Annotated in this window: 402 protein-coding genes, 7 tRNA genes, 1 other RNA gene and 11 pseudogenes (2 of these 421 running past the window's edge); 270 read left to right on the top strand and 151 right to left on the bottom strand. The window is 72.5% G+C overall.

All coding sequences use genetic code 11. The annotated features are described in order from the left end of the window. The 8 genes from pruA to GA0070618_RS04600 form a co-directional block, all read left to right on the top strand. Positions 1–920, top strand: partial view of an L-glutamate gamma-semialdehyde dehydrogenase gene (gene pruA, locus GA0070618_RS04635; protein WP_088980523.1) — the 3' portion only. Its footprint begins 709 nt before the window's first position; 920 of the gene's 1,629 nt are visible here — the last part of the coding sequence; its start codon lies off the left edge, out of view; it ends in the stop codon at positions 918–920. A gap of 319 nt (positions 921–1,239) precedes the next feature. Further along, positions 1,240–1,758, top strand: coding sequence for a PadR family transcriptional regulator (locus tag GA0070618_RS04630; protein WP_088985282.1), 519 nt, complete (start codon positions 1,240–1,242; stop codon positions 1,756–1,758). 190 nt (positions 1,759–1,948) lie between these two features. After that, the gene (prfB, locus tag GA0070618_RS04625; RefSeq protein WP_088980522.1) at positions 1,949–3,070 is read left to right on the top strand and encodes a peptide chain release factor 2; all 1,122 of its coding nucleotides are present in this window, start codon (positions 1,949–1,951) and stop codon (positions 3,068–3,070) included. A gap of 119 nt (positions 3,071–3,189) precedes the next feature. Continuing rightward, the gene (gene ftsE / locus GA0070618_RS04620; RefSeq protein ID WP_088980521.1) at positions 3,190–3,870 is read left to right on the top strand and encodes a cell division ATP-binding protein FtsE; all 681 of its coding nucleotides are present in this window, start codon (positions 3,190–3,192) and stop codon (positions 3,868–3,870) included. A gap of 109 nt (positions 3,871–3,979) precedes the next feature. After that, positions 3,980–4,855 carry a permease-like cell division protein FtsX gene (gene ftsX, locus GA0070618_RS04615; RefSeq protein WP_088980520.1) on the top strand — a complete coding sequence of 292 codons (876 nt, stop codon included), beginning with the start codon at positions 3,980–3,982 and terminating at the stop codon, positions 4,853–4,855. Positions 4,856–4,985: 130 nt separating this feature from the next. After that, complete coding sequence (smpB, locus tag GA0070618_RS04610; RefSeq protein WP_088980519.1) at positions 4,986–5,465, top strand: SsrA-binding protein SmpB; 480 nt, start codon at positions 4,986–4,988, stop codon at positions 5,463–5,465. 105 nt (positions 5,466–5,570) lie between these two features. After that, positions 5,571–5,946: a transfer-messenger RNA gene (gene ssrA / locus GA0070618_RS04605) on the top strand. Between the two features lie 117 nt (positions 5,947–6,063). Beyond that, a complete protein-coding gene (locus GA0070618_RS04600; protein ID WP_088980518.1) occupies positions 6,064–6,999 on the top strand; it encodes a hypothetical protein in 936 nt (311 codons plus the stop codon). Between the two features lie 64 nt (positions 7,000–7,063). Here GA0070618_RS04600 and mdlC read toward each other — a convergent pair whose 3' ends face one another. Both mdlC and GA0070618_RS04590 read right to left on the bottom strand, forming a co-directional pair. Then, positions 7,064–8,659, bottom strand: a complete 1,596-nt coding sequence (mdlC, locus tag GA0070618_RS04595; protein WP_088980517.1) for a benzoylformate decarboxylase — start codon at positions 8,657–8,659, stop codon at positions 7,064–7,066. A 131-nt stretch (positions 8,660–8,790) separates the two neighbouring features. After that, complete coding sequence (locus GA0070618_RS04590) at positions 8,791–9,594, bottom strand: S-methyl-5'-thioadenosine phosphorylase (protein WP_088980516.1); 804 nt, start codon at positions 9,592–9,594, stop codon at positions 8,791–8,793. Between the two features lie 201 nt (positions 9,595–9,795). Here GA0070618_RS04590 and GA0070618_RS04585 point away from each other — a divergent pair, with 201 nt between their 5' ends. From GA0070618_RS04585 to GA0070618_RS04565, 5 genes are all read left to right on the top strand, one after another. Further along, positions 9,796–10,386 carry a YqgE/AlgH family protein gene (locus GA0070618_RS04585; protein WP_088980515.1) on the top strand — a complete coding sequence of 197 codons (591 nt, stop codon included), beginning with the start codon at positions 9,796–9,798 and terminating at the stop codon, positions 10,384–10,386. Between the two features lie 87 nt (positions 10,387–10,473). Further along, positions 10,474–10,546 (top strand) — tRNA-Ala (locus tag GA0070618_RS04580). A 113-nt stretch (positions 10,547–10,659) separates the two neighbouring features. After that, positions 10,660–10,986 (top strand): hypothetical protein, encoded by a 327-nt coding sequence (locus tag GA0070618_RS04575; RefSeq protein WP_157748915.1) that lies wholly within the window; start codon positions 10,660–10,662, stop codon positions 10,984–10,986. A gap of 63 nt (positions 10,987–11,049) precedes the next feature. Continuing rightward, positions 11,050–11,691: a biliverdin-producing heme oxygenase gene (locus tag GA0070618_RS04570; RefSeq protein WP_088980513.1), complete on the top strand. Its 642-nt coding sequence runs from the start codon at positions 11,050–11,052 to the stop codon at positions 11,689–11,691. Beyond that, positions 11,688–11,993 (top strand): DUF2470 domain-containing protein, encoded by a 306-nt coding sequence (locus GA0070618_RS04565; protein WP_231931604.1) that lies wholly within the window; start codon positions 11,688–11,690, stop codon positions 11,991–11,993. The genes GA0070618_RS04570 and GA0070618_RS04565 overlap by 4 nt, the downstream gene beginning before the upstream one ends. Positions 11,994–12,076: 83 nt before the next feature. On the opposite strand, the gene GA0070618_RS04560 is transcribed toward GA0070618_RS04565, so the two are convergent. From GA0070618_RS04560 to GA0070618_RS04545, 4 genes are read right to left on the bottom strand one after another with little or no spacing between them, the layout of a single operon-like run. Beyond that, positions 12,077–12,907, bottom strand: coding sequence for a heme ABC transporter ATP-binding protein (locus GA0070618_RS04560; RefSeq protein ID WP_088980512.1), 831 nt, complete (start codon positions 12,905–12,907; stop codon positions 12,077–12,079). After that, the gene (locus GA0070618_RS04555) at positions 12,904–13,932 is read right to left on the bottom strand and encodes a FecCD family ABC transporter permease (RefSeq protein ID WP_088985280.1); all 1,029 of its coding nucleotides are present in this window, start codon (positions 13,930–13,932) and stop codon (positions 12,904–12,906) included. The genes GA0070618_RS04560 and GA0070618_RS04555 overlap by 4 nt, the downstream gene beginning before the upstream one ends. Further along, positions 13,929–14,945, bottom strand: coding sequence for a heme/hemin ABC transporter substrate-binding protein (locus tag GA0070618_RS04550; protein WP_231931603.1), 1,017 nt, complete (start codon positions 14,943–14,945; stop codon positions 13,929–13,931). Before GA0070618_RS04550 ends, GA0070618_RS04555 begins: the two co-directional genes overlap by 4 nt. Next, the gene (locus GA0070618_RS04545; protein WP_088980511.1) at positions 14,942–15,781 is read right to left on the bottom strand and encodes a hypothetical protein; all 840 of its coding nucleotides are present in this window, start codon (positions 15,779–15,781) and stop codon (positions 14,942–14,944) included. The genes GA0070618_RS04550 and GA0070618_RS04545 overlap by 4 nt, the downstream gene beginning before the upstream one ends. A gap of 136 nt (positions 15,782–15,917) precedes the next feature. On the opposite strand from GA0070618_RS04545, the gene GA0070618_RS04540 reads away from it, so the two are divergent. The 8 genes and pseudogenes from GA0070618_RS04540 to coaD (GA0070618_RS34535) all read left to right on the top strand — a co-directional run. Next, on the top strand, positions 15,918–17,441 hold the full coding sequence (locus GA0070618_RS04540; protein ID WP_088980510.1) for an HtaA domain-containing protein: 1,524 nt from the start codon (positions 15,918–15,920) through the stop codon (positions 17,439–17,441). Between the two features lie 33 nt (positions 17,442–17,474). Then, entirely contained in the window at positions 17,475–18,668 is a 1,194-nt protein-coding gene (locus GA0070618_RS04535) for a WxL protein peptidoglycan domain-containing protein (protein WP_088980509.1), read from the top strand. 200 nt (positions 18,669–18,868) lie between these two features. Next, the gene (locus GA0070618_RS04530; RefSeq protein ID WP_088980508.1) at positions 18,869–19,660 is read left to right on the top strand and encodes a hypothetical protein; all 792 of its coding nucleotides are present in this window, start codon (positions 18,869–18,871) and stop codon (positions 19,658–19,660) included. 150 nt (positions 19,661–19,810) lie between these two features. After that, positions 19,811–21,967: a sigma-70 family RNA polymerase sigma factor gene (locus GA0070618_RS04525; RefSeq protein WP_088980507.1), complete on the top strand. Its 2,157-nt coding sequence runs from the start codon at positions 19,811–19,813 to the stop codon at positions 21,965–21,967. A 127-nt stretch (positions 21,968–22,094) separates the two neighbouring features. Further along, on the top strand, positions 22,095–23,300 hold the full coding sequence (locus tag GA0070618_RS04520; RefSeq protein WP_088980506.1) for a hypothetical protein: 1,206 nt from the start codon (positions 22,095–22,097) through the stop codon (positions 23,298–23,300). Between the two features lie 131 nt (positions 23,301–23,431). After that, a complete protein-coding gene (locus GA0070618_RS04515) occupies positions 23,432–25,207 on the top strand; it encodes a VWA domain-containing protein (RefSeq protein WP_088980505.1) in 1,776 nt (591 codons plus the stop codon). Positions 25,208–25,374: 167 nt separating this feature from the next. Continuing rightward, positions 25,375–25,908, top strand: a complete 534-nt coding sequence (locus GA0070618_RS04510) for a DUF6817 domain-containing protein (protein WP_088980504.1) — start codon at positions 25,375–25,377, stop codon at positions 25,906–25,908. Then, positions 25,905–26,348 (top strand): annotated as a pseudogene (gene coaD / locus GA0070618_RS34535) (pantetheine-phosphate adenylyltransferase); the annotation flags it as partial. The gene GA0070618_RS04510 and the pseudogene coaD (GA0070618_RS34535), both read left to right, overlap by 4 nt. A 160-nt stretch (positions 26,349–26,508) precedes the next feature. Here the strand turns inward: coaD (GA0070618_RS34535) and GA0070618_RS04500 are convergent. Both GA0070618_RS04500 and GA0070618_RS33285 read right to left on the bottom strand, forming a co-directional pair. Continuing rightward, on the bottom strand, positions 26,509–27,075 hold the full coding sequence (locus GA0070618_RS04500; RefSeq protein ID WP_088980503.1) for a sugar O-acetyltransferase: 567 nt from the start codon (positions 27,073–27,075) through the stop codon (positions 26,509–26,511). 71 nt (positions 27,076–27,146) lie between these two features. Continuing rightward, entirely contained in the window at positions 27,147–27,329 is a 183-nt protein-coding gene (locus GA0070618_RS33285; protein ID WP_143740228.1) for a hypothetical protein, read from the bottom strand. A gap of 260 nt (positions 27,330–27,589) precedes the next feature. On the opposite strand from GA0070618_RS33285, the gene GA0070618_RS04495 reads away from it, so the two are divergent. From GA0070618_RS04495 to GA0070618_RS04490, 3 genes are all read left to right on the top strand, one after another. Continuing rightward, a complete protein-coding gene (locus GA0070618_RS04495) occupies positions 27,590–28,762 on the top strand; it encodes a helix-turn-helix domain-containing protein (RefSeq protein ID WP_088985278.1) in 1,173 nt (390 codons plus the stop codon). Between the two features lie 196 nt (positions 28,763–28,958). Next, positions 28,959–29,129 carry a hypothetical protein gene (locus GA0070618_RS33900; RefSeq protein ID WP_170107812.1) on the top strand — a complete coding sequence of 57 codons (171 nt, stop codon included), beginning with the start codon at positions 28,959–28,961 and terminating at the stop codon, positions 29,127–29,129. Beyond that, entirely contained in the window at positions 29,116–30,318 is a 1,203-nt protein-coding gene (locus GA0070618_RS04490) for a helix-turn-helix domain-containing protein (protein ID WP_231931602.1), read from the top strand. Before GA0070618_RS33900 ends, GA0070618_RS04490 begins: the two co-directional genes overlap by 14 nt. Before the next feature lie 258 nt (positions 30,319–30,576). On the opposite strand, the gene GA0070618_RS04480 is transcribed toward GA0070618_RS04490, so the two are convergent. The 4 genes from GA0070618_RS04480 to GA0070618_RS04465 all read right to left on the bottom strand — a co-directional run bounded on the left by GA0070618_RS04480 (position 30,577) and on the right by GA0070618_RS04465 (position 33,732). Continuing rightward, positions 30,577–30,969: a PAAR domain-containing protein gene (locus GA0070618_RS04480; protein WP_088980500.1), complete on the bottom strand. Its 393-nt coding sequence runs from the start codon at positions 30,967–30,969 to the stop codon at positions 30,577–30,579. Between the two features lie 34 nt (positions 30,970–31,003). Beyond that, positions 31,004–31,675, bottom strand: a complete 672-nt coding sequence (locus GA0070618_RS04475; protein ID WP_088980499.1) for a helix-turn-helix transcriptional regulator — start codon at positions 31,673–31,675, stop codon at positions 31,004–31,006. Continuing rightward, a complete protein-coding gene (locus GA0070618_RS04470) occupies positions 31,672–33,030 on the bottom strand; it encodes a COG1470 family protein (RefSeq protein ID WP_088980498.1) in 1,359 nt (452 codons plus the stop codon). The genes GA0070618_RS04475 and GA0070618_RS04470 overlap by 4 nt, the downstream gene beginning before the upstream one ends. Positions 33,031–33,120: 90 nt before the next feature. After that, positions 33,121–33,732 carry a Pvc16 family protein gene (locus GA0070618_RS04465; RefSeq protein WP_157748914.1) on the bottom strand — a complete coding sequence of 204 codons (612 nt, stop codon included), beginning with the start codon at positions 33,730–33,732 and terminating at the stop codon, positions 33,121–33,123. A gap of 176 nt (positions 33,733–33,908) precedes the next feature. On the opposite strand from GA0070618_RS04465, the gene GA0070618_RS04460 reads away from it, so the two are divergent. The 14 genes from GA0070618_RS04460 (at position 33,909) to GA0070618_RS04395 (ending at position 50,760) form a co-directional block, all read left to right on the top strand. Continuing rightward, entirely contained in the window at positions 33,909–35,471 is a 1,563-nt protein-coding gene (locus GA0070618_RS04460; protein ID WP_088980496.1) for a phage tail sheath family protein, read from the top strand. A gap of 32 nt (positions 35,472–35,503) precedes the next feature. Further along, the gene (locus GA0070618_RS04455) at positions 35,504–35,986 is read left to right on the top strand and encodes a phage tail protein (protein WP_088980495.1); all 483 of its coding nucleotides are present in this window, start codon (positions 35,504–35,506) and stop codon (positions 35,984–35,986) included. Further along, positions 35,973–36,389, top strand: a complete 417-nt coding sequence (locus tag GA0070618_RS04450) for a hypothetical protein (RefSeq protein WP_088980494.1) — start codon at positions 35,973–35,975, stop codon at positions 36,387–36,389. Before GA0070618_RS04455 ends, GA0070618_RS04450 begins: the two co-directional genes overlap by 14 nt. Next, positions 36,326–36,556, top strand: coding sequence for a DUF6760 family protein (locus GA0070618_RS35460; protein WP_414467597.1), 231 nt, complete (start codon positions 36,326–36,328; stop codon positions 36,554–36,556). Before GA0070618_RS04450 ends, GA0070618_RS35460 begins: the two co-directional genes overlap by 64 nt. Before the next feature lie 15 nt (positions 36,557–36,571). After that, positions 36,572–39,931, top strand: a complete 3,360-nt coding sequence (locus GA0070618_RS04440) for an eCIS core domain-containing protein (protein ID WP_088980493.1) — start codon at positions 36,572–36,574, stop codon at positions 39,929–39,931. 28 nt (positions 39,932–39,959) lie between these two features. After that, positions 39,960–40,445: a phage tail protein gene (locus GA0070618_RS04435; RefSeq protein ID WP_088980492.1), complete on the top strand. Its 486-nt coding sequence runs from the start codon at positions 39,960–39,962 to the stop codon at positions 40,443–40,445. 33 nt (positions 40,446–40,478) lie between these two features. Next, positions 40,479–41,606: a phage tail protein gene (locus tag GA0070618_RS04430; RefSeq protein ID WP_088980491.1), complete on the top strand. Its 1,128-nt coding sequence runs from the start codon at positions 40,479–40,481 to the stop codon at positions 41,604–41,606. Beyond that, complete coding sequence (locus GA0070618_RS04425; RefSeq protein ID WP_088980490.1) at positions 41,603–43,531, top strand: phage baseplate assembly protein V; 1,929 nt, start codon at positions 41,603–41,605, stop codon at positions 43,529–43,531. The genes GA0070618_RS04430 and GA0070618_RS04425 overlap by 4 nt, the downstream gene beginning before the upstream one ends. A gap of 8 nt (positions 43,532–43,539) precedes the next feature. After that, the gene (locus GA0070618_RS04420) at positions 43,540–43,968 is read left to right on the top strand and encodes a GPW/gp25 family protein (RefSeq protein WP_088980489.1); all 429 of its coding nucleotides are present in this window, start codon (positions 43,540–43,542) and stop codon (positions 43,966–43,968) included. Then, a complete protein-coding gene (locus GA0070618_RS04415; protein ID WP_088980488.1) occupies positions 43,968–45,908 on the top strand; it encodes a putative baseplate assembly protein in 1,941 nt (646 codons plus the stop codon). Before GA0070618_RS04420 ends, GA0070618_RS04415 begins: the two co-directional genes overlap by 1 nt. Then, the gene (locus GA0070618_RS04410) at positions 45,908–46,444 is read left to right on the top strand and encodes a phage tail protein (RefSeq protein ID WP_088980487.1); all 537 of its coding nucleotides are present in this window, start codon (positions 45,908–45,910) and stop codon (positions 46,442–46,444) included. The genes GA0070618_RS04415 and GA0070618_RS04410 overlap by 1 nt, the downstream gene beginning before the upstream one ends. Further along, positions 46,441–48,492 carry a zinc ribbon domain-containing protein gene (locus GA0070618_RS04405; protein WP_088980486.1) on the top strand — a complete coding sequence of 684 codons (2,052 nt, stop codon included), beginning with the start codon at positions 46,441–46,443 and terminating at the stop codon, positions 48,490–48,492. Before GA0070618_RS04410 ends, GA0070618_RS04405 begins: the two co-directional genes overlap by 4 nt. Before the next feature lie 92 nt (positions 48,493–48,584). Beyond that, entirely contained in the window at positions 48,585–49,997 is a 1,413-nt protein-coding gene (locus GA0070618_RS04400; protein WP_088980485.1) for a hypothetical protein, read from the top strand. Between the two features lie 13 nt (positions 49,998–50,010). Further along, complete coding sequence (locus GA0070618_RS04395) at positions 50,011–50,760, top strand: hypothetical protein (RefSeq protein WP_088980484.1); 750 nt, start codon at positions 50,011–50,013, stop codon at positions 50,758–50,760. Positions 50,761–50,894: 134 nt separating this feature from the next. Here GA0070618_RS04395 and GA0070618_RS35130 read toward each other — a convergent pair whose 3' ends face one another. Then, positions 50,895–54,440 carry a BTAD domain-containing putative transcriptional regulator gene (locus tag GA0070618_RS35130; protein WP_170107807.1) on the bottom strand — a complete coding sequence of 1,182 codons (3,546 nt, stop codon included), beginning with the start codon at positions 54,438–54,440 and terminating at the stop codon, positions 50,895–50,897. Between the two features lie 352 nt (positions 54,441–54,792). On the opposite strand from GA0070618_RS35130, the gene GA0070618_RS04385 reads away from it, so the two are divergent. Then, on the top strand, positions 54,793–55,419 hold the full coding sequence (locus GA0070618_RS04385) for a helix-turn-helix transcriptional regulator (RefSeq protein ID WP_088980482.1): 627 nt from the start codon (positions 54,793–54,795) through the stop codon (positions 55,417–55,419). Positions 55,420–55,674: 255 nt separating this feature from the next. Then, positions 55,675–56,187, top strand: coding sequence for a hypothetical protein (locus GA0070618_RS04380; RefSeq protein WP_088980481.1), 513 nt, complete (start codon positions 55,675–55,677; stop codon positions 56,185–56,187). Between the two features lie 5 nt (positions 56,188–56,192). Here the strand turns inward: GA0070618_RS04380 and GA0070618_RS04375 are convergent, their stop codons facing one another. After that, positions 56,193–58,526 carry a hypothetical protein gene (locus GA0070618_RS04375; protein WP_157748913.1) on the bottom strand — a complete coding sequence of 778 codons (2,334 nt, stop codon included), beginning with the start codon at positions 58,524–58,526 and terminating at the stop codon, positions 56,193–56,195. Between the two features lie 257 nt (positions 58,527–58,783). On the opposite strand from GA0070618_RS04375, the gene GA0070618_RS04370 reads away from it, so the two are divergent. Continuing rightward, entirely contained in the window at positions 58,784–59,704 is a 921-nt protein-coding gene (locus GA0070618_RS04370; protein ID WP_143740227.1) for an S-4TM family putative pore-forming effector, read from the top strand. A 68-nt stretch (positions 59,705–59,772) separates the two neighbouring features. On the opposite strand, the gene GA0070618_RS04365 is transcribed toward GA0070618_RS04370, so the two are convergent. Then, on the bottom strand, positions 59,773–60,486 hold the full coding sequence (locus GA0070618_RS04365; RefSeq protein ID WP_088980478.1) for a hypothetical protein: 714 nt from the start codon (positions 60,484–60,486) through the stop codon (positions 59,773–59,775). Between the two features lie 508 nt (positions 60,487–60,994). Here GA0070618_RS04365 and GA0070618_RS35125 point away from each other — a divergent pair. The 16 genes from GA0070618_RS35125 (at position 60,995) to GA0070618_RS04290 (ending at position 85,624) form a co-directional block, all read left to right on the top strand. Beyond that, the gene (locus GA0070618_RS35125; protein WP_143740226.1) at positions 60,995–62,407 is read left to right on the top strand and encodes a family 16 glycosylhydrolase; all 1,413 of its coding nucleotides are present in this window, start codon (positions 60,995–60,997) and stop codon (positions 62,405–62,407) included. Positions 62,408–62,662: 255 nt separating this feature from the next. Then, positions 62,663–63,937, top strand: coding sequence for a hypothetical protein (locus tag GA0070618_RS04355; protein ID WP_231931601.1), 1,275 nt, complete (start codon positions 62,663–62,665; stop codon positions 63,935–63,937). A 387-nt stretch (positions 63,938–64,324) separates the two neighbouring features. After that, positions 64,325–65,269 carry a glycosyltransferase gene (locus tag GA0070618_RS04350; protein WP_143740225.1) on the top strand — a complete coding sequence of 315 codons (945 nt, stop codon included), beginning with the start codon at positions 64,325–64,327 and terminating at the stop codon, positions 65,267–65,269. Positions 65,270–65,322: 53 nt separating this feature from the next. Beyond that, positions 65,323–67,350: a delta-60 repeat domain-containing protein gene (locus GA0070618_RS04345; RefSeq protein WP_088985276.1), complete on the top strand. Its 2,028-nt coding sequence runs from the start codon at positions 65,323–65,325 to the stop codon at positions 67,348–67,350. Positions 67,351–67,586: 236 nt separating this feature from the next. Continuing rightward, positions 67,587–69,446: a YveK family protein gene (locus GA0070618_RS04340; protein WP_088980474.1), complete on the top strand. Its 1,860-nt coding sequence runs from the start codon at positions 67,587–67,589 to the stop codon at positions 69,444–69,446. Then, positions 69,439–70,377 (top strand): glycosyltransferase family 2 protein, encoded by a 939-nt coding sequence (locus GA0070618_RS04335; RefSeq protein WP_231931599.1) that lies wholly within the window; start codon positions 69,439–69,441, stop codon positions 70,375–70,377. The genes GA0070618_RS04340 and GA0070618_RS04335 overlap by 8 nt, the downstream gene beginning before the upstream one ends. After that, positions 70,370–71,959, top strand: coding sequence for a lipopolysaccharide biosynthesis protein (locus tag GA0070618_RS04330; RefSeq protein WP_088980472.1), 1,590 nt, complete (start codon positions 70,370–70,372; stop codon positions 71,957–71,959). The genes GA0070618_RS04335 and GA0070618_RS04330 overlap by 8 nt, the downstream gene beginning before the upstream one ends. Then, positions 71,956–72,849: a sulfotransferase domain-containing protein gene (locus tag GA0070618_RS04325; protein ID WP_088985275.1), complete on the top strand. Its 894-nt coding sequence runs from the start codon at positions 71,956–71,958 to the stop codon at positions 72,847–72,849. The genes GA0070618_RS04330 and GA0070618_RS04325 overlap by 4 nt, the downstream gene beginning before the upstream one ends. Before the next feature lie 67 nt (positions 72,850–72,916). Beyond that, entirely contained in the window at positions 72,917–73,087 is a 171-nt protein-coding gene (locus GA0070618_RS33280; protein ID WP_157748912.1) for a hypothetical protein, read from the top strand. After that, the gene (locus tag GA0070618_RS04320) at positions 73,084–74,415 is read left to right on the top strand and encodes a glycoside hydrolase family 71/99 protein (protein WP_088980471.1); all 1,332 of its coding nucleotides are present in this window, start codon (positions 73,084–73,086) and stop codon (positions 74,413–74,415) included. The genes GA0070618_RS33280 and GA0070618_RS04320 overlap by 4 nt, the downstream gene beginning before the upstream one ends. A 476-nt stretch (positions 74,416–74,891) precedes the next feature. Then, the gene (locus GA0070618_RS04315) at positions 74,892–77,351 is read left to right on the top strand and encodes a glycosyltransferase (RefSeq protein WP_088980470.1); all 2,460 of its coding nucleotides are present in this window, start codon (positions 74,892–74,894) and stop codon (positions 77,349–77,351) included. Beyond that, entirely contained in the window at positions 77,348–79,039 is a 1,692-nt protein-coding gene (locus GA0070618_RS04310; protein WP_088980469.1) for a glycosyltransferase family 39 protein, read from the top strand. Before GA0070618_RS04315 ends, GA0070618_RS04310 begins: the two co-directional genes overlap by 4 nt. Further along, positions 79,036–80,463, top strand: coding sequence for an alkaline phosphatase family protein (locus GA0070618_RS04305; protein WP_088980468.1), 1,428 nt, complete (start codon positions 79,036–79,038; stop codon positions 80,461–80,463). The genes GA0070618_RS04310 and GA0070618_RS04305 overlap by 4 nt, the downstream gene beginning before the upstream one ends. Beyond that, on the top strand, positions 80,460–82,895 hold the full coding sequence (locus GA0070618_RS04300; protein ID WP_088980467.1) for an endo-1,3-alpha-glucanase family glycosylhydrolase: 2,436 nt from the start codon (positions 80,460–80,462) through the stop codon (positions 82,893–82,895). Before GA0070618_RS04305 ends, GA0070618_RS04300 begins: the two co-directional genes overlap by 4 nt. Before the next feature lie 67 nt (positions 82,896–82,962). Continuing rightward, a complete protein-coding gene (locus tag GA0070618_RS04295; RefSeq protein WP_088980466.1) occupies positions 82,963–84,573 on the top strand; it encodes a right-handed parallel beta-helix repeat-containing protein in 1,611 nt (536 codons plus the stop codon). An 82-nt stretch (positions 84,574–84,655) separates the two neighbouring features. Continuing rightward, positions 84,656–85,624, top strand: a complete 969-nt coding sequence (locus GA0070618_RS04290; RefSeq protein WP_088980465.1) for an aldo/keto reductase — start codon at positions 84,656–84,658, stop codon at positions 85,622–85,624. 209 nt (positions 85,625–85,833) lie between these two features. On the opposite strand, the gene GA0070618_RS04285 is transcribed toward GA0070618_RS04290, so the two are convergent. Beyond that, positions 85,834–86,364, bottom strand: a complete 531-nt coding sequence (locus tag GA0070618_RS04285; protein ID WP_088980464.1) for a GNAT family N-acetyltransferase — start codon at positions 86,362–86,364, stop codon at positions 85,834–85,836. 108 nt (positions 86,365–86,472) lie between these two features. Here GA0070618_RS04285 and GA0070618_RS04280 point away from each other — a divergent pair, with 108 nt between their 5' ends. From GA0070618_RS04280 to GA0070618_RS04270, 3 genes are all read left to right on the top strand, one after another. Continuing rightward, a complete protein-coding gene (locus GA0070618_RS04280; RefSeq protein ID WP_088980463.1) occupies positions 86,473–88,011 on the top strand; it encodes a sigma 54-interacting transcriptional regulator in 1,539 nt (512 codons plus the stop codon). 66 nt (positions 88,012–88,077) lie between these two features. Further along, a complete protein-coding gene (locus tag GA0070618_RS04275; RefSeq protein WP_088980462.1) occupies positions 88,078–90,030 on the top strand; it encodes a vWA domain-containing protein in 1,953 nt (650 codons plus the stop codon). Between the two features lie 133 nt (positions 90,031–90,163). Continuing rightward, on the top strand, positions 90,164–90,631 hold the full coding sequence (locus tag GA0070618_RS04270; RefSeq protein WP_088980461.1) for a hypothetical protein: 468 nt from the start codon (positions 90,164–90,166) through the stop codon (positions 90,629–90,631). Between the two features lie 148 nt (positions 90,632–90,779). Here the strand turns inward: GA0070618_RS04270 and GA0070618_RS04265 are convergent, their stop codons facing one another. Both GA0070618_RS04265 and GA0070618_RS04260 read right to left on the bottom strand, forming a co-directional pair. Then, positions 90,780–91,064: a DUF427 domain-containing protein gene (locus GA0070618_RS04265; RefSeq protein ID WP_088980460.1), complete on the bottom strand. Its 285-nt coding sequence runs from the start codon at positions 91,062–91,064 to the stop codon at positions 90,780–90,782. Between the two features lie 77 nt (positions 91,065–91,141). After that, positions 91,142–91,621: an aminoacyl-tRNA deacylase gene (locus tag GA0070618_RS04260; protein ID WP_088980459.1), complete on the bottom strand. Its 480-nt coding sequence runs from the start codon at positions 91,619–91,621 to the stop codon at positions 91,142–91,144. A 147-nt stretch (positions 91,622–91,768) separates the two neighbouring features. Between GA0070618_RS04260 and GA0070618_RS04255 the strand changes: the two genes are divergently transcribed. The 10 genes from GA0070618_RS04255 (at position 91,769) to GA0070618_RS04210 (ending at position 103,698) form a co-directional block, all read left to right on the top strand. After that, positions 91,769–93,238 (top strand): FAD-binding oxidoreductase, encoded by a 1,470-nt coding sequence (locus GA0070618_RS04255; protein ID WP_088985274.1) that lies wholly within the window; start codon positions 91,769–91,771, stop codon positions 93,236–93,238. After that, positions 93,235–94,578, top strand: a complete 1,344-nt coding sequence (locus tag GA0070618_RS04250; RefSeq protein ID WP_088980458.1) for a class I SAM-dependent methyltransferase — start codon at positions 93,235–93,237, stop codon at positions 94,576–94,578. Before GA0070618_RS04255 ends, GA0070618_RS04250 begins: the two co-directional genes overlap by 4 nt. 86 nt (positions 94,579–94,664) lie before the next feature. Next, a complete protein-coding gene (locus tag GA0070618_RS04245) occupies positions 94,665–95,228 on the top strand; it encodes a winged helix-turn-helix domain-containing protein (RefSeq protein WP_088980457.1) in 564 nt (187 codons plus the stop codon). Then, positions 95,221–96,051 carry an SRPBCC family protein gene (locus tag GA0070618_RS04240; protein ID WP_088980456.1) on the top strand — a complete coding sequence of 277 codons (831 nt, stop codon included), beginning with the start codon at positions 95,221–95,223 and terminating at the stop codon, positions 96,049–96,051. Before GA0070618_RS04245 ends, GA0070618_RS04240 begins: the two co-directional genes overlap by 8 nt. A 38-nt stretch (positions 96,052–96,089) precedes the next feature. Continuing rightward, positions 96,090–96,323, top strand: coding sequence for a zinc-ribbon domain-containing protein (locus tag GA0070618_RS04235; protein ID WP_088980455.1), 234 nt, complete (start codon positions 96,090–96,092; stop codon positions 96,321–96,323). 378 nt (positions 96,324–96,701) lie between these two features. After that, entirely contained in the window at positions 96,702–97,793 is a 1,092-nt protein-coding gene (locus GA0070618_RS04230; protein ID WP_088980454.1) for a hypothetical protein, read from the top strand. A gap of 70 nt (positions 97,794–97,863) precedes the next feature. Further along, positions 97,864–99,402, top strand: a complete 1,539-nt coding sequence (locus GA0070618_RS04225; protein WP_088980453.1) for a hypothetical protein — start codon at positions 97,864–97,866, stop codon at positions 99,400–99,402. Positions 99,403–99,593: 191 nt separating this feature from the next. Further along, positions 99,594–101,894 (top strand): putative bifunctional diguanylate cyclase/phosphodiesterase, encoded by a 2,301-nt coding sequence (locus tag GA0070618_RS04220; RefSeq protein ID WP_231931598.1) that lies wholly within the window; start codon positions 99,594–99,596, stop codon positions 101,892–101,894. A gap of 174 nt (positions 101,895–102,068) precedes the next feature. Next, positions 102,069–102,701 carry a hypothetical protein gene (locus GA0070618_RS04215; protein WP_088980452.1) on the top strand — a complete coding sequence of 211 codons (633 nt, stop codon included), beginning with the start codon at positions 102,069–102,071 and terminating at the stop codon, positions 102,699–102,701. 238 nt (positions 102,702–102,939) lie between these two features. Further along, positions 102,940–103,698, top strand: a complete 759-nt coding sequence (locus GA0070618_RS04210) for a MerR family transcriptional regulator (RefSeq protein WP_088980451.1) — start codon at positions 102,940–102,942, stop codon at positions 103,696–103,698. 109 nt (positions 103,699–103,807) lie between these two features. Here the strand turns inward: GA0070618_RS04210 and GA0070618_RS04205 are convergent, their stop codons facing one another. The 7 genes from GA0070618_RS04205 to GA0070618_RS04175 all read right to left on the bottom strand — a co-directional run bounded on the left by GA0070618_RS04205 (position 103,808) and on the right by GA0070618_RS04175 (position 113,631). Continuing rightward, positions 103,808–105,421 carry a hypothetical protein gene (locus tag GA0070618_RS04205; protein WP_088980450.1) on the bottom strand — a complete coding sequence of 538 codons (1,614 nt, stop codon included), beginning with the start codon at positions 105,419–105,421 and terminating at the stop codon, positions 103,808–103,810. A 288-nt stretch (positions 105,422–105,709) separates the two neighbouring features. Continuing rightward, complete coding sequence (locus GA0070618_RS04200) at positions 105,710–106,633, bottom strand: phosphorothioated DNA-binding restriction endonuclease (protein WP_197701718.1); 924 nt, start codon at positions 106,631–106,633, stop codon at positions 105,710–105,712. A gap of 34 nt (positions 106,634–106,667) precedes the next feature. After that, positions 106,668–109,742: a DUF3427 domain-containing protein gene (locus tag GA0070618_RS04195; RefSeq protein ID WP_088980449.1), complete on the bottom strand. Its 3,075-nt coding sequence runs from the start codon at positions 109,740–109,742 to the stop codon at positions 106,668–106,670. Positions 109,743–109,784: 42 nt separating this feature from the next. Further along, positions 109,785–110,219, bottom strand: coding sequence for a VOC family protein (locus tag GA0070618_RS04190; RefSeq protein ID WP_088980448.1), 435 nt, complete (start codon positions 110,217–110,219; stop codon positions 109,785–109,787). 34 nt (positions 110,220–110,253) lie between these two features. Then, positions 110,254–111,339, bottom strand: coding sequence for a type II toxin-antitoxin system antitoxin DNA ADP-ribosyl glycohydrolase DarG (gene darG / locus GA0070618_RS04185; RefSeq protein WP_088980447.1), 1,086 nt, complete (start codon positions 111,337–111,339; stop codon positions 110,254–110,256). Beyond that, entirely contained in the window at positions 111,336–112,028 is a 693-nt protein-coding gene (darT, locus tag GA0070618_RS04180; RefSeq protein WP_088980446.1) for a type II toxin-antitoxin system toxin DNA ADP-ribosyl transferase DarT, read from the bottom strand. Before darT ends, darG begins: the two co-directional genes overlap by 4 nt. Before the next feature lie 4 nt (positions 112,029–112,032). Then, on the bottom strand, positions 112,033–113,631 hold the full coding sequence (locus GA0070618_RS04175) for a restriction endonuclease (protein ID WP_088980445.1): 1,599 nt from the start codon (positions 113,629–113,631) through the stop codon (positions 112,033–112,035). A 347-nt stretch (positions 113,632–113,978) separates the two neighbouring features. Here GA0070618_RS04175 and GA0070618_RS04170 point away from each other — a divergent pair, with 347 nt between their 5' ends. Next, positions 113,979–115,307 carry an AAA domain-containing protein gene (locus GA0070618_RS04170; RefSeq protein WP_088980444.1) on the top strand — a complete coding sequence of 443 codons (1,329 nt, stop codon included), beginning with the start codon at positions 113,979–113,981 and terminating at the stop codon, positions 115,305–115,307. A gap of 48 nt (positions 115,308–115,355) precedes the next feature. Here the strand turns inward: GA0070618_RS04170 and GA0070618_RS34510 are convergent, their stop codons facing one another. The 3 genes from GA0070618_RS34510 to GA0070618_RS04155 all read right to left on the bottom strand — a co-directional run bounded on the left by GA0070618_RS34510 (position 115,356) and on the right by GA0070618_RS04155 (position 118,322). Further along, positions 115,356–116,498: an inositol monophosphatase family protein gene (locus GA0070618_RS34510; RefSeq protein WP_231931798.1), complete on the bottom strand. Its 1,143-nt coding sequence runs from the start codon at positions 116,496–116,498 to the stop codon at positions 115,356–115,358. A 128-nt stretch (positions 116,499–116,626) separates the two neighbouring features. Then, positions 116,627–117,166, bottom strand: a complete 540-nt coding sequence (locus tag GA0070618_RS04160; RefSeq protein ID WP_088980442.1) for a cysteine hydrolase family protein — start codon at positions 117,164–117,166, stop codon at positions 116,627–116,629. A gap of 100 nt (positions 117,167–117,266) precedes the next feature. Beyond that, positions 117,267–118,322, bottom strand: coding sequence for a helix-turn-helix domain-containing protein (locus GA0070618_RS04155; protein WP_172900257.1), 1,056 nt, complete (start codon positions 118,320–118,322; stop codon positions 117,267–117,269). 239 nt (positions 118,323–118,561) lie between these two features. Between GA0070618_RS04155 and GA0070618_RS04150 the strand changes: the two genes are divergently transcribed. Beyond that, positions 118,562–119,644, top strand: a complete 1,083-nt coding sequence (locus tag GA0070618_RS04150; protein ID WP_088980441.1) for an FAD-binding oxidoreductase — start codon at positions 118,562–118,564, stop codon at positions 119,642–119,644. A 115-nt stretch (positions 119,645–119,759) separates the two neighbouring features. Here GA0070618_RS04150 and GA0070618_RS04145 read toward each other — a convergent pair whose 3' ends face one another. Both GA0070618_RS04145 and GA0070618_RS04140 read right to left on the bottom strand, forming a co-directional pair. After that, on the bottom strand, positions 119,760–120,212 hold the full coding sequence (locus tag GA0070618_RS04145; protein WP_143740224.1) for a hypothetical protein: 453 nt from the start codon (positions 120,210–120,212) through the stop codon (positions 119,760–119,762). 49 nt (positions 120,213–120,261) lie between these two features. Next, entirely contained in the window at positions 120,262–120,780 is a 519-nt protein-coding gene (locus tag GA0070618_RS04140) for a flavoprotein (RefSeq protein WP_088980439.1), read from the bottom strand. Between the two features lie 497 nt (positions 120,781–121,277). On the opposite strand from GA0070618_RS04140, the gene GA0070618_RS04135 reads away from it, so the two are divergent. Further along, entirely contained in the window at positions 121,278–122,180 is a 903-nt protein-coding gene (locus GA0070618_RS04135) for a hypothetical protein (protein ID WP_143740223.1), read from the top strand. A gap of 207 nt (positions 122,181–122,387) precedes the next feature. After that, positions 122,388–122,900, top strand: coding sequence for a GNAT family N-acetyltransferase (locus GA0070618_RS04130; protein WP_231931597.1), 513 nt, complete (start codon positions 122,388–122,390; stop codon positions 122,898–122,900). Between the two features lie 88 nt (positions 122,901–122,988). Here GA0070618_RS04130 and GA0070618_RS04125 read toward each other — a convergent pair whose 3' ends face one another. The 3 genes from GA0070618_RS04125 to GA0070618_RS04115 form a co-directional block, all read right to left on the bottom strand. Continuing rightward, complete coding sequence (locus GA0070618_RS04125; RefSeq protein WP_088980437.1) at positions 122,989–123,843, bottom strand: aldo/keto reductase; 855 nt, start codon at positions 123,841–123,843, stop codon at positions 122,989–122,991. Positions 123,844–123,929: 86 nt separating this feature from the next. Further along, complete coding sequence (locus tag GA0070618_RS04120) at positions 123,930–126,275, bottom strand: glycogen debranching protein (protein ID WP_088980436.1); 2,346 nt, start codon at positions 126,273–126,275, stop codon at positions 123,930–123,932. Between the two features lie 154 nt (positions 126,276–126,429). Further along, on the bottom strand, positions 126,430–127,620 hold the full coding sequence (locus GA0070618_RS04115; protein WP_088980435.1) for an endonuclease: 1,191 nt from the start codon (positions 127,618–127,620) through the stop codon (positions 126,430–126,432). Positions 127,621–127,852: 232 nt separating this feature from the next. On the opposite strand from GA0070618_RS04115, the gene GA0070618_RS04110 reads away from it, so the two are divergent. The 3 genes from GA0070618_RS04110 (at position 127,853) to GA0070618_RS04100 (ending at position 131,808) form a co-directional block, all read left to right on the top strand. Then, positions 127,853–129,736, top strand: coding sequence for a metallophosphoesterase family protein (locus GA0070618_RS04110; RefSeq protein ID WP_088985270.1), 1,884 nt, complete (start codon positions 127,853–127,855; stop codon positions 129,734–129,736). An 84-nt stretch (positions 129,737–129,820) separates the two neighbouring features. Then, entirely contained in the window at positions 129,821–130,327 is a 507-nt protein-coding gene (locus tag GA0070618_RS04105; protein WP_088980434.1) for an ArsR/SmtB family transcription factor, read from the top strand. Between the two features lie 17 nt (positions 130,328–130,344). Further along, a complete protein-coding gene (locus GA0070618_RS04100; protein WP_170107805.1) occupies positions 130,345–131,808 on the top strand; it encodes a serine hydrolase domain-containing protein in 1,464 nt (487 codons plus the stop codon). Between the two features lie 176 nt (positions 131,809–131,984). On the opposite strand, the gene GA0070618_RS04095 is transcribed toward GA0070618_RS04100, so the two are convergent. From GA0070618_RS04095 to GA0070618_RS04085, 3 genes are read right to left on the bottom strand one after another with little or no spacing between them, the layout of a single operon-like run. After that, positions 131,985–132,698 carry a YqeB family protein gene (locus tag GA0070618_RS04095; RefSeq protein WP_143740222.1) on the bottom strand — a complete coding sequence of 238 codons (714 nt, stop codon included), beginning with the start codon at positions 132,696–132,698 and terminating at the stop codon, positions 131,985–131,987. A 2-nt stretch (positions 132,699–132,700) separates the two neighbouring features. Then, positions 132,701–133,462 carry an ABC transporter permease gene (locus GA0070618_RS04090; protein ID WP_088985268.1) on the bottom strand — a complete coding sequence of 254 codons (762 nt, stop codon included), beginning with the start codon at positions 133,460–133,462 and terminating at the stop codon, positions 132,701–132,703. A gap of 29 nt (positions 133,463–133,491) precedes the next feature. After that, positions 133,492–134,391 (bottom strand): ABC transporter ATP-binding protein, encoded by a 900-nt coding sequence (locus GA0070618_RS04085; RefSeq protein ID WP_088980432.1) that lies wholly within the window; start codon positions 134,389–134,391, stop codon positions 133,492–133,494. A gap of 130 nt (positions 134,392–134,521) precedes the next feature. Here GA0070618_RS04085 and GA0070618_RS04080 point away from each other — a divergent pair, with 130 nt between their 5' ends. The 4 genes from GA0070618_RS04080 to GA0070618_RS04065 all read left to right on the top strand — a co-directional run bounded on the left by GA0070618_RS04080 (position 134,522) and on the right by GA0070618_RS04065 (position 137,714). Beyond that, positions 134,522–135,772, top strand: coding sequence for a sensor histidine kinase (locus GA0070618_RS04080; protein ID WP_088980431.1), 1,251 nt, complete (start codon positions 134,522–134,524; stop codon positions 135,770–135,772). Then, on the top strand, positions 135,751–136,518 hold the full coding sequence (locus GA0070618_RS04075) for a response regulator (RefSeq protein WP_088980430.1): 768 nt from the start codon (positions 135,751–135,753) through the stop codon (positions 136,516–136,518). The genes GA0070618_RS04080 and GA0070618_RS04075 overlap by 22 nt, the downstream gene beginning before the upstream one ends. 69 nt (positions 136,519–136,587) lie before the next feature. Beyond that, positions 136,588–137,229 carry a DUF6642 family protein gene (locus GA0070618_RS04070; RefSeq protein WP_088980429.1) on the top strand — a complete coding sequence of 214 codons (642 nt, stop codon included), beginning with the start codon at positions 136,588–136,590 and terminating at the stop codon, positions 137,227–137,229. Positions 137,230–137,249: 20 nt separating this feature from the next. After that, a complete protein-coding gene (locus GA0070618_RS04065) occupies positions 137,250–137,714 on the top strand; it encodes a PPOX class F420-dependent oxidoreductase (RefSeq protein ID WP_088980428.1) in 465 nt (154 codons plus the stop codon). Between the two features lie 29 nt (positions 137,715–137,743). Here the strand turns inward: GA0070618_RS04065 and GA0070618_RS04060 are convergent, their stop codons facing one another. Both GA0070618_RS04060 and GA0070618_RS04055 read right to left on the bottom strand, forming a co-directional pair. Next, a complete protein-coding gene (locus GA0070618_RS04060; protein ID WP_088980427.1) occupies positions 137,744–138,385 on the bottom strand; it encodes an NAD(P)-dependent oxidoreductase in 642 nt (213 codons plus the stop codon). 130 nt (positions 138,386–138,515) lie between these two features. Continuing rightward, on the bottom strand, positions 138,516–139,748 hold the full coding sequence (locus GA0070618_RS04055) for a serine hydrolase domain-containing protein (RefSeq protein ID WP_088980426.1): 1,233 nt from the start codon (positions 139,746–139,748) through the stop codon (positions 138,516–138,518). A gap of 61 nt (positions 139,749–139,809) precedes the next feature. On the opposite strand from GA0070618_RS04055, the gene GA0070618_RS04050 reads away from it, so the two are divergent. The 3 genes from GA0070618_RS04050 (at position 139,810) to GA0070618_RS04040 (ending at position 141,352) form a co-directional block, all read left to right on the top strand. Beyond that, positions 139,810–140,403, top strand: coding sequence for a pentapeptide repeat-containing protein (locus tag GA0070618_RS04050; RefSeq protein WP_088980425.1), 594 nt, complete (start codon positions 139,810–139,812; stop codon positions 140,401–140,403). Between the two features lie 86 nt (positions 140,404–140,489). Beyond that, positions 140,490–140,939 (top strand): pyridoxamine 5'-phosphate oxidase family protein, encoded by a 450-nt coding sequence (locus GA0070618_RS04045; RefSeq protein ID WP_088980424.1) that lies wholly within the window; start codon positions 140,490–140,492, stop codon positions 140,937–140,939. Positions 140,940–141,034: 95 nt separating this feature from the next. Then, on the top strand, positions 141,035–141,352 hold the full coding sequence (locus GA0070618_RS04040; protein ID WP_172900256.1) for a hypothetical protein: 318 nt from the start codon (positions 141,035–141,037) through the stop codon (positions 141,350–141,352). 141 nt (positions 141,353–141,493) lie between these two features. Here GA0070618_RS04040 and dacB read toward each other — a convergent pair whose 3' ends face one another. Next, positions 141,494–143,089: a D-alanyl-D-alanine carboxypeptidase/D-alanyl-D-alanine endopeptidase gene (gene dacB, locus GA0070618_RS04035; protein ID WP_088980423.1), complete on the bottom strand. Its 1,596-nt coding sequence runs from the start codon at positions 143,087–143,089 to the stop codon at positions 141,494–141,496. A gap of 396 nt (positions 143,090–143,485) precedes the next feature. Between dacB and GA0070618_RS04030 the strand changes: the two genes are divergently transcribed. Beyond that, the gene (locus GA0070618_RS04030; RefSeq protein WP_088980422.1) at positions 143,486–143,773 is read left to right on the top strand and encodes an adhesin; all 288 of its coding nucleotides are present in this window, start codon (positions 143,486–143,488) and stop codon (positions 143,771–143,773) included. Between the two features lie 146 nt (positions 143,774–143,919). Here the strand turns inward: GA0070618_RS04030 and GA0070618_RS04025 are convergent, their stop codons facing one another. From GA0070618_RS04025 to GA0070618_RS03990, 8 genes are all read right to left on the bottom strand, one after another. Continuing rightward, complete coding sequence (locus GA0070618_RS04025) at positions 143,920–145,038, bottom strand: beta family protein (RefSeq protein WP_088980421.1); 1,119 nt, start codon at positions 145,036–145,038, stop codon at positions 143,920–143,922. Between the two features lie 160 nt (positions 145,039–145,198). Beyond that, positions 145,199–146,500, bottom strand: coding sequence for an ABC transporter substrate-binding protein (locus tag GA0070618_RS04020; protein WP_088980420.1), 1,302 nt, complete (start codon positions 146,498–146,500; stop codon positions 145,199–145,201). After that, the gene (locus GA0070618_RS04015; protein ID WP_088980419.1) at positions 146,497–147,621 is read right to left on the bottom strand and encodes a hypothetical protein; all 1,125 of its coding nucleotides are present in this window, start codon (positions 147,619–147,621) and stop codon (positions 146,497–146,499) included. The genes GA0070618_RS04020 and GA0070618_RS04015 overlap by 4 nt, the downstream gene beginning before the upstream one ends. Continuing rightward, positions 147,618–148,484, bottom strand: coding sequence for a zinc ribbon domain-containing protein (locus tag GA0070618_RS04010; protein ID WP_088980418.1), 867 nt, complete (start codon positions 148,482–148,484; stop codon positions 147,618–147,620). The genes GA0070618_RS04015 and GA0070618_RS04010 overlap by 4 nt, the downstream gene beginning before the upstream one ends. 18 nt (positions 148,485–148,502) lie before the next feature. Then, complete coding sequence (locus GA0070618_RS04005) at positions 148,503–150,713, bottom strand: serine/threonine-protein kinase (protein ID WP_088980417.1); 2,211 nt, start codon at positions 150,711–150,713, stop codon at positions 148,503–148,505. Further along, complete coding sequence (locus GA0070618_RS04000) at positions 150,713–151,000, bottom strand: hypothetical protein (RefSeq protein ID WP_088980416.1); 288 nt, start codon at positions 150,998–151,000, stop codon at positions 150,713–150,715. Before GA0070618_RS04000 ends, GA0070618_RS04005 begins: the two co-directional genes overlap by 1 nt. A 23-nt stretch (positions 151,001–151,023) precedes the next feature. Next, positions 151,024–152,100: a hypothetical protein gene (locus GA0070618_RS03995; protein WP_170107803.1), complete on the bottom strand. Its 1,077-nt coding sequence runs from the start codon at positions 152,098–152,100 to the stop codon at positions 151,024–151,026. After that, the gene (locus tag GA0070618_RS03990) at positions 151,986–153,104 is read right to left on the bottom strand and encodes a transporter substrate-binding domain-containing protein (RefSeq protein WP_088980415.1); all 1,119 of its coding nucleotides are present in this window, start codon (positions 153,102–153,104) and stop codon (positions 151,986–151,988) included. The genes GA0070618_RS03995 and GA0070618_RS03990 overlap by 115 nt, the downstream gene beginning before the upstream one ends. Before the next feature lie 478 nt (positions 153,105–153,582). Between GA0070618_RS03990 and GA0070618_RS03985 the strand changes: the two genes are divergently transcribed. The 3 genes from GA0070618_RS03985 (at position 153,583) to GA0070618_RS03975 (ending at position 157,483) form a co-directional block, all read left to right on the top strand. Beyond that, positions 153,583–153,975, top strand: a complete 393-nt coding sequence (locus GA0070618_RS03985; RefSeq protein WP_088985265.1) for a cupin domain-containing protein — start codon at positions 153,583–153,585, stop codon at positions 153,973–153,975. Between the two features lie 69 nt (positions 153,976–154,044). After that, a complete protein-coding gene (locus GA0070618_RS03980) occupies positions 154,045–155,826 on the top strand; it encodes a glycoside hydrolase family 15 protein (protein WP_088980414.1) in 1,782 nt (593 codons plus the stop codon). Between the two features lie 247 nt (positions 155,827–156,073). Continuing rightward, on the top strand, positions 156,074–157,483 hold the full coding sequence (locus tag GA0070618_RS03975) for a pectate lyase (RefSeq protein ID WP_088980413.1): 1,410 nt from the start codon (positions 156,074–156,076) through the stop codon (positions 157,481–157,483). A gap of 207 nt (positions 157,484–157,690) precedes the next feature. Here the strand turns inward: GA0070618_RS03975 and GA0070618_RS03970 are convergent, their stop codons facing one another. Continuing rightward, positions 157,691–158,758: a DNA polymerase ligase N-terminal domain-containing protein gene (locus GA0070618_RS03970; RefSeq protein ID WP_088980412.1), complete on the bottom strand. Its 1,068-nt coding sequence runs from the start codon at positions 158,756–158,758 to the stop codon at positions 157,691–157,693. Between the two features lie 72 nt (positions 158,759–158,830). Between GA0070618_RS03970 and GA0070618_RS03965 the strand changes: the two genes are divergently transcribed. Continuing rightward, positions 158,831–159,661: an aldo/keto reductase gene (locus GA0070618_RS03965; protein ID WP_088980411.1), complete on the top strand. Its 831-nt coding sequence runs from the start codon at positions 158,831–158,833 to the stop codon at positions 159,659–159,661. Positions 159,662–159,693: 32 nt separating this feature from the next. Continuing rightward, complete coding sequence (locus GA0070618_RS03960; protein WP_088980410.1) at positions 159,694–160,281, top strand: hypothetical protein; 588 nt, start codon at positions 159,694–159,696, stop codon at positions 160,279–160,281. A gap of 67 nt (positions 160,282–160,348) precedes the next feature. Here the strand turns inward: GA0070618_RS03960 and GA0070618_RS03955 are convergent, their stop codons facing one another. Then, on the bottom strand, positions 160,349–161,497 hold the full coding sequence (locus tag GA0070618_RS03955) for a GH12 family glycosyl hydrolase domain-containing protein (protein WP_088980409.1): 1,149 nt from the start codon (positions 161,495–161,497) through the stop codon (positions 160,349–160,351). A gap of 261 nt (positions 161,498–161,758) precedes the next feature. On the opposite strand from GA0070618_RS03955, the gene GA0070618_RS03950 reads away from it, so the two are divergent. The 4 genes from GA0070618_RS03950 (at position 161,759) to GA0070618_RS03935 (ending at position 166,805) form a co-directional block, all read left to right on the top strand. Next, positions 161,759–162,865, top strand: coding sequence for an FAD-dependent monooxygenase (locus tag GA0070618_RS03950; RefSeq protein ID WP_088985264.1), 1,107 nt, complete (start codon positions 161,759–161,761; stop codon positions 162,863–162,865). A 142-nt stretch (positions 162,866–163,007) separates the two neighbouring features. Continuing rightward, positions 163,008–164,768, top strand: a complete 1,761-nt coding sequence (gene ctaD, locus GA0070618_RS03945) for an aa3-type cytochrome oxidase subunit I (protein ID WP_088980408.1) — start codon at positions 163,008–163,010, stop codon at positions 164,766–164,768. Between the two features lie 227 nt (positions 164,769–164,995). Further along, the gene (locus GA0070618_RS03940; protein ID WP_231931596.1) at positions 164,996–165,208 is read left to right on the top strand and encodes a potassium transporter TrkA; all 213 of its coding nucleotides are present in this window, start codon (positions 164,996–164,998) and stop codon (positions 165,206–165,208) included. A 7-nt stretch (positions 165,209–165,215) separates the two neighbouring features. Continuing rightward, entirely contained in the window at positions 165,216–166,805 is a 1,590-nt protein-coding gene (locus GA0070618_RS03935) for a cation:proton antiporter domain-containing protein (RefSeq protein ID WP_143740221.1), read from the top strand. 64 nt (positions 166,806–166,869) lie between these two features. Here GA0070618_RS03935 and GA0070618_RS03930 read toward each other — a convergent pair whose 3' ends face one another. From GA0070618_RS03930 to GA0070618_RS03905, 6 genes are all read right to left on the bottom strand, one after another. Further along, positions 166,870–168,432, bottom strand: coding sequence for an ATP-binding protein (locus tag GA0070618_RS03930; protein WP_231931595.1), 1,563 nt, complete (start codon positions 168,430–168,432; stop codon positions 166,870–166,872). Continuing rightward, positions 168,429–170,087, bottom strand: a complete 1,659-nt coding sequence (locus GA0070618_RS03925) for an NAD(P)/FAD-dependent oxidoreductase (RefSeq protein WP_197701717.1) — start codon at positions 170,085–170,087, stop codon at positions 168,429–168,431. Before GA0070618_RS03925 ends, GA0070618_RS03930 begins: the two co-directional genes overlap by 4 nt. 57 nt (positions 170,088–170,144) lie before the next feature. Then, a complete protein-coding gene (locus GA0070618_RS03920) occupies positions 170,145–171,362 on the bottom strand; it encodes an MFS transporter (RefSeq protein ID WP_088980405.1) in 1,218 nt (405 codons plus the stop codon). A gap of 65 nt (positions 171,363–171,427) precedes the next feature. Continuing rightward, the gene (locus GA0070618_RS03915; RefSeq protein ID WP_088980404.1) at positions 171,428–172,009 is read right to left on the bottom strand and encodes an isochorismatase family protein; all 582 of its coding nucleotides are present in this window, start codon (positions 172,007–172,009) and stop codon (positions 171,428–171,430) included. A gap of 25 nt (positions 172,010–172,034) precedes the next feature. After that, the gene (locus GA0070618_RS03910; RefSeq protein ID WP_088980403.1) at positions 172,035–173,321 is read right to left on the bottom strand and encodes a nicotinate phosphoribosyltransferase; all 1,287 of its coding nucleotides are present in this window, start codon (positions 173,319–173,321) and stop codon (positions 172,035–172,037) included. Between the two features lie 16 nt (positions 173,322–173,337). Next, positions 173,338–176,016 carry a LuxR C-terminal-related transcriptional regulator gene (locus GA0070618_RS03905; RefSeq protein ID WP_088980402.1) on the bottom strand — a complete coding sequence of 893 codons (2,679 nt, stop codon included), beginning with the start codon at positions 176,014–176,016 and terminating at the stop codon, positions 173,338–173,340. 200 nt (positions 176,017–176,216) lie between these two features. Between GA0070618_RS03905 and GA0070618_RS33885 the strand changes: the two genes are divergently transcribed. The 3 genes from GA0070618_RS33885 (at position 176,217) to GA0070618_RS03890 (ending at position 178,893) form a co-directional block, all read left to right on the top strand. Continuing rightward, complete coding sequence (locus GA0070618_RS33885) at positions 176,217–177,980, top strand: hypothetical protein (RefSeq protein ID WP_088980401.1); 1,764 nt, start codon at positions 176,217–176,219, stop codon at positions 177,978–177,980. A gap of 125 nt (positions 177,981–178,105) precedes the next feature. Then, entirely contained in the window at positions 178,106–178,396 is a 291-nt protein-coding gene (gene clpS / locus GA0070618_RS03895) for an ATP-dependent Clp protease adapter ClpS (RefSeq protein WP_088980400.1), read from the top strand. Positions 178,397–178,398: 2 nt separating this feature from the next. Next, on the top strand, positions 178,399–178,893 hold the full coding sequence (locus tag GA0070618_RS03890) for a DUF2017 domain-containing protein (RefSeq protein ID WP_172900365.1): 495 nt from the start codon (positions 178,399–178,401) through the stop codon (positions 178,891–178,893). Between the two features lie 204 nt (positions 178,894–179,097). On the opposite strand, the gene GA0070618_RS03885 is transcribed toward GA0070618_RS03890, so the two are convergent. Next, complete coding sequence (locus GA0070618_RS03885; RefSeq protein WP_088980398.1) at positions 179,098–179,961, bottom strand: aldo/keto reductase; 864 nt, start codon at positions 179,959–179,961, stop codon at positions 179,098–179,100. Between the two features lie 200 nt (positions 179,962–180,161). Here GA0070618_RS03885 and GA0070618_RS03880 point away from each other — a divergent pair, with 200 nt between their 5' ends. The 3 genes from GA0070618_RS03880 to GA0070618_RS03870 all read left to right on the top strand — a co-directional run bounded on the left by GA0070618_RS03880 (position 180,162) and on the right by GA0070618_RS03870 (position 182,043). Further along, on the top strand, positions 180,162–180,650 hold the full coding sequence (locus tag GA0070618_RS03880) for a M67 family metallopeptidase (RefSeq protein WP_088980397.1): 489 nt from the start codon (positions 180,162–180,164) through the stop codon (positions 180,648–180,650). Positions 180,651–180,719: 69 nt separating this feature from the next. Beyond that, complete coding sequence (locus GA0070618_RS03875) at positions 180,720–181,067, top strand: MoaD family protein (RefSeq protein WP_088980396.1); 348 nt, start codon at positions 180,720–180,722, stop codon at positions 181,065–181,067. Positions 181,068–181,077: 10 nt separating this feature from the next. After that, complete coding sequence (locus tag GA0070618_RS03870; RefSeq protein WP_088980395.1) at positions 181,078–182,043, top strand: PLP-dependent cysteine synthase family protein; 966 nt, start codon at positions 181,078–181,080, stop codon at positions 182,041–182,043. 64 nt (positions 182,044–182,107) lie between these two features. Here the strand turns inward: GA0070618_RS03870 and GA0070618_RS03865 are convergent, their stop codons facing one another. Further along, positions 182,108–182,650, bottom strand: coding sequence for a hypothetical protein (locus GA0070618_RS03865; protein WP_088980394.1), 543 nt, complete (start codon positions 182,648–182,650; stop codon positions 182,108–182,110). 257 nt (positions 182,651–182,907) lie between these two features. Here GA0070618_RS03865 and GA0070618_RS03860 point away from each other — a divergent pair, with 257 nt between their 5' ends. From GA0070618_RS03860 to GA0070618_RS03845, 4 genes are all read left to right on the top strand, one after another. Beyond that, on the top strand, positions 182,908–183,657 hold the full coding sequence (locus GA0070618_RS03860) for an MBL fold metallo-hydrolase (RefSeq protein ID WP_088980393.1): 750 nt from the start codon (positions 182,908–182,910) through the stop codon (positions 183,655–183,657). 68 nt (positions 183,658–183,725) lie between these two features. Then, a complete protein-coding gene (gene rph / locus GA0070618_RS03855; RefSeq protein ID WP_088980392.1) occupies positions 183,726–184,454 on the top strand; it encodes a ribonuclease PH in 729 nt (242 codons plus the stop codon). 55 nt (positions 184,455–184,509) lie between these two features. Beyond that, a complete protein-coding gene (gene rdgB, locus GA0070618_RS03850) occupies positions 184,510–185,127 on the top strand; it encodes an RdgB/HAM1 family non-canonical purine NTP pyrophosphatase (RefSeq protein ID WP_088980391.1) in 618 nt (205 codons plus the stop codon). A 208-nt stretch (positions 185,128–185,335) separates the two neighbouring features. Next, positions 185,336–186,259: an AEC family transporter gene (locus GA0070618_RS03845; protein ID WP_088980390.1), complete on the top strand. Its 924-nt coding sequence runs from the start codon at positions 185,336–185,338 to the stop codon at positions 186,257–186,259. A gap of 158 nt (positions 186,260–186,417) precedes the next feature. Here the strand turns inward: GA0070618_RS03845 and hutH are convergent, their stop codons facing one another. The 6 genes and pseudogenes from hutH to GA0070618_RS03815 all read right to left on the bottom strand — a co-directional run bounded on the left by hutH (position 186,418) and on the right by GA0070618_RS03815 (position 194,524). Next, positions 186,418–187,956, bottom strand: a complete 1,539-nt coding sequence (hutH, locus tag GA0070618_RS03840; RefSeq protein WP_088980389.1) for a histidine ammonia-lyase — start codon at positions 187,954–187,956, stop codon at positions 186,418–186,420. Positions 187,957–188,014: 58 nt separating this feature from the next. After that, positions 188,015–189,184 carry an imidazolonepropionase gene (gene hutI, locus GA0070618_RS03835; protein ID WP_088980388.1) on the bottom strand — a complete coding sequence of 390 codons (1,170 nt, stop codon included), beginning with the start codon at positions 189,182–189,184 and terminating at the stop codon, positions 188,015–188,017. Between the two features lie 154 nt (positions 189,185–189,338). Continuing rightward, positions 189,339–190,700, bottom strand: coding sequence for a formimidoylglutamate deiminase (locus tag GA0070618_RS03830; protein WP_088980387.1), 1,362 nt, complete (start codon positions 190,698–190,700; stop codon positions 189,339–189,341). Between the two features lie 68 nt (positions 190,701–190,768). Then, a pseudogene (locus GA0070618_RS03825) lies at positions 190,769–191,974 on the bottom strand (allantoate amidohydrolase); the annotation flags it as partial. A 28-nt stretch (positions 191,975–192,002) separates the two neighbouring features. Continuing rightward, the gene (hutU, locus tag GA0070618_RS03820; RefSeq protein WP_088980386.1) at positions 192,003–193,652 is read right to left on the bottom strand and encodes a urocanate hydratase; all 1,650 of its coding nucleotides are present in this window, start codon (positions 193,650–193,652) and stop codon (positions 192,003–192,005) included. Between the two features lie 14 nt (positions 193,653–193,666). Continuing rightward, the gene (locus GA0070618_RS03815) at positions 193,667–194,524 is read right to left on the bottom strand and encodes a MurR/RpiR family transcriptional regulator (protein ID WP_088980385.1); all 858 of its coding nucleotides are present in this window, start codon (positions 194,522–194,524) and stop codon (positions 193,667–193,669) included. A gap of 350 nt (positions 194,525–194,874) precedes the next feature. Between GA0070618_RS03815 and GA0070618_RS03810 the strand changes: the two genes are divergently transcribed. The 4 genes from GA0070618_RS03810 to GA0070618_RS03795 all read left to right on the top strand — a co-directional run bounded on the left by GA0070618_RS03810 (position 194,875) and on the right by GA0070618_RS03795 (position 198,102). Then, complete coding sequence (locus GA0070618_RS03810; protein ID WP_088980384.1) at positions 194,875–195,813, top strand: hypothetical protein; 939 nt, start codon at positions 194,875–194,877, stop codon at positions 195,811–195,813. A gap of 19 nt (positions 195,814–195,832) precedes the next feature. Next, a complete protein-coding gene (locus tag GA0070618_RS03805; RefSeq protein WP_088980383.1) occupies positions 195,833–196,699 on the top strand; it encodes a peptidyl-prolyl cis-trans isomerase in 867 nt (288 codons plus the stop codon). Then, positions 196,696–197,124 (top strand): hypothetical protein, encoded by a 429-nt coding sequence (locus tag GA0070618_RS03800; RefSeq protein ID WP_088980382.1) that lies wholly within the window; start codon positions 196,696–196,698, stop codon positions 197,122–197,124. Before GA0070618_RS03805 ends, GA0070618_RS03800 begins: the two co-directional genes overlap by 4 nt. A gap of 153 nt (positions 197,125–197,277) precedes the next feature. Then, positions 197,278–198,102, top strand: coding sequence for an MOSC domain-containing protein (locus GA0070618_RS03795; RefSeq protein ID WP_088980381.1), 825 nt, complete (start codon positions 197,278–197,280; stop codon positions 198,100–198,102). A 94-nt stretch (positions 198,103–198,196) separates the two neighbouring features. On the opposite strand, the gene GA0070618_RS03790 is transcribed toward GA0070618_RS03795, so the two are convergent. From GA0070618_RS03790 to GA0070618_RS03760, 7 genes are all read right to left on the bottom strand, one after another. Continuing rightward, positions 198,197–198,278 (bottom strand) — tRNA-Leu (locus GA0070618_RS03790). Beyond that, entirely contained in the window at positions 198,264–199,172 is a 909-nt protein-coding gene (locus GA0070618_RS33270) for a helix-turn-helix domain-containing protein (RefSeq protein ID WP_143740220.1), read from the bottom strand. Before GA0070618_RS33270 ends, GA0070618_RS03790 begins: the two co-directional genes overlap by 15 nt. A gap of 87 nt (positions 199,173–199,259) precedes the next feature. Next, complete coding sequence (bcp, locus tag GA0070618_RS03780; protein WP_088980380.1) at positions 199,260–199,736, bottom strand: thioredoxin-dependent thiol peroxidase; 477 nt, start codon at positions 199,734–199,736, stop codon at positions 199,260–199,262. 83 nt (positions 199,737–199,819) lie between these two features. Continuing rightward, positions 199,820–200,941 carry a hypothetical protein gene (locus tag GA0070618_RS03775; protein WP_231931594.1) on the bottom strand — a complete coding sequence of 374 codons (1,122 nt, stop codon included), beginning with the start codon at positions 200,939–200,941 and terminating at the stop codon, positions 199,820–199,822. Beyond that, positions 200,938–201,654, bottom strand: coding sequence for a DsbA family protein (locus tag GA0070618_RS03770; protein ID WP_088980379.1), 717 nt, complete (start codon positions 201,652–201,654; stop codon positions 200,938–200,940). The genes GA0070618_RS03775 and GA0070618_RS03770 overlap by 4 nt, the downstream gene beginning before the upstream one ends. Continuing rightward, the gene (locus tag GA0070618_RS03765; protein WP_088980378.1) at positions 201,647–202,171 is read right to left on the bottom strand and encodes a MauE/DoxX family redox-associated membrane protein; all 525 of its coding nucleotides are present in this window, start codon (positions 202,169–202,171) and stop codon (positions 201,647–201,649) included. The genes GA0070618_RS03770 and GA0070618_RS03765 overlap by 8 nt, the downstream gene beginning before the upstream one ends. A 55-nt stretch (positions 202,172–202,226) precedes the next feature. Then, positions 202,227–202,859 carry a sigma-70 family RNA polymerase sigma factor gene (locus tag GA0070618_RS03760; protein WP_414467555.1) on the bottom strand — a complete coding sequence of 211 codons (633 nt, stop codon included), beginning with the start codon at positions 202,857–202,859 and terminating at the stop codon, positions 202,227–202,229. A gap of 107 nt (positions 202,860–202,966) precedes the next feature. On the opposite strand from GA0070618_RS03760, the gene GA0070618_RS03755 reads away from it, so the two are divergent. The 4 genes from GA0070618_RS03755 to GA0070618_RS35455 all read left to right on the top strand — a co-directional run bounded on the left by GA0070618_RS03755 (position 202,967) and on the right by GA0070618_RS35455 (position 207,198). After that, on the top strand, positions 202,967–203,611 hold the full coding sequence (locus tag GA0070618_RS03755) for a zf-HC2 domain-containing protein (RefSeq protein ID WP_143740219.1): 645 nt from the start codon (positions 202,967–202,969) through the stop codon (positions 203,609–203,611). Between the two features lie 43 nt (positions 203,612–203,654). Continuing rightward, complete coding sequence (locus GA0070618_RS03750; protein WP_088980376.1) at positions 203,655–205,334, top strand: copper resistance CopC/CopD family protein; 1,680 nt, start codon at positions 203,655–203,657, stop codon at positions 205,332–205,334. Between the two features lie 15 nt (positions 205,335–205,349). Beyond that, positions 205,350–206,081, top strand: a complete 732-nt coding sequence (locus GA0070618_RS03745) for a YcnI family copper-binding membrane protein (RefSeq protein ID WP_088980375.1) — start codon at positions 205,350–205,352, stop codon at positions 206,079–206,081. Between the two features lie 148 nt (positions 206,082–206,229). After that, the gene (locus GA0070618_RS35455; RefSeq protein ID WP_414467554.1) at positions 206,230–207,198 is read left to right on the top strand and encodes a hypothetical protein; all 969 of its coding nucleotides are present in this window, start codon (positions 206,230–206,232) and stop codon (positions 207,196–207,198) included. A gap of 130 nt (positions 207,199–207,328) precedes the next feature. Here the strand turns inward: GA0070618_RS35455 and GA0070618_RS03735 are convergent, their stop codons facing one another. Further along, on the bottom strand, positions 207,329–208,690 hold the full coding sequence (locus GA0070618_RS03735; protein ID WP_088980374.1) for a glycosyltransferase 87 family protein: 1,362 nt from the start codon (positions 208,688–208,690) through the stop codon (positions 207,329–207,331). Between the two features lie 74 nt (positions 208,691–208,764). Between GA0070618_RS03735 and orn the strand changes: the two genes are divergently transcribed. The 3 genes from orn to GA0070618_RS03720 all read left to right on the top strand — a co-directional run bounded on the left by orn (position 208,765) and on the right by GA0070618_RS03720 (position 210,026). Then, the gene (orn, locus tag GA0070618_RS03730) at positions 208,765–209,355 is read left to right on the top strand and encodes an oligoribonuclease (protein WP_088980373.1); all 591 of its coding nucleotides are present in this window, start codon (positions 208,765–208,767) and stop codon (positions 209,353–209,355) included. 107 nt (positions 209,356–209,462) lie between these two features. After that, positions 209,463–209,538, top strand: a tRNA-His gene (locus GA0070618_RS03725). Positions 209,539–209,693: 155 nt separating this feature from the next. Further along, a complete protein-coding gene (locus GA0070618_RS03720) occupies positions 209,694–210,026 on the top strand; it encodes a hypothetical protein (protein ID WP_143740218.1) in 333 nt (110 codons plus the stop codon). Positions 210,027–210,099: 73 nt separating this feature from the next. Here the strand turns inward: GA0070618_RS03720 and GA0070618_RS03715 are convergent, their stop codons facing one another. Further along, entirely contained in the window at positions 210,100–211,377 is a 1,278-nt protein-coding gene (locus GA0070618_RS03715; RefSeq protein ID WP_088980371.1) for a L,D-transpeptidase, read from the bottom strand. A gap of 103 nt (positions 211,378–211,480) precedes the next feature. Continuing rightward, complete coding sequence (locus GA0070618_RS03710; RefSeq protein WP_088980370.1) at positions 211,481–212,755, bottom strand: L,D-transpeptidase; 1,275 nt, start codon at positions 212,753–212,755, stop codon at positions 211,481–211,483. A gap of 188 nt (positions 212,756–212,943) precedes the next feature. On the opposite strand from GA0070618_RS03710, the gene GA0070618_RS03705 reads away from it, so the two are divergent. Both GA0070618_RS03705 and GA0070618_RS03700 read left to right on the top strand, forming a co-directional pair. Beyond that, a tRNA-Lys gene (locus GA0070618_RS03705) sits at positions 212,944–213,019 on the top strand. Between the two features lie 317 nt (positions 213,020–213,336). Beyond that, positions 213,337–214,221: a phosphotransferase gene (locus tag GA0070618_RS03700; protein WP_088980369.1), complete on the top strand. Its 885-nt coding sequence runs from the start codon at positions 213,337–213,339 to the stop codon at positions 214,219–214,221. A gap of 30 nt (positions 214,222–214,251) precedes the next feature. Here the strand turns inward: GA0070618_RS03700 and GA0070618_RS03695 are convergent, their stop codons facing one another. Next, positions 214,252–214,809 (bottom strand): flavoprotein, encoded by a 558-nt coding sequence (locus GA0070618_RS03695; RefSeq protein ID WP_088980368.1) that lies wholly within the window; start codon positions 214,807–214,809, stop codon positions 214,252–214,254. Beyond that, positions 214,806–216,143: a hypothetical protein gene (locus GA0070618_RS03690; RefSeq protein ID WP_088980367.1), complete on the bottom strand. Its 1,338-nt coding sequence runs from the start codon at positions 216,141–216,143 to the stop codon at positions 214,806–214,808. Before GA0070618_RS03690 ends, GA0070618_RS03695 begins: the two co-directional genes overlap by 4 nt. Positions 216,144–216,635: 492 nt before the next feature. On the opposite strand from GA0070618_RS03690, the gene GA0070618_RS03685 reads away from it, so the two are divergent. The 8 genes and pseudogenes from GA0070618_RS03685 to GA0070618_RS03655 all read left to right on the top strand — a co-directional run bounded on the left by GA0070618_RS03685 (position 216,636) and on the right by GA0070618_RS03655 (position 222,245). After that, on the top strand, positions 216,636–218,204 hold the full coding sequence (locus GA0070618_RS03685; protein WP_088980366.1) for an ISL3 family transposase: 1,569 nt from the start codon (positions 216,636–216,638) through the stop codon (positions 218,202–218,204). A 78-nt stretch (positions 218,205–218,282) separates the two neighbouring features. Beyond that, entirely contained in the window at positions 218,283–218,447 is a 165-nt protein-coding gene (amcA, locus tag GA0070618_RS33265; protein ID WP_157748911.1) for a multiple cyclophane-containing RiPP AmcA, read from the top strand. After that, the gene (locus GA0070618_RS03680) at positions 218,444–218,794 is read left to right on the top strand and encodes a hypothetical protein (protein ID WP_414467553.1); all 351 of its coding nucleotides are present in this window, start codon (positions 218,444–218,446) and stop codon (positions 218,792–218,794) included. The genes amcA (GA0070618_RS33265) and GA0070618_RS03680 overlap by 4 nt, the downstream gene beginning before the upstream one ends. Continuing rightward, positions 218,791–219,934, top strand: a pseudogene (gene amcB / locus GA0070618_RS35300) (cyclophane-forming radical SAM peptide maturase AmcB). The gene GA0070618_RS03680 and the pseudogene amcB overlap by 4 nt, the downstream one beginning before the upstream one ends. Continuing rightward, on the top strand, positions 219,931–220,113 hold the full coding sequence (gene amcA, locus GA0070618_RS03670) for a multiple cyclophane-containing RiPP AmcA (protein WP_088980364.1): 183 nt from the start codon (positions 219,931–219,933) through the stop codon (positions 220,111–220,113). Before amcB ends, amcA (GA0070618_RS03670) begins: the two are co-directional and overlap by 4 nt. Before the next feature lie 84 nt (positions 220,114–220,197). Continuing rightward, positions 220,198–220,860: a pentapeptide repeat-containing protein gene (locus GA0070618_RS03665; RefSeq protein WP_088980363.1), complete on the top strand. Its 663-nt coding sequence runs from the start codon at positions 220,198–220,200 to the stop codon at positions 220,858–220,860. 30 nt (positions 220,861–220,890) lie between these two features. Beyond that, positions 220,891–221,565 carry a helix-turn-helix domain-containing protein gene (locus GA0070618_RS03660; protein ID WP_143740217.1) on the top strand — a complete coding sequence of 225 codons (675 nt, stop codon included), beginning with the start codon at positions 220,891–220,893 and terminating at the stop codon, positions 221,563–221,565. Continuing rightward, a complete protein-coding gene (locus GA0070618_RS03655; protein ID WP_088980361.1) occupies positions 221,565–222,245 on the top strand; it encodes a helix-turn-helix domain-containing protein in 681 nt (226 codons plus the stop codon). The genes GA0070618_RS03660 and GA0070618_RS03655 overlap by 1 nt, the downstream gene beginning before the upstream one ends. A gap of 128 nt (positions 222,246–222,373) precedes the next feature. On the opposite strand, the gene GA0070618_RS03650 is transcribed toward GA0070618_RS03655, so the two are convergent. Further along, complete coding sequence (locus GA0070618_RS03650; protein ID WP_088985260.1) at positions 222,374–222,946, bottom strand: GIY-YIG nuclease family protein; 573 nt, start codon at positions 222,944–222,946, stop codon at positions 222,374–222,376. A 167-nt stretch (positions 222,947–223,113) separates the two neighbouring features. Here GA0070618_RS03650 and GA0070618_RS03645 point away from each other — a divergent pair, with 167 nt between their 5' ends. Then, on the top strand, positions 223,114–223,476 hold the full coding sequence (locus GA0070618_RS03645) for a cyclic-phosphate processing receiver domain-containing protein (RefSeq protein WP_088980360.1): 363 nt from the start codon (positions 223,114–223,116) through the stop codon (positions 223,474–223,476). A 110-nt stretch (positions 223,477–223,586) separates the two neighbouring features. Then, the gene (locus tag GA0070618_RS03640; RefSeq protein WP_231931591.1) at positions 223,587–223,841 is read left to right on the top strand and encodes a hypothetical protein; all 255 of its coding nucleotides are present in this window, start codon (positions 223,587–223,589) and stop codon (positions 223,839–223,841) included. Here GA0070618_RS03640 and GA0070618_RS03635 read toward each other — a convergent pair. From GA0070618_RS03635 to GA0070618_RS35295, 4 genes and pseudogenes are all read right to left on the bottom strand, one after another. Continuing rightward, positions 223,822–224,229, bottom strand: coding sequence for a hypothetical protein (locus GA0070618_RS03635; RefSeq protein WP_088980359.1), 408 nt, complete (start codon positions 224,227–224,229; stop codon positions 223,822–223,824). The two genes, GA0070618_RS03640 and GA0070618_RS03635, sit on opposite strands and share 20 nt — an antisense overlap. Next, positions 224,226–225,056, bottom strand: coding sequence for an IS5 family transposase (locus GA0070618_RS03630; RefSeq protein WP_088980358.1), 831 nt, complete (start codon positions 225,054–225,056; stop codon positions 224,226–224,228). Before GA0070618_RS03630 ends, GA0070618_RS03635 begins: the two co-directional genes overlap by 4 nt. Before the next feature lie 389 nt (positions 225,057–225,445). Further along, positions 225,446–225,571, bottom strand: coding sequence for a hypothetical protein (locus GA0070618_RS35120; protein ID WP_269148472.1), 126 nt, complete (start codon positions 225,569–225,571; stop codon positions 225,446–225,448). 382 nt (positions 225,572–225,953) lie between these two features. Further along, positions 225,954–226,049, bottom strand: a pseudogene (locus GA0070618_RS35295) (hypothetical protein); the annotation flags it as partial. A 106-nt stretch (positions 226,050–226,155) separates the two neighbouring features. On the opposite strand from GA0070618_RS35295, the gene GA0070618_RS03620 reads away from it, so the two are divergent. From GA0070618_RS03620 to GA0070618_RS03610, 3 genes are all read left to right on the top strand, one after another. Continuing rightward, complete coding sequence (locus GA0070618_RS03620) at positions 226,156–229,371, top strand: RIP homotypic interaction motif-containing protein (RefSeq protein WP_088980357.1); 3,216 nt, start codon at positions 226,156–226,158, stop codon at positions 229,369–229,371. Positions 229,372–229,384: 13 nt separating this feature from the next. Beyond that, complete coding sequence (locus GA0070618_RS03615; RefSeq protein ID WP_143740583.1) at positions 229,385–230,449, top strand: 5'-methylthioadenosine/S-adenosylhomocysteine nucleosidase family protein; 1,065 nt, start codon at positions 229,385–229,387, stop codon at positions 230,447–230,449. A 407-nt stretch (positions 230,450–230,856) separates the two neighbouring features. Next, the gene (locus GA0070618_RS03610) at positions 230,857–234,783 is read left to right on the top strand and encodes a P-loop NTPase (protein ID WP_170107955.1); all 3,927 of its coding nucleotides are present in this window, start codon (positions 230,857–230,859) and stop codon (positions 234,781–234,783) included. A 22-nt stretch (positions 234,784–234,805) separates the two neighbouring features. Here the strand turns inward: GA0070618_RS03610 and GA0070618_RS03605 are convergent. Further along, a pseudogene (locus GA0070618_RS03605) lies at positions 234,806–235,705 on the bottom strand (IS256 family transposase); the annotation flags it as partial. Here GA0070618_RS03605 and GA0070618_RS03600 point away from each other — a divergent pair. From GA0070618_RS03600 to GA0070618_RS03585, 3 genes are all read left to right on the top strand, one after another. Beyond that, a complete protein-coding gene (locus GA0070618_RS03600) occupies positions 235,608–236,867 on the top strand; it encodes an IS701 family transposase (RefSeq protein ID WP_231931590.1) in 1,260 nt (419 codons plus the stop codon). The pseudogene GA0070618_RS03605 and the gene GA0070618_RS03600 sit on opposite strands and share 98 nt — an antisense overlap. Positions 236,868–237,047: 180 nt before the next feature. After that, positions 237,048–237,827 carry a transposase family protein gene (locus GA0070618_RS03595; protein ID WP_088985258.1) on the top strand — a complete coding sequence of 260 codons (780 nt, stop codon included), beginning with the start codon at positions 237,048–237,050 and terminating at the stop codon, positions 237,825–237,827. 603 nt (positions 237,828–238,430) lie between these two features. Beyond that, complete coding sequence (locus tag GA0070618_RS03585) at positions 238,431–241,460, top strand: NACHT domain-containing protein (protein WP_088980354.1); 3,030 nt, start codon at positions 238,431–238,433, stop codon at positions 241,458–241,460. Between the two features lie 741 nt (positions 241,461–242,201). Here the strand turns inward: GA0070618_RS03585 and GA0070618_RS03575 are convergent. From GA0070618_RS03575 to GA0070618_RS03565, 3 genes are all read right to left on the bottom strand, one after another. Beyond that, a complete protein-coding gene (locus GA0070618_RS03575; RefSeq protein WP_231931589.1) occupies positions 242,202–242,999 on the bottom strand; it encodes a helix-turn-helix domain-containing protein in 798 nt (265 codons plus the stop codon). A 70-nt stretch (positions 243,000–243,069) separates the two neighbouring features. After that, complete coding sequence (locus GA0070618_RS03570; RefSeq protein WP_088980352.1) at positions 243,070–243,690, bottom strand: YdeI/OmpD-associated family protein; 621 nt, start codon at positions 243,688–243,690, stop codon at positions 243,070–243,072. Beyond that, positions 243,663–244,775 carry an AraC-like ligand-binding domain-containing protein gene (locus tag GA0070618_RS03565; RefSeq protein WP_088980351.1) on the bottom strand — a complete coding sequence of 371 codons (1,113 nt, stop codon included), beginning with the start codon at positions 244,773–244,775 and terminating at the stop codon, positions 243,663–243,665. Before GA0070618_RS03565 ends, GA0070618_RS03570 begins: the two co-directional genes overlap by 28 nt. Before the next feature lie 221 nt (positions 244,776–244,996). On the opposite strand from GA0070618_RS03565, the gene GA0070618_RS03560 reads away from it, so the two are divergent. From GA0070618_RS03560 to GA0070618_RS03545, 4 genes are all read left to right on the top strand, one after another. After that, on the top strand, positions 244,997–245,377 hold the full coding sequence (locus GA0070618_RS03560) for a YciI family protein (RefSeq protein ID WP_088980350.1): 381 nt from the start codon (positions 244,997–244,999) through the stop codon (positions 245,375–245,377). Positions 245,378–245,457: 80 nt separating this feature from the next. Next, entirely contained in the window at positions 245,458–245,769 is a 312-nt protein-coding gene (locus GA0070618_RS03555) for a YciI family protein (RefSeq protein WP_231931796.1), read from the top strand. Then, a complete protein-coding gene (locus GA0070618_RS03550; protein WP_088980349.1) occupies positions 245,766–247,010 on the top strand; it encodes an RNA polymerase sigma factor in 1,245 nt (414 codons plus the stop codon). The genes GA0070618_RS03555 and GA0070618_RS03550 overlap by 4 nt, the downstream gene beginning before the upstream one ends. Positions 247,011–247,148: 138 nt before the next feature. Then, positions 247,149–248,039 (top strand): bile acid:sodium symporter family protein, encoded by an 891-nt coding sequence (locus GA0070618_RS03545; RefSeq protein ID WP_088980348.1) that lies wholly within the window; start codon positions 247,149–247,151, stop codon positions 248,037–248,039. Between the two features lie 80 nt (positions 248,040–248,119). Here GA0070618_RS03545 and GA0070618_RS03540 read toward each other — a convergent pair whose 3' ends face one another. Beyond that, the gene (locus GA0070618_RS03540; protein ID WP_088980347.1) at positions 248,120–248,554 is read right to left on the bottom strand and encodes a VOC family protein; all 435 of its coding nucleotides are present in this window, start codon (positions 248,552–248,554) and stop codon (positions 248,120–248,122) included. A gap of 690 nt (positions 248,555–249,244) precedes the next feature. Here GA0070618_RS03540 and GA0070618_RS03535 point away from each other — a divergent pair. Beyond that, positions 249,245–251,566, top strand: coding sequence for a glycosyl hydrolase 53 family protein (locus GA0070618_RS03535; protein WP_170107930.1), 2,322 nt, complete (start codon positions 249,245–249,247; stop codon positions 251,564–251,566). Positions 251,567–251,753: 187 nt separating this feature from the next. On the opposite strand, the gene GA0070618_RS03530 is transcribed toward GA0070618_RS03535, so the two are convergent. Next, on the bottom strand, positions 251,754–252,956 hold the full coding sequence (locus GA0070618_RS03530; RefSeq protein WP_088980345.1) for an ARPP-2 domain-containing protein: 1,203 nt from the start codon (positions 252,954–252,956) through the stop codon (positions 251,754–251,756). Continuing rightward, on the bottom strand, positions 252,953–254,389 hold the full coding sequence (locus GA0070618_RS03525) for a hypothetical protein (protein WP_088980344.1): 1,437 nt from the start codon (positions 254,387–254,389) through the stop codon (positions 252,953–252,955). The genes GA0070618_RS03530 and GA0070618_RS03525 overlap by 4 nt, the downstream gene beginning before the upstream one ends. Before the next feature lie 243 nt (positions 254,390–254,632). On the opposite strand from GA0070618_RS03525, the gene GA0070618_RS03520 reads away from it, so the two are divergent. Together GA0070618_RS03520 and GA0070618_RS35115 are read left to right on the top strand one after the other, a co-directional pair. Continuing rightward, positions 254,633–255,544: an aminoglycoside phosphotransferase family protein gene (locus tag GA0070618_RS03520; RefSeq protein ID WP_088980343.1), complete on the top strand. Its 912-nt coding sequence runs from the start codon at positions 254,633–254,635 to the stop codon at positions 255,542–255,544. A 110-nt stretch (positions 255,545–255,654) separates the two neighbouring features. Next, complete coding sequence (locus GA0070618_RS35115) at positions 255,655–256,992, top strand: M23 family metallopeptidase (RefSeq protein WP_157748910.1); 1,338 nt, start codon at positions 255,655–255,657, stop codon at positions 256,990–256,992. A 104-nt stretch (positions 256,993–257,096) separates the two neighbouring features. Here the strand turns inward: GA0070618_RS35115 and GA0070618_RS03510 are convergent, their stop codons facing one another. Further along, positions 257,097–258,410, bottom strand: a complete 1,314-nt coding sequence (locus GA0070618_RS03510) for a YncE family protein (protein WP_088980341.1) — start codon at positions 258,408–258,410, stop codon at positions 257,097–257,099. A gap of 173 nt (positions 258,411–258,583) precedes the next feature. Between GA0070618_RS03510 and GA0070618_RS03505 the strand changes: the two genes are divergently transcribed. Beyond that, positions 258,584–259,741, top strand: coding sequence for a helix-turn-helix domain-containing protein (locus GA0070618_RS03505; protein WP_088980340.1), 1,158 nt, complete (start codon positions 258,584–258,586; stop codon positions 259,739–259,741). Positions 259,742–259,848: 107 nt separating this feature from the next. Here the strand turns inward: GA0070618_RS03505 and GA0070618_RS03500 are convergent, their stop codons facing one another. Continuing rightward, a complete protein-coding gene (locus GA0070618_RS03500; RefSeq protein WP_088980339.1) occupies positions 259,849–260,856 on the bottom strand; it encodes a glycoside hydrolase family 11 protein in 1,008 nt (335 codons plus the stop codon). Between the two features lie 537 nt (positions 260,857–261,393). On the opposite strand from GA0070618_RS03500, the gene GA0070618_RS03495 reads away from it, so the two are divergent. The 4 genes from GA0070618_RS03495 to GA0070618_RS03470 all read left to right on the top strand — a co-directional run bounded on the left by GA0070618_RS03495 (position 261,394) and on the right by GA0070618_RS03470 (position 266,371). Then, entirely contained in the window at positions 261,394–261,903 is a 510-nt protein-coding gene (locus GA0070618_RS03495; protein ID WP_088985256.1) for a hypothetical protein, read from the top strand. Positions 261,904–262,174: 271 nt separating this feature from the next. Next, complete coding sequence (locus tag GA0070618_RS03490; RefSeq protein ID WP_088980338.1) at positions 262,175–262,660, top strand: hypothetical protein; 486 nt, start codon at positions 262,175–262,177, stop codon at positions 262,658–262,660. A 1,098-nt stretch (positions 262,661–263,758) separates the two neighbouring features. Continuing rightward, positions 263,759–264,505 (top strand): endo alpha-1,4 polygalactosaminidase, encoded by a 747-nt coding sequence (locus GA0070618_RS03480; RefSeq protein ID WP_197701716.1) that lies wholly within the window; start codon positions 263,759–263,761, stop codon positions 264,503–264,505. A 591-nt stretch (positions 264,506–265,096) separates the two neighbouring features. Continuing rightward, positions 265,097–266,371 (top strand): ferredoxin reductase domain-containing protein, encoded by a 1,275-nt coding sequence (locus tag GA0070618_RS03470; protein ID WP_197701715.1) that lies wholly within the window; start codon positions 265,097–265,099, stop codon positions 266,369–266,371. A 35-nt stretch (positions 266,372–266,406) separates the two neighbouring features. On the opposite strand, the gene GA0070618_RS03465 is transcribed toward GA0070618_RS03470, so the two are convergent. Then, on the bottom strand, positions 266,407–267,351 hold the full coding sequence (locus GA0070618_RS03465) for an MBL fold metallo-hydrolase (RefSeq protein WP_088980335.1): 945 nt from the start codon (positions 267,349–267,351) through the stop codon (positions 266,407–266,409). A 237-nt stretch (positions 267,352–267,588) separates the two neighbouring features. Between GA0070618_RS03465 and GA0070618_RS03460 the strand changes: the two genes are divergently transcribed. Next, on the top strand, positions 267,589–268,569 hold the full coding sequence (locus tag GA0070618_RS03460) for a helix-turn-helix domain-containing protein (protein WP_088980334.1): 981 nt from the start codon (positions 267,589–267,591) through the stop codon (positions 268,567–268,569). A gap of 123 nt (positions 268,570–268,692) precedes the next feature. On the opposite strand, the gene GA0070618_RS35110 is transcribed toward GA0070618_RS03460, so the two are convergent. Beyond that, positions 268,693–269,895: a helix-turn-helix domain-containing protein gene (locus GA0070618_RS35110; RefSeq protein ID WP_088980333.1), complete on the bottom strand. Its 1,203-nt coding sequence runs from the start codon at positions 269,893–269,895 to the stop codon at positions 268,693–268,695. Further along, positions 269,892–270,035 carry a hypothetical protein gene (locus GA0070618_RS33880; RefSeq protein WP_170107929.1) on the bottom strand — a complete coding sequence of 48 codons (144 nt, stop codon included), beginning with the start codon at positions 270,033–270,035 and terminating at the stop codon, positions 269,892–269,894. The genes GA0070618_RS35110 and GA0070618_RS33880 overlap by 4 nt, the downstream gene beginning before the upstream one ends. Before the next feature lie 207 nt (positions 270,036–270,242). Here GA0070618_RS33880 and GA0070618_RS03450 point away from each other — a divergent pair, with 207 nt between their 5' ends. From GA0070618_RS03450 to GA0070618_RS03440, 3 genes are all read left to right on the top strand, one after another. Next, on the top strand, positions 270,243–271,082 hold the full coding sequence (locus tag GA0070618_RS03450; protein ID WP_157748909.1) for a helix-turn-helix domain-containing protein: 840 nt from the start codon (positions 270,243–270,245) through the stop codon (positions 271,080–271,082). Next, positions 271,079–271,273, top strand: coding sequence for a DUF397 domain-containing protein (locus tag GA0070618_RS03445; protein ID WP_088980331.1), 195 nt, complete (start codon positions 271,079–271,081; stop codon positions 271,271–271,273). Before GA0070618_RS03450 ends, GA0070618_RS03445 begins: the two co-directional genes overlap by 4 nt. 103 nt (positions 271,274–271,376) lie before the next feature. Continuing rightward, a complete protein-coding gene (locus tag GA0070618_RS03440; RefSeq protein ID WP_088980330.1) occupies positions 271,377–271,565 on the top strand; it encodes a DUF397 domain-containing protein in 189 nt (62 codons plus the stop codon). A 159-nt stretch (positions 271,566–271,724) separates the two neighbouring features. On the opposite strand, the gene GA0070618_RS03435 is transcribed toward GA0070618_RS03440, so the two are convergent. Then, entirely contained in the window at positions 271,725–272,582 is an 858-nt protein-coding gene (locus GA0070618_RS03435; protein ID WP_197701771.1) for a DUF72 domain-containing protein, read from the bottom strand. Between the two features lie 546 nt (positions 272,583–273,128). On the opposite strand from GA0070618_RS03435, the gene GA0070618_RS03430 reads away from it, so the two are divergent. The 10 genes from GA0070618_RS03430 to GA0070618_RS03385 all read left to right on the top strand — a co-directional run bounded on the left by GA0070618_RS03430 (position 273,129) and on the right by GA0070618_RS03385 (position 283,958). Next, positions 273,129–274,331 (top strand): dipeptidase, encoded by a 1,203-nt coding sequence (locus GA0070618_RS03430; RefSeq protein WP_088980328.1) that lies wholly within the window; start codon positions 273,129–273,131, stop codon positions 274,329–274,331. Continuing rightward, complete coding sequence (locus GA0070618_RS03425; protein WP_088980327.1) at positions 274,328–275,956, top strand: ABC transporter substrate-binding protein; 1,629 nt, start codon at positions 274,328–274,330, stop codon at positions 275,954–275,956. Before GA0070618_RS03430 ends, GA0070618_RS03425 begins: the two co-directional genes overlap by 4 nt. Positions 275,957–275,986: 30 nt before the next feature. Continuing rightward, positions 275,987–276,940, top strand: a complete 954-nt coding sequence (locus GA0070618_RS03420; RefSeq protein WP_088980326.1) for an ABC transporter permease — start codon at positions 275,987–275,989, stop codon at positions 276,938–276,940. Positions 276,941–277,031: 91 nt separating this feature from the next. Beyond that, positions 277,032–277,913 carry an ABC transporter permease gene (locus GA0070618_RS03415; RefSeq protein WP_231931588.1) on the top strand — a complete coding sequence of 294 codons (882 nt, stop codon included), beginning with the start codon at positions 277,032–277,034 and terminating at the stop codon, positions 277,911–277,913. A gap of 2 nt (positions 277,914–277,915) precedes the next feature. Then, the gene (locus tag GA0070618_RS03410) at positions 277,916–279,097 is read left to right on the top strand and encodes a M24 family metallopeptidase (protein ID WP_088980325.1); all 1,182 of its coding nucleotides are present in this window, start codon (positions 277,916–277,918) and stop codon (positions 279,095–279,097) included. After that, on the top strand, positions 279,094–279,930 hold the full coding sequence (locus GA0070618_RS03405) for an alpha/beta fold hydrolase (RefSeq protein WP_088980324.1): 837 nt from the start codon (positions 279,094–279,096) through the stop codon (positions 279,928–279,930). The genes GA0070618_RS03410 and GA0070618_RS03405 overlap by 4 nt, the downstream gene beginning before the upstream one ends. Continuing rightward, positions 279,927–280,910 carry an ABC transporter ATP-binding protein gene (locus GA0070618_RS03400; RefSeq protein WP_088980323.1) on the top strand — a complete coding sequence of 328 codons (984 nt, stop codon included), beginning with the start codon at positions 279,927–279,929 and terminating at the stop codon, positions 280,908–280,910. Before GA0070618_RS03405 ends, GA0070618_RS03400 begins: the two co-directional genes overlap by 4 nt. After that, positions 280,897–281,886 (top strand): ABC transporter ATP-binding protein, encoded by a 990-nt coding sequence (locus tag GA0070618_RS03395; RefSeq protein WP_088980322.1) that lies wholly within the window; start codon positions 280,897–280,899, stop codon positions 281,884–281,886. Before GA0070618_RS03400 ends, GA0070618_RS03395 begins: the two co-directional genes overlap by 14 nt. A gap of 33 nt (positions 281,887–281,919) precedes the next feature. After that, positions 281,920–283,122, top strand: coding sequence for a dipeptidase (locus tag GA0070618_RS03390; RefSeq protein ID WP_197701714.1), 1,203 nt, complete (start codon positions 281,920–281,922; stop codon positions 283,120–283,122). An 89-nt stretch (positions 283,123–283,211) separates the two neighbouring features. Continuing rightward, positions 283,212–283,958: a GntR family transcriptional regulator gene (locus GA0070618_RS03385; protein ID WP_088980321.1), complete on the top strand. Its 747-nt coding sequence runs from the start codon at positions 283,212–283,214 to the stop codon at positions 283,956–283,958. A 201-nt stretch (positions 283,959–284,159) separates the two neighbouring features. On the opposite strand, the gene GA0070618_RS03380 is transcribed toward GA0070618_RS03385, so the two are convergent. The 5 genes and pseudogenes from GA0070618_RS03380 to GA0070618_RS03360 all read right to left on the bottom strand — a co-directional run bounded on the left by GA0070618_RS03380 (position 284,160) and on the right by GA0070618_RS03360 (position 287,512). Continuing rightward, positions 284,160–284,771: an NADAR family protein gene (locus GA0070618_RS03380; protein ID WP_088980320.1), complete on the bottom strand. Its 612-nt coding sequence runs from the start codon at positions 284,769–284,771 to the stop codon at positions 284,160–284,162. A 64-nt stretch (positions 284,772–284,835) separates the two neighbouring features. Then, on the bottom strand, positions 284,836–285,816 hold the full coding sequence (locus tag GA0070618_RS03375) for an enolase C-terminal domain-like protein (protein WP_088980319.1): 981 nt from the start codon (positions 285,814–285,816) through the stop codon (positions 284,836–284,838). Positions 285,817–285,970: 154 nt separating this feature from the next. Then, positions 285,971–286,480: an NUDIX domain-containing protein gene (locus GA0070618_RS03370; protein ID WP_088980318.1), complete on the bottom strand. Its 510-nt coding sequence runs from the start codon at positions 286,478–286,480 to the stop codon at positions 285,971–285,973. A 166-nt stretch (positions 286,481–286,646) separates the two neighbouring features. Then, positions 286,647–287,156: pseudogene (locus tag GA0070618_RS03365) on the bottom strand (hypothetical protein); the annotation flags it as partial. 161 nt (positions 287,157–287,317) lie between these two features. Beyond that, positions 287,318–287,512, bottom strand: coding sequence for a hypothetical protein (locus tag GA0070618_RS03360; protein WP_088980317.1), 195 nt, complete (start codon positions 287,510–287,512; stop codon positions 287,318–287,320). A 221-nt stretch (positions 287,513–287,733) separates the two neighbouring features. On the opposite strand from GA0070618_RS03360, the gene GA0070618_RS03355 reads away from it, so the two are divergent. Together GA0070618_RS03355 and GA0070618_RS03350 are read left to right on the top strand one after the other, a co-directional pair. Beyond that, a complete protein-coding gene (locus GA0070618_RS03355) occupies positions 287,734–288,399 on the top strand; it encodes a GNAT family N-acetyltransferase (RefSeq protein WP_088980316.1) in 666 nt (221 codons plus the stop codon). Positions 288,400–288,778: 379 nt separating this feature from the next. After that, positions 288,779–289,129, top strand: a complete 351-nt coding sequence (locus GA0070618_RS03350) for an STAS domain-containing protein (protein ID WP_088980315.1) — start codon at positions 288,779–288,781, stop codon at positions 289,127–289,129. 122 nt (positions 289,130–289,251) lie between these two features. Here the strand turns inward: GA0070618_RS03350 and GA0070618_RS03345 are convergent, their stop codons facing one another. Continuing rightward, a complete protein-coding gene (locus tag GA0070618_RS03345; RefSeq protein WP_088980314.1) occupies positions 289,252–290,703 on the bottom strand; it encodes a glycoside hydrolase family 3 protein in 1,452 nt (483 codons plus the stop codon). A gap of 158 nt (positions 290,704–290,861) precedes the next feature. Here GA0070618_RS03345 and GA0070618_RS03340 point away from each other — a divergent pair, with 158 nt between their 5' ends. From GA0070618_RS03340 to GA0070618_RS03330, 3 genes are all read left to right on the top strand, one after another. Further along, positions 290,862–292,040, top strand: coding sequence for an ROK family transcriptional regulator (locus GA0070618_RS03340; protein WP_088980313.1), 1,179 nt, complete (start codon positions 290,862–290,864; stop codon positions 292,038–292,040). Positions 292,041–292,170: 130 nt separating this feature from the next. Continuing rightward, complete coding sequence (locus tag GA0070618_RS03335) at positions 292,171–293,013, top strand: ABC transporter ATP-binding protein (RefSeq protein WP_088980312.1); 843 nt, start codon at positions 292,171–292,173, stop codon at positions 293,011–293,013. A 16-nt stretch (positions 293,014–293,029) separates the two neighbouring features. Continuing rightward, the gene (locus tag GA0070618_RS03330) at positions 293,030–293,923 is read left to right on the top strand and encodes a ribokinase (RefSeq protein ID WP_088980311.1); all 894 of its coding nucleotides are present in this window, start codon (positions 293,030–293,032) and stop codon (positions 293,921–293,923) included. A 98-nt stretch (positions 293,924–294,021) separates the two neighbouring features. Here the strand turns inward: GA0070618_RS03330 and GA0070618_RS03325 are convergent, their stop codons facing one another. The 3 genes and pseudogenes from GA0070618_RS03325 to GA0070618_RS03315 form a co-directional block, all read right to left on the bottom strand. Further along, entirely contained in the window at positions 294,022–294,783 is a 762-nt protein-coding gene (locus tag GA0070618_RS03325) for a hypothetical protein (protein WP_088980310.1), read from the bottom strand. Between the two features lie 76 nt (positions 294,784–294,859). Then, positions 294,860–295,338, bottom strand: a pseudogene (locus tag GA0070618_RS03320) (DUF6232 family protein). A gap of 74 nt (positions 295,339–295,412) precedes the next feature. Beyond that, complete coding sequence (locus tag GA0070618_RS03315; RefSeq protein WP_088980309.1) at positions 295,413–295,883, bottom strand: DUF6232 family protein; 471 nt, start codon at positions 295,881–295,883, stop codon at positions 295,413–295,415. A 96-nt stretch (positions 295,884–295,979) separates the two neighbouring features. On the opposite strand from GA0070618_RS03315, the gene GA0070618_RS03310 reads away from it, so the two are divergent. From GA0070618_RS03310 to GA0070618_RS03295, 4 genes are all read left to right on the top strand, one after another. Beyond that, on the top strand, positions 295,980–296,753 hold the full coding sequence (locus GA0070618_RS03310; protein ID WP_088980308.1) for an enoyl-CoA hydratase/isomerase family protein: 774 nt from the start codon (positions 295,980–295,982) through the stop codon (positions 296,751–296,753). A 79-nt stretch (positions 296,754–296,832) separates the two neighbouring features. Continuing rightward, entirely contained in the window at positions 296,833–298,455 is a 1,623-nt protein-coding gene (locus GA0070618_RS03305) for an acetolactate synthase (protein WP_088980307.1), read from the top strand. A 123-nt stretch (positions 298,456–298,578) separates the two neighbouring features. Continuing rightward, the gene (locus GA0070618_RS03300; protein WP_088980306.1) at positions 298,579–299,559 is read left to right on the top strand and encodes an ATP-binding cassette domain-containing protein; all 981 of its coding nucleotides are present in this window, start codon (positions 298,579–298,581) and stop codon (positions 299,557–299,559) included. Then, positions 299,556–300,365, top strand: coding sequence for an ABC transporter permease (locus tag GA0070618_RS03295; protein ID WP_088980305.1), 810 nt, complete (start codon positions 299,556–299,558; stop codon positions 300,363–300,365). The genes GA0070618_RS03300 and GA0070618_RS03295 overlap by 4 nt, the downstream gene beginning before the upstream one ends. Before the next feature lie 85 nt (positions 300,366–300,450). Here GA0070618_RS03295 and GA0070618_RS03290 read toward each other — a convergent pair whose 3' ends face one another. The 3 genes from GA0070618_RS03290 to GA0070618_RS03280 are packed head-to-tail and all read right to left on the bottom strand — an operon-like array spanning position 300,451 to position 301,599. Then, positions 300,451–300,897, bottom strand: coding sequence for a PLD nuclease N-terminal domain-containing protein (locus tag GA0070618_RS03290; RefSeq protein ID WP_088980304.1), 447 nt, complete (start codon positions 300,895–300,897; stop codon positions 300,451–300,453). A 28-nt stretch (positions 300,898–300,925) separates the two neighbouring features. Further along, a complete protein-coding gene (locus GA0070618_RS03285; protein WP_088980303.1) occupies positions 300,926–301,225 on the bottom strand; it encodes a DUF202 domain-containing protein in 300 nt (99 codons plus the stop codon). After that, the gene (locus tag GA0070618_RS03280; RefSeq protein WP_414467596.1) at positions 301,222–301,599 is read right to left on the bottom strand and encodes a YidH family protein; all 378 of its coding nucleotides are present in this window, start codon (positions 301,597–301,599) and stop codon (positions 301,222–301,224) included. Before GA0070618_RS03280 ends, GA0070618_RS03285 begins: the two co-directional genes overlap by 4 nt. Before the next feature lie 55 nt (positions 301,600–301,654). On the opposite strand from GA0070618_RS03280, the gene GA0070618_RS03275 reads away from it, so the two are divergent. The 9 genes from GA0070618_RS03275 (at position 301,655) to GA0070618_RS03235 (ending at position 310,522) form a co-directional block, all read left to right on the top strand. Further along, positions 301,655–302,452, top strand: a complete 798-nt coding sequence (locus tag GA0070618_RS03275; protein WP_088980301.1) for a GNAT family N-acetyltransferase — start codon at positions 301,655–301,657, stop codon at positions 302,450–302,452. A 2-nt stretch (positions 302,453–302,454) separates the two neighbouring features. Continuing rightward, positions 302,455–302,874: a hypothetical protein gene (locus GA0070618_RS03270; RefSeq protein ID WP_414467552.1), complete on the top strand. Its 420-nt coding sequence runs from the start codon at positions 302,455–302,457 to the stop codon at positions 302,872–302,874. Between the two features lie 467 nt (positions 302,875–303,341). Next, a complete protein-coding gene (locus tag GA0070618_RS03265) occupies positions 303,342–304,121 on the top strand; it encodes an electron transfer flavoprotein subunit beta/FixA family protein (protein ID WP_088980299.1) in 780 nt (259 codons plus the stop codon). A gap of 12 nt (positions 304,122–304,133) precedes the next feature. Beyond that, the gene (locus tag GA0070618_RS03260) at positions 304,134–305,093 is read left to right on the top strand and encodes an electron transfer flavoprotein subunit alpha/FixB family protein (protein ID WP_088980298.1); all 960 of its coding nucleotides are present in this window, start codon (positions 304,134–304,136) and stop codon (positions 305,091–305,093) included. Between the two features lie 280 nt (positions 305,094–305,373). Beyond that, the gene (locus GA0070618_RS03255) at positions 305,374–306,546 is read left to right on the top strand and encodes a cysteine desulfurase family protein (protein ID WP_088980297.1); all 1,173 of its coding nucleotides are present in this window, start codon (positions 305,374–305,376) and stop codon (positions 306,544–306,546) included. A 125-nt stretch (positions 306,547–306,671) separates the two neighbouring features. Beyond that, positions 306,672–307,745, top strand: a complete 1,074-nt coding sequence (mnmA, locus tag GA0070618_RS03250) for a tRNA 2-thiouridine(34) synthase MnmA (protein WP_088980296.1) — start codon at positions 306,672–306,674, stop codon at positions 307,743–307,745. A gap of 198 nt (positions 307,746–307,943) precedes the next feature. Further along, positions 307,944–308,948 carry a uroporphyrinogen decarboxylase/cobalamine-independent methonine synthase family protein gene (locus GA0070618_RS03245; RefSeq protein ID WP_088980295.1) on the top strand — a complete coding sequence of 335 codons (1,005 nt, stop codon included), beginning with the start codon at positions 307,944–307,946 and terminating at the stop codon, positions 308,946–308,948. Between the two features lie 46 nt (positions 308,949–308,994). Continuing rightward, positions 308,995–309,360 carry a VOC family protein gene (locus GA0070618_RS03240; protein ID WP_088980294.1) on the top strand — a complete coding sequence of 122 codons (366 nt, stop codon included), beginning with the start codon at positions 308,995–308,997 and terminating at the stop codon, positions 309,358–309,360. Between the two features lie 151 nt (positions 309,361–309,511). Beyond that, entirely contained in the window at positions 309,512–310,522 is a 1,011-nt protein-coding gene (locus GA0070618_RS03235) for an ADP-ribosylglycohydrolase family protein (protein ID WP_088980293.1), read from the top strand. 58 nt (positions 310,523–310,580) lie between these two features. Here the strand turns inward: GA0070618_RS03235 and GA0070618_RS03230 are convergent, their stop codons facing one another. After that, a complete protein-coding gene (locus GA0070618_RS03230; RefSeq protein ID WP_088980292.1) occupies positions 310,581–311,069 on the bottom strand; it encodes a type II toxin-antitoxin system PemK/MazF family toxin in 489 nt (162 codons plus the stop codon). A gap of 137 nt (positions 311,070–311,206) precedes the next feature. On the opposite strand from GA0070618_RS03230, the gene ligA reads away from it, so the two are divergent. From ligA to GA0070618_RS03200, 6 genes are all read left to right on the top strand, one after another. Then, positions 311,207–313,342: an NAD-dependent DNA ligase LigA gene (gene ligA, locus GA0070618_RS03225; RefSeq protein ID WP_088980291.1), complete on the top strand. Its 2,136-nt coding sequence runs from the start codon at positions 311,207–311,209 to the stop codon at positions 313,340–313,342. Positions 313,343–313,524: 182 nt separating this feature from the next. Next, positions 313,525–315,966, top strand: coding sequence for a putative bifunctional diguanylate cyclase/phosphodiesterase (locus tag GA0070618_RS03220; RefSeq protein WP_088980290.1), 2,442 nt, complete (start codon positions 313,525–313,527; stop codon positions 315,964–315,966). Positions 315,967–316,124: 158 nt separating this feature from the next. Then, entirely contained in the window at positions 316,125–316,430 is a 306-nt protein-coding gene (gene gatC, locus GA0070618_RS03215) for an Asp-tRNA(Asn)/Glu-tRNA(Gln) amidotransferase subunit GatC (RefSeq protein ID WP_088980289.1), read from the top strand. 76 nt (positions 316,431–316,506) lie between these two features. Next, the gene (gatA, locus tag GA0070618_RS03210) at positions 316,507–317,982 is read left to right on the top strand and encodes an Asp-tRNA(Asn)/Glu-tRNA(Gln) amidotransferase subunit GatA (protein ID WP_088980288.1); all 1,476 of its coding nucleotides are present in this window, start codon (positions 316,507–316,509) and stop codon (positions 317,980–317,982) included. A gap of 14 nt (positions 317,983–317,996) precedes the next feature. Further along, positions 317,997–319,490, top strand: coding sequence for an Asp-tRNA(Asn)/Glu-tRNA(Gln) amidotransferase subunit GatB (gene gatB / locus GA0070618_RS03205; protein WP_088980287.1), 1,494 nt, complete (start codon positions 317,997–317,999; stop codon positions 319,488–319,490). A 113-nt stretch (positions 319,491–319,603) separates the two neighbouring features. After that, entirely contained in the window at positions 319,604–321,979 is a 2,376-nt protein-coding gene (locus tag GA0070618_RS03200) for a transketolase-like TK C-terminal-containing protein (RefSeq protein ID WP_088980286.1), read from the top strand. A gap of 150 nt (positions 321,980–322,129) precedes the next feature. On the opposite strand, the gene GA0070618_RS03195 is transcribed toward GA0070618_RS03200, so the two are convergent. Further along, positions 322,130–323,662 (bottom strand): metallophosphoesterase, encoded by a 1,533-nt coding sequence (locus GA0070618_RS03195; protein ID WP_088980285.1) that lies wholly within the window; start codon positions 323,660–323,662, stop codon positions 322,130–322,132. An 84-nt stretch (positions 323,663–323,746) separates the two neighbouring features. After that, a complete protein-coding gene (locus GA0070618_RS03190; protein WP_172900255.1) occupies positions 323,747–324,982 on the bottom strand; it encodes a PQQ-dependent sugar dehydrogenase in 1,236 nt (411 codons plus the stop codon). Positions 324,983–325,045: 63 nt separating this feature from the next. On the opposite strand from GA0070618_RS03190, the gene GA0070618_RS03185 reads away from it, so the two are divergent. Together GA0070618_RS03185 and GA0070618_RS03180 are read left to right on the top strand one after the other, a co-directional pair. Further along, positions 325,046–326,737: an ArnT family glycosyltransferase gene (locus GA0070618_RS03185; protein WP_143740375.1), complete on the top strand. Its 1,692-nt coding sequence runs from the start codon at positions 325,046–325,048 to the stop codon at positions 326,735–326,737. Between the two features lie 18 nt (positions 326,738–326,755). Beyond that, entirely contained in the window at positions 326,756–327,679 is a 924-nt protein-coding gene (locus tag GA0070618_RS03180) for a 2-hydroxyacid dehydrogenase (protein WP_088980283.1), read from the top strand. Between the two features lie 7 nt (positions 327,680–327,686). Here the strand turns inward: GA0070618_RS03180 and GA0070618_RS03175 are convergent, their stop codons facing one another. Next, positions 327,687–328,076, bottom strand: coding sequence for a PH domain-containing protein (locus GA0070618_RS03175; RefSeq protein ID WP_088980282.1), 390 nt, complete (start codon positions 328,074–328,076; stop codon positions 327,687–327,689). 299 nt (positions 328,077–328,375) lie between these two features. Between GA0070618_RS03175 and GA0070618_RS03170 the strand changes: the two genes are divergently transcribed. After that, positions 328,376–330,838 (top strand): putative bifunctional diguanylate cyclase/phosphodiesterase, encoded by a 2,463-nt coding sequence (locus GA0070618_RS03170; protein WP_231931587.1) that lies wholly within the window; start codon positions 328,376–328,378, stop codon positions 330,836–330,838. Here the strand turns inward: GA0070618_RS03170 and GA0070618_RS03165 are convergent. Next, a complete protein-coding gene (locus tag GA0070618_RS03165; RefSeq protein ID WP_088980281.1) occupies positions 330,818–331,849 on the bottom strand; it encodes a LacI family DNA-binding transcriptional regulator in 1,032 nt (343 codons plus the stop codon). The genes GA0070618_RS03170 and GA0070618_RS03165 overlap by 21 nt on opposite strands. Before the next feature lie 349 nt (positions 331,850–332,198). Here GA0070618_RS03165 and GA0070618_RS03160 point away from each other — a divergent pair, with 349 nt between their 5' ends. From GA0070618_RS03160 to GA0070618_RS03140, 5 genes are all read left to right on the top strand, one after another. Beyond that, the gene (locus GA0070618_RS03160; RefSeq protein WP_088980280.1) at positions 332,199–333,485 is read left to right on the top strand and encodes an ABC transporter substrate-binding protein; all 1,287 of its coding nucleotides are present in this window, start codon (positions 332,199–332,201) and stop codon (positions 333,483–333,485) included. 89 nt (positions 333,486–333,574) lie between these two features. Next, positions 333,575–334,579, top strand: a complete 1,005-nt coding sequence (locus GA0070618_RS03155; protein WP_088980279.1) for a carbohydrate ABC transporter permease — start codon at positions 333,575–333,577, stop codon at positions 334,577–334,579. Beyond that, on the top strand, positions 334,576–335,457 hold the full coding sequence (locus tag GA0070618_RS03150) for a carbohydrate ABC transporter permease (RefSeq protein ID WP_088980278.1): 882 nt from the start codon (positions 334,576–334,578) through the stop codon (positions 335,455–335,457). Before GA0070618_RS03155 ends, GA0070618_RS03150 begins: the two co-directional genes overlap by 4 nt. Beyond that, positions 335,454–338,048, top strand: coding sequence for a glycoside hydrolase family 2 protein (locus tag GA0070618_RS03145; RefSeq protein ID WP_172900253.1), 2,595 nt, complete (start codon positions 335,454–335,456; stop codon positions 338,046–338,048). The genes GA0070618_RS03150 and GA0070618_RS03145 overlap by 4 nt, the downstream gene beginning before the upstream one ends. Positions 338,049–338,326: 278 nt before the next feature. Further along, entirely contained in the window at positions 338,327–340,336 is a 2,010-nt protein-coding gene (locus tag GA0070618_RS03140) for an FAD-dependent oxidoreductase (protein WP_172900252.1), read from the top strand. Positions 340,337–340,451: 115 nt separating this feature from the next. On the opposite strand, the gene GA0070618_RS03135 is transcribed toward GA0070618_RS03140, so the two are convergent. Beyond that, entirely contained in the window at positions 340,452–340,955 is a 504-nt protein-coding gene (locus GA0070618_RS03135; protein ID WP_088980277.1) for a flagellar protein FlhE, read from the bottom strand. A gap of 642 nt (positions 340,956–341,597) precedes the next feature. Here GA0070618_RS03135 and GA0070618_RS03130 point away from each other — a divergent pair. Beyond that, positions 341,598–342,836, top strand: a complete 1,239-nt coding sequence (locus tag GA0070618_RS03130) for a S8 family peptidase (RefSeq protein WP_088980276.1) — start codon at positions 341,598–341,600, stop codon at positions 342,834–342,836. A 281-nt stretch (positions 342,837–343,117) separates the two neighbouring features. Here the strand turns inward: GA0070618_RS03130 and GA0070618_RS03125 are convergent, their stop codons facing one another. Both GA0070618_RS03125 and GA0070618_RS03120 read right to left on the bottom strand, forming a co-directional pair. Continuing rightward, positions 343,118–343,312 carry a DUF397 domain-containing protein gene (locus tag GA0070618_RS03125; protein ID WP_088980275.1) on the bottom strand — a complete coding sequence of 65 codons (195 nt, stop codon included), beginning with the start codon at positions 343,310–343,312 and terminating at the stop codon, positions 343,118–343,120. Next, complete coding sequence (locus GA0070618_RS03120) at positions 343,305–344,189, bottom strand: helix-turn-helix domain-containing protein (RefSeq protein WP_088980274.1); 885 nt, start codon at positions 344,187–344,189, stop codon at positions 343,305–343,307. The genes GA0070618_RS03125 and GA0070618_RS03120 overlap by 8 nt, the downstream gene beginning before the upstream one ends. 276 nt (positions 344,190–344,465) lie before the next feature. Between GA0070618_RS03120 and ygiD the strand changes: the two genes are divergently transcribed. From ygiD to GA0070618_RS03090, 6 genes are all read left to right on the top strand, one after another. Next, positions 344,466–345,347, top strand: a complete 882-nt coding sequence (gene ygiD, locus GA0070618_RS03115) for a 4,5-DOPA-extradiol-dioxygenase (protein ID WP_231931586.1) — start codon at positions 344,466–344,468, stop codon at positions 345,345–345,347. Positions 345,348–345,650: 303 nt separating this feature from the next. After that, positions 345,651–346,007 carry a DivIVA domain-containing protein gene (locus tag GA0070618_RS33260; RefSeq protein WP_231931585.1) on the top strand — a complete coding sequence of 119 codons (357 nt, stop codon included), beginning with the start codon at positions 345,651–345,653 and terminating at the stop codon, positions 346,005–346,007. Continuing rightward, positions 346,004–346,255 (top strand): hypothetical protein, encoded by a 252-nt coding sequence (locus tag GA0070618_RS03105; RefSeq protein WP_088980273.1) that lies wholly within the window; start codon positions 346,004–346,006, stop codon positions 346,253–346,255. Before GA0070618_RS33260 ends, GA0070618_RS03105 begins: the two co-directional genes overlap by 4 nt. Continuing rightward, entirely contained in the window at positions 346,252–348,282 is a 2,031-nt protein-coding gene (locus GA0070618_RS03100) for a hypothetical protein (protein ID WP_088980272.1), read from the top strand. The genes GA0070618_RS03105 and GA0070618_RS03100 overlap by 4 nt, the downstream gene beginning before the upstream one ends. 125 nt (positions 348,283–348,407) lie before the next feature. Beyond that, positions 348,408–349,322: a DNA-processing protein DprA gene (locus tag GA0070618_RS03095; protein WP_088980271.1), complete on the top strand. Its 915-nt coding sequence runs from the start codon at positions 348,408–348,410 to the stop codon at positions 349,320–349,322. Between the two features lie 97 nt (positions 349,323–349,419). Then, positions 349,420–349,986 (top strand): phosphoribosyltransferase, encoded by a 567-nt coding sequence (locus GA0070618_RS03090; RefSeq protein WP_231931584.1) that lies wholly within the window; start codon positions 349,420–349,422, stop codon positions 349,984–349,986. 37 nt (positions 349,987–350,023) lie between these two features. Here the strand turns inward: GA0070618_RS03090 and GA0070618_RS03085 are convergent, their stop codons facing one another. Continuing rightward, positions 350,024–350,749 carry a TetR/AcrR family transcriptional regulator gene (locus GA0070618_RS03085; RefSeq protein ID WP_088980270.1) on the bottom strand — a complete coding sequence of 242 codons (726 nt, stop codon included), beginning with the start codon at positions 350,747–350,749 and terminating at the stop codon, positions 350,024–350,026. A gap of 94 nt (positions 350,750–350,843) precedes the next feature. Here GA0070618_RS03085 and GA0070618_RS03080 point away from each other — a divergent pair, with 94 nt between their 5' ends. Both GA0070618_RS03080 and GA0070618_RS03075 read left to right on the top strand, forming a co-directional pair. Then, the gene (locus GA0070618_RS03080; protein WP_088980269.1) at positions 350,844–351,818 is read left to right on the top strand and encodes a hypothetical protein; all 975 of its coding nucleotides are present in this window, start codon (positions 350,844–350,846) and stop codon (positions 351,816–351,818) included. Beyond that, on the top strand, positions 351,815–352,327 hold the full coding sequence (locus GA0070618_RS03075) for an ABA4-like family protein (protein WP_088980268.1): 513 nt from the start codon (positions 351,815–351,817) through the stop codon (positions 352,325–352,327). The genes GA0070618_RS03080 and GA0070618_RS03075 overlap by 4 nt, the downstream gene beginning before the upstream one ends. Here GA0070618_RS03075 and ilvD read toward each other — a convergent pair. Next, positions 352,306–354,153, bottom strand: coding sequence for a dihydroxy-acid dehydratase (gene ilvD / locus GA0070618_RS03070; protein WP_088980267.1), 1,848 nt, complete (start codon positions 354,151–354,153; stop codon positions 352,306–352,308). The genes GA0070618_RS03075 and ilvD overlap by 22 nt on opposite strands. Positions 354,154–354,282: 129 nt before the next feature. On the opposite strand from ilvD, the pseudogene GA0070618_RS03065 reads away from it, so the two are divergent. The 5 genes and pseudogenes from GA0070618_RS03065 to serA form a co-directional block, all read left to right on the top strand. Further along, a pseudogene (locus GA0070618_RS03065) lies at positions 354,283–356,625 on the top strand (putative bifunctional diguanylate cyclase/phosphodiesterase); the annotation flags it as partial. A gap of 347 nt (positions 356,626–356,972) precedes the next feature. Next, on the top strand, positions 356,973–358,829 hold the full coding sequence (locus tag GA0070618_RS03060) for an acetolactate synthase large subunit (RefSeq protein ID WP_088980266.1): 1,857 nt from the start codon (positions 356,973–356,975) through the stop codon (positions 358,827–358,829). An 82-nt stretch (positions 358,830–358,911) separates the two neighbouring features. Further along, entirely contained in the window at positions 358,912–359,427 is a 516-nt protein-coding gene (gene ilvN, locus GA0070618_RS03055; RefSeq protein ID WP_088980265.1) for an acetolactate synthase small subunit, read from the top strand. Between the two features lie 124 nt (positions 359,428–359,551). Further along, positions 359,552–360,565 carry a ketol-acid reductoisomerase gene (ilvC, locus tag GA0070618_RS03050; RefSeq protein ID WP_088980264.1) on the top strand — a complete coding sequence of 338 codons (1,014 nt, stop codon included), beginning with the start codon at positions 359,552–359,554 and terminating at the stop codon, positions 360,563–360,565. Between the two features lie 471 nt (positions 360,566–361,036). Continuing rightward, positions 361,037–362,632, top strand: a complete 1,596-nt coding sequence (gene serA, locus GA0070618_RS03045) for a phosphoglycerate dehydrogenase (RefSeq protein ID WP_088980263.1) — start codon at positions 361,037–361,039, stop codon at positions 362,630–362,632. A 169-nt stretch (positions 362,633–362,801) separates the two neighbouring features. On the opposite strand, the gene GA0070618_RS03040 is transcribed toward serA, so the two are convergent. Both GA0070618_RS03040 and GA0070618_RS03035 read right to left on the bottom strand, forming a co-directional pair. After that, positions 362,802–363,206: a hypothetical protein gene (locus tag GA0070618_RS03040; RefSeq protein WP_231931583.1), complete on the bottom strand. Its 405-nt coding sequence runs from the start codon at positions 363,204–363,206 to the stop codon at positions 362,802–362,804. A 337-nt stretch (positions 363,207–363,543) separates the two neighbouring features. Continuing rightward, positions 363,544–364,383 (bottom strand): FAD:protein FMN transferase, encoded by an 840-nt coding sequence (locus GA0070618_RS03035; RefSeq protein WP_088980262.1) that lies wholly within the window; start codon positions 364,381–364,383, stop codon positions 363,544–363,546. A gap of 220 nt (positions 364,384–364,603) precedes the next feature. On the opposite strand from GA0070618_RS03035, the gene GA0070618_RS03030 reads away from it, so the two are divergent. Continuing rightward, entirely contained in the window at positions 364,604–365,638 is a 1,035-nt protein-coding gene (locus GA0070618_RS03030) for a 3-isopropylmalate dehydrogenase (protein ID WP_088980261.1), read from the top strand. Between the two features lie 161 nt (positions 365,639–365,799). Continuing rightward, positions 365,800–366,897 carry a branched-chain amino acid aminotransferase gene (locus tag GA0070618_RS03025; protein ID WP_088980260.1) on the top strand — a complete coding sequence of 366 codons (1,098 nt, stop codon included), beginning with the start codon at positions 365,800–365,802 and terminating at the stop codon, positions 366,895–366,897. 276 nt (positions 366,898–367,173) lie between these two features. Here the strand turns inward: GA0070618_RS03025 and GA0070618_RS03020 are convergent, their stop codons facing one another. The 4 genes from GA0070618_RS03020 to GA0070618_RS03005 all read right to left on the bottom strand — a co-directional run bounded on the left by GA0070618_RS03020 (position 367,174) and on the right by GA0070618_RS03005 (position 369,758). Then, positions 367,174–367,914 carry a tyrosine-protein phosphatase gene (locus GA0070618_RS03020; RefSeq protein WP_269148471.1) on the bottom strand — a complete coding sequence of 247 codons (741 nt, stop codon included), beginning with the start codon at positions 367,912–367,914 and terminating at the stop codon, positions 367,174–367,176. Between the two features lie 57 nt (positions 367,915–367,971). Beyond that, positions 367,972–368,427, bottom strand: coding sequence for a hypothetical protein (locus GA0070618_RS03015; RefSeq protein WP_088980258.1), 456 nt, complete (start codon positions 368,425–368,427; stop codon positions 367,972–367,974). 242 nt (positions 368,428–368,669) lie between these two features. Beyond that, positions 368,670–369,200: a carboxymuconolactone decarboxylase family protein gene (locus GA0070618_RS03010; protein WP_088980257.1), complete on the bottom strand. Its 531-nt coding sequence runs from the start codon at positions 369,198–369,200 to the stop codon at positions 368,670–368,672. A gap of 3 nt (positions 369,201–369,203) precedes the next feature. Further along, a complete protein-coding gene (locus GA0070618_RS03005; protein ID WP_088980256.1) occupies positions 369,204–369,758 on the bottom strand; it encodes a peroxiredoxin in 555 nt (184 codons plus the stop codon). A gap of 342 nt (positions 369,759–370,100) precedes the next feature. Here GA0070618_RS03005 and cimA point away from each other — a divergent pair, with 342 nt between their 5' ends. Next, positions 370,101–371,681 (top strand): citramalate synthase, encoded by a 1,581-nt coding sequence (gene cimA, locus GA0070618_RS03000; protein WP_088980255.1) that lies wholly within the window; start codon positions 370,101–370,103, stop codon positions 371,679–371,681. Between the two features lie 161 nt (positions 371,682–371,842). Here cimA and GA0070618_RS02995 read toward each other — a convergent pair whose 3' ends face one another. Continuing rightward, on the bottom strand, positions 371,843–372,751 hold the full coding sequence (locus tag GA0070618_RS02995; protein ID WP_231931795.1) for an endonuclease/exonuclease/phosphatase family protein: 909 nt from the start codon (positions 372,749–372,751) through the stop codon (positions 371,843–371,845). Between the two features lie 427 nt (positions 372,752–373,178). Here GA0070618_RS02995 and GA0070618_RS02990 point away from each other — a divergent pair, with 427 nt between their 5' ends. The 8 genes from GA0070618_RS02990 (at position 373,179) to GA0070618_RS02955 (ending at position 380,225) form a co-directional block, all read left to right on the top strand. Next, positions 373,179–373,676 carry a hypothetical protein gene (locus GA0070618_RS02990; protein ID WP_088980253.1) on the top strand — a complete coding sequence of 166 codons (498 nt, stop codon included), beginning with the start codon at positions 373,179–373,181 and terminating at the stop codon, positions 373,674–373,676. 195 nt (positions 373,677–373,871) lie between these two features. Beyond that, positions 373,872–374,921 carry an AAA family ATPase gene (locus tag GA0070618_RS02985; protein ID WP_088980252.1) on the top strand — a complete coding sequence of 350 codons (1,050 nt, stop codon included), beginning with the start codon at positions 373,872–373,874 and terminating at the stop codon, positions 374,919–374,921. Then, positions 374,918–375,964 (top strand): DUF58 domain-containing protein, encoded by a 1,047-nt coding sequence (locus tag GA0070618_RS02980; protein WP_088980251.1) that lies wholly within the window; start codon positions 374,918–374,920, stop codon positions 375,962–375,964. Before GA0070618_RS02985 ends, GA0070618_RS02980 begins: the two co-directional genes overlap by 4 nt. After that, entirely contained in the window at positions 375,961–376,920 is a 960-nt protein-coding gene (locus GA0070618_RS02975) for a VWA domain-containing protein (protein ID WP_088980250.1), read from the top strand. Before GA0070618_RS02980 ends, GA0070618_RS02975 begins: the two co-directional genes overlap by 4 nt. A 46-nt stretch (positions 376,921–376,966) precedes the next feature. After that, positions 376,967–377,827, top strand: coding sequence for a S1C family serine protease (locus tag GA0070618_RS02970; protein ID WP_088980249.1), 861 nt, complete (start codon positions 376,967–376,969; stop codon positions 377,825–377,827). A gap of 72 nt (positions 377,828–377,899) precedes the next feature. Then, complete coding sequence (gene arfB / locus GA0070618_RS02965) at positions 377,900–378,325, top strand: alternative ribosome rescue aminoacyl-tRNA hydrolase ArfB (protein WP_088980248.1); 426 nt, start codon at positions 377,900–377,902, stop codon at positions 378,323–378,325. 49 nt (positions 378,326–378,374) lie between these two features. Next, positions 378,375–378,980, top strand: a complete 606-nt coding sequence (locus GA0070618_RS02960; RefSeq protein ID WP_088980247.1) for a GNAT family N-acetyltransferase — start codon at positions 378,375–378,377, stop codon at positions 378,978–378,980. Between the two features lie 108 nt (positions 378,981–379,088). Further along, the gene (locus GA0070618_RS02955; RefSeq protein WP_088980246.1) at positions 379,089–380,225 is read left to right on the top strand and encodes a cellulose binding domain-containing protein; all 1,137 of its coding nucleotides are present in this window, start codon (positions 379,089–379,091) and stop codon (positions 380,223–380,225) included. Positions 380,226–380,294: 69 nt separating this feature from the next. Here GA0070618_RS02955 and GA0070618_RS02950 read toward each other — a convergent pair whose 3' ends face one another. Next, positions 380,295–381,155 carry a 3-methyladenine DNA glycosylase gene (locus tag GA0070618_RS02950; protein WP_088980245.1) on the bottom strand — a complete coding sequence of 287 codons (861 nt, stop codon included), beginning with the start codon at positions 381,153–381,155 and terminating at the stop codon, positions 380,295–380,297. A gap of 35 nt (positions 381,156–381,190) precedes the next feature. Beyond that, positions 381,191–382,636 (bottom strand): hypothetical protein, encoded by a 1,446-nt coding sequence (locus GA0070618_RS02945; RefSeq protein WP_088980244.1) that lies wholly within the window; start codon positions 382,634–382,636, stop codon positions 381,191–381,193. 153 nt (positions 382,637–382,789) lie between these two features. On the opposite strand from GA0070618_RS02945, the gene GA0070618_RS02940 reads away from it, so the two are divergent. The 4 genes from GA0070618_RS02940 (at position 382,790) to GA0070618_RS02925 (ending at position 384,231) form a co-directional block, all read left to right on the top strand. Next, the gene (locus tag GA0070618_RS02940; protein ID WP_088980243.1) at positions 382,790–383,590 is read left to right on the top strand and encodes a fumarylacetoacetate hydrolase family protein; all 801 of its coding nucleotides are present in this window, start codon (positions 382,790–382,792) and stop codon (positions 383,588–383,590) included. 129 nt (positions 383,591–383,719) lie between these two features. Continuing rightward, positions 383,720–383,791 (top strand) — tRNA-Gln (locus GA0070618_RS02935). Positions 383,792–383,929: 138 nt separating this feature from the next. Next, positions 383,930–384,002 (top strand) — tRNA-Glu (locus GA0070618_RS02930). A gap of 153 nt (positions 384,003–384,155) precedes the next feature. Next, a tRNA-Glu gene (locus tag GA0070618_RS02925) sits at positions 384,156–384,231 on the top strand. Positions 384,232–384,390: 159 nt separating this feature from the next. On the opposite strand, the gene GA0070618_RS02920 is transcribed toward GA0070618_RS02925, so the two are convergent. Further along, the gene (locus GA0070618_RS02920) at positions 384,391–385,077 is read right to left on the bottom strand and encodes an IclR family transcriptional regulator (RefSeq protein WP_088977837.1); all 687 of its coding nucleotides are present in this window, start codon (positions 385,075–385,077) and stop codon (positions 384,391–384,393) included. Between the two features lie 49 nt (positions 385,078–385,126). Between GA0070618_RS02920 and leuC the strand changes: the two genes are divergently transcribed. The 3 genes from leuC to GA0070618_RS02905 all read left to right on the top strand — a co-directional run bounded on the left by leuC (position 385,127) and on the right by GA0070618_RS02905 (position 388,097). After that, positions 385,127–386,572, top strand: coding sequence for a 3-isopropylmalate dehydratase large subunit (gene leuC, locus GA0070618_RS02915; RefSeq protein ID WP_088980242.1), 1,446 nt, complete (start codon positions 385,127–385,129; stop codon positions 386,570–386,572). A gap of 16 nt (positions 386,573–386,588) precedes the next feature. Beyond that, a complete protein-coding gene (leuD, locus tag GA0070618_RS02910) occupies positions 386,589–387,176 on the top strand; it encodes a 3-isopropylmalate dehydratase small subunit (protein ID WP_088985246.1) in 588 nt (195 codons plus the stop codon). A gap of 174 nt (positions 387,177–387,350) precedes the next feature. Then, positions 387,351–388,097, top strand: coding sequence for an HU family DNA-binding protein (locus GA0070618_RS02905; RefSeq protein WP_172900251.1), 747 nt, complete (start codon positions 387,351–387,353; stop codon positions 388,095–388,097). Positions 388,098–388,231: 134 nt separating this feature from the next. Here GA0070618_RS02905 and GA0070618_RS02900 read toward each other — a convergent pair whose 3' ends face one another. From GA0070618_RS02900 to cofC, 5 genes are all read right to left on the bottom strand, one after another. Further along, positions 388,232–389,110 (bottom strand): bifunctional NUDIX hydrolase/histidine phosphatase family protein, encoded by an 879-nt coding sequence (locus tag GA0070618_RS02900; protein ID WP_088985245.1) that lies wholly within the window; start codon positions 389,108–389,110, stop codon positions 388,232–388,234. Further along, positions 389,098–390,633, bottom strand: a complete 1,536-nt coding sequence (locus GA0070618_RS02895) for a CYTH and CHAD domain-containing protein (protein ID WP_088980240.1) — start codon at positions 390,631–390,633, stop codon at positions 389,098–389,100. Before GA0070618_RS02895 ends, GA0070618_RS02900 begins: the two co-directional genes overlap by 13 nt. Before the next feature lie 26 nt (positions 390,634–390,659). After that, positions 390,660–392,831 carry an RNA degradosome polyphosphate kinase gene (locus tag GA0070618_RS02890; RefSeq protein ID WP_414467595.1) on the bottom strand — a complete coding sequence of 724 codons (2,172 nt, stop codon included), beginning with the start codon at positions 392,829–392,831 and terminating at the stop codon, positions 390,660–390,662. A gap of 288 nt (positions 392,832–393,119) precedes the next feature. Further along, positions 393,120–393,317, bottom strand: a complete 198-nt coding sequence (locus GA0070618_RS02885) for a cold-shock protein (protein WP_172900250.1) — start codon at positions 393,315–393,317, stop codon at positions 393,120–393,122. A 25-nt stretch (positions 393,318–393,342) separates the two neighbouring features. Continuing rightward, positions 393,343–393,981, bottom strand: a complete 639-nt coding sequence (gene cofC / locus GA0070618_RS02880) for a 2-phospho-L-lactate guanylyltransferase (RefSeq protein WP_088980237.1) — start codon at positions 393,979–393,981, stop codon at positions 393,343–393,345. Positions 393,982–394,106: 125 nt separating this feature from the next. Here cofC and GA0070618_RS02875 point away from each other — a divergent pair, with 125 nt between their 5' ends. The 5 genes from GA0070618_RS02875 (at position 394,107) to GA0070618_RS02855 (ending at position 399,192) form a co-directional block, all read left to right on the top strand. Continuing rightward, positions 394,107–394,862 (top strand): lysophospholipid acyltransferase family protein, encoded by a 756-nt coding sequence (locus GA0070618_RS02875; RefSeq protein ID WP_088980236.1) that lies wholly within the window; start codon positions 394,107–394,109, stop codon positions 394,860–394,862. Positions 394,863–394,885: 23 nt separating this feature from the next. Beyond that, positions 394,886–395,884 carry an NAD(P)H-dependent glycerol-3-phosphate dehydrogenase gene (locus GA0070618_RS02870; RefSeq protein ID WP_088980235.1) on the top strand — a complete coding sequence of 333 codons (999 nt, stop codon included), beginning with the start codon at positions 394,886–394,888 and terminating at the stop codon, positions 395,882–395,884. Positions 395,885–395,897: 13 nt separating this feature from the next. After that, positions 395,898–397,073, top strand: coding sequence for a cystathionine gamma-lyase (locus tag GA0070618_RS02865; RefSeq protein WP_088980234.1), 1,176 nt, complete (start codon positions 395,898–395,900; stop codon positions 397,071–397,073). 9 nt (positions 397,074–397,082) lie between these two features. Continuing rightward, on the top strand, positions 397,083–397,886 hold the full coding sequence (locus GA0070618_RS02860; protein WP_088980233.1) for a putative protein N(5)-glutamine methyltransferase: 804 nt from the start codon (positions 397,083–397,085) through the stop codon (positions 397,884–397,886). Positions 397,887–398,040: 154 nt separating this feature from the next. Continuing rightward, complete coding sequence (locus GA0070618_RS02855) at positions 398,041–399,192, top strand: DUF6745 domain-containing protein (protein ID WP_088980232.1); 1,152 nt, start codon at positions 398,041–398,043, stop codon at positions 399,190–399,192. Positions 399,193–399,335: 143 nt separating this feature from the next. Here the strand turns inward: GA0070618_RS02855 and GA0070618_RS02850 are convergent, their stop codons facing one another. Continuing rightward, entirely contained in the window at positions 399,336–399,572 is a 237-nt protein-coding gene (locus GA0070618_RS02850; protein WP_088980231.1) for a DUF397 domain-containing protein, read from the bottom strand. A gap of 2 nt (positions 399,573–399,574) precedes the next feature. Beyond that, positions 399,575–400,420, bottom strand: coding sequence for a helix-turn-helix domain-containing protein (locus tag GA0070618_RS02845; RefSeq protein ID WP_088980230.1), 846 nt, complete (start codon positions 400,418–400,420; stop codon positions 399,575–399,577). A 230-nt stretch (positions 400,421–400,650) separates the two neighbouring features. On the opposite strand from GA0070618_RS02845, the gene GA0070618_RS33875 reads away from it, so the two are divergent. Then, a complete protein-coding gene (locus GA0070618_RS33875) occupies positions 400,651–400,824 on the top strand; it encodes a hypothetical protein (RefSeq protein WP_170107884.1) in 174 nt (57 codons plus the stop codon). Positions 400,825–400,830: 6 nt separating this feature from the next. Then, positions 400,831–401,253 carry a hypothetical protein gene (locus GA0070618_RS35450; protein WP_414467551.1) on the top strand — a complete coding sequence of 141 codons (423 nt, stop codon included), beginning with the start codon at positions 400,831–400,833 and terminating at the stop codon, positions 401,251–401,253. A gap of 43 nt (positions 401,254–401,296) precedes the next feature. On the opposite strand, the gene GA0070618_RS02835 is transcribed toward GA0070618_RS35450, so the two are convergent. After that, positions 401,297–402,613, bottom strand: coding sequence for an ATP-binding protein (locus tag GA0070618_RS02835; RefSeq protein WP_088980229.1), 1,317 nt, complete (start codon positions 402,611–402,613; stop codon positions 401,297–401,299). Between the two features lie 205 nt (positions 402,614–402,818). On the opposite strand from GA0070618_RS02835, the gene GA0070618_RS02830 reads away from it, so the two are divergent. Next, positions 402,819–403,913, top strand: coding sequence for a D-alanine--D-alanine ligase family protein (locus GA0070618_RS02830; RefSeq protein WP_088980228.1), 1,095 nt, complete (start codon positions 402,819–402,821; stop codon positions 403,911–403,913). A gap of 88 nt (positions 403,914–404,001) precedes the next feature. Here GA0070618_RS02830 and GA0070618_RS02825 read toward each other — a convergent pair whose 3' ends face one another. Together GA0070618_RS02825 and GA0070618_RS02820 are read right to left on the bottom strand one after the other, a co-directional pair. Next, entirely contained in the window at positions 404,002–404,673 is a 672-nt protein-coding gene (locus tag GA0070618_RS02825; protein WP_088980227.1) for a DUF3515 family protein, read from the bottom strand. After that, positions 404,674–404,907 carry an Lrp/AsnC ligand binding domain-containing protein gene (locus GA0070618_RS02820; protein ID WP_088980226.1) on the bottom strand — a complete coding sequence of 78 codons (234 nt, stop codon included), beginning with the start codon at positions 404,905–404,907 and terminating at the stop codon, positions 404,674–404,676. It lies immediately after the preceding gene. 113 nt (positions 404,908–405,020) lie between these two features. Here GA0070618_RS02820 and GA0070618_RS02815 point away from each other — a divergent pair, with 113 nt between their 5' ends. The 4 genes from GA0070618_RS02815 (at position 405,021) to GA0070618_RS02800 (ending at position 408,119) form a co-directional block, all read left to right on the top strand. Further along, positions 405,021–405,992, top strand: coding sequence for a thiamine-phosphate kinase (locus tag GA0070618_RS02815; RefSeq protein WP_088985243.1), 972 nt, complete (start codon positions 405,021–405,023; stop codon positions 405,990–405,992). A 49-nt stretch (positions 405,993–406,041) separates the two neighbouring features. Further along, positions 406,042–406,581: an RNA polymerase sigma factor gene (locus GA0070618_RS02810; protein WP_088980225.1), complete on the top strand. Its 540-nt coding sequence runs from the start codon at positions 406,042–406,044 to the stop codon at positions 406,579–406,581. Beyond that, a complete protein-coding gene (locus tag GA0070618_RS02805) occupies positions 406,578–407,555 on the top strand; it encodes a hypothetical protein (RefSeq protein WP_088980224.1) in 978 nt (325 codons plus the stop codon). Before GA0070618_RS02810 ends, GA0070618_RS02805 begins: the two co-directional genes overlap by 4 nt. Positions 407,556–407,651: 96 nt before the next feature. After that, positions 407,652–408,119: a GNAT family N-acetyltransferase gene (locus tag GA0070618_RS02800; RefSeq protein WP_088985242.1), complete on the top strand. Its 468-nt coding sequence runs from the start codon at positions 407,652–407,654 to the stop codon at positions 408,117–408,119. A 19-nt stretch (positions 408,120–408,138) separates the two neighbouring features. Here GA0070618_RS02800 and GA0070618_RS02795 read toward each other — a convergent pair whose 3' ends face one another. Both GA0070618_RS02795 and rpmB read right to left on the bottom strand, forming a co-directional pair. Continuing rightward, positions 408,139–409,392, bottom strand: a complete 1,254-nt coding sequence (locus GA0070618_RS02795; RefSeq protein WP_088980223.1) for an ATP-grasp domain-containing protein — start codon at positions 409,390–409,392, stop codon at positions 408,139–408,141. 183 nt (positions 409,393–409,575) lie between these two features. Further along, entirely contained in the window at positions 409,576–409,767 is a 192-nt protein-coding gene (rpmB, locus tag GA0070618_RS02790) for a 50S ribosomal protein L28 (RefSeq protein WP_011905179.1), read from the bottom strand. 237 nt (positions 409,768–410,004) lie between these two features. Between rpmB and GA0070618_RS02785 the strand changes: the two genes are divergently transcribed. The 10 genes from GA0070618_RS02785 (at position 410,005) to mutM (ending at position 419,342) form a co-directional block, all read left to right on the top strand. Further along, positions 410,005–411,630 (top strand): DAK2 domain-containing protein, encoded by a 1,626-nt coding sequence (locus GA0070618_RS02785; protein ID WP_088980222.1) that lies wholly within the window; start codon positions 410,005–410,007, stop codon positions 411,628–411,630. Beyond that, a complete protein-coding gene (recG, locus tag GA0070618_RS02780; RefSeq protein ID WP_088980221.1) occupies positions 411,627–413,825 on the top strand; it encodes an ATP-dependent DNA helicase RecG in 2,199 nt (732 codons plus the stop codon). Before GA0070618_RS02785 ends, recG begins: the two co-directional genes overlap by 4 nt. A gap of 124 nt (positions 413,826–413,949) precedes the next feature. After that, complete coding sequence (gene rsmD / locus GA0070618_RS02775; protein ID WP_088980220.1) at positions 413,950–414,513, top strand: 16S rRNA (guanine(966)-N(2))-methyltransferase RsmD; 564 nt, start codon at positions 413,950–413,952, stop codon at positions 414,511–414,513. Next, positions 414,510–414,998, top strand: coding sequence for a pantetheine-phosphate adenylyltransferase (gene coaD / locus GA0070618_RS02770; protein WP_088980219.1), 489 nt, complete (start codon positions 414,510–414,512; stop codon positions 414,996–414,998). Before rsmD ends, coaD (GA0070618_RS02770) begins: the two co-directional genes overlap by 4 nt. Positions 414,999–415,148: 150 nt before the next feature. After that, positions 415,149–415,646: an SPFH domain-containing protein gene (locus GA0070618_RS02765; protein ID WP_088980218.1), complete on the top strand. Its 498-nt coding sequence runs from the start codon at positions 415,149–415,151 to the stop codon at positions 415,644–415,646. 112 nt (positions 415,647–415,758) lie between these two features. Further along, complete coding sequence (locus GA0070618_RS02760) at positions 415,759–416,322, top strand: YceD family protein (RefSeq protein ID WP_088980217.1); 564 nt, start codon at positions 415,759–415,761, stop codon at positions 416,320–416,322. A 5-nt stretch (positions 416,323–416,327) separates the two neighbouring features. Next, positions 416,328–416,501, top strand: coding sequence for a 50S ribosomal protein L32 (gene rpmF / locus GA0070618_RS02755; protein WP_088963525.1), 174 nt, complete (start codon positions 416,328–416,330; stop codon positions 416,499–416,501). 66 nt (positions 416,502–416,567) lie between these two features. Beyond that, complete coding sequence (locus GA0070618_RS02750; RefSeq protein ID WP_231931582.1) at positions 416,568–417,605, top strand: phosphate acyltransferase PlsX; 1,038 nt, start codon at positions 416,568–416,570, stop codon at positions 417,603–417,605. Next, positions 417,602–418,492 (top strand): ribonuclease III, encoded by an 891-nt coding sequence (rnc, locus tag GA0070618_RS02745; RefSeq protein ID WP_231931581.1) that lies wholly within the window; start codon positions 417,602–417,604, stop codon positions 418,490–418,492. The genes GA0070618_RS02750 and rnc overlap by 4 nt, the downstream gene beginning before the upstream one ends. Next, complete coding sequence (gene mutM, locus GA0070618_RS02740) at positions 418,485–419,342, top strand: bifunctional DNA-formamidopyrimidine glycosylase/DNA-(apurinic or apyrimidinic site) lyase (RefSeq protein ID WP_088980215.1); 858 nt, start codon at positions 418,485–418,487, stop codon at positions 419,340–419,342. The genes rnc and mutM overlap by 8 nt, the downstream gene beginning before the upstream one ends. Before the next feature lie 52 nt (positions 419,343–419,394). On the opposite strand, the gene GA0070618_RS02735 is transcribed toward mutM, so the two are convergent. Then, positions 419,395–420,450 (bottom strand): CAP domain-containing protein, encoded by a 1,056-nt coding sequence (locus GA0070618_RS02735; RefSeq protein ID WP_088980214.1) that lies wholly within the window; start codon positions 420,448–420,450, stop codon positions 419,395–419,397. Between the two features lie 372 nt (positions 420,451–420,822). Between GA0070618_RS02735 and GA0070618_RS02730 the strand changes: the two genes are divergently transcribed. The 3 genes from GA0070618_RS02730 (at position 420,823) to GA0070618_RS02720 (ending at position 425,494) form a co-directional block, all read left to right on the top strand. Next, on the top strand, positions 420,823–421,017 hold the full coding sequence (locus tag GA0070618_RS02730) for a hypothetical protein (protein ID WP_088980213.1): 195 nt from the start codon (positions 420,823–420,825) through the stop codon (positions 421,015–421,017). A gap of 257 nt (positions 421,018–421,274) precedes the next feature. Beyond that, complete coding sequence (smc, locus tag GA0070618_RS02725) at positions 421,275–424,874, top strand: chromosome segregation protein SMC (protein WP_088980212.1); 3,600 nt, start codon at positions 421,275–421,277, stop codon at positions 424,872–424,874. After that, positions 424,874–425,494, top strand: a complete 621-nt coding sequence (locus GA0070618_RS02720; RefSeq protein WP_088980211.1) for an HAD-IA family hydrolase — start codon at positions 424,874–424,876, stop codon at positions 425,492–425,494. The genes smc and GA0070618_RS02720 overlap by 1 nt, the downstream gene beginning before the upstream one ends. 119 nt (positions 425,495–425,613) lie before the next feature. On the opposite strand, the gene GA0070618_RS02715 is transcribed toward GA0070618_RS02720, so the two are convergent. The 5 genes from GA0070618_RS02715 to GA0070618_RS02695 all read right to left on the bottom strand — a co-directional run bounded on the left by GA0070618_RS02715 (position 425,614) and on the right by GA0070618_RS02695 (position 430,598). Then, positions 425,614–426,129 (bottom strand): DinB family protein, encoded by a 516-nt coding sequence (locus GA0070618_RS02715; protein WP_088980210.1) that lies wholly within the window; start codon positions 426,127–426,129, stop codon positions 425,614–425,616. 52 nt (positions 426,130–426,181) lie between these two features. Beyond that, complete coding sequence (locus GA0070618_RS02710) at positions 426,182–426,676, bottom strand: universal stress protein (protein WP_088980209.1); 495 nt, start codon at positions 426,674–426,676, stop codon at positions 426,182–426,184. Positions 426,677–426,687: 11 nt separating this feature from the next. Next, positions 426,688–428,307 (bottom strand): MDR family MFS transporter, encoded by a 1,620-nt coding sequence (locus tag GA0070618_RS02705; protein ID WP_088980208.1) that lies wholly within the window; start codon positions 428,305–428,307, stop codon positions 426,688–426,690. Positions 428,308–428,412: 105 nt separating this feature from the next. Next, positions 428,413–428,865: a MarR family winged helix-turn-helix transcriptional regulator gene (locus GA0070618_RS02700; protein WP_231931580.1), complete on the bottom strand. Its 453-nt coding sequence runs from the start codon at positions 428,863–428,865 to the stop codon at positions 428,413–428,415. A gap of 23 nt (positions 428,866–428,888) precedes the next feature. After that, positions 428,889–430,598 (bottom strand): alkaline phosphatase D family protein, encoded by a 1,710-nt coding sequence (locus GA0070618_RS02695; RefSeq protein ID WP_088980207.1) that lies wholly within the window; start codon positions 430,596–430,598, stop codon positions 428,889–428,891. Positions 430,599–430,746: 148 nt separating this feature from the next. Here GA0070618_RS02695 and ftsY point away from each other — a divergent pair, with 148 nt between their 5' ends. Both ftsY and GA0070618_RS02685 read left to right on the top strand, forming a co-directional pair. Continuing rightward, on the top strand, positions 430,747–431,931 hold the full coding sequence (gene ftsY / locus GA0070618_RS02690; protein ID WP_088980206.1) for a signal recognition particle-docking protein FtsY: 1,185 nt from the start codon (positions 430,747–430,749) through the stop codon (positions 431,929–431,931). 81 nt (positions 431,932–432,012) lie between these two features. After that, complete coding sequence (locus GA0070618_RS02685) at positions 432,013–432,801, top strand: aminoglycoside phosphotransferase family protein (protein WP_088980205.1); 789 nt, start codon at positions 432,013–432,015, stop codon at positions 432,799–432,801. Between the two features lie 107 nt (positions 432,802–432,908). Here GA0070618_RS02685 and GA0070618_RS02680 read toward each other — a convergent pair whose 3' ends face one another. Further along, entirely contained in the window at positions 432,909–433,625 is a 717-nt protein-coding gene (locus GA0070618_RS02680; RefSeq protein ID WP_143740373.1) for a hypothetical protein, read from the bottom strand. A 237-nt stretch (positions 433,626–433,862) separates the two neighbouring features. On the opposite strand from GA0070618_RS02680, the gene GA0070618_RS02675 reads away from it, so the two are divergent. From GA0070618_RS02675 to GA0070618_RS02655, 5 genes are all read left to right on the top strand, one after another. Further along, a complete protein-coding gene (locus GA0070618_RS02675; protein WP_088980203.1) occupies positions 433,863–435,236 on the top strand; it encodes an ammonium transporter in 1,374 nt (457 codons plus the stop codon). 25 nt (positions 435,237–435,261) lie between these two features. Continuing rightward, positions 435,262–435,600: a P-II family nitrogen regulator gene (locus GA0070618_RS02670; RefSeq protein WP_172900363.1), complete on the top strand. Its 339-nt coding sequence runs from the start codon at positions 435,262–435,264 to the stop codon at positions 435,598–435,600. A gap of 13 nt (positions 435,601–435,613) precedes the next feature. Beyond that, entirely contained in the window at positions 435,614–437,911 is a 2,298-nt protein-coding gene (locus tag GA0070618_RS02665) for a [protein-PII] uridylyltransferase (protein WP_088985240.1), read from the top strand. A 248-nt stretch (positions 437,912–438,159) separates the two neighbouring features. Next, positions 438,160–439,716 carry a signal recognition particle protein gene (gene ffh / locus GA0070618_RS02660; protein ID WP_088980201.1) on the top strand — a complete coding sequence of 519 codons (1,557 nt, stop codon included), beginning with the start codon at positions 438,160–438,162 and terminating at the stop codon, positions 439,714–439,716. Positions 439,717–439,792: 76 nt separating this feature from the next. Beyond that, positions 439,793–440,368 (top strand): Uma2 family endonuclease, encoded by a 576-nt coding sequence (locus GA0070618_RS02655; protein ID WP_088985239.1) that lies wholly within the window; start codon positions 439,793–439,795, stop codon positions 440,366–440,368. 60 nt (positions 440,369–440,428) lie between these two features. Here GA0070618_RS02655 and GA0070618_RS02650 read toward each other — a convergent pair whose 3' ends face one another. Continuing rightward, complete coding sequence (locus tag GA0070618_RS02650; RefSeq protein WP_197701713.1) at positions 440,429–443,974, bottom strand: S8 family serine peptidase; 3,546 nt, start codon at positions 443,972–443,974, stop codon at positions 440,429–440,431. A gap of 278 nt (positions 443,975–444,252) precedes the next feature. On the opposite strand from GA0070618_RS02650, the gene GA0070618_RS02645 reads away from it, so the two are divergent. Then, complete coding sequence (locus GA0070618_RS02645; protein WP_088980199.1) at positions 444,253–445,332, top strand: amidohydrolase family protein; 1,080 nt, start codon at positions 444,253–444,255, stop codon at positions 445,330–445,332. A gap of 252 nt (positions 445,333–445,584) precedes the next feature. Here the strand turns inward: GA0070618_RS02645 and GA0070618_RS02640 are convergent. Beyond that, positions 445,585–446,175 (bottom strand): annotated as a pseudogene (locus GA0070618_RS02640) (TetR family transcriptional regulator); the annotation flags it as partial. A gap of 64 nt (positions 446,176–446,239) precedes the next feature. Beyond that, positions 446,240–447,415: a PP2C family protein-serine/threonine phosphatase gene (locus tag GA0070618_RS02635; RefSeq protein ID WP_088980197.1), complete on the bottom strand. Its 1,176-nt coding sequence runs from the start codon at positions 447,413–447,415 to the stop codon at positions 446,240–446,242. 200 nt (positions 447,416–447,615) lie between these two features. Here GA0070618_RS02635 and proS point away from each other — a divergent pair, with 200 nt between their 5' ends. From proS to GA0070618_RS02575, 12 genes are all read left to right on the top strand, one after another. Then, a complete protein-coding gene (gene proS, locus GA0070618_RS02630; protein ID WP_088980196.1) occupies positions 447,616–449,022 on the top strand; it encodes a proline--tRNA ligase in 1,407 nt (468 codons plus the stop codon). 140 nt (positions 449,023–449,162) lie between these two features. Then, positions 449,163–449,813, top strand: a complete 651-nt coding sequence (locus GA0070618_RS02625; RefSeq protein ID WP_088980195.1) for a ribonuclease FAU-1 family protein — start codon at positions 449,163–449,165, stop codon at positions 449,811–449,813. Positions 449,814–450,145: 332 nt separating this feature from the next. Then, the gene (gene rpsP, locus GA0070618_RS02620) at positions 450,146–450,586 is read left to right on the top strand and encodes a 30S ribosomal protein S16 (protein ID WP_088980194.1); all 441 of its coding nucleotides are present in this window, start codon (positions 450,146–450,148) and stop codon (positions 450,584–450,586) included. Next, a complete protein-coding gene (locus GA0070618_RS02615; protein ID WP_172900246.1) occupies positions 450,561–450,821 on the top strand; it encodes an RNA-binding protein in 261 nt (86 codons plus the stop codon). The genes rpsP and GA0070618_RS02615 overlap by 26 nt, the downstream gene beginning before the upstream one ends. After that, on the top strand, positions 450,821–451,375 hold the full coding sequence (rimM, locus tag GA0070618_RS02610) for a ribosome maturation factor RimM (RefSeq protein WP_088980192.1): 555 nt from the start codon (positions 450,821–450,823) through the stop codon (positions 451,373–451,375). Before GA0070618_RS02615 ends, rimM begins: the two co-directional genes overlap by 1 nt. Before the next feature lie 41 nt (positions 451,376–451,416). Next, positions 451,417–452,187 (top strand): tRNA (guanosine(37)-N1)-methyltransferase TrmD, encoded by a 771-nt coding sequence (trmD, locus tag GA0070618_RS02605; RefSeq protein ID WP_088980191.1) that lies wholly within the window; start codon positions 451,417–451,419, stop codon positions 452,185–452,187. Positions 452,188–452,330: 143 nt separating this feature from the next. Next, positions 452,331–452,687 carry a 50S ribosomal protein L19 gene (gene rplS, locus GA0070618_RS02600; RefSeq protein WP_088980190.1) on the top strand — a complete coding sequence of 119 codons (357 nt, stop codon included), beginning with the start codon at positions 452,331–452,333 and terminating at the stop codon, positions 452,685–452,687. 158 nt (positions 452,688–452,845) lie between these two features. Next, positions 452,846–453,718, top strand: coding sequence for a signal peptidase I (gene lepB / locus GA0070618_RS02595; RefSeq protein ID WP_088985238.1), 873 nt, complete (start codon positions 452,846–452,848; stop codon positions 453,716–453,718). Beyond that, on the top strand, positions 453,715–454,347 hold the full coding sequence (gene lepB, locus GA0070618_RS02590; RefSeq protein WP_088980189.1) for a signal peptidase I: 633 nt from the start codon (positions 453,715–453,717) through the stop codon (positions 454,345–454,347). Before lepB (GA0070618_RS02595) ends, lepB (GA0070618_RS02590) begins: the two co-directional genes overlap by 4 nt. A 109-nt stretch (positions 454,348–454,456) precedes the next feature. Further along, the gene (locus GA0070618_RS02585) at positions 454,457–454,924 is read left to right on the top strand and encodes an NUDIX hydrolase (protein WP_088980188.1); all 468 of its coding nucleotides are present in this window, start codon (positions 454,457–454,459) and stop codon (positions 454,922–454,924) included. Further along, positions 454,918–455,730 (top strand): ribonuclease HII, encoded by an 813-nt coding sequence (locus GA0070618_RS02580; RefSeq protein WP_088980187.1) that lies wholly within the window; start codon positions 454,918–454,920, stop codon positions 455,728–455,730. The genes GA0070618_RS02585 and GA0070618_RS02580 overlap by 7 nt, the downstream gene beginning before the upstream one ends. Then, positions 455,727–456,050: a DUF2469 domain-containing protein gene (locus tag GA0070618_RS02575; protein ID WP_007075222.1), complete on the top strand. Its 324-nt coding sequence runs from the start codon at positions 455,727–455,729 to the stop codon at positions 456,048–456,050. The genes GA0070618_RS02580 and GA0070618_RS02575 overlap by 4 nt, the downstream gene beginning before the upstream one ends. A gap of 211 nt (positions 456,051–456,261) precedes the next feature. On the opposite strand, the gene GA0070618_RS02570 is transcribed toward GA0070618_RS02575, so the two are convergent. After that, positions 456,262–456,891: a class I SAM-dependent methyltransferase gene (locus GA0070618_RS02570; protein ID WP_088980186.1), complete on the bottom strand. Its 630-nt coding sequence runs from the start codon at positions 456,889–456,891 to the stop codon at positions 456,262–456,264. A 212-nt stretch (positions 456,892–457,103) separates the two neighbouring features. Between GA0070618_RS02570 and GA0070618_RS02565 the strand changes: the two are divergent. Further along, positions 457,104–457,640, top strand: a pseudogene (locus tag GA0070618_RS02565) (M23 family metallopeptidase); the annotation flags it as partial. A gap of 34 nt (positions 457,641–457,674) precedes the next feature. Here the strand turns inward: GA0070618_RS02565 and GA0070618_RS02560 are convergent. Together GA0070618_RS02560 and GA0070618_RS02555 are read right to left on the bottom strand one after the other, a co-directional pair. Next, positions 457,675–458,856, bottom strand: a complete 1,182-nt coding sequence (locus GA0070618_RS02560; protein WP_088980185.1) for an aminotransferase class V-fold PLP-dependent enzyme — start codon at positions 458,854–458,856, stop codon at positions 457,675–457,677. Positions 458,857–459,069: 213 nt separating this feature from the next. After that, positions 459,070–460,191, bottom strand: a complete 1,122-nt coding sequence (locus GA0070618_RS02555; RefSeq protein ID WP_088980184.1) for a tyrosine recombinase XerC — start codon at positions 460,189–460,191, stop codon at positions 459,070–459,072. A gap of 384 nt (positions 460,192–460,575) precedes the next feature. Between GA0070618_RS02555 and GA0070618_RS02550 the strand changes: the two genes are divergently transcribed. After that, positions 460,576–460,917, top strand: a complete 342-nt coding sequence (locus GA0070618_RS02550) for a hypothetical protein (protein ID WP_088980183.1) — start codon at positions 460,576–460,578, stop codon at positions 460,915–460,917. Positions 460,918–460,969: 52 nt separating this feature from the next. Here the strand turns inward: GA0070618_RS02550 and GA0070618_RS02545 are convergent. Beyond that, positions 460,970–461,373 (bottom strand): annotated as a pseudogene (locus GA0070618_RS02545) (DNA-processing protein DprA) (its annotated part continues 838 nt past the right edge of the window); the annotation flags it as partial.

Here is a 461,373-nt window from a genome sequence, read left to right as displayed (position 1 = left end):
TGATCAACATGGTCACCGGCCGGGGCGAGGAGGTGTCCGAGGTGGTGCTCGCCGACCCCGACCTGGCCGGCATCCACTTCACCGGTTCGACGAAGGTGTTCCAGCACCTCTGGCGGACCGTCGGGGAGAACATCGCCCGGTACCGGGGCTACCCGCGCCTGGTCGGCGAGACCGGCGGCAAGGACTTCGTGGTGGCGCACTCCAGCGCCGACGTGGACGCGCTGCACACCGCGCTGATCCGGGGCGCCTACGAGTACCAGGGACAGAAGTGTTCGGCGGCGTCGCGGGCGTACGTTCCCCGTTCCATCTGGGAGGGCGGGCTGCGGGACCGGCTGGCCGCCACCGCCGAGTCGCTGACCTACGGCGACGTGACCGACTTCTCGAACTTCGGCGGCGCGGTGATCGACTCGAAGGCGTTCGACCGGCACACCGCCGCGCTGGAGCTGATCTCCTCTGACGACAGTTGCCGGGTGCTGGCCGGCGGCACCGCCGACGACTCGGTGGGCTGGTTCGTCCGGCCGACCCTGTTCGAGTGCACCGACGGCACGCACGAGACGTTCACCACCGAGTACTTCGGTCCCATCCTCGGCGTGCACGTCTTCGACGACGCCCGTTTCGACGACGTGGTCGCCCAGGCCGAGTCGGTGGCCCCGTACGCGCTGACCGGGTCGGTCTTCGCGACGGACCGCCGGGTGGTGGAGGCGGTGGCGGAGCGGATGCGGTACGCGGCCGGCAACTTCTACGTCAACGACAAGCCCACCGGCGCGGTGGTCGGGCAGCAGCCGTTCGGCGGGGCCCGGGCCAGCGGCACCAACGACAAGGCCGGCTCCTGGCACAACCTGGTCCGCTGGATGTCACCGCGCACCATCAAGGAGACCTTCGTCCCACCGACGGATCACACCTACCCGCACATGGGCTGAGGTCGTCCGGGCGCATCGCGTCCGGACGGCGTCGTCCCGATGGGCCCCGTTCCGCCGTCGATCGGCGGGGCGGGGCCCTCGGCGTGCCGTCGGACTGACCCGTCGAGGCAGAATCTGGGCGAAAACAGACAGGCGGCCAGTTGCATCCTGTACCCTGCGTAACCAGATGATCATATAGGTAGGCGTTCTCCAGGCCCTCGAACGCATCGATCATCCTCAACGGACTGTCGTCCTCCGACAGTGCACATAGGAAGTCACAGGGCGTGCTGATTGCGTCAAATCCTGGACGCCAGGTCAGCAAAGTGGCAGCGTAATGGGCATGGCGGATTCCGGAATCAACCCCACAGCGGCGGCCCTGCTCGGGCTGCTCCACGAGGGTCCCATGACAGGCGGCCAACTGATGGCCGCCGCCGAGCGCCGGCTGGCGCCCTACTGGTCGATGACCCGCAGTCAGGTCTACCGAGAGTTGCCGGTACTGGCCGAGCGCGGACTCGTACGGATGGGCAAGCCCGGTCCACGCTCCAGCCAGCCGTACGCGATCACCCCGTCCGGGAAGCGGACGTTCTCCCGCTGGCTGGCGGAGGGACCGGGCAAGGACACCATCCGCAACCCGGTCGCGTTGCGGATCGCCTTCGGCGAACTGCACTCGGCGACCCAGTTGCGCAACCTCTACACCTCGGCGAACGAATACCACGCCGAGGCGCTGGCGCACGTCCGTGAACAGGTGCGCAACGCCAAGAAGGAGGGTGCATCCTTCGACGCGAGCGCCCTGGAGTTCGCGGTCGCCTACCACAAGGCTGCCCTGACCTGGCTGAAGAACGCCCCGGTCCCCGGCTGAGCGCCGATCCGCCGCCGGGCCCGCCCGCGGACCGTGGGGCCGTACCAGCCCGCTGACCACCCGCACGACGCCACCAGGCACCCGGATCGGGGGCCGGCGACGCCCGCCGCGCCCCTCGCCGGGCAGCTTTCCGCTCCGACGGCGGGGCTCGCCGGCCCGTCGCCTGCTCCCGCCGGTACGCTTGGCTGTCGTGACCGCTGCCGATTACGCCGAACAGCTCAAGGAACTCGACGCGACCCTGCGCAACATCGAGGCCGTCCTCAACCTCGACCGGCTGCACGAGGACAAGGCCCGGCTCGAGCAGGCGGCCTCCGCGCCGGACCTGTGGGACGACCAGGCCCGCGCCCAGCAGGTGACCTCGCAGCTGTCGTACGTCAACGGCGAGATCAGCAAGCTGGGCAGCCTGCGGTCCCGGCTCGACGACGCCCGTGTCCTGCTGGAGCTGGCCGAGGCCGAGTCGGACTCGGGTGTGCTCGGTGAGGTGGAGACCGAGATCGCCGGGCTGGGCAAGGCCATCCAGGAGATGGAGGTCCGCACCCTGCTCTCCGGGGAGTACGACTCCCGGGAGGCGCTGGTGGCGATCCGGGCCGGGGCCGGCGGCGTGGACGCGGCGGACTTCGCCGAGATGCTGCTGCGGATGTACCTGCGCTGGGCCGAGCGGCACGGCTACCCGACCGAGGTCTACGAGACCTCGTACGCGGAGGAGGCCGGGCTGAAGTCGGCGACCTTCGCGGTGAAGGTCCCGTACGCGTTCGGCACCCTCAGCGTCGAGTCCGGCACCCACCGGCTGGTCCGGATCAGCCCCTTCGACAACCAGGGGCGGCGGCAGACCAGCTTCGCCGGGGTCGAGGTGCTGCCGGTGGTGGAGCAGACCGACCACATCGACATCCCCGAGAACGAGATGCGGATCGACGTCTACCGGTCCTCCGGGCCGGGCGGCCAGAGCGTCAACACCACCGACTCGGCGGTCCGGATCACCCACATCCCGACCGGCATCGTGGTCACCTGCCAGAACGAGAAGTCCCAGCTCCAGAACAAGGCGTCCGCGATGCGGGTGCTCCAGGCCCGGCTGCTGGAGCGCAAGCGTCAGGAGGAGCAGGCCAAGATGGAGGGGCTGAAGACCGACGCCGCCGGCTCGTGGGGCGACCAGATGCGCTCGTACGTCCTGCACCCGTATCAGATGGTGAAGGATCTGCGTACCGAGCACGAGACGGGCAACCCGACCTCGGTCTTCGACGGTGAGCTGGACGCCTTCATCGAGGCGGGGGTCCGGTGGCGGAAGCAGCAGCAGCTCGCCGCTGACGGTGCGTGATCGATTCCGGGCGCAGCGCGTTGATCGATTGTCGCGTAACCTACTAAATCGATGACTCCGGACGTGTCGGCGGGGCGTGGGGAACGCCCCGCCCGTCACACGGCGTAGACTCCCTCTCCGTGATTCAGCTTGAGCAAGTGACGAAGACGTACCCGAAGGCGTCCCGCCCGTCGCTCGACAACGTGTCGGTCTCGATCGAGAAGGGCGAGTTCGTCTTCTTCATCGGCCCTTCCGGCTCCGGCAAGTCCACCATCATCAAGCTTCTGCTGCACGAGGTCAGCCCGAACAAGGGGCGGGTCATCGTGAACAGCAAGGACGTCACGTCGATGCGGTCCTGGAAGCGGCCCCAGTTCCGGCGCTCCATCGGCTGTGTGTTCCAGGACTTCCGGTTGCTGCCCAACCGCACGGCGTACGAGAACGTGGCGTTCGCCCTCGAGGTGATCGGCAAGACCAAGGCGGTCGCCCGCCGGGTCGTGCCCGAGGTGCTGGAACTGGTCGGCCTCGGTGGCAAGGAGCACCGGTACCCGCACGAGCTCTCCGGTGGTGAGCAGCAGCGGGTGGCGGTGGCCCGGGCGTTCGTGAACCGGCCGCTGATCCTGCTGGCGGACGAGCCGACCGGAAACCTCGACCCGGACACCTCCATCGAGATCATGCGCCTGCTGGACCGGATCAACCGCACCGGCACCACGGTCGTGATGGTCACGCACGACTCCAACATCGTCAACCAGATGCGCCGCCGGGTCGTCGAGATCGAGAGCGGGCGCATCGTGCGGGACCAGGCCCGCGGCGTCTACGGCTGAGCCTGCCGGCCCGCCGCCCCCAGGCGGGCCTGCGGCTCGCCGCCCCGGTACGGGGCCCTGCGGCCCGATCTGACGACGAACACTTGCCGGAGACCCGGAGGAATACCCGATGCGCGTTAAATACGTCCTGTCCGAGGTGCTGGTCGGACTGTGGCGCAACGTGACCATGACCATTGCCATGATCATCACGATGGCGGTGTCCCTGACCATGCTCGGCGCCAGCGGTCTGATGTACCGCCAGGTCTCCGACATGAAGGAGCTCTACTACGAGAACATCGAGGTGTCGATCTTCCTCAAGACCGACGTCCCCGCCGAGGCGCGTGACGCGCTCCAGGTCAAGCTGGACGGCGACCCGTTGGTCGAGGACGTCGTCTACGTCGACAAGGACGAGGCGTACCAGCGCTTCCAGCAGATGTTCCAGGACGCACCGGACCTGGTCGGCGCCGTCCAGGCGGACGTGCTGCCCGAGTCGTTCCGGCTCAAGCTGACCAATCCGCAGGAGTACCGGTCGATCTACGACCAGTACAAGGACGACGCGGCGGTCGACGAGATCGTCGACCAGAGCGCACTGCTCGACAAGATCTTCAACATCCTGACCGCGATCCAGAACATCGCGCTCGCCGCCGCCGCCGTGATGGCCATCGCGGCCCTGCTCCTGGTCGCCAACACGATCCAGGTCGCCGCGTACAGCAAGCGGCGTGAGGTCGCGGTCATGAAGCTGGTCGGTGCCTCCAACTGGTTCATCCAGGCGCCGTTCGTGCTGGAGGCCGTGGTCGCCGGTCTGATCGGCTCACTACTCGGCCTGCTCGCCCTGGTCGGCGCCAAACAGTTCCTCTTCGACGGGTCGTTGCAGTCCCTCCAGGGCCTGCTCTCCCCGGTCAGTTGGGGCGACATCCTGATCATGTTCCCGCTGATGGCCGGCGTGGGCGGCCTGGTCAGCGCGGTCACCGCCTGGGTCACGCTCCGCTTCTACCTGCGGGTCTAGTCACTCCTGCGGGTCACCTCCGGGCGATGAGGACCCTCCGGCACCGGGAACAAATGGTGCCGGAGGGTCCTTTCCGTTCAGGTAGCATGCGGGCTGTCCGCCGGGTCGATCACGAAAGGGGTGTGGGCCGATGCCACGGGAGAAGGGGCGGAAGGTCGTCGCCTCCAACCGCCGGGCCCGGCACGACTACAGCATCCTCGACACGTACGAGGCGGGGATGGCGCTGACCGGCACCGAGGTGAAGTCGCTGCGCGCGGGGCGGGCGTCCCTGGTGGACGCGTTCGCCCAGGAGCGTGACGGCGAGCTCTTCCTGCACGGCATGCACATTCCCGAGTACGTCCAGGGCACGTGGACCAACCACGAGCCTCGGCGGACCCGGAAGCTGCTGCTCAAGCGCCTGGAGATCGACCGGCTGATCGGCAAGAGCCGGGAGGGCGGACTGACCCTGGTGCCGTTGCAGGTCTACTTCTCCGACGGCTGGGCCAAGGTCGAGATCGGGCTGGCCAAGGGCAAGAAGGCGTACGACAAGCGCCAGGACCTGGCCAAGCGGGACGCGGACCGGGAGATCAACCGGGCGATGGGCCGGCGTGGTAAGGGGATGGCTGAGTGATTCATCCCGTTTGTCCGGTCCGCCGGCGCGGGGTGGGGCTCGGGATGAAACCCGTTGCGGGAGGCGTTAGGCTTGGTGGAGCTGCCGACAGGGGCAGCCACTCGAGGGGGTGACTGGTTTCGACTTCGTGCGTGGCGTCAGGGGAAGCGAGCCGAGGAAGCCGACGTCGTCTCGTGAATCGGTCGTCGGAAACCAATAAGCGCCAAGAACAATCGCGCTGACTTCGCTCTCGCCGCCTGAGGCGAGTAGCAAGTCTGTCGGCCTGGGAGCGCCTTCGACCCAGTTAGCCGGCATCAGCTAGGAGGCTGGCCAATCGGACCCGGTCGCGGGGTCCGTGCGGCGAGATGAATCAGCGACTGGGCCCGTCACACCGACTCGCTCGCGTGATCGGAGGGGCCGAGTAGAGGCATAGCGAGCTGCGCTCGGAGAAGCCCTGACAAGGCGGCGAAGGACCCGGGTTCGATTCCCGGCACCTCCACCGACACCGTGATGCGCCCCGGTCCCACCAGTGGACCGGGGCGCATCGCCGTCTGCGGGGAGTCGTCGGCACATCGCGGTCGGTGGGAACCGGGAGCGCCTCGGCGCACGTCGAACCGGCATGCGTCGACGAGTGACTCTGCTGCTGGGCCTGCCGATCATGCTGGCCCTGACCGGCTGCGCCCAGAACGGGGCCACGCCGGCCGAACCGGAGGACCGCTGGGACTCGTTCCAGCGGCGGGCCGCCGAGGTGGCCGAGGCATGGCAGCCCGGCCCCGCCTGGACGACCAGCTACATCCCGTTGGAAAGCCCCACCGTCCTCGCCGGTGATCCGAAGTTCACCCCGGAGACCGAGCAGGCCTTCCAGGCCGGCTGGTACCGGGAGCAGGTGCCGATCCCGACGACCCGCCCGGCGGAGGGCACCGTCCGCTTCCTGGACGGCACGCTGAAGGTGCCGCTGCTCAGCGCCGCCGAGGCGTACCGGCAGCTGGACCTGGGGGATCCGCCGCCGTGCGAGGGCCGGCCGAAGGTCCCCGGACCGACCGTCGAGCCGGGCCCGGACGGGCCGGTCGCCGGCACCTCCACGGTGGCGTCCTGCGCGCCGCTGACCGTCACCGGGGTCAAGCTCGGCACCGCCGAGCTGCGCACCAGCCGGGGTGAGGCCACCGTGCCGGCCTGGCTGTTCACCGTCGAGGAACTCGCCGTACCGGTCGCCCGGGTGGCCGTGGCGCCCAGCGCGGTCACCGCCGTACCGGACGGTGGTGGACCGAGCGGGACGCCGGCCCCCGAACTGGCCGCCGCCCAGAACGTCGTCTCCGCCGAGGGCGCCGAGCTGACCTGGCGGGTCGGCGTGGGGGCCTGCGACACCGGAATCGAGCCGCTGGTCGCCGAGTTCGACGACGTGGTGGTGGTCGGTGCCGGGGTGGTCCGGAGCACCGGGGTCTGCACGGACCAGTTGAAGCTGGAGCCGGTCAGCGCGACGCTCAAGGCGCCGCTCGGCACCCGTACCGTGCTGGACGTGGTGAACGGGGGGCCGGTGTCGCTGCTCGGCGGATGACCGCCCGCCCGGGGGTGGCCGGCGACCCATGGCCGGCGCGGGCCGCCCCCTCGGCAGGGGACGCTCAGAGCAGCGGCGGCACCTCGGTGTCGATCGGCACCGGGACGACCGTGGGGCGGTCGGCGCGCAGGCCGGCGGCGAGCGCCGTGGCGATCTCGTCCGGGGTGCCGGCCACCGCCGTGGCGCAGCCGTAGCCGCCCGCGATCGCGGCGACGTCCAGTCCGGGCAGGTCCAGTCCGGGCACGCCCGGGGTCCGCTTGTGCTCGGCGAACGCCTTCAGGATGGCGTACTGGCGGTTGACCGGGACCAGCACGACCAGTGGCAGGCGCAACTGCGCGGCGGTCCACAGGGCCTGTACGGAGTAGTGGAAGGAGCCGTCCCCGACCACCGCCACCACCGGCCGGCCGCGCCCGGTGTCCCGTTCGGCGAGCGCGATGCCCACCGCGGCGGGCAACCCGAAACCCAACCCGCCGCTGGCCATGGTGAAGTACGACGCCGGTCGGCGGATCCGCAGGTGCCGACGTAACGCGGCCAGGTTGGACGGTGACTCCTGCACGAGCACCCCGTCGGCGGGCCAGAGACCGCCCAGCGTGGCGAAGAACGCGTCCGCGCTCAGCGGCACCCCGGTCTCCGGCGACGGCGGCTCCGGACGGGGCGGCGGTGGCGTCCGGCGGGCCGGGGGCAACAGGTCGTGCAGCGCCTCGGCGGCCAGGCGGGCGTCGCCGAGCAGGCTGTCCCCGACCGGGGCGCGGGCCGCCTCCCCGGGATCGTCGGTGACGTGCAGCAGCCGGGCTCCCGGCGGCAGGTGGTCGCCCGGAACGTGGGGGTAGTAGCGGAACACCGGCGCGCCGAGCACCAGCACCGTGTCGTGCCCGCGCAGCCGTTCGGCGAGGGGACCGATGGCGAACGGGAGGACCCCCCGGAACTGGGGGTGGTCCTCGGGGAAGACGGCCCGTTCCGGGGCCGGAGCGGCCCAGACCGGGCAGGCGAGGCGCTCGGCCAGGGCGACCGCCGCGGACCATCCGTCCGCGCGGTCCACGGCCGCGCCGAGCACCAGCACCGGATCGCGGCTGCCGGCCAGGACCCCGGCGAACTCCCGCAGCCGGTCCGGGTCGGGCGCGAAGCGGGTCGCCACGGTACGCACCTGCGGTGGCGGGTCCGCCGGCTGGTGCCAGTCGTCCAGCGGCAGGGAGAGGTAGACCGGCCCGGCCGGGGGCTGCACCGCCGTGGCGTACGCCCGCATCAGCGCCGCCGGGATGTCCTGCGGGCGGGCCGGTTCGTGACTCCACTTGACGTACGGGTGGGGCAGCTCGGCGGCCCGGGGGCTGGCCAGGCGCGGCTCGGTCAGCAGCATCTGGCGGGTCTGCTGGCCGGCGGTGACGACCAGCGGGGTGCGGTTGTGCCAGGCGGTGACCAGGTTGCCCATGCCGTTGCCGGTGCCCGGCGCGGTGTGCAGGTTGACGTGCGCGGGCCGGCGGGTGGCCTGGGCGTACCCGTCGGCCATCGCCACCGCGGACGCCTCCTGGAGGGCGTGCACGTACCGGAAGTCCGCCGGGAAGTCCTGGAGGAAGGGTTGCTCGGTGGATCCGGGGTTGCCGAAGACGGTGGTCATGCCGAGGGCACGGAGCAGTTCGTAGCTGGTGTCGCGGACCGTCGCCATCGCCTCGGCCCCCCGTGCCCTCGTCCGGTGGTCGGGGCGGCCTGCGGGGCTGCCCCGACCGGACGAATCTAACCAACGCAGGAGGGGATATTCCGGCAATCCGCCAATGCCCCCCTCGGGGGCGACCCTCGTCAGGGCAGCGGGAAGGGCAGCTTGATGCCGTCCAGCGCGGCGGCGCACGTGCACTCCCGCTCGGCGGGAAGGGCGGCGACCGCGTCCAGCAGGATGCCCCGCAGCCGGTCGGTGTTCTCTCCGAAGACCCGGAACACCTCCTCGTGGGTCACCGCGTGGCCGCCCTCCACCCCGGCGTCCAGGTCGGTGACCAGGGCGATGGAGGTGTAGCAGAGCGCCAGCTCACGGGCGAGGACCGCCTCCGGGTGCCCGGTCATGTTGACCACCGAGCCACCGATCGCGGTGAACCAGCGGGACTCGGCGCGGGTGGAGAAACGCGGCCCCTCGACCACCACCACCGTGCCGCCGTCGACCGCCGCCACCCCCCGGCCGGCCGCCGCGTCGAGCAGCGTGCGCCGCCCGGCGGGGCAGTACGGATCGGCGAAGGAGACGTGCACCGCGCCCCGGTCGTAGTAGGTCTGTGTCCGGCCGCTGGTCCGGTCGATCAGCTGGTCCGGCACCACGAAGGTGCCCGGCCCCAGCTCCGGTCGCAGCCCACCGACCGCGCAGGGCGCCAGCACCCGGCGTACCCCGAGGGACCGCAGCGCCCACAGGTTGGCCCGGTAGGGGATCAGGTGCGGCGGGTGCCGGTGGTCGCGTCCGTGCCGGGGCAGGAAGGCCACCGGCCGACCGGCCACCTCGGCGACGGTGATCGCGTCCGACGGTGGCCCGTACGGCGTCTCCACCCGGTGTTCCACAGCGTTGTCGAGGAGGGCGTAGAGGCCCGATCCGCCGATGACCGCAATCTCCGCCGTAGGATCCATCGATTCTCCCCAAACTCGTTCCACTACCGGCCGGTCAGACCTTAGCCACCGTGCAAGGTGCAGGCTATGGTGCCAGGCATGGCGTTGAGAACACGGACGCTCCCGGTGCACCGGGTCGATTCGGTGCACTCGGCGACGTCCTGGCAGGAGGTTCGCAGGTGGCGTGACCGCGTCGCGGCACGCGGTTAGGGGATGGGCGGTATGCAGGGAGAGGGACAGGCAATCGGCGGTCGTTCGATGGCGTCGATGACCGGGCAGTTGCTGGTCGCGACCCCGGCTCTGAAGGATCCCAACTTCGACCGCACCGTCGTGCTGCTGGTCGCGCACGAGCCCGGCGGGGCGCTGGGTGTGGTGCTCAACCGGGCCACCGAGGTGCCCGTCTCCGACGTGCTCGGTGACTGGAGCGCGCTGGCCCGGGATCCGGCGGTGCTCTTCGAGGGCGGTCCGGTGCAACCCGACTCGGCGATCTGCCTGGCCCGGATGCGTCAACCGGTCCGCCGGCTGAAGGGTTTCCACCAGGTGCTCGGCGCGGTGGGCACGATCGACCTCTCCGTCGACCCGGATCGGATGCGGGAGAACGTCTCCGGCATCCGGGTCTTCGCCGGCTACTCCGGGTGGGGTGCCGGGCAGCTGGAACAGGAGATCGAGGAGGGCTCCTGGTTCGTCCTGGACGCCCTGCCGGGGGACGCCTTCGTCGACCGTCCCGACGACCTGTGGCCGATGGTGCTGCGCCGGCAGGGCGGGATGATGGCCGCCGTGGCCCACTTCCCGCCGGACGTGTCGCTCAACTGACCCTCGGGGGGCACCCCCGCGAGATGACCATGCGCGCCGGTGTGTGTATAGTTTCGTCCGTGCCCGGGCGACCGGGGACACCGGCAAGGGGCCGTGGCGCAGCTGGTAGCGCACCACACTGGCAGTGTGGGGGTCAGGGGTTCGAGTCCCCTCGGCTCCACCCTTGTGAAACGCCCTGGTACGGGACGGTATCCCGAACCAGGGCGTTCGTTGCGTCCGGGGCCGGATCCGCCGACCGCTTCCGGTGACCGGTCAGTCGGCGCGCACCGGCACGTGGCTCAGCCCCAGCGGCGGAGCGCGTCCGCCACCACGGCGTCGACGGAGTCGGCGGCGGCGCGGATGACCACCGAGGGCTTCGGGCGCGGTCTCGCCTACGACGGTCGGCACCTGCTGGTCGGCGCGTCGCTGTTCGCCGAGGAGTACGCCGACCGCGACCACGACGACGGTTTCGTCGACGTGTACTCCGCCGACTTCACCCTCCTCGGCCGGGTGGTCTTTCCCCGCTCCTCGATCCGGGACATCCGGCTCCTTGCCGGGGACCGGGGGTTGAGCAACCATTCCCGGAAGGTGGGGGGACCGAACGGGCGAGATCACGTCTGAGCCGCCAGCGAACCCTTCCCCTCGGGGGTCATTAAGGTTAGCCTTACCTAAGGGGGGTGGATCATGGGATTCGCGGCGGAACTGCGGGAGCGCACCAGGCCGGACCACCGGGTGGCGCAGCATCTCGGGTACTTCGACGCCCTGCTCGGCGGCCAGCTGGACCGGGGTGGCTACGCGGCCCTGCCCGAACAGCTCTTCTTCGTCTACCAGACGCTGGAGGAGGCGGCGGAGGTCATGCGGACCGACCCGGTCGCCGGCCCCTTCGTCGACGACGCGCTGCACCGGGTCCCGGCGCTCGCGGCCGACCTGGAGTTCCTGCACGGCCCGGACTGGGCCGCGCGGATCACCCCGGGAGCGGCCACCCTGGAGTACCAGGCCCGGCTGCGGGAGATCGCCTTCACCTGGCCGGCGGGATACGTCGCGCACCACTACACCCGGTACCTCGGTGACCTCTCCGGCGGGCAGGTGATGCTGCGCGCGGTGCAGCGGTCGTTCGGGCTCGCCGAGGACGGCGTCCGGTTCTTCCTCTTCCCCGGCATCGAGGCGCGGGCCTTCAAGGAGCACTACCGGAACCTCCTCGACGAGGTGCCCTGGGACGAGGTGGAGCGGCAGCGTTTCCTGGACGAGGTCGCGCTCGCCTACCGGCTGAACACCGCGATGCTGGCCGAACTCGGCCGGACCGTGCTGCCGGGAGCCGCCGCGTGACGACCTTCGGGCCGGACGTGGTCGCCGCGGTGACCCGGCACATGAACGACGACCACGCCGACGACTGCCGGCTGATCTGCCAGGGTCTCGGCGGCCAGCCCCGGGCCACCGAGGCGCGGATGTCCGGAATGGACGACGAGGCGATGGAGTTCGTCGCCACCGTCGACGGCGCGCCGGTGCCGGTCCGGATCCCGTTCCACACCCGACTCACCGAGCGACGCCAGATCCGCGCCGAGGCGGCCCGGATGTACCGGGAGGCGTGCGAGAAGCTGGGGGTCACGCCCCGCGCCGACGCCTCCTGAGGCCACCGCCCCGCCACCGCAGCGAACACCGCCGCCGGGCCGCCCCGTCGGCGGCGGGACGCGGCGCGGTCCGGACGGGCGGGTCACCGCTCGGCGGCCGGACGCTTCGGCAGCACCAGTGGCGTGCCGGTGCGCGGGTGCGGCAGGACCTCGATCTCGTGCCGGTACACCGTGCTGAGCGACTCCGGGACGAGCACCTCGGCCGGCGGCCCGTCGGCGACCAACCGACCCCCGGCGAGCAACGCGATCCGGTCCGCGTACGCGGCGGCGAGCCCCAGGTCGTGCAACACGACCACCACCGTGTCGCCGCTGCGGGCCCGGTCCCGGGCCAGGGTGAGAACCAGTTCCTGGTGGTGCAGGTCGAGCGCGGCGGTCGGCTCGTCGAGCAGGAGCATCGGGGTCCGCTGGGCGAGCACCCGGGCCAGCGCCACCCGCGCCTGCTCGCCCCCGGAGAGGGCCGAGAAGACCCGCCCCGGGAAGGACTCCACCCCGGTCAGCCGCATCGCCTCCGCGATCGCCTCGTCGTCCTGTGCCCCGTACGGCGTGCCCGTCCACGGCGCGCGGCCCATCGCCACCACCTCGGCGACCGTGAACGGGAACGAGAGGGTGGACCGCTGCGGCAGCATCGCCCGGCGGCGTGCCAGGTCGATCGGTGCCCAGCCGGACAGCGGCACGCCGTCGAACTCGATCGTGCCGGCGCTGACCGGCAGGTCTCCGCAGATCGCGCCGAGCAGCGTGCTCTTGCCGGCGCCGTTCGGCCCGACCAGCGCGAGCAGCTCGCCCGCGCGGATGTCGACGTCCACACCGGAGAGGACGGCGCGCGGGCCGCGCCGCACGTCCAGGCCGCGGACCCGCATGTGGACGCCGCCCCGGTCGGGCCGTACCGGGGGACGGAAGGACCTGCGCCGGCTCATCCCCAGCCTCCCGCCCTGGCCCGGGTGCGGCGCAGCAGCCAGAAGAAGCACGGTCCGCCGACCACGGCGGTGAGCACCCCGAGCGGCAGTTCCTGGTAGTCGACCAGGGTCCGGGCGGCGAGGTCACCGGCCACCACGACGATCGCGCCACCGAGCGCGCTGGCCGGCAGCAGTACCCGGTGCCCGGGGCCGGCGACCATCCGTACCAGGTGCGGCACCACCAGGCCGACGAAGGAGATCACGCCGGTGAAGGCGACGGCCGCCGCGCCGAGCAGGGCGGTGACACCGATCATGCCCACCCGGAGCCGTTCGACGTCGACGCCGAGGTGCCGGGCCGGCCGGTCACCGAGGGCGAGCAGGTCCAGCCGGCGGGCGGTGGCGACGGCGATCGCGATGCCGACCCCGGCGCACGGCGCGGTGACCCCCACGCTCGCCCAGTTGGCCTGGGCCAGGCTGCCGAGCTGCCAGAAGGCGATCGCCCGGACGGCGTCCGCGTCGCCGAAGAACATCAGGAGACCGATCAGGGCCCCGGCCACGGCGTTGACCGCGATGCCGGTCAGCACCAGGGTGACCACCTCGGTCCGCCCGTCGGTCCGGGACATCGCGTACACCAGCGCGGTGGCGGCGAGGCCGCCGAGGAACGCCGCCCCGGCGACGGTCCAGCCACCGAGGACGGAGAGCCCGGTGACGATGGCGGTGGCCGCGCCGACGGCCGCGCCGGAGGAGACGCCGATGACCCCCGGCTCGGCGAGCGGGTTGCCGAACACGCCCTGCATCAGCGCGCCCGCGCAGCCGAGCGACGCCCCGACGATCACGGCGAGCACCACGCGGGGGAACCGGACGACCCAGAGCGCGTCCTCGCCGTGGGCGACGCTGGGCAACGGGCCGACGTCGAGGCCGACGCGGTGCAGGATCGAACCGAGCACCTCGGCCGGGGGCACCCGGACCTGTCCGGTGCCGACGGCGACGAGACAGAGCAGGACGAGCGTGACGCCGAGTCCGGCGAGCAGGGCCGCACGCCTCATCGGCACGGTCCGTGGACGGCCGTGGCCAGTGCCTGGATGGCCCGGCCGGTACGCGCCCCGAAGGTGAGCAGCAGCCCGTCGTCCATGTCCACGATCCGCCGGTTCCGGCCGGCCGGTGTCTGCCCGATGCCGGGCAGGGCGAGCAGGCCGTCCACGCCCTTGACCGACGCCAGCCCCTCGGACATCACCAGGATCACGTCCGGGGCCGCGTTGACCAGCCCCTCGCTGGTCAGCGGCCGGAACCTGGTGAGCCCGATCTCGGTGCCGGCGTCGACCGCGCCGATGGCCCGGATCATCTCGTCCGAGCCGGCGCCCCGGCCGCCCATCAGGTACACGCCGGCGGTGCCGCGCACGTACAGGAAGGCGATCCGCAGCGGGTCGGCGTCCGTCGGGGCGCTGCGCCGGGCGGCGGTGATCTCCGCGTCGACCCGGGCGACCAGGCGTTCGCCGGGCTCCGGCACGCCGAGCGCCGCCGCGATCGCCCGGATGTGCGCCGGTACGGCGGCGAGGGTCTGCTCGTCGTCGACCAGCACCACGGCGATGCCGGAGCGGCGGAGCTGCCTGAGAGCCTCCGGCGGGCCGATGCTCTCGTCGGCCAGCACGACGGTGGGGGCCAGCCGGAGGATCGCCTCGGTGGAGAGGTCGTGCCCGGTGGGCGTGACCACCGGCAGGTGGGCGGCGGCGGGGAAGGTGGTGGAGGTGTCCCGGCCGACCACCCGGTCACCGAGGCCGAGGCTGAACACGATCTCGGCGATCGAGCCGTAGAGGTTCACCGGGAGGACCCGGCTGGCGTCGGCGACGGTGACCCGGGTCCCGTCGGCCGAGTCGACGGTGACCGGCAGGACGCTGCCCGGGTCGGGGCTGACCGGGTCGACGTCGGTGTCGGTGACCACGGCGGTGGCGGGGCCGCAGCCGGTGGCCGGTGCGGCGGTCGGGGCGTCGCCCGGACCGCAGGCGGTCACCGTGCCGCCGAGCAGGACCAGGGCGCCGAGCAGGAGGGCCGGTCGTCTCACGCCCGCTCCCGGCGACGGTTGCGGACGCGTACCGCCACGAGCGCGACGAGCAGGACGGCGAGACCGGCCGTCACGACGGTCCACCAGCGGCCGGTGCCGGCGCTGTCGGTGACCTGGGTGGCGGCCGGGTCCGTGCCGCCAGCGGTCGCGCCGGGACCGCCGGCCCCGCCGCCGTCGCCCGGCGCGGCGGCCTGGGCGGAGGCGGTCCCCCCGGTGGTGCCGCCGGTCGGCTGGGCCGTGGCGGGCCCGCCTCCGGTTGGCCGGCTGGCGGGTGCGCCGCCGGTGGGAGCGGGCGCGGACGGGGGCGCGGCGGTGGTCCTCGTCGGCGCGGCGGCGCTGGCGAAGGTGACCGGTATCCGGACGTCCTGGCTGCGGTCGGCACCCCGGGTGTGGTCGTTGCGGGTGGACACCACGCACCGGCGGACGGTGCAGTCCACGTCGCCCACCTTCGGCGAGACGCGGAGCTGGACCCGGAACGTGCCGCCCGACCCGTACGGCACGGCGAGCCCCTCGCCGTAGGCGGGCGGGTTCGAGGAGATCCAGTGCGACAGGCCCGACGTGCCGCCCATGTCGGCGCCCCCACCGCAGGGCGAGGGTGCCGCCCCGCTGCCGTTGTCGACGCAGAACGCGACGTAGATGCCCTTGGTGCTGTCGTAGCCCGATCCGGAGACGGTCACGGTGGCACCACCACGGGGCAGGTCGGCGGTGCGGCTGACGGTCAGTCGCTGGCCGTTCGGTCCACTGCCGACGGTGTCGGCGTGGGCCGGTGCGGTGGCGAGCACACCCACCGCGACCACGGCGGTGCCGACCAGCGCCGTCACCAGGCGGGCAGTCATGGCGACCTCCTCAAATTAGGTTAGGCTAACCTAAGAGGATCTTGCGCCTGGCGCAAGAGGGCGTTCGGCGGATTCTCGCTATTAGTTAGGTGAGGCTAACCTAAGTCGGCCCTCCCCTGAAAGAGAGGAACACCCGATGCCCGTACGCAGGACCGGCGGCACGCTCCGCCGGTCGATTCCCTGGGCGGCGGCGGCCGTGCTCGGTGCCGCCGCGTCGCTGACCGTCGTCGGCACCGCCGTGGCGGCACCCGTCGACATCAGCGGAGGAAGCCTCGACTGGGGCTTCAAGAGCTCGTTCCGCAGCTACGTCTCGACCGGCAACGGCAACCCGCCGATCGCCGTCGAGGACGGGGCCACCCGCAACACCGACGGCACGTTCCGCTTCACCGCCACCGGCGGCTCGTACGACGCCGCGACCGGGGCGACCACCGTCCGGTACGGCGGGACCGTCGTCTTCTCGTACCCGGCGCACTTCTTCACCATCACGCTGGCCAACCCCACCGTGGCGGTGGACGCGGCCGGTGGCTCGCTGCGCGCCGACGTCGACCTGGAGGTCAGCGGCGGTGGCTTCGAGCCGGTCAGCCTGGACCAGGCCGAGATCGCCACCCTCGGCACCTCCGGCGTCGCCCCGGTGATCTCCGGCGACACGGTGAACTGGAGCAACCTGACCACCACGATGACCGCCACCGGGGCGACCGCCTTCAACGGCTTCTTCGCCGCCGGTACGGTCCTCGACCCGCTGTCGTTCGGCTTCCACACCGGCAGCGGCGGCGGACCGGCCACCCCCTCGGTCACCGTGACCCCGTCGTCGGCGGTCGACCCGGCCGGCGCGACGCTGACCGTGACCGGCTCCGGCTTCGACGCCGAGGCCAACGGCGGCGTGGGCTTCTACGTCGCCTTCGGACCGAAGACCGCCGAGTTCTGGACGAACGCCCGCCCCTACAAGCCGGTCAAGTGGGTGCACAAGGCGGCGTCCTCCTCCGGCGGGCAGGCCAAACTGAACGCCGACGGCACCTTCAGCACCACGCTGGACGTGCTGCCGACGTACACCGACGGGAACGGGGAACCGGTCGACTGCACGGCGACCCAGTGCTACGTGCTGACCTTCGCCGCGCACGGCTCCACCGACCGGAGCCAGGACACCGCCACGCCGATCACGTTCGCGGGCTCCGGCGGGCCGGGTGGCGGTGCCGACCAGGAGATCACCACCCAGGTGCTCCAGACCGGCCCGCTGACCCTGACCTCGGCCGGCGCGTCGGTGGCGCTCTCCGCCGCCGCTCCCGGCGCGGTGGCCGGCGGCGCGCTCAACGCCGTCACCGTCAGCGACCTGCGGGGCAGCAACGCCGGCTGGAACGTGGTCGGGCAGGTCGAGGACTTCACCGGCACCCCCGGCGGGGTCATCGCCGCCGACAACCTCGGCTGGACGCCGAGCGCGTCGGTGGTCGACGACGGCCTGGTCGGTGCGGCCGGGGCGGTCACCCCGGGCAGCCGCGCGGTGCCGGGCGCCGGCACCGGGCTGGGCGGCGCGCGCACGCTCTGCGGCGCGGCGGCCGGCACCAGCGCGGGCACCTTCCAGTGCGGCGCGGCCCTGGACCTCGGCGTGCCGGCGTCCACCGCGCCGGGCGACTACACCGCCACCCTCACCCTGACCCTGTCCTGACGAGCGGAAGGGCACCTTGTTGTGCGACCGACGATGACGAGGTGCCCTCACCCGCACCTGACGCCCGTGGTCGCGGCGCTCGCCGCGATCGTCACCGTGCTGGCCGGCGGACCGGCCGCCGCCGTCGCCGCCCCGTCGCGGGCGACGGCCCTCCGGCATGCCGCCCCGGTCCCCGCCACGCCAGTCCTCCGGCATGCCGCCCCGGCCCCCGCCACGCCGGTCCTCCGGCTCGCCGCCCCGGCCCCCAGCCCTCCGGCTCCGGCCGGCCCGTCCGGTGCCGCCGACGGCTTCACCTGGGCGGTCCAGCCGTCCAACGCGTCCGGCCCCACCGGCCGCGCCTACTTCCTGTACGACGCCGCACCCGGCCGGCGGATCGCGGACCGGGTCGCGATCACCAACCTGAGCCGCACCCCGATGACCTTCGCGGTCTACGGGGCCGACGCGTTCACCACCGGCGACGGTGGCTTCGCCCTGCAACCCGCCAGCCGGCCGGCGACCGACGTCGGCTCCTGGGTGACCCTCGCCGAACGGACCTACCGGATCCCTGCCGGGAAACGCGTGATCGTGCCGTTCCAGGTGACCGTGCCGGCCAACGCCGGTCCCGGGGACCACGCCGGCGGCATCGTCGTCTCGGCCACCGGGGCGCGGGCCGACGCCGCCGGTCGGACCGTCACCGTCGACCGCCGGGTGGCCGCCCGGATCTACCTGCGGGTGGCCGGTGCGGTCCGTCCCGCGCTGGAGGTCGAGGCCCTCCGGATCGCGTACGACAACCCGGCCAACCCGTTCGGCACCGGTCCGGTCGTGGTCAGCTACCGGCTGCGCAACACCGGCAACGTCCGGCTCACCGGCAGCGGGCAGGTGCACGTCGCCGCCCCGTTCGGCTGGCGGCTCGCCGGGACCGAGCCGGTCGCCGTGCCCGAACTGCTGCCCGGAGCCGCCTTCGTGGTGACCGAGCAGATCAACGGCATCGTCCCGACCGGCCGGCTGAGCGTCCGGGTCGCCGTGGATCCGGCCACCGTGGACGGTCCGCTGCCGACGCTGAGCCGTACCGCCTCGACCTGGGCGATGCCCTGGTTCTGGGTGGCGGTGCTGCTGGCCGGGGCAGCGTGGCTGATCGTCACGCGGGTACGCGGCACCCGCCGACGGACCCGTGCCACCGACGCCCGGACCGCACCTGCCGACGCCGGGCCCGCACCTGCTGCCGCCGCGACCACGCCGGCCGGATGAGGTCGCTCCGAACCATCGGCCGGGCCGCCGGGGCGCTCGTGGCCGTGGCAGCGACCTCGGCCGGGGCGCTGCCGACCCCGGTCGCGGCGCCGGCACCCGTGCCAGTCGTTGCGGCGGGCCCCGTCCCGGTCGTTGCGGCGGCCCCCGTCCCGGTCGTTGCGGCAGCCCTCGTCCCGGTGGTTGCGGAGGCTCCTGCCCCGGTGGCGCCGACGGTGACGCTCGACCGGGCCGAGGCGCGACCGGGCGGCCGGGTGCTCGTCCGGCTCGCGGGCTGGCCGGCCGGCACTGTGGTGATCGAGGTGTGCGGCGCCGGCCCGGCCGGGTGCGCGGTCGACTCGTCGGTGCAGACCCACCTCGCCGGCACCGGCCTCGGCGGTGCCGCGTTGACCGCCGCCGTACCGCCCGGCGGCTGTCCCTGCCAGGTGCGGGTGACCACGCTGGACCGTCGGCTCACCGCCGCCGCGCCGCTGGCGCTGACCGGCGACCCGGGCGCCCGGCCCGCCCCGGCGGCGGAGCACCGGGCCACTGTCCCGCCGGTGGTCACCGCCGTGGCCGTCGAACGTGACCCGGGTTGGTGGAGCCGGCTCGGCGGGCCGGCCCGGCACACCCTGGTGGTGCGGCTGCGCAACGACGGCACCGCGCCTGCCGCCGTCACCATGTCGGTCACCGTGGGGCGGGGCGACGACCCGAGCGGCTTCGTCCCACCCCCGGCGGTGCCCGACCTGGCGGTGGGGGAGGAGCGTGCGGTACGCGTCCCGGTGTCCCTGCCGGCCCTGGCCTTCGGCACCTGGACGGTCGAGGGTCGGGTGGTCACCGCCGGGGTGGCGGCCCCGTTCCGGGCCTCCGTCGAGAGCCGGCCGTGGGGACCGACCGCGCTGCTCGGCGTCGCCGTCGTCGTCCTGCTGGCGGTGGAGTTGCTCCGGCGTCGTCCCCGCACCGCACCGATCCGGCCGGCGGAGGGCTCCGGGGGAGCGGGGCCGTCCGTCGGGTAGGCCGCGGTGCCGGGGGAGATTCGTTTGGCGGGAAGCCCAACCATCCCAGCGGCAATGGTCTATCTTTGCAGCGGTTGTCCGGCCCGGTCCCGCGGGCCACCGTCGTCGCACGTGGGCGTCGTCGCACGTGGGTGAGGAGGGACCGCGACCGTGACGGGCAGTGACGTCGGCGCGCCGGCCTGGACCGCCGCCCCGGAACCGACCGAGCCGCCCGACCCGGAGACGGTCGCGCTGGTCGTCGCGGCACGAGCGGGTGACGCGGCGGCGCTCACCGAACTGGTCTCCGCGCACCTGCCGGTGCTCTACCGGATCGTCGGCCGTGCGCTGAACGGGCACGGCGACGTCGACGACCTGGTCCAGGAGACCATGGTCCGGGCGATCCGGGGCCTGCCCGACCTGCGGGACCCGGACCGCTTCCGTTCCTGGCTGATCTCGATCGCGTACCGGCAGGTGCAGCAGCACCTACGCGACCAGGCGCGGAGCCGGAGCCGCCGGCAGGAGACCGACGCGGACCTGCCGGACCCGGGCGGTGACCTCGCGGAACGGACGGTCGCGGAGCTGATCCTCAGCGAACAGCGCCGGGAACTGGCCGAGGCCGCCCGGTGGCTGGACGACGACGACCGGCGGCTGCTGGCCTGGTGGTGGCGGGAGGCGATCGGCGAGCTGAGCCGCGCCGACCTGGCCGACGCCCTGTCGATCAGCCCGAAGCACGCGGCGGTACGGCTGGGCCGGATGCGGACGCGACTCGACGACGCCCGGGTCGTCGTCCACGCGCTCGGGGTGTCGCCCCACTGCCCGGAACTGGGCGCGCTGACCCAGGGTTGGGACGGCACGACCGGCCCGCTGTGGCGGAAGCGGTTGAGCCGGCACGGCCGGGACTGCCCGAGGTGTGGGGCACACCGGGCCGCGTTGCTGGCCCCGGAACGGCTACTGCCCGGCATGGCGACCTTCCCGGTCGCCGCCGGCCTCACGGCGGGCGTACCGGCGGTTCCGGGGGCCGTGTCGCTCTGGGCCGCGATCCAGGGTTTCCTCAGCCACAAGATCGTGGTGGGAGCGACCGCTGCGGCGGTCGCGGCCGGTGGCATCGGATACGCGGTGTTCCGGAACCCGGATGCGGGCGGACCCGCGTCGGCCGGTCCCCCGGCGGCCGTGCGACCGTCCGTACCGGCCGGTGGCGGCGCGGCGCCGCCCACCACCACCCCGACCGTCGCGCCCGCGGCCGGGGCGACCGACATCCACGTCGCACCGGACGGCTCGGACTCCGGCACCGGCAGCGCCGGAAGCCCGTACGCCACGCTCGGCCACGCCGTCGCGGTGGTACGTCCGGGGCAGACGATCGTGCTGCGCGGCGGCACGCACCGGCTCACCGCACCCGTGGTCATCACCACCAGCGGCACCGCCGGGCAGCGCATCACCCTCAGCAGCCACCCGGGCGAGCGGGCGGTGGTCGACGCGAGCCGGGTGCCCACCGGCGAGTGGGCGATCACCCAGCGGGCGAGCCACTGGACGGTGCGGGGACTGGAGATCACCAACGCGCCCGGCCACGCGTACGTCTGCGTCTCCTGCCGCCAGAGCGTCTTCTCCCGGCTCTCGGTGCACGACAACGGCGGGATCGGCCTGCTGCTGCGCGGGCCGGGGACGGTGGCCAACCAGGTGCTGGAGAGCGACTTCCACGGCAACCACGACACCACCGACGACGGCGGCACGGCGGACGGGCTGGCCTTCAAGTACGGCTCGGGCACCGGCAACCTGGTACGCGGCTGCCGGATGTACCACAACTCGGCGGACGGGCTGGACCTCAGCGAGTTCACCGACCCGGTGACGGTCGAGCGGTCCTGGGCGTTCGGCAACGGGGTCGACCGGTGGGACACCCCCGGCTTCGACGCGGGCGGCGGCAACGGCTTCAAGCTCGGCGGCGGGGATCCGGCCCCGAGGGTGCGGCACGTGGTCACGCAGAGCGCCGCCTGGGACAACGCCGGCTACGGGTTCACCGAGTCCGGCAACCACGGGACGCTGCGGATCACCCGCAGCACCGCGTACCGCAACGGCAAGGCCGGCTTTGCGTTCGTCGGCTCGGCGGCGGTGCTGCGACAGAATCTGGCCCTGGCGAACGAGGACGAGACCTGGCTCGGGGACCGGGTCGACGACGAGGACAACTCGTGGAACCAGCGGGACTGGACGACCACGACCCTGCGCAGCGGCGACCCTGACCGGGCCGAGGGGCCACGACCGGCCGACGGGACACTGCCGCAGAGCACGTTCCTGCTCAACCGCCGCGACCAGGGCATCGGTGCCGACATGCGGTGAGGCGCGGCGCGATGTTGCCCGGTGAGGCAGTGCGGACTGCCCCGAAGACCGCCAACCGTGCGTGTCGGCGTGGGCACCGGTGCGCCAGGGTGAGCGCGTCGACTGTCGCCGAGTGAGAAGAGCGGTCATGACCTGGCGAGAGACCTACTGGCACGACGCTGCCTCCGACCCCGCGTACTTCGCCGCCGTGGAGTTCGCCACCGTCCTCGACGGTGACTACGGCACGCGGATGTTCGGCAGGTGGATCGACGAGCGGTACCCGGACTCCCAGGAGTACATCCGGGCCGTGGAGTACCTCCTGGTCACCAATGCCTACGGCGACAACGTCGCGGAGACGTTGGAGACCTTCCACCGGCAGATCGCCCGGCCGTGGGAGGAGCGGGCGATGCTCACCGCGCTGGAGCGCACGTCCGCCCGGTTCGGGAACGTCCCCACCCAGGTGCGCGACGACCTCGACTTCACGGTCCTGACCGACGCGCTGACGGCCGACCCGGACACCTTCCGGCTGTGGCGGGAGGAACTCCAGGAGTCGTCGGTTTCGGTGCTGCGCGACGGCGGGTTGCTGGACGCCTTCCTCGACGACTGCCTGCACCTCGCCCACGAGGCGAAGACGTACCAGGCGGAGCTGGAGCAGGAGGAGCAGGGCAAGGGGAAGGAGCGGGTGGACGAGCCGGACGAGTCCTCGGAGGACGAGGAGGACGGGGTCACCGTCGTCCGCAAGCGCGGGGTGCAGTTCAGCGAGCCGGCCGACGTCGCCGCGGAGCGTTACCCCTGGCTGTCCCACTCGTTCCGGCTCGGGGTCGCCTTCACCATCAACCCGGAGGCCAACGCGTTCCTGCCCGAGCAGATGAGCTGGGACGAGGCGCAGGCGCACCTGGGCAGCTGGGGGGTGGACCTGGGTGAGTTCGTCGAGCACATGGACGAGGCGATGGCGGCCCGTCCGGTGAAGGCCTACCGGGACGAGCGGATCACGATCAACGTCATGGGCACGTCCGTGCACGTGGAGGTGACCATCGACTCGGCGCTGAACGCGCACAACACCGGGATCATCGCCACCCTCGACACCGACGGCGCGTACACCCACTACGTCCAGTACAAGGACCTGGTGATGTTCTACGTCGACGAGAACGACATGAACACCCCCATCTACAACGTGCTGAAGACCTTCGGTGACCTGTGGGTCGGCGGCGACGCGGAGAGCTACGTGGTGCGGCACGGCAAGGGCCGCAAGGCGCACTTCACCGTCACCCCGGTCAGGGCGAGCCACCAGGGCAGCCTGGTGGCCGTGGTCCGTCGGTGCTCGGACGGCATGACGGTGAAGGTGTTGGACTGACCCGGTCGCGGGGCCGGGCGACGCGGGACGCGGGTGCGGTCGGCGCTGCCCGGAGGGGCAGGGAGGACTGCACCAAGGTCTGTCCGGCCACCCGCTGCGCGGCACCGGCCGGACGGACTTTACTGCCCGGCATGGCCACATTCGCCTCCCGCCCGCTGCGGACCGCGTCGGCGTTGGCCGTCGTGGCGCTCCTGGTGGCCAGCGCCGCCCCGCCGGCCGGGTACGCCGCGCTGCTGGCGGCACCGGCCAGCGGCGGCGCGGAGTTCCGGATCAGCGTCGCCGACGCCCCCGCTCCACCGATTACCTCCGACCCGCCGACCGGCGGGACGGACGGCACGACGATCGGGCTGACCCCGGGCGGCGCGGCGACGCTGACCCGTACGGTGACCACCACCACCGTGCCGCCCCGTCCGGACGTGGTGCTGCTCGCCGACACCACCGGCAGCATGGGCCTGGCGCTGGCGGACGTGAAGGCCAACGCCCGCCGGATCGTCGGGGACATCAGCGCCGTGCAGCCGGACGCCCGGTTCGCGGTCACCGAGTACCGGGACACCACCGACGGGTACGCCTTCCAGGTCAACCGGGACCTCACCGCCGACCCGGCCGCCGTGCAGGAGGCGGTGAACACCTGGACCGCCGCCGGTGGCGGCGACACCCCGGAGGCGAACCTCCACGCGCTGTCCCGGATCGCGACCGGCGCCGTCGGCTTCCGTGCCGACAGCAGCCCGATTGTGGTGATCTTCGGGGACGCCCCGTCGCACGACCCGGTCCTCGGCCACGACCTCGCCGGTACGATCGCCGCGCTCACCGCGCGGGGCATCCGGGTGGTGGCGGTCGACGTCGTCACCTCCCCGTACCACAGCCTCGACCAGGACGGGCAGTTCACCGAGATCACCACCCGGACCGGCGGGGTGCTGCTCACCGCCGCCACGGCCGGCGACGTCTCCACCGCGATCCTCGCCGGCATCCGGGCCATCCAGGCCACCGTCGCCGCCCGGATCTCCGACTGCGACCCGCAGTTGAGCGCCACGGTCGAGCCGGCGGAACGGACCGTCGACAGCGGCAGCGAGGTGGACTTCACCCTCGCCGTCCGGGTCGACCCGAAGGCCCGCAACGGCGAGTACGGCTGCCGCGTCGAGTTCACCGTGGACGGCATCCTCCAGGAGGGACCGGACCGGCTGGTGGTGCAGGTCACCGGGGCCGCCCCGGACGTGCCCGTGCTGCACTCCGACACCACCCTGCTCGACCTCGGCGAGGCGTCCCTCGGCGTCGCCACACCCACCCGTCGGGTGACCCTCAGCAACACCGGCGACTACCCGCTCAGCGTGGCCGCCACGCTCGCCGCGCCGGCCCCGCCCGGGACGGGCACGTTGCCGGACACGTCCGCCGTGGCGCTGTCGCCGGTCGCGTCGGCCCCCGGGTCGGACGTCTTCACCGTCACCGGGAACACCTGCGGCCAGGTCCTCGCCGTCGGCGCGTCCTGCACCCTGGACGTCGGCGGGACGCCCCGGGCCGTCGGGGTCGCCCAGGCGGTGCTCACCCTGGCCAGCTCGACCGACACCGGCGGGCAGGCGACGCAGGCGCTGACCGTCCAGGTCGCCGGCCGTAACCCGACGTTCCAGTTCAACCCGGGTGTGGGGCGACCCGGCCAGGTCGTCACCGGTCTCGGGCGGGACTTCCCGCCGGGCCAGCCGGTGACGGTGACCTGGGCCGGCGGCACCGGCGCGGTGACCGTGGTCGCCGACGCGGCCGGCCGGTTCGCCGTACCGATGGTGGTCTTCGCCGACGCCCCGGCTGGCCCTCGGACAGCGGTCGCGTCGGTGCCGGCGGTCGGCACGGTGACCAGCGGCGCGTTCCTGGTGCAGTCTCCGACGGCCCAGCCGGGCGTCTTCACCCGCCGCCGCTGACGACGATCCGGTCGACGGCCGTCTCGGCACGGCGGCGTGCGAGACGGTGACGTGCTGAGGTTTGTCGACCCTCAGCCAGGCGGGTGCCAGGCGTGTCCACGGCGCTGTGACCTATCGCCCACACCCCGGGGCCAGCGAATCCGACAGCCGATACCTACAGTCGGGCCATGAGCACCGACAACGGCGTGCGGGTCTGGCTCCGCCGGCATGGAGCTGAGCAGATCGCGCATCCCGGGGGCAACCTGTACGCCCACCTGTGTCGAGTCAGCGAACGACTCGCCGTGCTCGGCTGCGGCAGTGAAGTGCAGGCCGCAGGCCTTACCCACGCCGTCTACGGCACCGACGGGTTCGACCTCGCCCTGATTGATCGGACCGATCGTGCGGTGCTGCGGGATCTCGTTGGTGCCGACGCCGAGGAGCTCGTCTATCTGTACGGTGCCTGCGACCGTCGACGCAGCTGGCGGGAGCTGGCAGAGACCGGCCAGGTGTTCGACCGTTTCGTACGCGAGGTGAGAACGCCGGATGCGGCTCGACTTCGGTCGCTCATCGACCTGAGCATCGTCAACGAACTGGACGTTATCGAACACGATCCTGCGGTGGCGGAACGGCACGGTACCTACTTCCGGAAACTGTTCGCCTCGTGGGCGTCAGTGGCCTCTGAGCAGGTCATCCGCGATGCGCAGCGGGTCCTGCGGCCGTGACACCCGAACCATCGGCAGGGCCACGTCCGACAGCACGCACTCCCGGTCGCGTACGCGTGCGCGCCGTCTACCCCGGCAGCTTCGATCCCTTCACTCCCGGGCATCTGAACGTGGTGAACCGGGCACGCGACCTCTTCGACGAAGTGGTCGTGCTCGTCGCGGTCAACAGCGCCAAGCATCCGGGCACCGACGAAGAGGAGCGAGCGGCCGCTGTTCGGGCCGTTCTGCCGGTCGAGTGGACCTCCGTCACCGTTGTGGCCTGGGGCGGGTTGACCGCCGCCTACTGCCGCCACCACGAAGTCGGAGTGATCGTCCGCGGCATGCGTAACACCACCGACCTTCAGGCCGAGTACCAGCTCGCCGCGATGAACGAGTCGCTGGGTGTCCCCACGGTGTTCCTGCCCGCGCAGCCCGAGCTGGCCGCGGTGTCTTCGACTGCGGTGCGCACGCTTGGGGGAGCAGCCTTCGTCCACGCAGCCGTAGGCTGCCGGACCTTGCCGAACCCCTCGTCGGATCGCCGCCGGGCAACTTTGGGTACGCCCTGCGGTCCTGCCGGTCGACGCCGGCGGCTGCGGACAGTAGCGGACGGCGGCGTGGCGTTCAGGAGGTTGCCGCAGACATCGGCCTCAGCCGCTTCCGCTCCACAACGCTTGTTGCTGTCACCACACTCAGCGGCGGCACGTCCTTCGCGACAACGGCACCCGCACCGACGACCGAGCCTCGACCGATCGTCACTCCGGGGGTGACCGTGGCTGCGGCGCCGATCCACACGTCGTCCTCGATGACAATGGGCGCGTGCGTGATGAAGTCGTACCGTTCGTCGAGCTCGACGGGGTGTCCGGCGGTGCTCAGGGTCACGCGGGGGCCGATCATGACGCGGTCACCGATGCTGATGCCCCCGTAGTCGAGGAAGAAGCATCCCTGGTTGATGAACACGCGCTCCCCGAACGACGCGCCGAGCCCGTAGTCGCAGTAGAACGGGGGCAGGATGGTCAGGGAGTCAGGGATCGGCGCACCGAAGATCTCGGTGAGCACCGCCCGGCGTGCGTCGAGGTCGTCAAACGGCAGCGCGTTGAGGCGGGCGGTCAGGTTCATCACGAGCTGTACGCGCTCCGCGAAGGCTCGTGACTCGGGCGTCCGTGTTCGTAGGCGTTGCTCGTTGCGCACAGGGCGATGCTGGCACGGCGGTCTAGAAGCCCGGTGAGGACCCACCGTCCGGCTAGACGATCTTGTGGTGATCAGTCCCACCAAAGAGCAACCGCGAGCCGGTGCTGGGCGGCGTGCATGTAAAAGTCGCGCACCGCAGTGAGGTGGTGGTGCAGATATGCCCGCGGATGCCCATTGAACGCGGACATTCCGAGGGCCGTCAATGCAGCCGCAGCATCCAGCGGTACGGCGGCCAGTGCCGCTTCCGGGTCCATGTTGCCGAGCAACCTTGCGACGTCAGCGGCGGCGTCAGGTTCGAGTACGTAACTGACTGCTCCTCGCGGTAAGCCGGATTGATCTCCGCATCGCCCTGAAGGCGCGTCGCAGGGCGGCATGACTTGCAGAGTGAGGATCGGTAACGAAGTCGGCACGTGGAGTCACCGGTCGGGCGGTGCGGGTGTACCGTCCGAAGTGGCGGCCCGCCGGAGTGGCGGCCGGTGGAGTCGTCGCCCAGTCCGCTACCTGGGAGCACCCTATGTCGCACGTTGACCCACGCTTCGGAGCGCACCTGCGAGCGATCCGTACCGATCGTGGTCTGTCCCTACGTGCGTTCGGGCAGCTCACTCACCGGGGCAAGAGTCACCTGCACGAACTGGAGACCGGAGCGAAGGCTCCGACCTTCGACACCGCCCGTCATCTCGACCGGGTCCTCAACGCCGGTGGCACTCTGATCGCGTTCGTTACCGCACCGGTTGACCACCAGGCTGAAGCAGACGACCTGCTTGCCCGAGTCCGCGCCAGTGATGTCAGCGCTGAGACCCTCGCGCGGCTCGAAGCGGTCGTCGACGACTTGGCCAGTGCATACCCGACTACGCCACCGGCCGAACTGTTGCCGAGGGTGCGGCGTCACCTGGCATACGTCAACCGGCTGCTCGATGGCCAGGTGACCCTGGCTCAGCGCCGTCGTCTGATCGTCGCCGGTGCCTGGCTGACCGTGCTTCGCGCGACCGTGCACGTCGACCTCAATCAGCGCGGCCCGGCCGGCGCGCATCTGGCCGCCGCACACGATCTCGCCGGCCACGCAGAACACCCGGAGATCCAGGGGTGGTGCCTGGAAACCCGGGCGTGGGATGTCCTCACACACGGCGACTACCGGCAGTCCGTCGAGCTGTCGCGGCAGGCGCAGCGGGTCGCGCCCCGGGGCAGCTCGGCACACATCCAGGCCACCGCCCAGGAGGCGCGCGGCTGGGCGCGCATGGGCGACGTGCGGCGGACCCGCCGAACCCTGGACCGTCTGGAACGGTTGACCGCGAATCTGTCCGTGCCGGAACGCGCCGAGCACCACTATCGGTACGACCCGACAAAGGCCCGGGCGTATGCGGCCACCACGCTGGCGTGGGCTGGTGACCCGGCGGCTGAGCAGGTCGCCCGGTCGGTGCTGACCGAATTGGACCCGCGCGGGGATGGTGGGGAACGCCCGCGCCGGTCGGCGTCCGCCCGCCTCGATCTGGCGTTGGCATTGCTGGCCGCTGGACAGCCGGACGAGGCGAGCATGCTAGCCGTCGAGGCGATCACCTCCGGTCGGGTCGTGCCGTCGAACTGGTGGCGGGCACGGGAAGTGCTACGCCACGTTGAGCGGACTGGCCTGGCTGAGGGCGCGGTTCTGCGCGAGGCGTACGAGGCGTACCGGCCGGTCACCCAGTCGTAGCGGACAGCAACCGCCCTCAGCGGACGCGCCGGACATAGCAGGTGATCGGATGGTCACCGGATGCTGTACGCGAGGCGTGGCTGGCCAAGACCTCGTCAGCAGCAGGACGGCGGCAAGGCCGCGCTCGACAGCCTGGCGCGGCGTTGGTCGGTCTTTCCCACGCATCACCGTCGTGCCCCTTCACAGGAGGACACGGGTGGACAACACGCAGCGTAAGTCGGGGCAGAGTCACGGCGAGCAGATCCAGCAGGCGGAACGGGAAGCGGCAAAGCAGCGGCTTCTCGCGCAGACCGAGACGGATCGAATACCGGTGGAGGAGACCACCCGGGCGGTGCCGGAGCGGCGGTGGCGTCGTGGACAGGACTGAGCTGCTGCCGGTGGGTCGACGGGTGGCGTACTGGCGGGGGCGGCGGAAGCTGTCGCAGCAGGTGTTTGCCGATCGGCTGGGCAAGTCGAAGAGCTGGGTGGACAAGGTCGAGCGGGGTGTCCGCTCGCTCGACAAGGTGTCGACCCTTCAGGACATCGCCGCCGTCCTGCGGATCGACACCGCTGTCCTGCTGGGTCGGGACGCCTATCCCGCAGAGGTGACCGATCGGACCGCAGACGTCGAGCGCGTCCGGGCGGCGCTGTCCCGGTATGAGATCGCGCTCGGGAGGCCGGCGGGCCGCCGTCCGGTGCTGCCGGTTGACCGGATGGCCCGAGAGGTCGCGCACGCCTGGACGACGTTCCAGCACGCCCGCTACCCGCAGGCGACCGACCTGCTGCCGGACCTGTTGACCGACGCGCAGCGCACCCACGCCCACGATCCCGGGGCAGGCCGGGTGCCGCTGGTCGAGGCGTACCGGATCACCGCGTCGCTGCTGGTGAAGCTCGGTGACGCCGAGCTGGCGTGGCTGGCCGCCGACCGGGCCATGGCCGCTGCGACCGGTGACCGGATCCTGGTCGCCGCCGTAGCCGTGCAACTCGGTCAGGTGCTCCGCGCCTCCGGGCGGGTACGGGTGGCGAAGTCGGCGATGCTGGCTGCCGCGTACCGGATCGCCCCACCCGTGATCGAGTACGGCAGCCCGGCTGAGTTGTCCCTGTGCGGCACGCTGCTCGTCCAAGCTGCCCTGGCAACAGCCACTCACGGGGACGACGCTGCCGCCGCTGAACTGCTTGACGACGCTGCCGACATGGCCGAGCAGGTCGGCGACGGGCACGACCACCATCGGACCGGGTTCGGACCCACTGCCGTGGCCCTGGCCCGTGCCGCCGCAGCCGTAGAGCTGGGCGACGCCCGCGATGCGGTGGCGTGGCACGAGAAGGCCACCCAGCGGGACGGCTGGCGATGGCTGCCAGCCGAGCATCGCGCCGCCCACCTGCTCGTCACCGCCCATGCGTACCTTCAGGTTGGTGACCCTGTCGCCGCCGGGCGGGTGCTGGTCGACGTCGAGCGGATCGCGCCGGCCGAGGTCCGGCACCGGCCGGCGGGCCGGGACGTGCTCGCCCAGGTCGCCCGCGACCCCGACGCCCCGGCAACGGTCACCCAGCTCGCCGACACCCTCGGGGTGGGCTGAACGGTGACCGGCCCTCACCTGTCCCTGGCGCAGATCCGCAACCGACTGATCCTCACCGCCCGCATGGTCCTCCGCCAGCACCGACGCGGGCCCGACGGCCGCTGCCCAATCTGCCGTACCCCGGACTGCCAGGTGGCGACCGCGGCCCGCGACGTCCTCCGCGCGGCCGAGGAACCACCGCAGCGGAGTGCGGGAACCGAGCCGGAGGACCCTCGGCAGGACGGATGACACTCGATCCGACCACCTGGCCGCCGGTTCTCAGGCAACGAGCACCTGGCCGGTGGCGACGATGGTGCCGTTCGGCAGGGGCGCGGGGTCGTTGCAGGTGTTGACCTTGTCGCCGTGCCGGGCGGCCGGCTTGCCGTTGATCAGCACCGTCGGGCTGCCGGCGAGGACGGTGCCCTGGTTCGTCGGCGGCACCTGGAACGGCCCGCCGGTGGGCACGTGCGGGGGCGCGTTCTGCGCGCCGCTGCCCACCACGGCGGCCGGCTTCCCCTCGATCAGCACGTCGGTGCTGCACCCGGTGGTGATCGTGCCGGCGAAGGGCATCGGGGTCGGGGTCGGCACCGGCCCGCCCGGGGACGGGATCATGATGATGTGGGTGTCGGTGCCGACGACCTTGTCGCCGAGTTTCGCGGCGGGTACGCCCACGACTGGCGCTCCTCTCGTAGGCCGGGTCGGCCGTTCAGATCAGGCCCTCGCGGATGGCGTGCGCGACCGCCTGGGTCCGGTTGCGGACGCCGAGCTGGACGGTGATCTCGTGCACGATGTTCTTGATGCTCCGCTCCGAGTAGGACAGGTCCCGGGCGATCGTCGCGGTGTCCGCCCCGGCGGCGATCATGCGCAGCACGGCGAGCTGCCGTGGCGACAGAGGCAGGATGGTCAGGCCCCGGGGGGCCAGCACCTGCCGCTGCGCGCGTCCCACCCGGGTCAGCAGGGAGCTGAGCAGGTCGGTGGGGAGCCGTGCCTCGCCCCGGGCGGCGGCCCGCACCACCTCGCGCAGCAGCGGCGCGGTGCTCTCCGCACGCCGGACCATGCTCAACCCGCCCGCCTCGATGGCCTGGAGCCCGGCCGTGTCGTCGAGCTGTCCCACCACCAGCACCGGTCGGGGTGCCCCGCCGGGTGCGGCGGCCAGCGCGTCGAGCTGGGCCAGCAGCCACTCGTCCACGGTGTCCCCGACGATCACCAGTACGTCCGCCGTGGCGTCGTCCCCGGTCACCACCACGGGGCGGAACCCGGCGGGGTCCCCGTCGCCGGGGTCGGCACCGAGCTGCGCGACCACCCCGGCCTGGGAGATCGGGTCGCGGGCGCGGACCGCGGTGCGGACCGGGGTGAGGTCGTCCGGCCGGCCGCTCATCGGGCGGCGCCCGGGCTGGTGGACGGACTGGCCGCCGGCGCGACCGGCACCAACTGACCGGCGAAGTACGCCGCCGGGGTGCACGGCGTACTGCCCGGGTTGGTGCACTTCACGGCCACCGTGACCGGCTGGTCGGCGGAGAACTTCAACGGCTGCACGAAGTGGTAGTCCAGGTCGCGGAAGTTGTTCAGACCGGTCTCCAGCAGCACGGTGTCACCCCGCCGCACCTGGAGCACACCCGCGTCGCCGTGCGGGTTCTGGAGCACGATGTCGGTCACCCAGAGCACCTTCTTCGCCGCCGGCCGGTACGTGGACAGGGCGAACTCGTTCGAGGTCGGGGAGGCGCTGGTGGCCACCCGGAAGTCGGCGGCGGTCTCCGGATCGGCGTTCTCCAGCGTCCCGCCCGGACCGCCCCGGCCGTCACCCGCGCCGTCCGTCGGGTTCGCCGGTGCGCTCGGCTTCGGCGAGGCGGCGCCCCCGGTCACCGCCTGCTCGGCCTTCTCGGCGGTCTGCGCCGCCTCGCTGGCCTGCGTCTTGACCTCGGCCACCTCCTCGGTCAGCTCCTGGTTGAGCTGCTGGGTCTCCACCTGGGCGGCTTCCTTCGCGGTGGACTGCACGGTGGGCTTCAGCACCGCGAACCAGAGCGCGACCAGGGCCACCGTCACCGCGACGGCGACCAGCGCCACCCGGGGCGACCAGGCGGGCAGCAGCGCCCGTTGCACCAGCATCCCGTCCGAGGTGATCGGTTCGGTGTCGGGACGGGTGACGGCCACCTGGAACGGCAGGTTGCGGTCCGGGCCGAGCAGGAACCGCTTCTTCGGGCGTACCCGCAGCTTGACGAAGGTGGCGGTGCCCGGGCGCAGCACGGGCGCGGCCGGCCGGACCCGGAAGTCCAGCAGCCGGTCCGGGTCGGTGGGCAGCACCTCGACGGTGGTCTCGGTGTTGCCGGTGTTGTCGACGACCAGCTGGTGGGCGCCGGACCGGCGGGCGTGGGAGGTCCGGGGCACCAGCTCGGCGGCGAGCTCCACGAAGGGCTCGACGGTGACCCGGCCCTCCTCGACCACCGAGCCGTCCGGGTCCTCCCGCCCCCGGACCCGTACCCCGAAGTCGACGTCGCCGGCCGGGACGGTGGCCGAGCGGGGCGGCCGGAAGGTGACCCGGGCCTCCTCCTCGGTGCCGGGCAGCAGGTTCATCGTCGGTGGCTCGACCTCGGCCCAGTCCCCGGCGTCGCCGACCACGTCGAGGGTGAACTGGTCGACGACGGAGGCGGTGTTGCGCACCCGTACGGTGCAGCTGACCTCGCCGCCGGGCGCGACGGTCAGCTCGGTCTCGGCAAGTCCCACTGCGACGCTCATGCCGCGCAGTCTCGCCGGGCGGTGGGGGTCGGCAGTACCGCGATCGAGGAACACCAACGGGCACCCGTCGCTACCTCATCGGGCAACGGCTCAGCCGGGTTCGCTGATCCGGCCCGGACGGCGGGTGGCGCGGGAAGCGGCGGCGCTGCCGGACCGGCCGGCGCTGTTGACGCTCACCTCGCGTGGCGCTGGGGCCAGCTCGGCCGTCGCCTCCGGGACGAACGGGACGAGCAGTTGCAGGTGCAGGCCGGTCCGGGCCGCCCCGCCCTGCGCCACCCACGCCGAGCCGGTGTCCCCCTCGCGGCGGGGGGCACTGCGCACCACCACCGGCTGGTTCGCCCGCGCCAGGGAACCGGCGAGGAAACGGGCGGGCAGCGCCGTGCACATCGCGCAGCCGACCAGCAGGTCGCCGAGGAGGCGGTGTTCCCGCTCGGTGTCCGGCCCCCAGGCGGTGAGCAGGTAGCTGAAGCGGTAGCGCCGTCCCGGCGGGCGGCGTCCGGTCACCTGCCCGTTGGCGTCCCGCAGGTCGTCCCAGCTGGCGGAGACCCCGCTGGAGTCCTCCTCGACGTCCAGCAGGAAGGCCGAGACCCGCTCGCCGTCGAGCTGCGCGCAGCGGTCCGGCGGGTCGAAGACGACGGGTACGCCCGCCGGCAGGTAGCTGCCCAGCCAGGCCCGGACCGACAGGTCGACATCCCAGATCACCCACCCACCCTGCCGGTCGCCGGGCGGCCCGCGCTCGGCGGGCGGGCAGGCCGGTGGGGCGGATCCGGTGCCCTTCGGGGCAGTGTGGCCTGCCTCCGTGGCGGTCCGGCGGGCAACGGTTCCGACCGCGCGCCGTTGGCATGCTCGCCGCAACACACCGTCGTACAGGAGGTTCGATGCCGACGTATCTGTCGCCGGGCGTCTACGTGGAGGAGGTGTCCTCCGGGTCGAGGCCGATCGAGGCGGTCGGGACCGCCGTCGCCGCGTTCGTCGGCTTCGCCGAGAAGGGGCCGGTCAACGAGCCCACCCTGGTCACCAACTGGTCGCAGTACACCCGCGTCTTCGGCGGGTTCGTGGCCGGCGCGTTCCTGCCCCTGTCGGTCTACGGGTACTTCCTCAACGGCGGCGGTTCCGCGTACGTCGTCCGGGTCGGACCCGGCGGCGGTGACGCCGGGCCGGCGGGCGGCGACGGGGCGTACGCCACCGCGGCGGTCCCGGCCGGTGGGGACAACGGGAAGCTCTCCTTCACCGTCCGCGCCGCCCTGCCCGGTCCGGCCGGGCAGGACCTCTCGGTCGAGGTGACCGACGCCTCCGACGGCGGCGACGACACCTTCAAACTGGTCGTGAAGCAGGCCGGCAAGCCGGTCGAGACGCTGGACAACCTGACCACCCGCCGGGGTTCCGGGAACGTGGTCACCGCCGTCAAGCAGCAGTCGAAGCTGATCCAGATCGAGGAGGTCAAGGGCGCCACGCTCGCCCCGCCGCGACGCGGGGCCGAGGTCGCCCTCGCCACCGCCGGACTGCCGGCCACCACCGGTGTCGACGGCGACCTGCGGGTGCGCGCCGAGGACTACGTCGGGGACGTCAGCGACCGGACCGGCTTCGCCGGGCTGGAGGCGATCGAGGACGTCACCATGCTCAGCGTGCCCGACCTGGCCGCCGCCTACCAGCGGGGGATCATCGACGACGAGGCGTTCAAGGCCGTCCAGCTCGCGATGATCGCGCACTGCGAGCTGATGGGCGACCGGGTGGCCATCCTCGACCCGCCGCCCGGGCTGCACCCGCAGCGCCTCAAGGAGTGGCGGCAGGACGTCGCCGGCTACGACTCGAAGTACGCCACCCTCTACTGGCCCTGGGTCAAGGTGATGGACCCGGCGCAGGGGCGGGCGGTGTTCATGCCGCCGAGCGGCCACGTCGCCGGGGTGTGGGCCCGCAACGACGACACCCGGGGCGTGCACAAGGCACCGGCCAACGAGATCATCCGGGGTGCGCTGGCCCTGGAGAGCGGCCTGACCAAGGGCGAGCACGACCAGCTCAACCCGATCGGGGTGAACTGCATCCGGGCCTTCCCCGGCCAGGGCATCCGGATCTGGGGCGCCCGGACGCTCTCCAGCGACGCCGAGTGGCGCTACCTGAACGTCCGGCGGCTGTTCAACTGGATCGAGAAGTCCATCCTGCTCGGCACCAACTGGGTGGTCTTCGAGCCCAACGACCCCCGGCTCTGGGACGCGGTGCGCCGGGTCATCACGATGTTCCTCCGTCGGGTGTGGCGCAGCGGCGCCCTGATGGGCGACACCTGGTCCGAGGCGTTCTTCGTCAAGTGCGACGCGGAGAACAACCCGCCGGAGAACCTCGACGCCGGGATCCTCACCGTCGACATCGGCATCGCACCGGTCAAGCCGGCCGAGTTCGTGGTGTTCCGCCTCTCCCAGCTCTCGCACGGCGCGGGCGACGACTGATCCGCCCTCCGACGTAACCAGGAAGGACGACCATGGCAGGTCAGGGTACCCAGGACCCCCGCCAGAACACCGAGATCATCAGCGCCGCCGTCTTCCGGCTGGAGGTGCCGGGCATGACGGCGATCAACTTCGCCGAGCTGGTCGGCATCAGCAGCGAGGTGGAGAACGCGGAGTACATGGCCGCCGGTCCCACCGGGCCGATCTTCTCCCGGCACTTCGGGCGGACCAAGCCGCCGACGGTCACCCTCAAGCGGGGACTCGACCTCAACGGCGACCTCTGGCTCTGGCACCAGAAGGTGCGCAACCTGATGTACGACGCGTACCGGGACTGCGCGCTGAAGCTCTACGGTCCCGGTGACGACCTCAACGGCGACGCCCGGCTGACGTACATCATGACCAACGCCTGGCCGGCGAAGGTGGAGGTCAGCGGGGTCAAGGCCGGCTCCACCGACATCGTCTACCAGACGGTCACGCTGATGTGCGACGACCTGTTCGACTTCAATGCGCGGATCTGACCTCGCCGAGCCCGTCGTCGGACCGGCGGCGGGCCTGCGCACCGAGTACCCGTTCGTGCTGCCCCGTGGCCTGGTCGACGACCGGGGCGGGGTGCACCGCGAGGGCGTGATGCGGCTGGCCACCGCCCGCGACGAGATCAACCCCCAGGGCGATCCCCGGGTACGGCAGAACCCGGCGTTCCTCACCGTGCTGCTGCTGGCCCAGACGGTGACCCGGATCGGCGCGGTACGGGCGGTGGACACCACGGTCATCGAACGGCTCTTCGCCTCCGACCTGGCCTTCCTTCAGGACCTGTACCGGCGGATCAACCAGCAGGGCCACACCGAGGCCGAGGTCGCCTGCCCGCACTGCGGGGGCGAGTTCGCGGTGGACGTGGCGGGGGCCGCGCCGGGGGGATCCTGACGTACGCGACAGATCGGCTCTGGGAGGAAGTCGCGTACGTCGCCCACCACCTCCACTGGTCCCTCGACAGCATCCTCGACCTCGAACACCCCGACCGGGTGCGGTTGCTCGCCGAGATCCGCAAGTTCGACCGTCCCGCCGTACCGCGACACCCGTTCCCGACCTGACCAAGGAGGTGCGTCATGGCCTGGCCGTTCCGGCTCCGCCGACCGTTCCGGTCGCGCCGCGACGTGCCGGTCGGATCGCCCGCTGCCGGGTCGTTCGCTGCCGGATCGCCCGCCGCTGGGTTGCCCGCCGCCGGGTCGGCTGTCCCTGGATCGGCCGGGCCGGGGGAGGGGGCCGCGCCCTTCGACGGAACCGTCGGGTCGGCAGCCGCGCGTCGGGACTGGACCCGGCTGGCGGCCCTGCCGCTGACGGTGGCCCCGGGACCGGCCATGGTCACCGTTGCCGTGCCCCGGGTGGCGGCGAGCGAACCGCTGCTGGCGGCGCCGGCCACACCCGACCCCGGAACGGCACCCCGGGGCCAGGTCACCGGCCTTGCCGCCGCCCGCCCGGTCACCGGCCACCCCGGCCCGCACCCGGCCGACCCCGCTGGCGAGGACCGCCAACCGGCCGTCCGGGTCGCGTCGCCGGTCACCAGCGCCCCCGATGCGGCGGGTGCGCCCCGCACCCTGCCGGTGGTGGTCGCCCCGGTCTCCGTCCGGACCCCGCTGACCGTGGCCGACGGGGAGGCCGTCGGTAAGCCCCGCGCGCCGGAGCACACCGTCCGCGACGCCAACCCGCTCGGGGCGGTCCCGCCGTCCGCCGGGCCGGCCGAAGAGGCGACCCCGGCCGGTGACCCCGGCGAGGCGGCCCGTGCGGCTGCCCAGTTCGCCGCCGCCGGCCTGCCCACCGTCGACGTCTGGCCCCCGCCCGGCTTCGAGGACGTCTACCGCGCGGCCGAGGTCACCCGGGCGGCGGAGGCGGCCCGTGCGGCGGGTGGACCCGTACCGGGTGCCGCCGCTCGGCGGGAGAACCCGCCGCCGCGCCCGATCGACCGGGTGCCCGGGGCCGGCACCGTCCCCGGCGAACCGTCGGGCCTGCCCGGCGGGTCCACGCCGCGTCCGGTCGAGGTGGTGTCCCGGTCCCGGTCCGCCCGCGCCGCCGCGTCCCGACCGGCCCCGGCGGCAGCGAACGCGCCGGTCGCCCCGGCCCCGGACGGACCGCCAGCGGGTGGTGCCGGCGTCGCCCAGCCGGACGTGCCGCCCGGCGTGCGTCCCGGCGACGCCGTCCCGGCCGATGAACGCCCCGGCGGTGCTGCTCCGGCCGGCGGACGCCCCGGTGATGCCGTCCTGACCGGTGGAGGCCCCGGCGGAGGTCCCCGCGGTGCCGTCCCGGCCGAGGTCGTCGGCGTCGGGCGGCAGCCGGCACCGCCCCACCCGACCACCGACCCGGCCGGGTTCCCGGCGGCTCCCGGTCGACCGGGTACGCCCCGGTCCGGTGCCGTTCCGACCGTGCCCGAGGCGGCTCCCGCGTGGCCGGCCGGCGGGGACCGGTCGGCGGCGTTGTCGCCGGCCCGGTTCCTGACCCGACGGGCGGACGCCCCACCGCCGGCCCGGCCGGTGTCGTCCGACCATCCCGACGCCACCGCCCCCGCATCGGCCGGCGCCGGCGCGCTGCCCGTCCGGCCCGACGCCGGACAACCGGCGACCTCGTCCGTCCGGCCCGAGGCCGGACATCCGGCGGCTCCGTCCGTCCGGTCCGATGTGAACCGTCCGGCGGTGCCGTCGTTCCGGCCGGGCGTGTCAGGCGAGGCGGTCCCGCCCGTCCAGCCGGACGTGTCAGGCGAGGCAGCCCGGCCCGTCCGGCCCGATGGGCCGCGTCCGACGATCCTGTCCGGACCGCCGGACGTGGCGTATCCGGTGGTCACGACGGACAGCGGCACGGCGGGGCCGTCCGACGATTTATCCGCAGCACCGCCGGTCGCGCCGATTGACCTGCCACCGCAGTTCCCTGGTTCGCCAGCCGGTGGCGTGGCGCAGGCGGCATCCACCGAACCGTGGTCCCGTCCCCGGTCCGCCGTCCCGCCGGCACCCCTGGCCGTCGAGCCGCCGGCCCCCGGGTTCCCGGCACCGGCCGGGTCCCGAATGGGACCGACCGACGAACCCACCCCGCCCGCGCGGCGTCCGGCACCCCCGGCCGGGCCCGCCACCGGTACACCGGTGGTCGCGGACCCGTGGCCGGTGTCGGCCTTCGTTGCCGAACCGGCACCGGCCACGGACGGCCAGGGCAGCGCCGTACCACGACCATCGCGGTCCGACGGTTTCCCCGACCCCTGCCCGGCGACGGGGGTCGGCACCTCGCCGTACCCCGTTCCATTCCGGACCGATTCGACATCGTCCGACGTACCGGCGGACGGAGCGTTATCGACCGGTTGGTCGGAGCGTCCGGCGGTGCCGTTGCGGCACCGGGCGGTCCTGCCCGACCTGCCGGCGCTGGTGCCGCCGGTGGTGTCGACGCCGCCCGCCCCGGTCGCGCCGCTCGGCGTCGAGCCGTTGACCCCGGTGCCCGCCACCCTCGTGGACGGCTTCCGTCAGCGGTACGGCGTGGACGTCTCGGACGTGCCGGTGCGCCGGGGTCCGGCGGCCACCGCCCTGGTACGGCAGGCCGGGGCGCGGGCCGCGACCCGGGGCGGCGAGGTCCTGCTGCCGGCGGAGGCCGGTCCGCTCGACGCGCCGCCGGTCCGGGCCCTGCTCGCCCACGAGCTGGCCCACGTCGTGCAGCAGCGGGTGCTCGGGGCCATGCCCCCGGCCGAGTCGACTGGGGCGGGACGGGACCTGGAGGCGCGGGCCCTGGCCGCCGAGTACGCCTTCGGCGACGGGGCGGTGCCGGCCGGCGTCGGTGCGACGGCGGCGCTGCCTCTGGTCGGCCCCGGATCCTCCAGCGGGTCTCCGGGCGCGTTCGCGCCGGGCGGCGCTGCCGGCAGCGCCGCCTTCGGCAGCGCGGCCGGGCCGGTCGGCACCTGGGGCACCACCGCCGGGGGCGGACTGACCTGGCGGGCCGACCCGGGTGGGCCGCTCGGCAGCGGACCGCCGCTCCAACGGGCCCCGGTCGGCGGTTCTGCCGACGCCCTGGCCGACCTGCGCGACCTGGTGCGGGCCGAGGTGGCCCGGCAGGAGGACGCGGACCCGGGCGAGGGGCCCGAACCGACCCCGGACGGCGCTGCCGCCCTGGCCGCGCTGCGCGCCGAGGTGGCCGCCGCGACCAGCCCACCCGCGTTCGACCGGAGCAGTGGCCGACTCGCCGAGGTGAGCGCCGCGGTGGAGCAGCTCCGTGGCGAGCTGCGGGCCGTGACCGGCCGGGAGGAGGCACTGGCGGCCCGGCTCGACCGGGACGCCACCGGACTGCGGCCCGACCGGTCCCCGGCCCGGGCGGTGGACCTGGACAACCCCGACGACCTGGAGGAACTGGCCGGCCGCCTCTACGGGCGACTGCGCGGCCGGCTCCGCCAGGAACTGCTGGTCGACCGGGAACGCAGCGGACGACTGACCCGGTTCCCGTGAATCCGACGACGACGAGGAGGACGCGACGATGGCGGGTGGTCTCTCCACCGGAGCCCGGTTCCTGGGCGGCTTCTTCGAGGTCACCGGGGTCAACCACCGCTACCTGGTGGTCATCGACGACGAGCGCTACAACCTCGGCTCCTGGTCCCGGGTCTCCGGGCTCGGGGTGACCTGGCAGGTCTGCGAGTACCGCGCGGGGGACAGCAACGACCTCTTCACCTACGTGGGGACCCCGAACTACAGCCGGATCCGGCTCAGCCGGGCGGTCTGCTTCGACTCCCAGGTGGTGCAGGAGTGGCTCTGCCAGCAGGCCAAGCGGTACCGGCCGCTCAGCGGCAGCATCCAGCTCGTCGACAGTCTCGGCCTCAAGATCGTCGGCTGGGAGCTGAAGCACTTCTTCCCGGTCGGCTGGTCGGTGTCCGAGCTGGACCCGAGCCGGTCCGGGGTGGCCGTGGAGACCCTCGAACTGGCCCACACCGGGTTCCTCGACGACGACGTCGCCTTCTCCCTCTGACCCGCATCTCTCGAACCCGAAGGACGGACACCCATGGCGCTCTCCGCAGGGCAGCTCGGCGGGATGCTGGGCGACCCGAGCCAGACCGCGCAGGGCCTGACCTCCGGCGGCCTGGCGCAGCTGTTCCGCAGTGGGCCAGGAGTCCGGCGGACCGACAAGCTCGGCCTGGCGATGCGGTTCCAGGTGACCATCGGCGACGTCCAGATCGGACTCTGGCGTTCCTGCCGGGGGCTGCGGGCCGACTTCCGGCCCGAGGTGGTCCGGGTGACCGGGGACTACGTCGCCCAGTACCACCTGCCGGGTGAGGTCAGCTACCCGCCGGTCGTGCTGGAACGGGCCGTGCACCGGGAACACTCCGCGCAGTTGCAGCAGTGGCTGGTCGGGGTGCTGCGCTCCTGGCAGGACGGCACCGGCGACGACACCCGGACCACCGCCCGGATCACCCTCCTCGACGCCGACGGCGAGCCGGTCAACAGCTGGCTGCTCTACGGCGTACGACCGGCCTCCTGGGCCGGCCCGGACCTCTCCGCCGACACCAACCAGGTGGCGGTGGAACGCCTGGAACTGGTGCACGAGGGCTTCTTCCCCGACCTCCAGGCGCGGGCGGAGACCGCCGAGCTGTCGTCGACGACGCTGGGCACGGTCGCGTTCTCCTACAACCCGGCGAAGATGACCATCACCCGATCCTCCCGGCCCAGCCAGGTGATCGGGCAGGGCAAGGGGCTGGTGCTCGCCTCCGACGACGCGCTGCGGGTGATGGCGGGGGAGGTGCTGCTGGTCGGGGCCGGCGTGGCCCAGGACGTGCAGAAACTGGTCGCGTTCTCCGGTCAGACCACGACCCGGGACGAGCAGGGCCGCGGCCAGTCCGTGCTGCCTGAGCTCACCTTCCGCTGGGGGAAGCTCTCCATGACGGTCAACCTGAGCACGCTGAACGTCAACCTCACCCGGTTCGACGGCGCGGGACAGCCGATCCGGGCCCAGGCCACCCTCGACCTGGTGGTGACCAAGGGGGAGATCTTCCCGAAACAGGGTGGCGCCCCGGCACCGCCCCGGGCGGTGCGCACCGATCCGGCGCAGTGGCGGCAGCGGGCCGCGGCCAGCGGCATCGACGACCCGATGCGGGCCCAGGCCCGGGGCGCGGCCGTCGGAGCCCGCCGGTGAGCGGGGCGGCCGGCATCGACCGGCACCAGCTCATCTGGGGTACGGCCACCCTGCGCCCCCGGGTCACCACCGGCACCGCCGACCGGGACCTGCCGGCGGCGGTCGCCGAGCAGCTCGTCCGGGTGGTGGTGGACACCCAGTTGGCGTTGCCGGACATGTTCGAGCTGACCTTCGTCGACCTGGACGGCGACCTGCTCACCCGGGCCGGTCTCCAACTCGGCACGGTGGTGCGGGTGTTCGGTCCGACCCAGGACGGCTCCGCCGAGCAGCGGCTGATCAGCGGCGAGGTGACCGCCCTGGAGGGCCGGTTCGTCGACCTCGCCGCGTACGTGGTGGTGCGCGGCTACACCCACGACCACCGGCTGCACCGGGTCCGGCGGACCCGGACCTTCCTCAACCAGTCCGACTCGGACATCGCCCGTCAGGTGGCCACCGCCGCCAAGCTGACCGTCGGCACCATCGACGCCACCGGCAGCACGCTGGCCCACCTCTCCCAGGTCGACCAGACCGACTGGGAGTTCCTCGCCGGCCGGGCCCGGGAGATCGGCTACGAGGTCGGCGCCGACGGCGACCGGTTCCACTTCCGCCGGGCCGCCACCGCGCGTGGGGCCGGCAGCCCGCTGCCGTTGACCTTCCGGGGCAACCTGCGCCGGTTCCTGCCCCGGGTCACCGCCGGCAACCTCGCCCCGGAGGTCGAGGTGCGCACCTGGGACTCGGTCGCCGCGACCGTGGTGGCCGGACGGACCGGGACCACCGCCCCCGGGGTGAGCCTGGGCGGCGGCCGGACCCCGACGGCCGCCGCCGACCCCTTCGTGCCCCGGGCCGCCCCGACGCCCCCACGCGCCGGCAACAGCGCCGTCGGCGACGTCGGTCCGGCCCCCGGCCCCCGGGGGCATGTCCTGGTCGGGCGGGGCCTGCCGGTCCCCAACGGCTCCGACGGCGCGGTACGGCAGGTGGCGGCGAGTCTCGCGGCCACCGTCGGGGGCTCGTTCGCCGAGGCCGAGGGGGAGGCGCTGGGCGACGCCCGGCTGGTCGCCGGCCGGGCGGTCCGGGTGGACGGGGTGCCCGCCCCGTTCGCCGGCACGTGGACCCTCAGCGCCGCCCGGCACGTCTTCGACGACACCGAGGAGGGGTACCGCACCGAGTTCACCGTCGGGGGCACCCAGGACCGCTCGCTGCTCGGACTGGCGACCGACCGGTCGGACGGCCCGTCCCGGATCGACGGGGTGGTCTGCGGGGTGGTCAGCAACGTCAAGGACCCGCAGAACCTGGGCCGGGTGACACTCGCCCTGCCCTGGCTGACGCCGGACCACGAGACCGACTGGGCCCCGGTGGGGCAGCTCTTCGCCGGTCCGGCCGGCGGGGCGTTCTTCGTGCCCGAACCGGGTGACCAGGTCCTGGTGGCGTTCGAGTTCGGCGACGTCCGCCGCCCGTACGTGCTGGGCAGCCTGCCCAGCCGCCACACCGGGTACGGCCTGGACGGCGCGCAGACCTCCTCGACGAAACCCGGCGCGAGTGGCGTCAAGTCGGTCGGCCAGACCAGCTCGGTGATCCGGCGGGGCCTGCTCTCGCCGTCCGGCAACCGGCTGGTGTTCCACGACGAGGTGCCGCCCGGCGGCAAGGGCCAACCCACCGCGGCCAACGTGGTGCTGGGCAGCAAGGGCGACAAGCTCTCCCTCGCCATGGACGCGGTGGCCGGCGAGGTCACCCTGCGCTGCGCCCCCGACAAACCCGGGAAGCTGGTCATCGAGTGCACCGGCCAGACCGCCGTGGAGATCAAGGCGGGCCCCGGCGGAAGCATGACCCTCGACGGCGGCACCAGCCTGAAGCTCAAGGCCAAGACGGTCGACATCGACGGTACGCAGATCACCATCAGCGGCACCGCGGCGACCGCCATCAAGGGCAAACCCATCCAGCTCAACTGAGGAGTGCCATGCAGACCGACGTCATCGGCACCGGGTGTGCCTTCCCCCTGCGCGTCCAACCCCACGGCGGGCTCGCCACGGTCAGCGGGACCGCCCTGCTGGAGCAGGCGATGTGCGTGATCCTGGCGACCTACCCGGGGGAACGCCCGATGCGGCCGGAGTTCGGCTCCCGGCTGCGCGACTTCGTCTTCGAGCCGACCACCACGCAGACCCGGCGGGCGGTCGAGGCGGAGGTCCGTACCGCGCTCGAACGCTGGGAGCCCCGGGCCGAGATAGCCGAGGTCGCGGTGACCGACGACCCGTCCGGCGGCGGCGGGCTGCTGCACATCGAGGTCCGCTACCGGGTACGCGGCACCGACGAACCGCGCAGCCTCCACCTGGACCTGCGGACCCTGCCCGGTGACGACGTCCCCGGCGGCGCGGAGGTGTCCGGCTGATGGCGCTGCCCGCCCCCGCGCTCGACGACCGCGGCTACGACGACCTGGTCTCCGACGCCCGGCAGTTGATCGCCGACCGCTGTCCGGAGTGGACGGACCTGCACCCGGCCGACCCCGGGGTGACCCTGATCGAGACGTTCGCGTCCCTGACCGACCAGCTCATCTACCGGCTCAACCGGGTGCCCGACCGGCTCTACGTGAAGTTCCTGGAACTGATCGGGGTACGCCTGGTGCCGCCCACCCCGGCCCGGACCACGCTGACGTTCTGGCTCTCCACGCCGGCCCGCGCCACCCAGGTCGTCCCGGCCGGCACCCAGGCGGTCACCGCCGCCGACGGCGACGAGCCGCTGGTCTTCACCACGCTGGACGACCTGACCGTGCCACCCTGCGCCCTGACCCACCTGCGGGTGCGCACCGCCGACGGGATCAGCGACCAGACCGCCGCGCTGGAGCTGGGCGGCCCGGTGGTCGCGTTCTCCGCCGTCCCGCAGCCCGGAGACGAACTGCTGGTCGGCCTGGACCGGGCGGTCGGCGGCTGCGCGGTGCGGCTGGAGTTCGAGGGCCGGGTCGACGGGGTCGGGGTGAACCCGCTGCACCCGCCACTGCGCTGGGAGGCGCGCGGCGCGGACGGCTGGCACGGGTGCGAGGTCAGCCTCGACGAGACCGGCGCGCTCAACCGGCCGGGGGCGATCCTGCTGCACGTGCCCGAGGGGCACCAGGCCACCCTGGTCGACGGCACGCTCGCCGGTTGGCTGCGGGCCCGGGTCGTGCCGCCGGAGGAGGGGCAGCCCGGCTACCGTGCCTCGCCGGTGATCCTCGGGCTGGCCGCCAACACGGTGGGCGGCACCACCGAGGCGGTCCACGCGGACCTGGTCGACGACGAGGAGATCGGCGACTCGGAGGGGGTGCCCGGCCAGCGGTTCCCGCTGTCCCGCCGGCCGGTGCTGGTCGGCCTCGGCGATCCGGTGCTGGAGGTCAGCTCCGAGGACGGCTGGCAGTCCTGGACCCCGGTCGACCACTTCGCCGCCAGTGGACCGGACGACCCGCACTTCCTGCTCGATGGGGTGACCGGCGAGGTGGTGCTCGGCCCGGCCGTCCGCCAGAGCGACGGCACGCTGCGCCGGCACGGCGCCGTACCGCCCCGGGGCGCCCGGCTGCGGCTGCGCCGCTACGCCGTCGGCGGTGGCAGCCGGGGCAACGTCGGCGCGGGCGCGGTCCGCGCGCTGCGCACCAGCGTCCCGTACGTCGCCGGGGTGGAGAACCGCCACCCGGCCGGCGGCGGGGTGGACGGGGAGACCCTGGACGAGGCGCGTCGCCGGGGCCCGTTGACGCTGCGCAGCCGGGACCGGGCGGTGACCGCCGAGGACCACGAGGTGCTGGCCCGCGAGGCCGCTCCGGAACTGGCCCGGGTGCGCTGTGTGCCCAGCGCCGGCGACGGGCCACCGGTGGCCCGGATCCTGGTGGTGCCGGCGGCCCCCGCCGAGCGGGGCCGGCTGCGGTTGGAGGACCTGATCCCGGCCGAGGCGAGCCTCGCCCGGGTGGCCGCGCGACTGGACGAGACCCGGCTGATCGGCACCCGGGTGGTCGTCGAGCCGCCCCGGTACCGGGGGGTGACCGTGGTGGCCCGGGTGGTGGCCCGGCCCCGGGTCCGGGTCGACCGGATCCGCGAGGAGGGGCTCGCCGCCCTGTACGGCTTCCTCAGCCCGCTGACCGGCGGCGGCCCGGACGGGCGGGGGTGGCCCTTCGGCCGTCCGGTGCAGGCCGGTGAGCTCTTCGCGGTGCTGCAACGGGTGCGGGGCGTGGAGCTGGTGGAGGACCTGCGGCTGTTCGGCGCCAACCCGGTGACCGGGGAGCGGGGCGCGGAGGCGGGCCGCATCGACCTGGAGCCGGACAGCCTCGTCTTCTCCTTCGAGCACCAACTGCGGGTGGAGGAGCACTGATGCGCGGTCTGACCGAGGTGCGGATGCCGTACCCGATCGCCGGTTTCCTGCCCGCCCTGTTGCAGGAGGACGACCTGCTGGTGCGCTGGACCGAGGGCCTCGACGAGGTGCTCGCCCCGGTGGTGTCCACCCTGGACTGCCTGGACGCGTACCTCGACCCGTGGCTGACGCCGCCGGACTTCCTGCTCTGGCTCGGCGAGTGGGTCGGCGCGCACCTCGACGAGAACTGGCCGCTGGAGCGGCAGCGTGCGATGGTCGCCGCCGCCGTGGCCACCCACCGGCTGCGCGGCACCGTGACCGGGCTCCGCACGCTGCTGGAACTGGCCACCGGCGGCGAGGTGGAGGTGGTGGACTCGGCCGGGGTCTCCTGGTCGACCAGCCCGCAGCCGCCCACCACGGCGGTGCCGCCGGCCGGGCTGCACGTCCGCGTGCGGACGCCCGAGCCCGACGGGGTGTCCCGGCACGCCCTGGCGGAGCTGATCCGCGCCGCCGTGCCGGCCCATGTCGCGACGACCCTGGAGGTGCTCGGGCCGTGATCGTCTGTCGTGAGTGCGGCAACCACAACGGGGACGCCGACACGTTCTGCGGCTCCTGCGGGAGCTTCCTGGAGTGGACCGGCGAGAAGACCACGCCGAAGATCGACGTCGAGGCGGTCGAGGAGGCGGAGCAGGAGGTCCGGCACCGGCCGACCCTGTTGCAGCGCATCGCCGGGGTGATCGCGCCGCCCCCGGGCGGGACCGCCGTCGACACCGGGGTGATCCGGGTCTCGGACGGCTCGGCCCGGGGGCCGGGAGCCCGACCCGGGCTGGGGTCGGCTCCGGGCGGCCCGAGGCTCGGCCCGCCCGGCACCGGCGGTCCGGCCTCCCCGCGTCCCGGCCCGCCTGGCACCGGACGTCCGTCGCCGCCCGGCGTGGCAGGTCCGCCCGGCACCGCGCGTCCGCTGCCTCCGGGCGTGGCAGGTCCGCCCGGCACCGGGCGCCCGTCCCCGCCCGGTGTCGGACGTCCGCCCGGCGATGGAGCCTCGTCGCCGCCCGGCGTCGGCCGTCCGTCCCCGCCCGGTGCCAGCCGTCCGTCCCCGCCCGGTGTCGGCCCCGGGCCGCTGCCCCGTACCGGTCCGCCGGGAACGGGTGGTCCGCCCGGAACCCGGCCCGGTCCCCGGTCGGGCCCGCCCGGGACGGAGGCCGTGCCGCCCCGGACCGCGCCGCCCGGCACCCGCCCGGGTCCGCCGGGGTCACCCGCCGCGCCGGGGGTCCGGTCCGGACCGCCCGGGACACGTCCGGGCGCACCGGGGGCGGCTCCGGCGGCTTCGGTACGCCGGTTGCCGCCGCCACCGCCCGGCGTGACCAACGCCCGGCTGCCCACCGTGGCGGAACGCCCGCCCGGTCCCCGTTCCCCGCTCGGCACCGTGGCACCGGCCCGGTCCACGACATCCCCGCCCGGACCCGTCGACCCGGAGTCGACCGCCCCGGCCGAGGACAGCGTGTCCGAGGGCGCGACGGCCGCGCCGGAGAAGGGCCACGGCGCGGTCGCCGTCGTCGACCCGGCGGAGGACGCGGATCCGGTGTCGTCCCCGCCGTCCCGCCGCCGGGAGGCGCTGGCCGCGCCGCACAGCCGTGCGCTGGTCGCCACGGACGCCGCGTCCACCGACCCGGTGGACCGGACGACCAGCGGCCGGACGTCCGGCCGCCTCCGGACCGGTGGGCGGGGCGACGCCGAGCCGGAGGAGGTGACGCCGCAGCCGGTCCGACCCCGTACGGTCACCACCGGGCGGCGCGCGTCCACCCGCCGGCTGCAACCGGGCGACCTGGTCTGTGGCGAGTGCGGCGAGGGCAACCCGCCGACCCGTCGGTTCTGTAGCCGCTGCGGTGACTCGCTGCGGACCGCCGAGGTGGTCCGCCGTCGCTGGTGGCAACGGCTGCTGCCGCGACGCGGCCCGAAGGTCACCGAGGCGGGCGTGCGTCCGGGCACGCCGGGCGGGGGCGCCTCGGGTGGTGCCGGCGGTGTGCTCCAGAGCATCTACCAGCGGGCGAACGCGGTCGCCGCAGTGCTGCTCTTCGCCCTCGGCATCGCGTACCTGATCTATCCGCCGCTGCGGGAGCGGGTCAACGCGGTGGTGGTGCCGCCGGTGCGAGACGCCCGCGCCTGGGTCGACCGGAAGCTCAACCCCCGGTTCGTGGCGGTCCGGCCGGTGGAGGTGACCGGCAGCGAGTCGGTTCGCGACCAGGGCCCGGATCTCACCGTCGACCAGTACCGCAACACGCACTGGCAGGTGCGCTGGGACGCCGAACGGCCGCCCACGGTGACCCTGCGCTTCGGCGAGAAGGTCGACCTGGAACGGCTCATCGTCATCGCCGGCACGGCGGAGAACTACACCGCCTCGCACCGGCCGGCGAAGCTGCACCTGGTCTGGTCCACCAACCGTTCCGACACGTTGACGGTGCAGGACACCGGCGAACCGCAGACCCTCACGCTGACCGCCGCCGAGGGTGTGACCAGCGTGCAGATCCAGGTCACCGACGTCTACCGGGCCGAGAAGGGCACCGACGTGGCCGTCAGCGAACTGGAGTTCTTCGCCCGGGAGTGACCTCGCTCCCCGGCGGCGCGGCCCGCCCGCGCCACCACTACCACCACCGTCGGTCACCCGTCCGGCGGTCCACCTGAGACGGAGGTACGTCCGTGGCAGAGGCAGCTGTCGTCCTGAACACCACCGCCGGCCTGACCGGGTTCATCACCGGCCAGGCGCGGGGGCTCACCGAAGGACTGTTCCAGGTCACCGGCTTCAACGACGCCCGCTTCGAGAAGGAGATGCCGCTGGAGATGCTGGCATCGCCGAACCCCCTCGGGGACAAGCAGGTCGTCATGGTGCGGGGCAGCCAGTCCGTGGACCATGTCTACTGGCTGCGTTACCTCCGCCGGGGCAAGGTCGGGGTGACGGACAGGAAGCGGGTCTGCGTGGAACTGCTGGTGCGGTTCACCACCTTCGACTACGTGCCCAAGGCCGGTCAGGACCTGAAGACCCGCCATCTGAACGCGCTCGCCGACTACCCGATGTGGGGCATCTCGGGGCTGAGCGTCTCGCTGATGGCCACCGGCCGGGGCCGGAACCCGTTCAACAAGTTCAACGAGGTCGGCAGCCTCGTCTTCGACACCATGCCGGTCACCGCCGGACTGCCGCACTTCCGGATCAACTACCGGGTGCAGCACCAGGCCAAGACCGTCATGGGGGCCACGCTCGCGCTGAACCACAACGACGTCGGCGCGTTCCTGGTGCACAGCAACGGCCTGCTGGAGATCGCTCCGGGTGAGGGGCGGACCGAGAAGCACTTCCGGATCACGCCGCTGAGCGGGCGGGTGCACGACCGGCCCAGCCGGATCGGCGCGGCCAGCGCCCCGACCGGCCGGGTGTCCCTGCTCACCGCCACAAAGATCGTCCGCAGCGCCGGGCAGGACGCGAATGCGCTCGCCGCCCACGAGCACGCCAACCTGCGGGTGATCGGGTTCGACCAGCTCAACGGCCCGGACACCCTCACCGTCGACAGCGCCAACGTCAACGGCGTGGTGGCCCGCGCGGACCCGAACGGCCGGCAGGGCGCGGTGCGGCTGGAGTACATCCGCAACGGTGGGGTGCTGGCCACCCAGGTCCGCACCAAGATCAGGGTCCTGCTGCTGCTCCGCTACACGCTGGTCTCCTACTTCACCGACCCGGACCAGGCCGGCAACCGGCAGGTGGTCCAGCAGAACGGCGTGCGGTACAGCAGCTTCCGGGACGTGTCGCTCACCGTGCTGGACACCGTCGCGGGTGACCCGCTCGTGGTCGGCGAGGACGGAACCAAGTACGACATCAAGGCGATCAAGAACCGCTTCCACGAGACGTCGACGCTGCGCTTCGGCGCCCGGATCGAGGAGGTCAACGGACAGGTCGGGGCCCAGGTGCGGATCAACTGGCGGGCCCAGCACGCGGGGTCGGTGGGCAAGTCCCAGTCGCACGACAACCACGGCGACTTCCGGCTCGGCATCGACCAGTCCGGCAACCCGGTGCTGCGCCTGCTCGACGAGGACAGCAACAAGTACTTCACCGTGACGAGCTGACAGGGGAGCCGTGATGAGCAACTACCCGGAGACCTTCGACCCCACCGGCCCGGCGAGTCTGGCGGACGCGTACTCGTACCTGAACTGGACGGCGGTGAGCGCCGCCCGGATCCTCGCCGAGCAACCGGGAACGAGCTGGGAGCAACTGCCCAGCCTGCTCGGCGAGAAGTGGGGCGACCTGGACTGGTACCAGAACAACGCCTGGCTGGCCGACTTCTACAACGCCGTCTACCAGTACGCCAGTTCCCTGCCGCCGGTCGAGATCTTCGCCGTCGACGAGATGGGCGAGCCGGCGACCGACATGGCGCGCCTGGTCGACTCGGTGGTGCAGACCTGGACCACCGCCGCCTACCAGGACGAGGAGTCCGACGAACAGTCCTACGACGAGCAGGACCAGTGGTCGTCGCAGGACCAGTGGACCGGCCAGGACCAGTGGGTCGAGCACGACCAGTGGACCGGGTCCGACCAGTGGACCGGCCAGGAGCAGTGGGCGGAGCAGGGCAACGGCACCGGGCACGAACCGGCCGTCGGACCCCACCCGACGGGGGCGGAGTACGACCCGGAGGCGGTCACCGCCGACGAGCCGGACATCGCGCAGCAGGAACCGCTGAGCGACATCGACCCGGACGTCGCCCGGCAGGTCCTCGCCAAGGTGCTCGACGACGAGGCGGACGACCTCTCGGAGGAGGACGAGAAGATCCTCGCGACCGTGCTCACCGTCGAGAAGTTCCAGTACCTGGCCCGGGAGTTCGAGCTGGTCTGATCGGGGTGGCGGCGGTCCGCGCTCGTCGGCCCGCCGCCGCCCACCGGACCCACCGCGCCGGCTCCGTGCCGGCCGTCTGACGTGATCCGACGCCGGAGGGTGCCCCACGTCGTCCCGCCGCCGGCCGCTCCGCGTCATCCGACGCCGGGCGGCCGGCCGGCGTCGCGCCACCGGCCGAACCCGTCGAGCCGGTCGACCTCCTGCCGGTACGCCGTCTGCTCCGTCACGGTGAGCCCGGCGGCCGGACCGATCCGGGCGAGCAGCCGCAGGCTGCGCAACCGGCCGAGCAGGTGGCCGGTCTCCTGGTGTGTCGCCAGCGCCGCCCGGGCCGTGCGCGCGGCCGTCACCGGATCCCGGTCGCACTGCGCCTCGGCCCGGGCGACCAGGGCGTGCCCCTCCCAGACCCGGTACCCGGCGGCCCGAGCCACCTCCCACGCCTGGCCGGCCAGGGTCAGCGCCTGGTCCACGTCGGTCCGCCGGTGCACCTCGGCCAGCCCGATCAACGCCTCCGCCCGCTCGCCGTGGGTGCCGCTGGCCCGGGCCAGCGCCAGGGCCAGCCGGTGCTCGGTCACCGCCGCGTCGCCGTCGCCCCGCCGCAGGTGCACCGCACCCAGCACGTTGCGGGCCGCGGCCTGCTGGGACGGGTCGCCGACCAGCTCGGCCAGGGCCAGCGCCGCGTCGGCCAGTTCGGCCGCCCGGGACAGGTCGCCCGCGTGCACGTGCAGGGCGGCCAGCCGCCGAAGGCTCTCCACCTCGGTGGGGCGGTAGCCGCTCTCCCGGCTGACCTCCAGCGCCTCCCCGAGGTGGGCCAGGGCCTGGTCGTACCGGCCGAGGGCGTGCTCCACGTCGCCGAGGTTGCTCAGACTGATGCCGGTGTTCATCCGGGTGCCGGTCCGCCGGGTCAGCACCAGCCCCTGGCGGAACACCTCCTCGGCGGCGCGCAGCCGCCCCATGTCCCGGTAGATCACTCCGAGGTTGCCGAGGCTGGTGCTCAGCCGCTCCGCGCCGCCGAGTCGCTCGTGGATCTCCACCGCCCGTCGGGTCAGGTCGGCGGCCTGGGCCAGCCGTCCGGCGCGCAGGTGCATCAACCCGCACGTGCCGTACGCCGCCGCCAGCCCCTCGGGCCAACCCGCCCGGGTCGCCGCGTCGATCATCGCCGTGGCGTGCTCCAACCCCACCCGGTACTCGCTGCGCCGCAGGTGCAGGCTGGCCAGCCCGAGCCGGCTCGCCGCCTCGCCCGCCTCGTCCCCGGCGGCCTGCGCGGCGCGCAGCGCGTGCGAGGCGGCCAGGAAACCGTCGTTGTGCGGACGGAACTGGTAGTACCCGCGCAGCGCGTCGGGGATCCGCCACGCGGCCGGATCGGCACCCTGGTCGGCGGCGTGCGCGACGACCCGGACCAGGTTGGTCCGCTCCGCCTCCAGCCAGGCCATCGCCGCCTCCGACGAGGGAAATCCGGCCACCTGCCGGTCGTCCCCGTCCGGCGGCAGGCGCACCATCTGCGGGTAGATCGTCGCCGCGGCGGCCTCGGCCCGCTGCCGGCACCAGGCGTAGAGCCGGCGGTTGGCGGCGGCCCGCTCGGGCGCCGGGTCCTCGGCGGTGGACCGCTCGACGGCGTAGATCCGCAGCAGGTCGTGGAAGGTGTACCGGCCGGGGCGGGGCTGCTGCACCAGGTGCGCGGCGGCGAGCCGGTCCAGTTCCCGCGCGGCGGTGACCTCGTCCAGCGCGGCGAGGGCCGCGGCGGCCGGCACCGTCACGTCCGCCCCGGGGGCCGGCCCGAGCAGCCGGAAGAGCCGGCGGGCCGACGCGGGCAGCGCCGCGTACGACAGGTCGAAGGCCGCCCGGACGGCGGCCTGGTCGTCCCCCTCCACCCGCAGGCCGGCGAGCTGGTTGCCGGCGCTGAGCTGGGCGGTGTGCGCGCTGATCGGCCGACCCGGATGGTCGATCAGGTCGGCGGCGGCGATGCGCAGCGCCAAGGGCAACCGGGCGCACACCTCCGCCAGTTCGGCGATCTCGGCCGGTGCGGCGGCCACCTGGTCGGCCGGGATGATCCGGGTGAGCAGGGCGCTGGCCTCGGCCCCGGTGAGCACGTCCAGCGCGATGCGACGGGCCCCGTCGACCGCGACCAGCCCGCTGAGCCGGTCCCGGCTGGTGACCAGCGCCATGCAGCCGGGGGTGCCGGGCAGCAGGGGACGGACCTGGTCGGCGCTGGCCGCGTTGTCCAGCACCAGCAGCATCCGGCGGCCGTCCAGCAGGGTCCGCAGCAGGGCGGCGGCCTGCCCGGAGTCGACCGGGATCTGCTCGGCCGCCACGCCCAGCGCGTGCAGGAACCCGGCGAGCGCCTCGCCCTCGCGGACCGGACTGGCCGTCGCGTAGCCCCGCAGGTTGACGTAGAGCTGGCCGTCCGGGAAGTGCGGCCGGACCCGGTGCGCCCAGTGCACGGCCAGGGCGGTCTTGCCCACCCCGGCCATCCCGGTGATCGTCGCGACGACGACCGGTCCGCTGCCGCCGGTCGACGCCTCCAGCAGGGCGTCGAGCGCGGCCATCTGGCTGCTCCGACCGGTGAAGTGGGCGACGTCGGCCGGCAGCTGGGCCGGCGGTCGGTGACCGGGCAGCCCGGGTGGGGCCGGCTCGGCCGGACGGGGTGGCGCCGGCGGGCGTGCCCCGATCACCGGCAGGTCCTGCCGGAGGATGCGCAACTGCGCCTCGCGCAGCTCCGGTCCGGGCTCCACCCCGAGCTGGTCGGCGAGGCGGTCCCGCAGCTTCCGGTGCAGGGCCAGCGCCCGGGCCTGCTGACCGCAGGCGGCGAGGGCGAGCATCAGCCGGGCGTGCACCTGCTCGTGCAGCGGCTCGTGACCGGCCACCGCGCTCAGCTCGCGGACCGCCCGGTCCGGCAGACCCAGCTCGACGGCGAGCGTGGCGTAGGTGACCGCGGTCGCGATGCGGCGGCGGTTCAGGGCGGTGGCGGTCGGATGCTGGGCCACGCCGGGCCCGAGGTCGACCAGCACCGGCCCCCGCCACAGGGCCAGCGCCTCGGCGAGCCGGTCCAGGCTGTTCAGGTCACCGGCGACGCTGCCCTCGGCCCGGCCGATCAGGGTGGTGAACCGGGTCAGGTCGAGCTGACCCGGCCCGACCCAGAGCTGGTAGCCGCCACCGGAGTGGACGATCGTGGTGCCGCCACCACCCGCCGCGCCGCCGCCCGTTCCACTGCCGCCCGTTCCGCCGCCGGGGCGGGCGAGTGCCCGCCGGAGCCGCGCCACATAGGTGTGCACCAGGTTCAGGCAGCTGTCCGGCGGGTCGTGTCCCCAGAGGACGTCGACGATCTCCTGCCGGGAGACGGTGGTGTCCGGGTGCAGGGCGAGCAGGCCGAGCAGCATCCGTTGTCGTCCCGAGCCCAGGGCGACCGGCTGGACGCCGGACCGGATGCTGAGCGGACCGAGCACCCCGATGTGCGGGTCCGCCGTCCGGCCGGGCGGCTCTCCGGCGGCCGGCGGAGGACCGTCGGGCAGCCCGATGGCCTCGGCGATCCGGCGCAGCGACTCCGGCCGGGGCGCACGGACCCGGCCCTGCTCGATGTCCCGTACCGCGCGGACGCTGATCCCCGCCCGGCGGGCCAACTCCTCCTGGGTCAGCCCGGCCCGCAACCGCCGGAGTCTCAACTCGGCGCCGTTGTCCGCCATCATCCCGGCTCCCCGTCCGACCCCGCGACCTACCGGTTGTCGGCACCGGCACGTGATCATGCCGGACCGGTAACCATGATCCCTCTTGTCTGCGACGGACGACAGTGGATCGTCGACCGATCAGGCCCGCCGTGACCGGCCCGGACGGGCAGCGGTTCTGCCGGTATCTGCCGGTGCCCCTCCGGCGTGTCGTTGCCCCAACAGGCAACCGGGCAGCTCGACGCCGGTCGGACCGGGCAGAACCGTCGATGGGGGAGCGTCCAGTGCGGTGCCAGTGGCCGGCCACCCGCCCTATCTACCGTTTGGGACCGGGCCGGACCGCAGACGGCCCGACCTCCCGAGGCAAGGAACTGTCATGACCGGACGTACGCAGGCCCACATCCGTACCCCCGACCCGATCTCGACCGCCGGCATCACCGCCGCCCTCCGGGGCCGGATGGAGATCGAGGTCGTCCCCGAGGCACGGATCACCGCCGACACCGTCGGAGTGGTCGCCGCCGACACCCTCGACCAGGACGCGCTGGACCTGATCCGGGCCGTCCGCCGGCTGGGCTGCCGGCGCTTCGTGCTGGTCGCCGCGGTCGAGTCCGACACGGCCCTGATCCCCGCCGTCGAGCTGGGGGTACGGGCGCTCGCCTCGCGCGCCGAGGCGACCAGCCACCGGCTCGCGCAGCTCGTCGTCAGCACCGCCTCCGGTGGGGCGGCGATGCCCCCGGAGGTGCTCGGTCGGCTGGTCAAGCAGGTGACCCGGTTGCAGCAGACGGTGCTCGCCCCGCGCGGCATCGAGTTCAACGGGCTGACCCACCGGGAGAGCCAGGTGCTGCGCCTGGTCGCCGACGGGATGGACACCCGGGAGGTGGCGACCCGGCTCAGCTACTCCGAGCGCACCGTCAAGAACGTGCTGCACGACATCACCACCCGGTTCCAGCTCCGCAACCGCACCCACGCCGTGGCGTACGCCGTCCGGGAGGGCCTGATTTGATCCGGGCGCGATCCGTGTCCCGGTGCGGCACATACCGGGACACGCAATTTCCACGCGAGATCCACCCGTACGATTCCGCTGATCAATCGAATAGTCCTCGGTAAATATTTCGACACTCGCCGATCTGTCGATCAGGAAGGTCGCCTTCCTATGCTCGGGGGGGCGGGTGGCCGGCGCGACCGGCCCCCGGACCGGCGACGCGACGAGCCGTCCGGTCATCCGCCCGTCCCCGCGTGTCACGTCGTGAGGTGTCGAATGGCCGGTTCCCGCCCGCTCCGTACGCTGTTCACCGCCTTCCTCGGTGGGGTGCTGGCCCTGCTGCCCGCCCCACCCGTGTCGGCCGGACCGGAGCGGGGCGGACCCGGACCGGTCGCACTCGACCAGGAGATGCGCAGCTACCTGGCGCGGCACCCGGGCGGCACGCCGATCAACGCCAACGAGATCAGCTACGACGGCGGCGCGTTCGTCGTCACCCTGCGCCGTCCGGTCGGGACCTACGGCGCGGACTGCCCGTCGGGTTGGTTCTGCTTCTACGAGTGGCCCTACTACGGCTACCCCCGGGGTCGCCTCTCCTCCTGCGGAAAGCAGAACCTCGCCAACTGGGGCTGGCAGTACCGCGCGGCCTCGGCGCACTACAGCCTGGCCTCGGGTTCGGTCACCTTCCAGTACCACAACATGTCGCTGTTCAGTGTCAGCGTCCAGAACCGCGTCGTCGGTGACGCCGGTCCGTATCGGGACTGGGCGAACTACGTGTACCGGCGCTGCTGAACCGGTCAGGCACAGCCCGCCTGACTGACGACGTCGGTCCGCCCCGACGTGCGCAGTGAGGTGTAGCTGGTCACCGCGTCGCCCCTGATCCTCTCGTGGCTGAGCAGTCGGCCGGTCTGCCGGTCGAAGGTCGCGGTGACCTGCCCGTCGGTGCCGTCCGGTGCGCTCACCGCGGCCCCGTGCCGGCCGTTCCAGTCGGTGTAGTCACCCTGGTACACCAGGGCGGCGGTGTCGGCGAGCTGCGCGAGCAGGGCGGCGCGTTGACCGGGCGTGAGCAGGTGGTACCGGTGGAAGTGCAGAACCCAGTCGAGGGCGGCGGCCGCCGCGCTCCGCTCGTGCGGTCGCTGGTCCACCAGCTCACGAAGCTGACGACGCAGGACGTCCGGGTCCTCGGCGGGCACCGGGTTCATCACCGTGCTGGCCCCCGGCGAGAACATGGACGTGGTCGCCGGCATCCGCCGTCCGGCGACGACGTCGACAGCGGACTGCCGGACCGAGGCGTCGGCGGCGATCCAGAACTGTTCGTCGCGGTAGTGGTCCTGGCGCAGCGTCCGCTCGTCCCGGTCCAACGCCCAGATCCGCAGGCAGAAGTACGCGTAGCGACCCTTCTCCGGTTCGTCCGCCACCCGGGCGGCGCGCAGGGCGAGGTCCATCAGTTGCTGCGGCGCGGTCGGGTCGACCGGGCCCCGTCCGCTGCCCGCGGCGCCCCGCTCCGTGCCCGGGCGCGGGGAGCCGCTCGACGCTCCCAGATGGTGCGCCACTCCCACGGTGGCGGCGAGCGTCACCACCAGCGCGGCACCGGCGGTCAGGCACCGGGTGAGAGGGCTCCAGCGACGGCCTTCCTGCCCCGGCTCGTCCACCATCGCGTCCACCGGCCGGCGCTGGTAGGGGACCTCGCGCGCCGGCGGGTAGATCTGGAGCAGCCGGTGGCCCCGGCCGAGCGGCGCGTCGACCGTGTGGAACCGGGTCCTGCCGGTCCACCCGACCGGAGGATCCTGGGCCCGGTGCCGCCCCGGGGGCGGCCGTTCGGCGAGACCGACCCCGCCCTGACTGCCGGCGGGGACCGGCGTGGTGCTCGCCCAGCCCGGCCGCCCGCCGGCCCCACCCGGGGGGCCGACGCGAGGCGGCTCCAGCGAGCCGCTGCCGCCCGCCGACCGGCCACCGTCGGTCGGTAGATCCTGCTCGAACGCTGCCGAGGCGCGGGCTGCCAGCACGAGGCACCATCGGCGGCGGCGCGGGCCGAGGTTCTGGTAAGTGGCGCAGACGAGAGCCCAGCCGACCAACGAAAGACGTGTCTGCGTCCGCAATTCACTGACCCAGTCCGGGGAGCTGTAGCGCAGGCTCTCCTCACGGACGATCCGGACCAGGTCGACCACCGGCCCCCGCAGGTTCGGCGGGCAGGGCCGGTCCGGGTGGATCAGGTACTCCATCAGGGCGTCCGACTCGGCGGGCTCGAGGTCGGGAACGAACCTGAGCACGGTGGTGAGCAGCAGACAGACCAGGTCCCGACTCAGCGGGGCGGCCTCCTCGAAGCCGTCCAGGTCGATCAGGCGGAACGCCCCGGGCAGCGGTTTGCCGAAGCCGTCCCGGGGACCCACCACGTTTCCGCCGTGCAGGTCGCCGTGAGTCAAGCCGTAGCAGTACCAGGTCTCCACATCCCCGTACGGGGCGTCGAGCAGCCGGAGCGGGTTCGGCTCCCGTCGCCAGTGGTCGACGGTCCACGGCTCGTCGGAGGTGACGGGGAACCCGAACTCGCGTACCGCCTCGTAGATCTCCGTCTGCGCGTCGGTAGCGGCCAGCTCCCGCCGGAGGTAGGTCCTCACGGGGACCGAGTCGACCGGTAGGCCGCGTTGCCCGTCGGCCGGACCTGCGCCGTTCCAGCCGTGCAGCAGGGCCGCGACCACCGCCCGGAACGTGTCGAGCAGGTCCTGCCCGGCCAACTCGTCCAGGCTCCACAGCCGGTCTCCGCCGTTCGCCACCTCGAAGAACAGGACCCATCGGCCGTCAGAGAGCCGGACCGGGTCGAGGGGCTGGCCGACCAGATGTTCCCGCGCGAACTCCCGGTTCGCACCGAGGGCCCGACGGTGCCGCCCCGGCTCCCGGGACCTCGCGCCCGCCGGCAGTACCTTGAGCAGCAGCTTCCTGGTCCGTGGCGGGTGCAGGTTGTGATCGGTGTACGTGCCGTAGTGGATCTCAGCATCCGTGTGGCTCCGCCGGGCCGGCCGACCGTCCAGCAGATGGAAGGTGGCGTTCCGGGTCGCCGCCAGCTTCTGCAGCTCCGACCGGAGCAGCTCGGACGGCGTCCGCTGGTGTAGGGGGTCGACCACGTCGTCGCCCATGCCGGTCATTCGGGCCTGCCCACAGGGGATGGAGAGCGGGACGACCCGGGCGGGTCGTCCGAGAGGTGGTGCTCGGGGGAGTCCCGCGCGGCAGAAACGCTACTCGATCCCCCGGACAATTGGTAGTTCACCTACTCGTAGTGTTGCTACCTATCTGGAAATAACAGAAACGGTCACCCAAACAGCGTCTTCGTCGCGCTCTCTGTTACATCTAGCGCACTGGATATACGCTCGGGGCCCCGGCCCGGGAGAGTGACGTGACCGAACGCGCCGAGTCCCTGCTCAGCCGCCAGAACCAACCTCGGATGATGGCCCTATTACGGGCCATGTCGGTCTGCCACTCCCGTGCACAGCGTCTCGACAACCTCCGGATGGCCGTGTCGGCGGCGCTCGGGGTGGCCGGGGCGGTGGTCGCGGTCACGGCGGCTCCCGGCACGGTGGTGACGGTGGCCGGCGCGCTCTGGGCCGTCGCCAACGCCCTCGGCCTCGGTGCGTGGTCGCGGGGGCAGCTCCGACAGGCGGCGGTCCTCCAGGAGATGTTCGACGTGGACCTGTTCGGGCTGCCGTGGAACCCGGTAGCCGCCGGTGACCGGATCGACGCCCACGAGGTCAGCCGGCTGGAGCGTGCCTTCCGGAGGGACGAGCAGTACCTGCGGGACTACTACGAGATCCCCCCGCTGCCGGCCCCGTACGACGTTCTCGCCTGCCAGCAGCAGAACCTCGGCTGGGGTTCCCGGATTCGGCTGCGGTACGCGCACACCGTCCTCGGCGGTGTGGTGCTCTGGTCGGTGCTGGGCGTGGTGTTCGGGGTGACCTCCGGAATGACCGTGGCCGAGCTGCTGCTCCAGTGGTTCGTGCCCTCGCTTGGCGGGCTCATGGTCGGCCTGGAGGTGTACCGCACCCAGCGGGACGTCGCGGTGGACCGCACCCGGGCCCTCGCCGTCCTCCGGGCCCACCTCGCGCCGGCGGCGTCGTCCGAGCCCACCGCACCGTCGGACCTGCTCGTCCTGGCCCGGCAGATCCAGGATCTGATCTTCCACAGCCGCCGCGGGCAGGCCCGCGTGCCCGACTGGTTCTTCCGCCGGTTCCACGCCGCCGACCGGGTGGACTTCCAGGTGGCGATGACCCGCTTCGTCGACGTCCTTGGTACCCGTCACCGCCCGTCCGGCCTCGACTGAGCCGCGCCGGCCGGCGGAGACGACGTCGGTCCCGGCGCGGGGTTCCGCGCCGGGACCGGTGCGCCGGGTCAGCCGCAGTGGCGGAAGGCGTCCGTGGTGCCGCCGGTGGTGACGACGCCCGAGCCCTGGTCGAGGACGACGATGATCGCCGGTTGGGTCTGCCCGCTGCGGCAACGGATGTCCGCGACGTACTGCCAGCCGGAGATGACGCCGCTGGCGTTCGCGGTCAGCGACCCGAGCGAGTACGGGCCCACCGTGTTGATCCGGACCGCGTAGAACCGCACCGGCCGGTTGGCGGAGAGGCCGCTGCCGGTGGCGTACAGGTAACCGCCGAGCTGGTGGTATGTGGTGGAGACGGAGACCCCGCCGCGCGGCGTCGCACCCGGGTCGGCCAGCCGCCACGGCGCGTTCGCGTTGTCGCTGTACGCCCGGTCCCGGCTGGACGGGAACACGCAGACGAGGTCGGAGGGGCGCGTCTCACGCCACACGAATCCCACCTTGCAGAAGCCGTTGGACTCCCGGCGCGACGGGCCCAGGGCGTTCTCGGTCTGGGTGTCGGACCGCGTCTGCGGGGTCACGCAGACCTGGTCACCCGGCACCGCCTCCCGCCACACGTAGCCGGTCGCGCAGGTGTACGGCCCCCAGGGCAGGTCCACCGCCTGCGCCGGTGAGCCGACGGTCAGCAGGCCCGCCAGCAGCGCCACCGCCGCGAGCACCCCCGCCAGCCAGCGCCGCCCGGTGCCGCGACCGGCCTCCGTGACCATGTTTCCGATGTCGTGCACGTGCCCTCCTCGGTGGTTGGTCGATCGGGCGGTTCCGTGCGGGTGGAATCCCGTCCGCCGCCAGGGACATTCGACCGCGGTCCCGGGCCCCGGAAGGCTGCTCCGGCCGCTTGTCGACACTGTCAGGACATCGAAGAAGATGTGTCGTTGATCGCGTTTCCGCGCGCGCCTGCGGCGTCGGCCGCGCGGCTACCCGTCCGCGCCCGTGTCGAGAACCACCGGCCGTCCCAACTGGACGGATGCGGCACCGGTTCGGTCGGGACGGCCGCACCGGCCGACCGGTTTCCGTTCGGACCATCGGTCACCTGGCTCCGTCCGACCGGCTGGCCCGGCCCGCCGGTCCTTAGGGACGGGTTAAGTTGTCCTTCGGACCTGGCCAATTGTGGGCCACATCGTTAGCGTGCAACTACTTTTGGTCATCGAGGGATCGGTGTCCGACCTGTCACCGGGGAGTCTGATGCTACGACGAGGCTCAGCGATCGCGCTGGTGGCCGCGGGGACGACGGTGATGCTGGCCGTGTCCGTGCTGCCGCTCTTCGCCGACGAGAACACGTCGGTCACCATGGGCGCGGTCGCGGACACCACCGCGTCGCAGGTGGTCCAGGACGGCGACAACAGCGTCAAGACGACGTTGGCGAGCTGCCCCCGGCTGTGCGACCGGAACCCGAACGGCCGACGTGACGCGCTGTTGCAGTTCGACGTGACCGCGATTCCGGTCGGCGCCCGGGACATCCAGGCGACCCTGCGGGTGCACGCCTGGGAGCCGTTCCGGGCCCGGGTCTTCGCCCACTTCGCCGACGGCGCGGCCACCTTCCCCGGTGACTGGGACGTGCGGCCCTCCCTCGGGCCGGCGTTGGACGGCGTCAACGAGGTCGACCGGGGGCACAACGAGTGGGACGTCAGCCGGGCGGTCACCGGCAACGGCTCCTACACGTTCGCGTTGACCCAGCAGAGCCACCACACCCGGATCTACTGGGCCTCCCGCGACAACTCCCGCCCCCAGATCCGTCCCGAGCTGGTGGTGACCTACAAGGGCGGCGGGACCCGGCCGGCTCCGACACCCTCCCGGACGACGACCGCGCCGAAGCCGTCCCCGAGCCGGACGCCCGTCAAGCCGACGCCGGCCCCGACCACGGTGAAACCCACCCCGTCGGCCACCCCGAGCCGCCCCTCGCCGAGCCCGACGCAGGCCCCGCCCGGCCAGGTGCCCGGCTGGCGGATGGTCTGGAACGACGAGTTCAACGGCGACTCGGTGAACCGTGCCAAGTGGAACCTGCGCACCGGTGAGGCGCGTGACATCGACAAGGGCTGCAACGTCGACAGCCCGGAGAACACCTTCGTCTCCGGCGGCGTGCTGACCCTGCGCGCGAAGCGCCAGACCGCGCAGTGCAGCTCGCAGACCCGGCAGTACACCCAGAGTTACCTGGACACCATCGGTCGCCACTCGTGGACGTACGGACGGTTCGAGATGCGGGCCGAGTCGCCCAACGGTCCGAACGACTCGCGGGGGCTCTGGCCGGCGTTCTGGCTGCGTCCGGAGGACGGCGGCCGGGGCGAGATCGACGTGGTCGAACTACCCGGCGGCAACCAGTACTACCGGGCCGCCACCCAGGCCATCTTCTACGACTACACCCCGACCAAGCAGGACCAGCGGTGGACCTTCCCGAACGACGGGTACCCCGGCGACGGGTTCCACACGTACACCACGGAGTGGGAGCCGGACGCGATCCGCTGGTACATCGACGGCCGCAAGGTGTACGAGCGCAACCGCGCCACCACGCCCTGGTTCGACGAGGTGTTCCACAAGCCGTACAACCTCCGGCTGAACTTCCAGGTCGGCGGCTGGCTCGGCGACCCGGACGGGAGCACGGTGTTCCCGGCCGACTTCCGGGTCGACTACATCCGCGTCTGGCAGCGCTAGTCGTCGTCTCCGCCCCCGGGCGGCCGGTCTCCGGCCGCCCGGTTTTCGGCTGCCTGGTCCCCGGTCCAGGCCAGCGGTCGGCTCGGCGTGCCCTCCCACGGTGGTAGCAGGGGACCCCTCCTCATCAAAATGCGGTAACAGGGGACCCCTGCTACCAACCCGGCAACCCCGGCCGCCCCGGCGGCCCTCAGCCCCGGCCGGACGCGTGTGCGGGGCGGGCGGGGCGTCACCTATCGTGTTCGCGCGGGCGTGCGGGTGCGGGCGCGGACAGGGGGCGGCACGGTGGTGGCGGAGCGGCGGGACGGCGACCCCAGGGAGCGCCAGGACGGCATCGGCTGGGTCACCCGGGCGGTCTTCCCGGATTCCCGGCTGCGGTTGTCGGTCTCTAGGGAGCAGCCGGCCGCCACCCGGCGGGACGCGGCCGGGGCGGTGACCGTGCGGTACGCGGTGGTGCCGTCGGTGGAGCGCGCCCGGTTCCTCCTGCCCCTCGCCTCGCGGCGGGTCGGGGCGGCCTCGACGTGGGCGTACAACGCCCTGCGTCCGCCCCGGGTGCGGCTCAACCGGCTCGCCGTCGGCCTGCTGGCCGGCGTGGGGGCCACCGGGGCGGCGGGTATGCCCGTGCTGACCGTCTCGGTGCCGGCCGGGGTGGACCCGGCCGAGGTGCTCCTGGTGGACCACCTGGCCAATGTGCTCGGTGGACGGCTGCACGCCGCGATCGGCATCCGTCCGCCCGATCCGCACCACAAGCCGACCCTCCAGCTCTTCGACGACCGGGGACGCCCCCGGGGGTACGCGAAGATCGGCTGGAACGACGCCACCCGGTCCATGGTCCGGGCCGAGGCGGCGGCCCTGCGTGGCCTGCCGCGCGACGGCGGTGACCTGCCCGACGCGCCCCGGCTGCTGGGCGAGGTGGGCTGGGGCGACCTCGCGGTGACCGTGGTCGAACCGATGCCGGCCGGGGTGCGTGGCCTGCGCCGCCCGGAGGAGCCCCGGACCGCCGCGATGCTGGCGGTGGCCCGGCGCGGTGGCGCGCCCAACCCGGCCCGGCCGCTGCGCGGCTCACCGTTCCTGGCCGACCTGACCGCGCGGGCGGAGGTGGCGGGTGGGCCGGTCCGGGACGCCGTGGCCGCGCTGGCGGACCGGGACGGCGAGGTGACCCTGGAGTTCGGCGACTGGCACGGCGACTGGGTGCCGTGGAACCTCGGCACCCACCGGGGCCGCCTGATCGCCTGGGACTGGGAGAACGGCGGCACCGACCGGCCGGTCGGCTTCGACCTCGCGCACCAGGGCTTCCAGACCGCGTTGTCGCTGGGTGGGCGGCCCGCCGCCGAGGCGGCGGAGCAGATGCGGGGCCTGCTCGACCGGCAGGGGTCGGATGTCGGACTGGACGCCGTCCGTCGCCGGCTGGTGGGTGATGCTTATCTCATCGAGCTCTGGCTACGGACGGCCGAACTGGCTGCGGGCGGCGGGGGTTGGAGCCCGAAGCTGCACCCGGCCCTGTTGGACCTGCTGGCCGTGCGGCTGCGGTAGGGCCGGCGGTCAAACCTCCACAATGCGAGCAATCGTCTGATCGTCCCTACCGCGATCGCGAGTATTCCTCTACTGTTTCACCGCTTGGTCGCGGTTTCGCCGTGTCCGCAAGCGGTGGCCGGAACGTCGGGTCACCCGGGGCGCGGACGGGACCGGAGCAGCACCGGCTGCCGGCCGGGCTCGACACGCGGATCCGAAGGTGGACGCCGGGTGAGCGCGTCCGGTGCTCGTGCCGTCGCTCCGCGTTCCCGGGAGTCCGGGCCGACCGAGAAGTCCGTACCGTCCAGGAAGGACGCCCGTGGCGTTGACCTACCTCCGCACCGTTCGCGCGGTGCCCGTACCGGTGCGGCCGGTCGGGCCGACGGTGACCGGCCGGGGTGGGTGTCCGTGACCACGCTTCTCGTCGCCTCCACCGGGGGCCACCTCGCCGAGCTGCACGACCTCCTGCCCCGGCTCGGCGTGCAGGACGACTGCGTCTGGGCGACCTTCGACTCCCCGCAGAGCCGTTCGCTGCTCGACGGGGCGGAGGTCATCCATGTCCCCCCGGCCACCAGCCGGGACCTGGTCGGCGCGGTACGCGACCTGGTGGCGGCCCGGCGGGTGCTGGGCGGCGGCCGGTTCAGCCGGGTGATCAGCACGGGGGCCAGTGTGGCGGCCTCGTTCTTCCTGCCCGCCCTCCGGGCCGGAGTGGCCTGCCACTACATCGAGAGCGCCACCCGCACGACGGGGCCGTCGCTCACCGGCCGGATGGTCGCCCGGCTGCCGGGGACCGGTCTCTACACCCAGTACCCCTCGTGGGCGGACGGCCGCTGGCGCTACGGCGGCTCCATCTTCGACGCGTACGTCCCCCGGGAGTCGTCCGCCACCCGGCCGGTCTCCCGGGTCGTCGTCACCCTCGGCACCCAGAAGTACGGGTTCCCCCGGCTGCTGGAACGGCTGACCCGGATCATCCCCCCGTCGGCCGAGGTGCTGTGGCAGGTCGGGTCGACGCGGATCCCCCGGATGCCCGCCGACGCCCGCCCGCAGGTGCCCTTCGCCGAGATGCAGCAGGCGATGCGGGAGGCGGACGTGGTGGTCACCCACGCCGGGGTCGGCTCCGCGCTGACCGCGTTACGGGCCGGCCAGCGCGCCATCTACGTGCCCCGTCGTCGACCGCACGGCGAACACGTCGACGACCATCAGGTCGAGATGGCCCGGGAGCTGGACCGCCGTGGTCTCGTCCTGGCCCGGGAGGCGGACCAGGTCACCGAGAACGACCTCTCCCTGGCGACCCGGTGGACGGTCTCCGCCCGTAAGGAGGTGGAGCCGTTCCGATGGACGAACCAGAACTGATCCCCGAACGGTCCGCGACGGCCGAGTTACGGCACGTCCGGACCGGTCGGGTGATGCGCGCCGGTCACCGGCGCAGCAAGCTACGCCTGTATCACTTCATCCTTGGGGGCCGCCCAGTGTCACTCAGAACGTCAACCCGACCGGGCCGGAGATCGGCCGCGGTCCGCTGGCTCGCCGCGCTCTCCGTGCCGGCACTGGTCGCCACGCTGGGAGTGGCGACCCCGGTCGGGGCCGCCGACTTCACGCCGGTGGCCAGCACCCTCACCTCGCCGAACCCGGTCGACACCACGCCGCACGCCCAGAACGGCGACGTCAAGGCGTTCGCCGAGATCGGCGACACGGTCTACGCGGGCGGCAGCTTCACCTCGGTCAAGAGCCCCGGCGCGGCGACCTGGACGTCCCGCAACTACCTCTTCGCGTACGACCGGGCGACCGGCGCGCTGAAGACCTCGTTCGCGCCGGTGCTGGACGGAGCGGTGCACGCCCTCGCGGTCAACCCGGACGGCAAGCTGATTGTCGGCGGGAACTTCAAGAACGTGAACGGGGTGTCCCGGAAGAACCTGGTCGCCCTGGACCCGGTCACCGGCGCCACGGTGGGCTCCTGGGTCGGTCGCAGTGACGGCGGTCAGGTGCGGCGCACCATCGTCCGGGGCAACCACCTGTACATCGCCGGTGCCTTCCACTGGGTCAACGGCACCGAGCACTCGCTGCTGGCCCGGCTGAACGCCACGACCGGGGCGATCGACCCGACCTTCCAGATCGACGCGTCGGTGGCCCGTACCAGCGTCGAGCTGGTCTGGGGCCTGGACGTGTCGCCGGACGGCGGCACGCTGGTCGCGGTCGGCAACTTCACCCTGGTGAACGGGCTGTCCCGCAACCAGGTGGTGATGGTCGAGCTGGACGGCACCCCGACGGTCGCCGACTGGAGCACCCAGCGTTACGTGCACCCCTGCTCCAGCGCGAGCTTCCCGTTCTACGCCCGGGACGTCGACTTCTCCGACGACAGCAGCTACTTCGTGATCGTCGCGGACGGTGGCCGGGTGAGCGGGGCGTACTGCGACACCATCGCCCGGTTCGAGACCGACACCCGGGGCAGCGCGATCGACGGCACCTGGGTGAACCACACCGGCCACGACTCGGTGACCTCGGTCGAGGTGGCCGACAACGTGGTCTACGTGGGCGGGCACTTCCGTTGGCTGAACAACACCAACGGCAACGACTCGGCCGGTCCGGGCGCGATCGACCGGTTCGGCTACGGCGCGCTCGACCCGATCAACGGCATGCCGCTGGTCTGGAACCCGCAGCGCACCGGCGCGCCGGCGGGCACCACCAACTGGGGTCCGATCGTCTGGGAGCTGTGGCGGGGCAGCACCGGCATCCACGCCGGCTTCGACAACGACGGCGCGGGCGGCGAGTACCACGGCCGGATGGCCCTCTTCCCGCTGGCCGGCGGTCGGGTCACCCCGGCGGTCAACGCGCCGCAGACCACCCCCGGGTTCCTCTACGTCGGCGGCACCGAGGGCAAGCTGACCCGGGTGCCCTTCGACGGCGACGCGACGCTCGGCACGTCGACCGTCGTCAACCAGCCGAACCTGACCGCGGCGGGCGCGGCGTTCGTCGTGCACAACAAGCTCTACTGGTCGAAGACGGACGCGACCGCACCGGGCGGCAGCTACCTCGGGATCTCGATGTTCACCGGCGGTACGGTGGGCGCGCCCTGGGTCGGCAGCGGCTACAACGACTGGTTCAACCCGGCCACCCTGAACGGGGCGTTCTACCTCGACGGGCGGATGTACTACACCAAGTCCGGCCAGAACTCGCTCTACTACCGCTACCTGGAGCCGGACGGCTACACCGTCGGCGCCTCCGAGTTCACCGTCCCCAGCCAGGGTGTGTCCTGGAGTTCGGCGCGGGGGCTGACCTGGGTGGACGGCCGGATCGTGTACGGCACCGCGCTCGGTTCCCTGTGGGCTGTGCCGTTCGACGGGGCGGCTGTGGACGGCGCCGCCGCCACCCGGCTCGACCTCGGCCTGCTCGGCACGAACTGGTCCAGCCGGACGCTGTTCTACGCCACGTCCTGACTGACGACCGCCGGTGCGTCCACGGGCGCACCGGCGGGACGATCGACCAGCACCCGGACGGCCATCCATTCGGTTGGCCGTCCGGGTGGTCGTAGGAGATCCGACTGACTTCCGGGTGACCGGGGGGAGGACCCGGGCCCGACCGTCGACGACAATAGGAGGAACGACCGTCCGCGAGTGCGGGTCGACCACCGGCACTCCGTACGCCCCCGCCGCACCCCAAGAGGACCTGTTTGATGGACGCGACCGACGTCGCCCGGCCACGCCCTGTCGGGCTGGCAGATCTCGCGCGGATCCCCCTGCGCCGCTGGCGCACCGTGCTCGCCGCGGTGGGACTGCTGCTGCTGCTGGTCGTCGCCTACCTCGTCTTCGTCCCGGCCGTCTACACCGCGACGACCGTGGTCGTGGTCCGGCCGGTGGTGACCGACCCGTTCTCGTTGCCTGCCGGGGGCGCCGACCGGGCGGTCAACATGACCGCCGAGACCGGCATCGCCACCAGTAACGACGTCGTCGACAAGGTGGCCCAGATCACCGGTCGGGACGTCGAGGGGGTGGCCAACGCGCTGAAGGTGGAGACCCCGGTCGGCGGTCAGCTCCTGCGGTTCACCTACGCGGGGGAGAGCGAGCAGGAGGCGGTCGCGGGGGCGAACGGGGCGGCCGACACGTACCTCAGCCTCCGCAAGGGGATGTACGAGGACCAGCGCGCCGCCGTGCTCAAGTCGTACGACGACACCATCTCGCTGGTCACCACGCAGCGGGCCACCACCCAGCGGCAGTTGCCGGACGAGGGCTCGAACACCGGCCCCCGGACCAGCGCCCTGCTCGACCAGATCCGGGCCCTCAACGACCAGTTGGCCCAGCTCGCCGAGCAGCGCTCCAAGATCGCGTCGGCGGACCTGAGCCCCGGTTCGGTCACCAGCGCGGCCCGTGCGCCGGTCCCCTCGAACCGGGACTCCGCCCCGCTCTTCGTCCTGGCCGGGCTGCTCGGCGGTGTGCTGGTCGGCACGCTGCTGGCCTTCGTCCGGGAGGCGATGGACCGTCGGGTGCGCTCGGCCAACGAGGCTTCCGAAATCATCGGCGCGCCGCTGCTCGGCACGGTGCAGCGGAGCAAGGGCGACGCCGCCACGTCCGAGATGCGTTACCTCGTCCTGGCGCTGAACCAGTGGGTCGAACGGCCCAAACCGGTTCCGCTGGTGGTGCTCTCCAGCGACGAGGACGAGGGCCGTGCCCAGGTGAGCGCGGGGCTCGCCGCCGCCCTGGCCGAGGCCGGGCACGAGGTGCGGCTCGGCAGCTCCCCGGAGAGCCTGGAGCAGATCCGGCCGGTCCTGCTCGCCGCCCAGCGGCGTGTCCCTCCGACGGTCGCGGCCACCCGTCCTCCGATCGCCAACACCGTTGCCACGTCGTCGGCGAAACCCGCCGTCGAGCTCGTCTCGAAGCCGCGGGTCCCCGAGGGCGTCAGCCCGCCCCGGTCGATGGACGACACCGTGCAGATCACGGCGGTGCGCTCGCCCCGACCGGCCACCGCGGCCGGCACCACCGGCGCACCCGGCACCACCGTCGGGCCCGGCACCCCCAGCCGGCCCGACGACACCGTGCAGATCACGCCGGTGCGCTCGGCCCGGCCGGCGGCCGGCGCTCCGGCGGGTGGCAGCCCCGACGACACGATGGTGATCTCTCCGGTCCGCAAGCCCCGGCCCAGCCCGGGGCCGGAGGCCAAGAACGGCGCCGTGTACCGGTCCGGCACCACGAACGAACCGCCGAAGCCGTCCACGCCGGCGGCCTCCGCCTCGGCCAGCGTCCCGGTCACCCCCGTCGCCCCGGTTGCCGACGACGACCGGACGGTCCGCATCGGCGCCGGCCTCGTCCGGCTCATCCGTGACCTCGACTCCGGTGACGACCGGGGACTGGTGCTGCTCGACGCCCCGGCCGCCAACCGCGACGACCGTGGGGTGCGGATCGCCCGGGCCGGCTTCGCGGTGCTGGTGACCGCCCGGGACCGGACCCGGACGGCCCACCTCGGCCGGGTGGTGGAGCGGCTTCGCGCCGCCGGGGTCAACCCGGTCGGCTTCGTGTTGACGAGGGATGGACGTGACTGAGCTGGCACCGACCGACCAGACGTACCCGCGGGTGACCGCGGTGATCGCCACCCGGGACCGTCCCGGCCTGCTGGAGCGGGCCGTCCAGGCGGTCCTGGACCAGGACTACCCGGGCGAGATCGAGTGCGTGGTGGTCTACGACCACTGCGACATCCGGCCGCTGGAGGTCCGGGTGCCGGAGCGTGGGCGGACACTGGGGTACGTCAACAACACCCACCGGCAGGGCCTGCCCGGCGGGCGCAACACCGGCGCGGACGTGGCCACCGGCGAGCTGATCGCCTTCTGCGACGACGACGACCTCTGGCTTCCCGCCCGGCTGAGCCGGCAGGTCGAGCTGCTGCGGGCGCGGCCCGACGCGGCGGCGGCGAGCTGCGGCATCCGGTTGCAGGGTCCGGGCATCGCCAAGGAACGCCAGCTCGACCGGAGCGAGGTCACGCTGGACGACTTCCTCGCCGACCGGGTGATGGAGGTGCACTCCAGCACGATGTTGGTCCGGCGCTCCACCTGGGACGCGATCGGCCCGGTCGACGAGGAGATCCCCGGCGGCTACGGCGAGGACTACGAGTGGCTGCTCCGGGTCGCCGCCCACGGGCCGGTGGTGATCGCCCCCGAGGTGCTGGTGGTGGTCGACTGGCACGGCGGGTCGTTCTTCTTCGGACGCTGGGCGGTCATCGTCGAGGCGTCCCGCTACCTGCTCGCCAAGCACCCCGAGCTGGCCCGTAGCCGGACCGGCCTGGCCCGGATCCACGGCCAGATCGCCTTCGCGCTGGCCTCCGGGCACCGCCGGGGGGAGGCGTTGCGCGAGCTGGTCCGGGTGGTCCGGCTCAACCCGGCCGAGAAGCGGGTCCTGGTGACCCTGCCGGTGGCGTTGGGTCTGGTCTCCGGGGAGCGGGTGCTGAGCCTGGCGCAGCGGCGGGGGCGGGGTGTCTGACCGTACCGACCGGGCCGTCGACGGGGGAGAGGTCCGGCGCGGCACCCGAAACGGGGCGGTCGGGCTGGTCGGAGCGGCCGTCAACGGCCTGCTCGGCTTCGTGTTGACCCTGGTGATCGTGCGGGGCTTCGGCCCGACCGGTTCCGGGGCGATCTTCACCGCGATCGGCGTCGTGACGATCGTGGGTGTGCTCTGCTGCGCGGGCGCGGACACCGCCCTGGTCTGGGCACTGCCCCGACGGCGGCTGGGCAGCCGGGGCGACGCCGCCCGGCTGCTCCCGGTGGCGCTGGTGCCCACCCTGCTCGGGTCGGCCGTGGTCGCCGTGGTCGGGCTGGCCCTGGTCGGGCCGCTCGCCCAGGTGCTGTTCGACCGCCCCGGCGGCGACGGGCCGGCGCTGCTGCGGCTGGCGTTCGCCACCCTGCCGCTGACCGTGGCGATGACCATGCTGGTGGCGGCGGTCCGCGCGGTCCGTCCGGTGACCGCCGTGGTCGCCGTCCAGTACGTCCTGGTGCCGCTGGCCCGGCCGCTGCTGGTGGCGGCGGCGGTGGTCGGTGGCGCCGGGGTGGTGCTGGGCTTCGGCGGCTGGCTCCTCCCGGCCGCCCTGGCCGTGCTGGCCTGCGCGCTGATGCTGGTCGGCCCGCTCGGACTGACCTCGGGGGCCGTGCTGCGTCCGGAGCGCGCCGACTGGCGGTCGTTCTGGGGTTTCGCGTTGCCCCGGGCCGCGTCGGCGACCATCGACGCGAGCAGCATGTGGCTCAGCGTGCTGCTCACCTCGGCGCTGGCCGGGCAGGCGGACGCCGGTGTGCTCGGCGGGGTCGGCCGGTACGTGCTCGCCGGGCTGCTGGTCATGCAGGGGCTGCGAGTGGCGGTCGCGCCGCAGCTGTCCCGCCTGCTCGGGCAGGGCCGGACGGTCGAGGCCGCCGAGGTCTACCGCCGGACCACCATGATGATCATCATGCTCTCCTGGCCGGCGTACCTCGTGCTCGGCTTCTTCGCCCCGGGTTTCCTGAGCCTGTTCGGGCCGGAGTTCGGCGCGGGCGCGACCGCGATGACCGTGCTGGCCGGCGCGATGATGGTCAACTCCGGGGTCGGGATCGTGCAGACCATGCTGCTGATGAGCGGCAACAGCGGCCGGCACCTGATGGCGGCGGCGACCGGCCTGGTGCTCAACGTCGGTCTCGCCCTGGTCCTGGTGCCCCGGCACGGCGTGCTGGGCGCGGCGGTCGCCTGGACGGTCGGGATCGTGGTGGAGAACCTGCTCGCGGCCCGCGCCGCCCGGGCCGCGATCGGTCAGCCGCTGCTCACCGGCGCGCTGCTGAAGGCCGGCGCGGTGGCCGGCGCGGGCACGCTGGTGCTCGCCACCCTCGGCGCGACGGTGGCCGGCCGGGGCGTCGCCGGGCTGACGCTGACCGTGGTGCTGCTGGTGGCCGGGTGCGCGCTGCTGCTGCTCGACCGGCGGGTCCGGCGGGTGGTCCGGGCGGCTGCGGCGACGCTGCGGCCGGCACCCCGGGACCGGCAGGACGAGGGTTCACCCGACCGGACGGCGGTGGCCGGGTCCGGCGGAACGAGAGGGATGCGATGACGATCCGGGACCGGGCCAAGAGTGTGCTGCCCACGGGGGTACGGACGCGGGTGCGTGGCTCGCTGGTGCGCTACGGCGAGTGGACCAGCGACCAGCGCCCGCTGCCGGATTTCCTGATCACCGGGACGAAGCGGGGCGGGACCACCTCGCTCTGGCGGTACCTGCTGGAGCATCCCCTGGTGCCCCGGCTCTTCCCGGCGTGGAACACCAAGACCTCGCACTACTTCGAGGAGAACTGGGGCCGGGGCGAGACGTGGTACCGCTCGCACTTCCCGACCGAGCGGCAGCGCCGGGCTCTGGAACGCAAGCACGGCGGGCCGACCCGGGTGGGCGAGGCCGCGCCGCTGTACATGTTCCATCCGCTCGCCCCGCAGCGGGTCGCCGACCTGCTGCCCTCGGTACGGCTGATCTTCCTGCTCCGGGATCCGGTGGAGCGGGCGTACTCGCACTGGAAGGAACGGCGCACCGAGGGGAAGGAGCCGCTGGAGTTCGCCGAGGCACTGGCCCGGGAGGAGGAGCGGACGGCCGGCGAGCGGGAGCGGCTGGTAGCCGACCCGACGTACTTCAGCGAGGCGTACGACTGGTACACCTACCGGGCCCGGGGCCGCTACCTGGAGCACCTCGAACCCTGGCTGTCCCGCTTCGACCGGGAGCAGATGCTGTTCCTGCCCAGCGAGACGCTGTACCGGGAGCCGGCCGCCACGTACGCCCGGGTGCTGGAATTCCTCGGCCTGCCGCCGCACCAGCTCGCCCGGTTCGAGGTCTTCAACGACCGCCGGAGCAGCGCGATGGACGCCGGGCTGCGGGCGGAGCTGGCCGCGCACTTCGCGCCGCACAACGACGCGCTCGCCGCGCGGCTGGGCATGGAGTTCGACTGGTCGCGCCCGTGACGGTGGGGTAGGGACAGGCGCGGCGCGTCGTCGCTGCAAAACGGACATAGCCCTCTAAATTGGGCGAATGTCTCGTCGTTTGGTCGTGGTCGTCACCGTCGTGCTGACCATGGTGCTTCCCGTCGTCCTTCCCCAACCGGCGCGGTCCGCGCCGGCCGGAGCCGGTCCGTCCACACCGTCCGGCTCCGACCGGCCCGCCTTCCGCGTGGCCGCGCCCGTGTCCGGGGCGCTGCGGTGAACGACTTCGCGCTCGCCGCCACGCCCGGCTCGGTGACCGTCACCGCCGGCCACCCGGCCCGGTTCACCGTCGCCACCACGGTCACCGCCGGCTCGTCCGAGCCGATCACCCTCCGGGTCGCCGACCTGCCCGCCGGGACCACCGCCGAGTCCACCCCGCCCGTCGTCACCGCCGGCGCGTCGGCCGAGCTGACCCTGCACACCTCGATCTCCACCCGCGCCGGCACCTTCACCCTGACCGTCGAGGGCCGGGGCGCCTCGGTGACCCGTCAGGTCGAGGTGCGGCTGGTCGTCCGGGCCGCGCCGGTCGTCCGGGCCGCCTTCTACTACCCGTGGTTCCCCGAGGCGTGGAAGCAGCAGGGGCTGGACCCGTTCACCAACTACCAGCCCGCCCGGGGGTTCTACCCGGTCGACGAGGCCACGGTCCGGGAGCAGGTCGCCGAGATGCGCCAGGGCTGGATCACCCTCGGCATCGCCTCCTGGTTCGGCCGGGGCACCACCACCGACCGGCACTGGCCGGCGATCATGGCCGGCGCGCGGAACACCGGCTTCGCCTGGGCCCCCTACTACGAGCCGGAGGGCGTCACCGAGGTGGACGTCGAGCGGATCGTCGAGGACCTGCACTACCTGCGGATCACCTACGGCGGCGCGCGGTCCCCGCTGGCCGTCCTGCCCGGCCGGGGCATGGTGGTCTTCGTCTACAACGCCAACGACCTCACCGCCGCGCGGGGCTGCGCCACGGTGGAGCGCTGGAACCAGGTCCGGGAGCTGCTGGCCCAGCGGTACGGCGAGAGCGTCTACGTCAACCTGAAGGTGTTCCCCGGATTCCGCACCTGCCCCGGCACGTCCCGCATCGACGGATGGCACCAGTACGGTCCGGCGCGTGCCGAGAGCGACTTCAGCGCGGCCCCCGGCGAGGGCACGTACACCGTCTCGCCCGGCTTCTGGAAGGCCGGACTGGCGTACGGGCAGGAGCCCTTCCTCGCCCGCGACCGGGACCGCTGGCGGGCCGGCCTGGCCCGGATGAACGCCTCCGGGGCGCGGTGGCAGCTGGTGACCACCTGGAACGAGTGGGGCGAGGGCACCGCGATCGAGGCGTCCGCCGGATGTCGCGCCCCGGCTCCGGCGGGAACCTGGTGCGACTGGCGCGGTGACGGGATCTCCGACCTCGTCGCGGACCTGCGTGACCTACCGCCCCCCGGTGCGCCCACCGCGCCACCCGCTGCCGCGCCTCCGTCGGCCCGGCGCCCCGCCGATCCGCCGCCGGAGTCGGTCCGCCCGCCCGCCGGCCCCGCCGATCCGCCGTCAGCCGATCCGCCGGGCCGGTGACCCGACCGTGACGCGGGCCGTGCTCGACTGACCGTCGTGCACCGCCGGCCGGGCGCATTTTCCCGGCTGTTCCGGCGGTCTCAGACCGTCGGTCGAACAGCCAAAAAGCCCTTGCCAACGAGAATGGAACTCGCATCTGGAAATTCCATCACATTGCCCCGACGGCTCCGATGGGGAATTGTTTCCACGAGTCGCGACAATCTGATCTTCATAGCGCTTGAGCTGGAGAAACGATCAGATGAACGTGAACGCGTCGCGACGGAAACCGCCTGCCCGCATGTCGCGTTATCGACTGTTCCGATAATGGACGCGCCCGGTTCACCGCTCGTACGCTTCCGCTGCCCGGGCCATCAACCGGCGGATGAGGCGCAGTCGCGTCGGCGGTGACGATTTCTTCGAAAGAGAATTCCTCACGTGCTGCCCGTCGGTCGGACGAATGGCTCGATCAGCGTTCGGTTCGACCGTGAGGGGTTGGCATGACCAGAGCCGTACTCGGCCCGGCCACCAGTCAGACGCCGGACGGTTCCGCGGCGGTGCCGCAGGACCTCGGGACGCCAGGGGGTGACCGGCCACCCCGGCTCAGCGTCGTGGTGCCCACCCGCGACGAGGCGGAGAACGTGTCCCTGTTGATCGACCGGCTCGTCCCGCTGGTCGCTCCGCTCGACGCGGAGATCCTCGTGGTCGACGACAGTGACGACGACACCCCCGCCGTGCTCGCCCGCGCCGCGCTCGACGCCCCACTGCCGGTCCGCCTGCTGCACCGCCCCGCGCACGCGCGGACCGGTGGCCTCAGCGGGGCGGTGCTGCTCGGGGCCGGGCACGCCCGGGGCGACTGGATCCTGGTCATGGACGCCGACCTCCAGCACCCGCCGACGACCGCCGCGATGCTCGCCGCCGTGGCCATGCGCCACGACGTGGACGTGGTGATCGGCACCCGGTACGCCGGCAACGGCTCCCGGGAGGGCCTGGACGGCCCGGCGCGGGAGGTCACCTCGTCCTGGGCGACCCGGCTGGTCAAGAGCCTCTTCCCGCGCCGGCTGGCCACCGTCAGCGACCCGATGAGTGGCCTGTTCGCCGTTCGCCGCGACGCGCTCCGGCTGGACCGGATGAACCCGGTCGGCTTCAAGGTCCTGCTGGAACTGCTGGTCCGCCACCCGGCGGCGCGGGTCGCCGAGGTCGCCTACGAGATGGCGGCCCGGCACGCCGGCCAGTCCAAGGCCTCGCTGCGGGAGGGGATGACCTTCCTGCGCCACCTGTTCCGGCTGCGGGGGCAGCGGCTGATCGGCCAGATCCGGACCGGCCCCCGTGCCCTGCGGGAGCGCCTGCGCGAACTGGGCCGGCTGGTCGCCTTCGGCCTGGTCGGGCTCTCCGGCATGGTGGTCAACACCGCCGTCCTCTGGTTCTGCTACGAACCCGCCCAACTGCACCACCTGCTCGGCGCGGCGGTCGCCACCCAGGTCTCCACCTCGTGGAACTTCCTCCTGGTGGACAACCTGATCTACCGCCGCACCCGCCGGGCCGGGCTGCCCGCCCGTGCCGTCCGCTTCTTCCTGCTCAACAACGTCCTGCTGCTGCTGCGCCTGCCGGTGCTGCAGGCACTGGTCTGGGCGGGGGTCGGGGTGCTCGCCGCGAACGCGGTCACCCTGGGCGCGCTCTTCCTGCTCCGGTTCCTGGTCAACGACCGGGTGATCTACACCGCCGACGAGCGGGGCCGTCGCGACCCGGTACGGATGCTGGTCGCCGTCGACGGGACGGAGACGGTGCCCACCCCGTCGCGCCGCCGCTACCAGTACCTCAAGTACCGCTACGACGTCGCCGGGGTGGTCACCATCGGCTCCCAGATCCGCCTGCCCGAGCTGGAGTTCTTCCGCGCGCAGTGGGTCGCCGGGGCCGACGTGGACATCGCCGTCCGGGTCGCCGACGTGGGCGGACGCGGCCCGCAGCGACGCGCGGCGATGACCCAGTACGCCGAGCAGTCGGTGCTGCGCTACGAGGAACAGCTCGGTCGGCTGGGCGCGAACTTCCGGATCCAGCTCGGGTCACCGATCGACATCCACGTCGGCCCGCTGCTGGCCCGCTCCCCGCACGTGGTCTACACCAACGTCATCGAGGCGCTGCTCCGCTTCGTGATGGTGTCCCGGGGGCACATGCTGCTGCACTCCGCCTGCGTCACCCTCGACGGCGTCGGGGTGATGCTCTCGGCGCTCACCGACACCGGCAAGACCGCCACCGTGCTGCGGCTGCTGCGCGACCACGGCGGGCTCTTCCTCTCCGACGACATGACGATCGTCCGGCCGGACGGCGTCGCGCTCTGCTTCCCCAAACCGCTGACCATCAGCGCGCACACGTTGCGCGCGGTGCAGGCCCAGGACCTCACCCCGCAGGAGTGGCGGCGACTCCAGATCCAGAGCCGGTTGCACTCCAAGGGCGGCCGGTCGCTGGCGCTGGCCCTGGCCCGCTTCAACCTGCCGATCATGGGCATCAACGCGCTCACCCAACTGCTCGTCCCGCCGCCCAAGTACAGCGTCGACCGCCTGGTGCCGTGCCGGATGGGCACCAGCACGCGGGTGGAGGAGCTCTTCGTCATCGAGCGGGGCGCGCCCGGGATCAGCGATCTCGACCCCACGGAAACCCTGGAACGGATGATCGACAACACCGACGACGCGTACGGCTTCCCGCCGTTCCGCTACCTCGCCCCCTCCATCACCATCGACGGGCAGGGCTACACCCAGCTCCGGGAACGGGAGCGGGAGATCCTCGCCGCCTTCCTCTCCACCGTGCGCGGCCGGGTCGTCTCCTCGGACTGCTTCGGGTGGGCCGACGAGATCCCCCGCCTGCTCCGCGAGGAGCGGGGCGAACTCCGCCGGGCCGCCGTACCGTCGCCGGTGTGGCCCCGGTGGGACGCCCACCTGGCCGGTGCCGGGGGCGCCGTGTGAGCGCCACCGGCACCTCTCCGACGACCCCACCCGGGCAGCGGGTCGGAACGCTGCCGGCCCCCCGCGCCGGCGCCGACCCGGCCGGCGTGGACCGACCGGCCCCCCGTCACCGGGCGCTCGCGGTCGGCCTGCTCACCGCGATCGCCGCGCTCGCCGCCGTCGTCCGGGCCTGGCAGCTCGACGCGCTCGGCTTCAACAGCGACGAGGCCGTGTACGCCGGGCAGGCCGCGTCGCTGGCCGGCAACCCCCGGTACGCCGACCTCTTCCCCGTTTTCCGCGCCCACCCGATGCTCTTCCAGGCGCTGCTGTCGCCGTTCTTCCGGGCCGGCGAGGCGGACGTCGCCGGGCGGGTGGTGGTGGTCGTCCTCGGCGTCGCCACCGTGCTCGCGGTCTACCCGCTCGGCGCGCGCCTCTACGGCCGGCGGGTCGGGCTGATCGCCGCGCTCCTGCTGGCGGTCATGCCGTACCACGTGGTGGTCACCCGGCAGGTCCTCCTCGACGGGCCGATGGTCCTCTTCGCGACGCTGACCCTCTACTGCCTGGTCCGGTTCGTGCAGACGCAGCGCCTGCCCTGGTACCTCGCGACCGCCGCGATGCTCGGCCTGACCATGCTCACCAAGGAGACCAGCGTCGTCCTCGCCGGCGGCGTCTACGCCTTCCTCGCGTTGACCCCGATGGTGCGCCGGCCGATCCGGGCCACGCTGGTCGCGCTGCCGGTGCTCGCCGCGATCTTCGCGGTCCACCCGCTCTCCCAGGCCCTCGCCGGGCGCAGCAGCACCGGCCGCAACTACCTGGTCTGGCAGCTCTTCCGTCGCCCGAACCACCCGATGGACTTCTACCTGGACAACGTCCCGACGGCGGTCGGGCCACTCGTGCTGGCGGCGGCGCTCGGCGGCCTCTGGTGGGCGCGCCGACGCCGGTCCTGGCGGGAGACCCTGCTGCTGTCCTGGATCGCGGTGCCCGTGGTGTTCTTCCAGCTCTGGCCGGTCAAGGGCTTCCAGTACCTGCTTCCCGTCGCGGTGCCGGTGGTGCTGCTCGCCGCCCGCGCCCTGGTGACCCTGCCGGTGCCCACCCGACTGCCCACGCTCCGGGCCTGGCCCCGACGCGCCCGCCCGGCGACCCCCGCCGCGCAGACGCCGGCAGAGCCGCTGCCCGCTGGTGCCGACCGGCCGGACCCACGCGCGGCCCGACTGGTCCCGGCGGTCCGGCTGGCGGCCGTCGCCGTGGTCGCGGTCAGCCTTCTCTGGCCGGCCTGGAACACGGTCAACCACGCCGGACGGACCACCTTCCTCGCCGGCTCCGGCGGGGTGCCCGGTGGCCGGGAGGCCGGCCGCTGGCTGGCGGCCCACACCCCGGAGGGCTCGGTCATCCTGACCGTCGGCCCGTCGATGGCGAACATCGTCCGCTACTACGGCAGCCGGCAGAGCTACGGGTTGTCGGTGAGCCCGAATCCCCTGCACCGCAACCCGTCCTACACGCCGTTGCAGAACCCGGACGCGTCGATGCGCGCCAACGACCTGCACTACGTCGTCTGGGACTCGTTCTCCGCCCGACGCTCGACGTACTTCTCCGAGCGGCTGCTGACCCTGGTCCGCCGGTACCACGGCCGGGTGGTGCACACCGAGTACGTCGACGGCCCCGACCGGACCCCGGTTCCCGTGATCATCATCTACGAGGTGCGCCCATGACCGACCCCATCCGTTCCCGGGCCCGCCGTGGCTGTCTCCGCCGGCCCCTCGGCGCGGCACTCGCCCTCCTGCTCGCCGCCGCCGCGCCGATCGCCGCCGCGCCGGCCGCCGCCCAGCCCGCCGGCGCTCCCGCCGGGGCCGCTCCGGCCCGGCCGGCGGTGGCCGCCCCGCCCGGCCAGCCCGCGACCAGCACGCCGATCCGGCACTTCGTCTACCTCATGCAGGAGAACCACACCTTCGACAACTACTTCGGCACCCGGCCCGGGGTGGACGGCATTCCGGAGGACGTCTGCATGCCGGTCAAGCGGGGCCAGCCCGAGCCCTGCGTCAAGCCGTTCCACATCGGTGACCGGGGCGCGATCGACCTGGACCACTCGGCCGAGGCGTTCCGCACCCAGTACAACGGCGGGAAGATGGACGGCTTCGTCGAGGGGGTGAGCAAGCAGGGCAAGGACGGCACCATGGCGATGGCCTACTACGACGACCGGGAGATGCCCTACTACTGGAACGTCGCCGACGAGTACGTCATCTTCGACCGTTTCTTCAGCTCGTCGAACTCGGGCAGCATCCGCAACCACATGTTCCGGGTCACCGGGGGGCCCGGCGCGTACGGCGAGGCGGAGACCATCCCGGCGACCGGGTGGGGGGACATCCCCACCATCTTCGACCGGCTGGAGGCCGCCGGGATCTCCTGGAAGTTCTACGTGCAGAACTACGACCCGACGATCACCTTCCGGACCCGTACCGCCGAGGAGGAGATCGACCGGGGTGCGCAGGTGATCTGGGTGCCGCTGCTGGCGTACGCCCGCTACATCGACGACCCGAACCTGTCCAGCAAGATCGTCGACCTGGACGAGTACTACGAGGACGCCGCGAAGGGCGACCTGCCGGCGGTGGCGTTCGTTGCCCCGGCCGGCAACAGCGAACACCCACCGGGCAACATCCGGGCCGGGCAGACCCTGGTCCGCTCGCTGCTGACCCAGCTCATGCGCTCCCCGGCGTGGGACTCCTCGGCGTTCTTCTGGTCGTACGACGACTGGGGCGGCTGGTACGACCACGTCACCCCGCCGCAGGTCGACAAGTACGGCTACGGCTTCCGGGTGCCCGCCCTGATGGTCAGCCCGTACGCCCGTCGGGGCCACGTCGAGTCCACCACCCTCGACTTCGCCTCGGTGCTCAAGTTCATCCAGGCCAACTGGGGGCTGGCGCCCCTGGCCGACCGGGACCGGAAAGCGGCGAACTTCCTCGGCGCGTTCGACTTCGAGTCGCCACCCCGCCCGGCGGTGCTGCTCGACGCGGAACGGAACCCGCCAGCGGTCCACCGGCCCCGGCCGGAACCGGTCTACGCCTCGTACGCCGTCGCGGTGGCCCTGGTCGGGGCGCTGGTCGCCGCAGCGGCGCTGCGGGGACGGAGGTCACGATGACCCGGCCGATCCGTCGCCTGCTCCTGCTGCTGGCCGTGGTGGCGGCCCTGCTGACGCTCACCCCGGCCGCCGCCGCGGCCGACGGTCCCGCCTCCCGCCGGCCGGGCGTCCTGCGCATGCAGACCGTGCCGCCGCTGGCCGGCGTGCAGGTCACCGTCGACGGCACCACCGTGCGTTCCGACAGCCACGGGCGGATCGCCGTGCGGGTGCGGAACTTCCTCGGCCTGGAAGACCGGATCAAGGTCGCCGCGGCGGCGGTCAGCCCCGACCGGCGGGTCGTCTTCGACCGTTTCCGGGGCAGCCCGGACGCCGGGGTGCGCCGGGTCGTCGAGGTCGGGCTGCGCACCGTCCGCCGGGTCTCGTGGAGCTTCGTCGAGCGGCTGGGCACCCCGGTCCCGGTGGAGCGGATCACCACGATGCGGCTGCGGAGCAGCACCGGGGAGATCCACGAGCTCAGCGGGGCGGACCTGAGCCGACCCCGCTGGATCGCCGAGAGCCGCACCCAACAGGGCCCGCTCGGGCTGGCGTCGAAGCAGCTCTACTACGTGGTGGACAGCGTCGTGGTGGACGGCACGTCGGTGGTCAACCGGGCCGCGCAGCGGTTCGTGCCGTGGGACCGGCAGGAGTGGGTCATCGAGCTGCTGTTCTTCAAGGTCACGTTCAGCGCGGCGGACATGATCTTCAGCCGGCAGGCCGGGGACGGCGTGGTGCTGACCCGGGCGGACGGCCGGGTCGAACGCCTCGGGTTCGCCGCCGACGGCACGGTACTCGTCCCCGACCTGCCCCGGGGCACCTACGAGGTGAAGGTCGCCGGTGGCGGCGTCTCCTTCGGACGCCCGGTCAGCATCAGCCGCGACCAGCAGGTGGTGCTCAGCGTGATCAGCCCGCTCGACCTGAGCCTGGTGGTCCTCGGCGTGCTGGCCGTGGCGCTCGGCCTGATCCTGGTCGGCCGACCGCACCTGTTCCGGCTGCTCGTCCGGCCGCGTCGCCCGTTCTGGCTCCGGCTTCCCCGTCGCCGACGTACGGCGGCCCCCGGCGCGGACACGCCCGACGCGCCGGTCCCCGCCCCGGCAGCTTCCGGTTCCACGCCCGAGCAGCCGGTCCCCGTCCCGGCGGCACCGGCGGCCCGTCCGTCGGTGGCGAACGGCGTGGCAGCCGGGGCAGCGGCGCGCGGGGCCCGGCGGACCGACGGCCGTCGCGGCGCGGCCGTCGCGGTCGCGGCGTTGCTGGCGCTGCTGGCCCCACTGCCGGTCGCCGACCGGCCGGCCTCCGCCGGCGTCCCGGCGCGGACGGCTCCCGCCGGGACGCCGGACACCGCGCTCCCGTGGGCCGCCGTCCCACCTTCGGTGGCCGCCGCCGCCCCGAACCCTCCGGCGTCGTCCGCCCCGGTGCCGGTGCTCGCCTACTACTACATCTGGTTCAACCCGACCTCCTGGAACCGGGCCAAGACCGACTACCCGCTGCTCGGGCGGTACTCCAGCGACGACACCGAGATCCTGCGCCGGCACGTCCGGATGGCCAAGGCCGCCGGCATCGACGGGTTCCTCGTCTCCTGGAAGCACACCCCGCAGCTCGACGCCCGCCTCGCCGCGCTGGTCGACGTCGCCCGGCGGGAGAACTTCAAGCTCGGCATCGTCTACCAGGGGCTCGACTTCGCCCGTGACCCGCTGCCGCTGGCGACGGTCCGCGCCGACCTGGGGCACTTCGCCGACCGGTACGCCACCGAGCCGGTGTTCGACATCTTCGACCGGCCGGTGGTGGTCTGGACGGGCAGCGAGAAGTTCACCGCCGAGCAGATCGACGACACGGTCGGGGAGGCCCGCCGTCGCCTGCTCGTGCTCGGCAACGCCAAGAACGTCGACACCGTGGCCGACACCCGGGGCGTGCTGGACGGTCAGGCCTACTACTGGTCCTCCGGCGACCCCGTCGAGGAGAAGACCGACCGGAAGCTGGCCGCCATGTCGGAGGCGGTCAAGCGCACCGGCGGACTCTGGATCGCCCCGGTCGCGCCCGGCTTCGACGCCCGCATGATCGGCGGCCGGCGGGACGTGGACCGGCGCGACGGCGACACGCTGCGCGCCTCGTTCGCCGCCGCCCGTCGCTCCGCGCCGGACGCCCTCGGGGTGATCAGCTGGAACGAGTTCAGCGAGAACACCCACATCGAGCCGAGTGAGCGGTACGGCGAGACGTACCTGGGGGTCCTCGCCGACCTGCTCGGCCGCGCCGTCGACCACGACGTGCTGTTGGAGAGCCACGCCACCACCGACGAGAAGCCGTGGGGGCTGCCCGCCTGGGCGGCGCTGCTCTCCACCGTCGCGGTGGCGGCCGTACCGCCCCTCTGGCTGGTGCACCGCCGACGCCGGGCCCGGTCCGCGGTCACCCCACCGACCCAGCGGGGCGCCGCCCCGCAGGTGGATCCAGTGGACCTCTGAGGCCTCGTCGCGGGCGGCGGTGACGCCGCCCGCGACGGGGCCGCCGGGGCCGGTGAGGAGAACAGCAATGATGCGGACGACACGTGGCCGGCTGGTCCGGCCGACGGTGGCGCTGCTGGTGGCGGTCGCCGTGGCGGTCTCCGGACCCGTCGACCCGGCAGCCGCCGCGATACCCCACGTCCCACCTCCGGCGGCCACCCCGCCCCCGGCTCCCCCCGACCCGACGTCGACCCCGGCCAGCGTGCCGGTCACGCCCGTGGCCGACGCCTGGGTGGACAGCATGGACCCGGCGACCAACCACGGCACCGGCAGCCTGAAGGTGGACGGCCTGCCCGTCGCGGTGGCGTACCTCCGCTTCGACGCGCAGGGGGTCGACCCCGAACCCTCCGCGCTGCTCCGCTTCCACGTCGAGACGTCCAGCAGCACCGGCGTGGAGGTCCGCGCGGTCGGCGACGAGCCGTGGCAGGAGACGACCCTGACGTACCACGACGCGCCGCCGCTCGGGGCCGTGGTCGGCAGCAGCGGCCCGGTCTCCGCCGGCACCTGGGTCTCGGTGGACGTCTCGGCGCTGGTCACCGGCGACGGACCCGTCACGGTGGCACTGACCAGCGCCAACGACACCGGCGTACGGATCACCAGCCGGGAGGGGACGGCGAAGCCGGAACTGCTCGTGCCGGCGCCGCCCAACCCGTCGCCGTACCGGGTCACCCGGACCGGGGCGGTCACCTACGAGGCCGTCTCCCAGGTCACCGGGCACAGCTACCGGGGCAGCCTCAAGTCGGTGGTGGAGAGCGCGGTCAGCCAGCTCGACGGTCGGGGCGGCGGCACGATCGCCTTCGGCCCCGGCACGTTCGACCTCGGCGGGGAGTTCTTCAAGCTCGTCCGGATCGACGACATCACCTTCGCCGGGGCGGGCATGGACCTGACCCTCATCCGGAACCACAGCACCGCCAGCGCCGACACCGAGCCCTTCAACACCAAGGGAGCGGTCCGGATGGTCGTCCGGGACCTCACCGTCTCCGCCGGCGGCGCACCCCGGTCCACCAGCGACGCCCTCGACTTCGACGACGGGGTGGACGTCCTGGTCGAGCGGGTCCGGGTGACCGCCGCCCGGGGCCGGGGCATCGTCTTCGACGGCAAGAACCAGGGCTGGAGCTCCACCGGGAACACCGTGCGGGACTGCGTGGTCACCGGCGCCACCAGCGACGGGATCGAACTGCTCGCGTCGAGCCGGAACACGGTCACCGGCTGCGCCATCAGCCACGTCGGCGGGCACGGGATCCAGATCAACCGCGCCTCCGCGGACGCCGACCAGCCGAACAAGACCTCCGACCGGAACCTGGTGACCGGCAACGTCGTCGACCAGGCCGGCCAGGACGGGATCAACGTCGACGGGGGCACCGCCAACCAGATCATGAACAACCGGGTCACCAACAGCGCCGACGACACGGCCGGTCGGGACGGCATCCGGCTGACCAGCCCCACCGGGGTCGGCTGCGCCGAGAACGTCGTCGCCGGCAACCTCGCCACCGACGACCAGGCGGTCCGGACCCAGCGCTTCGGGCTGCACATCGCCACCAGCCGGTGCGTCGCCACCGTGGTCGGACCGGGCAACGACTTCACCGGCAACCTCTCCGGCGGCATCCGCGACGTCGGCACCGACACCGTCTACCAGTGAGCGAACGGGAGGGCGTCCCGACGCCGGGGCGTCCTCCCGTAACCCGCCCGGTGGCCCGTGCCGTCCGGGGTAGCGTCGGATCATGCGCTACGTTCCGGTGGACACCCCCAAGCCCATCTCCAAGATCGGCCTCGGTACCTGGCAGTTCGGCTCGAAGGAGTGGGGCTACGGCCCGGAGTACGAGCAGCGGGCCGCCCAGATCGTCCGCCGGGCGCTGGACCTCGGGGTCACCCTCTTCGATACCGCCGAGGTGTACGGCTTCGGCCGCAGCGAACGGATCCTCGGCGCGGCGCTCGGCGACGACCGGCCGAAGGCCGTGGTGGCCAGCAAGGTCCTTCCGGTGCTCCCGATCGCCCCGGTGGTGCAGCAGCGGGCGGTCGCCTCGGCGGCCCGGCTCGGCGTGCACCACATCGACCTCTACCAGGTCCACCAGGCCAACCCGGTGGTCGGCGACCACACCACGATGCGCGGCATGCGCGCGTTGCAGGACGTCGGCCTGGTCGGCGAGGTGGGGGTCAGCAACTACAGCCTCCGCCGGTGGCAGTTCGCCGAGATCGCCCTCGGCCGGCGGGTGCTGAGCAACCAGGTCCGCTACAGCCTCGTCGACCGGGGCCCGGAGAGCGACCTGCTGCCGTACGCCGAGCGGACCGGCCGGATCGTGATGGCCTACAGCCCGCTCGCCCAGGGCTTCCTCTCCGGCCGGTACGACGCGGCGAACCCGCCCGCCGGAGCGGTCCGCAGGGCGAACCCGTACTTCCTGCCGGAGAACCTGGAACGGGGCGCCGCGCTCATCGGCACGCTGCGCGAGGTGGCCGACGCGCACGATGCCACGCCCAGCCAGATCGCCCTCGCCTACCTGCTGCACCACCCGAACGTGGTGGCCATCCCCGGCGCGTCCAGCGTCGAGCAGATGGAACGCAACGCCGCCGCCGCCGAGATCGACCTCACCGACGGCGAGTACGACGCCCTGCTCACCGCCGCCCGTCGCTTCCAGCCGGTCACCGGCCTGGCCGCCCTGCCCCGCCTCCTCCGCGCCCGCACCACCCGCTGAGCTGTTCGCCGGGGCGCTGAGGTGTTTGCAGGGGCCCCTTGCTACCGCTTTTTGATGAGCAGGGGACCCCTGCAACCACACCAGAGGCGGCAGTCCGGGTGATCCACTCCGTCCCGTGTCCGCCCTCCGGGTGATCCACTCCGTTTCGCCGAAACTGGCCTGTCCAGAACTTCCGAGGCCTCCGGATCGGCGAAACGGCGACGCGGTGGCTACCGAAGGCTCCGTACCGGGGCGAGTCGGAGGAAGAGGAACCGGGAGTCGTCCGGGCCGGGGCGGGATCCGCCGTCCGGTTTCCAGCCGTGCCGGGTGTAGAAGGCCAGGGCGCGGGTGTTGCGTTCCCAGACCTCGATGAGACCGAGGGACAGGTCGGTCTCCACCAGGTAGTCGAGGAAAGCGGCGTGCAGGACGCTGCCGATGCCGTGTCCCCAGCGGCCGGGGACGACGTGGATCTGGTAGAGCTGACCGGCCCGGGTGGTGTCCGGGGCGGACGTCAGCGGCGGTCCCATCGCGGCCGCGCCGACGACGTCGTCGCCGAGCGTGGCGCAGAGCACCCGCTTGTCGGGCGACTCGATCGCCTCGGTCCAGCCTTCCCGCTGCGCCTCCCGTACCGTCGGATCCTGGACGGCGTCGGCTGTCAATCCGCCGGCCTGGTAGTACGCGAGCCGGGCCCGGGTGTGGATGTCGACGATGTGCTCCAGGTCGGCGAGCGTGGCGTACCGGGTGACGACTGGATCGTTCATGCTGACACTCCCTGCGGACGGGCGACGGAGGTGTGAACGTTACCGAACGGCTTTCAGCGGACGACTGGTGCGACGGATACCTCCCCGGGGTGAGCTAGCTTTGGTCGGGTGACTGCCCCTTCCCCGGTATCTCCGGTCCCTCCGGCCGACCTGCCCGGCACGCTCGGCGAGCTGCGCGCGGCCGGACACCAGCACCGTACGGTCAAGCAGGAACTCCGTGACAACCTTCTCGCCCGGATGCGGACGGGCGGCGACCGCTTCCCCGGCATCGTCGGCTACGACGACACCGTGCTGCCCGAGGTCGAGCGGGCGCTCCTCGCCGGGCACGACCTGGTGCTGCTCGGTGAACGGGGCCAGGGCAAGACCCGGCTGATCCGGAGCCTCGCCGGGTTGCTCGACGAGTGGACGCCGGTGATCCCAGGCTCGGTGCTCAACGAGCACCCGATGCACCCGATCACCCCGGCCTCCCGGGCGGCCGTCGCCGAGGCCGGCGACGACCTGCCGATCGGCTGGCTGCACCGCTCGATGCGGTACGGCGAGAAGCTCGCCACCCCGGACACCAGCGTCGGCGACCTGATCGGCGACGTCGACCCGATCAAGATCGCCGAGGGGCGTTCGCTCGGCGACCCGGAGACCATTCACTTCGGGCTGGTGCCCCGGACGAACCGGGGCATCTTCGCCGTCAACGAGCTGCCTGACCTGGCCGAACGGATCCAGGTGGCGCTGCTCAACGTGCTGGAGGAACGGGACATCCAGGTTCGCGGTTACCAGTTGCGGCTGCCGCTGGATCTGCTCCTGGTGGCCAGCGCCAACCCGGAGGACTACACCAACCGGGGCCGGATCATCACCCCGCTGAAGGACCGGTTCGGCGCGGAGATCCGCACCCACTACCCGCTGGACCTGGACCTGGAGCTGGCCCTGATCCGGCAGGAGGCGCAACTCGTCGCCGAGGTGCCGGAGCACGTGCTGGAGGTGCTGGCCCGGTTCGCCCGTACGGTGCGGGAATCGCCCTCGGTCGACCAGCGTTCCGGGGTCTCCGCCCGGTTCGCCATCGCCGCCGCCGAGACGGTGGCCGCCGCCGCCCTGCGCCGCGCCGGCCTGCTCGCCGCCTCCGCACCGGCACCCGCACCCGGCTCCTCCGAGGTGCCTGCAGGGGACCCCTCCTCATCAAAAAGCGGTAACAGGGGGCCCCTGCTACCAACCCAGCCAACCCAGCTACCAACCGAGCCGGTGGCGCGCGTCGGTGACGCGGTGTCGGTGGTGAGCACGCTGCGGGGCAAGGTGGAGTTCGAGAGCGGCGAGGACGGCCGGGAGGCGGAGATCCTCGCCCACCTGCTGCGGACCGCCACCGCCGAGACGTTCCGCGCCCGGATGGCCGGGATCGACCTGTCCGGGTTCACCGCGCTGGTCGCCGACGACGCCGTGATCGAGACCGGTGAGCTGGTCGCCGCGACCGATCTGCTGGCCCAGGTGGGCACCATCCCGGGGCTGGCCAAGGTGCTGGATCGGCTCGGCCTGGGCGACGCGCCCACCCCGGAGGAGGCCGCCGCCGGGATCGAGTTCGTGTTGGAGGGGCTGCACCTGACCCGCCGGCTCGGCAAGGACGTCACCGACGACGGCCGGACCCGCTACGGCGGGCGGGGCTGAGCCCGTCGCGATAGGTGCCAGGTCCGCCGGGGCAGCGAACCACGAGCGAGGACGGCGGTGGAGGGCATGGCTGGTAACCGGTTCCGGTACGGGCAGTGGCGCGGCGGACCCGACCCGCTCGCGCCCCCGTACGACGTGCGGGCGGCGGTCGACCAGGTCGGCGCGGAGGTGCTGGCCGGCGGGAGCCTGCGTGAGGCGCTGCGGAACCTGCTGCGCCGGGGGCCGCAGGGGCGGCGCGGACTGGACGACCTGGCCGCCCGGGCCCGCCGGCTGCGGCGCGAGGCGCTGCGCCGGGGTGACCTGGACGGGGCGGTGACCCGGGCCCGGGCGCTGCTCGACCAGGCGCTCGCCGCCGAGCGGGACGAGCTGCGCGGGCGGGACGGTGACGACGCCCGGTTCGCCGAGGCGGTGCTGGACAACCTGCCGCGTTCCACCGCCCGCGCGGTCGAGGAACTGGCGGCGTACGACTGGGCCAGCGACGAGGCCCGGCAGACGTACCAGCGGATCCTCGACGGGCTGCGCGGCGAGGTGCTGGAGCAGCGCTTCGCCGGGCTGCGGGACGCCGCGCGGGCCGCCGCCGACCCTCGGGTGCAGCAGCAGCTCGCCGAGATGATGCGGGACCTCAACGACCTGCTGGCCCGGCACGCCCGCGCGGAGGACACCACCGACGCGTTCGCCGAGTTCATGCGCCGGCACGGCGAGTTCTTCCCGGAACAGCCGCGTGACGTCGACGAGCTGGTGGACGTGCTTGCCCGCCGGTCGGCGGCGGGGGAGCGGCTGATGCGGTCGCTGTCGGACCGGCAGCGCGAGGAACTCGCGGGACTGATGCGGCAGTCCCTCGGCGACCGACTCTCCGGTGAGCTGGCCGCGCTCGACGCCAACCTGCGGGCGCTGCGGCCGGACCTGGGCTGGTCGCGGGGGGAGCGGGTCCGGGGCGACCAGCCGTTGGGCTACGGCGAGGCCGCCGCCGCGCTCGGCGAGATCGGCGAGCTGGACGACCTGCTCGACCAGCTCGGTCAGGAGCACCCGGGGGCGACCCTGGACGACGTCGACGTGGAGACGGTCGGCCGCACGCTCGGGCGGGACGCCGCCGACGACGTACGCCGGTTGCAGGAGCTGGAGCGGGAGCTGCGCCGGCAGGGCTGGGTGAGCCGGAGCCCGGACGGCCTGACGTTCAGCCCGAAGGCGTTGCGCCGCCTTGCCGGCACCGCGTTGCGCCGGGTCTTCGCCGACCTGACCGCCGGGCCGCGCGGTCAGCACGACCTGCGGTCCGCCGGAGCGGCCGGCGAGGTGAGCGGGGCGTCGCGCCCCTGGCGGTACGGCGACGAGCAGCCGCTGGACGTGGTGCGGACCCTCACCCGGGCAGTGCGCCGGGCCGGGCCGACGGTGCCGGTGCGGCTCGCCGTCGACGACTTCGAGGTGATGGAGACCGAGCGGCGGGCCTCGGCGGCGGTGGCGCTCTGCGTCGACCTGTCCTTCTCGATGGTCTCCGAGGGCCGCTGGGGGCCGATGAAGCAGACCGCGCTGGCCCTGTCCCACCTGGTCGCCACCCGGTTCCCGCAGGACGCCCTCCAGATCGTCGGCTTCGGCCGGGCGGCGTTGCCGCTCAGCCAGCAGGAACTGGCGGCGGTCGAACCGGACATGGTGCAGGGCACCAACCTCCAGCACGCGCTGCGGCTGGCCGGACGGCACCTGCGCCGGCATCCGGGGGCGGAGCCGGTGGTGCTGGTGGTCACCGACGGCGAACCCACCGCCCACCTCGACCCGGACGACGGCGAGCCGGTCTTCCACTGGCCGCCGCTGCACGAGACGGTCGAGGCCACCATCCGCGAGGTGGACCGGTTGACCCGGTACGGCGCGACGTTGAACATCTTCATGCTCGGCGAGGACCCGGGGCTGCGCCGGTTCATGGACGCGGTGGCCCGCCGGTCGAAGGGGCGGATCTTCACCCCGGACACCGACGACCTCGGCGAGTACGTCGTCTCCGACTACCTGCGCGCCCGCCGGGGCCGCCGCTGAGGCTTCACCCCGTGGCCGTCGTACCGGCCGACCCGTCCCCGGATGTCTGTCGTGCCGGCGCCGGGCCGTCCTCGGCTGTCGTGCCGGGACGGAATCGGCCCGCCGTCGCGCGGTCGACGCCTACGCTGGGCGGATGGAGACCGCCGAGCTGCGCCGGACGTATGACGTCCTGCTCGCCGAGGTGGAGGCGGGCGGGTTCGGCCCGCCCCGGGACGGCGGGTTGAGCGCCGAGCAGATCGTGGCCCACCTTGCCGTCAACGACGAGCTGATGAGCGAGGCGACCGAGGCGGTGATCGCCGGCTCGACGTACGCCTACTACGACCTGGAGGACATCCACCGGCCGCAGCTCGACGCGGTGGTCGTCCAGCACGGCGGCATGGCCGGGCTGATCACCCTGTTCGGGGAGACCAGCCGGCGGCTCTGTGCGCTGGCCGACCAGCTCGGCCCGGCGTCCCGGACGTTGGTCGAGACCCACCTGCGGGAGGGGTTCGAGCTGCGGGTGGACGAGGCGCTGCCCTGGGGCCGCACCCTGGACCTGCACGGCCGCGTGCACCTGCCGCTGCACCTGGCCGAGCTGCGCGCCCTGCGCGCCACCGGCTGACCCGGCCGGTGCGGCCAGTCGGCCGACCCCGGCCGCCGCAACCGGTGGACCGGCCCCGGCCGCGCGGTCAGCAGGCCGCCCCGGGCGTCGCGGCCGGTCGACCGACCCCGGCCCGGCGGCCAGCCGGTTGACCGGGTCGGCCCCGTCGTCAGTCGACGACCGTGACGTCCTTCCAGAACGCCACCCGGCCGCGGACCATCTCCGCCTCGGGCTTCGGCTCCGGGTAGTACCAGACGGCGTCCGCACTGGTCCGGCCCTCGTGCTCCAGGCTGAGGTAGGAGGCGGTGCCCTTCCACGGGCAGGACGTGTGGGTGTCGGACTCCCGGACCAGGTCGTCCCGGAGCGCGGCGCGGGGGAAGTAGTGGTTGCCCTCGACCACCACCGTGTCGTCGCTCTCGGCGATCACCAAATCGTTCCAGACGGCTTTCGGCATGCGCCCAGGCTATGCCCCGTCCACCGGCGCGGCCATCTTGCGCCGTGCCCTGCCGGGTCAGCCGTGCCCTGCCCCGGTCAGGAGTCGGGCAGCGCCGGGTCGGGGTCGGTGACGTCGGCGACGGTGGCCTCCAGGCTGAGCAGGGCGGCGTCGGCGTCCACCGCGACGGCGACCCCGTGCGCGCCGGCCCCGAGCGTGACCAGACGACCGCGCATCCGCTCGTCGGCGACGACCGGCCACCCGGCGGTCGCGCCGAACGGGGTGATGGTCCCGCGTTCGTAGCCGGTGACCGCCCGCGCGGTCTCCGCGTCCGGCATGGAGAGCCGGTTGACTCCGAGCAGGGCCCGCAGCTTCGGCCAGGAGACCACCCGGTCGCCCGGGGTGAGCACGAAGACGTAGTCGTCCTCGCCGCGCCGGACCACGATGGTCTTGACCACGTCGGGAACCGGCACGCCACGTGCGGCGGCGGCCTCGGCGAGGCTGCGGACCGGGCCGTGCCGGATGACCCGGTACGGCAGTTCCAGGGCGTCCAGGGCGGCGAACGCGGGTGTCGTCATGCCCGGACGGTATCCCGGTCGGCCGCGCCCGGCCGGCGGGCCCACCCGCCTTCAGCTATCTGACCTGCGAAAAGCCATCGTGGACAACACGCATATCCGCCCGTTTCAGCGTAGGGTGATGGCGTGTGCGCGCTGCGTGTGGAGCGGGTGGGTGACCCGCACGGACCGGCAGGTGACCGGCACGGCCGGGCCGTCGAGGCACTCCGCCGGTCGTACGCGGCGGTGCCGGCCGGCGAGCCGGTCCGGCTGGCCAAGCGGACCTCCAACCTGTTCCGTCCGAGGGCGGCCACCGCGTCCCCGGGGCTGGACGTCGGTGGCCTGACCGGGGTGCTCGGGGTCGACCCGGTGGCCCGCACCGCCGACGTGCAGGGCATGTGCACCTACGAGGACCTGGTCGCGGTGACCCTGTCGTACGGGCTGATGCCGCTGGTGGTGCCGCAGCTGCGCACGATCACGCTGGGTGGGGCGGTGACCGGCCTCGGCATCGAGTCGACCTCGTTCCGTAACGGCCTGCCGCACGAGTCGGTGGTCGAGATGGACGTGCTCACCGGCGCGGGTGACCTGCTCACCATCGGCCCGGACGGCCCGCACGCCGACCTCTTCGCGGCCTTTCCGAACTCGCTGGGCAGCCTTGGCTACGCCACCCGGCTCCGGATCGAGCTGCAACCGGTCCGCCGGTACGTCGCCCTGCGCAACGTCCGCTTCACCGACCTGGACACGCTGGTCGACGCGATCGGCGCGGTGACCACCACCCGGATGTGGGCGGGTCGTCCGGTCGACGCGATGGACGGGGTGGTGTTCGCCCCGGACGAGGCGTATCTGGTGCTGGGCGCCTTCACCGACGACGCGCGCCCGGCCGACGAGGAACGCCCGGCCGATGACGCGCGCCCGGCCGGCGGCGTGTCCCCGGCCGGCGGTGGGCAACGGCCCAGTGACTACACCGGCCGGGAGATCTACTACCGGTCGCTGTCCCGGCGCGGGCACGACCTGCTGACCACCCACGACTACCTGTGGCGCTGGGACACCGACTGGTTCTGGTGCTCCCGGGCGTTCGGCGCGCAGCACCCGGTGGTGCGCCGGCTCTGGCCGTCCCGCTGGCGACGCAGCGACGTCTACCACCGCCTGGTCCGGCTGGAGCAGCGCTACGGCGTCGCCGCCCGGGTGGACCGCTGGCGGGGGCGGGCGCCCCGGGAGCGGGTGGTGCAGGACGTGGAGATCCCGCTCGCCGGCACCGCCGACTTCCTGCGTTGGTTCGCCCACGAGGTGGGCATGGCGCCGGTCTGGCTCTGCCCGCTGCGGCTGAGGGAGGTGGCCGGCCCCGGTTCGGCCCGGGTCTGGCCGCTGTACCCGCTGCGTCCCGGCGAGACCTACGTCAACGTGGGTTTCTGGGGCAGCGTGCCGATCGCCCGGGGCGCCGCCGACGGCGACGTGAACCGGGCCGTGGAGCGGGCGGTGGCCCGGACCGGCGGGCACAAGTCCCTTTACTCCGACGCCTACTACGCCCGGGCGGAGTTCGACCGGCTGTACGGCGGTGCCGCCTACCACGCCGTCAAGGACCGATACGACCCGGAACACCGGCTCACCGGACTCTACGAGAAGGCGGTGGCACGACAGTGAGCCTCACCGAACGTGACCAGCAGACGGTGCCCGTCGCGTCCACGTCGCCGAGACGCCGCCGACCACCGGGTCCGACCGTGGCCGACGTCGTCCGCGCCGTCACCACCGGGCCCCTGCCCGTGCGGATCACCGGGTACGACGGCAGCGCCGTGGGCCCGGCCGACGCCGGGATCACCCTGGCGATCCGCTCGGAGCGGGGACTGTCGTACCTGTTGACCGCTCCGGGGGATCTGGGCATGGCCCGGGCGTACGTCAGCGGTGACCTGGCCCTCTCCGGGGTGCACCCGGGCGACCCGTACGAGGCGCTCCGGGTGCTCAAGGACGAGCTGAGGCTGCGTCCGCCGTCGCTGGCCGAGGGGCTGGTCCTGGTGCGCGGGCTGGGCTGGGAGCGGCTGCGCCCGCCGCCGCCCCCGCCGCAGGAGGCCGTCCCGCGTTGGCGGCGGGTGGTGGCCGGGCTGCGGCACTCCCGGTCCCGGGACAGTTCCGCCATCTCGCATCACTACGACGTCTCCAACGCCTTCTACGAGAAGGTGCTCGGCGCGTCGATGACGTACACCTGTGCGCTGTTCCGCGACCCGGACGACACCCTGGAGCAGGCCCAGGCGGCCAAGTACGACCTGGTCGCCGGCAAGCTGGCGCTGCGGCCGGGGATGCGCCTGCTCGACGTGGGCTGCGGCTGGGGCGGCATGGTCCGGCACGCGGCCCGCGAGTACGGCGTCCGCGCGGTCGGGGTGACCCTGTCCCGGGCCCAGGCCGAGTGGGCGCGGGCGGCGATCGAGCGGGAGGGGCTGGGTTCGCTGGCCGAGGTGCGGCACCTGGACTACCGGGACGCGCCGGCCGGGCCCTTCGACGCGATCTCCTCCATCGGACTGACCGAGCACATCGGGGTGGGCAACTATCCGGCGTACTTCGGCGCGCTGCGGGACCGGCTGCGGCCCGGGGGACGGCTGCTCAACCACTGCATCACCCGGGCGGACAACCGGGCCCCGCACCGGTCCGGCGTCTTCATCGACCGGTACGTCTTTCCGGACGGCGAGCTGGCCGGTCCGGGGCGGCTGGTCGGCGAGATCCACGACGCCGGGCTGGAGGTGCACCACGAGGAGAACCTGCGCCGGCACTACGCGCTGACCCTGGCCGCCTGGTGCCGCAACCTGGTGGCGCACTGGGACGACTGCGTGGCGGAGGTCGGTGCGGGCACCGCCCGGGTCTGGGGGCTCTACATGGCCGGCTCGCGGCTGGCGTTCGAGCGCAACGGCATCCAGTTGCACCAGGTGCTGGCGACCCGGAACGGTCCCGACGGGGCGGACGACTATCCGCTGCGTCCCGACTGGACACCCTGACCGGTTCACGACGGGGCGGCTCCGGCCGTCTCCCGTCGCGCGCCCGATTGACAAAATCAGTTTTTACGTACAAGCTGGTTTTTGCCATGAGAGACGTCCTGTACCTCGAAGAGATCGCCCAGGCCGAGACCCTGCTCAAACCGCAGCGGGTCGAGGTGCTGCGGCAGCTCGCCGAGCCGCGCACCTGCACCGAGGTCGCCACCCGGCTCGGGCAGACCCCGCAACGGGTCTACTACCACGTCAAACAGCTGGTCGCGGCCGGGCTGGCCGAGCAGGTGTCCGAGCGCCGGGTGCGCGGCATCAGCGAGGGCATCTACCAGGCCGCCGCCCGGTCGTACTGGCTCTCGCCCCGGCTCGTCGGTCGGCTCGGCGGCCTCCGCCGGGCCCGCGACGAACTGAGCCTCGGCCACCTGCTCGACCTGATGGAGCAGGTCCAGGCCGACGTGGCGGCGCTCGACCGCTCCGCCCCCGAGCTGCCCAGCATCGGGGTGTCCGGGGAGATCCGGGTGCCGGCCGACCGCCGGCAGGAGTTCCTCGCCGACCTCCGCACCACCCTTCAGGACCTGTTCACCCGTTACGGCGGCGCCGAGGGCGACGCCTTCAAGCTCGCCGTCGCCTGCTATCCCAAGGGAGAAGAAGACCGTGACTGAGCCGATGACCATCCGGGCCCGTCTGGACGCGCCGCGCAAGACCGTCCACCACGCCCTCACCGACCCGGCCGAACTGCGGACCTGGCTCACCGAGCACGCCGAGGTGGAGCTGCCGGACCGGTACGCGTTCTGGGGCCGCAACACCCCCGAGGGGGACGCCCCGCACCAGCGGCTGCTGCACGTCGACGACCACGACCTGCGGTTCACCTGGCTGCTCGGCGGCGAGGAGACCACCACCACGATCAACCTGGCCGAGGACGGTCCGGACGCGACGATCCTCACCCTCACCCAGACGCACTTCGACTTCGCCGAGGCGATCAGCGGCAGCAACATCCGGGGCGTGCTCCAGACCTGGTGGTCGCTGGGCATCGCCAACCTCGCCGCCCACCTGGAGGGGCGTCCCCTGCTGCCGAAGGTCGACTTCACCTCCACCGACCTGCGCGGCGAGCTGCTCATCGACGCGCCGATGGACGCCGTCTACACCTCGCTCATCGACTCCGAGCAGGCCAGCGCCTGGTTCGGGTACCCGATCGGCATCGAGCCCTGGGTCGGCGGCCGGTACGCCATGGGCGGGTTCGAGTCCGGCTACGCGGCGAAGGTCGTCGACCTGGAGCCGGGACGGCGGATGTCGGTCGACTGGGGACCGACCGGCGTCACCACCTGGGAACTCGACGAGTCCGAGGGCCGGACCCGGCTGACCTTCGTGCAGAGCGGCTTCGACGAGCAGAACCCGCCGTACGCCGCCTGGGGTGGCTCCGTCGCCGGTCTCGCCGAGCTGCGCCGCTACCACGAGGTGCCGGACTGGCGGCCGATCTGGCTCTGACACCGTTAGCGGCCGGCCGATCGGGGTACTGCCCGGCGATGTTCCTCATCTTCGGACTCCGTACCTCGGTCAGCCGGTCGGGCGTGGTCGCCATGGTCTGCCCGAACTGCGGCAACCACGCCGCCCAGGTGATCACCAAGCGGTCGACGAGGTTCAGCGTGTTCTTCGTCCCGCTGATCCCGATCCGCACCCGCTACGTGCGGCAGTGCTCGTTCTGCGGCGCGGAGTACGTCATCGGGAAACACGAGGCGCAGCGCCTCCCGGTCGGCTGAGATGACCCGCTTCCTCTGCTGGCTGATCGGCCGCGCCCCGACCCCGCCCGACGAGCCGCCCACCCACACCGTGTCCCGGCCACCCTGCACCCCGGTGCGGCGTCGTCGACGCCGCCGTCGGCCGTCCGCCGGGGCGCGGCTGCCCCGTTCCCCCCGGAACCGCTCCACCGGCCGCTGACATGCCCGGCTGACATGCCCGGCTGAGGTGCCTGGCTGAGGTGCCTGCAGGGCCCCCTCCTCATCAAAAAGCGGTAACAGGGGACCCCTGCTACCACCAAACTGCACCCCACCCCAGCCCACCCCGCGCGCCCGGCAACCGCGACGCCCCGGGGTGCCGGTGCGGGCGGGGCGGGACTGGAGCGCCTATCGTGGCCTGTCGTGACGACCACCGAGCAGCGACTGGCCGCCATCCGGGGCGGCGTGCCGGCCCGCCGGCACAACGCCCGGACGATCGCCGCGCTGACCGGCAACCCGGGCTGCACCCGACGGGCCGTGCTGGACGGGGCCGGCGTGGACAAGCCCCGGCTGGCGGAGCGGATCGGCTTTCCCGCCCGGTTCGGGCAGTCCCGGTTCGCGATCAGCCGGGGTAACGCGTTCGAGGCGCAGGTCAAGGCCGACGGCGGCGCGGAACTGCTGCGCCTGGTCGCCGAACGGCTCGGGGTGTCGCCGGGCGGGGTGCCCACCTGGACCGACCTGAACGCCGACGGCCTGACACAGCGGCACGAGCGGTCCCGGGAACTGCTGACCGCCGCCGACGATGACGCGTCACCCGCTCTGTTCGACCATCCGTTGCTCAGCCTGGAGATCGCCGGCCAGCGGGTGTACCTGGAACCCGACCTGGTCGCCGCCCGGCTCGCCGGCCGCTACCACGTCGTGGAGATCAAGTCGTTCCCGGTGGTCGACGGCCAGGCCGACCCGGGCAAGGTGGCCGCCGCCGCGATCCAGTCCGCCGTCTACGTGCTCGCCCTGCGCGAACTGCTCGCCGCCGCCGGGCACGATCCGGAACTGGTCTCCGCCGACGTGGTGCTGATCTGCCCGCGTGACTTCGCCAACCAGCCGGTGGCGAGTCTGGTCGACGTGCGCCGGCAACTGCTGGTGCTGCGCCGGCAACTGGCCCGGATGGACCGGCTCGACGCGCTGCTGGCCCGCGTGCCGGAGGACTTCACCGCCGACCCGACCGCCGAGCCGGCGGCCCTGGTCGCGGCGCTGGGCGCCGTCGAGGCGCACTACGCCCCGGACTGCCTGGCCGCCTGCGAGCTGGCGTTCTTCTGCCGCCACGAGGCACGTGGACACACCGCCGCGCTGGGCCGGCCGGTCCGCGAGGCGCTCGGCGGGGTGGCCGACGTCGCGGAGGCGCTCGCGCTCGCCGACGGCGACCACCCCGGGGAACCGGACCAGGCGGAGGCCGCCGCGCTGCTGCGGGCCGCAGCCCGGCTGCGGGCCGAGGCGCTGGCCGGACGGCCGACGTGAGTACGCTGCGCGCGCACCGCCGGGCGGCCCACGTGAGTACGCTGCGCGTGCGCGCCACCGGGCGGCCCACGTGAGTACGCTGCGCGCGCTCGCCCGTGCCCGGGCGCTCGCCACCGGGCGGGCCGAGCCGGTCGCCACCGTCCGGCACCTGCACCTGGCCCCGCAGCCGCTGGTGCTCGTCCCGCTGGCGCTGGCCGGCGAGGCGAACGCCCCCCTCGCCGCGCTGGTCGGCACCGCCCCGGACGACGCCCGGCTGCTGATCGTGCCGCAACCCCGCAACCGGGACCAGCGCTTCGCCTTCGCCGCCGAACTGGCCGGGATCGTGCTGCCCTGGATCGACGGGCACCGGGGCGCGACCGAGGACGTCCCGGTCGACCGGGGCCGGGACGTGCGCCGGCGGTACGTCGACGCGCCGCAACTGGTGGTGCCGAACCCGGCCGGCGTGACGTTCCTGCGCCTGTTCGGGCGGGCCACCCGGTTCCGCCGTGCCGACGGCGAGTACCCGGTGCACCCGTCGGTGCCGCTGCTCGGCCGCTGGCTCACCTTTTTCGCCGACCGGGCCGAGCACCCGGGCTCGTCGGCCCTGCTCGCCCTGACCGAGGCGCTCACCCTGCACTACGCGACCGGGCAGAGCGTGCTGGAGGACCTGCACCTGCCGGCGCTGCTCGGCTGGATCGACCCCCCGCCGGGGCTGACCGGAGCGCAGGCCGCCGCCCGCGCCGAGGACCCGTCGCTCTGCCCGCCCGCCGGCCCGGCCACCGACCCGGACTTCGACAACGGCCGGCTGTACCCGGCGATCGAGGCGTACGCGGCGGCCGGCGACGACCCGGACGCCCGCCGGACGGCGTACGCGGATCTGGTGGAGCTGCTGCGCGGCCAGCTCGCGCCGACCTGGGACCTGATGTGGCGCGGACTGGCGCTGCTGTACGCCCTGCCGCCCGGGGCGCGGGTCGCCGGCCGCTGGGACGGTGACCGGGACGCGTTCACCGCGTTCGCCGAGCACGTCGACGGGGGCGGGGCGCCGCAGCCCCGCCGGGACGGGGCGGTGACCGCCGCGGCGAAGCTGCACCGGCTGGAGCGGGCCCTGACCGCGTACGCCGTCCAGCGCGCCTACGACGACCCGCTGGTGATGGCCGAGCACCGGCTGACCGGGGAGGCGTTCGTCGGTGACGTGACCCTGGCCGACCCGACCCGGATCGACGACACCGGCAAGCGTCCGGTGCTGCGTCCCCGGATCCAGGTGGTCACCGACGAGCCGGTGCCGATGCCGGTCGGCGCGACCCTCTGGTCACCGACCCGGCCCGCCCAGAAGGCGAAGGTGGTCTTCGTCAACCCGGTGGGGGAGTCGAAGACCGAGGTGGTGCTGGAGCTGTCCGGCGGCATGGGGCGCGGCCGGACCGCGCCGCCCGGGACGGTCCCCGAGGTCGGCGAACGGCTCTGCTACACCACCCTGTCGGACGCGTTCCTGCCGGCCGGGGCGTTCCCGACAGTGGAGGAGACCCCGTGGACGCACGGCGGCCCGCCACCGCCCGCCGCCGACCCGGACTCCGTGCACCCGGACTCTGTCGACCCCGCCGACGACGCGGTCGCCACCGAGGAGTGGGACTGACCGGCTCGGACCACCGTGAGGCATCCCAAACCGGTCGACAGGGCAGGTCCGGGGCGCGCCGACTGAGCAGGGGGTCAGTCGCAGGTGCTAGCGGGGGCGCGGCACGCTGGCTAGGCTTTGCTCGTTCGCCACCCGTGACCGGTACGCGCCGTCCAGCGTGGACTCAGAAGAGAGAGCCGGAGCGAATCGCCGTGCCGCCGCAGGAGGTGAACCGGGACGCCGTGGTGGCGACCGGTTCGTCCCGAGTGCCGCCTGGGCCGTCCCGCCCCGGGCGGCTCGGTCTCGCCGTCGCCGTGGCGGTCGTCCTCGTCGAGGCGTTCTGGCTCGTCGCCCGACTACCCGCCGCCGCGCTCGTTGCCGACCTCGGCGCGATCGCCGTCGCCGGCTGGGCTGCGGTCGCCTGCGCCGGGGTGTCCCGCCGCCACCCGCCGTCGCTGCGCCGATTCTGGACGCTGCTCGCGGTCACCATGGCCCTCTCCGCTGTCTCCCGGGCACTCTGGGCGCTCGGGCGCGTCAGCAGCGGCGAGACCCCGCACACCCCGCTGGTCGGGCTGGTCTTCATCACCGGCATCGTCCTCGGCACCATCGGCATCCTGTCCAGCCCCACCGCGCCGCACAGCACCGTCGGCCGGGGCCGGGTCCTGCTCGACGGGGTGATCGTCGGGCTGTCCCTGGTGCCGATCGGCTGGGTGGTGGTCTTCCGCGACGTCGCCGCCGCCCCACTCGCCGAGCCGGACCACGCCCTCGCCCTGGTCTATCCGACCTTCGACCTGGTGCAGTTGACCATCCTGGCGGCGGTGACCGGATCGTCCCGCACCATGTGGTGCCCGCTGACCGTGCTCGGCGGCAGCCTCGCCGTCCGGGCCGTCGCCGACATCGGCTACGTCTGGCTGCTCGCGCACGGCAGCTACGTCCCCGGGCACCTGGTCGACCTGGGCTGGCCGCTGACCTGCCTGCTGGTGGGCGTGGCGACCCGCTACCCGCCGCCGGCCGAGAGCGTGGACACCGACGAGACCATCGTCCCGCCGGCACCGCCCTGGTGGCGGGCGGCCCTGCCGTACCTCCCGGTGGGCGGGGCGATCGTCGCGGTGCTGCTGGCCCGCCGGCCCACCGGGCAGACCCCGCCGCTGATCCTCGTCTGTGTGCTGGGTCTGCTGGCCGTCCTGGCCCTGCGGCAGGGCCTCGCCGCCAACGAGAACCTGCGACTGGTCGCCCAACTCCGCCAGCTCGCCTACGCCGACCAGCTCACCGGCCTGCCGAACCGGTTGATGTTCACCCGCCGGCTGCGCCGGGCCATCCGGGAGGAGTCCCCGGTCTCCGTCCTGCTGCTCGACCTGGACGGCTTCAAGCAGGTCAACGACCGGTTCGGGCACGCCACCGGGGACGCGCTGCTGGTCAGCATCGCCGACCGGATGCGCGACGCGGTGGACGGCGACGGCACGGTGGCCCGCCTCGGCGGGGACGAGTTCGCCGTCCTGGTCGACGCCGACCGGCCGGTGTCCCCCGAACGGCTGGCCGAGCGGCTGCTCACCGCGCTGCGCCCGGCCGACGACGAGGAGGACGTCGGCACCCATCCGTCGGCCAGCATCGGCATCGCCGAGTACGGCCCCCAGCACGCCACCCACAGCGACCTGCTCCGCGACGCCGACATCGCGATGTACGCGGCGAAGGCGGCCGGCAAGTCCGCGTACCGGACCTGCACCCCGGCGCTGCGCGAGTCGGCGGTGAGCCGGGCCGAGCTGATCGCCGAACTGCGTCGGGCGGTCGACGAGGGACAGTTGGAGCTGGAGTTCCAACCCATCGTCGACCTGCGCAGCGGCGTCGTCCGCAGCGCCGAGGCGCTCGTACGCTGGCGGCACCCCCGGCTCGGGATGCTGTCACCGGGCCGGTTCCTGCCGCTGGCCGAGGAGACCGGCCTGATCCTCCCCATCGACCGCTGGGTGATCCACGAGGCGTGCCGGGCCGCGGCCGTCTGGCGACGGGGCGCCCCGGACGCGACGGTCGCGGTCAACATCGCCGCAGCTCACCTACGCCGTCCCGACCTGATCGCCACGGTCACCGGGGCGACCTCCGCCGCCGGGCTGGCCCCGCGCGCGTTGACCCTGGAACTGACCGAGTCGGCGCTGATCGAGGGGAGCGAGGCGGTGCTGGACCGGCTCCGCCAGCTCCGTGAGCTGGGCATCCGGATCGCCATCGACGACTTCGGCACGGGCTACTCGTCGCTGAGCTACCTGCACCGGATCCCGGCCACCGAGCTGAAGATCGACCGGTCGTTCGTGGCCCGGCTGGGTGAGGACGCGCGGGCGTACGCGACGGTCAACATGGTGAGCAGCCTCGCCGACGCGTTCGACCTGCGGGTGGTGGCGGAGGGCGTGGAGACCGACCGGCAGCACGACGCGGTCGCCGCGATCGGCTGCGCCCAGGGTCAGGGTTACCTCTACGGCCGGCCGGGCAGCCTCGCCGACCTGCGCTCGGCGTTCACCGGATTCTGATCCGCGAATCAGTTCGGGGCTTTCTCCGGCCGTCGTACCCGCCCTCGGCAGGGTCGAAGGTCCCGGTCAGGTCGGGGAGCTTCGGCCCTGTCTCCCACCGTGCGGTCGGCGCGACCATGTATTAGTAATCGATATGTAGACATCCGACAGCGGCAGCGACCTGGGGAGAACGACATGAAGCGCCGGACCCTCGACATCCTCTTCAGCATCGGTGGCCTCGGACTGGCCGCCCTCCTGCTCGTCATCGGCATCGTGCTGACCACCAACGCCAACTTCGCCAACGACTACGTACGCGACCAGTTGAGTGAGCAGAACATCCGGTTCACCCCCGCCGAGAACCTCAGCGAGGAGGAGAAGAAGGCCGACTGCCTCGTCGAGAACGCCGGCAAGCTGATGACCACCGGCAAGCAGGCCGAGTGCTACGCCAACGAGTACATCGGGCTGCACCTGAAGGGCATCGCCGGCGGCCAGACGTACGCCTCGCTCGGCGGACCGGAGCGCGAGATCCAGGGCAAGATCGAGGCGGCCCGGCAGGCCAACGACCCGGCCCTGCCCGAGTTGGAGAAGCAGCTCGCCCAGCTCCAGGGCCAGCGGGAGACCGTCTTCAAGGGCGAGACGCTGCGCGGCCTGTTGCTCACCTCGTACGGCTTCAGCGAGTTCGGCGTCAAGGCCCAGCAGGGCGCGCTGGCCATGTACCTCGGCGCCGGGCTGCTGTTCCTGCTCTCGATCGCCGGTTTCGTCCACGCGGCCCGGACCCCGAGGAACGAGACGTTCGCCGCCCCGGAGCGGGAGCGCGTCACCGCCTGACCCGCTCCTGACCCACCCGCCCCCGGTCCCGCCACCACGGCGGAGCCGGGGGTTTGGTGGTGGTAGCGGTGGGTTGAGGTGGTAGCAGGGGTCCCCTGCTAGCGCATTTTGATGAGGAAGGGCCCCCTGCAAACACCTCAACCCCCGGCACCCCACCACCCACCCACCGGTGCGTTGAATCGGGCTTGACCCTCACCTAACGGAAGGCGGGAACGTGGCTCCGGAGAAGGGAGGAACCATGGCGCACACGGTGGGAGAGGTCGCCCGGCTGGCCCGGGTGACCGTACGAACGCTGCACCACTACGACGAGATCGGACTGCTCTCGCCAAGCGGGCGCACCCCAACCGGGTACCGCCGCTACGACGATGCGGACCTGGAACGGCTCCAGCAGATCCTCTTCTACCGTGAGCTGGGGTTCCCGCTGGAAGAGATCGCCACCATCCTCGACGACCCGGGGGCCGACCCGGCGGCGCACCTGCGGCGGCAGCACGAACTGCTGACGGTACGCATCAAGCGCCTGGAGGAGATGGTCACGGCGATCGAGTTCGCGATGGAGGCGAAGAAGATGAACATCCGACTCACGCCCGAGGAACGGTTCGAGGTCTTCGGCGACTTCGACCCCGACGCGCACGCCGAGGAGGCTGAGCAGCGTTGGGGCGGCAGCGAGGCGTACCGGGAGTCGACCCGGCGCACCGCCGGCTACACCGGGGCCGACTGGCTGCGGATGAAGGAGGAGACGGAGGACTGGGCTCGGCGGATCGTGGCCGTCATGGAGTCCGGCGCATCGGCCGACAGTCCGGCGGCGATGGAGCTGGCCGAGGAGCACCGGGCGCACATCAGCCGCTGGTACTACGAGTGCAGCTACGAGATCCAGACCGGGCTGGCCGACATGTACCTCGCCGACCCCCGGTTCACCGCCCACTACGAGCAGATCAGGCCGGGACTGACCGCGTACCTGAGCGAGGCCATCCACGCCAACGCGATCACCCGGTCCTGAGGGGTGTGCGCCGGGCCTTCCGGCGTCGGACGTCAACCCGACGACGCTCGTGGTCCCGAGGATGCCCGACGGCCTTGTGCCGCCGGGCATCCGTACGGGTGCCGGTCAGTCAACAGCCGGCACCGAAGCTGACGCGGACGAGGCGGGTGGCCCAGGTCCCGCCGACGAAGTACTGCTGGGCGAGGAGCGCGGTCCGGCCGACCGGGCAGCTGGCGCTGGCGGCGACCGGGTCGACCTGGACGCTGGAGTAGTCACCGAAGCGGGTGTTGCTGACGGTGTTCGAGCCGACGATCAGGGTGACGTCGGTGTTGGTGAGGGCGGGTACGCCCGCTCCGGGTTGCACCCCGTTGAACGTCATGGACGTGTTTCTGCAGGTGGTGGCTCCGGTGTCGGTGTAGGCCCAGTTGAGCCAGACGTTGAACGCGTTCGGCGCGACTTCGGAGGCGCCGAGGGACGGGTTGAAGTCGTCGCTGGTGCTGCTGTGGAAGGCGTTGGCCACGGTGGCGGTGTTGGTGGAGGTGCCGATCGCTCCGTACCGGACGCCGGGGTACCCGGCGATGTCGATGCCATGGGTGAACCAGATGTACGGCGAGTTGGCCGCCTGTACCGGCGCCCAGGCTATGCGTCCGTCGAGGGGGTCGAGGGTGGTGGCCGTGCCACACTGGTTGACCCGTCGGCTGGGGCTGGCGTAGGCGGACGCCACGGTGGCCTGGAGGACCAGAGTGGTGCCGGGACCGGCGCTGTTGCTCATCCGGTAGAGCCGGTATCCGGTGCCGGGCACGCCGGCCACGTAGTAGGTGTTCGCGGTGGCGGCGACGGGGATGCCGACCACGGTGACCGGTGCGGTGGAGAAGTCGACGGCGAAGGCCGGGAAGCTGACCGCCGCTCCGGCGTACACCAGAGCCTTGGACACCGACCAGGCGGTGGAGTTGACGTACCCGGGATTGAAGTTGTTGGTGGAGGACAGGATCGCGACCCGGTCCTGGCCCAGGTACGGGTAGTCCAACAGCATTCCCGACGGGAACAGCGCGCCGCTGAAGGTGAGCGTGTAGACGAAGTAGCCGCCGCAGGCGTCGCCGCCGGTGCTCGCGGCCAGGAACAGTCGCGGGGCCGCGCCGGGCGTGCCGTTGGTGGTGGCGATGACGATGAACCGGTCGTTCAGGTTGTCGTACAGGGTGCGCGGGTCGAACACGTTGGTGCTGCCGAGTCCGAGCCACCCCGCCAGGGTGTTGGTGCACTGCTGCACGCCGGTCTTGTCGAACACGGTGACCCGCCGGTTCACGGTCTCCAGGATCTGCGTGGGGCCGACACTGGCGTTGACGTCGGAGGGCTGGGCGCCGCCACCGCCGGCCTGGTTGATGCCGGCGAAGTTGGAGTTGATGGTGCGCGGCGACGGAGCACGCGGCAGGCGGGATCCGCCGGTGTTCGGGCCGTCCTGGACGCGGGCACTCGTGGTCGACGGCTTGGCCGCCGTGCTGACACGGGCGGGCAGGGTGTCGCCGGTGGGCCTGCCGTCGACTCCCCGGGTCGGGTGGTCCGCAGTCGTGGCTGCTTGGCGGGCCGGCGAGTTGGTGCGCTGGTCGATGAACTTCGGCGAGGCGTAGCCGCGACCGGCGGCGGCGACCGTGACCTCCGCCGAGCCGCCGGCGGTTGGGCTCGCGGCGGCGACATCGATGCTGACGAGCAGGCTGGCCAACAGGATTCCACACCCCGCCGCGGCCATGGCATCACGTATTCTTCTCACTTTTTTCCTCATTCCGTGCATGGCAAATATGATCGCGAGTTAAAGGAGGTCTCCTGGCAGAGAAGATTGCAGATGCCGATGCCTGGCCATATGCGACTGTCGGATTCCTGCGGGCTGCCCAATTCGCGCGTGCTGTGCAACCGGGTTATTCGTACTGGCGAAAATATGTCGCGTACAGGTGGTGATTCCGCCGTCGGGGCGTCCCTGCCGGCACCACACCTTCCGGTCGGCGTCGAACTCGACGGCGACCGGAGTCGGCGGGCGACGTCACCGCGCGGTGGCCGCCAGCGGGGTGCCCTTGAAGACTTCGCGGCGGTGCCAGGTGATGTGCTCGGCGGCCGGGCCGGTGTGGCCCGGGCGACGCGGGTGCACCTCGCGCCCGTGCAACTCGTAGACCGCCCGGCCGGCCGGCGTCCGGGCGGTGAAGGTGTCCGACACCTCGATCCGCAGCGCCCGGTCCAGGCCGACCACACCGAGGTCGAAGAGCTTGTGGTGCAGCACGCACAGGGCCAGCCCGTTGTCGAGCTCGTCCGGCCCGTCGTAGGCGAACCAGCGGACGTGCGCCGCGTCGAGGCCGGCCGAGGCGGAACCGAGCTGGCCGTCGTACCCGCAGAAGGCGCACTGCCGGTCCCAGGCCGCCAGGACCGCGCCCCGCCAGCGCGGATTCCGCCGCCGGCCACGTGTGGTGCCCGCTGCCGTGCCGGCGGCCAGCACCACGTCCGGGTCCAGCCCGGCGGCGAGCAGCACGTCCGGCGCGACAGTGGCCGGGAAGTGGCTCTCCACCAGGGTGCGGGCCACCGTGTGCAGCAACGCCGGGTCCCGGCGCAGCGCCGCCTCCAGCTCCGGCGCCAACCGGCCGCTCGGGTCGCGCTCGGTGAGCGGCGTGACCAGATCCATCGGTACGTCCCGGTCGAGCAGCCACACCCCGTCGGTCCGGAGCCGGGTGAACGGGTACGCGGCGCTCTGCGTCCGTCCGGTACGCGACGCCGGGCCGAACTCGGTGAGCAGGTCGCTCAGCCGCTCGTGCGTGGTCGACCAGCTCAGCTCGCTCGACCCGTACTCGGCGAGCCGGGCCAGGGCCAGCAGCACCAGGAGAGGCTTGTGCGGTGCCCGCCGGCCCTGGTGCTGGTGAAGTCGCAGCCCGGTGAGCCGGGTCAGCACCTCGTGCCTGGTGTCCCCGCTGCCCGCCACGCAGTGATCATGCCAGCCGTCCGCATTGGACGACTCAGGCGGCGATGGTGCGGGCGGAGGTGTACACGTCGGCCGGGAGGGGATGGGTCAGCTCCCAGAGGATCCGCATCGGCCGGTCCCCGGTGTGCTCCCGGTACGTCATCGGCCCCGCGTACAGGTACGGCGGCGCGCCCAGGTCACCGTCGGCGACCCGGCTCTCCCGCAGAAAGAGGTGCACCGTCGAGCCCTGGGCGGCGTGGTGGACGTACCGCTGCCCGGTCGGTGAGGCGGTCGACGTGGTGCTCTGCGACTCCCACTGGAACAGCCGGTCGGTGACCGCACGGTCGGCGTACATGGTGGTGGGGGAGTAGTGGCGCTCCGATTTCACCAGCGTGACGAAGAACAGGTCGGCCCGCTCCGCCGCCAGCCACTTCACCCCCTCCCGCAGCGATCCCGGATTGGGCATGCCGAACGCCGCGCACGCCTCGTTGCGGCTGTACCGGGCGTGCACCCGCAACGGCACGCCGGACGACGGCGACGGCCCTGGGACCCGGTGGATCCGCTCCCGCAGCACCTCGACCACCTGCCGCAGCTCCGCGCAGCGGGCCGGCTCCGCCCAGAGCCGGGCCAGCCGTTCCTCACGCGACGACAGCGGGGCATTCGGCCCCCACAGGTCGAAGTGCAGCATGTCCCAGCGCCGCCCCGGCGCCGGGCGGTCGCCCGCCGCGACCCGGGCCAGCAGGTCCAGCCGGTTGACGTCGTCGAGGTGCAGCATCCGACCGATCGCCCGGCCAAGCTCCCGGTCGTCCGGTCCCGGTGCCGACGTCTCGACGCCGGCGAGGCGACGCAACCCGGCCCAGCCGCCGACCGACGCCGAACGGTACACGTCCTCGACCTCCAGCCCGGTTTCCCGCAGAAACCCGGCCAGGCTGACGTCCCCGAGCTGCCGCAGCTCCGCGACCAGACCCTTGCGTGAGGTGGGCAGGGCCGCCCGCAGGTTGTCGAGCACGATGCTCTTGGCCACCCGGTCGAGCTGGATGTGGCAGCCGCTCGGCAGCGTCGGGAAGTCCTGCGCGACGGCCTCCCGGACGGCCCGCCGGCTCACCCCGGTCAGCGCCCGCCACCGCAGGTCGAAACGGAAGTTCGCGTGCTGCCCGCCGATGAAGTCCAGCACTGTCAGGCAGGGCTTGTCGTCGTCCAGCCGCAGGCCGCGGCCGAGCTGCTGGAGGAATACCGTCGCGCTCTCGGTGGGCCGCAGCATCAGGACCGTGTCGACCATCGGCAGGTCGACACCCTCGTTGAACAGGTCGACGGTGAAGAGGACACGCAGCTTCCCGGCCCGGAAGTCCCGGATCAGCCCGTGTTGCGCCTCCCGCCCGACCCCGGAGGTCACCGCCGCCGACGGTACGCCGTGCCGGGTGAACCAGTCGGCCATGAACTCGGCGTGGCCGATGCTCACGCAGAACCCGAGCGCCCGCATCCGACCCACGTCGACGGCGTCCCGCACCGCCCGCAGCACCAGCCGCGCCCGCGCGTCGTTACCGGTGTAGACACCCTCCAGATCGGCCCGGTCGTAGCCCTGGCCGCGCTTCCAGCGCAGGTGCGACAGGTCGACGTCGTCGTGCACCCCGAAGTACTGGAACGGGGCGAGCAACTGCCGCTCCAGGGCCTCCCACAGGTGCAGCTCCACGGCGACCCGGCCGTCGAACCACCGCCGTACGTCGCCGCCGTCGGCCCGGTCCGGGGTCGCCGTCAGGCCGAGCAGGACGCGCGGTCGCAGCCGTTCCAGCAGTCGGGCGTACGTCGGCGCCTCCGCGTGGTGGAACTCGTCCACGATCACCATGTCGTACGCCCCGGGGTCGACCTCCCGCCGGTGCAGCGACTGGATCGAGGCGAACACGTGCCGCCAGTCCCGTGGTCTGCCGCCGGCGACCAGCGTCTCGCCGAAGCTACCGTCGCCCATCACCTGGCGGAACGTGGCCAGGCTCTGTCGCAGGATCTGTTCCTGGTGCGCCACGAAGAGCAGCGAGTCGACCTGTCCGCTGCGGTGCAGGCGGCGGTAGTCCAGCGCGGCCACCACCGTCTTGCCGGTGCCGGTCGCCATCACCACCAGGTTGCGGTGCCGGCCGTGCACCTGCCGCTCCGCGTCCAGGTCGGCCAGGATCTCCGCCTGGTACGGGTACGGCCGCACGTCCAGGTTGGCGATCTGGGTGGACGCCGGGTCGGGACGCTCGCCGCGCAGCGCCACCCTGAGCCGGTCAGCGTCCGTGCCCGGGTGGTAGTCCTCGAACGCCGGGTCGTTCCAGTAGTCCTCGAAGGTGGCAGTGAAGGTGTCGATGACGTGGGGTTGCTCAAGGTTGGCGATCCGCACGTTCCACTCCACCCCGTCGACCAGTGCCGTCCTCGACAGGTTCGACGAGCCGACGTACGCGGTGGTGGTGCCGTTGGCCCGGCGGAACAGCCACGCCTTGGCGTGCAGCCGGGTGGTCCGCGTCTCGTAGGAGACCTTGACCTCGGCACCCAGCTCGACCAGGCGGTCCAGCGCCCGCTGGTCGGTGGCCCCCAGGTACGTCGTGGTGATCACCCGCAGCCGGCCGCCGCGTCCGATCAGCTCCCGGACGGCCGGCTCGACGATCCGCAGCCCGTGCCACTTGATGAACGCGCAGAGCAGGTCGACATGGTCGGCGGAGGCCATCTCGTGGACGACCTCGTGCCCAATCCGGGGCTGGTGCTGCCCGTTCACCAGCAGGGCGCCGGTGGAGAGTGGGGTGGCGGGACGCGGCGGGAAGCTCGGCTGTGCGGGCGGGACAGGTGGGGCCGCGATGGCGTGCAACAGGTTCTGGGCGTCGGTCACCTGGTCGCCGTGATCGGCCGCGCCGGGATCCAGCTCTGCGATCACGTCGGCGAGGCGGTTGGCCAACTCGACCTGCCGCGTGAGCCGATCGTCCCCGCCGGGGACGGCGTTCAGGGCTCGGCTGATCAGGGCGGCCAGGTGCCGGGTGAGGATCTGGTGCGCGTCGGCGGGATCGAGGCGACGGTGTTGGACCTGGGCAGGATCAAGGTGATGAAGGCGCTCGGCGAGCTCACGGGTGATCAGATGTTCGTAGATGCCCCGGGCCGGTTCGATCACCGGGGCACCGTAGCCGGCTTCGCCCGGGAACGCCGTTCCGGGTCAGGGCTGGCCGAAGTCGGGCAGGGTGAGTGAGCCGTCGGGGGCGAGCTTGAACCCAGGGTTGTAGGCGATCTCCCAGACGTGGCCGTCCGGGTCGGCGAAACAGCCGGCGTAACCGCCGTAGAAGGTCTCCCGGGCCGGTTGGGTGATCGTCGCCCCGGCATCGGCCGCCTCGGCCAGCACCTCGTCGACCTCGTCCCGGGTACGGACGTTGTGCGCCAAGGTGATCCCGCCGAAGCCACCGTCGCCCCGGTCGGTGATGCCGGCGTCCTCGGCGAGCTTCCCGCGACTCCACAGCACGACGGCGAGGCCCCCGGCCTGGAGGAAGACGGTCTCCTCGACCTCCTGACCGTGCCAACCGAGCCGCTCGTAGAAGGCGCGGGCACGGGCCAGGTCGGCGACGCCGAGGGTGATCAGACTGATCCGCTGTTCCACTCCCGCACCGTACCGCCGACGAGCCGCTCGGTGGTCAGGACGACGCGGTCACCAGGGTTGGCAAGAGTTTCGTGGACTGCAACCTCTGGTAGGCGGCTGTGATGTGGGCAGACGTGAAGAGCCTGGCCTTCCGCCCGCTCCATGCCTGAACCCGGTGAATCAACTCGCCCAGGTCGTTGGTCGCCGGGTCAACCCGGGCCCCGTAGTGGACGGTGGCGAGTAGTTCCAAGCTATACGGGGCAGCGAAGCCGTCCACAAGTTCGACGAGTCGCTCGATCGAATCGGAGGATTCCGGGCTGTGTACCTCGAACCAGGTGGAAACGGCTTCCGATGTCCCTTCTGTGACGTGGATCGGCCGCAACTCCTCCGTTCGCGCGGAGCGGTCACCGAATCCGATCAGGTAGTGCCCCTCGAGGAGGTCGAGCACGTGGTTCAGCCGTTCCGCGTATGGACCGTACTGCCCTCGCACGAACGAGAGCCGCAGCGGCTCCCCGAGCACCTGGAGGAAGTAGGCGATCTTTTGGATCTCCAGGGTGGTGATGCCGTCCCTCGGTTCCACGGCCTGAGACCGTTCCAGGTACTGGTCGATCGCGCGGAGCAGGGTGGCACGCCCTCGGGTCAGTGGTGGCTTCTCGGTGGCGACAGGCATGTCGGCTGGCTCGGGAGGCCCCTCAGGCGGGAAGAGAAGGACTCGGACCTCGGGTAATTCAGCGAAAGCCTGCTCGATCAGCGGTCGGACCTCGTCCCATTCGAGTCCGCCGTTGCCGCAGCCGAGAGCCGGCACCGCGACCGAGCTGATCTGCCGTTCGCGTACCACTCGTATCAGGTCAACGAGACCCGCGCGGATGTCAGACAGCTTGGAGCTAGCCCGCCAGTGGCCCTTGGTCGGAAAGTTGATCACATAGCGGCGGCAGCCCACAAGGCCGGAGTCGAAGACGAACATCCTGCCCAATGTGACATCTTTCGCCGCGCAAGCAGTGCGGTACGCCCTGTAGTTGGCCGGGTGGGCGCGCTTGAACTGGAGGGCGATTCCCTTTCCCATGACGCCGACCGTGTTGACCGTGTTGACCAGGGCCTCCGCTTCGGCGGTGAGCAGGTTTCCGTGGCTGATGACTATCACCCTTGCACCTCCCTTCGTCCGAAGCCGTAGTACCAGTCCGGTCTGACACCAACGTACGCGTTGATGATGCCGGCGTCGCGGAGGACCTGCCTCAACTGCTCCTCCCGAGCCTGCGTCCGAACGGCGTAGCCGAGGATCAGGTCGAGTGGGAACTCCCGGTGCACGAGTAGCTCGGCCATCCGCCTCCGCATCCGGTCCTGGTCGTCTGGGGTGTTCTTCCAGACGCCTTCCCGCATCAGCGGCCAGTCAACCAGCTCCGCCAGATCTGGCAGCGAGTTGGAGAAGGACGTAAGCGCCGCGGCGCAGTTGCCGTCGCTGGCGACCCAGCTCAGCCGGGCGGCATGGACTCGGTCGACCGAACTCACGAGGTAGACCAAGGGATCATCCCCGCCGGGGTAACAGTTGGGTTTGCCGTCGCGGTGATCACAGGCGATGCGGTACATCATCGGGGAGCGTGGCGCGTAGTAGAAGGGTACGAAGTCCGCGACGACGCCGCCGGGTGGGCAGGGCACCTGCCGGGCTCGGCGGCTCGCCTTGATGGCGGCGGAGCCGACATCGGTTGCCAGGCGCTCACCCACCGCGTTGTCGGCGACGAGCCGCCCGGCGGCCAGGATCGCCGGCAGGTTGTGGATGTGGGTGAAGTGCATGATCTGTGCCCGATGCGGCGGGACAACCTGCAGCGAAACCATCGAATCAGTCGAGCTCGCTGGGATCGATGCGGGCTTTCACCTCCGCGTGCTCGGCGAGCAGGTAAAGCAGGTTGGATCCGTCAATGAGTTCCAGCGGCTTCCCCGAGGCGAAATCGTACGACGCTGGACCATAGCCGCTGGTGGTAACCAAGATTCCCTTGGAGGCGCCCTCGTTCTGTACGGTTCCGAAGAGGTCCCGCACTGACGAGACGTCGACCGTATTGCGGTACCGCTTGGCTTGGATCACCACCTTGCCCCCGAAAATCGGGCGGGGGTCGTAGGCGACACAGTCGACGCCGCCGTCCCGCGAGGGCCGAGTCTGCTTGGTGTCCAACCCCATCCTGGTAAAGAGATTCTGGATCAAGCTTTCGAACTCCGTGGGAGTCAGCTTGAGTAGATTGGGTCGCTGGTCGAGATCCGCCAGGACATCGACCTCGTCAACGAAACGCTTGTCCACCATGTCGAACTCGAGGACCGGCCGCACCGGAGCCAGGGCCTCTGGACGCTTCGAAACGGAGGCGTTCAGATGCTGAAGGCACGCCGTGGGCTGGACTTTGCTCAGGTTCAGCTCGGCGAACACCTCGCGGGTGGTGCGGAGTGTCACCAGGCAGGGGCGGACGGCAGCGCCGGTGCGCGGGTCTGTCGTGTGAACGATGCCGTTGTAGACAACCGTTTCCACGAGCCCCGACCGATCGGCTTCGAACATCTCGTGCACCGTGCGGAGCGTCACCTGGGCGACGATGTCCGCGTACCGCTCCCTGATCTCCTTGGCAGGACGAGCGGTTGTGGTGATCTCGTCTCGTGCCTTCACGTAACGGTACTCGCGTATGGCGGGCACCACCTCCATGGTCGGAAGGTGGTATTCGACGATGAGCTGACGCGATTCCGGCACGTAGGCCAGTCGGTACTGCTGAGGAAAATCGTCGGGGTACACGGAGTTGCTCAACACCATGCCGAAGTACTCGACGACCTCAGCCGGATCACCCGCAGCGACCGCCGCTGCGAACCGCTCAACCTCCGCGTTGTGTGTGGCTACCTCTGCCTCAACCTTCTCACGATGCTGCTGGTACCGCTGGTACGCGGCGGCCAGCCGCCGCTGTCGGTCAGCCTCGGCTGTGGCATGCTGCGCTTGAGCCTGACCGAATGCGTGCTGAGCCAGGTTCACCTGTTGCTGGTACTTCGCCTGTCCGCCGAACAGCTTGCCGAGCCCACTGGGCTGCGGCGGTTCGAAATGACGCCAATCAGGGGGTGGTAACGGGTTGCCGAGGGAGCCTGGGTTGAAGGCCGGATGCTCTACCGACTTCTTCAATCTGCCAAAATCGATATGATCATCTACGGTAAGGGTAGCCGTGAGTAGATTGTCGAGCTCCTCAAGGTGGCTCAGCAGTTCTGAGTTGTTCGCGGCGACCTCGGCCAGGCGCACCTCAACGTAAAGTCGTTTGCGTTCCCGCGCGTCTGCCGCCGCTGCGCGCTCTGCAGCTTTTCGGGCGCTTTCCGCCGCCCGGACCAACTGCTGGTGATGCCGGTGGGCGGCAGCCTGAGCCTGCCGCTGTGCGCGCACCTGGCGTGCATGCGCCCGCTGCATCTCCCGGATGATGCCCACGTGCCGTCCTTGTGAAGTGAGGGTTGGGAAGCCGACACGATAACGAGGGGTCGTGTTTGAGGTTGCCCTATGCTGCGCCGGCCACCGAGGGAAGATGCGAGTTGGCTCCGCGCCGCTGAGGAAAGTGCCAGGTCCCACCGAGGATGCGCCCAAGATGTCGGATCTTGGACAGCGTCCCATTTTCCGGCGTGGCTCCCTCGGCTTCCCGGTCGGCCTGGAGGTGTCGGTTCCACTGCACGCGCGGCAAGGGCCGATCGGGAGCAGGGTGGCCGCATTGCACCAGGAATCCGGTCTATGGCCTGCTCATCGGTAAGGTCACCAGGGCCGCCTTGAGGAAAGTGGGGACGATGCGGACTGCTCTGGATCTGCCGCCGGGGGTCGAGGCGGAACGGGTGATCACCGCTGTCCTGGCCGACCTGCGTTCCGGCGACCACCGGGGCGTGGTGGTCGACTCGCCACCCGGGGCCGGTAAGTCAACCCTCGTCGTGCGCGCCGCCGTCGAGCTGGCCGAGGCCGGCGAGCCGCTGATCATCATCGCGCAGACCAACGAGCAGGTCGACGACCTGATCGACCGGCTCGCCCGCAAGGCCCCCGAGCTGCCGATCGGCCGGCTGTCGGCCGCCGACTACCGGCCGGCCGAGCGGATCCGGGCCCACGAGACGGTCCGGGTCGCCGCGAAGGTCGCCGACCTCGGCGGTCCGGCCGTCATCATCGGTACGGCCGCCAAGTGGGCCACCGTCACCGACGGCTCGTGGCCCTGGGCGATCGTGGACGAGGCGTACCAGATGCGGTCGGACGCCTTGTTGCGCGTGGCCGGCAGGTTCGAGCGGGCCCTGTTCGTGGGGGATCCCGGGCAGCTCGACCCGTTCTCGACCGTCGAGACCGCCCGCTGGACCGGGCTGACCTGGGATCCGATGCAGTCCGCGGTGGCGGTGCTGCTGCGGCACAACCCCGACCTGCCGGTGCACCGGCTGCCGGTGTCGTGGCGGCTGCCCGCCTCGGCGGCCCCGGTGGTCGCGGCGGCGTTCTACCCGTTCACCGGGTTCCGCGCCGGGACCGGGCCGGACGACCGGGTGCTGACGTTCATCGAGGCCGGACCGGGTGACGCGCTCGACGCGGCGGTGGAGCTGGCCGCGTCGTCGGGCTGGGCGCTCTACGAACTGCCGGCCCGGCACACCGTGCGGACCGACGGGGAGGCGGCAGCGGCCTGCGCTGCCCTGGCGCTGCGGGTGCTCCAGCGCGGCGCGGTGGCGTACTCGTCGGGTGAGACGTCTCCGGTCGACGCGTCCCGGATCGCCGTCGGGGCCGCGCACCGCGACCAGGTCGCGGCGATCCGCGCGCGACTCGGCGAGGCCGGGGCGGGCATCACCGTCGACACCGCCAACCGGCTCCAGGGCCGCGAGTACGACGTGACGATCGTGCTGCACCCGCTCTCCGGACGGCGGGACGCGACCGCGTTCCATCTGGAGTCGGGGCGGCTCTGCGTGCTGACGTCCCGGCACCGGCACGCCTGCATCGTGGTGGCGCGGGCCGGGATCGCGGAGCTGCTCGACGCCCACCCGTCGAGCGAACCGGTGCACCTGAACGTCCCGATCAAGTTCCCGGACGGCTGGGAGGCCAACCACTCGATGCTCGCCGTGCTCTCCCGGTCAGCCGCCGGGCGAACCCTCCCGTGACCGGGAGACTCTCGACTGTCCGGTACCGCAGGTGCCGGAACCGCAGGGCTAACCGGCGACCGGACCGTCGATCAGGCTGAGAATCGTCTCGACCAGGGCTGGCGCGACCGCGATCGTCATGGCCGAATCGCTGCGGTGCTCCGCACCATCGCGATCGCGGACGGCTGCTCCCGCCTCCCGGGCAATCGCCACCCCTGCTGTCATGTCCCACGGGTTGTTCGACAGGGTGATCGCCGCATCGAGCTTGCCCTCAGCGAGCCAGGCCAGGTCGAGGGCTGCCGATCCGGTCATCCGAACCCGCTGCACCGTCTCAGCCAAGTGGGCCGTCAGTGCGAGACGGAGGTGGTTCTTCGCTGCTGCGCCGGGGCCTACGGCGTAGTCGCCGATGGCGACGATGGCCTGACTCAGAAGGCGGGTGTCCCGCACCCGGATCGGCATGCCATCGACGTATGCGCCCTCGCCCTTGGCGGCCGTGTACCTGCTGCCCAGGAAGGGAAGTTCGATGGCACCGAGTACGGCTTCAGTGCCGTGCAGCAGGCCGAGGGAGACCGCGCAGAGCGGGATGCCACGCACGAAGTTGGCCGTGCCGTCGATGGGGTCGAGCACCCACCGCACCTCCGCTGAACCGGTGCTGCCCTCCTCCTCCCCGAGGAAACCGATGCCGGGTGTCGCGGCTCCCAGGCGAGCGCGGAGGCCACGCTCGATCTCGTAGTCCAGGTCCGAAGCGATGTCCCGGTCACCCTTGCTGGTGAGGGTGCCAGGCGGGCGGCTCCGCATGATGTCGGCTGCCCAGGCGACCGCTTCGGCGGCGATCGGAAACAGTGCCCGGTAACTCGTCACCGCCGCCCCCACAGGATCCTGAGTAGCTTCTCGGCCCCGAAGTCGGGTGGCATCAGCGGGTCGCCTCTGACAGCAGCTCGGTGACGACCTGCCATCGGTAGGTGCCGCCGTCGTTCCGGGCATACCCAGCCCCAGTAGCTCGTGCAGCACGCCGAGCGCCAGGTTGTCACTGATGCCGAGTGCCAACTTGTTGAGCAGGTTGAACGTGGCCGGGGCGACCACGACCACGTCCGCCTTCGGGTGTACCTCGGGGTCGCCCGGCATCCGCCACTGGTAGCGGACCGGGTGGCCGGTCCGGGCCGCCAGGGCGTCTCGGTCGATCCACGTCGCAGTAGTGGGTGTCGCCGTGATGGCAACGGTCCAGCCGGCTTCGACGAAAAAGTCGACCAGTTCGCCGATCCGGAGGGCAGGGGAGCGGCGGACACGACCAGGCTCACCACCCGGGGTCGTTCCGTCATGCCAGCAGCCATCTGAACCTATCAGAGCGTCGCGAGTAGTTCCTCGGACCGCACAAGCTGTCCACCCCCGATGAAACGGCGGGTCACCAGCAACCCGGCGTCGTGCGTGGCCTGGCCGGCATGGCTTGCCGCCGCATCTACCACCACCCAGGGCGTGAGGTCCCGCTCGAACGCGTCGACCGCTGACTTGAGCACACAGCTTTCCGTGTCGATGCCGCAGAAGACCAGGTCGGTCCAGCACTCCCGAGCTGCCAGCGCCGTGCCGTCCTCGTTGAAGTACGAGTAGATGGTCTTGTCGATGACGGCTCGCGCTCGGCCGGCGTGCTCCGCCAACTCGGGCACGATGTCCGTCTCGGGAGGGCCCTGAAGCTTCGCCCAGTGGATGAGTCGCTCGAACGGGCTTCCAGCGTAGTTGCGGTACCGGGTGAAGACCACGGGATGTCCCTTGGCCTCCCAACGTTCGACCAACTCCACGACCTTCGGGATGACGTGCCGGCTGTGGGCGGTGATGAAGCCGTTCTGCATGTCGATGACGATCAGGGCGGGTCGGCGGTTCGTCATACCGATGTCCCGGGCCGTGCCATCTCGGTCTCCCGAAGTGCTGCCTGAGCCTGCTCCAAGCGCTCCGGTAGCCCGCTTGTCGTCAGTATCGCCTGGCGCATCAGGCAGTGCTGCGCCGTTTCCCGAGCTCGCGCGGTGGTGAGCCGGAATGGGCGGCTCGAAGAAAACGCCAACCGAAGTCGGGCGGCATCAGCGGGTCACCTCCGTCTTCGATCTCCCGCTGAATGCGCCGGCAGTAGGTCCAGAGCATCTGAACGTCGAGCTCACAGGAGACGAGGTCATCGACGGGCAGGCTCCGTTCCTGCTCTATCGGGTAGTAGGACACGCCGGACCAGCTCGCGTAGCCCAACGAGACACCATGCGTGCCGAAGGGGATCAGGGACGGCTGTTCGAACCCCTCGGCGAGAAGCCGACGCTCGACGTGACCGTCCGCCGGCGTGGCCCCGGTGGGTACGGTCTGATTCACCAGCACCGATGGCAGCGACATGAGGCGGAGGGCGTTGTCGAGTTCATCGCCACGCCAGGCTGGTTCCTCGACCGTGTACATCGACAGTAGGTACTCGGGCCCTCCGGCGTGGTCTGCACCGGAAGCGGCAAGGAGAGCCGTGAGGCGGTCCCCGGCCCACTGTCGGTCGGGGTCGTAGGTGGTGTAACGCCAGGTGGCCAGCGCCGTCAGGTTCTTCAGCGTGAGGTGCTGCTCGACGTGCAGTACCACTACTCCGCAGGCGTAGACGTGAGCTGTGCACCGACCGTTGGCGTGAGACACCCGTCCCACCGCGACGTCCAGCCATTCGTGTGGCCGCGTAGCAAATACCGGCAGTTCAACGAGCCGGGCGGCTGCTACTGGTCCAACGTAGGCCGGGATGAACTTGTGGGACACGACTCGATAGGTGTCGCCGGTGTGCCCGCCTGGCGGAGCGTCCTGCTCCAAGGTCGTCGCGAAGCGGCTCACCGCGTCGTTTGGAGCCCGGCTCAGCGCGGTGTCGAGCGCCGATTGCATCTCCGGCCGAGGGTGGATCTCTCCCCGGCCAGCCTCCCACTTGGAGACCGTGCGTTCGCTCACGCCTAGGTGCTCGGCGAAGTCGCGGATGCTCATCCGGAGGGCGTGCCGTAGCGCGCGGGTTTCACGGCCGGTCCAGGTCTGGACGGTGGTCATGGGCTCGGCCTCCGATCTCCGCTTCGGACCGGTCACCGGGCAGCCTAGTCGCTGAGGTTCCGGACAGGTACGGCGCAGGTGCAGTACGTAGTCATCCCGTCCGTCTTTCTGTGCGACCAGGGTGGAGGCATGGCCCGGGGCGGGTGCCGGGCTCCGGCGGCGCGTCTTCCCCGATCGCGGTTCCGCCGTCCCCGCCCGCCCCGGTGCCGTTCCGATCCCGAAGACTCGGAGGGCATGACATGAACGCTGTCGACCTGGGTCCGTCCTGGACGATCGTCCTCCGGCACGCCGACCGGACCGTCCGTCACTTCCACGAGCTGGTCGAGGAACGCCTACCCGGCCTGCTCCCGGAACCGGCGGCCGGGCCGTTCCTCGCCGCTCTCGGCCGGTTGGCGGTCGAGGCCGACGACCGGGCGGGGCGGGCGGCCCTGCTGACCGTGCTCGGCCACGCCTACCGCCAGCACGGCCTACGGCCGTTCCACGAGTCGATCGTCGGAGATGCCCTGGTCGCCACCGTTGCCCGGCACTTCCGCGCGCAGTGGCGGCCACCGCTCGGGCTCTGCTGGGCGCGGGCCTACCGGCGGGCCATCCGGGCGGTGGCCCAGGCCGCCGGTCGGGCGGGGGAGGGGCCGGCGTGGTGGTCCGCCGAGGTCGTCGGCCACGACCGCCCCGCCGAGGGCGTCGCCATCCTCACCGTACGACCGCAGTCGGCGCTGCCGGTCCGGCCGGGCCAGGCGGTCCCGGTCAACGTCGACGCGTTGCCCGGCGTCTGGCGGTGGTACTCACCGGCCAACGCGCCGCGCCCGGACGGCACGATCGAGCTGCACGTCCGTGCCGTCCCCGCCGGCACCGTCTCACCCGCGCTGGTCCACGAGGTACGCCCCGGCGACCGGCTCCGGCTCGGCCCGCCGCACGGCACCGGCCTGACCCTCGACGCCGACCCGCCCCGGGAGTTGCTGCTCGTCGCCGGTGGCACCGGACTCGCCCCGCTCCGTGCGCTGGTCGAGCAGGTGGCGGCCGCTGCCCCTCGACCGGTCACCCTGATCGTCGGCTCCCGTGCCTTCGCCGACCTCTACGACGCCGTCGCCCTGGACAAGCTCCAGTGCGCGTACGACTGGCTGACCGTCCGGCCGGCCTTCTCGCACGACCTGCTCGCCGCTCCCGACGAGGAGGGTGACGCGCTGACCGTCGCCCTGCGGCACCACCGCCCCGGCCAGGAGGTGTACGTCTGCGGGCCACCGGCCATGGTCGCCGGCTGCCGACTGCGGCTGCTCGCCGCCGGCGTGCCTGCCCACCGCATCCACCTGCCCGACGCCCACTGACGCCGTGCTCGGGGCGCACAACCTTCACAGCAAAACCCTCTACACGTCGCGGGGACATGTGTAGAGACCTGCTGGTGATGAAAACGTGCGGCAGAGGGAAGGCCCGCTGGGGGAGCTACCACCCGTTTCGCCTGGCCAGCTCCTGCTGAGCGTAGCGGCGGCGCTCCCAGGGAACTGAAAAGGCGGAGAGAACCGCGCCACCGAATGACCACCAGAGGAACCACTTCGGGGCGAACACACGGGCGTCCTTCGCCCAGTTCCGTTCTTCGAGGTGAACCACAGGCACCGTCGTACCGACCTGTGGAGATCCGGTCCAGGCCCAGAGATTTGTCTCCTGTCCCGAGCTGAACCGCACCCGTACGAACTCAGAGCGACCGCCCAGATCCACCTCTACCACCTCGGCCTGGGTGGTGATGCCGTTCGCGTTCAGGTACAGCCCTTGACCGACGGTGAACAGTCCGACGGCCAGTAGCAGCGCGCTGGCGGCTGCTGCACCCCACATCCGCCATCTGCGTGGCTTGGCGGGCGGCACCATGATCGGTTCGTAGCGGGGGTGGGAGTAGGACACGGGCGGGACGCCTCCTCGCTGACCTGGACGTGACGGCGGGTTGCCGCGATCACCCGGCGGAGCGGCGTACGCGGGTGGGGCGGAGGGTGTCGACGACCGGTTGCCAGCCTTCCCGGTCCGGGTCGGGCAGGTCGGTGACGACCACGCCGGCCTGCTCCAGCAAACGGCGGTTGCCGGCGTAAGCGGGGTGGTTGCCGAGGCCGCGGCCGACGTACGGGAAGGCATGCACCGGCAGGCCGGCGCCGACCGCACCGTTGAGGACGCCGAGGGCGACATTGTCGTTGATGCCGTTCGCCCACTTGTTCATCACGTTGAAGGTAGCCGGCACGGCCGCGACGGCGTCGGCCACGGGGTGCGGCTCGGGGTCGCCGGGGAGCCGCCACTCGACGCGGACCGGGTGGCCGGTCGCCTCGGCGAGGGCTTCGCGGTCGAGCCAGGTCGCCGCAGTCGGGCTGAGGATCAGGCAGACCGTCCAGCCGTCGGCGATCAGCAGGTCGACGAGGGCGGGGATCCCCCGGGCAGGGCCGGCGGCGGAGACGACCAGGTGCAGCACGGGTGCGCGGCTCATTCCGTCCACCGTAGGGGACGCACACCGCGCGAGCTGTGCCAATTTCTGGACGGAGGACATCCCGGGTCTGCCGGATCGTGGACAGCCGGGCCGGTCCGTCCGCTGTCGTCCAGATACCGCCCCGCCAGCGGCGTGGAGCCTGGTCGGTCACGGATGGCGGCGTCGGGGTGAGTGAGCGTAGTCCCCCGGCGACACGGTGTCGTCAACCCCGGGCGTTCTCGTGGTGACGAGGTCGAACGCCGTCGGGGCGACCATGACCACGGTGGTCGCTACCAGTTCACCTCCCCGGGCGGGGGCGGCCACCCAGTGTTCCGGCTTCCGGGCCGGGTGTGCGACACGCGGGTGGTGTCGGACCAGGGTGGAGCGGTCGATTGCCTGGTGAGGGCGTGGCTCGAATGACGTCGGGTCATCCGACTGCTCGCGGTAATCGGGTCAGCCAACAAGTCCGGTTTCCGGGGCACGTGGTGCCACGAGCGGGCTGACGAAAAGGAGCAACGATGTCAGATCAGACACGGTTCCGCCGGTTTGGAGCCCGAGGGATCGTCCTCGCGCTCGGCGTTGCCCTGGCGGGGGTGGCCATCCCGGCGAGCCCGGCCTCGGCCGCCATCCCCGGTCTCATGAGGATGACCGCGGTCAGCGGCAACAGTTCTGCCAACTTCCAGACTGCCACCGCTGTCTGCCCGATCGGGAAAGTGCTGCTCGGGACGGGGTTCGAGATCGCTGGCGGAAACGGTGCGGTGACGGTGGACGACTTCCGGATCAACGGCAGCCCCACCACGCCCCCGACCGCGGTGACCGTGGGCGCGTACGAGGTGGACGATTTCGAAGAGAACTGGATGGTCAAGGCGTACGCGGTCTGCGCGGACCCGATTCCCGGGCTGGTCCGCATAGCGGTGTCGAGCCCGTACGACTCGGCCGACTTCCAGTCCGTCACCGCCACCTGCCCGACGGGCAAGGTGTTGACCAGCTCCGGCTTCGAACTGCACGAGATCGTCGGCAAGGGCATCGCGGACGACCTGCGGCCCAACGGGACGCTCGCCAACCCGCCGACCTCGGTCACGCTGGGGGTCTACGAGGCCGACCCCTTCTTCGGTGAGTGGTCGGCGACCGTGTACGCCGTCTGCGCGAACCCGATTCCTGGGCTGGTGCAGGCGACAGCGCTCAGCGTCCCCAACTCGAACAACTTCAACAACATCGTGGCGGTCTGTCTCCCCGGCAAGGTGCTGCTCGGCGGTGGGTTCGAGCTGAGAAACGCGTTCGGTGAGGTGCTGGTGGACGACTTCGTCCCCAACGGCGGCCCGGTCACCCCGCCCGTGTCCGTCATCGTCGGGGCATTCGAGCAGGGCCCCTTCGACGAAGACTGGACCATCCGGTCGTATGCCATCTGCGCGAACCTTTGACGGCTGCTCTCGGGGATCTGGTGCCGCCCTTGCGAGCAGGGGCGGCACGGTCCACGTCAGACTGGTGACGAGCTGGACGGCGCCACCGGTGCGGCCGTGGTGGACGACTTCACCGCCATGGTGCCGCTCCCGTTCGCGGGGGTGGCGCCAACCTGTCGGGGGAGTGGGCTTCACTGTCGGGAGACGAACCCGACGGGAGGAGCAGGGGTGGACCTGGTGCGGATCGAGCCGTGGCAGGAGCGGGACCTCGGCCTGCTGCGGCGGATCAACACGCCGGAGATGAAGCGACATCTGGGCGGTCCGGAAAGCGAGGAGAAGGTCCTCGCCCGCCACCGGAAGTACGTCGACTTCGGGGGCACCGGCGCGGGCTGCATGTTCCGGGTGGTCGGGCTGCCGGAGGGCGAGGCGGTCGGCAGTGTCGGCTACTGGGAGCGCGTGTGGCGCGGCGCGACGGTGTACGAGCTGGGCTGGTCGATCCTGCCGGCGTACCAGGGCAGGGGTCTGGCCACGGCGGCACTCGTCGCCGCCGTGGCCCAGGCCCGCGCCCGGCGGCGGCACCGTCACGCGCACGCCTTCCCCTCGGTCGACAACGCCGCGTCGAACGCGGTCTGCCGCAAGGCGGGGTTCACCCTGCTCGGCGAGACCGACTTCGAGTTCCCGCCGGGCCGGTTGATGCGCTCGAACGACTGGCGGCTGGACCTCACCGCCGGGGTAGGGTGACCGCAGGACCCCTGGAATCCGCCCGGTCGGCGGCGGTGACCTGGGCCCGGCCGCGCACTCGGGCCGGTGCCACTCAGGCCGGTGCCGATCAGGCCGGCATCCAGTCGAAGGTGTCGGGGTGGGCGCCCTGGCGGCCGTTCTCGCCCCGGTCGAGGCCGGTGATCCGGCCCATGTCCTCGTCGTCCAGGCTGAAGTCGAAGATGTGGGTGTTCTCCGCGATCCGCTCCCGTGTGACCGACTTGGGGAAGACGATGTCGCCACGCTGGATGTGCCAGCGGAGCACCACCTGGGCCGGGGTGCGTTGCAGCTTTCCGGCGATCTCGGTGATCACCGGGTCGCCCAGCACCTTCCCCTGGGCGATCGGCGACCACGCCTCGGTGGCGATGTCGTGCTCCCGCCCGTACGCCCGGACCTGCTCGTTGCCGAAGTACGGGTGCACCTCGACCTGGTTGACCGCCGGCGGGGTGTCGGTCTCGGCGGCGAGCCGCTCCAGATGGGGCACCTGGAAGTTGGACACGCCGATCGAGCGGGCCCGGCCGTCGGCCCGGAACTCCTCCAGCGCCTTCCAGGTGGAGACGAAGTCGCCGTCGTAGCGGGTCGGCAGCGGCCAGTGGATCAGGAACAGGTCGACGTAGTTGAACTTCAGTTCGTCGAGCGTCGACTGGATCGCCTTGCGGGCGTCGTCGGGGCGGTGGAAGGCGTTGCTCAGCTTGCTGGTGACGAAGACCTCCTCCCGTTCCAGCCCGGAGGTCCGGATCGCCTGCCCGACCTCGGCCTCGTTGCCGTACATCTGGGCGGTGTCGATGTGCCGGTAGCCGACCCGCAGCGCCTCGCGTACGGCGGCGACGGTGTCCCGGGGTTCGATCTGGAACACCCCGAAGCCGAGCTGCGGGATGGTGTTGCCGTCGTTGAGCGTGATGTCCGGAATCGTGGTGGTGGTCATGCCGCTCCCTCTGCGCCTCGTCGCGGTCTCCCGGGCTGTCCTACCCCGGTCGTCGCCCGGTTCACCTGCGACGAGGCGCGACCTCCCTAGCGGGCGACCAGGAGGAGCAGGCTGCGATCGCGCAGCAGGTAGTTGGTGCCCTGGCCGCCGATCGACGCCTCCGACCCGGGCACGGCGACCTGGTTGGGCCCCTCCGCCCAGGTGGCGGTGTCGGTGACCCGGTACCACTGCTTCCCGGCCCCGGGCGACGGGAGGGTGAAGTTCACGTCCCCGGACCAGCCGTTGTAGCCGACGTAGATCGCCGACGCCGGGTCGCCGAACTCGGTGCCGTCGATCCGCCAGCCGAGCGCGTGGTTGCCGGCGTTGCCCCAGTACGCCGCGTCGGGCGTGCTGCCGGCCGGGGTGAACCAGGCGAGCTGGGGCATTCCGTTGCCGTTGGTGTCGGCGGCGGAGTAGAAGTTCGCCGGGCGCAGCGCCGGGTGGGCGTGGCGGAAGGCGGCCAGCCGGGAGGCGAAGGTCCGGAAGGTGGTCTGGTCGGCGGTCGGGCTCCAGCCCAGCCAGTTCGCCGACGAGTCCAGGTTGTACGGGTTGTTGTTGCAGCGGATCCCGCGCAGCACCTCGTCCCCGCCGGTGATCATCGGGGTGCCGGCCGAGAGCATCAGGAAGGCGTGCCCGTTGCGCGCCGCCCGGCGCTGGTCGGCGGCGACCCCGCCATGGTCCCAGGAGATGTTGTCGTCGGTGCCGCCGTCGGAGGGGCCGTACGGCCAGGCCTGGTTGTTGTTCTTCGTGTTGCAGGCGTACAGGTCGGCCAGGGTGAACCCGTCGTGGGCGACCATGAAGTTGACCGAGTTCCACGGGCGTCGCCCGTCGTCGCCGTACAGGTCGGAGGAGCCGGCGAACCGGTCGGCGAGCTGGCCCGGGGTGACCGCGGCGACGCCGAGCTTGTTCTGGTCGCGGCGCAGCGTGTCCCGGTACTGCCCGTTCCACTCCGACCAGCCGGCGGGGAAGTTGCCGACCTGGTACGTCCCGTCGCCCAGGGCCCAGGGCTCGGCGATCCAGTCCACGCCCGCGCCACCGCCGGCCGGCCGGGGCGGCATCTCCCGGGTGATCCGGTTGAGCGCGGTGTTCGGGTCGGTCCTGTTGTAGTTGAAGCAGCCGTGCTGGCAGGTGTTGCCGAGCACGGAGGCGAGGTCGTGCCGGAACCCGTCGACGCCGAGCGTGTTCTTCCAGTACGCCAGCGAGTCGACGATCAGGTCCTGGGCGACCGGGTGGTAGGTGTTGTAGTTGCCGCCGACGCCGGTGTTGTCCCAGGAGGACTGCCGGTCGGCGGTGAGCGAGTAGTAGGTCGGGTTGTCCAGCCCGCGCCAGGAGACGATGTCGTAGACGTTCGACCCGCCGGCGCTGTAGACGCCGCCCTCGCCGGTGTGGTTGTAGACCACGTCGACCAGCACCTTGATCCCGGCGTCGTGGAACGCCTTCACCATCTGCTGGAACTCGCGGGTCGGCCCGCCAGGGGAGCGGTCGTAGGCGTAGCGGCGGTCCGGGGCGAAGTAGTTCAGGGTCATGTAACCCCAGTAGTTGTCGCCCGCGGTGCCGGTCGGGTCGACGTCGATGGTGTCGTTCTGCGTCTCCTGCAACGGCAGGAACTCCACCGCGGTCACCCCGAGCGAGGCCAGGTACGCGGCCTTCATCCCCGCGCCCCGGTAGGTGCCCCGGTAGGCGGCCGGCACCGACGGGTCGTTGCGGGTCAGCCCGCGCAGGTGCACCTCGTAGACGAGGTCGTCCTTGAGCGCCCGGGTCGGCTTGGTGCCGAAGGCGGGCGTGGTGGCGGCGAGCACGATCCCCTTGGCCGCGTGCGGGCCGCTGTCGATGGTCCGGTACGCCGGCCCGGAGGCGTACGTCGTGGAGGTGGTCATGCCGGGGCGCAGCGGGTCGTGGCTGATCTCCCGGGCGTACGGGTCGAGCAGCAGCTTGTTGGGGTTGAACCGGTTGCCGGCGGCGTCCACGTCGGCGACGAAGCCGGCCGCGGAGCCCTTGGTCCACGCGCTGCTGTACGGCCAGTTCGGTCCCCAGGCCCGGTAGCCGTAGTAGACGGTGCCGGTGACACCGGCGGCCCGCAGCGCGGCGACCTCGACGGTGGCGCTGAACACGCCCGAGGGGTCCCGGGTGAGCAGGTAGCTCGCGTTCTCGCCGGTGCCGGTGGGGGTGGCGTAGACGTTGACGGTCATCCGGGTGGCGGCGGCGGAGTGGACCCGGAAGGTGATCCGTGACCCGCTGCTGTCGTACCGCGCGCCGAGGGCGCGGGCGTCGATCGCGGCGCTGGCCGGCGGTGCGGTGACCAGGGGTGCGACCAGGGCGGCCACGGCGGTCAGCGCGGCGGCGAGTCCGGCGGCGAGAGCGGCCCGGGTACGCCGGGCGCGAGGTGCGGGCATGGGCCTTCTCCGACGTTCGAGGTCCAAGTGCCGCAAGAACTTGCAGCGATTGCCGGAAAGATAACAGTCGATTTCAGCGCGGTAAAGACTCGACTTCGTCGATGCGCTGTGGCCGGTCCCGGGAGGAGGCCGGGACCGGCCGTGTCGCCGCAGGTCAGCTCCAGATCGAGGCGGCCCACTCCGGGTGGTCGACGAACGGGTTGCGGTTGCCCTGCCAGCGCTCGTAGATCCGCTGGTTGCGGCGCTTCTCGAAGGCGTCCGGCGGGTCGGCCTGGTGCCACTGGAGCAGCACCGACATCTTCCCGTGGTACGGCGCGCTGCCGTTGTTGACCGAGTTGTTCAGCTCCAGGTTCGGCCAGCCGTCGTTCCCCTCGTACCGGATGGCCATGTACATGATCATTCGCGCGACGTCGCCCTTGACCGCGTTGCGCGGCTCGAACGAATCGGCGTCGGTGTAGCTGCCGGGGGCCTCGCCGACCGGGCTGCCGCCGTTGTCGAAGTCCTTGTTGCCCCGGGTCGAGTTGACCGTGACGTCCTCCGGGCGCAGGTGGTGCACGTCGGTGCCCGGCCCGGTCGAGGTGCCGAAGTCGCCGTGCGACTTGGCCCAGACGTGCTCGCGGTTCCAGTCGTTGGCGTCGCCGCCGTTGGTGGTCTTGCTCTGCGAGCGCCCGGAGTAGAGGAGGATGACGTTGTTCGTGTTCGCCGGGTCCTGGTCGGTGTCCTTGAGCGCCTCCCACGCCTGGTCGTAGGAGAGTTTCGTCTGCACCTTGATGATCGAGTGCAGCGCGCTGCGCAGCGCGCTGCCGGTCTTGCCGGTCGCGTCGGCGTAGTACGCGGGGTCGTAGTCGCCGCCGGGCGGGGTGCTGGTCGGGCCCGGCGTGGGGGACGACGTCGGCGACGGCGTGGTGGTGCCGCCGAGGCTCATCGCGGTCGGGCTCTTCAACCCGCCGTGGCTGAAGTACGCGGTCAGCGTGCCGGTCGTGGTGACCTGCTTCCCGCGCAGCTCCGGGTTGGTGAGCAGCCCGAACGTGGTCCGGTACGCGCTGGTGACCTGGACGTAGAGCATCCGGCTCGCGCTGGTCTCGGCGGCCGAGTCGGCGATGGCGATCGCGGTGTCGGCGGTGAAGCCGGACCGGAGCACCGTGGTGGTCGAGGTGGGCTGGCCGATGACGTACCCGGTCACGGTCGCCGAACGGCCGTCCTGGGCGGCGAGCGCCTGGGCCACGGTGAGAGCCGTCGCGGCCGAGGCGGAGGTCACCACGACGGGTACCGCCACCGCGACGGCCAGTGCGACGGCGGTGATCATCCGCCCGGTTCGCGAGCGTGCGATGCTCCTAATATTCATGCCCAGCGATGCTATCGGCATCGATGTGAACAGCGGGAGATCCACGGGGCAACATTCCATGCCGGATCTCCGGGGCAACGACCGCGCGGCGACGGTGGCGGCCCCGGCCGGTCACCGGCCGTGACGGGACGACGGGTCGCCGGTGGTTGGCGCAGACCGCTTAACCGGGCTGCGCCGTGCCGTTCACCCGCACGGGGTACGCCGGACAGACCTCTTTGCTGAGGTGCAGGTCATGACCGAGAACCACACTGGCCGCTCCGCCGCCGACGACGACTCCGGAAGTCTCACCCGCCGTAACGTCCTCGCCCTCGCCGGTGGTGCCGCCGTGGCCGCCGGCGTGGTCGGCGGCGAGGGCGCGCCGGCCGTCGCCGCGCCGCGACCCACCGAACCGTACGACACTCCCACCCCGCGCCTCGGCGGCCGGCCGCTGCTCTGCGAGCCGTACCTGCTCGACCCGCAGCCGAGCGACGTCCACGTCGTCTGGCACACCGAGGAACACGGCATCACCCAGGTGGTGCTGGTCGGCTCGGCGGTCGCCACGCTCGACGACCGGGCCGCCCTCGACGCGGCCACCGGCCGTAAGCCCGCCGGCTCCGGCTGGCGTCGGGTCGCCGCCGAGACCACCCGACTGACCCGTACCCGGGAGGACGCCTCCTCGGCGGTCCCCGGCCGGACGTACACGGCGGTGCGGGACCGGCCGGTGTACCGGCACCTGGCCCGGGTGACCGGCCTGCGGTCCGGCGAACGCACGCCGTACCGGGTGGTCTCCGTCGACCACATGGGACGGGCCACGGTGACGGACGCGTACTCGCTCGCTCCGGCGGTGCCCCGGCGCAAGCCGGTGCGACTGCTGCTCACCAGCGACCACCAGCTCAAGACGATGACCCCGGCCAACCTGGAGAAGGTCGCCGAGACCGCCGGGGTGCGCCTGGACGGCGTCCTCGTCGCCGGGGACCTGGTCAACGTGCCGGACCGGGCCAGCGAGTGGTTCGACAGCACCACCGGGTTGGCGTTCTTCGCCGGGCTGACCGGCCGGGCCGAGCGCGTCGTCGCCGGACGCACCTACCGGGGCGCGCCGCTGGTCCAGCACTCGCCGATCTTCCCGGCGATCGGCAACCACGAGGTGATGGGGCGCTGGTCCGACACGGCCGGCCTGGACAGCCAGTTCAACGACCCGCAGCCGATCGAGGTGGCCCGCCGCCGCTGGCGGGAGACCCGCCCGGCCGGCATCGACGAGGAGACCTGGCTGGCCCAGCACTCCTGGGACGTGACCACCTACGAGGAGATCTTCCCGTACCCGCGCAGCGCCGAGGGCGGGCCGCGCTGGTGGTCCCGGACCATCGGCGACGTGCACCTGGTCACCCTCTTCGCCACCCAGATCTGGCGGTCGGGGGCGGCCAACACCCGGGGCAAGTTCTCCGAGAACCCGGCGGACCTGGCCGACGAGGCGAAGTGGGGCTACGGGCAGTTCATCTTCGAGCCGGTGAAGAAGGGCTCGCGGCAGTACCGCTGGCTGGAGAAGGAGCTGGCCTCCAGCGCGGCCCGGCAGGCGAAGTACCGGGTGGTGATGTACCACCACCCCGGCCACGGTCTGGGGGACAACTCCGCGCCGCCGTTCACCGACCCGGTGCAGGAGATCACCCGGGACCCGGCCACCGGCGCGGTGACCGGAGTGCGCTACCGCTACCCGCTCGCCGACGACCACATCCTGCGTGACCTGGAGCCGCTCTTCTCGGCGGGCGGGGTGAACCTGGTCCACAACGGCCACTCGCACCTGTGGAACCGGTTCCGCAACGCCGACGGGGTGAACTGGCTGGAGACCTCGAACGTCGGCAACAGCTACGGCGCGTACGACCCGTCCAGCGGGACGTCCCGCAACCTGCCGGAGAGCCCCGACCACGTCCGGCAGGGCGACCCGGGTGGCCTGACCCCGGTGGTGCCGACCGTCGCGCCGCTGACCGACGCCGCCGGGAAGCCGCTGCCCTACGTGGCGAGCAACGACATCACGGTGTTCTCGCTGCTGGACTCGGCGGCCGGGGTGGTGCGTTCGTACCGCTTCGACACCCGTCAGCCGAGCTCGGCGGTGGTGCTCTTCGACGAGTTCCCGCTCGCCTGACCCCGCGTGGGAGCGGGGTGGCCCGGACCACGGGCCGCCCCGCTCCACTTGTACGTAAGTACGTAACTTCGTAGTATCGGTGTCATGGCATCCCTGGAGGAACGGGTCGCGGCGCTGGAAGCACAGGTCGCGGAACTCGTCGGGCGCGCGCCCACGTCGACACCGTCGAACCCACCCGGCGACGGCGACACGTTCTGGGCACTCGACGGGCTCCGGCAGCGACTGCCCGAGGGGCACCCGGGCGCGGTCCTCTACACCGGCACCGTCGACCTGGACGGCGAGCGGTACGACTGGCAGTACGGCCTCCCCGTCGACACCGTGCTCGCCGGTGACTGGTCCGAGTCGGCCACCGCGCTGACCGCGCTGGCCCACCCGGTCCGGCTGCGGCTGCTGCGCGAGATCCTCGGCGGCCGGCGCGGCACCGCCGAACTGGCCGGGATCGAGGAACTCGGCACCACCGGCCAGCTCCACCACCACCTGCGCCAGCTCACCGCCGCCGGATGGCTGCGCAGCGCCGGCCGGGGCCGGTACGCCGTTCCCGCCGAACGGGTGGTGCCGCTGCTCACCATCCTCACCGCCACCCACCGTTGAGCGGGGAAGGAGCAACCATGCGCAGGTCCACCGTCGTCACCCTCGTCGTCGGCCTGGTCGTCGGGGCGCTGGCCCTGTTCGGGGCGCCCCGCCCACCCCACCTGACGGCGCGCACGACCGGGGACGCCGACCTCGCCGCCGTCGTCCGCAAGGCCGCCGGGGACACCGAGGGCCTGCGCGGGCTCTCCGTCGCCCTCGTCGAGCCGGGCGGTGTCCGGGTCGCCGGTCTCGGCGAACGGAACGCCGACGGCGCACCGGTCGAGGCGGACACCACCTTCGAGATCGGCTCCGTCACCAAGCCACTGACCGGCATGCTCCTCGCCGACCAGGTGGCCGCCGGCGTCGTACGCCCCGACGACCGGCTGCGCGACGCCCTGCCGGTGAGCGGCCCGACCGGCGACGTCACCCTGGCCGAGTTGGCCAGTCACCGCGCCGGACTGCCCCGGGTGCCGGTCACCTCGGTCGGCGGCGCGTTCGGGCTTTGGTGGGCAAACGTCACCGCCGCCGACCCGTACGCCGGACAGGACGTCGACTGGCTCACCCGGACCGCCGGGGAGACCGAGCCGGGCGACGGCCGGGGCCGGGTCGAGTACTCCAACCTGGGCGCGGCGCTGCTCGGGCAGGCGCTCGCCGCGAAGGCCGGCACCACCTACCCGGAACTGCTGGACCGGGAACTGCTCACCCCGCTGGGCATGGACCGCACCTCCGTCCACCTCGACGGGGCCGCCCCGCCCGCCGGGCACGCCGACGGTGGGCGGGCCACCGGCCGGCCGACCGACCCGTGGACCGGCTCCGGCTGGGTGCCGGCCGGCGTCGGCACCTGGTCCACCTCCGGCGACCTCGGCAAGCTCGTCGCCGCCCTGCTCGCCGGCACCGCGCCGGGCGCGGACGCCGCCACCGCGCGCTTCGAGGAGGACGGGCGCAACCGCATCGGGTACGGCTGGTTCACCACCCGGCACGGTGACCGGGACGTCGTCTGGCACAACGGTGGCACCGGCGGCTTCCGGGCGTACGTCGGTGTGGACCGGGCCGCCGGAAAGGGCGTGGTCGTGCTCGGCAACACCGACCGGTCGGTGGACCCGATCGGGCTGCGGCTGCTCGGCGTACCGGAGGAGGACCTGCCCGACGACAGCGCCGGCCTGCCGGGTTGGGTCGGGGTGGGGCTGGCGCTGGTGTTCAGCCTCATCGGTGGGCTGTCGCTGCTGAGCACCGCGCGACGCGGTCCGGACCGGTTGAGTGTGCTCGACGCGGCGCTCTGGGTGCCGGCGTCCCTGCTCCTGGCGTACCGGCTGGGGGAGTGGACGGTGCTGCCGGGCTGGGTCTGGGCGGTCGGCTGCGGGCTGGGCGCGGCCGGGCTGGCCCTGGCCGTCCTGCGGTGGCGGGCCCTGCCCCTGGTCGCCGGTGTGCCGCCCTGGCGGCGCTGGACCGGCACCGCGTTGACCGTGTTCTTCGTCCTGGTCACCTTCGTGGCCGTCGGCTGACTCCGGGCCGAGCCGGGTGGCGGCTGACTCCGGGCCGAGCCGGGTGGCGGCTGACTCCGGGCCGAGCCGGGTGGCGGCTGGCTCCGGGCCGACGAGGGTGGCGGCTGGCCCGACCGAGCAGGACGGCGGTGCTCCGGGCGAGGAGTCCCGCCGCCCACCGTCCCACCCGGGCCGGCTCACCCGGCCCGGGTCAGCCGGAAGTACTGCCGCTTCGACTCGTCCCGGACGACCAGGCCCAGGGCGGCGAGTTCCCGGCGCAACTCCCGGGCGTCGTCGCGCCGGTCGTGCTTCAGCGCGTCCTGCCGGGCCCGGAGCAGCGCGTCCGCCCCCGGTGGCAGGTCGGGCAGGCCGGGCACCCAGCGCCGGTACCGGTCCCGGTGCGGGTCCTCGGCCAGCCACGGATAGCCGTGGGCGAGGAACGCCTCCCGCAGCCGCCGGTCGCTCAGGTCGCACGACTCCCGGAACAGTTCCTCGTCGGCCGGGCCGAGCAGCACGAGCTGCCGGCGGTCCCGGAACACCGCGCGGACCGTCGCACGGCTCCACTCCTGCTCCTCGCCCTTCTGGCGCAGGGCGACCCGGTCGGGGGCGACGGTGACGACGAGCCGTTCCCACGTCCCGATCCCGGCGATCACCAGCCCGGCGAGGGTGCCCACCGCCAGGGCCCCGACGGTGACCTGCGGCTCGGGCAGCGAAGCGACCAGTTCGAGCAGGTCCTGGGCCGGAACCCAGGACCACCCGGCGAGCCGGTCCACGAAGGTCGCCAGCAGCCAGCCGGCCCCGGCGCCGAGCGCCGGGAACCCGCCCCAGAACAGGGCCAGCTCGCCCACGCCCCCGCTGACCACGACCGGCGAGCCCGGATTCGGGCCCGCCGGTACGGCCTGTCCCGGCACGGTCAGGACACCTCGCGGCGCATCGTCCGGACCAGCCCGACGACCAGCGGAGCGACCATCCACAGCAGCAGCGACGTGCCGAGCCGGGCCCACTGCCCACCGGTCATCTCCGGGGAGATCAACGGCGTCATCGTCACCGCCGTGTCCAGCCACTCCGCCGGCGTCCGCAGCGCCTTGATCATCCCGCCGAGCACCGACCAGACGGTCGGCAGGACGAAGTACAGGACGATCGCCAGCGGGGTGTTCCCCAGCAGCAGGCCGAAGGCGATCCCGATCAGCACGTTCGCCACCTGGAAGACGACGGCGTGCCACAGCAGCGCACCCGGCACCGACCAGGTGCCGGCACCCCCGGTGAGGTCGGCGACCAGGGTGCCGACCGCGGCGACGGCGATGCTGGCCGCGACCGACAGCAGCGCGGCGACGACCACCGCCGCCAGCTTCGCGAACACCACCCGGTGCCGCGCCGGGACCAGGGCGAACGTGGTGAGCGCGGTCCGCTGCGACCACTCCGAGGTCACCGACAGGATGCCGAGCACGGGCAGCAGGATCCCGACCGGCAGCAGCGTCGACTCGAAGAAGGGGCGGAACGACTGCTCCTCGGCGGGAACCACGAAGAGCTGCACCGCGACGATCGCGGCGGCGGAGAAGCCGATCACGATCAGCAGCCACAGCCCGGCCCGGGTGTCGGCGAGCTTGCGCAGCTCGACCCCGGTGAGCCGGAGCAGCGAGGGACGGCGGTCGGCTGCCGTGGACCGTTCGTTCACGGGTGCCGGATTGGCGAGGGTACCGGCGCTCACGCGGCGACCTCCTGCTTCGACTCGGTGGCGGTCAGGGTGAGGAAGAGTTGTTCCAGGCCGCCACTGCCGGCCGGGCGTAGTTCGGTGAGGGCGACGCCGGCGTCGGCGGCGGCCTGCCCGACCGCCCCGGCCTCGGCCCGGACCAGCAACCCCCCGTCGGTGCTGCCGGTCACGGAGAGGCCGGCGGCGGCCAGGGCGTCCCGCAGGGCCTGCGCGTCCCGGGCCCGGACCAGGGTTCCGGCACCGGCGAGCAGTTCGTCCTTGCCGCCCTGGGCGACGATGCGGCCACCGCCGATCACCACCAGCCGGTCGGCCACCGCCTCCACCTCGCGCAGCAGGTGCGAGGAGAGGAGCACCGTGCCGCCCCGGTCGGCGAAGTCGCGCAGCAGGCCGCGCATCCAGAAGATCCCCTCCGGGTCCAGGCCGTTGGCCGGCTCGTCGAGGATCAGGATCCGGGGGTCGCCGAGCAGCGCGTGCGCCAGGCCGAGCCGCTGCCGCATCCCCAGGGAGTACGCCCGTACCCGGCGTTTCGCCGCGGTCGGGCCCAGCCCGACCCGCTCCAGCGTCGCCGGAACCCGCTGCGGGTCGACGCCCATGGTGCGGGCCGCGACGGTCAGGGCCTCCCGCCCGGTACGACCGGCGTGCTGCGCCGAGGCGTCGAGGAGGACGCCGATCCGCCGTCCCGGGTTCGGCAGCTGCCGGTACGCCACCCCGTCGACCGTCGCGCTGCCCGACGTCGGCGGAGTGAGACCGCAGATCATCCGCATGGTGGTGGACTTGCCTGCCCCGTTCGGGCCGAGGAAGCCGGTGACCGTCCCGGGTTCGCAGCGGAACGACACGTCGTCCACGGCGGCGTGCGGGCCGTACCGCTTGGTGAGGTTCTCGACCGTGATCATGGGACGAGCCTGCCCGTGCCACCCGGCCAGCCGCTGCGGCCGAGGGTGCACGCCGACCGCGACCTTGGTCGACGGAGAGGGTGAACTTTGGTCGGTGCCGGAGGGCAGTGACGCTCCGTAGCATGGGGCCATGTCCCGCGCGGTCCTCGTCCCCGAACACCCGTGGTTGTTGCCCGGGGCGCTGACGCCTCCGGCGGACGTGGCCCGGCGTCCCCGGCGGACCACCCGCGACTGGCTGGTGGACGTCCTCTGCTTCCTGCTCTCCCTGGGCTGGGTGGCGTTGGTGACCGCCGACGCCCGCTCCGCCGACCCACAGTTCTCCACCCCGCTGCCGTACGACTGGATGGTCGCGGCGGACGCGGTGGTCGGCCTGGTCACCACCGCCCTGCTCTGGGTGCGCCGCCGCTGGCCGGTCGGCCTGGCGGTGGCCACGCTGCCGCTGACCCTGTTCTCGATGGCCGCCGCAGTGCCGCTGGTCATCATCTACTTCACGCTGCTGGTGCACCGGCGGACCGCCGTGGCCCTGGCCTACACGGCGGCCGGCCTCGGCACCAACATGGTCTTCAGCTACCTGCGTCCGGACCCTCAGCTGTCGTACTGGGAGACCACCACCTGGGGCGTGGTGATCACGTTGCTGGTGCTCGCCTGGGGCATGTTCGTCCGGGCCCGCCGGCAACTGGTGGTGTCGCTGCGGGAGCGGGCCGAACGGGCCGAGGCCGAGCAGCAGCTCCGGGTCACGCAGGCCCGGCAAGTGGAACGCACCCGCATCGCCCGTGAGATGCACGACGTGCTGGCACACCGGATCTCCCTGCTCAGCCTGCACGCCGGCGCCCTGGAGTTCCGGCCGGATGCGTCCCCGGAGGAGGTCGCCCGCGCCGCCGGGGTGATCCGCAGCAGCGCGCACGCCGCTCTCCAGGACCTCCGCGAGGTGATCGGGGTGCTGCGCGCCGAGGCCGCCGTGGCACCGGTCGCGCCGGAACGTCCGCAGCCCACCCTCGGCGACGTGCCGGCGCTGGTCGACGAGTCCCGTACCGCCGGGGTCCGGGTCGACCTGCACGACCACGTCGACCGGGCCGAACAGGTGCCGGCGGCGGTCGGCCGCAGCGCGTACCGGATCGTGCAGGAGGGTCTGACCAACGCCCGCAAGCACGCGCCGGGGGTGGTGGTCAGCGTCGACCTGGCCGGCGGGCCGGACCGGGGGCTGAACGTGGAGATCCGCAACCGTTGGCCGGTGGGGGAGCGTGCCCCGGAGATCCCCGGCGCCGGCACCGGACTGGTCGGCATCGCCGAGCGGGTGCACATCGCCGGTGGTCGGCTGACCCACGGCCGGGACGAGTCCGGCGACTTCCGACTGGCCGCGTGGCTGCCGTGGCCGGCGTGACCCGCGGGGCCGGGGTGACCGGCGGGGCCGACGGGGCCGGCGGGACGGGCGGCGGGCCGGCCGGGACGGACGAGCCCCGTCCGGTGCGGGTGCTCGTCGTCGACGACGACCCGCTCGTCCGGGCCGGGCTGTCGATGATCCTCGGCGGGGCGCCGGACCTGCGGGTGGTGGGTGAGGCCGGCGACGGCGGCGAGGTGACCGCCGCCGTCGAGGCGTACGCCCCGGACGTCGTGCTGATGGACATCCGGATGCCCCGGGTGGACGGGCTGGCGGCCACCGAGACCCTGCGGGCCCGCCCCGACCCGCCGGAGGTGCTCGTGCTGACCACCTTCGACGCCGACGACCAGGTGCTAAGGGCCCTGCGGGCCGGAGCGGGCGGCTTCCTGCTCAAGGACACCCCGCCCGCCGAGATCGTGCAGGCGGTGCGCCGGGTCGCGGCGGGCGAGGCGACCCTCTCGCCGACCGTCACCCGCCGGCTGATCGCGCACGTCACGGCCACCGCGCCGGCCGAGGTCCGCCCGGACCCCCGCCGGGACCGGGCGCTGCGGCTGCTCGCCGGCCTGAGCGAACGGGAACGCGAGGTGGCCGTCGCGCTCGGCCGGGGACGCACCAACGCGGAGATCTCCGCCGAGCTGTTCATGAGCGTGGCGACGGTGAAGGCGTACGTCTCCCGCCTGTTGACGAAGCTGGAACTGAACAACCGGGTCCAGGTGGCGTTGCTCGTCCACGACGCCGAACTGGTCTGAACCGGCCCGGCCTCGTCCAGCGGACCGGATCGGCGGTAACGTCACGCAGCGGGTGACGTGGGAGGTGGCATGGCGCGCGGGGGGATCTTCTGCCTGGAGGGCCAGTGGCACCGTGACCTGCACGAACGCGGGTCGGTGCTGCCGACGCTGGAGCTGCTGGAGCGGCTCGGGCGGATCCGGTTCATCCACAAGGACGCCGCCACGCCCGACGAGCTGAACTACTTCCTCGACCGCTGGCTGCTCAAGCAGTACGCCGACTACCGGGTCGGCTTCTTCGCCATGCACGGCGAGCCGAGTCGGCTCTGTCTCACCGACTGGCACTCCGTGGAGCTGAGCGACGTCGCGGAGCGGATGGCCGGCCGGTGCGGCGGGAAGCGGCTCTACTTCGGCAGCTGCTCGGTGCTGCGCGCCTCCACCTCCGCGTTGCGGGAGTTCCTGACGGTCACCGGGGCGGCACTGGTCTGCGGGTTCACCCGGGAGGTCGACTGGGTGGAGTCGGCCGCGTTCGAGACGGTCCTGCTCGACGTGCTGGCCAACGGCCAGCGACACAACGCCGCCGAGCTGCGCATGGGATCGGCGCACTGGGCGCCGCTCGCGTCGTACCTGGGCTTCCGGGTGATCTACGCCAACGGCCGGGAGTGGCGGCCGGCGGCCCGTCCCCGGGTGCCCGCCCAGCCGGCCGGCGACCGCGCCGCCGCCCGCCCGCAGTGAGGGGCTGGTAGAAACGAGCGATGGCACGCAGCATCGCGACGAACACCCGGATCGACCGCCCGGAACTGGTCGAGTTCCTCACTCCCCGGCACCGCGCGGTGCTGATCACCACACGGGCCGACGGCCGCCCGCAGTCCTCCCCGGTGTCCTGTGGCGTCGACGGGGCGGGACGGTTGGTGATCTCGACGTACCCGGAGCGGGCCAAGGTGCACAACATCCGCCGGGACCCGCGCGTCTCCGCCTGCGTGCTCTCCGACGACTGGAACGGTCCGTGGGTGCAGCTCGACGGCACCGCCGAGGTGCTCGACCTGCCGGAGGCGCTGGAACCGCTGGTCGAGTACTTCCGGTGCATCTCCGGGGAGCACCCGGACTGGGACGAGTACCGGCAGGCGATGGTCCGGCAGGGCAAGTCGCTGATCCGGGTCACCATCGAGAGCTGGGGGCCGGTCGCGACCGGCGGCTTCCCGGCCCGGCTGGCGGACTGACCTGCCGGCGGGCCGACGTGCGTGGATCGTCAGTAGGCGACGGTGAATCGGGTGTTCAGGTGGCGCGGGTTCTCGATCTCGTCGACCACGGCCACCGCCAGGTCCTCGTACGACAGCACGGACCGGCCCTGCGCGTCGGTGACCGGGTGGTCGGCGCCGGTGCGGTACCGGCCGGTGCGCTCGCCCGGGTGGAACTCCAGCGGCGGGGGTGAGACGTACGTCCAGGGCACGCCGTCGGCCGAGGAGCGGTAGCAGTCCAGCGCGTCCGCCTGCCCCAGCGCCGGGTCACGGTAGCGCTCGGGAAAGTCCGGCGCGTCGAGGAACCGCGTGCCGTCCGGGGCGAGCAGGGTCGCCCCGCCGCCCAGGTGGATGATCCGGGGCGGATCGGGCAGCTCGGCCAGGGTGGTCGTCAGCGTGCGCGCCGCGTCCGCCCAGAGCGTCCGCTCGCCGCCGCCGACCGCGACCACCAGCACGTCCGCCTCCGACGCGAGTTCCCGCACGCTGCGGGCGGAGGTGACGTCACCGGTGACCACCCGGACACCCGCCGGCAGGTACGAGGTGGCCTCCGGCCGCCGTACCGCGGCGGTGACCCGGTGCCCCCGGCGGAACGCCTCGGCGGTGACCCGGGAACCCGCGGTGCCCCCGGCACCGAACACGACGATGCTGCTCATGACCGCCTCCCGGCCCGACGGACTGGTCCGCCTCCAGGCTAGGAGCGTTCCGCCGACCGGGCGGCGGAACGGCGATCCCGGTCCACCGGCCGACCCGACCGGCCCGGCACCCGCACCGCCGTGGGGCGGCTCAGTCGACCAGGGCGGAGTAGACGAGCTGGCGCAACTGCGACCGCAGCGGATAGGTGCTCGACGGCATGAGCTGCGTGAACAACAGCGCGGTGACCTCCTCGACCGGATCGACCCAGAAGGCGGTGCTGGCGACCCCACCCCAGTAGTACTCGCCGACGCTGCTCGGCACCCGCCCCGGAACCGGGTCCTGCACCACCGCGAAACCGAGGCCGAAGCCGACCCCGTCGAAGATCGACTCGGCGAAGCCACCGGTGGAGAGGGCCGCCAGGTCCCGTCCGCCGGGCAGGTGGTTGCGGGCCATGAAACGCACCGTGCGCGGACCGAGCACCCGGGCCCCGTCCAGTTCGCCCCCGCGCAGCAGCATCTGGGTGAATCGGTGGTAGTCGTACGCGCTGGAGATCAGGCCGCTGCCCCCGGCGAGCAGGGTGGGCTTGCGTCGGGCCACCGCCCCGAACTGGTCGTGCCGCAGGATCCGTCCGGTCCTCGGGTCGGGCACGTAGAGCGCGCCCAGCCGTTCGGCGTCGTCCCCGTCGACCCACCAGTGGGTGTCGGTTATGCCCAGCGGGCGCAGGATCCGGTCGGCGACGAAGTCGTCGAGGCGCTGCCCGGAGACCACCTCGACCAACCGGCCGAGCACGTCGGTGGCGACCGAGTAGCCCCACGCGCTGCCCGGCTGGAAGAGCAGCGGCAGCTCGGCCAGGGCCACCGAGGCGGCGGCCAGGTCGAGCCCGTCCGGCCAGTGCAGGTCGTAGCCGGCCGCCCGGTAGAGGCCGTCGACCACCGAGGTCTGCATGAACCCGTACGTCAGGCCGGCCGTGTGGGTGAGCAGGTGCCAGACCCGGATCGGCTCCACCGCCGGCACCGTGTACGGCTTGAGCGCCGAACCCTTGGCGTAGACCCGGACGTCGGCGAACTCGGGCAGCCACCGGCTGATCTCGTCGGTCAGCTCGAACCGACCCTCCTCCCAGAGGATCATCGCGGCGACCGAGGTGACCGGCTTGGTCATCGAGTAGATCCGCCAGAGCGTGTCCGGGGTCACCGGAGCGCCGGCCTCCGCGTCGCGCATGCCGTACGTCGAGGAGTGCGCGACGTGCCCGCGTCGGGTCACCACGATCTGCCAGCCGGCGAGCTGACCCCCGTCGACGTACCGGCCGAAGTGCTCGTCGATCCGGGCCAGCCGGGCCGGGTCGAAGCCGATCTCGTCCGGGTCGATGTTCCGTGCCACGTCCACGACACCTGAACCTACTAGCTGGTACGGACGGTTCGGAAGGGGTGGGGCTACCCTCGGGACCGTGCCGGAGTTGACTGAGGACGCGACCTACCGCCACGACGACTGGTACGGCGAGGAGATCGTCGACCGGCACTTCGTGCGCTGCTCGTTCCAGGAGATCGACCTGACCGAGGCGACCACCCGGGGCGCGGTCTTCACCGAGTGTTCCTTTGGCGGGGTGCGCCTCAACGCCTCCCGCCACGTCGACTCGGCGTTCACCCGCTGCGTCTTCACCCGCTGCGTCCTGTTCGAGGCCGAGTTCACCGGCTGCAAGCTGGTCGGCAGCACGTTCACCGAGTGCGAGCTGCGCCCGCTGCGGGTCGAGGGCGGGGACTGGTCCTTCGTCGCCCTGCCCCGGGCCGACCTGCGCGGCGTGCGCCTCACCGGCGTACGGATGCGGGAGGTCGACCTGACGGGGGCCGATCTGACCGGCGGGGTCCTGACCAACGCGGACCTCTCCGGCGGGCACTTCACCGGCACCCGCCTCACCCGCTGTGACCTGCGCGGCAGCGACCTGAGCGCGATCGACCCGACGGTCGTCCAGCGGGCCGGCGCGATCATCAACCCGGACCAGGCTCTGGTGCTGGCCCGGACGATGGGCTTCGAGATCCGCTGACCGGCGTGGGCCAGGTCACCCCGGTCGTGGGGGACGCACCGGAATTGCTGTCACCGGATGTCAGGTGCGGCTGCCACCCTCGGTGCATGGCATTTTGGTCGGATCTGATCGACGAGGAACCGGACTTCGCCGAGCGGGTGCGGGCCCGCTTCGCGGTCCGCAAGCACGGGACGATGGCGACGCTGCGCCGGGACGGCTCGCCCCGGATCAGCGGTACCGAGTTCCAGTTCGAGGACGGGGACCTGCGCGTGGGCAGCATGCCCGGCGCGCTCAAGGCACTCGACCTGCGTCGTGACCCCCGGGTCGCGCTGCACTGCCCGACCGAGGACACTCCCGAGGACGACCCGGGCTCCTGGGACGGCGACGCGAAGATCGCCGGGATCGCGCACGAACTGCCGCCGCCGGAGGACGGCTCGCACCGGTTCCGGATCGAACTGACCGAGGTGGTCCTGACCCGGGTGGGCGAGCCGGCCGACCACCTGGTGATCGAGAGCTGGCACCCCGGGCAGGGCCTGCGCCGCCGCACCCGCCGCTAGCGCGCGGTCCGCCGGGACAGTTTGTCCGTCGCGCCGCGTCGATCGGGTCGTAACTTTCCGTTGTGGAGATTCGACGATCCCGGGAGGCTTCGCTGATGGGCACGAGTACCCGTACCGTCCGGCCGGCCGCCCCGCGCGTCGCTGGCATCCCGGACGGGGAGGTGCTCCGGGAGATCCCGCTGCCCCCGTACGTCACCGGCGAGGACGCGCAGTTCGCGGTCCGGGCGGTGGTGGTGCACGCGCCGCGCCGGTGGTCCGGCGGGACGGTGTGCCGCAACGACGCCAGCCCGCACCCGTGCCGCCTGCACCGCTGGGGACGCCGGGTGCTGGCACTGCGCGGGCTCCGCCCGGCCGACATCGACGCCATCGTCGAGCAGGGCGACCCCGCCGCCACCCCGCCCCCGGTCGCCTGACGACGCGGTCGGGGTGGGGTGGGGTGGTAGCAGGGGTCCCCTGTTACCGCTTTTTGCGGAGCAGGGGACCCCTGCAGGCACCTCAGCGTCAGGCACCTCACCCGCAGGCACCTCAGCTTCAGGCACCTCGGCAGCGGCGCGTCAGCAGGTGATCGGCTTGAGCCAGGAGCACTCGATGCCTTCGGGGGTCCGGGGGATCTCCGGTGCCGCCGGGGGCGCGGTCCGCGCCGTGGCGCCGCCCTTGGCGGTGTACGACGCCAGTGCGATGGCGATCTGGTCCTCCAGGGTCTTCACCGAGGAGGCCAGGTAGTTGTTGAGCACGACGGAGAAGACGAGCCGCCGTCCGTCGGCGTCGGTGACGTAACCGGAGAGCCCGGAGACCCCGGTCAGGCTGCCGGTCTTGGCGCGCACGTTGTTCGCCGCCGGGGTGCCCGCCATCCGGCTGCGCAGGGTGCCACCGACGAACCGCTCCGCGTTGCCGGCGACCGGCAGGGCGGCGTACCAGGCGTCGAACCAGGGCTCGGCGCGCACGGCGACCAGCAGGTCGACGAACTCGTCGGGCGGGATCAGGTTGCGCCGGGAGAGCCCCGAGCCGTCGCGTTGCCGCAGGGCGCCGGTGTCCATGCCGGCGTCGGCGACGTACTCGCTGATCGCGGTGAGCCCGGCCGACCAGGTGCCGGAGCCGTTGAGCACCCGCCCGATCTCCTTGGTCAGCACCTCGGCGTGACCGTTGTTGGAGAGCTTCATGAACGGCACCAGCAGTTCGGCCAGGGGCATCGAGTCGTGCCGGGCGACTCCGGTCGCGCCGGTCGGCGTCGCCCGTCCGAGCACGGTCTGCCCGAGGACCCGTACGCCGTGCTTGCGCAGCGCCGTGCGGAACACGTCGGCGGCGTACCCGGTGGGTTCCCAGACCGTCACCCAGTCGCTGCTCGGTGCGGCGGCGAGGGCGATCTGCCCGGTCACCACGACGGTGTTGGTGCCGTGTTCACGTTCGATGGAGATGCTGGTCGCCCCGGTGGCCACGGTGGTGGCCCGGTTGTCGATCCGCAGGTACCCGGTCGACGGGGTGAGGCTGATCTTCGGACGCTGTCCGGCGTCCGCCCCGGGCGCCGCGCTGACGATCACCGTGCCCGCGTCGTAGTCGGTGTCCGGGGCGACGGTCAGCGCGGAGATCTGGGCCGCGTAGTAGTAGGGCTCGTCGTCCCAGGTCCAGTCCGGGCCGAGCCGGGTCGCGTCGTAGCGGGTGTCGTCGGCGACCAGGTCGCCGGTGACCACCCGGATGCCGGCTGCCGCGACCCGGGCGGCGAGCGCGTCGTAGTCGGCGGCGAGCATGGTGGGGTCCCCTCCGCCGCGCAGGTGGAGGTCGCCGGTGAGGACGCTGCCGCGCTTGGCGCCGCTGCGCAGGACGTCGGTGGTGAACCGGTGTCCGGGGCCGAGCAGCTCCATGGCGGCGGCCGAGGTGAGCAGCTTGGTGTTGGAGGCCGGAATCAGCCGGCGGTCCCCGTTGCGCTGGTAGATGGTGTCGCCCGTGGTCGCGTCGGCGACCACCACGCCCGCCTGCGCGCCGTCGAGGCGGGCGTCGGCGAGGATCGCGTCGAGGGTGGCGCTGAGTCGGGTCTCGGTGGGGGAGGGGGCTTCGGCGGTGGCGGTGGTAGGCGCGGCGCTGGTGGTCGCGGTGGCGACCGCGGTGGCGAGAGCGACCAGGGCGAGCGCCCGAGGATAGCGACGACGTTGCATGCGCCGATGTTGTCATGGAGATTCTTTTCAGCACAGCCGTGAGTTCGAAAATTCGTGCCACCGGTGGGGGGTGCGATTCCGCCGGGCCGGACCGCGCAGTCGGCCCAGGTGGGTACGCTGGGGACGTTGAAGCCCAGATTGCCCGGATAGCCGGACTCCACTTGACGGATCCCGCCCCAGCGGGCACCGTTGGCCGGAGAGGGCTGTACGAGTTGCCCCGTTTGTAGCAGGTGGCGGACCGTTCTCCGGCCCGCCCGCGTGCCGGCGGGCCCCCTCCGTGAGGGCCGTGTCCGGACGTCCCACCGGGTTGTGACCCGGGGCCCCGCGACCGGTGGTGGCCCAGCGGGCCGGCCGCCGGCGCCGGCGACCACCCGATCACCAGTGAGGAGATCCGCCATGCTCACCATGACCGACAACGCCGTACTCGTGATCCGTGACCTCGCCGCGCAGCAGGACGTCTCCGACGCCGGTGGGCTGCGCATCACCGCCGACCTGGATGCCGGCTCGCTCGCCGTGGAACTGGTCGGGCAGCCGGGCCGGGACGACCAGGTGGTGGACACCGAGGGCGCCCGGATCTTCCTCGACTCCGAGGCCGCCGAACTGCTCAACGACACCTCGGTCGACGCCACCGTCGACGAGGAGGGCGTGGTGCAGTTCGGTTTCACCGAGAAGCCGGCCCATTGAAGCGGCCGGTCCATTCCGCCGGCCCACTGAAGCGGCCGCTCCGTCCCGCCGGTCCACTGAAACGGCCGGCCCACCGTCCCACCAGCCGCTGACGACGATCCGCTCCGGCTGCCGGCCGGCACCGGGCGACCGACCGCCGGCTGGCGTCATCCGGTCCGTCCGGACTCGTCACCCCGCGACGGCCAGGTCCGCCCGCCGTGGCGGGGCCCCCGGGGCCGGTGGCCGTCGGGGCGCTCCCGTCCCCGGTACGGGACCGGTCGGGGCGGGGACGCTCCGGACGGCTGCCGGAGCGTGGCCAGCACGTGGGCCAAATGGTGCGAGGTGCCCCAGGCCGCCCAACTGGTCGCCGAACCGGCCCCGGCCGCACCCCGCGCACGGCGCAGGATCTCGTGGTCACCCCAGGAGAAGGCGGCCCCGGCCGTCGGCCAGTGCGGGGCGGTGACCACCGCGCGGCACAGCTCGGCGACCCGGTCGTCCCCCCGCCCGCCCCGACGGGACCAGCGGTAGATCCACCAGGTGTCGTCGGCGGTGTACCGCATGGCCGGCAGCCGCTCGGGTGGTCCCGGCGTGGCGGTGCGGATCCCGTAGTCGCCGTAGTCGACACCGAGCCCGGTGAGGTTCCGCCAGAGCCGCCAGTCCCAGCGCGCCAGCCGGACCGGCTCCCCGTCGGGGAGGGCGGGCAGCGCGGGCGGCATCGCGCCGGCCACCACCGTCACCGACCGCCAGGCGTGCCGGCGGGCCCAGTCGACCAACCGGCGCACCCGGGGCTCGGTCGCACGCAGGTCCGCCGCGCAGCAGACCTCACCCACGTCGAGCAGCAGGTCGCACTGTTCCGGCATCAGCCCGGTACGCCGCCAGATCCGTTCCGCCGCGCCGGTGGCCGCGTCGGGGCCGTACGGGTCCGTGCGCAGCCGCAGGCGGAGCACCGCCCAGCCGAGGTGGGACCGGGCCATCGCGCCCTGGGCGACCAGCCGGTCGGCGTGCTCCGCGAAACCGATGACCGGCACCAGCGGTGCGCCCCGGCGCAGCAGCCCGAGCAGCGGCCCGGTGTCGGGGAAGCCGGCCAGGTCGACGGCGGCGGTCAGTCCGGCCGGCAGCCGACCGAGCAGGTCGACGGGATCGCCGACGGCGAGGGTGAGGATCGGGACGACGAGCACGGCGCTGTCGCTGTCGAGATGGCCCAGCGCCTCCAGTTCGCTCCGCCCGGCGGTCAGTACCGGGCGGTAGACCGGCTCCGCCGTCCGTCCCGGGTGGGCGGACGCCATACTCCAATGTATCGAGAGATGACCATGTGTCACAGCGCCGTTCGGTTGATCCGTCGCCCGGTCGCCTGATCGGTCGCTCCGTCGGTGGTGTCGTCGTCCGTTCTCTCCGGACGGTTCCACCGCGCCGTCACGTGGAACCGCCCGGTTTCCCGTGCCGCGCCTACCGGGTCAGGCAGGGCAGGTCCAGCCACTCCTCGTCCCGGATCCGCTCCCGTACGGTGTCGAGTTCGCGGAGCAGGGCCGCCAGGTCCCGGGGATCGTCGAGGTGGTGCAGGACGGCCCGGTGGAACGCCGCGGTCATCGCCGCCGGCATCAGGTCCGACGCGTCCCGGCAGAGGGTGTCCCGGGTCAGGGTCTCGGCGATCCGGCGTGACACCGGGTCCGGGTAGCTCGCCGGATCGGTGCCCCGGTTCAGGGTGAAGGACAGCCCACCGCTGGCCTCCCGCCAGACCTGCCGGGCCCGGTCGCCGGCCAGGAAGCGGATCAGCTCGCGGGCCTCCGGCGTGTCCTCGAACATTCCCACCACGTCCTCGGCGATCTCGGTGGTCGTGGCGCTGCCCCCGCGCGCCGCGAAGGGCGGGAACGGGAAGAAGTCGAACCGGCCCGGGGCCTCCCGCCGGTAGTCGCGGACGATATAGGAGCCGCTGTGGTCCAGGTGGCACTCCGGCCGCTCGGCGAACATCCCGAGCCCGGCGACGTTGAATCCGGTCAGCAGGGCGTTCGGGGTGCTCCGGCCGGCCCGGGTCACCTCACCCCACGCCTGCCAGACCTCACGCATCTGCGGCGAGTCCCACGGCAGGTCGCCGGCCGTCCACGCCTGGTACGTCTGGGCACCCCACCGGTGCAGGAAGAGGTCCTCGATCCAGTCGGTGCCCGGCCAGCCGGACAGCGGCGGCGCGCCCATCCCCAGGCACCAGGGCGTACGCCGGCCGGCGCTGAACCGCACCAGCTCCTCCCAGGTGGCCGGGGGACGTCGGGTCAGGGCGGGCTGCCGGTCGGTCGCGTACCAGACGAGGCTCTTGGGGACCACGTTGACGGAAAGCCCGTAGACCCGCCCCCCGAGCGTGACCAGCTGCGGCTCCAGATCCGGCCGCCGGTCCGCGCCGAGCACGTCGTCCAGGGGGTGCAGCTTGCGGCTGTGCACGTACGTCTGGAGGTCGTTGAGGCGGGGCAGCACCGCCACGTCGGGCGGGGAGCCCCGGTCGACCCCGGAGCGGAGCACCTGACTGACGTCGCGGGTGCCCCGGTAGTCCACCGTGATGCCGGTGCGTCGCTCGAACTCGTCCAGCACCGCGACGAACGCGGCGGCCTCGGTGTCCCGGGACTCCGTCCCGTCGTTCCCCGGGGCCTCGGACCAGGAGGCGATGACGGTGACCCGCCCGGTCGGGGCGGGGTCCGCGCAGGCGGCGACCCCGCCCGCGAGCAGGGCCGGGATCAGCAGCAGTCCGATGCGGCGTCTCATCGCTCGTCGTACCGGTATTCGTCCAGGCGCGGCTGGAAGCCGAGCAGTACGGCCACCGCCGCGCAGAGCGCCGCGACGGGTAGGACGAACTCACCGCCGTGGCTGGTGGCCGCCCGGGTGGCCCGGTCGGTGGCGACGTCGCCGTTCGTCCGCGCGTCGCCCGCCGGACTGGCGGGCACCCCGGACGGGGGCGTGCCGCTGGGCCCGGCCGTGGCCCGGCCGCCCTCGGCGTCGACCAGGTCGATGGTGCGCGGACACCCGTCCCGCCCCCCGCAGGCCGCCTCGAGCCGGTCGGTGAGGCGGTCGGTGTCCTCGGCCGCCAGCCGCGTCAACTGTTCCCTCCGGTCCCCCTCGACCGCGCGGACCGACTCCCGGGTCGCGGCGAGCTGCCCCGCCGACCAGAGGGTCGAGGAGGTGGCGGCGCCCATCAGCAGCACGAAGAGGGTGGCCAGCAGCAGGGGGGCGTTCACCCGGCGGCGGAACCGTCGGCGCAGGAACCGCTGTGCCCGCACCAGCAGCCCGACGAGGACGAGCACCGGCACCAGCCAGAGCGCCGCCGCGACCGGACTGGCCCACAGCCGGCCGACCTGCTCGTCCAACGCCGCCGCCTGAGCCTGACGGAGCCGGTCCAGCCGGAGCAGGAGCTCCTCCAGGAGACTGGCGGCGTCCCAGAGCGCGGCGGTGCCGAGGGCGCTGTCCTGGTCCTGCCGGAAGTGCACGTCGGCCCGGGCGATCAGACCGGTGTAGGTGACCAGCAGCGCCTCGACCACCTGGATGTCCCCACTGCCCGTCTCGCCGGCCGCGTTCCGTTCGGCGACCTCGGCGAGATGCTGTCCGGCGGCGGCGATCCGGTTCTGGTACTCCTCGCCCGCTCCACCGAGGAGTCGGGTGCCGTCGGAGAAACCGGCCAGGGCCGCGCCGTGCGCCGCCCGGAGGGCGACCTGGGTGTCGTAGACGGCCAGGACCGACGGCACGGACTGGGTAGCGACCGCGTCGGCGGCCCGGTGCACGCCGAGGAAGACCGAGAGGCAGCCGGCCAGCGCGACCGCCGTCGCGACGAGCAGGGTCCGCCGGTGCCGGCGCAGGCTCCGCCGGGTGGTGCTGGTCAGGGTGCCGCTCACGTCGACACCGGTCCCGGGACGTCGAGTTCCGCTCCGCACCGTTCGCAGTACCGGGTGCCCGGAGGCGACTCCCGGCCGCACCGGCAGGACCGGACCTCGCCGTCGGTCACCGTCGGCGCGGGTGGCGGCGGCTCCTCCACGTCGACCAGCAGCCCCAGTTCCTCCAGCCGGCGGGTGTCTCCGGCCACGGCGGCCAGCCGGACCGCCCGTCCCAGGAGACCGTCGACGGCCGCAGGGTCGTCACTGTCGTAGCGCTCGACGTCGTCGGAGGTCGGCCCGTCCGGTTCCGCCACGCCACTGTGGTACGCGACCCGGGGATCGACCCGGCTGGAGAGGGTCAGGTCGTCCGTCCACTGCACCAGGACGGCCACCGGTGGTGTCCGGGCGGCGCCGTCCACGACCAGGTCGACCCGGGCGGCCAGCAGGTCCTCGTCCCGGGGCCGGTCCGTGCCGTCCACCGCCAGGCAGAGGTGGTACTCGCGGCGCTCCTCGCCCCACGGGCCGGTCGGATGGTCCACCGTCCGGTCGTCGACCGGTACGCCGACCAGGTCCCGCACGGTCGGGTGGACCTGCCGGCAGAACAGCACCCGGTTCGGCGCGACGGTCCGGATCCGGATCCGCACCTGCGGCACCGGTAGCGGGTCGATCGCGGCGGCGGCCGTCCCGGCCGGCGGGCGGGCCGTGGACTCCGCGCCGTCGACGACGGCGACCCCGGCGGATCGCGGTCGGTCGGGTCCGGCCGCCGGTCGCCCGGCCCCGGCGCGCACCGCGACGGTGAGGATCGCGTGCAGCTCGCGGTCGCCGGGGGAGAGGTGGCGGTCGTGGTCGAGGTGCACGTCGAAGCCGAGGGGGGTGGTCGGCACCGGATCACTCCTCACACGTCACAGCAGGGTCAGGGGACGTACCGTGTTCGCCCGGTCGAGGAGCACGCCGTGGTCGTTGCGGTTGCGGGCCTGTTGTCGGGCGAGGCCGCGGAAGGACCGGGCGAGCCGGCGTCGCAGGGCGTTCTCCGAGGGCGGGTCACCGAACATGCCGCCGCCGTCCAGTCCGTCCGGGCCGGTGGCCAGGACCCGTTCCAGTGCCGCCTCAAGGACGGTCGTGGTCAGTCGGTCCCGCGCCTCGCCGTGCGGGCTGCCACCGTCGAGCCGCAGCTCGGTGAGGCGTCGGACCGCCTCGTTCAGGGTCGCCGCGTCGGGCGGCCCGTCGCCGAGCCGAGTGGTGAGCGCCCGGACGGCGGCGATCCGGGCGGTGTCGTGGTGCCGGGAGAACCGGGGGACACCGTCGAGGGCGGCCACCGCCCCGGCCCGGTTCCGCCCGGCCAGCCGGAGCCGGGCCAGGCCGAACGCGGCGCTCGCCGTCAGCCGGTCCCGTCGCCACACCGCCTCGTAGTAGCGGGTCGCCCGGACGGTGTCACCGACGTGCTCGGCACAGTAGGCGAGGGCCAGCTTCGGCGCGACCTCGCCGGGGAGTTCCCCGTACACCGCGTCGAAGAGGTCACCGGCCCGGGGAACGTCGCCCTGGGTGAGCGCGAGCAGCGCGTGGTGCCAGGTCACCCGCCAGTCGGCCGGCACGTCGTCGAGCAGCTTCTCGGCGGCGGTGAGCGCGTCCCAGGCGCGGGGCGGGTCGCCCAGCTCCAGCCGGGCCCGGCACCGGGCGAGCTCGATCTCGACGGAGGGGGCGTCGAAGGAGGCGAGACCGTCCAGCAGGTTCTCCGGGTCGAGCGCCCCGACGGTGGTGAGGAACTCGGCGGCGGGGTCGCCGGGCACGGGACGGGGCACCGGCAGGCCGGTGGCCACGGCGGCCGGAGCGGGACGACCGTGCGCGTGTACCGCGCCGCCCTCCGGCGTGGTCCAGCGCTCCAGCGGCGGCACCGTGCCGAGCCCCGCGTCGAGCAGCGCGGGGGTCGGCGCGAAGACGGTGGACGAGGCAGGCTGCTCGTGCACCGACCGGGGCGGCAGCAGCTCGTGCAGCACCCCCTTGATCTGCTCCGACATGTCGGTGGCGGAGGCGAAACGGTGCTCCGGCCGGCCGTGCCGTGCCCGCCGGACCAACCGGAGGAACGACTCCACCCCGACGTCGACGTCGCCGGGCGGGACCTCCGGCCCGGGGACGAGCCCACGGCTCAGCTCCGCGAGCAGCACCCCGACCGCGTACAGGTCGGAGCGGACCGTGGTGCCGTACGTCTCCAGCTCCCGGTCGCTCACCCGGTACAGCGGGGTCCCCACCATCGGGCTGGACCGGTCGTCGGCCCGGCGCACCCCGCCGAGGTCGATCAGCTTGATCCGGTCGGCGACGCGGATCACGTTCCCGGGGTGCAGGTCGGTGTAGAGCAGCCCCCGACGGTGCAGGTAGTCCAACGCGGCCAGGATCTCGTGGGCGTACGCGAGGATGTGTTCCAGTGGCAGCGAGACGTCCGGCCGGGCCGGATCGCGGGCGGCCAGGCAGAGTTCCGCCAGGGACATCCCGTTGAGGTACTCCATCACGAGGTAGCTGGTCTGCCCCCCGAAGAGCCGGTCCGGGGCGGTGACGAAGTTGAAGATCCGGACGATGGCGGGGTGGTCGAGCGTGGTCAGGTAGCGCCGCTCGGAGACCTCCACCCTCAGGGCGTGCCGGTTGGTCTTGTCGATCAACCGCTTGAGGGCCACCGGGTTGTCGTCCAGGTGGGTGTCCTTGGCGAGGTACACCTGGCCGAGACCGCCCCGGGCCAGGTAGCCGACGACCTCGTACTGGTCGGCGACCCGGTCGCCGTGCCGCAGGTCGGGGACGAAGGCGAACGGGGTCTGGCACCGGCCGCAGTAGCCGTGGTCCAGGCGGTCCTCGCCGCCGCGTCCGACCGGGCCCCCACAGTGGGCGCAGAACCGCTGGTGCTCGGGGACCGCCGGGTCGCGCCGGACCCGCTGGTCGGTCGGGAACACCAGCACGGGAAGGGAGACCAGGTCGGCGACCCTCCAGGTCGGACCGGCCGGCGGCGGCGCCGGCTCCGACCCGGGGCGCGGCGACCGGTCGGCGCGCCGGGGAGCCAGCCCGCACCGGTCGCAGAAGCCGGTCTCGTCGACCGTGCCGGTGCAGTCGGGGGTGCGGGTGCAGCGCATCAGGCGGGCCCCCCGTCGGACTCCTCGTCGCCACCGGTCGTCGAGGGTACGGCGCACCTCGTCGCCGTACCCGTGGACCGTCCGGTCGCCTCGGTCGGTTCGTACGGGGCGGCCCGGAGCAGGTCGTGTGCCCGACGGTACCGGTCGCCCGGCGCGGCGTCCTCCGCCGACCGGTTGTTCGGTGCGGTGTCCTCCGCCGGCCGGTTGTTTCGCGCGGCGTCCTCCACCGCCCGGTTGTTCGGTGCGGTGTCCTCCGCCGCCCGGTTGTTTCGCGCGGCGTCCTCCACCGCCCGGGTCGGGGCGGCGTCCGTCAGGAACCGGGACCGGGCCGCCCGGAACAGCGTTGGTCGGGCGCGACGACCGGGCGGCGGGGCATCATCCAGTCCAGGGCGGTCTCCTCGACCGGCCACCCGTGCACGGTGACCACGCTGAACGGAACCCGGGCGGCCTCGGAGCAGAGGGTCTGCGTCCGGACCCGGCCGTTGGGCAGGAACCGGACGACACCGCCCCGGTCGAGCACGACCGTCGACGTGTCGGTCACCGTGATCATGTGCCCGAGCACGACACCGGTCGCCCGGCCGGTATCCGTCGACGCGACCTCGACCGCGGTCGTGGGCAGGACGGGCACCCGCAGGAACACCGCCCCCATCACCAGCGGAAGGGCGGCGGCGACGGTGTAGGCCAGGCCGTGGGTCAGGGCCGGTGCGGCCCGCCGGGGGAGCGGGCCGGTGAGCACGGCGGCGGCGGCCGGTGGCACGGCCAGCAGCGCGACGGTGCTCCACTCGTCTGCCCGGACCGCCGACCAGACGGCCGGACCCAGCACGGCGTACGCGACCACGGCCGCCGCCACCGGCAAGGCCAGGCCGACCAGCATGATCCGCAGCGGCCGGTCGGGGTGGAGGTACCGGGTGCGCAGGGCGAGCAGCCAGAGGGCGAGCATCAGCAGCGCCGGAAGGAACCGCAGTTGCCAGGTGAGCGCGGCCAGCGCCACCGCGGCGGTGAGCACCCAGCCCGGGGTACGGGCGGTGCCGGAGGCGAGCAGCGACCGCTCCGGATCGAACCGGTCCGGCGCGCTCACCCGCAACAGCCGGCCGAGCACCCCGACCACCAGCACGGCCAGCGGCACCGCCCACACCAGCGCGATGAGCAGGGCGCTGAGCAGCCCGAGTGGACTGACGTACTGCACCAGCAGCAGCATCGTGGGCATGTCCTGCCGGCTGAGCTGCCACAGCCGCAGCACCAGCAGCAGGACGGGGAACGCCGGGAGGAGCGTCAGCAGCCACTGCTGCGCCTGCCGCGCCCCGGCCGTCCGACGCGGGCGGCCGAGCGTACCGGCGGCGTCGGCGGTCCGGGGTGACCCGGCAGCGGTAGCGCGAACCTCTCCCACGGCCACTGCCGTACCTCCACCTTCCTCGGCTCGGGCTGCTGCTCCTCCGCCACCGACTGCGGCCGGTTGAACGGCTGCTGCCAGCGGAGGTTGTCGTCGTACGCCTCCTCCCAGACCTTGTTCTCGTCGTCCTTCGCGGAGGCGTGCAGCGCGAGGTCGACCAGGTCACGCAGGGCGGTGTTGGGGCCGGTGTTGACGCCCCAACGTTCCTGCGGGGACGAGCCGATGTCCCAGTGCCGCAGGGGCTTGACGTTCTTGAGGGTGGTGGGGAAGGCGTCCGGGTCCTGACTGGCGGTCACGAAGCCGGCCAGGATCGCCGCGTCGGTGGTGACCGCGTCGGTGCGCCCGTCGTGCAGTTCCTGGACGCACTCGCTGATCTTGTTCCGTCCGTACGCCTCGGCGCCCACGTCGCGCAGGCGGGCCTGCGAGGTCGAGGTGGTGAGCGTGCACACCCGCCGCCCGCGCAGGTCCTCCAGGCTGCTCACCGGGCCGGGCTCGTTTGCCCGGGTGACCACCGACTGCTCGGTGTGCAGGTACGGGGCGGAGAAGGTGGCCCCCTCGCGGGTCCGTTCGTCGGTGACGCTGTACGAGGCGATCACCATGTCGACGGTGACGAACCGGTCGTTGTAGGGGGCCTGCCGACGGGCCCGGTCCTCGCTCTCGATCGGCAGCAGCACGACCTTGCTGCGGTCGAAGTCCAGGTAGCTGGCGATCATGTAGGCGACGTCGATGTCGAAGCCCTGCCAGCCGCCCCCGGGCAGCTGCAACGCGATGCCGGGCTGGTCGTCCTTGACCCCGATGAGCAGCTCCCGCTTGCCCTTCATGCCGGCCCGCTCCATCAGCTCGTCGCGGGTCGGCGGGCCGAGGTTGAGCACGACGGGGACCAGCGCCACCGCCAGCACGGTCAGCACGACCGTCAGCGCCACGAGCCGGAGTTGCCGGGACCGTGGGCTGCTCGACGGGGCGGCTGTCGTCGCCGCGCTCGGCTCAGTCTCCTGATTCAAGCTCGTCCCTCCCGCTGCCGCACCCGTGACCGGCCCTCCATTGTGGGGTCTGCCGGCGGGGTGCGGGAGGGCCCGCGCCGTGGTCGAACGGGCAAGTATCCGACGTTCGGCCCAACGGCCGACCGGGGGTCGACGGTCTCGCGGTGTGGGCGGGGTGGTTTGGGGTGGTATCGCCGGGGCGGCGGATGAACGGCCACGGGTGCGGATGCCCCGGTCCGGCGGGCGACGGTGCCGCCACACGAGCGCGCGGCGCCGTTTCGATCCCGATGGATCGTCACGTCGCCGCGCTCTGGCCGTCTCCCACCGTCGCAGCCTGCGGCGGTACGCCAGCGGGGACCTGGCTCGACCGACCTCTCCGTGCGCGCCGGTCAGTTTGCATCATGCCCATCGCGGGCAGCCGCAAACCCGGCCGTTGTGGAAAAGTCCACCATTCGGTGGTCACGGCGTGACCGGGGCCGGTACCGGGTATGAGCGCGACATGGAGCACTACACGATCGCGACCGTCGCCGAACGGAGCCCGGACTTCCGTCGGGTGCTGTGGACCGGACAGCAGACCCAGCTGGTGATCATGACGATCCCGCCGGGTGGGGAGATCGGCGAGGAGGTCCACGAGGGCATCGACCAGATCCTGACCTTCGTCAGCGGCACCGGCGAGGCCCGGGTCGCGGGCGAGACGAAGACGGTGAACCAGGGCGACCTGGTGGTCGTCCCGGCCGGCACGAAGCACAACTTCGTCAACACCGGCCCCAACCCGCTGGTCCTGTACACCGTCTACGGCCCGCCCGAGCACGCCGACCAGGTCGTGCACCGGACCAAGGAGGAGGCCGACGAGATGGAGGCCGCTGGCAAGGACGAGCCGCCGAACGCGTGACCCGGACCGGGTCGGCGGCCTGCCGCCGGCCCCGGGCCTGAACGCGCCGGATCGGGGTACGCCGGGCGGGTGGACCGGCCGGTGATCTCCGACTACGGGTTCCTCTCCGACTGCCGTTCCGGCGCGCTGGTCGGCCGGGACGGCTCGGTCGACTGGTGGTGCCCCGACCGCTTCGACTCGCCCGCCGTGTTCGGGCGGCTCCTCGACGACGCGGCGGGGCGGTGGCGGCTCGCCCCGGTCGGCCCCGGTCGGGTGGACCGGGCGTACCTGCCCGACACGCTGGTGCTGCGGACCGTCCACCACACGTCCGAGGGGAGCGTCGCGGTCACCGACGCGCTCGCCGCCGAGCCCGGCGCGCGGGCACACGAGGTGGGAAGGAACTCCCCGGCGGTGCTGCTCCGGGTGGTCGAGGGGCTCAGCGGCCGGGTGCCGATGCAGCTGGAACTCACCCCCCGCCCCGAGTACGGGCTGCTCACGCCGTACCTGAACCGGCTGCCGGACGGTGCGGTACGGGCCGTGGCCGGTCCGGTCGCCCTGGTGCTGCGCGGCGGCGTGCCGCTGCGCGCGGAGCGGGACCGGGTCCGGGCGGACTTCACGGTGGCCGCCGGCGACCGGATCGGCTTCGACCTGGCGTACGCCCCGGTGTACGACGGGACACCCGCGCGCCTCGACCCGGTCGACGCGCTCGCCGACACGGTCCTCGCCTGGCAGGCCTTCCGGGAGGCGCACCGCTACCAGGGCCGGCACACCGCCCTGGTACGACACAGCGCGACGGTGCTCCAGGGGCTGACGTACACCCGCAGCGGTGCGGTCGCCGCCGCCCTCACCACCTCCCTGCCGGAGCGGCTCGGGGGTGACCGCAACTACGACTACCGCTACTCCTGGCTGCGCGACTTCGCGATGACCCTGCACGCGCTCTGGGTGGCGGCCTGCCCGGACGAGGCGTCCCGCCTCTTCGCCTGGGCGGCCCGGTCGATCGGCCAGCTCCGCGACGCCCCGGTGCCGGTGCTCTTCGGCCTGGAGGGGGAGCGGGGTCTCGCCGAGCACGACGTCACGCACCTGCGCGGGTACGCCGACAGCCGACCGGTGCGGCTGGGCAACGACGCCTGGCGGCAACGCCAGCTGGACGTGCCCGGTGAGATGGTCTCGGCGGTGTGGCGGCTGCACGAGTACCTCGGTGAGCAGCTCGACGACGAACTGCGGGAGATGGTGGTCGGGTTGACCGAGCAGGTGGCCGCGACCTGGCGGCTGCCGGACCGGGGGATGTGGGAGACCCGGGAGGAGGAGCGCCACCACCTCTCCTCCAAGGCGCTCTGCTGGGTGGCGATGCGGCTCGCGGTGGAGCTGGCCCCCCGGCTCGGCGACCGGGCCGATCCGGTGCGCTGGCGGGCGGTGCGCGACGAGATCCGCGCGACGGTCCTGGAGCAGGGCTGGAACGAGCGGGCCGGCGCGTACACCGGCGCGTTCGGCTCCGACGAGCTGGACGCCTCCGCGCTCTACCTGCCGGTGGTCGGGTTCCTGCCCGCCACCGACCCCCGGATGCGGGCCACCATCGCGGCGGTCGAGCGGGAACTGGCCACTCCGGACGGGCTGGTCCGGCGCTGGTCGAGCGACCCGGGCGGGTTCCTGCTCTGCTCGTTCTGGCTGGTGCAGTGCCTCGTCAAGGCCGGCGAGCGGGACCGGGCCGAGGCGCTCTTCGTCCGGGTGGCCGGGCACGCCAACGACCTCGGGCTCCTCGCCGAACAGGTCGACCCGGTCACCGGTGGAATGCTCGGCAACTTCCCGCAGGCGCTGTCCCACATCGGACTGGTCAACGCGGCCTGGGAGCTGACCGCGCCGGGCGGTGACTGAACCGCCCGCGGCGTACGACTGCAACAAGCCTGCACATGCCAGCCATTGACGGTGGTGTGCGTCACTCCCTAGCCTTGGGCGCGGATGGGAAAGCCCTTTCCTGGGCTTCCCATCCGGGTCCCCCGCACGGAGTCCGGGCCTTCGGCGGGGCCGGACGGTCCCTGGGCGCGCCGTCCCCATGTCGCCGTCCCGCGACAGGCGCGGTCCCCCGACCGTCATCACACCGCTGTCAAGGAGGACACCCCCCGTGCAGATCAGACGCACCGTTCACCGACGGGCGCTGCTCGCCGCCGTCGGTGCCGGCGCGACCGCCGTCGCCCTCGCCGCCGGCATGGGCACCTCGGCCTTCGCCGCCACCCTCTTCTCCGACAACTTCGACGACGGCAACGCCAACGGCTGGTCCAAGTCCGGTGGCAGCTGGACGGTCGCCACCGACGGCTCCGGCGTCCTGACCCAGTCCAACTCCGGCAGCGAACTGGCCCGCCAGTTCGCCGGCCAGACCGGCTGGACCGACTACCAGGTGCAGGCCCGGGTGAAGCCGCTGGCCTACGACTCGTCCACCGGGCTGGTCGGTCTGGCCGCCCGCTCCGCCAGCAGCACCAAGATGTACCGGCTGGCCCTCCTCGGTTCCGGCCAGGCCGCGCTCCAGGCGGTCAACGGCAGCCAGATCACCACGCTCGGCTCGGCCTCCGTCGGCACCGCCGCCGGTTCCTGGTACACCCTGCGGATCGAGGCCAGCGGCAGCACCATCCGTGGCTTCGTCAACGGCACCCAGGTCGGTTCGGGCAGCGACAGCCTGGTCGGCTCCGGCCGGATCGGCCTGGTCACCGCGTACGCCAGCGGCAGCTTCGACGACGTCGCGGTGGACTCCGCCGGCTCCACGCCCACCACCCCGCCCACCACGGCCCCGCCCACCAGCAACCCGCCGACCACCCCGCCACCGACCACGCCGCCGCCCACCACCCCGCCACCGACCACGCCGCCACCGGCCAGCTGGCCGACCCCGGCCGGCCAGGTGAAGGTGGACGACACCATCCCGATCTCGGGCAACCAGGACCTCGGGATGAAGCGGTACTACGGCATCGGCGACGGTGGCCAGGGCGAGAGCCAGGACCCGATGTTCGTGCTCGCCGCCGGGGCGACCCTGCGCAACGTCATCATCGGTGCCCCCGCCGGTGACGGCGTGCACTGCGAGGGCAACTGCACCCTGATCAACGTCTGGTGGGAGGACGTGGGCGAGGACGCCGCCACCTTCCGGGGCGGCACCACGTACACCGTCGACGGCGGCGGCGCGCGCTCCGCGTCGGACAAGGTGTTCCAGCACAACGGCTCGGGCACCGTCTACATCAGGAACTTCCGGGTGGAGTCCTCCGGCAAGCTCTACCGGGCGTGCGGCAACTGCTCCACGTCGTACCAGCGGCACGTGGTGATGGACAACGTGACCGCGACCTCGACCAAGGCGCTGGCCGGCATCAACACCAACTGGGGCGACACCGCCCGGTTCAGCCGGATCACGATCCTCAACGACCCCGACCGTAAGACCTCGATCTGCCAGAAGTACAAGGGCGTGCCGAAGGGCAGCGAGCCGACGCTGATCGGTGAGGGCGCGGACGGCGTCAACTGCTTCTACTCCCCGTCCGACATCACCTACCGGTAGACCGCACCAGCCGGTCCTCACCACCCCGTGGGCCGTGCCCGGCACCCGCCGCGCGCGGCCCACGGCCGTGCGAGGCGCGGCTCGGGTGGTGGCAGGTGTGGGCTGGGCTGGCGTGGTTGCAGGGGACCCCTGCTCGGCAAAAAGCGGTAACAAGGGGCCCCTGCTACCACCCCAGCCCCAGCCCCAGCCCGCCCGGCGTGGGGGTGGTCAGTGGGTGTCGATGCTGAGCCACTGTGGGCTGCGCCGGCCCGGTTCGTACGCGGCGTCCAGCCGCTTCGCCAGCACGCCCGGCAGCTCCTGCGTCCGGGCGGTGGCCAGGGTCTCCGCGCCCGCGCCGGGGAACCAGGGCGTGGTCTGCCAGTGCGGGCCGCCCAGGGCCAGCCCGTCGAGCAGCTCCCGGCGCTGGGCGTACGGCACGTCGACGCTGGACACCCCGTCGAGCCAGAGCAGGTCGACCACGAGGTACTGACCGGTGGGGTCGGTGCGTCCGGCGCGGGCCGGTCGGGGCGGGCGGACCCGACCGGCGGCGTCGATGTCGACCAGGATCCCGTCCAGCACCACCTCGGTCGGGGCCAGCGCCTCGGCCATGTCCCGCAGCCAGGGGTACGCCCCCGTGACGTCCCGCTCCCCGTCCCGGTCCGCCGGGGCGGCCAGCCGCAGCCGGCCGCCGGAGACGTACGCCAGCGCGCGTACCCCGTCCCAGCGCAGCTCGTACCCCCAGGCACCGGCGTCGGTCGGCAGCTTCGCGGCGGTCGTGGGGCGCATCGGCGCGATCCGCTCGGGCATGCTCACCCAGCCCGGCGGGGCCGGGTCGGTGCGCCGGACCATCCAGTCGCGGTCCGTGCCGCCGGTGGCGAAGAGCACGTACCGGCCGGTGGTCCGCTCACCGGACAGCCGCACGACCACCTCGTCGTCGCGCCACTTCTCACACCGGTACGTGCCCCGGTCGTGGATGGTCATCCGGCCGCCGCCGTACTCGCCGGCCGGGATGTCGCCGTGGAAGTCGAGGTACTCGATCGGATGGTCCTCGGTGTGCACGGCCAGGTGGTTGCGGCCGGGCTCGCGCGGCAGGCCACGTGGCACGGCCCAGGAGACCAGCACGCCGTCGCGTTCCAGGCGCAGGTCCCAGTGCAGGCTGCGGGCGTGGTGCTGCTGGATCACGAACCGGCCCCGTCCGTCACCCCGCTCCCGCCGCCGTGGCGACCGCTCCGGCACCGGTTCCGGGGTACGCCCGGCGTCGCGTTTGCGCCGGTACTCGCGCAGCCGGTCCGCCATGGGGACATTGTCCGCGAATCCGGACGACCCCGCAGCGGCATGGGAGCGCGGCGGGCGGGTACGCGGACCGGCATGAGTCCGTCCGACCAACCCACCGTGACCCTGCCCGAGCGGGTCCGGATGCCGCTGCTCGGCTTCGGCACCTGGCAGGCGTCCGGCCAGTCCGCCTACGACGCCGTGCGGACCGCCCTCGCCGTCGGCTACCGGCACGTCGACACCGCCACCATGTACGGCAACGAGAAGGAGGTGGGCCGGGCCATCCGGGACAGCGGGCTGCACCGGGACGACGTCTTCGTCACCACCAAGATCCCCTCGGACGGGGTCCGGCGCGAACGGCACGTCCTGGAGGCCAGCCTGGCCGCCCTGGAGACCGGTCACGTCGACCTGTGGCTGATCCACTGGCCTCCGGCCGCTCCTGGGGACAGCGTCCGGATGTGGCGGCAGGTGCTGAAGGCGCGCGACGACGGCCTGGCCCGCGCCGTCGGGGTGAGCAACTACTCGACCGCGCAGATCGACGAGCTGATCCAGGCGACGACCCAGGCGCCCGCGGTCAACCAGATCCGCTGGGGTCCGATGCTGTACGACGCCCGGCGGCAGGCCGAGCACCGGGAGCGCGGGGTCGTGCTGGAGGGGTACAGCCCGTTCAAGAGCACCGACCTGACCGATCCGGTGCTGACCCGGATCGCCGAGGCGCACGGCGTCACGCCGGCCCAGGTGGTGCTCCGCTGGCACGTCGACCACGGGGTCGTGGTCATCCCGAAGTCGGTCACGCCGGCCCGGATCCGGGCGAACGCCGACATCTTCGGTTTCGCGCTGACCCCACAGGACCGGGACATGATCGACGCCCTGGGCGGCGGGCCTCGGGGCGAAAAGCGAGATGCATCGACGGACTTCATCTTCTAGGGTCGGCTTTCCGCCTTCCATCGAGGAGACCGATGAGCCGCCTCCGCAACCTTCTGGTCGTCGCCGGTGTCGCCATGGCCGCGACGGCCGTCCTGCCCGCCGCGCCGGCCGCCGCCGACACGACCAGCCGGTACGCCCACGCCTACTTCTCCGGCGACACGAGCCTGAACATCGACGTCGTGGACGCCGAAGGAGCGACAACCATCGACGTCAGCTGGCACGACTCGGAGTGCGTGTTCGTCGGCGACGTGTACGCCTGCGAGATGACTCATCGGGACGCGGTCGGCGTCCCGGTGACCGACTTCTCCTTCTCGTTGGTGACCACGACGGTCGCCGCCCAGGTGCCGTACGAGGAGAAGCGCGAGTACTGCGAGTACGTGGACGCGGAGGAGGTGGGCTGCACCTGGTTGCCGGCCACCACCGGCACGACGGCGCTGGAACTCACCTGGACCACCTGGGGTGATCCGTGGCAGGAGGTGCGTACCGACGAGGAGGGTCGGGTCCACCAAAAGACCGCGATGAACGCCAGCGTGACCGGGAGCGCGTTCGGGTCGACGTACGGGCCGCAGGGCAGCTACGGCCAGCTCGCCGACGTCCGTACCACTGACCCCGCCCGCTGACCGGTGCACGCCGAAGGGCCCTTCCCGTCACCGGCCGAGGCGGCGGGAAGGGTCCTTCGGGTGTCTCTCAGAGGCGGGTGCAGGCGGTGCCGTTGAGGGTGAAGCCGCTGGGCGCGGCGTATCCGCTGCTCGTGGACACCTGGTGGCCGAAGGTGACCGAGGCGCCGGGGGAGATGGTGGCGTTGTAGCTGAGGTTCCGGGCGGTCGCCGTGCTGCCGTTCTGGGTCACCGTGGCGTTCCACGAACCGGTGATCTGCTGTCCGGCCGGGAGCGGGTACGCCAGCGTCCAGCCGGTGACCGGCGTCGCGCCGGTGTTGGTGACGGTGACCTCGGCGGTGTAGCCGGTGTTCCAGGTGTTCGTCGGGGCGTACCGGACCGCGCAGGTGGCCCCGCTCGGCGGCGGGGTGGTCGGGGGCGCGGTGGTGGGCGGCGGGGTGGTCGGGTTGGTGCCGCCGCCGTTGACGCCGGCCGAGAAGGAGTTCACCGCCAGGCCGACGCCGCCCTGCCACGGCTCGAAGCCGGCCTGGATGCTGGTCAGGTACCAGGAGTTGGTGATCGCGCCCCGGTTGCGGACGTCGGCGACGAAGTCGAGGACGCTGAAGCTCAGGCTGCTGATCGGCGACGGCGCGACGTACGAGATGACGTTGTTGGCGCCGTTGCTGCCCTGCCAGACCTCCCAGGTGCGGCCGACCAGGGTGGTGGTGCCGACGCGGGAGCCGATGGGCTGGATCGGGCCCTGCCGGTTGAGCCAGATCATGATCTCCATCTGGTTCACCCCGTCCCGCTTCGGGGTCGGGTCGAGCCAGATGTCGTACGAGGCGTTGTAGGTGGCCCCGCTGACGTACGTGTAGTCGATGCTGCTGGTCGCGCTGCTGATCTGGCTCACCTGCATCGGCAGCGTGGTGCCCGGTGAGCAGTTGGTGTAGTGGCAGCCGTAGAAGACCGACGGGTACGCCGTCGGCGCGCCGTTGGTCGGGTTGCTGCCGTCCTGGCGGGTGATCGAGAAGCCGGTGCCGGTGCCGGTGACGTTGACGCACTGCTGGGCGCTGGTGCCCCACCGGTTGTTCTGCACCACGTACCGGTTCTGGATGACGGTGGTGCCGTACTGCTCGCAGATCTGGGTGTCGGCGGAGGCGCTGCCGCCGAGGGCGACGCCGGTGATCGCGCCGACCGCGAGGACGCCGGCCGCCACCACGGCGCGGAGGATACGGATCATGGGGTTCGCTGCTCCTTGGCTCGGCATGGGGGCGCCGGACAGACCGCGAAGTAGGCGCGGGAGCGCTCCCAAGGACAGCAACACATTTACATGCCTGAAATTGCTGCGCAACCGGACCGGCCCGCGCGTGCACCCTGGGGCTACTCCGCCTCGGCCGAGGGGGAGATCACGCGCCATCCGATCGGATCTTCCCTGCGCCGGTTGCGGGGAGTAGTCTCTTGCCTTCAACGCGTGCCGCTCCCCTCGGAGGCGTACACCAGCATGGCTGGATCCCCCCTGCGCATTCTCGTCGTCGGCGCGGGCATCGCCGGGCTCGCCGTGGCCCGGGCCCTGCGAAGGGCGGGATTCCGCCCGGACGTCACCGAGCGACGGACCGCCTCGGACCTGCCCGACAGTGGCCTCTACCTGCCCGGCAACGCCGCCCGCGCGCTGCGCCGGCTCGACCTCGACCTGCCCGTCCGCCCGCTCGGGCAGGTGATCCACCGACAGCGGTTCCTCGACGCCACCGGCAGCGAGCTCTGCGAGGTCGACCTGACCGGGCTCTGGGCCGGCGTCGGCGAGTGCCGGGCCCTGCCCCGCAGCGACCTGCACCGCGTCCTGCTCACCGGGGCCGGCGGGGCGGTCCGGCACGGGGCCGAGGTGCGCACCCTCGACCTCGCGGCCGACACGGTCACCGTCACCTTCGCCGACGGCGCCGTCAGCGAGTACGACCTGGTGATCGGCGCGGACGGCCCCCGCTCCACGGTGCGGACCCTGGCCGCGCTCGGCGGCCCCGCCCGGCCGGCCGGGCAGATCGTCTACCGGGGGATGGTCCGGGGCGGTCCGTCGGTCGCCGAGTGGACCGCCCTGCTCGGCCAGCGCGCCGGGTTCGTGGTCATGCCGATCGGCGGCGGACGGCTCTACTGCTACGCCGACGAGGCCGGCGTCGCGCCACCGGCCGACCCGATGGCCCGGCTGCGCGAGGTGTTCGGCTCCTACGGGGGGCCGGTGCCCCGGGTGCTCGACGCACTGGACCGGGTGCACGTCGGGCTCACCGACGAGGTCGAGCTGGGTCGCTGGTCCCGGGGGCGGGTCGTGCTGGTCGGCGACGCCGCGCACGCCACCGCGCCGACGTTGGCCCAGGGCGCGGCGATGGCGCTGGAGGACGCGGTGGTGCTCGCCGAGTCGCTGGCCGTCGCCGGCAGTGTCGAGGCCGCCCTGGTGGCGTACGAGAGCCGTCGCCGGCCGCGCACCAAGTGGGTGCGGGACCGGACCCGGGACCGGGACCGGACCCGCGACGTGCCCCCGGCGTTGCGCGACCCGCTGCTGCGCGGCCGGGGCGGGCGCATCTTCCAGGAGCACTACCGGCTGTTGGTCGATCCGCTGTGACCTCCGACCAGCCGAGGTGCGCAGGGCGTGTCCGGCTACCCGGCGCGGCGTGGCGACCTGCCGGGGACTATCCTTCCTTCGGACTACGGCTCGCAATTACCAGCGCGTGCCGAGGGGGACGAACGAGAACCGGAGGCCACTCGTGACCACCGTCGCACCCAAGCCGGTTGTGACCCGGCCCTGGCCGGTCCGAGAGCCGGTGAAGGGCTCGGCCATCGCGCGGATGCTGCGTACCACGGACGCGAAGCAGATCGGGATCATGTACATGGTCACCGCGTTCGCGTTCTTCATGATCGGTGGCCTGATGGCCCTGATCCTCCGCGCCGAGTTGGCTCGTCCCGGCCTGCAGTTCCTCTCGCCGGAGCAGTACAACCAGCTCTTCACCATGCACGGCACGGTGATGCTGCTCTTCTTCGCGACGCCGATCGTGTTTGCCTTCGCGAACTACGTGGTGCCGCTGCAGATCGGCGCGCCGGACGTGTCGTTCCCCCGGCTGAACAGCTTCGCCTACTGGCTCTTCCTGTTCGGCGGGACGATGGCCGTCGCCGGCTTCCTGACCCCCGGCGGCGCGGCCGACTTCGGCTGGACGGCGTACACGCCGCTGAGCAACGAGGCGCACTCGCCGGGCATCGGCGGCAACCTGTGGGTGGTCGGCCTGGCCGTCTCCGGTCTCGGCTCGATCCTCGGCGCGGTCAACCTGATCACCACGATCCTGACCCTGCGCGCCCCGGGCATGACCATGTTCCGGATGCCGATCTTCACCTGGAACATGCTGGTCACCAGCCTCCTGGTGATCCTGGTCTTCCCGCTGCTCGCCGCCGCGCTCTTCGCGCTCGCCGCCGACCGCATCCTCGGCGCGCACGTCTTCAGCGCCGACACCGGTGGCCCGATGCTGTGGCAGCACCTCTTCTGGTTCTTCGGCCATCCCGAGGTGTACATCATCGCGCTGCCGTTCTTCGGCATCATCACCGAGATCATCCCGGTCTTCTCCCGGAAGCCGATCTTCGGCTACAAGGGCCTGGTCGCCGCGACGATCGCGATCGCCGGTCTGTCGATGAGCGTCTGGGCGCACCACATGTTCGCCACCGGCCAGGTGCTCCTGCCGTTCTTCAGCTTCCTGAGCTTCCTGATCGCCGTGCCGACCGGTATGAAGTTCTTCAACTGGATCGGCACCATGTGGCGGGGCCAGATCAGCTTCGAGACGCCGATGCTCTTCGCGCTCGGCTTCCTGGTCACCTTCCTCTTCGGTGGTCTGACCGGTGTGCTGCTGGCCAGCCCGCCGCTCGACTTCCACCTGCACGACTCGTACTTCGTCGTGGCGCACTTCCACTACGTGCTCTTCGGCACGATCGTGTTCGCCGTCTTCGCCGGCATCTACTTCTGGTTCCCGAAGATGTTCGGCCGGATGCTCGACGAGCGCCTGGGCAAGGTGCACTTCTGGCTGACGATGATCGGCTTCCACACCACGTTCCTGGTGCAGCACTGGCTGGGCAACGAGGGCATGCCCCGGCGGTACGCCGACTACCTGCCCAGCGACGGCTTCACCACGCTGAACATGATCTCCACGATCGGCGCGTTCATCACCGGTATCTCCACCCTGCCGTTCATCTACAACTGCTGGAAGTCGTACAAGACCGGTCCGGTGGTCGAGGTGAACGACCCGTGGGGGCACGGCAACTCGCTGGAGTGGGCCACCACCTGCCCGCCGCCGCTGCGCAACTTCGACCGGATGCCCCGGATCCGCTCGGAGCGGCCGGCGTTCGACGACAAGTTCCCCGAGCTGGCCGCCGGCCAGACGCTGGCCGGACCGCCCGAGGGCGGTGCCAAGCCGCTGACCAGCGAGTCCGACGGTGGGGCCACCTACCAGGAGGACACCGCGAGCGACATCGACCGGAAGAACTGACCGGCGACACACGGCGCGTACCGCGGGCGCCGCACCCCGACCAGGGGTGCGGCGCCCGTCGCGTAGCCGCCCGCCGGAACTGGCCGCGCGCCACCGGACGACGCCGGCATGACGAGGTCGTTTCGGTGGCGTACCCAGCCCGCGTGGTCCGGCGGGACGCAGGTAACACCAGGTAGACCGCCATATCCTGGCTGTGGGATAGTCGCCGCGTGGGCCACGGCATCAAAGTGACAGAGCTGTTCGGCATCGGCACGAAGTACGAGATCGCCTGTAGCCGGCAGCAACGGTTGGCGGTCGTGCATCTCAAGGACGGCCGCCGTGAGCTGTACGCCTTCGAGGCCGGCGGCAACGCGGACGAACCGAGCGCGGTGATCCACCTCGACGAGGAGGAGGCTCGCCGGGTGGCCGCCGTGCTCCTCGGCACCTACTTCCAGGACTGAGCCGACATTGAGCGCCGAACTCGTCGCCCTGGGCGCGGCCGGGGTCGCCGCGGGCCTCCTCGCCCGGGGCGGACGGCGGCTCGCGTTGCCGACGATCCCGGCGTTCATGGCCGCCGGCATCGTCCTCGGCCCGTCGGTGACCGGCGTCATCGACCACCCGGAGGACATCGAGCTGGTCGCCAAGATCGGCCTGGTCGTGCTCCTCTTCCACCTCGGCATCGAGTTCCCCGCCGAGCAGGTCCTCGCCAGCGGCAAACGGATGCTGCTGGCGGCCTTCGGCTACATCGGCCTCAACGTCGGCGGCGGCCTCGCGCTGGGCTTCACCATCGGCTGGGGTACGCCGGAGGCGCTGGTCATCGCCGGTGCGGTGGGCATCTCCTCCTCGGCGATCGTGACGAAACTGCTCGTCGAGCTGAGACGGCTGACCAACGCGGAGACCCCGGTCATCCTCGGGGTCATCGTCGTCGAGGACATCTTCCTCGCGCTGTACCTCGGCTTACTCGGGCCGGTGCTCGGCGGCGCCGACTCCCCGGCCGCGATGCTCGGCGAAGTCGGGCTGACCTTCGGCTTCATCCTCGGGCTGATGCTGCTGGCCCGCTTCGGTGCCCGCGCCGTGCACATGATCGTCCGGTCGGACGAGGACGAGTTGGTCACCGTCATCGCCATCGGACTGGCCATCCTGGTCGCCGGCTTCGCCGAACAACTCGGGGTCTCCGACGCGATCGGTGCGCTGATGATCGGTCTGGTGGTCTCCCGCACCGCGGCGAAGCACCAGATCGAGCGGCTGATCCTGCCGGTCCGGGACGCGTTCGCCGCGATCTTCTTCGTGGTCTTCGGGGCGACCATCCAGCTCGACGCCCTCGGGCCGGTCCTGCTGCCCGTCGCCGCGGCGGTGATGCTGTCCCTGGTGATGAACGTCGTCGGCGGGGTGGTGCTCGCCCGGTCGCATGGCCTCAACCAGCGGTCCGCCGCCAACGCGGCCCTCGTGCTGCTCGGTCGCGGCGAGTTCTCGCTGATCCTGGCCACCCTGGCGATCGGCGCCGGACTGGACGAGCGGATCGGCCCCTTCGTGGCGCTCTACGTGCTGGTGCTCGCCCTCGTCGGGCCGATCCTCGCCGCCCGGTCGCACCGGCTCTCCCTGGTGCTGCCCAACTGGCTGCTTGGCGGCAGCTTCCGTTACGTGGGACAGGAGCCGATGGTGCGAAGTTGCCCGCACACCGACGTGGTGGCCGCCGAGCCGGTCTCGGACGGCTGCGACGACTGCCGCACGCTCGGCGACGAGTGGGTGCACCTGCGGTCCTGCCTGACCTGCGGGTACGTCGGCTGCTGCGACGACTCGAAGAACAAGCACGCCACCCGGCACCACGAGTCGACGCAGCACCCCGCCATCGTCTCGATCGAACCGGGCGAGTCCTGGCGCTACTGCTACGTGGACAGGGTCCTGGCCCCCGGCGTGCGGACCCGGCGGTCGTCCCCACCCGAGCAGTCCCGGCCTGACCAGGCCCCACCCGAGCAGTCCCGGCCCGACCAGGCCCCACCCGAGCAGTCCCGGCCCGACCAGGCCCCACCCGAGCAGTTCCGGCCCGACCAGGCCTGACCGGCCCCGGGTTCAGCCGCTAACCGCCCCACGGCCGACGAGCGGCCGTCCCCGGGGCGCCGGGTCAGCCCCCGGCGGTCGGTCCGGTGAGCGGCAGCAGGACCCGGAAGGTGGTCGACCCCGGCGCCGACTCCACCCTGATGTCCCCATGGTGCTTGCGCACCACGATCCGGTACGAGATGTCCAGGCCCAGGCCGGTCCCCTCGCCGACCGGCTTGGTGGTGAAGAACGGCTCGAAGATCCGGGGCCGGACGTCGGCCGGGATGCCCGGTCCGGTGTCGCCGACCGCCACCACCAGACAGTCGCCGTCCCGGCCCGTCCGCACGGTGAGCGTGCCGGTGTCGCCCATCGCGTCGAGCGCGTTGACGATCAGGTTCGTCCAGACCTGGTTCAGCTCGGCGGCGTACGCCGACACCGGCGGCAGCGCCCGATCGTACTCCCGGACCAGCCGGACGCCCGGCGGGATCTTCGCGCGGAGCATCACCAGGGTCGCGTCCAGCAGCTCGTGCACGTCCACCACCTGGTACGGCGCCCGGTCCAGTTGCGAGTACTGCTTCGCCGCGCCGACCAGGCCGGAGATCCGGCCGACCGCCTCGTCGATCTCCTTCATCAGCAGTTCGGTGTCGACGGTGTAGGTGAGCCAGCGGACCGCGTTCTCCAGGTCCGCCGCCCCGACCGCCGACTCCACCCCGGTCAGCCAGGCGACGTCCAGGCCACCGGCGACCAGCGTCGGCGCGAGGTCCCAGCCGGCGGAGATGTCCCGCTCGTCCAGCCAGTCGGCCAGCTCGTCCTCGGCGTCGCTGGCGGCCAGCGGGGAGAGGGTCGGTGCGTCGGCCACCCGGCGGACCGCCTCCTCCTGCAACGCGACCAGCTGGTGTAGAGCCCGCCCGTCGAGCCGGCCGTCGGCGATCATCGCCAGCTTGTGCCGCATCGCCGCGACCCGTTCGCGTAGCACGGCGGTGGCCCGGACCGCCGCGCCGGCGGGGTTGTTCAGCTCGTGGGTGAGCCCCGCCGAGAGGGAGCCGAGCGCCAGCAGCCGTTCCCGCTCGCCGACCCGGGTGTTGGTGTCCCGCATCCCGATGAAGAGCCCCTCGAGCAGGTGCATCGCCATCGGGAACCAGGACCGGACGGCGTGCGCGAAGGTCTCGGCGGGCAGCACCAGGAAGGTGGCGTCGCCGACGGCCCGCAGCGAGTTGATGTAGACCTGCGGCACCTGGTCGCCCAGGTACGCCTGGGTCGCCCCGCCGTAGACCCCGCGCTGGGCGGTGCGGACGACCTCGACCTCGTCGCCGCGTACCCGGCGGGTCATCGTCACCATGCCGTCGAGCAGGACGTACAGGCAGGTCGCCGGTTCGCCCTCGGTGTAGACGGCGGAACGGGCGCCGCGGGTCTCCACCCGTCCGTGCTCGGCCAGCCAGGCGAGCTGTGCGTCGTCGAGCGACTCGAAGAGGAAGAGCGTGCGCAGTTGCCCGACGGTGGGGCGCTCCCCGTCCCCCGCCGCGCCACCCGGCGGCGGAGCGGGCGGACCCGCCGGCCCCACCGGCGACGGTCCGTCCGGACCCGCCGGCCCCGGTGGTGGCCCGACCCGGCCGGTCGGGTCGTCCGCCCCGCCGGCCGGTGTGGTCACCGGGACTCCAGGTAGCGGTGCACCAGTGAGACGGCCATCGCGCCCTCGCCGACCGCCGAGGCGACCCGTTTGACCGACTCGGCCCGGACGTCCCCGGCGGCGAAGACCCCGGGCATGCTGGTCTCCAGGTGGTACGGGTCCCGCGTCAGGGACCAGCCCGGCGGTCGGCGTCCCCCGGCGACCAGGTCCGGTCCGGTCACCACGAATCCGCGCTCGTCGCGGACCAGGACACCGTCCAGCCAGTCGGTACGGGGCTGCGCGCCGATGAAGATGAACAGCCAGGAGGCGTCCACCTCGCGGGTCTCGCCGCTGCGGGTGTCGGCCAGGGTGAGCCGTTCCAGGTGCTCCGTGCCGGCCCCGGCGGCGACCACGGTGTGCGGGTGCACCACCACCCGGTCGATCCGGTCGAGCTGGTCGATCAGGTACCGGGACATCGAGGCGGTCAGGTCGGCCCCCCGGATCAGCAGGTGCACCCGCTTGGCGTACCGGGAGAAGTGCACCGCCGCCTGCCCGGCGGAGTTCGCCCCGCCGACGATGTAGACCTCCTGGTCGACGCAGCTCGGCGCCTCGGTGGCGGCCGAGCCGTAGAAGACCCCCCGACCGGTCAGCTCGGCCAGGCCGGGCGCGTCCAGCACCCGGTACGACACACCGGTGGCGAGCACCACCGCGTGCGCGGCGATCGTGCTGCCGTCGCCGAAGGTGAGCAGTCGGGCCGACCCGGCCTCGGTCAGCCCGGTCACCTCCCGGGTGGTGAGCAGCTCGGCGCCGAACTTCAGCGCCTGCCGGCGGGCCCGGTCGGTGAGCTGGGCGCCGGACACGCCCTCCGGGAAGCCGAGGTAGTTCTCGATCCGGCTGCTCTGCCCGGCCTGCCCGCCGGTGGCCCGTCGCTCGACCAGCACCGTGCGCAGCCCCTCGGACGCGCCGTAGACCGCCGCGCCGAGCCCGGCCGGTCCGCCACCGACGACCACCAGGTCGTAGAACTCCTCGGTGGGGGCCACCCGGAGGCCGACGAGCGCGGCCAGCTCGGCCTCGGTGGGGCGGGCCAGGTGCGTTCCGTCCGGGGCGATCACCACCGGCACGTCGTCGACGGTCGCGTCGGCCGCCTTCAGCAGCCGGCCGCCCTCCGAGTCGTCGGCGAGCAGCCAACGGTACGGGACCAGGTTGCGGGCCAGGAAGTCCCGGATCGCGAAGGACGGCGCGGACCAGCGGTGCCCGACCACCCGCAGTTCCGCGGCGGCGGCCTCCGGGGTGGTCGCCCAGGCGTCGAGGAGCGTGTCCACCACCGGGTAGAGCTTCTCCTCCGGCGGATGCCAGGGCTTGAGCAGGTAGTGGTCGAGGTCGACCAGGTTGATGGCGTCGATCGCCGCCTCGGTGTCGGCGTACGCGGTGAGCAACACCCGGCGCGCGGCGGGGAAGAGGTCCATCGCCTCCTCGAGGAACTCGATGCCGGTCATCTCGGGCATGCGGTAGTCGGCGACCAGCACCGCCACCTGCTCCCCCCGGAGCTTGAGTTCCCGCAACGTCTCCAGGGCACTGGGGCCGGAGCCGGCGCGGACCACCCGGTAACGGTCGCCGTAACGCCGTCGCATGTCCCGGGCCACGGCACGGGAGACGGCCGGGTCGTCGTCGATGGTGAGGATCACCGGATTCGCCACGCCCCCCATCAAAGCACTCCGGCCGGCGTCGACCCAAAGTGGCGGTGGCCTGCGGATTCAGTGAGCGGAGTCGACCAGTTCGGGGGTCTTCGCGTCGTCCGTCGTCCGGCGCCGGTGGCGCAGCTCCGCCGGCAGCACGACGAGCGCGACCAGGGCGCCGATCAGGCCGATGGCGGCGAAGCCCCAGGCCGGCGTGGTGCGGTCGATGATCGCGCCGGCCAGCGGCGCGCCGATGGCGACGCCGACGGTGATCGCCGACGCGTGCAGCCCCATGGCCTCGCCCCGCACCGGGGCCGGGGCGAGCCGGCTCACCGCGTCGGCGGTGGCGGCAAGCGTCGGCGCGCAGAGCAGCCCGGCCGGAATCAGGGCCAGGGCGAGCAGCCACCACTGCCCTCCGGCCAGGCCGATCGGCACGGTGCAGACGGCCAGCCCGGCCATCAGGGCCAGCGGTGACACCGGGCGGCTGACCGCGCCATAGGCGAAGCCGCCGACCAGGGAGGACGCCGCCCAGAGGCCCAGTACCACCCCCGTCCAGCCGACCTGGCCGTCGTCGCGCAGCGCCGCCACCACCGCCACGTCGGTGCCGCCGAGCACCAGCGTGCACGCGCTGCTGACGGCGAGCACGGCGAGCAGGCGCGGCGTGAGCCACTCCCGGCGGGGGATCCGGCGGGCCGGGCCGGCGGTCTGCTCCCCGGCGGCCCGTACCGGCGGGTTCAGCACCAGCAGCGCGAGCCCGGCGGCGACGATGCCGCCGCCCACCGCCCAGAGGGTGATCCGGGGCGCGATGGCGGTGGCCAGCGCCACGCCCAGTGCCGGGCCCACCATGAACGACAGCTCCACCGACATCGAGTCCAGCGCGTACGCCGGCCGGCGGTGCTCGGGCGGCACCATCGCGGCGATGCACTGCCGGATCACCGAGGAGAGCGGCAGGGCGAGCAGCCCGGCCAGGAACGCCGCCGGCAGCAGCAGCCCGTACGTCAGGTGCGGCGCGGTCGTCCAGAACAGCGCCTCGCCGGCCGTGGTGAGGACCAGGACCAGGGTCAGGCCCCGCCGGTCGACCAGCCGGCCCAGCAGCGGGGCGCCGAGCGCCGCGCCGACGGTCAGCGCCGCGCCGACCAGGCCCGCCGCGCCGTATCCCCGGTCGAGGTCGAGCAGGACGTAGAAGGTGAGCGCGATGCCTGCCGCGGTGTGCGGGATGCGGGCCAGCACCGCCACGAGCAGCAGCGACCGGATACCGGGCACCGCGAGGGCGTCCCGGTAGGGCGTGAGATTCATGACGGCGGGCACCTCCGCCGTCCATCGTCGGTCGAGGGTCTGACAGGAGCCACCTGTTTACCGGGTCATGCGGTCGGCATCACAGGCCCGCCGTGCAGGGTGACCCCCGCGCCCTCCATGGCCCGCAACGCCACGTCGGTGGTGGCCGGCGCGACGGCGGCGGTCAGTTCCAGCAGCACGGTGGTGGCGAAGCCCTCCCGGGCGGCGTCGAGCGCGGTGGCCCGGACGCAGTGGTCGGTGGCGATGCCGACCACGTCGACCCGGTCCACGTCGTGCCGGCGCAGCCAGTCGGCCAGGCACTCGCCGTCGGCGGCGTGCCCCTCGAAGCCCGAGTACGCCGCGGCGTACTCCCCCTTGTGGAAGATCGCCTCGACCCGGGAGGTGTCCAGCCCCGGGTGGAACTCCGAGCCCGGGGTGCCGACCACGCAGTGCCGGGGCCAGCACTCCACGAAGTCCGGCGGGTCCCCGAAGTGCGCGCCCGGGTCGACGTGGTAGTCCTTCGTGGCGACCACGTGGTCCCAGCGGTCGGGTTCGGTGGCGAGCAGCCGGGAGATCCCGGCCGCGACGCCGGCCCCGCCCGCGACCGCGAGCGAGCCGCCCTCGCAGAAGTCGTTCTGCACGTCCACGATGATCAGTGCGTTGGCCATCGAAGCGTTCCTTTCCGGGGTGTGGTCAGCCGGCGGGTACGACGGTGACGGGGACCGCCGGGTCCCCGGCGGAGAGCTTCAGCCCCTCCCAGGGGATCGAGATCAGGCACTGCCGCAGGTGCTCCCGCGACTCGTCCAGCCGGGGCAGGTCGACCGGCTCGCCGTCGACCACGTACGACCGCTGGAGCAGCCGGTCGTGCGGCGCGTGGTCCGGCACCCCCTGCGGGACGACGACCTCCTCGGTGGCGGTGCCGGTCGGCTTGTGCCGGCGGACCGCGACCTTGCGTCCGCCGATGGTGGCCTTCTGCTCGGAGCGCTTGACCACCGGCCGCCCCTCCACCTCGACCAGCTTGTAGACCAGCCCGGCGGTGGGCGCGCCCGAGCCGGTGACCACGGCGGTGCCCGCGCCGTACATGTCGACCGGCTCGGCGGCGAGCGCGGCGATGGCGTACTCGTCCAGGTCACCGGAGACGATGATCTTGGTCTCGGTGGCGCCGAGCGAGTCGAGCAGCTCGCGGGACTGCTGGGCGATCACCGCCAGGTCGCCGGAGTCGATCCGGACCGCCCGCAGCTCCGTCCCGGCCACCGCGATCGCGTTGCGGATGCCCTGGCTGATGTCGTACGTGTCCACCAGCAGCGTGGTGTCCTTGCCCAGCGTCGCCACCTGCGAGGCGAACGCGGCCCGCTCGTCGTCGTGCAGCAGGGTGAAGGCGTGCGCCGCGGTGCCGGCGGTGGGTATGCCGTACCGCTGCCCGGCGGCCAGGTTCGAGGTGAACGCGAAACCGGCCAGGTACGCGGACCGGGCGGCGGCCACCGCCGCCTCCTCGTGCGCCCGCCGGGAGCCCATCTCGATCAGCGTCCGGCCCCGGGCGGCGGTCACCATCCGGGCCGCCGCGGCAGCCACCGCGCAGTCGTGGTTGAGCACCGACAGCACCAGCGTCTCCAGCACCACGCACTCGGCGAAACCGCCCGAGACGGTCAGGATCGGGGAGCCGGGGAAGAACAGGTCGCCCTCGGCGTACCCGTCGACGTCGCCGGTGAAGCGGTACCGGGACAGCCAGTCGGCCGCCGCCTCGTCGACCACCCCGGTCCGGCGGAGGAAGTCCACCTCCGCCTCGTCGAACCGGAAGTCGCGGATCAGCTCGACCAGCCGGGCGGTGCCGGCGACCACGCCGTACCGGCGGCCGGCCGGCAGTCGCCGGCTGAACACCTCGAAGACGCAGCGCCGGTCGGCGGTGCCGTCCCGCAGGGCGGCGCTGACCATGGTCAGCTCGTAGTGGTCGGTCAGCAGCGCGGGGCGAAGGGTGCTCACGACCCCAGCCTAGAGTTCAGTGCGCAACCCCGTCCTCGTGGCCCGGGATGCAGCGCAACGCGGCCCGCAGCTCGGGCCGCCCGGCGATGCCCAGCTTGCCGTAGACCCGCTGGAGATGGTTCTCCACCGTGCGCGGCGACAGGAACAGCTGCTCGGCGATCCGGCGACTCGCCACGCCGTCGGCGGCGAGCCGGGCGATCTGCCACTCCCGGTGGGTCAGCGCCGGCTGCCCGAGCCGCAGCGCCGGCGTCCGCAGCTGGTCGCAGCGGCCCAGCAGGTCACCGAGGCGGTCGTGGGCGGCCCCGGCGGTCGCCGCCCGCTGCCGCCGCAACCGGTGCAGCGCCAGGGCCGCCGCCTCGGCGGCGAAGACGTTCAGCTCGCGGTCGGCGAACCCGTCGGCGACGGCCAGCAGGTCGTCCGGGGACCCGCTGGCCACCGCCCGCGCGTGCCGGGCCAGCAGCGGTGGCAGCACGCCGTCCACCTGTTCGGTCAGCTCGGTCAACCGCTGGGCGACCGTGCGTCGTTGCCCGTCGGAACAGAGCGGGCCGACCGGGAGCGCCGCCTGGTCCAGCCGGACCAGGTCGTGCAGGGCCAGCACCTCGTGCCCGGCGAAACCGTCCTCCCGCAACCGGTCGGCCAGCTCGGCGAGGTGCTTCACCGCGCCGGCCAGGTCGCCGGTGACCGCGAGCACCGCGCCGCGCGCCTGCTCCAGCCACGGGTAGAGCACGGCCATCCCCGGCGAGTGGGTACGGTCGGCGTCCGCCATCGCCTCGGCGGCCCCGACGGCGTCACCGCGCAGCGCCGCCGCCTGGGCCCGTTCGGCGTGGGCCAGCCCGGCGTAGACACCACTGCTGGTCAACACCGCGCAGGCGCTCAGGCTGGTCTTGAGCGCCTCGGCGCTGCGCCCGCGCAGCCGGGCCGCGTACGCCTGGAGGATGCCGAGGTAACCGGTGCCGAGGCGGAAGTCGCCGGCCCCGGCCAGGTCGGCGAACTCGTCGACCACGATGGCGTCGATGCCGGCGAGTTCCCCGGCGAGCATCAGCCGGGTGCCCCGGGCCAGTTCCAGCGCCAGTTGCAGGTACGGCATGTCGCCCCGCCACTGGTCGGCCTCCGCCTCCACCGCGGCGATCGCCGCCGCGCTGAGCGCCAGCCGGCCCTGGGCGGCCTGGAGGTGGGCGATCGTGCACCGGGCCAGTTCCCGGGAGGCCACCCCGGCGGCCGGACGGTCCAGCACCGCACAGCTCAGCCGCTGGGCGGCGGCCAGGTCGAGGCGGTGCAGCCGCATGATCGCCTCGAACGCGCGGACCCGGGTCTGGTCGGCGATGTCGGTCAGCTCCGCCGCCCGCACCGCCATCTCCTCCACCGTGGACTCCTGGCGCAGCCCCCAGTAGCTGACCATGCCCCGGACGGTCAGCCACCGGCTGTACCGGTCGTCGGCGTCGAGCTGGCCGGCGACCGCGTCGAGCACGTCGAGCGCCTCCTCCGGCCGGTCGGCGAACATCAGGATGGTGGCCAGCAGCTCGGCGGCGGCGTACCCGCCGTCGGCCTCCACCGCCGCGCGGGCCAGCCGGGTCGCCAGCGGCACGTCGTACCGGGCAAAGGCCTGGACGGCCGCGCCGAGCAGCAGCGCCGGATCCTGCGCGGTGCCGGAGTCGAGCCGCCACACCGCCACCCGCAGCAGGTCGTCCCGGCGGCGCTTGCCCGCCGCCTCGATCAGGTCGGCGAGCTGGGCCCGCAACCGCCGGGTCCGGCTGACCGGGCATCCCCGGCGCATCACCTCGCCGTAGAGCGGGTGCGCCAGCCGGACGTCGAGCCGCCGGTCGTCGCGGACCACGGTGATCAGGCCGCGTTCCTCGGCGGTCTCCACGGCGGCCGGGTCGGCGGCCCGGTTGAGCAGCTCCAGCCCGAGCGGCTCGCCGAAGGCGGCCAGCTCGACCACCGTCCGGACGCCCGGGGTGAGCTGCCCGATCCGGACGCCGATCAGGTCGGTGAGGCTGGGCGCCAGCTCCAGCCGACCGGTCCAGCGCCAGATGCCGTACGTCTCACGCAGCTCGCCGCTGCCGAGCGCGGCGAACACCAGCTCCCGCAGCAGCAGCGGGTTGCCCTCGGAGAGCCGCCAGAGCCGGTCCGCCGAGCACGATTCCACCGGACCGCCGAGGATGGCGGTGAGCAGCCCGGTGGTGTCGGCCAGGCCGAGCGGTGCCAGCTCGGCGTGGTCCACCAGGTCGTCGGTCCAGAGCGCGCGGATCGGCAGCGGCACCTGCTCGCCGTTGCGCAGCGTGCCCAGCACGGTGGCGTTGTCCATCCGGGCGATCAGGTGCACCAGCGCGGCCGAGGGCGGGTCCAGCAGGTGCGCGTCGTCCACCGCCAGCACGATCGGCCGTCCGGCGGCCTGCTGCCGTAGCGCGCCGACCGCCCAGCGCAGGACACCGGCGGGGGAGAGCCCCCGGGGTTGCTCGGTCGGCAGGACCTGCACGAGTCCACCGAACGGGATGGTGGCGGTGGTGGCGCTGGCCGCCACCACCCAGATCGCGTACCGGTCGGTGGGCAGCGCCGCGACGCCCTCCCGCAGCAGCCGGCTCTTGCCGATGCCGGCGGTTCCACTGAGGAACAGGCCCCGTCCCCCGCCCCCGGTCACCGCGGACAGCAGACGGTCCAGGTCCTCCGTCCGGCCGATGAACTCCCACCGACTCATCGGGGCAGCATATCCATCGGATTCGCTCTGCGCGCAGCCCGTCACCGAGTGAAGTTGAGTAGCCCTCCCGTTACCCCTGAGTATCGAAACGCACAGTTCTGGGATGGTTTCCGGCCGTAGTCTTCCGGCGTTCGACTCCACCAGCCGAACGCGTTGCCGGCGCGTCCCGCCGGTTCGACTCGTCAGGGAGGCCGTCCACGATGACGCCACGTCCTCGGCGGGGCGACGGCGAGCCGGACGGGACGGGTGGTGCGGACACCGACCCCGGCGACTCCCGGCCGGCGGACGCCCCCGACGCCCCGGCTGGCCCGGACGCTCTGACTGGCCCGGACGTTCTGGCTGGCCCGGATGCTCTGGCTGGCCCGGACGCTCTGGCTGGCCCGGACGCCCCGGCCGGGCCGGTGGGCCGGCGGTGCGCCGGGCCGTCGGCGACCGCCCCACCCCGGGTGGCGGCGGACGAGCCGCTGGCCGTGATCGCCACCGGTCCGGCCGGAGCGGCCCGGCGGGACGTGCTCGCCGCGCTGCTCGACGTGACGCCGCCGACCGTGCCGATGCCGGACGACAGCTACCTGGTGGCCCGGTACGCCCCGGAGCCCACCCGGGTCGCCTTCGTGCCCGGCTACCGGCAGCCGCACGCCTACGCGACCGATGTGCTGGCCGCCGGACCGGCGTTCCCCCGGCCGCCGCGCCGGGTCGAACTGCACCTGCCCGCGCCACTGCTACGACACGTGGCGCTGGTCGGCGCGCCGGACACCGATGGGCTGGGGACCGCCGGGGCCCGGGTGCTGCGCGAGGCCGCCGGCCGGGGCGGCGCGGTGCTCGTCGTCGTCTCCGCCGACCAGGTGTTCACCGGGGCGGAGCTGGAGTTGTTGAGCGAAGCCGTCCGCGCGGGTCTCGCGGTCTTCTTCGTGGTCACCCCGGGAACGACCGGGTGGCACGGCGACGTCGCACCGGTCGCGCCGGACCCGACGACGGCTCGGGCCGACGATGCGGCTCGGGCGGAGGACACGGCTCCGGCCGACGATGCGGCTCGGGCCGACGACACGGCTCCGGCTGCCGGCGGGCGACCTGTCACCGGTATGTCACCGTCCGACCCGGTCGGGCTGGCCGTGCAGACGCAGCGTGCGGCGCTGCTCGCGGTCGTCCCCGAGCTGGCCGCCGCACCCTGGTTCCCGTTCCGGCCCGGTGACGTCCGGGCGCTCCGGCGGGCCCTGGTCGTCTGGGCGGCCGAGGAGGGACCGCGCCGGCTCGCCACCGCCGTGCCGGCCGTGCCGCACCGCACCGTGCCGGTGGCACCGGACGCGCACCGCCGTGACTGGGCCGACGGGCTCGACCGGCGGGCCCGCGCGCATACCCAGCGGATCCGTCAACGCCTCAGCCTCGAACTGGCCCACATCCACCTGCGTGCGGTGCAGGAGATCGTCTTCGGGTCCGGCTGCGTCGGGCTGCCGCGCCTGCTCGACCGGGAGGTGCACGCGCTGTCCCAGCTCGCGACCGCCGCGTGCGACCGGGCGGTGGAGCGGATGGTGCGCGACACCGGTGCCGAGGTCTTCGGCGCGCTGCCGGACGACGCGACATACCGCCGGATGTGCGCCGCCGTCCGGTCGGTCCTGGCCGGGCAGCGGTCCGACCGGAGCCTGGAGCGGGTGCTGCTGGTCACCAGTGCCGGCGACCTCACCGAGGTGACCGGAACCGGCGCGCTGGCCGCGCTCGACGGGCACCCGGGCGCGCCGCGCACCGCGGTCCTGCCGCCGGTCGCGGTGGCCGTCGCCGGTGGTTGCTACCTGCACTTCTGGGGGCCAGGCAGTACCGACCCGGGTGGCGCGCGGTCCTGGCTCCAGCACGTGCTGCGCGAACTCGACCGGGAGTTGCAGCGCGAGATCTCCCACCGGGTCGAGGCGGTCCGCCGGGCGCTGGGCGTGGTGCTCGCCGAGGCCGTCGACCACGGAATCCTGCTCACCTGACCATGCGGCGGAGCGGTTTTCCGGCCTGCGGGCGGGAGTCGGAGGAGGGCGATCCGGGTACCGATCCGGATCCCGCTGGCGTTCCGGTTCATCGCAATCGGCAATCCGGTGGCACGATGGGTGGCATGGCGGCTCCACAGGTGGCACCGGTCGAGACGCCGGGCACCGAAGAGGTGCCGGTCTCGGACCGGCCATGGGTGACGATCGTGTGGGACGACCCGGTCAACCTGATGACGTACGTGACCTGGGTCTTCCAGAAGCTCTTCGGATACAGCCGGGAGAAGGCCGAGCAACTGATGTTGGATGTGCACCACAAGGGTCGGGCCGTGGTCTCCACCGGCGCGCGGGAGCGGATGGAGCACGACGCGTCGCAGCTGCACGCGTACGGGCTCTGGGCGACGGTGGATCGTTCGTGAGCATGTTCCGTCGCCGGGGCGGCCGGTATGTCGCCACCTTCGCCGTGGACGAGGTCCGGGTGCTCCGCAAGGTCGCCTCCGAGGTGGTCGGCCTGCTCACCGACGGTTTCGACCACGACGACCCGGTGGTGGGGCGACTCTTCCCCGACGTCTACGCCGACGACCCGGCCAGTTCCGCGGAGGTCCGCCGGTACACCGAGGGCGACCTGAAGACCGCCAAGATCGACCAGGCCGGCGCGATCCTCGCCGCCCTGCCCGGCAACGAGGGCGGCGAAGTGCGCCTGGACGCCGAGGCGGCCGAGGCGTGGCTGCGGGCGCTCAACGACGCCCGGCTGGCGATGGGGGTCCGGCTCGGCGTCAAGGAGGGTACGGATCTCGGTGAGGAACTCGACGACGCCGTCGCCGCCGACCCGTCCTCGACCCGGGTGTTCCAGCTCTCGGTCTACGCGTACCTCGGCTACCTCCAGGAGTCGTTGCTCAACGCCCTGATCGACTGACCGCCCGCCCGTCCGCCCGAGGTGGTAGCAGGGGACCCTTGTTACCGCTTTCTGATGAGCAGGGGTCCCCTGCTACCACCAATCGCCTACCGCCCACCACCAATCGCCCACCGCCGCCCGCCGGCCCCCGGTAGGGAAGTGCCGGCGCGTGGCCGGGAGCGACAGCGGCGCGGTAGCCGTGGGCGGCGGCGCGGCAGCCGTGGGTTAGCCGGCGGCGTTCAGCGCGGCGATCTCCCGCTCGTCGAGGACCAGGTCCGCGGCGGCGGCCGAGTCGCGGATGGTCTCCGGCCGGCTCGCGCCGGGAATCGGCACGACCACCGGGGCGAGGGCGAGCTGCCAGGCCAGGCAGACCTGCTGCGGGCTCACTCCGCGCTCCTCGGCGATCCGGGCGAACGCGGCGAACCGGTCACCGAGCCCGCCGGCCCGTCCGATCCCGCCCAGCGGCGACCAGGGCAGGAACGCCAGGCCGAGTTCGGCGCAGAGGCGCAGCTCGGGTTCGCTGTCGCGGTAGGCCGGGGAGAACTGGTTCTGCACCGACACCAGGTGGTCGCCGAGGATCTGGCGGGCCTGACGGATCTGCTCGGGGTCGGCGTTGGAGATGCCGGCCATCCGGATCTTGCCGGCGTCGGCCAGCTCCCGCAGCGCGCCGATCGACTCCGCGTACGGCACCTGGGGGTCGGGGCGGTGGAACTGGTAGAGCCCGATCGCGTCCACCCCGAGGCGGGCCAGCGACGCCTCGCAGGCCGCCCGGAGATGCTCGGGCGAACCGTCCAGCCCCCACGCGTCGCCGCCGGGGCGGGTGTGTCCGCCCTTGGTGGCGACCAGCACCCCGGAGGTGTCCCCGCCGTACGACGCCAGCGCCCGGGCGATCAGCGACTCGTTGTGCCCGACGTCCTCCGCGCCCAGGGCGTACGCGTCGGCGGTGTCGACCAGCGTGACGCCCGCGTCGAGCGCGGCGTGGATGGTCCGGACGGCACGGTCGGTGTCCGGGCGTCCGGTCACCGACATCGGCATCGCGCCGAGCCCGATGGCGCTCACCTCGACCGGTCCGATGCGGCGGTGCTGCATGGTGGTCCTCCTCGTTCTGCTTCTGCCGGTTCCCACCGGCCGGGCGGGTCGTCCCGCTGACCGGACAGCATGCCCGGTGCAGTCCGCCCTGTCCGACAGCGTCCCCGCTCGGGCCGTGGGGGAAACCGGGCCGGTGGGCGGGGGTGAAGGTGACGGCTGCCACCTTCGGTCCGGTCCGATCAGGCGCTAGGCTGAGAGGCGTGCTGAGCATCGACCGGTCGATCGTCGACGCGATCGTCGCGCACGCCCGCCGGGACCACCCGGACGAGGCGTGCGGTGTCGTCGCCGGCCCCGCCGGCAGTGACACCCCGACCCGGCACATCCCGATGGACAACGCCGCCCGCTCGATGACGTTCTACGAGTTCGACTCGATGGAGCAGTTGCGGGTCTGGCGCGAGATGGACGACCGCGACGAGGAGCCGGTCGTCATCTACCACTCGCACACCGCGACCGAGGCGTACCCGTCCCGCACGGACGTGTCGTTCGCCGGTGAGCCGGGAGCGCACTACCTGCTCGTCTCCACCCGTGACCCCGACACGGAGGAGATCCGCTCCTTCCGCATCGTGGACGGCGTGGTCACCGAGGAGCAGGTCCGGATCGAGGATGCCACCGTGGACCCGCACGCCGTCCAGTCCTACATGTTCGGGCAGAGCCCGGCGACGGTCGACTACGAGTGTTCCGACCGCTGAGCAGTTCAGCGTCCGGCACATTCCCGCGTCCGTCACCGTAGCCACACCCGAACGAGGAGTCACGACATCATGGCCATCGAGGTTCGCATTCCCACCATCCTGCGCAGCTACACCGGCGGCGCGAAGGTCGTCGAGGGTGCCGGGGACACCCTGGCCGACCTGCTCGCCGACCTCGACGCCCGGCACGCCGGGCTGCGCGGTCGGCTGGTCACCGAGACCGGCACGCTGCACCGCTTCGTCAACGTCTACGTCAACGACGAGGACGTCCGTTTCCTCGGCGCGCTCGACGCCAAGCTCTCCGACGGCGACACGGTGACGATCCTGCCCGCCGTGGCCGGTGGCGCGCTGGGCTTCGCCGCCATGGCCGCGATCAGCGGACACGGCAGCGTGCGCCACGCCTCCGTCGCCGCTCGCTGAGGCGCGCGCCATGGCGCGGTACGACAGCCTCCTGGACGCCTGTGGCGGAACGCCCCTGGTCGGTCTGCCGCGCCTCTCGCCGACGGTGCCCGAAGGGGCACCGCCGGTGCGCCTCTGGGCGAAGCTGGAGGACCGGAACCCGACCGGCAGCATCAAGGACCGGGCGGCGCTGTTCATGGTCCAGGCGGCCGAGAGCGCCGGCCGGCTCCGCCCGGGGGACACCATCCTCGAACCGACCAGCGGCAACACCGGCATCTCGCTGGCCATGGTGGCCAAGCTGCGCGGGTACCGTCTGGTCTGTGTGATGCCGGAGAACGTCTCGACCGAGCGGGTCCAGCTCCTCCGGATGTACGGCGCGGAGATCATCTTCTCGCCGGCCGCCGGTGGCTCGAACCAGGCGGTCGCCACGGCCAAGCAGATCGCCGCCGAGCACCCCGACTGGGTGATGCTCTTCCAGTACGGCAACGAGGCCAACGCCCGGGCGCACTACGAGACCACGGGGCCGGAGCTGCTGCACGACCTGCCCACGATCACCCACTTCGTGGCAGGTCTCGGCACCACCGGCACGCTGATGGGCACCGGGCGGTACCTGCGCGAGAAGGTCGAGCGCGTCCAGATCGTCGCGGCGGAGCCCCGCTACGGCGAACTGGTCTACGGCCTGCGCAACATCGACGAGGGCTACGTCCCGGAGTTGTACGACGCGACCGTGCTCTCCCGACGCTTCTCCGTCGGCACCCGGGACGCGGTGCTGCGGACCCGGCAGCTGGTGGAGGTGGAGGGCATCTTCGCCGGCTTCTCCACCGGGGCGATCCTGCACGCCGCGCTCGCCGTGGCGCACGAGGCGGTCCGCGACGGCCGCCGTGCCGACGTGGCCTTCGTGGTCGCTGACGGTGGCTGGAAGTACCTCTCCACCGGCGCGTACGGCGGCACTCTGGCCGACGCCGAGGAGGCGCTCGAAGGGCAACTCTGGGCCTGACCGTCGGAGCGGTGTCGCGCGGCGACGGATCGAACCTCTGCGTGACCAGACCCATGTGGCCGGGTCACGGCAGGCTGACGGTGAGCCCCGCGCTCACCCCGACGGCCAGGTTCGCCAGGCCGAGGGCGACCCACCGAAGCCCCGGGCGGGCGGGGGCGTGCAGGGCGACGCCGCCCAGGGCGATCCCGCCGAGGCCCAGGGCGGCCACGGTCGGCTGATACCACTGCGGGGCGGTCCCGGCGAGCACCAGCACCAGACCGCGTATCCCCGAGGCGAGGGCCACCGCTCCCAGACCGGTGGCCCAGCCGTAGATCACCAGGAGCCGGCTGCTGCCGGCCGACAACGCCCGCCGGGGCACCCGGTGCCGCCCGGCCGGCACGGGCCGGGGTCGGGGCGTCCGGCCGCCGGCCCTCCGGCCGCCGGCCCTCCGGCCGCCGGTCAGGATGTCGCCCGGCCCGGCAGTTCGTCCCCCGGCAGCGCCGGAGACCTCCGTCGGGCTCGTCCCGGCGATCCGGTCCGGAGCCGCCACGGCCCCTGCCCCGGGCCGCCGGACCGGGTCCGTCATGGCCCACGGCGCGTGGCCGGCGTTCTCCGTCTCGGTCGACACGATCTGCCCCGCCCCGTCGTCACCCCCGCCGACGGTCGACGGGTTTCACCGTGTGCAACGGCCCGGTCCGGGAAGCGTGACGGAGGAGGTGGGAGAAGACATGGAGGGGTGTCACGTTCGCGACAACTTCCATCAGATCATTCTTGCCGCCGCCGTGTCCGGCGTAGGCTGCGCAGCGTGGCGTACGCGTCGGTAGAGATCATCGGCGGGACGAGTCTCGACGGTTCGACTACCGGCAGTGGCGACGGGGCGACCGCATGAGATTGACCGTGCTGGGCTGCGCGGGCAGCTTTCCCGGCCCCGAGTCCGCCTGTTCGGCGTACCTCGTGGAGGCCGAAGGCTTCCGGCTGCTGCTCGACTTCGGCACCGGCTCGCTCTCCGCGCTCCAACGCTACGCCGGACTCCACGCACCGGACGCGATCGTCCTGTCCCACCTGCACTGCGACCACATCCTCGACGCGGCCTCCTATGTGGTCGTCCGCCGGTACGCCCCGGACGGCCCCTACCCCCCGCTGCCGGTGTACGCCCCGGCCGGCGCCCCGGAACGGCTGCACGCCGTCTACGGGCACCAGGAGGAGGCGGGCGTGGACGACGTCTACCAGTTCTACGCCCTGGAACCGGGCACCTTCCCGATCGGCCCGTTCACCGTCACGGTCGACCGGATGAACCACCCCGTCGAGACGTACGGCATCCGGCTTGAGCACGACGGGCGGGTCCTCTGCTACTCCTCGGACACCGCGCCCTGCGAGTCGCTGCTGCGGCTCGCCCAGGACGCCGACGTCTTCCTCTGCGAGGCCAGCTACCTCGACGGCGTGGACAATCCGCCGGACCTGCACCTGACCGGCCGGGAAGCCGGCGAGGCGGCGACCAAGGCCGGGGTCGGCCGGCTCCTGCTCACCCACCTGGTGACCGCCTGGGGCAGCGAGGCGCAGACGGTCGAGGCGGCCGGTGCCGCGTACGCCGGCCCGCTGGAGGTCGTCCGCCCCGGCTGCCGCTACGACATCTGACCGGGGCCGTCGCCCGGCGGCGGGAGACCCCGGGCGAGTCCGATCAGGGCACCGCATAGAGTGCCTGCATGGCACGACCTGACGGGCGGCAGCCCGATCAACTCCGACCGGTGACCCTGACCCGGAGCTGGAGCACCCACCCGGAGGGCTCGGTCCTGGTGGAGTTCGGGAACACCCGGGTGCTCTGCACGGCCAGCGTGACCGAGGGGGTGCCCCGCTGGCGCAAGGGCTCCGGGCTCGGCTGGGTGACCGCCGAGTACGCGATGCTGCCCCGGGCCACCCACACCCGCTCGGACCGGGAGAGCGTCAAGGGACGCGTCGGTGGGCGGACCCACGAGATCTCCCGGCTGGTCGGCCGGAGCCTGCGGGCCTGCGTCGACCTGAAGGCGCTCGGCGAGAACTCGATCGTGCTCGACTGCGACGTCCTCCAGGCCGACGGCGGCACCCGCACCGCCGCGATCACCGGTGCGTACGTCGCCCTGCACGACGCCGTCACCTGGCTCTCCGGCCGCAAGGCGCTCGCCGGCAAGCCGGAGAAGGTGATGCACCGGTCGGTGGCCGCGGTGAGCGTCGGTGTCATCGACGGTGAGCCCCGCCTCGACCTCGCCTACGACGAGGACGTGACCGCCGAGGTCGACATGAACGTGGTGTGCACCGGCACCGGTGACTTCGTCGAGGTGCAGGGAACCGGCGAGTCCGGGGTCTTCGCCCGGTCCCAGCTCGACGCCCTGCTCGACCTGGCCGTCGCCGGGTGCACGCAGCTGGCCGAGGCCCAGCGCGAGGCCCTCGGCCGGTGAGCGTGCGAGGAGTGGGCCGCCGGGCCCCGCAGACGGCGACGAAAGGTGGTCCAGCGTGAACAAGGTCCTGCTCGCGACCCGTAACCAGAAGAAGCTGGTCGAACTCCAGCGGATCCTCGACGGCGCGCTCGGCGCGCACCGGATCGCGCTGCTCGGCCTCGACGACGTCGAGGACTACCCCGAGTTGCCGGAGACCGGGCTCACCTTCGGCGAGAACGCGCTGATCAAGGCACGGGAGGGCTGCCGCCGCACCGGCCTGCCCACCATCGCCGACGACTCCGGCATCGCGGTCGACGCTCTCAACGGCATGCCTGGGGTGTTCAGCGCCCGCTGGGCCGGCCGGCACGGCGACGACCAGGCCAACCTGCAACTGGTCCTCGACCAGATCGCCGACCTGCCGGACGAGCACCGGGGGGCCGCCTTCGTCTGCACCGTGGCGCTGGTGCTGCCCGGCGGCAAGGAGCACCTGGTCGACGGCCGCCAGGCCGGTCGGCTGCTGCGTGCGCCGCGCGGCGAGGGCGGGTTCGGCTACGACCCGATCTTCCTGGGGGACGGGCAGTCCCGGACCAACGCCGAGCTGACCCCGGAGGAGAAGGACGCGGTCAGCCACCGGGGCAAGGCCCTGCGGGACCTGGCCAAGCTGGTCGCCAAGGTGCTCCCACCGGCGGCCTAACCCACCGCCGTCGACGGCCCGCTCCGTCGACGACGGCCTGACCCACCGCCGTCGCCCCGACTCCCGGCGACGACCCGGTCCGCCACCGACAAACCGGCCTGCCGCCGACGACCCGGTCCGCCACCGACGGACCCGGTCCGCCGGCGGTGCGGGCCGTCGGTGGACACCGGTGCCGGGGTCCGGCTGCCGGCAGAGGAAGAGGGACGACGTGCCGGGTGTCCTGACAGGCTTCGCGGTCATCGTGGCCGTCGTCGCGGTCGGCTGGCTGCTCGGCCGGCGCGGCACCCTCGGTCCCGAGGCGTCGACCGTCCTGTCCCGGGTGGCGTTCTTCGTGGCCACCCCGGCGCTGCTGTTCCACACCGTGGCCCGTTCCGACGTGCTCGCGGTCGCCTCCTCGGCCCTGGTCGTCACGGTGGTGGGCACCGCCGTGGTGGCGGCCGTGTTCGTGGCCGTCGCCGGGCTCTGGTGGCGTCGGCCCGCGCCGGAGGTCACCATCGGAGCGCTCGCCTCGTCGTACGTCAACGCGGCGAACATCGGCATCCCGATCGCCGTGTACGTCCTCGACGACGCCTCGGTGGTCGCGCCGGTGATGATGTTCCAGCTCGTCGTGATGGCACCGATCGCGTTCGCCGTGCTGGAGACGGCGACCGGCACCAGGCGGTCACTGGCCCGGGTGGTGGTGCAGCCGCTGGCGAACCCGGTCACCGTGGCCTGCGCGCTCGGCGTGGCCTGCGCGCTGACCGGCTGGCTGCCACCGGAGCCGGTGCTGCGGCCGGTGGAACTCGTCGCGGCGATGGCGGTGCCCGCCGCGCTGCTCGCGTACGGGTTGTCGCTGCACGGCGCCCCGGCACCCGGATCTGGGGAGAACGGGCGGGACGTCCGGCTCGCCGTGTCGCTCAAGACGGTGGGCCAGCCGGTGGTGGCGTACCTGGTGGCCCGGTTCGTGCTGGGGCTGCCGCAGCCGGTGGTGCTGGCCTGCACGATCACCGCCGCCCTGCCGACGGCGCAGAACGTCTTCGTCTACGCGGTCCGCTACGGCCGGGGGGTCACGCTGGCCCGGGACGCGATCCTCCTGTCGACCGTGGGCGCGGTGCCCGTACTGATCGCCGTCGCCCTGCTCGGCACCCGCTGAGGCGGTCGCTGGGGTGGTAGCAGGGGTCCCCTGCTACCGCATTTTGATGAGGAAGGGCCCCCTGCAACCACCCCGGCGCCGAACCAACCACCCCAGCACGAAACCAGGCACCCCAGCCGCCGACCAGCCGGCCGGTACTCAGCCCCGCCGGCCGGTGCTCAGCCCAGCCGGCCCAGCTCCTGCTCGATCGCGGCGCGTAGCTGCGGGCCCCGGACGACTTCCCGGGCCGCTTCCATCACCGGGGCGAGGAAGACGTCCGGGCCGGGCTCGCCGGCGATCCCGCCCAGCGCCGCGATCGCCGCCCGACCGGCCGGGGACGGGGTGAGCGGGGCGCGCAGTTGCAGCCCGCGTACCCCGGCGAGCAGCTCCACCGCGAGCAGGCTGGTCAGGTTGTCCAGCACCGTACGCAGCTTCTTTGTCGCCGCCCAGCCCATCGAGACGTGGTCCTCCTGCATGCCGCTGGTCGGCAGCGAGTCCACCGAGGCGGGGGCGGCCAACCGGCGGTTCTCCGCGACGATGCCGGCGGCCGTGTACTGGGCGATCATCAGTCCCGAGTTCACCCCGGCGTCGGGGGAGAGGAACGCCGGCAGCTCCCGGGAGCGGGTCACGTCGAGCAGCCGGTCCACCCGGCGTTCGGCGATGGCGCCCACCTCGGACGCGGCGATGGCGAGGAAGTCGGCGGCGAAACCGAGCGGCGCACCGTGGAAGTTGCCGGTCGACTCGACCCGGCCGTCCGGCAGCACCACCGGGTTGTCCACCACGGACACGAGTTCCCGGGCGGCGACCTGTTCGACGAAGGCGAGCGTGTCCCGGGCCGCCCCGGCCACCTGCGGCGCGCAGCGCATCGAGTACGCGTCCTGCACCGCGTGCGCCAGGTCGTCCCGGTGCGAGTCCATCACCGCCGAGTCCTGGAGCAGCCGGTGGATGTTCGCCGCCGAGGTCGCCTGCCCGGGGTGCGGGCGGATGGCATGCAGTTCGGGCAGGAACGGCCGCTCCGAGCCGAGCATCGCCTCGATCGCCAGCGCGGCGGTCACGTCGGCCATGGTGAACAGGTGGGCGGCGTCGTGGATGGCCAGCAGCAGCATGCCGAGCATCCCGTCGGTGCCGTTGATCAGGGCCAGCCCCTCCTTGGCGGCCAGCGCCACCGGAGCCAGGCCGGCCCGGCGCAGCGCGTCGGCGGCGGGGATCCGCGCACCGTCCGGGCCGAGCACCCACCCCTCGCCGAGCAGCACCAGCGCGCAGTGCGCCAGCGGGGCGAGGTCACCGGAGGCGCCGAGCGAGCCGTGCTCGGGCACCCACGGCGTGACGTCGTGGTTGAGCAGGTCGACCAGACCCTCGGCGACCAGCGGCCGGACCCCGGAGCGGCCGAGGGCCAGCGAGCGTACCCGCAGCAGCATCATCGCCCGCACCACCTCGCGGGGCATCGGCGCACCGACCCCGGCGGCGTGCGAACGGATCAGCGCGTGCTGGAGTTCGGCCCGCCGCTCCGGCGCGACGAACGTGTTGGCCAGCGCGCCGAAGCCGGTCGACACGCCGTAGACCGGGCGGCCGGAGGCGACGATGCCGTCCACGATGGCCCGGCTGGTGGCCATCGCGTCCACCGTGGCCGGGTCGAGGACGACCTTCGCGGCGCCCCGGGCCACGGCGAGCACGTCGGCCGGGGACACGCCGGTGGGCTGGACGGTCACCACGCTCATGACGTCACCCGACCACGGGCCTCAGGGCGTCGGGGCTGGTGCGTGCGGTGTTGCTTGCTCATCGCGGAACTCCGTTGTGCAGGACCTGGCGGATCAGGGGAACCCCTGGCCGGTAGGCCAGGTGCAGGTGGGACGGGGCGTCGAGGATCATCAGGTCGGCCCGCGCCCCGGGGGCGAGGACGCCCACGTCGTCGCGGCGCAGCGCCCGCGCGCCACCGGCGGTCGCGGCCCAGACCGCCTCCGCCGGGGTCATCCCCATCTCGCGTACGGCGAGCGCGACGCAGAACGGCATCGACGACGTGTACGACGATCCGGGGTTGCAGTCGGTCGCCAACGCCACGGTGACCCGGGCGTCGAGCAGCCGGCGCGCGTCCGGGTACGGCGACCGGGTGGAGAACTCGGCGCCGGGCAGCAGCGTGGCCACGGTGGCCGACCCGGCCAGCGCGTCCACGTCGGCGTCGTCCAGGTGGGTGCAGTGGTCGGCGCTGGCCGCGCCGAGTTCCACCGCGAGCTGGACCCCCGGGCCGGGGCCGAGCTGGTTGGCGTGCAGCCGCACCCCGAGGCCGGCGGCCTGCCCGCAGGTGAGGATCGCGCGGGCGTGGTCGGCGTCGAACGCGCCCCGCTCGCAGAACACGTCGATCCACTTCGCGTACGGGGCGGCGGCGTGCAGCATTGGCCCGCAGACCAGCCCGACGTAGTCGTCCGGGCGGTCGGCGTACTCGGTGGGGACGACGTGCGCGCCGAGGAACGTCGTCTCCCCGGTCACCTCGGTGGCGATCCGCAGCGAGCGGGCCTCGTCGGCGACGTTCAGGCCGTACCCGCTCTTGACCTCGATGGTGGTGGTGCCCTGGCGCAGCGCCTCCGCGCGGAGCCGGCGCACGGTGCCGCGCAGCGTGTCGTCGGAGGCGGCGCGGGTGGCCGCCACGGTGGTCCGGATGCCGCCCCCGGTGTACGGCTGCCCCGCCATCCGGGCGGCGAACTCGGCGGCCCGGTCCCCGGCGAAGACCAGGTGGGCGTGGCTGTCCACGAAGCCGGGGAGCACCGCCGCGCCGTCGGCGTCGATCCGGCGGGCGGCGGCCGGGGCGTACCGGGCCGGGCCGAGCCAGGCGACGCGGTCCTCCTCGACGAGAATGGCCGCGTCGCGGCGGATGCCGAGCTTGCCGCCCTCCCCGGTGCCGGCCACGTTGGTGACCAGCTCCCCGATGTTGTCGATCAGCAGGCTGCTCACGGTGTGCCGCCCTCCGTCCGCGATGGCAGGGCTCGCGGACCCGGCGCGCTCCTCGCACGGGCGCGCGTTCGCGACCGTGGGGCTCGCGCGTCCGGCGCGCTCCTCGCACGGGCGCGCGACTGCGGGGCTCGCGGACCCGGCGCGCTCCTCGCGCTCACGAGGCGATCACCGCCCGGATGGTGTCGGCCAGCGCGGTGGGCACGTCGACGCTGGTGTGCCGACCGTCCCGGACCACGACCCGGCCGTCCACGACGACCTGGGTGACGTCGGCCGCGTTCGCCGCGAAGAACACCCCGACCAGGGGTACGCCGGCGGTCCGCGCGCTGTCCAACCGAACAGTGACCAGATCGGCCCGCCCGCCCGGGGCGATCCGCCCGGCGTCGGTCCAGCCCAGCGCGGCGTGCCCGGTCACGGTCGCCGCGTCGCGCAGCGCCGCCGGGGTGAAGTGGCCGCGCTGCCGGGTGCGCAGCCGCTCGTCCAGCTCCACCGCGCGGGCCTCCTCGAAGAGGTCGACGACGGCGTGACTGTCGCTGCCCAGGCTGAGCGGACTGCCCGCCTCGGCCATCCGGCGGGCCGGGCCGATGCCGTCGGCGAGGTCCCGCTCGGTGGTCGGGCAGAGGCAGACACCGGTGCCGCTGCCACCGAGCAGGGCGACGTCGGCGCTGGTCACATGGGTGGCGTGGACGGCCGTGGTGGCCGGGCCGAGGACCCCGTGGTCGGCGAGCAGCCGGGCCGGGGTGCGTCCGTGCACCGCCCGGCAGGCGTCGTTCTCGGCGGGCTGCTCGGAGAGGTGCACGTGCAGCGGCGCGTCGTGCCGCCGGGCCCACTCCGCGACCGTGCCGAGCCCGTCGGCGGGGACCGCCCGGACCGAGTGCACCGCCGCGCCGACGCGGGCGTGCGCGCCGGCCGGGGTGAACGCCTCGACCCGTTCCGCCCAGCGGGCCGCGTCCCCGTCGCCGAAGCGGCGCTGCGGGCCGGTCAGCGGGCGGCCGTCCACCGCCGCGGTCAGGTAGCAGGTGTCCAGCAGGGTGATCCGGACGCCGGCCTGCGCGGCGGCCTCGACCAGCGCCGCGCCCATCGCGTTCGGGTCGTCGTACCGGCCGCCGTCGGGGCGGTGGTGCAGGTAGTGGAACTCGCCGACGCAGGTGACGCCGGCCAGTGCCATCTCGGCGAAGACGGCGCGGGCCAGAGCCAGGTAAGTGTCCGGGTCGAGCCGGTCGGCGACCGTGTACATCAGGTCCCGCCAGGTCCAGAAGTCGCCCCGACCGCCGTGCGTCCGCCCGCGCAGTGCCCGGTGGAACGCGTGCGAGTGGGCGTTCGCCAGGCCCGGCAGGGTCAGGCCGGGCAGGCGTACCGCGTCGGCCAGCACCTCGACCCCGGCGGTGGGCGGGGTCCGGCTGGCCAGCGGGACGACCGTGGTGATCCGGCCGTCGACGGTCTCGACCAGCACGTCGGCGGTCGGTTCGGCCTCGCCGGGCAGCCAGGCGTACTCGGCGAGCCAGCGGGTGGTGGTCACGTCGCCGCCCCGCTCCGGTCGGCGCGGCCGGCGGGGTCGTCGGAGTCGCCGGTCGGTTCGGGCCGGGAGGTCAGCTCGGCCAGCACCCGGGCCAGGGCGGTTACCCCGGCGGCGCAGTCGGCGTCGGTGGCCGACTCGGCGGGGGAGTGCGACACCCCGGTCGGGTTGCGGACGAAGAGCATCGCGGTCGGTACGTGCCCGGCCAGCACCCCGGCGTCGTGCCCGGCCGCCGTGGGCAGCGTCGGCGCGTCCAGCAGCGCCGCCAGCCGCCGGCCCAGGTCGGCGTCGAAACCGACCAGCGGCGTCGCCGACTCCTCGGTCAGGGCGATCTCCGTGCCGTCCCGGCGGGCCCGCTCGGCCGCCTTGGCACGCACCGCCTCGACCAGCTCGGCGAGCGTGGACTCCTCGGCGGCCCGGGCGTCCAGCCAACCGGTCACCCGGGCCGGGATCGCGTTGGTGGCGTTCGGCTCGACCCGGACCCGTCCGACGGTGGCGTGTGCCCCGCGCAACCGGGCCTCCTTGTTCGCCGCCAGCACGGTGAACGCGTAGGTGAGCATCGGGTCACGGCGGTCGGCCATCCGGGTCGTACCGGCGTGGTTGCCCTCGCCGGTGACGTCGAACCGCCAGCGGCCGTGCGGCCAGATGGCCGTCGCCACCCCGACCGACGCGTCCCGGTCGACCATCGCCCGGCCCTGCTCCACGTGCAGCTCGACGAAGGCGGCGAAACCGGCGACCAGGTCCGGCCGGGCACCGGCCGGCCGGTCGCCGAGCGCCTCGGCGAAGCTGACCCCGTCGGCGTCGCGCAGCCCGGCCGCGCGCTCCGGCGTCAGCGCCCCGGTGAGCAGCCGCGACCCCAGGCACGGTACGCCGAACCGGGCCCCCTCCTCCTCGACGAACGCGCCGACGACGACCGGTCGCGCCGGCGTGACCCCGGCTGCCCGCAGTTCGTCCACGGCGAGGAAGGCGCTGACGATGCCGAGCGGCCCGTCGTACGCCCCGCCGTGCGGCACCGAGTCGAAGTGGCTGCCGGTGAGCACGGCGTCGCCGGCCTCCGGGTCGCCCCAGCGGGCGAAGAGGTTGCCGTTGCCGTCGTCGCTGACCGGCATGCCCCGCCGCTCGGCCTGCTGGCGGAACCACTCCCGCAGCTGCCGCTCCGGCTCGCCGAACGCGTACCGCAGGTAACCGCCGGTGCGCGCGTCCCGCCCGATCGGCGCGATCTCGTCCCACAGCTCGCGGAAACGGCCGGCGGTAGTGGTAGCAGGGGACCCCTGCAGGGCATTTTCGATGAACAAGGGTCCCCTCCTACCGCTCGGCCATCGGGACGCGCACCCCGGTACGGTCAGCCACCTCGTGGGCGTGGTCGTAACCGGCGTCAACGTGCCGGATGACGCCCATCGCCGGGTCGTTGGTGAGCACCCGCTCGATCTTCTGGCCGGCGAGCGCGCTGCCGTCGGCGACGCAGACCTGACCGGCGTGGATGGACCGGCCGATGCCGACCCCGCCGCCGTGGTGGATGGACACCCAGGACGCGCCGCTGGCCGTGTTGACCAGCGCGTTGAGCAGCGGCCAGTCGGCGACCGCGTCGGAGCCGTCGGCCATCGCCTCGGTCTCCCGGTACGGGCTGGCGACGCTGCCGCAGTCCAGGTGGTCCCGGCCGATCACCACCGGGGCGGAGAGTTCGCCGGAGGCGACCATCTCGTTGAAGCGGACCCCGGCCCGGTCGCGTTCGCCGTACCCGAGCCAGCAGATGCGCGCCGGCAGGCCCTGGAAGGCGACCCGCTCCCCGGCCAGCCGGATCCACCGGGCCAGGGACTCGTTCTCCGGGAACAGGTCGAGGATGGCCCGGTCGGTGGCGGCGATGTCGGCCGGGTCACCGGAGAGCGCCGCCCACCGGAACGGGCCCTTCCCCTCGCAGAACAACGGCCGGATGTACGCCGGCACGAAGCCGGGGAAATCGAACGCCCGCTCGTACCCGCCGAGCTTCGCCTCGCCCCGGATCGAGTTGCCGTAGTCGAAGACCTCCGCCCCGGCGTCCAGGAAGCCGACCATCGCCTCGACGTGCTTCGCCATCGACGCGCGGGCCCGGTCGGTGAACTCGGCCGGTTTCGCCGCCGCGTAGTCCCGGGCGTCGGCCAGCTCCACCCCCTCCGGCACGTACGACAGCGGGTCGTGCGCGCTGGTCTGGTCGGTGACCACGTCGATGTCGACGCCCCGGCGCAGCAACTCCGGGAAGACGGTGGCGGCGTTGCCGACCACCCCGACGGAGAGCGCCCGCCGGTCGCGCTTCGCGGCGAGCGCCCGCTCGACCGCGTCGTCCAGGGAGTCGGCGACCTCGTCCAGGTAGCGGTCGTGCACCCGGCGGTCCAGGCGGGACCGGTCGACGTCGACGACCAGGCACGCCCCGCCGTTCATGGTGACCGCGAGCGGCTGCGCCCCGCCCATCCCGCCGCAGCCGGCGGTGAGCGTCAGCGTCCCGGCCAGGCTGCCGCCGAACCTCTTCGCGGCGACGGCGGCGAACGTCTCGTAGGTGCCCTGGAGGATGCCCTGGGTGCCGATGTAGATCCACGAGCCGGCGGTCATCTGCCCGTACATGGTCAGGCCGAGCTGCTCCAGGCGGCGGAACTCCGGCCAGGTGGCCCAGTCGCCGACCAGGTTGGAGTTGGCCAGCAGCACCCGGGGCGCCCACTCGTGGGTGCGCAGCACACCGACCGGCCGGCCGGACTGCACCAGCATCGTCTCGTCGTCGCGCAGGTCGGTGAGGGTCCGCACCAGCGCGTGGTACGACGGCCAGTCCCGCGCGGCCTTCCCGGTGCCGCCGTAGACCACCAGGTCCTCGGGGCGCTCGGCGACCTCCGGGTCGAGGTTGTTCATCAGCATCCGCAGGGCGGCCTCCTGCGGCCACCCCCGGGCGCTGCGCTCGGTGCCGCGGGCGGCACGGACGGGCTGGTACATCGTCGGATCTCCTCTCACCCGAGGAACAACTGTCGGCGGGCGGCGGACGCCTCGAACGCCTCCAGTCGGGCCTGCGTGTCGGTCGGCGCGGCGTCACAGATCGCCTGAAGCACCACCATGGCCAGGGCCATCGGGGCGGTGTGCAGGTCGAAGACCAGGTCGGTGCCGACGGCGGCGGGCAGCACCAGGTCGGCGTACTCGGTCGCCGGGCTGACCGGCGAGTCGGTGATCGCCACGACCCGTAGCCCGGCGTCCCGGGCGGCGCGCAGCGCGTCCAGGGTCTCCCGGGGGTAGCGGGGCAGGACGAAGGCCAGCAGCGCGTCCGCGCCGGCCACGGCGGCCTGTTCGAGGCGGTCGGTGAGCAGGCTGCCGCCGGTGTCGAGCACCCGCACGTCCGGGTGCACCTTCGCGGCGAAGTACGCGAAGTACGCGGCCAGCGGAGCGGCGGCGCGCAGGCCGAGCACCGGCAGCGGACGGCTGGCGGCCAGCAGCGCGCCGGCCCCGGCGATCCGTTCCCGGTCGGCGAGCTGGCCGGCGAGCCGGTCGAGGTTGGCGATCTCGGCCCGTACCGCGCGTTGCAGTTCGTTCTCCCCGCCGGACGGGCCGGTGGTGCCGGCGCCGGTCAGCTCACGCAGCCGGCGGCGCAGCGCCGGGTAGCCGTCGTGACCGAGCGCGACCGCGAACCGGGTCACCGACGGCTGGCTGACCCCGGCCAGTTCGGCGACCTCGGCGGCGGAGAGGTAGGCCACCGAGCCGGCGTGCTGCACCAGGCAGTGCGCGATCCGGCGCTGGGTCGGGGTGAGCCGGACGCCGTGGAAGAGATCCAGCAGCCGGTCGCTCGGCCCAGCCCCGATGGTGGCTGTTTCATTCATGCCGCGACTCTATGCATAAGAACTTTCAGAAGGCAAGGGCCGCCGCCCCCGCGAGACCCCCTCCTGCCTGCGGCGACTCTCGGTCGGCCCGCCCCGATCGCCGCCGGTGGGCGGCTGCGCCCGTTCGTCCCGCTCCGGGGGTCCGGCCGACATCGCGGCACGGCGGGACTGCGCGGCTTCGTCGCGATCGGGTGCCGGCGTGCGGCCAGGTATTGACAGTCATCAAATTGATGGCCGAATATCAATATCGCCAATGGCGGCACGGGTGCCATCGCGACGGTCGCTTCGTCCGGCAATCGCGGGAGCGACCACTCCTGATGCGTACCCCACGGGCTTCGATGGGGGAATGCATGCGACACCGGACCTCCTCACCTCTCCGTCTCTTCAAGATCCTGGTTGTCGGCGCCGCACTCGTCCTGGTCGCGCCCTCGGCCACGCCGGCAGCTTCCGCAGCGCCGGTCGCGCAACCGCTGGCCAGCAACGACCTCCACGTCACCGCGTCGTCGGCCAGCCACGACGCCGGCACGTTCGCCCGCTCGGCCACCGTGGTCGAGTTCGCGGCCACGGCCAGGAGCGCCGTGTCGACGCAGGTGACGCTCTCCGTCGGCGGCAAGACGTTCACGGCCAGCAAGGACCACGCGAAGGGCACCGCCCGGTGGTCCGGTCGGGGTGCCGCGTTGGAGCCGGCGGACAAGCTCGCGCTCGACGCCTTCGCCAACTCCCTCGAGTCGGAGTGGGTCGAGCCGGCCAGCGCCACGAAGGCGCCCATCCCGCTGCACCGGGACCTGACCATCCGCCTTGCCTTGCTGCTCGCCGAGGCGCCCCCCGGCACCATGATCGGGACCCAGGACGTGCCCCGTCCGGCGGAACGATTCGGTGACCGGAAGCTCCCGGACAGCGCCGTCGCGGTGGAGTCGTGCCTGAAGGAGGCCACCTTCGCCACCGTCCCGGACAGCATGGAACGGAAAGACGTGGTCGCCGCCTGCCAGGAGGACAACGAGGACGGGATCTGGTACACCAGGTGCAACGCGAACGAGTGGGTGCTCCACGACGCGGGCGACCACTGCATGATGAGCGAGGTCGTCTACGTCGGCCCCGCCTCGTACGACTGCATGGGCAAGTGCGGTGGTGGCTGTTTCATCATCACCGGCTACACCTACGACTGTGCTGACCACGACCGCTGCGGCCGGGTCCACGGCGGATCGACGAACCCGTGGGACAGCAACTGCGGCGACGAGTACTGGGAAGCCGACGACGACTTCCTGTGGTCGACGAACCAGTGCGGTTAGAGCCCGGACACCTCGAACCATGAAGCCACTTCTTCTCGCCGTGTCGTTCCTCACGGTCGCACTGGTGGCGGCCGGCTGCGGATCCACCGACCAGTCGGTGGATCCGCAGCCGGACGTGCTGGCCACCGTGGCGGGTGAACCCGTTACCGTCGAGCAGGTTCGCGCGCTGATCCCGGACAGCCCCCTGCCGGCGGTGCTGGTGGCCGGCGGCTACTCCGGTCCGTGGCCGCAGGCGCTGGAACTGGCGATCCGGGACGAACTGCTGGGACGGGAAGCCGCCCGCCGTGGCATCACCGGGCCGACCCGGGCCCACCAGATCGCCACCCTCGTCACGCAGGAACAGCGCGGCGCTGCCGACCTCACCGCCGAGGACATCACCGACGACGAGGCCCGCGCCTGGTACCAGGAACACCGCCGCCTCTTCGGGAACGTGGCCCGGGCCGAGGTGGCGTGGGCCGAGTTCGCCGACTCCGCCCCGGCCACCACGGCCCTGGAACGTGCCGCCGGCACCGACGCGTCGACCTTCCAGCAGTTGGTGCGGGAGGGCGGCGCGACGGCCAGCGGCACGGCCACGATCGACGATCACGGCGAGGGCGCCGATCCGATGATCTCGCGTGCCGCCTTCGCGGTCGGCACCGCCGGGGGAGTCGGGTTGTCCGCGGACCCGAAGAACAAACGATGGTGGGTGGTCCGCGTCGAGCACATCTCGTTCCAGCAGACGAACTGGGACGCGGCGCTGGCCTACAAGGTGAAGTCGGCGATGGCCTCGTATCGTCAGGAGGAACATCTGAGCCGACTCGCCCGGTCGTTGCGGAAGAAGTGGCCGGTCCACGTGTACGAGAACCGGCTCACGGACATCGCCGGGAAAGAGGAGCCACCGACATGACGGTAGCCACGACCGTAGGCGCAGTTCTCGCGCTCCTCGTCGCCGTGGCGGCCGTCCTGCACCTGAGCCGGCACCGATCCGCACCCGACGCCGTCGGTCGACTGCTGAGACTGCTCGCGTTCGCCGCCACTGTGGGAACCGCCGTCGCGCTGGTGCCGTTCACGGTCGCCGACAGCGGCGCTGCCGCCGGCTACCTGCTGGGCGTACCGGTAGGAGCGGCCGTGCTCCCCCTCGTCGCGGACCTCGCCGGTCGGGCCGTGGGCATCACGACGACGGTCGGGGCGCTGGTGATGCTGCTCTGGGGCCTCCTCCTCGGCCTCGGCATCGGCGGGTGGTTCCTCCTACCCGCCCTGCTGCTGGGGGCAGCGGCGGTGGTCGGCATCTCCTCGCGGGGCACGGCGGTGGCCGGCGACCACGGCGACTAGCCTCCGCCGTCGGGTGGTGCCCGTTCCCGGCGCGGGGTGGTACAACCCTTGCGTGGACGCGACCGACCTCACCTCGCTGAGCCCGAGCCACCTCGCCTACCGGGAGACCCCGATCCACCACTGGTCCCCCGGCAACGGGACGGGTGTCGCCCGGTGAGGGTGACGTCCGTCCACACGTACCCGGTCAAGGGGTGCCACCGGCTCGACCACGACACGGTCCGGGTCGAACCGTGGGGCCTGGCCGGCGACCGCCGCTGGATGATCGTCGACGCCGACGGCATCGGGGTCACCCAGCGGCAGTACCCGGTGCTGGCCACCCTGCGTCCGGTCGTCCGCCCCGGCGGGCTGGTGCTGCGCGGCCCCGGACGTCCCGACCTGGACGTGCCGGAACCGGCCGGCGTCGCCCCGGTCGCGGTCCGCACCTTCCGGCACCGGAAACTGCCGGTCGACGCGCTCCCCGCCGGCCCGGCCGCCGACGCCTGGCTCACCGCCGCACTCGACAGGCCGGTCCGGCTGACCTGGCTCGCGCGGCCCACCCGGCACATCGCCGCCGGTGAACGCACCTACGACACCGGCGACCAGGTCAGCTTCGCCGACGCCTACCCGCTGCTGCTGACCGTCACCGCCTCGCTGAACGCGCTCAACGGCTGGCTGACCGAGGCGGACGCGGGACCCGTGCCGATGACCCGGTTCCGGCCCAACGTGGTGGTCGAGGGCGCGCCGGCCTGGGTCGAGGACAGTTGGGCCGGCCGGACCCTGCACATCGGCGCGACCACCTTCCGCGCCGCCGGGCCGTGCGACCGCTGCGTGGTCACCACCACCGACCAGGAGACCGGGGTACGCGAACACGAGCCGTTGCGCACCCTGGTCCGGCACCGCCGGGTCGACCGGAAGGTCCTGTTCGGACTTCACCTCGTCCCGGTGTCGCCCGGCGCGGTCGGCGTCGGTGATCCGGTGCGGGTCGAGCCGGCACCCTGACGCGCGATCCGGAACGCCCGATCCGGACGGCTCGTCCGCGCGCCGGCCCCACCGGGAATCCTGTGGTGGAAGCCGGCCGGGCCGCCGCTAATCGTGCGGGAGAGGGGACTCGAACCCCCACGCCCGAGGGCACAGGAACCTAAATCCTGCGTGGCTGCCAGTTACACCACTCCCGCCTGACCGGAGAGTCTAGTGCGTCGCGCCTGCACGGTGTGGAGCCCGGCGGCCCGCAGGACGTTCGACACCGTTCCGTGACTGGGGTGCTCCCGTCCGGCGGTGGCGACCCGGATCAGGTTGGCGAGCTTTCGGGGGCCCAGGCCGGGATTGGCCAGCGCATACCGAACCACGAGCGTACGGTCGACCTCCGGCGCGCGGGCCATCCGTGGTGCGATCGTCCCGGTCCGCTCCAGGCGGTCCCGTAGTCGATAGACGTGATTGCGGTGGCAGCCGATCCGGCGAGCGGCCTCCACCGCGGTGACGTCGCCGGCCGCCACCTGCCGGACCAGGGCCTCGACCTGGCGCGGATCGAGTGGGCGGCATGGCTCCGACCGGTCCGGGGCGCGGCCGACCGATTGATCTCCGCCGGATCCGGGCGCGGAAAAGGACCGGCGGTTGCGACCGGCGTACGTGGCGGTCTGGCTGTGGCAGTTCGGGCACAACAGGCGCAGGTTCGGCGGACGGTTGTCGAGGAAGTCACCGTTCACGTGGTCGACGTGCAGGGTGAGCGGCGAGCCCTGCCACGTCGTGCCTACACCGCACTCCTCGCACTGTTCCGGGATGCCGATGTCGGACAGGGCCCACTTCAGCCGGGTGCCGGCCGTCCGGCGGGACCCCTCGGGCAGTCGGACCAGCAGCATCGAGGAGGAGACCCGGCGGCGGGGAACCCGCGTTCCACCCGCCTGGCCGGTGAAGTGTGAGGTGTCGATGCCGAACCGCTTGAGCTGACGGCTGATGTGGGCGTGCGAGCCGCCGCTGATCCGGACGCCCAGCAGGCGCATCACCTCGGTGACGTTGCGGGCGCGCGCCGCCGCGTCGGCGAGCGCCTGCGGGGTGTGCCGGTAACGGGTCATGCGCGGACGGTAGTGGTCCGGTGTGACGATTTCCGTCCACGATCCGGGCGTGGTGCCCGCGTCCGCCGTGCGGCGGCCCGGGACGCCTCAGTCCAGGCCGAGGTCGCGGCGCAGCTTGGCGACGTGCCCGGTGGCCCGGACGTTGTAGAGCGCCCGTTCGATCTTCCCGTCCTCGTCGACGACGAAGGTGGACCGGATCACCCCGGTGACCGTCCGGCCGTACGACTGCTTCTCGCCGAACGCCCCGTACGCGGTGAGCACGGCCTTGTCGGTGTCGGAGACCAGGGGGAAGGTGACGGCGTCGCGCTCGCGGAACTTCGCCAGCTTCTCCGGCTTGTCCGGGGAGATGCCGACCACCTCGTACCCGGCCGCCTGGAGCGAGGCGAGCGAGTCGCGGAAGTCGCAGGCCTGCTTCGTGCAGCCCGGGGTCATCGCGGCCGGGTAGGCGTACAGGATCACCTTGCGGCCCCGCAGGTCGGTCAGGGAGAACGTGCTGCCGGTGTCGGTGGGCAGGGTGAAGTCCGGCGCGGGGTCGCCGGGGCTGAGACGGTGCGGCGCGGTCATGCCCGAGACCCTACGGCCTCCGGTCCCGGCTGCGGCGTGAGCCCACGGCCCGTGTCCCGCCCGGACGGGCCGCCCGCCGGTCCCTACCGGGCCCGCTCGGGTCGCAGGTGCGCGACGTCGACTGGCCGGCGGGTGGTCGTCTCGGCGACCGCGCGGCTCGCGGCGTGCAGCCGGAACACCCCGGCGAGGGTCGCCCCCGCCCCGGCGACCAGGATCAGCGTGACCACCAGCCGGACGGGCTGGACGGGCCAGGGCAGCGGGGGCACCGAGCGGGCGAGCACCGCCGCGTTGGTCACCCCGGCGAACAGCGCCAGGCAGGCGCCGGCCAGGGCCAGTCCGAAGTCGGCGGCGGCGTGCCGGGTGAGCGTCCAGCTGCCGGCGGCGACCGCGCCGAGGCCGGTGATGAGTGCCCACGTCTGGCCGGTCAACAGGGTGACGAGCAGCCCGCCGGCCCCTTCGGCCCCGGAGTCGAGGGCTCGGCCGACCGCCACCGCGACGGCGGCCAGTCCACCCACGGCGAGCAGCGCCCCGAGCGCGACCAGTGCCCGGCGGCCGGCCGGGGCCCCGGCCGGCACCAGCCCGAGCGCGCCCACCGCGAGCGTGGCGAGGGCCACCGCCGCCCACCACGGGTACGGGTCCGGCGGGGGCACCCAGTCCAGGGTGCCGCGCAGCTCCACGGCGGTCTCCCCGTCGCGCAGCGGCACCACCCAGTCGCGTACCCGGTGTTCCCGGTCGGGGGCGGCACCGACCTGCGGCGGCGGGCCGGCCTCCCGCCACAGGGCCCGCTGGTCGTGCCAGCGGGCCACCGGCTCGTCGTCGACCCGTTGCCAGGACGGCTCGGCGGTCGGGTCGGCGTCGGCGGGCACGGCGGTCTCACCGGCGAGGGTCCGGTTCAGGTACGTCGCCGGCGAGCGGGTGTTCTCGTACACCCCGTCGGGGCGCACCTGGAGGTACGGCTCACCGGAGTAGCCGAGCACGGTGACCGTCCGGTCGGTGCGGTTGCGCAGTTCCAGCCGTGCGCCCGCCTCCACCGTCCGGACGTCCACGCCGTCGCGGGCCGGGGCCAGCCCGGTCACCCCGACCCGGTAGTCGCTGCCGTTCGGGGCGTCCGCGCCGTGCGCCGCGGCCGGGGCGGCGGTCGCCAGCAGCGCGACGAGCGTCCCGACCAGGAGTAGTCCCGCCCGGAGCAGCAGCGACCGGATCACCGGGCGGCTGCCTCGACGGCCGCGGTGATGGCGTCCGGGGTGGGGTTCTCGACCGGCTTGCCGTCGACCAGGACGGTCGGGGTGCCGGTGATCCCGGCCCGGCTCGCCTCCTCGGTGACGTGCTCGGTCCACGGCTTGAAGGTCCCCTCCCGCAGGCAGGAGGCGAACCCGTCCCGGTCGATGCCGACTCCGGCGGCGATGTCGGTCAGCTCGTCGTCGCTGAGGCCCGCGCCGCCTTCCGGCGGCTGCCGCTCGAAGAGCGCCGCGGCGTACTCGCGGTACCGGCCGCTCTCGGCGGCGCAGCCGGACGCGGCCGACGCGCGGGTGGAGTACTGCGTGCTGGAGAAGCGGTTGAGGTACGCGACGGGGTGGTACACCACCCGGATCTTGCCCTGCTCGACGAGCGTGTTCAGGGTGGCACCGCTGAGCTGCTCGAACTGTTTGCAGGCCGGGCAGATGAAGTCCTCGTACACGTCGACGGTGACCGGGCCGGAGCCGGCCACGATCCCGGTTCCCGCGTCGTTCGCGCCGGTCGGCGCGGTGAACTCGTCGGAGCGCTGCCCGGCGTAGACGCTCCAGCCGATCAGCCCGGCGATCACCAGCACCGCCACGGCGGCCACCGAGGTCCAGAGCGTCCGGCGTCGCCGTCGTTCCCGGGCGAGTTGTTCGCGGACCACCCGGGAGGCGTCCCTACGCCCCTTGCGACTACTCATCCTCGTCCTCCGTGGCCGGTGTGCCCGTCAGCCACCCGTCCATCGACACGGGGGTGCGGGGCCAGATCAGCAGGAACCCGGCGAGCGCCAGGAAACCCAGGTCCCGGAGGATCTCCGGAAGGTAGGTGGGGCTCTGGCCGGCGGCGAGTTCCCCGCCGCCGCCGAAGCACCCGCAGTCGATGGCGAGCCCCCGCGTCCAGGCGGAGACGATGCCCGCGACGAAGACCACGAGCAGCGCCGCCGAGACGCCGGCGGCGAGCCGGGTGGCCAGCCCGACGAGCAGCAGGACGCCGAGCGCCAGCTCCACGAAGGGCAGCGCCGCGCCGACCACCATCGCCAGGTCGTACGGCATGACCTGGTAGGCGTTGACGGCGCGCCCGGAGCCGGCCAGGTCGCCGACCTTGCTGCCACCGGCGGCGAACCACACCGCGGCGAGGCCGAGCCGGGCGGCGACGGCGAGCCAGGGACGCAGGAGGGGCCAGCTGACGACCCGGGGGCGGGGTGCGGTCACGGTCATTGGTCGCTCCGATCCACCGTGAAGTTCCGTCACTTCCACTGTCCCCGCCTCCGGCTCAACTGCCCAGGGCGTCGCCGACCGCCTCGATCAGGTCGCCCCGGGCCCGGGCCACCCGGGACCGGATGGTGCCCACCGGCACGCCGCCGACCGCCGCCGCCTCCGCGTACGACAGGCCGAGGAGCTGGGTGAGGACGAACGCCTCGCGTCGGTCGGCGGGGAGCCGGCGCAGCAGGTCGGCGGCGCCGAGGTGCCCGGCCGGGTCGGGGTGCGGTCGGTCGGTGTAGGCCTGCGCGGCGAGTCGTTCGTCGAGCCGTCGCCGGCGGACCACGGTGCGCAGGTGGTCGGCGCAGGTGCGTCGGGCGATGCCGAGCAGCCAGGTACGCGCGCTGGCCCGTCCCTCGAACGCCGGCAGCGCCCGGAACGCCCGCAGGTAGGTCTCCTGGGTGAGGTCGTCGGCGTTGTCCGGGTCGATCAACGCGGCGACGAACCGCCACACTTCGGCCTGGGTGAGTCGTACGAACGCGGCCTGGGCGACCGGGTCGCCGTCGCGGGCGGTGAGCGCCCACTGGGTCGCCGGGTCGGGTCCGGCGGCGGGCTCGGCCGGGTCGTGCGGCGGCGCCCACACGGGTTTGTGCGGGGGGTCGGCGGGGCGGCCGGCCCCGCCGGCGTCCAGCGGCGCGGGGATCACGACACTCCAGGTTACGCGGAGACAACGGAACGAACAGAGCCCTTCGGCACTTCCATGGCGTGCGCCACGTCGGGAACCAACCGGGCCCGGCCACCGACTATCCCACCATGACATGCGACGACGTACGCGCGGCGCTGTCGGCGCGGCTGGATGGCGAGGATCCGGGCACGCCGCCGGCCACGCTGGACGCGCACATCTTGACGTGCTCCGGATGCCGGAGCTGGCTGGCCCGGGCCGAACAGGTGACCCGCCTGGTCCGGGTGCAGGCCGTGGACGTGCCGGACCTGACCGCCTCGGTGCTGGCGGCGGTGGCCGCCGACGAGCGGGCCGCCCGGGCCGCGGCCATGGCCGGGGTGCGGGCCCGTCGGCAGGTGCTCCGGGTGGCGGTGGCGGTGGCCGCGGCCGCCCAGCTCGCCATCGCGCTGCCGATCCTCCTCGCCGGCCTCGGGGTTGCCGTCGACCCGCACACCAGCCGGGAGATGGCCTCCTTCGACGTGGCGCTCGCGGTGGGCTTCGCGCTGGCCGCGTACCGGCCGGAACGGGCCCAGGCGTTCGTGCCGGTGGCCTTCGTGCTGGCGGTCTGCCTGGCCGGCACCAGCGCGGTGGACATCGCCAACTCGACCACCGCCCTCGTGCACGAGATCGGTCACCTGGCCGCGGTGGTCCAGGCCGGTCTGCTCTGGGCGCTGGGCCGCACCACCCGCCAGGTGGACCCCCCGCTCGCGGCTCCCGCCGTCGCGGGACCGAGGTGACTCGGGTCGTCAGCGGCCCTGTCCTTCGGCGAGCATTGCGCACATGACAGCTCCGACACCCCTGCCGCGCCGTACCCGCGCGGCCCATCCGCTCGCCCGTCTGGCCGCCGGGGCCGGCCTGCTGGTCGTCCTGGTTGCCCTGCTGCTCGTCCCGGCCGGGCCGGCGAGCGCGCACGCGGTGCTGGTGAGCAGCAGTCCGGCCTCGTCCGCCGTGGTGCAGGGCGCTCCGGCCGAGGTGGTGCTGACCTTCAGCGAGTCGGTCCGGCAGGTCACCGACAAGATCCGGGTGATCGCCCCGGACGGGTCGCGGGCCGACCGGGGCGGGCCGGTCTTCGACGGCGGCGTGGTGACCGTGCCGGTCGACCCGGAGGGCGGGCGCGGCACCTACCTGGTGAGCTACCGGGTGATCTCGGCCGACAGCCACCCGGTGTCCGGGGCGTTCACCTACTCGGTCGGCGCGCCGTCGACGGTGCCGGTCGACTCGGGGGCGGACAGCGGCGCCGACCCGGCGGTGAGCCTGACGACCAGGGTCGCCAAGTACCTCACCTACGTCGGTCTGCTGCTGCTGGTCGGGCCGGTGCTGATCTTTACCGCCTTCTGGCCCCGGCGGCTCTCCCGCACCGGGCCGGCCCGCGTCACCTGGACTGGCTTCGCGCTGGTGGTGGCCGGCACCCTGGCGGGGCTCTGGGCCCAGGTGCCGTACACCACCGGCGGCGGGCTGTTCGACGTCGACGGCGGGAGCCTGCGGGACGTGCTCGGCAGTGACTTCGGCCTGGCCCACCTGGTCCGGCTCGGGCTGTTGGCCGCGTCGGCGTTCCTGCTCCGGCCGCTGCTGGCCGGGCGGGAGGGCCGGGCGGACCGGGTGATCCTGGCCATCCTCGGCGTCGCCGCGCTGTTCACCTGGCCGCTGGCCGGGCACCCGGCGGCGTCGCCCGCCCCGCCGCTGTCGGTCTTCGCCGACGCCGTGCACCTGGGCAGCATGGCCGTGTGGCTGGGCGGACTGGTGGTGCTCGCCGGGTTCCTGCTGCGGTCGGCCGAGGAGCACGAGCTGGACGCGATCCTGCCGGTCTGGTCGCGGTGGGCGGCGATCGCCGTGGTGGCCCTCCTGCTCGCCGGCACGGTGAACGCGTTGATCGAGGTGGGCAGCCCCGGTGCCCTGGTCGACACCACCTACGGCCGGCTGCTGATCGCCAAGATCGCCCTGTTCGCGCTGGTGGTCGGGGTGGCGGCGGTCTCGCGTAACCTGGTGCGCCGGTGGCGGGAGGCGGCCCGGCCGAGGCCCCTGCGCCGGGCACTCTGGCTGGAGCTGGCGGTCGCCGCGGTGGTGCTCGGGGTCACCGCCACGCTGGTGCAGACCACACCGGCCCGCACCGCCGGGGCGAACATCGCCGGGAGCGGCAGCACCCTCTTCAGCACCACGGTGACCAGCTCGCTCTACTCCCTCCAGGTGGAGGTGGACCCGGCCGAGCCGGGCAGCAACTCCATGCACCTGTACGCGTACCAGCCGGACAACCGGCCGCAGCCGGTGGTGGAGTGGAGGGCCACCATCGCGTTGCCGTCGGCCGGGATCGAGCCGATCGAGATCCCGCTGCTGCCGCTGACCGACAACCACGCCACCGGGGAGATCAACCTGCCGGCGTCGGGGGAGTGGCAGCTCCGGGTCACCGCACGTACGTCAGAGATCGACCAGGCCACGGTGACCACCACCGTGCCCGTCCGATAAGGAAGGTTCCATCCCATGATCCGTCACCGGCGCATCGCGGCAGCCGCCGCCGCCCTCGCTCTCGGCACCGTCGGCACCGCCGTCCTCGGCTTCGCCGGGTCGGCCTCGGCGCACGTCACGGTCAACCCGCAGGAGGCCGCCCAGGGCAGCTACGGCCGGTTCGCGTTCCGGGTGCCGAACGAGAGCGACACCGCCTCGACGGTCAAGGTGGAGGTGGTGCTGCCGGAGAACGCCCCGGTCGGCTCGGTGTCCACCATGCCTGTGCCCGGCTGGACGGTGACAGTCGAGCGGCGCAAGGTCGACCCACCGGTGGAGGTGCACGGCAGCCAGCTCTCCGAGGTGGTGTCGAAGCTCACCTGGACGGCCGCTGCGGGCGGCGGGGTCAAGCCGGGCGAGTTCCAGGAGTTCCCGGTGTCGATGGGGCCGCTGCCGCAGACCGGGCAGATGGTCTTCAAGGCCCTCCAGACCTACTCGGACGGCAACGTGCAGCGCTGGATCGAGGAGCCCACCCCGGGCGGCGAGGAGCCGGAGAGCCCGGCGCCGGTGCTGGCCCTCGCCGCGGCTACCCCGTCGGCCGCGCCCGCCGCTCCGGACGCCGATGACGACGACACCGACGAGGTGTCGTCGGACGACACCGGGCTGGCCACCGGGCTCGGGGTCGCCGGGCTGGTCGCCGGCCTCGCCGGCCTGGGGCTGGGCGGTGCCGCGTTCGCGCGTACCCGACGGGGGCCGGCGCGGGACGCCTGAGCCCCACCACGTCCGCACCGGCCCCGTCGGATTTCCGGCGGGGCCGGTGTGTTGCGGCGATTGTCCGCTTGATTGCAATATCCGGGGATTGCGTCACTTGTCTGGGTAAGGTCGTCCAGGTACCTGGCTCAGGAGGAGGACGACACGAATGCGGTTCGCGCGGGCGCTTGCCGGAATGCTGTTGCTGGTCATCGGGATCCCGGCGCTCGTCGCCGGCGGTGCGCTCTGGTTCGTCGCCCACCGGGCCGACCCGGATGGCGGGTTCCGCGCCCGGTTCGAGCCGGTCACGACCACCGGCCACGCGGTGGTCGTCACCGACCTGCCCGACCTGCTGCGCCGGGACGCGCCGTTCGTCCACGTCGGGGCGAACCGGCTCCGGCTGACCGCCGACACCACCGAGGGGCCCGCGTTCCTCGGGCTGGCCCCGACGGCCGAGGTCCAGCGCTGGCTGGGCGACGCGCCCCGGGCCAGCCTGATCCGCGTCGTGGTGGCCCGGGGCGCGCTGCCGGCACGGGTGGAGCCGGCGGGCGACGCCGAACCCGTCGACCCGGCGCCCGGACCGGTCGGCCGGCCCTTCTGGACGCGCGAGGGCATCGGCGTGCTGGAGTGGACCCCGAGCGAGTTCGGCGACCAGCCGCTGAGCCTGGTGCTGATGCGCCCGGACGGCCGGGCGGGCCTGACCCTCGACGTCCGGGCCGAACTGCGGCCCGGCTGGCTCACCCCGGCCCGCTGGGCGCTGCCCGCCGGCGGAGCGCTCCTGGTGGCCCTGGCCCTGCTCCTGCTGCGCCCGCCCCGCCCCCGGGAGGTGGTCTTCGTGGTCGAACCCGACCAGGTGCCGATCCTCGCCCAGCGGCTCGGCGTGACCTCGCTCAGCGCGCTCGGCTCGTCGCCCGGCGATCCGCCCCCGACACCGTCGGAGCGGACGTTGGTGGCGGTGGGGTCGGGCGGCCGTCCCGCCATCGGGCCGGTCCCCGGTCGCCCGGCCACCCTCGCGGATCTGCCCGCCGACCGGCACGCGGAGGAGGGCCGCCGGCCGGTCCCGCCCGGCCTGCTCTGGCCGCCACTGCCGCCCGACGGGGCGGGCGGGGCGGCCCGGGGGAGTGGGGACCCGGACTGATTCCGGGCCCGGACGGCGGGCGGCCCTCCGCGCTGCCGACACGGAGGGCCACCTTCACCGGGGGATCGGTGCTACCTGAGAGAACGTCTGAGGTAGGTGATACCAGATTAGCCGGAAAACACGTTACCCGTCAGTTCTGTCCATTTGATGCAAGTTTCGTCTTGGGGCGCCAGCGGATCCACCGGGGCGGTCGCGCGCGGGGCACGTGCGGACCCGCCTCGGTGACCCGGTCCCCGGCGGCCGGCCGCACCGGCAGCACCACGAGCAGCAGCAGCGAGAGCAGCACGTAGGTGTTGCGGGTCAGCACGTCCACCGGGTCGTCGATCCGGGCCGGGCCGGCCCCCCAGTCCTGGAACGAGACCACCCCGTAGGCGATCACCAGGTAGATGGCCACGGCCGCCACCACCAACCACCGAATCCGGGCCGGCCGGACGGCAGGACCGAGGTCGTCGTCCGCCGGTCGATCTCGAGCCGGGCGCAACCCGGCGTCGAGCATGATCACCACGGCCGGGATGAACCAGTAGATGTGGTGGGTCCAGGTGATCGGACTCACCAGCCCGCCGACCAGGCCGGTCAGGGTCAGCCCGGTGAGCACGTCACCGGCCCGCGCCGCCCGCCACGCCCGCCACAGGCCGTAGACGGTGACCGCCGCCACCAGTAGCAGCCAGACCAGCCGGTCCGGCTTCTCCGGCACGGTGAAGCGGCTCAGCAGCCCGAACAGGGACTGGTTGCCGGTGTAGTCGGTGCGTCCCACCCGGTCGGTGGCCCACAGCTCGTGGGTCCAGAACCGCCACGAGTCGCGCGGTGCGACCGCCGCCGCCAGCAGCGTCGCCGCCGCCGCGGTCGCGCTCGCCACGGCCGCCGCCCGCCAGCGCCGGGTCACCAGCAGGTAGACGATGAAGATGCCCGGGAAGAGCTTGAGCGCCGTCGCCAGCCCCACCGCCACCCCGGCCCAGCGGCTTCCCCGGGGTACGGCGAAGAGCAGGTCGGTCAGGATCAGCACCACCAGCAGCATGTTGATCTGGCCGAAGGTGATGGTCTCCCGGGTGCTCTCCACCGCGAAGGCGAGCAGCACCGCCACGGTCAGCGTGAACAGGCGGGGCAGGCCGTGCCGGGCGACCAGCGGGTCGACCAGCCATCGGGTCGTCACCACCACGCCGATCGCGGTGAGCACGGTGAAGACGGTGATGGTCGCGCCGAGCGGGAGCATCGCGAACGGTCGCAGCAGCAGCGCGCTGAACGGCGGGTAGGTGAAGTAGAGGGCCCCCTGGACCCGGTCCGGCTGGCTGTAGTCGTAGAGCGGGTTGCCCGCCGCCCACCACTCCATCGCCCGCATGTAGATCTTCAGGTCGAAGAAGTCGTGCACGAGTCCCGGCAGGTAGAGGGCGGGCAGTACGGCGACGAGGGCCAGAACGGTCAGGAGCCGGCGGACCCTGCGCCCGCCCGGGTCCTCCTCGACCAGGGCGGACGGAGCGGCAGGTTCGGCTGGCACGGGGAAACCCTAACGGTCGTCCCGCCCCACGGTGCGCAGGCGCGGGCCGTCTGCGCTGCGCGTAGTCTGTTCCGGTGGCTGATCTTCTCGTCTGGATCGACTGTGAGATGACCGGGTTGGACCTCGGCAGGGATGCCCTGATCGAGGTCGCCGCGCTCGTCACCGACCCCGACCTCAACGTGCTCGGCGACGGCGTGGACGTGGTCATCCACGCCGACGAGGAGAAACTGGCCGGCATGCCGGAGATCGTCCGGACGATGCACGAGAAGTCCGGCCTCACCGAGGAGGTACGCCGCTCGGCGGTCACCCTCGCCGAGGCCGAGGACCTGGTGCTGGAGTACGTCACCAGCTTCGTGAAGGACCCGCGTACCGCCCCGCTCTGCGGCAACTCCATCGCCACCGACCGGGGCTTCCTCGCCCGGGACATGCCCCGCCTCGACGGTCACCTGCACTACCGGATGATCGACGTCTCCTCGATCAAGGAGCTCTGCCGGCGCTGGTACCCGCGTGTGTACTTCGGGCAGCCGGCCAAGGGGCTGGAGCACCGGGCGCTGGCCGACATCCGGGAGAGCATCCGGGAGTTGGAGTACTACCGCCGTACCCTGTTCGTCCCGCTGCCCGGGCCGGACGTGGAGACCGCCAAGGCGATCGCCGCGGAGCTGTAGGGCGGAATTCCGGCCCGGGGCGGAACCCGCTCGACGGGACCGGGAGGGGTGTGGCTATCATTGGTCGGCGCGCCCGCCCGGGTCGGTGATCCGGGCGCGACGGCATGGTGGCTGTAGCTCAGTTGGCAGAGCACCGGGTTGTGGTCCCGGGTGTCGTGGGTTCAAATCCCATCAGTCACCCCACCTGGCGATGAGCCCCCTCCATGGAGGGGGCTCACTGCTTTTCCGGCCCCGTCCGGTTCCCTCCGGCCCCGTCCTGCCCCCGCCGGGGAAAGCTTGTCGAAGTTGATGGATATCACCGAGGGCGATGCGTGGCGACTGGCGGTAACGTACGTAGCATGACTACTGTTACGCCTCGCCAGGCACCGATAACCGTGACCCTGGCCGCCGTGGTGTTCCTGCTCGCCGGCCTCCAGGCCGTCCTGCGCATGTACGACGGCCTCGGCGGCGCAGGCGGCGTCGTCGTCGCCCTCATCGCGGCGGTGATCTACCTCGCCATCGCCTTCGGGCTCTGGAAGGGCAACAAGATCGCCTGGATCCTCGCCATCATCGGCGGCGCGCTGGCTCTGCTGAGCGTCTTCAGTGGAGAGTGGCTGTCCTTCGTCACCGGTCTCGTCCTGCTCGTGCTCCTGCTGCTCCCGCAGTCGCGACAGTGGTTCAACCGGTCGTGAACGGGGACGGCCGGGGCGTCCCGCCTCCACTGCGGGCCACCCCGGCCGTCACACGCTGACCGTCAGCGTCCGGTCACTGCGTCGCCGACGGCGTCGCCTCCGGCGCGGAGGTGGCCCCCGGCTCGTACGGCAGGGCACTGCCCTTGACGTACTCGTCCCAGCTCATGTTCCAGTCCGTCCAGCCGTTGCCGTTCTGGAGCTTGCGCTCGGTGCCCTTGACGGTGACCGGGTCACCGATCCGGGTCTGGTTGAACAGCCACGCGCCGTCGGCCATCGAGACGTTCACGCAGCCGTGCGAGACGTTCACCCGGCCCTGCTGCCCCTCCGACCACGGAGCGGCGTGGATGAACTCCCCGCCCCAGGTGAGCCGCTGCGCGAAGTCGATGTCGGTGCGGTAACCCTCCTCCGGCCCCAGCTCGTCGAAGGTGTCGAAGACCGTCTCCTTCAGCTTCTCGATGACCACCATCGTGCCGCTGGACGACGGGGTGCTCTTCTTGCCGAGGCTGACCGGAATGGTCTTGATCACCTTGCCGTCCCGGGTGACCGTCATCCGCTTGGTCTTGTTGTCGACGGTCATCACCGTCGCCGCACCGACCTTGACGTCCACGGTCAGGTCGGACCGTCCGTACCAGCCGGCGCCCATCGGCAGGCCGCCGGCCTGCACCCGGTACTGCACCGTGCTGCCCGCCTGCCAGAACTCCTTCGGCCGGTAGCGGATCTCGGTCGGGCTGACCCAGTGCCAGATGCCCTCCTGCGGCGGGTCGGAGCGGACGGTCATCCGACTCTGCACGTCGTCGCGGTAGTCCTCCGGGATCGCCCGACCGAACTTGACGATCAACGGCATACCGACCCCGACCACCTGACCGTCACCGAGGAAACTGGTCACCCGCACCTGATTGGCCGGCTTGGCCATCGTGGTGAAGGAGTGCGTCGCGGTCGCGGCCTTCCCGTCCGAGCCGGTCGCCGTCACGGTGGCGGTGTACGTCGCGCCGTACTCCAGCGCCCCCGCCGGCAGCCAGCTCTTCCCGTCGGCGGCGAGCGTACCCTCGACCGCCGCGCCGGCCGGGTCCTTCAGCTCGACGGTCGTCTCCTGCGCCTTCTCGGCCGTGAAGGTGATCCCGGTGGAGGCCGGCACGTCCTTCGCGTTGGCCTGCGGAGCGGTGATCGCCACGGTCGCCTCGGGCGCCTTCTCGCTGGCGCCCGGTGGGGCCGCCGGCCCGTCGTCGCCCCCACCGGTGCAACCCGAGGTCAGCGTGAGCGCGACGGCGAGCACCGCGGCCGCGAACCCGCCGCGTCGCCGGCCGCGCCGGGCGCCCCCGCTCCGGAACAGCTGGTTCAGGTCAGCTCGCATGATGTCCTCACAGTCGTGGTCCCGGAAACCATCGTCCCTCTACAGACGCAGGGAACCTCGTACCCGTTTCGGAGCGTGAAGGAAAACACGCGACCCAGGTCGATCAGAGCGCCAGCGTGGCGCCCTCACCACCGTCCGGTACGGGCAGCGCGCTGCCCTTGACGAACTCCGCCCAGCTCAGGCTCCATGCCGTCCAGCCGTTACCGGCTGCGAGCTTACGCTCCGTGCCGGTGATGGTGATCGGGTCGCCGACCAGGGTCTTGGCGAACAGCCAGCGCGCGTTGTCCATGGAGACGTTCACGCAGCCGTGCGAGACGTTGCGCCGTCCCTGGTGCTGGACGGACCACGGGGCCGCGTGGATGTACTCGCCGCCCCAGGTGAGGCGCTGGGCGAAGTCGATGTCGGTGACGTAGCGGTTGGCCGGGTCGGGATCGTCGCGGGTGTCGAAGACCGTGGCCTCCTTCTTCTCCATGACGACCATCGTGCCGCTAGAGGAGGGGGTCGACTTCTTGCCGAGGCTCACCGGCAGCGTCTTGACCACCTGGCCGTTCTCGGACACCGTCATCTGCTTGGTGGCGTTCTCGACCTTCATCTCGAAGGCCCGACCGATCTTCGCGCTGGCCCGGCGGTCGATGTTGCCGTACTTCCCGTTGCTCAGCGGGATGCCCTCCAGGGCGATCCGAACGGTGAGCTTCGTGCCGGGCGTCCAGTACTCGGCGCCACGGTAGTAGGCCTGGGTGCCGTTGGCCACCCAGTGCCACGCACCCGGCTGCGGCGGGTCGGTCTGGACGAACATCCGCTTCTGCACGGCCGCCCGGTCCTTCTTCGGAATGCCCGGGGAGAACTCGGTGACCACTGGCATCGCCACGCCGTAGGTCTTGTCGTCGAAGAGGTAGAGCCCCGAGCCGATCACCGACTTCGGCTTCTTCATCGTGGTGAAGGTGCTGGTGCCGGTCACCTGGCCGGCCGCGCCGGTGCCGGTGATCGTGGCGGTGTAGCGGGTGCCGTACTTCAGCGGGGCGGCCGGCACCCACGACGAGCCGTCGGTACGTGCCGCGCCCGCGACCGGCTTGCCGTCGGCCGCGGTGAGCGTGACGTCGGTGATTTTCACGTCCGGGGTCCCGGCGGCGATCTCCGTGCTCACCGGCCGGTTGGTCGCCCCGTCGGCCGGACTGACCGGAACGGTTCCCCCGTTCGGGGCCGGTGCCCCGCTCGCCCGGTCACCCACCGGTGCCGCCACGCCCGTCTCGGGTGCCCCCGAGGGGCCGCCGCCCACGAACGCCGGCTTCTGCGGGTCGGGGCCGCAGCCCGTCAGTGCCACCGACGCTGTCACAGCCAGAGCGCACACCATCGCCCCGGCCCGCGCGAACCTGCCCATCCCCACCTCAGTTTCTTGCGTGCCTGGCGGACATCGTGCCGCATCGGCGCCCGCCGTCGATCCCCGGTGACCGGAATCCTGGGTACTTTGTCCGCTTTTGGCGGTTAATCTCGTCCGAAGAGGTGAGGAGGGGATCGGATTGGAACCCGGTTCAGGGTGCGTGCTAAGGTTCTCCCCGTTGCCAACGAGCGCCGCTAGCTCAACTGGCAGAGCAGCGGACTCTTAATCCGCGGGTTCGGGGTTCGAGTCCCTGGCGGCGCACCAGCAATAAAGGCTCTGACCTGGGGTTTCACCGTGGGTCGGAGCCTTTTTCGTTTCCGTGTCGGTGGTCCGGTGCTCGGTGGGTGCTCGGGAGCGGTTGGACCGTTCCGGCTGCCGCTGGACGGGCGGCGCGGCGGTAAACGTTGGCGGTTGTCCATCGTGGTGGTGCTCATCCCCTGAACGGGTCTATGTGGTGGCCGCGATTCCCGGGGGCAACCGGCGCGGTGAGGTGACGGCGTTGACGGACTTCGTTCGGGCCTGCCGCGAGCGCGCCCGTAGGCTGGGGATCACCACCGCCGCGCTCGGTCCCTAGGAGCCCCATGTTCGTCGAGACGCGCACCCGACCGGTGCTCGCCGAGGTGTGTCGTCGACTGGGCTACCGGGAGGCTGATGCGGTCCTGCTCCGGCACCACACCAACGCCGTCTACGCCGTCGACGACGTGGTCATCAAGATCGCTCCCGGCGACCTTGGTTTTGAGCGGGTGCGCGCGGTGGTGGCCGTGGTGGGCTGGCTGGCGGACCGACGGTTCCCCACGGTCGAACTGCATCCGGGCCTGTCGCAGCCGTTGCGGGTGGGCGGCCATGCTGTCACCGTCTGGCAACGCCTGGACCCGGCGCTCCACCAGCCGATCACCGTCGCCGAACTCGGCGCACTCCTGCGTGAGCTGCACGCCCTACCTGCCCCGCCGATGCCGCTACCGGTCCTGCGACCGATCCACGGTATCGAGCGGTCCATCGCCCGCTCGGAGATCCTCAACGCCCGTGAGCGAGACCTGCTCATGGGCCGCCTGCAGGTTCTGACCGCAGGCTGGGAGGCGATGCGGTTCCCGCACCATCCGAGCCTGATTCAGTCCGACCCGCAGATCCGCAACGCGCTGCGGCGTTTCGATGGCACCCCCGTGCTGGCGGACTGGGACGGCGCTGTACTCGGGCCCCGGGAGTGGGACGTCGCCACGGTGGCTGTTCACTGCCGCCGGTTCGGCCCTCCCGGCCCGCAGCTTTTCGCTGATTTCACCGCCGCCTACGGCTGGGATGCCACCTCCTGGTCCGGCTTCGACGAGCTGTGCCAGCTCCGCGAGCTGCAGATGATCGCGACCAACGCCCGTAAGTCCCGACCCGACACCGATGCCGCCGGCGAGGTGCACCACCGCATCGCGGGCCTCACCGACGACGGGACGCGACCGCGCCGGTGGCGAATCCTCTGACCCCGGCACCGCGGTCGGCGGCGCGTTGCTTTAAGTCCGTGCGTCGTAAGCGCGCCCGGCTGCTATCCCGAATGCCGTCCCCCAAGGGAAGACCCGTTGCCGGTCGTTTCCGCTGCCCGGCGGGTGCGGTTCCCATTCGTCTTCGGGGCCGAGTAGGACGTGCACTCCCTCGTTGCGGAGAGTGGCCACGGCGCGGCGGAAGGGGAGCCGGGTAGCGAGAGCGGCGTTGACGAACGGGACGACGACGGTCGGTACGTGTCGTCCGATGAGTTCGGCGACTGAGGTCATGGCGTAGTTGTCGGCCAGGCCCAAGGCGATCTTGTTGATTGAGTTGTAGGTCGCGGGTGCGATGACGAGAGCGTCGGCGGCGGGAAGCGAGCGGCGGGCGCCAGGGGATGCCTGGTAGGTCGATCGCACGGGGACGCCGGTCAGCTCCTCGATGGCCGCCAGGTCGATGAAGCTCGTCGCGTTGGGTGTGGCGGTGACCGCCGCAGTCCAGTTCTGTTCCTGTGCGGCAGTGACCAGCTTGGCTGCGTCGGCGGCGGGGCCCGCACCGCAGACGACGATCTGCAGGTGGCCGCTGGTCATAGCGGGATGCCGGCGGTCTGGGCGAAGTCGACGACGGCCATGCGGACCGAGCCCTTGGCGAGGAGGGCGAGGTCGCTGGCGATGCGTTGGACCGCTGGACGGCAGCGGATCTCCTCGGGTGCCACCTCGTAGGCGGTGCGGAGCGCGTTGAGGCCGTGTTCGTGGCGGCCCCACTGGGTGTAGGCGCGGGCGACGTCGACGTACAGCGTGGCTCTGCGTTCGGCGAGCGCCACCTTGTTCAGGGGCACGGTGCGGGCGATCGCGATGGCCGTTCCGGCGTCGCCGAGGGTCAGTGCGATGTTGACCTGGTGCAGTAGGACGTTGGTGGCGCCGAAGCCGGTCCAGCGGTTGTTGCCGTCGTAGCCGAGTCGGGATGCGGCGCGGGTCGCCTCGTCGAGCATGGCGTGTGCGGTGTCTCGGTCGTCTCGACGGGCAGCGGCGACGGCACCCCGAAGGACGAGAGCACCGTACACGGCGACCGCGTCGGTCGACGCGAGGCGGGTAGCTCGATCGAGTACGCCGGCGGCGTTCCCGGCGAGGGTCACCGCCTGGTCGTCGTGGCCGTTGCTCATGAGGGCGTGGGTCATGATCCGTGCGCTCGCGGCGACGGCCACCGGGTCGTGACTCGCCGCCGCGGCGCGGGTGCTTCGCTCGGCTGCGACCAGGGCCATCCCTCGGTCGCCCATCTTGAGCAGGACACTTCCGGCTACGTGGTACAGGTCGGCGGCCGAGACCCTGACCTGCGTCTGATGCTTGCCTTCGGCATTGGCCTGGACTGGTTCGAGGGCCGGTAGCAGCGTGACGAGTCGGTCGAGGACGCGTTCATAGCGACAGGCCTGGTAGTCGTGCTTGACGGCGGCCACGTCGCGGGAAAGCTGCTGGACGGACAGCACCGCCGCAGGCGGATGTCGGGGCGAGACGAGCGCGTCGAGTAATGGCGCGACGTTTGGCGCAGCGGTGACGCCGACCGCAGCCCTGCGCAGAAGTTCTCTCCGTCGCACGTCACCATCCGAGCCCGAGTCGCCGTGTCCGTCACCTCCAGTATCAGCGTCCGCGCCGGTCTGCGGCGGTGCGGTACTCACAGGTGCACCGCTGCTGCCTGCTATTCGTAGGGCCTCGAAGCGTTCGCGTACGTCGGATGTGGCTCGGGCCAGCACGGTGTCCAGCGCGGCCTGCATGTCGGCGCGCGGGAGGATCCTGTCGCCCTGGCTGCTCCACTTGGCCACCGTCCGCCGGGCCGCGCCCAGGTGCTCGGCGAAGGCGGTGACGCTCATACGCAACGCCTGGCGCAGTGCGTTCGCCTCCCGGCCGGTCCAGGTCGTCACCGGAGCCATCGCACCTTCTTCCCGACACGGACAGCCACCTGCCTGGTGATCGTAGCGGCACGCCGGGTGACAGCAGGTGCACCGGCAGTGCACCAGCAGGACATTCCATCCACCCGACTGCCCGGCCAGTCTGGATGTGCCGGAGCACTGCTTCTCCCCGGGGCGCACCGGCCAGTTCAGCGGCAGTCAGGCGCAAGGAGCTTCAGATGAATGTGCCGATCGGCGACAGGTCGGAACGCGACCCTGAGCACCGGCAAGTGCTATCGCCGGGCACTCCGTCAATTGCGCAATTGACTCCCCGTCTGCGTACCGCCGAGAGGGCTGCGTGGGCGGGTGGGCGGCGGTCTGCTCCCGGCCGTCGTCCCGCTGCGGTGGGCTCGCGCCTTCGGGCGCAGGCCCACCGTCTCGCGGAACCCGCGACAGTGTCGGCTCCGCCTGAAAACTGGCTCTGGCACACATTTTGTGAGTCGTGTTCGTCGGTAGTTCGGGTTGGTTGGCCGGATGGAGATCATCTCGGCGTTGCTTCCGCATCTGGTGGGCCTGCGGTTGGAGGCGGTGGTGGTCCGGGGCGTGGGGGTCAGGATCGAGGCGGCGACACAGACGGTGCGGGCGCAGTGCGGTCCGTGCGGTACCTGGTCGGCCACGGTGCATGGCCGCTACGTGCGGCGGTTGGCCGATGTCAGGTTGGGTGGCCATGAGGTGCTGGTCGCGTTGACGGTCCGCCGATTCGCCTGTGTCAACAGCGACTGCCGGCGGCGGACGTTCGTCGAGCAGGTGCCTGGGCTGACTCGTCGGCATGCCCGTCACACGGTCCTGGCGGCGGGTGATCTGGAAGCCGTCGCGGTGGCGTTGGGTGGTCGGGCGGGCAGTCGGTTGGCGCAGCGGTTGGCGGTGGCGGTGTCGCGGATGACGTTGATCCGGATGATCCGGCGGATGCCCGACCCGCCGCCGGTGACGCCGACGGTGCTGGGCGTGGACGACTTCGCCAGACGCCGGGGGCACCGCTACGCCACTGTGCTGATCGACATGGACAGCCGCCGGCCGATCGACGTCCTGCCCGACCGCACCGCCGACACCCTCGCCGAATGGCTGCGCGAGCATCCCGGCGTCCGGGTCATCTGTCGGGATCGCGGTGGCAGTTACGCCGACGGCGCCCGCAAGGGCGCACCCGACGCGGTCCAGGTCGCCGACCGGTGGCACCTGCTAAAGAACCTCAGCGACACGGTCGAGAAGGTCGTCCGTGGGCACCGCCGGTGCCTACGAGCGCACACCGATCCGCTTCCCGCCCTGTCTGCGCCCCCTCCGGCCGAGCCGGTCAGGGCGGGACGTCGGGCGGCGAACACCCGCCGACGCCACGCGGCCGTGCACGCCCTGCGGGCCGAAGGACTGTCGATCAGCGCGACCGCCCGGCGGCTCGACATGAACGTCAGAACCGCCCGCAAGTACGCCCGGGCCGCCACCGCCGAGGCGTTGATCGGCCCGAACGCCAGCAGCCGACCCAGCGTTCTGGCCCCGTTCCACGCCTACCTGCGGCAACGCCTCACCGACGGCGTCCACGAGACCGCTGACCTGCACGCCGAGATCCTGGCCCGCAGCTACCAGGGCAGCCTGCGCGTGCTGCGGGACTGGCTCACCACCAACCGCACCCGAACCACCCCTGTGGTCGTCCGGGTGCCGTCGGCTCGGCGGATCACCGCCTGGATCATGCGCCCCGGCCACAAACTGACCGACGACGAGCGCGCTGATCTCGCCGACGCCCGCCACCGCTGCCCCGACCTCGACACCATTGCCGACCTCGCCCGCGGCTTCGCCGTGCTGGTCCGCCATAAGGGCACCGGCCAGAACCTCGACGCCTGGATCCGCCGGGCCCGGCACGCCGATTACCCCGAAATCCGCGGCTTCGCCGCCGGCCTGGCCAGCGACCGCGACGCCGTCGTCGCCGGCCTTGCCCAACCTTGGAGTTCAGGCCCGGTCGAAGGCCACGTCAACCGCATCAAAACGATCAAGCGACAGATGTACGGCCGCGCGAACCTCGACCTTCTCCGCAAACGCGTCCTCGCCACCCCGTGATCCGTTGCCAAGATCAATCACAGAATGTGTGCCAGAGCCACGATTGAGGCGGCGTTGACAGACATTGGGGGACCAGACATGACCTTGTACATCTCCCGCTCCGTGGCGACCAGCCAGCCGCAGCAATTCGGCTTGCCGGCCTCGGCGCTGGCGGCATCGGTGGCCGTAGCGGATCCTCCGTTGCTGACCCACGCGTGGCGTCGGTTCTTCGAACAGCGGATCCGGCAGGAGGTCCGCCGATGAGCATGGAGCATCCAGGACCCGGCCACGGCGTAGACGCTGGTTGCACGGTGCGAGGCGAGCATCTGCCGTCGCATCCGTGGTGGCAGTGCCGCGCCTGCGGCCTCCCATGGCCCTGTGACCAGGCAAAAAACGCTCTACTCACGGAGTACGAGGGCAACTCCATCGGGCTGTCTCTCTACCTGGCGGCGTGCCTGCACGCGGCCATCGACGATCTGCGAGGGCTCAGGAACACGGACGGTTGTGTCGATGTCTTCGACCGGTTCCTCGGCTGGACCAAGCAGCGCGCCGGCACTCAGCGGATGACCGCGACCGATCCTTCTCCGCTGCCGGAGGAGACAGGATCGTGAACGGTATCGGTGCCATCGCGGCAGCGGAACGGCCGGCCATCGCCAGCGTGTTTCATACGCTGGTGGTGCAGCCGACCAGCTTCTGCAATCTCGACTGCGCCTACTGCTACCTCCCCGACCGCCGGTCGCGTCGGCTGATGACCGGTTCGGTGGCGCAGGCCTGCGCGAGTTCGATCGAGCGGCAGGGTAGCGGTCATCCGGTGAGCGTCGTCTGGCACGGCGGCGAGCCGACTGCCACCCCGATCAGCCACTTCCAGGAACTGCTCGCCCCCTTCGAGTCGCTGCGACGCGCGGGACGGGTGCGCCACGAGATCCAGACCAACGCCACTCTGATCAACCAGCGATGGTGTGACCTGTTCGCCGCTTACGGGTTCGCGGTTGGTGTCAGTGTCGACGGTCCTGGTGCCCTGAACCGCAACCGGCTCGACCACGCGGGCCGATCCACGATCAACCGGACGTTGCGCGGCATCCAGGTTCTGGCCGACGCGGGTCTGGAGTACTCGGTCATCTGCGTCGTCACCCCGGAGACCATCGACCACGCCGACAACCTTGTCGACTTCTTTACCGGCCTGCCGGGGTGCCAGTCCGTGGGCTTCAACACCGAGGAGCAGGAAGGTGCCGCCCGACAAGCAGTGTCAGAGGAGTCGGCGTACCGGTTTTGGCGGCGGCTCGTGCAGCGCCGTACCGCCGGTGGTCGGTGGTCGGCTGCGTATCCGTGACCTGGACCGCCTGGCCGACTACCTCACGGCGGCCCGTGCCGGACGCGTCGACCACGCACCGTATGAACCGATCCCCACGGTGTCCTGGGACGGACAGGTCGTGCTCCTGTCACCGGAGCTGCTCGGTATCACCGACCCCGGCTACGGGGACTTCGTCGTCGGCAACGTGGTCGAGGAACTGATCGCCGTGATGATCGCCCGGGCCGGCGGCCTGCGCTACGTCACCGAGTTCGTCACTGCGCTGAACGACTGCGTCGACCGGTGCGGGTTCTACGACTTCTGCCGTGGCGGACAGGCCGGCAACCGCTACTTCGAACACGGCACCTTCACCGTCCGCGAGACCGGCTTCTGCCGAACCACCCGGCAGGCCCTCGTCCGCGCCACCGCGGACCACTTCACCCCGACTGGAGGACCAGCATGACCAACGCCCTCGCCGCACTCGTCAACGCCGCGCCGCACCACCTCGACCGTCTCGGTGTCGCACCGTCCCGGGCGGTAGCTTCGGTCGACGCTGCGACGTTCGACAATCGGCCTACCTGGGACAACCGGGGCAACTTCGACAGCCGCCCGGGCTGGGACAACTGGAACAAGAAGAAGTGACCCGCTGACATCGGACCCGACGCACGGCGGCGCGCCGGGCGGCCAGCCCGCCCGCGCCGCCCCCAAGAAACAGGTAGAGGACTCATGCGAACCAGCACAGTCGGCGACCTGCGGATATTGCTCCCGGAGCTCGACCCTGACGACCTCGACACCATCAGCGACCCGTCCGACGACCTCAGCGACGGCACCATCGAGAACGCCTCCTGGCATGGCCTCACCCTGGACGACGTCACCGTCCGTGGCAGCCGGCTCATCGGTGTCGACGTGAGCGAGAGCAGCTGGGAGGCTGGGTCCCTCTTCGGTTGCGAGATCACCCGTACCGACTTCTCCGGCGCCACCCTGTCCGGCCTCAGCATCGAGCGCTGTGCCGTCACCGGCTCCCGGTTCACCGGCACCCGACTGACCGACATCCGGTTGAAGGATGTCCTGTTCGAGGGATGCCGCTTCGACTACGCGACCCTCACCCGGGTCACCGCCGCCGGAGCCGTGGCCTTCGTGGACTGCGTCCTCACCGACGCCACCTGGTCGTCCTGCCGCCTATCCGACGCCGTCCTGCGGTCCTGCCAGCTCGCCCGCCTCGAACTCGACTCCTGCCACCTCCACGGCGCCGACCTCCGGGGTAACACGCTGCACGACCTGAAGACCGCTCTCGGGAATCTGCACGGGGTCACCCTCGACGAGGACCAGCTACCCGACCTCACCCACCTTGCCGTCACGGAACTCCACCTCACCGTGCGGAAGCGGTGACGAAGCCGATCTTCACCTCAGGCGGTTGCCGTGTACGAGAGCAAGCGACCACATCAGGAGAACGACGTCGTGGCCTATCGTCGAGGGCCGAACAATCTGCTTCGCGCGGCGCGGCTGGCGCTGCGGTCTCCGTCCGGGTCGGGGCGGCCGATGTCCCGGCAGGAACTGGCCGACGCGGTCAACGCCCACACCCACGCGCACACTGGCTGCCGCAGCGCCGTAAACGCCCGCTACATCGGCAAGCTCGAACGCGGGGAGCACCGATGGCCGTCCGAGCCCTATCGCACGGCCTTGCGGGAGATCTTGCACAAATCGACCAACGCCGACCTCGGGTTCTTCATCGTCAAGGGACACGCCCAGGATCCTGAGGTGAGCCCGGAGGAACCAGGTCCGGAAGGTAGCTGGACATCACCCGCTCCCGGCGCCGATCCCGGCCGCTCGGTATCGGTAGGGACGGCGGGCGGTCCGGTCAGCATGGCCCGAGCGGCGGCGGTGCGGGTGACGGTGAGCGTTCACGCCGAGACTGTCACGGCGCTGGTCCGTCACGACGACACGACGGGCGCTGTCGCGGTCCTCGCGGGGCCCGTCGAAGTGCTCATCACTCCGTCGGATGTCGCGCGGGGCCGCCTCGCGGCTGTATCCGGTGTGCCGTCGACTGCGGCTGGCCTTCGCCAGGTGTACCGGCTTCCCGATCGGCGGCGCTGATGACGAATGTGCGGGTCACGCGTCCGGCCGTGGATGGCCGGTATTCGTCGGGTCTGCGTTTCCCAGGGCTGATCACCGGGCAGCAGGTGGCCGAGGCGCGCAGGGACCTCGGTCGGCGGTTGGCCGCGTGGCGTGCCGAGCGGGGGCTGACGCAGATGCAGCTCGCCAAGAGCATCTGTTACTCCCGCAGTTCGGTCGCCAACGCGGAGATCGGCCGGGACACCAGCGTTCGCCGGTTCTGGCAGGACGCCGACCGGGCGGTCGACGCACGAGGGGCGTTGCTGGCCGCGTTCGACCAGATGGCCGCGCTGGTACGGGACTTCCACACCCAGCGGGCTCAGGCGCGGGACGAGGAACGCCAGCGGCGCGCTGGTCGGACTGCCATCCGGGCCACTCAAGCGGCGACGGGTGACTGCGGGTGCGGGATGGTGGTGGTCGGCCGGTGGACCGGACAGGAGACCCGCGCGTTACGCGAGGCCCTCCGGATGACCGTCCACGACTTCGCCCGGCACCTCGAGGTGGAGCCCGCAACGGTTTCCGGCTGGGAACACCGCCACACGTCTACACCGCCACCAGCGATGGCCACACAAGCGGCCCTGGACGAAACGCTCACACTCGCCGACAGCAACGCCATAGCCCGGTTCCTGCTGATCCTCGACACCCCGGACCACCACATGTAAGTCGGCCAGGTGAGCGGGAAGGTGTCTGCGCGGCATGCGCACCAGTCGCGTGATCGCGCAAGCCTTACCGCCACGCCCGATCGGCGGCATGAGCGCGCAACCGAACCCGTTCGCATGCGGGCAACCAGTTAGGGCGTTCGTGGCGGCTCGGCCGGGCGGCTGCTGGTGTTGTATGCGTTCTTGGCAGCGACCACGGCCGCCTGGAGATGCTCGGGGTCGACGCCCTGCACGTTGAGGGGCGGGTGCATACGCCGGACGAGTACGGCCTCGATGGTCGCCGGTTCCGCGTCCTCCGCCCAGGTCAGGCGCAGGTGCGTGTGCATCCACGCGGTCAGCCGCACCTCGTCCTCGGGGACCAGGACGACACGGTCAGTCCAGGCCGTTCGGTAGCCCTCGGCCACCAGAAGCCCGGCCAGGGTACGGCGCAGAGTCGAGCTGCCCGAACGCCTCAGATGGTTGCGCAGGATCCGCCCCCGCAGGCTGGTCGCCCGTCCGAGGTACAGCAGCCGTAGCGACGGGACGTTCTCATTCGGCAGCCCGGGGAGGTCGGGAAAGACCGAGGGAGCAGCCCACCAGGCGTAGACACCGCTACCACGGCCAAGCCGCCTGGCAGCGACACGGAGTTCAACCGGGACGCCGGAGAGCAGCCGCAGGGCCTCGTTGATCCGGGCTTCGTCCGGTCGCCGTTCGGGAATGATCATCCAGGCCATCGTAGGTCCCGGGCGGATCGCGGCCGGGACCGGACGGACCGGATGGACCGGATGCCCCACGCAACGGCACCTGCGGCAGCCTCGCGGGGTACTGCTTAGCGCGCGCCGCGCGGCAAATCCGGATGTCAGATGATGACAGTGCCAGGCATCATCATCACGTGGATGCCCGTCGAACTATCATCCTGGTCGATGACCTTCGTTCGTTCGTGGATGGCCGCGGCGCCGAGGTGGCCCGCACCAGCGCCGCCGGAGTTGAACTCCTCGATCGGTATCGCGACCGGCACCTGGATGAGCTGTGGCTGGATCACGACCTTGGTGGGGACGACACGATCTGGCCGGTTGTGGAGGTTCTGGAACGGGCTGCCTTCGACAAGTGCCCGTTTGACGTCGGCGTCATCAACGTCCACTCCGCCAATCCGGCCGGCGCCGTGAGGGTCGCCCAGGTCCTCCGGCGTTGGGGGTATCGGGTCCGCGTCGCGTCGGGCTCCACGGACGTCGGCTACCTCGACGGCCTCGTGTGAGCTGACCGACTCGAATGCGCCGCCCGACGGTTGTCACACCCGGGGCGGCAGATCCGAGCGCCGGTGAGAGGCGTCGCGCTGATGCTGCCACGACGTTGAATAATCCGCAGGTGGATGTTGCCGATCTGCTCGCCCGGGCTGCGGCCATGGTCCCCGCTGATCTCGTCAACGAGGCCGGCGTGACGGTGGTGGACGTCCGCGAGTACCTCGACCACGACGAGTGGGAGGTCGCGCTCGACCTCCTTGCGGACCTCGACACGGGTTGGCGACCGCCGACCGCTTGGTGGGATCTGCTGATCGACAGCGCCGACCTGAGGGGGCTCTCTGAGAGGCCGGTTCGTTGGGTTAGGTCCGTTTCGGGGTGAGGGTGAACACTCCGGGTTGGTTCTCGGTCAGGACGTGATGCTTGACCATGCGTTTGAGCTTCGCGCGGGCGCTCTCGACGTGTTTCGGGATGGGGTCGACGCCGAGGGCGAGGCAGATGTCCTTGGCCCGCATGCCGGTGGTCGTGGTGTCGAGGACCGTCAGGATCTGCTGGTAGGGGGCGCTGGCTATCGTCGGGTCATCGGCGGTGAACTCGGCGGCGGTGAGGATGCGCAGCGTGGTGCGGGTGACCTTCAGGTCAGCCAGCTCGCCCTCGATGCGGGCGAGGTCGGCGGTGAGGGCGGTGATCTGCTCGCGTAGCCGGTCGGCGGCCTGATCGGCGGTGGCTTCGCGTGCGGTGATCAGGTCGAGGATCACGGTGAGGTTCACCGGTGTCGCCAGGACGGTGTGCTGGTGCCGGTCAGCCGGCGCACGATGGTGACCATCGACGCCCACAACGTTCGTGACACGGCCGATTCTGGGCGGCTCTCGTACTCGCGCACGAGCCGGCGGTGCAGCATCAACGTGCCGTAGGTCTGCTCGACGATCCACCGCTTGCGTACTGGCACGAACCCGGGTCGGGTGTCGGATCGTTTGACGACCTCGACGTCGATCCCGAGGACGGCGCCGTGCAGCGCGAGGTCCTGCTTGAACCCGGCGTCGACCCACGCCCGGGTGACCGTCGGGGCGCGCTCGACGACTGTGTCGAGCAGTCGGATGCCGATGGCGTTGTCGGTGACCGAGGCGGCGGTCACCACGACCGCGATGACCAGACCGAGGGTGTCCACGGCCAGGGCGCGCTTGCGGCCGGACACCTTCTTGCCGGCGTCCTTGCCGGTCGTGGCGGCCGGGACATGGTTCGCCGCCCGGACCGACTGGCTGTCCAACACGACCGCGGTCGGATCCTCGGTCCGGCCGGCCTTCTCCCTGGCCTGGCAGCGCAGCAGATCATGGATCGCCTGGTCGGTGCCGTCGTCCCGCCACAGGGCGAAGTAGTAGTAGGTCGCGGACTTCGGCGGCAGGTCGTGCGGCAGGTACGCCCACTGACAGCCGGTCCGGTTCTGGTAGAGGATCGCGTTCACGATCTCCCGCAGGTCGTAGTCACCCTGATGCCCCGAGACCGAGACCCGCTTGGCCTTCCACGCCCGCAGGAACGGCCCGATCAACGCCCACTGCGCGTCGGTGACATCGCTGGGGTACGGCTTCCGATCACCCATGAACGGCCTAACGCCACTACCGCCCGACGGTCACGACCAGGATTCACATTCCCCGACATCGAGAGACCGCTATCCGTGGCGAACCCGCTGAAGGACCCTCAACCGGACGCAAAGCATAGATCAAATCAAAAGTCCTCGAACCGGCCTCTGACGGGGGGGCACCGGTCGACCTCAGCCACCTTTCGAGCGTCCTGTGTACCTCCGCACGGGCTGTCTCATCTGCCCAGAGCGTCCGCATTGCGTTCCCGACAGCTTCTACCACCGTGGGGTCATCACTCTTCGAAAGGTGCCCGGGTAAGGAGCGTTACCTCATCGCCGTAGAGTTTTGTCCTATTTAGACAGAAGGCCTTGTGGCTATCGGGTGGCCGGGCAGGGCTCCGGCAAAGTCGTCACGTGATGCCGAGTAGTGCCAGCGGGCGGGTGCTGTCGCGGGCGGGATGTCGCTTGGCGGGGACGATGTTGGTGACCCCCTTCAGGCGCAGGGCACCGATCGCGGCGTTGCGCAGTGCGGCCATGACTTCGGTGCCGGTGCCGGTGCCGGTGCCGGTGCGGATCTGGCTGCGGTCTTCGTCGTAGGTAACGTCGCGAACCCAGTAGTTTCTTGATGGCCCAGTAGCCGCGGACCCCGCCGGCCAGTTGTGCTGGTTTGGCCTGGTGGACGCGGAGGTCCGTGACGGCGTAGATGGTCTCGGTGGTAAAGCGTTCGGCTGGTCGAGGCGACGTCTGCGGCGGCGGATCTGGATGGCTTGGGCGACGTGTGGGAAGTCGATGCCGGTGGAGACGGTGAGGATCTTCAGGCTGCGGATCTCGCGGCGGCCGTGTCCGCGGGTCGGTGTCGCGGGTGGCGTCGGGAACGGCCCGCCAGGGCAGTGCGGTGAGCCGGGCGTGCAGGTGGGGCTGGTTGCCTTTGACCGTCAGGATCCAGTGGGCGCCGCGCTTGGCGAGGTAGGTGACGTGCTCGCGTTGGCAGTGCAGGGCGTCAGCGGTGATCACGGTGTCGCGTAGGTCGTTGATCTGGTCGAGCAGCGGTGCGAACCAGGTGATCTCGATGGTTTGCCGTCCACGTCGATGCTGGCCAGGACCACACCGGTGGCCGTGCTTGGACGCCGGCCACCCGAGGTATAATGATGGCCTTCATTGCCCGGTCAACACCCCGGGGTTCCACCGCCACGCCAACCCGCGCCCGGGACAATCGGATCCGATGATCAGCAACAGCTCCGGCGTACAGGTCGGCGACGGCAACACTCAGCACAACCACTACTACGGGCTTGCCACGCCCGGCGTGCCGCTGACGGAGTGGTGGAACGACACATGGTTGTCGTTGACCGACCCTCCCCTCGGCGCGGAGATCGTGCTGGCCGGGCGCCAGGAGCAGGCCGCCGCCCTGCGCGCCGCGCTCGACAGCGGCCCGGCCGTCGTCGAGGTCGGGGGCGAGCTAGGCGCGCTGGAGCTGAAGGCGTTCATCGCGGCGGCCCTGAACGGCACGCCGCTGGGCAATCGCACGCTGCTGATCGACGATCAGGCGGCCCTCCGCGCCCACCTGGCGGCGCAGGAGCCGGGGATCCTGGCCGTGCCGACTAGCCTGCCGCTGAACGAGATCCCGCTCCGGCGCCCGCACACCATCCTGGTGTACGGCAAGCTCGTGCCGAACCCGGCCGTGAAGGTGCCCGCGCTCGACGAGGAGCAGGTCGAGAGGCACCTGTCCGTCCCGATCGAGCCGGACCGGGCCCGGTCCCTCGGCGTCCTGGCCCGGCGTGGGCTGGGCCAGCTGTGGCGGGCTCTGGCCAAACACCGCTTGTTCGCGTTCCCGCCCTGGGCCCGGTCGGCCGATGTCCGCCTTCGCCGGCTGGCGCTGCTGGGCGGCTGGCACGGCGATCACGACGGCGATCGGGCGATCGTCAGTGAGTTCACCGGGGTGGATAACGCCGAGATGGCCGAGATGGCCGCTCAGGCGGCCGCGGACCCGGACATGGCCCTGCTCGGGCACCTGGGTCAGCGGTGGTACGTGCAGGCGCCCGAGGACAGCATCGTCCTGCTGGCGCCCAGCTTCACTGAGGAGGACCGGGCGGCATTCGCCGGCCTGGCGGTCCGCGTCCTCACCACGCACGGCGGGTCGGTGGCGATCCGGCGCGGCATCGCGGAGTCGCTGGTCGTCCTTGCGGTCCGCGATGGTTCGGCCGACCTCGTGCATCGGGTGGTGCGCGAGGTTATGAGCCAGGCGAACGTCTCCCTTGCGGACGTGCTGACGTATCTGGCCGAGGCATCCCCTACCGCGTTCCTCGACGCTGTGGGGACCGGCTGCGCCTCCTCCCGGGCGGCCCTGGAGCTCCTCGCCTGGCCGACCGAGCATTTCGGCGGTGCGGTCGAGGCTCTGGCCCGGATGGCCGCGGCCGATCCGGGCAGCAATCAGCCGGACCGGCCGGGCGCATCGCTTGCCGAGATCTTCGAGGTCACACGGCCCCAGACCAACGCACCCCGACCGGTCCGGCTGCGCGCCCTGAAGCGGATGCTCCGCGACCAGCCCGAGGTCGCCCGGACGCTGCTGCTCGACCTGCTCCAATCGGCCCGGCACGGAACCATCGGTACGCTCCACCCGACGCCGCTCCTGCGGGACTGGCCGATACCGGGGGTACCGCCGCCGGCCGAGACCTACGCCGCCTTCCGGGACGTCGCCGGCCTGGCCCTGGACGACCTCGACGACGATCCGGAACGCTTCCTCGCCCTCATCCCGTTGTCCGACAACCTGCCCGACGACCAGCGCTCCGGCTTCGTGGAGCGGCTGATGTCCCTGTCCGGTTCGGTCGACGACGAGGAGATGCGGCGGTGTCTGTCCGAGGCGCTCCGCGAACTGATCGCCCTGCACACGGACGTCGGCGACGCGCCGTGGGCGATGTCGGCCGACGAACTCGCGCCGTTCCGGCGGGCCGCCGACGCGCTCGCGCCGTCGCAACCGGCCGACCAGACGTTCTGGCTGTTCGGCGACCGGTGGCCCCAGCCGGAGGGCGTCACGAGGAGGCGGTCCAGCGCGGAGTACTTCACTGAGCTGTCCCGGCTGCGGGCCGAGGCGGTGGCGCGGATCCTGGCCTCTGGCGGTCTCGACGCGCTGGTGGCGCTGGCTGACCGGACCGGGAACGGCGACCTGATCGGGGCCGCCCTCGCCCAGTCGCCGTCCACCGAGCACGACGACGTGCTGCTGACCTGGCTGTCCGAGGACCGCCCGGCGAGCCGGCCAGACATCGCGTTCGAGTACTTCGCGCTGCGGATCCGGCGCGGCACCGACTACCTCGACCGCACCTCGGATCCGACTGCGCGGGCGAGGCTGCTGCTGGCGCGGCGCGATCCGGAGAATACCGATCCCGGCCCAGAGGAGGCCGCCGTCTACTGGCGCGAGTTTGCGGTCAACGGCCTCGGCCCGGGGTTCACCGGTGTCGCGAAGGCGGCGGCCGGCCTGATCAGCGTGGGCCGGTTCACGGCGGCCCTGGATCTGATCGCGATGTACGCCGAACAGGTCGACACGCGCGAGGTCGCCGTCGAGGCGGCCACCGCCTGCGAGGGATTCGTCCGGTCGGCGGAGGAGCCCCGCCGGCTTTCCGGATACGACCTGCAGATCGTCGTCGAACTGCTCGAACGTCACCGGGACGCGCTCGGGCCGCATCGGGTGACCGAGATCGAGCTGAACCTCGTCCCGCTCCTGCGCTACGACGCCCGTACGCCGACGATCCATGCCCGCCTCGCCGAGGACCCGGCCTTCTTCGCCGAGCTTGTCGAGACCGCCTTCCGCGCTGAGGGCTCCGACGAGACTGTCGACGACCCGGACCAAGTCGCCCGGATCCGCGCCATCTTCCGGGTCCTGCGTTCGTGGCGCCGCTGCCCGGGCACTGGCCCGGACGGGACCATCGACGCCAAGGCCCTCGCGGCCTGGGTCGAGGAGGCAAGACGACGGTTGTCGGCCTCCGGCCGGCTGCGCCTGGCCGACGGGAAGATCGGCGCCGTCCTCGCTTTCGCCGAGCCGGACGAGGACGGCTCGGTGCCACCTCTGGCCGTACGCGAGGTGCTGGAGGACGCCGACAGTGACGCGATGGACAGTGGCCTCTGGGGCGGCCTCTACAACCGGCGCGGGGTGACGATGCGTGGTCTCCGGGACGGCGGCGCTCAGGAACGGACGCTGGTCGAGCGTTTTCGGGAGTACGAACGTCAGGCCGAGGGATGGCCTCGATCGCAGCGGATCCTCCGGCAGTTGGCCGGCACGTACGAGCGGGAGAGCCGCAAGCATGACCACGACGCCGAGGTCTGGCGACGCGGAATCGAGTGGTGACGATGGAGATGACATGAACCCTGTGGACGTTCTGATCGTCGCGGCGATCCCGCTGGAGCACGAGGCCGCCAAGGCCGGCATCGAGGACTGGACACTCTGCGACGAGGACGACCCGCATCCGTACCTGCGGGGCGAGTACCGATGCTCCGACGGCCGGCGGTTGTCGGTGGCGCTCGCCCGGCCGGTCCGGATGAGCGGCCGCCCGACTGGGGTCGCGGCCACCGCGCTGGTCGACCGGCTACGTCCGGGCTGCCTGACCATGCCCGGCGTGTGCGCGGGCAATCCGGGCCAGGTCGCGCTGGGCGATGTGGTGGTGGCCGAGATGACGTACGAGTACGACGAGGGCAAGCAGACCACGGACGGCTTCGTCGGCGACCACCGGCAGTACCAGCTCGACCAGAAGTGGATCCGCGCCGCGCAGGAGCTGAATGCTCCGAGCGGGCTGCCCAGCTACGGCCCCGCAACCGAGGAGGAGGCCGCCCTCTGGCTGCTGGAGCGGCTGCTCCTCGATCAGGACCCGGTGAAGCACCCGGCGTTCGAACGCTACTTCCCACCGGGCACGTGGCCGCAACGGCCGGAGGCGATCGAGGCCAGGGGGCACATCGTCCGGCCTGGGGTGAAGTGGGTGCTGACCGAGGAGGGCCGCACGTTCATCGAGCGCGCCCGCTACGACGATGTGCACGGGCCCGCGAAGCTGCCGTTCGCGGTGGCGGTGGCGCCCATGGCCAGTGGGAGCTACGTGGCCAAGGATGGCGAGGCCTGGGCGCGGCTGTCGGCGATGGGCGTACGCACCGTCACCGGCCTGGACATGGAGGCCGCGACCATCGCCACGGTGGCCGAGACCCAGGGCGTACCGGACTGGCTGGTGGTCAAGGGCGTCATGGATCACGCCGACCCGGCCAAGGACGACCGCTACAAGCGGTTCGCGGCCCGTGCCTCGGCCGAGGTCCTCTACGCCTTGCTGGACCGGCGGGCCGTCCGATCACCGAACCCGGCCGCGCGCAACGTCCGGCTGGAGAATGTCCGGGGCGTACAGATCGGCGACCACAACGTCCAGCACAATGCCTTCAACGGCTGAGTGGTGCGGGGTGAAGGGATTCGAACCCCCTAGCTAAAAACGACGGGACTTCCTCGCCGGCACGCGGGCCGTATGTATCTGGCCACCAGATCCAGCAGAACCAACCAGGGTCAGGGTGGCTACTCGTCGTCCTTTCCGCATCGCACGACGTAGTTGTACTGCCTAAAGAGGAGGTTGGTCAACCTGGTGATGAGTGGCCGGCCACGTCGACGCTGTCGTCGCGCAGTTTCCGCTCGGCACCGCGCCTGGACCTTCGCGTCTCCCCCGATCTACGTCCTGACCACCGCGAAGAACCTGGGCACCGCCACCGAGTACGGTGCCGTGTTAGCGATGACGGATATCCTGCTACGGGCCTGAGATAGCGATCTTGTCCGAGAGCCATGCACGCAGAGTGGAGGTGGGCGCCGATGCCCGCGGATGGCCCGCTGCCGGGGAAGAATCCGCGGTTGCCCCCGACACCCAGCCTCTCAGAGTACGAGTTCGAGGACTTCACCGAGCGCCTGCTCAGTGCGAGTAGATTCTGCCAGGGGTCGGCTCGTCGGGTGATCCGGGTGGAGCGTTGGGGTCGGCGAGGCGACTCTCAGGACGGCGTCGACTTCGAAGGTGAATACAGCGATGGAAAGACCGCCGCTTGGCAGTGCAAGCGATACGACAAGCTGACGCTGGCAGACGTCCGGGAAGTCGTGCGTGTCTGCACCTTTCAGGCTGACGAGTACTACCTGGTGTTCTCCGGGGAGGCATCGCGCGACGCCAGGATGGAGATCAAGAACCACCCCAAGTGGCAGCTACTTGATCAGCGTGCCCTCGGACGCATGTTGGACGATCTTCCCTTGCATAAGCGACGGGACGTCCTTGATGCGACGTGGGACCGGCCGACTCGACAGTTCCTTCTTGGTGTTCCCGGCACCGACGCATTTCTCAGTCTCGACACCTTTGTCGCGGATCGTATGAAGGAGGACGCGCCGCTCAACGACCGTGGACCCAGCATCGGACGCGACGTCGAGCTTGCTGCGCTCCGGACTGTACTCGACCGATCAGCGGACTTCCCGACGGTTATCGTTGTTGCCGGCCCCGGAGGCCGCGGCAAGACGCGGTTGCTCACTGAAGCGTTGGCAGAGTTCGAGCAGGCCAACGCTCAGGTTCCGGTCGTCTGCCTTTCGCCGGGACGCAGCCTGGACCAAGCAGCAATCGACGAACTTCCGCACACGCCGGCCGTCGTGCTGGTGGACGACGCACACCGCGACCCAGCCGCCCTCGCAGCGCTGCTCACCTACGCGCGCCTGACGGAGGGCACGCAGGTTGTCCTCGGCTCTCGGACGTCCGGGGTTGCCGCCGTGCAGGCCGAGATTATCAACGCCCGGTTCGCGCCGGCTCAGGTCGAGACGATCCCGGTCGAGGAGCTGAGCCGCCGGGACGCACGCAAGCTGGTCACCAGCATCGCCGACGGGCTCGACCTGACCTTGGCGGCGCAGGAGTACTTCGCCGGCCAAGCCGTTGACTCGCCGCACGTGGCGGTCATCGGCGTCAACCTGATCCGTAGCGGCCGGTTGACAGCGCCCCTGAAGGCCGATAACGCCCTTCGCCAGCAGGTTCTCGCCAGGTACCAGGAGGTTGCCACCGGTGAGCTGGAGGGCGTACCGAACCGCACTGTGCGACGAACACTCGCCGTCTTCGCGGCTCTCGGCCCGATTGACGACAGCGACGACATACTGCGCACAGACATCGCTCGATTTGTCGACTTGGACATGGGTGACCTGCTGCGCCTCTGCCGGAGCTTGCAAGATCGCGGTGTCCTGGTGACGCGCGGCGGACTGACCCGCGTAGTCCCCGACGTGCTCGCGGACGAAATCTTGGAGACCGAAGCCGCGGTCGGGCGCCACGCGACCGGCTTCGCCCAACAGCTGTGGGAGACCTTCGGCAACCCTTCCGACGACCGGCTCGTGACCACGCTCGCGGAACTCGACTGGCGGCTCGTTCGACGGCACGGGCCATCGGTCATCGGGCCGATTTGGGAGTCGGTGGCGGACCGGCTCCGCAGTGCCGAACCCGTCGAGTTGCATCGAGCGCTTCGTGGGCTTCGCAACTTGGCGACCACCCTGCCAGTTCCGTTCCTGACAGTGCTCGAGGAACTCCGGGTCCGACTGCAGGAACATGACCAAACAGTCGACGATGCTGCAGCCGCGCCCCCGTTCTTCAACCGAGCTGAGAGCTCAAGGGACGTTCTCTGGCTCATGCCGGAGTTGTACGGGCAGTGCGCCGCCACCGCCCCAGAAACGCTCGAGACGGTCCTCGACGCGCTGTGGTCGCTGTACCGCGATGACTCACGGCCACCGAACCAGTACCCGGGCCATGTTATCCGGGTCATCGAGGACCGGCTCACGAGCATCGGCCACATGCCGGACCCGTCGTTCCCTCCCCGGATCGTGGCGTGGGTCGACAAGCAGCTCGCCCAGGCGACCGACCCGCAGCACGCGACGCCGATGTTCGCGCTACGTCCCCTGCTCGCGAAGGATGGCACCTGGACCGTCGCGGAGACCCGCCGACGCATTGCACTCCGTCCGTACGCCGTGTCGGCGACATGGGCACGACCGATTCGAGACGCGATCCGATCAACGCTTCTCCGGCAAGCGAGCGGGACCGACCTGCGCCGAGCCGGGGAGGCTGTTCGCCTCCTCGGCACAGCGGTCCGTCAACCGACAGGTCCGCCCAACCGGGAAGTGACCATGGAAGAAGTCCTCGATTGGGAAGAGGACGATCTCGCCACGCTGACGACTGTGGAGACGGCGGCTGTTTGCACCGGCAGCGCCGTGATCCGCCGACTGATCCGCCACGAGATCGGTTGGACAGCCGAGCACGCGCGATCGGTACGTGTTCGCCATGCTGCTCTGAGTCTCGTGACGTTGCTTGACAACCGGGACGACGACCTGGCAGAGGTCCTCCTGAGCACGTTCCGAGGCTTCCCGGCCCGGCGCGGAATGACGGTTGCAACGCTCGACGAGCTTCGGGCAGCGGAAGCAGCGCGAGCCGCCCGTGAAGCTGGCATGCCTCAGGACGAGATCGACGCAGAACACAGCGAGCAGCGCCGAGTCAGGATCGAGGAGCGGGCGGCGATGCATGAGCGCGCAGTCGCGCAGGTCGTCACGCGACTGGCGTCCGACAGCATCCCTGAGTTGGTACGAACGCTCCGCACCTCCGCGGTAGAGGTCGAGCTGGCCGCACCTAGGCCACCTACGCTGTGGGCTCTCTGGCGGGCGTTCGCCAAGCAGAGATCCGATCTCATCCCTCACGTGGTTCGGGAGATCGCCGACGGACCTGCGTCTGTCCTCGACCAGAGTCTGCATCAGCTGCTGGATGCCTGGGCCGACTACGACGCGACCGGTTTACTCGCTTGGCTGGCTGACGCTTCGAGCTACCGCACGGACGTTCGTCTAGCCATCGGCAACGCCTTCGCCACGTATACCTGGACGGACCGGGGGGCACCCTTCGAGCAGATCCACCGCGAGGGCATAGCGGAAGCCGAGCCCGAGCTACGCAACCGCTTCATCATGGGCAGCCACAAGTTGCTCGCTACCGCGCCCGCCGCGACGGTCCACCTTCTGCTCAGCGAACAAGCCTCACCGCACGCGCTGACGAATGCACTGCAGAGCGCATGCGGCTACGACGGGCTCAGCTGGGGCCAGACCCAGAGCGACGAAGACGCCTCGGCGATCCTCGACCTGATCAACCACGCAGACTGGGACGACTACACCGTCCAGCAGATCGCCGCCGGCATAGCACTCACTTACCCACGCCTGGTCCTTAACCACCTCCAGAACCTGCACGGCGACGGCGGCCGCTTGCCGACAGACGCCGATGGCTTCGCGGACGCCTTCGACCGAAACGCCGAGGCGCTCGCGTACTGGGTGGTCGACCGCGCTCATCACGGCGAAGCCGCGAACGCATCGATTGTCGTCGCGATCGCTATGGGGGGTGGCATGACGACCACTCAGGCCCAACATTTCGCCGCAGCCGTCGATGAGCTCGACGGTGCCGCGCTCGAGGACACGGTGTCGGCGCTCCGAGAGGTCGGCGCGTGGCCTCTGCACCACCCCGACCTGGCCAGGACCATACTTGTCAGGGCGCGCCTGCTGAACGGCAACATGGCGACGCGAGTGCTCGCCGACATCTCGGGCGCCATGACGCTCCGCTCGTGGAGCTTCTCGAACGGCGTGTCCGACGAGCTCAACAGCGCTCGCGCGGCCGCTGCACAGGCAGCGGCCACCGAGACAGATCCGGACCTCAAAGCAGCTTTCACCGCTGCCGAGTTGTGGGCGGCTACGGGAGTGTCAAGTTAACGGCTGATCTTGGTTGAGGTGGTCAGTGGTTGGCCGGGGTGAGCCGGCCCTCGAAGGCGATCTGGAAGGCGTTCAGGGGTGCCTTCCAGCGCATGGTCCAGCGTCGGCGGCCGGTGCCGGTCGGGTCGAGGCTCATCAACGCCATATACACGCACTTGAGGGCGGCCTGTTCGTTCGGGAAGTGCCCACGAGCCCGGACGGCCTTGCGGATGCGCGCGTTGACGGACTCGATCGCGTTGGTGGAGCAGATGACCTTGCGGATCTCGACGTCGAAGGCGAGGAACGGCACGAACTCGGCCCAGGCGTTCTCCCACAGCTTCACGATCGCCGGATACTTCTTGCCCCAGGTCTCGGCGAACTCCAGGAACCGCTCGGCCGCGGCGTCCTCCGTGGCCGCGGTGTAGACCGGCTTGAGCGCTTTGGCGATCTTGTCCCAGTCCTGCCGGGCCGCGTACCGGAACGAGTTACGTAGCAGGTGCACGACACAGGTCTGCACGATGGTGCGCGGCCAGACCGTCTCCACTGCCTCGGGTAGACCCTTGAGCCCGTCGCAGATGAGCATCAGGACGTCGGCGACGCCGCGGTTCTTCAGTTCGGTGAGCACGTGCAGCCAGTGCTTCGCGCCTTCGCCGCCGTCACCGGCCCAGATCCCGAGGATGTCCCGGTGGCCGTCGACGGTGACTGCCATGACCAGGTAGATCGGCCGGTTCGCGACCTGACCGTCCCTGACCTTGACGTTGATGGCGTCGATGAACACGACCGGATACACCGGGTCGAGGGGCCGGTTCTGCCACTCGACCATGCCGTCCATCACCTTGTCGGTGATGGTGGAGATGGTCTGCTTCGACATCTCAGCCCCGTACACCTCGGCCAGATGGGCGGCGATCTCGCCGTGCGTCAAGCCTTTGGCCGACAACGACAGCGACCGTGCGGGGCAGTATCTGCAAGGGCTGATGCTGGACGGGCGGCGTAAGTCGGTGCAGCCGATGGCGGGCCGGCTGGTGGGTGTGCACGATCAGGCGTTGAACCATTTCGTGACGAACAGTCCGTGGGCGGTGGAGCCGGTGCGCCGCCGTCTGGCCCGGCGGATGGACGCGGCGATCGGGCCGGCGGCGTGGGCTTTGGACGACACCGGGTGGCTCAAGTGCGGATCGGCGTCGCCGGGGGTGGCCCGGCAGTACACCGGCACGGCGGGGAAGGTCACCAACTGCCAGATCGGGGTGAGTCTGAACCTGGTCACCGATGTTGCGTCGTGTCCGGTGGACTGGCGGCTGTTCCTGCCCGGGTCGTGGGATCCCGCCTCACCCGAGGCCACCGACGATGTCGAGCGGCGACGCGCCCGAGCGCAGATCCCCGACGATGTCGGGCACCGGGAGAAGTGGCGCCTCGGGCTGGACATGATCGATGAGGTGACCGGGTGGGGTCTGACGGCGCCGTTGATCGTGGCCGACGCCGGGTACGGCGACAGCGGCGAGTTCCGCCTCGGTCTGACCGAGCGGGGCCTGTCCTATGTGGTGCAGGTGGCCACCACGATCAGTGTGTATCCGCAGACGGCGGTGCGGACCGCACCGCCGTACCGTGGGGTGGGACAGCGACCGAAACAGCGCTACCGGGAGCCGGCCGTCTCGGTCAGGGACCTGATCGCATCCGTCGGCCCCGACGCAGCCCGGACGATCGCCTGGCGGGACGGTTCCCGCACCCGTGCGGGCAAGCCGGTGAAGATGCGTTCCCGGTTCGTGTTCCTCCGCGTCCGTCCGGCCGGTCGGGTCCTGCGGGCCGCCCACCGCGACCGCGACCTGCCCGAGGCGTGGCTGATCGCCGAATGGCCGGCCGACCGCTCGGAACCCACCAAGTACTGGCTGTCGAACCTGCCGGCCACCACGACGAAACGCACCCTCATCCGGTGGGCGAAACTCCGGTGGCGCATCGAGCACGACTACCGCGAACTGAAGACCGGACTCGGCCTGGACCACTACGAGGGCCGCACCTGGCAAGGCTGGCACCACCACGTCACCCTCGTCTCCGCCGCTCACGCCTTCTGCACCCTGCAACGCCTCGACCCAAAAGCCCCCGCGCCGGCCTGACCCTCTACGCCGTACTCCGCGAACTACAAGCCCACCTCGTCCGCCTGGCCGGCGCCTGCCCCACCTGCAAAACCCGCTTCCCCACCAGACGAAAACCCCGAGACCAACCCCGATCATGACAAAGCACTACTAAAGGACGTCTCGTAACTCGTCCGCTGGTCCATGGTGGATCATGTCGTGGTGCAGGTGATCTCGGCAGCCCGCCCGGAGTGGATCTTCCCGTTCACTGGGCTGCAGCCCGCCCAGTTCCGCCGCCTCGTCGGGCTGGTCGCCGAGCGTGGCGGTGACGCCATCGCTGACGGTCGGCCGGGCCGGCAGTGGTCTCTCGACCTCGCCGACCGGGTGTTGCTGGTGGCGGCGTACTGGCGCACGAACCTGACAATGCGGCAGATCGGCCCGCTGTTCGGGGTGTCGCACTCCGCCGCGCATCGGGTCATCGACACCGTCGGCCCCCTGCTCGCTCTGACGCCGGGGCGTCGGCGTCGGGTCGAGCAGATCACCATCGTCGACGGCACTCTCGTGCCGACCCGGGACCACCGCCTGGCCGCCCCGAGCAAGAACTACCGCTACAGCATCAACCTGCAGGTCGCCATCGACGCCCACACCCGCCTCGTCGTCGCCCTCGGTGATCCGCAACCCGGTAACCGCAACGACACGATCGTCTACCGCAGCTCGGGTATCGACCAGAAGTTGGCCGGACGGCCGGTCATGGCCGACGGCGCCCACCGCGGCAACCCCGAGGTGATCATCCCGTACCGCAAGCCCGCCGACGGCAGCGAGCTACCCGAGTGGAAGGCGGACCTGAACAACCATCACCGCACCGTCCGAGCCCAGGTCGAACACACCCTGGCCCGCATGAAGACTTTCAAGATCCTGCGCGACTACCGGCGTGCCGCCAGCACATTGACCGACACCGCATCCGGCATCGCTCATCTCCACAACATCATCGTTGCCGGCTGAACGCCGACCCGTTGCCCGGCCAGGCTTTCACCGAGTTACGAGACGTCCTTTAGGACGGTGGTTCCGGTGCCGGTACAGGCTTGATGTAAGTCTTCCCGAACGTCACATCTCGCACGTGATGGACGAGATTTTCGATGAGCCACTCGCGGCGGATTCAGTCCTGCAGGTCGGCGGGTGGCGTCGGCGGCGGGTAGCGAGATGGTGAGGTAGGCGGTATCGCGGCTGGTCTTGCCGCGGTGGTGCGGGTGCGGGTGATCCGGACGGCTTGGCGGGCGTGCGGAAAAAGAATGCCGCCGGGATGTTCATGGAGACTGCCTTGACGGTGCGGGTCTCGTGGCGGCCGTGGCCACGGTCGGGGATTGGTGGCCTACCGGGGTCTGCGCCTAGGACGGGGTCTTGAGCTGGGCGTGCAAGGTCGGCTGGTTGGCCTTGACCGGGATCAGTAGATGGCCGCCGTGCCGCGCTTGGCGATCTTGTTCACGTGGCCGGTCTGCGTGTGCAGTGCGTCCGCGACGAACTTCAGACACTTCAACCGATGCCGGGCAAGGAACTCCTGAGTATCCTCACCGTTTGTCAGGTTACGGCTATCGGAGGGGATGTCGCGTGCGGGCGATCGACCAGTATCGGAAGACCGAGCAGACGTATCGCGAAGCCCCGGAGCCCTCTACCCTCTACGAGAACATCGCTCAGGTCGACTTCGAACTACGGTTCCTGACCCTATGCGTCGCCGGTTGCCTGCGGCAGAACGACCCAGAGGCGGTGAACCTGGGCCGTGCTCCAGGCTTCGGAAGCTGGACAAGCTATCTGCGCCGCTTCCTCTCGCTCGCGCCGAACCTGCCGAGCACCCCGGCCGTGCGCATTGTCACTGGTGCCGTGAACCGAGTCCTCGGCGCGCTCGACTCCCACTGGCCCAACGACTCCGGGCTGACAAGCCTCCTGAAGCTGCGGAACCACCTGAGTCACGGGGGCCCCGTCCCCCATGAGCCGGATCGTTCGGCACTGGCAAAACATGTCAAGCGAGTTATCTCCGAGGTCACCGAGGCCGTTCACGCGATGCTGGCCGACGCGGAGATGAGGCAGGGGACGCGCACCGGCGACAGCATGTTCGGAGTGACGCTCGCCTGGCCGGACGGCTCCCTTCCGCTGTGGCCGTTCGTGCTCTCCGACAACATCGGAAGCTGGTGTCTCCTCGCCCAGTTCACCGGACTTCAGCCGGTCTATATTCGGCCCGGCGAATACGCGCCGGTCCGGTTCAATCTGGCCGACGAGGAGCTGGTGCATGCCATAGGCCAGTCCATCGAGGCGAAGAACGGCGACCGCGCGTTCGCCGCCTTCATTTCGGACGTGCGTGCCGACCTAGCCGGTTTTCGTGACCGGGACTTCGATCCCTACCACGATGAAATAGCCGGTGGTGTCGCATTTTTCTGGAAACGCGCAACCAGTGAGGGAACCGAGGATCGCATCGACAGATTCCGGTTGGGCCCGGACGAGGCGCGGCAGTGGAAAGATGGTACACAGTGGCAGCCGTACTCACACTTCCTCCGGCAGTTGGCGAACCTGACCGTGGTGGCTCGCAGGATCCGGCAGCAGCTTGTCGAGCTCTACCAGCAGTTGGTTACTGAGGAACAGACCGCGCTCGGCTGGGCTGCGATGCCGCCGAACCCAGTGGAGTCGAGAATCCGGATAAGAGATCTCTCCGGTCAACCGGCGGCCGAGAGCAGTGACATGCAGTCCTTCGACCAGCTCCTCACTCAGATCGACACCAGCGTCGAGTCACGAGGAACCCACACTCAAGTCTACTTCGTTACTGGTGAGGCCGGCATCGGCAAGACCCGGGTTCTCCTCAAAGCGGCACTCGACCGCGCCAGTCAGATCGAGGAGGGCAAGAGCCCGGAGGGCCCGCTCTTCCTCTACGTGTCGTCGGCCGGGCATGTTCTGGCTACACTACCGATGGTGGTGGACGCGGCGGTCACGGCGACCCGAAACCTCACCGAGGCCGCAGTTCGGGCGTTGTGCCGCAATGGCCTCATGGCACTCTTTGTCGACGGATTCGACGAGTTGCTCGGCGGCGTCGGTTACGACGACGCGCTGGGATCCTTGAGGCCCTGGATCGAGGATCTCGGCGGCCGCGGAGTGATCATCGTTTCTGCGCGCTCCTCTTACTACCTGAACCAGTACCGGTCCAGCATTCAGCGGGCTGACGGTTCACAGCGCCTCGCTGTCCGGCACCAGGTGGCCGAGATCCAACGCTGGGACAAGTCCCTGGCAGCGCGCTTTCTGCAGATTAATGGCGTGCCGGAACGGGAGACCGCGGTCCTGAGCGAACAGGACCGCGATCTGCTAGGTCTGCCCTTCTTCGCCAGAGTCTTCCTCGAGGATGTACGCAGGCGTGCGACCAACCGAGACGTCGAGGCCGCTACCGGCCGGCCCCTGCCGCAGCGTCTCATCGATCAGTACATCAACCGGGAGATCGCGAAACTCACTACCCCAGGCAGCAGACCACTCCTGACCAATATGGAGTTGGAGCGCATGTTCGAGTATCTGGCCCAGCTGATGGCCGACCAGCGGGAGCGCGAGGTGTCCGTCGAGGAACTTCGGTTTGCCGCCTCGCTGGCGATCAATAGCGAGGATCTCGAGGTGCGCCGCGGCCTGACGAACCGTCTATCGGTTCTTTGCGGTGTCGCGTTCGCCGGGAACAGCAGATCCACCGAGAAGCGCTTCACCTTCCAACACGAGCTCTTCTACGACCAGTTCCTCGCGAACGCAATTTTGGAGATGATTCGCAACGATAAACATGTCGAGTTCCATGACGTTCTGGCCAGCGTGGAATGGCGAGCCGCGACTGTCACGCATGTGGTCCGGTACAGCGCCGAAACCATCCCTGACCTTATGATCACCGAGATGGGTCAGATCCGGCACGTGTCGCCGGAGCGGCAGCAGACTTTCCGCAAGAACCTCGGTTCTCTCTGGGCTGAGGTGGCCCGGGTGCTTCGTCGCCTCGGTTCGGTGCGGATCCACGACGTCGAGTTCGACGTGCTGGATCTTTCGGACGTGACATGCGGGCAACTGACCTTCGCCCATTGCGCCATCAACGAACTGATTCTGCCGTTGACACCGTATATCAACTTCGACGACTGCGACATCGAGACCCTTCGGGTGAGGACCTTGATGCGGCTGGGACATGTGACCGGACTGGATCCGGAACGGATAACGCTTCTGATCACCCCGCAGTCTTTTTGCGAGGGGACGGCGGATATCTCGCGCGAGTTGACCCGGCTCGGTGTACCGCTGCAACGGGTGGCTGAGAGCCGTCCGGACAGCCAGTTCGCCAACCACGTCGACGTCTTCCTGTCCCGTGTCATCAGCCGGGCGGACTCGATCGTGGTCTACGAATCGGACTACCGCAGCGCCGAGGAGCAGTCCGGCTGGCAACATCGCCATGGCCTCGACGTATGGAGGGATTTCGTCCGGTTGCTGGTCAACGCGGGCTTGGCGGATCTCGTACCGATCACGTCGGCCGGACCAGCGAAGGCCAAGGTCCGGTTCAAGGTGCCTCCCACGACGATCCGGGCAGAAGGCCCGGACAATGACAACGTCACCGCTTTCTGGAGTCAGGTCCGCGCCAAGCCCTGAGCAGGCATCGTCGACGAATTGGCTCATGACCGGGTGCTCCGGCGCGATGGACGGACCAGCTTTCGACGGACTGGGCGGGACGCCAACCGGCCGAAGTCGAGGCGTGACCGCGAACAGGTGGACTCAGTCGGCCGGAGTGGACGTCATCGCACGTTGTCCGTCTACTCTCAATCCGCGGGTTCGGGGTTCGAGTCCCTGGCGGCGCACCAGCAGCAAGGCTCTGACCTGGTGTTTCACCCGGGTCGGAGCCTTTTTCGTTTCCCGTCGGTGGCCCGGTGCTCGGTGGGTGCTCGGGAGCGGTTGGACTGCTGCGGCTGCGCTGGACGGGTGGCGTGACGGCGGACGTTGGCGGTTGTCCATCGTGGTGGTGCTCATCGCCTCAAACAGGTAGATGTGGTGGCCGCGATTCCTGGGGGCAACCGGCGCGGTGAGGTGACGGCGTTGACGGACTACGTTCGGGCCTGCCGCGAGCGCGCTCGTAGGCTGGGGCTCACCACCACCACCACCACCACCGCGCTCGGTCCCTAGGAGCCCAAGTTGCTTACGGACGAGGGCTTCGAGGCGGGACGACTCGCGGGGCGCCGGCAAGCACTGCCGGACCGTACCGCTGACCGGCGGTACTCCGCGACACGAAAGCGTCCTGGAGACCCGTGACGCTCCGCAACGCACGACGCGTTGTCCCTCGCGCCGTACGCGCTCCGGCTTGTCAGCGCGGTGTCGCGGGCGCTTGGTGGCCTGGTCTCAGGTGTGTCCGGGACAGCTGCATCGTAGGTGCGGTTCGAGTACGTCGGCGCGTTCGTGCCGCATGGCGTGTGCCCGGTCTTCAAGTTGCCGCAGTTGGTCGGCGGTCAGGCGACGGGCGTTCCAGATCAGCGCGGCGACCTCGGCCGCGTCTGGGTGGACCGGCCGACCGGCACTCGTCAGCTCGATGCCGGTCAGCGCGCTGAGGTCGCGTGGCGAGATGTCGAGGAAGGCGGCGAACCCGGCCAGCAGGTCTGGTGTCAGAGCCTTCCTACCGTGTCCGATCATGCCGATCGTCGACGCCGACAGCATGTCGCGGCGACCTATGCCGAACAGGTACTTGGCGGAACCCAGCCAGTTCAGGTTGCGGTTGTGCAGCAGGCGCAGCACCAGGCTGCCGGCGCCGCTCGGGTACCGAGGGTACGGCGGCGGCCCCGGTGGGCGGGGCTGCTGCGGCATCGCCCGGACGAGTTGGTGCAACTCCGGTGCGGCGTTTGGCAGGTACGTCAGCTCCCAGGCCAGCCAACCGACGGCGCTGGCGGCGGCCGGGTCCAGTGGGGCGAGGTCGTCGGGTACCTCCCGGCCGGCGACAACGAACAGGTCGCTGGGGTGCAGGTCCAGGGCGGGCGCGAGCCGACGCAGCAGTGACGGCTCAGGCTCGTTTCCCCTGAGTACCGACGTGATCTCGGTGTGGGCGACGGATGCCCGGCGGGCCAACGCGCTGACGCCGATGCCACGCACCTCGGCCAGCCGCATCAACTGCACGCCGAACGCCGCTGGTTCCTCCACCAGTTCCACCCTTCGCCACCGCTGTCTCAGCTGAAGCCGTCAGCCCTCGCGGGCGATCGTGGGAAGTGGGCCTGCCTGATCATTCAGACGTCGATGACGCCGGACTCTGAGGCTTGGCCTTCTGCGGGTAGATCGTCTCGTGGCGGGCGAGCATGGCGACGAACTCGACGATCTTTCGTTCGCGGGTCTGGGCTCGCTTGACGGCGTTGAGGCGGTGGATGAGAGCGAACCGGTTGGTCTTGGTGAGGACGTCGAACATGGCCTGGGCAGCGGGGTCGGCGGCGATGGCGGTGAGGAGGTCGGCCGGCACCTCGGTCTCCGACGGTGGGGCGTAGGCGGCCGCCCATCGTCCGTCCGCCTTGGCGGCTTCCACCGCGGCGCGGCCGGAGGGCTCCATCCGCCCCTGGGCTTCCAGCCGGGCCACGTGGGTGACATTCCGTTGTGACCAGGAGCTGCGGGGCCTGCGGGGGGTGAACCGGATCCAGGAGCTTTCCTCGTCCCGTTTGCGGGCCTGCCCGTCGATCCAGCCGAAGCACAGCGCCTCGTCGACCGCCTGCTGCCAGGTCAGCGTCGTGACGGTGCCGCCCTTTCTGGTCAGGGCGAGCCAGACGCCGGGTGACGTGGCGTGGTTGGCCGACAACCACGCGCGCAGGGCGTCGGCGTCCCCGACGATCAACTCATCCAGTTCGGCGTTCGCCATGACGGCAGGTTAGCGCTGCGGCTGGGGCCGCCGCCGCTGCCGTGCTCGCCCGGCTCGCCTTCGCCGCCGCCGAAGTCCGTCACCCGACCGGAGCTTCCGGGCCGCCCGCTCAGATGCACGGTCGGGAGCTGCTGGCGGAACTCGGTCGGCGACTGGCCGTAACGGGCGCGGAACGCCTGGCTGAAATGCGCGGGGCTGGTGAATCCCCACCGGGCGGCGATCGCGTTGATGGTGCGGCCGGCGAGCCGGGGTTCGGCGAGGTCGCGTCGGCACCGATCGAGGCGCTGTTCGCGGATCCAGCCGGCGACGGTGTGCTCCTCCTGCTGGAACAGCTTGTGCAGGTACCGCACGGAGATGTGGTGCGCTGCGGCGATCACGCTCGGGGTCAGGTCCGGGTCACCGAGATGGTCGCGGATGAAAGCGTGGATACGGGCGGTCAGCGCCTGCCGGCGCGTGTCCGCAGGGACGACCTTCTGGGCGTCCAGCGCGTCGGCCAATGCCGTGATCAGCACGTCGAGCGTCAGGGTGGCCAGACGCGCGGTATCCGCCGGGGTCAGGCTGTCCATCTGGTCGGCGAGTTGCAGCAGGAAACGCGACGACAACGCGCCGATGCCATGGGTTCCGGGAATGCGGACGGCGCTCAGTTCACGCAGTTCCCGGGCCGGAAACGGTAGTAGGGCCCGGGGGAAACGCAGGAGCAGCATCCGGCTCGTCGAATCGTCCGGCCGGAGCTTGGCCACGTACGGACGCGACGTGTCGTAGAGCACGAGATCCCCGGCACCGAACTCCGCGCGTCGGCCGTCCTGTGTCAGCGTGCCGCTGCCATTGACCATGCAGCTCACTTTGAACACTTCCGGGTCGGCCTGCCGGATCAGCCGGGGCGTGCGGCGCACCGAGTGCGCCATCGTCGTCATCAGGGTCGCCTGCACCGGGCCGAACTCGCTGATGCCGACCCGCGCCTCGAATCCGGCTTCCGCCTGCCGTTCCCGGGCCAGGTCGTACGGTACCCAGAGCTTCGCGCTGACCTCGCGCCAGAAGGCGAACCGGTCGCCCGGCGAGACGTCGGCAGTGCTGACAACGTCCATCGACCAACCATAGTGACCAACCGGGGCGCTCCCGTCCGATTAAACCCGTCCAGCGGCCACCTCGTGGGTGACACCGCTGGGTGCGGAAGTGGATCGAGTTTCCGGGATGGTGTCGTATCAGGGTGCGGCCGTTCGTGGAACGAGTGCGGCGGCCGTTCGGGTCGCCGGACACGGGGAGTCGGGAACGGCCCTCGTCCCGGGAAGACCAAGAGGAGACGACCATGACGGAGTACCTGATCGCCTTCAACGACGAGTGGGTGCGGCCCCACACGGCGGAGGAGATCCGCGCGAAGGGTGTGGCCGGCCGGGCCGTGATCGAGGAGATGCGGGCCGCCGATGTCCTGATCTTCAGCAACGGCGGGCTCGACCGGTCCACCGCCGTGTGCAGTGTCGAGTTGGTCGACGGCCGGCCTGTCTTCACCGACGGCCCGTACGTCGAGACCAAGGAGCACCTCGGCGGTTTCGCCGTGGTGGACGTGCCCGACGACGAGACGGCGCGATACTGGGCCGGCAGGCTCGCGACGGCGCTCGACTGGCCGCAGGAGGTGCACCGGTTCCGGGGTCCCGGTGAGGCCCGGCGTGACGGCTCCGGGGAGAGGTGAGCGTGATGCCCAGGTACCTGTTGTCCGTCTACGGACCGGCCGAGCCCACCGAGTTCGGCCCCTACCCCTCCCGGGAGGCCATGCTGCAGGCGTTCGCCGACACCGGCGCCTTCAACGAGCGGCTCCGCAGGGACGGCCACCTCGTCTTCGCCGATGGCCTGGAGCCCGCGACGACCGCCACCACCGTCGACGGGCAGGGCGAGAGACCGACCTTCACCGACGGGCCCTACCTGGAGACGAAGGAGCACCTCGGCGGCTTCTGGGTGATCGAGGCGGCCGACCTCGACGTGGCACTGGCGCTTGCCGCCGAGGGGTCGAAAGCGTGCCGCGGCAGGGTCGAGGTGCGGCCCTTCCGGACCGGGGAATCCGTCCGGGCGCTGCTGGAGCCGTGACCGGTCCCACCGTCGAGCAGGCGATCACCCGTGTCTACCACGAGGAGTGGGCACGGGTGGTCGCCGGCCTCGCGCGCCGTTTCGGCGACCTTGACGTCGCCGAGGAGGCGACGGCCGAGGCATTCGTGGCGGCTGCGGAGCGGTGGCCGTGCGACGGCGTACCGCCCCATCCCGGCGGTTGGCTCGCCACCACCGCGACCCGTAAGGCCATCGACCGGCTCCGTCGCGAGTCGCAGCGCGACGCCAGGCACCAGGCGGCCCAGATGATCTACGACGACACCCCGCCCGAACCGACCGGCCCGGTCGAGGACGACCGGCTCCGACTGGTCTTCACCTGCTGCCACCCGGCGCTCGCGATGGAGGCCCGGGTGGCGCTCACCCTGCGTCTGCTCGGCGGCCTCACCGTCGCCGAGATCGCCCGCGCCTTTCTGGTGCAGGAGACCACGATGGCCCGACGGATCACCCGCGCCAAGGCGAAGATCAAGGCGGCGCACATCCCCTACCGGGTGCCCTCGGCCGACGACATCCGCGAGCGGCTCGCCGGCGTGCTCGCGGTCGTCTACCTCGTCTTCAACGAGGGCTATCTGGCCAGCGAGGGCGACGACCCGGTGCGCGTCGAGCTCACCGACGAGGCGATCCGCCTCGGCCGCCTGCTGCGAACCCTCCTCCCGGACGACGGTGAGGTGGCCGGTCTGCTCGCACTGATGCTCCTCACCGACGCCCGGCGGCCGGCCCGCGTGTCCCGCACCGGGGAACTGGTGACCCTCGGCGAGCAGGACCGCAGCAAATGGGACCGTACCCTCGTCGCCGAGGGCAACGCCCTGGTCCGCGAGCGGCTCGCGGCGGTGGCGGCCGGCGGCGACCCACCCGGGCGCTACCAGTTGCAGGCCGCCATCAACGCGGTCCACACGGCTGCCCCCTCCGTCCGGGAAACCGACTGGTCCGCGATCGTCGCCCTCTACGGCCGCCTGGCGCTGTTCGACCCCTCGCCGGTCGTGCGGCTCAACCGGGCGGTCGCGGTCGCCGAGGTCGACGGCCCCGGGGCCGGGCTCGCCGAGATCGACCGGCTCGCCGAGGTCCTCGACGGCTACCACGCCTTCCACGCCGCGCGCGCCGACCTGCTGCGGCGGCTGGGGCGCGGCGAGGAGTCGCGGGCGGCGTACGACCGGGCGATCCGGCTTGCCGGCAACCCGGCGGAGCGGGCCTATCTCATCCGTCGCCGCCACCAGCTCGACGGCTGACCGACACCGAAAGCCGACCCGGCTCGGAGGTCGCGGACCCCGGGTCGCCGCCCGGGTGCTGCGCGCCGGTGGCAGTTAGATCGAGAATAACCGATACGGCCGATGTCGCCCGGCCGCGCCGACCAGCACAATCCGCGAATGGACTCCTGGTTGACGACGGTCGGGTTGCCGGTCGCGCTCGGCATCGTCATGCTCGGCCTCGGGTTGGGCCTCACCACCGGCGACTTCCGGCGGGTGGCGGCGTATCCGAGGCTGGTGCTCATCGCCCTCGGCTGCCAGGTGCTGCTGCTGCCGGCGCTCTGCTTCGGTCTGGTCCTGCTCTTCGGGCTCCGGCCCGAGCTGGCCGTCGGCATGATGCTGCTCGCCGCCTCGCCCGGCGGGACCACCGCCAACCTCTACAGCCACCTCTTCGGCGGCCACGTCGCCGTCAACGTCACGCTCACCGCGGTCAATTCGGTGCTGGCCGTGGTCACCCTGCCCGTGGTGGTGAACCTGTCGGCGGACCACTTCCTCGGTGACGCGGCACCGATCGGGCTCCAGTTCGACAAGGTGCTCCAGGTCTTCGCGATCGTGCTGGTGCCGGTCGCCGTCGGGATGGCCCTACGGTCGCGGTTCCCCGGGTTCGCCGACCGGCTCGGCCGGCCGGTGAAGATCCTCTCGGTGGTCGTGCTGGTCGCGGTGATCCTCGGGGCGGTGCTCAAGGAGCGGGCCAACCTCGCCGACTACTTCCTCGCGGTCGGCGCGGTGGTGCTGGCCTTCAACGTGATCAGCCTGCTGATCGGGTACGGCGTGCCGAGGCTGGCCGGCGTCGGCCGGCGCGAGTCGATCGCCGCCGGCATGGAGATCGGCATTCACAACAGCACGTTGGCCATCACCATCGCGATCAGCCCGGCCCTGCTGGACAGCACCGAGATCGCGATCCCGGCCGCCGTCTACGGCATCGTCATGTTCTTCACCGCCGCCGTCTTCGGCTACCTGGTCAACCGGCGACGTGCCCCGGTCGAGGCCGGTCGGGGCCGGACGGCGTGAACCGGACACCGGCGAGGGTGGTCGTCGCGGCGGCGTCCGACATGGCGGCCCAGGCGTGCCGGTAGGGGGTTCGCGGCCGCTCAGTCGAGGCAGAACTCGTTGCCCTCGACGTCCTGCATCACGAGGCACGACTCGTTGAAGCCGTCGGCGCTCAGCAGGCGCACGCGCTTCGCACCGAGCGCCTCCAGCCGTGCGCACTCGGCCTCCAGGGCGGCCACGCGCTCCTCACCCACCAGCCCGGTGCCGACCCGTACGTCGAGGTGCAGCCGGTTCTTGACGACCTTGCCCTCGGGGACGCGCTGGAAGAACAGGCGCGGGCCGACTCCGGCCGGGTCGACGCAGGCGAACGACGTTCCCTGACGCTCGGCCGGCAGCGCCCGATCGAACTCCTCCCAGCTGGCGAACCCCTTCGGTGGGGGAGGTACGACGTACCCCAGCACCTCGCACCAGAAGCGGGCGACGCGCTCCGGGTCCGCGCAGTCGAAGGTGACCTGGAAGTGCTTCGCCGATGCCATCCGTCCACCATAGGGGCGGACTCGTCCTCGTCGTACGGGGCGGGCACGTTCCGGCCTGCGAGGCGGTGGGTCGACCGCTGCCCGCTCTGACCAGTGCGCTCCCGACGACGTGGTGCGGCGAGCACGCTGACCTGCGCTCGATGATCGTGCGGTGCTTCCAGGGCCGCCAGCCCTCCTGAGTGCCGTCCGGCCGGCAGGAGGTGCGAGTGGGTCGCCCGAGACATCCCGGAAACACGCTGTTGACATCAGAAAACAGCGTCACCATACTGAGCGCATTAAAACGTTTCATCGGTAAGAAACCCCTGATCCGGGAGGTCGCGGCGTGCCTGCGGAGCGGCGTGCCGGGATGTCCCGCGTCGACTCCGGCCGGCGCTGGTCGTGGGAGCGCCAGGGCGGGGATCCCCTCCCCGAACCGGGCGACCCTCGCGGAGAGCAGGAGCGACATGACGGCCGGTCGCCGGCCGACCCGGCCGGCGACGAACAGTTGGGCTGCGCAGATCCGTCCGGAGATCTCGTCGGATCGAGGCGGTCTTCTTCTTCATTGTGTGGCACAGGTGAGGAGCAGGAAATGACGCGTGAGCATTCCATCCGGACGGCACTCTGGTTCACCGACGCGACGGAGACAGGCGGCGAGCGATGACGCTTGGGCATCCTGTTCGGACGGCGCTCGGCTTCGCATCCGCAGTCGCGATGGCTGGCGGTGTGGCCGTGCTCGGGCCGGCCGCCCCGGCCTCCGCGCTCGCCGGTGAGGCCCAGATCTCGCCGATCGAGAGCAACCTCGGCGCGAAGTCGTGGGCGAGCGTCAAGGCCAGCAGCGGCGCGACCACCGCAGCGCTGGCGATCGACCAGAACGACCAGACCGCATGGGTCGCCGAGGGCACCTCGCCCAGGCAGTGGCTCACCCTCGACCTCGGCGGCGCTTACGACAACGTCAGGAAGGTCAGGGTCCTCTTCCCGGACTCCGGGGCGGTCTACCAGTACGTGGTCGAGGCGTCTGCGAAGGGCGACGCCTGGACGGTCATCGCCGACCACTCGGCCAACCACCAGCCCGCGCGGGGATCGGTCGACCTCTTCACGCAGCCCGGCACGAGGTACGTCCGGGTGACGGTGACGGGCGCATCGCCCGGCGCGACCGTGGGCATCAGTGAGCTCAGCGTCTACAACTACCTGCGCGACGACCTCGTGCTCGGCAGCGACGCCTCCTGGGTCGACAACGACGTCGCGGAAGGACGGAACTACTGGGTGAACCCGCGGTCGGAGGTCCGGGGTGCGGGACCTCACCTGCTGGACGTGTTGAAGGACCGTGGTTTCGAGTACACCCGGCTGCGTGTCTTCAACGAACCGCGCAACGAGGGCACCGGGGCCGTGCAGGCCATCCCGTACCAGGGCCCGGATCGTTCGCGCGAGGTAGCCAAGTGGATCAAGGCCGAGCGGAACATGGGGCTGGGCATCGACTTCCACTACGCGGACTCGTGGGCCGACCCGGTGAAGCAGCCGAAGCCCCGGGCCTGGGCGGAGCTGGAGTTCGACGACCTGACGCAGGCGGTCTACGACTACACCTACGACTATCTCAAGCAGCTGATCGCCCAGGGCACCACTCCGGACAAGGTGGCCATCGGCAACGAGATCCTCAACGGCTTCATGTACGGCAGCGAGAACGCCCACATCGGTGCCACCAACCCGGCCTACTTCCGGAACCAGGCTGACGTCTATCAGTCGAAGCCCGGCGGTGGCCTGCTCTGGAACTACTGGCGTTCGGACGACCCTGCCGAACAGCGACTGTACGACGAGGCGTGGGACCGGTTCACCACGCTGTCCGCCGCGGGCATCCGTGCGGTCCGGGACGTGTCTGCGGCCCACGGTAAGGACATCGACGTCGAGACGCACATCATCATCGACAACGGGCAGCTCGACAAGACGCTCGAGTTCTGGAAGCAGTACCTCACCCGGGTGAAGGCCAAGGGCGCGAACCCGGATGTCCTCGCCCACTCGTACTACCCGCAGTACCACGGGTCGCCCGACCACTACGAGTACAACGTCAACGCCGTGGCGGCGGCGAACCCGGGCTACAAGATCGATGTTGCCGAGACGTCGTACCCGGCGTCGGGTGGCGACGGAGCCCCGATGCCCAACTCGCCGTTCCCCCGGACCGTCCAGGGCCAGGCGGACGCTCTTCAGCGCGTGTTCCAGATCGCCAACGACATCCCGAACAACCAGGGGCTGGGCGTTCTGGCGTGGGAGCCCGCGAGGTGGCAGTCCCTGTTCACCGCCGTTCCCGGCATGACGCGCACCTGGGAACCGAACGCGTCGATCGACGTCTTCGGTAAGAGTCACGCCACCCACGTGGTGGAGGACACCCGCTACTCGGCCGTGCCGGTCGGCGGCGACGTCGTGCTGCCTGACTCGGTCCGGGTGCTGACCATGGCGGACGGTTCGACGGCGCCGACCCCGGTCACCTGGGAGTCGGTGCCCGACGGCGCCACCGACAAGGCTGGTCGGCTCACCGTCCGCGGCTCGACCAGCTTCGGAGCGGTGACCGCAGTGGTCGACGTCGTCGAGGCGTACGCCAGTCTCGACTGTGACCGGGTGATCAACGGGCGGCACGCCGGGCCGCTGACCGTGACCGGAGGCGTGACGTGCCTGGACGGAGCGACGGTGTCGGGTCCGGTGTCGGTGAGTGTCGGTGCGTCGCTGCAGATCCGCAACGCGACCCTCTCCGGCCCGGTACGGGCGGTCGGCGCGCAGGCGGTCGTCGTCTGCGACAGCCGGATCACCGGCCCCGTGAGCCTCTCCGGCGGCTCGTCCGTGACGCTCGGCAACCCGGTGCTCGGTTGTGGCCGAAACACGATCACCGGCCCGGTGACGGTGAACGGGACAGTGGGATGGAACGTCATCGCCGGGAACGCGATCACGGGCCCGCTGGCGTGCACCAGCAACACTCCGGCGCCGGTGAACAACGGCTTCGGCAACACGGCCGCCGGTCCGAAGTCGGGGCAGTGCCGCAGCCTGTAGTGATCTGAGGCGTACCCCGAGGCGTTGCCGGGCCGGGAGACCACGGCCCGGCAACGCCGACGCTCCCGCAGAACCCCGGGCGGGGGGTGAAACGATTCATGGCCGTTGTTTCTCGACCCGGCGGCACCGTCCGGAGTTCCGGGCGACGGACACAGGGGGAGAGTCCGGCCGGGTCGCCCATCGCCGGCTACCTGGCTCCCGGCCCGGTTCCCTTCGCCTGGTTGCGCAGCTTGCGGGCGTGGTTGCGGCAGGCGTCGATGATGTCGGGGCGGAGCAGGTGGCCGAAGCCGGCGTTGTCCAGGCGTCGCACGATCCCCGGACGGTCGGTGCCGAGGGCGGTGGCGGTGGCGTCGAGGTCCCAGTCCTGAGCGGCGAGGTGGGACAGCAGGTACCCACGGCGGGTCTGGGCCGTGGACAGCCGGAACGTCTTGAGGTACGCGAGCCGACCGGTGTCGTCGGTGATCATCTCACCGATGTGGTTCTCGGTGGTGGGGTCGAAGGCCGGTAGGAAACGGGACAGGGTGAAACGCCCCATCCGATACACCGGCGTGACCGTGAGGCGTTCCGCCGCGAGGAGCCCACCGGCCATGACGGTGTGGAAGGCCGCCCAGTCGGCACGGGCCTGGGCGAGTTGTGCGCGCAGGTCGGCGACGCTGGCGACGGCGGTGTCGTCGAGACGGGCGGTGAAAGCGGGCACCGCCGGGTGCAGGTGGGCGTAGTGGAAGATCAGCTCGCCGTAGAAGTCCTGCAACAGGGTCGGGTGCAGGACGCGGTAGTCGTCGGGGTGGCTGACGACGAACACCGCCGCGAGGGCGTCGGCGACGTAGAGCACCATGCCGCACTGGTCCGGGTGGATCTCGAAGATGCGCAGCGCGTCGTCGAGGCCGGCAACGGCGGTCCCGGCGTAGCTGGCCTCGACGCGTGGGGACAGGCCGTGGGTGACGGCTTGCCGGGTCCATTCCTGCCAGGCGACGGGCGGCCCGCCGAACTGTAGGGCGAGGTAACCCTCCATGGCCAGGTGCAGCGGCAGGAAGCGGAGCCGCTGCCGGCCGTCCCGGCGGGCCATGCGCTGCCGGATCGTCAGCCGGATACCCACGGGGGCACCGGAGCCGGCGGGGTCGCGGAGCTGGGTGCCGTAGGCGGCGGCGGGGGTCTCGTCGGTGGTCCAGCTCGCGACGAATGCGTGGGGCACATAGGAGACGTACGCGGTGCGCGGCCCGGTGTGGACGATCGACAGTTCATCGGGGTCGTGCAGGTGGGCGTGCAGGCGCAGATCCGTGACCGGTACGGACCGCAGCAGCGGCACCAGGCGCACCGCGCCCCACGTCTGGGCGGGGGCGACGGTCAGCCCGGTCAGGTCGATCCCGTCCACGGTCGTGGCGTCGGTCATGGGGACCCCTCGGTGGCGGAGTCGTCGGTCAGGAACCGGTCGACCCGGTCGGCCAGGTGTCGGCGCAACTCGTCGAAGCCGGCGGCGCCGGTGGCGAAGCGGGCCAGCTCGACGAGGGCGGCGACGTCCTCGGCGTCGCGCACGCCGACGCTGGCCACGCCGGGGGCGAGACGCCGTACGTCGAAGGTGTCGGCGTCGTAGACCGGGTTGAGGTGCACGACGCTGGTGCGCTGGTCGGGGTCGAGGCGGGAACGCCAGACCCGGAGCACCTCGGCGGCCTGTCCGGGCGGGGCGTTGTCCCAGCCGTCGGAGACGACGACGAGCCGGTCGGGTCGCTGTTCGAGACCGTCGAGGATGCGGTCACCGAGCCCGGTCGCTCCGATCGGGTGCACCAGCAGCGGGTCGCCCCGGTGGTTCAGCCACAGTCCGGTGTACTCGGCGGCGAGCGCCTCCAGCAGGTAGTGGGTGGCGAGGGCGACGGCGAGGGGCCGGCGACGCTTCACTCCGGAGCCGGAGGCGGAGTAGCTGTCGTCGAGGACCGCCACGACCCGTCCCCACGATCCCGCCTGTCGACGGGCGGCGCGCCGGGCCGCCGCCCGCAGCGCCCCGGTCAACTCCTCGCGACGCTGTTTCCGCTCCGGACGGGACAGCGACAGCACGTAGACGGCGAGGCGGGTCAGGGGCGCGGTGGCGAGGTCCATGGCGACCGCGCCGACCCTGTGTCGCGTGGCGGCCGACTGCAACCGCAGCCGTTCGCCGTCGGTGAGCTTCGGCGCGATGCCGGTCAGGAAACGGGCCCGGTCGATGCCGTGCTGGGCGGCGAGCCCTTCGGCGACCGTGTACGGCAGCTCGTACAGCGCCCGCTGTTCGTAGTGGGCGCGCCGCCACGACTCCAGGATCGGCGTCTCGTACCGCCGGGGGCGACGCCAGTCGAACAGCGCGGTACCCACCTCGCCGGGCAGCGACAGGTGGGCGTGACGGGCCGCGACCGACAGCGACCGGCGGTACTTGACCGCGTCGAACGCCAGGTCGGGTCGGCCGGACACCCAGTCGCGCATTATCGCCCTGGTCCGCCGGTTGTTGACGCCCGACCGGCGGAGTTCACGGAACACGGCGTACACCCGTTGGGGCGGCAGCAGCCGCAGCCGCGCGGCGATCAGCCGTCCCTCCACCGCCCGCTGCTCGGGGCTCGCGGTCGACGCGGTACGTAGCAGGTTCGTCACGACCATCGCCGCGTTGTGGTGGTTGATGTCCAGCGCAGCCGTCGCCGCGTAGAGATCCCGGTAGTTGCCCAGTACGTACTCGTGCAGGAATTCCAGCGACATCCGCTGCGCGTCCGCGCGGCTGTGGAACTCGCGCTGAGCCGTGGAGGCGATCGCCGCGTTGACGAACATGAGCACGTCCTCGCACGCGACCCGCTCCGACTGCGACACGACAGCGACCAAGCTTCCTCGACGGGCGGCACGGACGCCGGCCGGGGAATGACGGCACGAACTGCGAAGTATCGCTTCAAATGCGGGTTCCGGAAGTCGCACCAGAGTCCCGCGGCCGGCCCGGCCACCATACAGTGATCATCACCACGGACGCCACGGACATTCGCCGCAGCGGCCGGAGCCACCCGGCGGGCAGACCGATCCGGCAGGTCGACCGGCGTGGCGGGATTACCGTTGCTCCGTATGGCCCACGTCGAGATCACTGCGGAGCTGGTCCGGGACCTGCTCCGTGACCAGCATCCCGACCTCGCCGATCGTCCCGTCCGGTTGGGCGCGCGTGGATGGGACAACCAACTGTGGCGGCTCGGTGCGGACCTGGCCGTCCGGCTTCCCTGGGCGACCGGGTCGGCGGACGCGCTGCTGCGCAAGGAGTACGCCTGGCTGCCCACGCTCGCCCCGCGTCTTCCGCTGCCGGTCCCCGTCCCGCAACGGTTCGGCGAGCCCTCCGAACGGTTCCCCCGACCCTGGCTCGTCACCACCTGGGTCCCGGGCACACCCGCCGACCGGGTCCCCGTCACGCGTGCCCGGGACGCTGCCGAAACCCTGGCCACGTTCCTGACGGCCCTGCACCGACCCGCTCCCGGCAGCGCGCCCGCAGGCCGGGGTCGTGGCGGGCCACTGGCCGACCACGCCGAGCAGTTCGCCGCCGGGCTCGCCGACGCCACCGAGCGGGGGCTGATCGACGACCCGGAGGCCGTCCGCGCCGTCTGGCACGACGCGGTCACCGCGCCCCGGTGGACGGGCCCGGCGCGGTGGCTCCACGCCGACCTGCACCCGGCGAACGTCCTCACCGCCGACGGCACCTTCTGCGGCGTGATCGACTTCGGTGACCTCTGCGCGGGCGACCCGGCGTACGACCTCGCCGCCGGGTGGCTCCTGCTACCGGACGACGACTCGACCGACCACTTCCACGCTGCCTACCGGCCGACCCCGGACACCGCCACCCTGCGCCGCGCCCGGGGCTGGGCGGCGGCACGCGCCCTCGGCGGCATCCTCATCGGCGACGCGGGCGTCCACGGCCGCCCCGGTGGCAAGCCCACCTGGGGTCCACCCGCCCACGCCGCCCTGCGACGCCTTGTCGCCACGCTCCACTGACCGACCGGGAGGCTGGCGCGGAGTCGGGCCCCACCTCGTCACGCATGATCGTCTATGTTGTCCTCCCGGTGTCGCATCGACGTCCGGCAGGATCGGGAAGAGGGCGTGGCATGACCAGGGAGACGGTGGGAAGGCGGCGGTGGGCGTTCCTGTCCCTCCTGGCCGTCCTGTGTGGACTCGTGCTCGTACCGGCGCAGCCGGTGGGCGCCGTCGCGGGCGTCATGGTCCAGCCGGTCGGCGGGCGGGTGACCGGGGTGTTGTCGAACCGCTGCGGTTCGGTGGACGCGGACCACTACGGGGTGGACGTCGCGGGCAACGGTGGGGCGGCGATCGGGGCGGCGTACCCGGGCACGGTCGCGGCGGCGGGGTACACCAGCGGTGGCGGGTACCTGGTGACCCTGAACCACGCGGCCGGCTACCAGACGCGGTACCTGCACATGGTGCGCCAGCCGTCGGTGGTGGTCGGGCAGCAGGTCGGCCAGGGCCAGCTGCTGGGGTACGTCGGCAGCACCGGCAACTCGACCGGCCCGCACCTGCACTTCGAGATCCGGCGCCACGGGGCGGTGTACGACATCGGTCCGGCCTATTCCTGCGGCGGCACGGTGACCAAGGGCGCGCCGATCAACCTGCCCTTCGCCGACCTGGCCCCGGTCAACGCGATCCCCGACCGGTTCGCGTTCGTGAACTCGGCCGGTGTGCTGTATGCCAAGGACGGGGCGTACGCGCCGTGGCAGGCGGTCAACGCCGGTGGGGCGTCGAAGGTCGTGCTGGGCGGCAACTGGATCGGTTGGTTGCAGGGCGGCAACTTCTACGTCAAGGACGGCGTGTATGCCCCGTGGCTGACGCTGGCCGAGGGTGGTCAGGTGCGGGACGTCGCAATCAGTGGCGACCGGTTCGCGTTCGTCAACTCCGCCGGTGTGGTGTACGCCAAGGACGGGGCGTATTCATCCTGGCGGGCGATCAACAGCGGCGGGGCGTCGCGGGTGGTGCTGGCCGGCAACTGGATCGGCTGGGTGGAGCGGGGCAACTTCTACGCCAAGAACGGCATCGACGCCCAGTGGCTGACGCTGGCCGGCGGCGGTCAGGTGCGGGACGTCGCGGTCAGCGGTGACCGGTTCGCGTTCGTGAACTCGGCCGGTGTGCTGTACGCCAAGGACGGGGCGTACGCGCCGTGGCAGACGGTCAACGCCGGTGGGGCGTCGAAGGTGGTGCTGGCCGGTAACTGGATCGGTTGGTTGCAGGGCGGCAACTTCTACGTCAAGGACGGCGTGTACGCCCCGTGGCTGGCCATGGCCGAGGGTGGCCAGGTGCGCGACGTCGCGTTGGGCGGCGAGGACTGGTTCGCCTTCGTCGGCAGCGGGAACTTCTTCGCCAAGCAGGGTCCGTACGCCGGCTGGTTGTCCATGGCCGGTGGCGGGCAGGTCGGCGGGATCGCCGTCACCAGCTGACCGGCGCGACCGCAGAGGCGCTCCCCGCCGGGGCGGCGGGGAGCGCGACGTGACGTGTGGCGCGACGATGCCGGGCGGGCGACGCTGGCGTGCCGGTGGTCGGGTCAGCCCGCGGGCGGCGGGGTCCAGCCGGTCGGCAGGCCCCCGATCCGGACCCGCTGCGGGTGGTCGCCGACCGCCACGCTGGTGACCTTCTGGCCGGTGGCGAAGTTGATCGCGGTGACCCGGTCGGTGTCCGATTCGGAGATCACGCAGTCCCGGCCGTCCCCGCTGACCGTCGCCCAGTACGGCTTGCCCGCCGTCACCAGCGGTCCGGGCGCGAGGGTGGCGCGGTCGACGATGGTGGCGTAGTTGTCCATGGTGCCGGCCACGCAGAGCTTCGACCCGTCCGGGCTCATCGACAGGCCGTGGTGCCGGGAGTCGTTGACCCAGGTCGTCCGGTCCTCGTTGGTGTCCGGGTTCTTCGGCAGCGTGGCGATCCGGGTGATGGTGTCGGAGGCGACGTCGTACTCCAGGAACCCGTTGAAGAACGACACCTGGAAGTAGAACTTCGTCTCGTCGGGCGTGAAGACCGCCGGGCGGACGGCGTCGGAGAGGTCGGTGCGGCCGACGGCGTTCAGTCGGGGCCGCATGTCGATGGTCCGTACGGTGGCGAAGGTGCTGGCGTCGGCGATGGTGATCTTCCGGTCGCCCTTGGTCCAGTCCTGGTCCGGGTCGTCGAGAGAGGTGGTCACCTCCCCGATCGACATGTTCCAGATGTACCGGCGGTCCTTGGTGTAGATGTTCTCGTGCGGCTTGTCCCCGGTCTTGAACGACCCGAGTTCCCGGCCGGTGTTGATGTCGAGCACGTGCACCCGGTTGGACAGGGAGGCCGAGACCGCGACCCTGGTGCCGTCGGGGGAGACCGCCATGTGGTCCGAGCGGTACCCGGAGACCGGGAACCGCCAGCGGACGGCACCGGTGGCGACGTCGATCGAGACCACGTCGGCGAAGCTGGGCCGGGAGGCGACCACAGCCGTGCCGTCCGGCGTGCTGTACATGTCGTCGACCAGTTGGTCGTGCCCCTCACCCGGCCCCTCCCGGACGCCGAGGTAGAAGGCGAGCTTGATGGGGTTCAGGTAGATCTCCCAGAGCCGTTCGCTCATGTCCGGCACGACGTTGATCCGGCCGAGTTTGGCGTAGTCGCCCCGGGCCCGGATGACGTCGACCGTGCCCTCCCGGTTGTTGCCGACGAACATCACCTCCTGGAGGCTGCTGCCGCTGACCGGGGCGGCGGCCCGGACCGGGTCGGTGGGACCGGCGGCACCGGCCGGGACGGGCGCGCCGGCGACGAGGAGGGCGAGGATGGCGGCGGTCGCGCCGTACCAGCGGCGACGGTGACCACGGGCGCGCGGGGACGGGGATGCTGCTGCTGTCATGGACCGCTCCTGACCGTTGGGCCGTGCCGGCGTTCCGTTCGGCGCGACACGGTGTTACTTTGCGGTAACAGAAGGAAATCAGTCGAACCTGGACTCCCGGTAGGAGCCGAGAGCCAACACCCGGACGAACCGTTGTACGCCGGCCACAGCGACGGCCGAGGGGAGCGGGGCTGATGGTGCCGCCGGAGCGGCTCGTGTCCCTCGGGGCGTTGCTGCGCGACATCGCCGCCGACCAGCGGATCGTGGACGAGATGGTCGAGGCGGCGCGGGCCAGCTCGGCCGAGGTCGCCCGACTCCCGTGGGCGGAGAACCGTCGACACGTGGCGGCTCTCCTCGCCGCCGGACTGGCCTCGTTCGAGCTGCTGGCCGACCCGACCGAACGCGACTTCGCCGAGGTCCGGCGGCTGGGCGCCGCCCGGGCCGCGCAGGGCGTGTCGGTGACCGGCCTGCTCCGGGGCGTCCAGGCCGGACGGCGGGTGGTGGTGGAGGCCGCCCTCGACCGGGGCCGGGCGTCCGGCATCCCGGACACCGCGCTCCTGGAGGGCCTGCTCGACCTCGACCGGTACGCGGGGGCGTTGGAACGCGCCCTGGTCGACGGCTACCACGCCGCCGAACGCGAGTTGGCCCGTACCGACCAGGACGCCCGCAACCGGATGCTGCGCGGCCTGCTCGCCGACGGATCGACCACCGGCTGCCGGGAGGACCTGACCCGCTTCGGGCTGCGGCCGGACGGGTGGTACCACTGCGTGGTCACCGACCTGACCGACCCGGCCCGGATCCGCGCGGCCGAGCGCCGCCTGTCCCGCTGCGGCGGCGTCTTCGGTACGGTCGACGACCGGCTCGCCGGGCTCTCCGCGCGCCGGCTACCGACCGACGCCCTCGACGACACCACCCTCGTGGTGGTGGCCCCCGCCCGGCCGCTGGACCGGCTGCCCGCCCTGCATGCGCTCTGTGTCGCCGCCCTGCACGTCGCCGCCGGTGCCGGACTGCACGGCCGGCACACCCTGGTCGAGTTGGCCGGGGAGACCGCCCTGGCCGCCCAGCCGGTCCTGGCCGACCTGCTCGGTACGACCCTGCTGGCGGCCCTGAACCCGGCGGACGAGTTCCACCGGCAGTTGGCCTCGACCGCGTTGGCCTACCTGGACCACGGACAGCGGCTCGACCAGACGGCGGCGGCCCTGCACCTGCACCCCAACACCGTCCGGTACCGGATGCGCCGGTTGCGGGAACTCGTCGGCATGCCGCCGCTGCTGGCCGAACCGGACGTCCGGTGGCCGGTGCTGGTCACCCTGCGCTGGTGGTGGGCGCTGCGGACCTGGCTGGCCGAATAGCGTTCCGTTCCGCCGACACACGCTGCCGGGCCGGTGGTGCTGACGAGAGGTGGCGTGGCGGCCGGAGCCGCCACGCCACGGGTTGCGGTGTCAGGGGACGGGGAAGGTCAGCCCGTCTGGCAGGTGACCGTCGGCCAGGTCCAGTTGCCGTTCGCCATGATGGTCACCCCGAAGTTGTTGCCGTTGCCGTTCGGCCGGGCGGTGACGGCTCCGGTGGTGCCGCTGACCGAGGCGTTCCAACTGTTCTGGATGCTCTGGCCACCGTTCAGGTTCAGGGTGACCACCCAGTTGTTGGTGCCGCTGACCGCGACGTTCAGGTTGAACCGGTCACCCCACTGCTGACCGGCCGACAGCACGGCGGTGCAGTTGCCGCTCGGCGGAGGGGTGGTGGGGTTGCCGCCCCCGCCCTCCCAGACGGTGATGTCGGAGCTTCCCTGGCTCTGGTAACCCTCGGTGGCCATGATCTGGTAGTAGTGGCTGCCGAGGTTCAGCCCGACACGCGCCCAGGCGTCGAAGTGGTTGGCGGTGGTGATGGTGCCGCTGCTGCGCTTCTGCTGACGCACGCTCCAGTACTGGTAGAAGGTGCAACGGTCGCCGTCGATGCAGGGCGCGTTGACCCGCTGGCTGCGCAGGATGTCGTACGTGCCGCCGTCGGTGGTGACCGTGCCCAACCGGGTGGCGCCGCTGCTCGGGTTGTAGCTGCCGAAGTTCTCCACCACGTAGTACTCGATCAGCGGGTTGCGCGTCCATCCGTACAGGGCGAGGTAGGTGTTGTTGTTGCCCGGGTTGTAGGTGCCCGAGTAACTGATCGTCCGGCGGGTGCCGGTGGCCCAGCCCTTGCCGCCGACCCAGTTGTTGGTGCTCCGGTCCCAGCTGCTGCTGTACCGGCCGTCGGCGCGCAGCGTCATGCTGGCGTTGCCACTGTCCTTCCAGAACGAGAAGTAGTAGCCGTTGTGCGTGCCGGTGGTGTTCGACGTGAGGGTCCGGTCGGCCTCGGCCTGGGCGGCGTGCGGGGCGGCAAGGACCGTGCCGCTGATGGCGAGCGCGGTGGCGCACACGGCGCCGAGGAGCAGCCGGATACGGCCGCGCTTCCTCAGTGTGGTCGGGTGGCTCATGTGCCTTTCCTCCTCGGGACAGCTGGCGGGGGCCAGCGGCGCGGTGCGACCCGGGTGGGCTCGGCGGCCAGGTGAGGGCAGCCGGACGCCCGGCGTGTGGTCGTGCGGTGGGGGTGCGCCGGTCGTCCCGCGCGCTCGCGGGTGGGTCGCGGTGGTGGCGTCGACAGTGATTTAGCGCTGTCGATGGCGACGCTATTGGCTGGCTTCTCGGCCTGTCAACGACTTTCGGAAATGTTCCGGAAACAATCCCGTGACCTCGGAGTTCTCGTCGGACGTCATTCATGCTGCCCAGTCGCCATGCGCGAGACCGGAGTCCGAAGGGGTGGCCCCTTGGTGATCGTCGCAGCGGAGCGGGTCAGGGCGATACTTTCGGAAGTTTCGGAGCCGCTCACCTTCTGGGTCCTGGGCATCGAAGTTCGCGGATTCCCCGGGCTCGGGCGGGGCGAGTGTGGCAGGTGGCGTACGCGGGACGAGGCGATCCGCCAACTAGACTGTGCCGACCACAGCGGCTCGGTCACGTTCGAGAACGGAGACGTCATGCAGACAACCGCCGCCCTCGACGTGATCGAGGCGCTGCTGACCGCCAGCGCTCATCCTGACTTTACGGGCGTCAGTCGTTACGGCACCGACGCCACCCCCGGTGGCAACTCGCCGGCAGGCGTCAAGGTCACGCACCGGTCCGGGTCGGCCACGTTGGTCTGGGCGACGGCGGCGAAGCCCAGTGCCGACACGGTGCCCCTGCCGGCCACGATGCCGCCACCGACGCAGCGGGTCCAGCGCATGGTGAGCTTCGCCGTCCAACTTCTTGACACTGCCCGGCCCGCCGCCTTCACCAGTTGGGAGGCGTGCAACTACCCGGGGGTGCACATCTCGCCCGCCGGGCTGCGGATCACCGCAGCGGACGGCACCAAGGTCTACCTGCGGGTGACCAACGCCTCCGGGGCCGGGAAGGAGCCCGCCGAGGATCCACACCCGGACTACCAGTTCCCGGAAGGAGTCCGCTCATGGCCCCAGGCAGCCGGTGCAGCGTCTGCGGTGCCCGAGTGAACCCTCCACCGGGTGGTCCCTGCCCGTCCCACCAAGCTCAGGGGAGCCGCGGGACCTGCCCCGGCTCCGGACGTCCCACCGTCTGACCGGTGCTCGTCGTCGACGTCTGTCGGGCTCTGCCTCAATCGTCACGACGTTCGGGTGTGTCGAAAACTGACCTCGTCCGGGCCGTTCACCACACGTGCGCGTGCTGCTACTTTCTGCTGACTGCTTGCCTTGGTGGCCCTCGCGAGCCCGTTGCGGGCACCGGGCGCGACGAAGGGAAGTCGGAGTGTCCGCCACGTTCCGCAAGGCCGCCCGAACGTTCCCGACCGCCCTGGCGGTCTCCGCTCTCGGCGCAGCCGGTCTGGTCGTCACCAGTGCAACTCCGGCCCATGCGCACAGCCAGCAAGGTGCCATCAGGGCCGGCTGCGGCCCGAACTACTCGCTGTTGGACGGTGGACTCCGCGAGGTGCGGATCCAGGCCGGCGAGGTCTGGGGCGAGGTGATGCTCACCTACGACGCGACGAAGGACAAGTTCTGCGTGGTGACCCGCAAGATCGCCTTCCACGGCGAGCCCACCCGGGTCATCGCGGGCATCTTCCACGAGAGCGAGGGTGTCGTGTTCACGGACCGGGCGAAGGTCAGCCACCAGGCGTCGGTGAAGCTTCCCGCAGCTGGCGAATGCGCCAAGTACTACGGCTACGTGTTCGACCCGGACGGCGATTCCGCCTTCGGGGGCGGTGCGAACCCCACGGAACCCTACGTCTGCCCCTGATCCCGGTGCCGGAGTCACCCGGAGCCGTGAACGCGCCGCACCGGCCGGCGTTGGTGAACGGAATGCCCTCCGGCAGCCGTGCTCTGTGCGAGACCCCATCCACGTAGGGCAGGTGACTCGCACGTGTTGACCTGGTACGACATATTGCAACCGGAGACCCGTGACGACGGATACGGTGCCCGGCACCGGTCCTCCCCCCTCCGGATGCAGACCCGCTTACCCGCCACGCAACGAACCAAGGCGGCGCGACGGGGTGGGGTTTTCCTCGTCGTCAGCTTCCTGGCGCCCTTGGCGACACTCGCGTGGATGCTCAGCGCCGGCGACAGCGGCGACAGCGGCGACAGCGGCGAGGGGAACCTCGGGCGCGCCGAGCGGCAGGAGCACCTATGGACCGGAGACACCGACCTTTCCTCCTGGTCGAGCGTCGACCCGGCGGATCCGGCATCACTTCCCTCCTCCGCCGTCGCCGGGTCTTCGGAGACGCCACCGGAGGCCGACGGCGGTACCACCCCCGTCGGCCCCATCCCGACGCCGACTGCCGCAACGGTCTGGGGAGGACCACCGAGTGCGGAGGGTTTGCCCGTTGCGTGGTGACCGGTGGGGGCGCTCGTGCTCAGGTACGAGGACGACGGCTGGTTCGGGAGCCACGTCGACCGCGGCCTGACCGACTACACGTACCCCTCACCCTCGCCGGCGACAGCCGGACCATCACCACCGGCTACCAGGACCTGCGCATTCCGCTGGCGGCAAACCGTATCGACCGCACCACCCCAGCTGAGCTCCAACCCGACTTCTGGCACGGCGCCAGCAGCACAGTGCACATCGAGGAAATTCGCTTTGAACAGGACGCATGCAGCCATGGCCAGGACAAGAGCCCTCTACCTCACCGGGATCGGCGTCGTGGTGCTGGCCGTCGTCCTCGGCCTGGTCGCGGCCATCCCGCTGACCTCGACTTCCGGTCAGCCGGCACCATCGGGCGGGGCCAGCTTCCCGTTCGCGTCAACTCCGCCACCCCCATCGACCCAGCCGTCCGTACCCACATCCTCGCCTACCCGGACGACGCCGACGACCGCACCGCCGTCCCCGTCTACCCGCCCCGTGGACACGACCGGCTCGGTACGGTGCCCCGACTGCTGGCGTCCGCCGCTGCAAGTCAGCTGGAACTGGGTCATCGCGGGCGTGCCCAAGCCTCCCTTCCGGGATGTCGACATCTACGACATCGACGGTTTTGAGGCGTCCTCGGCGGACGTCGCCGCCCTCCATCGGGCCGGAATTCGGGTGATCTGCTACATCAGCGTGGGCTCCTACGAGGACTGGCGCCCCGACGCGGGTCAGTTCCCGGTGAGCCTCCTCGGCCAGAACCTCGACGGTTGGGCCGGCGAACGGTGGCTCGACGTCCGTGGCATCAGTCCCACGAGCCCGCTGGGCCGCATCATGGCGGCACGAATCGACATGTGCCGGGCGAAGGGGTTCGACGCTGTCGAGTTCGACAACATGGACGGCTACGTCAACCGGACCGGGTTCCCGCTCACCGCCGCCGATCAACTCGCGTACAACCGGTTCCTCGCCGACACCGCCCACGCCCGTGGCCTCAGCACGGTGCTGAAGAACGACCTCGACCAGATCGACGATCTCGTCGACTACTTCGACATGGCGCTCAACGAGGAGTGCAGCCGGTACGACGAATGCGGCGAATACCGGCCGTTCATCGCTGCGGGCAAGCCGGTCCTCCACGCGGAATACGGCTCCTCGACCGCCTTCTGTCGGGCTGACAACGCGGCCAACATCAACGGCGTGCTCTTCTCACTCGACCTGGACGACTCCGTCTATCGCCCGTGCCGCTGAATCCCGTCATCGAAGCGCCAAGCGGGTCCATCGAGATCCGCACGCTCTGCCGTCCCGCCGTTACCCGGTCCCGCCGCGGTCGCCCGCCACGGTAGCGGTACCCGGTCGCCAGGGAGATGCCGGACCCCGCGCCGAGCAGGGTCACGTCCTCGGCCCCACGGAACCGAGACCAGCACCAGCAACGCCTGGTAAAAGCAGGTCAACGCGCGGGTGCCGCGCCGTGTCCCCCTGGCTCGGCGTTCCGGGGCGAGCAGCCGGCCGAGGTCTCGTGGTGAGAACTACCTACCGAGGGCGGCACGTCCACTTCCAGCGCCGTCCGGCCTGAGGGCCTTCGTCCGTGTCGCATCGATCAACACATTCGTGCCGCTGAGATCGGCTCGGTTGCAGTTGATCCAGCTCGTCCAACCTTCACAATCCCCAGTTTCGCCGAATACTCATCCCAGGGAGGCCGCCATTTTCCGGGTCGTCGACGTCATACGCAAAGTCTCCAGCCGCATCATCGGTTTTGGGCGGCCCCCAACTGGGCCGCCCCGCTCGCTGACCCGATTATTGGAGGTGGAGCTACCACCGCCCGTACCGCCGGTCCGGCGGATGCTCAAGAACCCCCGCGTCATGCCCTACCACCGCCTGATCGTGCTGGTCGTGGCGGCCAACGTGGCGGTGGGCTGGCACGCCGTGGCGTCGGGCGGCTGGTGGACCGGTCAGGCTACGGCCCTGACCTCGATAGAAACTGTTGCTCTGGTGAACGTGACACTGGCCGTCGTCGTCCGCCAGCAGTGGCTCATCAATGCGCTGTTCTGGCTGGCCACCCGCGCACCCACGACCTGGCCGTTGCCGGTCCGCTGGGCGCTGGCGAAAATCTATCACTTTGGCGGACTGCACGTCGGCACGGCCGTGTCAGGAACGACGTGGTATCTGGTCTTCGCCGTATCGCTGATGTACGACCGCCTTCACCATCGGGGACACGTATCGGTCCCCAATCTCGTCGTTTCCGGCGCGCTGGTGACGCTCTTCGTGGTCATGAGTGTCCTGGCCCTGCCGCCATTGCGCGCCAGGGCGCACGACATGTTCGAGGTGACGCACCGGTTCTGTGGTTGGGCTGCGCTGGCGCTCGCCTGGATCAACACCGTGCTGTTCGCCACCACCCGGCACGGCGGCGCGTACGCACTGCTGACCACACCGGCCGTATGGCTACTCACGGTGGCCACCGTCTCCGTCGCGTTGCCCTGGCTGCTACTGCGCAAGGTTCGCGTCGACACCGAGCGGCCTTCCGCCCACGTGGCGGTGGTCAACCTCGACCGCCCGACCCAGCCGCTCATCGGATCGACCCAGATGGTCAGTCGGCGACCACTGCTGGAGTGGCATTCATTCGCAAATATCGCTGCGCCTGAAGAGGCTCCCGGTAGCCACCGCATGGTTGTCTCCAGAGCCGGCGACTGGACCGCGGAATTCATCGACAACCCGCCAACGCATCTGTGGGTACGGGGGATGCCGACCGCGGGCATGGCCAATGTCGCGCCGCTCTTCAGGAAGGTGCTCTTTGTTGCCACCGGCAGCGGAATCGGCCCCGTGCTCGCCCACCTCCTGGCCGGTGAGGTGTCGTCCCATCTGGTCTGGGTGACCCGCAATCCGCGTAGGACGTACGGCGCACTGGTCGACGAGGTGCTGGCGGCGCAGCCCGACGCGATCATCTGGGACACCGACGCGTACGGCAAACCCGACATGCTCCGGCTGGCGTACGGGGCGTACTCCACCTTCGGCGCGGAAGCGGTCATCTGCATCGCAAACAAGAACGTCACCTGGCAGGTGGTGCACGGCCTGGAGCTGGTCGGGATCCCGGCCTACGGTCCGATCTGGGACGCGTAGCCTGCCGGAACCGGCGTTGCTCGGCCGGGCGGGAGTCAACCGAGTACGGTCCAGGGCCGGTTCAGGTGTGCGGTGGCCAGCACGGCACGACGGACCCGGGCCCCGTCGAGCAGCCGTCGACGGGTCTCCCGCGCGACCTCCGGGTCGGCCTCGTACCGGTAGCCCACGTCGGGGTCGGCCAGTTGGACGGCGTGCACCAGGACGTCACCGGTGACGATCACCTGGTCGTGGCCGCCGTCCACGACAACCGACTGGTGGCCCGGGGTGTGCCCCGGGGTGGGCACGACCCGGACGCAGCCGCCGCGCCCCGGAGCGGCGTGCAGCCGGCTGGCCCCGTCCACCTCGTGCAGTTGCCCGGTGGCCCGCAGCGGCTCGACCACGTACGTGCGGGCGGCGTCGCCGTCGGGCAGGGTGGCCACCTCGCGGCGCTGGACGACGTACCGGGCGTTCGGGAACACCGGCGTGCCGTCCAACCCGACGGACCAGCCGAAATGGTCCTCGTGCAGGTGGGTCAGCACCACCGTGTCAACGTCCGCCGGGTCGATGCCGGCCCGGTCCAGCTCGACCGGGAGCCGGCCCGGGGTCGGTGCCCAGCCGCCGGCCGGGCTGCCGTCGGGCCCCACCCCGGTGTCGACCAGCGTCAGCCGCCCGCGCGGCCCGCGTACGGCGTAGCACCGGAAGGCGAGCTGCCAGGCTTCCCCGGGGCCGAACGCGTCGGGGTCGACGGTCCGGGCCAGGTCCCAGTCGTCCGGGGTCGCCGCCGGGAACGCCGCCTGCCGGTCGAGGAAGAACGTGCCGGCCGCGTCCAGCAACGGGATCACGTCGTACGCGCCGACCGGCCGGGCGTCCCACGCGCGCTGTCCCGTCGTACGGCCAGGGTCGGCGCTCGCCGGGACGGCCGTGCCCGCCGTGCCGGCCACCGTGACGGCTGCGGCGGCGAGCAGGAAGGTCCGGCGTCCGATCTCGGCGGGAGTTCCCATGGGGCGGCCCCTTTCGTCCGTGGTACCGGGTGCGGCGAACCCACCCGGCCTCTCGGTGATGACGCTAGGACCGCCACCGGCCCGTGGGCCGCCCGCGCGGGATGGTCGGCCTGATCCTGTCGACACCTGGCCGGCTTTCGTCGCCGGAACCACCCGCGCGGCTTCCTAGAATCGGGTGTCGCGAGTCCGACGCCCGTCCGGCGTGGCGGGTCGAGGTGGGCGGCGTGGGAGGGCCCGATGCCGGTGGACAGGTGCGCCGTGGCCATGCTGGCGTACCCGGGTGGGGGCGGCTTCGACTTCGTGACCGTCAACGAGATCTTCGGCGTGGACTACTCCCACCGGTTCGGCTCCTGGTACCGGACGCGCACCTGCGGGCTGACGCCTGGACCGGTCGAGCTGGCCGGCGGGATCACCGTCCACGCCGGGTACGGGCTCGACGAGGCGGAGCGGGCCGATCTGCTGGTGGTGCCGGGGTGGACGCGGGAACACGAGGTGCCGCCCCGGGAGCTGCTGGCCGCCCTGCGTGGCGCGTACCGGCGCGGGGCGCGGATCATGTCGATCTGCACCGGCGCGTTCGTGCTCGGGCACGCCGGCCTGCTCGACGGTCGACGGGTCACCACGCACTGGTCGATGGCACCGCTGCTCGCCTCGTTCTTCCCGGCCGCGACCGTGGAGCCGCGCGCCCTCTTCGTCGACGACGGCCGGATCCTCACCGCCGCCGGTATGTCCGCCGGAATGGACCTCGCGCTGCACGTCGTACGTGGTGACTTCGGCGCGGACGCCGCCGCCGCGCTCGCCCGCCGGCTGGTGCTGGCCGGTTACCGCAGCGGCGGCCAGGCGCAGTTCGTCGACGCGCCGCTGGGCGTGGAGCCGGACGATCCGTTGCCGGAGCTGCTCGACTGGCTGCGGCAGCACCTGGACCAGCGGTGGTCGCTGGACTCGTTGGGCGCCCGGGTGCACATGAGCCCGCGAACCCTGTCCCGGCGGTTCCACCGACTTACCGGGATGAGCCCGCACCAGTGGCTGTTGCGGGAGCGGATCCTGGCGGCGCAGCGGCTGTTGGAGTCCGGGGACGAGCCGGTCGCCCGGATCGCCGTGCGCACCGGGATGGGTTCGGCCGGCAACCTGCGGCACAGCTTCCGCCGGGAGGTGGGTGTCTCGCCGCAGGCGTACCGGGCGAGGTTCCGGGCCGGTGGCCGCCGGGCCGGCACATCCTGACGCTGCGGAGGGTCGGAGAACCGGGTCAAGCTGTGTCCGCGACACGCCCTGCGTGGTGGCGTCCGGATCTGACTGCCGTAAGTGTGGGGCCAGGTCCGTGACGCACGGGGACCGGTGGTGTGGTCAGGGCCGGGTCAGGCCGATGGTGGCGGCGAGGCGGGTGACGTCGGCGGGGGTGGGGCCGGCGCGGAGAACGGCGGTCAGTGCGGTGTGGGCGGCGGGTCGGAGGCGGACCTCGGCGGGGGCGATCTGGTCGGCGGCGAGCAGGGCCCGGCCGGCGGCGTGGTGGTCGCCGAGGTCGAGGTAGGCGCGGGTGACGTCGATCAGGTGGGCGGCCCGGTGTTCGGCGGGTAGCCGCTGCCAGGCGTCGCCGCCGGTGGCACGCTGGTGCAGGACGACAGCCTGGTAGTTGTCGCCGAGGCGAGCGGCGGTCAACGCACGCGCCAGGTCGACCACGACCGGCCCGAACCCGTCCTCGTCGTGGTGATGTGCGGCGGCGAGGCGGGCCGCCCGCTCGGTGAGATCGTCCACAGCGGCGACGTCGCCGCAGGTGGCGGCGGCGAGAGCGGCCTCGGTGAGCAGGGTGCCGGCGAGGGCGATGTCGTCGGGCGCGAGCACGCGCTGCGGGGCCAGGTCGAGCGGGCGTACGGCTGTGGTGGCGGCGGCCATCGCCAGCCGCCCCCGGCCGAGCGTCCGGAGGGCCTGGGCCAGCGGCACGGCGGCGAGGGCGGTACGCCGGGGGTCACCGGCGGCGGTGGTCATCGCCCGGTCGGCGGCCAACCAGGCGAGGTGTGGCTCACCGAGCTTGACCAGCACCTGGGCGGCGACCCGGTACACCCGCACCAGCCGCAGGGACGCTGTCGCATCGTCGGTCCGCTGGTTCGCGTGCCGGGTGGCGGTGAGCAGGTCGGGCAGCATCCGGAGCACCTGGAGGTGGTGGGCGTGCCGGTACGCCGTGCAGGCGTACCCGATCCGGTCGTCGAGGTCCGCGACCGGTGCCGGGCCGTCGGCACCGGTCGGGAGGCCGTAGCTGGCCAGGGACGCGCGGACCCGCTCGACGGCGGCCGTGGCGTCGGTGGCCGGGGTCCGCTGGGCCTGCCGGCCGACCAACACGGCCGGGGCGACGCCGAGGGCGGCGGCCACCGTCTCGATCATGGGCAGCCGGTCGAGGGTACGCACGCCGCGTTCCACCTTGTCCACCCAGCTCTTCGACCGGCCGATCCGGTCGGCGAAGACCTGCTGACTCATGCCCCGGCGTACGCGTAGCTGGGCGACCCGCCGCCCGATGGGCAGCTCGCGGCGGTTGTGCTGGCGCGGATCGCTCATCGCCGGTCGGCGTCGTGGACGGGCTCGGTGTACGCACCGCAGCGCGGACACCAGCGCGACTTGACCCGGAACGCGAGCAGCCCGAGCAGGAACCCCGGCACCAGCCCACCGAACACCACCGACAGGATCTCGGAAACCACGAACACTCTCACCTTCCGCCGAGGCCCCTACCTGCTGCGGGTGAGAGGACAAGGCTCACGGAGACGCGCCCTGTCGAGTGCGCATCTGGCCAGCTGGTTGCGCAGCCATTTTGCGCGCGCAAATTCGTGGGGTCAACAACGCTGCGTCATCTGACACCTGCGGCGTGTGGCTGGTGGCAGGATCCGGAGGGGGCGGAAGATGTGAGCGTGGAGAGCCCAACCTTCGTCCGGTTCCAGCTCGGCGCGCAGCTCAAGCAAGCGCGCGAGAAGGCCGGAGTGACCACCGAGCAAGCGGCCGCGCTCATCGAGGTGTCGCCGAGCACCCTCCGGAGGATCGAGCAGGGCCGGGTCGGATTGAAGGGACCGGCACTGAACGCCTTGCTCGACCGGTACGGCGTGACCGATGCCGGGCAGCGCGAGACGTGGCTCTCGATGGCCCGGACGGGTAAGCAGCGGGGTTGGTGGGCGAAGTACGGTGATCTGCCCAACTCTTACCGGCAGTACATCGGACTTGAGTCCGCGGCGGCCGAGATTCAGAATTTCGAAACCCTGGTTGTGCCGGGCCTCTTGCAGACCGTCGACTACGCCCGCGCGGTCATCAGTGCCGACGCATCCCAGCCCACACCGCAAGCGACAGACGAGCGGGTGACCGTTCGGTTGGAGCGGCAGAAGCTCCTTACCGAGGCGAAGCTACGCCTGGTCGCGGTGATCGACGAGGCGGTCCTGCACCGGCAGATCGGCGGACCCGAGGTCATGCGGGATCAACTTTCGGCGCTACTCACCGCGCAGAAGCGATGGAACGTGAGCATCCAGGTCATCCCGTTCCGAGAAGGGGCTTACGCCTCGATGGTGTCGAGCTTCCACATCCTGAGCTTCAACGAGGGGCCAGGGGTGGTGTACATCGAGGGCCTGACCGGCGACCTCTACGCTGAAGGTGAGGACGTCGACAGGTGCACGCGGGTGTTCAGCAGCCTTCGGGCAGCGGCCCTGTCACCCACCGCCTCGACCGGGATGATCAAGAGGATTCGGGACAAGGAGACGCCATGAACGCGCTCGACAGCCAGTGGCGCACCAGCAGCCACAGTGGTGGCAACGGCGCGTGCCTGGAGGCCCGGTATGCCGACCACACCACCCAAGTCCGCGACACCAAAGACCGACAGGGACCGGTGCTGGTGTTCGGTCCCGCTCAATGGACCGGCTTCGTCGAGGGCATCAAGGCCAGCGCCTTCGAGGGCTGAGCGCCCTCGGAGTGCCGGATCACGCCAGCGGCGTACGACAATCTGAAGATGTTGGCCAGGTCGCCGGCCGAGTCGATCAAGTTCATCAAGGAGCTGAGCGAGCATGGAGCGTAACGTCTGGCGCACGTCGAGCCGGTCCGGCAGCAACGGCCAGTGCGTCGAGGTCCGCGACCGGGGCGTCGAGGTCGACGTCCGCGACTCCAAGGCCCCCGACGCCGGGATGCTGCGCTTCGTCCCCGCCGCCTGGACCGCCTTCACCGCCACCCTCAAGGCCGGCGGTCTCCGTCCGTAGTTCTCCGTCGGCGAGTCGTCCTGGCGAAAGCGTTCGCGTCGGGTGGGCAGCCTGACTGCGGTGACCACGGCCGGCTGGCTGGCCGCCGCCAGGCAGGCCGGCGCGGACTTCGTCGCCCGGTAGACCCGCGTACCGCAGCGCTCCCGTCCCGGGGGTCGGTCAGAACAGGGTCAGCGGCTCGACCGGGCTCGGCTCGACCGGGCTCGGCTCGACCGGGATCGGCTCGGGCAGGGGCGCCAGGCCGGGTACGCGTGCGCGTACCTCGTCGTGAAAACGGCGGGCGAGCACGGGCGCGTCGGCGTTGTCCGGGGTGTGGACGAACACCGTGGGGGAGCGGCCCTCCCGCAACCATCCGGCGACGACGTCGATCCAGTGCTGCCAGCCCTCGACCGTCCGGACGGTGTCGTCGCGGCCGAGATACCGGACGATCGGCCGCTCGGTGAGCGCGTGCGTGCGCAGCGGCATGCGTGGCTTCTTCGTCCAGGCGTTCCGTTCCGCGTCGCTGGTCGGCGGGCTGCGGAAGAACGCCGTGGTGTCGAAGGGGATCCACTCGGCGTCGGCGTCGGTGAGCACCCCTTCGAGGAGGCGTACCGCGCGGGGATCGTCGAAGAACGCCGGGTGACGGACCTCGACGGCGTACCGGTGGGTGGTGGGGAGCCGGCGCAGGAAGCGGGCGAGGGTGGGCACGTCGGCCGGGGCGAACGAGCCGGGGAGCTGGATCCAGAGGGCGTGGGCCCGTGGGCCGAGCGGTTCGATCGCGTGCAGGAAGGCGCGCAGCGGCTCGTCGGCGTCGGTGAGGCGGTGGTCGTGCGTGACGGTCCGGGGCAGTTTCAGGACGAACCGGAAGCCGGGGCCGGTCTGGTCGGCCCAGGTGGCGACGGTCTCCCGGGTCGGGGTGGCGTAGAAGGTGGTGTTCCCCTCGACCGCGTCGCACCAGCCGGCGTAGTGCCGCAGCCGCTCATTGGTCGGGAGGGGGTGCGGCAGGATCCGCCCCTGCCACGCCTTGAGCGTCCACATCGCGCACCCCACGTGTAGCCGCATGCTTCCGGATTCCTTCCCGTCGACGTGTCCGGACACGGTATCCGGCCGTCCCGCTGACCCTGGACGGGCCGGACGCGGCTGGCGTCGGTGTCGGTGGGCGCGGCGCCCGACTCGTTCTGCGGCAAGTCGGGGTTTCCGGCCGGTGGGACACCCCGAGATGCCGCAAATTGCGTCGACCAGCGGGGCGGGAGGCGCCGGGCCGGAGGGGGCGATCGAGGCCGGGTAACCCGTGGGCAGTAGTTCTGACCTCTGGTGGCAATGGTCTGACCTCTTGGGGAGTGGAGGTATGCCGGGGGTCGTCTTTTCGGGTGGGGGTGGGGTCGGGTGGATGGGGTCGTCGTGCCTCGGCCGCGGGTCGTGATTCCCCCAAAAGTCGCCCTGACCTGCGGGAATGTTGCCCATTCCAGGTAACGGTCGGGTCACGGGGTATTCCCGAGGAGTTCTTCGCTGCACTAGCGTCCGGGGAGGCATGAGGTCAGACCTCATGCCTCAGACCTCTACCTGGACGAGGTGAGTTGACGAGTGCAGGAACCCGCCCCCCGCTACGCCGGATACCGGTCCTTCGACTACCTGACGCCGCACGTCGACTACAAGGTCTTCGCGCTCGCGCCGCAGGTGGGCCGGGTGCCGGAACACGACCTCGGCCTCAGTGACGACCAGCGCGCCCGGGTCGCCCGGCTGCTCCGTGAGCACATGGCCATCTCGCTGCACGAACACCCGAAGATCCTGCCGGCCGACGTGTCGCAGTTGCGGGACTACAACCGCACCGGACGCAACTCGTTCGGATTCGAGGGCCTGGCCCGCTCCGGCATGACCGCGGTCTTCGACAACTTCATGAACGGCACCGGCTGCGTGACCAGCGAGCACGCCTGGAAGTGGGACGACGTCATCTACGACATCGGCCTGCGCTTCGCCGATGTCGCCAAGCAGGACCACGTGGTGGTGGCGACCACGCTGGACCAGATCTTCGAGGCCAAGCGGAACGGCCAGATCGCCCTGGTGGCCGGTCTGGAAGCGGCCACGATGATCGAGAACGAGCTGGACCGGATCGACATCCTCTACGGCTTCGGCGTGCGCCAGATGGGCATCGCCTACAGCCAGGCGAACATGCTCGGATCCGGCCTCTCCGAGACCCGCGACGGGGGGCTGACCCACTTCGGGCGGCGCGCGGTCGACCGGATGAACAAGCTCGGCATCGCCATCGACATCTCGCACTCCGGCGACCAGACCTCGCTGGACGTGGTCGAGGCCAGTCGGGTCCCGGTGTTCATCACCCACGCCGGTGCCCGTTCGGTCTGGAACACCCCCCGGATGAAGCCGGACGAGGTGATCCGGGCCTGCGCCGAGCGGGGTGGCGTGATCGGCATCGAGGCCGCTCCGCACACCACCCTCTCGGCGGACCACCCGCACCACTCGATCGAGTCGGTGATGGACCACTTCACGTACTGCGTGGACCTGGTCGGCATCGACCACGTGGCGTTCGGCCCGGACACCAACTTCGGTGACCACGTCGGGCTGCACGACAGCTTCACCCAGCACCTGGCGATCGGGCAGGCCCACGGCGTCGTGGACCACCCCCGGGTCGAGTACGTGAGCGGCATGGAGAACCCGGCCGAGTGCTTCAGCAACATCGTCGGGTGGTTGGTCACGCACGGTTACTCCGACGACGAGATCGCCAAGGTCATCGGCGGCAACATCATCCGGGTTCTTCAGGAGGTTTGGTGAAAAAGACAGTCAAGGGTCGGTGGCGGCTCGCTGTCGCCCTCGGCGTGGCGGCCACGTTGGGTGTCTCCGGGTGCGGCCTGAACGAGGACAACAACTCGTCCTCGGACAGCTCGTCCGGCAGTTCGGTGCTGCGCATCGGCACCACCACGGACGTCAGCAACTTCAACCCGCTCCAGTCGCTGAGCAAGACCGACTCGTGGATCCTCAACGCGATGTACCCGCACCTGCTGCGGATCGACGAGAGCGCGAAGAAGGCCCCGGAGCTGGCCAAGGAGTACCGCTACGAGGACGACGGCAAGACCGCCGTGTTCATCCTCCGGGACGACTTCAAGTGGACCGACGGCAAGCCGGTGGTCGCCGAGGACGTCAAGTTCAGCGCCGAGCAGATCATGAAGTACAAGCTCGGCAACGTCGCGGCGAAGCTGACCTGGGTCGAGTCGATCGAGGCCCCGGACGCGACCACGGTCAAGTTCCGGCTCTCCCAGCCGTACGCGCCGTTCGCCGAGGGCGTCGGCTTCTGGATGTCGATCGTCCCGAAGCACGTCTTCGAGTCCGCCGGTGACCTCTCCAAGTTCCCGAACGACTCGAACTGGGTCGGGGCCGGACCGTTCGTGCTGGAGAGCATGACCAAGGGCCAGCGCTACGTGATGAAGCGCAACGAGAACTACCCGCTCGCCCCGGGGGGCAAGGCCGCCGTCAGCCAGGTCGAGTACCGGGTCTACCCGGACGTCAACACGATGATGCTGGCGCTGCGCAACGGCGACATCGACATGATGGGCACCCCGGTGCCGGTGTCGGCGGCGAAGACCTTCGAGGGCGACTCGAAGATCAAGATGGAGAAGGTCGGCGCGCTCGGCTTCGCCCACCTGACCTACAACATGAAGAACAAGCAGCTGGCCGACCAGGCGGTCCGGCAGGCGCTGTCGATGTCCGTGGACACCAAGTCGATCATCTCGGCGGTGCTCCAGGGCGACGCCCAGCAGATGGCCGGTCCGATCTCGCCGATCTTCTCGGAGTACGACAACACCGAGATCCAGCCGTACCCGTTCGACCCGGCGGGCGCGAAGGCCAAGCTCACCGCAGCCGGCTACAAGGACGGCAACGGCGACGGCTTCTTCGACGAGCTGACCTTCGGCGTGGCCTGCGACCAGTCGAACGCGAACATCACCCGGGTGGTGCAGCTCTTCCGGGAGAGCGCCGCCAAGGCCGGCATCAAGCTGGAGAACGAGTGCGTCGAGCGGAACACGTTCCTCTCCCGCACCAAGAACGGTGAGTACGACATCGACGCCTCGCAGTGGGGTGTGTTCGACAACCCGATGGACCAGCTGCGCAGCACCTACCTGTCCAGCAACCCGGGTGGCATCAACTACAACCTGCTCGAGTCGCCCGAGATGGACCGGCTGATCAACGACGCCGCCGGCACCACCGACCCCGAGGCGTTCAAGACCAAGATCAAGAACATCGACAAGGTCGTGCACGAGCAGGCGTACCTGACCCCGCTGTACGTGGAGAACTTCCAGTTCGCCTACAACGCCAGCAAGTTCACCGGCTTCGCCCCGTCGCCGTCGGACCTGCTCGGCATGGTCACCGCGTACTCGCTGGCCCAGGTCAAGCCGGCCAGCTAGCCCCAACCAGAGGGAGAGGAGGGGTCCCCCGTGGCGCGTTTCGTGCTCAGTCGGGCACTGAAGGCCGTCCTGACCGTGTGGATTGCGATCACTTCGACGTTCTTCCTGCTCCGGCTGCTGCCGGGGGACCCCACGACCCTGATGGTCGAGGGGGACATGACGCCGGAGATGCAGGCGGCACTGCTCAAGACGTACGGCCTGGACCGTCCGCTGTGGGAGCAGTACGTGTCGTACCTGCGCGAGCTGCTCCAGGGCAACCTGGGCATCTCGTTCCGGCAGATCCAACCGGTCACCGACATCATCGTCGACCGGCTGCCGTGGACGCTGCTCCTCGCCGGCAGCGCCTTCGTCATCACCATCGCCATCGGCATCCCGATCGGCGTCTGGGCCGCCGTGCACAAGGGCAACTGGCTGGACCGTACGCTCCAGGCGCTCGGCATCGGCGGGCACGCGCTCTTCGTGCCCAGCGTCGCCATGCTGCTGCTGGTCTTCCTCGGCGCGCAGCTCGGCTGGTTCCCGATCGGCGGGGCGATCGACCCGGACACCCGGGGCGCGGCGGCCTACCTGAGCCTGCTGCACCACCTGGTGCTGCCGGTGCTGTCCCTGGTGCTGGTGCAGCTCGGCCCGTACGCGCTGACCCTGCGCACCAACATGATCGAGGTGCTCGGCGAGGACTACATCCGGGCCGCCCAGGCCCGGGGGCTCTCCGCCACCCGGCGGGTCTGGAAGCACGGCCTGCGCAACGCGATCCTGCCGGCGCTGACCCTGATGGGCCTGCAACTGGGCACCCTGGTCGGCGGCGCGGTGCTCACCGAGACGGTGTTCGCCTACCCCGGTGTCGGCCGGCTCATCTACGAGGCGGTCGGGCAGCAGGACTACCCGGTCCTCCAGGGCGCGTTCATCATGCTCGCCGTCACGGTGGTCTTCGCCAACGCGCTGACCGACATGCTCTACGCCGTCCTCAACCCCCGCATCCGCCTGTGAAGCGCGAGGAGTGCAGCGGAGCGGAGCCCCGCAGTCGCGAGCGGAAGACCAGCCCTGTGAACTCCACCCTTATCCACGAAGGGAGGACGCCGTGAGCGCCCCCGTGCTGACCGAGCAGACGGTGCCGCCGGTCGCCCCGGCTCCCGTCAAACGGTCCTGGAGCCGCTACCTGCGCCAGCCCTCGGCGGCGCTGTCCGTCCTGGTGCTGGTGGTCATGGTGGTGCTGGCGGTCTTCGCCCCATTGATCGCCGACGAGCCCACCGGGGCCGGGTCGGACGTGCTGCAACCCCCGTCCGGGGCGCACTGGTTCGGCACCGACGACCTCGGGCAGGACATCTTCGCCCAGGTCGTCTGGGGCACCCGGACCAGCCTGGTGATCGGTCTGGCCGCCTCGGTGATCGCGATCGTCCTGGGTACCGCGATCGGCCTGGCCTCGGCCTACTTCCGTCCGTTCGACGCGGTCGCCACGGTGATCACCGACGTGATGCTGGCGCTGCCCACCCTGCCGTTAATGATCATGCTGGCCGCGGTGGTCAACCCCAGCGTCTGGACGCTGACCCTGATCATCGGGTTCTTCGCCTGGCCCGAGGTGGCCCGGCTGATCCGGTCGCAGGGCCTGGTGATCAGCGCGATGCCGTACATCGACGGGGCCCGGGTGCTCGGCGCCACCGGGTGGCGGATCGTCACCCGGGAGATCCTGCCCGCCGTCGTCTCGCTGGTGATCGTCAGCGTGCTGCTCACCGCCTCCCGCGCGGTGATCTCCGAGGCCGGTCTGAGCTTCCTCGGCCTCGGCGACCCGGACGCCTGGTCCTGGGGTCGCATCCTGCTCAACGCCCAGCGCAGCGGCGTCATCGCCATCGCCTGGTGGCAGACGCTCTTCCCGTCCCTGGCGATCCTGCTGCTGGTGCTCGCGGCGACCGTCGCCGGCATGCGGTTCAACGACACCCGTGACCCCCGCGGCAACGGAGGCTGACCATGCGACTGCCCGACAGCTTCTACACCAGCGTCCGCGCCCGGCTCGCCGAGGCCCTCGGCGAACGCGGCCTGGACGGCTTCCTGGCCACGTCCCCGGCGGACGTCGCCTTCCTCAGCGGCTTCTTCTACATCGCTACCGAGCGCCCGGTCTACCTGTGGATGCCCCGGGAGGGAGACCCGCTGCTGGTCATCCCGCGTCTCGACGAGGAGTACGCCGCCCAGCAGGGCGTGACCGTGGAGACGGTCAGCTACTTCGAGTACCCGGGCGTGGTGACTGCCGAGCAGACCCTCGCCACGGCGCTGTCCCGGCGTGGCGGCCCGGCCCGCCGGATCGGGGTGGGCGGCGGGGTGTCCGTCGGCGCGTTCCGGGCCCTGTCGACGGCGCTCACCGGGGCCACCCTGGAGACCACCGACGCGGTGGCCCGGCTGCGGCTGCGCAAGTTCCCCGAGGAGGTCCCGTTCCACGAGGCCGCCGCGCGGATCTGCGACGAGATGCTCGCCGCCGGCCGGGCGCTGATCGAGGAGGCGCTGGCCACCGGGGGACCGCTGCCCCGGGAGGACGAGCTCGCCCGGCACGTCATCGGGTACGGCACCGACCGGATGTACGCCGACTACGACCTGGTCGTCTACACCACCAAGCTGGCCGGCGGGCTGGTCTACGCCGGCCCGAACTCGGCCCTGCCGCACGGCCTGCCGACCCGTCGGCGGCTCCAGCCCGGTGACACGCTGATCCTCTCCCTCGGCGCGGCGGTGGCCAGCCGGTTCGTGGAGAGCGAACGCACCTTCGTCATCGGCGAGCCCACCGCCGAGCAGGTGCGCTACTACGAGGCCGACCGCGAGGCGCAGGAGGTCGGCACCCAGGCGATGGTCGCCGGCCGGACCTGCGCCGAGGTCAACAAGATCTGCCTGGACGTGCTGCGCGGGCACGGGCTGGGGGACTTCATCCGGCACCGGCAGGGACACGGCATCGGGTTGCAGAACCACGAGGCCCCGTGGGTCGAGGACGGCGACGACACCGTGCTCGCCCCCGGGATGCTGCTCTCCAGCGAGCCCGGTGTCTACGTTCCCGGCCACGCCGGCTACCGCATCTCCGACACGGTCCTGGTCGAGGCGGACGGTCCGCGCCGGCTGACCGGCTACCCGCGCGACCTGGCATCGAACGTCATCGAGGGGGTCCGATGAAGATCAATGGAGCGGAACTGGTCGTCGAGGCGTTCGGCCCGACCGACGCGCCCGCGATGATCGTGCACCACGGCGCACCCGGCCTGGGCTCGCGCAACGAACCGAAGCGCTCCTTCGGGCCGTTCGCCGACCGGATGCGGGTCATCGTCTTCGACGCGCGGGGCTCCGGGGAGTCCAGCGACGACGAGCCGTTCACCCACGAGCAGTGGGTGGCCGACGTGGACGCCATCCGGGAGCACTTCGGCTACGAGAAGATCGTGATGGCCGGCGGCTCGTACGGCGGGTTCATCGCGATGGAGTACGCCATCGCCCACCCGGAGCGAGTCAGCGCGCTGATCCTGCGGGACACCGCCGCCGACACGGCCCACGACCACCTCGCCGTCGAGCGGGCCCGCAGCACCGACCGGTCGGTGATCCCGGAGTGGATCATCGAGCGGATCGGCACCGGCCGGTTCGAGAGCAACGAGCAGCTGCGCGAGTACTGGAAGGGCATCCTGCCGCTCTACGACCACCAGCACGACCCGGCCAAGGACGAGGCGAAGCTCGCCGCCACCCGGTTCCACTACCGGACGCACAACGCGGCGTTCGGGCAGAACATGCCCCGCTACGACCTCAAGCCGAAGCTGCCGTCGATCACCTGCCCGACCCTGGTCACGGTGGGCCGGCACGACTGGCGTACCCCGGTGGCGGCCTCGCAGGTCATCGCCGACCTGGTCCCGGACGCCCGGCTGGTGGTCTTCGAGAAGTCCGGGCACTCGCCGCAACTGGAGGAGCCCGAGCTGTTCCAGCAGGTGGTGCGGGACTTCCTCGCCGAGGCCGGAGTGCTGCGGTGACCAGCCTCCTGGAGGTCGCCGACCTGCGGGTCGAGTTCCCCGGCCCGACCGGGCCGGTGCGTGCGGTCAACGGGGTCTCCCTGGAGGTCGAGTCCGGACGGACCCTGGCCCTGCTCGGCGAGTCCGGCTCCGGCAAGAGCGTCACCGCGCAGGCGGTGATGGGCATCCTCGACACGCCGCCGGCCCGGGTCGACGGCGCGGTGCGGCTGCGCGGTCGGGAGCTGCTCACCCTGCCCCGCAAGCAGCGCGACCGGGTCAGCGGCGAGGAGATCGGCATGGTCTTCCAGGACGCCATGGCCGCGCTCAACCCGGTCTTCACCGTCGGCGACCAGATCATCGAGGTGCTGCGGGTCCGCCGGGGCATGTCCAAGGCCGACGCCCGCCGCCGGGCCGTCGAACTGGTCGACCGGGTGCACATCCCGGCCGCGAAGGACCGGATCCGCGACTACCCGCACCAGTTCTCCGGTGGGATGCGGCAGCGCATCATGATCGCGCTGGCCATCTCCCTGGAGCCGGACCTGCTGATCGCCGACGAGCCCACCACCGCCCTGGACGTCACCGTGCAGGCCCAGGTGATGGAGCTGCTCGCGGAGATCCAGCGGGACAGCGGCATGGGCCTCCTGCTGATCACCCACGACCTCGGGGTGGTCGCCGAGGTCGCCGACGACGTGGCCGTGATGTACGCCGGCCGGATCGTCGAGCGGGGCAGCGTCGGGCAGATCTTCGCCGGCCCGGCGCACCCGTACACCGAGGGGCTGCTCGCCTCGATGCCCCGGGTGGACCGGCGCGACGAGGTGCTCTACGCCATCCCCGGCGCCCCGCCCAACCCGGCCCGGCTACCCACCGGCTGCCCGTTCCACCTGCGCTGCCCCCGGGTCACCGACGAGTGCCGGGTGACCCTGCCACCACTGGAGACGCTGCCCGCCGGTCGGGCCAGCGCCTGCCACCACCACGAGGAGGTGCTCGGTGCCACCCGCTGACGACGTGGTGCTGCGGGTCGAGAACCTGGTCAAGCACTTCCCGATCAAGGGACGGGTCCCGTTCACCTCCGGCGGTGTGGTCCGCGCCGTCGACGGGGTCTCCTTCGACCTGCGCCGGGGCGAGACCCTCGGGGTGGTGGGCGAGTCCGGCTGCGGCAAGAGCACCCTGGCCCGGATGCTGGTCGGGCTGGAACAGCCCACCTCCGGCGCGGTCACCTTCGGCAACTCGGTGGTGCACAAGGCCCGCGGCCGGGACCTGCGCGCGCTGCGGCGGCGGATCCAGATCGTGCTCCAGGACCCGTACACCTCGCTGAACCCCCGGCGCACCATCCGGGAGATCCTGCTCCAGCCCTTCGAGATCCACCCGGACGTGCTGGACAAGCGCCGCCGGCTGGACCGGGTTAAGGAACTGCTCGACCTGGTCGGCCTCGACCCGCAGGTGCACCTGGACCGCTACCCGCACCAGTTCTCCGGCGGGCAGCGGCAGCGCATCGGCATCGCCCGCGCGCTCGCCCTGCAACCCGACGTGATCGTCTGCGACGAGCCGGTCTCCGCGCTGGACGTATCGGTCCAGGCCCAGGTGGTGAACCTGCTCGAACGGCTCCAGGACGAGCTGGGCGTGGCGTACGTCTTCATCGCCCACGACCTGTCCGTGGTCCGGCACATCTCCGACCGGGTGGCGGTGATGTACCTCGGCAAGCTGGTGGAGACCGGGCCGGAACACCGCCTGTACGACACGCCCCGGCACCCGTACACCACCGCCCTGCTCTCGGCCGTGCCGGTGCCCGAGCCGGCCGCCCGGGGGCAACGCCAGCGGATCCTGCTGGCCGGTGACCCGCCCAGCCCGGTGAACCCGCCCTCGGGTTGCCGGTTCCGGACCCGCTGCTGGCAGGCGACCGAGACCTGCGCCACCACCGAACCGCCGCTGGCCGCCGGCGAACATCCGGTTGCCTGCCACTACCCGCTGGCCGCGTAGCGCCCGGCGACCGTTTCCCAAGGAGAAGGTGTCTTGCTGCAAGAACCCGCCCCCCGGTACCAGGGGCACAGGTCCTACTCGTACCTGGAGCCGCACACGGACTACCGGGTGTTCGACCTGGCGCAGGAGGTCGGCCGGGTGCCCGAGCACGACCTCGGCCTGACCGACGCCCAGCGTTCGCGTGTGACCCGGCTGCTCGCCGAGCACGTCGCGATCTCCCTGCACGAGCACCCGGTGGTCCTGCCCGAGGACGTCCGGGAACTGCGCGCCTACAACCGCACCGCGCGCCAGCGCACCGGCTACGAGGGACTGGCGCGCTCCGGCCTGACCGCGGTGTTCGACAACTTCATGGCCGGCGCGTCCTGCGTGACCAGCGAGAACGGCTGGAAGTGGAACGACCTCGTCTACGCCCTCGGGATGCGGATGAGTGACCTCTACAAGCAGGACCACGTCTTCCTGGCCACCTCGCTGGCGGACATCCACGCCGCCAAGCGGGACGGCCGGCTGGCACTCGTCGCCGGCCTGGAGTGCGCCAGCCCGATCGAGAACGAGCTGGACCGGATCGACATCCTCTACGGCTTCGGCGTCCGCCAGCTCGGCATCGCCTACAGCCAGGCCAACATGCTCGGCGGCGGCCTCTCCGAGCGGCACGACGGCGGGCTGACCCACTTCGGGCGGCGCGCGGTCGACCGGATGAACAAGCTCGGCATCGCCATCGACATCTCGCACTCCGGCGACCAGACCTGCCTGGACGTGGTCGAGGCCAGCACCGTGCCCGTCTTCATCACGCACGCCGGTGCCCGCGCGGTCTGGAAGACCCCCCGGATGAAGCCGGACGAGGTGATCCGGGCCTGCGCCGAGCGGGGTGGCGTGATCGGCATCGAGGCCGCTCCGCACACCACCCTCTCGGCGGACCACCCGCACCACTCGATCGAGTCGATCATGGACCACTTCACGTACTGCGTGGACCTGGTCGGCATCGACCACGTCACGTTCGGGCCGGACACGATGTTCGGCGACCACGTCGGGGTGCACAACACCTACGCCGGGAACTACGCGCACGACGCCGGTGACCGGCCGGAGCACCCCCGGGTGGAGTACGTCTCCGGGATGGAGAACCCGGGCGAGGCGTTCGGCAACATCGTCGGCTGGCTGGTCAAGCACGACTACTCCGACGACGAGATCGCCAAGGTCATCGGCGGCAACACCCTGCGGGTGCTGGAACAGGTCTGGTAGCGCCGGATCGGCCTGTCGGTCGATCCGGCACCGACGAACTACACTCCGTACGCCGCGGCCGGCGGCGGACAGCGATGAGGTGAGGGCGGATGGGACGGCGCGAGACCGCGCTACAGGCCGCGCACAGTCGGCTACGGGAACTCATCGGCAGCGAGTTCCGGGTGGGCGACAAGCTGCCCAACGAGCGCGACTTGGCCGACCGGCTGGAGGTCAGCCGGGCCACCGTGCGGGAGGTGCTGGGGCAGCTCGCCGGTGAGGGCGTGGTGACTCGGACCTGGGGCATCGGCACGTTCGTGCACGACGGTGTGGAACGGGTGCCGGTGTCGATCGGCGACGTCACCGCGCTGCGGGACCGGATCACCGCCTCGGGGCACCGCCCGACGCTCCAGGACGCGGCGGTCAGCCGGGCCAAGTGCCCGCCCGGCTGCGCCGAGGTGCTCGGGGTCGAGCCGGACTCGCCGGTGTGGCGGGTCGACCGTCTCTTCGCCGTGGACGGGGTCCCGGCGGCCTGGATCCGCGACCACCTGCCGCTGCGCTTCGACGGCCGGGACCTCGACCCGTCCGGGCTGCTCAGCATCGACCTGGACATGTTCGAGTTCCTGGCCAGCGCGACCGGCATGCCGGTCCGGCGGGCCGAGATCGAGCTCGTCGCCGTCCTCGCCGACGAGGAGGCCACCGCGCGGCTCGACGTGCCCCTCGGGCACCCGCTGGTCACCGCCACCCAGATCGGCTACGGGGCGGGCGATGTCGCCCTGTTCCACGGGCACTTCACGGTCCGCACCGACGTGCTGACCCTGCGGATCAGCCGGGGCGGGCAACCCGAACCGGCACGGTGAGCGGCTCCGGCCGGTAGGCCAGGGGGCGGTGAGGTCCCCCCGGCCGGTAGGTCCGGTTCCGCGCACCGGTGCCCGCCGGTGGACCGGACCCCGGTCCACCGGCGGGCATCGCCGTTTCCGGGCATCGTCGTTTCCTTCTCCACGCCCACACCCGCGCCCACGCCGCGCCTCGACCCGCACCCGGAACGGCCCGGGGCTAGGTCAACGCCCGTCGGCCCGGTTCACCGGATCGCCGTACGCCGTCGCGTCCGGCGTCCCGTCCCGAAGTGCCGCCCGCACCCGCATCAGCGCGAACCCGAGCAGGTTCAGCCCGCGCCACCGGGCGGGGTCGGCGGCAGCCGGGTCGTCGGCGGCCAGGCCGATGCCCCAGATCCGGTCCAGCGGACTCGCCTCGACCAGCACCCGCTCCCCGGTGCCGAGCAGGAACGCCCGCAGGTCGGGGTGCTGGCCGAACTTGGCGAGGTTGGCGGCCACCACGATCTCGAACCGGCGTTCCCGCCAGGTCCGTTCGTCGAAGCCGGCGACCTGACGGCCGAGGGTCTTGGCCTCGTTCGGGTGCGTCACGGTGAGCACCTTGCCGGCGGTCGCCCGGTCGCCGAAGAGCATCGCCTTGGCCCACATCATGTAGTGCTCGGCGGTGGCGAACCGGGTCCCGTCCACCGTGAACGGCGCCGGCAACCACTGGCTGAGGCAACCGGGCCCGACGGTGCCGTCCGGTCGGGCCCGGTGCCCCCAGAAGAACACGAACTTCGGGGTACGGCCGGCACGCACCTCGGCGGTCAGTTCGGCGACGCTCGACACCTCTGCGGACATGCCGGCAAGTGTGGCCCACGACGCACGCTGCCGCCTCCGGATTACCGGCCGGGCCGGTGACCGGTCAGCCCCACAGCTCCGGGGTGGGCGGGCTGAGCCAGCCGTCCACGCAGGGCATCGACGGCTGCACGTCCTCGGTGAGGATCAGGTGCCCGGCGATGTCCCGGAACTCGGCGTAGTGGGCGACCTGGAAGGCGGCGGCGGAGGCGAGCGAGGTGGCCGCGAAGCAGCCGACCATGATGCGCAGGTCCCGCTGCCGGGCCTGCGCGACGATCCGCAGCGCGGCGGTGAGGCCGCCGCACTTGTCGAGCTTGATGTTCACCCCGTCGTAGAGCTCGGCGATCCGGGGCAGGTCCTCCTCGGCGTAGAACGACTCGTCCGCGATGAGGGGCACCTGCCGGGGCAGCCCTCGCAGCGCCTCCTCGTGTTCGGGCCGGACCGGTTGCTCGACCATCCGGACGTCGTGCCGGGCGAGCACCGGCAGCATCGCCACCAGACGCTCCGGCGTCCAGCCACAGTTGACGTCCACCACCAACTCGGCGTCGGGCCGGTGGGCGCGGGTGAGTTCCAGTCGTTCGACGTCCTCGGCCGACCCGAGTTTCAGCTTCAATGCCCGGCGTCCCTGGCTGTCCTTCAGTTCCTGCACGAACTGGGCCTCGTCGGCCAGCGAGACGGTGAGCATGTCCTCGACCGGCGTGGGCTCGGGCAGGCCGATCGCCTGCCACACCCGGCGGCCACTGCGCTTGGCTTCCAGGTCCCACAGGCCGGCGTCGACGGCGTTGCGCGCCGCGCCCGCCGGCAGCAGGGCGAGCAGGTCCTCCCGACCGGCGCCCTGGCCGATCGCGACCCGTGCCTGCTCCACCTGCTCGGCGGTGGCGGCCTTCGGGTCGGGGAACCGGCTCTCGAACAGGGTGGCCTCCCCGCGGCCCCGGACGTCGCCGTCGCGCAGCTCCACCCGGACCAGCCGGGTGGCCAGCAGGCTCGCTCTCGCGAAGTGGTACGGCAACGAGAAGGGGATGTCGAGAAAGGCGTAGCTCAGCTCCATCGAGTCCTCAATCCGTCCGACGACACGAGAAATCGATGGTATGCGATCTATTTGGTGGCGGGCCGTCACCGGTCGACCAAGTTGTTTCCTCGCAGCCCGAACCCGGCGGCCAGCCGACCAGGCCGGCGACTCGCCGGGTTGCCGGCGGCGCGGATCAGCGGTGGGCGGCCAGGTAGTCGGCCAGCACCTCGGTGTGGGTGGAGAAGGCCAGTTCGGTCGGCTCGGTGACCACGAGCCACTCGGTCGACTCCGCCGTGGGCGCGGACGGCGGAAGGTCCGCCAACTGCCGGGTCGGCAGCGCCCCGAAGATCATGATGGTGCCGCCGCTCGGCGCACTGTGCACGGCGACGAGGCGTACGTCCGCCGCGTCGCCGGTCAGGCCGGTCTCCTCCCACAGTTCGCGGACGAGCGCGTCCCGCCACTCCTCGCCGTGCTCGATGAAGCCGCCCGGCAGCGCGAGCAGCCCCCGGGCGGGCTCGATGTCGCGGCGCTGGACCACCACGCCGAGCCCGGTGGGGGTGAGCACCGGCTGGACGGCCACCGCCACCGGGAGTGGATTACGCCAGGTGGTGTGGCCGCAGGCCGTGCAGTTCCGGGGCCAGTCCGCGCCGTCGGGATAGACGGTGCCGCAGCCGGAGCAGTGGGAGTGGGGTATGCCGCTCACACCGCAGGACGATATACGCGCCCCATCGCCCGGCCGTCGCGCCCCACCGCCCGGCCGTCGCGTCGCGGCGGCCTCAGGCCGGGGTGGCCTGCGTCGCCGGAGTGGGCTCGCCAGCCGGGTCGGGAGTGGACACGGCGTCCGGGCTGGTCGGGGTGGGGGCGGCCGGGGTGGGGAAGCCGTACCGGGCGGCGTGCTCCGGGTCGGCGGGGTCGATCTGCCGGAGCCCGGCGTCCGCGAGCCGCTTGTTGACCTCGTCGAGCCGCTCGCGGACGAGGGTGGCCTCCTCGTCGGTGACCCGGCCCCGGTGCGGCTTGCCGGCGTGCTCGACGGTGCCGTAGTCGATCTTCTCGGCGGTCTTGCGGGCCTTCGGCGGACGGACCCGCTCGGCGGTGCGCAGGAGCTGCGCCATCGGCGTCTCGGTCGACATCGCGTCGAACTCGCTGGCGGTCAGCACCACCCGGCGGGGCTCCCCGTCACCCTGCGGGTCGTAGATCTCCACCACGGCGACGTCGAGCGCCGCGTCGTCGATGCCCTCCACCTCGGTCGGGCTGATCTCCAACTGCACCGGTCCGGTCACCAGGTCCGGGTGCTCCAGCACGACGACGCGGACCACCTCGTCGTCGGTCGGGAGGACCGTGCCGCTGAAGTCGGAGACGTGGATGGTCTTCTTGCCCATGGGTGGAGCTTCTCCTGTCGGTGGCCGTGCCGGAACGCAAAGAACCTACCCGACAGGTGTGCTAAGACCCTCGCCGCGCGGCTTTCGGGTGTGTCGCGTTCCCCGGCGTCCGCAGTGGCTGCCCGGGAGCCCCGTGCCGGGGCGGCCGGGGCGCGGTCCGCTCAGCGTGTGCCGAGGTGGCGGCGGGTGGAGAGGTTCGCCGGCAGCCGGTTCAGCTCCGCCCACGACCGGTCGCCGGCGTGCGGGGCCCGGCCGCCCACGTACCGCGACTGGGCCGGCGGCGGCACGTCGTCCCGGAGCGCCGGCCAGAGCCGTCCCGTGTCGCGTTTGTCCTGCTCGATCAGCTGTTTCGGCATGGCCGTACCATCCCAGAGAAAGTTGTCCATCTATGAAAATAGGTGTGACGCGCGGTTGGTGCGTCCGGTTCCCGGTCAGGTGACCGGATCGCGGTTCGTGAGCCATCGGTGATGTTCTCTGTCTGTACCCACGGTCGCGTGGTTCAACCAACCTCGGACCGGGGGAGGTACGGGTCCGGGATCACCCGACTCGCGGTGGCCGTGACGCGTACCGTGATCCGATGCTCGACAGGCGACTCCACCTGCATCTGGTGACCTGGCTCGGCCAGTGGCCGGCCGGGTCGGGGCTGCACGTGGTCGGCTCCCGGCGTCGCTCCCGCCCGGCCTGGGACCGCCGGCTCCGGCCGGCGGTCATGGTGGCCGCCCCCGGCGTCGCGGTGCTCTCCGTGCCGCCGGAGCGTGTCGCGGCGGTCCGGGCGCTGGCGGCCGACGGACCGACCGCACGGCTGTGGTCGGCGCTGCCCGGCGCGGTCGGACACCCCGCCCTGCCCCTGCGGGAGGGGATCTTCCGCTGGTGCACCGTCCCCGAACCACTGCCCGACGTGGGGGAGTGGACCGACCCGACCGATCCCGGGTTCCCCTCCTGGCTGCACCTGTTCGACCGGGAGGTGCTGGTGGCGCGCGACGCCGACGGGCGCTACCTGGCGGGAGTCGGCGTCAAGCGGCACGACCGGTACGGCCACGAGTTGGCCGTCGGGACGGTGCCGGCCGCCCGGGGCCGGGGACTGGCCCGTCGCCTGGTCGCACAGGCCGCCCGGCGGGTGCTCGACGAGGGGGCGGTGCCGACGTACCTGCACGACCCCGGCAACACCGCCTCGGCCCGCGTCGCCGCGGCAGCCGGCTTCCCCGACCGGGGTTGGCGCTCCCGCATCGTCCACCCCGACTGACTGCGGTGTCCGGTGTGCCCGGCTGCGGTGTCCGGCCCGCCGGCTGACACCGGCCGACCCGTCCGACGGCGCGGACCGTGGATCCCGGGCCGGATCCACGGTCCGCAGCCTCTTCCCCCAGGTCCGAGGAGGTGTCGGGCGACCGGACATCCCGGTGAGGTAACGCTATGTGTCGACCCGGTCCCCGGCAAGCCCCAAAAATCTGGATCGAGTTGTCCAAAAGTGGACTTGACCTGCGATTATTTGTCGTCATCAGCCCGGTGGTTCTCGGTGACGCAGGGTATGAGTCGCTCGTGTTCCGCCGATCCCGGGTGGGCCGGTCGATAGGGTCGGCACGAGGGCGCCGGACGCGGCTGCGGTACGGAGGTGGTGAGCGGTCATGGAGGTGCGGGTGCGCGCCACCGACCGGGGTGACGTCGTGCTGTCCCCGGCGGGCGAACTCGACATGTCCACCGTCGGCACGCTGGAGACCGCGCTGGTCGCCGCGTTGAACCGGCCCGACCTCCAGGAGTGCCTGGTCGACCTGGCCGAGGTCAGCTTCCTCGACTCGACCGGCCTGCGGGTGCTGATCGAGGGCTTCAGCCTGGCCCGGGAGCGGGGGCGGTCGCTGCGGGTGGCCAACCCGCAGCCGGCGGTCGAGCGGGTCCTGCGGATCACCTCGGTCGGGCCACTGCTGGGGTTGCCGGACGTCACCACCCCGCTGCCGCCCGACGCCCGTTGGCTGGGCTGAGCCCAGCCCCGGAATCGGCCGGCGATGCCCCCGGCCGGACCGGACCGGACGTCGGCGCTGGCCGACCGGCCGGACCGGACGTCGGCGCCGGTCGGCCCGGAGCGGGTGCCGGCGCGGGCCGGTCAGCCGGCCAGGCCGAGCACCTCCGCCGCGGCCCGGCCGTTGGCGTGGCTGGCACCGTAGGTCGCGACGAACCCGCGGACCCCGGCCGGCCGCCAGCTCCCCGGCCAGCCCATCTCCACCACGGTCACCGGATGGACGGCGGCCAGCCCCTCGACCAGCTCCGCCCCGCCGGGCAGCCGGTGCAGGTGCCGGCCGACCAGCACGACCGGCCGGTCCCCGGCGAGCGTCCGCAGGGCGGCCGGGTCGGTCTCGCCCGCCACCACCCGGACCTCCTCGGCGTCCGACAGGTGGGGACCGAGCCCCCACGGCACCCGTCCCTCGGCCATCGTGGCGGTGGCGTGCACCTGCACCACCAGTGGCCGGTCCAGCCCGGCGACGATCCCCTCGACGCGGACCGCCCGGCGCGCGGCGGCGTACCCGAGGTCGCCGTGGTCGGGCGCGGGCCCGCCACCGGGCCGGGTCCAGGCGGCGAGTTCGGCGGTACGGCCCGCCGCCTCCTCGACCCGGTCGCGGGCCAGCCGCCCGTCGCCGAGCGCGGCGACGATCTCCGTGACCACGTGCTCGACCAGCGCGGCGTCGACCTTCGCGCCGATGCAGAGGAGGTCCGCGCCGGCCGCGAGGGCGGCCACCGCGGCCGGACCGACCCCGCCGGCGGCCACCGAGGCGCCCTTCATCTCCAGCGCGTCGGTGATGACCGTACCGGTGAAGCCCAGCTCCCGGCGGAGCAGGTCGACCAGGACGGCCCGGCTGAAGGTCGCCGGCCGGTCGCCGGTCAGCGCCGGCACCCGGATGTGCGCGGTCATGACCGCCCGGGTGCCGGCGGCCACCGTCGCCGCGAAGGGCGGCAGGTCGCGTTCGCGCAGCACGCCCAGGGGGACGTCCACGGTCGGCAGCTCCAGGTGCGAGTCGGCGACGGTCGCCCCGTGTCCCGGGAAGTGCTTGGCGCAGGCCGCGACCCCGACACCCTGCAACCCGTCGACCGCGGCAGCCGAGTGCGCGGCGACCCGGAGCGGGTCGGCGCCGAACGACCGGGTACCGATCACCGGGTTCTCGTCGGCGCTGTTGACGTCCACCGTCGGAGCGAGGTTGACGGTGACACCCGACGCGGCCAGCTCCGCCCCGATCGCCGCGTAGACGCGGCGGGTGAGCGCCACGTCCCCGACCGCGCCGAGCGCGGCGTTGCCCGGGTACGGGCTGCCGGTCGCGTGCGCCAGCCGGGTGACGTCGCCGCCCTCCTCGTCGATGGCGACCAGCACGTCGGTGCGGGCGTCGCGCAGCGCGGCGGTCGCCGTGGCGACCTGGGCCGGCGTTTCGACGTTGGTCCCGAACAGGGTGTAACCGGCCAGCCCCGCGCCGACCAGGTCCAGCGCCCAGGGCGGCGGGGTCGGCCCCGGGTACGCCGCGAGCAGCGTGCCGAGGGCGAGGCGACGAAGTCCTGGATCCAGCCCCACGTGATCTCCTTCTCGACGTCGTCCGGGTCCTCCGGCGTGCCGATCGACAGCTCCGGACCGGTCGTCCGGCCGCTGACCCGTGTCGGGGCCGGCCGTTACGCTACGGTCACCCCGGATCGATTCGATCAACAAGGTTTACCAAAACCAGAGGACGTGGCATGAGTTCGACGCGGCTGCCTGGCACACCGCGCCTGTTGCGGGCGCTCAACGACCGCGCGGCCCTGGAGCTGCTCCTCGAACGTGGGCCGCTCACCCGTGCCCGGCTCGGTGAGCTGACCGGGCTGTCCAAGGTCACCGCCTCGCAGCTCGTCGAGCGGCTCGAGGAGCGGGGTCTGGTCACCCGGGTCGGCGAGCAGGCCGGCGGACGCGGGCCGAACGCGCAGCTCTACGCCGTCCGGCCGGGCAGCGCGCACGTCATCGGGGTGGACGTCGGCGCGGATCGGGTGGAGGCGGCCTGCGCCGACATCACCGGGGCGGTGGTCGGCCGGGTGGAGCAGTCGACCCGGGACACCGACGACCCGGTGGGGGTGGTGCACAACGCGGTGGTGCGGGTGGCCCAGGAGGCGGGCACGCCGATGGCGAGTGTCCGGCGGGTCGTGCTCGGCACCCCCGGCCTGGTCGACCCGACCACCGGGGACATCACCTTCGCGTTCAACCTGCCCCGCTGGCACCGCGGCCTGCTGGCTGCGCTCCGCGACGACCTGGCCACCCCGGTGGTCTTCGAGAACGACGTCAACCTGGCCGCGGTCGCCGAGGCGCAGTCCGGCGCGGCCCAGGGGATGACGGACTTCGTCCTGGTCTGGGTGGACGCCGGGGTCGGCCTGGCGATCATGCTGAACGGACGGTTGCACCACGGCAGCACCGGCGCGGCCGGTGAGATCGGTTACCTGCCGGTGCCCGGGGCGCCGATCCCCCGGGACGTCTCCCGTCGGGCCAAGCCGGCGTTCCAGCAGCTGGCCGGGGCGGAGGCGGTCCGCGCGGTGGCCCGCGAGTACGGCTTCCCGGACGACGTCGCCGCCGCCGAGGCCGTCCGGGCGGCGATCGCGGCCGGTACGGCCGGTGGCCCGATGCTCGACGAGCTGGCCCGACGGCTCGCGCTCGGGGTGGCGAGCACCTGCGTGGTGCTGGACCCGCCGCTGGTGGTGCTGGCCGGTGAGATCGGCCGGGCGGGCGGAGCGGCGTTGGCCGAGCGGGTGCAGCACGAGGTGGCCGCGATCACGCTGGTCCGGCCGAGGGTGGTGCCCACCGGGCTGAGCGAGGAGCCGATCCTGCGGGGCGCGCTGCGGACCGCCCTGGACGCCGTCCGCGACGAGGTCTTCGGTTCCACGGTCGGCTGACCCGTCGGGCCGGACCCCATTCCCCATGTGAAGGAATTCTTCACCACACACCTCTGACCTGCAAGGTCTTGCCAGTGATGCGCGTCGCCCGTCGGAGTGCCCGGGTACGGGCACGTGGTTGGATGGATGGGTGACTGCTGAGCTGATCCCTGGCGCGGATGGCGCCGCACCCGCATCTTCAGCCGTGGACGAGGATCTGGTGGTCAACCTCGACGGGGTGGGCGTGCGCCGGTCCGGCACCGCGTTGCTGCACGACCTCGACTGGCGTGTCGAGCTGGACGAGCGCTGGGTGGTGCTCGGGCCCAACGGCGCCGGCAAGACCACGCTGCTCAACCTGGCGGCAGGACGGCTGCACCCGACCACCGGCACCGCCCACGTGCTCGGCGAGCGGATCGGGCGGACCGACCTCACCGAGCTGCGTACCCGGATCGGGCTCTCCACCGCGGCCCTGGCCGAACGGATCCCGACCGAGGAGAAGGTCACCGACGTGGTCGTCACCGCCGCCTGGTCGGTGGTCGGCCGGTGGCGGGAGACCTACGACCGCACCGACGAGGTCCGCGCCCGGGCCCTGCTCGGCCAGCTCGGCGTCGCGCACCTCGCCGACCGGGGCTACGGCACCCTCTCCGAGGGCGAGCGCAAGCGGGTGCAGATCGCCCGGGCCCTGATGACCGATCCGGAGCTGCTGCTCCTCGACGAGCCCGCCGCCGGGCTCGACCTCGGTGGCCGGGAGGACCTGGTCGCCCGGCTGGCCGAGCTGGCGTACGACCCGGACGCGCCGGCGCTGGTGCTGGTCACCCACCACGTCGAGGAGATCCCGCCGGGCTTCACCCACGCGCTGCTGCTGCGTGAGGGGGGCGTGGTCGCGCAGGGTCTGCTCGGTGCCACGCTGACCAGCGACAACCTCTCCAAGACCTTCGGCCTGCCGCTGGTGGTCGAGCGTTCCGGTGAACGCTTCACCGCCCGTGCCGCCTGACCCACGGAGGCCTCCCGTGCCGCAGACCCGGGTCGTGGTGGTGGGCAGCGCGAACATGGACCTGGTCGGGACGGCCCCCGCGCTGCCCCGGGTCGGGGAGACCGTGCTCGGCACCGACTTCGTGATGGTGCCCGGCGGCAAGGGGGCCAACCAGGCCATCGCCGCCGCCCGCGCCGGCGCGTCCGGCGCCTTCCTCGGCGCGATCGGGTCGGACTCCTTCGGGGTCACCCTGCGGGCCCGGATCACCGCCGCCGGGGTGGACACCAGCCAGCTCCGGGTCACCTACGGCTCGTCCGGCGTGGCGCTGGTCATGGTCAACGCCGTGGGCGAGAACCTGATCCTGGTCACGCCCGGCGCGAACGCCTCCCTGACCGGGCTCACCGACGCCGAGCTGGCCGCCGTGCGGGACGCCGACGTCATGGTGGCGCAGCTGGAGATCCCGGTGGAGACGGTGACCGAGGCGGCCATGGCCGCCCGGTCGGCCGGCACGCGGGTCGTCCTCAACGCGGCGCCGGCCCGGCAGGTCCCGACGGAGCTGCTGGACCTCGTCGACATGCTGGTGGTCAACGAGGTGGAGGCCACGGCGCTCACCGGACGGGGCCGCGAGGCGCCGGAGGCGCTGCTGGACCTGGTGCCCCGGGCGGTCCTCACGCTCGGCGCCGACGGCGCGTGGTACGTCGACCGCGACGGGACCGCCGTGCACGTCCCGGCGGTCGAGGTCGACGTGGTCGACTCGACCGCGGCGGGCGACGCGTTCACCGCCGCCCTCGCCGTCGCCTGGGGCGAGGGGCGGGACCTGCTCGACGCGGTCCGCTGGGCGGCGGCGGCCGGTGCGGCCTGCACCCGCCGGCTCGGCGCGTCGGTGGCCCTGCCGCACCGCGCCGAGATCGACGAACTCTACGCACGCTGAGCCCGGCTGCGGCGGCCCCGTGATCGCCGGTCCCCCGGCCGGCCCGCGTTCCGCTCCCGGGATCCCGTCCGTTCGGGCCGCCAGGAACGAGCCGGAACCTAGTCGCTCTGGTCGTCGGCGAGGCGTTCGCCCCGGCGGCGGAGCATGCCCAGGCCGGGGATGCCGGCTACGGCGAGCTTCAGGTCCCGGGTCACGTCGAGCAGGTCGTGCAGGTCCGGGCCGACCCGGTCGAGAGTGGCCAGGATCGGCAGGATGTCCGTGGTGAGGTGCTCCTTGAGCTTGGGCAACTCGTCGACGAGACGGATGGCGGCGGTGACCTCCTCGTGGCTGAGTTGCTCCACGAACCGCGCGGCCATCGGGGCGGCCCGGCGCAGCGCCGGCTCGTACGCGGCGAGCAGCTCCCCGGCGGTGGCGGAGGCGCCCGACGCCGTCTCCACCGTGCCGGCCGCCCGCCGGGCGACCACCTCCGCCTCGGCGACCACCCGGCCCGCCACGGCGGAGACCTGTTCCGCCTCGGCCACCACCACGGCGGCCTTCGCGGCGACCTCGGTGGCGTTCTCGATCGCGGTGGTCGCGGCGGCGCTGATCACCGCCACCTCGCGGACGGCCGACTCGGCGTCGGTGAGCACCTGGTCGGTCCGGTCCAGGGTCTGCTCGATCCGGTCGACGACCCCGTCGATCCGAGTCACCAGCGCCTCGACGGCGTCGAGCACCGCGAAGGCGCGCGCCGGGACGGCCGCGAGCGAGACCGCCGAGCCGAGCGCCTGGTCGACCGCGGACCGGGTCAGCCCGGCGGCCCGGGAGGCGGCGCCGGTGGTCATCCCGAGGACGGCGGACGGGCGGGGGAGGGGAATCACCATGCGACCAAGTGTGCGGCGCGACCGCCAGAACCGCCGCTCAGCCCGGACCGGGGCGGGACGTGTTCGGTGGGCGGGGTCAGCCGCTCTCCTGCTGTTCGACGGCGCGTTGCACGGCCCGGTAGATCTGCCCGAACCGGAGCGCGTCCGGGCTGGTCAACAGCAGGATGTCGTGCCCCCGGTGCTGTACCCAGAGTTCGTGCGTCCGGTCGCCGCGTTCGTACGAGCGGTCCAGCCAGCCGAGCGGCAGTTCCAGGAACGGGGCGAGCAGCAGCGCGCCGACCGCGAAGGCGGCCAGGACGATCAGCGCCAGCGTCCAGTTCCCCGGTCCTGCGCCGACCAGGCCAGCGAGATGACACAGAGCAGCGCCACCAGCGGCGGCAGGGAGAGGAGCAGGACCAGGACGCCCCGGCCCAGCTTCCGGGAGTGCTGCTCGAGGGTGCTCCGTCCCCGGGCGTGCCAGACGTACGTGATCTCGGGTAGCCGCAGGGTGTGCCCGTCCACCCGGATCGACTCGGAGGTCACCTGCACCGCGTCGTCCTGGTAATAGAGCGTCATCTCTCCAGTGAACCCGGCGCGGGCACGTTCGGCAGCCCCGTCCCGCCGGTGGACCGTCCGCTGTGGACGGCGGCTCAGCGGGGACGGGCCGGCTGGCCGCGTTCCATGGCCCGTTGCAGGGCGCGGTAGATCTGGCCGAAGCGCAGCGCGTCGGCGGTGCGGACCAGCCGGACCGGGCGGCCCTGCCAGCGGATCCAGATCTCCAACTGCCGGCTGCCCCGGGCGTACGAGCGGTCGAGGTGTTCGAAGAGGACGTCGGCGACCGGGCCGACGGCGAGCCCGACCAGCACCGACGCGCCGACGATCGCGATGGTGACGGTCCAGGACCGGTGCAGCCAGATCGCCAGGGCGATGCCGAGTACGGCGGCCACCAGCGGACCGGCCATCGCCGCGCCGAGCGCGCCCCGGCCGGCCAGCACCCGCCAGGACCGGCTGCCCCGCTGGTGCCAGACCTCGCTGATCTCGGTGAGCGGGAAGCGCTGCCCGTCGACCCGGACGGCGGTCGAGGTGACCTGCACCGACCTGTCGTCGTAGAACATGACCATCGCGACTCCCGGTGACGGAGCTGACACCAGACTATCTACCCCAACGACCCTCGCCGTAAGGTTGGCACGCGACTTCGACGAGGAAGTGAGGGCAGTATGGGCGAGTTCGTTCGGCTGGAGACCAAGGACGGCATCGGCACCATCCGGCTGGACCGGCCGCCGATGAACGCGCTCAACGTCCAGGTCCAGGAGGAGCTGCGCGAGGCCGCCACGGCCGCCGCCGACGACCCCGAGGTCCGCGCCGTCATCGTGTACGGCGGTGAGAAGGTCTTCGCCGCCGGCGCGGACATCAAGGAGATGGCCGACATGTCCTACGTGGACATGCTGGAGCGCTCCGCCCGCCTCTCCAGCGCGCTCACCGCGTTCACCCGGATCCCCAAGCCGGTGGTCGCCGCGATCACCGGGTACGCCCTCGGTGGCGGCTGCGAGCTGGCCCTGGCCTGCGACTGGCGGGTGGTGGCCGAGGACGCCAAGCTCGGCCAGCCGGAGATCAAGCTGGGCATCATCCCCGGTGCCGGCGGCACCCAGCGGCTGGCCCGACTGGTCGGCCCGGCCCGCGCCAAGGATCTGATCATGTCCGGCCGGATGGTCGACGCCCAGGAGGCGCTGCGGATCGGGCTGGCCGACCGGGTCGTCCCGGCCGCCGACGTCTACCTCGCCGCCGTCGCGCTGGTCCAGCCGTACCTCACCGGTCCGGTGCAGGCGCTGCGGGCGGCGAAGCTCGCCGTCGACGCCGGCCTCGACATGGACCTCACCTCCGGCCTGGCCTGGGAGAGCCAGCTCTTCGCGGGGCTGTTCGCCACCGACGACCGGCGCGAGGGCATGGCGGCGTTCGTGGAGAAGCGCAAGCCGAGGTTCACCGGTCGCTGACACGCCGCGCCGAAGCTTCTTCACGTTCCAGGTGACCGACCGGTAACCTCGGACCGGCCACGCGACGAGAGGGGCGGCGATGACGGAGCGGATCGAGGGGCACGGCGGGGAGTTGGCGCTCGCGGCGCTACGCGCGTACGGCGTACGCGAGATGTTCACCCTCTCCGGCGGGCACGTGTTCCCGCTCTACGACGCCGCCCACAAGACCGACTTCCCGGTCTACGACGTACGGCACGAGCAGTCGGCGGTCTTCGCGGCCGAGGCGGTGGCCAAGCTCCAGCGCCGCCCCGGCCTCGCCGTGCTCACCGCCGGCCCGGGAGTCACCAACGGCATCTCCGGCCTGACCAGCGCCTTCTTCAACGCCTCGCCGGTGCTGGTGCTCGGCGGCCGGGCGCCGGCCTTCCGCTGGGGCTCGGGCAGCCTCCAGGAGATGGACCATCTCCCGCTGGTGCGTCCGGTCACCAAGCACGCCGAGACGATCTTCAGCACCGACGACATCCCCGGGATGGTCGCCGCCGCGCTGGACGCCGCGCTCACCCCGCACCGGGGGCCGGCCTTCCTCGACCTGCCGCTGGAGGTGGTCTTCTCGGTCGGGGAGGCCGACCAGCCGACCGGCGCCGCGCCGGCTCCGCTGGAGGCCGACCCGGACGAGGTGGCCCGCGCCGCCGCGTTGATCGCCGGGGCCCAGCGTCCGGTGATCGTCGCCGGGTCGGACGTCTGGACCGGTGACGCGGTCGACGCGCTCCGGGCGGCGGCCGAGGCGCTCGGCGTGCCGGTCTTCACCAACGGCATGGGGCGCGGCGCGCTGCCGCCGGAGCACCCGCTCGCGTTCGCCAAGGCCCGGCGGGCCGCGCTCTCCGGGGCCGACGTGGTCGTGGTGGTCGGCACCCCGCTGGACTTCCGGCTCAGCTTCGGCGACTTCGGCGACGCGCAGGTGGTGCACGTCGTCGACGCGCCGAGCCAGCGCGCGAGCCACGTCGAGACGGCCGTCTCGCCCGCCGGTGACCTGCGGCTGATCCTCACCGCGTTGGCCGACCACACCGGCGACCGGGTCGACCACACCGACTGGGTCGCGCAGCTGCGCGACAAGGAGGACGCGGCGAAGGCGCGTGACGCCGAGGAGACGGCCGCCGAGACCGACCCGATCCGTCCCGCCCGGATCTACGGCGAGCTGCGCCGGGTGCTCGCGAAGGACGCGATCACCATCGGCGACGGCGGCGACTTCGTCTCGTACGCCGGCCGCTACCTGGAGCCGGCCCAGCCCGGCACGTGGCTCGACCCCGGCCCGTACGGCTGCCTCGGCACCGGCATGGGGTACGCGATGGGCGCCCGGATCACCCACCCGGACCGGCAGGTCTGCGTGCTGATGGGCGACGGCGCGGCCGGCTTCTCGCTGATGGACGTGGAGTCCCTGGTCCGGCAGAAGCTCCCGGTGGTGATGGTGGTCGGCAACAACGGCATCTGGGGCCTGGAGAAGCACCCGATGCGCGCCATGTACGGCTACGACATCGCCGCCGACCTCCAGCCCGAACTCCGCTACGACCAGGTGGTCGCCGCGATGGGCGGGGCCGGCGAGACGGTCACCAAGGCCGCCGACCTGGGCGCGGCCCTGGAACGGGCCTTCGACGCCGGTGTGCCGTACCTGGTCAACGTGATCACGGACCCGACCGACTCGTACCCCCGCTCGTCGACGCTCGCCTGAAACGGGAACAACCAGGATATTCCCCCGCTGTCGCCGTAGGGGCGGCCCGGGACGACCGGAAACTGTCACACCCGCCGTCCAGAGTGGCCGGATCACGACGTGCGACACGGGGGAGTTTCCGTCATGAACCATGCGATCCGGGCGGAGGGGCTGGTCCGACGCTTCGGCACCACCACCGCCCTGGCCGGAGTCGATCTCGAAGTGCCGAGCGGGACGGTGTTCGGCCTGCTCGGCCCGAACGGGGCCGGCAAGACCACCACGGTCCGGGTGCTCGCCACCCTGCTCCGGGCCGACGAGGGACACGCCACCGTCGGCGGGTACGACGTCGCCCGCGACGCCCACCGGGTCCGGCAGCTCATCGGCCTCACCGGCCAGTACGCCTCGGTCGACGAGACCCTGACCGGGGTGGAGAACCTGGTGCTCATCGGCCGGCTGCTCGGGCAGCGGCGCGCCGACGCACGGGCCCGCGCCCGGGAACTGCTCGGCGACTTCCACCTGACCGACGCCGCCGACCGACCGGCCAAGACCTACTCCGGGGGCATGCGTCGCCGCCTCGACCTGGCGGCCAGCCTGGTCGGTCGGCCGCAGGTGCTCTTCCTCGACGAACCGACCACCGGGCTCGACCCGCGCAGCCGCAACGAGTTGTGGGACATCGTCCGCGGCCTGGTCGCCGACGGGGTGACCGTGCTGCTCACCACCCAGTACCTCGAAGAGGCCGACCAGTTGGCCAGCGAGATCGCCGTGGTCGACCACGGCCGGGTGATCGCCCAGGGCACCCCGGAGGAACTGAAGTCGAAGACCGGCGGGCAGACGTTGGCCGTCCGCCCGACGCGGGCCGCCGACCTGCCGGCCGTACTGGCCCTGGCCGGTCAGGTCACCGGGCTCGTCCCCGAGGTGGCCCAGGGCACGGTGACCGTGCCGGTGAACGACTCGTCGGTGCTGCCGGCGGTGGTACGTCGCCTCGACGAGGCCGGGATCGCCGTCACCGAGTTGGCGCTGCGCGGCTCCACCCTCGACGAGGTCTTCCTCTCGCTGACCGGCCACCGGCCCGAGCCGGAGCAGACCGAGAGCGCCGAAGCCGAACTGGAAGGCACGCTGGCATGACCGCCGTCACCGCCCCCGCCCCGCTCGCCCCGGCCCGCCGGCTGGGCCCGCTCGCCGGGCTGTCGCACACGTTCACCCTGGCCTGGCGGAGTCTGGTGCAGATCAAGCACAACCCGCTGGAGTTGGCCGACCTGAGCGTCCAACCGGTGATGTTCGTGCTGCTCTTCACCTACGTCTTCGGCGGGGCGATCTCCGGTTCCCCGGGTGAGTACCTCACCTTCGCGCTGCCCGGCATCATCGTGCAGAACGCCTTCTTCGCCACTATGACCACCGGTTTCGGGCTCAACCACGACCTCACCAAGGGCGTCTTCGACCGGCTCCGGTCGCTGCCGATTGCCCGCTGGGCGCCGCTGGCCGGGCGGATCCTCGCCGACACGGTCAAGCAGGCCTGGTCGGTGTCGCTGCTGATCGGTGTCGGCGCGATCCTCGGCTTCCGGCTCCAGAACGGTCTGCTCGGCCTGCTCGGGGCGCTCGCTCTGCTGCTGGCCTTCTCGCTGGCCGCCGCATGGGTGTCGGTGCTGGTCGGGGTGCTGGTCAGCGAACCGGACAAGGTGCAGGTCTTCGGCTTCATGGTGATCTTTCCGTTGACCTTCACCAGCAACGCGTTCGTGCCGACCGAGACCATGCCCGGCTGGTTGCAGGCCTGGGTGGAGGTCAACCCGGTCACCGTGCTCGCCGACGCGTTGCGCGGACTGCTGGTGTCCGGCCCGGTGCTCGCGCCGGTGGTGCAGTCGGTGGTCTGGGGCGTCGCCATCGCGGCGGTCTTCGCCCCGCTCGCCGTCCGCGCGTTGCGCCGCCGGGTCTGAACCCACCGCCCGCACCCGACCGGGCGGTGGATGGATGGCGCGGGCCACTCGCACCGGGTGCCACCGCCCGCACCGACCGGGGCGGTCAGGCGGTCTGGTCCGGATCGGTGTGCCGGTCCGGGGTGTCCGCCCGGTCGGGGTCGTGGGGGTTCCGCTGGCCGCCGGCAGCCGGCCCGGGGTCGCGCTCCCGGCGCAGGTCCTGCTCGCGCCGCCGCAGGTCGTCCTCCCAGCGGCGGAACATCTCCTCGTCCTGTCGTCGGTTGGAGTCCGCGATCGACTTCAGGAAGTCGGGGTCGTCGTCCGGGGCGGCCGGCCGCCGGGGCGCGGGGCGCGGTCCGCCACGGGCGGGCGCGGGCCGGCCGGCGAGGAACCAGGCGATCGGGCCGATCAGGGGCACCAGCAGGAGCACCGGCACCCAGACGGCGCGGGGCATCGCGCGTACCTGGTGCTTCTCGGCGGACAGACAGTCGATCAGCGCCAGCGCGGCGAGGACCACCTGGGCCGCGACGAGGAGGAGGAAGACCCGGACCATCCACCAATCATGACGCACTCCCGGCAGGTCACCACAGCGTCCGCAGCACGAGGACGGTGCCGAGCAGGGCGTACCCTGCGGCGACCAGGGCGGCCAGGGGGACGGGGAGCCCGCCGGTGGGCGCCCGCCCGGCCCCGGTGCCCCGCCGCCAGCACAACGTCAACGCCGCACCCCAGGTGAGCACAGCGAGCCCGGCGACCAGTGTGCCGGCCACCCCGCCGTCGGCGGCCAGCCGGACGGCCAGCACGGTGACCACGGTGAGCGCCAGCGCGGTCCGCCGCCAGGCGAGCCGGGTCCGCTCGGGTTGCAGCCCGGGGTCGACGGTCATCCGCGACCGACCGCCCGGGCCAGCACCGCCACCACCAGCAGGATCGCGCCGAGCCCGACGGCCAGCGCGAGGACGGCCGGGAACCGGGAGGCGGGCAGGTCCTCGCCGAGCCGGATGGCCCGTTCGGTACGCGCCCAGTGGTCCACCGCCCGGACGGCCACCGTGCCGCCGAGCAGCAGCAGCGCCACCGCGATCACCTCGCGCAGGTGGGTCAGGGGCAGCGGGGGCAGGAACTGGGCGGCGGCGAGCCCACCGGCGATCAGGGCCAGTCCGGTCCGCAGCCAGGCCAGGAAGGTGCGTTCGTTGGCCAGCGAGAAGCGGTAGTCCGGACGGGTGCCGACTTCCCGCATCTCCTGCGGGTCGAACCACCGCATGATCGCCTGCCACACATCGCCATTATCGGGTCGACTCCGGACGTAGCCTGGACCGATGAGCGATCTTGACGCGACGATCCTGCGGACGGCGTACGACCGGCAGTTGCGACCGGACGTCCCGGACCCGGTGCCGGACGGGGTGACCGTGGAGCAGGACGGTCCGCTGGTCCGGATCGTCGGCCTGGACCACCGGGGTTTCCTGACGTACCGGGACCTGGGCGGGCTGACCGGCGCGGACCTGGACGCGCTGATCGTCCGGCAGCGGGAGCTGTTCCGGCAGCGGGGCGAGGCGGTCGAGTGGAAGCTGTACGGCCACGACGAGCCGGCGGACCTGACCGAGCGGCTCCGCGCGGCCGGGTTCGTCCCGGAGGAGCCGGAGACCGTCGTGGTCGGCCCGGTCGCGCCGCTCGCGGCCGCCGTCCCGGTCCTGCCCGAGGGCGTACGCCTGCGCGAGGTCACCGACCGGGCCGACCTGGAGCGGATCGCGGCGATGGAGGCGGAGGTCTGGGGCGACGACCGGGGACACCTGGTCGACGGGTTGGCCCGCGAGATCGCCACCGACCCCCAGTCGATCACGGTGGCGGTGGCCGAGGCGGACGGGGTGGTCGTCAGCGCCGGCTGGGTCCGCTACGTGGCGGGCACCGGGTTCGCCACCCTCTGGGGCGGCTCGACGCTGCCGGCGTGGCGGCGGCGCGGCATCTACCGGGCGCTGGTCGTCCACCGGGCCCGGCTGGCGGCGCAGCGCGACCGCACGCTGCTCCAGGTGGACGCCTCGGCCGAGAGCCGGCCGATCCTCGAGCGGCTCGGTTTCGTCCCGGTCACCACGACGACCCCGTACGTCTACACTCCGTGATCATGGACCAGTCGCTGACGGCCGAGGAGAAACTGACCCTCAAGACCGGCGCGTTCGGTGCCGTCTTCCTGGTGTCGAACGCCGATCCGGGGTTGTTCGCCCTGGTCCGGGAGAGCTTCGCCGCGTCCGGGGTGATCGCCGGCACCAGCGGGGTGGTGCGGGACGCGCTGACGTCCGGCCCGTTGCCGAGGCTGCCCGAGGGGTCCTCGGCGCAGGTGGAGCAGGCCGCGTTGGCGGCCCTGGGGCGGGCGATGGCGATCCTGCGGGAGAAGGCCCCGGGCGAGGTGGCCGCGTACCGCTCGGTGGTGCTGACCGCCGCGGACCGGGTGGCCCGGGCGCACCGGGGGGTCGACCCGGTCGAGCAGGTGGCGATCGGTCGGATCAGGGAGGTGCTGGACGCGACGGACCGAACGTCCGGGTAGCACTCGGGCCGGGACGGTGGCGCGGATCGGTCGACCGGGGGCTCAGGTCCCGGCCGGGGCGAGCCGGACGGGCGCCCAGAGCGTCCGGACGGCGAGCCGCACGCAGCGTTCCCGCAGCCGCCCGCAGGCGCACCGGTACGGCGTCGGAGGAAGCCGACGGCACGGTCGGGTCGCCGGAACAGCCGGTGCCGCGTCCGGAACAGCCGACGTGACCTGCGACGACACCCCACCACCCTGACCTGACATGTCGTAATACCTCCCGATTCATGACTGTAGCGGGTTGGTCGGGATCCGGTGAGCTGTGTCACGCTGAGCCCGTCGGAGCGCGATGCTACTGACAGGTAACATTGCCGGAGTGGGTAACTGCACAACAGCCCGCGGTTGACCGGGGTCAACGCACACGCGAGGCTGCGCCCGGGACCGGGCGAGCAAAGCCATCACCACCACAGGAGGGTCGTCGAAGCGCGATGAACATCGTCGTACTCGTCAAGCAGGTGCCCGATTCGGGCGCGGACCGCAACCTGCGCAGTGACGACAACACCGTCGACCGCGGTTCGGCGAACAACGTGATCAACGAGATGGACGAGTACGCCATCGAGGAGGCGCTGAAGATCAAGGAGGCGCACGGCGGCGAGGTCACCATCCTGACCATGGGTCCGGACCGGGCGGCCGAGTCGATCCGCAAGGCGCTCTCCATGGGGCCGGACAAGGCCGTCCACGTGGTGGACGACGCGCTGCACGGCTCCTGCGCGGTGGCCACCTCGAAGGTCCTCGCCGCCGCTCTGGCCACGCTGAACGCGGATCTGGTGATCTGTGGTGCGGAGTCGACCGACGGCCGGGTCCAGGTCCTGCCGCACATGCTCGCCGAGCGGCTCGGCGTCGCCGCGCTCACCGGGGCGCGGAAGCTGACCGTCGACGGCGGCACCCTGACCATCGAACGGCAGACCGAGGAGGGGTACGAGGTGGTCACCGCCTCGACCCCGGCCGTGGTCTCCGTGTGGGACACCATCAACGAGCCGCGCTACCCGTCCTTCAAGGGCATCATGGCGGCCAAGAAGAAGCCCGTGCAGACCCTCTCCTTGGCCGACCTGGGCGTCGTGCCGAGCGAGGTCGGCTTCGACGGCGCGACCAGCACCGTGCTGGAGCACAGCAAGCGCCCGCCGCGCTCCGGCGGCGAGAAGGTCACCGACGAGGGCGACGGCGGCGTCAAGCTGGTCGAGTTCCTCGCCACCGAGAAGTTCGTGTGAGGGGTCAGGGACATGTCTGAGGTTCTCGTCGTCGTCGAAGCCACCCGGGAATTCGGCGTCAAGAAGGTCACCCTCGAGATGCTCACCCTCGCCCGCGAGCTGGGCACCCCCGCCGCGGTGGTGCTCGGTGGCCCCGGCGCGGCCGAGGCGCTCGGCGGCAAGCTGGGCGAGTACGGCGCGGAGAAGATCTACGCCGCCGAGAGCGAGGAGATCGACGGCTACCTGGTGGCCCCGAAGGCCACCGTCCTGGCCGAGCTGGTCGGTCGGGTCCAGCCCGCGGCCGTGCTGCTCGCCTCGGCCCAGGAGGGCAAGGAGATCGCCGCCCGGCTCGCGGTCAAGCTGGACAACGGCATCCTGACCGACGTGGTCGGCCTCGCCGCCGACGGCACCGCCACCCAGGTCGCCTTCGCCGGCTCCACCATCGTCAAGTCCAAGGTCACCAGGGGCCTGCCGCTGGTCACCGTCCGGCCGAACTCGGTCAACCCGGTTCCGGCCGCCGCCACCCCGGCGGTCGAGCAGCTCACCGTCACGGTGGGCGAGACCGACAAGCTGGCGAAGGTGGTCGACCGGGTCGCCGAGCAGAAGGGCTCCCGCCCCGAGCTGACCGAGGCGTCGGTCGTCGTCTCCGGCGGTCGCGGCGTCGGCAACGCCGACAACTTCAAGCTGGTCGAGGAGCTGGCCGACCTGCTCGGCGGCGCGGTGGGCGCGTCCCGCGCGGCGGTCGACTCGGGCTACTACCCGCACCAGTTCCAGGTCGGACAGACCGGCAAGACCGTCTCCCCGCAGCTCTACGTGGCACTCGGCATCTCCGGCGCGATCCAGCACCGGGCCGGCATGCAGACCTCGAAGACCATCGTCGCGGTCAACAAGGACGGCGAGGCGCCGATCTTCGAGCTGGCCGACTTCGGTGTGGTGGGCGACCTGTTCAAGATCGTCCCGCAGGCTGCCGAGGAGATCCGCAAGCGCAAGTGAGCTGATCCGCTGGGAGCTGATCGGCGGGCCGGGGAGCTGAGCCGGCCCGCCGATCAGCTCGTCGGGGCGCCCCGCGATGGGCCGATGCCCGACCTGGGCGGTGTGTCGTCGTGAAGTTCGGCGGAGACGTCGCCCAGCGGTGACGACCGGGATCGACGCTCGCAGGCAACGGTAGCAGTGCACTTCGGCCGTCGCCGAGTACGCCGACGATCCCGGCCCCACTTTCCCGCCCGCCCTCCGCGCCAGGGCGGGGGCGGGACGGCGGATAGGCTGAACCGCGATGACATACCTGGATCACGCGGCGACGACCCCGATGCTCGGCGAGGCACTGGAGGCGTACGTCGCGACCGCTCGCGAGGTCGGCAACGCGTCGTCACTGCACGCGGCGGGGCGGCGCGCCCGTCGCCGGGTGGAGGAGTCCCGGGAGCGGGTGGCCGCCGCCCTGGGCGCCCGTCCGTCCGAAGTGATCTTCACGGGCGGGGGCACCGAGAGCGACAACCTCGCGGTCAAGGGAATCTTCTGGTCCCGACGGGAGGCCGGGCGGGACCGGGTCGTCTCCAGCGCGGTCGAGCACCACGCCGTGCTCGACGCGGTGGACTGGCTCCGTGCGCACGAGGGCGCCGGGGTGGGCTGGCTGACGGTGGACGAGGCCGGCCGGCTCAGCCCGGACGGTCTCCGCGCCGAACTGGCCGCGCACGGCGACCGGGTGGCCCTGGTGACGGCGATGTGGGCCAACAACGAGGTCGGCACCGTCCAGCCTGTCGCCGAGCTGGCCGCCGTCGCCGCCGAGCACGGCGTGCCGTTCCACACCGACGCGGTGCAGGCGGTCGGGCAGGTGCCCGTCGACTTCGCCGCCAGCGGCGTCGCCGCGCTGACCGTCACCGGGCACAAGCTCGGCGGCCCGACCGGGGTGGGCGCGCTGCTGCTCGCCCGGGACGTCGCGGCCACCCCGCTGCTGCACGGCGGCGGCCAGGAGCGCGACGTCCGCTCCGGCACCCTCGACACCGCCGGGATCGCCGCCTTCGCCGTCGCGGTCGAGAGCGCGGTCAAGAACCAGCAGGCGTACGCCGCGCGGGTCGCCGCGCTCCGCGACGACCTGGTGGAGCGGGTCCGGCGGGCGGTGCCCGAGGTGGTCCACAACGGCGACCCGGCCGACCGGCTCCCGGGCAACGCGCACTTCTCGTTCCCCGGCTGCGAGGGGGATGCGCTGCTGCTGCTCCTGGACGCCCAGGGCATCGCCTGCTCGACCGGCTCGGCCTGCTCGGCCGGAGTGGCGCAGCCGTCGCACGTGCTGCTGGCCATGGGCGCCGACAACGACCGGGCCCGCTCCTCGCTGCGCTTCTCGCTCGGGCACACCTCCACCGAGGCCGACGTGGACGCCCTGATCGCCGCGCTCCCCGCCGCCGTGGAGCGCGCCCGCCGGGCCGGCGCGATCCGCTCCGCCCGTTCCTGAGACGCCCCGTGGGGGCCGGGCGTGGCCGGTCCGTGACGTCGTGCGGGCCGGCGCGGCTGGTTCGTGACGTCGTGCGGGCCGGTTCCCGGCACGGGCTACCCTCGACGGGTGAAGGGGGTACGTCGGTGAGGGTCTTGGCAGCGATGTCCGGCGGGGTCGACTCGGCGGTCGCCGCCGCGCGGGCGGTGGAGGCGGGCCACGACGTCACCGGTGTGCACCTGGCGTTGGCCCGCAACCCGCAGACCTACCGGACCGGGGCGCGCGGCTGCTGCACCCTGGAGGACTCCCGGGACGCCCGCCGTGCCGCCGACGTGCTCGGCATCCCGTTCTACGTCTGGGACATGGCCGACCGGTTCCACGCCGACGTGGTCGACGACTTCGTCGCGGAGTACGCGGCGGGGCGTACCCCGAACCCGTGCCTGCGCTGCAACGAGAAGATCAAGTTCGCCGCGGTGCTGGACCGGGCCGTGGCCCTCGGGTTCGACGCCGTGGTCACCGGCCACCACGCCCGGCTCGGCCCGGACGGGCTGCTGCGCCGCAGCGTCGACGTGGCCAAGGACCAGTCGTACGTGCTGGCCGTGCTCACCCGCGAGCAGCTCGACCGGTCGATGTTCCCGCTCGGCGACTCGACCAAGGCACAGGTGCGGGCGGAGGCGGCCCGGCGCGGGCTGGCCGTGGCCGACAAGCCCGACTCGCACGACATCTGCTTCATCGCCGACGGCGACACCCGGGGCTTCCTGGCCGACCGGCTGGGCGAGACCCCCGGCGACGTGGTCGACGCGCTGACCGGCGCGGTGGTCGGCAGCCACAGCGGCGCGTACGCGTACACGGTGGGGCAGCGGCGGGGGCTGCACCTGGACCGCCCCGCCCCGGACGGCCGCCCCCGGTACGTGCTCTCGATCACCCCGAAGACCAACACGGTCACGGTCGGGCCGGCCGAGGCCCTGGAGGTCACCGAGGTCAGCGCCGAGCGTCCGGTCTGGACCGGCGGCCCCCGCCCCGACCACCTGGTCGAGTGCGAGGTGCAGTTGCGTGCCCACGGCGACGTCACGCCGGCCACGGTCACCGTCGACGCCCACGGGTTACGTGCCACGCTGCGCCGCCCGGTGCGCGGGGTCGCCGCCGGCCAGGCCATCGTCGCGTACCGGCCCGACCCGGCCGGCGACGTGGTGCTCGGCTCCGCGACCATCACCGTCTGAGGCGCGGGCCGGCCGCACCGGCTGAGGTGGTAGCAGGGGTCCCCTGTTACCGCTTTCTGTCGAGGAAGGGCCCCCTGCAACCACCGCCGAACCGGCGACGCCGCCGACGGGAGGGCTTCGCGGCTCTCGGCGGGGTGAGCGGGTCGGGGCCGCCCACTGACCGGGCGGCCGGGGTGACGGCCGGTTACCCTGTCGACCGTGACTGATCAGGTCTGGCCCTGGCCGCGTGGCGCGGCGACCGGCATCGGCTCCCTCCCCGGCACCGACGTCGCCGAGGCGCAGCGCGTCGTCCTCGGCGAGCTGCCGGACCTGCCCCACCTGCCCGAACTGCCGGCCCGTGGCCCCGGCGCGGACCTGGTCGGGCGCGGTGCCGGACTGCTGGTCGGACTGCCGGTCGAGCTGTACGCGGCGCGCTGGCGGATCGCCCCCCGTCCGGGACGGGACCTGCGCCGCACCCGCGACCTGATGGAACGCGACCTCGACCAGCTCGCCGAGCAGGCCGAGGAGTACACCGGCCCGATCAAGGTGCAGGTGGCCGGCCCGCTCACCCTGGCCGCTACGCTGGAGCTGCCGATCGGCGGTCGGATGCTGCGTGACCCGGGCGCGGTGCGGGACCTCACCGGCTCGCTCGCCGAGGGGCTGCGCGGTCACGTCGAGGCGGTCGCCCGCCGGGTGCCCCGGGCATCGGTGCTGGTCCAGCTCGACGAGCCGTCGCTGCCGGCCGTACTGGCCGGGCGGGTCCCCACCGAGAGCGGGCTCGGCGCGTACCGGGCGATGGAGTCGGAGGTCGCGCGGACCGCTCTGCGTACGGTCGTCGAGGCGGCCGGCGTGCCCGCCATCGTGCACTGCTGCGCCCCGGACGTGCCGCTGGAACTGGTCCGCGACGCCGGCGCGGTCGCCGTCGCGCTGGACCTCGCCCAGGTCACCGACCTCGATCCGCTCGGCGAGGCGATCGACGCCGGGCTGGGGTTGCTGGCCGGTGCCGCCCCGGCGCTGCCGCCGCCGGCCGGTCGCGCACCGACCTCCGCCCAGGTCGCCGATCGGGTACGCCAGCTCTGGGACCGGCTCGGTTTCCCTCGTGCCCGGCTGCCCGAGCAGGTGGTGGTGACCCCGGCCTGCGGCCTGGCCGGAGCAACTCCCCGTTACGTGCGTGAGGTGCTCGCCGCCTGCCGCGACGCCGGCCGGCGGCTGGCCGAGGAGTAGGCACCCGACCGGTTTCTCGGTCGTACCGCGCGGGCAGGATGACGTCATGATTGGACAGCTACGTTCCGTGGTCGTGGACTGCCCCGACCCCCGTGCCCTGGCCGACTTCTACGCCGAACTGCTCGGCCTGTCGATCGCCGAGGAGGAGTCCGAGGACGACTGGGTGGTGCTCGGCGGTCCGCCCGGGCAGCATCCCCGGATCGCCTTCCAGTCGGCTCCCGACCTGCGCCCGCCGGACTGGCCCGACCCGGAACGCCCGCAGCAGTTCCACCTGGACGTGCAGGTGGACGACGTGGACGCGGCCGAGCAGCGGGTGCTCGCACTCGGAGCGCGCCGGCTGCCCGGGGAGGGGGACGACTTTCGCGTCTACGCCGATCCGGCCGGTCACCCGTTCTGCCTGGTCTTCGAGTGAGTCGTGGTAGCAGGGGTCCCCTGTTACCGCTTTTTGCGTAGCAGGGGACCCCTGCAACCATCCCGGCCGGGCAACCACCTCAGCCGAGGCACCACCCCGGCCAGGCAACCACCCCGGCCGGGACGGGGTGCGGTTGCGGGGGGCGGGCAGGATGAGGGCCATGAGCCAGTCTTCGGTGCGGCGTGCCTCCGGTTCCTTCTTCGGTCTCGCGTACGGCGACGCCCTGGGCGCACCGACCGAGTTCCTGACCGTCGGCGAGATCGTCCGCCGGTACGGTCCGGGCGGTCCCCGCACGCTGACCGGCAACCCGGCGCTGGTCACCGACGACACCCAGATGGCCCTGGCGGTGGCCGGGGCGCTACGGGAGGCCCCGGCGCTGACCCCGGAGGCGGTCGAGCCACTGCTGCGGCAGCGTTTCGTCGCCTGGTCGGTCAGCCCGGAGAACAACCGTGCCCCCGGCATGACCTGCCTGAATTCCTGCGCCGAACTGGCTCGGGGGGTGCGCTGGCAGAAGGCGACCCAGGCCGGCTCGAAGGGGTGCGGGGCGAACATGCGGGTCACTCCGGTCGGTCTGCTCGACGTCGACCTGGACACTCTCGCCGGGCTGGCCCAGCTCCAGGCCGGCCTGACCCACGGGCATCCGACCGGGCTGGCGGCCAGCGAGCTGACCGCGTACGCGGTGCGGGCGCTGCGCGACGGGGCGACCCTGCCCGAACTGCCCGGCGTGCTCGTCGCGCACGCCCGGCGGCAACGCCGGGTCTACCGGCACGAGTGGCTGGGTGACCTCTGGCAGCGGCCCGGCGTCGCCGATCCGGCCGACTTCATCGCGCGGGGCTGGGACGAGTGCCTGGACGTGCTGGCGCGGCTGACCACGGCGCTGGCCCGCCCCGACGACGGTGGCGATCCGTGCCGGGACACCGGGGAGGGCTGGGTGGCCGAGGAGGCGCTCGCCACCGCCCTGCTCTGCGCCGTCCGGCACGCCGACGATCCGGTCGGCGCGCTGGCCCGGGGCGCGACCACCGCCGGCGACTCGGACTCGATCGCCGCGCTGGCCGGCGCGTTCGTCGGCGCCGCCCATGGCATGGCAGCCTGGCCCGCCGACTGGGCCACCCGCATCGAGTACGCCGACGAACTCCGTTCCCTCTCCGCTCCCCTCGACTGACCCGCCGCAGCCGAACCCCTCCGGTCCCCGTGCACCGGGACCGGAAGCGGGGGAGAGGTCAGGGTTGGGGGTGGAGTCGGCGCCAGAGGGCCGGGTCGCAGGTGCCGGCGCGGTTGCGGAAGGCGTCGGCCTCGACCCGGATCGTCGTACCGAGGTCGAGGAAGCTGTCGTGGTCGGCGGCGGCGTCCCAGCTGCGGGTCGGGATGCGTACGTGGTCGTCGCGGTCGCCCTTGTCCTGACTCGTGATCTTGAGCACGTCCGCGCCCCGGCGGTCGGCCCGCAGCACCAGGCAGGGGCGCACCTTCGATCCGGTGCCGTCGACGTACGGCACGTCCGCCCACCAGATCTCGCCGGGCCGGGGCGTACCGGTGGCGCTCCGCCGGTCGCGCGGACGCGGAGGCGCGGTCGGCCGGTCGGTACGACGTGGCGGCCGGGTCCGTCCCGCCGGGCGTGACGGCGGTGCGGGCCGGTGCCGCCAACTGCTCCAGGCCCAGCCGGCGGCCACCGCCAGCAGGACCGCCAGCGCCCAGGGCAGCCACTCCGGCATGCGCGTCCCGCCTCTCGCTCACCCGGACCCGCGCCGGGTGACCAGCCGATTGTCCCACCCGACCGATACGGTGCCTCAGGTAGCGTGATCAGCGAGGTCGCGGGGTGTCCGCGAGCTCAGGGCGTGGAGGGTCGCACGTGTCCGAGGAAGCCATCCCCCAGCAGGTCAGCCCGGCACAGGAGGAGGCGGCCGGAGCGGAGCCACCGGCCGGGGCCAAGGAGCGGCACGCCACCCTCAGCCAGGAGCTGACCGACCACCAGTACCGCTACTACGTGCTGGACGCCCCGACCATCAGCGACGCCGAGTTCGACACGCTGCTGCGCGAGCTGGAGGCGATGGAGGAGGAGTTCCCGGCGCTGCGCACCCCGGACTCGCCCACCCAGCGGGTCGGTGGCACCTTCTCCACCGACTTTGCCCCGGTGACCCACGCCGAGCGGATGCTCTCGCTGGACAACGCCTTCGCCGACGAGGAACTCGCCGCCTGGTCCGAGCGGGTGGTCCGGGACGCCGGCGGCGAGGTGCCGTACCTCTGCGAGCTGAAGGTCGACGGGCTGGCGATCAACCTCACCTACGAGCGCGGCCGGCTGGTCCGGGCCGCGACCCGGGGGGACGGCCGCACCGGTGAGGACGTCACCGCCAACGTCCGCAGCATCCGGGACGTGCCGTCCGAGCTGAGCGTCTCCGCCGAGTTCGGGCCGCCGCCGGAGCTGCTTGAGGTGCGCGGCGAGATCTACTTCCCGGTGGCCGGCTTCGCCGACCTCAACGCGGGCCTGGTCGAACAGGGCAAGCCGCCCTTCGCCAACCCGCGCAACGCCGCCGCCGGCAGCCTGCGGCAGAAGGATCCGCGGGTCACCGCGTCCCGTCCGCTGCGCCTGGTGGTGCACGGCATCGGTGCGCGGCGCGGGTTCCAGCCCACCGCGCAGTCCGAGGCGTACGCGGCGCTGAAGGGCTGGGGGCTGCCCACCAGCGACCGGTGGCGGGTGGTGCCCGACCTGGCCGGCGTCGCCGAGTACATCGCCCACTACGCCGCCCACCGGCACGACGTCGAGCACGAGATCGACGGCGTGGTGGTGAAGGTGGACCCGGTCTCCATCCAGGGCCGGCTCGGCTCGACCAGCCGCGCACCGCGTTGGGCGATCGCCTTCAAGTACCCCCCGGAGGAGGTCAACACCAAGCTCCTCGACATCCAGGTCAACGTCGGGCGCACCGGCCGGGTGACTCCGTTCGCGGTGCTCGAACCGGTCCGGGTGGCCGGCTCGACGGTGGCGCTGGCCACCCTGCACAACGCCCGCGAGGTGGAGCGCAAGGGGGTGAAGATCGGCGACACGGTGGTGCTGCGCAAGGCCGGGGACGTGATCCCCGAGGTGCTCGGCCCGGTGGTCGAGCTGCGGCCGGCGGACGCCCGGGACTTCGTGATGCCCACCCACTGTCCGAACTGTGGTTCGCCGCTCGCCCCGGCGAAGGAGGGCGACATCGACATCCGTTGCCCGAACTCGCGGACCTGCCCGGCGCAGCTGCGGGAACGGCTGACCCATCTCGCCGGCCGGGGCGCGCTCGACATCGAGGTGATGGGCGAGAAGGCCGCGGCGGCACTGCTCGACTCGGGGGTCATCGTCGACGAGGGGGACCTGTTCCTCCTCGACGCGAAGCGGCTGGCCGAGGTGCCGTTCTTCGTCAACAAGGACGGCAGCCTGGGCAGCAACGCGGCCCGCTTCCTGGCCAGCCTGGACGAGGCCCGGCAGCGACCGCTCTGGCGGGTGCTGGTGGCGCTCTCGATCCGGCACGTCGGCCCGACCGCCGCGCAGGCCCTCGCCCGGCACTTCGGTTCGGTCGACGCGATGCGGGCGGCCAGCGAGGAGGAACTCTCCTCGGTGGAGGGGGTCGGCCCGACCATCGCGGCGAGCCTGACCGAGTGGTTCACCGTCGACTGGCACCGCGCGGTGGTCGACAAGTGGGCCGCCGCCGGGGTGCGCATGGCGGAGGAGGCCCGCGACGAGGGGCCGCGCCCGCTGGAGGGGGTCAGCGTCGTGGTCACCGGCACCCTCGCCGGATTCTCCCGGGACCAGGCCGCCGAGGCGATCCAGTCCCGGGGCGGCAAGGTCAGCGGGTCGGTCTCCAAGAAGACCGGGTTCGTGGTGGTGGGGGAGAACCCCGGCTCCAAGGCGGAGAAGGCCAGCGCCCTCAAGCTGCCGGTCCTCGACGAGGACGGCTTCCGGGTGCTGCTCGAGTCCGGCCCGGACGCCGCGCGCGAGGTGGCCCGCCGCGAGGAGTGAGCCGGGACCGGGCCCGACCGGCGCGGCTTGCGGCAACTGGCGGCGTATACCAACTTAATTACGACTACGACCGATTCGTGGCTGTCCTACCGTGAAATCTCTCGGCAGGGGCGTTTGATGGGGAGCACGGCGTGGCACAAGGTCACGTCGTGCGAACCGGACCGCACACCTCGGGAGGTGCGATGGAGGCCGCCGACCTGCGGAATGCCGTGCCGCCTGCCCGGGTGGGGCCGTTCTTCGGGTTCGTCGGCGCGACCGTCGTCCTGGCCGTCGGGCTCACCGCCGGTCCGCTGGCCTCGCTCCCGGGTGACCTCGCCACGCTGCCCGGCGCCTTCTGGATCATGGCGGCGCTCGCCGTCGTCTGTGACGCCCGGCCCTTCGTGCCGCCCGGCCAACGGCACAGCTCGGCGGTCTTCCCGTCGATCTGCTTCACCTTCGCGATCCTGGTCGCCTGGGGACCCGGGGCGGCGGTGGCGGTGCAGACCGCCGCGGTGGTCGTCTCCGGCTGGCGGCTGCGGCACGTCGCCTGGCGGACCGCGTTCAACGCCGCCCAGTACGCCTGTGCGCTCGCCGCCGCGGACGAGGTGATCCGGCTCGGCCCCGGCTCGGCGTTCGCCGACGACCGCCTGCACTGGACCGACGCGGTGGCGCTGGCCGGGGCGGCGGTGGCCTGGTTCGTGGTCAGCTACGGCCTGGTCAGCATGGCGGTACGGCTGCGCTTCGGTGACCCGTGGTGGCCCACCGTCCGGCGCGGACTCGGTTTCGAGCTGCTCGCCACCGGTTCGTTGCTGCTGCTCGCCCCGGTGCTGGTGGCCGCGGCCCGGGCCAGCGCGGCGCTGATCCCGCTGGTGCTGGTGCCGCTCTTCGCCGTCTACCGGATGGCCCGCCTCTCCGCCGACCAGGAGCACCTCGCCGCGCTCGATCCGCTGACCGGGCTGCCCAACCGCAAGGCGTTGCTCACCGAGGTCGCCGAGCAGATCCGCCGGCACGCCGAGCGGGGCGCCCAGGGGATGCCCGACGGGCAGCTCGCGCTGCTCCTGATCGACCTGGACCGGTTCAAGAATGTCAACGACGCGCTCGGCCACGCCGTCGGTGACCGGCTGCTGGTGGCGGTGAGCGACCGGCTCACCTCGGCCCTCGGCTCCCGGGACATGGTGGCCCGGCTCGGCGGCGACGAGTTCGCCGTCGTGTCGGGCGGGCTGACCGGGGTGGACGACGCCCGCCGCGTCGCCGACCGGGTGGTGCGCGCCCTCGCCGAGCCGGTTCCGCTGGACGGGTTGCCGCTGGACGTCGGAGGATCGATCGGCATCGCGCTCTTCCCCGAGCACGGTGAGGACTTCGCCACCCTGATGCGCCACGCCGACGTGGCGATGTACGACGCCAAGCACCGCAACGACACCGTCGCCGTGTACGCCGCCGAGTCGGACCACAACTCCGCCGAGCGTCTCGGTCTCCTGGCCGACCTGCGCCGGGTGCTGGAGTCCGGGACGACCGATCCGGTGGCGTACCCGACCCCGGCCGGGACCGCGACGGCAACCCCGGCCGGGACCGCGACGGCATCCGGAGCCGCAACCGCCCGGGGCGGCGACGGGGCCGCGCTGCCCGCCGGGGACGACGACACCCCCGTACCGCAGGGTTCGCGCCGGTGGGGTGGGCGGCGCGGCCGGCCCACCACGCACCCGGACGAGCTGATCAACCAGATCATCACCGGGGCCGATCCGGTTCGCCGGCGGGCCGGACGGACCGACGACACCCCGGCCCCCCGCCCACCCGAGCCGGCGTCGGCGCCGGAGTGGACGCCGCCGGCCGGGCCGGCCGACGGCACCGGCCAGCGGGTCGAGGTGGGCGAGCCGTGCGGAATCACGATGTACTACCAACCCCAGGTCCGGATCGCCACCGGCGAGGTGGTCGGGGTGGAGGCGCTGCTGCGCTGGCGGCACCCCCGCCGGGGCATGGTCGACCCGGAGGAGCTGATCCGGGTGGCCGAACAGAGCGCGGTGATGCGGCTGCTGACCCGCCGGGTGGTCGACGACGTGGTGGGACAGCTGGCCCGCTGGTCGGCGGCGGGCAGCACCCTGCGGGCCGCGCTCAACGTCAGCGTCCGGGACCTGCACACCGGGGAGATCGCCGACCAGATCGGTGACCTGCTCACCCGCTACGCGATCCGCCCGGACCGGCTGCAATTGGAGATCACCGAGGGTGCCCTGATGGCCGACCCCCGGCGGGTGCTCGACACGATCTCCCGGCTGCACCGGATCGGGGTGGCCATCGCGCTGGACGACTTCGGCACCGGGTACTCCTCCCTCCAACACCTGCGGCGGCTGCCGCTGTCCGAGGTGAAGGTGGACCGCTCGTTCGTCCTCGGCATGGCCGACGACCCCGACGACGCCGCGATCGTCCGTTCGATGATCGAACTGGCCGGAGCGCTCGGCCTGCGGGTGGTCGCCGAGGGGGTGGAGGACGAGCGGACCTGGCGGTTGCTCCACGCCGCCGGCTGCGACCTGGCACAGGGCTGGTTCTACGCCCGACCCATGCCGGCCGACGAACTGACCGCGTGGCTGGCCCGGTACCGACCGGTCCGGCCGGTCGGCGTGACCGGCAGCCGCTCCCGGCCGAGCAGCTGACCGCCCGCCACCGTCGGTGCCGCCGACCGGCACCCGGGGGGAGTCGGGGGCGCGGCTGACGTGCCAGCCAATAGACTCGCTCGGGTCACCACGCGGGCAGTCGACCCCGCGGTCGGCGTACCGCCCGAATCAACAGCACCAGCACGAAGGGGGCACCGATGGCCGCCATCTCCCGCGAGGAGGTCGCGCATTTGGCGCGCCTGTCGCGGCTCGCCGTCACGGAGGAGGAGCTGGACACGTTCGCCGGCCAGCTCGACGTGATCCTCCAGGCCGTCGCCCAGGTCGGCGAGGTCGCCGCCGCGGACATCCCGCCGACCTCCCACTCGGTGCCGCTGACGAACGTCCTGCGGGAGGACGTCGTCCGGCCCGGCCTGACCCCGGACGAGGCGCTGTCGGGCGCACCCGACGCCGAGGAACAGCGGTTCCGCGTCCCGCGGATCCTGGACGAGGATGTGGCCTCATGAGCGAGCGCAGCGAGCGAATCAGCAGCACTGGTGTGTGTGGCGCTCAGGGCGTCGGCGAGCGGAGCGAGGCGGCGGCATGAACGACCTGACCCGGATGAGCGCCGCCGACCTGGCCGGTCTGGTGGCCAACGGCGAGACCTCCGCCGTCGAGGTGACCCGGGCCCACCTGGACCGGATCGCCGCCGTCGACGAGCGGGTGCACGCCTTCCTGCACGTCGACACCGAGGGCGCGCTGGCCGCCGCCCGTACGGTGGACGAGCGCCGGGCCGCCGGCGAGGAACTCGGCCCGCTGGCCGGCGTGCCGGTGGCGGTCAAGGACGTGCTCACCACGAAGGGCGTGCCGACCACCGTCGGCTCGAAGATCCTCGAAGGCTGGCGTCCGCCGTACGACTCGACCATCGTCGAGCGGCTCCGGGCCGCCGGCACGGTCATGCTCGGCAAGACCAACATGGACGAGTTCGCGATGGGCTCCTCCACGGAATACTCCGCGTACGGCCCGACCCGCAACCCGTGGGACCTGGACCGCATCCCGGGCGGCTCCGGTGGCGGCAGCGCCGCCGCGCTGGCCGCGTACGAGGCCCCGCTGTCGATCGGTTCGGACACCGGCGGCTCGATCCGCCAGCCGGGCGCGGTCACTGGCACGGTCGGCGCGAAGCCCACCTACGGCGGCACCTCCCGGTACGGCCTGGTCGCCTTCTCCTCCTCGCTCGACACCCCCGGCCCGTGCGCCCGTACGGTGCTCGACGCGGCGCTGCTGCACGCGGTGATCGGCGGACACGACCCGCGCGACTCCACCTCCATCCCGCAGCCGGTGCCGGACGTGGTGGCCGCCGCGCGCCTCGGCGCGACCGGCGACCTGACCGGCGTGAAGCTCGGTGTGGTCACCGAGTTCTCCGGTGACGGGGCCGAGCCGGGCGTGCTCGCCGCCTTCCGGGACGCGGTCGAGGCGCTCACCAAGCTCGGCGCGGAGATCGTCGAGGTCTCCTGCCCGCACTTCAAGTACGCGCTGCCGGCGTACTACCTGATCGCGCCGAGCGAGTGCTCGTCCAACCTGGCCCGCTTCGACGGCGTCCGGTTCGGCCTGCGGGTCGGCGACGACGGCAACCGCTCGCTGGAGGAGGTCATGTCGCTGACCCGGGACGCCGGTTTCGGCCCCGAGGTCAAGCGGCGGATCATGCTCGGCACGTACGCCCTGTCGTCCGGCTACTACGACGCCTACTACGGCCAGGCGCAGAAGGTCCGGACGCTGATCACCCGGGACTTCACCGCCGCCTTCGAGCAGGTCGACGCGCTGATCTCGCCGACCACCCCGTTCGTGGCCTTCCCGATGGGCGCACGGACCTCCGACCCGTACCAGATGTACCTGGCGGACCTCTTCACCATCCCGTCGAACCTCTACGGCGGGCCGGGCATCTCGGTGCCCTGCGGGCTCTCCGAGGGGCTGCCGGTGGGGCTCCAGGTGATGGCCCCGACCATGGCCGACGACCGGATGTACCGGGTCGCCGCCGCGCTGGAGTCGGCTGTCGGCACGTTCACCCCACCGGCACTGTGAGTCAGGAGCGTCAGATGACCACGACCCTGCCCGCGTACGACGACGTCGTCGCGCGCTACGAACCGGTGATCGGCCTGGAGACCCACGTCGAGCTGGGCACGAACACCAAGATGTTCTGCGCCTGCCCGACCGACTTCGGCGGCGAGCCGAACACCCGGGTCTGCCCGGTCTGCCTGGGCCTGCCCGGCTCGCTGCCGGTGGCGAACAAGGCGGCCATCGAGGCGACCATCCGGATCGGTCTCGCGCTGAACTGCTCCATCGCCTCCTGGTGCCGGTTCGCCCGGAAGAACTACTTCTACCCGGACATGCCGAAGAACTTCCAGATCAGCCAGTACGACGAGCCGCTCTGCGTCGACGGCTACCTGGACGTCGAGGTGAACGGCGAGCTGGTCCGGATCGGCATCGAGCGGGTGCACCTGGAGGAGGACACCGGCAAGACGCTGCACGTCGGCGGCTCCGGCCGCATCCACGGGGCCACCGAGTCGCTGGTCGACTACAACCGGGCCGGCATCCCGCTGGTGGAGATCGTCACCAAGCCGGTCGCCGGCACCGGGGCGCTCGCCCCGGAGGTGGCCCGGGCGTACGTCACCGAGCTGCGTGATGTGATCCGCTCCCTCGGCGTCTCCGACGTGCGGATGGAGGAGGGCTCGCTGCGCTGCGACGTCAACACCTCGCTGAGCCGGCCGGGCGAGGAGTGGGGCACCCGCACCGAGACCAAGAACGTCAACTCCCTGCGTTCGGTGGAGCGGGCGGTCCGTTCCGAGATGCTGCGCCAGGCCATGGTGCTCGACTCGGGCGGCCGGATCGTCCAGGAGACCCGGCACTTCCACGAGGACACCGGGGACACCACGTCGGGCCGGTCCAAGGAGACCGCCACCGACTACCGGTACTTCCCGGAGCCGGACCTCGTCCCGCTCGCCCCGGACGCGGACTGGGTGGCCGAGCTGAAGGCCGCCCTGCCGGAGCTGCCCCGCCTGCACCGCCGCCGGCTCCAGCAGGAGTGGGGCCTCTCCGACCACGACATGCAGTCGGTGCTCAACGCCGGCGCGGTCGAGCTGATCGAGGCGACGGTGGCCGCCGGGACCACCCCGGCCGCCGCCCGCAAGTGGTGGCTGGGCGAGCTGTCCCGGCGGGCCAACGAGGCCGGCGTGGAACTGGCCGACGTCGGCGCCACCCCGGCCCAGGTCGCGGAACTCCAGGGGCTGGTCGACGCGGGCAAGCTCAACGACAAGCTGGCCCGGGTGGTCCTGGAGGGCGTGGTGGCCGGCGAGGGCACCCCGACCGAGATCATGACCAACCGCAACCTGGAGGTCGTGTCGGACACCGGCGCGCTCACCGCCGCCGTCGACGAGGCGATCGCCGCCAACCCGGACATCGCGGAGAAGGTCCGCAGCGGCAAGGTCGCCGCCGCGGGCGCCCTGGTCGGCGCGGTCATGAAGACCACCCGTGGCCAGGCCGACGCCAAGACCGTCCGCGAGCTGGTGCTGGAGCGCCTCGGCGTCTCCTGATCACCGCCGGACGCCTTCGTTTCGTGCCTGCAGGGGCCCCCTGTTCGACAGAAACAGGTAACAGGGGGCCCCCTGCTCACACCCCCCACCACCCCCTCGGTAGGAGTTCAACGATGAACGTCCACCCCGTGCGTCCCGACGTCGACCTCGACGTGCTCGACGAGATCCAGCGGCGGGTGCTCTGGCTCGCCACCCGGATCGTGGACGCGGCCAACCGCGACCGGCGTACCGGGGACGGGGTGAAGGTCGGCGGGCACCAGGCGTCCAGCGCCTCCCTGGTCACCGCGATGACCGCGCTCTGGTTCGCCCACCTGGACGCCGCCGACCGGGTCGCGGTCAAGCCGCACGCCTCGCCGGTGTTCCACGCCATCCAGTACCTGCTGGGCAACCTGGACCGGTCGTACCTGCCGAAGCTGCGCGCCCGGGGTGGGCTCCAGTCGTACCCGTCGCGCACCAAGGACCCGGACGAGGTGGACTTCTCCACCGGCTCGGTCGGGCTCGGCGCGGCGGCACCGCTCTTCGCCGCAGTCACCCGGCGGTACGTCGACGCGCACTTCGGGCCGCGTCCGCATTCCCGGTTCGTCGCGCTGATCGGCGACGCCGAGCTGGACGAGGGGAACATCTGGGAGGCGGTCGCCGATCCGGCCACCACCGCCCTGGGCAACGTGACCTGGCTGGTGGACTTCAACCGCCAGTCGCTGGACCGGGTCGTGCCCGGGGTGCGGATCAACCAGTGGCGGGGCCAGTTCGAGGCGGCCGGCTGGCACGTCGTCGAGGTCAAGTACGGCCGGCGGCTCGCCGAGGCGTACGCCCGGCCCGGCGGCGCGGCGCTGCGCGACTGGATCGACGCGATGCCGAACGAGCAGTACCAGTCGCTGTTCGGGCTGACCGGGGACGCCCTGCGGACCCGCTTCCTGGACGGCGCGCCCGGGGGCATCGAGGCGCTCATCGCCGACGTCTCCGACGACGACCTCGGACCGCTCGTCACCGACCTCGGCGGGCACGACCTGGCCGCGATGCTCGACGCGTACGCCCAGTGCGACGCGGTCACCGACCGGCCCAGCGTGATCTTCGCGTACACGGTGAAGGGCTGGGGTCTGCCGATCGCCGGCAACCCGCGTAACCACTCCGCATTGCTCAGCAGCGAGCAGGTCGACGCCCTGCGCACCGCGCACGGTCTGACCCCGGACACCGAGTGGGACCGCCTCGACCCGGCCTCGCCGGCCGGGATCTGGGCCAACGCCCGCCGGGAGGCGCTGGCCCGTCCGCCGCGTGAGCGGGCGCTGCCGGTCACCGTCCCGGAGACCACCCGGGTACGCGCGAACAAGCCCATCTCCACCCAGGAGGTCTTCGGCCGGGTGCTGGTCGACCTGGCCCGGCACGAGGAGGTGGGCCGTTACCTGGTCACCACCGCGCCGGACGTGGCCACCTCGACCAACCTCGCCGGCTTCATCAACAAGACCGGGGTGTTCGCCCCGACGAAGCAGCGCTCCTGGTCGGAGGACCGGATGCTGCGCTGGGAGCAGCACCCCGCCGGGCAGCACATCGAACTGGGCATCTCCGAGATGAACCTCTTCCTGCTGCTTGGCCAGCTCGGGCTGTCCTGGGACCTCTCCGGCCAGCCGCTGCTGCCGGTCGGCACGGTCTACGACCCGTTCGTGCTGCGTGGCCTGGACGCCTTCCTCTACGGCACCTACTCCGGTTCCCGGTTCGTGGTGGCCGGCACCCCCTCCGGCATCACCCTCGCCCCGGAGGGCGGGGCGCACCAGTCGACCATCACCGCCTCGGTCGGCCTGGAGCTGCCCGGGGTCACCTTCGTCGAGCCGGCGTACGCGACCACCCTCGACTGGCTGCTCTGCGACGCCCTCGGCCAGATCGCCCGGGGCGGCGCGCCGACCACCACCGCCGCGCCGACAGAGGACGGCGCGTACTACTTCCGGCTGAGCACCCGCCCGATCGACCAGGCCCCGTTCGAGGCGGCCCGCGCCCGGCTGGGCGACGCGGTGCTGCGCCGGCAGGCGGTCGCCGGGGCGTACCGGCTCGTCGACGCGCATCAGGCGCACCCGGAACTGGCGGACGCCCCGGTGGTGCACCTGGCCGCCTCCGGCGCGGTGCTGCCGGAGGTGCTCGCCGCCGCGGCCGAACTGGCCGAGGAGGGCATCGCCGCGCACGTGGTGGACGTGACCTCGCTGGACCGGCTCTACCGGGCCTGGCAGCGCACCCTGCGGCAGGGGGTCCGGACGGCGACCGTGCCGAGCGTGCCGGGCGTGCTGCGGGCGGCGTTCGGCGACCGGGCCCCGGTGGTGACCGTGCACGACGCGGCGTCGCACGCGATGGCCTGGCTCGGCTCGGCGCTCGGGGTGCCGGCGGTGCCGCTCGGCGTGGACGAGTTCGGCCAGTCGGGCAGCGTCGCTGAGCTGTACGAGCTGCACGACCTGCTGCCCGGCAGCATCGTCAACGCCGCCTTGGCCGCCCTCTCCCTGCGCTGACCGGCCGCGCTGACCGGCCGGGACCACACCGGCCGCGCTGACCGGCCGGGACCACACCGGCCGCGCTGACCGGCCGGGACCACACCGGCCGCCGGACCGACCGGACACCCGACGGCGGACCGGACGGCCCTCCGCCTTGTTACGGCTGCCTCAGCGGGTCGGGGTGGGGGTGACCGGGACGTTCGCGCCGGCCTTCGGGTCCGGGACCACCCGTCGTTCCAGGTTCACCTGCGCCTGGCCGGTGCCGCCGACGGTGATGTCGTCGTACGCCTGGAGCAGTTTGTTCTCGTCGAAGTAGAGCACGCTCATCGACAGCGGCGTCGGCTCCTCGCCCTCCAGCCCGCGCAGCCCGGCCCCGCCGGTGGAACCCTGCACCAGCAGTTGGGTCGGCATCTTGCCGTCCTGCTGCGGCAGCTTGGAAACCTGCCGGTTGTGGGTGTGCCCGGAGAGCACCAGGGGGCAGGTGCCGGAGAGCGGACCGGCCGAGGCCGGGTCGTGCACCAGGGCGATGTTCACCGGCGTCGGCGACTCGCGCACGGTGGTGGCCAGCTTCTCGCCCGTGGTGATCACCTGGTCGGCGGTGGGCCGGTCGAGACCACCGGCGGCGGGGGCGGTGCTCTTGTCCGGGGTGAAGCGCGGGTCGCCGATGCCGGCGATGGTCAGCCCGGCCACCGTCGTGGTCGTGTTGTCCAGCACGATCGCGTTCGGCTGGCGGGCCACGGCGGCGGCGGTCCGCCCCGAGTCGTGGTTGCCCCGGATGTAGACGTACGGCTTCTTGAGCAGCCCGATCGAGCCGACGTAGTTCGCCTCCGGCTCGCTGCCCCAGTCGGTGATGTCGCCGGTGTCGATCACCACGTCGATGTCGAACTGCTCCACCACCGTGCGGATGAGCTGCCAGCCGGTCGGGTTCAGGTGCATGTCGGAGACGTGCAGCACCCGGGTGGTGTTCGGGGCCGGCTCGTACACCGGCAGCGCCGATACGGTGGTGTAGAGCTGGCTGACGTTGCCGACCAGACGCTGGAGCTGCTCGGCGTACTTCGTGTAGTCGTTGGCGATCCGCCGGGCGTCACCGACGATGGCGGGGGCGTTGACCAGCAGCCCCTCGTACCGGGGTTCCTCGATCGACTGCGGCCGGAGGGTGGACGCGGCGACACCGAGGCTGCCCGCGGTGACCACCAGCGCCAGCCCGCCGGCCCAGGCCGTACGGCGGGCGTCCCGGAAAGCCAGCCCGGCCAGGATCAGGGTGACCAGGACGGCGGCGCCGACGGTCCGCAGGCCGAGGCGGAACACGCCGTTGCGGACGTCCTCGACGGCGGACTGGCTGGCCCGGTTGATGCTCGCCGGATCGTCGATCAGCGCCTCGACCCGTCCCTGGTCGAGCGCGCCCAGCTCGACGTCGAGGTGGGCCGGCCCGTCGTGGCTGTCCAGCAGGAGGGCGCCCAGCGGTGGGATGTCGACGGTGGTGCCGCCGCTGAGCGCCGGGGTCAACGCCATCCGGGCCCGGAACGGCCCGATGTCGGTGTCGACCTGACCGCCGGCGAGGACGCCGAGCAGGGCACCGGTCAGGCTGATCGCCAGGATCGCCAGGACCACCCCGAGTCGGCGGAGGGTGCCGACCCACTTCCGCCCGGGGGGACGACCCTCCCCGGTGCGCTGCCGCGTGTTCTCGTCGTGCCCGTCCATGGTGAGATTCTGACCTGCCCCAAAGGGGATCTTGGCAAACCCGGGGGTTGCCGTTCTGCCGTGGCCCGAGGATGTTTCCCCAGGTCAGCTGCGACCGGCTCCGCCACCGGCGAAGACCAGCCGGAGCAGGCGGTCGTCCTCCGGTTCCGGATCGCCCCGGCCGTCGTGGTTGGAGGTGCTCACCCAGAGTGAGCCGTCGGGCGCGGCGGCCACCGCCCGCAGCCGACCGTACCGGCCGGTGAGCAGTTCCCGGGGCTGGCCGAGTACGGTGCCGGTGTCGGTCAGCTCGACCAGCCAGAGCCGCTCCCCGCGCAGGCAGGCGGTGGCCAACAGACGCTCCTCCACCACCGCCGCGCCGGAGCAGGACGCCTCCCCGGTGCCCCACTGCACGATCGGATCCCGGTAGCGGCGGTCGCCGGCCTTCCCCTCGACCTCCGGCCAGCCGTAGTTGCCGCCCTTGGTGATCAGGTTGACCTCGTCCCAGGTGTTCTGCCCGAACTCCACGGCGTACATCCGTTTGCCGGCGTCCCAGGTGATGCCCTGCACGTTGCGGTGGCCGATCGACCAGACCGGCGAGTTCGGGTACGGGTTGCCGGGGGCGGGCTTCCCGTCGGGGGTGATCCGGAGGATCTTGCCGCCGAGGCTCTTGACGTCCTGCGAGAGCGGCCGGTCACCGCCGTCGCCGGTGCTGGCGTAGAGGAAGCCGTCCGGACCGAAGGCGAGGCCGCCGCCGTTGTGGATGCCGGCGACCGGGATGCCGGTGAGGATCGGCGTGGGCGTCCCGCCGAGGGTGAACTTGACGATCCGGTTGTCCCGCTCGGTGGAGTGGTACGCGAAGACCGTCCGGTCGGTGGCGTAGCCGGGGGAGACGGCGATGCCGAGCAGACCGCCCTCGCCGGACGCCTCGACGTCGGCGATGGTCTGCACCGGGGTGACCTTCAGCCCGTCCGGCCCGGACTCCGGCCCCACCTGGAGGATCCGGCCGTTGTCGCGTTCGGTGACCAGGGCTCCGCCGTCCGGCAGGAAGGCGATCGCCCACGGCACCCGCAGTCCCTTGGCCAGTACCGTCGCCACCACCTCCGGCCCGCCCTCACTGCCGGCGGTCGCCGACGGCGTCGGGAAGGTCGGCGGCTCGCCGGCCGGGTCGGGTTCCGGCTCGCCGAGGCTGCATCCGGCGGTGACCAGCAGCAGCGCCGCGCAGGACGCCGCCGCGGTCGCGCGCAGGCGGCCGATGCGGGGGTACGGGAGACGAGCGCTCACCCGGACCAGACTAGCCGCTCGCCGGTCGGGGCTCCGGTACGCGATCCAAGGCCCTAACATGAAACACGCTGACAAAAATGGATATGTCAGCTGGTAAGCTCCGGACTTGCGACACTGCCAGCCGTGGTGCTCACTGACCGGCCGGTACGGCCCGTCCGGGTCGGCATGGCCGCCCGGCCCCGGATCTCGCCCGGCCGGACGGCCCTCGTGCTCGGTGCGGCCGGGGTCGCCTACCGGCTGGCGGCGCTCCTGACCGGCCTGCCCCCGACCAACAGCGACGAGGCGGTCACCGGCCTGGTCGCGTCGCACGTCGTGCAGGGCCGCGAGTTCCCGCTCTTCTTCTATGGGCAGCACTACATGGGGGCGTTGGAGGCGTACCTCGCCGCCCCGCTGTTCGCGGTCGGAGGTCCGGGCGTGGTCGCGCTGCGACTGCCGAACCTGGTGCTCTACGCCCTGTTCCTCGTCCTGGTGTGGCAGCTCACCCGCCGGCTCTACCACCCGTGGTTCGCCACCGCCGTGGTCGGTCTGCTCGCCCTCGGCTCGGACCGGATCCTCAAGAACCAGTTGATCGCCGGGGGCGGCTACCCGGAGATGAACCCGGCCGGGGCGCTGCTCGTCCTGCTCGCGGTGCTGCTGGGCCTCGGCGTCGTACGCCGCCGCGCGTCGGCCTTCGCCGTCTTCGGCCTGGTCGCCGGCCTCACCCTCTGGGACGACTGGCTGGTCCTGCCGTACGTGGCCGCCGCCGGGGCGCTGCTGCTCGCCGGTGCCGGCCGGGACCTCGCCGGGCGCGGCGGGGCGGCCCTGGCCGCCGGGCTCGCCGTCGGGCTGCTACCGATCGTGGGGCACAACCTCACCACCGCGCCGGAGCACCGCTCGCTCGCCGCCTACCGCCAGCTCGGCGGGGGTACGCCCGGCGACTGGGTCGACCGGCTGCACGGCGGTGTGCTGTTCGGGCTGCCGATGGGCACCGGCTTCTGTCCACCCGGTCGGTGCGCCGGCTGGCAGCTCTGGTGGGGGGTCGCCGCTCCGCTGCTGCTGGCTGTGGCCGGGCTGCTCGCCCTCCGGGCGCTGTGGGTCCTGCGTCCGGCGTCGCTCCGACGTGCGGGCCTGCCTACGGCGTCGCCCCGACGTGCGGGCCTGCCTCCGCCGTCGCCCCGGCCTGACGACGCGGTCCGGACGGCGCGGATCCGGCAGGGCGGACGGTTGGCGTTGGTCGGCGCGGCGGCGGTGACCCTGGCCGCGTACGCCGGCAGCGCCGCCGCCGGCGACACCCCGGTGGAGAGTTCCCGCTACCTGTCCTGCCTGCTCGTCTCCCTGCCGGCGTTGCTCTGGCCGCTGTGGGCCGCCGCCGGCAACCACCTGCTCCCCGCCGCCGCGCGGCTCACGGCGCGGGCCGGGCTGGCGGCGGTGGCCGGCAGCGCGGTGCTGGCCACCGGGGCCCTGGTCGCGGACGCGGACACCCTGACCCGGGCCGACGAGCGACGGCGGGACCTCGTCGTCGCCCTCGACCGGCTCGGCGTTCGGGACTTCTACACCGACTACTGGACCTGTTACCCGGTCGTCTTCGCCACCCGGGAACGGCTGGCCTGCGGGGTGATCCGGGACGACCTGCGCGCCGGCTGGGACCGGTATCCGGCGTACCCGGCGCGGGTGGCCCGAGCCGACCGGGTGGCGTACGTGCTGCCCACCGGCACGGCGTTGAGCCGGGCGGTCGCCGACCACCTGGCCGCCACCGGCACGCCGGTCGTCCGGACGACCGTGCCCGGTTACGACATCCACCTGCCCGCCGCCCCGGTGGGCCTGCCGCTGCGCTGACGGCTAGGGTCGGCGACCGTGAAGGTATGGATCCCGCACGAGCAGGGCCGGGCCCTGGTCGACCAGCTGCCCGGTGTCACCGTCGAGGTCGCCGAGAGCCCGGACCGGCTGCCGGGCGACCCGGCCGGGGTGCGGTTCTGGGTGCCACCGTTCCTCTCCACCGGGAACGTGGTCGAACTGGCCGGCAAGCTGCCCGACCTGGAGGTGGTGCAGCTGCTCAGCGCCGGGGCGGACGCCTGGGTCGGCCGGCTGCCGGCCGGGGTGACCCTCTGCGACGCCCGGGGCGTGCACGACTCCGCCACCGCCGAGTGGGTGGTCACCGCGATCCTGTCCCGGCTGCGCGGCTTCGACACCCTCGCCCGCGCACAGGGCCGGCGCGAGTGGGCGTACGGCGAGGTGGCCCCGACCGACGAACTGGCCGGCAAGCGGGTGCTGATCGTCGGCGCCGGTTCGATCGGCGCGGCGGTCCGGGCCCGGCTGGCGCCCTTCGAGGTGAGCTTCACCCTGGTCGCCCGGACCGCCCGCCCCGACGAGGGCGTGCACGGCGTCGACGAGCTGCCCGCGCTGCTGCCGTCGGCGGACGTCGTCGTGCTGCTGGTGCCACTGACCGGGGCGACCCGGGGCCTGGTCGACGCGGCCTTCCTCGCCGCGATGCCCGACGGGGCCCTGCTGGTGAACGCGGCCCGGGGACCGGTGGTCCGCACCCCGGCGCTGGTGGCCGAGCTGACCACCGGTCGGATCGCCGCCGCCCTGGACGTCACCGACCCGGAGCCGCTGCCGGCCGACCACCCGCTCTGGGAGATGCCCAACGTGCTGATCACCCCGCACGTCGGGGGCTCGGTACGCGGCCTGCTGCCCCGCGCCTACCGGCTCGTGACCGCGCAGCTGCGTCGGATGGTGGCGGGCCAGCCGCTGGAGAACGTCGTCACCGACGGCTACTGACGGCGGGTCAGTCCCCGGCGCGGCCCGGGGTGGCCGGGAGGGTCTGGTTGGTGACCGCGACGAGCCGGGGCAGGTCGGCGCCGCGCACCGCCGGCAGGGCCACCCGCTCGCCGTCGTCGAGCCGGGCGACCGCCCGCCCCTTCGGGTCGGCGGCCAGTTCGGCGATCCGCGCCCAGGGCAGTCGACGCTGCCCGAACAACGCGCGGACGCGGACCTCCCGGGGATCGGCGTCGGTGCCGGCCCGCCACGCCCAGACGGCGACCACCAGCGGGACGAGCAGCACCGGGAGGAAGTACCACCGGGCGTCGGCGATCGGCAGAGCGCCGATGAAGGCGACCACCGCTGCGACCAGGATGGCCTGGCTGTGCCGGAAACGGAGAGTGTCGGTGCGGCTCACCCCTCGATGATTCCACCCGCCTAAAGGAGCCCCGGCGTCGGGCGGCCGGTCACCGGCCGGCCGGTGACCGGGGTCACGGTCGGTGGGGCATAACCGGATTCCGGTCGGGGTCGTTGCTGCGGGCAGAGGTGTGCCGGTTTCACGTCCGGACGCCCCGGCCCCGCTCACGGAGGTGACCGATCCTGTCCCTCGTACCGTCACCCCGCAGCCCCGTATCGGCGCCCGAGGCCGCCGTCGTCGCGGCCGCGCTCCTGTGCGTCGTCGCCGGCCTGGTCGGCCTGCTGTCCGCCCCGGTCACGGTGACGCTCGCCGTGGCGGTGGCCGCGACCGTCGCCACCGCCCGGCTGGTCCGGCTGGCCCGCGCGGACCGGCGGGTCCGGCACACCGTCGCGCTGCTCCACGGCGGGGTGGCCGCGACCGCGCTCTGCGTCGCCGGGCTGCCCCTGGTCGCCCCGGCCAACCGGGCGGCGGTCGCCACCGTCGGGCTGTCCGCCGTCGCCCTGCTGCACACCCTCGGCCCGCTCCTGCTGCCGGGACGCGCGCCACTGCCGACCGCCGTCCGACTGCGGGAGGTCACGGACGCGGCCGGCCTCGGCCTCAGCCTGGCTTTCGCCGGTTGGATGCTGCTGCCCGCCGGGACCGCTCCGGTGCCCGTCCGGGCGGCCCTGGTGGTCGCCGCCGGCGGGATCTCGGCGGTCCTGGTCACCGCCTCGACCGGGGGGCCGCCCCGGGTCGGGCTGGCGGCCTGGCGGGGCGGCGCCGTGGCGAGCCAGCTCGGTCTGACCGCTCTGGTGCTGCTCCACGCCTACCGGGCCCCGGAGCCGGTGACCCTGCTGGTGGCCCCGCTGACGGCGGCCGGCGTGCTGCTGACCGTGGCCGGTGCCCGCCGGCTGACCCGTCCGGCCCCGCCGCACCACGCCGGTCCGTCCCCGGTCTGGCCCCGGATCACCGCCCCGGCCGTGATCGCCTCCCTGGGCGCCGGCTACCACCTCGCCCGGGTCGGGGCGTTCGACCGCCCCGCGATCGCCCTCGGTTTGGCGGTGATCCCGCCGCTGGTCGTCCGGGAGCTGCTGACCGCCGCCGACACCCGTCGGTACGCCGCCCGGCTGACCCGGCAGGAGGCCCGGTTCCGGGCGCTCGTCTCGGGTGGGCACGACCTGATCATTCTGCTCGACGACGACCTGCGGGTGCGCTGGCAGTCGCCGGTCGCCCCCCGACTGTTCGGGTTGACCGACGCCGACGTGCTCGGTCGTCCCTTCGCCGACCTGCTCCACCCCGCCGACGCGCCCCGGGCCGAAGCCGTGCTGGCGGAGGTCCGGGCCGGGCGACCGCCGGGGCTGCTCGCCGTCCGGATGCGCGACGGCCGGGGAGTCTGGCGGGAGACCGAGTCCACCGTCGGCGACCAGCGCGACGTCCCCGAGGTGGCGGCCGTCGTCCTGCACGTCCGGGATGTCGGCGAGCGGCGTCGGTTGGAGCGCACCGTGCACCACCTCGCCGTCACCGACCAGCTCACTGGGCTGGTCAACCGGCATGAGCTGCGCCGGGCGCTGACCGTTCGGCGGGCCGAACCGGGGGAGCCCGCCACGCTGCTCGTGCTGGACCTGCACGGCCTCTGCGAGGTCAACGACGGCAGCGGGCAGGCCGTGGGCGATCTGGTCCTCGTCGAGGTGGCCGAACGCCTGCGCGCCACCGCCGGCCCGGACGACCTGGTCGCCCGGCTCTCCGGGGACGAGTTCGCGGTGATCGCCGAAAGCGGTTCGGTGCCCGCGTACGGGCTCGCCGTCCGGCTGCTCACGGCGCTCACCGAGCCGTACCGGCTGCCCGGGTCGCAGGTGCGGTTGGAGGTGAGCATCGGGGTCGCCGACACCGCCGCCGGTAGCGCCGACGACGTGCTACGCCAGGCCGACCTGGCCCGACGACGGGCCAGCCAGCTCGGCCGTAACCGGATCGAGTGGTACGACGTCTTCCTTGAGGAGCAGTTGGTCCGCCGGCTGGACCTGGAACGGGAACTGGCCGGCGCGGTGACCCGGGGCGAGCTGGACCTCGTCTACCAGCCGGTGCACCGCCTGGCCGACCGGGTGCCGGTGGGCACCGAGGCGCTGCTGCGCTGGCGCAGCCCCCTGCTCGGCACCGTGCTTCCCGCCGAGCTGATCCCGGTCGCGGCCGACCTGGGCCTGCTCGACGAGGTCGGGCAGTGGGTGCTGGACCGGGCCTGCCGGCAACTCGCCGCCTGGTCGCCGATGCACCCGCTGCTCTGGATGGCGGTCAACGTGACCCCGGTCGAGCTGACCGATCCGGGCTTCGTCACCCGGGTGGCCGCCACCCTCGCCCGGCATCAGGTGGCGGCCGACCGGCTGGTGGTCGAGGTCGGCGAGGCCGGGCTCGACGTCGACCTGCCGACCGTGGTGGCCCGGCTGGCCGGACTGCGGTCCCTCGGCGTCCGGACCGCGCTGGACGACTTCCACGCCGGGCGTGCCTCCCTGCGTCGGTTGCGGGAGCTGCCGATCGACCTGGTCAAGGTCGACCCACGGGTGGTCGGCGGCGGCGAGCCGGAGCAGCCCCTGATCGACGTGGTGCTGAACCTGGGCGGGCGCCTCGGGCTGGAGGTCGTGGTGGAGGAGTTGGAGTCGTCCGGCCAGGTCGACCGGGCGTACCGCGCCGGCTGCCGGTACGGGCAGGGCTTCGCGCTCTCCCGACCGGCGACCGCCGAGCGGGTGGAGGCGTTCCTGGAGGAACACCCGTCACCGGACGCGTTCGCCTGACCGGGGCGGTGCGGTGCTGCCGCGCGGGGTCAGGTGAGCCGTCTCGTCCTGGAACGCGCCGACCGGCTCCCCGGCGATCGCCGCCAGCAGGTTCCGGGCGGCGTGCGCGCCGTACGCGGGGATGTCCCGGCCGAGCGCGGTCAACGGCGGGTGGACCAGCCGGCAGAGCGGGGAGTCGTCCCACGCCACGATGGAGAGGTCACCGGGGACGGCGAGACCCATCTCCTGGGCGACCGCGAGCCCGGCGACGGCCATCACGTCGTTGTCGTAGATGACCGCGGTGGGTCGGCCCGGGGAACTGAGCAACCGCCGGGTCGCCCGGGATCCCTCCTCCCCCGTGTAGTCGGAGGGGACCGTCACCGCGTCGACCAGGCCGAGTTCCCGGCACACCCGCTCGAACGCCTCGGTGCGCTTCCGGGTGTGCAGCAGGTCGGGCAGGCCACCGACCCGGGCGATCCGGCGGTGTCCGAGGGCGACGAGGTACTCCACCGCCTCGACCAGCGCGGCGGCGTCGTCACACCAGACGCTGGGCAGCGTGCCGGTGTGTCCCGGCCCGCCGATCACCACCGCGGGCAGGCGCAGGTCCTCCAGCACCGGCACCCGCCGGTCGTCCACGCGCAGGTCGCAGACGAGCACCCCGTCGACCCGTCGTTCCCCCCACCAGCGGCGGTAGACCGCGATCTCCGCGTCCTGGTCGGCGACGACCTGGAGGGTCAGCGCGTACGACCGGGCGGAGAGTTCGGCCTCGACGCCGCTGATCAGTTCCATGAAGAACGGTTCGATGCCGAGGATCCGGGCCGGACGGCACAGGGCCAGCCCGACCGCCGCGGCGGTGGCCCCGGAGAGGGCCCGGGCCGCGCTGCTCGGGCTGAAGCCGATCTCCTCGGCGATGGCGAGGATGCGCCGCCGGGTGGCCTCGGAGACTCCGGGCTGTCCGTTGAGCGCGTAGGACACCGCTCCCTTGGAGACTCCGGCCCGTCGGGCGACGTCGGCGATGGTCGGCCGCTTCACCGGCGCGTCCCTCCACTTCCCGGTCACCCTCGCGGGCGGTTCCCTGCGGGCCCTCGGGCTGATCATGCCCGGCCGGCCCCCGGCGCACCCACGCTACTGCACGCCGTGGGCGTCCGGCGGGAGCGACGGAACTTGTCCGGTTAAGCAGCGCCCCTTCCCGGCGGCCCGCCGCTCTCCGTGCCGGCAGTGGCAGGCTTCCAGCAGCCACTCGTTGCGCGCCTGCGGCATCCCGGGATGTCGATCATGGTCAATCGTTGACAGGTCGGAAACCGACTCGTACGGTGGCCTGACTTATCCGGTTCAGTCGACGTCTCTCGATCCCGGGAGCGTTCCCATGCGGAGGAGTGACATGGCACGGTCCTGGTCTCGATGGGCCCGGCTGGCCTCGGCGGGTGTGGTCAGCCTGGTCATGGTCGCGGCGTGCAGCGGCAACAGTGGTGGTGGCGGAGCCGACTCGGGCGGCACCGTCACCCTGAAGATCAATTTCTGGGGCGACTTCGGCCTCGACGAGCTGAAGTCGACGTACGAGTCGGCCAACCCGAACGTCAGGATCGTGCTGAACACGGGGGAGTACAACGCCCAGCACGAGGACCTCCAGAAGAAGCTGATCGCCGGCAGCGGCGCCCCCGACATCGCCGCCATCGACGAGGGCTTCGCCATCCAGTTCCGGGGCCAGGCCGACAAGTTCGTCAACCTCCTGGACAAGGGCGCCGACCAGTACGAGCAGAAGTACCTGCCCTGGAAGTGGCAGCAGACCCTCACCCCCGACGGCAAGACCCAGATCGGCCTCGGCACCGACGTCGGCGGCCTGGCCATGTGCTACCGCACCGACCTCTTCGCCGCCGCCGGTCTGCCCACCCAGCGGGAGCAGGTCTCCGCGCTCTGGCCCACCTGGGACCGGTTCGTCGAGGCCGGCCAGCGGTACACCGCCCGCAGTGGCAAGAAGTTCATCGACTCCGGCACCAACATCTTCAACCCGGTCCTCGGTCAGCAGCCGGTCGGCTTCTACGACGAGAACGAGACCCTGAAGATGGACGGCGGGCCGAAGGTCGCCTTCGACGTCGCCGCGAAGAGCATCGCCGCCGGCCTCTCCGCCAACCTCGCCGCCTTCTCGCCCGAGTGGAACAGCGGTTTCGTCAAGGGCGACTTCGCCGTGCTGGCCTGCCCGGCCTGGATGCAGGGGCACATCAGGAACACCGCGCCGCAGACCGAGGGCAAGTGGGACGTGGCCGCGATCCCCGGCGGGGGCGGCAACTGGGGCGGCTCCTTCCTGACCATCCCCAAGCAGGGGAAGAACGTCGACGAGGCGTACAGGTTCCTGGAGTGGCTGATCCAGCCGGAGCAGCAGATCGAGATCTTCAAGAAGGTCGGCAACCTGCCGTCCCAGCCGGCGCTCTACCAGGACCCGGCGATCCGGGACTTCGCCAACCCGTTCTTCAACAACGCGCCCGTCGGGCAGATCTTCTCCAGGACGGCCGAGAACCTCACCCCGCAGTACCTGGGCCGGAAGAACGGCCCGACCCGGGTCGCCGTGGAGAACGTGCTGAACCGCCTCGCTACCGGCAACCTCAGGGGCAAGCCCGACCAGGCCTGGACCGAGGCGGTCAAGGAAGCCGAGAAGGCCGCGAAGTCCTGACCGTACGCGGGCGGTCGGCCGGCGGGACGCACCCACGGGTGCGTTCCACCGTGCCGGCCGGCCGCCGGTGGCGAACCCGGAGGTCCCCGATGTCCCCCACCCGTGCCGCCGCCACGGCGCCCCGCCGTGGCCGCGACGCCCGCCCCGAGCCCGACCAACGCGGGCCGTCCCGCTGGCGCGAGCGGCTGTACCGGTTCGACGTGCGCTACCTGCCGTACCTGCTGATCGCGCCGTTCTTCCTGCTCTTCGCGGTCTTCGGGCTCTTTCCGATCGTCTTCAACGGGGTCGTGGCGCTGCGCACCTGGCGGCTCGACGACCCGACCCGGGACGGCTGGGCCGGCCTGGACAACTTCCGTCGCCTGCTCTCCGACGGCGACTTCTGGAACGCGCTCTCCAACACCTTCGGGATCTTCCTGCTCTCCACCCTGCCGCAGCTCCTGCTGGCGCTGGTCGTGGCCGCGCTGCTCAACCGGAAGCTGCGGGCGCAGACCTGGTGGCGGGTGGGCGTGCTGCTGCCGTACGTCACCCCGGTGACCGCCTCCACCCTGATCTTCTCGGTGGTGTTCGCCCGGGACACCGGCATCGCGAACTGGGCGTTGTCGCTGCTCGGCATCGGCGGCACCGAGCCGATCGACTGGCGCGCGTCGACGTGGGCCTCCTGGATCGCCATCGCCACGATGGTCAACTGGAAGTGGATCGGCTACAACGCGTTGCTCTACCTCGCCGCGATGCAGTCCGTCCCGCGTGACGTCTACGAGGCGGCGGCGGTCGACGGCGCCGGTCCGTGGCGGCAACTCTGGCGGATCACCGTACCGATGATCCGGCCCGTGGTGATCTTCACGGTGGTGCTCTCCACCATCGGCGGCCTGCAACTGTTCACCGAGCCGATGCTCTTCGACAGCAACCCCGCGCTCGGCAACGGCGGCGACGACCACCAGTGGCAGACCATCGCCCAGCTCATCTACAAGGTCGGCTGGCGCGACCTCGACCTCGGCTACGCGGCGGCGATGTCTTGGGCGCTCTTCCTGGTCATCCTGGTCGTCGCCGCCGCCAACGCCCTGATCACCAACCGCCTGGGCGGAGGGAAGCGATGAAGAACCCGCGGCGCGCGGCGCTGATGGGTCGGGCCCCGCAGCACACCCCCGGCAGCGTCTGGAGCTACCTCTTCCTCAGCATCGTCATCGCGTTCTCGGCGTTCCCGCTGTACTGGATGTTCGTCATCGCGACGAACACCGACGAGGCGCTGGCGAAGATCCCCCCGCAGGTGCTCCCCGGCGGGCAGCTCACCACCAACCTGCGCGAGGTCTTCTCGATGCAGGACGTCTTCTTCCTCCAGTCGCTCGGCAACAGCGTCATCGTCTCGTCCGTGGTCACCGCCTCGGTGCTCTTCTTCTGCTCGCTGGCCGGCTTCGCCTTCGCCAAGCTGCGCTTCCGGGGACGGAACGCGCTGATGGTGATGGTGATCCTCACCATGACCGTGCCGAACCAGCTCGGCGTGGTCGCCCTCTACATCCTGATGGGCCACATGCCCGGCGAGGGCGGCTGGAACGGCACCCTGCTCGCGGTGATCGCCCCCGGCCTGGTGACCGCGTTCGGGGTGTTCTACATGCGACAGTTCATCCTCGACGCGGTCCCCGACGAACTGGTCGAGGCGGGCCGGATCGACGGGGCGAGCACCATGCGGATCTTCTGGAGCGTGGTCGTGCCGGCGGTCCGTCCGGCGATGGCCGTACTCGGCCTGCTCACCTTCGTGGCCACCTGGAACGAGTTCCAGTGGCCGCTGATCACCCTGGGCGGCACCGACTACCCGACCTCGATGGTCGCCCTCTCCGACCTGGCCAGCGGCAACTACGTCCTGTACCGGCGGGTACTGGCCGGTGCCCTGGTCGCCACCCTGCCGCTGCTGGTGATGCTCGTCGTCGGCGGCCGGCAGATCGTCCGCGGAATCATGGAAGGTGCGGTGAAATCGTGAACGAGGCACACGGGGGCGGTCCGGCCCGGCACGATCTGCGCGACGGCTGGACCCTGCGGGCGCTGCCCGCCCCGCCGGCTCCGGCCGAGGCCGACCAGGCCGACCCGGCTGGCGCGGTGACCGTGCCGGCGGACGTCGCCGGTCGGGTGGTCCCGGCGACCGTCCCCGGCTGCGTGCACACCGACCTGCTCGCCGCCGGCCTGATCCCCGACCCCTACCTCGACGACAACGAGAAGGGGCTCGCCTGGATCGGCCGCACCGACTGGGTCTACGAGACCACCTTCGACCGGCCGCCGGGCGACGCGGACCGGACCGACCTGGTCTGCGCCGGCCTCGACACCGTCGCCACGCTCACCCTCAACGGCGTCGAGATCGGCCGCACCGAGAACATGCACCGCAGCCACCGGTTCGACGTCGGTGCGCTGCTGCGCGACCGGGACAACCACCTCGCCGTCCGGTTCGACTCCGCCTACCGGTACGCGGAGGCGCACCGGGACCGGCTCGGTGACCGGCCCAACGCCTACCCGGAGCCGTTCCCGTTCGTCCGCAAGATGGCGTGCAACTTCGGCTGGGACTGGGGTCCGACCCTGGTCACCGCCGGGATCTGGCAGGAGATCGGCCTGCACACCTGGTCGGTCGCCCGGTTCGCGGACGTCCGCCCCGTGGTGACCGTCGCCGACGGCGTCGGCGCCGTCGCGGTGCACGTCACGGTCGACCGGGCCGCCGACGTCCCGCTCGTCGTCCGCGCCACGGTCGCCGGGGCTTCCGTCGAGACGGTGGTCCCGGCCGGGGAGCGCAGGGCCGTGCTCGACCTCACCGTCCGCGACCCCCGGCTCTGGTGGCCCCGGGGGTACGGCGACCCGCACCGGTACCCGCTGACCGTCACCCTCGGCACCCTCGACGGCGTACCGCTGGACGACTGGACCCGGCAGGTCGGCTTCCGCTCGGTGCGCCTCGACACCACCCCCGACGCGCACGGCAGCGCGTTCACCCTGGTCGTCAACGGGCTGCCGGTCTTCGTCCGGGGCGTCAACTGGATCCCCGACGACGTGTTCCCCCACCGGGTGACCCGGGACCGGCTGGCCCACCGCTTCGACCAGGCGATCGGCGCGAACGTCAACCTGCTGCGTGTCTGGGGCGGCGGCCGGTACGAGTCGACCGACTTCTACGACCTCGCCGACTCGCTCGGACTCCTCGTCCAGCAGGACTTCCTCTTCGCCTGCGCGGCGTACCCGGAGGAGGAACCGTTCCGCACCGAGGTCGAGGCCGAGGCGCGGGAGCAGGTCACCCGGCTGGCCGTCCATCCGTCCCTGGTGCTCTGGACCGGCAACAACGAGAACATTTGGGGCTGGCACGACTGGGACTGGCAGGAGCCCCTCGCCGGACGGACCTGGGGACGGGGCTACTACCTTGACCTGCTGCCCCGGATCGTCGCCGAACTGGACCCGACCCGCCCGTACTGGCCGGGCAGCCCGTGGTCCGGCAGCGAGGAGATCCACCCGAACGACCCGGCGCACGGCACCACCCACATCTGGGACGTCTGGAACACCGACGACTACCTGAAGTACCGCGAGTACGTGCCCCGGTTCGTGGCCGAGTTCGGCTACCAGGCCCCGCCCGCGTACGCGACGCTGCGCCGGGCGCTCTCGGACGACCCGCTCGCCCCGGACTCGCCCGGCATGGCGCACCACCAGAAGGCCACCGACGGGAACCGGAAACTCCAGCGCGGGTTGGACGCGCACCTACCCACCCCGGCCGACTTCGACGAGTGGCACTACCTGACCCAGGTCAACCAGGCGCGGGCCATCGCCTGCGGGGTGGAGCACTTCCGGTCGCACCGGGGCGTGTGCATGGGCACCATCGTCTGGCAGCTCAACGACTGCTGGCCGGTGACCTCCTGGTCCGCCGTGGACGGCGACGGCCGCCGCAAGCCGCTCTGGTACGCCCTGCGGCACGCGTACGCCGACCGGCTGCTCACCGTCCAACCCCGCGACAGTGGCCTGGCCGGCGACGGCGATGGCGGCGGCTTGGCCGGTGACGGTGGCCTGGCCGGTGGCGGTGGCGGTGGCCTGGCCGGCGGCGGTGGGCTCGCCCTGGCGGCGGTCAACGACGGCGGGCAGCCCTGGCGGGCCTCGGCCACGGTCACCCGGCTCACCCTGGCCGGCGAACCGCGCGCCAAGACGTCGTACGAGCTGGACGTGCCGCCCGGCTCGGCGACGACCCTGGCGCTGCCGGCGGACCTGGCCCGACCCGAGGACGCCCGGCGTGAACTGCTGGTCGTCGAGGCGGGGGAGAGCGCCGAGCGGGCCCTGTGGTTCTTCGCCGAGGACCGGGACCTCCCCTGGCCGGCGGCAACGTACGACGCCACCGTCGAACCGTTCGACGGCGGGGTACAGGTCCACGTCCGAGCCCGCACCATCCTGCGCGACCTGACCCTCTACCCCGACCGCCTCGACCCGGCCGCCGAGGTCGACCGGGCGCTGGTCACGCTCCTGCCCGGCGAGTCGACCACCTTCACCGTCCACAGCCGGCTCCCGCTCGACCCCGCCGCCCTCACCGCACCCCCGGTGCTGCGCGCGGTGAACGGCTAGCCGGGGCGCCTGCGGTGAACGGCTAGCCGGGGCGCTGCCCGCAGTAAACGCAGGGGCGCTGCGCGCCCGCGTGCTGAAGGGGTAGCAGGGGACCCCTGTTACCGCTTCTTGATGAGGAAGGGTCCCCTGCAACCACCTCAGGCACCGCACCACGAGAGCCGGAGCGCTCGCCGCTCCGGCTCTTGACATCGCGCAGTCGATGGACAAAGGTCGATTGGGTTCAGGGTGCGGCGGCGCGCTCCCTCCATTCGAAGGCCCTTGCCCGAAAGGCAGCCGCCATGTCGCCTGTGCTCAATCGCCGTCACCTGCTGCGCCTCGGCGGTGCCACCCTGGTCGTCGCCGGCTCCACCGGCATCGGCCTGCCCGCCCTGGCCGCCAACACCGTCACCGCCGACCTGGTCGTGTACGGCGCCACCTCGGCCGGCATCGTGGCCGCCGTGCAGATGCGCCGGATGGGGCGTACCGCGTTGATCCTCGAACCGGGCCAGCACGTCGGCGGACTCACCACCGGCGGACTCGGTTACACCGACAGCGGCACAAGCGCCTCCATCGGCGGCATCGCCGGGGAGTTCTACCGGCGGGTGCACGCGAAGTACCACGGCAACACCGTCACCCCCGACTCGCCGATGCGGCTGGTCTTCGAACCGCACGTCGCCGCCGAGGTCTTCGACGACCTGCTCGCCGAGCACGGGGTGCCGGTCTACCTCGGCGTCCGGCTCGCCCAGGTGGTTCGCGCCGGCAACCGGATCACCGCGCTCACCACCGACAACGGTCAGACCTTCGCCGGCCCGATGTTCGTCGACGCGACGTACGAGGGCGACCTGATGGCGAAGGCCGGTGTGTCGTACGCCCTCGGGCGCGAGGCCAACACGGTGTACGGCGAGACGATCAACGGGGTGCAACTGCGTACCGGTCACCAGTTCACCCGGCCGGTCGACCCGTACGTGACACCCGGCGTCCCGGCCAGCGGTCTGCTCCCCGGCATCTCCGCCGCGCCCGTCGCGCCCAACGGCACCGGCGACGGGCTGATCCAGGCGTACAACTTCCGGATGTGCCTGACGAAGGCCGCGGACCGGATCCCGTTCCCGAAGCCCGCCGGCTACGACCCGGCCGACTACGAACTCCTGCTCCGCTACGTCCAGGCGGGCTTCACCGGGCCGTTCTTCACCACCCAGGGCGTCGGCAACGGCAAGACCGACTCCAACAACCACGGCGCGTTCTCCACCGACTTCATCGGCGCCAATTACACCTACCCGACCGCCAGCCCCGCCGTGCGGGAGAGCATCGTCGCCGAGCACCGCACCTACCAGCAGGGCCTGATGTGGTTCCTGGCCAACGACCCCCGGCTGCCGGCATCGATCCGGACCTCGACCGCCGCGTGGGGCCTGGCCGCCGACGAGTTCACCGCCACCGGTGGCTGGCCACCCCAGTTGTACGTCCGGGAGGCCCGCCGGATGGTCTCGGCGTACGTGGTGACCGAGCGGGACTGCCGGGGCCGGGTGCGGGTCGCCGACTCGGTCGGACTGGCCAGCTACACCATGGACTCGCACAACTGCCAGCGCGTCGTGGTCGACGGCGTGGTCAAGAACGAGGGCGACGTACAGGTCGGGGTGCCTGGCCCGTACCCGATCAGCTACCGCGCGATCGTGCCCACCGAGGCGCAGTGCGCCAACCTGTTCGTGCCGGTCTGCCTCTCGGCCAGCCACATCGCGTACGGCTCGGTCCGGATGGAACCGGTCTTCATGATCCTCGCCCAGTCCGCCGCCACGGCGGCGAAGCTGGCCCTCGACGCGGGTGGGCCGGTGCAGCAGGTGAACGTCACCGCCCTCCAGGCCCGACTCCGGCAGGACGGCCAGCACCTCCAGTGGCCCCCGGCCATCGACGGTGAGATTGTCGTCGACAACGCCTCCGCCTCGGTGACCCGGGCCGGCACCTGGCTGAGCAGCAGCCACGTCGGCGGGTACTGGGGCGTCGACTACGAGCACGACGACAACACCGGCAAGGGCGTCAACCGGCTGCGCTTCACCCCGTCCCTGCCGGCCGCCGGCAGCTACGCGGTCAGCCTGCGCTGGACCGCCGACCCCAACCGGGCCAGCAACGTGCCGGTGGACGTGGTGCACGGCGGCGGCGTCACCACCCGTACCGTCGACCAGCGCGGATCCGGCGGGCAGTGGGTGCCCCTCGGGACCTACGCCTTCGCGGCCGGGACGGCCGGCAGCGTCCTGATCCGCACCGAGGGCACGGACGGCTACGTCGTCGCCGACGCCGCCCGCTTCGTCCCCGCCTGACGACCCCCACGCCCGTCCCGCCCGGCGCTCGGATTCCTGTTTGCGGCAAGTCGGGGTGTCCGGATACTCGGACACCCCGACTTGCCGCATGTCGCCGACGCAGGCGTGGGCGAGGTCAGCGGGCGACGAGGCGCAGCGGGGAGTCCTGGGCGCGGGTGGGGGACGGGGTGGTGTAGGTGTAGTTCACGATCACCTGGTGCTGACCGCCGTACCGGTAGGGGCTGAGGATCTTCGTCACCGGGTCGAGGACGGCGAGCCGGAACAGCCAGGCGCGTTGCGCCGACAGGCCTGCCCAAGCGGTGGTGTTGCCGGTGGCCCAGCCGTTGGGCAGGTCGAGGCAGAGCAGTTGCCCCGGTCCGTTCGGGTTGCAGAGCTGGGCGATCACGTTCGACTGGTTGGAGATCGAGTACGACCAGTAGATCGTGCCGATGGACGACGCCGCGGGCGTGCCGGGCAGCGCGTTGACGGTGGAGCTGGAGTACCACCAGTTGGTCTGGTACAGGACGGCGCCGGTCGGGTTGACGACGTAGCCGGCGTCGGCGGCATGGGCGGCGGAGGTGGGCAGCAGGACGGCGATCGCGGCGGCGATCACGAGGCCGAGCCTTCGGACGGTGGTCACAGGTGGACCTCCATTCGCGGGAAGGCCATCAACCTAGCGTTGAGTGTCGATGCGTGTGCAGAGGGTGATCATTCACTGCTCGTCACCCGACCGCAGGATGGCGATCGAGGCTGGACGCCCGTCCGCCCGGGGCGAAGTGGCCCGGAATCCGAAGGGCTGCACGCCGCGACGGCGGATCTACGAGCTCGGCGAGTACCCGGAGAGTCGGCGCGACTTGCGCAGGGTCGAAGCCGGCTGCGGGAATCCTGCGCCTGATGTGCTTCACGTTGACCCACCGATTGGTTGAGATTAATGCCGAATCCTATTTTATCGGCAGGTCGGGTGCGTCATGTTGGGTTGATTGAGGCTTGAGAAAGATATCCCAGGCGTCCAGGCTGGCGGGCGCACCTTAGTCGGATTGTCCGATTTCCCCACTCCACCCCGAGCGCCCGCCACCAGCGGGACCGGCGTCCAGTTCGCCGCTGACCACGTCATACGAAAGCGCGGGAGATCACAAGGACCTGGCCGAACATCAATGTTATGGAGCGTTGTTATGTTCAAATAATGAGAATCTTGGATTACCTTTCGGGTAACCATTCAGGACCGGTCCCAGCCGTGGCGCCTCGCCAGTCGAGAACGGCCACAGTAAGGAGGAATCGGGAAATGTCGCTCGCCCGTACGCATCGAGGCCGACTGGCCGCCCTGGGGGTCGTCGCCGTCTCGGCGATGGTCACCGCCATGATCGGCACGCCGGCCGCCGCCGCCCCGACCACCGGCAGGATTCTCAACGCCGGCAGCGCCACCGCCGTCGCCGACAGCTACATCGTCGTCCTCAAGGACAGCGCGGTGGGCGGCTCCGCCGGCCGTGCCAAGGCCGCCGTCGCCAGCAAGGCCGCCGCCCTGGCCGAACGCTACCGCGCCACGGTCCGTGACGTCTGGGGCGACGCCCTCAACGGCTTCTCCGTGCACGCCAGCGAGAAGACCGCCAAGCGGCTCGCGGCCGACCCGGCGGTGGCCTACGTCGAGCAGGACGGCACCGTGCAGACCACGACCACCCAGTCCCCGACCCCGTCCTGGGGCCTGGACCGGATCGACCAGCACCCCCTCCCGCTGAACAACTCCTACAGCTACACCAGCACGGGCTCCGGCGTCGTCGCGTACATCATCGATACCGGCATCCGGACCACCCACACCGACTTCGGCGGACGGGCCGTCCACGGCTACGACGCGGTCGACGGCGCCCTGCCGGCCGACGACTGCAACGGCCACGGCACCCACGTCGCCGGCACCGTCGGCGGCACCAGCTACGGAGTGGCCAAGAACGTCCGGCTGGTCGCCGTCCGGGTCCTCAACTGCGCCGGCAGCGGCACCTTCGCCGGCATCATCAACGGCATCAACTGGGTCACCAGCAACCACGTCTCCGGCCCGGCCGTGGCCAACATGAGCCTCGGCGGTGGCCTGAACACCTCGGTGAACGCCGCGGTGACCAACTCGATCGCCGACGGCGTGACCTACGCGGTCGCGGCCGGCAACTCCAACGCCGACGCCTGCAACTTCTCGCCGGCCTCGACCCCCAACGCGATCACCGTCGGCGCCACCGACAGCAACGACATCCGAGCCTCCTACTCCAACTGGGGCAACTGCGTCGACATCTACGCGCCGGGCACCAACATCACCTCGGCATGGATCACCAGCACCACCGCGACCAACACCATCAGCGGCACCTCGATGGCCGCCCCGCACGTGGCCGGCGCCGCCGCCCGTGTCCTACAGGTCAACCCGGCCTGGACGCCGTTGCAGGTCCGCAACTACCTGGTGACCTGGTGCACCTGCCCGTTGCCCCCCTGGCCGCCGTGCCCGTGCCCGCCCCCCGTCCTGCTCTACATGGACCCGGCGTACTGACCTGACACCCACCCGATCGGCCCCGGGGCGTCATCGCCCCGGGGCTGATGCTCACCCATCGAGCCAGTACCCCGGTCGTCGTTGTGTGACCTGGATCTCTGCCAGCTCATCCGCATCATCCGTGCCGGCGCAGCGCTTCGACCAACCGCCAGACGGCAGTCGAGGGGCTGGTCCGTCGGTCTCCCGGACGGTGCCGGTGTGCCCCGGCCGGCGACAAGCACTGCTGACGATCTCCCGCAGGGCGCGGCGGGTCGAGCGGCCCGCCGCACCCTGGGCTGTGGTCAGCGGGTGCGCTTGAGCTGGTCGGTGAAGGCGGCCCAGGCGTCCGGGGCGAAGGTGAGTGCCGGCCCGCTCGGGTCCTTGCTGTCCCGTACGGCGACCAGGCCAGGCAGGTTGTCGGCGACCTCCACACACTCACCGCCGTTGCCAGCACTGCGAGTGCTCTTGCGCCATCGGGCACCGGTCAGGTCAGCCATGATGAACCTCCCCAAGGATCTTGCTGATCACGTTCTTCGATTGTCCTTCATCGAAGGCAAGTCGCCCGAGACTCGCCCAGACCTTCTCGTAGGCCGCGAACTCCGCCGGCCGGTCCAGATAGAGCCCGCCGGTCAGCGACTCGCTGTAGACGACAGCCGGCTCCGGAGTGCTCCGGTTGCCGGGCGGAAACTCCAACATCACGAACTCCCCGGCAACATTGCCGCTGTGTGGCCCGGCTGCCAGCGGCAGGATGCGGATGGAGACGTTGGGGAGGTCGGTCACCTCCAACAGGTGACGGAGCTGTTCGGCCATGACGGCAGCGTCGGCGACCGGACGGAGGAGCACCGATTCGCAGAGCGTGACCTGCACCCGTGGTGCGCGGGGCAGGCGACGGGTGAGCAGCGACTGTCGCTGCAAGCGCAACTCGACCGCCAGCTCCCGATCCTCGTCGGTCATCTCCGGTTGGTCGACCTGGTAGATCCCCAGGGCGTACCGCCTCGTCTGCAGCAGGCCCGGAACCAGCGTGTTCTTGTAGAACCGGAGGCGGGAAGCGGCTGACTCCAAACCCACGTACAGCTCGAACCAGTCGGGGATGGCGTCGCCGTAGGCGTGCCACCAGCCTTTCGCCTTCGTCTCGCTGGCGAGAGCGGCCAGCGCGCCGGTCAGTTCCGGGTTCGCGTCGTAGAGCTGGCACATGGCCCGAACGTCCACCGAGCGAACCGACCCGAGGCCGCTCTCGATCCGCCAGACCTTCTGCCGGCTGCATTCCAGCGCCTCGGCTGCTGCGTCGAGGGTGACGCCCGCCTCGGTGCGCAACTGCCGCAACGCCCGACCGAGTTGTCGTCGCGGCACTGTCGAGCCCATGTCCTCGGCCAACGATCACGCCTCCATCCGATTTTCGACTCCGCCCCTGAAATGCCTATCTGTTGATTGTCGTCGAGTCAAGAATCGAAATTGTGGAACGTTGCGTTATTGGTATTCCGCCCTGGGGTTGTCGTAATTGTTGCGATCGCGAGCGCGGTTGCCGATCGGTCGAAGTGGCGCGCGCGTCAACGACAGTGGATAGGCTCGGTGCGGCGTGATCGCCGTGACCGTCCGGCTGACGGCAGGCTGCGGCGTTGCCACCAACCGGCATCGAGGAAGGCGGCGATCGTGACGGCGCACCCGGTCAGGACCTCGGACGTCCGGATGCCGGCGGCCTTCTTCGGCCACGGCAGCCCGATGAACGCGCTGGAGGTCAACCGCTACACCGCAGCGTGGAAGGCGTTCGGCGAGAGCGTGCCGCGACCCCGGGCGATCCTGGTCGTCAGCGCCCACTGGTACATCAACGCCACCGCAGTGACCGCCATGCCGAGGCCGCGCACCATCCACGACTTCTACGGCTTCCCCCGGGCGCTGTTCGAGGTGCAGTACCCCGCACCCGGGTTACCCGAGCTGGCCGAGGAGGTCAGCGACGTCGTCCACCCGACGTGGGTGGGCGCGGACGTCGACAGCTGGGGCATCGACCACGGCACCTGGTCGGTGCTCGTGCACGCCTTTCCCGACGCCAGCATCCCGGTAGTCCAGCTCAGCATCAACGCCGCCAAGCCCCTGGACTACCACCTGGAACTGGGCGCGAAGCTGGCTCCCCTGCGCGACCGGGGGGTGCTCGTCGTCGCCAGTGGCAACGTGGTGCACAACCTGCGCGGGATGGACTGGAACCTCACCGACGACGGCTACGACTGGGCGCGGCGCTTCGACGAGGACGCCAAGGCCCGCATGCTCACCGACCCGACCGGGTTCGCGAGCCTCGACGCCCACCGTGACTACGCCCTCGCGGTGCCCACCCCGGACCATTTCATCCCCGCGCTGTACCTCGCCGGCCTCGCCGGAGCTGCCGAAACGCCCAACACCGAGGTCCTCGTCGACGGCTACGCCTACGGGTCGCTGTCGATGACGGCGTACGTGCTCGGCCGCACCGGCCAGAGCGTCCCCGGTGGCGTCGGCTCCCCGCAACCGCCGGCCGACCTGCCTCCCGACGCGTCCAACATCTGACCGAGCCTGCTGATCCGCCGATGTAGCGGGTCCCGCCCCGGGCGGTCGAGCACGCAGCGGCCCTGCCGCCCTCCAAATTTGCAACATCCCGAACCTCGTCTCTGGAATGCCTGACTGTTGGCCAGAAATAAGTCCGGAATCGGGGCCGGATAAAGTTGTGTTATTGCTGGTCGGGGCCGCAATATGGCCGTGGTGCGGCGGTCTTGCCCTCCCCCGGTGGGGTCGCCGTGCCTCTTCTCGCTTCCCGGTCTGACGGTTGATCCCAGGCCGGTCACCCTGAATTCGGAAAGGAGTGTTGCCCTCGTGCGCGCATTTCTTCGTTGGGCAACGACAACCGGCCGGCACGCAATTGTCGAACCACGGGAATCCCAGGTCGAGCCGGTCCGGTCGGTCGGCGGGAGGCCGCGCGGGACGGCGTACCGGAGCAGGGCGGTCGGACCGCTGCGGCCCTGGCAGGTCCGCGACCGGCTCTTCACCCCGCGCGGCCGGCACGGGGTCGACGCCGCCGAGGTGCGGGCCCTCCTCGACCGGGTCGCCGACGACCTGACCGCTCTCTACGCCGAGGTGGCCCGCACGCACGCCGAGGCCGACCGGATCAAGGCGGCCCTGCGCGAGTGGCAGACGGCGGCGGCCCGGCGTGAGCTGGCGGGTGCCCGGTGAGCGAACGGTTCGTGGCACACCTGCCGTTCACCGCCGCCGACCTGCCCGCCGCCCGCCAGTTCACCGGCACCCTGGCCCGTTCGGTGAGCTTCCTGTCCGAGGTGGACGCCGCCGAGGTCACCGTCAGCTTCGAGGACGAGCAGGGCGTACGCCACCGGGTGTTCTGTGACCTGCCGCTGCCCGACCGTCGCCGGTGTGTGCGCCGGGTCGACCACGACGGAACCTGCTCGGCCAGGCCGCCGCGATGAGCGTGGCCTCCACGGTCGCCTGCCCGGAATGCGCCGGCACCGGCTGCCCGCGCTGCCAGTGGCAGGGCCGCCGCCGCGCACAGCTCCTGCTCACCGTCGCCAACCGGGACACCGGCGCGGTCGCGTCCCGCCGGGTGACGCCCGCCGACCTCGACCCTCGCCCGGACCCGGCGGGCGGCTGGACGGCCGAGCTGACTCCCTGGGTACGCGACCTCGCCGCCACCGTCGTCGCCGTGCTCGACCCCGACCCACTGGTGGTACACCTCCCGCCGACCTGGCGGCCCGACCTGCCCACCGCCGACCGGCACCTGCTGGCGGCGGAGGCCCTCGCCGGGGCCGCCCGTCACCCGTGGCGGCTCTGGCTGGGCCGTTCGACCGCGACGGCCCCGGTCGACCCGGCCGCCCGACTCTCCCGGCTCTGCGGCCTCGCCGACCTGCTCCTGCTCGACCTGGTCGTGGCGGTCCGCCGGAACGGCGACCGGGCGCACTGGACGGTCCGGTACGACATCCCCGGCTCGCCCGTCCCGGCCGGCCCGGTCGAGGGAAGTCCTGACCTGGCGACCGCGCTGCTCCGCACCGATGTGCCGGCGGCCCTGGCCGGTCTCGCCGACCGGGGGCTGACCGCGCCGGCCCGGCTGCTCGATCCGGCCCTGCCGCTCACGCACGAGGTGCTGGACGGGCCGCTCGGGCGTGAGGTGCCGGACGTGCCGCCCACCATCCGGCGGCCCCCGCCGCAGACCGGGCCGGTGGACCGGATCGAGCGGAGCATCCTCGCCGAGCTGGTCGAGCCGGCCGAAGGTGATCCACACGATGCGCGGCATGTCGGGGTGTCCAGCCCGGCGGACACCCCGACATGCCGCGACTCGCGTCGATCACGGGACGGGGGAGGGCCCGATGGCACCGCCCGGCCGAGTGCCGAGGCGATCTGGCGGGACGGCCGCTGGTGGCGCACCGGGCTGCGGTGCACCCCCGAAGGGTCGCCGGGCCGGTCCGCGCTGCCGGTCGGCGGCCGTCCCCGGCCGTCGCTGCACCGGGTCGTCGAGCCGCCCGAACCGCTCCGGCTCCGCGAACCGGTGCCCGGCCGCCCCTGTCCGGACTGCCGCTCGCGAGAAGCGACGCGGGTCTGCCGGTGTGGAATCGGTGGCGGACCGGCCGACGACTGCGACCGCTGCGGCGGAACCGGCCGGCAGCGATCGGCACTGCGCTGCGCCACCTGCGGCGGCACCCGACGGCTGCGCCGGACCGTGCTGGTCACCCTCACCGACCTGCGGCACCGGGTGGTGCACCTGACGTGGCAGGCCGGTGCCCCGGAGGTCCCCTGCGAGGTCGCCACCGAACCCGGCGGGCGGCCGGTGGTCCAGCTTCCCGAGCGGTACCGGCTCGGTGCCTGGGCACGCGTGTTCGGCGTACGACCGGAGGACCTGGCGGAGGCCGACGGCGGCCACGCGATCCCGCGTGAGCTGCGCGACGGGTACGTCACGCTGCCCTGGCCGGGAGCGGATCCGGTGGGGGAGTACGTCCGCGAGGTCGGCCGTGGGCTGCCCGCCGGACGGCTCGTCGTCACCGCCGTACGCCCCGACGTCCCGCCGCTGGTCGAGTTGATCCGGCTCGTGGTCGGCCTGGACCTGGCGCTGCACGTCAGTCTGCTCGACCTGCGGCGGCACACCGACCACCCGCTGCGACCCGACGGCCGCTACTGGTCGGTGGAGGTACGGCACCGGTACGCCCCGGTGCACCCGGCTGACCTGCCCACCCGGCCCAGCCTGGCGACGGCGCTCGACGAGTGCCTGACCCACCTCGCCGACGACCTGGCCGGGCTGGTCCCCGCCGACCCGGACGAGTCGCTGCCGTTACCCGGCTTCCCGGCCGGGGAGCCGGTCGCCGACCCGGAGCCCGCCCTGCTCCGGCTCGCTGCCGAGCACGCCGGCCGGGCGGTGACCCTCCGCTTCACCCGCGCCGGCCGCACCGCCCACCTGCACGACGACGACGGCGGCATGCGACTGGTGGACCTGCCGTGTGTCGTTTGACTCGGCACCGGGCACGAACATATGTTCGGCAAGTGGGTTGGGGATCCGGTGTTCGCTCGGTAGTCGCGCCGGTTTGCCCTGCTCAACGGGCCGACGAATCGGATCCTGGGGCTAGGCTCCAGCGCATGGACCTGGGGACGGCAGAGCGGGCGGCGCTGGTGGCGCTGCTGCGTCAGCCCGGCCTGAGCTGGTCCGAGATCGCCCACGACGTCCAGGAAGCCGGCAGTGCGCTCGCCGTGCTTGATCGGGTGGCCGGTCAGGCGGACACGCTCTTCGCCGATGTCCGTTCCGTCGAGCCCCTGCTTGCTGCGGCTGCCGCCGAGCTTGCCGAGTGGCAGGCCGAGGGCATCACCGTGCGCGCCTTCTACGACGACGACTATCCGGCGCAGCTGCGGGACATCAGGGAGATGCCGCCACTGCTGTTCACGCGGGGAGACCTGCGGCCCGAGCCACGCGCCATCGCGGTCGTCGGAAGCCGGGAGGCGAGCGACCGGGGACTGAAGATAGCCCGGTCGGTGGCCACCTCGCTGGCCAACCAGGGTGTGACCGTGGTGAGCGGCCTGGCCAGGGGCATCGACACCGCCGCTCACGAGGCTGCGCTCGACGCCGGAGGTCGCACGGTGGCCGTCATCGGTACCGGGATCCGTCGCTGCTATCCAGCGGACAACCAGCAACTACAGGAGAGCATCGCCGAGCACGGCCTGGTGGTGAGCCAGTTCTGGCCCGACGCCACTCCGACGAAGCAGAGTTTCCCGATGCGCAACGCGGTCATGAGCGGCTATGCCGCGGCGACGGTGGTGGTCGAGGCCGGTGACCGCAGCGGAGCGCGGATCCAGGCCCGGCTCGCGCTCCAACACGGGCGGCCGGTGGTGTTGACGGCCCAGGTGTTGCAGCATGAGTGGGCTCGCGCGTTCGCCGAGCGGCCGGGCGTCCACGTCGCTCACGGCACCGTGGAACTGCTGGAGGTGGTCGACGGCATCCTCCGGAGGATGCCGACCACGGCTGACCTGGAGGGCTTTCCTGATTTCGCCAGCCTCTGACCCCTGGGTCAGAATCCGGGAGTACGTCGAGCCGCAGCGGAACTTCCTCCGCAACCCGCTGCCGGCCGCCCCCGGGATCTGCCCGACCTGTCGAGGTGTGCGTAACCCGGGCTACGCGTACTGCTATCCCTGCCAGGACCATCAGACCGAGTCCGGCGGGCTGCTCGCCGACGTGGTGGTGCCGATCTCGTACTCGCCGCGAAACGGTCAGCACCATCACCACCTGCGCTTCTACAAGGCGACCCCGCCGTCCCGGCAGGCACGGTGGAGCCTGCTCGCGTTGCTGCTGCTCTTCCTCCGCGATCACCGCGACTGTGTCGCTCGCGGGGTGGGTGGTCCACTTACCCACGCCGTGGTGGTGCCCAGCACCGGTGGCAGGTCGGGCCCGCACGCGCTCCAGGAACTGGTCGGCGACCGGCTCGGGCTGCCCTGGCTCACCGCCTCGACCAGCCCCCGGTATGGCTCCGAGGAACGGCGCTTCCACGCCGACTGGTTCACCGTCCAGCCCTTCGACCGTGCCGAGCCTGTGCGCGCACTGGTCTTGGACGACACGTGGACGACCGGCTCCCGAGCGCAGTCCCTCGCATATGCGTTGAAACAGGCCGGTGCCGGTGCTGTCGGCGATCACCGACCCGATCTTCGACACCTCCGTCTGCGTGCTTGAGCGCTGATTCCGGGCCTGACCCAGCGGAGTCGTCGGATCAGTGTCCGTCGCGGATGGCGGCGAGCCGGTTGCCGAGTTGGACGAGCATGGCCCGGTGGTACTCGGTCGCCGCGTCCCCCTCCAGCCAGCGCAGGTGGTTGAGCAGGTCGAGCATGACCAGACCGTGTAACTGCGCCCAGGCACCGAGGAACTGGGCGAGCGCGCCGGGGGAGAGGTGTGGCGCCATGGCCTGCGCCGCGCCGGTGAGCTGTGCGGTCAGCGCCGGATCCGTGGCCGGTACGGGCACTGCGCCGATCTGCTCGGTGGTCCAGCCGGCGAAGACCACCTCGGCGAAGACCTCCGCCACCCGGCGACCGGCCATCATGGTCGGTCCTCCCTCGGGGGCGGCGTAGCCGGGCACCGGGTTGCCGTAGAGGAGCAGGAACAGGGGCTTGTTGTCCAGCGCCCACTCCCGGTACGTCAGGCTCACCGCGACACAGCGGTCGACGTAGCCGGCGTCGCGGTGGGCGTCGGCGGTGGCCCGGAGGGCGTCGGCGAGCGCGTTGTGCCCGTGCGCGATCAGTGCGGTGAGCAGCGCGTCGCGGCTGTCGAAGTAGTGGTAGAGCGCCTGCACGGTCATGCCGACCTCGCGGGCCACCGCCCGCAGCGACAACTCGTGGACGCCGTGCTCGGCGAGGTGCCGGAGCGCCACGCCGACGATCTCGTCGATGGTGGCGGCCCGGCGGCGTTCGCGCAGGCTGGCGGACGGCTTTACGACTGACACTGCTCATCCTTCTTGACAGTGTTCAACAAACCCTCCTAGCCTGACGTTGTTCGTTCTACCTGACACTATCAGGTAAAGCTTCCTGGAGGACGTCATGCCCCGCCCCGCCTCCCTCTACCAGCTGCACCGACCGTTGATGGCCCTTACCGCCGCGATGGCCGCCCTGGCGGTGGTCTGCGCCGTCGGTCTGGTCGTGGACGACCGCACCCTGGTCGGCGCGCCGATCTGGGCCAAGCCGCTCAAGTTCGCCCTCAGCTTCCTGCTGTACGCGCCGACGCTGGCCTGGCTCCTCTCCCTGCTCCGCCGCCACCACACCGCCGGACGACGCGCCGGCACGGTCGTCGCCGTCACCGCCGCCGTCGAGATGGTGATCATCGTGGCGCAGGTGCTCCGGGGCCGGCAGAGCCACTACAACATGCTCACCGCGTTCGACGCGGCCCTCTGGACGGTCATGGGAGTCAGCATCGGGGTGTTGTGGGCGGCCAACCTCGTGGTCGCCGTCCTCCTGCTCCGGGAGCGGATCGCCGACCGGGCCACCTCGTCGGCCGTCCGCCTCGGGCTGGCCCTGGCGGTGGCCGGGATGGCGCTCGGCTTCCTGATGACCGGTCCCACCCCGGAGCAGGCCACCACCATGCGCGAGGGCGTGGCGACCGTGGTCGGCGCGCACAGCGTCGGCGTCCCGGACGGGGGGCCGGGTCTGCCGCTGCTCGGCTGGAGCACCACCGGTGGTGACCTGCGTATCCCGCACTTCGTCGGGATGCACGGACTCCAGGTGCTGCCCCTGGTCGGCCTGGCGCTGCTCCGGCTCGGCCGTCGCCTGCCCCGGCTGCGCGACGACGGTACCCGCCGGGGCCTGGTCCGCACCGTCGCCGCCGGGTACGCCGGGCTGGTCGTCCTGGTCACCTGGCAGGCGCTGCGCGGGCAGCCGCTGACCGCCCCGGACGCGGCCACCCTCGCCGCGGCCGGCGTACTGCTGGTGGCGACCGTCGGATCAGCCGCCGTCGTGCTCGCCACCGCGCGGACGCCGGTGTCCGCCGCCACGCCGGCTCTCGTCGGCGGTACGCAATGACCGGGCTGATCTTCGACCTGACCTTCCCGCTGGTCGTACCCTTCTGGGCCCTGATGATCCTGCTGCCCGGCTGGTCGTGGACCCGACGGATCGTCGGCTCGCCGCTGGTCGTGGTGCCGCCGCTGGTCGGCTACCTGGTTCTCGCGGTCGTGGAGTTCGACCGGCTCTGGCCGGTGGTGAGCCGACCCTCGCTGACCGGGTTGTCGGAGTTCCTCGGCACCCCGGCCGGCGCGGCGACGCTCTGGGCGCACGTGATCGCCTTCGACCTCTTCGTCGGCCGGTGGATGTACCTGGACGGGCGGGAGCGGGGGATGCATCCGCTGGTGACCGGGCCGATCCTGGCGCTGACCATCCTGCTCTCCCCGGTGGGTCTCCTCGCCCATCTGGCATTGCGGGAGGTGGCCGGGCGCAGGTCGTCGCAGTCGAGGTCGGCCGGGTCCGACCCGGCCCCGCCGGTCGGGGTGCTCCCGACCGGCGGAGCCGTCGGTCAGTCCGGGACGCGGCGGTAGGCGCCGTCGCTGGCGGAGGTGGCCATCGAGGCGTACGCGCGCAGGGCGGCGGAGACCGGCCGCTCCCGGTCCACCGGGGTGTACGGCCGGTCCCGCTTCTCCTGCGCGATCCGACGGGCCTCCAGCACGTCGGCCGGCACGTTCAGCTCGATCGACCGGTTCGGGATGTCGATGACGATCTCGTCGCCCGGCTCCACCAGGGCGATCAGCCCGCCGGAGGCGGCCTCGGGGGAGGCGTGCCCGATCGACAGGCCGGAGGTGCCGCCGGAGAACCGGCCGTCGGTGAGCAGCGCGCAGGACCGCCCGAGGCCACGCCCCTTGAGGAACGAGGTGGGGTAGAGCATCTCCTGCATGCCCGGCCCGCCCTTCGGGCCCTCGTAGCGGATCACCACCACGTCCCCGGCGACGATCTCCTTGGCGAGGATCGCCGTCACCGCGTCGTCCTGGGACTCGTAGACCTTCGCCGGGCCCCGGAAGGTCAGGCACTCCTCGGGCACCCCGGCGGTCTTCACCACGCAGCCTTCCGGGGCGAGGTTGCCGTGCAGGATGGCCAACCCGCCGTCGGCCGAGTAGGCGTGCTCGCGGTCCCGGATGCACCCACCGGCCGCGTCGGTGTCCAGGGTGGACCAGCGGTTGGTGGTGGAGAACGGCTCGGTGGTGCGCACCCCGCCGGGGGCGGCGTGGAACAGCTCGACCGCCTCCGGCGTCGCCGACCCGCCCCGGACGTCCCAGGCGGCGAGCCATTCGGCCAGCGAGGGCGAGTGGACCGACGACACGTCCCGGTGCAGCAGCCCGGCCCGGTCCAGCTCGCCGAGGATGGCCGGGATGCCGCCGGCCCGGTGCACGTCCTCCATGTGGTACTGCGGCGAGTTCGGGGCGACCTTGGCCAGGCAGGGCACCCGCCGGGAGATCGCGTCGATGTCGGCGACGTCGAAGTCCAGTTCCGCCTCGCGGGCGGCGGCGAGCAGGTGCAGGATCGTGTTGGTCGAGCCACCCATCGCCACGTCCAGCGCGACGGCGTTCTCGAAGGCGGACCGGTTCGCGATCGACCGGGGCAGCACCGAGGCGTCGTCGCGGTCGTACCAGCGCTTGGCGATCTCGACGACGGTGCGGCCGGCCTCGACGAAGAGCGACCGGCGCGCGGCGTGGGTCGCGAGGGTCGACCCGTTGCCCGGCAGGGCCAGCCCGATCGCCTCGGTGAGGCAGTTCATCGAGTTGGCGGTGAACATGCCGGAGCAGGAGCCGCAGGTCGGGCAGGCGGAGCGCTCGATGGCACCGAGCTGGTCGTCGGTGACCGCCTCGTTGGACGACGCGATCATCGCGTCGATCAGGTCGATCTTGGAGTGGACGATCCCCTCGATCGCCACCGTCTTGCCGGCCTCCATCGGGCCGCCGGAGACGAAGACGGTCGGGATGTTCAGCCGCAGGGCGGCCAGCAGCATGCCCGGGGTGATCTTGTCGCAGTTGGAGATGCAGACCAGGGCGTCCGCGCAGTGCGCGTTGACCATGTACTCGACCGCGTCGGCGATCAGCTCGCGGCTGGGCAGCGAGTAGAGCATCCCGCCGTGCCCCATGGCGATGCCGTCGTCCACGGCGATGGTGTTGAACTCCCGACCCACCCCGCCGGCTTCGGCCACCGCGTCGGCGACCAGGCCGCCGAGGTCCTTGAGGTGTACGTGACCGGGTACGAACTGGGTGAAACTGTTGGCGATGGCGACGATCGGCTTGCCGAAGTCGTCGTCGGTCATCCCGGTGGCCCGCCACAGGGCCCGGGCGCCGGCCATCGTCCGACCGTGCGTGGAGGTCTTCGACCGCAGCTCAGGCATGGGGTCAAGTGTTGCACCGCCGGGCGGGTGGACCGACGGCGATCACGCCGTGTCCCAACAGATGCACACCCGGCCCCCCGTGACCGTGCGCCGTCCGGCAGAGTTGACGCTGTGCAGTTCTCCCCGGTCATGATCGTAGTGGCGGTACTGAGCGGGCTCGGGGCGACGGTGGCCACCGGTCTCCTGGTCGCCTCGGTCCGGCACCGGAGCGGCGGATACCGTCCGGCGCACCTGCTGCTGGCCGCCGGCGCTGCGGTCGCGACACTCAGTCTGGCCACCGGGCTGGCCGCCGTCGCCGTCGCCGGACACGACCAGGGAGAGCGAACACGGTGGGCCACCGCGGTGGCGATCGGCATCGCGGTCAGCGGCTTCCTCGGGTGCGCCGGGCTGCTCCGGATGCCCGGGGTCGTCGGGTCGCCGTCCGGCGCGGTCCGGTTGCTGCTCGACGGGGTGAGCGTCGCGGCGGCGCTCTGGTTCGTCGGCTGGGTGCTGTTCTCCGAGCCCACCCGGCTGCTCGGTGAGACCTCCCACCTGTCCTGTCCGCCGCTCCTGCTCGTCACGGTCAGCGCGGCCCTCGCCGCCGGGCTGAACGCGGTCGTCGCCGCCCGGGCCCCCCGCCCCCGCACCCGACTCGCCGGGCTCTGCTGCGGCGTCACCAACATGGTCTGCGGGGGGCTGGGGGTGGCGGCCGGACTCTTCGAGGGTCTTGCGTGGCTGACCTCCGCCGGCGGGGCGGTCCTCGCCGTCGGGCTGCTCTCCGCCGGGCTCGCCGTGCACACCACCAAGCCGCCCGGCCAGGTCGACGCCGACCTGATCCGCCGGGACAGCGAGTACGCCTTCATCCCGATGGTCGCCATGGCCGCCTCGGCGGCGTACCACCTCCTCCAGGACGGCCGCTTCGACGCCTTCGCCATCACCGCCGGCAGCATCGAGGGGTTCGCGCTGGTGACCCGGCAGTACCTCACCCTGCACGACATGCGCGGGTACGCTGCCCGGCTGGCCGAGCGGGAGGCGCACTTCCGTGAGTTGGCCCACACCGACCCGCTCACCGGGCTGGCGAACCGGCGGGGGCTGCTGCGGGCGCTGGCGTCCGGCGTCGCCGGCCGTGAGCCGGTGGTGCTGCTCGGCCTCGACCTGGACGGCTTCAAGCACGTCAACGACATGCGGGGACACGACGTGGGCGATGCGGTGCTCGCCGAGGTGGGGCGGCGACTGCGCGCCCGGCAGGGCCCCGACGACCTTCCTGCCCGCCTCGGCGGAGACGAGTTCGCGGTGTTGACCCACCGTGGTCCGGAGGACGCCGAACGGCTCGCCCAGGAGTTGCTGCGCGCGCTCGGCGAGGCGTACCAGCAGCCGGACGGACCGGTCTTCCTCTCGGTGAGCGTCGGGGTCGCCGGACAGGGCGACCCCGACGGCGCGGACGTGTCCCACCCGGTGGTCCGACCGGCCGGGAGCGGCCCGGTGGGCGTCGACGAGTCGGATGTCGAGGTGCTGCTGCGCCACGCCGACCTGGCCCTGCGCCACGCCAAGCAGCAGGGCAAGAACCGGGTCGAACGGTACGACGCCGCCTACGAACGGATGCTGCGCCGCCGGACGACCGTGGAGCACGAACTGCGCGGGGCGATCGGGCGCGGCGAGCTACGGCTGGTGTTCCAGCCGGTGGCCTCCCTGCCGTCGGTGCGTCCGGTCGGGGCGGAGGCGCTCCTGCGCTGGCGTCACCCGGAGCTGGGCAACGTCCGGCCGGACGAGTTCATCCCGCTCGCCGAGGAGTGCGGCATGATCGCCGCGCTCGGCGCGTGGGTGCTCGACCAGGCCTGCCTCCAGCTCTCCCGCTGGCTGGCCGACGGCCACGACGTCTGGGTGTCGGTGAACGTCTCGCCCCGGGAACTGCACGCCGAGGAGTACGTCGGCCAGGTCGCCGAGGCGCTGCGGGCGCACCGGGTGCCGCCGCAGCGGCTGGTGCTGGAGGTGACCGAGCACACCGTGGCGACCGACGTCGACGAGCTGATCCGGCGGTTGACCGCGCTGCGCCGCACCGGGGTGCGGATCGCCCTGGACGACTTCGGGGCCGGGTACTCCTCCCTGGGGCAGCTCCGCCGGCTGCCGATCGACATCCTCAAGATCGACCACAGTCTGGTCGCCGAGCACGAGCCCGTCCGTCCGGTGGACCGGGACGGGCCGCCGTTCGCCCCGATGGTCGACATCGTGATGCGGCTGGGCCACCAGCTCGGGTTGGAGGTGATCGCCGAGGGGGTCACCTCGCCGACCGAGCTGGCCGCGGTGGTCGCCGCCGGCTGCCGGTTCGGGCAGGGGGCGCTCTTCGGCTGGGGCGTACCGGCGGAACACCTGGAGGCGATGCTCGACGCCGCGACCTCGGTGGGCCCGCGACCGGCCCTGGTCGCCGACGGCGACCCGGCGGAGGGCGGGCCGCCCGCCCCGCCCTCGGTGCCTGCGCTGCGCCCCGCCCCGGAGTCGGTGCGGGGCGAGCGGGAGGACGGGTCCGACCTGGTCGTCGAGGACGCGGTATCGACGCAGGTCAGGCCCGGTGCCGGACGGGACGTGCACGGTGGTGCGGCACGTCGTTGACCAACATGTGGGATCAGTTGACTCATCGCTTGAGATGCGTCAGGCTGTCCCCATGTCGTCGTTCCGCTTCCCGCGAGTACTTACCTGAGCGCACTCTCCTCCTCGTGAGAGTGCGCTGGCCCCGTGCGTCTGCACGAGGGCCGTTTTTATTGCCGTTGGACCCATCGGGGCGGGCCCCGCCCGCGTTGCACTGCTTGACGAGCCACTCACCCGAGCCGAAGGCCAGAACCGTCATGACGAGACCCACGCCAGAGACCCTCGCCCACTCCACCCGGCGAGCCCGGACGACCGCCGAGCCCGCCGCCGACCGTGCCGCCGTCCCGGCGGTACCCGCCCCGGCCACCCCGCTCCAGGTCTCCGGCGCCGGTTCGCTGGTGCGCTCGCTCGAGGCGCTCGGCGTCGACGTGGTCTTCGGCATCCCCGGGGGCGCGATCCTGCCGGCGTACGACCCGCTCTACGACTCCCGGGTCCGGCACATCCTGGTCCGGCACGAGCAGGGCGCGGGACACGCCGCGACCGGGTACGCGCAGGCCACCGGCCGGGTCGGGGTCTGCATGGCCACCTCCGGCCCGGGCGCGACGAACCTGGTCACCCCGATCGCCGACGCGTACATGGACTCGGTGCCGATGGTGGCGATCACCGGTCAGGTGGCGCGCCCGGCGATCGGCACGGACGCCTTCCAGGAGGCGGACATCCAGGGCATCACGCTGCCGATCACCAAGCACAACTTCCTGGTGCAGACGCCCGAGGAGATCCCGCGGGTGCTGGCCGAGGCGTTCCACCTGGCCTCCACCGGGCGTCCCGGGCCGGTGCTGGTCGACATTCCCAAGGACGTCCTCCAGGCGCAGACCACCTTCACCTGGCCGCCCACCCTCGACCTGCCCGGCTACCGGCCGACCCTGCACCCGCACGGCAAGCAGATCCGGGAGGCGGCCCGGCTGATGACCGGCGCCCGCCGGCCGGTGCTCTACGTCGGCGGCGGCGTGCTCAAGGCCGGGGCCACCGAGGGGCTGCGCCGGCTCGCCGAGCTGACCGGCATCCCGGTGGTCACCACGCTGATGGCGCGCGGGGCGTTCCCCGACTCGCACCAGCAGCACCTGGGCATGCCCGGCATGCACGGCACGGTCGCCGCGGTGTACGCGTTGCAGAAGTCGGACCTGATCGTGGCGCTGGGGGCGCGCTTCGACGACCGGGTGACCGGCCAGCTGGACTCCTTCGCCCCCGGCGCGGCCGTGGTGCACGCCGACATCGACCCGGCCGAGATCGGCAAGAACCGGGCGGCGGACGTGCCGATCGTCGGTGACGCCCGGCACGTGATCGACGAGCTGATCGGCGCGGTCACCGTCGAGCACGCCGCCGGCCGGACGGCCGAGCTGACCGACTGGTGGGCGCAGCTCGACGAGCTGCGTGGGCGTTACCCGCTCGGCTACGACGAGCCCGCCGACGGCACCCTCGCCCCGCAGTACGTGATCAAACGGCTCGGTGAGATCGTCGGCCCGGACGCGATCTACGTGGCCGGGGTCGGGCAGCACCAGATGTGGGCGGCGCAGTTCATCTCGTACGAGAAGCCGTACACCTGGCTGAACTCCGGCGGCGCCGGCACGATGGGCTACGCCGTCCCGGCCGCGATGGGCGCGAAGGTCGGCCAGCCGGACACGGTGGTCTGGGCGGTGGACGGCGACGGCTGCTTCCAGATGACCAACCAGGAACTGGCCACCTGTGCCCTGGAGGGCATCCCGGTCAAGATCGCCATCATCAACAACGGCAACCTGGGCATGGTCCGGCAGTGGCAGACCCTCTTCTACGGGGAGCGGTACTCCAACACCGAGCTGGGCACCCACAAGCACCGCATCCCGGACTTCGTCAAGCTGGCCGAGGCGCTCGGCTGCGTCGGGCTGCGCTGCGAGAACGCCGCCGACGTGGACAAGACCATCGAGGCCGCGATGGCGATCGACGACGCGCCGGTGGTGATCGACTTCGTGGTCGGCAAGGACGCGATGGTCTGGCCGATGGTCGCCGCCGGCACCAGCAACGACGAGATCATGTTCGCCCGCGGCGTCCGCCCGGTCTTCGACGAGGACGACGTCTGACCATGGGCGGACGGAGCGAACGAACCAGCAGGCGTAGTCCCCTGTCGCGCGTCGGCGCGACCGAACGAAGCGAGGCCGTGGCATGAACCTGCACACGCTGTCGGTTCTGGTGGAGAACAAACCGGGTGTCCTGGCCCGGGTCTCCGGACTCTTCTCCCGGCGCGGGTTCAACATCGACAGCCTCGCCGTCGGCGAGACGGAGAACCCGGACGTCTCCCGGATCACCATCGTGGTCAACGCCGAGTCGTCCCCGCTGGAGCAGGTCACCAAGCAGCTCAACAAGCTGGTCAACGTGCTCAAGATCGTCGAGCTGGACCCGCAGGTCTCGGTCGCCCGGGAACTCCTGCTGGTCAAGGTCCGCGCCGACCGGGCCGCCCGGAGCCAGGTGCTGGAGACGGTGAACCTCTTCCGCGCCCGGGTGGTCGACGTCGCCCCGGACACGCTGACCATCGAGGCGACCGGCACCCCCGACAAGCTGGACGCACTTCTGCGTGACCTGGAGCCCTTCGGCATCAAGGAGATGGTCCAGTCGGGCACCGTGGCGATCGGGCGTGGCTCGCGCTCGATCACCGCCGGCCCGTCGCTGCGGGCCGCCTGACCCCCCGACCAGACGGGCGTCGCGCGCCGCCGCAACCCGGTGGGACCGGGGCGCGCGCCGCCGGACATTCAGCCGCACCGACCACGACGGGCCGCCCGGGCCGTCGTACGAAAGGGAAGTTCTCATGAGCGTTGAGGTGTTCTACGACGACGACGCCGACCTGGGCCTGATCCAGGGCCGGAAGGTCGCGGTCATCGGGTACGGCAGCCAGGGCCACGCCCACGCGCTGTCGCTGCGCGACTCCGGCGTCGACGTGGTGATCGGTCTGCCCGAGGGATCGAAGAGCCGGGCCAAGGCCGAGGAGCAGGGGCTGCGGGTGCTGACCCCGGCCGAGGCGTCCGCCGAGGCTGACGTGATCATGATCCTGGCCCCGGACACCGCGCAGCGCAAGCTCTACGCCGAGTCGATCGCCCCGCACCTGAGCGCTGGCAAGGCGCTCTTCTTCGGGCACGGTTTCAACATCCGGTACGGGCTGATCAAGCCCCCGGCCGACGTGGACGTGGCGATGGTCGCCCCGAAGGGCCCGGGTCACCTGGTCCGTCGCCAGTACGTCGACGGCAAGGGCGTGCCCTGCCTCGTCGCCGTCGAGCAGGACCCCTCGGGCAACGCGCTCGCCCTGGCCCTGTCGTACGCGAAGGGCATCGGCGGCAGCCGGGCCGGCGTGATCAAGACCACCTTCAAGGAGGAGACCGAGACCGACCTCTTCGGTGAGCAGGCGGTCCTCTGCGGCGGCGCGTCCGCGCTGGTGCAGACCGGTTTCGAGGTGCTCACCGAGGCCGGGTACGCGCCCGAGGTGGCCTACTTCGAGTGCCTGCACGAGCTGAAGCTGATCGTCGACCTGATGTACGAGGGCGGCATCGCCCGGATGCGCTACAGCATCTCCGACACCGCCGAGTACGGCGACCTGTCCCGGGGCCCGCGCGTCGTCGACGCCCGGGTCAAGGAGGAGATGCGCAAGATCCTGTCCGAGGTCCAGTCCGGCGAGTTCGCCCGCGAGTGGATCGCCGAGGACGAGGCGGGCCGGCCGAACTACCGCAAGTGGCAGGCCGAGGGCGCGGCGCACCCGATCGAGGAGACCGGCCAGAAGCTGCGCGGCATGATGAGCTGGGTCGACCGTCCGATCACCGAGACCGCCTGACCATCCTGACGACCGGTGCCGGATCGCCCGTGACCGGGAGAGGCTGATCACCGGGAGAGACTGATCACGGCGAACGGCCGCGGCCCGCGGTCGTGTTCCGGCACGCCGGCCAGCCCCGTCGACGGCCCGTTCCGTTCGCTGGCGGTGTCGTTCCGTGCGGTGGCGTACCCCGATGCCCTTCTGTGGCGTCGGGGTACGCCACCTGCGCGTTTCCGGGGTCGGGCCGGATCTGGAGGATGGATCGAGCCCGGTCCGGTGTCCGGATGGTGTGTGAGGGCCCTCACCCCGGTCCTTGGGACAGCGGTGGTGGGCAGCGGCCTACCATCGCGGGTAGGTGTTCCCGGCACCCGCGCGCCACCGCGGTAGGTGCTTCCGGGCACCCGCACGGCCCATGGCCCGGTCAAGCACAGGGCGCAGCGTGGCGTCGGAGTCGACGCCGCCGACCCGCTCTGACGATATCTACGAGGACCGATGAATCCTGTCGTACTGATCGCCGAAGAACTCGCTCCCGCCGCCATCGAGGTGCTCGCCCACGACTTCGACGTACGCCACGTCGACGGCACCGACCGTCCGGCGCTGCTCTCCGCCCTCGCCGAGGCCGACGCGGTGATCGTGCGCAGTGCCACCCAGATCGACGCGGAGGCCGTCGCCGCCGCGCCCCGCCTCAAGGTGGTCGCCCGCGCGGGCGTCGGTCTGGACAACGTCGAGGTGCCCGCCGCCACCGCCCGGGGCGTGATGGTGGTCAACGCGCCCACCTCGAACATCGTCTCCGCCGCCGAGCAGGCCGTGGCCCTGCTCCTCGCCGTGGCGCGGAACACCGCCAGCGCCAGCGCGGCGCTCAAGGCGGGGGAGTGGAAGCGGTCGAAGTACACCGGCGTCGAGATCCAGGGCAAGACCGTCGGCGTGGTCGGCCTCGGCCGGATCGGCGTGCTCTTCGCCCAGCGGATCGCCGCCTTCGGCACCCGGCTGATCGCGTACGACCCCTACATCCAGCCGGCCCGCGCGGCCCAGCTCGGGGTCCGTCTGGTCGGGCTGGAGGAGCTGCTCCGGGAGAGCGACTTCATCTCGATCCACCTGCCGAAGACCCCGGAGACGGTCGGCCTGATCGGCGAGAAGGAACTGGCGATCGTCAAGCCGGGCGTGCGGATCGTCAACGCCGCCCGGGGCGGCCTGGTCGACGAGCAGGCGCTCGCCGACGCCATCGCCGAGGGCCGGGTCGCCGGCGCCGGTGTCGACGTGTACGCCAAGGAGCCCTGCACCTCTTCGCCGCTGTTCGCCTTCGACAACGTGGTGGCCACCCCGCACCTGGGCGCCTCCACCCACGAGGCACAGGACAAGGCCGGTCTCGCCGTGGCGAAGAGCGTCAAGCTCGCCCTCCAGGGCGAGTTCGTGCCGGACGCGGTGAACGTCCAGGCCGGCGGCGTGGTCGCCGAGGACGTCCGGCCGCTGCTGCCGCTCGCCGAGAAGCTCGGTCGGGCCTTCACCGCCGTGGCCGGCGGGGTGGCCGCCAGCGTCACCGTCGAGGTGCGCGGCGAGATCGCCAACCACGACGTCTCGGTGCTCAAGCTCGCCGCGACCAAGGGGCTGTTCAGCTCGGTCGTCGAGGAGCAGGTCACCTACGTCAACGCCCCGCACCTCGCCGCCGAGCGCGGCGTCGAGGTGACGCTGACCAGCCAGCCCGAGCCGGACCAGCCGAGCCTGGTCTCCGTCCGGGGCGCGCTGCCCGACGGCCGGACGGTCAGCGTCTCGGGCACCGTCGTCGGCGCTCCCGGCCGGGAGGTCCTGAAGCTGACCGAGGTCGACGGCTTCGACGTGGAGATCGGGGCGGAGGGCATCCTGCTCTTCCTCCGCTACGTCGACCGTCCCGGCGTGGTCGGCACCGTCGGCACGCTGCTCGGCGAGGCCGGCATCAACATCGCGGCCATGCAGGTGGCCCGTCGCGAGGCCGGTGGCGAGACGCTGATGACGCTCACCGTCGACCAGGCGCTCGGCGCGGACCTGCTCACCTCGGCCGCCGAGTCGATCGGCGCGACCGCCGCCTCCGCCGCCGACCTGCGCGACGAGTAGATCCCCGTCCCCGCACACGACGCAGGGGCCCGGCCAGTGGTGGCCGGGCCCCTGCTCGCTGTCGGGCTCGCGTTCGTCGTCCGGTGCTCGTCGTCCGGCCGTCGCCGGCACGCTGGCCCCGGGTTCGAGGCGGTCCGCCGGACGAGGGGACCGTCGCCGCTGACCGGTCCTAGCGGGCGTGGGCGGTGGAGTGGGGGACGGGAAAGGTCGCGTGGTGGGCGGGGGCGGGGGCAGCCGTCGGTGGCGGGTAGACGGAACCGTCCTGGGGGTCGAAGAGCATCAGGCCGTTCTCGGCGGCGAGCCGCTCGATGTCCAGGAGCACCTGGTCCTCACAGGTCGGATAGAGGCTCATCGCCACGTGGTCAGCGGCGGCGTGCAACGGCGTCACCTCCCACGGCGATCCCGGCCCGGGACGGTCCGGGTAGCTGGCGGTGATCGCCCGGTAGAAGGCGACCACCCGGGGGTCGGGATAGCTGTCGACGTGCTGTCCCTGTCGGCACCGTTGCACGGCCGCCCGCACGTCCGCGGGGGAGGCCCCTTCCGGTAGGGCCCACACGCTCAGATCGAAACTCACGGCGGACAGCGTGCCATCCGGTCGACCCGGCGCGTCACCGGACCCCGTGGACCGTCCGGAAAGGAACCCGCAGCGTCATACCAGGACGGTCGGTTGTGGAGACCCTTGCGGCGGCCTACGACGGTTCGCTAGCGTATCCGTGCGGTTACTGACCGAACTCACGGTGTCGACCCGTCTTCGGGTGGCGGTGTCCGGCGTCCGGCCGGTCGGTTCCGTACCCCTCGGATGCGCGAGCCACGCGCACTCGTCGCTGACCGGCTCCCACGGTCGTTGCCGCGCCCGTGGGAGCCGATCGCGGTCGTCCCCACTCGCCAGCCGGTCCGCGCCCCCTGTGGGGTCAGCGCCGGTGGGCGAAGAGCGGCCGGTAGTTCGATCCGTCGCCGAACCAGTCCAGTCCCGCCGGACCGGCGGCGTAGAGGGCGGTGGCGTAGGCGTCGGCGACGGACAGGTCCGGCCCCACCACGGTGGCCGCGGTCATCTGGCGGGCCGGTTCCCCGGTGTGCGGGTCCACCACGTGGTCACGCCGTCCGCTGACCCCGGAGGTGCCGATCGCGCCGGCCGTCATCTCCAGCACCAGCGGGGCACGGTCGCCGTCCGGGTGGAGCACGGCGACCCGCCACGGCCCGCCGTGCGGGGCGTGCCCCCGGACGACCAGGTCCGCGCCGGCGACCACGGCGTAGTCGTCCACACCGGAGGCCCGCAGCCGGGCGGCGGCCCGCTCCACCGCCCATCCGCCGAGCAGGCCCCCCGGGTCGAAGCCGCCGGGCACCGCCCAGGCGTCGAACCAGCCGTCGGTGGCCGCCCGCATCGCGGCGCAGCGGTCGACCAGGTCGGCCAGGGGGGCGTACGACTCGGGGCTGATCTCGCCCCGGCGCAGCCGGGAGACGAGGCTGTGCGGTCGGCCGGGGCCGTAGGTCAGGTCGACGGCCCGTAGTTCGGCGACGGCGTCGCGCAGCGCCTCGCCGACCCCGCGCCGTCCGAGCCACTCCGGGGCGTTCAGCACGAGGGTGTACTCGGCGGTGGAGGTGCGCACGGTGTGCGTGACGGTGAGCCGGTCGGTGGCCACCCCACCCCAGCGATCCAGCAGGCTGCGACCACCGAGCCGCAGGTCGGGACGACGGCTGACGTGGGCGGGCTGGTCCACCCACCGGCTCCGGGTCTGTTCCTCGATCCGCATGTGCCTGCTCCCTCCGGATGGTGCCGCGCCGTCGCCGACCCTCCGTCACGGGCCCCCGTGACCCGTGCGAACCCCACCCTAGGTGGTCGAGTTGACCGGATCATGAATGTCACCTGGAAAGCTGCTGTGCATCCGAGATTCCCATAATATGAGCGCAACGTACCGGGAGGCGGGACGGCGTCGTAACGTACGAGTTCAACGGTGAGCTGAGGAGTGGAACGTGGCGCGGATCGCGGTGGTGGCCGGGGACGGGATCGGACCCGAGGTGGTCGCGCAGGCCCGCAAGGTCGTCGACGCCGTCCTTCCCGGCGTCGTGGAGGCCACCGAGTACGACCTCGGCGCCGCCCGCTACCACCGCACCGGCGAGGTGCTGCCGGACTCGGTCCTGACCGAGCTGGCCGGGCACGACGCGATCCTGCTCGGCGCGGTCGGCGATCCGACCGTCCCGCCGGGCGTGCTGGAGCGCGGCCTGCTGCTCAAGCTCCGTTTCGCCTTCGACCAGTACGTCAACCTCCGCCCGTCCCGGCTCTGGCCCGGCGTGACCGGCCCGCTCGCCACCGTCAAGCCGGGCGAGGTCGACCTGGTGGTGGTCCGGGAGGGCACCGAGGGGCTCTACGCCGGCGCGGGCGGCTCGCTGCACCGGGACACCCCCGCCGAGGTGGCCACCGAGGAGAGCCTGAACACCCGGCACGGCGTGGAGCGGGTGATCCGGGACGCGTTCGCCCGGGCGGGGCGCCGGGAGCGCCGCAAGGTGACCCTGGTGCACAAGACCAACGTGCTCACCCACGCCGGGTCGCTCTGGGCCCGCGCCTTCGCGGCGGTCGCCGCCGAGCACCCCGACGTGACCACCGAGTACCAGCACGTGGACGCCGCCGCGATGTTCCTGGTCACCCAGCCGCAGCGGTACGACGTGGTGGTCACCGACAACCTCTTCGGCGACATCCTGACCGACATCGCCGCTGCCGTCACCGGCGGCATCGGGCTGGCCGCCAGCGGCTGCATCAACCCCGAGGGGCGCTACCCCTCGATGTTCGAACCGGTGCACGGCTCGGCCCCGGACATCGCCGGCAAGGGCCTCGCCGACCCGGTGGCCGCCGTGCTCTCCGCCGCGCTGCTGCTGGAGCAGCTCGGCCACTCCGACGCCGCCAACCGGGTGACCGAGGCGGTCGCCAGCGAGCTGGCGAACCGGGCGCCGGGCGTACCGCTGCGCACCGACGAGGTCGGCGACCGTCTGGCCGAGTACGCCGCGGGCTGACCGCCCGCTCAGCCCGCCACCCGGACGGCCCGGCGTCACGGTACGTAGCGCCGGCCCGTTGGCCGGCCCTCCCGCGCAACGGCCGTTCGGGGTAAGTTCCACTGCACCAGTCCTTCGGCATGCGCTCCGGCATGCCGTGCCGTCCCAGGGAGGTCAGCGCGATGAGCGGTGGTGACAAGCTCGAATTCGAGATCCGTCGGAACCCCGCGCCCGTATCCGCCGCCGACCGGGCCGCCCTGCTGGTCGACCCCGGGTTCGGCCGGGTCTTCACCGACCACATGGTCACGATCCGCTACGCGGAGGACAAGGGCTGGTACGACGCCCGCGTCGAGGCCCGCGCGCCGATCCCGATGGACCCGGCCAGTGCCGTACTGCACTACGCGCAGGAGATCTTCGAGGGGCTCAAGGCGTACCGCACCGCCGACGGTGGGGTGACGCTCTTCCGGCCGGAGGCCAACGCCGACCGGTTCGTCACCTCGGCCGAGCGGCTGGCCATGCCCCCGCTGCCGCCGGAGGCGTTCCTCGACTCGCTGCACCGGCTGATCGAGATCGACCGGGAGTGGATCCCGTCCGGTGAGGACGGCAGCCTCTACCTGCGGCCGTTCATGTTCGCCAGTGAGGTCTTCCTCGGGGTCCGGCCGGCCCGGGAATACCTCTACGTCCTGATCGCCGCCCCGGTCGGGGCGTACTTCTCCGGCGGGGTCAAGCCGGTCAAGGTCTGGATCTCCCCGGACTACACCCGGGCGGCGCCGGGTGGCACCGGCGCGGCGAAGTGCGGCGGGAACTACGCGGCCTCGCTGGCCGCGCAGGCCGAGGCGATCGAGCACGGCTGTGAGCAGGTGGTCTTCCTGGACGCCGTCGAGCGGCGCTTCGTCGACGAACTGGGCGGCATGAACGTCTTCTTCGTCTACGACGACGGCACGCTGGTCACCCCGCCGCTGACCGGCACCATACTGCCGGGCATCACCCGCGAGTCGGTGCTGACGCTGGCCACCGAGGCCGGCCTGACCGTGCAGGAGCGGTCGGTCAGCTTCGCCGACTGGCAGGCCGACGCGGCGAGCGGGCGGCTGCGCGAGGTCTTCGCCTGTGGCACGGCCGCCGTGATCACGCCGATCGGGCACGTCCGCTTCCCGGACGGCGAGTTCGTCATCGGGGCGGGGGAGCCCGGCCGGGTCACCATGGGGCTGCGCCAGCAGCTCGTCGACCTCCAGCGCGGCGTGGCCGCCGACCCGTACGGCTGGGTCCGTCGGGTGCTCTGACCCGTCGGCGGGATCGCGGTCCCGCCCGCTGTGGCGTGCCGGGGGTGATGTCCGATATCGGACATCACCCCCGGGATGTCGCTGTTTCAGCCGGTAGCAGCTCTGTTCACTTTCCGTGACCGGTGCGGCGGACTACCGGGCGTCATCCATGGTGACCTATCTTGCTGACGCAGAACCGTTTGCGTCATAGGGAGTCAGCATGTCGGCAGTTCTCGGTCACCGCGTGAGCCACCTCCGGTCCTGGGCGGGCCCCCGGGGGCGGCTCCACCCGGCGGGTCACTCCAGCAGGTGAGCCCGGAGAGCGTCGAACTGCGCGTCGGCCAGCCCGGCGTGGCGGAGGTACCCCTCGACGGACCCGTGCCGGTCGCGCAGCTCGTCGAGGAAGAGCGGCATCGCCTCGGCCGGTGAGGCGAGGAACGGCGCGGGTGGATCCGCCGCCTCGGGCATGCTGGCCGCGAGCCAGGCGCTGAACCGGGCCGACGCCTCGGTGCTCAGCGCGTAGTCGGCGGCGATGTCCGTGTCGCTCACCCCGAGCAACGCCAGGGTCAGCGCGCAGACGATGCCGGTGCGGTCCTTGCCGGCCACGCAGTGCACCACCACCGGGGCGTTCTCGGCGTCGGCGATCAGGCCGACCGCCTCGGCCAGCCCGGCCGCGCCGGTGGTGGCCAGGGCGACGTACCGGTCGACCAGGAAGCCGGCGAGGCTGGTCGCCGGGTCGTACATCTGCTCGGCCCAGGACCGGTGTTCCGGGTGGATGTTGCGGTAGGCGAGCCCGTCGTACGCCGGCACCCGGCCGTCCCGGGCCACCTCGGACGGTCGACGCAGGTCGACCACCGTCCGGACGCCGAGCGCGGCGAACGCCGCCCGATCGGTCTCGTCGACCCGGTGCAGGGAGTCGGAGCGGTAGAGCCGCCCCCACCGTACGGTGCGTCCGTCGTGGCCTCGGTAGCCGCCGACGTCACGGAAGTTGAACATCGCGGAGAACGGGATTCGTCGATTCGCTCCAGGGGTGTCCACCTCGACACGCTAACGGCCGGCGGGGCGGAACCCCACCGGCCGTCACGACGTGGTCACCTACCGGGCGGTGCCCGGTGGCACGGGCGCGTACGTGTCGTCGTAGTAGCCGCCCAGCCGGTCCCGGTACGCCGGGTCGGTGTCGGTCTCGTCGTACTCGGGAGCGGCCCGGACCTGGTCGCGGGTCCGGTCGACGAACACCGTGCGGACATCGTGGTCGACGTGGTTGACCGTGCCGGCCGGGAGCATCACCTTCCGGCCGAAGATCCAGGGGCCGGTGTCCACCACCAGGTAACTGGCGTTGACGTCGTGACTCGCCTCGTCGATCTTCCCGATCGACCCGTCGGTCGCCTTGACGTGGTAGCCGGTCAGGTCGGTGTCGGTGACCCCGGCCTCGTCCCGGTAGCGCCAGGGGTCGAAGGCACCGGCGGGCGCGCCGCCCGCGAAGGCGCCCTGCCCGTCGTCGGTCACCGGCTTCGGTGAGGCGTGCGCCGCGCCCGGATCGAGCCTGTCCATTCCACGGCCCTCCTGCCTCGACTGCGTCGTATCGGGGATGCTGTCCGGTCAGGACTCCTCGTACCCCCTGGTCGCGGTCGCACACCTGCCGGCCGGTACCGGGGGGCCGGAGTCGCCGGTCCGCGCACCGGCGGAGTCGGCTTGCCGGAGGCGTCCCGGTCGCGGGAGCCGCCGGAAACGACGCGACCGGGGCCGTCCGTCGGTGGGACGGCCCCGGTCGGAGTGCCGGTGGACGCAGGGCGTCAGCCCAGCGCGGCCTCGGCGTCCAGCGCCACCGCGGCGGCGTGCACCACGGCGGCGATCCGCAGCCCCTCGTGCACCTGCTCCCGGGTGAACCCGGCCCCGCGCAGGGTCTTCTCGTGCGACTCCAGGCACACCCCGCACCCGGTGATCGCCGACACCGCCAGGCACCAGAGCTCGAAGTCGCCCTTGTCCACGCCGGGCCTCGCGATGATCTGCATCCGCAGCCGGGCCGGGATCGAGGCGTACGACTCGTCGCCGATCAGGTGCTTGGACCGGTAGTAGACGTTGTTCATCGCCATGATCGTGGCCGCGCCCTTGGCCGCCTCGACCGCCTCCGGCTTGAGGTGGTCGGCCGCCTCGGCCGCGATCTCGCGCAGCACCACCGGGTTACGGGCGGCCACCGCGCAGGCCAGCGCGGTGCCCCAGGCCTGGAGCGGGCTCAGGGTCGAGGTGCCGACGGTGGACCCGAGGTTGAGCTTGATGTCCTTGGCGTACTCCGGCAGAGCCGCCTTGATCGCGTCGAGGCCCATCGGTCAGGCCCCGGCCATCAGCTTGGTGGCGTCCAGGGTGTCGGCGCCCTTGTTCCAGTTGCACGGGCACAGCTCGTCGGTCTGGAGGGCGTCGAGCACCCGCAGCACCTCGGAGACGTTCCGGCCGACCGAGCCGGCGGTGACCATGGCGAACTGGATCTCGTTGTTCGGGTCGACGATGAAGGTGGCCCGCTGGGCCACGCCGTCCTCGCCGAGCACGCCGCAGGCCTCGGTCAGCTCGCGCTTGATGTCGCTGAGCATCGGGAAGGGCAGCTCCCGCAGATCCGGGTGGTCCTTGCGCCAGGCGTAGTGGACGAACTCGTTGTCGACGGAGACGCCGAGGACCTGGGCGTCGCGGTCGGCGAACTCGCCGTTGAGCCGGCCGAACTCGGCGATCTCGGTGGGACAGATGAAGGTGAAGTCCTTCGGCCAGAAGAAGACGACCCGCCACTGGCCCTGGTGCGACTTGTGGTGGATCGTCTCGAACGCCTTGTCGGCCTCCAGGGAGACGCAGGCGGTGAGTTCGTACTCCGGGAAGCTGTCACCGACGGTGAGCACAGGTCCTCCTTGACGAGTGGCACGGGGCCGTAACTGGACTGGTTCCAGATATTGCCCCAACCCCGTAACGCCCAGGTGGCGGCCGGGTTACTTGTGAAGTCGATCACCGATCGCGTGTTCCGGCGACGTGTTGGCCTGCGGTCCGCCAGCGCAACCCTCCGCCACCGGTTGTCCCGAGATGTGGATTTCTCCTCCCAGATCCGGGCCGCGGGTGGCAGAGTACGGAACGTGACCAGCACCGCCCTGCTTATTGGCACCTAGCGCGCCGGCAACCCTCCGCCGAGCGCGCAGACCTCCCGCACCCCGCGGGGGGTCTTTTTGTTGGTTCCAGAAAGGTCTCCCATGACGTACCAGGTCTACGACACGACGTTGCGCGACGGTGCCCAGCGCGAGGGAATCAGCTACTCCGTGGTCGACAAGCTCGCCGTGGCCCGGCTGCTCGACGAGTTCGGCGTCGGCTTCATCGAGGGCGGCTGGCCGGGCGCGGTGCCCAAGGACACCGAGTTCTTCCGCCGGGCCCGTACCGAGCTCGACCTGCGTCATGCGCTGCTGGTCGCGTTCGGCGCCACCCGCAAGGCCGGGGTCGCGGTCGCCGACGACCCGCAGGTGCGCGCCCTGCTCGACGCCGAGACCCCGGCGATCGCGCTGGTCGCCAAGGCGGACCTGCGGCACGTCGAGCGGGCGCTGCGGACCACCCCGGCCGAGAACCTGGCCATGATCCGGGACACGGTGGCCCACCTGGTCGCGGAGGGACGCCGGGTCTTCGTCGACGGGGAGCACTTCTTCGACGGCTACCGCGCCGACCCGGCGTACGGGGCGGCGGTGGTGGAGACGGCGCTCGACGCCGGAGCCGAGGTGATGGTGCTCTGCGACACCAACGGGGGCATGCTGCCCTCCCAGGTGACCGCCGCCATCGCCGACCTGACCGCCCGCACCGGCGTCGGACCGGAGCGGCTCGGCATCCACTGCCAGAACGACACCGCCTGCGCGGTCGCCAACACCATCGCCGCCGTCGAGGCCGGGGTCCGCCACTTCCAGGGCACCGCCAACGGCTACGGCGAACGCCCCGGCAACGCCGACATCTTCGCCGTCGTCGCCAACCTCCAGCTCAAGCTCGGGATCCCGGTCCTACCGGACGGGTGCCTCGAGCAGATGGTGCGCGTCTCGCACGCCATCGCCGAGATCGCGAACATCGCCCCCGACACCCACCAGGCGTACGCCGGGGCCGCGGCCTTCGCCCACAAGGCGGGGCTGCACGCGAGCGCGATCAAGGTGGATCCGCTGCTCTACAACCACGTGGACCCCGCAGTGGTGGGGAACGACATGCGGATCCTGGTCACCGAGATGGCCGGCCGGGCCAGCATCGAGCTCAAGAGTCGTGAGCTGGGTCTGGACCTGGCCGGCCGTCCGGAGACGCTCTCCCGGGTCACCAACCGGGTCAAGGAACTGGAAGCCGGCGGCTGGTCCTTCGAGGCCGCGGACGCCTCGTTCGAGTTGCTGGTCCGCTCCGAGCTGCCGGACCGCGCCCCGGCGAAGCCGTTCACCCTGGAGTCGTACCGGGTGATCGTCGAGCACCGGGAGGACGGCGCGGTGGTCTCCGAGGCGACCGTGAAGATCCGGGTACGCGGGGAGCGGGTGATCGCCACCGCCGAGGGGAACGGTCCGGTCAACGCCCTGGACGAGGCGCTGCGCGCCGGGCTGGCCCGGCACTACCCGGAGCTGCGCGACTTCGGGCTGGCCGACTACAAGGTCCGCATCCTGGAGGGGAGCCAGGGCACCGGCGCGGTCACCCGGGTCCTGGTCGAGACCACCGGTGCCGGTCGGGACTGGACCACCGTCGGCGTGCACCCCAATGTCGTCGAGGCGAGCTGGCACGCCCTGGTCGACGCGCTCACCTACGGCCTCGACCGCGCCCACGTCTGATCCCGCTCGCCGGCCGCGCCTGGCGGCCCACCCGGCGGACCCGGTGGGCGGGGGTCGGGGTGGGGTGGGGTGGGGGTGGGCTGGGGTGGTAGCAGGGGCCCCCTGCACGTCAAAAAGCGGTAACAGGGGACCCCTGCTACCACCCGGGCCGGTGCCCCGGTTCAGGCGGCGCGGGGCAGGCGCAGTTCGGCCAGGACGGTGCGGTGGTCGCTGCCCGGCAGCGCGCGCACCGTCACCGCGTGCACCGCGATCCGCCGGTCGACCAGCACGTGGTCGATGGTGACCGGCGGGATCGGGTCGCCGTCGTACGGTCCCCAGGTGCCCGTCAGCCCGGCCCCGACCGCGTCCGCCGCGTCGACGTACCCGGTGGCGAGCAGGTCCCGCAGGAGGGCGTGGTCCAGGGTGGCGTTGAAGTCCCCGGCGAGGACGGACAACTGCCCGTCCGGCGTCGCCGGGGGCTGGGCCGCGAGGTCGGTCCGCCAGTCCGGCACCACCGACGGGGAGTGTGGGGCGGCCGGGTGCGCCGACTCGATCCGTACCGGGGGCGCGCCGGGCACGGCGAGGGTGCCGTACGCCTGGCTGAAGCCGAAGCCGACGTTGCGCCGGATCCCGGTCGCGGTGAGCGGGAAGCGCGTGTAGAGCCCGGATCCCGTGGTGCCCACCTCGGGGTTGAGCTCGCGGTACGGCAGCAGCCCGGCCATGCCGAGCCGGTCGAGTTCGGCCTGCGCGTCGGGGGTGAACTCCTGCACCGCCAGCACGTCCACATCCCCGGTCCGGACCAGGTCGACCAGTCGCCGGGCGTCGCCCGCGCCGGCCAGCAGGTTGGCGGTGAGCACCCGCAGGGCCGGTCCGTCGGCGGCCGGCTGGCCGCTGGGCAGGGCCCGGGGCGCGACCACGGCCACCAGGGCCAGCGCGGTCAGGGCCGCGACCAGGGCGGGACCCCACCGCCGCAGGGCGAGCGTCAGCACCAGGGGCAGCAGGGCGCCGGCCGCCACGTACGGCGTGAAAGCCACCGCCTGCACCAGCGCGCCCCGTTCCAGGCCGGGTAGGCGGACGGCCGCGAAGGCCAGCCCCGGTGCGACGGCGAGCCAGCAGAGTGCGGTGCCGTGGCGTCGCGCCCCGGTCGTCGGTCGGTCCTCGGCGCGTACGGTCACCCCGACACGCTAGCCGCCCCGGTTTCCCTCTCCGTCGGCACCCGGTTTGGTGAACAGCTTTCTGTTTCGCTCTCCGCTGTTCGCAGGCGCGCCGGAGAGGGTGACCGAAGTCCTGCTAGGGCATTGACTCTGCGCTTTTTGCGGTGCTACTTTCCTGTGTGGTTACAGCCGACACTCTCCGTAGTTTTACCAGTTCAGGCTGGGTGTAAATCCGAGGAATCTTGCTCGCGTGGGGTCGTCTGACGCAATTTTTCCGACCTTTTGATCCGGTAACAATCCGCCCCGTTGATGGCGGGACGGTTCCATTCACCTCGCTCGAAAATCGAAGCAAGGGAGACCTGTCATGGCCAAATTGTTCTCACGCAAGGCGGTCGCGGTGACCGTCGCCGTGTTGGGGCTGACCCTCGCCGGAGGGGGGATCGCCGTCGCCCAGCCGACCGAGAGCAACGGCGCCCAGCCGGTGGCTCAGCAGGGCCAGCAGCCGCCGCTGACGCCGGAGTCGGCCCGGAAGGCGCGGGAGGCGCTGAAACAGGACGCGGGCACGCTCGCCACCACCGTCTCCTTCGCCGTCGTCGGGTCGAACGGCGTCCTGGCCCGGGGGCTGGACGTGGTCTCGGTGACCCGGTACGGCACCGGGCAGTACGAGGTGATCTTCAACCGGGTCGTCTCCCGTGGCGCCTACGTGGCCACCATCGGCGACTCTGCCAACTGCTGCATCCCGTTTGGCGGCGAAGTCTCCGTGGCGCCCCGGCTGGGCACGCCGAACGGGGTCTTCGTCCAGACCCGCAACTCCATCGGTACCGTCGCCGACCGGCCCTTCCACCTGCACGTGGCGGGCTGACCGCGGCACGGCGTCGGGTGGCCGGGAAGCCGGCCACCCGACCGGCGTCGGCCCCCGCGCGCCACGGGGGCCGACGCCGCCGGCCGTCGGACCCGGGTGTCGGGCGACGAATGGCGTCCCGTTAGAGGGGAAAAAGGCAGGTTAGCGGCTGAAATTCCGACGTTTGTCGTAGCGGTGCCTCGGGAAGCAAGCACCGTGACGGACATCTCGGACACCCTGGCCAGCGTGCCCACCCCGGACGTTCCCGCCGCGCCCGGCGTCGAGTTGGAACAGATCCTCCACGAGGTCAAACGTGTGATCGTCGGGCAGGACCGACTCGTCGACCGCCTGCTCACCGCTCTCGTGGCGGACGGACACTGCCTGCTCGAAGGCGTACCCGGAGTGGCCAAGACCCTGGCCGCGCAAACCCTCGCCACCGTGGTCGGCGGCACCTTCTCCCGGATCCAGTTCACGCCCGACCTGGTTCCCTCGGACATCGTCGGGACCCGGATCTACCGCGCCTCCCAGGAGACCTTCGACGTCGAACTCGGCCCGGTCATGGCCAACCTGGTCCTCGCCGACGAGATCAACCGCGCGCCGGCCAAGGTGCAGTCGGCGCTGCTGGAGGCGATGGCCGAACGACAGGTCTCCATCGGCGGACGCACCTTCGGCGTACCCGAACCGTTCCTGGTGCTCGCCACCCAGAACCCGATCGAGTCCGAGGGCGTGTATCCGCTGCCCGAGGCGCAGCGGGACCGCTTCCTCATGAAGGTGGTCGTCGACTACCCGGACGACGCCGACGAACTGGCCATCCTCTACCGGATGAGCACCGACCGGCCGTGTCCCCGCCGGGTGCTCGACCCGCTGCGACTGCGTGCCCTCCAGAGCCGGGCCCGGGACGTCTTCGTGCACCACGCCCTCGCCGAGTACGTCGTCCGGCTCATCCTCGCCACCCGCGACCCGGGGCGCTTCGGCCTGCCCGGGCTCGCCCCCATGCTCGCCTACGGGGCGAGCCCCCGCGCCACCCTCGGCCTGGTCGCCGCCGCCCGCGCCCAGGCCCTGCTGCGCGGTCGCGACCACGTCCTCCCCGAGGACGTCCGGGAACTGGCGGTGGACGTGCTCGCCCACCGGCTGGTGCTCTCCTTCGACGCGGTCGCCGACGGGGTGTCCGCCGAGGCGCTGGTCCACCGGCTCGTCGAGGCCGTACCCCCGCCCCGGATCGCCCCCGGTCACCGACCGGTCACCACCGACCTGGCGGCGGCATGAGGAGGGTCCACCGCCTCCCGGACCGGGTGGCCTCCCCGCAGCGTGACCCGGGACTGGCCGAACTCACCCCGGACCAGCGACTGCGCCGGCTGGAACTGACCGTCACGCGCAGGCTGGACGGACTGCTGCACGGCCAGCACCGGGGCCTGCTCCCCGGGCCGGGCAGCGAGGCCGCCGGCAGCCGGGAGTACCGCCCCGGCGAGGACGAGGTACGCCGGATGGACTGGGCGGTCACCGCCCGCACCGCCGTGCCGCACGTCCGGCAGGTCGACGCCGACCGGGAACTGACCACCTGGCTGCTGGTGGACGCCAGTCCGAGCATGGAGTTCGGCACCGCCGACCTGGACAAGCGGGAACTGGCGGTGGCCGCCGTCGCGGCGGTCGGTTTCCTCACCGCCGGTGCCGGCAACCGACTCGGCGCCCAGGTGCTCACCCGGGACGGGGTGCGCCGGTTCCCCGCCCGGTGCGGACGCCAGCACCTGGTCAACCTGCTCCGGGCCCTGCTCACCGCCCCGCGCGGCGACCGGACCGCCGCCGGCGCGCCGGCGGACGCCACAGCGGACGCCGCATCGTCGCTGGCCGGGGCGCTGACCTCGGTGCACCGCCTCGCGTCCCGCCGGGGGCTGGTCGTGGTGGTCTCCGACTTCCTCGACACCCTTCCCGACCACCCCCAGGCCGAGGCCGGGTGGGAACCGCAGCTGCGTCGGCTCGCCGCCCGGCACCAGGTGCTCGCCGTCGAGGTGACCGACCCGCGCGAACTGGAGCTTCCGGACGTCGGACTGGTCACCCTGGTCGATCCGGAGACCGGACGGCGCCGCGAGGTGTGGACGGGCGACCCGGTGCTGCGGGCTCGGTTCGCCCAGGCGGCGGCGGCCCAACGGGAACAGGTACGTCAGGCGCTGCGCCGGAGCGGGGCGACGCACCTGGCGCTCCGGACCGACCGGGACTGGGGCGCGGACATTGTCCGGCACGTGCACGCCCAGCGTCGCCTGGCTCTCGTCCCGGCCGGTCGCGGCGCCCGGACCGGGGGAGGTGGCGCATGATCTGGCAGTCCCCGATCCGGCTCTGGTTGCTGCTCGGCGTGCTCGCGCTGCTCGTGGCGTACGTGCTGGCCCAGCGTCGGCACAGCCGGTACGCCGTACGGTTCACCAACCTGCGCCTGCTCGACCGGGTCGCGCCGCAGCGGCCGACCTGGCGGCGGCACCTGCCGGCCGGGCTCTTCCTGGCCATGCTGGCGCTGCTGGTGGTCGGGTTCGCCCGGCCGACCGACGAGGTCCGGGTGCCCCGGGAACGGGCCACCGTGATGGTGGCGGTGGACGTCTCCACCTCGATGCTCGCCACCGACGTCGACCCGGACCGGTTGACCGCCGCGAAGCAGGCGGCCCGGCGCTTCGTCGACGGCCTGCCCGAGGAGTTCAACGTCGGGCTGGTCGCCTTCGCCGGCAGCGCCGCCGTGCTGGTCCCGCCGGGCACCGACCGGGAGGCGCTGCACGAGGGGATCGAACGGCTGGTCGAGGGGGCCACCGGGGTCCAGGGCACCGCGATCGGCGAGGCGATCAACACCTCCCTCGGCGCGGTCCGGGCGCTGGACAGCCGGGCGGCGACGGATCCGCCGCCGGCCCGGATCATCCTCCTCTCCGACGGCGCGAACACCTCGGGCAAGGACCCGATCGAGGCGGCCGGGGACGCGGTGTCGGCGAAGGTGCCGGTGCACGCCATCTCGTTCGGCACCCCGAGCGGGTTCGTGGACCGGGGCGGGCGGCCGATCCAGGTGCCGGTCGACGGACAGACCCTGCGCGCGGTCGCCGAGGAGACCGGTGGCGGCTTCCACGAGGCCACCACGAGCGACGAGCTGCGCGCCGTCTACGAGGACATCGGCACCTCGGTCGGTTACCGGACGGTGCGGCAGGACGTGTCGGCCCGCTTCATCGGGCTGGGTCTGATCCTCGCCATGGGCGCGGCGGCCGGCTCGATGCGCTGGTTCTCCCGCCTGCCCTGACCGGCCAGACGACGGCAAGAGCGGACTCAACGTGAGGAGCGTACGTATGGCGGTGCAGACCGGACTCGGCGAGCCGCGCGGACCCTGGTTCGTCTCACCCGAACTGGACCCGGACGGGCGTCCCCGAGACGGCGTACCCGCGACCGGGCCGCGACCCGGTCCGCACGGTCCGGGCCGGCTGCTCGTCGCCGCGGCGGCGGTGGTGGCCCTCTCCACCGCCTCCGGCGCGGTGGCCGGCGCCTGGGCGGCCAACCTGGACGAGCTGGCCGATCCGCCGGCGGCCTCGGCCGCGCCGGTACCGGCGGAACTGGTCACCGCCGCCGAGCGGACCGTGCCCGGGGTGGTGTCGGTGCTGGCCGGCGACGGCCGGGGCCGGGGGGCGACCGGCTCCGGGTTCGCGGTGGACGACCAGCAGCACATCGTGACCAACGACCACATCCTGGTCCGGGGCGGCGGGACGGTGGCCGTGGAACTGCCCGACGGCCGGCGCGTGCCGGCGCAGGTGGTCGGCCGCGAGCCGCGCAGCGACCTGGCCGTGCTGCGGGTGCCGGCGTCCGCCGGACTGGCCCCGCTGCCGCTGGCGAAGCCGGGCTCCACCCGGGTCGGCGAGCCGGTACTGGCCGTCGGCTCCCCACTCGGCCTCTCCGGCACCGTGACCGCCGGCATCGTCAGCGCCCTGGACCGTGAGGTACGGCTCGGCGACAACCGGCACACGGCGGTGCAGACCGACGCCTCGATCAATCCCGGGAACTCGGGCGGGCCGCTGGTCAACGCCCGGGGCGAGGTGGTCGGGGTGAACACCGCGATCGCCACCATCGACGGCAACGGCTCGATCGGCATCGGTTTCGCCATCCCCATCGACCAGGTCCAGCAGACCGCCGACACGATCATCGGCCGGGGCGGCTGACCACGGCTGGACGGACCGGGCAGGGCCGAATTGGGCAGGCGCGCCCGCCGTGCCGGGCACTAGCCTCGGGACATGGACGACGGACTGCGGGTGACGGACCGACTGGTGGTGCCCGGCGCGGAACTGCGGGAGCGGTTCTCCCGGTCGTCCGGGCCGGGCGGGCAGGGCGTCAACACCACCGACTCGCGGGTCGAGTTGAGCTTCGACCTCGCCGCCTCGCCGAGTCTCCCGCCGCACCTGCGCGAGCGGGCCCTCCAGCGGCTCGCCGGACGGCTGGTCGACGGGGTCCTGACCGTGGCCGCCAGCGAACACCGGGCGCAACTGGCCAATCGGGAGGCGGCCCGCGAACGGCTGGCCGCGCTGCTGCGCGAGGCGGTCGCCGCCCCGCCACCGCCCCGCCGGCCGACCCGCCCCTCCCGGGCCGCCAAGCAGCGTCGCCTGGACGAGAAGAAGCGCCGCTCCCAGGTCAAACGCAACCGCCGGACGGACGGCGACTGACCGGGGAAATCTGGTTGGCCGGCGGTACGGCGACGGCGAGGATCGGCGGATGCCCACCGAGCCGGCGTCCAACGCGTCCCACCATGTCCCCGACTTCGCCGACAAACCCACGCTGACCGGGGAGCGGGTGCTGCTGCGTCCCTTCCGCGACGACGACCTGCCCGCGCTGCGGGCGGCCCTGGCCGATCCGGAGGTGATCCGGCTGACCGGCAGCGTCGGCGTCGCGCACGACGAGGAGCACCTGCGCCGGTGGTACGCCAGCCGCAACGCGCAGACCGACCGGCTCGACCTGGCGGTGGTGGACCGGGCGACCGGAACGTGTGTCGGTGAGGTGGTGCTCAACCAGTGGGACGCGCACAACCGCAGCTGCAACTTCCGCACCCTCATCGGCCCCGCCGGGCGGGACCGTGGGCTCGGCACCGAGGCGGTGCGCCTCGTCGTCGGCCACGGCTTCGAGCGGCTCGGCCTGCACCGGATCTCGCTGGAGGTCTACCACCTCAACCCCCGGGCGCGCCGGGTCTACGAGAAGGTCGGCTTCGTCGCCGAGGGCGTGCTGCGGGACGCGTTGCGGGACGGCGACCGCTGGGTGGACGCGACGGTCATGTCCGTCCTGGCTCCCGAGTGGGCGGTGCACCGGGGGCACCCGGAGCACTGACGAAACCGCCGCCGGACGTTGAGCGTGGGCCGGCTTTCTGGTGGAATCTCTCCGGGAGCACAGGGCCGTCACCGTACGTTCACGTCACGTGACAGGAGTCCCTCCACCATGCTCCGAAGGCCGTTTCTTCCTGCCCTGCTCGCGGCTCTCGCCGCCGTTCCGCTCGCCCTGGTGCTCGGCCTGGTCACCGGGTCGCCCGCCCGGCCGGCCGTCGCCGCGTCACCGGTGCGTGTCATGCCGCTCGGCGACTCGATCACCGGTTCGCCCGGCTGCTGGCGGTCCATCCTCTGGAACCGCCTCCAGTCCACCGGCCACACCGACGTGGACTTCGTCGGCACCCTCGGCCCGCAGGGCTGCGGTCAGCCGCACGACGGTGACAACGAGGGCCACGGCGGTTACCTGGTGACCAACGTCGCCAACCAGAACCTGTTGCCCGGCTGGCTCGCCGCCACCCGTCCCGACATCGTGCTGATGCACTTCGGCACCAACGACGTGTGGAGCAACATCCCGCCGGCGACCATCCTGGCCGCGTACTCCCGGCTGGTGGACCAGATGCGGGAGAGCAACCCCGGGATGCGGGTGCTGGTCGCGAAGATCATCCCGATGGCTCCGCCGACCTGCGCCGAGTGCGGGCAGCGGGTGGTGGCCCTCAACGCCGCGATCGACGGCTGGGCGGCGGGGAAGACCACCGCGCGCTCCCCGGTCGTGGTGGTCGACCAGTGGACGGGCTTCAGCACCGCCACGGACACCTACGACGGGGTGCACCCCAACGCCGCCGGTGACCAGAAGATGTCCGACCGCTGGTTCCCGCCGCTGGCCGCCGCCCTCGCCGACGTCACTCCCGGCCCGACCGCGACGCCGACGGCGAGCCCGACCGGTACCCCGACCCCGACCGTCAGTCCGACCGCCACGCCGACCCCGACCGCCACGCCGCCCCCGGGCGCCGGGTGCAGCGCGGGCTACCGGGTCGTCGGGCAGTGGCCGGGCGGGTTCCAGGGCGAGGTGACGGTCCGCAGCACCGGATCCGCCGCCACCAGCGGGTGGAGGGTGACCTTCGCCCTGCCCGACGGCCAGCGGATCAGCCAGGCGTGGAACGCCGACCTGACCCAGACCGGCGCGACGGTGACCGCCCGCGACGTGGGCTGGAACGGCGCTCTCGCCCCCGGTGCCGAGGCGACCTTCGGTTTCCTGGGCGGTGCCACCGGCACCCCGGCCGTACCCGCGGTGACCTGCACGGCGGCCTGAGCGCAGCGGGCCCCGCCACCGGTGGCGGGGCCCTCCCGCACCCGACCGGATCTCCCTACGCCGGCCCGCTCATCCCAGGGCGGCGAGCAGGCGGGCGCGGAGCACGGTGGCACGTTCGGCGAAGCCACGCTGGGCGGCGACGTACTCGGCCCGCCCCTCCGGCGTCTCGACCCGCACCGGCGGGTATCCGAGGGCGGCCAGATCGTACGGACTGGCCCGCATGTCCAGGGTGCGGATCTCCCGGGCCAGCGCGAAACAGTCCGCGACGAGTTCGGCGGGCACCAGTGGGGAGAGTTTGTACGACCACTTGTAGAGGTCCATGTTGGCGTGCAGGCAGCCCGGCTGCTCCAGGGCGTGCTGGCTCTCCCGGGTCGGGGTGAGCACGTTCAGCGGGCGGGCCGGCGCGGTGAAGAAGCGGTACGCGTCGAAGTGGCTGCACCGGACGCCCCGCTCGTCGACGACCGCGGCGGTCCGCTCCGGACCGAGCCGCAGCGGCCAGCGGTTGTGGCGCAGCTCCTCCTGGGTCTGCCGGTAGACCATCGCCCACTCGTGCATGCCGAAGCAGCCGAGGTGCGCCGGCCGCCCGGCGGTGGCGACCAGCAGGTCCCGGATCCAGTCGAGGGAGTCGGCGCGGCGGGCGCGTACCGCGTCGTGGTCGAGGGTGACCCCGGCGGCGGTGGCGCGGTAGTCCGGGCCGAACTCGGCCGGGTCGGCGTCCCGGAGCTCCACCCCGGCCCCCGGATGCCAGCGGCGCAGGTGGGCCGGGCGGTACGAGTAGTAGGTGAAGAGGAAGTCCTCCACCGGGTGCCGGACGCCGTCACGCCGCCGGGCGAGGTGCGGGGCCAGCCAGGCGTCGACCCGCTCCTCGTGTGCCTGACGGCGGGCCCGCCAGATCGGCGCGTCGAGCACGGTGGCGAGGGCGGCGGTCACGGATCCCAGGGTACGACCGCCGCCCCGCGTCGCGGTCAGGGCACGTCCACCCGCACCCCGGCGGAGAACACCCCGCTACGCAGTTCCACCTGGTTCGGCGGCTCCGGTCCACCGACGGTGAAGACCAACGGCACCAGCATCCGCTGGTCGGCCGCCACGGGCTCGGCGAAGACGTCCCGCCCCTGGTTGGCCGCCCGGGTGGCCGGCTCGTCGGCGGTGACCCACCGGCCGTCCGGCAGGTAGGCGCGCTGGAGTTCCCCATGCCAGACCTGCTGCTGCGGGGTGAGGTTGCGCACCCCGACCGTCGCCTGGCAGCGGCGCCGGGCCGTCGCCGGGTCGCAGGCCATTCCGTAGACGGTGAACTCGAACGCCGCTTCCCGCAGGGGCACCCCGAGCGGGCCGGCGTGTCCCTGTCCGGTCCACGCGCCGCTGGTGGGCTGCGCGCCGGTGTCGATCGCGGCGACCCGCGTGGTCGCGGTCCAGGCCGCCGCGCCGACCACCCCCGCCAGGATCGCCAGGGCCATCCCGACCACCAGCCAGACCGGCGGCCGGCGGCGGCGGTACGCGGGCGACGGCACCGCCGGGCGCGGGTACACCGTGCCCCGGCTGTCCGGGCGGCCGGTGCGGTCGGGATCGGTGCCGAAACGTCCGGTCGTCGCGTCGGGCATCCGGCGGCGTCGGCGCAGCAGCCACCAGCCGGTGGCGGCCAACGCCGCCAGCAGCAGCGCGCCTGCCGCCAGGACGGTGGTGGGGCGTTGCCAGAGCGGCGGCGGCTCGGCGTCGGCCCCGGGCTTGACGGCCTGTTGCCAGGTCGCCGTCGCGCAGTCGTACGGCCGGTTGCCGGAACCGTCGAAGGCGCAGGCCGGCGCGGTCAACGGCCGATCCACGGCGGCGGTCAGCGCGGTGTTCAGGGTCGTGGTGCTCCGGGCCGGCAGGGTGAGCCGCCAGGTGACCTCGGCCGAGTCGGCCCGGCCGGCGGACCGGGTCGTCCGCCCCCCGGCGCTGACCGTGGTCGCCGACGAGCCGGGCGGCAGTTCCTGGCGGACCGTGGTGGCGACCGGGGCGTTGCCGTTGTTGCGTACCTCGATCCGGTAGGCCGGCGCCGGCGTGCCGGCGGGGGCGACCCGGACCCGGACCGCCGGTGGCGCCCCCCGGTCCGCTCCGTGGTGCGTCGACGGGCTCCCGGCGCCCGGTGTGGAGCCTGCGCCCGGCGTGGCCCGGGTGCCCGGACCGGCGGTGGCCGCAGCGGCCGGCCGGGCCGGCTCCGCGAGCGCCGTGCGGGCCGGTGGTGACGCGGAGGCGACCACCGGGGCCGGTGGTGACGTGGGTGTGACCACGGCCGGTGGTGACGCGGGTGCGACCACCGGGGTCAGCGCCGCACGTGGCGGATCGGGTGTCGGCAGCGCCGGCAGCGCGGTGAGGACACCGAGGCAGTGGACGAGCACCGCGAGGGTCCGGTGGGGTCGTGTCGATGCAGGCATACGAACGCACCTCCCGGGGCCGACGCTAGGGGGACGGCCGTACCGCTCGGATGGAAAGTGCCGAACCCGGCCCGCCCGACCAGCGGCGCCGGTACGCTGCGCCGGCCGGTGGCGGGGTGCCCGTGGCCTGGGCGGCGGGGCTAGATTGGCTGCGTGCGTATCGCTCGTTTCGCTCATGCCAAGGGAATGTCGTTCGGAGCCGTCGAGGGGGAGCCGGGGGCGGGGCCGCAGGGTCTCACCATCGCCGAGATCGAGGGGCACCCGTTCGGGCAGATCCAGTTCAGCGGGGCCCGGTGGGCCCTGTCGGACGTCCGCCTGCTCTCGCCGATCCTGCCCAGCAAGGTGGTCTGCGTCGGCCGCAACTACGCCGAGCACGCCGCCGAGCACGGCAGCGAGGTGCCGAAGGAGCCGTTGCTCTTCCTCAAACCCTCCACCAGCGTCATCGGGCCGCGGGACGCGATCCGGCTGCCGATCTTCTCCACGCAGGTCGAGCACGAGGCGGAGCTGGCCGTGGTGATCGGGCCGCCCGGCGCCCGGCGGGCCGACCGGGCCGCCGCCGAGCGGGCCATCTTCGGCTACACCTGCGCCAACGACGTGACCGCGCGGGACCTGCAACGCAACGACGGGCAGTGGACCAGGGCGAAGGGCTTCGACTCGTTCTGTCCGCTCGGGCCCTGGATCACCACCGGACTGGACGTCGGTGACCTGGAGATCCGCTGTGAGGTCGGTCGCGATCCGGAGGAGATGGAGGTCCGTCAGCTGGGCCGGACCAAGGACATGGTCTTCGACGTGCCGTCCCTGGTGTCGTACGTCTCGCACGTGATGACGCTGTTGCCCGGGGACGTCGTCCTGACCGGCACCCCGGCCGGGGTTAGTCCGCTCCTGGACGGGGATACCGTCACGGTACGTATCGACGGGATCGGGGAACTCTCGAACCCGGTGGTCTCGCTCTGACCGCCGGTGCGGCGGGTGAAATCGCAGCTCAAGGGCGGTTTCGGTAACCCGATTTGGCCTGTCGGCACCGGTGGAGTAAAGTTTCTCCCCGGTGCCGGAAGGTGCCGATCCGGTGCCGCAGGGCACCAATGGGGTATGGGGTAATTGGCAGCCCGACTGATTCTGGTTCAGTTAGTCTAGGTTCGAGTCCTGGTACCCCAGCGCAACCGAGGTTCGAGAGAGCCTCGGACGCTGGATTCTGGCGGAGTTCGCCTCCCGCCTCCACACGGAGACGGGAGTTCGATCTCTGTTAGAGTGCAGCATCGCCGCCCGCGAGGGTGGCGGTGCAGGAGAAGTTCTGGCCCCGTCGTCTAGCGGCCCAGGACGCCGCCCTCTCAAGGCGGTAGCGCCGGTTCGAATCCGGTCGGGGCTACAGCGTCACCGGTCCGTCCCGTGTCATTCAGCGGGGCGGGCTGTTTCGCTTCTGCCGGGTCTACCCGGTCCCACCCGGTCGACACTCGACCCGGGGGACATGGTTAGACTACGGCGGCACCGCCCGGCAGGGTGGTGAAGCAGGAAAAGTCTTGGCCCCGTCGTCTAGCGGCCCAGGACGCCGCCCTCTCAAGGCGGTAGCGCCGGTTCGAATCCGGTCGGGGCTACCATGTCGGCCCGTCTCCCACTCCGGGGGACGGGCCGTTTCCGTTCGGGCCCTTCCGCGCCGACTCCTCCTCCGCCGGTCGTGGAGGTGACGGTGTCGATCTCCACCGTCACCTCCACGACCGCGTGCGCGAGCGGAGCGGGCCGCGCGGGCGCCGGGTGGGTCAGAGGCCGGAGAGGCGCTGGCCGGCCCGGACGACGGCCATGGCGTGACGTTCGCCGGGGCGGCGGCCGAGGCGTTCGATCGGGCCGGAGATGCTGATCGCGGCGATCACCCGGCCGGTGCGGTCGCGGATCGGGGCCGAGACGCTCGCCACACCGGCCTCCCGTTCGGCGACGCTCTGCGCCCAGCCACGGCGGCGTACCTCGGCGAGGGTGCGGCCGGTGAACTTCGACCGGGGCAGGAGCGGCATCACCGCCTCCGGCGGTTCCCAGGCGAGCAGGATCTGGGCCGCCGAGCCCGCCGTCATCGGCAGGACCGAGCCGACCGGCACGGTGTCCCGCAGGCCGCTGGCCCGCTCGGCGGCGGCCACGCAGACCCGTTCGTCGGCTCGGCGTAGGTAGAGCTGGGCGCTTTCGCCCGTGGCATCCCGCAGGGCGGCCAGCAGTGGCTCGGCCGCGGTCAGCAGGACGTCCGGCGCGGCGTTGGCCAGCTCACCGAGGCGTGGGCCGGGCCGCCACCGCCCCTGTGTGTCCCGGACGAGCATCCGGTGGATTTCCAGCGCCTGCGCCAGCCGATGGGCCGTGGCCCTCGGCAGCTTGGTGCGCTCAACGAGTTCGGCCAGGCTGGCGCCGTCGACACAGGCGGCCAGGATGACCACCGCCTTGTCGAGAACGCCGACACCGCTCATACTGTGTCCCACAAGCCGAAACTTACCTCCCAGAATTTAGGATGTCCAGATGGTGGGAGTCACTCCGAAGCCAAAGACCTTGGCCGAGAAGGTCTGGGACGCGCACGTCGTGCGATCCGCCGAGGGCGAGCCCGACCTGCTCTACATCGACCTGCACCTGCTGCACGAGGTCACCAGCCCACAGGCGTTCGACGGCCTCCGTCTGGCCGGTCGCCCCGTGCGGCGTACCGATCTGACCATCGCGACCGAGGACCACAACACCCCGACCGGGTACGCCGACCCGGCGTTCCGCCAGCGTCGGGGCGACCTGCTCACGATCGCCGACCCGACCTCCCGCACCCAGATCGAGACGTTGCGCCGCAACTGCGCCGAGTTCGGCGTCCGGCTGCACCCGCTGGGTGACGAGAACCAGGGCATCGTGCACGTCATCGGTCCCCAGCTCGGCCTGACCCAGCCCGGCATGACCATCGTCTGTGGCGACTCGCACACCGCCACCCACGGCGCGTTCGGGGCGCTCGCCTTCGGCATCGGCACCAGTGAGGTCGAACACGTCCTGGCCACCCAGACGCTGCCGCAGGCCCGTCCGAGGACCATGGCGGTGAACGTCACCGGCCAGCTCGGCCCCGGGGTGACCGCCAAGGACCTGGTTCTCGCGCTGATCACGCAGGTCGGCACCGGCGGCGGTCGCGGCCACATCGTGGAGTACCGGGGGGAGGCGATCCGGTCGCTGTCCATGGAGGGACGGATGACCATCGCCAACATGTCCATCGAGTGGGGCGCGAAGGCCGGCATGATCGCCCCGGACGAGACGACCTTCGCCTACCTGGCGGGTCGGCCGAACGCGCCGCAGGGAGCCGACTGGGACGCCGCGGTGGCGTACTGGCGGACGCTCCCCACCGACGAGGGGGCCGTCTTCGACGCCGAGGTGACCCTGGACGCCTCCCGGGTGACGCCCTTCGTCACCTGGGGCACCAACCCGGGCCAGGGCGCGCCCCTGGCCGAGCGGGTGCCCGACCCGGACGAGTTCGACCACGAGGCCGAACGGACCGCCGCGCGTCGCGCGCTGGAGTACATGGACCTGCGCCCCGGTACGCCGCTGCGCGACCTCGCCGTGGACGTGGTCTTCGTCGGCTCCTGCACCAACGGCCGGCTGGAGGACCTCCGGGCGGCGGCCGACGTGCTGCGGGACCGGCGGGTCGCCGACGGGGTGCGGATGCTGGTGGTGCCCGGCTCCGCCGCGGTCCGGCAGGCCGCCGAGGCGGAGGGACTGGACAAGGTGTTCACCGACGCCGGGGCGGAGTGGCGCTTCGCCGGCTGTTCCATGTGCCTGGGCATGAACCCGGACACCCTCTCGCCGGGGCAGCGGTCCGCCTCCACCTCCAACCGCAACTTCGAGGGCCGGCAGGGCCGGGGCGGGCGTACCCATCTGGTGTCGCCCCCGGTCGCCGCCGCCACCGCCGTGGTCGGCCGGCTGGCCGCGCCGGCCGATCTGTGAAGGGATGACTGGGACGATGGACAGGTTCACCACACACACCGGCACCGCCGTGCCATTGCGGCGCTCCAATGTGGACACCGATCAGATCATTCCTGCGGTGTACCTCAAGCGGGTGACCCGGACCGGTTTCGCCGACGGTCTCTTCAGCGCCTGGCGGGAGGACCCGGGATTCGTGCTGAACGATTCCTCGTATTCCGGAGCATCGATTCTCGTCGCTGGCCCGGAGTTCGGCACCGGGTCATCTCGGGAGCACGCGGTGTGGGCGCTCCGGGACTGGGGCTTCCGCGCGGTGATCTCGCCTCGCTTCGGTGACATCTTCCGTGGCAACGCCTTGAAGGAGGGGCTACTGCCGGTCGAGCTGGAATTGAGGACGGTCGAAGAACTCTGGGATCGACTCGACGCCGACCCGACCATCCCGGTCACCGTCGACCTGGCCGCGCGGGAGGTCCGGGTCGGGGCGGACACCTGGTCCTTCCCCATGGACGACTTCAGCCGTTGGCGGCTCATGGAAGGCTTGGACGACATTGGACTGACCCTCCGTCAGGAGGCGGAGATCAGCACCTACGAGGCGCGTCGGCTGCCGTTCCTGCCCGTCCTGAGCTAGCCGGAAGGCCCACCCGCGCCTTGGGTTTTCGCCCCCGTCTCCTCCACCGGCGGGGGCGAATCCGTTACGACACAAGGGCTTTTTTCCACCGAATGTTTGTGTCCAGGCAGCAGAGGGCATACCGTGCGCGCAGAATGGCTCGCGTCGAGTCAGTTGCACAATCGGGAGGAAGTCGTGAACAAGGCCGAGCTCATCGAGGCGCTCGCCGCTCGCCTGGGGGACAGGAAGTCGGCGACTGCGGCGCTCGACGCGGTCCTCGCTGAGGTCCAGGCGGCGGTGGCGAAGGGCGAGAAGGTGTCCATCACCGGTTTCGGAGCGTTCGAGAAGCGCGTACGCGCTGCCCGAACAGCCCGCAACCCTCGTACCGGAGAGGCGGTGAAGGTCAAGAAGACATCCGTGCCGACCTTCCGTCCGGGCGCCGGGTTCAAGGAGATGGTGGCCAGCGGCAAGGCGCCGAAGGCCACGACCGCCGCGAAGAAGACCACGACCGCCGCGAAGACCACGGCGGCGGCCAAGGCGACCGGGGCGAAGGCGACCGGAGCCAAGGCCACCGGCACCAAGGCCACCACGGCCAAGGCGGCCGGAACGAAGGCCACCACGGCGAAGGCGGCCGGCGCCAAGGCCACCGGTACGAAGAAGGCCACCGCCGCGGCCAAGGCCGCCCCGGCGACGGCCACCAAGGCCGCGACGAAGGCGACCACCAAGGCCGCCGGCACCAAGGCGGCCGGCGCGAAGGCCGCGCCGGCGAAGAAGAGCGCCACCACCAAGGCCACGGCGGCGAAGAAGACGACCACGGCCACGAAGACGGCCGCCGCGAAAAAGGCCGGCACCACGGCGGCCAAGAGCACGGCGGCCAAGAGCACGGCGGCGAAGAAGTCGCCGGCCCGTAAGGCTCCGGCGAAGAAGACCGCCACCCGCTAGATCCCGCACCGGCCGAGGGGCGTCCACCGTCGAGGTGGGCGCCCTTCGTCGTTCCCGGCCCGCTGACGGGCCGGGGCGGCGGACGGGTGTCGCGACGCCGGCCCCGGCCGGTGGACGCCCGGGCGGGGCCGGGCTCAGAGACGGTCGGGCGGGAGTAGACCGTCGGCGGTGAACGCCAGCAGCCAGCCGCCACCCTTCGCGGTGGTGAAGTCGTCCGACCGGCCGGTGAGCCGTTCCAGGGCCGGTGGGATCACCTTGCCCTGGCTGCACACCACGACCGGCCCGTCCGGAGACGCCAGCGCGGTCAACCGGGCCGCGGCGGCGAGTGCCCGCTCCACCGGCTGCTGCCCCGCCTCCGGCTCGTCGAAGTCACGGTCCACCTCGATCGGCAGGTCCACCAACTCGGCCAGCGGGTCGAGGGTCTGCACGCAGCGACGGGGCGCGGCGGAGACGAGGCGTACCGGGCGGATCGCGGCCACCAGCCGGGCGAGCGTCCGCGCCTGCGCCCACCCGATGGCGTCGAGCGGCCGGGCGGTGTCCGGGCCGGACCAGGTGCCCCGGGTGCCGGCCCGCGCGTGCCGGACCAGCACCACGGTTCCGGTCACCGGCGGCAGGGCCGCGAACGCGTGCAGCACCTGCGCGTCGTGCGGGTAGCTCACCAGTTCCAGCGCCGCCGCCACCGGCAGCCAACGCACCTCGTCGACCTCGGTGTCCGCCTGGAAGCCCCCGTCGGCGCCCGCCCGCAGCGACCAGTAGTCGACCACCTTCGGCCGGCCCTCGCTGCGGTACGAGACGCTCGGCAGGCGGGCCTGCGGCACCCCCCGGACGTCGGTCTCCTCGGCGACCTCACGAAGTGCGGCGAGCAACGGGTGTTCCCCGGGCTCCAGCTTGCCCTTCGGCAGCGACCAGTCCCCGTACCGGGGACGGTGCACCAGGCAGACCTCGATCCCGCCGCCGGTGGCGGGACGCCACGCCACCCCGCCCGCCGCCCGGATCACGCTCACCGCAGCCAGCCCTTCCGGCGACGTACCGCCCGACGCCAGGTGTCCGGGAAGTCGGCGCGGGCCCGGCGGACCTCGGCCCGTTCCCGCTCGGCCAGCCGGCCGGCGGTCACCGCCAGGACCGGGTCGTCGGGGTGCGCCAGCGCCAGCTCCGTCCAGGTCTCGGCGGCCACGGCGGCGTCCTGGTGCGCGCCGAGCAGCGTCTGGCTCTCCCGGACGGCACGGGCGAGTTTCGCCGCACCCGTACCCAGCACCGGGGCGACCGCCTCCAGCGCGTAGCGGGCCCGCTTGGCGGCCTTGCGGACGTCGTGCCACTGCTCGTCCGGCCCGACCGGGTCCAGCGCGGGCACGCCGCCGTGCCGGCCGGTGCCGTGGGCCAGCCGGCGCCACGGCTTGCGGACCAGCCGGGGCAGGACCTTCCCCGCCGGCGCGTCCGCCTTGCCCGTCAGCCCGGGAGCACGGTCCGCCGCCACCAGGGACTCGACCAGGGCGACGTAGCGGGGCGAACGCAGCGCGTCGGCCACCTCGGTGGCGGCCTGCCGTTGCCGGGCGGCGAGCGCGGCGTCCAGCCGGTCCAGCGCGCCCGCGTCGAGCGGGCTGACCGGGTCGGCCGCGGCGGTACGCCGTAGCCGGTCGCGGAGGACCTCGACGTCCCGGGCCTCGCCGAGCACCCCGCCGAGCCAGCGCAGCTCGTCGGCGAGCGGATCCGCCCAGGTGGCGTCGAGCAGCGGGGCGAAGGTGCGCAGGTCGCTGCGGAGCCGCCGGGTGCCCACCCGCATCTTCCGGACCGCGTCGACGTCACCGGCCTCCTCGCCGAGGCGGACCAGCGGGTCGTAGCGGAGGATGCGGCGCACGCCGCGCCGGACCGCCTCGGTGACCACGTCACCGGCGGTCGGCTCCGCCGGCACGTCGCCGGGCGGGACCAGGTCCGGCGCCTTCCGTGCCGCCGCGCCGAGCGCCTTGACGTGCTTGGGGACGAACTCCGCCAGCCGCGCGCCCGCCGTGGTGAGCAGTTCGTCCACCCGGTCCAGCAGATCGGCGTCCGCGCTGCCGCGTTCGACCTCCACCTCCCGGAAGCTCAGGTCGACCGTGCGGGTCGAACCCTCGGCGGCCAACGAGGTCACCCGGTCCTCCACCACCTCGGCGAGCAGTTCGCCGTCGGCGTCGCGCAGTCGACGGATGTCCCGGACCGTGCTGACCAGGGCGACCGCGGCCAGCGGCGCACCCCGGTGGTACACGGTGACCAGCTCGGCCAGCTCCGTCGGCACGGCCTCGGTCGACCCCGGACGGGAGATCTCGTGCCGGACCCCGGGGGAGCCGGTGGGCAGCTTCACCGTCCAGGGCACCTCGTCGCCCTCCCGGTGCCGCAGCGAGACGCCGGCCCGGGCCAGCCGCAGGTCGGTCGTGTCGAAGTAGGTGGCGACCAGGGTCACCGGTGCCGGACTGTCGACCCGGCCACCCGCGGGCAGGGCGGGGGACAGGTCCGGCAGCCGGAAGTCGGCCGGCACCGCGTACTTGCGCTCCTGTTCGACCATCGCCCCAGACTATGTCGGCCGTCGGGTCAGCCGGCGGTGCCACCGACCCGACGCAGCAGCAGCTCCTGGAGGTGCTCCGACGGCGCGTCCGGGGTGCTCTCCCGGCGGCTCCAGGTGCCGTCGGCGGCCAGCTCGAACGCGTCCACCTCGGGGCTCATCGCGGCGGTCAGCACGTGGTCCAGTTCGGCGCGGGCCACCGGGTCGCTCACCTGGACCAGCGCCTCCACCCGACGGTCCAGGTTGCGGTGCATCAGGTCGGCCGAGCCCATCCAGAACTCCGCCGCGCCGTCGTTGCCGAACCGGAAGATCCGGGAGTGCTCCAGGAACCGGCCGAGGATCGACCGGACCCGGATGTTCTCCGACAGCCCCGGTACGCCCGGCCGCAGCGTGCACATGCCCCGGATGATCAGGTCCACGTGCACCCCGGCCCGCGACGCCCGGTAGAGCGCGTCGGTGACCTCCTCGTCCACCAGGGAGTTCACCTTGAACTGCACCAGGCCGGGCGCACCGAGCCGGGTGTGCGCGATCTCCCGCTCGATCCGCTCGATCAGTCCCCGCCGGATGCCCTGCGGGGCGACCAGCAGTCGTCGGTAGATGGTCTGCCGGCTGTAACCGGTGAGCACGTTGAACAGGTCGGTCAGGTCCGCGCCGATCTCCGGGTCGGCGGTGAGCACGCCGAAGTCCTCGTAGAGCCGGGCGGTCTTCGGGTGGTAGTTGCCGGTGCCGATGTGGCAGTAGCGACGGATCTGGTTGCCCTCCTGCCGGACCACCAGGGCGGTCTTGCAGTGCGTCTTCAGGCCCACCAGGCCGTAGACGACGTGGCAGCCGGCCCGTTCCAGGGTGCGGGCCCAGCCGATGTTCGCCACCTCGTCGAACCGGGCCTTCAGTTCGACCAGCACCACCACCTGCTTGCCGGCCTCGGCGGCGTCGACCAGCGCGTCGACGATCGGGGAGTCGCCGCTGGTGCGGTAGAGGGTCTGCTTGATGGCCAGCACGTTCGGGTCGGCGGCGGCCTGCTCGACGAAGCGCTGCACGCTGGTCGCGAACGAGTGGTACGGGTGGTGCACCAGCACGTCCCCGTCCCGCAGCGTGGCGAAGACGCTGCGCGGCACCTCGCCCTCGGTGAGCCGGGGGTGGGTGGCCGGGACGAACGGCGGGTCCTTCAGGTCGGGGCGGTCCGCCTCGCCGTAGAGCTGCCAGAGCGCCGAGAGGTCCAGCAGGCCCCGCACCCGCAGCACGTCCGTGGCGTCCATGTCCAGTTCCCGGACGAGCAGCTCCAGCATGTGGTCGGAGATGGAGGCGGCCACCTCCAGGCGCACCGGCGGGCCGAACCGGCGTCGGGCCAGCTCCCGCTCCAGGGCCTGGAGCAGGTCCTCGTCGCGGTCCTCGTCGACCTCCAGCTCCGCGTTGCGGGTGACCCGGAACAGGTGGCACTCGACCACCTGCATGCCGGAGAAGAGCTGCCCCAGGTGCACCGAGATCAGCTCCTCGACCGGCAGGAACCGCACCCCGGGCAGGTCCCGGCAGACCCGGACGAACCGGGGGACGTTGTTCGGCACCTTCACCCGGGCGAACAGCTCCGTCCCGCCGTGCGGGTCGCGGACCGTCACCGCCAGGTTGAGCGACCGCCCCGAGATGTACGGGAACGGGTGCGCCGGGTCGACGGCCAGCGGGGTCAGCACCGGGAAGATCTGCTCGCGGAAGTAGGTGCGCAGCCGCTCCCGCTCCGGGTCGCCGAGGTCGGACCAGTCCAGCAGGTGGATGTCCTCGGCGGCCAGCCTCGGCTGGACGTCGTCGACGAAGCAGGTGGCGTGCCGGGCGGCCAGGCCGGCGGTCTTCTCCGCGATCAGGTCGAGCTGGGTGCGCAGCGGCATCCGGTCGCCGCCGCGCACCGGCAGGCCGGCCTGGAGACGTCGCTTCAGCCCGGCGACCCGGACCATGTAGAACTCGTCCAGGTTGCTGGCGAAGATGGCCAGGAACTTCGCCCGTTCCAGCAGCGGGGTGCGCGGGTCCTCGGCCAGGGTGAGCACCCGGGCGTTGAAGTCCAGCCAGGAGAGCTCCCGGTTGAGGAAGCGGTCCTCGGGCAGCGGTTCGGCCGCCGGGCCGCCGCCGGTGGGGTCGGAAACGCCCGGCCCCGCGTCGGCCGGAGCGCCCGCGTCGGCCGGCCCGACCCGGTCCGGGTCGGCGACCTCCTCCACCCCGGCGGACGCGGCGCCCCCGGCGCCCGGTTCCGGCTGTCCGTCGTTGATCCGGCCGTCGACGTCGCTCGCGGTCGTCCCGTCCCCGCCGCCCCGGGCGGCGCCGGGCAGCGGGGAAGCGGCGGTGTCGGTGGTGCCGTCCGGCGCGCCGTCGGCCGTCTCCGTGGCAGCCGGGCCGGACGGCTCGGGGGTACGGCGCGGACGGACCGGTCGGCGGCGCGGAGGGGTGCTCACCCCGCCATCATGACCTGACGAGGGTGAACACGAAATGAACTTGCGCAGGCCAGGTCAGTCCATGGTCGGCAAGGTCACCCTGACGATCTCGCCGGCGGCGTCCCGGTCGACGCGGACCCGTTGGCCGAGGCGGAGCAGGCGCAGCCCGGAGGCGTCGAAGGCGCGGGCCGGGAAGGACAGCTCGGATCCGTCGTCGAGCAGCAGCGTCCCGGTGCGCGTCGTGCCGTCGAAGGTGGCCACCGTGCCCTGCATGTCCCGCACCGTACACCCGTGCGGGTCAGCCCGGGGCGACGGCCGGGCGACGGGCGGCCAGCGCGGCCGTGTGCGGACCCAGCCCGAGCCGGGCGGCCTCCGCCAGGTCGGCCGGGGTGTCCACGTCCCGGCGCAGGCTCGGCCAGCCACCGGCCAGGGGGAGCGCCCCGCTGGCGGCGTGCGCGGCGGCCGAGCCCGCCCCGAAACGTGGGTCCAGCGGCACGCCGGCCGGCGCGGCGAGCAGCACGGTGCCGTCGCCCGGGGCGTCGGCGACGAAGTGGCGTACCCCCGGGGTGTCGGCGGTGGCCCGCAGCGCCTCGCCCAGCTCGGCCGGGAGCAGGGCGGGCAGGTCGGCGGTGAGCCCGGCCACCGGACCGTCGACGGCCCCCGCGCCGTGCCGCAGCGCGGCGTTGAGCCCGGCGTCCGGGGCGTCCGGCAGCACCCGGGCGCCCGCCGCGCGGACCGCCGCGGCGGCCCGGGGATCGTCGGTCACCACCAGCAGGGCGGCCACCGCGTCGCAGGCGAGCACCGCGCGGACCGTGTCCAGGGCGAGGGCCAGGGCCAGGGCCTCGTGCGGTACGCCCGGCAGCGCGCCGCGTAGTCTGCTCTTCGCCACGTCAAGGCGCTTCACCGGTACCACCACGGTCCAGCTCGGCTCGCTCACCGGCTCATCCTGCCCCAGCCGGGGTGCGGCACCCTCGCTGGCCCCGTCCGGGGGGAGCAGGCATGATTTCGCTGCGGGCGTCACCGGTGGACGCGGTCGCGGGGCGGGCGGAACGAGGAGGCACGGTGGCACGGCGCAGGCTGGGTTTCTGGCAGTGGTTCGCCGTGGTGGTGGTCAAGCCCGTGATGACCGTCTGGACCCGCCGCACCTGGACCGGCATGGAGCACATCCCCCGTGACGGTGGGGTGATCATCGTCCCCAACCACCTCTCGTACGCCGACCCGCTGGTCTCCGCGCACTTCGTCTACGACGCCGGCCGGTGGCCGCGTTTCCTCGGGAAGGCCAGCGTCTTCCGGGTGCCGGTGGTGGGGGCGATCCTGCGCCGCTGCCGCCAGATCCCGGTCGAGCGGGGCACCGTCGACGCGGCCCGCTCCCTCGACGCCCTGGTCGCCGCGCTCGACGAGGGCGGCGCGGTGGTCGTCTACCCGGAGGGCACGCTCACCCGGGAGCCGGACCTGTGGCCGATGCGCGGCAAGACCGGCGCGGCCCGGCTCGCGCTGGCCACCGGAGCACCGGTGGTCCCGGTGGCGATGTGGGGACCGGAGCGGATCATCGACCCCCGGCGGAACCGGGTGAGCCTGCGTCCGCGCATCCCGGTCACGGTGGCCGCCGGCCCGCCGGTCGACCTGGGCCGTTGGGCGGACGCGCCACCGACGAAAGCGACGTTGGAAGAGATGACCGACGAGATCATGCTCGGGATCCGCGACCTGCTCGCCGGGATCCGGGGCGGCACACCCCCGCCGCTGTGGGAGCGTCCGGGGCGGCCGGGCGCCGTCGAGGCGAGCCGGGACGGCGTCGAGCGACCCGGGGGTGGCGTGTGAGCACGCGGCGGGATCCGTCTGCGATGAGCGGGCACGTGGCGGTGCTCGGGGCCGGGTCCTGGGGCACGGCGTTCGCCAAGATTCTCGCCGACGCGGGCCGGGAGGTGGCGATCTGGGCACGGCGGCGACCGGTCGCCGAGGAGATCCGGCACCGGGGGCGGAACCCGGAGTACCTGCCCGACCTGCGCCTGCCCGAGCGGGTGACGGCCACCGCCGACGCGGCCGAGGCCATCTCCGGGGCCGAGGTGGTGGTGCTGGCGGTGCCGTCCCAGACGCTGCGCGGCAACCTCGCCGAGTGGGCCGGCCACCTGGAGCCGGACGCCACGCTGGTCTCCCTGATGAAGGGGATCGAGCTGGGCACCACCAAGCGGATGAGCGAGGTGATCGTGGAGACCGCCAAGGTGGCGGCGGACCGGGTGGTCGTGGTCTCCGGCCCGAACCTGGCCCCCGAGATCGCCGCCGGGCAGCCGGCCGCCACCGTCGTCGCCTGCACCGACGTCGGGCGGGCCACGCTGGTGCAGCGCTCGGTCACCACGCCGTACTTCCGGCCGTACACCAACGACGACGTGATCGGCTGCGAGCTGGGCGGCGCGGTCAAGAACGTGATCGCCCTGTCGTACGGCATCGCCACCGCGATGGGGTTCGGGGACAACACCCGCGCCATGCTGATCACCCGCGGGCTGGCCGAGACCGCCCGACTGGGCGTGGCGCTCGGCGCGGACCCGCTGACCTTCGCCGGGCTGGCCGGCATGGGCGACCTGGTCGGCACCTGCTCATCGCCGCTGTCGCGCAACCGCACCTTCGGCGAGCACCTGGGACGGGGGGAGACCCTGGAACAGGCGCAGGTGGCCACCCGGCAGACCGCCGAGGGGGTCAAGAGCTGCCTGGCGATCCGCGACCTGGCCCGCGCGCACGGGGTGGAGATGCCCATCACCGAGCAGGTCGAACGGGTCTGCCACGAGGGTGTCGACCCGCGCCTGGCGGTCCGGGCCCTGATGAGCCGGACGACCAAACCGGAGTAGGACGGGGGCGGACGTGGGGGAGCGGACGAGCGGACCGGCGGACGGGGCGGCACCGGGGCCGGGCGGGTTCCCGGAGGACTGGGCCGACGGCACCCGGTGTGTGCACGCCGGGCTGCCCGAACCGGCCCCCGGCCAGCCGTTCCTCCCCGGCCCGGTCTTCGCCGCGCCGTACCACCTCGACCCGTGGCAGGGGCCGGCGGCCAGCCCGAACGGCTACGGCCGACCCGACAACCCGACCCGTCGGCTGCTGGAGGCGGCGATCGGCGAGCTGGAGGGGGGCGACTGCCGGGTCTTCGCCAGCGGACAGGCCGCGATCACCGGGCTGCTGCTGGCCGTGCTGCGCCCCGGGGACACCGTCCTGCTCCCCGCCGACGGGTACTTCCCGGTCCGCTCGTTCGCCACGCAGACCCTGGCCGGGACGGGGGTGGACGTCCGCTTCGTGCCGACCGCCGGGCCGTACCCGGCGCTGGACGGCGTACGCCTGGTGCTGGTGGAGACCCCGGCCAACCCCGGCCTGGACGTCTGCGACATCGCCGCGCTGGCGGAGCGGGCGCACGCGGCCGGGGCGCTGCTCGCGGTGGACAACACCACCGCGACCCCGCTCGGGCAGCGTCCCCTGGACCTCGGCGCGGACCTGGTGGTCGCCTCCGGCACCAAGGCCCTGACCGGCCACTCCGACCTGCTCCTCGGCTACGTCGCCAGCCGGTCGGCGCACCTGCTGGAGACGGTGACCGCCTGGCGCACCACCACCGGCGCGGTGCCCGGCGCGTTCGACGCCTGGCTGGCCCACCGCTCGCTGGCCACCCTGGACCTGCGGCTGGCCCGGCAGTCGGCGAACGCCGAGGCGGTGGCCAGGCTGCTCGTCGGCCGCCCCGACGTGACCGGGGTGCGCTGGCCGGGGCTGCCCGACGACCCGGCCCACCCGGTGGCGTCGGTCCAGATGCGCCGGCTGCCGGGGATCGTCTCGTTCGACCTCGGCGACGCCGATCGGGTCGCCCGCTTCGTGGAGGCGTCCCGGCTGGTCGCCGCCGCCACGTCGTTCGGCGGGCTGCACACCACCGCCGACCGGCGGGCCCAGTGGGGCGACGACACCGCGCCGGGCTTCGTCCGGCTCTCCTGCGGGGTGGAGGACACCGCCGACCTGGTGGCCGACCTGACCGCCGCCCTGGACGCCGTGCGCCCGGCGTAGGGCGCCATCATGGCATCGTCCACGTCCGACCGTTCCGCTCTCGTCCGTCGGCTCCGCGCCGCCGGCTGTGTCTTCGCCGAGGACGAGGCGGACCTGCTCATCGCCGCCGCCGACTCACCCGCCGCGCTGGCGGCGCTCGCCGACCGCCGGGTGGCCGGCGATCCCCTGGAACACCTGCTCGGCTGGGCCGAGTTCGGTGGCCTGCGGGTGTCCGTCGCGCCGGGGGTGTTCGTGCCCCGGCGACGTACCGCGTTGCTGGCCGCCGCCGCCGAGGCGGTGGCCGGGCCGGAACCGGCGGTGGTGGAGCTCTGCTGCGGTTCCGGGGCCGTCTCGCTGCTGCTGGCACGGCGGCTGCGGCCCCGCTGGCAGGCCGCCGCCGACGTCGACCCGGTCGCCGTCGGATGCGCCCGGCGCAACCTGGCCGGGCTGGGCGTGCCGGTGTACGAGGGCGACCTGTTCGACCCGCTGCCGGCCCACTGGCGGGGCCGGCTGGACCTGGTCGTGGCGAACGCGCCGTACGTGCCGACGGCGGCGGTGGAGTTGATGCCGCCCGAGGCCCGCCTGCACGAGCCGACCGTGGCGCTGGACGGCGGAACGGACGGGCTCGCCGTGCTGCGCCGGTTGGCCGGGGACGCGGTACGTTGGCTCGCCCCGGGCGGGCACCTGGTGGTGGAGGTCGGTGAGAGCCAGGTCGACACGTTCTGCGCCGAGCTGACCCGGTGTGGCCTGGTGCCGACGGTCACCCGTTCGGCGGAACTCGACGCCACGGCGGTGACCGCTCGCCTGACGGGTGGGACCGCGACCGAGGGTTGAGGGGAACTGCCGTCACCTGATCTGTCGCGTGGTGCATCCCGGTCACGTCGGCGCTCCGATTCCTCGCGCCACCCGCGACAGTGTCGCCCTTCTGTCTCGCGCCTCGGATCGGAAGGTGACGTGAGGAATCAATTGATCGAGAATAATGGGTCGCATGTCGTACGCGAGGGATCTGTCTGCTGACGAAGAGGCGCTCCTCGAGGCGGAGGCGGCCACCTGGCGGGGGCACGTCGGCTCGGTCGAGCCGTGCGACCGGCCGGCGGCCGAGGCGCTGGTGGTGGAGGCGTACACCGCGATGGGCCATCCGGCTCCGGCGCGGATCGTCTGGATGGACTCGCCGCTGGGTGGCGTGCTCGCCGCCCGGATGTTCCGCGAACGGGTGCGCCCCATGCGCGTCGTGGAGCGCATCGACCCGGCGGCGCGTGCCGCCGCCGGGCGGATCGTCGCCCGACTGGCGGAGATCGCGCCGCAGGACATCCAGCCCGTCGCCTGGTTCAGGACGGTGGAGGACATGGACGTGCTGAAAGCCGACATGCACGCCTACTTCTACCGCCGACAGAAACGGCACGAGATCATTTGGCGCAACCTCGTCGATCGTCTCCGGAGCGAATTCGAGAGCCACCTCGGCAGTCCCATCCAGTACGGAATGTGGAGCGACGTGGACGACGTCTACCCGGCCGCGGACCTGTGGAAGGCGGTGAACGACAGGCTGGACACGCTGATCGACGGCGAGGAACGGGACGTCCACGACCGGGTGGACGCCGAGCACTTCCGGCTTCTCCACCGGGCCATGCCGCCCGGCGTGCAACGCGAGCTCATCAACTCGGTCATCGACTCGGTCGGGCTTCCGCCGGACCCCGAGTGGATGCTGTACGACAAGGAGCACGGCGGCGGTATCGACCCGTGGCGCCCGGTGCCGTTCCTGGCCGCCTTCCGGTGCGCGTACGAGATCGCCGGCATGCCGCCGTCGCCCGAGTTGGCCGCCGTGGCCCGGGTGGTCCGGGCGGTGGGCTGGTGGTGGCCGATGACGGACACCGCGGTGCTCACCGACCGCCCGGTCCAGTACCGCACCACCGTGCGTGCCGGCTGGCCGGCCAGCGAGGAGCCGCTGCTGCTCGCGTACGCGGACGGGTTCCAGGTCCGGCTCCGTCAGCCGACGACGGACCCGGAGCTCGGGGCCGACGTCGGCGATCCGGCCCCGCCTGCGCCTCGACCCGAACCTCGGCCGGTGTCCCCGGCGCCGTCCGCGCCCCGCGGCTGGCGGCGGCTGTTCTCCCGCCGGAGCACCCCGAACCCTGGTGACTAGTGTCCTGCGTCCGTGGGCTCCTGGCGGACCTTCGGCCGGATCCTGCGCGGGGACTCCACCGTCGTCCCCGATCGCGTCGTCCGCGAGCCCCGTGCCGGGTGGGCGGGCCCCTTCCTGTCGGGCGCAGGAAGGGGCCCGGTCCGTCACGCCCGGGCCGACGCCGGCGGGGCGCCGGCGAAGGTGATCCAGGCGGGTCGGGAGAACAGGAGCACCGGGCCGTCCGGGTCCTTGGAGTCGCGCACCGCAACGGTGCCCGTGGAGTCGCGCACCGCGATCGTGGCCGGGACGACCGCCATCTCCACGCAGGCGCCCTCGTCTCCACTGTGGCTGCTCTTGCGCCACCGGGCCGTGGCCAGCGCCGGGTGGGTCGTCGGTGTCATCGTTACCGTCCCTTCAGAAGTCGGACGAGCTGGTCGCGGCTCGCCGCCGGGCTGAGCGCGACGCTCCGCAGGTGTTCCATGATCTTGGTGCAGGTGCGCAGGTCACCGGGGCGGTCGAGGACCATCTGACCGGCGACCGTCTCCACCGAGGCGATGATCGGGTCCTCCGGGTCGGGGAACTCCAGGATGTGCAGGGAGCCCCGGGTGCCCCGGTGGTAGCCGGCGACCAGCGGGATGACCTGGACCGTGATGTTGGGCAGCTCGATCATCTTGAGCAGGTGGTCGAGCTGCGTCGCCATCACCGCCTGGTCGCCGACCGGTCGGAGCAGTGCGCCCTCGTCGATGATCGCGTCGAAGATGGGCGGTTCCGGACCGGTGAGCCGCTGCTGCCGGTCCAGCCGGGCCTTGACCCGCTGCTCGACCCCCTCGTCGGTGAGCGTGTGCGGGCCGCCCCGCATTACCGCCCGGATGTAGTCGGCGGTCTGGAGCAGGCCCGGCACCACGGACGGCTCGAAGTTGGCGATGGCGCTCGCCTCGGCCTCCAGCGCGATGAAGTCGATGGTGCGTTTGTCGAGGACGTACGAGTAGGAGACCCACCAGCCGGGTTTGCGGGCGTCCTTGGCCAGCGCGACGGCGGCGTCGATGTCCTCCGCGCCGACGCCGTAGAGCGTGAGCAGCGCCCGGACGGTGGCCGGACTGATCAGCGTCTGGGCGTTCTCGTAGCGGGACAGGGTGCTGCGGGTGCTGTTGATCTCGTCTGCGGCGGCTTCGAGGGTCAGGCCGGCCGCCTCCCGGTGACTGCGCAGCGCGATGCCGAGCCGACGGGCCCGGGCGGTCTTCGGTGCCATGCCTCGATCGTCGCACAGATCCATGGGAATGCGTGCATGAGAGAGAGGTGCATGAGAGTTGCATTCATGCTGTTCGAGGTGTCAGGCTGTGTCGGAGTCCTCACCGCCGGTGGTCGTGGCGACGGTGGCGGTGAGTGACGGAGGGGAAATGAGACGCGTGGTGGTCGGGTTCCTACTCCCCCACCCGACCACCACGTGTCTCCCACCACGGCGCACCGGAAGGGGAGCTGATGACCACCGGTTGCTGGCCTCGGGTGTCGCGTTGCCGCTGGTGCGCGTGCCCGGTGCTACGGGACAACGAGGGCGCCTGGATCCACACCAACCTCGCCTACGTCTGCCGGGACTCCTCCGGTGGCCTCGCCGCCACCACCGCCGAGCCCGAGGAGGTGCGTCGTGCCTCCTGACCCCGGGTGTCCGCGAACCCCCTGCCGGCCCGGGCCGGGGAGCGCGCGGCACGCGGGAAACGACCGGACGACGGGAGCGGCCGTCCGGTACGGCGTGCCGCGTCACGCGAGGGGTGGCGTGGCGCGGCACGCGCCGTACGACGCGAACGGGCCGGCGGCACCCCCGGCCCGGGACGCGCGGCGGCCCGGGTGGAGCGGCGGTGGTCCCCGGTGACCCGGTTCCTGGTCGTGCTCACCGACGTCCGTCCGCTCGACGACACGGTCCGCAACGAGCGGATCATGCCGGAGCGGCGGCGGCAGGTGGTCAGCGCGAGCAGCCGGGCCGCCGCCGACCGGATCGCCAGCGCCTTCATGGCGCTCGGCATGGTCCGCGCCGGCCGGCAGCGGGTCAAGGTGATCGCGGTCGGACGCCGCTACGGCAGCTGCTGATCCCGCTCCACGGCGCGCCCCCGGGCCGCCGGGAGAACCCGACTCAGAGCAGCCGCCGTTGCTTGAGGTAGGCGACCAGGTCGTCGTAGACGCCGCCCTCGTTGGCGAACATGGCGACGTTGCGGGCGGTGGCCAGCCACGGACGCGTCGAGGGCCGGACCTCCTTCAGCGCCCGGTCGAGGTCGCCCTGGCCGATCATCCGCACCTCGCCCCGGCGTACCGAGTCGGCCATCGCGAACTCGGCGGCGGTCTCGCAGAGGTGCGCCAGGTCCGCGCCGGAGAAGTCCTCGGTGGCGGCCACCACCTTCCGCAGGTCGATCCCGGCGATCGGCCGGTCCCGCAGGTGGTACTCCAGGATGGCCCGGCGGGCCGCCACGTCCGGCGGCAGCACCAGCACCATCCGGTCCAGCCGTCCCGGTCGGCGCAGCGCCGCGTCCACGTCCCACGGGGTGTTGGTGGCGGCCAGCACGAAGACGCCCTCGTTGCTGCCCTCCATACCGTCCAGCTCGGCCAGGAGCTGGTTGCCGACCGTCCGCATCGAACTGGAGGTGACCTTGGACCGCTTGTGCCCCAGCGCGTCCACCTCGTCGAGGAAAAGCACGCAGGGGGCGTTGCGCCGGGCCGCCTGGAACAGCTCGTGCAGGTTCCGCTCCGAGTTGCCCATCCACATGTCCAGCACGTCCACGATGGACAGGGAGAGGAACTTCGCCCCCATCTCCCCGGCCACCGCGCGGGCCAGGAACGTCTTGCCGCAACCGGGCGGGCCGTAGAGCATCAGGCCGCCCCGCAGGCTCTTGCCGTACATCCGGCGCAGCTCCGGGTTGCGCAGCGGGCCGAGGAAGGCCAGCTCCAGCCGCTCCTTCACCGCCTCCATGCCGCCGACGTCGGCCAGCCGCACCGTCGAGGTCTCCACGTCGTACGCCCGGTCCGCGTCGCCGGTCACCGGCTCCGGTTCGTCCCCGGACCGGACGAACCGGGGCGGTACGACGTCCGCCAGCTCCCGCTCGTACGCGGCGAGCGGATCGGCCGGGGAAGCCGGGGCGCCCGGAGACACGGTCGGCGCCGGGGTGCCCCCGCCGGTGCTGGCGTCCCCGCCCGGGGCGCCACCCACGCCTGCGGTGCCGTCCCCGCCCGGGGTGCGACCTCCGGCCGGGGGCACGCCCAGCGCGCGCTGCATCAGGGCCTGCGCCCCGGTGTTGCCCGGGTCGCGGGTCAGCGCCTGCCCGAGGTGCGCGATCGCCTCCCCGCCGCGTCCGGCGTCGAGCAGCAGCCCGGCCAGGTGCAGGCGCAGCGGCAGGTCCTCCGGACGGGCGTCGACGGCGGCGGTGAGACTGGCGATCAACGGGTCGGCATCGGTCACCAGGGCAGGGTAGTGCCCGCCGTCGCACCGCCGTCCTCGCCGGGGGTGTCACGCACCGTACATGTCGTGTTGACCGATTGCGGTGAGGGTGGCGACCGGTCCGGGTATCGCCACCGGCGTGCCGCCACGCACAGTAGGGTCGACCAGGCGAGCGCCGTCAGCGGGCTCGCGGGCCACCGCATTCGCCGAACCGGAGATGAAGCCAGTGACCACCCCAGGCAAGACCCGCGTCGCCATCGTCTTCGGTGGCCGTAGCCCCGAACACGGCATCTCCTGTGTGAGCGCGGGCAGCGTGCTCGGCGCGCTGGACCCGGACGAGTTCGACGTGGTGCCGGTCGGGATCACCCGCGCCGGGCAGTGGGTGCTGGCCGACGGGGACCCGTCCCGCCTGGCGATCACCGACCGCCGGCTGCCGGAGATCACCACGGCCACCGGGGCGGAGGTGGTGCTCCGGGCCGACCCGACCAGTGGCGGCCTCATGGTGCTCGACCCGACCGAGGGGCCCCGCGCGCTGGCCGGGGTGGACGTGGTCTTCCCGGTGCTGCACGGCGCGTACGGGGAGGACGGCACCATCCAGGGCCTGCTGGAGATGGCCGGCATCCCGTACGTCGGGGCGAACGTCTTCGCCTCCGCCGCCGCGATGGACAAGGAGTTCACCAAGAAGCTCTGTGCCGCCGAGGGCATCCCGGTCGGCCCGTACGCGGTGCTGCGCAGCGGCGCGACCCTCGCCGAGGAGGAGAAGGAGCGGCTCGGCCTGCCGGTCTTCGTCAAGCCCTCCCGGGCCGGCTCGTCCTTCGGCATCAGCAAGGTCACCGACTGGTCGCAGCTCGACGCGGCCATCGCCACGGCCCGCCAGATCGACTCGAAGGTGCTGGTCGAGGCGGCCGTCGTCGGGCGGGAGATCGAGTGCGGCGTGCTGGAGGGGGAGGCGGGCGGCGCGCCCGAGGCGTCCGTCCTGGCCGAGGTGCGCCTTGTCGCCGGCCACGACTTCTACGACTTCGAGGCGAAGTACATCGACGCCGACGAGGTCTGCGAGTACGACGTCCCGGCCGAGCTGCCCGAGCACGTCACCCGGCGGGTGCGCGAGTACGCCACCCGGGCCTTCACTGCCCTGGACTGTGCCGGTCTGGCCCGGGTCGACTTCTTCGTCACCCCGGAGCTGGACGTCTACCTCAACGAGGTGAACACGATGCCGGGCTTCACCCCGTCGTCGATGTTCCCCCGGATGTGGGCGGCCTCGGGGCTGGAGTACCCGAAGCTGGTCAACCGGCTGATCCGCACCGCGCTGCGGCGCGGCTGAGCGCCAGCGGGAGGCTGAGCGCCGGCGGGAGGCTGGGCGTTCCCGGCGACCGGGCCGGGGCCGCCGATCCCGCTGCGGCGGTGACGACTCAGCCCCGGCAGCCGGACGGGACGGGACCGGCGCTGAGGATGGAGGCGACGATCGCCTCCGATATCGGGCTCACCCACTGCAACGGCTGCTCGTACCGCTTCGGCACGGTCACCCGGACCGCGGCCTCCCGGTCGACCGTGGTGAGCACCGTGGCGTCGCCCTGCTCGCTGGCGTGCCAGCAGACCTGCTCGACCACCCAGACCGTGTCGGTCAGGGGGATGGTCGGCTCGGGCACGCCGCAGGACAGGGTGAGCGCCGGGTCGCCGTACGCCGCGTTCTGCTCCGGTCCGGCGGTGACCGGTCGCTGCGGCAGCTCCCGGACGGTCGAGGGGAGCTTCGACAGCAGCGCCCGGCAGACCGTCGCGGGGCGTTCCGCCAGCGGCTGGGCGGCCATCTCCACCGGGACGGTGGACTTCGGCCCGAGCGCCTGCACGCTCTCGCTCGGGCTCGGCGCGGCCGACTCGTCCGGCGCGAGCGCGTTGAAGGTGAGACCGGCCACAGCGACGGTGACCGGCAGGGCGACCAGCGCGGCGACCAGGGCCGCCGTCCGGGTCGACCGGTCCCAGCCGCCGCGCCGCTTCACCGGGCCGGTCGGCTCCGCGCCGGAGTCCACCGGGGCGGTGGCCGCCGTGGTCTCCTCGGGGCCAGCAGGGGGAGTCTTCTCGTCCACTTACAGTCGCACCACCGAACAGGTCAGGGTGCGGGTGATGCCGGGCACCATCTGCACCTTGCTGACAATCAGTTTGCCGAGCTCGTCGACGTTGTTCGCCTCGGTGAGCACCACCACGTCGTACGGCCCGGTGACGGCGTCGACCCGTACCACGCCGGCAAGATCCGCGATCACACCGGCCACGTCACGTGCCCGGCCGACCTCGGTCTGGATGAGGATGTACGCCTGAACCACGACTCGACCTCCGTCCGTCGCCACCAGGGGCGGCCCGAGGAGTGAAACTACCCTACCCACCAGGGCCGACCCCGATCGGTGGTCAAGGAGAAGCGGTGAGCGAGCAGAGCGGCGTGGAGCGCGGCAACGGTGACGCCGACAACGACAGGAGCGTCGTGGGCAGCGGAGAGTTCCAGCTGATCGACCGGGTGACCGCCCGGCTGTCGTACGGGTCGGCGTGCCTGCTCGGCCCCGGCGACGACGCGGCGGTGGTGGCGGCCCCGGACGGCCGGGTGGTCGCCTCCACCGACGTTCTGGTGGAGGGGCGGCACTTCCGGCGGGACTGGTCGAGCGCGGTGGACGTCGGACACCGGGCGGCCGCGGCGAACCTGGCCGACATCGCGGCCATGGGGGCCAGCCCGACCGCCCTGCTGGTCGCCCTCTGCGTGCCGCCGGACCTCGACGTGGCCTGGGCGGAGGGGCTCGCCGACGGGCTGGCCGCCGAGGCCGCCAAGGTCGGGGCGGGAGTGGTCGGCGGTGACATGTCCGCCAGCCCGACGCTGACCGTCGCGGTGACCGCCCTCGGTGACCTGGGTGGCCGGGCGCCGGTGCTCCGCTCCGGCGCCCGTCCCGGCGACGTGGTCGCCCTGGCCGGGCGGATCGGGTACGCGGCGGCCGGCTACACCGTGCTGTCCCGAGGCTTCCGGACGCCGAAACTGCTGGTCGAGGCGTACCGGCGACCGGAGGTGGCGTACCCGGCCGGGCCGTACGCCGCCCGGCTCGGCGCCACCGCCATGATCGACGTCTCGGACGGGCTGCTGGCCGACCTCGGGCACGTGGCCCGGGCCAGCGGGGTCTCCGTCGACGTCCGGCGCGACGCGTTCGAGGTGCCCCGGCAGATGGCCGACGCCGCCCAGGCGCTCGGCGTCGACCCGTACGGCTGGATCCTCGGTGGCGGCGACGACCACGCCCTGGCCGCGACCTTCCCGCCGGCGGTGGCCCTGCCCCCGCCGTGGCGGGCGATCGGCCGGGTGGCCGAGGGGGCCGGGGTGACCGTCGACGGCCAGCCCTGGGACGGCCCCGCCGGGTGGGACCACTTCCGCTGACCGTTTTCGGGCCGGGGAACATGCCGGCCGGCGGATGGCAAGAAGGGGTATGACGACGCCCACGCGCACGCCGGCCGGGGCGGATCCCGCCGACCTGGCCGGCATGTTCGAGCGGTACGCCCGCGACCTGCTGCGCTACTGCACCCGACGGGTCGGCGAGCAGTTGGCCGAGGACGTGGTGGCGGAGACCTTCCTGATCGCCTACGAACGCCGCGACCGGTACGACCGCGCCCGGGGCGAGCTGTTGCCGTGGCTCTACGGCATCGCCACCAACCTCCTGCGTCGGCACCGCCGGACCGAGATCCGCGCGCTGCGCCTCGCCGCGCGGGCCGGTCCGGAGGTCGAGGGGCCGCTGCGGCGTACCGCCGAACGGGTGGACGCCGAGCGCGCCGTCGCCCGGCTCTCCGCCGTGCTCGCCGGGCTGCCCCGACGGCAGCGGGACGTGCTGTTCCTGTACGCCGTCGCCGAGCTGGAGTACGCCGAGATCGCCACCGCCCTGGACATCCCGCTGGGCTCGGTCCAGTCCGCCCTGCACCGGGCCCGGAGCAAGGTCCGGGCCGCCCTGGCCACCGAAGGAGCCGCCCGATGAGCCGTCACGAGCCCGACCTGGTCGCCGTCCGGGAACTGCCCCCCGGACGGCGCGAGCCGACCGCCGAGTCGGTCGCCCGCACCTGGCACGCGATCAGCCGGCACCGGGTCGCCGTCCACCCGGTGCGGCGAACCCGCTGGCTCGCGCCGGTCGCCGCCGCCGCGACCGTCGTCGCGCTCGCCGTCGGCGGGGCGGTGGTGCTCGCGCCCGGCCGGCCGACGCCGGTGCCGGCGGCCCCGAACCCGCAGGAGGTGATGGCCCGGCTGATCGAGCAGGCCGGGCACGTTCCCGCCGAGCCGGTCCCGCCCGGCATGCTGCTCTACCGCCGCAGCGAGGGCCCGGAGGGCTGGCAGGAGGTCCGGGAGACCTGGTTCGACGGGCAGACCGCGCTGCCGCTGCGGCTGCGCGTCGACGGCGTCGACCGGCCGGTCGACGCGCCGTACCCGCCGGGCAGCACCGCCGAGGAGAACCGGCGGGTGGCCGCCGCGGGCGGTAGCTGGTACTTCCCGACCCCGCGCTGGCTGGCCGACCTGCCCACCGACCCGGCGGTCCTGCGGGCCCGGCTCGACGAGGAGATCGGGTCCTACACCGGGCCGGGGCCGGTGGACCCGGAGGCACACCTGACCAACCATCTCCTGACCACGTTCGCCACCGCCGAACCGCGCCTGTCGCCGCAGGCACGGGTGGCCTTCTACGAGGTGATTGCCGACCTCGACGGGCTCGTCGCCCGGGAGGTCGTCGTCGACGGCCACCGGTACCAGGCCGTCGGGCAACGTGAGCCCGCCGGGGAGCTGCTGACCGCGCTCCTCTTCGATCCGGCGAGCGGACGGGTGGTGGGCGAGTACCACGAGTACGCCGAGCGCGGGGCGAGGGTCCCGTCCACGCCGGCGCGGTTTCCGCCCGGGACGGCCGGGGCGTCGAGCTACCTGCTCTGGACCTTCGCGGTGGTGCCCGGCACCGACCAGCCGGGCTGACCTGTCCTCCCGCCGTGGGCGGGGGTGGACGTGACGTACGACCGATCGGGGGCGGCCGGCCCGGTTCCGGGCCGGCCGCGGTCGTACCCTGCCGGGGTGAGCGACATCGAGATCCGCGTGCTGCGCTTCGACTCCGAGGTGGCGCAGCGACTGGTCCGGGCGGCCCTGGCCGACCTGGCCGCCCGGTACGGCGGCAGCGGCGACGACACCCCGGTCGACGCGGCCGAGTTCGAGCCGCCGGACGGGGCGTTCCTGGTGGCCTACTCCGACGGGGAGCCGCTCGGCTGCGGCGGCTGGCGCAGTCACGGCGACACCGGTGAGGTGGCGGAGGTGAAGCGGATGTACACCGCCCCGGCGGCCCGGGGCAGGGGAGTGGCGCGGGCGGTGCTGGCGGCGGTGGAGCGCTCGGCGCGGGAGCAGGGCCGCAAGCGGATCGTCCTGGAGTGCGGGGACCGGCAACCCGAGGCGATCGCCATGTACCAGGCGGCCGGCTACGAGCGAATCCCCAACTTCGGCTACTACCGGGACGCCCCCGGCTGCGTCTCCTTCGGCCGCACGCTCTGACGGCCACGCCGGGAGGGAGTCAGGCCACCGCGAGACGGATCAGCTCGACGGCGCGCCGTGCGGTGCGGGCCGCCTCGGTCGGGTCGGCACCCCAGGCCAGCACGTGACCGCAGCGCTGCCGGGAGGACACCACCTCGGCCACCCGGTCGCCGACCGCCACGTCCAGCCGCAGGTCGAGCAGACCGGGCACCCGGCTGGCCTGGCGGACGTCCCCGATCGCGGTGATCGTGCCGGGCGGGGCGACCAGGAACTCCACCGCCGCCGCCGCGACCGCGCGGGCCGGCAGCGCCGGGCGTTCCCCGAGGAGCACCCGCAGGTACGCCTCGACGAACGACGCCTCGTACGCCACCGCGATCAGCGCGGCGATGAGGTCGCCGGGAAGCCGGGCGGCGCACTCCACCAGGGTCGGCACCCCGTCCGCGAGGATCCACTCGCTGTGCAGCACGCCGGTGCGGAACCCGGCCGCCCGGGCCAGCCGGGCGGCGACGTCGAGCAGGACGCGGCACTGTGCCCCGGGCAGTCCGGACGGGACGGTGTGCCCGGTCTCCACCGGGTGCCGGCCGGGCAGCACCCGCTTGTCCGTGACGTTGCCGAAGAGCACCTCGCCCTCGGCCACCAGCAGTTCGACGCTGTGCTCCGAACCGGTCAGCGCTGCCTCGACCAGCACCTCGGTGGGCACCCCGGCATCCTCCTCGGAGCCGGGCGGGTCCGTGGTGGCCGCCCAGACGGCAGCCACCGTGTCCGGGTCGTCGAGGAACTGCACGCCGAGGCTGCCCGCGCGCCGGGTCGGCTTGAGCACACACCGTCCGCCCACCCGCCGGACGAACGCCTCCGCCTCGGCCGGCGTCCGGACCAGTGCGTACGCCGGGTTGGGCAGGCCGTGGCCGGCGGCGAGCCGGCGCAGGCGGTGCTTGTCGGTGAAGGTCTCGGCGGCGGACACCCCGGCACCGGGCAGGCCGAGCCGTTCGGCGAGCCGGGCGGCGGCGGTGACCGCGTACTCGACGCCGGGCATGACCAGTCGGGCGGTGGCGAGCGCCGGCTCGACCGCCAGCAGCGCGTCGACGTCGAAGGTGTCCTGCTGGTACGCCGCCGGCACGACCCGGGAGACGAACGGCATCCCGGCCAGCGCCCGGTGCAGGTCGCGGCGGCGGATCAGCTCGGGATCCTCGATGATCACGGCGCAGCCGGCCGGAAGCAGCTCACCCAGCACGCCGAGTATGCCCGGCGGCACCCCGACGATGATCATGTCGTCGCGGGCGAGGCGCAGCGCCACGGGTCGGCCCTCCGGGTGGTTCGATCGCGGGGAAGGTCGGCTCCGCACGGGGCGGGGAGGGCGCCGGGCGCGCTGTTCGAGGCGCGGCGACCGGGCACGAGAGTGCCGTGGGCGTACACGACAGTGCCGGCGGACCACGGGGGTCCGCCGGCAGTGACGACGGTGGGGCGCGGTGTTACCGCGTCAGGCGCGGGTGACCTTGCCGGCCTTGATGCACGAGGTGCAGACCTTGAGCTTCTTGGTGTTGCCGCCACCGGCCGGGGTACGCACCGACTGGATGTTCGGGTTCCAGCGGCGGTTGGTCCGCCGGTGCGAGTGGGACACGTTGTGGCCGAAGCCCGGCCCCTTGCCACAGACGTCGCACACGCTAGCCACGGGATACTCCTGGGATTTGTTCGTTCACGAGGGTCGCCGGCAGGTGCTGCCCGGGCAACCTGGTCAGGTTACCCGATGCCCCCGCAGACCAGCCAACCGGCTCCCGGCCGGAGCTGTCCGGCACCGCCCGGACAGCCGTGGACCGGACCGTCGGAACGGCTGTCGGCCGTCCGACGCGGCGGGTCGGCCGCCGGCGATGTCCGGCGGCTGTCGGTGCCCGCCAGTAGGCTTTCCGCCGTGCTGGAGACCCTGGACGCCGCCGCGGTGCGCCGCTGGTGCGCCGCCGGGCTCGCGGCGCTGCGCCGCCACCAGGGCGAGATCGACGACCTGAACGTCTACCCGGTGCCCGACGGCGACACCGGCACCAACCTGGTGCTCACCCTCACCTCCGCCCAGCATGCCCTGGGGATGGACCTCGACACCTCACCGGAGGGCGGTGCCACCCCGCACGGCCACGCGTTACGCCTGGTGGCGCGCGGGGCGTTGCTCGGTGCCCGGGGCAACTCCGGGGTGATCCTCGCGCAGATCCTGCGAGGGCTGGCCGACACCTTCGTCTCCACCCCGGTCGTCCGGGGCCGGGCTCTCGCCGAGGCGCTGCGGGGCGCGTCCGCCGCGGCCCGGGGCGCGGTCGCCCACCCTGTCGAGGGGACGCTGCTCACCGTGGTGGCCGCCGCGGCGGCCGGGGCGACGGAGGCGGCCAGCGACGATCTCCGCGTGGTCGCCCGCGCGGCGGCCGGCGCGGCGAGCCGGGCGCTGGCGCGCACTCCGGAGCAGTTGCCGGCGCTGGCCCGCGCCGGAGTGGTCGACGCCGGTGGGCGTGGCCTCTGCCTGCTGCTCGACGCCCTGGTCGAGGTGGTCACCGGGGAGGCGCCCGCCCGCCCGGCCCCGGAGCGCCGTCCGGTCCGCCCGCCGGCCAGCGCCGCCCGCGAGACCGGCTCCGACGCGTACGCCTACGAGGTGCAGTTCCTGCTCGACGCCGAGGCAGCGGCGGTGGCCCGGATGCGCGCCACCCTCGACGCGCTCGGCGACTCGCTGGTGGTGGTCGGCGACGACCCGCCGCCGGGGGAGTCCGGCACCTGGAACGTCCACGTCCACGTCAACGACGTCGGCGCGGCGGTCGAGGCCGGGGTGGAGGCCGGACGGCCGTACCGGATCTCGGTGACCCGGTTCGCCGACCAGCCGCCGCCGACCCCGCCGCCGGCTCCGGACGGCGCGGCCCGGTCGGCCGTGGTGGTGGCTCCCGGCGCGGGCATCGCCGCGGTCTTCGCCCGGGAGGGCGCGGCCGTGGTCCCGGCCAACCCCTCGATCGGGGAACTGCTCGACGCGGTCCGGGGCACCGGCGCGGCCCGGGTGGTGGTGCTGCCGAACGACGCCGCCACCGCGTCGGTCGCCGGTGAGGTGGTGCGTCAGGCCCACCCGTTCGGGGTGAAGGTGAGCGTGGTGCCGACCCGTTCGCCGGTGCAGGCGCTCGCCGCCCTCGCCGTCCGTGATCCGTCGCGCTCCTTCGAGGACGACGTGATCGCGATGGCCGAGGCCGCCGGGGCCTGCCGGTACGCCGAGGTCTGCCACGCCCGCCGGGAGGCGCTCACCGTCGCCGGCCCGTGCCGTCCGGGCGACGTGCTCGCCCTGGTCGAGGGGGAGGTGCACCTGATCGGCGTCGACCTCCTCGACACCTGCACCGCCCTGCTGGACCGGATGCTCGGCGGCGGCGGGGAACTGGTCACCCTGCTCACCGGGGCGGACGCCCCGGCCGGGCTGGTCGACGCGGTCCGGGCGCACGTCACCCGGCGTTGGCCGTTCGTCGAGGTCCAGGCGTACGCCGGGGGCCAACCGCACTATCCGCTCCTGGTGGGGGTCGAATGACCGAGTCGTCCACGGTGGACACGCCGCTGAAGAAGCTGGTCGGGGAGAAGACCGCCAAGGCCCTCGCCGGCCACCTCGACCTGCACACCGCCGGCGACCTGGTCTACCACTTCCCGCGCCGGTACGACGAGCGCGGCGAGCACACCGACATCCGCTCGCTGGACGTCGGCGAGCAGGTGACCGTGCTGGCCCAGGTGCAGCGCACGGCGGTCCGTCCGATGCGGCAGCGCCGGGGCAACCTGCTGGAGGTGACCGTCGGGGACGGCTCCGGCGGCACGCTCACCCTGACCTTCTTCGGCAACCAGGCCTGGCGGGAACGGGAGCTGCGTCCCGGCCGGTGGGGGCTGTTCGCCGGCAAGGTGACCGAGTTCCGGGGCAAACGCCAGCTCAACGGCCCGGAGTACGTGCTGCTCGGGGAGGGCGGCGAGGGCGAGGCGGCGGCGAACGAGGAGGTCGAGGAGTTCGCCGGGGCGCTGATCCCGGTCTACCCGGCCGCGGCGGCGGTGCCCACCTGGGTGATCGCCAAGTGCGTGCGGATGGTGCTGGACACCCTCACCCCGCCGGCGGATCCGCTGCCGGCGACCATGCGCGCCACCCGGAACCTGGTCGGCCTGGACGTGGCGCTGCGGGAGATCCACCGGCCGTCCACCAAGGAGGCCCTCTACCGGGCCCGGCGGCGGCTCAAGTGGGACGAGGCGTTCGCCGTGCAGGTGACCCTGGTGCAGCGCAAGCTCCGCGCCGCGGACTGGCCGGCCCGCCCCCGGCCGCCCAAGCCGGACGGGCTGCTCGCCGCGTTCGACGCCCGCCTGCCGTACGAGCTGACCGGCGGCCAGCGGGACGTCGGCCGGGAGATCGCGGCCGACCTTGGCACCGCGCACCCGATGCACCGGCTGTTGCAGGGCGAGGTCGGCTCCGGCAAGACCCTCGTCGCGTTGCGGGCCATGCTCCAGGTGGTCGACGCCGGTGGGCAGGCGGCGTTGCTCGCCCCGACCGAGGTGCTCGCCGCCCAGCACCACCGGGGCATCCAGGAGCTGCTCGGCCCGCTGGCCCAGGCCGGGGAGCTGGGGGCCGCCGAGCACGCCACCCGGGTCGAGCTGGTCACCGGCTCGCTCGGCGCGGCGGCCCGCCGTCGGGCCCTCGCCGAGGTCGCCGAGGGCCGCGCCGGGATCGTGCTCGGCACCCACGCCCTGCTCTACGAGGGCGTCGACTTCGCCGACCTGGGTCTGGTGGTGGTCGACGAGCAGCACCGTTTCGGAGTGGAGCAGCGCGACGCGTTGCGCGCCAAGGCCGACCAGCCGCCGCACGTGCTGGTGATGACCGCCACACCGATCCCCCGGACGGTCGCCATGACCGTCTACGGCGACCTGGAGGTCTCCACCCTCGCCCAGCTGCCGCAGGGGCGCTCGCCGATCGCCTCGCACGTGGTGCCGGCCGCCGAGAAACCGGCCTACCTGGACCGGGCCTGGCGTCGGCTGCGCGAGGAGGTCGCCGCCGGCCACCAGGCGTACGTGGTCTGCCCCCGGATCGGCGAGGGTCCGCAGTCCGAGGAGGAGGCCCCGAAGGAGGACGACACCGGGCGGCGGCCACCCCTGGCGGTGACCGAGGTGGCTCCGCTGCTCGCCGAGGGGCCGCTGCACGGGCTGCGGATCGGGATACTGCACGGGAAGCTGCCCGCCGACGAGAAGGACGCGGTGATGCGCTCCTTCGCCGCCGGCGAGCTGGACGTGCTGGTCGCCACCACGGTCGTCGAGGTCGGCGTGAACGTGCCCAACGCCACCGTGATGATCGTCCTCGACGCGGACCGGTTCGGCGTCTCCCAGCTGCACCAGCTGCGCGGCCGGGTCGGGCGGGGCTCGGCCGCCGGGCTCTGCCTGCTGGTCACCGAGGCGACCGAGGGCACCCCGGCCCGGGAGCGGCTGGACGCCGTCGCCTCCACCACCGACGGCTTCAAGCTCGCCGAACTCGACCTGGAGCAGCGCCGGGAGGGCGACGTGCTCGGCGCGACCCAGTCCGGCCGCCGCTCGCACCTGCGGCTGCTCTCCCTGCTGCGGGACGCCGACCTGATCCGCGACGCCCGTGCCGAGGCGATCACCCTGGTCGAGGAGGACCCGGAGCTGGCCCGGCACCCCGCCCTGGCCGCCTCGGTGGCCGCCCTGGTCGACGAGGAGCGGGCCGAGTACCTGGAGAAGGGCTGAGCCGCCGGTTCCGTTCCGCCGCCGGCGAGGCGACCGTCCCGACCGGACACCCCGGGTCCCCGAACCGCTGCCCGCCTGCCGATCGTGCGTCGCGTAGCGTCTGGGCCATGCACAGGGAGCGACGGTGACCCGGATCGTGGCCGGGACGCTCGGCGGTCGGCGGATCGCCGCGCCGCCCGGCGGAGGCACCCGACCAACCTCCGACCGGGTGCGCGAGGCGCTGTTCAGCGCGGTCGAGGCGAGCCTCGACCTGACCGGGGCGCGGGTGGCCGACCTCTATGCCGGCTCCGGCGCGGTCGGGCTGGAGGCGGTGTCCCGGGGTGCGGGGCACGTGCTGCTGGTCGAGTCCGACGCGCGTGCCGCCCGGGTGGTGCGGGAGAACATCGCCCTGCTCCGGGCCGCTCCGACCGCCCGGCTGGTGAACGGGAAGGTGTCCACCGTGCTCGCCGCCGGCCCGGAGGGCGGACCGTACGACCTGGTCTTCGCCGACCCGCCGTACGCGGTGCCGGACCGGGAGGTCGCCGCGGTCCTGACCGCGCTGGTCGGCGGTGGCTGGCTGGCCCCCGACGCCCTGGTGGTGGTCGAGCGGGCGAGCCGGTCCGGGCCGGTGGAGTGGGTGGAGGGGATCACCGCCGAACGCAGCCGGCGTTACGGCGAGACCACTCTTTGGTACGGTCGCCGATCATGAGACGTGCGGTCTGTCCCGGCTCGTTCGACCCGGTCACCAACGGTCACCTCGACATCATCGGCCGGGCCAGCCGGCTTTTCGACGAGGTCATCGTCGGTGTGCTGGTCAACCAGTCGAAGAGTGGTCTGTTCACCGTCGACGAGCGGATCGCCATGCTGCGGGAGGTGACCGCCTCCTACGACAACGTCCGGGTGGCGTCCTTCCAGGGTCTGCTTGTCGACTTCTGTCGGGAACAGCAGGCGAGTGTCCTGGTCAAGGGGCTGCGAGCGGTCAGCGACTTCGACTACGAGCTCCAGATGGCCCAGATGAACATCGGCCTGGCCGGGGTGGAGACGCTCTTCATGCCGACCAACCCGCTCTACTCGTTCCTCTCCTCCAGCCTGGTCAAGGACGTCGCGAAGTGGGGCGGGGACGTCTCGCCGCACGTGCCCGACCTGGTCCGGGAGCAGCTGCGGGCCCGGTTGACCGTCGAGCGGCCCGGCTGACCCGTCCGCGCGCGCGAACGGCGTGGCGACGCGCCGGGCGGGCGGGATGGTCCGGCTCTCGCCCGTACCCCGCATGATGGGTGCAGCACGAACCCGGCCGTGGACCGCATCATGGTGGTCGGCCGACGACGACAGGAGTGAGGTACACCGGTGGACCCGCTCGACCGCATCGACGAACTGATCGCCATGGTGGAGACGGCCCGTTCCGTCCCGATGTCCCGGAACAACTGCATGGTCGACCGGGGGGAGATGATCGCCGCGCTCGACGAGTTGCGCGCCGAACTCCCCGCCGACCTGCGCCGGGCCGCGGTGCTCCTCGGGGAGCGGGACAAGATCATGGAGGCCGGTAAGCGGGAGGCCGACCGGATCATCAGTGAGGGTGAGGCCGAGCACGCGCGGCTGGTCTCGGTCAACGAGATCACCGTCTCCGCCGAGCACGAGGGCGCGCGGATCATCGCCGAGGCCCGCGCCGAGGCCCAGCGGCTGCGTGAGGAGGTCGACGACTACGTCGACACCGCGTTGGCCAACTTCGAGCAGTTCCTGACCCGGGCGCTCGCCTCGATCGAGCGTGGCCGGGACAAGATGCACGCGCTGCGGGAGATCGGGACCTTCGGGGGCGACGACTCGGAGCGCCCGCTAACCTTCTGAGCGGCACCTCAGCGGCCGGCCGGGGTGCCGCTGGCTGTCGCCCCCGGTTCGACGGTGGGGCGATGGTCCAGGTAACCTCTTGTGTCGGCCTGTCCACGGCCGGAGTCTGACTATGCCCAAGCACTCGCCATCGCACCTCGACCCCAGGTCGCCGCTGGTCCTCGACACGAGGGAGCTACCACGCCGGCCTGGCGCTCTGCGTACGGTCAAGCGGGTGGTCCCGGCGCCGTCCGACCTCGGCGTGGAGTTGATCAGCGTGCCGGAGGGCGCGGACCTCGACCTCGATCTGAGGTTGGAGTCGGTGTCCGAGGGCGTGCTCGTCTCGGGGCGGGTCTCCGGTCCCGTCCGGGGCGAGTGCGGCCGGTGTCTCCGGGAGATCAACGAATCCGTGGCCGTGACGATCCAGGAGCTGTACGCGTACGAGAACAGCACCACGGACGCCACGACCGAGGAGGACGAGGTGGGCCGGATGCAGGGCGATCTGATCGACCTGGAGCCGGCACTGCGGGACGCGGTGGTGCTCACGCTGCCGACCAACCCGCGCTGCCGGGAGGACTGCCCAGGACTGTGCCCCGAGTGCGGGGTGCATTGGGACGAGCTGCCGGCCGACCACAGTCACCAGCAGATCGACCCGCGTTGGGCGGGCCTGTCGCAACTGACCCGTAAAGAGGAGTAAGAACCGTGGCCGTCCCGAAGCGCAAGATGTCGCGCAGCAACACCCGGTCCCGCCGGGCGAACTGGAAGGCGGCCGTGGTCGCGACCGTGGCCTGCCCGCAGTGCAAGTCGGCCAAGCTGCCGCACGCCGCCTGCTCCGTCTGCGGCACCTACAACGGCCGCCAGGTCCTCGAGGTCTGACCTGGACGCCGGGTGACGCCTCCGACCTCGGGTCGGGTGGCGCGCACGTCCAGGCGATCGCCCGGTGTGCCGGCTCCCGCCGACGCCGGCCGGGTTCTCCCGGCCGGCGTTCCGGTGGAGGAGCCGGGCACCGCGCGGATCGCCGTTGACCTCCTCGGCGGGGACCGCGCACCCGCCGTCGTGGTTGACGGCGCTCTGCGGGCCCTGCGCGCCGACCCGAACCTGCATCTGCTGCTCGTCGGCCCCTCCGAGGTGGCCGGCGGGCTCGTCGACGTGCTCACCCCGGAGCAGCGCAGCCGGGTGACCGTGCGTCAGGTCCGGCACGCCGTCACCATGGCCGACCAGCCCACCCGGGCCCCCCGGGCGGTGACGACCGTCCGGGCGGCGGTCGCCGCGGTGGCCGAGGGCACGGCGGACGCGGTCGTCTCCGCCGGGTCGACCGGCGCGACGGTCACCGCCGCCGCGCTCGGCCTCGGCCGCTGGCCGGACGTACGGCGTCCGGCCCTGGTCGCCACCCTGCCGGCCCTCGCCGGTCCGGTGGTACTGCTCGACGTGGGCGGCTCCCTGGAGCCCCGGAGCACCACGCTCGCCCGGCACGCCGTGCTCGGGACGGCGTACGCCGCGGTCGCCCACACGGTCACCGGCCCCCGGGTCGGCCTCCTCTCGGTCGGCACCGAGCCCGGCAAGGGGGACCGGCTCCGCCGGGCCGCCGACCCGCTCCTGGCCGCGCTGTCGTTGCCCTGCGACGGCCGGTACGTCGGCCTGGTCGAGGGCTACGACGTCGCGCTCGGCGGGCGTGCCGATGTGGTGGTGACCGACGGCTTCACCGGTAACGTGCTGCTCAAGGCGATCGAGGGCGCGTACGCGATGGCCGGTGGACCGCCGGAGGGTGGTGGCGTGCCCCGGGCCGCGGCCCTGCTCGGCGTGGCCGGGACGGTGGTCGTGTGCCACGGCGCCGCGCGCGGGAAGGACGTCGCCTCCGGTATCGCGCTCGCCGCCCACCTGTGGCGGCGCGACGCCACGGCCCGGGTCGCCTCCCTGCTCTCCGCCGGTCGCCCCGCCGACACTCCCGACCGCACCACGCACACCGAGGTGATCCCATGAGCAACGACAAGCGCCGCCGCGCCCCGGTGGGCCATCTGGAGGCGGCCTTCGGCGTGTCGCTGGATCCGGAGCTGCTGGAACGCGCGCTGACCCACCGCTCGTTCGCGTACGAGAACGGTGGCCTGCCCACCAACGAGCGGCTGGAGTTCCTCGGCGACTCGGTGCTCGGCGTGGTCATCACGACCGCGCTCTTCCGCAACCATCCGGACCTCCCCGAGGGGCAGTTGGCGAAGCTGCGGGCCAGCGTGGTCAACATGCGCGCGTTGGCCGAGGTGGCCCGGGGGCTGGGGCCGGAGGGGCTCGGCCAGTACCTCCTCCTCGGCAAGGGCGAGGAGGCGACCGGCGGCCGGGACAAGGCCAGCATCCTGGCGGACACCCTGGAGGCGCTGCTCGGTGCGATCTACCTCCAGTACGGCCTGGACATCGCAGCGGAGGTCATCCACCGGCTCTTCGACCCGCTGATGGCCGAGTCGGCCGGCCGGGGCGCGGCGCTGGACTGGAAGACCAGCCTCCAGGAGCTGACCGCGGCGCTCGGCCTGGGGGTGCCGGAGTACCGCATCGAGGGCACCGGCCCGGACCACCTGAAGACCTTCACCGCCTGGGTGGTGGTCGCCGGCAACCGGTACGGCGGCGCGGAGGGGCGCAGCAAGAAGGAGGCCGAGCAGCGGGCGGCCGAGTCGGCCTGGCGCACCCTCACCGAGCAGGCCGAGGCCGACGCCGCGGCCCCGGAGGCGACCGCCCCGGAGGGCACTGCCCCGGAGTCCCGCACCGGGACCGCCGCGACCGGCACCGCCGCCGTCGCCGAGGTGGTCGTGGTCGACCGGCCCGACAGCCGGGTCGCCGCCGACGCCACCCTCGACGGGCGCCCGGAGTCCGGCCGTGCCTGAACTGCCCGAGGTCGAGACGGTCCGGCAGGGGCTGGCCCGCTGGGTCACCGGACGACGGGTGGACGCGGTGCAGGTGCGGCACCCCCGGGCGGTACGCCGGCACCTGCCCGGCGCGGCACACTTTGCGGACGTGCTCACCGGCCGGACCATCCGGGACGTCCGGCGGCGCGGGAAGTACCTCTGGCTGCCGCTGGACAGCGGGGACGCGCTGGTCGGGCACCTCGGTATGTCCGGTCAGCTTCTCGTCCAACCCGCCGAGGCCCCCGACGAGCTGCACCTGCGGGTCCGGTTCACCTTCGCCGACGGCGGGCCGGAGCTGCGTTTCGTCGACCAGCGCACGTTCGGCGGTCTCGCCGTCTCGGCCGGTGGGTCGGAGCTGCCCGCCGAGATCGCCCACATCGCCCGGGACCCGATGGACCCGGAGTTCTCCGACGCCGGGTTCGTCGGCGCGGTGCGGCGGCGGCGTACCGAGGTGAAACGGGCCATGCTCGACCAGACCCTGATCTCCGGGGTCGGCAACATCTACGCCGACGAGGCACTCTGGCGGTCCCGGCTGCACGGTGCCCGTCCCACCGACGCGTTGACCGGTCCGGCCGTGACGCGGCTGCTCGGCCACGTCCGGGACGTGCTGGGCGAGGCGATCACGGTCGGCGGGACGAGTTTCGACGCGCTGTACGTCAACGTCAACGGCGAGAGCGGCTACTTCGACCGGTCCCTGAACGTGTACGGCCGGGAGGGTGAGCCGTGCCGGCGGTGCGGTGCGCCGATCCGACGGGAGCCGTTCATGAACCGGTCGTCGTACAGCTGTCCCCGCTGTCAGCCCCGTCCCCGTACGGCCGCGCGCGGCTGAGCGGACGCCCCGCGACGCCCGCAGCGGCGTGCGGCACCGGCGGCGGGGAAGGTCAGCCGGGAGTGCCGAAGACCTGCGTCCAGTACGGACCGTTGCTGCGCGCCACTCCGACGCCGATCTCGGTGAACGCGCAGTTCAGGATGTTGGCCCGGTGGCCGGAGCTGTTCATCCAGGCGGACATGACCGCGGCCGGGGTCTGCTGGTTCCAGGCGACGTTCTCGCCGTAGCCGCGCCAGTCGTAGCCGACCCGGTCGAGGCGGTCGCCGACGTTGCTGCCGTCGCTGCCGGTGTGCGACATCTTCCGGGTGGCCGCCTGGTCCTCGCTATGCCGCTGTGCGGCGGTGGTGAGCTTGGCGTCGACGCTGACCGCGCCGCAGCCGGCCTTGGCCCGTTCGGCGTTGACCAGGGCGACGACCTGGGCCTGCTCGCTGCCGCCGGTGGCCGGGGCGGCGGCGGTCGTGGCCCGGGTGGTCGGGGCCGTGCTCCGCTCGACGGTGCGCCGCGAGGGGGCGGTGGTGCGGCTCGGAATCGGTGTCGGCTTGACGCTGCGACTCGGCGAGGGGGGCGGGCTCGCCGACCGGGGGGACGGGCTGGTGCTGGCCGACGCCGAGGGGGACAGGTCGGAGCCGGGCAGGGGCGGGGCCACCGGCACCTCCTCGGCGGTGACGGTGGTGGGCGGTTCGTCGTCGGGCAGCAGTACCGCGCCGACGCCGACGGCCACCACGAGCGTGGCCGCCGCAGCGGCGCCCACGACCAGGAACGGACGGGGGAAGCGGCGACGCGAGCGGTGGCGGCCGTCGCCGGCCGGTCCGCCGACGCTGCGGTGCGGGACCGTGACGTCCGGGCCGGGGCGGGTCCGGTTCCGATCGACCGGCGGGACGTGGTGCGTCTCACCGGCCCATGCGTAGCCGTCGCGCCGCTCCCCGGGCCGGTGGCCGGCAGGTGGCCCGTCGTGCCGGCCGGTGGTCGGCTCCTCCGGCTCGTCTCCGAACAGGTACGCCGATCGGGGCATCGGGCGGCCGTTGTCCCAGTACGGTGGCTCCTCCGTCGGCGGCTCGGGGCGCCGTTCGGCGCGGTCCGGTTCCATCGGGTCGGTCCAGCCGTACACTCCTGTGCCTCCACGGGTCGGGTTCACGGGCCGGGGTGACGCTACGGCGCGGGCCTGAACAGCGGCAATGCCGCTAAGGAAGAGTTAAGGCGAAACGTGTTCGCGAGGTAACCGCTTCGGAACGCTGCGGAGTTACAGTGATGCGGTCCGGACATTGGCCGTCCGTGCCTGATGGCGACCCGAGTGACATTCGGGTTGACACGGTGATGATCCACGGCCTGCGTGAACTTGACGAACGGGGGGTTGGCGGCCCAATATATAGGTGTCGCCAGTCGCGCCCGGCCATGCCCGAATTTTCCTCGGCATGGTAGCCGCGAACCAGTGGGCGCGCGTTGGCCGGCCTTTCCGGCAGCGCATATCGAGGAGTTCAAAATGGCGAAGGCCCTGTACGGCCACGTTGGTGCGGCGTCCGACCGGCGCCTGCTCGACGAGGTCACCCGGCTGCGTGCCAGGGTTCAGGCACTGGAGTTCGAGATCACGCGTCTGCGGGCCGAGAACGATCGGCTCGTGGCGGCGGCGTCGGAGGCGGACGACCTGCTCCGGCTGGCCGAGCCCGCGCTGACCTGATCTCCGGTCACCGGAAAACTGAATCGCAGCAGAAAGAAAACGCGCGCCGACACGTATGTGCCGGCGCGCAGCTCTGTGCACTGCCCGTTCACCGTCCGTCCTCCGGCCCGCCGCAGGGTGGGTCGCATGCGCCGGCCCGTCCGGCAGCGGGTTACTCTGCGGGTTGACCAGGTCCGCGCGGCCCCCGACGGCACGGCAACCGAGCCCGGCGCGGCAGCCCGCGACGGTACGGCGGCCACCGGACGAGGATCGAGAAGGTGCATCTCAAGAGCCTGACGGTGAAGGGGTTCAAGTCCTTCGCCTCCGCCACGACGCTCAAGCTGGAACCGGGCATCACCTGCGTGGTGGGGCCGAACGGCTCCGGCAAGTCGAACGTCGTCGACGCCATCGCCTGGGTGCTGGGCGAACAGGGCGCCAAGGCGCTGCGCGGCGGCAAGATGGAGGACGTCATCTTCGCCGGCACCGCCGGCCGGGCCCCGCTCGGCCGGGCCGAGGTGACCCTGACCATCGACAACACCGACGGCGCGCTGCCGATCGAGTACACCGAGGTCTCCATCACCCGCCGGATGTTCCGCTCCGGCGAGAGCGAGTACGAGATCAACGGCGACTCCTGCCGCCTGCTCGACATCCAGGAGCTGCTGTCGGACTCCGGCATCGGCCGGGAGATGCACATCATCGTCGGCCAGGGCCGACTCGACGGCATGCTGCACGCCAAGCCGGAGGACCGGCGGGCCTTCATCGAGGAGGCCGCGGGCGTCCTGAAGCACCGCAAGCGCAAGGAGAAGGCGCTGCGGAAGCTCGACGCGATGCAGACCAACCTCAACCGGCTCACCGACCTCACCGCCGAGCTGCGCCGTCAGCTCAAACCGCTGGGCCGGCAGGCCGAGGTGGCTCGCCGGGCCGCCGCCATCCAGGCCAACCTGCGCGACGCCCGGCTGCGGCTGCTCGCCGACGACCTGGCCACCCTGCGCGCCACGCTCGACCGGGAGATCGCCGACGAGGCCGCCCTGCGCGAGCGCCGCGAGCAGGTCGAGGAGGAACACACCCAGGTGCAGCAGCGCCTCGGTGAGCTGGAGAGCGCCCTGGCCGAGGATGCGCCGCTGCTCGCCGCCGCCCAGGACACCTGGTACAAGCTCTCCGCGCTCTCCGAGCGGTTCCGCTCGATCGAGCAACTCGCCCGGGAACGACTGCGGCACCTCAGCACCACGCCCGACGACGAGCGTCCCGGCCGCGACCCGGACCAGTTGGAGGCGGAGGCGGAGCGGGTCCGTGAGCAGGAGGAGGACCTGCGCGCGGCACTCACCGAGGACCAGGTCCGCCTGGCCGAGGCGGTGGAGCACCGTCAGGAGCTGGAACGGCAGCTCGCCGCCGCCGAGCGGGAACTGGTCGCCGCGGCGAAGGCCATCGCGGACCGGCGCGAGGGGCTGGCCCGGCTCACCGGCCAGGTCAACTCCGCCCGGGCCCGGACCACCAGCGCCGGGGAGGAGATCGAGCGCCTCGCCGCCGCCCACACCGACGCGATGACGCGCGCCGAGCAGGCGCAGGGCGAGCTGGACGCGGTGGCCGAGCAGTCCACCGAGGCGGACCGGGACAACGCCGAGCTGGACGCCCGGCACGCCGAGGCGGTCGCCGCCCACGAGAAGGCGCAGGCCGGCGTCCGTGCCCTGACCGACGCCGAACGGTCCGCCGAGAAGGACGCCGCCACCTGGAAGGCCCGGGAGGAGGCGCTCGCCCTCGGCCTGCGCCGCAAGGACGGCGCGGGTGCGCTGCTCGCCCGGGCCGGCGACGTGCCCGGCCTGCTCGGCAGCCTGGCCGGGCTGCTCACCGTCGCCCCCGGTCACGAGGCGGCCCTCGCCGCCGCGCTCGGCGGACTGGCCGACGCGGTCGCGGTGACCGGGGTCGACGAGGCGGTCGAGGCGATGCGGCTGCTGAAGATCTCCGACGCCGGCCGGGCCGGACTGCTGGTCGGCAGCCCGGCCGGACCCGGCATGGACGGACCCGCCGACGCGCTGCGTCCGAAACTGCCCGACAACGCCCGCTGGGCGCCCGACCTGGTCGAGTGCGCGGCGCAGCTCCGTCCGGCGGTGCACCGGGCGCTGCGGGACGTGGTACTCGTCGACGACCTCGCCGTCGCCGCCGAGGCGGTCGCCGCCAACCCGGAGCTGCGGGCGGTCACCCCGGACGGCGACGTGGTCGGGGCGTACGCGGCGGCCGGCGGCTCGGCGAAGGCGCCCAGCTTCATCGAGGTGACCGCCGCCGTCGAGGAGGCCCGGTCGAACCGGCTCGCCGCCGAGCAGGCCAGTGCCGAGCTGCGCGAGCAGCTCGTGGACGCGCGGGCCGAGGTGGCCGGCGCGAAGGAGGCGGTGCAGCACGCCGCCGCCGCCAAGCGGGAGGCGGAAAGCCACCGCAACGCCGCCGCCCGGCGGCTGGCCGAACTCGGGGCCGCCGCCCGCAGCGCCAAGGGGGAGACCGACCGGCTCGGCGAGTCCCTGGCCCGGGCCCAGGCGGCCCGCGAACGGGACCTCGCCACCCTCGCCGAACTGGAGGAACGGCTCCGGCTGGCCGAGGCCACCCCGATCGACGCCGAACCGTCGAGTGAGGAACGCGACCAGCTGGCCGCGATGGTGCCCCAGGCCCGGCAGAACGAGATGGAGGTCCGGCTCGCGGTGCGGACCGCCGAGGAGCGGGTCTCCTCGATCGCCGGTCGGGCCGACTCGCTGCGCCGGCAGGCCGGCGCCGAACGGGCCGCGCGGGAACGCGCGGCGGCCCGCCGGGCGGCGCGTACCCGGGGAGCGGCCATCGCCCGCGCGGTGGCCGGTGGCGCCCGCGAGACCCTGGCCCGGTTGGCCACCTCGATCGCCCGGGCCGAGGAGCACCGCGACGCGGTGGCGCGGGAACGCGCCGCGCGGGAGGCCGAGCTCTCCGAGGTACGCGGCGCGGCCAAGCGGCTCGGCGCGGAGCTGGAGCGGCTCACCAGCCAGGTGCACCGGGACGAGGTGGCCCGCGCCGAACAGCGGCTGCGCATCGAGCAGTTGGAGGCGAAGGCCGCCGAGGACTTCGGGCTGGACGTGGCCGCCCTGATCGGCGAGTACGGCCCGGACCAGCCCGTGCCCCCCACCCAGGCGGACGTGGCCGCCGCCGAGCGGGACGGGACGCCGGTGCCCGAGCCGGTGCGCTACGAGCGTCCGGCGCAGGAGAAGCGGGCCGCCAAGGCGGAACGCGAACTGGCCCTGCTCGGCAAGGTCAACCCGCTCGCCCTGGAGGAGTTCGCCGCCCTGGAGGAGCGGTACAAGTTCCTCTCCGAGCAGTTGGAGGACCTCAAGGCCACCCGCCGTGACCTGCTCACCGTGGTCAAGGACGTCGACGACCGCATCCTGGAGGTCTTCGCCAGCGCGTTCGAGGACACCGCCCGGGAGTTCCAGCAGGTCTTCACGGTGCTCTTTCCCGGCGGCGAGGGGCGGCTGGTGCTCACCGAGCCGGACGACCTGCTCACCACCGGCGTGGAGGTGGAGGCCCGGCCGCCCGGCAAGAAGATCAAGCGGCTCTCGCTGCTCTCCGGCGGCGAGCGGTCGCTGACCGCAGTGGCGATGCTGGTGGCGATCTTCCGGGCCCGGCCCAGTCCGTTCTACATCATGGACGAGGTGGAGGCGGCCCTCGACGACGTCAACCTGGGCCGGTTGATCACCCTGATGGCACAGTTGCGGGAGAAGAGCCAGCTGATCGTCATCACCCACCAGAAACGGACGATGGAGGTCGCCGACGCCCTGTACGGGGTGACCATGCGCAACGGCGTGACCCAGGTGATCAGCCAACGGCTCAAGGATCAGCCGCTCCGCGGCAGCGAGGAGATTCAGTAGTGGCTCGGGAACGCGCGACGGCGCTCCTGGTGGACTTCGACGGCGTCCTGCGGCGCTGGGATCCGGCGGTGGCGGCCGGGGTGGAACGACGGTACGGGCTGACCCCCGGCGTGCTCGGCGACATCGCCATGCAGTGGGGACGGCTCCAGCCGGTGCTGGTGGGGCAGGTCAGCCACGCCGACTGGATGACCAGCGTGGCCGACGCCCTGGCCAGCCAGTCGGTGGACGCCGAACGGGCCCGGGCGGCGGTGGCGGAGTGGCAGGCGTACCGGGGTGAGGTGGACCCGGACGTGCTCGCCTTCGTCCGTGAGGTGCGGGCCGCCGGGATCCCGGTCGGGTTGGCCACCAACGCCACCGACCTGCTCGACGCCGACCTCGCGGCACTCGGCCTGACCGACGAGTTGGACGCCGTGGTCAACTCCTCGGCGCTCGGCGTGCACAAGCCGGCGAAGGAGTACTTCCGGGCCGCCTGCGAGGCGTTGCGCACCCCGCCGGACCGGGTTCTCTTCGTCGACGACGACGACCGGATGATCAGCGGTGCCCGGGTCGCCGGACTGTCGGCGTACCGGTGGAGCGGGCCGGAGGGGCTGCGGTACGTCCGGGCCGCGCTCGCGTACTGACGCCGACCGCCGACCGCCGACCGCCGACCGTCTCGGGCGGCCGGACGCACGGACGGGGCAGCTCGACAGTCTCCGGACGGCGGCATCGCCGCGCGCCCGTCCCGGCGGGTCAGGGTGGGTCAGTCGCCGGTGACCCCGTCGATGCGTTCGCGGATCAGGTCGGCGTGGCCGTTGTGCCGGGCGTATTCCTCGATCATGTGGACGTACACCCAGCGTAGGTTTCGCTCCCGACCGCGCCGGTCGGAGAAGGTCTCGTCGAGGGACCGTCCCGCGGCGGCGGCCCGGGCCAGTTCGACCTGCCGATGGAAGACGGCCAGGTCGGCCTCGGCGTCCGCGTCGGTCACGTCGAAGTCGGCGTCCGGATTCGCCTCGGTGAAGTACGGGTAGTCGACCGTCTCCCCGGCGGCGTTCTCCCGGAACCACCAGGCCTCCACCTCGGCCATGTGCCGCACCAGGCCGAGCAGGGTCAACCCGGACGGCTCCACGCTGGGCGTGCGGAGCTGCTCGGCGGTCAGGTCGGCGCACTTGAGCGGCAACGTCTGCCGGTGGTAGTCGAGCCAGCCCTCCAGCATGGTGCGCTCGTCACCGACGAGAGGTTCGGGGGTACGGGTGATCTGCGGTGCTCTCCAGGTCATCCGGTCATCCTGGCCGCTCGGGGTGACAACGGGCGACCGGATTTGCCGGCGGTCAGGGCACCACCACGACCGGCCAGCGGCCGGCGCGGACCAGGCGGGTGGCGACGGAACCGACCAGGCGGTGCCCGGCCTGCTCGGAGGCACCGACCACGACCAGGTCGGCGAGGGTCTCGTCGGCGGCGGCGGAGAGTTCGGCGTACGCGTCGCCGCGCCGGGACAGGAAGGTGACCGGCAGGCCCAGGCTCTCCGCCTCGCGGCGGCACTCCTCGCGCAGGTCGGCGGCGAGGTCGTCGTGGGTACGCTGCACCACCCCGGCCACCACGCCGTCGGCCAGCGCGGTGTACAGGGTGGGGGAGTGGACGAAGACCACGACGAGGGCGGCACCCTGCCGCCGGGCGAGCCCCGCCGCGTACGACGCGGCCCGCAGCGACGTCCGGGTGCCGTCCACACCGACCAGGACCACCCGGGGCCCGTCCGTGCCACGTTCGAAGGGCAGTGGCCGGGACCGGGGGCCGTACTCCTCCCGGTCCGGCGCTCCGACGCCCACGGCCCGGCCCCTCAGTTCCGCTCGCCGGAGACGCGGACCACCGCCGCGCCGGCCCCGGTGGCCACCGTCGACTCCCGCTCGACCTCCTCGGCCAGCGGCTCGTTGTGCCGCCGCAGCGGCACCTCCCGGATGAAGCAGACCGCGATCAGCGCGATCAGGGCGAACGGGGTGGCGACCAGGAAGATGTCCCCGGCGCCGTGGCCGTAGGCGCTCTCCACCACGATGCGCACCGGGCCGGGCAGGGTGTGCACGTCCGGCAGCGTCCCGCCGCCGGCCGCGCCGCCGGTCGGGATGCCGAGCCGGGCCAGGCCGTCGGCGAGGTAGCCCTGCACCCGGTGGCCGAGCACCGCGCCGAGCGCGGAGACGCCGACCGCGCCGCCGAGGCTGCGGAAGAAGGCCACCACCGAGCTGGCCGCGCCCAGTTCGTGCGTGCCCACGGTGTTCTGCACCGCCAGCACCAGGTTCTGCATGGTCATGCCCACGCCGACACCGATGACCGCCATGTAGACGCTGAGCAGCCAGAAGTTCGTGTCGTAGCGGACCGTGCCCATCAGGGCGAAACCCAGGGTGAGCAGCGCCGAGCCGGCCACCAGGTACCGCTTCCAACGGCCGGTCCGGGTGATGATCCGGCCGGTCAGGGTGGAGGAGACCAGCAGACCGAGGATCATCGGCATGGTCATCAGGCCGGACATGGTCGGGCTCTGGCCCCGGCTGATCTGGAAGTACTGGCCGAGGAAGACCGACGCGCCGAACATGCCGACGCCGACCGCGACGCTGGCCACCGTCGCCAGGGTGATGGTGCGGTTACGGAACAGCTTCGGCGGGATGACCGGCTCGGCCGCCCGGGTCTCGACCCGGATCGCCAGCGCGCCGAGCAGCAGCGCCCCACCCACCATCGCCACGGTCTGCCAGGAGGCCCAGGCGTACCGGTCGCCGGCCAGGGAGACCCAGACCAGCAGCAGCGAGACGGCGGCGGTGATCAGGGTCGCGCCCCACCAGTCGATCTTCGCCTTGCGTCGGACCACGGGCAGGCGCAGGGTCTTCTGGAGCACCACCAGGGCGGCGATCGCGAACGGCACGCCGACGTAGAAGCACCAGCGCCAGCCGAGCCACGAGGTGTCCACGATGACGCCGCCGATGAGCGGGCCGCCGATGGTGCCGACCGCCATCACCGCGCCGAGGTAGCCGCTGTACCGGCCCCGTTCCCGGGGCGCGATCATCGTGGCCATGATCACCTGGGCCAGCGCGGTGAGGCCGCCGGCTCCGATGCCCTGGACCACCCGGCAGGCGATCAACTGTCCGGTGGACTGGGAGAGCCCGGCCAGCACCGAGCCGAAGACGTAGATCACCAGCGAGATCTGGACCAGCGCCTTCTTGCTCATCAGGTCGGCGAGCTTGCCCCAGATCGGGGTGGTCGCGGTGGTGGCGAGCAGCGTCGAGGTGACCACCCAGGTGTACGCGGACTGCCCGCCCCGCAGCTCGGTGATGATCCGGGGGAGCGCGTTCGAGACGACCGTGGAGGAGAGGATCGCGACGAACAGGCCCAGCAGCAGGCCGGAGAGGGCCTCCAGGACCTGGCGGTGGGTCATCTCGACCGGGGTCGTCCGTGGTGGCGCGGCGGCCTGGGACATGGTGATACCTCCGGGGGCGAGAAGTTGTTCAGGGCAACCGTATCGTTGGTTGCCTGAAGCAACAACTTTCGGAGGCGGGGACCTGTTCCCGGTGTGAGTCGTGCCTCAGCCCCGCTCGGGAGTCCAGCTCTCGTTGAACCGCCGCAGCAGTCGGGCGAACTCCGCCAGGTCCTCCGTCGGCCAGTCGTCCAGGGCCCGCTCCAGCTCGTCGAGCCGGGTCCCGCGCGCCGCGTCGAAGCGGCGTTGCCCCTCCTCGGTCAGGCTGAGCTGGGCGGCGCGGCGGTCCAGCGGATCCGGCTCCCGGCGGACCAGCCCGAGCGCCTCCAACCCCCGGATCTGCCGGCTGAGCGTCCCCTTGCCGACCCCGAGCCGGCTGGAGAGGTCGGTCAGCCGGGTCGACCCGCTGCGCCGCAGCCAGAGCAGGAGGCTGTAGCTGTTCGGCTCGAGGTGCGGGTGCACCTCCTTGACCAGCCCCCAGGAGACCGTCCGACCCCGGCGCAGCAGGGTGGTCAACTCGTGCTCCACCGTCCGTAGCGGCTCCGGCAGCTGATCGTCCACGCCACGAGGGTACGGTGCCCCGCTCAGCGTTCCCTCGTCAGTCGCCGGTACGCCACCGGGTGCAGCCTGCCGTCGCTGGTGGTGCCCTCGATGGTGACCTCGGCCTCCCGCTCCCGGTGCAGCAGGGTGCCGACCGCGTTGCCGAAGTACGGGCCGTTGAGCTTGCGCCACCGCACCGTCGAGCGGCGTACCCCGGCCGAGCGGGCCAGCGCGCGGACCATCGCCGAGGGCCCCGCCGACCAGCCCAGCCGCATCAACGGGCGCATCCCGGCCGGCACCTGGTTGTGGATCGGCGAGCAGGTGAGCTGGTGCACCGGGGTCACCATGCCGTCGCCGAAGCGCGCCCGCGCCACGTACGAGTGGTGCACGTCCCCGCCGAGCACGCTGATCGAGGCCGGTGGCGCGTACGCCGGCCCGGCTCCGACCCGGTCCCCGGGCGTGCCGGGGGAGCCGGTGCCGATCCGGGCGAAGAGGGCCCCGAGCGCGTCGAAGGAGCGCTGGAAGGCGGCCCAGTGCTCCAGGTCCAGCGCCCGGCGCAGCTTCTCTGAGGCGTTCGCGACCCAGGGCCGGCGGGAGGAGGCGAGCTTCTCGTTCCACGCCTCCACGTGGTGGATGCCCGGGGGCAGCAGCCAGGGCAGCGACGAGCCGACCACCAGGTGGTCGTAGACGCCGTGCGCCCGGTCGACGAACCAGGCCCACTCGCCGGGCGGGAGCATCGCCCGCTGGGCCGGTTCCAGCACCCGGCTGCACCGGTTGTCCAGCATCACCAGCCGGGTCCGGCCGAGGTCGAGCGCGTAGCTCCACTGGTACTGCACCGCGCGCCAGCGCTCGGTGTCGTGCGCCAGGTCGGACTCGGTGTCGACCCGGTGGCCGAACTCGCGCAGCACCTCGGTGGCGTCCCCGGCGGCGACGACCTTCGTGTAGAGCGGGTCGGTGGCGATCTCGTCCGGCGAGAGGTTGCCCAGGTGCTGGTAGACCCAGTACGAGGCGAGGCCACTGCCGATCCGCTCGGCCCACCAGGGTTGCTCGCGCATCTCGGCCCGCCAGGCGGCGGAGGTGTTCCAGTCGTCGATGATCTCGTGGTCGTCGAAGATCATCACGCTCGGCACGGTGGAGAGCAGCCAGCGGATCTCCGGGTCGCGCCACGACTCCAGGTAGAGCTTGGTGTACTCGTCGAAGCTGACCACCTGGTCGGTCGGCGCGCCCGCCGGCCGTCGCCGCCGTCGGCGCAGCAACCGCCGCACCGTGGGCGAGGTCTCGTCGGCGTAGACCTGGTCGCCGAGGAGCACCAGCAGGTCGGGGCGGTCCGGACCGTCCGCGTCGGCCATCAGCCGCCGGGCGTACGCGTCCAGCGCGTCCGGCGGCAGCTTCCGGGCGGTGGAGTGCTGGGTGGTCTCCCGGCACGAGCCGAAGACCAGGCGGACCGGCTGGTCCCGGTCGTCGGCGGCCCGGGTGCGGATCACGCTCGGCGGGAACGGGCTGCGTGGCTCCGGCCAGGCCACCTCGTCGTCGACCAGCACCTCGTACGTCGACGTGTGGTCCGGGGTGAGCCCCTCCACCACGACCAGCGCGTAGTGGTGGTCGTACGCGCTGAAGGTGGACGCGCTGCCCTCGGCCCCGTCGGCGGTGCGGACCCGGACCACGGCGGGGGCGCTGGTCTCCACCCAGACGGTGGCCCGCGTGCCGACGACCCGTCGTAGCAACGGGCCGATGAGCAGGCGGGGACTGGGCATGGAAGACCTCCGGGGCGAGATGGGCTCACCATTTCTACCCTGCCGCCGGCTCGGACACGCACACCTCCCGCCGGAGGTCACCGCAGCTCGGCCGGGGATCGGGCGCGGTGGCTGAGCCGACGGTGGCGGCATCTGACAGGATTTCCACATGGCGGATTACCTCGTAGTCGCACTGGTCCTGCTCGGTGTGCTGCTCCTGTCGGTCGCCGGCCTGGTCGTGCCGAAGCTGCGGCGGCGGCCGGAGCCCCGGCTGCCGGAGGCGCAGGCACCCACCCGGGTCGAGGACCGGCCCGTCGCCCCACCGGTCGAGGCGCCCACCGGGGTCGTGGTGGAGCCGCCCCTGGTGGAGGTCCCGCCGGTGGTGGAGGTGCCGCCGCTGGAGGTGCCCGAGCCGACCGCCGGGCGACTGGTCCGGCTGCGCTCCCGCCTGTCCCGCTCGCAGAACGTCTTCGGCAAGGGCCTGCTCGGCCTGCTCAGCCGGGACCACCTGGACGAGGACGCCTGGGAGGAGATCGAGGACAGCCTGATCACCGCCGACGTCGGCATCGACGCCACCCGGGAGATCGTCGACCGGCTCCGCGAGCGGACCCGGGTGCTCGGCACCCGCAGCGCCACCGAACTGCGTGCCCTGCTCGCCGCCGAGCTGGTCAACGCACTCGACCCGACGCTGGACCGCTCGCTGCGCACCGCGCCGAAGGAGGGCATGCCGGCGGTGGTGCTGGTGGTCGGGGTCAACGGCGCGGGCAAGACCACCACCTGCGGCAAGATCGCCCGGGTGCTGGTCGCGGACGGCCGCAGCGTGCTCCTCGGCGCGGCCGACACGTTCCGGGCCGCCGCCGCCGACCAACTGGAGACCTGGGGCGGCCGGGTCGGCGCGGAGACCGTACGCGGCCCGGAGGCGGCCGACCCGGCCAGCGTCGCCTTCGACGCGGTCAAGCGGGGCATCGCCACCGGGGTGGACACCGTCCTGATCGACACCGCCGGTCGGCTCCAGAACAAGATCGGCCTGATGGACGAGCTGGGCAAGGTCAAGCGGGTGGTGGAGAAGCACGGCCCGATCGACGAGACGCTCCTCATCCTGGACGCCACCACCGGCCAGAACGGCCTGGAGCAGGCCCGGGTCTTCACCGAGGTGGTCAACGTCACCGGCGTGGCGCTCACCAAGCTCGACGGCACCGCCAAGGGCGGTATCGTCATCGCCGTCCAGCGCAAACTCGGCATTCCGGTCAAGCTGGTGGGGTTGGGCGAGGGCAAGGACGACCTGGCCCCGTTCGAGCCGACGCAGTTCGTCGACGCGCTGCTCGGCACCGAGCCGCTCGCCCGGGACGCGTAACCTCGGGTGACCACCGACGAACACCCTCCCACCGGGGGGCGTGGGCACCACCAGCCGGCACCGGGCCTCGGGAGACCGTACGTGACCGCACAGGAGATCCCGCTGCACGGCGGGAACGTCAGCACCGTCGTCCGGGTGGGCGACACCGTCCGGCGCAACGCCGGACCGTGGACCCCGGCCGTGCACGCCCTCCTGCGCCACCTGGAGTACGTCGGTTTCACCGGCGCACCCCGGGCGTACGGCATGGACGAGCGCAACCGGGAGGTCCTGTCGTACCTGGAGGGGGAGTGCGGGGAGTACCCGCTCGCCCCGCACTGGGTCACCGACGAGGCGCTGGTGACGGTGGCGACGATGCTGCGGATGTTCCACGACGCCCAGTACGGTTTCGTCCCGCCGCCCGGCGCGGTCTGGCGCTCCTTCGGGCCGCCCCCGCCGGACACCGAGGTCATCTGTCACCACGACGCCGCCCCGCACAACGTGATCTGGCGGCCGGACGGCACCCTCGGGCTGATCGACTTCGACCTCGCCTCACCCGGCGCGCGGATCTACGACGTGGCGTACGCGGCCTGGACCTGGGTGCCGATCTTCTCCGACCGGGACTCCTACACCCTCGGCTGGAAACGCCCCGACCGGCCGCGCCGGCTGCGCCTCTTCGCCGACGCGTACGGGCTGATCCCCCGGGACCGGCACCGGCTGATCCGGACCATCCGCAAGCGGATCGTCGACCACGTCGAGGGCATCCGCCGGATGGCCGCCGCCGGGGATCCGGCGTTCGTCCGGATCGTGCACAAGGGTCACCTCCGTCGCCCCATGCGCGACCTGCGCCTGCTCGACTACGAACGGCACGCCCTGGAGTGGGCGCTGCGCTAGTGCCCTGAGTCCGTGGTTTCCTGTCGGTCCGGTGTCAGGCGCGCAACGTCACGGCGAAGCCGGTCTATGGCGGCGGCGACCGGGGAACGGATCGAGGACTCAGGACGCTAGCGCGCGGCCTGTTTGCCGCGGAGCCGGTCGCGCCATTCCCGCAGCATCGTCAGGTGGTACTGCCCGAGGTTCTCGTCCTCGGGATAGACCGTGACCTGCTCGGCGGCGAGCTCCTTCTCCACGTAGTGGAGGGCCCGTTCGACGTCGCCGTGACGCTCCAGCGCGTAGGCCAGGCCCACCCAGGCTCCCCGCAGTTCCTTCTCCGGGGGACGCTCCAGGGCCTCCAGGTCGGCGAGGACATCGGTGAACACCTGCACCGCCTCGGCGGTCGCCCCGCTGTCCCTCAGGTAGTAGCCGACGAAGTGCCGCGCGCTGAGCGTGTCGCGATGGTACGGGCCGAGCACCCGGGCCCGGTCATCGGCGAGACGCCGTGTCTCGGCGATCACCGTGGGCCAGTCGAGAGTCTTCGACGCGATGGAGATCATTTCCCAGCGGGCGGCCAGGGTGTCGGGGTGGTCCGCGCCGAGTGCCGCCGTCCGGTCGTCGACCTCCGTCTGGGCGAGGCGGATCGCGGCGGCCCGGTCGCCCTCCTCCAGCAGCCAGAACCGCAGCTTCCTCCGGGCCTCCACGGTGCCGGGGTGCCAGGGGCCGAGGGTGCGGGTCAGGAGTTCGATGCCCCGTTCAGCCTTGTCGCCGGCCATCGACCTCGGCCGCGTCCAGGGTCTGAACTTCCGCAGCACCCGCCGACGCCGCACCCACGACCTCATTCCCATCTATGCAGTTTAGGGCACGGCCTGCGGCGGTCCCCGCCGTCGCCTCGGCTCGCGCTGGTCCACCGGACACGCCTGGGCGCGGACTTCTTCACACGTCCGAAACAACCCGTGACCGACCGGAAACCGGGCCGGGACCGAAGGTGAAACAGCCGGGGCGGATTCTTTCGCGCATCCGGCGTACGGGCGACGCTGCCCCGGAAGCCGTGAAGGAGGGAACCTCACCTTTAGGAGGCCAGCGTGCCTGAAGCACCGACGATCGATACCGGCAACACCGCGTGGTTGCTGATATCGAGTGCGATCGTGCTGCTCATGACACCGGGTCTGGCGCTGTTCTACGGCGGTCTGAACCGGTCCAAGGGCGTGCTCAACATGATCATGATGAGCTTCTCGGCCATGGGACTCGTCAGTGTCCTCTGGCTTTTCTACGGCTTCAGCATGGCCTTCGGTACCGACCAGGGCGGCGTCATCGGTGACGTCGGTCAGTACCTCGGCACCAAGACGTTCATGGCCGAAACCGACCTGTGGGGCGAGACCGGCATCCCGCTCTACGTCTTCATGGCCTTCCAGATGATGTTCGCCATCATCACGGTCGCCCTGATCAGCGGTGCCATCTCCGACCGGGCCAAGTTCTCCGGCTGGCTGCTCTTCGCCTTCGGGTGGGCGACCCTGGTCTACTTCCCGGTCGCGCACTGGGTGTGGGGCGGCGGCTTCATCGGGGCCGGCCTCGGCGCGCTGGACTTCGCCGGTGGCACGGCGGTGCACATCAACGCCGGTGCCGCCGCGCTGGCCCTGGTGCTGGTGCTCGGCAAGCGGCTCGGCTGGCCCAAGGAGGCCATGAAGCCGCACAACGTCCCGATGGTGGCGCTCGGCACCGGTCTGCTCTGGTTCGGCTGGTTCGGCTTCAACGCCGGTTCCGAGCTGACCGCTGACGCGACCACCGCGATCGCCTTCCTCAACACCCAGGTCGCCACCGCCGCCGCCGTCCTCGGCTGGCTGGTCGTGGAGAAGATCCGGGACGGCAGGCCGACCCTGGTGGGTGCCTCCTCCGGTGCCATCGCCGGCCTGGTCGCCATCACCCCGGCCTGTGCGTTCGTCGCCCCGTGGGCGGCGGTCCTGCTCGGCGTCGTCGCCGGTGCGGTCTGCGCCCTCGCCGTCGGCCTGAAGTACAAGCTCGGCTACGACGACTCCCTCGACGTGGTCGGCGTGCACTTCGTCGGTGGCTGGATCGGCTGCCTCTGGATCGGTCTCTTCGGCACCAGCTCGGTCAGCTCGCTCGTCACCGACGAGGGCCTCTTCTACGGCGGCGGGGTCACCCAGCTTGGCGTGCAGGCCCTCAGCGCCCTGATCGTCACGGTCTACTCCTTCGTGGTGGCCTTCGCCCTCGGCTTCGTCATCCAGAAGACCATCGGCTTCCGGATCTCCGCCGAGGACGAGGTCAACGGCATCGACATCACCGAACACGCGGAGAGCGGCTACGACCTCTCGCCCTCTGGCGGAAGCGCCGGTGGCGCGTTCGCGATGGCCGGCATCGGCACCCCGACGGCGACGACGCCGCCGAAGGCAGCCGAGCCCGCACCCACCACCGGAGTCGGCGAGAAGGTCGCGGGCTAACGTTTCTGCGATGGAAGGGTTGGACATGAAGCTGGTGACCGCGGTCATCAAGCCGTACCAGCTGGACGCGGTGAAGGAGGCCCTGCACGCCCTCGGCGTGGCCGGCCTGACCGTCAGCGAGGTCCAGGGTTACGGCCGGCAGAAGGGGCACACCGAGGTCTACCGGGGTGCCGAGTACACGGTCGAGTTCCTGCCCAAGATCCGGGTCGAGGTGCTCACCGACGAGATCGACGTCGACAAGGTCGTGGACGCCATCGTCGGCGCCGCCCGCACCGGCAAGATCGGCGACGGCAAGGTCTGGGTGACCGCCGTCGAGGAGGTCGTCCGCGTCCGTACCGGCGAGCGCGGCCTCGACGCCCTCTGATCGCCGACCCATGATGACCCCGCCGACCACACCGGATCCGACCGCCGCCCCCGGCGGCCCGGTTCCCGCAGTCGGCGGGGTCGTCGGCGTCGGCGAGGCCGCCAGGCGCGAACGGGCCGAGCGTCACGACCGCTGGCTGCGCACCCTGCTGCCCGATCGGGAGGGCGTGGCGCTGGTCGCCGTCGGTGGTCTCGGTCGCCGGCAGTGCGCACCCCACGGCGACCTCGATCTGGTGCTGGTGCACACCGGCGTGTCCGGCGTCGACGACCTGGCCGCCTCGATCTGGTATCCGGTCTGGGACGCCGGGGTACGGCTGGACCACTCGGTACGCACCGTCGGCGAGGCGCTCTCGGTGGCCCTGGACGACGTCAAGGTCTCGCTCGGTCTGCTCGACGCCCGGTACGTCGCCGGGGACCGGGGCGTCGCCGACGAACTCGTCCGCACCGCCGCCGACCAGTGGCGGCGCACCGCCCTCCGGCAGCTCCCCGCATTGCGGGAGGTCACCGAGAGCCGCTGGCAGACCCACGGCGAACTGGCCTTCCTGCTGGAGGGGGACCTGAAGGAGGCCGCCGGCGGGTTGCGCGACGTGGGCATCCTGCGGGCCATCGCCACCGCCGGGCTCACCGACGCGCTGCGCCCGGCGGTCCGGGCCGCCCACCTGCGGCTGCTGGACACCCGGGACGCCCTGCACCAGCAGGTCGGCCGGCGGGTCGACCGGCTGCTCGCGCAGGAACGCGCCGGGGTGGCCCGGCTGCTCGACCTGGACGACGGGGACGCCCTGCTGCGCCGGGTCGCCGGGGACGCCCGCACGGTCAGCCACGCGCTCGACGACGCCTGGCGGGCCGCCGACCGGCTGCGCGTCCGGCGACGACGGGACACCGACGGTCGGCCGGTGCGCCGTCCGGTCGCCCGGGACGTGGTCGAGCACGACGGTGAGCTGGTGCTCGCTCGTACCGCCATCGGACCCCGCCCCGACCCGGTTCTCTCGCTCCGGGTCGCCGCCGCCTCGGCGACCACCCGGCTGCCCATCGCCCGCGCCACCTGCGAGTGGCTCGCGGCGTACTGCCCACCGCTGCCGTCGCCCTGGCCGGCGGAGGCCCGCGCCGCGCTGGTCACCCTGCTCGGGGCCGGTCCGGGCCTGGTCGCCGCCTGGGAGACCTGCGACCGGTACGGGCTGGTCGACGCCTGGCTGCCCGAGTGGCCCCGACTGCGCAGCCTGCCGCAGCACAACCCGGTGCACCGGTACACCGTCGACCGGCATCTGGTGCAGGCCGCGGCCGAGGCGAGCCGGTTCGCCCGCGAGGTGGACCGCCCCGACCTGCTGCTCCTCGGCGCGTTCCTGCACGACATCGGCAAGGGGCTGCCCGGCGACGGCGCCGACGCCCAGGGGCACGGTCCGGCGGTCGCCGACCACAGCGTGCTCGGCGCGCCGCTGGCCGAGGCGGTGGCGACCCGGGTCGGGCTGCCCCCGGCCGAGGTGGCGCTGATCGGCACGCTGGTCCGGCTGCACCTGCTCCTGCCGGACGTGGCCACCCGGCGGGACCTGGACGACCCGGTGACCATCACCCGGGTCGCCGAGGCGGTCGGTGACGTGGCCACCCTCGACCTGCTGCACGCCCTGGTCCGGGCGGACGCCGCGGCCACCGGGCCGGCTGCCTGGTCGGAGTGGAAGGGACGCCTCGTCGCCGGCCTCGTCGGCCGGGTCCGCACCGCGCTGGACACCGGAGCCCTGCCCGCGCCACCCGCCCCGGACCCGGCGCTGCTGGCGGAGCCGCTGCCGGTCGTCCACCTGACCGCCGACACGGTGGCGGTGGCCGCGGCGGACCGGCGCGGCCTGCTCGCGACCGTGGCCGGCTGCCTGGCCCTGCACCGGCTGGAGGTGGTCGCCGCCGACGCCGCCACGGTCGACGGGCGGGCCCTGGTCACCTGCCGAGTCCAGCCCCGCTACGGGCTGCCGCCGGATCCGGTCGCGCTCGCCGCCGACCTGCGCCGCGCCGTGGTCGGCGACGTCTCGGTCATCCAGCGGCTGCGGGGTCGGGCCCTGGCCGCCCGGACCGGTGGCGCGGCCCCCCGGGTGGTCTGGCACCGGGACGCCGCGACCGACGCCGTGGTGCTGGAGTTGCGGGCGGCCGACGCGGCCGGACTGCTCTACCGGGTGACCAGCGCGCTGGACGCGGCCGGTGTCGAGGTGCGGGCGGCCCGCATCTCCACCCTCGGCGGGGACGTGGTGGACGCCTTCTACCTGGTCGGCAACGGCCCGGACGACGCCATGCGCGCCCACCTGGAAGCCACCGTCCTCGCCGCCGTGTGAGAGCGGTCGCGGTGCCGGGGGTCGCGGTGCCGGGGGCTGCGCCGTGGGTGACGTGCGGTGGTGGGTGTTTGCAGGGGCACCCTGTTACCGCATTCTGACGAGCAAGGGCCCCCTGCAACCACCTGGGCGTGGTCCGGCCGTGCCCGGCCGGAGGCGTGGGTACCGGCGGCGGGCTACCCTAACGGTGGCCGGCCCTTGTTTCCCGGCCGCGTTGTGCCCGCCGTAACACTGACAAACGGGATGTTCGCGTGTTTGACACCTTGAGTGACCGCCTCTCCGGGATCTTCACCAAGCTCCGCGGCAAGGGGCGGCTCACCGACGCCGACATCGACGCCACCGCGCGCGAGATCCGGTTGGCGCTGCTGGAGGCCGACGTCGCGCTGCCGGTGGTCAAGGGCTTCATCGCGAACGTCAAGGAGCGGGCGCGCAGCGTCGAGGTCTCCCAGGCGCTCAACCCGGCCCAGCAGATCATCAAGATCGTCAACGAGGAGCTGATCGCCGTCCTCGGTGGCGAGGGGCGGCGACTCCAGTTCGCCAAGCAGCCGCCGACCGTGATCATGTTGGCCGGGCTCCAGGGTTCCGGAAAGACCACCCTCGCCGGCAAGCTGGCCCGCTGGCTCAAGGCCCAGGGGCACCAGCCCCTGCTGGTCGCCGCCGACCTCCAGCGTCCCAACGCCGTCGGGCAGCTCCAGGTCCTCGGTGGCCGGGCCGGCGTCGAGGTCTACGCTCCGGAGCCCGGCAACGGCACCGGTGACCCGGTGCAGGTGGCGCGCGCCTCGATCGAGCACGCCCGGCGGGCGGCCCGGGACGTCGTCATCGTCGACACCGCCGGTCGACTCGGTATCGACGCCGAGATGATGCAGCAGGCCGCCGACATCCGGGAGGCGGTCGACCCCGACGAGGTCATCTTCGTCATCGACGCGATGGTCGGCCAGGACGCGGTCCGCACCGCCGAGGCGTTCCGGGACGGCGTCGGCATCACCGGTGTGGTGCTGTCGAAGCTCGACGGCGACGCCCGGGGTGGCGCCGCGCTGAGCGTCCGGGAGGTCACCGGGCAGCCGATCCTGTTCGCCTCCACCGGCGAGAAGCTGGAGGACTTCGACGTCTTCCACCCGGACCGGATGGCCAGCCGCATCCTCGGCATGGGCGACGTCCTCACTCTGATCGAGCAGGCCGAGCAGGCCTTCGACGCCGATCAGAAGGAGAAGATGACCGCCAAGCTGATGGGCGGCGAGCAGTTCACCCTGGAGGACTTCCTCGACCAGCTCATCGCGGTCCGCCGGATGGGCCCGATCGCCAACGTGCTGGCCATGATGCCCGGCATGGGGCAGATGAAGGACCAGCTCGCCGAGCTGGACGACAAGCACTTCGACCGGGTCACCGCGATCATCCGCTCGATGACCCCGGCCGAGCGCACCAACCCGAAGATCATCAACGGTTCCCGGCGGGCGCGTATCGCCAACGGCTCCGGTGTCACCGTGATGGACGTCAACCAGCTGCTCAACCGCTTCGCCGACGCGCAGAAGATGATGAAGCAGATGGGCGGCATGATGGGGCTGCCCGGCGGGGGGCGGCGCAAGGCCACCAAGAGCCCGAAGAACAAGCGCAAGGGCACCAAGGGCGGCAACCGGCCGCGTACCGGCGCCGGTGCCGGCGTCGGGATGCCCGGTGGATTCCCGGGAGGCATGCCCCAGCTCCCACCGGGGATGAACCCGAACGACCTGGGCGGGCAGGGCGGGCTGCCCCCGGGCTTCAAGCTTCCGAAGATCGACTTCAACAAGCTCGGCAAGGGCGACGGCAAGTAGGGCTGACGGGGTGTCGATGACCTAGGGTGATCGGATGGACGCGTACGGTGGCGAGGTCCCCTGGAAGGAGACCTCCATGACTTCGGTGCCGATCCTGCCCGAGCGGTCGGAGTGGACGGTCGACGACCTCGACGACCTGCCGAAGGACCTTCCGTACGAGTTGGTCAACGGAAGGTTGATCGTGCCGTCCCCCACCCCGCTACACCAGTTCATCTGTGCTCGGGTCATGTTCGCCTTGGAATTGCACTGCCCGGACGACTACTTCGTCAGCATGGACCAGTCACTGGCGGTCGACCGACGGAACGAACCGCGTCCTGATGTGGTCGTCATCCGGGTCGAGCAGGCCAACCGGTCGCCGGTGCCCGTGCAGGACGCGGTGCTCGCTGTCGAGGTCGTCTCCCCGGACTCCACCATCCGTGACCGGTACGACAAGGCCCGCCTCTACGCCGCTGCCGGCGTGCCGGCGTACTGGGTCATCGACCCGTTGCGCGAGAAGATCACGCTCACCGAACTCCTGTTGAGTCCGAAGGGCGGCTACGAACCCAGCGTGGAGACCGACGGTCTGGTCACCATCGACCGGCCGTGGAAGGTGACGATGGACCTGCCGGCGTGGACCGCCCGACGGCGGGCGGTCTTGGAGCGGGGCGCCTGATCCGCGTACGACGACGTGGGGCCCGGCCGCTCGGCCGGGCCCCACTCACCTCACCTCAGGTCAGACGCCGAGGTCCGGGCGGTTGGTCACCCGGAGGGCGTTGACGATCGGCTGGCCGTAGCCGGCGTGCGTGACGAACCGGACGTTGAGCTGCCCGTCGGTCACCTGGACGGTGTACGTGCGGCTCAGCGCGGCGTAGCTGCCGACCTCACCGGCCACGTCCAGCGACGGCAGCACCTCCTGGCCCTCCAGCAGCACGTCGAAGACGCGCTTGTCCGGCCGCTGCGTCTTGACCTCGGCGAAGTCCAGCTCGACGGTGTACCAGCCGTCGGCGAGCCCGTCGATGCGGTACTCGTACATCCCCTCGCGCTGGGTGGCGAAGCGGGCCGGGTCGTTGGTGCCGGTGATCGTCGTGCTGGTGGTCCGGCGGCTCGACGTGCCCAGGTAGCCCGCCTTGCCGGCAGAGTACGCCTGGTCGGGCGACCAGGTCTGCCCCTCGACGTCGATCCGGCCGGCGGTGCCCCCGGCGTCGACGGCCAGCGCGTAGCTCGGCACGACCAGGGTGACCGGTAGCACGATCACCGGCTTCCGGCCGCTGGCCGAGCTGATCTGCACCTTCGCCTGGTGGTGGCTGCCCGGGGCCAGCCCGGCGGTGCGGACCGTCACCCCGACGGTGTGCCGGCCGCCGGCCGCCACGGTGGCGGTGGTGCCGGACAGCTCCAGCCAGCCGAGGTCCGCCGGGAACCCGTCGGCGTCCAGCTCGGTCACCGTGACGTCGGTGCCGAGCGACCCGGTGTTGCTCAGGGCGATCGACCGGCCGCGGGTCTGCCCGGCCGGAGCGGTCACCGTGAGGCTGGTGGCGTTGGCGCCGATCCGGGCGGTGCGCAGCGCCGCCGACCGGGTCTCCAGCGCGCCGGCGGCCAGGGTGGTCGTGGCGGTGGAGGTCTCGTAGTTCGGCTGGGCCAGGCTCAGCCCGACCGTGCCGGCCGGGGCCTGGATGAGGTACCGCCCGCTGGCGTCCGAGGTGTCGCTGACCGTGGTGTCGCCGACGGTGGCGGTGACCGTCGCCCCGGCCAGCGGCAGCCCGTCGTTGGCGTCGGTGAGCACGCCGGAGAGGACGCCGGTGCGGGTGGTGCGGAACGCGATGGCGGTGCCGTCGGCGACCGCGCCGGTGTTGAAGGAGTAGAGGAAGCCGGCGGTGCCGTCGGAGTTCTCCAGGCCGATGGTGGCCCCGGTGCCGGTCTCGTCGCCGGTGCCGGCGATGTCCTTGTACCGGTAGACGACCGAGCCGTCCTCGCCGATCGTGGCGCTGAACGTCAGCCGCTGGCTGCGATTGGCGTAGATCGCCACGTTGCGCCACTCCACGGTGAAGGTCCGGCGCGGGGCACTGCCGCCGACCGTGGTGTAGATCGCCGAGTCGGTCTCGACGTAGAGGTCGTCCCAGAACGGGAAGAGGGCGAGGTTCGGGGCGACCGTGCTGGGGATCGTGGTGTTGACCCGGTTCGTGGAGGAGGTGCCGAAGCCCAGCACACCGTTGGTGCTGACCCAGGCGTCCTGGTACGACTTTCCGTACAGCGGCACCCGGAAGGGCAGGGAGACCGTCGTGGCCCGGTCGTCGCCGGTGACGTTCAGCAGTTCGGTGCCGGGGGTGAAGGTGCCGCCGGCCGCGCCGCAGGCGTACCCGAAGCTGTCCACCCGGTCGGGCAGGGTGACGTCCAGGTCGGTGTCGGCGTCGACGGTCGTCGACTGGGTGACCGCGTCCGCGCACCGGTAGGCGTGCGTGAAGCGCACCTCGTAGCTGCCCTGCGGGACGGTGACCGAGTAGTTGCCCTGTGCGTCGGCGGTGGCGGTGAGCGGGGTGCTCAGCACGCTGACGGCTGCGCCCGCCGCCGGCCCGGCCGAGGTGCTCACCGTGCCGCTGAGCGTGGCCGAGGGGGCCTGCTCGACGACGACGTCCTTGTTGACCGTCTGGTTCTCGGTGACCGTCACCTGCCCGGTGGCGGTGACGTAGCCGAACTTGCTGACCGTCACGGCATAGTCGCCGACCATGAGCCGGTCGAACCCGTACGACCCGTCGGTGGCGGTGGTGCCGGTGCGGGTCATCGGGCCGGTCACGGTCACGGTGGCCCCGGCGAGCGGCGCGCCGCCGGAGGTGACGTGGCCGTCCACGGTGCCGAGCGCGCCGCGGGGGGTGGCGTCGACCGCCGCGTACGCGTCGAGCCGGCCCTCACCGAAGACGTTGTTCTTCTCGACGGTGCCGCCGCAGGTGAGGGCGTCGACATCGATGGCGGTCTGGTCCAGGATGGCCCGGGTGGCGGCGATGTCGCCGTGGATGGCGGGGGAGGCCGACCACATCAGGGCCACCGTGGCGGCGGTGTGCGGCGAGGCCATCGAGGTGCCGCTGAACGAGCCGTAGCCGGTGCGGGTGGACGAGCGGACGTTCGCGCCCGGAGCGGCGATGTTCGGCTTGATCTCGCCGTTCTCACCGGTGCCCCGGCTGGAGAAGCTGGCGATCGCGTTGTTCACGTCGAACGCGCCGGAGCTGTAGCTGATCGAGTACATGCCGGGGCTGCCCGAGGTGTTGCAGCCGGGCCCGCTGTTGCCGTTGGAGAACGCCGGGAAGATGCCGGCGGCCACCCAGGCCGAGACGGTCTCGGCGTACCACGGGTCGTAGGTGGTGTTGCCCCACGAGTTGTTGATGACGTCCGGCGCGAGGTCCGGCCGGGGGTTCGCGCCGTTGATGTCGGTCGGGGCGAGCATCCACTGCCCGGAGGCCAGCAGCGAGGTCCGCGAGCAGGAGCTGGACTCGCAGCCCTTGGCGGCGATCCACTTCGCGTTCGGGGCGACGCCGACGACGTTCTCGCCGTCCAGGCCGACCATGCTGCCCATGGTGTGGCTACCGTGGTCGTTGTTGTCGCAGGGCTCGTCGGTGCTGCACGAGCCGGACGGGTCGAACCAGTTGTAGTTGTGGTCGTAGCTGCCGTCGGCGGCCCGGCCCCGGTAGCTCGCGTTGAGCGCGGGGTGCAGGTAGTTGACCCCGGTGTCGATACCGCCGATGACGACACCCTCGCCCCGGACGCCCAGCTCGTTCCAGACCTGCGGGGCGTTGATCCGGTCGATGTTCCACTCGATGCCGTCCACCGTCGCGACGGTCTGGCCGGGGAGCGGCGTGGGGATGCTCACCGGGTCGTCGGCGACGATCTCGCGGACGTCTCCGTGGGTGGCCAGTTCGTCGAGGAGCTTGGCGTCGCCGGTGACGTGGATGGTGTTGACCAGCCAGAAGGGCGTGAACTCGGCCCCCCGCCTGGTCAGCAGGCTACGGATTCCGGCCTGGCTGCGCTCGGCGTGGGCGGTCTTGGCCCGCAGCACGGCGGCGCCCTTCTCCGCCTTGGTGCGCAGCTTCGTCGCCGTGGTCAGGTCGGCCTGGCTGTCGAGGAAGACCCAGAAGGCCGACTTGCCGGTGTCGGCGATCCGCTTGGTGACCTTCTTGTCGACCTTGGCGGTCACCGCCCGCGCGGTGCCGGCCTGGTCCGGCGCGGCCGAGGCGGGGTGCCCGACGGCACCGACCGGGATGGTCAGACCGACCGCGAGACCGAGCGCTGCCACACGCCATCTTCGTGGTGACACGGTTGTGACGCTCCTTTGTGAGGCGAGGAGAAGAGCCCGGACAGCCCGGGATCCACCGGTGCATCCTGATCCCGCGTGCCCCCGACATCAAGACAGGCTTAAATAAATAAATCTGTCAATCAACCGTTCGTGTCGCTCTGTGTGTTGGATTGATTACGGATTGGACATGGGTGTTTCCGCCCTGTCCCGGCCCGCGACCTCCGGCGCGGCGGGGAAGAATGGCTCCGACCGCCCGCTACCGGCAAGACGGAGGACGAATGGCCTGGCACGTACGCGGTGTGGTGCTCCCCGACGACGAGGAGCGCGACCTGTGGCTGGTGGGGGACCGGGTGACCTTCGAACCGGTCGCCGGCGCGGAGACGATCGCCGACGGCGGGTGGATCCTGCCCGGCCTGGTCGACGCGCACTGCCACATCGGCATCGCCCGGGGCGGCGCGCCGGTCGGCTCGCTGGAACAGGCGCGGGAACTGGCCATCGTCGACCGGGACGCCGGGGTGCTGGCCATCCGCGACGCCGGTTCGCCGTACCCGTACCCGGAACTCGACGACGACCCCGACCTGCCGCGACTGGCCCGGGCCGGCCGGCACATCGCCCCGCCCCGGCGCTACCTGCGGGACATCGGGGTGGAGGTGCCGGCGACCGAGGTCGCCGCGACCGTGGCCGCGCAGGCCCGCGCCGGCAACGGCTGGGTCAAGCTGGTCGGTGACTGGATCGACCGGGGCGTCGGGGACCTCGCGCCGGCCTGGGACGCGGCCACCATGACCGCGGCGGTCGAGGCCGCGCACCGCGCCGGCGTCCGCGCCGCCGTGCACACCTTCTCCGAGGAGGCTGTCGCGATCATGGTGCGCGCCGGGGTCGACTCGGTGGAGCACGGCACCGGCCTCAGCCTCGACCTGGTCGACGAGATGGCCCGCCGGGGGACCGCCCTGGTGCCCACCATGATCAACATCCAGACCTTCGGCCGGATCGCCGACCAGGCCCGGGAGAAGTTCCCCGGGTACGCCGACCACATGCTCGCCCTGCGGGACGGCTTTCCCGACGTGGTCCGGGCCGCGTACGAGGCAGGTGTGCCGATCTACGTCGGCACCGACGCGGGCGGCGGCATCGACCACGGGCTGGCCGCCGACGAGATGCTGCTGTTGCACGAGCGGGCCGGGATGACCCCGCCGGACGTGCTCGCCGCCGCCTCCTGGGGCGGGCGCGCCTGGCTCGGCTTCGGCGGACTCACCGAGGGCGGCCCCGCCGACCTGGTCGTCTACCCCGAGGATCCGCGTCGCGACCTGCGTGTCGTGCGCGCCCCCAGCCGCGTCGTCCTCCGGGGCCGCCCGCTCCGCTGACCGTACGACGGAGTGCGAGTGAGCCCTCCCGGCCGGCGCTCACGGGGTCGGCGGGGCGACCCGCCGGGCACCGGTGGCCCCGTGGTCCACCGCCGGGGCGATCGGCGTCGGCGTGCCCGTCGGGGTGGGCGTGCCCCTCGGGGTGGGCGTGGCCGTCGGGGTGGGCGTGGCCGTCGGGGTGGGCGTGGCCGTCGGGGTGGGCGTGGCCATCGGGGTTGGCGTTGCGCTCGGGGCCAGCGTGGCCGCCGGGGTGGACGTGGTGGCGGAGAGCAGCTGGAGAGCCAGGGTCGTCAGGTGCCGTGCGGTCCGGTCGGGTGGTGCCTGCGGCAGCACGATGTGGCTGACCACCAGGCGGACGACCGCGTCGGCGGCGAAGGCCAGCGCCGCCGGGTCGGCCTCCGGCAGCCGGTGACCGGCCCACTCCAGCAACGCCCCCGTCGCCTCGTCGAGCACCAGCTCCGCGCGCGTCGTCAGGTAGGGCAGCAGCGCGTCCGAGCCACCCCGGGCACTGGTCAGGATCGCCTTGACCAACGGGTTGCCCGCCGCCTCGGTGAGGGTGTGCGCGATTGCCGCGTACGCCCCGGCGCGCACGTCGTCGCCGTGCTGGCGCAGCGCCGCCCGGACGTCCGCGACGAACCGGTCGACCTCGCGGCGGGCGAGCGCCTCGGCCAGCCCCGCCTTGCTGCCGAACTCGTTGTAGACGGTCTGCCGGCTCACCCCCGCCGCGCTCGCCACACCGCCCATGCGCACGCCGTCCCAGCCGACGGCGACGGCCTGTGTGCGGGCGGCGTCGACGATCGTGTCACGCAGCCGCTGCCGCGCGGCGTCCCGGATCCCGTCCATCCGGCCGAAGTCTACGGTCGCGCACCAGCGGATCGTCGCACTCGCGCGGCGGGCGAGTGCGCGGTCAGCCGAGCCAGCGGGCCATCAGCAGGGTGGCGTCGTCGGTCAGCTCGTCGTTCTGGTAGTCGAGGATGGCGTGCACGAGCCGGCGGGTGGTCTCCGGGGCGGGCAGGCCGTCGGCCAGGGCCCGGACGGCGAAGTCGACCAGCCGGTCCACGCCGAACGGCTCGCCGTCGGCCGAGCGTGCCTCGACGATGCCGTCGGTGTAGAGCAGCACGTCGTCGCCGGGTTGCAGGTCCTCCTCGGCCACCTGCGGAGGTTGCAGGTCGCCCAGGGTCATCGGCAGCGCGGTCGGCGTCGGCAGGATCCGCACCAGCCGTCCGCCGCGCAGCACCAGCCCGCTCGGGTGCCCGGCCGAGATCACCCGTAGCCGCCCGGTGCCCTGGTCCAGCTCGGCCAGGACCGCCGTGATCATCCCGGCCCGGTCGTGGGCCCGGACCGCCCGGTCGATGTGGTGGTACGTCTCGACCAGCGGCAGCGCGCCGCGCCGGGCGTTGCGGTACGCGGCCAACGCGATCGAGGCGAGTACCGCGGCCCGCAGGCCGCCCTGCGAGCCGTGGCCGACCGCGTCGAAGAGCGCCAGATGGGCCAGGTCCCCGGTGACCGAGTAGTCGAAGGCGTCCCCGCCCACCTGGTAGCAGGGCTCCAGCAGTCCACTGATCACCAGTCGTTCGGTGGCGAAGGTCAACGGTGGGAGTTGGGCCCGCAACAGCTCGGCGGGGAGCTGCATCGGGGCCCGTCGCCGGAGCAGTTCCAGGGTGTCGCCGTACAGGCCCCGGGTGACCGTCAGCTCGGCCATCAGGGTGGCGAAGATCCGTAGGTCCTCGTGGCGCGCCTCGTCGTAGCTGCCGGTGCCGACCACCTCCAGCACGCCGAGTCGCTCGGCGCCGTCGAGCAGGGGAATCCAGAGCGACACGCCGTCCGCGCCGGGGACCTCGTGGTCGGCCAGCGTGCCGAACGTCCGTCCGGCGACCGTGCCGGAGATCGGCACCGGCTGGCGGGCCGGGGAGAGCGTGCCGGTGAGCGGCACCAGCCACCGTTGCTGGTGGTCGACCAGGTAGAGCAGCACCGCGCTCGCGTCGAGCAGCGGCGCGACCCGCATCACCAGGTCCGGCAGGTCCTCCGGGCGGGTGCGGTGCGACGCACGCAGCACCTGGCGCATCGCCTCGGCGAGATCCACCGTCCGTCTCCCGTTCTCCGCGTCGCCGGCCCGGACGTTTCACCGGACCACCGGGCGGTCGGGAGGCGCGCAGGTTCGGTCCGGCGACCCGGAACAGGCTCCCCCATGATGGCAGAGCCGCCCGTCGTCCGCCCGGGACCGGCGGGACCCACCGCGTCCGGTCGTGGGCCCCGCCGACCGGGCGCATAGGATGTCCGGTCATGGCACGCGTGCTCACTCCCCGCGCGGAGGACTTCCCCCGCTGGTACCAGGACCTGATCGCCAAGGCGAAGCTCGCCGACAACGGGCCGGTGCGGGGCACCATGGTCATCCGACCGGCCGGCTACGCCATCTGGGAACGGATGCAGGCCGAGATGGACGCCCGGATCAAGGACGCCGGTGCGGAGAACGCGTACTTCCCGCTCTTCATCCCGGAGAGCTACCTCAAGCGGGAGGCCGAGCACGTCGAGGGCTTCTCGCCCGAGCTGGCCGTGGTCACCCACGGTGGCGGCAAGCAACTCGCCGAGCCGGTGGTGGTGCGGCCGACCAGCGAGACGGTCATCGGCGAGTTCATGGCCAAGTGGGTGGACTCCTACCGGGACCTGCCGCTCCTGCTCAACCAGTGGGCCAACGTGGTCCGCTGGGAGCTGCGCCCCCGGGTCTTCCTGCGCACCAGCGAGTTCCTCTGGCAGGAGGGGCACACCGCGCACGCCACCCGGTCCGACGCCCGCTCCTACGCGCGGAAGATCCTGCACGAGGCGTACGAGGACCTCATGGTCAACGTCCTGGCCATCCCGGTGCAGGTGGGCCTGAAGACCGCCCGGGAGCGGTTCGCCGGGGCGACCGCGACCTACACGCTCGAAGGCATGATGGGCGACGGCAAGGCCCTCCAGCTCGGCACCAGCCACGAGCTGGGGCAGAACTTCGCCAAGGCGTTCGACATCACCTACTCCTCCGCCGAGGGTGGCCGGGAGCACGCCTGGACGACCTCCTGGGGCACCTCGACCCGGATGCTCGGCGGCCTGATCATGTGCCACGGCGACGACAACGGCCTGCGGGTGCCGCCGAAGCTGGCGCCGGTCCAGGCGTACGTGATGGTGGTCAAGGACGGCGAGGGCGTCGGCGAGGCGGCCGGCAAGCTCCGTGACGCGCTGCGCGATGCCGGGGTCCGGGTCGCGCTCGACGACCGCACCGACACCCCGTTCGGCCGCCGGGCCGTCGACGCCGAGCTGCGCGGCTACCCGGTACGGGTCGAGGTCGGCCCCCGGGACCTGGCCGCCGGCAACGCGGTGGTGGTCCGCCGGACGGACGGCTCGAAGACCCCGGTGCCGGTGACCGACGTGGTCGACGCGGTGCTCGCCGCGCTGACCGCCGACCAGCAGGCCCTGTACGACCAGGCGCTGGCCCACCGCGAGTCCCGTACCCGTGAGGTGGCCACGCTGGCCGAGGCGATCGAGGCCGCCGCCACCGGCTGGGCCCGGGTGCCGTGGTCGGCGGTGGGGGTCGCGGGCGAGGCGGAGGCGAACGCCCAGGGCGTGACCGTGCGTTGCCTGCTGCGGGCCGACGGTTCCGTGCCCGACTCGGAGGACGAGGCCGACCTGGTCGCCATCCTCGCCCGGGCGTACTGACGTGCGGTGGTAGCAGGGGACCCCGGTTACCGCCTGGTGCGGAGCAGGGGCCCCCGGCTACCACGCGACTCGACGTGCGGGCAGATCGGCGTGCACGCGGGTCGGCGAGCGGGCGGGACGGGGAGAGAGCGGAGGCGCGGGTGCGGTTCGAGCCGGGACGACTGATCATGCACCGGAACGTGCGGCGGGGCCGGATCGGCTGGGTCCGCCCGGCCCGGGTGGTCAGCGACGACGAGCGCGGCCTGCTGCTCTGGATCGCCCGGGACTCCCCGGTGGCCAGCGAGGTCAGCGCCGACGGCCGGGGCATGCGGACGATGCCGTTCGCCGAGTGGGTGACCTCCCCGTCGTACGGGCTGGCGGTGAGCCGCTGGAACGGCCCGCCGTTGCTGAAGTTCCTGCCCGCCGGGGCCGCCCATTCGGTCTGGTGGTTCTCCGACGAAGAGGGCTGTTTCGCCAACTGGTACGTGAACCTCGAGGAACCGGGCGTCCGCTGGGACGACGGTCACCTCGCCGGGGTGGACATGGTCGACCAGGACCTCGACGTGGTCGTGCGATCGGACCTGAGCTGGCAGTGGAAGGACGAGGAGGAGTTCGCCGAGCGGCTCGCCCTGCCCGAGCACTACTGGGTCACCGACGAGGCGGCGGTCCGCGCCGAAGGGCGGCGGGTGATCGCGCTCGCCGAGGCGGGACAGTTCCCGTTCGACGGCACCTGGTGCGACTTCACCCCGCCGGCGGAGTGGGTCGCCCCGTCGGCCCTGCCGCCGGGCTGGGACCGCCCGCCCGTCCGCTGAGCCGGCGCATCTGGGACGCTGAGCCGACGCGTGCGGGCCGCCGGGTCGACGCGTGCGGGCCGCTGAGCCGACGCGTGCGGGCCGCCGGGTCGACGCGTGCGGGCCACCGAGGAGACACGTGCGGGCCGCCGAGGCGACCCGGTGCGAGGGATCGGCCTGGAATCTGGCACAATGGCTGGCTGGTATCCGGCGCGTGTCCGGCGCCCTCTAACCCGGGCATGCCGCCAGTCCACCCGAGCAGTCCCCGGCCCATCCCCACTGTGCCGGTCGGCTCTCACCCCGCCGCACCGCCCGTTCGGGCCGGTGAGAATCGCAACAGGAGCGAAAACACTGTGGCCGTAAAGATCCGGCTCCTGCGGATGGGCAAGATCCGCAACCCGCAGTACCGCATCGTCGTCGCCGACTCCCGCACCAAGCGTGACGGTCGGGCGATCGAGTTCGTCGGGATCTACCAGCCGAAGGAAGACCCTTCGGTGATCGAGGTCAAGTCGGACCGGGTCCAGTACTGGCTGTCCGTCGGCGCCCAGCCGAGCGAGGCGGTGCAGCGTCTGCTGGAGCTGACCGGCGACTGGCAGAAGTTCAAGGGCCTGCCGGCCCCGCCGCCGCTGAAGGTCGCCGCGGAGCGGGTCAACCGCCAGGAGGCGTACGAGGCCGAGGCGAAGGCCGCGGCCGGTCTGACCGACGCCCCGGCCAAGCCGGCGAAGAAGGCCGAGAAGGCCGAGGCGGCGAAGACCGAGGAGCCGGCCGGTGCGAACTCCGGTGAGCAGGCCTGACGTGGCCATCCGTCCGGCCCTGGAGCACCTGGTCAAGGGGATCGTCGACCACCCGGACGACGTGCGCGTCCGGCTGGTGGACTCCCGTCGGGGCAAGCGGCTGGAAGTCCGCGTGCACCCGGAGGACCTCGGCACGGTGATCGGGCGGTCCGGCCGGACCGCCAAGGCGCTGCGCCAGGTGATCGGCTCCATCGGCGGGCGCGGGGTACGCGTCGACATCGTCGACTCGTACTGATGCTCCTCGTCGTCGGCAGGATCGGTAAGCCGCACGGTGTCCGCGGTGAGGTCACCGTGGAAGTGCGGACCGACGAACCTGAAACGCGGTTCGCCCCCGGCTCGGTGTTGACCACCGAGTCGGGGGCGAGGCCCGCCAACCCGGCACCCGGTCCGGGCGTGCCCTACCAGGTGCCCGACCGGCTGACCGTCGAGTCCGCCCGCTGGCACCAGGGACGGCTGCTGGTCGTCTTCGAGGGCGTGCTCGACCGGGAGGTCGCCGAGGCGCTGCGGAACACGCTGCTCGCCGTGGACAGCGCCGGGATCGCGCCGCCGGAGGACCCGGAGGAGTTCCACGACCACCAGCTCGTCGGGCTGGCCGTGGTCACCCCGGCCGGTGAGCACCTGGGCGAGGTGGCCCGCATCGAGCACGCGCCCGCCTCCGAGCTGCTGGTCGTACGACGCCCGGAGGGGCGTACCGCGCTCATCCCGTTCGTCCGGGCGATCGTGCCGGAGGTCGACCTGGCCGGTGGGCGCGTCGTCGTCGACCCGCCGGGCGGGCTGCTCGACCTGTGACACCGGCGCCACCCGTGACACCCGCAGGAGCGACCCCCGCCATGCGCGTCGACGTTGTGTCGATCTTCCCGGAGTACCTCACCCCGCTCGACCTGTCGCTGATCGGCAGGGCCCGGGCGCGGGGGGTGCTCCGGCTGGCCGTACACGACCTGCGGACCTGGACCCACGACGTGCACCGCACGGTCGACGACACGCCGTACGGCGGCGGGCCGGGCATGGTGATGCGGCCGGAGCCGTGGGGTGAGGCGCTCGACGCGCTGGCCCCGGCCGACGCCCCGACGCCCCGGCTGCTGGTCCCCTCCCCGGCCGGGGCCCGGTTCACCCAGGCCATGGCACACGAGCTGGCCGCCGAGGAGCACCTCCTCTTCGCCTGCGGCCGGTATGAGGGCATCGACCAGCGGGTGCTGGACCACGCCGCCACCCGGATGCCGGTGACCGAGGTCTCCCTCGGTGACTACGTGCTCTTCGGCGGCGAGGTGGCGGTGCTGGTGATCCTGGAGGCGGTCACCCGGCTGCTGCCCGGGGTGCTCGGCAACGCCGGGTCGCTGGACGAGGAGTCGCACGCCCACGGGTTGCTGGAGGCGCCCGTCTACACCAAGCCGCCGAGCTGGCGCGGCCACGAGGTGCCGGAGATCCTCCGCTCCGGTGACCACGGCCGGATCGCCCGCTGGCGGCGGGACGAGGCGCTGCGCCGGACCGCGCGACGCCGGCCGGACATGCTCGCCGCCCTCGGTGCCGAGCTGGACAAGAAGGACCGGGCGGCGCTCGACCGGGCCGGGTTCCCGGCCCCGGAACGGGATATGGCAGAGTAGAGGGGTTGCCGTATTCGCTCACACCGTGGGCGGCTACGAGGATCCCCGACCGGGGTCGTCTCCACCGGCCACCACCCGAGGATCAGAATCACCCGTTCGCGTGCCGACCACCGGCGCGCCGTGAGCCTTACGAGGTTGCAGCGATGAACATCCTGGACGCCCTTGACGCCCAGTCGAAGCGGACCGACCTCCCCGACTTCCGCGCCGGTGACACCGTCAAGGTGCACGCGCGGGTCGTCGAGGGTAACCGGTCCCGTGTCCAGATCTTCCAGGGCGTGGTCATCCGCCGCCAGGGTGACGGCCTGCGGGAGACCTTCTCCGTCCGGAAGATCAGCTTCGGCGTCGGCGTCGAGCGGACCTACCCGGTCAACAGCCCGGCGATCGACCGCATCGAGGTCGTGACCCGTGGTGACGTCCGCCGGGCCAAGCTCTACTACCTGCGCGAGCTGCGGGGCAAGAAGGCCAAGATCAAGGAGAAGCGCGAGAAGCAGCCCAGCTGATCTCGCCGCCACACCGGCCGGCACGCCGGAGGCCCCCCGACCCGGGCACACTACTCTGGTCGGGCGGGCGCAGCAGTGCCGACGGATCGTCCACCGCCCGTGGAGCCTCGACGAGGCTCGGCGGGCGGTAGTCGTTTGGGCTGATGCGGGGAGTGGGCGTGGTGCAGTCGGTGGACGAGGACGGCGCGGTCGACCCGTGGCGGCGCCGGCCCCGGCGGCCCCGCCGGCAGATGCCGCTCTGGCAGGAACTGCCGCTGCTGCTGGTCGTCGCCTTCTGCCTCGCCGTGCTGATCCGGACGTTCCTGCTCCAGGCGTTCTTCATCCCGTCCGGCTCGATGGAGGACACCCTGCTGGTCGGGGACCGGGTGCTGGTCAACAAGGTCGTCTACGACGTCCGCGACCCGGCCCGGGGTGAGGTGGTGGTGTTCCGGGGCACCGACCGGTGGGCGCCGCAGGTGGACGGGGTGCCGGAGCCGGGGTTCCTGGGCAAGCTCGGGCAGACCCTCGGCGACCTGGTCGGGGTGAGTCGCCCCGGCGAGAAGGACTTCATCAAGCGGGTGATCGGGATCCCCGGCGACCGGGTCGCCTGCTGCGACGCGCAGGGCCGGGTGACCGTGAACGGCGTCGCGCTCGACGAGCCGTACGTGTTGCGCGACTCGCCGCTGGACCTGCCCCCCAACCCCCGGGAGTGCCGGTCCCGCCGGTTCGACGAGGTGGTCGTCCCACCCGGGCAGATCTTCGTACTGGGCGACCACCGGCTGGTCTCGCAGGACGCCCGCTGCCAGGGACCGGTGCCGATCGACAATGTGGTGGGCCGCGCGTTCCTGGTCGTCTGGCCCTCCTCCCGCTGGTCGTCGCTGCCGGTGCCGGAGACGTTCGCCGAGGTTGACGCCGTGGTGGCCGCGCCCGTGCCGGCCGGACCGGATCCGGTCGGCCAGATGCTGCCGTTCGCGCCGTTGGTCGGCGTGGGCGGGCTTGTCGCGCGTTCCGGTCGATCGATGCGCGTCGGGCGACGTAGGCTCCACTCGTGATAGACGAGCAGACCGACAAGCCCCGCAGTTCCTTCTGGAAGGAGCTGCCGGTCCTCCTGGGTGTGGCGATCCTGGTCGCGGTGCTGGTCCGCGCCTTCGTGTTGCAGACCTTCTTCATCCCCTCGCCGTCGATGGAGAACACTCTCCAGATCGACGACCGGGTGCTGGTCAACAAGCTGGTCTACGACTTCCGCTCCCCGGAACGGGGCGAGGTGATCGTCTTCAAGGCGCCGACCGAGTGGAGCGGCAACCCGGACGGCGAGGACTACATCAAGCGGGTCATCGGCGTCGGCGGCGACCGCGTGGTCTGCTGCGACGACCAGGACCGACTGATGATCAACGGCAGGTCGCTGGACGAGCCGTACGTCTACTCCGTCGACGGCCGGCGGGACAAGCCCGCGGATCAGGAGTTCGACGTCACCATCCCGAAGGGGCGACTCTGGGTGATGGGGGACCACCGGTCGGCGTCCGGCGACTCGCTGGAGCACTGGGAGCGGCTCCAGGACATCGACCAGGCCACCATCCCCGTCGACGACGTGGTGGGGCGGGCCTTCACCGTCTTCTGGCCGGTGAGCCGGGCCACCTGGCTCTCCGTGCCGAGCAGCTTCGACGGCATCCCGAATCCCTGACGCCGGAAACCCGAATCCCTGACGTCCGCCCTGCCGCGTCGCGGCCAACAGGCACACGGGGTCCAGGGTGGCCGGCGGCGGTCGCTGGCCGGTCTGGCAGGCTGGAGAGGTGACTGCCCCCACTCCCCGGCGCGCGGCGCGCGTCCTGCTGCTCGACGCGGCCGGGCGGGTCCTGCTCTTCCGCGGGGTCGACCCGGCGCGCCCCGAGCACCGGTACTGGTTCACCCCGGGCGGCGGGCTGGCGGCCGGTGAGGAGACCGCCGCCGGTGCGGCCCGGGAACTGGCCGAGGAGACCGGGCTCCGGCTGACCCCCGCCGAGCTGGGCCAGCCGGTGTGGCGGGAGACGGTCGAGTTCCCGTTCGACGGGGTGTGGTACCGCCAGGAGCAGGAGTTCTTCCTGGTCCGGGTGCCCACCTGGGAGGTGGACACCACGGGCTTCGACGACATCGAACGGGCCAGCGTCACCGGGCACCGCTGGTGGTCCCGGGACGAACTGGCGGCCACCGCCGAGCGGTACTACCCGGTGGACCTGCCGGCGCTGCTGACCCGGGTGCGGGGAGGTGAGGCGGGGTGCTGACGCCGCCACGTACGGTGGTCCGCCGCGACGGCGGCCTCTACGCCCTGGAACGGGCGCTGCAACGCCGGGGCTTCCGGCACGTCGCGGGCGCGGACGAGGCCGGCCGGGGCGCGTGCGCCGGACCGCTGGTGGCCGCCGCGGCGGTGCTGCCGGAGGGCCGGCGGGGCGAGATCGACGGGCTGGCCGACTCCAAACTGCTCACCCCGGCCAGCCGGGAGCGGGTGTACGAGGAGGTGGTCGCCCGGGCCCTGGCGTACGCGGTCGTGGTGATCCCGGCCGACGAGGTCGACGCCCGGGGCCTGCACGTGTGCAACCTGGCCGCGATGCGCAGGGCGCTCGCCTCGCTGACCACCCGGCCGGAGTACGTGCTGACCGACGGCTTCCCCGTCGACGGTCTGGACGTGCCGGGGCTGGCGGTCTGGAAGGGTGACCGGGTCGCGGCGTGCGTCGCGGCGGCGAGCGTGCTCGCCAAGGTCACCCGGGACCGGATCATGGTGGAGCTGGACGCGCGACACCCGGGGTACGGGTTCGCCGACCACAAGGGGTACATCACCGCCGAGCACACCGCCGCGCTGCGGGAGCACGGCCCCTGCGCGGAGCACCGGTTCTCGTACGTCAACGTGGCGGCGGTGTCGGGCCGGGACGGGCGTCCGCCCCGCTCCCGGCGTCCGGTCGCCGTCGGCGGCCACGAGCCGATGGAGCGTTCAGGGCGGTCAGGGGGTACCGTCGGCGTGGCGTTGGGCGAGCAGCCTCGACCGCCGGTGCCGGTGGGGGAAGATGTGGTCATGGAGGGCGGAGTGCGATGAGCGCGGAAGATCTCGAGAAGTACGAGACCGAGATGGAGCTTCAGCTCTACCGGGAGTACCGCGACATTGTCCGCCAGTTCTCCTACGTGGTGGAGACCGAGCGCCGGTTCTACCTGGCCAACCAGGTCGACCTGCACGTGCGGAACTCGGACGGCGAGGTCTACTTCGAGGTCGAGATGCACGACGCCTGGGTGTGGGACATGTACCGTCCTGCCCGTTTCGTTAAGAATGTCCGGGTAATGACGTTCAAGGACGTCAACGTCGAGGAGCTGGAGAAGCCGGACATCTCCCTCCCCGCCGACTCCGGCTTCGGCGGCTGAGGCCACCCGCCCGACCCGCAGGCTGATCCCCGACCACCCGACCACCGCCGTCGACCGGCCCGTCCGGTGAGCGCTGACCGGTCGTGCCACCGCCGGTGCCCTGACCCGGTCCCGCCCGTTCCACAGTGGTCGCGCCGTGACCGCTGCCGAGTGGTCGCCGTGACCGCTCCCGGCGCGGTCGGCCGGCCGGCGGCCCTCGCGGCCCGTCAGGTCACCGGACGAACTCGAACATGGTCACCCCGGACGGCAACGGGTGGGGCCGACCGGTGAGGCGGTGCGCTCCCACCGCGCTGGACATCGCCGGCCCGGTGAGGGAGAGCAGCGTGAAGTCCTCCTCGGCGAACCAGTCGCAGATCGTCGGCACCAGGTCCGGCGCGCCCCGGTGCCGGGTCCAGACGACGGTGCCGCCGGTCGCGCAGAGCTGCCGGCAGTGCCGGACCACCGCTCGGACGTCGGCGTCGGTCATGTTGCCGAAGAGACCGCAGACGAGCACGATGTCGGCGGGCACGAGATCCGCCCAGACGTCGGTGCGCGCAGCGTCGTCGCGTACCACCTCGACCCGGGTGAGCCCGGCGGCCCGGACGGCCTCGGCGGCCAGGTCGGCGTTGCGCGGGTCCAGCTCGACCAGCCGAGCCGTGACGTCGACGCCGCGCGGATGCTCCGCCAGTACGGGGATCAGGTCCCGGCCCTGCCCGGCGCAGAGGCTGACCGCCCGCAGCGGTCCGGTGGGCGCCTGGTCGAGCGCCGCGCCGATCAGCCGTCGTACCTCGGCGAGCCGGTGCGAGAGCGGGGAGTCCGGATCGTCGTAGTCGGCGTGCCAGGCGTACCAGTCGCTGTCCACCCGGCCAGCCTAGAGAGCCGGGACCGGTGGTGCCCGGACGGTCGGCCATAGCAGATCGTCGGCAGGCGTGGGTGTTCGTCCACAGGGCGTCGCGCCATCCACAGGTGACCACCTCGCCGGTGGCGTCGGCCAGCCGCGTCGGGCACGCTGCGGGCGTGACAGCCATGACGCGACGGCGACCGGTGCCGAACCGGGTCACGCTGGTGGCCCCGATGGCGGCGTTGGCGTTGACCGTTCTCCCGGGGTACGGACCGGCGGCCCATCCGGTCGTCCGGTCGTCGGCTCCCGTGCAACCCATACCGCTGCCGGTGCCCGACCCGGCACGACCAGCCGCCGGGCCGGTCTTCCGGTGGCCGCTGGACGCTCCGTCCCCTCCGGTCCGCGACTTCGCCCCACCGCCCCGGCCGTGGCTGCCCGGTCACCGGGGCGTCGACCTGGCCGCCCCGGCCGACGCCCGGGTCCGTGCGGCGGGCGCCGGGGTGGTGCTCTTCGCGGGCATGGTCGCCGGTCGACCGGTGGTCACCGTGGGACACACTGAGGGACTGCGCACCACCTACGAGCCGGTGCGACCGTCGGCGCGGGTCGGTACCCGGGTCGCCGCCGGCACACCGTTGGGGCAGCTGTCGCCGGGGCACGCCGGCTGCCCGGCACCGGCCTGCCTGCACTGGGGCCTGCGCCGGGGCGAGGAGTACCTCGACCCGCTCGCCCTGCTCGGGCCGGTCCCGGTGCGGCTGCTGCCCCTCGTCGGTGTGGCCGACGGGTCGCCCGGCGAATCGGACGGGGTCAGCGCTGGGCGAGCAGGGGTGGCAGGCGCACCGCGAGACGCTCGTACTCCTCGGCGCTGTTGTAGACCTGCCCGCAGAGGCGCAGCCAGCCGCGACCGCCCCACGCCGCCACGGAGACCTCGGTGGCGAGCCGGTCGGCGATCCGGTCCCGCAGCGCCTTCGCCCCCTCGAAGGTGGCGGCCGTCCCGGGCGGCAGCGGGACGAGTCGCATCGCCACCCCGGGTCCGCCGGGATCCGGCAGGTGGGTGGGCGCCACGCCGAGGGCGTCCCCGACCACCCGCTGGCCGTACGCCGCCAGGGCGGCGTTGTGCTCGCGCACCCGCTCCACGCCGAGGCCGCGCAGCGTGTAGAGCCCCGCCGGGGCGGCGAGCCACCCGGTGTAGTCCAGGGTCGCCTGCCACTCGACCCGCGCCGGGTAGCCGCTCTCCTGCTCCCAGGAGACCGTCAGGGGCTCGATCCGTTCCCGCCACGGCGGGCGTACCGCCAGCAGGGCGGTGCCGCGCGGAGCGTAGCCCCACTTGTGGAGGTTGCCGACCCAGAAGTCGGCACCGATGCTCTCCACACCGACCGGCAGCATGCCGGGCACGTGTGCGGCGTCGACCAGCACCGGCACCCCCTGCTCACGGGCGACACCGACGATGGCCGCGGCGGGGAACAGCCGGGCGGTGGCCGAGCTGATCTGGTCGACCACGAGCAACCGGGTCCGCCCCGGTCGCAGCCCGTTGCGGACGGTCTCCACGACTTCCTCGGCGGTGGCGCCGAGCGGCACCGGGAGGACCCGCGACGAGGCGCCCGTCCGCGCGCACTCCCGGTGCACCGAGAGGACGACGGCCCCGTAGCAGTGGTCGGTCGTCAGCACCTCGTCGCCGGGGCGCAGGCCGAGCGACTGGAGCGCCACGGCGACCCCGGTGGTGGTGTTGCCGACCAGCGTGCTGCCCTCCGGGTCGGCGCCGAGGAAACCGGCGAGGTGCCGCCGGGCGTGGGCGACCCGCTCGACCAGACCCCGGGAGAAGAAGCGGTGCGGATTCGCCTCCATCTCGTCCCGTAGCCGTTGCTGGGCCCGTTGCACCGGGAGCGGGACGGCACCGAACGCGCCGTGGTTGAGGTGGCTGACCGCCGGGTCGAGGGAGAACAGCAACCGGGCACCGGGCAGCGGGGCGGGAGGCTGCGGGACGGTCACCCGGTGATCGTAGCCCGCCCCCGGTCCGGGTTTCGGGGTTCGTGGTAGGGGCGAGGCCGGTCGGTGCGGTCCGTCGCTGCTCGCCGTGCCGTCGCCGCGCTGCCGTGCCGCGCTGCCGTGCCGCGCTGCTGTGCCGCCGCCGCCGCGTCGCCCCCGCCGTCGCCTCGCTGCCTTGCCGGGCCGCCCCGCCCGTGGCCGGCGTCCGGCCGGCGGTCAGGCGCGGGGGTGGGCCTGCCGGTAGGCGGCCCGCAGGCGCTCCACCGACACGTGCGTGTAGATCTGCGTGCTCGCCAACGAGGAGTGGCCCAGGATCTCCTGCACCGCACGCAGGTCCGCGCCGCCCTCCAACAGGTGTGTGGCCGCCGAGTGGCGCAGATCGTGCGGGCTGGTGTGGGGCAGCCCGGCGGCGTCGGCGTGGCCGGAGACGATCCGGCGGGCGGTGGTGGGGTGCAGCCGGCCGCCACGCGCGCCGAGCAGCAGGGCGTCCCCGCAGCCCGGACGGGCCAGGACCGGCCGCCCCCGCCGCAGCCACTCGTCGACGGCGCGTTGGGCCGGCAGCCCATACGGCACGGACCGTTCCCGGTTTCCCTTGCCGAGGACCCGGATCAGCCGCCGGCCGTGGTCGACGTCGCCGGTGTCCAGCCCGCACGCCTCGCTGATCCGCACACCGGTGGCGTAGAGGAGTTCCAGCAGGGCCCGGTCCCGCAGCAGCACGGCCTCGTCGTCCTCGTCGGGCCGCCGCCCGGCTGCTCCGGCTGCCGTCTCCACCGGCTCGGGCGCCCGGGCGGTGGGACGTGACCGTTCCGGCGCGGATGCGTCCGGCGCGGGCACGGACAGGTCCCGCCCGGGCCCGGACGCGTCCGGTGCGGCGTGGGAGGTGCCGGCCGGCTCCCGGCCGCTCCGGGTGTGCCGGGCCGCGTCGAGCAGCGCGGCGGCCTGGTCGACCCGGAGCACCGTGGGCAGCTCCCGCCGGGCCCGGGGACTGGCCAACGTGGCCGCCACGTCGGTCGGCAGCAGCCCGGACCGGTGCGCCCAGGCGCTGAACGTCCGCGCGGACGCGGCGCGGCGGGCCAACGAGCTGCGGGCCGCCCCCATCGTCCGCTGCTTCGCCAGCCAGCTGCGCAGCACCGTCAGGTCCACGTCGGCGGGGACGCGACCGCCCATCCGGACGGTGTGGTCGAGCAACGAGACCAGGTCGGCGACGTATGCCCGCACGGTGTGCGGCGAGCGGTCGCGCACCTGGGACAGGTGCCGGGCGAACTCGTCCACCACGTCGCGCAGCGGTGGGGGCAGCGCCTCGTGCAGGGCCCGGGTGCCGTCGTCGGCGCGGCTCACCGGCGGTCCGCCGACCGGCCTGGGACGCCACCGCCGTCGGCCGTGGTGAGCCGATCGGCGTGGGGCACGCGGGTGGGGCCGGTCCTCGACGGGTGGGGCCGGTCTCGGCCGGACCCGACCACCCGGCCGCCGGGGAGCCGACGCGCGCACCACGCCGGGATGTGGTTGTCCCGCTGCACCGGTTCAGCTTACGGTCGGAAGCAGGCGGGTGGCAGCGCGGCGGACCCGCCGGCCCCGACCGTCCGGTGCCGCCGACAGCGGCATCCCCGGTCGTGGGGCCGTCCCGGCTCGCCGGTGACGTGGTCGTCGTGCCTGACGTCCGCTCGTCGAGGTGGGGCCGGTCCGGTACGGGTCAGGCAGACGTCGACGGGCGGAGGCGGCCGGATGGGTTTGGATGTCGTGCTCTACCGGGTGGTCCGGTCCGCCGGTCCCGCCCGCCGTTGCTCCTATGTCCCGGTCGAGGTGGTGGACGACTCCGACGACGTGTTGCTGCGGCTGCTCACCCGCGCACGGGGTGGCGGACGCACGCCGCTGCTGGACCGGTTCGATCCCACCGGGGAACTCGTCGTGAGCGCCCCGGAGGCGCCCCGGCTCATGGCCGAGCTGCGCTGCCTCGCCGAGGTCGCCTCCTCCCCGGCGGAGATGACCCGGATCCGGAGCCTGGCGGCGCTCACCCGTCGGTGCATGCGGAGGCACGACGTGGAGATCCGGTTGGAGGGGGACTGACCCGCGATGCCGGCTCGGGCCCGGTCGTGGCCACCGGACAGTCGGATCCGCCCCCGGCTGCCGGACCGGCCCGCTGGTCGGTGCCGGGCGGTCCCGCGCCGGTCCCCGGGACCGGCGGGTCGCCGCGTCGCGGCGGAATCGCGTAACCGCCGTCGCGGCGCACCACCAGGCCCAGCTCCTCGAGCAGGGCGAGCTTGCGCAACGCCGTCCGGACGTCCAGCCCGGCCCGGGCGGCGAGCACGTCCGGGCCCACCACACCCCGCCGGGGCAACGACTCCCGCAGCAGCGCCGCCTCGTCGTCGAGCAGGTCGCCGGGACGGTGCGGCCCCCGGGCCGGGGGAGCGAGGTCGACACCGATCCGCCCGACCTCCTCCAGCACGTGCGGCACGCCGGTGACCAGCCGGGCCGACTCGTACTCGCGGAGCAGCTCGTGCGCCCCGACCGACATGGCCGAGG

This window comes from Micromonospora echinospora, from assembly GCF_900091495.1.
Classification (GTDB): Bacteria; Actinomycetota; Actinomycetes; order Mycobacteriales; family Micromonosporaceae; genus Micromonospora; species Micromonospora echinospora.
This window is presented reverse-complemented; position numbering and strand designations above follow the sequence as displayed.

Coding starts and splice junctions, on each gene's coding strand:
- GA0070618_RS02705 (WP_088980208.1), bottom strand. CDS start 428,307: ATGTCCCAGGCCGCCGCGCCACCACGGACGACCCCGGTCGAGATGACC.
- GA0070618_RS03565 (WP_088980351.1), bottom strand. CDS start 244,775: ATGGACGTTGTCAGCACTGCCGACGTCTCGCCGGGCGACCGGTTCGCC.
- GA0070618_RS03810 (WP_088980384.1), top strand. CDS start 194,875: ATGCGACACCGGACCTCCTCACCTCTCCGTCTCTTCAAGATCCTGGTT.
- GA0070618_RS03710 (WP_088980370.1), bottom strand. CDS start 212,755: ATGGGCAGGTTCGCGCGGGCCGGGGCGATGGTGTGCGCTCTGGCTGTG.
- GA0070618_RS02980 (WP_088980251.1), top strand. CDS start 374,918: ATGAGGAGGGTCCACCGCCTCCCGGACCGGGTGGCCTCCCCGCAGCGT.
- ftsX (WP_088980520.1), top strand. CDS start 3,980: ATGCGCGTTAAATACGTCCTGTCCGAGGTGCTGGTCGGACTGTGGCGC.
- GA0070618_RS04535 (WP_088980509.1), top strand. CDS start 17,475: ATGACGAGGTGCCCTCACCCGCACCTGACGCCCGTGGTCGCGGCGCTC.
- rplS (WP_088980190.1), top strand. CDS start 452,331: ATGAACATCCTGGACGCCCTTGACGCCCAGTCGAAGCGGACCGACCTC.
- GA0070618_RS03915 (WP_088980404.1), bottom strand. CDS start 172,009: ATGGCCAACGCACTGATCATCGTGGACGTGCAGAACGACTTCTGCGAG.
- GA0070618_RS02855 (WP_088980232.1), top strand. CDS start 398,041: ATGTCGTACGCGAGGGATCTGTCTGCTGACGAAGAGGCGCTCCTCGAG.
- GA0070618_RS04265 (WP_088980460.1), bottom strand. CDS start 91,064: ATGCCGAAAGCCGTCTGGAACGATTTGGTGATCGCCGAGAGCGACGAC.
- GA0070618_RS04555 (WP_088985280.1), bottom strand. CDS start 13,932: ATGAGGCGTGCGGCCCTGCTCGCCGGACTCGGCGTCACGCTCGTCCTG.
- GA0070618_RS03690 (WP_088980367.1), bottom strand. CDS start 216,143: ATGGCTCCGGTGACGACCTGGACCGGCCGGGAGGCGAACGCACTGCGC.
- GA0070618_RS03060 (WP_088980266.1), top strand. CDS start 356,973: ATGACGAGACCCACGCCAGAGACCCTCGCCCACTCCACCCGGCGAGCC.
- GA0070618_RS03805 (WP_088980383.1), top strand. CDS start 195,833: ATGAAGCCACTTCTTCTCGCCGTGTCGTTCCTCACGGTCGCACTGGTG.
- GA0070618_RS04030 (WP_088980422.1), top strand. CDS start 143,486: ATGCTCACCATGACCGACAACGCCGTACTCGTGATCCGTGACCTCGCC.
- GA0070618_RS03240 (WP_088980294.1), top strand. CDS start 308,995: ATGATTGGACAGCTACGTTCCGTGGTCGTGGACTGCCCCGACCCCCGT.
- GA0070618_RS03095 (WP_088980271.1), top strand. CDS start 348,408: ATGGACCTGGGGACGGCAGAGCGGGCGGCGCTGGTGGCGCTGCTGCGT.
- ilvD (WP_088980267.1), bottom strand. CDS start 354,153: ATGCCTGAGCTGCGGTCGAAGACCTCCACGCACGGTCGGACGATGGCC.
- GA0070618_RS04270 (WP_088980461.1), top strand. CDS start 90,164: ATGGAGACCGCCGAGCTGCGCCGGACGTATGACGTCCTGCTCGCCGAG.
- GA0070618_RS03875 (WP_088980396.1), top strand. CDS start 180,720: ATGGCCATCGAGGTTCGCATTCCCACCATCCTGCGCAGCTACACCGGC.
- GA0070618_RS04300 (WP_088980467.1), top strand. CDS start 80,460: ATGACCCGGCCGATCCGTCGCCTGCTCCTGCTGCTGGCCGTGGTGGCG.
- GA0070618_RS03315 (WP_088980309.1), bottom strand. CDS start 295,883: ATGGTCATGTTCTACGACGACAGGTCGGTGCAGGTCACCTCGACCGCC.
- GA0070618_RS03460 (WP_088980334.1), top strand. CDS start 267,589: ATGCCGGTGGACAGGTGCGCCGTGGCCATGCTGGCGTACCCGGGTGGG.
- mdlC (WP_088980517.1), bottom strand. CDS start 8,659: ATGGCGACGGTCCGCGACACCAGCTACGAACTGCTCCGTGCCCTCGGC.
- GA0070618_RS04470 (WP_088980498.1), bottom strand. CDS start 33,030: ATGAGCGTCGCAGTGGGACTTGCCGAGACCGAGCTGACCGTCGCGCCC.
- recG (WP_088980221.1), top strand. CDS start 411,627: ATGACCGAGTCGTCCACGGTGGACACGCCGCTGAAGAAGCTGGTCGGG.
- GA0070618_RS03495 (WP_088985256.1), top strand. CDS start 261,394: ATGCAGACAACCGCCGCCCTCGACGTGATCGAGGCGCTGCTGACCGCC.
- GA0070618_RS04325 (WP_088985275.1), top strand. CDS start 71,956: ATGACGATCCGGGACCGGGCCAAGAGTGTGCTGCCCACGGGGGTACGG.
- GA0070618_RS02805 (WP_088980224.1), top strand. CDS start 406,578: ATGAGCCGTCACGAGCCCGACCTGGTCGCCGTCCGGGAACTGCCCCCC.
- GA0070618_RS04025 (WP_088980421.1), bottom strand. CDS start 145,038: ATGGCGTCCGCCCACCCGGGACGGACGGCGGAGCCGGTCTACCGCCCG.
- GA0070618_RS04210 (WP_088980451.1), top strand. CDS start 102,940: ATGGCGCACACGGTGGGAGAGGTCGCCCGGCTGGCCCGGGTGACCGTA.
- leuC (WP_088980242.1), top strand. CDS start 385,127: ATGGTGGGAGTCACTCCGAAGCCAAAGACCTTGGCCGAGAAGGTCTGG.
- proS (WP_088980196.1), top strand. CDS start 447,616: ATGGCACGCGTGCTCACTCCCCGCGCGGAGGACTTCCCCCGCTGGTAC.
- GA0070618_RS04345 (WP_088985276.1), top strand. CDS start 65,323: ATGCGCGCCGGTCACCGGCGCAGCAAGCTACGCCTGTATCACTTCATC.
- GA0070618_RS04120 (WP_088980436.1), bottom strand. CDS start 126,275: ATGCCCGCACCTCGCGCCCGGCGTACCCGGGCCGCTCTCGCCGCCGGA.
- GA0070618_RS03615 (WP_143740583.1), top strand. CDS start 229,385: ATGAACCCTGTGGACGTTCTGATCGTCGCGGCGATCCCGCTGGAGCAC.
- GA0070618_RS04045 (WP_088980424.1), top strand. CDS start 140,490: ATGGCATTTTGGTCGGATCTGATCGACGAGGAACCGGACTTCGCCGAG.
- GA0070618_RS03235 (WP_088980293.1), top strand. CDS start 309,512: ATGAGGGCCATGAGCCAGTCTTCGGTGCGGCGTGCCTCCGGTTCCTTC.
- GA0070618_RS03295 (WP_088980305.1), top strand. CDS start 299,556: ATGACCGCCGTCACCGCCCCCGCCCCGCTCGCCCCGGCCCGCCGGCTG.
- GA0070618_RS35115 (WP_157748910.1), top strand. CDS start 255,655: ATGACCAGGGAGACGGTGGGAAGGCGGCGGTGGGCGTTCCTGTCCCTC.
- GA0070618_RS04315 (WP_088980470.1), top strand. CDS start 74,892: ATGACCAGAGCCGTACTCGGCCCGGCCACCAGTCAGACGCCGGACGGT.
- GA0070618_RS03965 (WP_088980411.1), top strand. CDS start 158,831: ATGAGTCCGTCCGACCAACCCACCGTGACCCTGCCCGAGCGGGTCCGG.
- GA0070618_RS03815 (WP_088980385.1), bottom strand. CDS start 194,524: ATGAATGAAACAGCCACCATCGGGGCTGGGCCGAGCGACCGGCTGCTG.
- GA0070618_RS02960 (WP_088980247.1), top strand. CDS start 378,375: ATGCCCACCGAGCCGGCGTCCAACGCGTCCCACCATGTCCCCGACTTC.
- GA0070618_RS03750 (WP_088980376.1), top strand. CDS start 203,655: ATGACAGCTCCGACACCCCTGCCGCGCCGTACCCGCGCGGCCCATCCG.
- GA0070618_RS02955 (WP_088980246.1), top strand. CDS start 379,089: ATGCTCCGAAGGCCGTTTCTTCCTGCCCTGCTCGCGGCTCTCGCCGCC.
- GA0070618_RS03505 (WP_088980340.1), top strand. CDS start 258,584: ATGGTGCCGCCGGAGCGGCTCGTGTCCCTCGGGGCGTTGCTGCGCGAC.
- GA0070618_RS03470 (WP_197701715.1), top strand. CDS start 265,097: ATGCTCAAGAACCCCCGCGTCATGCCCTACCACCGCCTGATCGTGCTG.
- GA0070618_RS03230 (WP_088980292.1), bottom strand. CDS start 311,069: ATGCCGGAGTGGCTGCCCTGGGCGCTGGCGGTCCTGCTGGCGGTGGCC.
- GA0070618_RS03160 (WP_088980280.1), top strand. CDS start 332,199: ATGGCACGGTCCTGGTCTCGATGGGCCCGGCTGGCCTCGGCGGGTGTG.
- GA0070618_RS03695 (WP_088980368.1), bottom strand. CDS start 214,809: ATGACCAGCGGCCACCTGCAGATCGTCGTCTGCGGTGCGGGCCCCGCC.
- GA0070618_RS04150 (WP_088980441.1), top strand. CDS start 118,562: ATGAACGCTGTCGACCTGGGTCCGTCCTGGACGATCGTCCTCCGGCAC.
- GA0070618_RS03665 (WP_088980363.1), top strand. CDS start 220,198: ATGCGAACCAGCACAGTCGGCGACCTGCGGATATTGCTCCCGGAGCTC.
- GA0070618_RS03075 (WP_088980268.1), top strand. CDS start 351,815: ATGACCGGGCTGATCTTCGACCTGACCTTCCCGCTGGTCGTACCCTTC.
- GA0070618_RS04140 (WP_088980439.1), bottom strand. CDS start 120,780: ATGAGCCGCGCACCCGTGCTGCACCTGGTCGTCTCCGCCGCCGGCCCT.
- GA0070618_RS04160 (WP_088980442.1), bottom strand. CDS start 117,166: ATGACGAACCGCCGACCCGCCCTGATCGTCATCGACATGCAGAACGGC.
- GA0070618_RS04590 (WP_088980516.1), bottom strand. CDS start 9,594: ATGGATCCTACGGCGGAGATTGCGGTCATCGGCGGATCGGGCCTCTAC.
- GA0070618_RS02665 (WP_088985240.1), top strand. CDS start 435,614: ATGACCCCGCCGACCACACCGGATCCGACCGCCGCCCCCGGCGGCCCG.
- ftsY (WP_088980206.1), top strand. CDS start 430,747: ATGGCGGATTACCTCGTAGTCGCACTGGTCCTGCTCGGTGTGCTGCTC.
- GA0070618_RS04440 (WP_088980493.1), top strand. CDS start 36,572: ATGGCCTGGCCGTTCCGGCTCCGCCGACCGTTCCGGTCGCGCCGCGAC.
- GA0070618_RS04380 (WP_088980481.1), top strand. CDS start 55,675: ATGGCCGGTTCCCGCCCGCTCCGTACGCTGTTCACCGCCTTCCTCGGT.
- GA0070618_RS33270 (WP_143740220.1), bottom strand. CDS start 199,172: ATGACCCGTTACCGGCACACCCCGCAGGCGCTCGCCGACGCGGCGGCG.
- GA0070618_RS04275 (WP_088980462.1), top strand. CDS start 88,078: ATGGCTGGTAACCGGTTCCGGTACGGGCAGTGGCGCGGCGGACCCGAC.
- GA0070618_RS04420 (WP_088980489.1), top strand. CDS start 43,540: ATGCAGACCGACGTCATCGGCACCGGGTGTGCCTTCCCCCTGCGCGTC.
- GA0070618_RS03080 (WP_088980269.1), top strand. CDS start 350,844: ATGCCCCGCCCCGCCTCCCTCTACCAGCTGCACCGACCGTTGATGGCC.
- dacB (WP_088980423.1), bottom strand. CDS start 143,089: ATGCAACGTCGTCGCTATCCTCGGGCGCTCGCCCTGGTCGCTCTCGCC.
- GA0070618_RS04285 (WP_088980464.1), bottom strand. CDS start 86,364: ATGAACGATCCAGTCGTCACCCGGTACGCCACGCTCGCCGACCTGGAG.
- GA0070618_RS03220 (WP_088980290.1), top strand. CDS start 313,525: ATGGAGGCCGCCGACCTGCGGAATGCCGTGCCGCCTGCCCGGGTGGGG.
- GA0070618_RS03765 (WP_088980378.1), bottom strand. CDS start 202,171: ATGACCGTGACCGCACCCCGCCCCCGGGTCGTCAGCTGGCCCCTCCTG.
- clpS (WP_088980400.1), top strand. CDS start 178,106: ATGGCGGCTCCACAGGTGGCACCGGTCGAGACGCCGGGCACCGAAGAG.
- GA0070618_RS04460 (WP_088980496.1), top strand. CDS start 33,909: ATGCCGACGTATCTGTCGCCGGGCGTCTACGTGGAGGAGGTGTCCTCC.
- gatC (WP_088980289.1), top strand. CDS start 316,125: ATGGCCGCCATCTCCCGCGAGGAGGTCGCGCATTTGGCGCGCCTGTCG.
- GA0070618_RS33285 (WP_143740228.1), bottom strand. CDS start 27,329: ATGGACCCGGAAGCGGCACTGGCCGCCGTACCGCTGGATGCTGCGGCT.
- GA0070618_RS02715 (WP_088980210.1), bottom strand. CDS start 426,129: ATGACCTGGAGAGCACCGCAGATCACCCGTACCCCCGAACCTCTCGTC.
- GA0070618_RS02550 (WP_088980183.1), top strand. CDS start 460,576: ATGGGTTTGGATGTCGTGCTCTACCGGGTGGTCCGGTCCGCCGGTCCC.
- GA0070618_RS02870 (WP_088980235.1), top strand. CDS start 394,886: ATGAGCGGGCACGTGGCGGTGCTCGGGGCCGGGTCCTGGGGCACGGCG.
- GA0070618_RS02975 (WP_088980250.1), top strand. CDS start 375,961: ATGATCTGGCAGTCCCCGATCCGGCTCTGGTTGCTGCTCGGCGTGCTC.
- GA0070618_RS02990 (WP_088980253.1), top strand. CDS start 373,179: ATGGCCAAATTGTTCTCACGCAAGGCGGTCGCGGTGACCGTCGCCGTG.
- GA0070618_RS03285 (WP_088980303.1), bottom strand. CDS start 301,225: ATGACCGTCGACCCCGGGCTGCAACCCGAGCGGACCCGGCTCGCCTGG.
- hutU (WP_088980386.1), bottom strand. CDS start 193,652: ATGTACCAGCCCGTCCGTGCCGCCCGCGGCACCGAGCGCAGCGCCCGG.
- GA0070618_RS03960 (WP_088980410.1), top strand. CDS start 159,694: ATGAGCCGCCTCCGCAACCTTCTGGTCGTCGCCGGTGTCGCCATGGCC.
- smpB (WP_088980519.1), top strand. CDS start 4,986: ATGCCACGGGAGAAGGGGCGGAAGGTCGTCGCCTCCAACCGCCGGGCC.
- GA0070618_RS03445 (WP_088980331.1), top strand. CDS start 271,079: ATGAACGCGCTCGACAGCCAGTGGCGCACCAGCAGCCACAGTGGTGGC.
- GA0070618_RS03800 (WP_088980382.1), top strand. CDS start 196,696: ATGACGGTAGCCACGACCGTAGGCGCAGTTCTCGCGCTCCTCGTCGCC.
- serA (WP_088980263.1), top strand. CDS start 361,037: ATGAATCCTGTCGTACTGATCGCCGAAGAACTCGCTCCCGCCGCCATC.
- GA0070618_RS03310 (WP_088980308.1), top strand. CDS start 295,980: ATGGGCGAGTTCGTTCGGCTGGAGACCAAGGACGGCATCGGCACCATC.
- GA0070618_RS03905 (WP_088980402.1), bottom strand. CDS start 176,016: ATGAGTCGGTGGGAGTTCATCGGCCGGACGGAGGACCTGGACCGTCTG.
- GA0070618_RS04235 (WP_088980455.1), top strand. CDS start 96,090: ATGTTCCTCATCTTCGGACTCCGTACCTCGGTCAGCCGGTCGGGCGTG.
- GA0070618_RS04375 (WP_157748913.1), bottom strand. CDS start 58,526: ATGGGCGACGACGTGGTCGACCCCCTACACCAGCGGACGCCGTCCGAG.
- GA0070618_RS03520 (WP_088980343.1), top strand. CDS start 254,633: ATGGCCCACGTCGAGATCACTGCGGAGCTGGTCCGGGACCTGCTCCGT.
- rnc (WP_231931581.1), top strand. CDS start 417,602: ATGAGCAACGACAAGCGCCGCCGCGCCCCGGTGGGCCATCTGGAGGCG.
- rph (WP_088980392.1), top strand. CDS start 183,726: ATGGCACGACCTGACGGGCGGCAGCCCGATCAACTCCGACCGGTGACC.
- GA0070618_RS03035 (WP_088980262.1), bottom strand. CDS start 364,383: ATGCGGATCGAGGAACAGACCCGGAGCCGGTGGGTGGACCAGCCCGCC.
- GA0070618_RS03130 (WP_088980276.1), top strand. CDS start 341,598: ATGTCGCTCGCCCGTACGCATCGAGGCCGACTGGCCGCCCTGGGGGTC.
- GA0070618_RS03190 (WP_172900255.1), bottom strand. CDS start 324,982: ATGTTAGGGCCTTGGATCGCGTACCGGAGCCCCGACCGGCGAGCGGCT.
- GA0070618_RS03280 (WP_414467596.1), bottom strand. CDS start 301,599: ATGCGGTGGTTCGACCCGCAGGAGATGCGGGAAGTCGGCACCCGTCCG.
- GA0070618_RS04430 (WP_088980491.1), top strand. CDS start 40,479: ATGGCGCTCTCCGCAGGGCAGCTCGGCGGGATGCTGGGCGACCCGAGC.
- GA0070618_RS04450 (WP_088980494.1), top strand. CDS start 35,973: ATGCGCGGATCTGACCTCGCCGAGCCCGTCGTCGGACCGGCGGCGGGC.
- GA0070618_RS03920 (WP_088980405.1), bottom strand. CDS start 171,362: ATGAATCTCACGCCCTACCGGGACGCCCTCGCGGTGCCCGGTATCCGG.
- GA0070618_RS03360 (WP_088980317.1), bottom strand. CDS start 287,512: ATGCCGAAACAGCTGATCGAGCAGGACAAACGCGACACGGGACGGCTC.
- GA0070618_RS04260 (WP_088980459.1), bottom strand. CDS start 91,621: ATGACGACACCCGCGTTCGCCGCCCTGGACGCCCTGGAACTGCCGTAC.
- arfB (WP_088980248.1), top strand. CDS start 377,900: ATGGACGACGGACTGCGGGTGACGGACCGACTGGTGGTGCCCGGCGCG.
- GA0070618_RS03200 (WP_088980286.1), top strand. CDS start 319,604: ATGAACGTCCACCCCGTGCGTCCCGACGTCGACCTCGACGTGCTCGAC.
- GA0070618_RS04065 (WP_088980428.1), top strand. CDS start 137,250: ATGGCACGCAGCATCGCGACGAACACCCGGATCGACCGCCCGGAACTG.
- GA0070618_RS03435 (WP_197701771.1), bottom strand. CDS start 272,582: ATGTGGACGCTCAAGGCGTGGCAGGGGCGGATCCTGCCGCACCCCCTC.
- GA0070618_RS04540 (WP_088980510.1), top strand. CDS start 15,918: ATGCCCGTACGCAGGACCGGCGGCACGCTCCGCCGGTCGATTCCCTGG.
- GA0070618_RS35455 (WP_414467554.1), top strand. CDS start 206,230: ATGCGGTTCGCGCGGGCGCTTGCCGGAATGCTGTTGCTGGTCATCGGG.
- GA0070618_RS04340 (WP_088980474.1), top strand. CDS start 67,587: ATGGACGCGACCGACGTCGCCCGGCCACGCCCTGTCGGGCTGGCAGAT.
- GA0070618_RS04475 (WP_088980499.1), bottom strand. CDS start 31,675: ATGAGCGGCCGGCCGGACGACCTCACCCCGGTCCGCACCGCGGTCCGC.
- GA0070618_RS03890 (WP_172900365.1), top strand. CDS start 178,399: ATGTTCCGTCGCCGGGGCGGCCGGTATGTCGCCACCTTCGCCGTGGAC.
- GA0070618_RS03545 (WP_088980348.1), top strand. CDS start 247,149: ATGGACTCCTGGTTGACGACGGTCGGGTTGCCGGTCGCGCTCGGCATC.
- GA0070618_RS03275 (WP_088980301.1), top strand. CDS start 301,655: ATGAGCGATCTTGACGCGACGATCCTGCGGACGGCGTACGACCGGCAG.
- leuD (WP_088985246.1), top strand. CDS start 386,589: ATGGACAGGTTCACCACACACACCGGCACCGCCGTGCCATTGCGGCGC.
- gatA (WP_088980288.1), top strand. CDS start 316,507: ATGAACGACCTGACCCGGATGAGCGCCGCCGACCTGGCCGGTCTGGTG.
- GA0070618_RS03290 (WP_088980304.1), bottom strand. CDS start 300,897: ATGGTCCGGGTCTTCCTCCTCCTCGTCGCGGCCCAGGTGGTCCTCGCC.
- GA0070618_RS02645 (WP_088980199.1), top strand. CDS start 444,253: ATGGCCTGGCACGTACGCGGTGTGGTGCTCCCCGACGACGAGGAGCGC.
- GA0070618_RS03410 (WP_088980325.1), top strand. CDS start 277,916: ATGCGACTGCCCGACAGCTTCTACACCAGCGTCCGCGCCCGGCTCGCC.
- GA0070618_RS02730 (WP_088980213.1), top strand. CDS start 420,823: ATGGCGAAGGCCCTGTACGGCCACGTTGGTGCGGCGTCCGACCGGCGC.
- GA0070618_RS02895 (WP_088980240.1), bottom strand. CDS start 390,633: ATGGTCGAACAGGAGCGCAAGTACGCGGTGCCGGCCGACTTCCGGCTG.
- GA0070618_RS02845 (WP_088980230.1), bottom strand. CDS start 400,420: ATGGCACCGAAGACCGCCCGGGCCCGTCGGCTCGGCATCGCGCTGCGC.
- GA0070618_RS35120 (WP_269148472.1), bottom strand. CDS start 225,571: ATGGCCGCACTGCGCAACGCCGCGATCGGTGCCCTGCGCCTGAAGGGG.
- GA0070618_RS03650 (WP_088985260.1), bottom strand. CDS start 222,946: ATGATCATTCCCGAACGGCGACCGGACGAAGCCCGGATCAACGAGGCC.
- GA0070618_RS04070 (WP_088980429.1), top strand. CDS start 136,588: ATGGCGCGCGGGGGGATCTTCTGCCTGGAGGGCCAGTGGCACCGTGAC.
- GA0070618_RS02920 (WP_088977837.1), bottom strand. CDS start 385,077: ATGAGCGGTGTCGGCGTTCTCGACAAGGCGGTGGTCATCCTGGCCGCC.
- GA0070618_RS02810 (WP_088980225.1), top strand. CDS start 406,042: ATGACGACGCCCACGCGCACGCCGGCCGGGGCGGATCCCGCCGACCTG.
- amcA (WP_088980364.1), top strand. CDS start 219,931: ATGACCAACGCCCTCGCCGCACTCGTCAACGCCGCGCCGCACCACCTC.
- GA0070618_RS04170 (WP_088980444.1), top strand. CDS start 113,979: ATGCGGACTGCTCTGGATCTGCCGCCGGGGGTCGAGGCGGAACGGGTG.
- GA0070618_RS04155 (WP_172900257.1), bottom strand. CDS start 118,322: ATGACCACCGTCCAGACCTGGACCGGCCGTGAAACCCGCGCGCTACGG.
- GA0070618_RS03745 (WP_088980375.1), top strand. CDS start 205,350: ATGATCCGTCACCGGCGCATCGCGGCAGCCGCCGCCGCCCTCGCTCTC.
- GA0070618_RS04600 (WP_088980518.1), top strand. CDS start 6,064: ATGCGTCGACGAGTGACTCTGCTGCTGGGCCTGCCGATCATGCTGGCC.
- GA0070618_RS04410 (WP_088980487.1), top strand. CDS start 45,908: ATGCGCGGTCTGACCGAGGTGCGGATGCCGTACCCGATCGCCGGTTTC.
- GA0070618_RS03500 (WP_088980339.1), bottom strand. CDS start 260,856: ATGAGCCACCCGACCACACTGAGGAAGCGCGGCCGTATCCGGCTGCTC.
- GA0070618_RS03715 (WP_088980371.1), bottom strand. CDS start 211,377: ATGCGAGCTGACCTGAACCAGCTGTTCCGGAGCGGGGGCGCCCGGCGC.
- gatB (WP_088980287.1), top strand. CDS start 317,997: ATGACCACGACCCTGCCCGCGTACGACGACGTCGTCGCGCGCTACGAA.
- GA0070618_RS03685 (WP_088980366.1), top strand. CDS start 216,636: ATGGAGATCATCTCGGCGTTGCTTCCGCATCTGGTGGGCCTGCGGTTG.
- GA0070618_RS04515 (WP_088980505.1), top strand. CDS start 23,432: ATGGCCACATTCGCCTCCCGCCCGCTGCGGACCGCGTCGGCGTTGGCC.
- GA0070618_RS04115 (WP_088980435.1), bottom strand. CDS start 127,620: ATGAATATTAGGAGCATCGCACGCTCGCGAACCGGGCGGATGATCACC.
- GA0070618_RS03255 (WP_088980297.1), top strand. CDS start 305,374: ATGACATACCTGGATCACGCGGCGACGACCCCGATGCTCGGCGAGGCA.
- rimM (WP_088980192.1), top strand. CDS start 450,821: ATGCTCCTCGTCGTCGGCAGGATCGGTAAGCCGCACGGTGTCCGCGGT.
- GA0070618_RS04105 (WP_088980434.1), top strand. CDS start 129,821: ATGGCATCCCTGGAGGAACGGGTCGCGGCGCTGGAAGCACAGGTCGCG.
- GA0070618_RS02670 (WP_172900363.1), top strand. CDS start 435,262: ATGAAGCTGGTGACCGCGGTCATCAAGCCGTACCAGCTGGACGCGGTG.
- GA0070618_RS04100 (WP_170107805.1), top strand. CDS start 130,345: ATGCGCAGGTCCACCGTCGTCACCCTCGTCGTCGGCCTGGTCGTCGGG.
- ilvC (WP_088980264.1), top strand. CDS start 359,552: ATGAGCGTTGAGGTGTTCTACGACGACGACGCCGACCTGGGCCTGATC.
- GA0070618_RS03885 (WP_088980398.1), bottom strand. CDS start 179,961: ATGCAGCACCGCCGCATCGGACCGGTCGAGGTGAGCGCCATCGGGCTC.
- GA0070618_RS04415 (WP_088980488.1), top strand. CDS start 43,968: ATGGCGCTGCCCGCCCCCGCGCTCGACGACCGCGGCTACGACGACCTG.
- GA0070618_RS03100 (WP_088980272.1), top strand. CDS start 346,252: ATGAGCGTGGCCTCCACGGTCGCCTGCCCGGAATGCGCCGGCACCGGC.
- GA0070618_RS04305 (WP_088980468.1), top strand. CDS start 79,036: ATGACCGACCCCATCCGTTCCCGGGCCCGCCGTGGCTGTCTCCGCCGG.
- GA0070618_RS03860 (WP_088980393.1), top strand. CDS start 182,908: ATGAGATTGACCGTGCTGGGCTGCGCGGGCAGCTTTCCCGGCCCCGAG.
- GA0070618_RS03270 (WP_414467552.1), top strand. CDS start 302,455: ATGGACCAGTCGCTGACGGCCGAGGAGAAACTGACCCTCAAGACCGGC.
- GA0070618_RS03260 (WP_088980298.1), top strand. CDS start 304,134: ATGTCTGAGGTTCTCGTCGTCGTCGAAGCCACCCGGGAATTCGGCGTC.
- GA0070618_RS02575 (WP_007075222.1), top strand. CDS start 455,727: ATGAGCGCGGAAGATCTCGAGAAGTACGAGACCGAGATGGAGCTTCAG.
- GA0070618_RS04060 (WP_088980427.1), bottom strand. CDS start 138,385: ATGAGCAGCATCGTCGTGTTCGGTGCCGGGGGCACCGCGGGTTCCCGG.
- GA0070618_RS03535 (WP_170107930.1), top strand. CDS start 249,245: ATGGCTGGCGGTGTGGCCGTGCTCGGGCCGGCCGCCCCGGCCTCCGCG.
- GA0070618_RS04570 (WP_088980513.1), top strand. CDS start 11,050: ATGGGATTCGCGGCGGAACTGCGGGAGCGCACCAGGCCGGACCACCGG.
- GA0070618_RS02945 (WP_088980244.1), bottom strand. CDS start 382,636: ATGCCTGCATCGACACGACCCCACCGGACCCTCGCGGTGCTCGTCCAC.
- GA0070618_RS03340 (WP_088980313.1), top strand. CDS start 290,862: ATGAGTTCGACGCGGCTGCCTGGCACACCGCGCCTGTTGCGGGCGCTC.
- GA0070618_RS02970 (WP_088980249.1), top strand. CDS start 376,967: ATGGCGGTGCAGACCGGACTCGGCGAGCCGCGCGGACCCTGGTTCGTC.
- GA0070618_RS04085 (WP_088980432.1), bottom strand. CDS start 134,391: ATGATCACGGTCGAGAACCTCACCAAGCGGTACGGCCCGCACGCCGCC.
- GA0070618_RS03720 (WP_143740218.1), top strand. CDS start 209,694: ATGACTACTGTTACGCCTCGCCAGGCACCGATAACCGTGACCCTGGCC.
- GA0070618_RS04205 (WP_088980450.1), bottom strand. CDS start 105,421: ATGGCCGCGGCGGGGTGTGGAATCCTGTTGGCCAGCCTGCTCGTCAGC.
- GA0070618_RS02695 (WP_088980207.1), bottom strand. CDS start 430,598: ATGCCCAGTCCCCGCCTGCTCATCGGCCCGTTGCTACGACGGGTCGTC.
- GA0070618_RS03680 (WP_414467553.1), top strand. CDS start 218,444: ATGAGCATGGAGCATCCAGGACCCGGCCACGGCGTAGACGCTGGTTGC.
- GA0070618_RS04080 (WP_088980431.1), top strand. CDS start 134,522: ATGTCCCGCGCGGTCCTCGTCCCCGAACACCCGTGGTTGTTGCCCGGG.
- GA0070618_RS03655 (WP_088980361.1), top strand. CDS start 221,565: ATGACGAATGTGCGGGTCACGCGTCCGGCCGTGGATGGCCGGTATTCG.
- amcA (WP_157748911.1), top strand. CDS start 218,283: ATGACCTTGTACATCTCCCGCTCCGTGGCGACCAGCCAGCCGCAGCAA.
- GA0070618_RS04020 (WP_088980420.1), bottom strand. CDS start 146,500: ATGAGACGCCGCATCGGACTGCTGCTGATCCCGGCCCTGCTCGCGGGC.
- darT (WP_088980446.1), bottom strand. CDS start 112,028: ATGGTTTCGCTGCAGGTTGTCCCGCCGCATCGGGCACAGATCATGCAC.
- GA0070618_RS04385 (WP_088980482.1), top strand. CDS start 54,793: ATGACCGGACGTACGCAGGCCCACATCCGTACCCCCGACCCGATCTCG.
- GA0070618_RS03970 (WP_088980412.1), bottom strand. CDS start 158,758: ATGGCGGACCGGCTGCGCGAGTACCGGCGCAAACGCGACGCCGGGCGT.
- GA0070618_RS03955 (WP_088980409.1), bottom strand. CDS start 161,497: ATGATCCGTATCCTCCGCGCCGTGGTGGCGGCCGGCGTCCTCGCGGTC.
- GA0070618_RS03405 (WP_088980324.1), top strand. CDS start 279,094: ATGAAGATCAATGGAGCGGAACTGGTCGTCGAGGCGTTCGGCCCGACC.
- coaD (WP_088980219.1), top strand. CDS start 414,510: ATGAGACGTGCGGTCTGTCCCGGCTCGTTCGACCCGGTCACCAACGGT.
- GA0070618_RS03385 (WP_088980321.1), top strand. CDS start 283,212: ATGGGACGGCGCGAGACCGCGCTACAGGCCGCGCACAGTCGGCTACGG.
- GA0070618_RS03265 (WP_088980299.1), top strand. CDS start 303,342: ATGAACATCGTCGTACTCGTCAAGCAGGTGCCCGATTCGGGCGCGGAC.
- GA0070618_RS04125 (WP_088980437.1), bottom strand. CDS start 123,843: ATGACCACCACCACGATTCCGGACATCACGCTCAACGACGGCAACACC.
- GA0070618_RS03325 (WP_088980310.1), bottom strand. CDS start 294,783: ATGGTGATTCCCCTCCCCCGCCCGTCCGCCGTCCTCGGGATGACCACC.
- trmD (WP_088980191.1), top strand. CDS start 451,417: ATGCGCGTCGACGTTGTGTCGATCTTCCCGGAGTACCTCACCCCGCTC.
- GA0070618_RS03305 (WP_088980307.1), top strand. CDS start 296,833: ATGACGGAGCGGATCGAGGGGCACGGCGGGGAGTTGGCGCTCGCGGCG.
- GA0070618_RS33885 (WP_088980401.1), top strand. CDS start 176,217: ATGACGCCACGTCCTCGGCGGGGCGACGGCGAGCCGGACGGGACGGGT.
- GA0070618_RS33875 (WP_170107884.1), top strand. CDS start 400,651: ATGACCACCGGTTGCTGGCCTCGGGTGTCGCGTTGCCGCTGGTGCGCG.
- GA0070618_RS04005 (WP_088980417.1), bottom strand. CDS start 150,713: ATGCGCTGCACCCGCACCCCCGACTGCACCGGCACGGTCGACGAGACC.
- GA0070618_RS03380 (WP_088980320.1), bottom strand. CDS start 284,771: ATGTCCGCAGAGGTGTCGAGCGTCGCCGAACTGACCGCCGAGGTGCGT.
- GA0070618_RS02655 (WP_088985239.1), top strand. CDS start 439,793: ATGACTTCGGTGCCGATCCTGCCCGAGCGGTCGGAGTGGACGGTCGAC.
- GA0070618_RS03440 (WP_088980330.1), top strand. CDS start 271,377: ATGGAGCGTAACGTCTGGCGCACGTCGAGCCGGTCCGGCAGCAACGGC.
- GA0070618_RS04215 (WP_088980452.1), top strand. CDS start 102,069: ATGAAGCGCCGGACCCTCGACATCCTCTTCAGCATCGGTGGCCTCGGA.
- GA0070618_RS03630 (WP_088980358.1), bottom strand. CDS start 225,056: ATGGGTGATCGGAAGCCGTACCCCAGCGATGTCACCGACGCGCAGTGG.
- GA0070618_RS04135 (WP_143740223.1), top strand. CDS start 121,278: ATGTCAGATCAGACACGGTTCCGCCGGTTTGGAGCCCGAGGGATCGTC.
- GA0070618_RS03540 (WP_088980347.1), bottom strand. CDS start 248,554: ATGGCATCGGCGAAGCACTTCCAGGTCACCTTCGACTGCGCGGACCCG.
- GA0070618_RS04040 (WP_172900256.1), top strand. CDS start 141,035: ATGGGCACGAGTACCCGTACCGTCCGGCCGGCCGCCCCGCGCGTCGCT.
- GA0070618_RS03140 (WP_172900252.1), top strand. CDS start 338,327: ATGTCGCCTGTGCTCAATCGCCGTCACCTGCTGCGCCTCGGCGGTGCC.
- GA0070618_RS02850 (WP_088980231.1), bottom strand. CDS start 399,572: ATGACACCGACGACCCACCCGGCGCTGGCCACGGCCCGGTGGCGCAAG.
- GA0070618_RS03125 (WP_088980275.1), bottom strand. CDS start 343,312: ATGGCTGACCTGACCGGTGCCCGATGGCGCAAGAGCACTCGCAGTGCT.
- GA0070618_RS04290 (WP_088980465.1), top strand. CDS start 84,656: ATGCGCTACGTTCCGGTGGACACCCCCAAGCCCATCTCCAAGATCGGC.
- GA0070618_RS04520 (WP_088980506.1), top strand. CDS start 22,095: ATGACCTGGCGAGAGACCTACTGGCACGACGCTGCCTCCGACCCCGCG.
- GA0070618_RS03300 (WP_088980306.1), top strand. CDS start 298,579: ATGAACCATGCGATCCGGGCGGAGGGGCTGGTCCGACGCTTCGGCACC.
- hutH (WP_088980389.1), bottom strand. CDS start 187,956: ATGAGCGTGGTGACCGTCCAGCCCACCGGCGTGTCCCCGGCCGACGTG.
- GA0070618_RS03560 (WP_088980350.1), top strand. CDS start 244,997: ATGACGGAGTACCTGATCGCCTTCAACGACGAGTGGGTGCGGCCCCAC.
- GA0070618_RS35130 (WP_170107807.1), bottom strand. CDS start 54,440: ATGATGGCGGACAACGGCGCCGAGTTGAGACTCCGGCGGTTGCGGGCC.
- GA0070618_RS03700 (WP_088980369.1), top strand. CDS start 213,337: ATGTTCGTCGAGACGCGCACCCGACCGGTGCTCGCCGAGGTGTGTCGT.
- GA0070618_RS04630 (WP_088985282.1), top strand. CDS start 1,240: ATGGCGGATTCCGGAATCAACCCCACAGCGGCGGCCCTGCTCGGGCTG.
- GA0070618_RS04245 (WP_088980457.1), top strand. CDS start 94,665: ATGAGAGACGTCCTGTACCTCGAAGAGATCGCCCAGGCCGAGACCCTG.
- ilvN (WP_088980265.1), top strand. CDS start 358,912: ATGAACCTGCACACGCTGTCGGTTCTGGTGGAGAACAAACCGGGTGTC.
- bcp (WP_088980380.1), bottom strand. CDS start 199,736: ATGACCGCGCCGCACCGTCTCAGCCCCGGCGACCCCGCGCCGGACTTC.
- GA0070618_RS03555 (WP_231931796.1), top strand. CDS start 245,458: ATGCTGCAGGCGTTCGCCGACACCGGCGCCTTCAACGAGCGGCTCCGC.
- GA0070618_RS04435 (WP_088980492.1), top strand. CDS start 39,960: ATGGCGGGTGGTCTCTCCACCGGAGCCCGGTTCCTGGGCGGCTTCTTC.
- GA0070618_RS03950 (WP_088985264.1), top strand. CDS start 161,759: ATGGCTGGATCCCCCCTGCGCATTCTCGTCGTCGGCGCGGGCATCGCC.
- GA0070618_RS02760 (WP_088980217.1), top strand. CDS start 415,759: ATGCCCAAGCACTCGCCATCGCACCTCGACCCCAGGTCGCCGCTGGTC.
- GA0070618_RS03570 (WP_088980352.1), bottom strand. CDS start 243,690: ATGGCGAACGCCGAACTGGATGAGTTGATCGTCGGGGACGCCGACGCC.
- GA0070618_RS03150 (WP_088980278.1), top strand. CDS start 334,576: ATGAAGAACCCGCGGCGCGCGGCGCTGATGGGTCGGGCCCCGCAGCAC.
- GA0070618_RS02885 (WP_172900250.1), bottom strand. CDS start 393,317: ATGCAGGGCACGGTGGCCACCTTCGACGGCACGACGCGCACCGGGACG.
- GA0070618_RS03610 (WP_170107955.1), top strand. CDS start 230,857: ATGCCCGCGGATGGCCCGCTGCCGGGGAAGAATCCGCGGTTGCCCCCG.
- GA0070618_RS02680 (WP_143740373.1), bottom strand. CDS start 433,625: ATGGGAATGAGGTCGTGGGTGCGGCGTCGGCGGGTGCTGCGGAAGTTC.
- cimA (WP_088980255.1), top strand. CDS start 370,101: ATGACGTACCAGGTCTACGACACGACGTTGCGCGACGGTGCCCAGCGC.
- GA0070618_RS35110 (WP_088980333.1), bottom strand. CDS start 269,895: ATGAGCGATCCGCGCCAGCACAACCGCCGCGAGCTGCCCATCGGGCGG.
- GA0070618_RS03025 (WP_088980260.1), top strand. CDS start 365,800: ATGAGCGGTGGTGACAAGCTCGAATTCGAGATCCGTCGGAACCCCGCG.
- GA0070618_RS03195 (WP_088980285.1), bottom strand. CDS start 323,662: ATGGACGGGCACGACGAGAACACGCGGCAGCGCACCGGGGAGGGTCGT.
- GA0070618_RS03355 (WP_088980316.1), top strand. CDS start 287,734: ATGCTCGACAGGCGACTCCACCTGCATCTGGTGACCTGGCTCGGCCAG.
- GA0070618_RS04585 (WP_088980515.1), top strand. CDS start 9,796: ATGCAGGGAGAGGGACAGGCAATCGGCGGTCGTTCGATGGCGTCGATG.
- GA0070618_RS03010 (WP_088980257.1), bottom strand. CDS start 369,200: ATGGGCCTCGACGCGATCAAGGCGGCTCTGCCGGAGTACGCCAAGGAC.
- GA0070618_RS04495 (WP_088985278.1), top strand. CDS start 27,590: ATGTCGCACGTTGACCCACGCTTCGGAGCGCACCTGCGAGCGATCCGT.
- GA0070618_RS04295 (WP_088980466.1), top strand. CDS start 82,963: ATGATGCGGACGACACGTGGCCGGCTGGTCCGGCCGACGGTGGCGCTG.
- GA0070618_RS03600 (WP_231931590.1), top strand. CDS start 235,608: ATGGTGGAGATGGTCTGCTTCGACATCTCAGCCCCGTACACCTCGGCC.
- GA0070618_RS03510 (WP_088980341.1), bottom strand. CDS start 258,410: ATGACAGCAGCAGCATCCCCGTCCCCGCGCGCCCGTGGTCACCGTCGC.
- GA0070618_RS03985 (WP_088985265.1), top strand. CDS start 153,583: ATGGAGCACTACACGATCGCGACCGTCGCCGAACGGAGCCCGGACTTC.
- GA0070618_RS03375 (WP_088980319.1), bottom strand. CDS start 285,816: ATGGAGCTGAGCTACGCCTTTCTCGACATCCCCTTCTCGTTGCCGTAC.
- GA0070618_RS04510 (WP_088980504.1), top strand. CDS start 25,375: ATGAGCACCGACAACGGCGTGCGGGTCTGGCTCCGCCGGCATGGAGCT.
- GA0070618_RS04455 (WP_088980495.1), top strand. CDS start 35,504: ATGGCAGGTCAGGGTACCCAGGACCCCCGCCAGAACACCGAGATCATC.
- GA0070618_RS04110 (WP_088985270.1), top strand. CDS start 127,853: ATGACCGAGAACCACACTGGCCGCTCCGCCGCCGACGACGACTCCGGA.
- GA0070618_RS02860 (WP_088980233.1), top strand. CDS start 397,083: ATGGCATCGTCCACGTCCGACCGTTCCGCTCTCGTCCGTCGGCTCCGC.
- GA0070618_RS03770 (WP_088980379.1), bottom strand. CDS start 201,654: ATGAGTAGTCGCAAGGGGCGTAGGGACGCCTCCCGGGTGGTCCGCGAA.
- GA0070618_RS33280 (WP_157748912.1), top strand. CDS start 72,917: ATGTCTCGTCGTTTGGTCGTGGTCGTCACCGTCGTGCTGACCATGGTG.
- GA0070618_RS03015 (WP_088980258.1), bottom strand. CDS start 368,427: ATGGACAGGCTCGATCCGGGCGCGGCGCACGCCTCACCGAAGCCGGTG.
- GA0070618_RS04560 (WP_088980512.1), bottom strand. CDS start 12,907: ATGAGCCGGCGCAGGTCCTTCCGTCCCCCGGTACGGCCCGACCGGGGC.
- GA0070618_RS03755 (WP_143740219.1), top strand. CDS start 202,967: ATGACATGCGACGACGTACGCGCGGCGCTGTCGGCGCGGCTGGATGGC.
- GA0070618_RS04545 (WP_088980511.1), bottom strand. CDS start 15,781: ATGACTGCCCGCCTGGTGACGGCGCTGGTCGGCACCGCCGTGGTCGCG.
- GA0070618_RS03350 (WP_088980315.1), top strand. CDS start 288,779: ATGGAGGTGCGGGTGCGCGCCACCGACCGGGGTGACGTCGTGCTGTCC.
- GA0070618_RS35125 (WP_143740226.1), top strand. CDS start 60,995: ATGCTGGCCGTGTCCGTGCTGCCGCTCTTCGCCGACGAGAACACGTCG.
- GA0070618_RS03530 (WP_088980345.1), bottom strand. CDS start 252,956: ATGACCGACGCCACGACCGTGGACGGGATCGACCTGACCGGGCTGACC.
- GA0070618_RS03465 (WP_088980335.1), bottom strand. CDS start 267,351: ATGGGAACTCCCGCCGAGATCGGACGCCGGACCTTCCTGCTCGCCGCC.
- GA0070618_RS03870 (WP_088980395.1), top strand. CDS start 181,078: ATGGCGCGGTACGACAGCCTCCTGGACGCCTGTGGCGGAACGCCCCTG.
- GA0070618_RS03155 (WP_088980279.1), top strand. CDS start 333,575: ATGTCCCCCACCCGTGCCGCCGCCACGGCGCCCCGCCGTGGCCGCGAC.
- GA0070618_RS04395 (WP_088980484.1), top strand. CDS start 50,011: ATGAGCAACTACCCGGAGACCTTCGACCCCACCGGCCCGGCGAGTCTG.